Origin of the sequence: Bacillus sp. FSL L8-0654, assembly GCF_038629965.1 — a bacterium.
GTDB lineage: Bacteria > Bacillota > Bacilli > Bacillales > Bacillaceae > Bacillus > Bacillus safensis.
This window is the reverse complement of the sequence record NZ_CP152026.1, coordinates 3,225,469-3,686,841: the sequence shown is the minus strand read 5'-3', so window position 1 is coordinate 3,686,841 and position 461,373 is coordinate 3,225,469. Positions and strand designations below refer to the sequence as shown.

Below are 461,373 nucleotides of genomic sequence, written 5' to 3'. Positions count from 1 at the left end.
AAATAACTACCAAATGAATGGAAATAGGGAATGCCGGACTGAGTCATTTAAAAAGAGGAGAAATGCCAAAAGACCTTGACCGTCACGGGATATTTACCATTTTCTTCTGTTTGATTCAGGAATATATATAGGTTTTTCTTCTTCAAATCATTTTGAGGAAAAATAAGTCTATAGACCTTCTTGTATTTTTAGGAAAAAAGAGGAGAATTTTTCGAAAAGCTGGTGAGCATATCTCACAACTTATTCAATCTCATGCGTAAATTCATATACAATTTTCTAAGGAAGACAAGATCGAAGGGAATGTAGGCAGAATGAAAACTCCATTAGGAAAGCTAAGGCTAAAACTGCTTGAACATCAGCTCAAATTGAAAAATACGTTTACAGTGGAAGAATATCAAGAAATGAAGCAATCATTACATGAAATACGGATGACATTTGCGGCCTATGAACAATGGGATTTATACCAGCGGGCCACCGATATGATCACCATCCTCCTCTTTCAACACGCCCTCAAGCAAAACCACCATTAACACTTTCACTTTTTATGAGCATCGTATTTCTTATGAAAGGACGGTGCTGTTTTAAAGTTGGCCAAATATCATATAGCATCAAAAATGCGGAAATGAAAAAAGTAAGGGATGTCCCCTTACTTTTTGATCAATTGGTGTACATGTCTGTAAACACCATTCAATTAGAATCCATCTGTGACATCATATTCGTAACGAATATCGGCTTTGACATTGCTCATAGTAGATCTCGCAGTAGCCTTTGCGTTGTACTTAAAGCTCCATTTTTGAGCCACTCTTAATTGATCTTCCAGAGAAATACGGTAAGAACCACTTGTTGCAGATGAAAAAACGGATTCGTTCCAAATCTTGTTTTCATCAGCCATCAGTTTGTGTGTGACATTTCCTTGGTTAGGCGATTGGGTACTAGTTGTTGAAATCGATTTAACGATTGCATTTTTAGGGATAGAAGAATTGTTCGTTAAATCCATTGTAATGATAGAAGAATCAACTCCTAAAAAATTCAAAGAAGTATTCCCCAGGTTGGTAGCGGTCCCCGTAAAGTTGAATGTACTATTTCCAGATTTAATTCGATCTTGAATGGATACAGTAAAATACATATTTCCTGTATATGTGCCACGAGTTACTTTCACAAAATAAGTTTCTGAAGTTGAAGTAACTTCATCAGTATTGGCAAAAATAAACGGTGTAATTGAATCAGGGTTAATCACCCTACTTCTTTCATCTGAACTTTTCGAATTATACACCTCGATTTTCATCCCTGTATATTGCTTATTATACGAACTTCTGACATAAACTCTTTCACCTTTATTGATCGTAAACTGATAATACGCTTCATTTTCACCTTCAGGTAAGATTGTTGTATCTGGGCGACTATTTTTCCAATATCCCATTGAGCTTGCTGTGTTAGGGCTGTTATTCCCCGTAATCGCTGCTTCTGCTGAATTAGGTGCAAAAAAACTAGTAACAAGCACGAATACCAATGCAGGTAACAAAAAACGTTTGAAGATAGTATTTGTCATATTTTAACCCTCCTTGTAATAATTACTATATCGGATCGAAACTAACAAATTTTAACTGAATTGCCGATATATTTAATAATCACTATTTTTTTAAAAAAGGAGAATCAAAATGAATATTAACTCGTCATACACGGCAGTTGCTTCAAACAATCAGAACCGAATAGACTCTAAAGATCAATCAGCTATTAAAAGTACAAACGAGGTGATGACCGAAGCTGATAGAAGAATGAAAATTTTAGATGAAAAATACCAAAAAATAAATGAACAAAATAAACGATTCAAAGATCCTCATGGTCATATATTTGATAAGTATCGAAATCCAAACTCCCCTTATTTCAGAAATGATTTAACTAAACCGGAAAGAGAGGCGGCTTACTCTATTGAAATTGGATGGGCTAATAGTGGAACAGGAGGACATTTTAATTCTAATGATGCCGCCTTTCGTAATGAAAAACGGTATGACCCTACCCAAGAAAGTGTAGAAAAGAAAATACTCAATCGCCAAAAAGTGAACGAACAAATACAAGATTTATTCTCTAAAAACGGGATATCCCTTCCTAAAAACACAAATCTCACTTTTACCATTGACCCGAACAATTTTAAATTGGTGGTAAGTGGTTCAAAAGACGAAACGCTGATGAAACAAATAGAAGACTTATTAAATACAACCAACAATACAAGAGAATTATTTTTCCATATCATGAAAAGCAGAAATGATGATTCTACTCAATTCACACCGGATTCTCTGGCCAAGTTCCATCTTGTTAATCAAATCAAAACGGTCACAGGCTACAATTTAAAGGATTTAAGCATTGTAAATGGTCAATTTGTAACGGATAACGGAACGAATATTTTTGATCTATACAAAGAAGAACTTCTTAAAAATCCATATACAGCAGAAAATGCGCGCATTGCCGCTTCACATTACGGAGCACAGCTATTCGATCTAGCGAAAAACGGGTTTGATTCCATTCCAGATTTGGTTTTATCTATTGGTTATCAAAACGGTTCTTTACAAGACATTGGGCAAAAAGTGAATTATGGGGTTAAGAAAACGATAGATTAGAAAAACGCATCCGAACATGCCATGTTGGAGCATCGATTACATGTGTGAACGGCAACAAATCGAAATTCCATTAGCGATAACGAAGGACTCTATAACAATTGATGTTACAGAGTCTTTTCTATTGAGATGCGCTGGTTTGCACAAAATATCAACATGGTAATTTTGACTATAGTCGATGTTTTTCACTTTTTTATTGATGAAAATGTTAAAATGATGAGTAGCGTATTTTTTTATGAAAGGACGGTGCTTGGCATGACGGAACTTCTCGATGACCGGCTGCCGCCGCAAAATATAGAAGCCGAGCAGGCCGTATTAGGTGCTGTTTTTTTAGAACCATCTGCGCTAACGCTCGCTTCTGAGGTATTAATTCCAGAGGATTTCTATAGAATGTCGCATCAAAAGATTTACAATGCGATGCTTGTACTTGGCGATAGAGGAGAACCGGTCGATCTTGTCACGGTGACATCTGAGCTTGCCAATACAGATTTACTAGAAGAGGTAGGCGGGATTTCGTATTTAACCGATATTGCGAACTCTGTCCCAACTGCCGCAAACATTGAATACTATGCAAAAATTGTAGAAGAGAAATCCATTTTAAGACGTCTGATCCGTACGGCGACAACCATTGCACAAGATGGGTATACGCGTGAGGATGAAGTAGAGGACCTGCTGAGCGATGCCGAAAAGACCATTATGGAAGTTGCGCAGCGTAAAAACTCAGGAGCCTTTCAAAACATTAAGGACGTTCTTGTTCAAACATACGATAATATTGAACAGCTTCATAACCGTAAAGGCGATATCACAGGGATTCCAACAGGTTTCTCTGAGCTTGACCGGATGACAGCTGGATTCCAGCGAAATGATTTAATCATTGTAGCGGCCCGTCCATCAGTAGGGAAAACCGCCTTCGCATTGAACATTGCCCAAAATGTCGCGACCAAAACGGACGAAAGTGTTGCTATCTTTAGTTTAGAGATGGGTGCTGAGCAGCTCGTTATGCGTATGCTTTGTGCAGAGGGGAATATTAATGCACAAAACCTAAGAACCGGTAATCTGACAGAAGAGGACTGGGGTAAGCTGACAATGGCGATGGGCTCGCTATCAAACAGCGGAATTTTCATTGACGATACACCTGGAATCAGAGTAAGTGAAATTCGCTCGAAATGCCGCCGATTGAAGCAAGAAAATGGTCTTGGCATGATCCTGATTGACTACTTGCAGCTCATTCAAGGAAGCGGGCGATCAAGCGATAACCGTCAGCAGGAGGTTTCTGAAATCTCTAGGGCATTAAAATCGCTGGCAAGGGAGCTTGAAGTTCCGGTTATTGCCTTGTCTCAGCTTTCCCGTGGGGTAGAGCAGCGTCAGGACAAACGTCCGATGATGTCTGATATTCGTGAATCAGGAAGTATCGAGCAGGATGCCGATATCGTGGCATTCCTTTATCGTGATGATTACTATGACAAAGAATCAGAGAATAAGAACATTATCGAAATCATTATTGCCAAACAGCGTAACGGTCCAGTTGGTACAGTATCACTGGCGTTCGTCAAAGAATATAACAAATTCGTCAATCTGGAAAGAAGATTTGATGATGCGGGTGTTCCGCCCGGTGCTTAAAGCCCAGCTGAAGAAGCTGGGCTTTTTTGATTGATCTACATCGAAAGAATGATTGAAAAACCAATCAAAATGAGGAGGAGGGAGAAAAAGAGAGAGCGTATACTAAAAGGAGAAAAGGAGTGAAGACTGATGAAATTTCAACAGTTTGAAGCCGCTCAATTACGTATCGCACGCCCAACCGTCAACATGAAAGAGGTTGTATCCTTTTATGAAGAAGGCTTAGGGCTCAAACGAATAGGCTCATTTGATCAGCATGAAGGGTACGATGGTGTGATGCTCGGGCTGCCTCACCAGCATGTTCATTTAGAAATCACCAAACATGAAGAAGAAGACAGCCTGCCCGTCCCGCATCCAGAACAGCTGCTTGTTTTCTATATTCCAGATGCAGAGGAATTTCAGCAAATGAAAAAGAGATTGCTCTCATTTGGCGGACGGCATGTCACCTCAACGAATCCATACTGGGACCGGGGAGGAGCAACCATTGAAGACCCAGATGGGTATCGAGTTGTGCTGATGAACACAGATGGTATTACACCTGTTTAAAAAAGACGCCCATGGTTGGGGGTCTTTTTTATGTTGATGAACAGCTGGAAACGATAAAAAGTTGTTTTTGCTCGAAAACTCCATTTTTAAGCACTGGAAAAGTGATTAAAGCGCTTTTCTCTATATTTAAAACGAACAAAATTCGATTTCGAGATATTAATGTTCGGATTTCACGTTGACTTTTTCGGTGTGCATTGATAAAATAAATGTGTTTGAAAGAGATAACGTTTTGAAAGGTTAACGGAGGTGCACGATATGTCTTCAGTAGTCGTAGTAGGTACGCAGTGGGGTGACGAAGGGAAAGGGAAAATTACCGATTTCCTTTCAGAAAATGCAGAGGTGATTGCCCGTTATCAAGGGGGAAACAATGCAGGTCACACGATCAAATTTGATGGAGTGACTTATAAGCTACACCTCATTCCATCCGGTATTTTTTATAAAGAGAAAACTTGTGTCATCGGTAATGGAATGGTGGTTGATCCTAAAGCGTTGGTCACTGAGCTTGCGTATCTTCACGAACGGAATGTGAGTACAGATAACCTCAGAATCAGCAATAGAGCCCATGTTATTCTGCCTTACCATTTAAAATTGGACGAGGTAGAAGAGGAGCGGAAAGGGGCTAACAAGATCGGCACGACGAAAAAAGGAATCGGGCCAGCTTATATGGACAAAGCAGCCCGCATCGGTATCCGCGTCGCAGATCTATTAGATCGTGAAGTATTTGAAGAGAAGCTTGCACGTAATCTAGAAGAGAAAAATCGTCTTTTAGAGAAAATGTATGACACAGAAGGCTTCAAGATTGAAGATATTTTAGATGAGTATTATGAATATGGCCAGCAAGTGAAAAAATATGTCGTAGACACATCTGTTGTTTTGAATGATGCACTAGATGAAGGCCGCCGCGTGTTATTTGAAGGCGCACAAGGGGTCATGCTTGATATCGATCAAGGGACATACCCATTTGTGACGTCATCTAACCCAGTAGCTGGAGGCGTAACGATTGGTTCTGGCGTAGGACCAACGAAAATTCAACATGTGGTTGGCGTGTCAAAAGCGTACACTACACGTGTTGGAGATGGCCCATTCCCGACAGAACTTCATGATGAAATTGGCGATCAAATTCGTGAGGTTGGCCGTGAATACGGTACGACAACTGGACGCCCGCGCCGTGTTGGCTGGTTTGACAGTGTTGTTGTCCGTCATGCGCGCCGTGTGAGCGGAATTACAGATTTATCTCTTAACTCCATCGACGTACTGACAGGGATTGAGAAATTGAAAATCTGTGTCGCTTATAAATTGAATGGAGAAATCACAGAGGAATTCCCAGCAAGCCTAAATGAATTAGCGAAATGTGAGCCTGTCTACGAAGAAATGCCAGGATGGACAGAGGATATTACAGGCGTGAAGAACTTAAGTGAGCTGCCTGCAAATGCCCGCCATTATTTAGAGCGCATTTCACAATTAACAGGTATTCCACTTTCCATTTTCTCAGTCGGACCAGATCGTTCACAAACGAACGTTGTCCGCAGCGTGTACCGTCCATAAGAATAGATTGATGAAGCGCCAGTAAAATCTCGCATTTTGCTGGTGTTTTTTTGTTTAAATATTCCTTAATTTCACTAGAACGGACTTCCGGTCATTACCAAAATATGATAACTGTATAGGAGGGAAGGAGCGTTCTAGTGAAAGAAAGAATACGATTATTAGATATTTTACGAGGTTTTGCCATACTAGGCACGTTGGGAACGAACGTCTGGTTTTTTGCGTATACAGGGGATACCTTTGCGACAGACCAGATTGCGGATGAATATGAAAATGGCAGTTTTCTTGAAAGTCTTGTCTCTATGTTCGTTTATGGCAAAATGTTATCACTGCTCACAATCATGTTTGGTGTAGGGCTAGAGCTGAAATACCAGCAGGCGAAAAGAAAAAATACGCCTTGGCCGGGTACATATTTGTGGATTCTTTTATTCTTATTTATTGAAGGCTTTGTCCATTATGCTCTAGTGATGGAATATGATGTGCTCATGAGTTACGCTGTCACGGGTTTACTTGTGGCTTATATCGTTCGTGGAGGAAGCAGGCGCATCAAAAAGGGCATGATTTTTTCAGGTGTGATTCATCTGCTTGTCATGTCATGTCTGATGCTGTACTCCCTCTCTGAAATGGAGTCAGCGTCCGATGATCAAAGCGGTGAACCGGCGCTGGAAGAACAGCTGCCAGAGACATGGATCTCGCAGGTTCAAGAACGATTACAATACTTTTTCATGTACCGAGAAGAAGCGATCTTTATCCTTCCAATGAACACATTTCTGTTTTTATTAGGTGTGCGAATGATGAGAGCTGGTGTATTTTATGCAAATGAACGCGGACAATCTCTCCGGCAAATATTGTTCCGAATCGGACTGTGGGTTGGTCTGCCGCTGAATGCACTAGTCTTCGTTCCGAACGATCTAGTGGAATTTGTGGTGCGCTACGTCTTTTCACCATTCCTCTCTATTTTCTATATAGCTGTCATTGCGAAGCTCCTCGCACGTAAGGAGCCATGGTTCATATGGACTTGGTTTGAATATGTAGGGAAAATGGCGCTTAGCTGCTACATCCTGCAAAATGTCATCTGCTCCATTCTTTTTTATAGCTGGGGATTTGGTCTTGGCGGTCAAATCAATGCGCCCCTGATTGTGTTGGCATGGCTGTTGACTTCACTTCTGCAAATCGCGATTTCAGCAGTTTGCCTAAAGGTTTGGAGAATTGGACCAATGGAATATATCCGTTCACGGGCACTTCGCAGGGTGACGATGAAACAAGCATCATAAAGGGGAGAGCACAATGTTTTTTAAAAAAATGACGAAAAGAGAACAAGCGAATACACATAAAGCAGCTGTGCCGGCATTTGTCTTTTATCTTCTGGCATTAGGAGGACATGCGCTGTACGCGTTTTTCCAAGGTGACAGACCACCGGTTACTTTTGTCATTTTAATGGCGGGACTCCTTGTCTTTTTCTCCGCTGACTGGCTATTTAACAAAAAACGTTCATAAAAAAGCCCTCATCACGAGGGCTTTTTCCTTACTTCAGGCTTTTATATTGGCCTTTTAAATTTTTACGGATGTACTGAATGATTTTACGTAGTTCGTTGGCATGCGGTCTGCCAAACGGACTTGTTTGTCTTTGCTGATAGAGCACTTGACCTTTTTCATTTAATAAGAAGTAGGCGGGTTCACCGTGCACCCCGTGATCTTCATATGGGGCATCTTCCCCGTGATAGTGGACTTCATATGCTTTTAATGACGTGAGATCATGGTCATACATGATCGGAAAGGACAGTCCCTCTTTATCCGCAAATGCCTTCAAGTCATCAGGGTTATCCGTTGAAATCGCCATCAAGTGAATATCCTTGTCCTGAAAGTATGACTGCTGCTGTTCAAGCTCTTTTAATTCTTCTACACATACCGGGCACCAAGATCCTCTAAAGAAAACGATCAGGTGCCAGCTTTGATGCTCCTCTAAATGTTTGTCGAAATCAATGTGTTCGCCCTGTATTGTTGGAAGTGAAAAGTTGGGCATTTTATCTCCTAATTTGAATGAACTCATACTGCTTCCTCCTTTTTCAATGACAATGTCACTTGTTTCATGTATAGCCATTTTTGAGCGGCCTGAAACGTGTCTATGTGTTTGAGTAGGCAGAAGACATCCGAAAAGGCCTATCTAATGAAGGCGGTTGCAGAAGTGGGAGCTTTGATAGAAGATATTTAAATCCGACACTTTTTTTAAAAAATGTCGAAAAACGTATTGCCATATGTATTTACTCTATGATATTATAAATCTCGTTGTTGCAAAGGTCTCTGAAACTTGTTAGGATGCGATGTTCCAGCTTTTTTAAAGCGATTGGTTTGGCGCAATACAGCTTCTTCAGATTCACTTTTCACAAGCCGAGAGCCATTAGCTCAGTTGGTAGAGCATCTGACTTTTAATCAGAGGGTCGAAGGTTCGAGTCCTTCATGGCTCACCATGTATTGGCCCGTTGGTCAAGCGGTTAAGACACCGCCCTTTCACGGCGGTAACACGGGTTCGAATCCCGTACGGGTCATTGATTTACTTTAGCGTTAAGCTAATTTTTTCCTCACTTGCTTGAAGGAGCACCACGATTGCTTTTTCGGGCAAGTTACTGAGGTCCGGTAGTTCAGTTGGTTAGAATGCCTGCCTGTCACGCAGGAGGTCGCGGGTTCGAGTCCCGTCCGGACCGCCATTTATACATATTCATCTTTTTGATGATGGCTCGGTAGCTCAGTTGGTAGAGCAACGGACTGAAAATCCGTGTGTCGGCGGTTCGATTCCGTCCCGAGCCACTTCCAAACGCATCTGCAATCGCAGGTGCGTTTTTATTATGAAAAGAAGGCATAAAAAGGGAGAAGCCGGACCTAGGTAGGGCCCGGCTCCATAAGAAGAAGACGTTACATCTATATAGACGTCTGGTGATTGGAAAAGTTTCAATAAAAAAGGAAAAAGTCATCAATTTTTTCGAGCGGCGCCTTCCTATCCAACGTTTACTAGAAAAGAAAGCCGTTATTATTTTTATCTTTGCCTCGTAAAACGTTATAATAGACAGTGAGCCTTTTTTTCATAAATGGAAAAGGTGTAATGATACATGCAAAATGGAATGACATAGATGCTAAAAATGCAGGAGGAAATCACAATGGAAAAAAAGATTCTTGTCGTAGATGATGAAAAACCGATTGCTGATATATTGGAATTTAATTTAAGGAAAGAGGGCTATGAGGTTCATTGTGCATATGATGGAAACGAAGCCCTTGAAATGGTAGAAGAAATCAAGCCGGACATTATTCTGCTCGACATTATGCTGCCGAATAAAGATGGTGTTGAAGTATGCCGTGAAGTGAGAAAGAAATATGATATGCCGATTATCATGCTGACAGCAAAAGACTCTGAAATTGATAAAGTCATCGGCCTTGAGCTTGGCGCAGATGATTATGTGACAAAGCCTTTCAGCACACGTGAGCTGCTTGCCCGTGTGAAAGCGAATTTGAGAAGACAAACCGCTGCTCCGCAGACGGAGGAAGAATCTGAATCAAATGATATTGAGGTTGGATCACTTGTTATTTATCCAGATGCGTATGTGGTGTCTAAGCGCGAGGAAACGATTGAATTGACGCACCGTGAGTTCGAACTGCTTCATTATTTAGCGAAACATATCGGACAAGTCATGACACGTGAGCACTTGCTGCAAACCGTATGGGGCTATGATTACTTCGGAGATGTCCGTACAGTAGACGTCACAGTCCGCCGTCTTCGTGAAAAGATTGAAGACAATCCTAGCCACCCGAGCTGGATCGTGACAAGACGAGGCGTAGGCTACTATTTAAGAAACCCAGAGCAGGACTAAGATTCTTATGAGTAAAGTAGGTTTTTTTCGCTCGATTCACTTCAAATTGACCTTGATTTACGTGCTGCTGATCATCGTCGCCATGCAGATCATTGGCGTGTACTTTGTGAAGCAGCTAGAGCAGTCCTTAATTAATTCATATGATAATTCCTTGAATCAGCGAATCTACTCGTTATCGTATTACCTAGAACAAGATTCATCGAAAAGCAAAGCAGAATTAAAAGAGGATGCTCAAAAGATATTAAACGATTTTAACAACAAAGATGAGTCTAATGAAATCTCTGAAGTCAGCTATATTGACGAAAGCAGAGAGGTCATTGCTTCTGTAAATAACGGCAGCCAAGAGATTGCCGGCAAGAAAATCACTGATCAAATCATTAGCCGTATTTTTGCGGTCGGCAAAGACTATGAGAAAAAATTCTATGACCCTGAGTCAAATAAAAGGGTGCGTATTTCTGCGACAGCCGTAAAAAATGAGAACCAAGAGACCGTTGGTGTGATTTATGTTGTGTCTTCAATGGAAAGTGTGTTTAACCAAATGCGAACCATTAACACCATTTTAGCAACTGGGACACTGATTGCACTTGGGACGACTGCTCTACTTGGTATCTTCATCTTTAGAACGATCACTCATCCTATTTCAGATATGAGAAAGCAGGCGATCGAGCTTGCCAAAGGGAACTTCTCCAGAAAGGTCCGGAAGTATGGACATGACGAGATTGGCCAGCTTGCGACAACCTTTAACCATCTGACGAGAGAGCTGGAGGAAGCTCAGCTGATGACGGAGGGGGAGCGGAAAAAGCTTTCTTCTGTTATTGCCTATATGACGGACGGTGTCATCGCAACGAATCAAAACGGTGCAATTATTCTATTAAACAGCCCTGCATTAGAGCTGTTAAATGTTTCACGTGAAACAGCACTAGAGATGCCGATTACGTCTTTGCTTGGCTTAGAGGAAACTCATACATTTGAAGATTTAGTCGAAAATCAAGATTCTATGCTGATAGAAATTGAACGCGAAGACCAGCTGTCTGTATTGCGTGTGAATTTCTCCGTCATTCAGAAAGAGCATGGGAAAATTGATGGCTTAATTGCGGTCATTTATGACGTCACAGAGCAGGAGAAAATTGATGCTGAACGCCGTGAATTCGTCGCGAACGTATCGCATGAGCTGCGCACACCGCTGACGACGATGCGAAGCTACCTTGAGGCGCTGGCTGAAGGTGCGATTGGTGATAAAGAGCTTGCACCAAGATTCCTCAGTGTCACGCAAAATGAAACTGAGCGGATGATCCGGCTTGTCAATGACCTGCTGCAGCTGTCTAAGTTCGACAGCAAGGATTATCAATTCAACCGTGAGTGGACGAACTTTATCAGGTTTATCTCGCTCGTCATTGATCGTTTTGAAATGACGAAGGAGCAGCATGTCGATTTTATCCGCAACCTGCCGCAGCGTGAAGTATATGTGGAAATCGACCAAGATAAAATTACTCAGGTGCTCGATAATATCATTTCCAATGCCATGAAATACTCACCAGAGGGTGGACACATCACGTTTACCGTCGATCTGGATGAAGAGAAAGGCCTTGTGTTATTCAGCGTGAAAGATGAAGGAATCGGTATTCCGAAGAAGGATATGGATAAAATCTTTGAACGTTTTTATCGGGTGGATAAAGCAAGAACAAGAAAGCTTGGCGGAACCGGCCTCGGTCTTGCGATAGCAAAAGAAATGGTTCAGGCTCATGGCGGAGATATTTGGGCTGACAGCATTGAAGGAAAAGGGACAACGGTGACCTTTACCCTTCCGTACAATGAAGAACAAGAGGATGATTGGGATGAAGCGTGAGACCTTTAAAACCATAATATTGACAATCCTAATTGCGATCAGTCTTGTATTTACGTGGAATATCTGGATGTTCCAGCCCGTCATGCAGGATCAGGCAGATACCGGCACACAGGTCGTGGAAACGAAGAAGATTTCAAGCGACGAGCCTAGAAGTCTCATTGATGTCGTGAAGCCGCGCGAGATGTTCATCCATTCAAATGGGGAGCATTTTAAAGTGGATCAAAAGGAACTCTTTCAAAACTTTTGGAATGATGTGAGCCTTTGGGATGTCAAAGAGATTAACGATGTGTCAGATCAATATTCCGAGCAGAAATTTAAGAATTTCTTCTATGGACGCGAAGGACAAGGGAAGACATTGGATCTTGTGTTCAATGATCCGATTCCGATTGATATTTTCCAAGCGCTCTTTAAATGGCCGAACAAGTCCATTGAATACAACTCGTTTGATCGGATGATCGTGCCGTTCGCCCAGCAGGATAAGGCGAATAAAAAAGTGTATTTGGTCTCATACAGCAAGGAGACGGTGCTTGAGCTGACAATTGAGTCCGCCAATTACCGTAATCTAATGAACAGTATCGCAGCCGCTCAAAACGAGATGCCGCGCTATGATCTTTATACATTCTCAACGAATTCTAAACGAGATTTCCTTCTTCCGAGAAAGCAAAAGCAGCTTGAAGCGAAGATGTTCTTTATCGAAACGATTAAGACAAATAAATTCAAAGACGCTTTGTTTACGGACCCGAGCCTTGTCGGTGAGGAATCTAATTTAAACCGGACGGTGTACACAGATGGCACAAGCCGCCTTGAAGCCAATCAAAAAGACCACCGCATTCAATATCAGCATCGCAATATCAATTCCAGCACTGTTTTCCAAACGGGGGATTTGATTAAGCGAAGCGTGAAATATTTCAATGATACGGGAAGCTTTACTGATGACTATCAATATTTTGGCATCAACAGCAACCAGCAGCTGTCCTTTAATATGTTTATGGACGGTCTGCCGATCGTGAACAGTACAAAGCATCCATTTGGGATGACCTCTCTTGAAGTACAATGGGCGAATGATGACATTTTGAATTACAAGCGCCCAAACTATATTCTTGGCAATAAAGCGAGTCAAAGTGAACAGGTCAAGCTGATGAACGGGACAGAGCTGAAGGACTTGATCATCAAGCAGACGAAATATGATGATCTGGAGAAAATTGAACAGATTTTCCCTGCATATCAAGCTGCTTCAACTGCTTCAGATCAAGATCAAGCAATGTTTGTCTGGCTGGAGCCTGTATGGTGCATGAAATATAACGGCAAAACCGTGATTCTATCGAATGATCTTTTGACAGAGGGGAGCGAGAATCATGGAGTGGAATAAGACCAAAACGATCTTTATCCTAGCCTTTCTCATTCTCGATATCTTTCTAGGTTTTCAATACTTTGAAAAACGGTCAACCGATCATTTTGCGATTATCGAAAAAACGGATACGCTGGAAGAAATGAAGGCAGACGGGATCAAATATGGCAATCTATCAGATGAAGCGAAGATTGGATACCGCATTACAGCTGAAAAGAAGCAATATACGAAAAAGGATGTCGACGGATTAGCTGATCAAAAGGCGAAAAGCACATTCCCGAAAACAGACAAAGATGATCCTGTCACGCTGCTTGAAATGACCTTCAACAAGCCAGTTGCCTTGCCGAAAAAGGATATCAAAACAGCGGCGACGAACCTTGTGAACCAGCGTTTGCTGGATGGGAAGAATTATAAGCTGTGGAGTATAGATGAAGAGACAGGGAAAATCGTCTTTTTCCAAACGTATAAAGGGAAATACATCTTCCAAGAAGGCCTTGATGACACCGAAACCATCGGGCAAATCACCTTAAATCTCAACGATCAAAACGAAATCGTCTCATATCAGCAATCAATGGTGACATCGATTAATGAAGTGAGAAAAGAAACCCTTGTCCCGGCACTTGAAACCGTGAAGGACTTATATACGCAAAATATGCTGAGCCAAAACACGACCGTGAAAAAGGTAGAGCTTGGCTACTATACGCAATACCCGGGGGCAAGCACGCAAGTCATGGTACCTGTATGGCGGGTGGAGCTTGAAGGCGTATCAGCAGGTTCAAAGAAAAAGACAGAAGAAGAATATTTGATCAATGCCATTGATGGCTCAACACTTGATCATATAGAGAAAGATGACAAATCTTCAATGGAGTGAGAGAACATGAGCTTGCAGTTCAGTGTACTAGCGAGCGGAAGTACGGGGAACGCTTTTTATTTAGAAACAGACGAGCATGCCTTTTTGGTGGATGCTGGTTTAAGCGGCAAACAGATGGTCGAGCTGCTTGGCCAAATCGACCGCAAGCCTGAGGACTTGGACGGCATTTTTGTGACACATGAGCACTCCGATCATATTAAAGGGCTTGGTGTCATGGCAAGAAAGTACAAGCTTCCTGTCTATGCAAATGCGAAAACATGGAAGGCGATGGAATCTCATATCGGAAAAATTGATACAGAGCAGAAATTCCATTTTGATATGGAGACCGTTCAATCCTTTGGCGGCCTTGATGTCGAGTCATTTGGCGTCTCACACGATGCGGCAGAGCCTATGTTTTACGTGTTCCATTATGGAGGGCGCAAACTTGCCCTCATGACGGATACAGGCTATGTGAGTGACCGCATGAAAGGTATTATTAAGTCAGCCAATACGTTTGTGTTTGAGAGCAATCATGATGTCGGGATGCTGCAAATGGGCCGATACCCATGGAGCATTAAGCGCAGAATTCTAAGCGATGTCGGACATGTATCAAATGAAGATGCTGCTCTTGCAATGACAGATGTCATTGGAGATGCCACCTCACGCATTTATTTGGCTCACTTGAGTCAAGACAACAACATGAAGGATTTAGCCCGTATGGCGGTCCAGCAGACGCTTGAAATGAAGGGCTTTGTTGTGGGGGATGGCTTTGATTTATTTGATACGGACCCGAAAAAAGCAACCCCGCTTTGCGCCGTATGATTTTTATAATCGTATGATTAAGATAAGAGCTTCTTACCAACACTATATACATCATCTATTCACTGAAAGGAAGGAAACATAGTGGATTATCGCGATGTAGAGTGGAAGCCGAGACGAAGCAGAAAAGGATATTTTCTTTCTGGTTTGATCGGTGTATTGGTAGGAGCTTTTTTAATGGGATTCTTTTTCCCCTATGTATCTGGACAGAGCGGCAGTCCCTTTGGATGGCAGCAGAACGGTGATGGGCAAGCATCACAGGGTCCTTTAAAGACGGTGAATGTAAACGTCAATGATGCTGTCACGAAAGTGGTGTCTAATATGTCAGATACGGTGGTCGGCGTCATTAATATCCAAAAGTCGAGCTTTTGGGAGGAAGGCGGAGAAGCAGGCAGCGGGTCAGGTGTGATTTATAAAAAAAAGGGTGACACGTTTTATATTGTCACAAACCATCATGTCATCAAAGGCGCCAACCAGCTTGAAGTGAGCCTCCATGATGGGACAAGAATTGGTGCCAATCTTGTCGGCAGCGATCAGCTTATGGATTTAGCTGTTCTCACTGTCAAAAGTGATAAAATCAAGAAAACCGCAGCCTTCGGTAACTCAGATCATGTGAAGCCGGGTGAGCCAGTCATCGCCATTGGAAATCCATTAGGGCTTGAATTCGCAGGTTCTGTCACACAAGGGGTCATTTCAGGCACAGAGCGAGCGATCCCTGTTGACTCAAATGGGGACGGACAGACGGATTGGAATGCAGAGGTACTGCAAACAGATGCCGCCATCAATCCTGGAAACAGCGGTGGTGCCTTGATCAATATGGACGGAAAGGTGATCGGCATCAACTCAATGAAGATTGCTGAATCAGAGGTAGAGGGAATCGGGCTGTCTATTCCAGCGAATCTGGTCATCCCTGTCATAGAGGATTTAGAGCGCTACGGAGAGGTAAAGCGTCCGTATCTTGGCGTCGGCATGAAATCATTAGCGGATATTGCGAGCTACCACTGGCAGGAAACGTTGAAACTGCCATCCAAGGTTACATCCGGGGTCGTTGTTATGAGTGTTGAGCCGTTATCTCCAGCAGGAAAAGCGGGACTAAAAGAGCTGGATGTCGTGACCTCCTTCGATGGCAAGAGTGTACAGAATATCGTGGATCTTCGTAAGTACTTATATCAAAGGAAGGTCGGCGACAAGGTAAAGGTGCAATTTTACCGAAGCGGGAAGAAAAAGTCAGCAGAGATCAAACTTTCTCAAACCGACCGATATGGCGGCTAACCAGTTCCAGTAAGGGACTGGTTTTTTTGGCATGACTGACATATGATGAAGGAAAGGGGGTTGTAAGGTTGGTTACACTACAACGGATGTCACAAACCGATTACGATGTATTGATAGAGAAGGCCATTCAGCGGTACGCGGAAGAAAAGGTACTCGCAGGAACATGGAAGAAGGAAGAATCACTTGCGAACGCAGAAGAACAATTTGACAGGCTTCTTCCAGAAGGACTTCAGACAGAGCATCATGAGCTGTGGAATTTCTTAAACGGAGATGAAGCGATTGGCTGGGTTTGGCTTTGTTATGACCCGAATCACCCGCAGCACGAAGCATTTATTTATAACTTTATTTTGTTTGAAGCTTATCGAGGAAAAGGCTTTGCAAAGCAGGCCATTGCTGCATTAGAGGAGCAGGCAAAGTCATTAGGTGTGCAAAAACTCTCGCTCCATGTCTTTGCTCACAATCAAATCGCCCGTTCGCTGTACGAGAAAACGGGATTTGCAGAAACCGGTATTTATATGAGTAAACCTTTATAAAAAAGAAGAAGTACCGTGCAGAAAGCGTACGGTACTTTTTTATGAGGACATCATGGCATCCTGAGCCGTGACTCTGTATAAATCGACTTTACACTTCACGAAAGCGCGAATGATCGCTGGAACTTGAGCTTCTGAACGAATTAACAATGAGGTCTCGTCATCACTGATCACAAGATCTGTTCCGACAGTTTGTAGGTACTGCGTGAGAACAGGTTTCACCTCATCATCAATCCATGCATGCTTGAAGGTTGCACGTATGTTTGAGGATGTGATGGTTTTCTCTTGAGGATGAGTATGTGGGGACACTAATTTTCCTTCAGAAATGAACGCCGTTTTGGTACAAATACTATTGGTGAACCTTGGGCGGTCAGCTGTTAAAAAGATGGTTTTCCCTTCATCCTTTAATGTTTTAATGACCCGCTGAATGTGCAAGATCGAATCTGCATCAATATCGGCAAAAGGTTCGTCAAGTAAAATAAATTCCGGCTGATGGGCGATGGCCTGCGCCATTCCAAGCCGTTTCTTCATACCAGGTGTGAAGGCACCGACCTTCTCCTGATGATCATGATGTAAACCGACAAATTCGAGCAGTTCTTCATAATCACTCGTTCTCTGGCGTGTTCCAGTGATTTTTGATAAATAGGCAATATGCTCAAGAGCCGTAAGACCTTCATATAAATCCGTATATTCTGGCAGAACACCGATATGCTGTCTCACTTTTTTTAGCGAAGGCATATTCATCACTGTAAACGTACCAGAGGTAGGGCGGGAGATCCCGGTAATGATATTGAAAAACGTCGTCTTACCAGATCCCTTTGGTCCAATGAGGCCGAAGATATCGCCCTGATTGACATCAAGATTAATATGATCTATTGCGACTTTTGTACGATATTTTTTTGTGAGCCCTTTTGTATGAAGCATCTACACATCCCTCCTTTGAAACAGCAGTGCAGTTCCAATGAGTAAGATAACGGTCAATGCCGTGTTCATTAGGACGTAGGTCAGCGGTTCACTCCAGCGCGCATAATAATAAGGCGTCATATATTGGAACCAATGAATCATTCGTTCTGAAGAAAGAACAGAAATCATACTGACGATTGGGAAAAGAAAGGAAAATAACATACCGACAAACATTGATTTCTGCGGTGTTGGAAAGAGCATGGACAAAAATAAAGCACATGAGATACCGACACTGATAAAGGTTAAGATTTTTAAGGCATCTGAGAACAGAAAACGGTGTGAAATCACCATATTCAGCACATATGTCGTCATAATACAGCTAAGCCAAAACAGCATCAGTCCTAGATATTTCCCGATGATAATGTTCAAACGGGTTGTTTTACTGACGAGAAAACGAATGGTTTTCAAATGAATTTCGCGGCTTAAAATATCATGAGACAACAAAAAAATAAGGAAGAAACCAAATAAAGACATCACCAGTTCATTCCCAATAGAATAAGGATCCTTTGCCAGTTCCCATTTTTCCTGATGAGCAGCGATAAACGGAAGACTTGAAACAAAAGTAGATAAAATGAAAATAATAACAATTGTTAAAATAGATTTTGTGCTTTTGAAGAGCTGCTTAAACTCATTCATACAGATGGTCCACACACGCTGTACCTCCCTTCACCTTTATTATACCCCTAGAAAAGAAAGACACCATATCTCGCTCTTTAACATTTGTTTAAATTTCATAAAAAGAAGACTCTTCCAGCACCAGTTGACTCATTTTTAAAAATGTTCAGAAAAATATCTTGATTTATCAAAAAACATCATGTATGATAGCTTTAATTCAAGATAGTTATACAGGCAATGACGAGAGAAAGTACAATCATCAATTTTTCCACAGAGAGCTTCGGTAGCTGAAAAGAAGCAAAAATAATGATTCGAAAAATGGTCTCTGAGCCTCGTGCTGAACATATCTATGATATTAGTAGGTGACGACGAGAGTTGGTACTCGTTATCAAAACCACAGTATATGAGCCAGATTGGAGCTTTGTACTTGTAGAGGCTGTTTAGCGCGAGCAAACAGTAAATAAAGGTGGTACCACGAGACAAATACCTCGTCCTTATGATTCAAAGATAAGGATGGGGTATTTTTTATTGTCCACTTTTTTTCATACAATTGTTCAAATGTTCCACGTGAAACACCACATCCATTTTTTCAAATGAAAGGGAGATTGACATGAGTGAACATGCATTGGTTTTACAATCAGATTTCGGCATTGATGATGGAGCTGTCAGTGCAATGTACGGAGTGGCAAATACGGTCAGCAGCAGCATCCGCATTTTTGATTTAACACACAATATTCCGCAGTATGACATTTGGGAGGCATCTTATCGCCTGCTTCAAACCGTCACATACTGGCCGGAAGAGACGGTATTCGTTTCCGTCGTTGACCCGGGCGTTGGATCAGAGAGAAAAAGTCTTGTCGTCAAAACGACAAGTTCACACTATATTATTACCCCAGATAACGGGACACTCACGCACGTTGCCCAGGATATTGGCATTGTGGAAGCCCGTTATTTAGATGAAACCATTAACCGGCTGCCAAAGTCGGGAAAATCACATACATTCCATGGGAGAGACATTTACGCTTATACAGGGGCGAGAATTGCATCAGGTGTGATTTCATTTGAAGAGGTTGGGCCAAAGGCGAATATTGATGATATTATCCATCTTCCAGTCGTACAGGCTTATGCGGAAGAAGATGTGATCACAGGGACGATTGATATTTTAGATGTGAGATTCGGAAACCTATGGACAAATATTCATCACACGCTATTTGAACAGCTTTCAATTAATTATGGGGATGCAATAGAAGTTACCATTGCCAACGGGCCGAAAAATGTGTATAAAAATATCATGACCTATGGACGATCTTTTGCCGACTTAAAGGTAGGCGAACCACTCGTATATGTCAATTCACTCGACCATTTAGGCGTGGCGATCAATCAAGGGTCATTTGCAAAGGCTTATAACATCGGTACAGGCACAGGCTGGCGCCTTTCGATTCGCAAAGCTCCGCGCATTATATACGAATAAGAGGAGGATACATCATGGCAAGAAAACAACTTTCAACGAAAACTGTCGTTGCCATTGGAATTGGCGCAGCCGTCTTTGTGATTCTAGGACGATTCGTCTCCATTCCAACTGGTATTCCGAATACACAAATTGAAACCTCATACGCATTCCTTGCATTAATGGCCGTGCTATTTGGTCCTGTTGCAGGCGCACTGATTGGTTTTATTGGCCATCTCATTAAAGATGCGACCACATTTGGCCCTTGGTGGAGCTGGATTATTGTATCGGGTGTCGTTGGTTTATTGATCGGCTTTATTTCTAACCGTTTAAAAGTAGAAGAGGGAGACTTCGGTTGGAAGAAAATCACGCTCTTTAATGCCGTACAAGCAGGCGCACAGGCATTAGGCTGGTTTATCATTGCTCCTGTACTTGACATTGTGATCTATGCAGAACCGGCGAACAAAGTGTTTGTTCAAGGCATCGTGGCAGGGATTTCAAACATCATCACAGTTGGTGTACTAGGAACCATTATCATTGCAGCTTATGCGAAAACGAGAAGCAAAAGCGGCAGCCTATCGAAAGAAACATCATGAAGCAAGGTGGAACACATAAATGAAGAAACCGATGATTCAATTCGAACATTTCGGATTCAAGTATCGCAGTCAGGCAGAACCAACATTAAAGGATATCAACCTGACGATCTATGAAGGAGAAAAAGTTCTCATCGCAGGCCCGTCTGGATCGGGAAAAAGCACACTAGCCCATTGTATCAATGGGCTAGTTCCTGCGTCTTATAAAGGTTCTATGGAAGGAAGTCTTCACATCGGCGGGAAAAATGCAGAGAAAGAGAACATTTTCTCCCTCTCACAGCTTGTCGGAACGGTGCTTCAGGACCCTGATGGACAATTCATCGGGCTGACCGTTGGAGAAGACATCGCGTTCACGCTTGAAAATGATCAAGTCACACGCGAAGAAATGAACACACGTGTCGAGGAAGCTGCCAGATTAACAGAGGTAGACGGCAAGCTGGCATCGTCCGTGCATGAGCTGTCAGGCGGACAAAAACAACGTGTCGCCATTGCGGGCGTACTTGTCAATGATGTCGACATTCTGCTGTTTGATGAACCACTTGCAAGCCTAGACCCCGCAACAGGTAAAGAAGTCATCGACCTCATTGACCGGCTGCAAAAACAAACGAAAAAAACCATTGTGATAGTAGAGCACCGATTAGAAGACGTCCTCTTCCGTCATGTGGACCGCATTATCGTTGTCAATGAAGGAACGATTGCAGCGGATATGACACCAGATGAATTGCTCGCCTCAAACGTATTAGAAGCGGCGTATTTACGTGAGCCTTTATATGTAAAGGCGATGAAATATGCAGGCATTCCGGTTGGACCGGGAGATCAGATCGCTGATTTACAGCGTCTCACCTTAGACGACGAGGCAAAAGAGAAAATCGAACAGTGGATGGAAGCGTCTGAGCCATCAGTAGAACAGATTGCAGCACAGGATTTACTAGAAGTGCGCGAGCTGTGCTTTGACTATCCAACAAGACCAAACACGCTGAGCAACATCTCTTTTACCGTCAAAAAAGGAGAAATGATCAGCATCGCAGGAGCCAATGGAGCAGGCAAGACAACATTGTCTAAGGTGCTTTGTGCATTTGAAAAGCCAACGAAAGGGTCAATTCTTTTAAATGGTGATGACATCACAGGAGATACGATCAAACAGCGCTCCGAACGAATTGGCGTGGTCATGCAAAACCCAAATCAAATGATTTCAAAACAAATGATCTTTGATGAGGTGGCACTCGGTCTCGTTTTAAGAGGCGTAAAGGAAGACGAGATCAAGGAACGGGTGGAGCGGGTCCTGAAAGTATGCGGACTGTATCCATTTAGGAACTGGCCGGTCTCAGCCCTCAGCTTTGGACAGAAAAAACGCGTCACCATTGCATCTATACTTGTACTAGAGCCAGAAATCCTCATCTTAGACGAACCAACCGCAGGACAGGACTTTAAACATTACACAGAGATGATGACGTTTTTAGAGCAATTAAACCAGCAGGGTGTCACGATTTTCATGATCACCCATGATATGCATCTCATGCTCGAGTACACAACAAGAACCATTGTCATTTCAGATGGAGAAAAAATTGCAGATGATACACCAGCCAAAGTGCTGACAGATCAGCTGCTTGTCCAAAAGGCGAGCTTAAAGGAAACGTCGCTGTATGAACTGGCGCTGAAAGCAGATTGGCCGAATCCAAATGAACTCGTGGATCGCTTCATTGAGGTTGACAGAAAGGAACGAATGACATGGCTGTAGACATGCTGTCCTATATCGAACGCCCGTCGCCGATTCACCGGCTGACAGGTGCAACCAAACTCATTTGCTTTATCCTCTGGTCATCCGCAGCGATGCTCACGTATGATACAGGCGTTTTAGTCTTTATGTTAGCCGCCAGTATTGTGTTCTTTCAGATGTCGAACGTACGATTTCGTGATATTTCCTTCGTGGTGATCGTCCTGGCGATTTTCCTAGTGATCAATAACATCGCCATTTACATCTTTGCACCCCAGCAAGGTGTTGCCATCTACGGAGCGAAGCACGAGCTATTTCATATTGCCGGCTGGTACAATGTCACACTTGAACAGCTTTTCTATCAGTTGAACATTACACTCAAATATGTGACCGTGATGCCAGCAGCACTTTTATTTATTGTGACAACAAATCCAAGTGAATTCGCCTCATCCCTCAGCCGAATTGGGGTCAGCTACCGCATTTCGTATGCTGTAGCGATTGCCTTGCGCTATATTCCAGATATTCAGCGGGATTTTCGCACGATTGCGATTTCTCAGCAAGCAAGAGGCATTGATTTATCGAAGAATGAAAAATTGGGGAAACGAATCAAAAATGCACTGTCAATTGTCATGCCGCTGATTTTCTCCAGCTTGGAGCGGATCGAAACGATCAGCAATGCGATGGAGCTGCGGGGGTTTGGGAAACATAAAAAGCGTACATGGTTTACGGCAAAAGACTTTCAAAAAGCAGATTATGCTGCGTTATTGTTTGTTGGTGTGGTGCTGATCGTATCGCTAGTGATTACATTTGTTAGAGGAACGAGATTTTATAATCCGTTTTGATAGAAAGAAGCCTTCACAGGAGGGACTGACCCCATAAGATGAGACAAATAAAAAACACCTTCAAGTTTGAAAACGGATCGTTGTAATCCGAAATAAAACATGGAGGTGTTTTTTCTATGGGGACAAGAGTGAGTTATCCGGTTGAAGTCAAACAGAAGGCTGTAGAAATGAGATTGGCAGGCGTATCAATGAAAGAGATTTTGCGGGAATTGAATATCAAAAATAAAACGCAGGTTCAGACATGGGTGAGGTGGCATAAGGCTGGGGATACACACCGGTTCGAACAGCCTGTTGGAAAACAATATACCCATAGAAAGGGTCCCGAGTACTCTTCCGAATTAGAGAGACTGCAGGCAGAAAATCGCTATCTGAGTCAACAGAATGAAGTTTTAAAAAAGTACAACGAATTGGAAAGGAAGTTGATAAGGAAACGTCAATCAAACTGGTAGAAGAATTGTGCAAAACAATGACAGTACAGGACATCTGTGTCCATTTAGGCGTCTCACGCGCTTCGTACTATAGATGGAAAAAAGATCTGACTCAGAATCATTCTAAAAAACAACTAGAGGAACAAATCGGCACGTTGTGCCGAGAGCACAAGTATCGATATGGATATCGAAAAATCACAGCCATACTAAAAATGAGGATGCATATTAACCATAAAACTGTTCAACGTATCATGCAGAAAAACCAGTGGCAGTGCCGGGTTAAAATGAAAAAGCGTAAGAAGAATGGGCAGCCCTATGCCGTGGCCGGTAATATACTGGATCGGAACTTTCAATCTGATCGCCCTCTTGAAAAACTAGTAACGGACATCACGTATTTGCCTTATGGACAGAAACAATTGTACCTTTCCAGTATATTGGATTTATATAATGGAGAAGTAATTGCGTTTACGATTGGTGATAAGCAGGACACAGACTTTATTTTAAACACACTTGATCAGCTCCCAGCACTGCCTGAAAACTGTGTGTTACATAGCGACCAAGGTTCTGTGTATACATCTTACGAGTATCAGAAAGCTGTTCATATAAAAGGCATTACCATGAGCATGTCCCGTAAAGGGACGCCCGCTGATAATGCCTCCATCGAATCGTTTCATTCCTCGCTAAAGTCTGAAACGTTCTATCTTAACAGCATTGATCGAACTACAACCAACATTGTAGAACGCACTGTCAAAGAATACATTTATTATTATAACAACATTCGTATTCAAACAAAACTAAACAACCAATCACCGATCAACTATCGGCAATTGGCTGTATAAAGGTGTTTTGATCCCTGTCTCAAAAACGGGGGTCAGTCCCAGGAGTGGAGGCTTTTTTTGTTTGGTTTGTGGATAAAAGGTGTGGGAAATGGTAAAAGACTATTAACATGTGAATAAATCGGTTATATTGGACAATGAGCGAAACACTTGTGAATAACCAGACAACATATTGGAGGAATAAGAAACTTATGAACAAATCACTTTATGCTTGTGCAGAACATATAGAAACCGTACTAGACATGTACATAGATGATCACGAAACGCCGCCGGAATTCAGAAAAATCGAACATACACACAGTTTATCCACAACCTGTGAATTGTGCGATGAACCTGCAATATATATAGTGGGGAACGAATGATCGGACACAAAATACACAAATTTTATCCACAATTGTTGATAACTTATATGAATAACTTGTTCTTAAGGTGGGGATGACCTGTGAATATATCAATTATCACAGTAGGAAAATTAAAAGAGAAATATTTAAAGCAAGGCATAGCCGAATACACAAAACGATTACAAGCCTATGCGAAACTGGAGATCATTGAGCTCGCGGACGAAAAAGCACCCGAGAATATCAGTGATCAAGACATGAAAATCATCAAAGATAAAGAAGGCGAACGCATCCTAAGCAAAATCAACCCAGACGCCCACGTCATCGCCCTCGCCATCGAAGGAAAAATGAAAACTTCCGAAGAATTAGCCGATACAATAGATAAGCTGGCAACATACGGAAAAAGTAAGGTATGTTTCGTCATAGGCGGGTCGCTTGGGTTAAGTGATGCTGTGATGCAGCGCGCGAATGAGAAACTGTCGTTTTCGAGGATGACGTTCCCGCATCAGTTGATGAGATTGGTGTTGGTGGAGCAGATTTATCGGGCGTTTCGGATTGTGCGGGGGGAGCCTTATCATAAGTAAATGAGATTTTGAGCAGGATTTAAATTACTATATTAACTATATTTAGTAGTACTTAAATAATTAAAAAGAGGGAATGTTATTTGGAAAAAGTTAAAGCAGAATTAAAAACAGATTTAATTTGTTTTGTGAAAAAAAGGGGTTTCTCTATAAGTGGAAATGCCCTAAATATTTTAATGAATGCTGAAGAAAATTGCTATAAAAGAAATATGGCTTTTTTTCCTTCAGATTTGTTATTACCATTAATCACAATGTACACGGATTTTGCAGAAATAATTGATAAGTATGGTGGTAACTCTATATTAGCAATTAAAGATATTAAGAGATCATTAGATAATGATAGTAATTTTAAAGTGCGTGATCCTTATTTTGTTGATAATTACTCTGTAAAAGAAAAAAGTAATTACCGATACCTAATATTAGACAAATGTATAAAAAATGCTAATAACAATAATCGTTCCGAAATAAGGGAGGCTGAAATTATTTTATCAGTTCTAGATCTTCATGAAGAGGAGTTTCCCGTATTAACTAATGGAACAATTGAGGATATTAAGTTCCATACACCATTTATTACATTATCACATATAATTATAGAAAACAGTGAAAATTTGTGGGTGAAATTTGAGGATATTAGATGGGAATTATCAAAATCCAATAAAAGAAATTATGATATTGCTTTATCATTTGCAGGGGAGGATAGAAAAATAGCTGAGGATATAGCAGAATTGTTAACTAATTCAGGTAAGAGAGTATTCTATGATAATTTCGAAAAATCTAATTTATGGGGAAAAGATTTGTATGCTTATTTAAGTGAGATTTACGGAGAAAGGGCAAAATATTGTTTAATGATAGTTTCAAAAGGTTATGCAAAAGAGCACTGGCCAAACTTCGAACGACAAGCAGCTCAGGCAAAAGCATTGAAGGAAAATCAAGAGTATATTTTACCTTTAAGGCTTGATGATACAGAGGTTCCAGGTCTTTTACCTACAACGGGATATATTGATTTTAGAAACACAACTACAAGTGAAGTTGTTAATTTGATTATAAAGAAAATATCGGACAATTCAATTTAAGCGATATTAAATTGGTTTATTGAAATTAGTTACTGTAAAGTTGAGTTTTATATTCCTTATTATTAGTATATAAATAGGAGATAGTTTATTATGAGTATATCTATAGCAATGTTTGAAAAAGCAGTACTAAAAGAACTTCGTAATAATAACTTAGCTATTTTTGCCGGAGCAGGACTTTCGAGAGGATCAGGTTTTGTTGATTGGCGAGGATTGCTTAGTGATGTTGCTTCTGAATTAGACTTGGATATTAATAAAGAATTTGATTTAGTTTCAGTAGCTCAATATCATTTTAATGCAAATGGTAGACAAACTATCAATGAGGCGATTGTAGAAGAGTTTCAAAGAACGGCAGAAAGAAATATAAATATGGATATTTTATCTCGACTACCTATTGATACTTATTGGACTACAAACTATGATTCGATTATTGAAGATACTTTGGGTGATAAAGGAAAGACAGTAGATAAAAAAATTAGCCAAAGTCAGATGAAAAATTATAAGCCTAACCGGGATGTTGTTGTTTATAAAATGCATGGTGATAAGGAATTTCCAGATGATGCTGTTATAACGAGAGATGATTATGAAAAATATGACAGTGAAAGAACTTTATTTACCACACAACTTAAAGGTGAACTTATATCTAAAACTTTTATATTTATAGGTTTTAGCTTTGAAGACCCAAATCTAGAACAAATTTTAAGTAAAATTCGTGTAGACTTACTAGGAAACAGTCCTAAAAATCATTACTGCTTCTTTAGAAGAATTAATAGGTCGGATAGTCGATACAAAAATCCCGATGGTTCCATTAATGAGGAAGAATTTAATTACGACAGGGTTAAGCAAGATTTGAAAATCAGAGACCTTAAAAGATATGGTATTAATTCAGTTCTTATTGAAGAGTACACAGATATTACAAATATATTAATCAATATTGAAAAAAAGTTTAAAGTAAATAAAGTATTTATTTCTGGTAGTGCTGAAAATTATGGGAATTACTCTGTCGAGGAAGCTAAAGGCTTATTACATAATCTATCTAAGTCTCTTGTTGCTAATAACCACCATATTATATCGGGGTTCGGCTTGGGAGTAGGCAGTTATGTAATAAATGGTGCACTAGAAGAAATATTTGAGAATAAGGGAAAGAAAATTAATGAATATCTAACATTACGTCCATTTCCTCAATCAGCTTCGGGAGAAAAGTCTCTAAAAGAGCTTTGGACGGAGTATAGAAAAGAAATGATAGACGATGCGGGTGTGATGATTTTCTTATTTGGTAATAAGTTAGTGGATGGTGAAGTAGTTCATGCAAATGGAATGTTAGAAGAATTCTACATTGCAAGAGATACTGGAAAATACATTATACCTATCAGTTCAACAGGTTATGTAACAGAAGCGATTTATAAAGAAGTAAAAAGCGACCTAGAAAGCTATTGGTACTTACAGGATTCGTTAGATGTATTGGAGAAAGAGACCAATCCAAAAAATGTTATTGACGAGGTAAATGCAATAATTGAAAGAATCAGGAGGCGGGTATAATGGCGAGAAAGGTGTTTTTTAGTTTTCATTACGAAAGAGATGCATGGAGAGCTGGGCAGGTTAGAAACTCTAACATAACCCAAGCAATTAAGGGCTATTTGGATTAGCAGAATGGGAAGAAGTAAAAAGAAAAGGTGATAAAGCAATTAGTGGCTGGATAGACGAACAGTTAAAAGGTACTTCTGTTACTGTAGTACTTATTGGAAAAGAGACATCAAATAGAAAATGGGTAAATTATGAAATTGAAAAGAGCATTGAAAAGGGTAATGGTTTGTTAGGAATTTACATTCACCGCTTAAAAAATCAAGATGGAGAAAAGGATACTAAAGGAGATAATCCTCTAGATAATTATTATATAACTGTTGATGGGAAACAAAAGAAAGCTTCAACTGTATTTAATACTTACTATTGGGATTTGGACAAGGGTAACGAAAATTTTTCTGATTGGATTGAAGAAGCTGCAGACATTGCAGGTAGATAACCTAATTATTAATTTAGGTATGTAAAAACTGAAACTTAAGTTTACACCATCAACCTGATGGTGTTTTTCTTTTTAGTAAAAGGCTTTTCAATAATGTTGGAGATGTATTTGGCGTTTAATATCAAGAAACCACATTTAGATACATCACGGTGAGCCTTATCATAAGTTAGTGAGGGGTGAGAAGGCTAAATTTAGCTGTACCAGCAGTAAAAAAGTACTCTAATCCTTTTCCATCAAACATCTCCATTGCATCAGAATAGAAGATATAACCACCCCGCAAAAAAACGCGATTAAGCCTAAAGCGGCGGGGATGAACTAGTAAAATAGAAAATTTTAAAGGATCTCCAACAACACATGTTGACATATCGTTATTTATCGATATAATGGTTTGTATGGAGCCAATAGAAGTTTTTAAAGCCTTATCCAATGAATCAAGATTGCAAATTTTACAATGGCTAAAGGAACCTGATCGTCATTTTACACCCCATGAAGGGATTGATATGAATACTACAGGGGTATGTGTTAGTCAAATAACAGATAAATTGAAAATGACGCAATCAACAGCATCTCAATATCTCTCAATTTTACTACGAGCTGGATTAATTACGACAGAGCGTATAGGTAAATACACGTATTATAAAAGAGATGAAAATGCCATAAAAAAAATTGCTAAGATTTTAGAACAAAATATTTAATAAATGAACTGAATTCATACATCAGAATTCAGTTTCATTTATTAAATACAAATCGACTTATCGTAATATGTTTTTTTGTCCATACATATTAACAATTCTAGATATGTAAATGTATTATATATAAGGAGTGATCTACATTGTCAAACACTGTAAAGATTTACATTTTAGCTATTGTAAGTTTTTTAGTTGGTACATCAGAGTATATCATCTCTGGTATTTTGGATAATATTTCTGAATCATTAGGGATTACGATAGCTGCAGCTGGCCAGTTAATTACGATTTTTTCTCTTGTGTATGCCATCTTCACCCCAGTATTAATGGCTTTAACATCGGGAATGAATAAACGCAAGTTAATGTTATTTTCACTTAGCGTTTTTATTCTAGGTAATATTCTGGCATTCGTCCTCCCTGGGTATCAATTATTTATTGTGTCAAGAATTATTATGGCTCTTGGAGCGGGGATGGTCGTAGTTACTGCATTAACAATTGCTGAAAAAATTGCACCAAAAGGTAAGCAAGGTACCGCTATTGCTACAGTAGTAATGGGATTTACAGCATCATTGATCATTGGAGTCCCACTGGGGAGAATGACTAGTGATTTCTTTGGTTGGAAAGCTGTATTTGGAGGAATAGCCTTACTCGGATTATTAGCCATGGTGATCATTTCTCTTACGATTCCAAAAATCCAAGGGGATAAACCTGTACCTTTAATTCAACAACTCGCTCTTTTTAAAAAACCAAAAGTAGTGTTGGGATTAGCCATCACCTTTTTCTGGCTTGGTGGTTATTCAATTGCCTATACCTATTTATCCCCTTACCTTTTAAATATATCGGGTGTAAGCAGCAAATTGCTGAGTGGAGTTCTCCTCGTATTCGGGATTGCTAGTCTAGTTGGGTCAAAGTTTGGTGGATTTAGTACCGATCGCTGGGGTGTGAATTTTACGCTGATTAGTGGAATGACATTACATGTCATCATGCTCATATTGCTCTCACTAGTTACGCATTCTTATGTTGGAGTATTGCTCATTTTAATATTATGGTCATTTGCTGCATGGTCTTCTGGCCCGACTCAACAATACCACTTAGCTACAATGGAGCCAGAGTCATCAGGTATACTATTAGGTCTCAATCAGTCAATGATGCAATTGGCGATGGCCGCAGGTGCAGCTATTGGAGGTATCTTTGTAGAGAGGGTTTCTCTATCTTCCGTTACTTGGGCAGGTGCTTTAGGCGTTGCAATCGCGATCATTGTAACAATATTGGCTTCGCGTGCTACTTCGAGTAATGAAATTCGATATACTTAAACAGTAGAACGATGGGAAAAAACGTGATTCAATTTAAAAAATAATGACAGAAAGTAGGAAGCACCTTTGCACTCAATTAAAAAAATAGGTCAGAGTTTTTGGTACATCACACCAGTATCACTCACCGACCGCCCCATCCTAGGCATGGTCGTTGGCAATAACAAAACATTAATGATCGATGCGGGTAACTCAGAAGATCATGCGAACTATTTCATCCAAAGAACTTTAAAGCACGAGAACGCCATGCCCGATATGGTTATCCTCACGCATTGGCATTGGGATCATATTTTTGGTCTGCCTGCGCTGCCTGATACGGTTTCAATTGCTTCTGCACAGACAAGAAAGGAAATGGAGGAGCTTGTTCCGTTTTCGTGGTCAGATGAGGCGATTGATGAGCGGGTGAGGGAAGGAACGGAGATTGAGTTCTGCGCGAAGGCCATTAAGGAAGAATATCAGGGTCATCGAGATATTCAGGTGGTTTTACCGGATGTTACGTTTGACCGTCGGATAGAGATTGATCTTGGCGGGGTCACTTGCATCGTGCAGCATGTTGGAGGCGATCATGCGGCTGATTCCGTGATCGTGTATGTGAAAGAAGAGAAAATCCTGTTTCTTGGTGATTGTATTTATCCGAAAATGTATGCCGAAAAAGTTCATTATACTGTGAAAGAAATATTGCGTCTTTTAGATGAGTTAGAAGCTTTTGATGCAGATACGTATATTCCTTCACACCAAAGACCGTGGACAAAAGAGGAGTTTTGTCAGGAAACAGACAAACTGAGGATGATGGCGAGATTCACTGATCAATGTGGTGGAGATAAACAGAAAATTACAAAGGAATATCAAAATTACGTGAATAGAGAACTGAAAGAAGATGAATTAGAAACCATTGCTTATTTTGTAAATGGGTATTAAATAATAACTAAAAAAAGTCTCATTTGAGTGATTTCCCTCAAACGAGACTTTTTTTGCATCACGTATTGTGACAGACTTAATTTTAGCATTGATCATAAAAACAATCCCCAAGTAGGCTTGAGTTTTCCTTATTAGGAGGTAAAAAACAGATGGACAAAATAACTGACCCATACGACACTTTCAAAACCAAAATAAGAACCCATGCGGCTTCGCTGCAAGAGTTGATGCAGAAATATAAAGAACATGTGACGGTGCGTTTTTTTGATGCAGAAGCTCTTCCAGATAAAGATTACACAGATTTTGTGATGTGTGAAACGGATGACCTGAAATTCTATCATTTTATGTGGGAAGAGATTAGAGATTCTATTCCTTACACAAGTGGTTATGTCAAAATTAAAGAGGTCATCATGGGAATGGAAAATGCTTTTCAAACATATGAAAAAGAATCTCTGAAAATGAATCAGTAATCGAAAACCACCTGATAGCAGGTGGTTTTTTGTACATTCTATTTTTTGGTATAATCAGAGGTAATGTAAGAACGGATAAATTTTTGAACTGAATCGGAGGTCCATATGAAACAGCTTTACATGAAGCAGAAAGTATTTAGTCTGAGCGGCAGGTTTACAGTAAAGGATCAGCAGGAGAACGATGTGTATTTGGTCGAAGGCAGTTTTTTGAAGGTACCGAAGACGTTTACCATTCTGAATACAGAACGAGGAGAAATCGCTGTGATTACGAAGAAAATGTTTAGCTTTTTACCGAAGTTTTTAGTAGAAGTTGGTGGTCAAGAGGTATTGACGATCAAAAAAGAGTTTACGTTCTTTAAAGCAAAATATTTAATTGATGCCGCGGGTATAGAAGTGCAAGGTAACTGGTGGGATATGAATTTCCAGGTGCTCCAGAATGGTGATGTGATCGGCCAGGTGAAGAAGGAATGGTTTACTTGGGGTGACAGCTATAAGGTTGATATTTTGAAAGAAGAGATGGAGCCTGTGATGATTGCATTGGTTGTTGCGATTGATTGTGTGAAGGCTGATGAAGCAGCGTCTAGGTCTTCGTCGTCGGCAACGACGAATTAATAAGTGAGGTGAGCACACTGATCACATTCCAATACAAAGTATTTCTAACAGTCGTCGAATGCGGCAGTTTTACAAAAGCAGGGGAGAAGCTTGGGCTGACGCAATCTGGGGTGAGTCATAATATTGCGAAGCTTGAGTCGGAACTCGGGATTGTGCTGCTTCGGCGGAATCGAAACGGGCTTTCGTTAACGGACGCAGGTGAGCGGGTGATGCCGCATATCCGGCAAATCATGCATCATGCGGCATTGCTTGAGCAGGAGGCGGCGCTCATTCAAGGGATGGAAGTGGGGAGTATCAAGATAGGGACATTCCCTAGTTTTTCTTCAAATGTCCTTCCACGCCTTATTCATCGTTTTACGCAAATCTATCCGCATATCAAGCTGGAGTTATATGAAGGAGGTTATGAGGAGATTGAGGAATGGATCACTTCTGGCACGGTTGATGTTGGTTTTTTAACGCAGTCATCGAGGGAATTTGAGACCGTTCCACTTTTTCAGGATGAATTGGTGGTGCTCATACAAGAGAATCATCGCTTTCATACGAAGAAAGTGATTGAAGTGGACTCGTTACATGATGAAGCTTTTATCATGCCGAAAGCGGGCTGTGACATACTCGTCAAGAAGCTGTTAAAAGAAAGAGGCGGCGTGAAGCCTCATGTTTTGTTTGAAATTGAAGACAACAATACGCTTATTTCTATGGTTCAAGAAGGACTTGGGGTCACGATCATTCCAAAATTGGTTTTGCCGCCGCACATACCTCATACGAAAGTCATTCCACTGGAGACGAGCGTCTTTCGTGAGGTCAACCTGGCGCTCAAATCATTCAAAGCAGCTTCCCCATCGGCCAAAAGATGGATCGAAACGGTCAAAAATCATTTTAAATAGAATCAGCTTGAACAGGAAGTCCCCATTCAAGCTGATGTTTTATAAAGTTAACACGCCGCGGATCGTGATGACAGCTGCGCCTGCCACTTTAATCACCGGCTTTGATTCATCCGGAATGACTGTGATACGAAGCATGCCAGGTCTGCCGATGGCATCCCCTTGGGCAATGTTCAGGCGAGTGATTTCTTGCTGAGAAATGATACCCTCCAAATAAAGATATCCAGCCAACGCCCCGTTTGCTGCCCCCGTTACAGGATCTTCCGGTATACCAATCCCAGGTGCAAAATCCCTCGTATAAAGATCGCATTCTTTTGAAGTGTGGAACGTATAAAGGTGGGTTGTCGAGATGCCATGCTCTTTATTCATTTTAGCTAAAGCCGCTAAGTTCGGTGCCGCTTGATCAATGTCCTGTTGGTGCTTCATTGGAACAAGAAGATGCCAGTTTCCGGTGTTTGCTAATTTGATAGGATAGGAAGAATCAAGGCGGTCACTGCTCACACCAAGCATGTCACTAAGCTCTTCTAAATCGATGACAAAATCCCGCGTCTTCGGTGTCACCTGCGTCATTTCCACATCAACGACCTTTCCATTTTCTTCGTGCCATACAACAGGCACATGGCCGATCTTTGTTTCTAACACGACCCCTGATCTCTCTTTAGCCAGTCCTAGCTCCGTCGCTAGAAGCCAAGTCAATCCAACAGTCGCATGCCCGCAAAAATTGACCTCTTCCGTCGGTGTGAAGTATTTGACGCGATAATCGGCTTTCTTATCATGGGCAGGAAGCAAGAAGACAGATTCCGGTAAATTCAACTCCTTGGCGATGCTCTGCATATCATCTTCTGTTAAAAACTCACCATCCAACACCACCCCAGCGGCATTTCCTCCAAATTTCTCAGTTGTAAACGCATCGACATGATACACTCTAATGTCTGTCATCTGACGAACCCTCCTATACACTCTTGTTACGTTAATCATAAGTTTGTTTGATGCATTCGTAAAATGAATCTTTTTGATGGTTTAAATCGGAAGTGTTCATGAAGAGAAGGAGGGTTCACTGTACCTATTAAATTGGTATTTTGATAAGTCTTTAGTCATGTTATTAACTCTTGTATCTATACTAGATGAAATGTATAATATTTGTATATAAAAACATTAATAGGAAAAGTGAGGATATATTTATGAAAATGGTCCTGAAATTAGTAGCTTCTATTCTATGTGTGATGATGTTGAGTTTTCATATACAAGAAAGTGTGAGTGCCACAGAGGGTGGAACGAAAACAACGGTTGATCGTTATCAATATGGTGATAATTATCTGACAGGTAAAACAGCGCCAAACGCAATCGTTGCTTTCGCAGATTGGGGTGTTCCGAGTAACTGGAAATCTAAATATATGCACTACGCAAAAGCAGATAGTGACGGAAACTTTAAGTTGTTTTCTTGGAACTTTAGTTCAGGCCAAACGTTTGAGTTAGATACATATGACCAAAATGGAACAATGCTTTCTTCAAACAAAGTGTATGTTTTCAAGGAATCTTTTAGCTCATTAGATCCGATATATGATACTTCTCAGGAGTTAACTGGGAAAACTGTGAAGAACACAAAAGTAGAGGTCATGAAAGATGGCAAAGTGATTGCCTCAGGCACATTCAATGATGCCATTCATTTAAAGCTGCCTGCCCTAAATGCAGGTACATTCCTAACAGTGAAAATGACGACTGGCAGCAATATCGACGTTTACAAAAAAATTGTGAATCCTAAGAAAATCTCACTTATTCCTACGACAAAATGGTCTAAATCAGTGAAAGGCAAAACGGGAATTCCTTATGCAAAGATTGTCTTTAAAAATCAAAAATCAAGTGACATCATTCAATCGATGACTGCAGATGGTGATGGCAACTTTGAATTGAGTGTGGACAAAAACACAATAAAATCATTAAATCAAAGTAAATTTCAAGTATTGGAACCCTCTTATGATAATGCTTTGTATGAGACCACTTTCCAATTGAGATCAACCGCTCCAACTATTGATCCATTTACTCAGCTTTCAACTTCAGTGGGCGGAACTGCAACTCCTAAAAGTATGATCAATATTTTAGATGGAGAGGGAAGAGTTATTGGGGAAGGTCAGACAGACTCTAATGGCGTCTATGAAGTTCCTGTTTCAAAGTTAATCGGTGGTGACTTAATTACAGTCAAGTCGTTCATGGCTGATAATCCGAGTGAAACGGATCAATCTCAGGAAGATGTACAGAAAGTTTTTGTGGAAGAAATCGATGATTCAAGTGAAACCATTAATGGCATGAGTACGTTTGGCGATCAAGCTATTGTAGAGGTGCAATCTGATTCAGCGAATAACACAATAAAAGCAATGTCGAAACTCAGCGCTAGCACAACGAAAAAGAAATTTGGACCATACAACATTACGCCGGGCAAAGATTTTAAATTGAAAACGGGAAAATTACAACAAGGGTCTAAAGTAACAATCACGTTGCAAAGTGGAAAGAGAAAGGTTTCCCTCCCAGCCTTCACCGTCAAAAAAGTCGTCACATCTCCACTTGCAGCATCCCAAGTGAAGGTGACGAACAACAAAGGGAAAAATGATACGGTGACGATAAAAGGAATCAAAAAGCAATCAGTCATCAAAATATTTAAACAAGCCTCTGGCGGTAAAGCGATTGCCCAGCAGACTGCTTCAAGTTCGAACATGGCAATTTCCATCAAACAATTGGGCCAAACTAGTGGAATGCTTTATATCAGTATAAAAGAGCCTGGTTTAAAAGAGGGAAATCGAGTACCAATTCGTTATCAGGGTGAAAAGTCAGACGTTTTAAAAGCCAGTCAAGTCAAAATCAATAATCTTAAAAATAAAAATGACATCATTACAGTCAGTAAATTGAAGAAAAAAGATGTGATTAAAGTCTACTCAGCAGGTGGGAAATTACTAACCACATCAAAACCAGCTAACAGTTCATCCATCAAATTGTACGTCAAACAATTAGGAACTAAGAGCGGTAAAGTGTATATCACGCGCAATAGCGATAAGATGCTGGAAAGCGGAAAGCAAGCCATTTCTTTTAAAGGTGAGCCGTCTACTTCGTTAAAAAGCAACCAAATCAACATCGTGAACAATAAAAAGAAAAAAGACGTGGTCACGGTCAGTAAACTAACAAATCAAGATGTTGTTAAAATCTATCATTCTTCAGGAAAGCTTATTGGGAAGTCAACAGCTACTAAAGGCAAAGTTGTAAAAGTCACTTTCAAACAACTAGGCGCTAAGGGAGGAAAACTATACTTCACCGTCACTGGGAAAGGCATGTCGGAAAGCAGTAAAACGGTAAAGGCGTTTAAAGCTGAAAAGTAGAGTTTAATCTTACAATTTTAAAAAAATCGTCATTCATTTCTAGGATGACGATTTTATTTTTAATAGCCAATCGATTTAAATTTCAATGATAGGAGAGTGTTTATATTGAAAAAAGTACAGTGTTTTATCCTAATGGCTGTCATCCTTTGCAGCAGTATGTGGTCCGCGACTGTTCAGGCACAATCCGGATATTTCAACACGTATACAACGTATTCTGCAATGTCAGGTTCTGGGTTCTACACTTCTATGCAAGGGATGGCTGTAGATCGTAATAATAATATGATTTATGCTGCAAAAATAAATACGTCAAATCACTTAACGCAATTGTACGCTATTAAAATGAATGGCTCGTCAAGTAATAGAACTGTGAAGCTCCTTAAAAACTCTGACACCAACATTACTAGCAATGACTTAGGACATGCCAATGACTTAGCTGTGAAAGCTCAAAAAGGTGATGATCAAGTTAGCTTATATGTAGCGCCTATGTCTGATGGTGTAAAGTATGTAAAAAAGATAGTGAAGTTAAGTGTGAACACGAAGAAAAATACGTACAAAGTGGCTAAATCTTATGTCCTTCCATACCAAGGGGCGAATTTATCAATTAGCGGTATCACATATTCTGTTGGAGCGGACAAGTTTATTGTAAGGTCTGGCAATCGCTTTTTTATTGGGAATTTTAATGACCAAAAAGGACAATTTGAATATGAGGCAACGTTTACATTAAATTATACGAAAGCGATTGTAAATCAATCAGTGGTGGATGTTTCTAAGTACATTCTTCAAGGTATTTCTTTCTACCAAGGAACATTATATGTACCATTATCTAAGCCAGACTCCAATGGTGGAGCTTCTAATGTGAGTGTCATTCTCACATACCCGTTAAATATCAATCAAATGCTGAAAGAGCAAAAGGAAACACCTGCAAAAGATTTTTCAAAAGAGTTGTTTACTAGAAAAGACCTTTCATTCCGAATTACGAGCAGTGCATTTACTCTTTTTGAAATAGAAGCTGTTGATTTTGATGACGGAACGTTATATTTTAATACAAATCGCGGGAAGAAAGGCACACAAGAAGATATGATCGCGACGTTCAATGATTATAACTATTACAAGTGAATTGTATTCAAAAAGCCCCTCAGCTTATGAGGGGCTTTTTCCATCCATCACCCATAATAATTATTCGCTTGAATAAAAAATTGGGATTGCATGTAGTTATACGTGATTTTCGAAAAATCGAAGGGCTGACCATTGGTGAGATGAAAGACTGTCTCGACGCGGAGAGCGGGATCATCTTGCTTAAGTCCGAGGTGCTTTGCTTCGATTTCATTAAGTTTGCCTACTTGTAAGTACATATCGGAGAAGCCGACTTTGAGTCCAAGCCCTTCACTGATGAATTTAAAAACAGAGTCGGCAGCAATTTCTGTGTTGAGATAGGGAATGATGGTTTTTCGGTAATAGGATTCTTCTAAACATAACGTTTGTCCATTGATGTAACGAATGCGTTTAAGGTAAAAAACATCCTCTTCTTGTTCAATATTCAAATTAAGTGCAGTTTCTTCGGACGGCTTGATGGTGTCTAGCATTAAAACCTCTGATGTCAGTTGAAATTCCTCTAAATCTTTTTTAAACCCTTGGTTGGACAAAAGGCTGATGTAGCCCTTACGGCGGTGTCTTCGAACAAAGATGCCGCTGCCCCTCACTTGATAGATAATTCCTTTTCTTTCGAGTAAGTCTAATGATTTGATAATGGTACTTTTGCTCACAGCAAATTGGCTCATGAGTGTTTCGAGTACAGGGAGCTTATCCCCTTGCTGCAGCTCATGGGTGACAATATATTTTTCAATATCGCTCGCAATTTGTTGATACTTTAACATGGCCATTCCTCTTTGTTTTCACGATTTATTGTTCTTGTATTATAGCACATACCAAATTTCCTTTGATATGCTAATTGAAATTATATATGTATTGATAAATTGTACCGGTATAATTATAATGTACATATACTAGTAGTGATAAAGGGGGGTTTTATATGTCAAAAGTGAGGGATTATCAAAAGCTTGCAGAAGACATCTTAGAGGCAGTTGGCGGAGAAGCAAATGTGGTGAGTGCCGCAAGATGCGCCACGCGGCTGCGTTTGGTCTTGAAACGTTCGAATCCAAAGGCAAAGGAAGCAGTCAATGCGATGCCTGGCGTCATTACCGTGGTGGAAAACGGCGGTCAATTTCAGGTCGTCATCGGTCAGCATGTTGGTGAGGTCTATGAGCATTTTTCCAGCCTTGTTCAGCTGCAGCCGTCTGAAGATGACCAGGTAAATGAAAACAAGGGAACGGTGCTGAATCGTGTCATCGCGACCATGTCTGCTGTGTTTGCGCCATTTGTGTATATTTTGGCGGCAGCTGGTATTTTACAAGGTGCACTTATCCTCATTAATTTATTATTTCCAAGCTTCTCGAAAACGGGAACGTATGAAGTCTTTAGCTTTATTTCTTGGGCGCCGTTTACGTTCTTGCCTATCTTTATTGCCATTACAGCTGCCAAGCATTTTAAAACGAATATGTATATCGCAGTAGCGTGTACAGCAGCGCTTGTCAGTCCGGCTTGGACGGAGATTGCTGGACGCGTGGCATCAGGGGAAGGCGTTACCTTTTTAGGCATAGCGTTATCTGAAACGGTTTATACGTCATCTGTTTTGCCGCCGTTATTCTTGGTATGGATCCTTTCATATGTAGAGAGATTTTTAAACAAACGCATTCACGAGGTGGTCAAACCGTTATTTGTCCCATTTATCTGTATGGTCGTCATGGTTCCATTAACCATTCTATTAATTGGTCCACTTTCGACAGCAGGCGCAAATGGGATTGCAAACGGATACAATGTCTTAGCAGAAAATGTCCCAGCTTTAGCAGGCGCCATTATCGGAGGTTTCTGGCAAGTGCTTGTCATTTTCGGTGTTCACTGGGGCATCACACCAATGGTGCTCGCCAACTTTGAACAATATGGACGTGACTCCTTCCAGGCATATCAAACCATCGCTGTTATCGCTCAGGTCGGCGCAGTGTTAGGGGTTATTTTAAAAGCAAGAAACCGCGAAACACGAAAAGTCGGGGTGTCAGCGGGAATCACGGGTCTCTTTGGAATTACCGAGCCTGCGATCTATGGGGTCACCCTTCGTTTTAAGAAACCATTTATTTTCGGATGTATATCTGGAGCGGTCGGGGCCATTGCTGCCAGCTTCTTTACGCCTTATTACTTTGCGTATGCAGGGTTGCCTGGTCTACTGACGATTGTAAACGGAATTAGTTCAGATTATCCAACGTCAATCATCGGCATTTTGATTGGTGTGGTCATTGCGCTGATCTTACCAGTTGTGCTCATTCAAATGTTTGGTTATGGGGAAGATACAGTGGAACAGACAGCTGGGGCAACATCTGATAAAGATCAAGTTGGAGAAAAAATGAATGCTTCGATGAACAATGAAGAAACCATTCCTGCACCGCTTGAAGGGAAAGTGCTCCCGTTATCTGAAGTGCCGGATGCTGTATTTAGCTCGGGGGCGATGGGCAAAGGATTTGCGATTGAACCGACAGACAATAAGCTGTATGCACCGTTTGACGGCAGTGTCGTCATGCTTGCGCCGACAAAGCATGCGATTGGACTGCGTTCCGAATTCGGTGTGGAGTTACTTGTTCATGTAGGAATTGATACGGTTTCCCTAGATGGCTCAGCATTTACTCTTCATATCAAAGAAGGCAGCAAGGTGAAGAAGGGTGACTTGTTGATGACATTTGATCAAGAAGCCATTGCAAGCAAGGGATTAAAAACAATCACACCCGTCATCATCACCAATACACAAGCGTATGAAGATGTGATTATAGAAGAACAATCGACATGTCAGCCAACAGACGTCATGATCACAATTGTGAAATAGGAGGAATGAATAATGACATTACCAAAAGATTTTCTATGGGGCGGAGCATTAGCTGCACATCAATTTGAAGGTGGATGGAATGAAGCAGGAAAAGGCCCAAGTGTTGTAGATGTGATGACAGCAGGTGCTCACGGAATACCGAGACAAATAACTGAAACGGTAGAAGAAGATAAATTTTATCCGAATCATGAAGCGATCGATTTCTATCATCGTTATAAGGAAGATATCGCGTTGTTTGCCGAATTGGGTTTGAAATGCTTACGTACATCGATCGGCTGGAGCCGGATTTTCCCTAAGGGAGATGAAGCGGAACCGAATGAAGCAGGCTTACAATTCTATGATGATGTATTTGATGAACTGCTCAAGCATGGCATCGAGCCTGTGATTACGCTGTCTCACTTTGAGATGCCGCTTCATTTGGCAAGAGAGTACGGCGGGTTCCGCAGCCGAAAAGTCGCTGAGTATTTCGCGAAATTCGCAGAAGTATGCTTCAATCGATACAAGGACAAGGTCACATACTGGATGACATTTAATGAAATCAATAACAAAATGGATGTCAACAACCCACTATTCCTTTGGACAAATTCAGGGGTATCAGTCAAAGAAGGCGAAAATGCCAAAGAAGTCATGTATCAAGCAGGACATCATGAATTACTTGCAAGTGCATGGGCAGTAGCCAAAGGAAAAGAGATCAATCCTGCTTTCCAAATTGGAGCGATGGTGTCTCACGTGCCAATCTATCCGTATTCCTCAAATCCAGAGGATGTCATGCTTGCAGAGGAGTATATGAGACAGCGCTATTTCTTCCCAGATGTACAGGTTCGCGGCTACTATCCGATCTATGCGCTAAAAGAATTCGAACGTGAAGGCTATCATATTCCATTTGAAGAAGGCGATGAAGAAAGCTTAAGAAAAGGGAAAGTGGATTATCTAGGCTTTAGCTACTACATGTCGACAACGGTTAAAAGTGATACTGTGTCTGATCACAACGGAGACATTGTCAATGGAGCCCTGCCGCATGGTGTAGATAACCCTTATATCAAATCAAGTGACTGGGGCTGGTCCATTGACCCGACAGGCTTAAGATATACATTGAATCGTTTTTACGATCGCTATCAAATCCCGCTATTCATCGTAGAGAATGGATTTGGTGCAATAGATCAAGTGGAAGAAGACGGTTCTATTCACGATCCAGAAAGAATTCAATATCTCGCTTCTCATATCGAAGCACTGAAAAAAGCGATTGAATATGACGGTGTGGACCTTATTGGCTACACACCTTGGGGCATCATTGATATCGTGTCATTCACAACAGGTGAAATGAAAAAACGCTACGGAATGATCTACGTTGACCGCGACAACGAAGGAAACGGCTCGATGAAGCGCCTTAAAAAAGATTCGTTTACTTGGTATCAAAACGTCATCGCAACGAACGGTGAAGAAGTGTAATAAAGGAAAATAGAAGCCCGGATGAGCGTGGTAAATGCTTGTTCGGGTTTTTCATTGTTTAAGTTTTATTAATGCCTGAATACAAAGAAAAAAGAGAGTAATAGCGACAAAATAGTTCATTGGATTGTGAAATATCTTAATGTTCAAGGATATTTGAAGAAGGATCCAAAAGCCGAATATCACCATAACAGCAGGAATGATTTTTTTATACATAATGATTCTCCTTTTGAGAGTAGTTTGTTTTTAATTGGCATTGTCTCATATCATTGCAGAGATTGAAATGAGATAAAGATATTCATAGGTTCTATTATATAATTTGGTATAATTGATCTATAAAAGCGATAAATGGTAGATAAAGAATAGGAGTGTTGAAATGAATCAAACTCTGCAAATGGGTGCCAATACCGTACTAAACTCTCCAAAGGGACAAGTATCCATCAGTTATGAAGTATCATCTGCAATTGATATTTCTTTAACAGCGTTTCTCTTAACAGATTCAGATTTAGTTCAAGGAGATAATGGCATTATTTTTTACAATCAGCCGGAGAGTGCCACGGGTGTCGCGACACTTTTACCAGCAGAGATATCTGGTCAGCTGAAAAGGCATCAATTGAATTTTGATATGAGCAAAGTGCCTGCTGGAATCACAAAGGTGGCGATTACACTAACAGAGGATCAAGGAATTGGCTTTTCTCAAGTGAAGAATCTGCAAGCAGAAATTCGAACAGGTGATGAGGTGCTATACCTAACACCAGTAAATTTTACAAATGAAAAGGGTATTGTCGTAGTAGAGCTATATATCAGAAATGGTGAAACGAAAGCACGATCCATCTGGCGTGGCTTCGATTCTGGATTGGAAGGGTTATGTAAGCTTTTTGGGGTAGAGGTTGAACCTGATGAACAGGGTGTTTCTATACCTCCCCAAATGACTTCTGAAAAACTAATTGATGAGCCTGCTCCAATGAAGCCAGCTGCTAAAGAGAAAGTCGCTGCACCTATCAGCTTAGAGAAAGTTCAAGGTAAAATAAGTCTAGACAAAGGTCATAAACCGATCATCATTGAAAAAACGCCTGAGATTACAGCTACAGTATCCTGGGAGTCTGGAACCGATTATGATATTTATGCATTGGTCTATACGAAGTCAGGAAAACAAATAGATGTGGCCATGTTTGGTGCAAAAGGTGTTCCTGCTCTTAAAAGTTACGGAAACGGAGCTGTGGAGCATATGGGAGATGTCGGTAGAGACCGTGAATCGATGAAAACAGAAGTCATTAAATTACGGTTAAATGACGATATCCTTGCTGTCGTTCCAGTTGTTTATTCTGCTCAATCAAACGGGACAGGTTCTTTTTATAGATATAGAGTATCTATGAGCATCGACAATCATCAAGGAACATCTGTGACGATTCATTCCAAACATGCCAATGACAATGATCGTATTTATTCTTGTGTGCCAGGTATGCTTCAAAATACAAATGATGGGGTGATCATCCGTCCGCTAGAGCTTTACAGCAAACCAAATTCCGAGCGCAGACCTAAATTAAAAATGAAGTCTTCTAATGAAATTGATGTTTTGATGGATAAAGGACCGATCAATGATTATAAATAAAATGAATGTATGGCTGGACAAAACAAAGTGCATTGTCTAGCTTATTTTATTTGATCGTTGAATAGAGAGTCTATTCCATTTTTTATGTCATTTAGCCTATTTTTCCGTTTTAATGGTCACGGTAAAATAGACTTTATGATCAATAATGGAGGGAGTGACTTCTTCTGGGCAAGATACTTGATGCAAAAGCACTAACCAGTGCCATGGACACAAGGGCAAAACACTATCAGGAACTCCGCGAACAAATGGTCGATTTAAAAAAGGCATTACAAGGTGTGGCCAACCTCGGTGACGATTTCACTGGGAAAGGTGCCGATAACATTAAAAGCTTTTATAAAGAGCTGGCTGGAAATGTAGACATGTTTATCAGCTTCATTGATAAGCAAAAAGCCTTTCATGAAGGTGTTTCTGGGACACTGGATGATACGAGTTTTGGCGGCGATACCTTTATAGAGGAACACTTTTTAGACAACGCAGTACATATGGGCATCAAAAACGCCAAAAGCATTGTAAAGGATCAAAAAAAGGCACTCAAAACGATTTTCCAAGACATTGATGACCTCATTTCCCTAGAGGTATTTGATAGCCAAACCTTTGATGAAAAAATAGAGGATGCGGAAGATGAACGAAAAAAGACGGTCAAAGACCTGAGAGAGCTTGATCAAAATTTAAAAGATGAATATGCTTTGTCAGAGACGGAACAGCAAGCTACAATGGCATTGTACGCTGAAATGATGAATGCGACAAATGACGGAAAAGCGATTTCGCCTATGAATTTTGACAAGAAAGCGTATCAAAATAGCGAAATTTACAAGGCAAAAAGCGATATTGAGAAGCAAACTGCTGAATATCTGAAAATCAAAAAAGAACAAGAAGAAGCCCGCAAGATCGCAAAGGAACAAGAGGCACTCGCCAACCGCCCTTGGTATGAAAAAGCGCTCGATTATGGTGGAAACATCGTCAATGAACTGACTGGTGTGAACGATGCAAAACGTGCCGCAACAGGCGTTGATCCAATCACAGGGGAAGAACTCACCGCAGGCCAGCGAGTCGCGGCAGGCGGAATGGCAGCAGCTGGCTACATCCCTATCGTTGGCTGGGCAGGACGCATTTTTAAAGGCGGGAAAGCCGTCTATAAAACCACCCAAGCCACGTCAGCTGCAGTCAGAGCGGTCGACATCTACAAGACATCACAAAAATCCTTTGACGCCTTAAAAACATCTCAAAAAGGTTTATATGGTCTCACAGCCACTAACGGCTTCAGCGAAGCGATCACAGGCCGAGACATGTTTGGAAACAAGATCTCAAAAGAACAGCAGGAAGCGAGTATGAACGCGGCGTTGGGAATGCTTTTGCCGTTTGGGGCGAAAGGGTTTCATGGTAAAATAGGGTTTAAGAGTGCTGATAGAGTTCAAACTGGTGCCAGGGAACTTTCAATAGATGCATATCTAAAACAACTTGATAAAGCAGAAGAAATGTATGAGTCTTTTAGAAAGACAAAAGCTGATATAAAGCCTATATCTAAGAATACTGGAATGCCCGAACACAGGATACAAAGAATAAAGGAGCATTTATTTATAAAAGAGCATATAAAAGAACATGGGGTTGGGCGTTTTGATTCAGATTATCAAATAGCACAAGCCTGGGATAGATTACAAAAAGGAACTTATAAAAAGAATGATATTGACTTGTTAAATCACGAACTTTTTGAATCAAAGTTTGAAGGGATATTCAAGACAGATTACAGGACCGCACATGATAAAACAGTTGAATCTGGGCGTCCATGGTATCCACCAAAGGAGGAATAAAATTGGCTTCGTATGTTTTATTATTAAAGGAATATGAGGATGAAGAAACTGTAGTTTACAAATTTGGACCTAATGAAGCGGTAATGGGTAAGATAGAGTTAAGTAAAATAACTAGGAAGTTTAGAGAGTTAGAGAGCTTACCAGATCAAAATATCCCCAATGAGTTTTATTTTGATCGAGCGGCTCAAAGGTTAGCAGTGTGCCTTGTAAGAGAAGGTGGCATATTTCCAGAAAAAACGGCTTTTGAATCTTAGTACCCACAAAAACCTTGATGGATAGTATCCTTTCAAGGTTTTTTTATTAAGGAAAACAAAATTCATCTTGGTTGAAAGGGTGATTAAATAAAAAAGATCGTACTTTTTTGATTGTGTGATACTTGAAAGGAGACATTTTAAAAGATCAAATATAAACGTAAAAATTTTGTTGGATTTAAAAAGAAAGGTAACTAGTATGAATAATAACCAAAAAACAAAAATCGAAACCTTAAAAAGAAAAAACAGAAGAAAGCATTTAATAAACGAATTAAGCTACATGACACTTCCAGAACACCCCTTTTTAGATATCGAGGAAAATCAATTGTTTTGTCAGAAGGTGTTTGCTTTCCTTCAATCGAGAGAACATAAAATCCAAATACATGGAGAACACTATCGAGAGCATGAAACTTAAAGTGAATGTGAATGAAGTCTTTATTCATTTAAATCGCCTTCTTGAGCAAACAAAATTTTTAAGTGGGTATGGGGATTTTATTTTAGTGGTAGAGGATTTCCGTTTTGGATTATGCATCGAGAGAACGGAATATTTTTATGAGCTAAGTATTTGGGGGCTGCGATGAACAGAATTGAGACATCATTTAAGGAGTGGAATGAACCACTCCTTTTTTCTATCGATGGTGTCATACGCTTGATCAATGAATTCCCTTCAAATTTAAGCAATTCACTATCTTTACCTTTCGCATTCGTATAAAATAAGAGCAGTGAAAAATTGAAGAAATGCTTGATACATGAAGGGCGTGTAAGCTGTGAGCTGCATGACATGATGAGATGTATGAACGTGAAGGCTGCAAAGCTGTTCTTCCTCACATATGAGATCTTGTAAGCGTAACCATTATTTGTCACTTCATTGCGATGGTGTTGAGGGGTGTGTCAGGATGAGGAATCCGTATGTGAGAACGGCTTCTAGTCTGTATATTAATTATTTTTTATTGGGTATGGTCAATATTATTTTGGCTTCAAATATGCCATTTTTAATCAAACAATTAGATACCAATAGTGCGGGAATTAGTTATATGATTTCGGCGCTTGGCATTGGCAGGGTGCTCACGTATGGTTTATCAGGCGTACTGTCAGATCGTTTTGGGCGTAAGCCGGTCATTCTGGTTTCTGGTGTGCTGATGGCGGTGTTCCTCATCGGAATCCCATTGTCTCCGAATTATCAAATCGCGTTTGCGTTTGCGATTTTGGCAGGGGTCGCGAATTCGGCAATGGATGCAGGAACGTATCCTGCGTTAATGGAGGCGTTTCCGCAAAACTCGGGATCTGCGAATGTGATGGTGAAGGCCTTTATCTCCATTGGGGCAACCATTTTGCCACTGGCGATTTACTTTTTAGCAGAGCATGATTTGTTTTATGGAATGGCATTTTTTGTTCCTGCTCTAATCTATCTTGTGAATGTCTTGATGCTGTGGACCTTGCCATTTCCGAATCATCGCAAGGTGGAGCAAGTCCAGGTAACGGAGCATGACGGACTTCCGCGCTTCTCGACAGAGCCTACATTTTGGAGAGAAGGGATCGCACTCATTGTGATCAGCTTTACGTCAAATGGACTGTATGCGCTGCCGCAAATTTGGCTTCCTACGTACGGTGAGGCCATCTTGGGGATGACATCGGGCAGTGCTGTAAAACTGCTCAGTTACTATAGCATGGGCGGGCTGCTGTCTGTCGTGATGCTCGCGTTTCTGCTGCGCCGTTTTGTCCGTCCGGTCACTGTACTGCTGATCTATCCAATCATTACACTTGTATCCATTTGTGTGCTCTTGGTCGTGAAATCACCAGTTATAGGAACCGTCAATGCGTTTGTATTGGGATTTTCAACGGCAGGAGTTTTTCAGCTGACGTTAACTGTGATGGCTGAATTCTTCTGGAAAAACAAAGGGACGATGACTGGGATTATCTCTACAGCGGGCGGCGTGTCGGCTATCGTCATCCCGGTCGTAACAGGTTTAATTCAGAGTCACGCGTCCATTTTACAAATCTTTATGTTCGATGCAGTGGTGGCTGTTGCGGCCATTATGGGCGCACTGTATATCCTGTATCGATACCGCCAAGTCATGGTACATGATTAAAAAAAGACGACCTCCGCAGGAAGTCGTCTCAGCGTGTAGAGCTGAAAACAAAGGGCTAAAATGATATCATTTTAGCCCTTTGTCTATTTATGTTTTAGAAACGGTCATTTTCAAAAAGAATTTGTTTTACTTGATCAACTGGCATATCTTCACCAGTAAAGAGTTTGTAAGCAAGTGCACCTTGCCATAGCATCATTCCAAGACCGTTAATGGTTTTGGCGCCAGCTTCCTGTGCTTGCGCAAGAAGCTTTGTTTTTTGCGGGTTGTATACGACATCTGTCACGATCAAATCTTCACGAAGTACATCAAGTGTATCATCGATAATGCTGAGTTGATCCAGTGGTTTCATGCCAAGGCTTGTCCCATTTGCCAGGATCGCACTTTCTGCTACTTCACGGCGGAACGCGTCTTTGTCTTCAAGTGGGAAAATGTTTGCTTTGACACCGAATGATTTCATTTCGTTGTTGATGTAATTTACATTTTCTTCTGCTTGAACAAAGTATTGATCATTACGAGCAAAAATACTAATTTCACGAATGCCGGACTGTGCAAGCTGAATCGCAATCGGAGTCGCAGCACCGCCAGAGCCAACGAGAGTGACCTTCTTACCAGCTAATTCAACACCATGTTCAATCAAGTTTCTTACATATCCAAGACCATCTGTGTTGTAGCCGATGAGCTTACCATCCTTGTTCACTACAGTGTTACTTGCACGTGTATATCTTGCAGAATCATCTAGTTCGTCTAAGTAATCCAATACTTTCATTTTGTTCGGCATAGAGACGTTAAATCCAGCTGCACCCATTGCTTTCATACCATTTACGGCTGCTTCTAGTTCATCATTCCCTACTTCAAATGCAAGGTAAGCATAGTTGATACCTGTTAGTGTATAGCCAAGGTTATGCATACGTGGTGAAAGGCTGTGCCCGATTGGTGTAGCAAGAAGACCAACTAATTTTGTTTTCCCATCAATATTACGTTCATGTATGTTTGTCATGATTGACATCTCCTTTAATTATCTAAATAATTTTTTCATGCGTCCAAGAACAAAGACCGCTAGTAATATGCTAATAACTGCGATGATCATATCGAAAAATAACGTCATTTTAATATCGTACGTGCTGACCAATCCACTTGTAATGAGCGGCACGAGTATAAATGCTGAGCTTGCCGCAATGTTGACATAGGATGAAGCCGTTGCTTTGTTTGTCGGGAACAATTTCATCATAATACTCATCGCCAGCTGGAAGATTCCCGCTGTAAATAGTCCTAAGAAGAAGGTGCTGACAATGACAATGCTGTACGTTTCAACTTGGAATAGTGCAAGCATCGCAAGGAACGCCCCAATTGGATAAATGATCGCCACCATAATCGGTGAAATGAATTTATCTAAGACGATCGAAAGCAATAGAACAGATACCAGTGCACCAATACTAAAATAAGATAGAAGCTGTGTAGCTTGTTCTGTGCCAAGTCCGATTAATTTTAACCCGAGCTGCGGAAGCCATGTCTGCCATACGACAAACAATGCAGTCGATGTGAATCCCATCAGTACAACAGCTAAACCTTCGCCAAGCATTTTTGGTTCTTCTTTCAGCTGGTCCTGTACTGGAAGAGCGTCTTGTGAAGAAACTTGCTTATGGTTCGGGAATGGCATAAAGATTAAGTAAATCCCTACAAGTAAATAAAGAAGTCCTAGTCCAAAGAACGCCCAGCCCCAGAAGATGTCATGTGCCACTAGGAACGCCAAGATAAATGGAAGAACAGTCGCCCCAATGGATACAGACGCTTTTACTAAAACAGAAGCCGAACTTGCTTTTTTCGGAAATGACTCTGACAAAGCAGGATAGGTTCCTGAATCAAGCAGTGAGTTGGCAATACCTGCTGATATCGCAAAGATAAATGCCAGTGTATAACTTGTTGTCGTTGGAATACCGATTAAGAATAATAAGTAAAGAAAATTTCCTGTAATAATGACAGGCTTACGTCCCCAGCTGTCGGCTAACCGGCCTGAGAAAAAGAGCGCAATGAGTTTACCAATTCCGATCGCCGATACAAGCAAGCTGATTTTCGGAATATCTACATGGTAGCGTTCAGATAAGCTGTCCATGTTGGAAGCTACAATAATATTGATCATGCCAAGCATGAAGTAATTTAAATACATGCCAAGTGACGATTTTATATAAGGATTTTTCATGTTCCCACTCCTATATTTGAAACCCCATTTAAGGTCAAATTCTTTGTGTACCCTTTGTTATTGTTTCCTTCAAAATGAATAATATGAAGCCCATCACAACACCCCTTATGTGATTGATGAAAAAATAATGAATATTCATCTGTTCTTCAATCAAGTACATCGTTCTACTAAAATGCAAAAAATAATAACAGCCTTGATTAGGAAGTGAAACTTCATGATTTGATCAGAATCATAAAAAACCACTTTTAACTGTTTTTTGATAGAAATGATGATATGACGAAATAGGTATAACGATATACTAAAAGAAGCAACGAGATAAATATACTCCTGCATTTTAAATGTGTCAAGTTTATGACTTTGTGATTTAAAAAAAGAAAAATGAAACAAAGAAATAGTTGACTTGATCAATAAAAAAAAGAGAATTGCTACACACAATTCTCTTTTTCATCATGATGGAGAGGTTTCTCTAATATGAAGTTGAGGCTTTAAAATCAATCGCTGCAGCTCTTCATCCTGTTCGTTCATTTTATGATATAAAAGGTTCGCTGCTTTTACCCCGATGGATCGGGGAAATGAGGAAACAGTGGTGAGCGGCGGATGGTACATTTCCGCTTCAGGAACATTATCGAATCCAACGACATCAATATCTTCACCAGGCTGGATGCCCCGTGCTGACAGTGCTTGAATGACTCCAAAAGCGACTAAGTCACTAAAACAAAAAATAGCAGTAGGGGGCTCAGGCTGATCCATCACTTGGGCGAGTGCTTCTTTCCCGCCTTCACGAGTAGGTTCTATATCAATAATAAGCGACTCATCAATCGTCACATTTTCTTCGTCATGAGCTCTTTTGAAACCTTTCATCCGCTCAATCCAAGTCGAAGAAGTCTTGATGCCGCCTAAAAAAGCGATGCGGCGATGCCCTTTTTGAAGAAGATGATGAACCGCCATCCAAGTACCTTGTTCATAATCAACACCGACATAGTCACATTGCACATCTGATAATTCACGATTTGCCAGTACTTTTGGGGTGCGAATTTGATTTAATTGTTTGACCGTTCGAGCAGAGCTTTTCGAAGCTGGGTTTAGAATAATCCCGCCCACTCGGTGCTCTACCATGGTGGAAATGAGCCGCTCCTGTTTATCCACACTGTCAAAGGTCGTACCAAGTAAAACAGTATAGCCCAGTGACTCAAGCGTGGTTTGCACGCCAATTAAAAACTCCGAAATAAAGGTGTTAGAAATATCCGTCACAATCACACCCACGATATTTGAGCTTTTTGACCGCATGTTGGCAGCAACGCGGTCGTATACGTATCCTAATTCCTCCATGGATTGCAGTACTTTGTTTCGAGTGGCTTCAGAGATTCTAGGATTATTTCGAACAACGAGTGATGCCGTTGAAGTCGAGACACCGGCATGCTTGGCGACTTCCTGTAATGTGACACGCTGCTTGTTCATTTTTTTCATTTATCTTCACCAACTTCAATGGATTGCCTAACTTTGTTCATCATCAAGAGGGATTTCTCTATCAGACGAGCCGAACATCTTTTGATTTATTATACATGAATCAGGGGGGATTGATGAAGTGAAGACATATGAGTAACGCCGTAAATCATAAAAGATTACCATTGACAGCTTTCAGATTGAGGCGTAAAATATGAAATTATTCAGAAATAGCAACATTTTAATTAAATAACGAAGGCTATGAATGCTGTGGGTCACACTATAGCAGGAGCAGCTTCTGGAGAGACCGCATGTATGTGCGGCGCCGAAGGGTTCACAATCTCAGGCAAAAGGACAGAAGAGTACGAAATATTGTATTTGTGGTGCATGGATGATGCCGTGTATGACTTTTCTCTATTTTGCTATTCTTTTATGACCGTGAGATTGGAGCGCATCCAATCTCTTTTTTTATGGACTTTTTTAAAGGGTTCATTATTTCAGGATAAGATCGTGTCGTAGGAGGGTGTTAGCATTGGCACAACAAGAATTAAAACGAGATTTATCAAACCGTCATGTACAATTGATTGCCATTGGCGGAACCATTGGAACCGGGCTGTTTTTAGGATCCGGAAAGGCTATTCAATTGGCAGGTCCTTCAATCATTTTTGCTTATTTAATTGTCGGGATGGCCATCTTTTTTGTCATGAGGGCACTCGGAGAATTGCTTTTATCGAAGGCAGGCTATCAGTCATTAACCGATATTGCAGAGGACTATCTCGGCCCGTGGGCTTCCTTTGTGACAGGATGGACCTATTGGTTTTGCTGGATTATGACAGCGATGGCGGATGTCATTGCGGTCGGTGTGTACGTGCAGTATTGGTTTGACATCCCGCAGTGGATTCCTGCCATCATTTGTTTATTGATTTTACTAGGATTGAATCTATTAACGGTGAAGCTTTTCGGAGAAATGGAATTTTGGTTTGCACTCATTAAAGTAATTACGATTCTATTATTGATCGGGGTTGGAATGGTTCTTTTAATCATTGGTTTTCAAACAGATGCCGGACCGGTGACAGTAACGAATTTATGGTCTCATGGCGGGTTATTCCCGAATGGTGTCACAGGTTTCTTATTGTCATTCCAGATGGTGATTTTTGCGTATGTGGGAGTTGAACTGGTCGGTGTGTCCGCAGCAGAAACAGCCAATCCGCAAAAAAACATCCCTTCTGCGATTAATAAGATTCCATTAAGAATTCTATTTTTCTATGTGGGAGCGATTTTTGTCTTACTATGTATCAACCCATGGACTGAACTCAGCGCATCAGAAAGTCCTTTTGTGAAAACCTTTGGACTCATTGGGATACCAGTAGCAGCAGGGCTCATTAATTTTGTTGTGTTGACGTCTGCGGCATCAGCTTGTAATAGCGGCATGTTCTCGACGAGCCGTATTCTGTATAATCTTAGTCATCAAAAGCAGGGTCCAGCTTCCTTCGGACGTCTGAACAAGCATGCTGTCCCAAGCAATGCCCTGTTTGTTTCGACGATTGTGGTATCGGTTGGAGCTCTTTTAAGCAAGCTGATTCCCGAACAAGCCTTTGGTATTGTGACAACGATCAGTGCCATTTGTTTCATTTGGGTATGGAGTATTATTTTAATTAGCCATTTGAAATATAAAAAAACACGGCCTGAATTGCATGAAGCATCTACCTTTAAAGCACCGTTCACACCTTTTGTGAATATATGTGTTTTGGTTCTCTTCGCTGCGATTCTAGTGATCATGCTGTTTGCAGATGCAACACGCCCCGCGCTCTTATTAACGCCGGTCTGGTTTGGTTTCTTACTATTGATTTATGCACGAAAGAAACGCCGCGCGTCATAATGAACGGAAAAAGCACAGCCTTTGCATTAGGCTGTGCTTTTGTTCATTTAACGATTTCTAATCTTTAGCACATAATTTGCATTCAAAATGATCAAAACAACACCAATGACCATGATTGAGAAAAGCTGAGAGTGATTGGCTCCAAGGGAATACACAATCAAAATAAACATGGCGCCGGTCAATAGAACATTCATCATTTGATACGTGTGAAACAGTCCGCCAAGCATCACATGCTTTTCGCCTTCGTCTGAAATAGCGAGCAGCTTTTTACTATAATCTTTGTCAGATGGACTTGGCAGGTTGCGATTAGGGTAGACAAGCTTTAGAACAGATATCGCTATATATGAACTGATAATGGAGACAATAAATAAAGCAGCATTGACGAGAATCAACCAAATGGGCTGCTCGGTGACGATCGCGATACCGATGGCAACAATGGAAAAAATGGTACTTACCGTATTGGCTAAAGTCAAATCAGTAAAGGTCCGATATTGTTTTGCCTCCAGTTCATCCTCTTCATCTCCAGAAACCGAAAGAGATACTCTTTTTTTCATACGTGAAATCCCTGAAAAACAATAAATAATCAATAAAATCGTCAATCCACTGATGACAAGAGTGGCTTCAAATGCAACATCAAGAAGTGTCATTTCAAATTCGGCTGCCAGCAGACAGTAAGCGCCGAGAAAGCCAAGGAGAGCACCTAAGAGCATTTTGTATACAGTTTTCATGAGAGTTCATCCTCCTCGAATAGAAAAATACGTTCAATGGGTTCCTGAAAAATTCGTGAAAGCTTAACAGCGAGCAATAGAGACGGCATTAACTCATCTCGTTCCATTAAGCTGATGGTTTGACGAGAGACCTTTGCACGCTTTGCAAGTTCAGTTTGGTTTAAACCATCTCGCGCACGAAGCTCTTTTAACCGATTTTTCATTCTGTCACCTCAATTTTGGTTGAAATCTTTCCTTGATTGTAAAGCATTATATTCATTTTGACAAGTAAAGTTGTCAAAATGATAAAAATAATTGTCAGAAAGATCATCTTTATTGAAAAGGTGAACCATGATACGCTAAAGGAAAGAGAAACAGAAAACAGGTGATGTCCGTGTTCATTGATCAATTAAAAAATGACTTACATCAATCACAACCGTTGTTCATTGGAGAAGAGACAGCGTTCAAAGCAGCAGTCCTTATCCCTTTGGTGCAAGTAAATGGAGATTGGCATATATTATTTGAGGTCCGATCGTTGACCATGAGAAAACAGCCGGGGGATATTAGCTTTCCTGGGGGCAAGCTTGACGGCAGCGAAACTGCACAGGAAGCTGCACTGCGAGAAACACATGAAGAGCTGGGCATTCCGCCAGAATCGGTCGAGATCCTTGGACAGCTCAGTCCTTATATCGCTTCTCCATCTTTTGTGGTATACCCATATGTCGGTATCATTGATGAGCAAAAAGTGAAACACTCCTTTAATCAAGAAGAAGTAGAGGAGACTTTTACCGTGCCTCTATCATGGCTCAGCCAATATGAGCCATACTTACATCATGTATCCGTTCAGCCAACACCAGGAGAGGACTTCCCTTATGAAAAAATCATGAATGGTGAAAAATACAGCTGGGGAAGCCGTTCGATTGAGGAATGGTTTTATGATTACGAAAACTACACCATATGGGGATTAACAGCCCGCATATTAAAGCATTTTGTGACCGTTACAAAAAGAAATTCCTAGAGAATCGCTCTCTAGGAATTTGTTGTATTCAGACGGTCCTTCGCTGTTTGTTGACCTTTACTTATTGAAATAGGGGATTTTGCTTGGCTCAGTCCGTAGGAAGGCATGTTCACGTAGATGGATTCATACGAGCCGGCTTGAATTTGGTACGTTTCATGATAAATTCCGACGGCGTCATTATTTCGTGTTCTTTGGTTAAATTCTTTCCAAGCAGCCAAATGCTTCTCCATCTTGGCATAGGCAAGGAGGTCATCTGTTGATTTCCAATATTGAATCATCGCTGTCGTGCGTAATCCAAAGTAATTCTCTGTCCCAAGAAAGCCAAGCTCATCTTGATGGGTATACAGCTCCTTGATCATGCCAGGCATCGCCATGAACACAGGCAGCCATTGATGAATGGCCCAGCGTTTGTTGATCCTCATTCCGATGATGAACACAACAATCGAATCAGAATTGTCCGTTGTAAATCTACCCGCACGTATGTCTTTTTTCATTCATTTACCCTTCCTTCTTCATCGAATGGAATGTGTCCACGCACCAATCAATTCCTGCTTGAGCCACTCTTTTTCCATAATCTAAAGTAAACAGCCAATACTTCGCATCCGCTTCATCTGGATAAAGCTCTTGAATGTTTTGTTCAATTGAAACATAAGTTTCATAACGAATACGAAGCTGCCGCTCATAATCCTGTAAAAGCACTAGTTTCTTCTCAAACGAAAGATATTGACCAAAGAATAACTTTAATAACACCTCATTACGCTCTGTTGGTAACTGATCGAGCGGCTGCGCCAGCCACTCTCTTAACGTATTCAGTCCTTTTTCAGTCAAATGATATTCCCGCTTGTCTGAGCGGCCAGAAGCAGCAGCAGGTGAAACTTCCGCAAGGCCTTCCTCGACTATTAACTTTAAAGCTGGATAAATTTGTCCATAACTGATTTTCCAAAAATGATGCAGGCTTCTATCAATTAATTGCTTCACTTCATACCCTGACTTACAATCAGTCGTTAAAATACCTAAAATCGCATACGTCGTATCATTGTATTTTTTCATATCAGCACACCTATCTAAATGATATATCTTTTAGATATATAATAAATGATGTGAAGTGGCAGATACAAGGGGTTGTTGAAAAATAAATTCGATAAAGGGAGTGGATATTTACCTGATTTTGCTAATCAGAGAGGTGAATCACTCATATATATGGATGATCTTTCATCAGATTATATATTGGAGGGGTACGTATGAGTAAATCGAAAATCTGGTTTGTGGCTGTCCTGACGGTATTAGTCCTTGGTGCAGTCAGCTGGTCAGCCTATCAAGCAATCGGAAAAAAGAGTGCATTGAATCAATCCTACGCCTTTGCGCAGAAAACAAAAGAGGGCGTGAATTGGTTTAAGGTAACGGAGAGAAAAGGGAAAGTAACCGGTCACTTGAATGAAACCATTTTAGAAGAAAGTCCGGAAATGCATTTTGATCCGAATTTATTTAAACATAAATATCAATTAACTGGAAAAGATCTCTCTGTGAAAAAACAAGGTGAAAACAAAAGCATCACATACAAAGCAGTTGATCAAAAAAAATTAAATGCGTATCAAAAAGCCATTCAAGATCGATATGATGAGTTAATTGATGACTCAGAAACTAGATTTTATGATTATTTAAGAGACTACATCAAGAAAGTAACAGGTGCTTATGGTTATCTGTATACTGCGGAGGATGGTACATACCAACTATTTCTACAAGTAAAGCACATGCATATTGAGTCTGAATGGTCAGGGGCCTTTCTAATGAGAACAGTTCCAGGGGATGGTGGTGAACCTTATAAAGAGACGAAACATAAAGCGGGTGGTGTTTCTGATGGAATCATGTTTGATATCAGTACCTATCCTCAAATCGAAGAGCACAAAACTGGTATTATCGTAGGTTCAACGAATCGAGGTGCAAAATCAATAAAACTTCCTCTGAAAATAGCAGGCGGCATCGTAGAATTTAAACCAGTCTCAAAGCAGGAATATCAAAAACAATCTGAAGCATTTAAAAAGCAGGCAGAAGAAAAGAAAAAATAGATGATGATAACCAGATGAATGAATAAATTTATCTGGTTTTTTATAATGAAGATAGTTATTGGTGAAAAAAAGAGAGGAAGGCAAACGCTTCAACTAATTAAGGAAAATGAATTTGGGTCTATAGACCTTAATAATTTTTAGAAAAATAAATGTTGACGCTTTCATATAATCAATATATACTAAAAACAAATCCAATATGAATAAATTAGACATGTGACTGGTCATGCAGGCAGGATCTAAAAACGATGAATTTCTTTTATTTGTCGTTTTAGGTCCTTTTTTTATTGCCAAAATACAGGTCTCGTGTATGAGAAAAGGGGGAGAAAAAATGGATTACACACAAGTTGCCAAAGACGTTTTACAGCATATAGGCGGCAAAGAAAACATTGCGCACCTTGAGCACTGTTCAACAAGACTTCGCTTCACGCTAATTGATCAGAAAAAAGCAGATGTACCAGCACTAGAAAAAACACCAGGTGTCATAGCTGTCAGAATGTCAGGACAATGCCAAGTGGTGATTGGGAATGACGTCATTGAAGTGTATCAAAAGGTAACAAGTTTAATAGGCAGCAGCTCATCAAGCCAAGACGTGCCATCCAATCAGCCAAAAGAAAAGAGAAAAGCAGGCACAGTCCTGTTAGATTTTATTGTCGGTGTCTTCCAGCCTCTTGTACCAGCTATCGCAGGCGGAGGAATTTTAAAATCATTTCTTCTCCTTTTCTCTTTATTAGGCTGGATGGATGCAAAGGGACAAACCTATCAAATACTGAACATGGTAGGTGATGCACCACTTTACTTTCTGCCTTTATTAGTTGCTGTAACGACGGCGAATAAACTAAAAGTAAACCCACTGGTCGCATTATCAGCAGTCGGTGCGCTCCTTCTGCCGAACATGACAGCAATGCTTACAGAAGGTGCACAATTACTGTCATTCGATGTAAAAAATATAGCTTATGCGTATCAAGTGTTTCCGGCAATCCTTTCTGTATTGCTTTACGCGCAAATGGAAAAATTCTTTACGCGGTTTTCACCAAAACCAATTCGGATTTTCTTCGTTCCGATGATGTCATTGGTCATTACTGTACCAGTTACGTTACTTCTGTTAGGACCGATTGGTTTTACAGCGGGGCAAGGCTTTTCATCTATTATTCTTGCGATGTTTAATACGGTAGGCTGGGTAGCTGTCGCAATTTTAGCAGCGGTCCTCCCATTCATGGTTGCTTCAGGCATGCACAAAGCAATGGTCCCTTATGCAGTCACAACGATGGGAACCCTTGGGAAAGAAGCGCTTTATTTACCGGCATCACTTGCGCATAATATTGCGGAAAGTGGAGCGTGTTTTGCTGTGGCACTTCTAACAAAAGACAAGGTACTCAGATCAACAGCCATTTCGGCAGGGATTTCAGCCTTTTTTGGTATCACAGAGCCGGCGTTATACGGTGTAACACTTCAAAATAAGCGAGTCCTTGGAAGTGTTATGATTGGTTCGTTTGTTGGCGGAATTTTCATTGGTTTAGTTGGTATACAAGCCTTTGTGCTTGTTGGCCCAGGATTAGCAAGCATGTCGATGTTTATATCAGATGAACTTCCGCGAAATCTGATGTTTGCTATCATTGGAGCAGTCATTTCATTTATTGTCGCATTTATCGCTGCTTTTGTATTAGGTAAAGATCGAACAGTAGAAGAAAAGACAAAGGACCAAGCTGCATTTGCTGAACAAATTGGAGCAGGAGAAACTTTCAAAAGCCCTGTGATTGGTCAAATGATCTCTCTATCTGAAGTAAAAGATGATATTTTTTCTTCAAGGGTCATGGGGGACGGAATTGCCATTGTACCTTCAAAAGGAGCACTTTATGCACCAGTAGATGGTGAGGTGACCTTGCTGTTCGAAACAAACCATGCGCTTGGTATGAAAACGGACCAAGGGGTTGAAGTATTATTCCACATCGGCATTGACACTGTTCAGTTGGAAGGACAGTATTTCCATCCAAAAGTGCAGGCAGGAGATCGTGTTCAAGCAGGAGATTTATTGATTGAATTTGATTTAGAAAAAATTATGGAAGCAGGATATGATCCAGTAACACTTGCTGTAATCACAAATACAGATCAATATGATATTAAGGTACAGCCATTACAAGAGGTCAATCGTCAAGATACATTGATGGTTGTTACACAATTAGGAGGCTAATCATATGACAAAAATCAAAGGTTTTCCAAAAGGATTTTTATGGGGCGGCGCCATTGCGGCTAACCAGGCAGAAGGCGCCTGGAATATAGATGGAAAGGGACCGTCTGTTGCAGATATTGCAATGTACCGTTCCAACTTGAGTGTAGAAGATTATGAAGGTCATCTTGCTGTTACCACTGAAAATATAGATCGTGCAATGAAAGATCCAGACGATAAAAAATATCCAAAACGCAGAGGTATCGATTTCTATCATCACTATAAAGAGGATTTGGCTCTCTTTGCAGAAATGGGATTTCAAACACTTCGGATTTCTATTGCATGGAGTCGTATCTTCCCTACTGGAGAAGAAGCGGAACCGAATGAAAAAGGGCTTCAATTTTATGATCGTGTCTTTGCAGAAATGAAAAAACACAACATAGAACCGATCGTGACTCTCTCTCATTATGAAATGCCTTTAGCGCTTAGTGTGAAATATAATGGCTGGGTTGAAAGAAAAGTCGTTGATCTCTTTGTGAAGTTCGCCAATGTATGTTTTGAACGATATAAACATGATGTGAAATATTGGCTCACCTTTAATGAAATTGATAGTATTCACCGCCACTCTTTCATTACAGCAGGAATTATTCCTGATCGCTGCCCAGAAGGAAAAGTGGAAGAAACGGTGTACCAAGCACTTCATCATCAATTTGTCGCATCTGCTATCGTAACAGCAGATTGCCATCGCATCATCCCAGGCAGCCAGGTAGGATGTATGCTGACAAAATTGACAACGTATCCGCATACGTGCCACCCGAATGATGTGGAACAAGCTTTGAAACAAAACTTAGAAAACTATTTCTATGCAGATGTTCAGGTATTTGGCGAGTATCCGCCACTGATCAAGCGCATGCTGGAGAGAAAAGATATTCATATTCAAATGGAAGCAGATGATCTTACCATTTTAAAAGAAAACACAGTAGATTTTATCTCATTCAGCTACTATATGTCTTTAACGGAGTCAGCCCAAGAAGGTTTAGAAGAGACAGAAGGGAACACAATTCGAGGAGTCAAAAACCCTTACCTTCCTTCAACTGACTGGGGCTGGCAAATTGATCCGGTTGGTCTGAAAATTTCTTTGATCGAATTGTATGATCGCTATCAAAAACCTCTTATCATTGTCGAGAACGGCTTGGGTGCAAAGGATGTAGTTGAAGGTGATGGCTCTATCCATGACGACTATCGTATTAACTATTTTAAAGAGCATTTCCGTCAAATGAGAGAAGCGATTGAAGAAGGCGTCGATCTCTTTGGATATACGAGCTGGGGCTCGATTGATATTATTAGTGCAGGTACATCACAAATGTCAAAACGCTATGGCTTCATTCACGTCGATCAAGATGATGACGGGAACGGGACATTAAAACGATCTCGAAAAGATTCATTTTATTGGTACCAAAAAGTCATTGAGACAAATGGTGAATCGCTTGATTGAACACCACAATCATGAAAACAGGTGATGACGATGTTTAAAATCAAAAAAGTTTTAAACTCGAGTGTGGTCCTGGCTGAAGATCAGAACCAACAGGAGATGGTATTGTTCGGCCGAGGAATTGGCTATGGACAGAAACCAGGTCAAATGATAGAAGAGAAAAAAGCGGACCAAGTCTTTATGTCAGTTGATAACATGAGAGCAAAAGAATTTCTTCAACTGTTAGATTCAATGCCTCAGGAGTTTATCGATTTAACTCAGCACATCGTCCAATATGCAGAAAAACGTTTAAACTCAACTTTAAATTCAGGTGTTTATTTTACCTTAATGGATCATTTGAATTTTGCAGTCGAACGTCATAAAAAGAATATTAATATTACGAATCGCGTGTATTGGGAAATCAAAAACTACTATACGGAAGAATTTGAAGTAGGGAATTACGCACTTGAGTTAGTCAATGACACATTTGGCATACAATTACCAAAAGAAGAAGCTGCTAATATCGCCTTTCACTTAATTAATGCATTAGGTGAAAAATCCGATTCGAAAGATGGTATGAAATATGCCAAGATGATCGGGAGTATTGTCAATCTTGTGCGCTATACATTGAATATGAAAATGGATCAAGAGAATATTCATTACAGCCGGTTCATTACACATGTGAAATTCTTTGTAGAAAGATTTTATGCTGATAAATTATTATCAGATCAAGAAAATGAGTTGTTTGAACAAATTGCACACTTATATCCTCAAGCGATGGATGTTGCTTTTAAGATCAAAGACTATATTAAACAGGTGCATAGTATCGTCATTCCTAATGATGAACTTACTTATCTTGCGGTACATATACACCGCCTCATATCTTATCAGCAACTAAAATAAATGTGGAACCACTTGCCTTGATGAGGCGAGTGGTTCTTTGTATGACCAATATTTTTATAAAGTTCCGATAGGTCGTTCTGTTGTACCAGGATTTTCATCATTTAATGAATTGAAAGCCCCTGTTTGTCCTAAAACAACGATGGTTAAAGCGATAATCAATAAACTCATTTTTTTCATTTGAATTCCCCCAGTCAATGATAGGATGTTTCATGCGATCAGCTTCCTTTAAAAAGAGATAGGCTTGATGAATTGCTCCCAGCTCTTCAAAGTGTTTTGCAGCTAATGCACTTAATTCACAGGCTCCTTCAGCATCCTTTAATTTTTTAAGAATGCTGATTTCATCGAAACAGGCTTGAGCTTTTTGAGCCATATCTTCAGTGAAATATAGATGGTAAAGCAAATTCATTTTTGCTGTATAGATGGGGCACTTCTCTGATTCATGTTTTTGATTCACCAATTCGAAGTAATAGAGAGCTTGTGTCCTTTCATCGATAGAAAGCAGCTCTTTCATTAACATGTACATGGAGTGATGAAAGTAACACGAAGAGAGATAGTCTTCATCACTAAGAGCCTTTTCTAGGGCATCGATACATTTTTTTGATTCGCCAGCTTCGGCGTACAAAATGCTGATATTATGATAAAGCTGTGATGTTAGAAAATGATCGTTGAGACTGTCTGCGATGTGTAATGCTTTTTTGTAGTAGTCTTCTGCTCTTATAAAGTCACCAATGTCCATATAATTAGCAGCGGCGATGACAAAGGCTGCAGCTAGTCTTCTCTCATATCCTTCATGACTTTTGAAAATATCAATAGCATTCTGAATGTAGTGTAGAGAAATCAGGCTTTGACGAAGCAGCATATATAAGTTGGCGATTTTCGTATGGAATTCTGCTACTTCTATTTCATCAGGAATGTGTTGTAGTTTTTTCTCGGCAATTTTAAACAGTCCAATGGCAGATGCATAGTCTCTTTTATATGACGCGTAAAGGGCTTTGTATAGGTAAAAATAGTATTCAATTAAGTCGTTTGTTTTAGAGGGGCAATCTGGTTCTGTCTGTTCCTTCAGTTTTGTACCTCTTCGTTCATATAACATGAGCTTATACTTGCCTTCTAGCAATGAGTAATAGGTCAAGACCTCCTGATTCTCTTCCATTTTTTGAAGTAATTCTTTTAATTCTGTATACATTGCTTTTGCACTGTGTACATCATGCTTGCGAATTGCAATTCTCCAATCATTTAAACGATTCCCCACCTGTTCAGCAGAAATGATAGCCATGGAAATTTCACCTCTTTAAGATCCTTTCACCTGTTTCATAAAAAACGATATCACAATTTTTGGAAAAATATAATCGTTTCTGTGAAGTGATTGACAAGAGGTAATAAAAGGGACCTAAGGTCATGTGATGTACGATATTGTAAGGGTGATTGCTTGTTAGCACAAATGAATAAAATCTCTTTTTGGAAGTCTAAAAAAGGAATATATAATATGGATTTTATGATAATGAACGAAAATATTACTCGTATATTTGGAATAAAGAAGTTTTAGCTATTTCAGAGGGAAAATGGAAGGTCGATCTAGGAAAGAAAATCAGGTATGATGTTGCTAGATCATGAGATAAGAAACTGATAGATGCAGCCAAAAGTAAGTATTAAACACAAATTTAGACCTTTAGAAAGGATGTTGAAATGAAAAAAAGATTTCCAAGTTTAAATAGACAAATCACAGTCATTATCGCGACTCTGTTACTTGTTTTAGTGACGATTTATATGTCAAAGAGATACTTTTATAGCAAAGAAATTGAGCTGCTGACAGAATCTTGTCAACAAGCTGGCGGCAAAATCATCTTAGAAACAAATAGTTTTTCTATGGATTACTCGTTTGAGTGCCAAAAAAAATAGAACAGGCAGTTTCCTGCCTGTTTGTTCTCAAATTAAAAACCTAAATCTTGCAGCCATTGATTTAATCTCATTTCTCGGTTCTCGGCAGTTGAGTGATCATATCTTCCTAGTTGTAAACTGGCTACAATTTCCCCGTCATTCATAAACATAATTCTTTCAGAACGAAGAGCCACCTTGGGGTCATGTGTGACAAGCAGCAGTGTTGCTCCTTCAGCGTGGATCATTGAAAAAATATTCATCACTTCTTTTGTTGTACTGGAATTAAGAGCACCTGTTGGTTCATCAGCGAAAAGTATGTCTGGTTCATTCATGAGCGCTCGGCAGATAGCGGCTCTTTGAAGCTGTCCTCCCGATACTTCTGTCAAATATCTATTTGCCAAATGATCAATATCAAGTTTTTCCATTAAATATTGAGCTCGTTCATTCAATTCTTGTCTTGGCTTTTTCTTTGCTAAATAAGCCGCAGCTAGGATGTTGTCAAATAAATTAAGATTTTTTAATAAGTGGCTGTGCTGAAAGACAAACCCCATCTCTGTTAAGCGCAGAGTAGTTAACTGTTTGTCTGTCATTTCTGATAGTGATCGGCCTTTATATTCGATCTCTCCTGTTGAAGCTGTTTCTATGCCGCTAAGCTGATAAAGTAATGATGTCTTCCCGCATCCAGAAGGTCCCATAATGGTCATGAATTCCCCATGCTTTATCGATACATGAATATCCTTAAGAATGGTTTGTTTTTGTCCTTTTAATGAATTGATATGCAAAGACAATCGCTTCGTTTCAATCAAGTATTCCATGTGAAACATCTCCTTATAAAAGTGTTTGCCTTGTCGTTTGACTAGAAAAAAACGTCTTCAATAACCAGGTGGTCAAAGCTAAATTGACAATAAATAGTGTAACGGGGTACACAACTGACACCCATTGTGGTGACAGCCACTGGAGGCTCGACGCCCCTAATGTTGCTCCTCCTATACTCATCAAAGCAGGACCAATGGTATTGACCGCGATTGTTCCAATAAAGGCGCCAAAAGAAAGAACAGCGATAAAACTCGTTATATATTGTACTGTTATATCTGTTATAGAAAATCCAATTGTTCTTAGCATGTGGTTTCGGCTTAAATCTTTCGCCTTTAACATGTGCAGAAACATGAATAGCATTAAGCTGGCGGTTCCAAAGGCAGCTAATGCAGAAAAAAATGCAATAACTTTTACAATAGCTGCTGTGCTGCCGATCGTTTGATGAACGTATTCTTTCATATCTGTCACTTTTGCAGGAGATACCTTCTTTTCAAATACTTTCTTTTTCTCTGCGATATTTACTCCTGGTTTTAGTTGGATTTGAACGGTTTGCCAAAGAGCTGTTTGAGGAAATGGCTGTGATATTGCTTTTGCTGTTTTGCCTCCATTGGTCACGTCCTGATAAATACCTGTTACCGTTCTTTGGATTTCATGCCCATTAGTTACGAGAGTGATTCTTTCTCCTATCTTTTTCTGAAGTGAATCTGCATTTAATACGGATAAGGCAATTTCTTCATTCTTTAAAGGCTGTCGTCCTTGTAAATAGTTGAGGGGAAATGCTGAGAGCTCACCTGTTTCTAAGTAGAGCGTTTCTAATGTGTTCTCCTTTGATTTCACCTGAAGAGAAGTAGTTTTATAGATGGCTGCTGTTTGTATGCTCTGATCTTCACGAATCATTGATTCTATTTCGTTTGTATTTTTCGCTAGATGATTCCCTTGGCGTATATCCATTCGAAGGTCACTTTTACCAGAGCCAAGGTATGTGATGAAATCCGGTGATTGTAAGGTATGCCATAGCTGAATAGGCATGAGCATTAAAAATGGACAGAGTGCAATAATACAAGAAATCGTTGTGTACAGCTTCTTTCGTGATATCAGATCTTTTAAACCCAGCCAAATATTGATTGGTATGAACCTGCTTTTCTTGAGGTGCATAGGTATTTTTTTCTTATGATTCGGTGAATTGATAACGCCTTGAAGTGCTTGAGCAGCTGATATTTGACCAAACTTTCTTAGGACAGCATAGCTGCAAGAGATGACGATCATTGCCGTCGCAATAGAAACAAAAAGCGGGATTAACCAATGAGCAAAAGAAGGCTGATTCCCCATGTAACGGTGGATATTGGTTGTAAACATATCACCAAATATAAGCGTTAACACATATCCTGCTATACACCCTGCACAAGCAAGCACGGCATACTTTCCAACGTATAATTGCTTGATTTTTGTTAAAGGGATCCCAAGCACCTTCAGTATGCCAATTTCACGTTCATCCTCTTCTATTGAAGCCGTCATAGCAAGATGGAGTGAGAGAAGGGCTATACTGATGAGCAGCAGGCAAACAAGCAGGAGAATGGCAATGACCATTCCATCTGTCAATGCATTCAGCATACGCAGTAAAGGTAGTGTGACAGATGGACCTTGTTGTGGCAGTTGTGATGATTGATAGATGGCTTGAAAGGTATCTGTCTGAGCGACATCATGTAGTAAAAATTCGATTAAGTACTCTTTGTGATGAAACACTTGATTTATTGCATCCCAATCCTCGTTATGAAGAAGAAATCTTTTTGAACTGACAAGACTGGGGTTCATTTGTGCATCTCGCAAGAACGCTTTGATGCGAAAGGTGAATTGATTAGCTCCTTTCTCAATCAGTAACGTTTCACCTATGTTGAGCTGATACTTTTGTTGAAAATAAATTGGGACAGCCACTTCTCCTTTATTGACAGTGAGCTTTTCGTTTTGTTCATTTAAAAGAAAATCAAAGTTGCGATTTTGCTTCACAAATAAATGATCCATCACACCTGCTTTGGCAGGCTCATGTCCGAACCTGATGTTTGCATGTTCAATTGGTATCATTGGGACGATTTGATGGGCTTTTACCATGGACTGCTTGCTTGAAAATGCTTCAATGTCTTTTTCATTTATGCCGCCGTCATGCATTTGGACAAAGTCTGGTGCTTTGGCAGAATGGAGCAGGTTAGAAATGGAACCATTCAGCTGTACGATCATTTGAGCTGCACTTGCTGCGAGAAATGAAGTCATCATGATGCAAATGGTTAAGCCGATTGAAATGAGACGGTGTCGGGTTAAGTCTTTCTTTATAAACGCTAATCTCATGAGGCTGCTTCTCCTTCATGCTGAAGCATATTTTTTGTTAAGCAGGCTAGTGCAAACATGAAAGTACTGACGATGAGCACCGTCACATACATGGTGGCTGAAAACGTATTGAACAAAAATCCATACATCATTTGGCCAAGCGGAGCAGCACATTGAGAAACCATTGTCAGATTGGCCATTACTTTTCCTAATTGATGATTTGGTGTTTTCTTTTGAACATGTGAAATCACAACGATTGAGATCATAGTTAGCAGCATAGCAATTGGAAGACATCCTGCTAAATAGAGAAAATAAGCTGGATAAGTACCAAATTGAAGAGCTGTTTTGGATGTTGAGAGCGCCACAGGCAGCAAGATGACTGCGATGACAAGAAGCCAGCGATATAAAGTAGGAATGCGCCAATGCTTCGCTACAAGTCCAACTAGCAGAGCCCCCGCGATGACAGCGAACTCAATCAAGCCCATGCCTATTCCATACATGATGTCACTGCTCTTCATTGTGACCCTTAAAATGATTGGTCCCCCAACAATAAAAAATGGTGTAAGGATGAAATTTAACATTGCGGCAAGCAGCATGGCCCTTTTTAAAAATGGCTGGCTGCCAATATAAGAAAATCCTTGTTTCATATCTTTTATGAGTACCTTGCTCATGGACTCTGTCAGCGGACTAGGGGAGAAGGAAATGTTTAGCCGTAAAAGCATGCAGGCTGATAGAAAAAATACGATGGCACTCGCACCGATGATGGATTGGCTTCCAATCATTCCGTATAGAACTCCTCCGATAATAGGTGCGAGAACACCTGAAAGTGCCTGAACGCCATTGACAATGCCGTTTGCTTGTTCTAATTGCTCTTGTTTCACTAGCTGTGGAATGCTGGACATGACAGCGGGAGCATAGAACGTACTCATCACGCCAAGCAGTATCATGACAGCTCCGATCATATAGAGTGAATCATTTCCCGAAAATAACCAAAAATAAAAGGCAAGAATCATCATGCCGGTGAGGACATCAAATAAAATCATTAAATTCCTTCTGTTAAATCGGTCAGCGATTGCACCAGCTAACGGTGAGAGAAGGAGCGGGATATTGGATAAAGCGAAAAGTAAGGCATATAAATCAACTCGATGCGTCATATCCAGTACGTGTAAAGATAGAACAAACCGAATGAGAGAAGATCCGAAAACGGAAATAATCTGTCCGAGAACGAGGTAGATAAAGTGGGATGACCCTCTTTTGGATAACAAAGACATGAATATCACTCTCCTTTTAGACCGACCGTCAGTCTATAATGTATGCAGGATTGGTATTGAAGTGACCAATCACTGATTATTTTCATCCAGCTCTCCAGATAATCGCTTCAGCAGGAATGAAAAGCTCCCCTTTTCTGCATGCAATGAGGATTCGAGTATATCAATAAAAGCTAAAGCGCGTTTTATACTTTCTTCGGCTGTCCATTGAAAAAGGCCTTCATCAAATATGACCTGTGCAGAAGCAAGGAGAAATTCAACCGTCTCTTGCGGATACTTCGTTTTGAATGTCCCTTCCTCTACACCTTGCTGAATGACATCTGCCAACACGGGTGATAGTTCTTTAATGGCTTTGATTAAGCTTTTTTGATGCATTTCTGCATTAGAAGGCTGATGGAACTGATCGATCATGCCCTGTTTATGGCTTCCTTGCTGAGGTGATTGAGCCATGATGATACGAAATAGTTTGTCAACGACTGGAAGGTCTGGCTCAGCTGCAATACGCTTTGCCACGATGATATCTTCTTTGATGATCCTGTCAATAATGGCATCCATTACTTCTTCTTTGGATGAAAAGTAGTAGTAAAAGGTGCCTTTTGCGATGCCAACGGCTTTTAATATGTCAATAATCGTTGTTTTCTGATAGCCTTTGGTTGAAAAAAGCGCTTCGGCTGCGTTTAATATGTCATTTTTACGTTCCTCAGGATGTTTAACGGTTCTCATAAAGCCATCCTTTCTTTTAACTAGACTGTCGGTCGGTTCTTGATTTGATTAAACACTTTTCAGGGTGTCTTTGTCAATGGCTGATTTTTAAACACTTTGCATTTATTGTTCAAAGACACTATGATACATTGAATGAAAAAAACCTTCAGGGGAGATGACAAATGCAATTTTTGACCAGTGAATTGGCTCAAGAAATGGTTGAACGTACGATGCATATTTTACATAAAAACATCAATGTGATGAATGCAGATGGTGTCATTATTGGTTCTGGTGAACGAAACAGGATTGGCCAGAAACATGATGGTGCACGGCTTGTACTGACAAGCGGGAACAGTGTGGAAATTGACCAGGAGACCTCTTTGCGCTTAGAAGGGGTGAAACCTGGGATTAACTTGCCTATCTGCTTCCATGAACAAGTAGTTGGTGTGATTGGAATTACTGGTGAACCAGAGGACATTCGGCATCATGCCGAGCTGGTGAAGATGGCAGCTGAACTGGTGTTAGAGCAATCTTTTCTGCTTGAGCGGGTTCAATGGCGTCATCGAATAGAGAGTGAAATTGTCAATCAGTTGATTTCATATTCTGATGTTGGGGATCATCAGCTGAAAAATCGAGCTGCTTGGCTGGGGATGGATTTAGACAAGCGCCGAATGGCTATTGTTTTTCAGCCAGTTCCATCCTCAGAGGATGCTGTTCATAAATTGATGCATGCGATTCAATATGATAAGAATGCGGATGATTTACTTGGCATGACCTTTTGTCATGAATTGATTCTTTTAAGTCAGCCCATACCTGAACATCGAGTAAAGCAGGCGGCAGGTCATCTGCAAAAAACAATGCAAAGAGCAGTAGGAAGCCAAGTGTTAGTGGGGATAGGGACTGTCGTTGAAGACATCAACCAGCTGTCAATTTCTTTTCAGCATGCGAGAGAAGCCCTGAGGTTAGGGAAGGCTCTTGATCCGGAAGAAAGTATGTATTTCTTTGAATCGTATCAGCTGGAAAGCTTATTCATGAAGGTGGGAATTGCTGAAAAGAACAGTCGATGGACTGACTTTTACAAGCCTTTGACACAAGAAGCAGAGCTCGCTCATACATTAAGGGTTTACATTGAAGAGGGCGGTGATTTGCAAAGAATTGTTGATCGTTTATTTATTCATCGGAATACATTGCGTTATCGTTTAGACAAAATTCAAGGATTGACCGGAAAAGACCCTCGTCATGTAAAACAGTTAATCGAGCTTTATATGGCGCAGCTAATGACTCAACTATCTTGATTGTGCAAATGCACAATTCGGAAGAGTGGTCAGTTAAAAAAGTTCATCCAGATTCACAACACAATCCCTTAGGGTAAACGCTTACAATTGGAGAAAGATATTTTTAGGGGGATTGAGAATGGGTGGAGATGTGACGGTAAGTACTCTGGGAGCCATGGCGGCGCTTGTGATCGCGATTGTTCTCATTCTAAAAAAAGTATCACCTGCTTATGGCATGCTGGCTGGTGCATTCATAGGCGGCGGATTGGTTGGCGGTGTAGACATTGTTCAGACCGTCAACGTTATGATGGAAGGTGCTAAGGACATGATTCCGGCTGTCCTTAGAATTATGGCTGCAGGTGTACTGGCTGGTGTTCTCATTGAATCAGGTGCAGCGTTATCTATCGCTGAGGCCATCGTGAGAAGGCTTGGTGAGGCGAGAGCACTATTAGCACTCGCTCTTGCAACGATGATTTTAACAACAGTGGGCGTTTTTGTAGATGTTGCGGTTATCACGGTAGCGCCAATCGCACTTGCCATTGCCAAACGCGCAAAGCTCTCAAAAACGGGAATACTCCTTGCTATGATTGGAGGCGGGAAGGCAGGAAATATCATGTCACCGAATCCGAATGCCATTGCCGCCTCAGACGCTTTTGGTGTACCTCTGACTTCAATGATGGCTGCTGGAATCATTCCAGCTGTGTTCGGGTTGGCTGTTACATATGTATTAGCTAAAAAACTTGCAAACAAAGGGACACCCGTTCTTGAAGAGGAAACTGGGCAAAGTAAAGTTCAAATACCTTCTTTTTTTCAAGCACTGGCTGGTCCGCTGGTTACCATTTTATTGTTGGCTTTAAGGCCGCTTTTTCAGATCAATATAGACCCAATGATCGCTTTACCGATTGGAGGGATTGTAGGTGCTCTTTTCATGAAAAAAGGGAAATTTCTCAATGATTATGCGATGTCGGGGCTTCATAAAATGTCAGGTGTAGCGATCATGTTATTAGGGACAGGTACATTAGCAGGAATCGTATCGAATTCTTCCTTAAAAGATGTGTTTATTCAGGCACTGGATGCATCGGGTTTACCTCCATATTTACTTGCGCCTACTTCCGGGATATTTATGTCAGCCGCGACCGCTTCGACAACAGCAGGAACGGCGGTAGCGAGTGGTGTGTTTAGCGGAACACTGATTGGGCTTGGTGTATCTGCTCTTTCAGGGGCAGTCATGATTCATGCTGGCGCAACAGTGCTTGACCATATGCCGCACGGGAGCTTTTTCCATGCAACAGCAGGAAGTGTTCAAATGGATATTAAAGAGCGTTTAAAGCTCATGCCTTTTGAATCGTTAATCGGTTTGACGTTAACCGTTGTATCGACCATTATTTTTGGCGTTTTCCAGCTGTTTGGCTGAGGACATGATAAGAAAAGAGGGGCTTTAGGATGAAAATTGTGATCGCACCAGATTCATTTAAAGAAAGTTTATCTGCTTATGAGACAGCATGTGCCATTGAACGAGGATTTCGTTCTATTTTGCCAAACGCAGAGTATATCAAACTGCCGATGGCAGATGGAGGAGAGGGGACCGTTCAATCGTTGGTTGATGCGACTGGCGGACACATTGTTCATCAAGTGGTCACAGGCCCGCTTGGTGAGCCAGTGAATGCCTTTTTTGGCATGTTAGGAGACGGTCAGACTGCTGTCATAGAGATGGCTGCAGCCTCTGGTTTACATCTTGTACCGCGAGAAAAACGTAATCCATTATGGACGACATCAAGAGGAACTGGTGAATTAATACTTGCAGCGCTGGATAAAGGAGCGAAGCACGTGATCATTGGCCTTGGCGGAAGTGCAACAAATGATGGCGGTGTTGGGATGATGCAAGGATTAGGTGCAGATTTCCTTGATAAAACAGGACATTCCCTGACGTCAGGCGGCGGGGCACTTCATCAATTAGCTTCAATTAATTTATCTGGACTCGATCCAAGACTGCAATCCGTCCGTCTGGAGGCGGCTTGTGATGTGGATAATCCTTTAACGGGTGAGAGAGGAGCGTCTGCTGTTTTCAGTCCTCAAAAGGGAGCAGATGAAGAAATGGTTCAAGTGTTAGACAAGAATCTGGCTCATTTTGCACAAGTAGCTGAAAAGCAGTTCAATGTCTCCTTTGGAGATGCAGCAGGGGCAGGAGCGGCAGGAGGACTTGGTGCGAGTTTATTAGGCTTTTTAAAAGCTGATTTGCAAAGAGGAATCGATATTGTGCTGAAGGCTGTTCATTTTGATGACGTCATCAAGGAGGCAGACCTTGTCATTACGGGAGAAGGCCGAATTGACCGGCAGACCATTTACGGAAAAACCCCAATCGGCGTAGCCAAAGCAGCAAAGCAGTATAATCTGCCTGTGATTGGTATTGCAGGCTCTCTTGCAAACGACAGTGGAGTCGTACACGATCATGGAATTGATGCACTGTTTAGTATCGTTCCAGGTATTACCTCTCTGTCTGAGGCGATACGAGATGCGGCTCTTCATGTAGAAAGAACAGCCCGGAATATTGCGGCTGTGTTAGAAATTGGAATAAAAAAGTAAACGATGAAAAATGTTTCCTTTTCTATCACATTCCTTTCTATCGAAATGTGGTAAAATTGTTATAAATGATGTAGAAAGTTGGAGGAAACAAAAATGTCTAATCTACCGAATTGTCCTTCGTGCAGCTCACCTTATACTTACGAGGACGGCAGTCTGCTGGTTTGTCCTGAGTGTGCGCATGAATGGTCACTTGAACAAGAACAAGCGGCAGAGGAACAGCTTGTGGTCAAAGATGCGAATGGGAATCTGTTAAGTGATGGGGACACGGTCTCTGTCATTAAAGACCTAAAAGTAAAAGGTTCTTCATCCGTTTTGAAAATAGGAACGAAGGTCAAAGGCATTCGTTTAGTTGAAGGCGATCATAACATTGATTGTAAAATTCCTAGCTTCGGCGCAATGAAATTAAAATCAGAGTTTGTGAAGAAGATATAAACAAAAAAAGCTATACTATTAGAACTTGCCGATGAAGGCTAAATCTGAGCAAGAAATAAGTATAAGAATGTTGTAGTTGTACAAAAAACACCTAAATTGTTAAAGGAAACATATCCCTTAATAAATTAGGTGTTTTATATTTATTAAAATGATGAGGAACTATTCAAAGGAATATCCGTATACATTATTGGAATAATTTAAGCTTATCATTTCATAAATTAATTGAGTCCAAAAAATAAATGGGAGATAAAAATGGAGTTTGGATATTTTAAGAAGCCTGTAATTAAAAAAACGGCCAAATGTATACCAATTATTAATAAAGATGGTGTTAACATTGGATTTATAAAAAGATTTTATACAAATAAAGTGGAAAAGTTGATTGATTACATATTTGATGAGTTTTATGTGAATGTTGAGGTAATGGATTCGAATTCTAATATGGTTGTAACAGCTATTGAAAATAAATCCCTCCAATCCATGTTTCGTTCAAACTGGTTGATAGAATGTAAAGGTAAAGGAAAGTTAATATTAGAAGATAGAACTAAAATCAAAATAAATCCAATGATGAAATTAGTAATAGATGATACTACATATTATCTAAAGAAGGGTATTGCCAATAATCGTGTAAGATTAGAAAGCTCAGAGCAGACGATAGCTGAAATTACATACGATAAAATAATCCCTCCTGCAACAGTGAGTATTGAAAAAAAACAGGGGGACTTATTTTTACACCTTATTGCATGCCTCTATTATATATTTATGTTACGAGAGTAAGACGGGATCGCATTTTGAATCCCACAGTCTTTAAGTAATATAGAATTAGAGTTTTTTAAATCATTACCTTAACTCTACCTTAAAAAAGGCAGATGATTCGCTAAATTTTGGCTAATCCCCTTCACAACTTTTGGGCATTGCTGTACCATATGGAAGTGTTCTTCTATTTTTGACGGATCATGGTGTTTATCAGGAAATAGAATGATAGATGATACTTAGACAAAGAAGGAGAGGTAACGTGACGAACGTTTTAGAACTGCATAATGTATCTAGACATATTAGCGGGAAAAAGATTGTTCAAGACTTGAGCTTTTCTGTCCAAGCGGGCGAAGTCTTTGGCTTCTTAGGACCTAATGGTGCAGGGAAAACAACAACCATTCGTATGATGGTCGGTCTTTCTCCCATTACATCTGGTGACATTCTGATTAATGGCCATAGTATTCAAACATCCTATCAGCATGCCATCCAACATGTCGGTGCGATTATTGAAAATCCAGAAATGTATAATCATTTAACGGCAAGACAAAATCTTGTTCACTTTGCCAGAATGAATGGGAAAGTGGATGAAGCGCGAATTGATGAGCTGTTAGAGCTAGTCAGCTTGCAGCATGTGAAGCAAAAGCGTGTGCGTACATTTTCATTAGGAATGAAACAGCGATTGGGCATTGCGCAGGCACTCATACATAGACCGAAACTGCTAATCTTAGATGAGCCGACCAATGGACTTGATCCTGAGGGGATTCGAATGATACGAGATTACTTGAGAAGGCTTGCGAAGGAAGAAGGGCTGGCTGTAATTGTTTCAAGTCACCTCATGTCAGAGATGGAATTGATGTGTGATCGCTTTGCAATTATCCAAACCGGAAAGCTGATTGCGATTGAGGATCAGCGTGCTGAGACGAAGCAGGATGATTTGGTTAATTATCGAATGAAGGTAGCAGCCGGGGAGCTTGAAGAAGCACAGAAGCTCATTGATGCATTTGAGGAAGGCGTCACTGTAAGAGAAGAGGAGCAGTACTTATTTTTCTCTATGCCAGAACAAAAAATGCCAGAATTAATCCGTCATTTGAGCAGCGCGTCTATTCATTTGTACGAGATCAAAATTGAAAAACAAACCTTAGAAGATAAGTTCTTAAGCTTAACAGGTAAAAAGGAGGCAGACGTATGATTCGCCTCATTCAAAACGAGTGGATGAAGATCAGTTTTCGTGTTGGTACTTGGATTATGGTTGGGCTTCTTGTTTTAGGTATGGTTGCCACGTTGATCTTTGTAGTGAAAACAAATGACAAAGATCAAGCTTCAGGTGATTGGAAAACCCAGCTAGAAATGATGAATAAGGAAAACAAGAAGGAGCTCAAAGAGACAGAGAATGGTTTCTTTAAAAGAGAGCTTGAAAAAGAGATCACTATTAATGATTATCGAATCAAGCATAACTTGCCGCCAGCTGATCAGTTTAGAGACAGTGTATGGGACTATGTGAAAACAAACGCCAATTTACTTCAGCTAGTCGGTGTGTTTGTGATCATTATTGCTTCCACCATTGTATCGGCTGAATACAAGCATGGTACAATTAAATTATTATTGATTCGTCCACCATCAAGGCTAAAGATCCTAATATCTAAATATATTACGGTGCAGCTGTATGCTCTTTTACTTGTTGTGGTGCTATTTATCGTGTCATTCATATTGGGTGCTATTTTCTTTGGACTTAACACTGATTATGTGAATTTGGTGTATCAAAATGGTGAAGTGATTGAACGTTCGCAGTTTGCAAATATGGTCTATTATTATCTTGCTCATTGTGCAATGTTTGTCGTTTTGGGAACCCTTTCGTTTGCCATTTCTACAGTATTTAGAAGTGAAGCTATCTCCATTGCCATTAGTGTTTTAGCGTATATTGTGGGTGGATCAGTCACAGGTATTTTAATGCTCTTCTTTGATTGGTCAAAATATCTGTTATTTGCAAACGATCCATCTCAATACTTTATGGAACAGGTTACTATTATCGATGGTATGTCTCTAGGATTCTCACTAACCGTCCTAGTCATCTATTGGGCTATTTTCTTAGCTATTGCCTTAATCGTTTTCCAAAAACGAGAAGTAAAAACAGGTTAATTTAACTTTTTAGGAGGTTTACACATGATTAAACGTAAAGGTGAAAAAATTATGGGGATTATTAGTATTGTCCTCAATGCCATTGGTGTCGGGTTTGGGGCATTAATCCTTTCTGTGGGTCCATCATTTTATGATGAAATCAATGAAGTGTTAAAAGAGGAAGGGGAAACATTGCCGATTGAAACGCTTCAGGCTTCGGTTCATGCGTTTGGTACTCAGTTCATGGTCGTTTCCGCAATTGCGGCTGTGCTGTCGATTGTAGGTGTGATTTTCTTGAAAACCGACCGTCGTGCCGTGCTTTCAGGTATTCTTTTCTTGGTTTCTGCTGTGACTCTTTTAATTGGAACAGTTGGCCTTGCATTCGCTCCAATGGTTCTATTGTTTATCATTGGATTAATGTCTCTTATTAGAAAGCCGAATTCAGACATTCACACAAGTGAATATCCTTCATAATGAAAGAAAAGACATGCGCATATCCGCGCATGTCTTTCTTTTTAAATGATGCCAATCAGCATCGCCACGAACAAAAGGATAATACTGAATCCCCACATCCAAAAGAAGGAGTAGCGGATGTGTTTCCCCATATCAACCCCTGCAAGACCTACAGCGAGCCAAACAGCGGGAGCAAGCGGGCTGACAAAGGTTCCGATGATGTTCCCAATCATCATGGCATATGCCGCAGAAGTGCCTGGTACGCCAACTTCAGATGTAATGGATTCAACAATTGGCAGAAGAGCGTAATAATAGGCGTCTGTACTTGTCAGCATATCAAGCGGCACTCCAAGCATCCCAACAATGATATGTAAAAATGGCAGCAAGAAGGCTGGTAAAATGTGAATACTGTCAACAGCAATGGCTTTCAGCATCCCTGTGCCTTCAAGAATTCCTAAAAATGACCCTGCGGAAAAAATCACAGCTGCCATCATCAGCGCACTAGGTGCGTGTGCCTTGATCCTTTCCATTTGCAGATTCACATTCGGAAAGTTAATTAATAGTGCGAGAGACAGGCCAATCATAAACATAAAACTAGCAGGCATCACGTTCAACACGAGAAGCACCACAACACACAAAAACAGAACAAGGTTCACCCAAATGAGATGATAACGCTTTAAAGAGGCGTCTCCCGTTTCATTAATAGACTGAATGGCACGATCCCAATCTGCACCTTCTAGTTGAACCGCAGCTATTTCATTTGCAGCAATTTTCACCCGAATTCGCTTTTCTTCCCTCTTTCCTAAAATGAATGCCATTCCTAACACGAGTACAACGCCAATGAGCTGAATTGGAATGAGCGGCACCCAGAGTTCAGAGGGGTCCATATTCAGGACACTTGCTGCCCGTCCAGTCGGTCCAGCCCATGGAATCATATTGGTTAATCCGGCACTTGTCCCGATTAATAACAGCAGTAAATAAGGACTCATATGTAATTTTTTATAAAGCGGAAGCAGTGCAGGTACAGTTAATAAAAAGGTCGTAGCCCCTGCTCCGTCTAAGTGTGCGATAACCCCAATCAAAGCAGTTCCCATTGCAACTGTGACAACATTTCCTTTTGTCAGCTTGATTAAAGTTTTAATTACAGGTTCAAAGAACCCTGTATCTTGCAAAATGCCAAAAAATAAAATGGCGAAGATAAACATGGTCGCCACCGGCAATACTTTGATAATCCCTTCCTCGAAGAAGGTTTGAATGTCATTGATCCCAAATCCCGCAATGAGTGCCCCTATTAAAGGCACCATGACCATGGCGACAATTGGACTTGCTTTCCCCCAAATCAGCAGCACAACAATTGTTAAAATAATCATCAATCCAACAAACGTTAACATAAGCCCCTCCCCCTACAAATAAACCGTTTACATTTGTCTATACTTTTCATCCAATGCATTCCCACAGCTGCATTGAAAAAAAAGGGTATCAAATTTATGAGTATGAAGCAACCGCTTTCATACCTATACAATGGTAAAAAAGGATGGAGGGACCAGTCGTGTCGCGGCATCAAATATTGTAAAAAAATTTAGATAAAAATAACGATTAAAGTTCACAATGATTAATATGGGTATTTAGACTTATTAAATCAAAAAGCGCCCAATAAATGGACGCTTCTTTCAACTATTTTTTCAAGATGACATACTCGTAAGGATCAAGTTGAAGCTGCTCAGACACTTGCTGTCCAGTCAGCATATTCTCATAACTTGCCTCTGAATCTAGTGATATGTTCTGCTGCTCTTCTGTGAAATTCATCAAAAACACATAGTCCTGCGTACCGTCTGTTCGTTTTTGTACACTGACTCCTTCTGGAATTGCAGTGGATAGGACGGGCTGTATGCCAATACCTGCGATAAGGTCTTCGTAAAATTCATCATAAAAAGCCTGATCATTTTCTGAGGCCATATAGTATGCTTTCCCTCTTTCTAATGAACGGACAGTCAGGGCCGGCTGTCCTTCGTAGCAGCCATTCTCAAAATGCCCTAGCACAGAGGCCGTCTCAGGGTGTATGGATTCGCAGTATTGTCCGACATGATAGGTGCGTCCATTCCCTGTGGTCATTAACACATGTTCATCAGGCATCAATGTGTTGATTTCCTCTGCCCAAATGCCAAGTACATGGCGGAGAGGACCAGGAAAACCGCCGAGGAAACAGAGATCATTTTCGTCGACTATGCCGCTCCAGTAAGTCGCGATAAAAATGCCGCCCTCTTTGACAAAGGCTTCAATTTTTTCTGCAACGCCTGGTTTGATCATGTAGAGCATTGGCCCAATGAGCACACGATAGGATGAGAAATCTTTTTCCATTCCGACAATGTCAACAGGGATGCCTTTTTTCCAAAAGCTTCGATAGTGAGTTTGACAAGCCTCTACATAGCGTTTGTTTGTGTTATTTAAGCCTTGCGCATCATCAATGGCCCAGTGATTTTCCCAATCGTAAATGATGGCGACCTCTGGCTGAACGGACGTGCCCGCAATTGGCTGCAGCTGCTCCAGTTGTTTCCCTAGATCAGCTACCTCTTGAAACACACGCGTATGTTCATGGCCAGAATGATCGACAACGGCACCGTGGAATTTCTCAGAGGCGCCTCGGCCTTGCCGCCATTGGAAATATAGTACGGAGTCTGATCCGTGGGCAATTGCCTGCATGGCAGAAAGGTGTGCCATGCCTTTATGTTTGACCTTGTTCACTTCATGCCAGTTTACAAGGCTAGGCGTACTCTCCATGACGAGAAACGGCTGTCCGTCCTTTAAGGAACGATACAAATCATGTACAAAGGCAACGTTTGATGCTAATTCGGCCGTTGTTTCTCTGCCGCTATGCCAAGCAGGATAGCTATCCCATGAGATCACATCGACCTCTTTTGCAAATTGATGATAATCCAGCCCAAGGAATGGACGCATATGCGGATAGTCGCCCATAAAGTTCGTGGTTACTGGGATATGAGGCGTCAATTCCCGCAGCGGCTTAATTTCATTTTGATAAAAATTGATCGTTTGTGCTGTGACAAAGCGCTTCCAATCCAGGTTCATGCCGTGAATCATGTGCTCCCCATGCGGTGCAGGTGACTCGATTTGTGACCAATCACTATACGTATGGCTCCAAAATCCTGTCCACCATGCTTGATTTAAAGCCTCAAGATCATGATTGTATTTGTCCTTCAAATAGTCTCGAAATGCTTCCTGGCACAGGTCGCAATGACACTCGCCGCCGTACTCATTTGAAATGTGCCACATGATCAGTGCGGGATGATCCTTGTAGCGTTCCGCCAGCAGCCGGTTGAGTGCGTTCGTTTTTTCTCGATAAACCGGAGAGGTAAAGCAATGATTATGGCGCAGTCCATGTAAGTTACGCTGACGATTCGCTTCGACGCGCAATACTTCTGGATATGTTTGTGACAGCCAAGCAGGTCTTGCCCCGCTTGGCGTTGCGAGAATAGCGTGTGCCCCCTGCGCTGCTAAGCGGTCCATGATGTCATCCAGCCATGCAAAGTCATACTGACCTTCTTTTGGCTCTAGCTTACTCCATGCGAAAATGTTGATGGAGAATGTTTGACAGTGTGCAAGCTTCATTAATCGAAAATCTTCGTCTATGATCTCTGGCATATGGAGCCATTGATCTGGATTGTAATCGCCACCATGCAAAAAGCCTTTCACATTTGGGTGAACGAGTGGGTAACGCTTTCCCATTTTGTCACGTCCTATCCTTTTAGTTACGGTGTCATTTGTTTAAATACATCAAGAGATGGCAGTGCTTTTCCGTTGAAATCGAACATCGCTTGATTTTCCCACGCATTTCCGACAGTCCCGGTTGTTTGGATATAAGCGAGCCCATATTGACTAGACCACGGAGCACCTTTCGCTGGAATCCAAAGCGGCTCCCAATAAAAGAACCCCTTCCCGCGGTTGTTGTTTACTTGTGAAATTTTTTCGGATAGATCTCGTATAAAAGATGCCTGGCCTTGAGGTGAGGCTGGATAGCCGGCTGTATTGACAGAGTCTTGGTTAAATGAGTTATCTAGGTTGTCACCGTTTGCTGTCGTAAAGCCGTAAGCAGTTTCTACCACGATGACGTCTTTGTTATAGCGGGCACTAATATCATTCATATTGGACGTAAGACCGCTAAAACCGCCGTCCCAATACGGGTAATAAGATAAACCGATCGTATCGAATGAGACACCTCGTTTTGTGATTTCATCAAACCACCAGCGGGATGCACCATTGTCTCCGCCATGTGCAAGGTGAAGCATGATTTTGATGTTTGAATCGACAGAGCGGACGGCATTTGTGCCAGCTTTTAGCAAAGCAGCGAGCCGGTCAAATTCACCACCGCCTTCACCCCAGCTTTTTCCGTTTGGCCACAGCATACCTGAGTTCAACTCATTCCCGACTTGAACCATGTTCGGCAAGGCATTTTGCGCTCTCATCGCTTTGAGCACATCGCCTGTGTAAGTGCCGACCGCTTTTTCTAAATCGCTTTGTGAGAGGGATGCCCATGCTTTCGGTTTGAATTGTTTACCGGGGTCAGTCCAGAAATCACTGTAGTGAAAATCAAGCAGCACTTTTATGTTTTGTGCTTTTGCACGTTTCGATAAAGCGATGGCTGTATTGAGATCATTTGTGCCGCCGTTATAGGCCCGGCCTTGATTGTCATATGGATGGTTCCACAGTCTGATACGCACATAGTTGACGCCTTTATCCTTTAATAGCTTGAGCGGATCAACCTGCTGTCCGTTCTGGTTGTAGTATTTGCCGCCGCTTTTCTCTACTTCTGCAAGCATAGAGATATCGGCTCCTTTGATGAAATTACCTTGCAGGCCATTGATCGGTTTCACAGAAATCGTATCGGCCCTTGCTTCAGGCAGAATACCTAATCCCATCAGAAAGAAAACGACAACAGTGACAAGCAACCATTTCTTCATCAAATCTCCCCTTATCCTTTTGTCCCGCCTTGTGTAAGGCCGGATACAAATTGTTTTTGTAAAACAAGGAACAATAAAGCAACTGGAATCGCAATGAGTAAAGCCCCGGCTGCAAAGGTCGTGTAGCTGGCACCCATTTTATCTGACACAAGATTGTACAGACCGATTGGGAGCGTATACATTTCGGGTGAGCGGACAATGACACTGGAAATGATGAAATCACCCAGTGGACCTGTAAATGAGTTGATTGCGACAACAGCTAAGATGGGCTTGGCGAGCGGCATAATAATTTGGATGAAAATCCGGAAATGCCCTGCGCCGTCCATTCTGGCTGATTCATCGAGATCCTTTGGAATCGCATCAAGATAGCCTTTCATTAAATACGTATTCATCGGAATTTGTCCACCTGCATAAATCAAAATCAGGGCAAGGTGGCTGTTAATGAGTCCAAGCATTTGAGCGAGAACAAAAATCGCAATCAGCGCTGAAAATTGAGGAATCATTTGCAGCAGCAAAAAGAGCATCAGCCCATTTTTTCGTCCTTTGAAGCGGAATCTGGAAAAGGCATAGCCTGTAAAACTGACAAGAACCAGCGTTAAAACCATTGTGGCAATGCTGATCTTCATTGAGTTCCAATACCATTTTGCATAAAGTGCTCCCTGACCGAAGAAGAGTTCTGTAAAGTGGCTGAACGTTGGATTCTTCGGAAACATGCTTGTGCTCATCAGGCTGTTCCCAGGATTAAAGGAAGCGCCGATCGTCCAAAGGAGTGGATATAGAATACAAATGGAGGCAATGAAAAGGATGAAATAAGTGATACTCAGGCGAATGAGCTTATTTTGTTTTGATCCCATATCACATCATGTCCTCCTCTTTGAATGAATTCGTTCTCTTAAACTGCCAGAGTGCAATGGCGATGACAAAGATTGAAAGTAAAATCGTGACAGCGGCAGCAAGTGCATATTGAGAAGACTGCATCGTGAGTTTGTAAATCCAAGAAACCAAGATGTCCGTCCCCCCAGCAGTTGAGCCAGCCACAGGCGGTCCTCCGCCATTAAATAAGTAGATGATATTAAAGTTGTTAAAGTTAAACGTATATTGCGTGATTAATATAGGCGCAATGGAATAAAGGACAAGCGGTAACGTGATGGACCGGAATTTCTGAAAGAAGTTTGCCCCATCAATGGTCGCAGCTTCGTATAGATCCTCTGGAATCGCCTGCAGAACACCGGTTGTCATAATGAAAACAAAAGGAAATCCAAGCCAAGTCTGCATCGCAATGAGGGCAATTTTGCTCCAAAATGGATCTGTCAGCCATGGTTTTGGATCAATTCCAATCGATGCAAAAAGTGTGTTGTTAATGGCTCCAAATGTATCGTTGAACAGTCCGGCAAACACCAAAATGGTCACAAAACCCGGAACAGCCCAAGGAAGAATCAAAATGGTTCTAAAAAACCGTTTTCCTTTTAAATCCTTCTGATTGAGCAGAACCGCTAGAAAGATGCCGACAGCACATTGAAGGGTCGAAGCAGCCAACGTCCATACGACGGTCCAGCCAAGTACATCAATGAAAGTGTCTCTCCAAATATCAATTGAAAAGATATTTTGAAAGTTCTTGATCCCTACCCAATCGATCAGATTGGCAGGAGGCGAGTGGTATAAATCGTAGTTCGTAAAGGCAAGCGCAAAGCTGAACATAATAGGAAAGACAACAGAGAATAGAAGTAAAAAGAAAGCAGGAGTGCTCATTAAGTAAGGAAAGCCTTGGTCGATCAGCTGATGATATTGAGCTCGGATGGAATGGAGCGGAACCCCTTGATCACGTTTCTTTCCGTTCATAAAAGCATCACGCATCATGAGTACGTAAAAGCCGATACCAAAACCAGCTGTTAACAGCGCAATAATCCCTTTTGCCAAAAGAAAAACAGAGTTGTCACGAGGCAGCATCGTACCAAGTGTGAACAGCCCCCAGAAGCCAATATTGAATAAATCATAAAATACGATGAAAAAAGAAACACCGAACAGGAAAAAAAGTGCCCCTTTGCCGTACTGCTTGTTGTACATCTGCCCCATACCGGGTATAAGAGAGAACATTAGCGCCCGTCTCCGGTGTGTCTTTGATTCCACTATGTGTGTGCGGTCTAGTTCAAGGTTACCCGTCACGTCTAACACCTACTTCATATGAAATTAGCTCAAATACGGGCAGCTTGATAGACTTAAAGGCTACCCGTGTTTGATGATTATTTAGAATGGTTTGCTTTAATTTGAGAGTCGATTTGATTGACGGCATCATCAAATGCCTTTTTCACATCTGTCCGGCCGGTTGCAATGAGACCTAATGCGCTGTCAATCGGCTTCCACACCTCTGCCATTTCAGGGGTATTCGGTGTCAGCGTGGCATATTTTGTTTGTTTTGAAACAGCATCCGCATTTGCGTTTTTAGTAATGATTGGATCTTTCATCAGCTTTTTCACTGGTGGAATTTCCTCTGTCACTTCGAATCGCTTCTTCGAATTTTTTTCATTCGTGATAAACTCAACAAATTTCTCAGCAAGTTCTTTATTTTTAGAATAAGAGGAGACGTTGTAGCTCTTTACACCTAAGAATGAGCTCATATGCTTTCCGTTAGGGAGTGTTGGCAGCTCTGTTACGCCATAGTCAATTCCTGCTTCTTTATATGGACCAAATGACCATGGACCAGAAATGACAGCTGCGGCCTTTTTCTCTGTGAATAAGGAGTTGAGGACATTGATTCCTTGTTCACCAATGATGCCTTTCGGGAAAAGTCCTTCGCTAAAGAATTTTTGAATGTATGCTCCGCCTTCGATGGCGCCATCGTTATTAAGACCAATATCATTGACATCATAGGAGCCATCGCTTTTCTGCTTGAAAATATAGCCCCCTGACCCGCCTAACACACTTTGTGCATAGTAAATTTCATCCCATTTCGCTACAAAACCGTATTTCCCGTCTTTTGTCAGCTTTTTCGAAAGGTCATACCAGCCATCAAGTGTAGTTGGTGCCTTTTTGACAAGGTCTTTGTTATAGAAAAGCACTGTCGTTTCAACGGATTTCGGAAGGCCATACAGCTTGCCGTCTACCGTTTGTGATTGAATGGATTCGTCTGTAAAGGAATCGATCACTTTTTGATCAGGCCTGATTTCCTGTAACAGCCCCTCAGTGACGGCTGATCCAATTTGATCGTGAGGCATCGTGATGACGTCTGGGCCTGTCCCAGCTGCTCCATCAAGGCGGAGAGCTTCAATTTGGTCGGCATACGCTTTTTCGACCACTTTGATTTTCACATCGTTTTGTTTTTCAAATTCTTTTACAGCGTCTTGAATCCCATCAGACTTTTTGACATCCTCCCATACTAGCAAGGTCTTTGTACCTGTAGATGCTGGCTGTGTCCCGCTTGAATTGTCATCTCCTGGCCCGCATGCTGAAAGCAGAAGCACAGCAGTACCAACGACTGCTGATAATGTCGCCCATTTTCCCTTTTTCATTGGTAATCCCCTCTCGTTCTTTTTTCACAGATGATAAGAAAACGCTTTCTTAATGTGAGAATATCAACTTAAGTAAAAAAAGTAAACACATTTTATTAAATTTATTAAGTAAAATTTTTTACTCATATAGAGAGAAAAGAAGCCCTCCACTTTGGCAGGACTTCTAGTTTGTTTATATGGTGCTTTTTCGAAAGACAGGCTCTGAGGCAATCAGGACAGTCTTAGGCAATGTTCTGCCGTCCACAAGTCTTTCTAAAAGTAAATCGATCGCTGTCTCACAAAGTAATGACGTATGGATGTGATACGTGGTGAGCGGCGGCGACACATATTGAGACACATGAATATCGTTGATACTAAAGACGCTGACGCGGTTCGGCAGAGAAAATCCGCGCTCATTTAATGCTTGTAGGCAGCCGATGGCAAGAGGGTCACTAGCGACACAAAAAGCGGTGGGCAGATCATCACCAAGCTCGTCGATCGCCTTCATCATCAGCGAATAGCCTTCATCTACTGAGAAATGGTGGCCGATATAGACCAATCGCTCATCAAGCATATGGCGGGCCAGCATGTATTCACGGAAAGTCGTTTCACGAATATCTGGAATGTGCACGTTCGTATTGAGATCAAGGTCTGTACCGCCAATGAATCCGATGGATTGGTGCTCTTTTTCGATAAAGGAATCGATGATCTTTTCAACAATTCGTTTCAGGTTCGGCTTTACAGAATCAAAACGGTCTTCATCTGGCGTTGTATCAATAAAGACAATATGCGGAGTGATCGCATATAATTGGTCAAGCTCTGACGTTTTAAAGCGGCCGATGGCGATGATTCCTTCTGTAGCAGAATCAATGGAATGAAGCCCATCAGACGGATTGTAAGCGGTGACATTTAAGCTCCGAGTATTGGTGAGTTCCTCAATGCCGAGTCGAATGGATTTAAAATAAATATCTTCAAGCTCTTCCTTTTCGGTCATCCAATAGAGAAAGGCGATTTTTTTTAATGAATGTTTGAATGTCTTCTTTTGGTAGGACAAAGCTTCTGCGGCGGCATATACTTTTTCGCGTGTTTGATCGGTGACGGATAGGTTGGGATCTTGGTTCAGTACGCGAGATACCGTTGCAATGGATAAGCCTGCTTTTTCTGCAATGTCCTTTATTTTAGCTGCCAAATCAGCACCTCCTATAGAAAATATCTCCTCTTAGTATAGAGTCTTTAAAAAAATTAGTAAATATTTTTATTAAATTGTTTTCGTTTAGGCGGTTCTTTACGTGCTGGAGAGGAATTAGTAAGATATATATAGGTAAGGTGTTGGATTAAGATTTCTGATAGGAGAGGGACCGATGTATTACGATGCACTGAAGACATTTGTGACAGTGGTGGAGGAGAAGAACTTTACAAAAGCAGCCCAAAAGCTGCGAATTTCTCAGCCGAGTGTCAGTCTTCATATTAAGAACTTGGAGCAGGAATTCCAGACCGTTCTGCTGAATCGTTCACCAAAGCAATTAACCGTTACACCAACTGGGGATATGCTGTACCATCGATCAAAACAAATCATTCGTCTCTATGAACAGGCGAAGCAGGACATTTATGAGCATCATCATTTGGCAAGAGGAAAGCTGACCATCGGGGCGAGCTTCACAATTGGTGAGTATGTGCTGCCGCAAATATTGGCAGAGTTTCATCAGCTCTATCCGCATGTTGATATTGAGGTGGTCATTGATAATACAGAGGCGATCGCCAGACATGTCCGTTTATTCCATGTCGACATCGGTTTGATCGAGGGACAGACCAATGACAAGGAGCTTTCTGTAGAAACTTTTCTAGAGGACGAACTTTATATTGTGGCGCCATTAGATCATCCTTTTGCTAAGAAAAAAGATGTCACCATTGATCAATTACAAAACGAAACATGGATTACGAGAGAAGAGGGATCAGGGACAGGAGAATATTTACAGCATGTCCTGAAATCAAATGGACTGAAAGCGCGAACCTTTGTGACCTTTAGCAGCAATCAAGCGATTAAAGAAGCTGTGATCCATGGAATGGGTCTTTCTGTTTTATCTAAATATGTCCTCCAGCGAGGCAGCATTGGCGGTGAATTGGCTGTTATTTCTGTCAGAGGCATGGATTTCAAACGAAAGTTCTCCTATGTCGAGTCACCGATGACCGGGGGAAATAAAAATAAGGAATTGCTCGTTGAATTGTTAAGGAAAGAGAAAAAGGACGCTTCTCCTCAGTAGGAGAAACGTCTTTTTTTATAACCCTTTAATTTTGATTTCATCGACTGGAAGGAAAATCTCACCTGTATCTGTATATTTCATGGTGACCTGATCGCCTTCTTTTAAATAAATGACGAGAGGTTCCTTTTCAGATGACATAGTGTAGCTTTTTCCATCGTCTAGCAGGAAGGTGACGGTTGTATAATCACCGGTCTTTTCTTTGTAGACTCGTTTGACCTTCCCTGCCGCTTCTTTCTTTTCCTGCTTAGAGGAACTGTTAACGGTACCGCCGCCTTTTTGAAGAGCTGTCTTATAGGCTCTCAGTGCTTCGTTTGGTGTAGAAGCATACGCAGCGATTTCTGGATTGGCTGCAGAAACGATAAAGTAATTTTGCAGGAATCCATTTGAATCGAGAACCGGTGTGAGCCAGCTGGCTTCTCCATAGAAATTATAGAGAATCGGCATGCGCCCTTTCCATTTCTTCTCGATGAATCGTTTCTCAATAATTTGCAGAGCGCCCTGAGAATCCATATAGGATTCTTCAAGATTTCCAGTATAATAAGTCGCTTTTCCTGTTCGGGCATTGGTCAGGGCATATCCGAGCATGGAATCAACGCCCTCTTTCGGACTTGTGAAATCTGTGAAGTAATACATATCTCCTTTTGAATCAAATACCGGGCTCACATTGGCTTCCGTTCCTTCATCTGAAGGCAGCTTTACATCTGACTTTCCAAACATACTATTCCAGAACCCGTGAATATAGTTTCCGAAATAGCTGTTTTGCAGACTGACTGCCTCTGGTGAAACAGCACCGTCGATAAAGGCAGGTACTTGATCTAGAGCATATTTCTTCGTTGCACCCGTTTTGGCATCAACAACGACGACACCGGAAGCTTTAAAGCCGTTTCGGGCAGAGATGAAATCGCCATACGTTTGAATGTAATAAGGCTTGCCGTCATCATTGATTTCCAGCTGTGTACCGCCGTAGAAAATCAAATCTGGGTACTGGAGACGGATATGCCGCTCAATTTCTTTGTTGAAATAGGAGGAAGGCGTATAGACCATCTCCGTTTTCACGAACTTTGGATTAGCAGAGGAGTCGGTCGCACTTAATGTGAAGTAACCCGGCGTGCTGCCTGCACGAATCCATTTAAAGAAGTCCGAGAACTCCACTGGAGCGATGTATACATACTCACCGTTGACCTTCTGAATTTGCAAGCTGCCAAGCTCATAGTAGCTTGTGTTTGGCACCTGTCCGAACGATTTCTTCATTTTGTTCCGGGCAAATTGAGGCGGCACACTCGCAGGTGTTTCTTTTTCATCAAATGCTTTGATTTCTACTTTTTGCTCCATTTTGGAGACATCGAATTTCTCATTCGCATTGAATAGAAAAGCTGTCGCCATGTAAACACCGAGCAGCAATAGAATAAGAAACAGCACGCCTTTGATTTTACGCTCCAATCCAACCGACAAAAAGGCTCCTGCTGCTGTCACAACAAGTCCAATCAGCCATAGAGATGAAGGGTTCCGGTCTAAATTGGTGATGTAATAGAAAACAAAAATACCGATCATGAACAGCAAAGCAAGGCCAGCAATCCACATGAGCGGCACCTGCTGCTTTGTCCCTTTCTTTCTAACGATCAACCTGAGCGGTGTGAGCAAAAGGGTCAAGACAAGACCGATCACAACCGAAAATAACAAAATATATCCCACAAACAGATCTCCTTTCAAATCAATCACTCTTTTAGTATATACGAGTGTGAGGGGGAAAAGATTCAGAAGAATCATACCAATTCGATTTTATGAAAAAATGAGTTGAAAAGGGCCTTTTAATATTTCGGTAGGTTAAATGATATTGTCCTTGCGCTAGATGATTAGATTTTAGTGAATATTTTGTGGACGTAAACATTAATTTTTATCTCCGAGGAGTGTATATTCTTTTTATTCATTACTTTATGAATTTATATTGTAATAAATAAGATGTTAAAAGACAGAGATATCTTTTAAACAGTATAAAGATTCATTTTAATTTTCTACAGAATCAAATAGTTATAATATTCCTATTATGTTATATTATTTTTTATATAGTTAATATTAGGAGGTAATTTAAATTGAAAAGACGTATTCCTTTTCTCATTATTTTTACTTTAATTGTATCGTTATTTTCACCGTCTGTAACATTCAATATTAATCGAGAGGCATCTTCAAGAGACAAAAGTGTCCAAATTGGTTATAAAGAAGCCGATGCTGTATGGGGTCTTGTCATTCGAACTATTTTTGTAAACGGGGTGAAAGCAAGTAAACATTTGTATAAATCAATAAAATATGCCCCTAAATATCCTGCTGGTTTTAAAGCTGTTCAAAATGGGACTAAAAAAGTTACAGTAAATAATAAGAAGTTGTTATCTGAGTTAAAACAGATTGAAGGAGGGACTTGGAAAAAAGTATATAAAGATGGCTATAAAGACGGAAAAAAGGTTTCTGTACATTATTTTCAAAGTAAATCTGGTTTGGTGTATGATGTGAAAGTTAAAAAAGGTTGGAGTGTGAAATGATTTATGAATAAAATAGAACTAAGATATTCTTCACATGAAGATTTAGATAGGATTATTGTTATAAATATCATTGGTATAATCATGTCGCTAAAAGAAGGTTTAATCACTATAGAAGAAGCGGAAAAGCTCATGTTCAGTCCACGAACAATCGATGTTTTAAAGAAGAAAGGGATAAATGAAGAACTGATAAATATACTTCATTTGGGAACAGAACTTGAAGATGTAGAAAGTTTAATACCACAAGAATTAAGTGATAGTTTAGAAGAAATAAGGGTAAAATGCTTAAGATTCCTGGAAAGAAATACAGAAAATGAAGTTAAAAATAATGTGGTAGATTATTGAGCTAAAAGTGTATATTATAAAATTTTGAGTAAATCTGTTTTGATCTATTGATCAAAACGATGAATTCATAAAAAAAGAAGTCTGTGCAAACAGGCTTCTTTTTTATAAGATGGGAACATGAGGAAATGTATGCGTTCACATGAATAAGGAAGGAGTGAAGTCAATTGGCTTCTGTCAGTTTAAGTAGTATTGAAAAAATACGAGCAGCAAGCAGAGGATTGCCGCCAAAGCTGAAAGGAATTGCAGAACATATTACAAGTGAACCTGGCGACATTATTCATTTATCAATTGTCGAGCTTGCCAAAAAAACAGCTAGTTCAGAGGCAACGATTTTTCGTCTTTGTAAAAGGCTTGGATTTGAGGGCTTTCAAGATTTGAAGATTGCAATTGCCCAGGAAATAGATCAAACAAAGCCTGATTATGTAGATGAAGAAATGAGTCTTGATGATGATACGGCCGTTTTTATGCAAAAGGTTTTTCAGGCGAATATAACCGCATTAAAGGATAGCTTTCAATTACTGAATCCAGAGGATGTAGAAAAAGCCATTCAAATCATTCATGAAGCAAAGCGCTTAGAGTTTTATGGGAGTGGCGGGTCGGGACTCATTGCAACAGACGCTTTTCATAAATTTATGAGGACAGGCATCAACTGTATTGTTCACACCGATTCTCATTTTCAAGCGATGTCTGCCGGTCTTCTCGACCAGCACAGTACAGTGATTGGTATATCTCATTCTGGCCGTAATAAAGATTTACTCGATGCAATGAAAACAGCAAAGGAAAAAGGAGCGAAAACCATCGGTATTACAAGTTATCAACGCTCCCCATTGAGCCAGCTTGCTGATGTCACGTTGTATACTTCGACGCAAGAAACGGCTTTTCGAACAGAAGCGATGTCTGCAAGACTTGCTCAGCTCACTGTCATTGACGTACTATACTTTGCACTTGCTCACTTAAGACAGCAGGAAACTTTAACAAATTTAAAACAAATGAGAGAAACCATTTCACAAAAAAGGGTGTAATGGTTTCAAAAATAAATTTTTCTATTAGTGAAAAATGCCGTTGTGGTAACGATTTTGAGCTTTTAAGTGAAAATAATTTTCTTTTTAGTCGTTGAATGTCGAAAAAATTATTCCTATAATGGGATTTAACAGCTATATCAAAACAATAAAATATGATTTCAAATCAATGATTGGGCGTGATACAGATGAAGGGAAACCAGGCGGTAATTGGTTTGGATATTGGAACAACAAGTACAAAGGCGGTTCTGTTTGGACCACAGGGGAAAGTGATAGCAAAGCATTCGGTTCCTTATGATCTCATTCAGCCCCAGCCAGCATGGGTTGAACAGGACCCTGAACATATATTAGAAGCCGTCATTGCAAGTGTAAGAGGTGCGTTGACGAAAGCAGCATTTGATGCAAAACATCTCATAGGCGTCGGGATTAGTACAGCGATGCATTCCTTGATTGTGATGGATAAGGATGGCAAGGCGTTAACGAACAGTATCATTTGGGCAGATAACAGAAGTGCAGAACAAGCCAAGCGAATCACTTCAGACATGGACGGCTTCCAAGTGTATAAAAGAACCGGCACGCCGATTCATCCAATGTCACCGCTTTCAAAAATACGGTGGATCAAGGAAATGGCACCTGATGTCTTTAAGAAGGCAGCTAAATTCATTTCCATCAAAGAATATATTCTTTATCATTTCTTCGGTCAGTATGTCGTCGATTATTCAATCGCTTCAGCAACGGGACTGTTCCGTTTGGAAACGCTTCAATGGGATGAGCAGGCGCTGCGTATTGCTGGAATTGAAGCTGATCAATTGTCTGAACTTGTTCCCACGACGTATCAGCTGAGAGGGCTTCAGCCAGAGATCGCCCTGCGAATGGGCATTGCGGAAGATACACCATTTGTGGTTGGTGCGAATGATGGGGTTCTAGCGAACTTAGGTGTGGGAGCGATTGGAAAAGGTGAGGTGGCTGTCACGATTGGGACAAGCGGTGCAGTTCGTACGGTCGTGGACAAACCAATAACAGATGAACAATCAAGAACGTTCTGCTATGCGCTGACTGATAAGCATTGGGTGGTTGGAGGACCGACGAATAATGGCGGGATCATGCTGAGATGGCTGAAGGATGAATTTGGATCCTCGGAGGTAGAGGTAGCAAAGCGCCTTGGAGTGGACCCTTACGACCTGATGATTGACATTGCGAAAAAAGTTCCAGCCGGCTCAGAGGGGCTGCTGTTTCTGCCATTTTTAACAGGTGAGCGAGCACCTTATTGGAATCCAAATGCGAGAGGCACTTTCTTTGGGATTGGTCTTCAGCATAAGCGTGAGCATTTTATCAGAGCTGTGTTAGAAGGCGTCATTATGAGTGTTTTCTCAATCGGTGTGGCCTTAAGGGATTTAACCGGTTCAGCAAAGGATGTCAGGGCGTCGGGCGGATTTGCGCGATCTCCGCTGTGGCGGCAAATTTTAGCGGATACGATGGGCAGGGAAGTACTTGTTCCAGAAAGCTACGAGGCATCAGCACTTGGGGCGGCTGTGCTCGCACTTCATAGTTTAGGTTATATGGAAGAGATAGAAGAGGTTCAAGATTGGATTCGAATCTCTGCCCGTCATGAACCCAATATGGAGAACAATGAAACATACATAGAACTGTTTTACTTATATGAGCGTCTCTATGACAAACTCAAGGATGAATTTGATGTCATTAGTGCGCTTCAATTAAAACAAAATCATTAAACATCAGGGAAAAGGTGGGAGAGCATGCTTTTATTCATCGTGATTGCCGCAATTGTCCTTTTACTCATCCTCATAACAGTTGCTAAGTTGAATCCGTTTGTGAGTTTAATTATTACCTCTATGTTAGTCGGCTTTGCCACAGGGATGGACCTGCAGGAAATCATTCAATCCATCAAAACGGGGTTAGGCAATACGTTATCATTGCTCGCCATAGTTCTAGCGCTTGGAACCATGCTCGGGAAAATGATGGCTGAATCAGGTGGAGCTGAGCGGATTGCTCACACATTAATCGGCCGGTTTGGAACGAAAAATGTGCATTGGGCGATGATGTTTGTTGCCTTTATTGTGGGAATACCTGTCTTTTTTCAGGTCGGATTCGTTCTTCTCATTCCTTTATTGTTTACGATTGCGATTGAAACGGGCATCTCGCTCGTGACAATTGGGATTTCGCTCATTGCTGGATTGTCTGTCGTTCATGGTCTTGTGCCGCCTCATCCAGCTGCCATGGCAGCTGTCGGCATCTATCATGCCAACGTGGGGAAAACCATTTTCTTTTCCATTATTGTCGGTTTGCCGACAGCTATTATTGCTGGGCCGCTGTATGGAAAGTGGATTGGAAAGCGGATTCATAAACCAGTTCCAGAGCTGCTGAGAAAGCAATTTACTGAACGCAATGAAGATCGAAAACTTCCCGGCTTTGCAAATACGATGTTTACGATTTTGGTGCCAGTGATTCTAATGCTTCTTGCCACACTGGCGGATATTATTTTACCAGAGGACAATATTTGGTATCAGGTATTTAAGTACATTGGAGATCCAATTACAGCACTGCTGATTGCAACGGTGTATTCTTTCTTCAGTCTTGGCTTTGTGCAAGGGATGAGCCGTGACCGGGTGCTTTCCTTTAGTAATGAGTGCTTAGGACCGATTGCTTCTATTCTGCTTGTCATTGGAGCAGGCGGGGCTTTCAATAATGTGCTCATCGATTCGGGTGTTGGTGATTATATTGCAGATTTAGCAAAACACTCGCCGATCTCGCCAATTTTGCTTAGCTGGCTGATTGCTGCGGTTATTCGTGTGGCAACAGGATCTGCTACGGTCTCCATGATGACCGCAGCTGGTATTGTCGCACCGATTGCTGCATCTATGCCGGATGTGAGCAGAGAGCTTCTTGTGTTAGCAACAGGGGCGGGTTCGTTGATTTTGTCTCACGTCAATGACTCTGGTTTTTGGCTGATCAAAGAGTATTTTGGTATGACCATTAAAGAAACGTTTTTGACATGGACGGCTATGGAGACGATCATTTCTGTTAGTGCTATTGCATTTATTATGATCATTAATATGTTTATATAGTGAAACGCAACAGCCTGATTCTTCGGAATTGGGCTGTTTTTGCTTTTGGCAATACCACCTTTGTCAGATTGGGGTAAAATAAAGATATTGAGAAGCGGGAGGCGGACACGATCGAACCATTAAAACACGTTTATCATGAATTATTTATTGAAGAATTAGCAGAGAAACTTGCACAAGCGTCGACTGGGTTTGATGCTGAAGAATTCCAGCGGCTTGTGTTTCAAAAGGATTGGCAGCAGCTTGAGTTAAAAGGCAGAATGAAAAGAGTCACTGAATCAATGCATGCCTGTCTGCCTAAGGATTATGAGCAGGCGATTGAGGTGCTACGTCAGACAGCCCCGCATTTTTCAGGACTTAGTGCGCTTGTATTTCCAGACTACGTCGAAACATATGGCCTAGCACATTGGGATATCTCGATCAAGGCGCTCGAATTCTTTACGCCTTTTTCCACTTCTGAATTTGCCGTTCGGCCTTTTCTGATTCAGGATCAAGACAAAATGCTGGCGCAAATGCTTGTATGGTCACAGAATCAAAATGAGCATATTCGGCGGCTGGCTAGTGAAGGATGCAGACCACGTTTGCCATGGGGATTAACTGTTCCTGCGCTTAAAAAGAATCCTTCGGTTACGCTGCCTATTTTAGAAAACTTGAAGTCGGACCCAGCGCGCTATGTGCAAAAAAGTGTAGCGAACCACCTAAATGATATTTCTGCAATTCAGCCTGATTTGATGAAGAAAACGGCTAAAAGCTGGTATGGAACGAATGAACATACGAACTGGATCATCAAACATGCATCTCGTACCTTACTAAAAAAAGGCGATCCAGATATCATGGCTTTGTTTGGCTATGGGGATGATCCATCTGTTCAAGTAACAGATTTGAAGGTAGTGCAGGACCCTATTCGTATTGGAGAGAAAATGACCTTTCAATTTACACTTCAGGCCGCTAAGCCACTAAAGCTGCGTGTAGAGTATGCCATAGACTATGTCAAAGCTCGGGGTACCCGCAATCAAAAGGTATTTAAAATCACAGAGTTTGAAACAAGTTCAGCGTTACATAGAGAATTTATCAGGTCTCAGTCCTTTCAAAATATGACGACGAGAAAACACTATGAGGGAACCCATACTTTAACGATTATCATCAACGGCATTCCAAAAGCGTCGGTTGATTTTGAGGTAACAGAAGATAGCAGCTCATAAAAAAACCCGCCAATTCGGCGGGTTTTGGCGTTTAAGCCTTCTTTTTCATTAAGAATGAAGCGATGATGGCAGCGACTAAGAAACCAATGCTGATAATGGAGCTAGGCAGGTTTTCTTGTCTGAATAGGAACAAAACAAAGCTCAAACTGAGTACAAGACCTGCAAATAAAGTTAGATACGGAAACAGCCACACCTTGAAATACGGCTCCTGTGGATATTTTGGACGCAGTTTCAGATGTGCCAGACAAATGCTGATCCAAATGAGTGAAACAGCAAAACCAGGAATAGCCAGCATATAGCTGAAAATTTGGTCCGGATATAAGTAAGCAAAAAATGTTCCGATAAGAAGAAATAGAACGGTAACCCATAAACTTAAAATGGGTACGCCTCTTTTGTTGACCTGTGCCAGTTTTTTCGGACCGCCGTCTGATTTAGCCAGAGAATGAATCATTCTCGTCGTTCCATAAATTCCGGAATTCGCCGCAGATAGAACGGCTGTAATCAAGACGAAATTAATAAAGTGAGAGGCGCCTTGCATACCAGCAGCAGAGAAGACTTGGACAAAAGGACTGTTATTTGGGTCAATTTGATTCCAAGGAATAAGGCCGCAGATGATCAAAATCGGCAATGTGTAAAATAAGATAATCCGCCACATCATACTTTTGACTACTCCAGGCAGGACCTTCTCCGCATCCTTTGTTTCAGTAATGGTCAGCCCGATCAATTCAGAGCCTCCATAAGAGAAAATAACCACTAAAAGTGATGCAAAGATCGCACCCCATCCGTTCGGGACGAAATTTTGATAGTTGGTAAAGGCTGGTGTGCTTTGTTCGTTTGGAATGATCCCAAATAATAATGCTGCACCAAGAATAATAAAGACAATAATAACGAAAATCTTCATTCCAGCGAACCAAAACTCAATTTCACCAAAGTATTTTACATTATTTAAGTTAATTCCGATGACTAAGAGTGAACAAAGTAAACATAGTGACCATAGCGGCACGTTCGGCAGCCAGTATTGAAGCAGACTGCCAGCTGCAATAATCTCAATGACACATACAGTGAGCCACATAAAACAGTAAACCCAGCCGACGACAAATGAAAAACGTTGACCAAGCGCAATTTGTATAAGGTCGCGAAGATTATTTCCCGGATACACAATGGCCATTTCGGCTAATGCTGCCATCACAATGAGGAGCAGCAATCCAGCAAATACATAGGAAAAAATGACCCCAGGGCCTGCTAAACCAATTGTATCGGCACTTCCTTTAAAGATTCCTGTACCAATGACCCCGCCCATCGCAATCATGCGAATGTGACGCGGTGATAAAAGCTTTTTTAATTCTTGTTGCTCCTGATTCGCGCTCATGACGTTCTCCTTTTTTAAAAATGCTTATGTTCCATTTTCTTTTTTCAAGACGTCAGTGTCAATATAAAAAAAGAGATTTTTCAGACAAAAATAGTGGTTGATTCTATCAAAACATATACTTATATCCATAATTCCCTTATTTCATCCATATTCTAAAAATGAAACTTCAAATAAATGAACATTTGCCTTATTTATGACATAAACAATTTTCAGTTTTTGTCGATATATCTTTTGTATTACTAAAGTCCTAATAAAGAATTGTTTATAACTGTAAAATATTTCAAAAATGTAAGAGTTGAAAGGAGTTATGAAAGATGTTTATGAAAAAAGCAAATGATTCATCGGCTGGAATCCTTCTGAGTGAAAGCAGCCAATTAATAGAACGAATCGAAAAGGGAGACCTTTCAGCAAGATTAGATACTGCTGCATTTTCTTCTAGCCAAACAATAGAAGCAGTGGCACAAATGAATGAAGCGCTGCAAAAGATGCAGGAAGCACATGAAAATATTCAAATGCGGGTGGAATTAGTGACAAAAGCCATTCAAGTTGGCTTATGGGATATGGTCGTCATCGCTGGAGACCCGGTCAATCCAAAAAATGAATTCACATGGACGGATGAATTCCGCAGAATGCTCGGCTTTCAAAATGAGCACGATTTTCCAAATCTATTAGACAGCTGGGCATCTCGAATACATCCGGATGAACAAGAATATACATTAGATGCATTTTCTTCGCATTTATTGGATCATTCAGGGCGTACGCCATATGATATCGAATATCGCTTGAAGTTGAAAAATGGAAATTATCGCTGGTTCAAAGCAACTGGAACGACCGTTCGTGATCGAAATGGTGTCCCTCTTCGTGTGGCGGGAGCTCTTTTTGATATCCATGATCAGAAATTGAAAGAAGAAGAGCTGCAAGCATTCGTCACAAGATATGACTTAATCAACCGTGCGCTTGTCGAAGCTCCTTGGGACATGGTGGTAGAGGCCGGTGATCCAGTCAATCCAAATAACGAATTTTGGTGGTCTCCGCAGTTCAGAAAAACGCTTGGTTTTACAGACGAAAAAGATTTCCCGAACGTGTTAAGCAGCTGGAGCGACCGTCTGCATCCTGAAGATCAAGAAATGGCTCTTCAAGCCTTTGAAGATCATTTAAATGACCACTCTGGACGCACACCGTTTGATATTGATTACAGATTGCAGCGCAAAAATGGGGAGTACCGCTGGTATCATGCGGGTGGTGAAACCATTCGTGATGAAAAAGGTGTTCCTCTTCGTGTAGCAGGAACCATTCGTGACATCACGTTAGAAAAAAACAAAGAGAAAACAGCGAATGAAATGGCTTCACAAGTAGAACAGCTTTCAAGTTCTATTAGCGAGATGGTATCGGGCATTAGCTCTGTGACAAATCAAGCACAGGAGCTTGCTGTTGCTCAAGAGCAGTCAACGTCTGCCGCAAATCTAGCAAAAAATAGTGCAGATGAGACGAAAAACATTTCTGACTTAATCAAAGAAGTGGCGAACCAAACGAACCTGCTTGGTCTGAATGCTGCAATCGAAGCAGCTAGAGCTGGTGAACAGGGCCGCGGATTCTCTGTTGTTGCAGATGAAGTACGGAAGCTGGCGCTGCATAGTGCCAATGCAACGGAAAATATCGAATCTAGTTTAACGGAAATGAAAACACAAATTGATGAAATTCTTGAAAATATCTCGAATATGACAGCTCTTACGCAAACACAGGCTGCTTTAACAGAGCAAGTGAATGCTGCAGTCGATGAAGTGAATCACATGTCTCAGCGTCTTGTGGCGTATTCAAAGAGTATTTAATCGTGAAAAACCGCCCTCTCATAGAAGGCGGTTTTTTTCATTAAATTTGATCTGCTGGGAAAACAATACCTGCATCTTTTCTTGCGGCATCAAGAACTTTCATCACGGAGAGACTTTCATCAAGCCATGCATAGCACTGTGCATGATTTTTTGTTTCAATGATCTGCTGGAAAGCTTCTGCTTCATAAAACAGCCGATTTGGATTCGTTTGTGCATTGAGTGAGATGACCCTGTCATCAACATGCAGCAGCACTTCCTCGCACCCATTCGCCCCATTTTTCACATGAATGAAGCCTTTTTCTCCTTGAATCAATGCAAAGTTCATGCTGCTTGTATCCTTACTGCCGACACTTGTCGCAATAAAATCATTGTAAGTGAACGTCAAAACACCAGATGTGTCAATACCGTTTGGATGGCGGTTTGCCTGATATCGGACTTGCTCTGGTGATCCAAAGAGGTTCATGATGAAATGGACATTATAGATGTTAATATCCATCAGCGCTCCTCCAGAGAACTCAGGGTTAAAGACATTTGGCGTTTCGCCGGCTAGCAGCTGATTATATTTGCTTGAATATTGACTATAGTTGCATTGAACCAGTTTGATTTTACCTAATTGATGAAGGTGCTTTTTGATCAAATGATAGTTTGGCATATGAACGGTCGTAATGGCTTCAAATAGGAGAAGCTGCTTTTCCTTTGCGAGAGCGATTAAGGCTTCCAGCTCTTTCACATTAGAGGTGAAAGGCTTTTCGCATATCACATGTTTTCCGTGTTTCAATGCTTTCGTTGCATGCTCGCTATGTAAACGATTCGGTGATGCGATGTAAACGGCTTCTACGTGGGGATCTTCTAGCATAGCAGTTAGATCCGTATAAGTTGTCTGCACCCCAAATTTGTCTGCGAGCTTCTTTGCCGTTGCTTCCTTTCTTGAATAGACAGCGTGACAAGAAGCACCGTCGAGCTGTTCAACCGCTTGCAGGAAGCCTTCCACAATGATACCTGTTCCGATGGTTGCGATGTTCATTCTCAAAACCCCTTCCACTCGTTTAAGCTGACTCTAGTATAACCGATGTTTTCATTGAACGTGTACTGAGATACCTGAGCGAAGGTGTGCCAGTGATCAACACCGGCACACCTTTGGCAGCCCTTACAATCAGCTGATATTTGCTAATGTTTGCTTTGTTAACAATTGAATAGCTGCCTTCCTTTTTTTTAACTCTTGAATAGAGTGCTGGATATCTTCGACTTTTTGCTCGAGCAGCTGTTCAGCTTCTGTTTTTGACTTTTTTTCGAAAAGTGATTTGATAATTTCACGAATTTCTTTAAGCGAGAAATCTAGCTTTCTCGCTTCCGTGATAAATGACAGCATGAGTACATATTTTTTATCATATAGACGATAGCCGTTATGTGCTCTCTTTGGCTCTGGGAGCACTCCCTCATTTTCGTAAAAACGAATGGTTTCAATATGTACACCAGACATTTTTGACAATTTACCTCTCGTAAACGTAATCATTCCCTGCACCTCCTTTCTTTGCTATCCATCATACAATTAGATTTACTCGTTTCAAAACATTCTATAGTGGTGGACAATTGTTCTGTTTTACTAGTTTCAAATGGGGGATCAGCGCGATGAATAGAATGCGTTATAATAGAGTAGACTCATGTGATATTTGTTACAGATAAGAACAAGTAGACAGCGTGAAGAAAAAACGATAGGCTAAAATAGGTAAATAGTAATGAAATAACCTGTCATCATCGTAATGGTGGCTCAAAATAGTGACAGCACGTTTTTGCTGAGAAAAGGGGACCAGTGAATGTATAAATTAGTCGCAATTGATATGGATGGTACGTTATTAAATGATCAACATATGGTGCCGGATGAAGTGTTTGAAGCCATTCAACAGGCTAAGGCAGAAGGAATTAAAATTGTTTTATGTACAGGCCGGCCAATTGGCGGTGTAAATCGTTATTTAGCTGATCTTCAGCTTGATCAAGAGGGAGATTATGTGATCGCCTATAATGGAGCGCTTGTTCAAAACAGCCATACAAATGAAGTGGTGTCAGAGCTGACATTATCCTATGATGACTTAACTTCGTTATATGAATTGAGCCGTCAGCTGGACACGCCGATGCATTATTTCGATTCAGCCAATTTATACACACCGAATCGCGATATTAGTGAATACACAGTGCTTGAATCCTACTTAACAAAACTGCCGCTGAAATATATGCCTGTTGAAGAGGCAGATTCATCGATGAGACTTCCAAAAATGATGTATATTGATCAGCCAGAACGTTTGGAAAAAACGATACAAGCCATTCCATCTGAAGTGAAGGAAAAGTATATGATGGTAAAAAGTACAGATTTCTTCCTTGAAATCCTGCATCCTGATGTGAGTAAGGGAAATGCCGTAAAGCTTCTAGCGAAGGAGCTGGGAATTTCTCGTGAAGAAGTCATGGCTATTGGGGATAACGGGAACGACGTCTCAATGCTAGAGTTTGCGGGCTGCGGCGTCGCTATGGGAAATGCCATTGATGATGTCAAAGCCGTAGCTGATGTTGTAACAAAATCTAATAATGAAGCCGGAGTAGCACATGTCCTGCATGAGCTGGTTTTAGGAAAATAAGAAAAGAGCGGTCTGCCAGTGCGGTAGCCGCTTTTTTATATATTGGAGAAAAAGTAAACAAGCATACGTCTGCTGCTTAAATTCGTCTTTTGCAGCATCGCTTTCACATGATCATGAACGGTATGGGGTGAAATATATAACGTACTCGCAATTTCCTTTGTCGACTGGCCCTTTAATAAGCAGTCGAGGACGTTCATCTCTCTTTCTGTCAGCCTGTACGTTTTCGCTGCATAAGGAAGAATATCATTTGTTTGGGCTCGTTTGATGTGAATCATGACAGCCTCCTCCTGCCTGTCAGCCTGCGCCAATCGAAAGGCTTGAAGGGAAAGAAAGACCCCCGTAGGCATTCTTGTGATGCTTGCTGCTGTTTGATCGGTACCGCCGTATAAAAGTTTAGCGCCTAATGCTCTGAACGGGCGGGGCATGACAGCTTGGTCATGGATTTGCTCAAAGGTTTGAAATGTACGAAGCCAATGGAGCCCTGTCTCATTTCCATAAAGAAGCTTGTAATGAGTTGTAAGAATGAGAAATCCTTGCTGCTCCGCCGCATCATCATCTTCAGTGGCCCATTTATTGAAAATCTCATCTCTCAGCTTGGCTGCAAGTGACGGTGTTAGATCGATGACTGCTTGTATATCTCGCTTCTGAAAAGGTTCCTTGCCCTGTTGACGATAAAGACTGGCGATACCCCAGCATTCTCCTTGGATCACAAGGGCTGCCCGCAATTCATCAGACCAACCGTTTGGTATTAAAATATGCAGATAGCGCTCGCTGCTCAGATATTCTCCGCTTTGGACGAGACTCGCAGCATGAATAGGGCCTTTGGCTAGAAACTCATGCTGATGCACGTCCTTTTTTAAAAATTCATTTTGAAAGAGCTGGTCATGAATTTCTTCAATCGGTTCATCAGTGTAGGAACCTGTCGAGAGGAGAGTGGCTGGATCGATGGTTGTGATACAGGCGGCATCAAAATCAATGACAGCAGCAAGCTCGTCCCGAATGTGCTGCCTTAGCTGCTGAAAATGAGTGGCTGGATTGACCACAGGATCTCCTCCTCAAAAACCCCCACTTTTAGGGATCGTTTTTTCTGGTGCCTCTTTTTACAATAAAGGTGTCATATCGTTAGTGTACAGGAAACGATGGAAAGCGGAAAGGAACTGGAGGAGAATCATATGAAAGGAAACCAGCATTGGCACGACCCTGTTGCTGAATCATACGCAGCAACGATTTCACATAAAGTACCCGGCTATCACCTTTTGCATGAGTTAACAGTAGATGTATTAGAAACTGAAATAAAGGGAGCGGCCTCTCGTATTCTAACTGTCGGAGCGGGTGGGGGCGAAGAGATCATCAACATGCTTCAGAGAAAAGGAGACTGGCTCATCACAGGAGTCGATCCGTCTGCATCTATGCTGGATATGGCGAAACAGCGGGTTTCAAAGCTCCATATGGAGACGCGTGTCACATGGTATGAGACCGCATTAAACAAGGTGTCTGCTGAAGCTGTTTACGATGCCGCAGTGAGCCTGCTCGTGATTCATTTTGTAGAAAATCGGCTGCCATTTTTACAGGAGATTGCACAAAGGCTTCAACCAGGGGCCCCGTTTGTACTCGCATTTATACAAGGAGAGATGAATTCCAGCGCATTTCAGCAAGAGCTTCATATGCTGTCTCTTTTCATGAAGCGGCAAGGTCTAGGAAAAGAAGTGTTTTCGTCCTTTCATGACAGACTGGGACGTGCAACATATCCTGTGCCTGAGGAGGAAATGAGGGGACATTTAATTGAGGCGGGGTTTCGAGACATCAGACCTTATTTTCAGGCAGGAATGATCAAAGGGCTTGTTTGCAAGCGAGGTCGTAGAAAGGCGGATGAGAGATGAGATCACAGGTAATGGTAATTGGCGGCTATGGACATGTCGGACAGCAAATATGTCTTCAGTTAAGTGAAGTGTATAAAGGGCAAATTGTTGCGGCGGGGAGAAGCTATGAGAAGGCTGAACAATTTTCACAGCAGACCAAAGGCAGAGTCCGTCCTTACAAACTAGATGTTAGAAAGCCATTAGATTCTGACTGGATGAATGAAACAAAGCTGGTGATCATGTGTCTCGATCAAGAAGACACGTCATTTGCTGAAACCGTTCTGCGGGCAGGCATTGATTATATCGATATTTCTGCAAAGGGGGCGTATATGGAGCAAATGGCACAGCTGGATCAGCAGCAAATCAGTGCAACGGCTTTGCTCAGTGTAGGCCTCGCGCCCGGTCTTACAAATTTATTAGCTGCGAAAGCGGCTTCTATGCTTTCATCAGTGGATCAAATAGATATTGGGATTATGCTTGGATTGGGGGATCAGCATGGAAAAGCCGCGATTGAATGGACGATTGATCATGTCCATACTGAATATGAACTCACTGAACATGATCAGCAGAAAAGAGTGAAAAGCTTTACTGGAGGCAGACCGGTCAACTTTGGTGGACAGCTTGGAAAGCGGTATGCCTATCGATTCCCCTTCTCTGATCAACAGACATTGCCTTCCACAATTCATGTGCCATCTGTGACGACAAGGCTTTGTTTTGATTCACGTCTAGCGACGGGTGCATTGGCCTTTACAAGGAGCCTTGGACTGACGTCGTTCCTTACATTACCGAAAATGAAGGATCGAGCCATTTCAATGATACAATCTTCTCAAGTGGGAACAGATCAATATGCGGTCAAAGTGGAAGCGGCAGGGACGGATGGGAAAAAGGTTCATCATGCAGCACTTGGAATAAAAGGACACGACGAGTCTCAAGCAACAGCTCAAGTCGCCTGTGCTGCGGCCCTGCATTTATTGAGCAGGCGGTTTCAGCCAGGGATTTTTCATATTGAAGAATTATTTTCACTAGCATATGAGAACGGGCATTTTGCTTTGGTGGATCAAAAAACAGGGGAAGAGCAGACATTAGCGATAAGGGCCAGCCTTTTGACGGCATAAAAGAAGACTAGCATTCTGCTAGTCTTTTTATGATGACGTTGACACATCCCCTTTTTTCTTAATGCTTGCTGTGATGAGCTGTGTCAGTGTGTCAGAACCTTTTTTTGAAAGGTGGACACCATCGGACTGAAAATAGGATGGCTGTCCAGTAGCGGCTGAATGCCAATCGACCAAGGTGACATTTTGATCTTGATCAGCCACTCGCTGAATGACCGCATTCACATCATTTTCCCATGACCTTGGAACCCTCGTATTCACTAGGAAAATATGTGCCTTAGAAAAGTTTTGAATGAATGCTTTCAGCGTGTCCTCAGTAAAATAACCATTTGTGCCGAGTTCAATGATAACAGCGGCATCAGATTGATTAAATGATTTGTATTGAGGGGCAATGCTGACGGCTTCGTTCATTTGTCTGCCAACTTTCCCATCGATGGTGATTTGTTTATATGCTTTTTCGAGATTCGGCGCAATGTCTAGCATGACAGAATCACCAATGGCAAGAACTTGGTGAAATTGTTTTTGATCAGCTGCTTTTTTCTCGTGCTTTTCTTTCTTTTTCTTCGCTTTTGATTCCGATGGTTCGGCTGTTTTTTTCGGTGCTGTCTTAATTTGCGTCACTTCCTTCACATGTGGGGAGGAAGTGGACGAGTTAGACATGCCAATGATAAATAAGATCAAAAGAGCTGCGGTGATCCCAAGGAACACCTTATTAGATGTAGACCACTGTTTGATTCCTTTTTTCCAAATAGACCAAGAGGAAAAATATTGTCTGAAGCCATGCTGGCGGATCGGCTGTTCGATGAAGCGATAGGAAGCCTCAGCAACTAGTAAAATAGCGATGAGCTGCAATGTGACACGCGCTATGGAAGGCTGTCCAATTTCAATGACCGGTGTGGTCAGTACGATAATGGGATAATGCCACAGATAAATACCATAAGACCGCTTACCAAGCCAGACGAGCGGCTGAAAGGACAGCCATTTCCCTATAAGACTTGCAGGGTGGCAGACGCACCCAATTAAGATGGCCGCATTCAGACAGAATAAAAGCATGCCGCCCTGATAGAGAAAGGCATCGAAATCGTCCACTGCATAAACACAAAAAAGGAAAATCGCAAACGAACCGAAACCGGCAATATGTAAAATACGTCTGCCAACAGGAAGTAATCTTTTGCTGGATAGTCTTTGCATAGGCCACACAAATGCCAGGCTGCATCCAATCAGGAGCGCAAATGCACGAGTATCTGTTCCATAATAAACCCTGCTTGGATCGGTATCTGGTGAATAAAGAATCGCCATCCATAAGGCAGAGACAAGTGCAAGTCCAAAGGTGATCATAGGAAGATGGGATCTGTTTTTTACCCATTTCAGCCCTGCAATCAACAGTACCGGCCAAATGATATAAAATTGCTCTTCTATTGCCAGAGACCACAAATTTTTCAGTGGAGATAGGGCATTGAAGCTATCAAAATATGAAAGCTGGTGAAAAATGTACCACCAGTTACTGACATAAAAAAAGGACGATATGGCATCGCCACGAATGGACAATAATGCATTTGATCCAGCAATCGCGCACCAGCTGACGGTGATAAAAATCATGATGTAAGCGGCTGGAAGAAGCCTCCTGATCCGTCCCATCCAAAATGGCAAAAGCTCTTGATAGCCTAAATCCTGCTTATGTAACAAGATCGTTGTAATCAAGTAACCAGAAATGACAAAAAATAAATCAACGCCAAGAAACCCGCCGCTTGCGGGTCCGATATGTAAGTGATAAGCAATGACTGCCAATACAGCAACGGCTCTTAGTCCATCTAATCCTAAAATATAACGAAAACGATTTTCCTTGCTGTTCATGAAAATGAATCCCCCATCAATTGTAAAAGAACCTTTATTTAATAAAGGTTACTCATATATTGTATATATAATAGACGTCAACGCATAATATTTAGTTTGAATTTATTCAATAAATTTTTATTGTAAACCACCATATATTAATATATAACATTTTTGGTTTTATATTGACTCAAAACCATAATATAGAATAATATATGAAAAAAGGAGTGGTGTTGAATCAATAGTTTGATAAAAAGATTTTTGATAATATTAATAGTTCTTTTAATTTATTTTAAGTGTTTTGAATTGCACTCAAAAAATTTAAACTTCACTAATAATATTCATCAACAGATTCCATGGAGCATAAAGCTAACAAAAAAATATGTGGAAAATAATAGAGGAGGAGAAAGTGTACGAATAGCAATAATTGATAGTGGGATAGATGGGACTCACCCTGATTTGGTAGGTAAAGTTAAAAAAGGACTTAACACAATTGGTACAGGAGGAGAACAAGAGGACAGTTTAGGGCACGGTACTGCTGTAGCTGGAATAATCACAGCTAATGATAATGAAATTGGACTTGTGGGTATAACGCAGAATGTAGAGTTATATCCTGTTAAAATTCTAGATTCAAAAGGCAAGGGTTCAATAAAAAATTTTGTTAAAGCTGTTCAATGGTGTATTGATAATAAAATTGATGTTATCAATGCTAGTTTTGGATTAATGAAAGATGATCCATCTGTTAAGAAAATTATAGACAAAGCAATACAAAAAAACATAATTATAGTAGCTGCTGTTGGTAATAAGTATGGAAGGAAAATGGATTACCCAGCTGCTTATGAGAATGTTTTTTCTGTAACCGCTGTGGATAAGCATAAGAAGGTAGCTGAATTTTCATCTAAAGGAAATTACGATTTTGCTGCCCCTGGTGTGGATATACCAGTTCTAAAGCCTCATAACAACTATGCGATTGAAAGTGGTACCTCTTTAGCGAGTGCCCATATTACAGGTGTAGTAAGCTTAATTTTACAGTACCGGGAACGTTTTAATATTAATTCTGAAGAACGTTTAAACCAACAAATATATAAAGTTTTGAAAAAATGGTATTGATGATTATTTGAATAAAATTGTTTTTTAGAACAAGAAACTCGGAGGTTTAGTTTAGGATGAATAAAATAAGTAAGTTAATCTCAATTGTTATATGTCTATCGCTGGTTATAACTTTGTTTTTCCAATTTCCAAATAAAACAGAGGCTGTTACCACAAAAGATTTTCATGTTTTAGAAGATAGTAATGAAAAATATGTAATTTCACAGGAGCAAGACGGAGTAACTGGTATTCTAACTCTAAATAAAAAAACAACAGAAATCAGTTATCAAACTGAAGAAATTGGTAGTGAAGGTGAAAAGGTTTCAAAGGATTATGAAGTTGACTTGCAGACACTTTTAAATGATAATTTAGATGTTACATTTAAAGATACAAAAGATGATAAGAAATATGAAGTGAATTCTGAAGATATTCAAGCATCTTTTGCATTTGTTATCCCTATTGGTATTGCTATTGGGGCAGTTCTATTAGAACATTTATTAGCTTTGGGACTTGCAGTAACAGTAGTAGGTGTTACCTATATTGCTTATTCTGAATTTATAAAAAGGAAAGACAATAAACATAATCACTTTATTGCTTATCGAGACAAAGATAAACCTCATTTATTTATTGGAAAAGGCGTAAGTCGTGCAAACGCTGTAAAAAGATTAGCTCAGAAAAAAGATACATGGTCTACTTCCAAAAGCAATGCACAATCTATTGCTAAAGCAGCCAGTCCGATTGGAAAAGTATTAGGTGCAGAAATTGACAAAAAAGGAAAAAATAAACATTATCACTATCATCCAGTTTATAAATTAAAAGGTAAATATGAAAGAACAGGAGCACATGCTTTTTTTGGCGCCCCTAGATAAGAAATTGAGATAGAGGAGGTTTTCGATGATTGTTCTTAATCGTGAACCAAGAAAGAAGGAATACAATGCGCTCATCGATTTATGTTGTGAAGTATGTGATGAGTTCCAATTAGTTTTTAGAAAAGATTTTGCTGATTTTGCTGATTATCGTGAAATTCTAGATAAACTTTCACCATCTCTTAAAGAAATGAAGGAAGAGTCTGAATGGGCTACCACGATTCTAGGAGATGGTCAAACAGCATATGTTTATTATTATTATGCCAATGAACACACAAAAAATCTTTTGAAAGAACTTTCGAACTCTCTATACGGGTGGGTTCACCCTAATTTACTGGAGGATTTATCATTCTTCAAAAATGGGAAAGAGTGGATGGTTTCAAGCTCACATGAAGAGGAGAGCTATATTTTTCCTGAAAACGAAGAAGAAATTGAGAGTTTAAAACAAATCAAAGGTCTTAGATGGACTATAGAAGATGATGATGAATAAGTAATTTAAACGGCTTTTCCCTAGAAGGGAGAAGTCTTTTTTATTCTAACTAACTCTTTTATACTCAAAACCAAAATCCCTGTCATAATAAAAGTAGAAGGAAAGGGGATGTGTTGAATGAGAACGATCGAAAATGATCAGTTATTGGTTCAGATTCATGAAAAAGGAGCGGAAGTCAGGGAGGTGCTTGACAAGGAAAGCGGGCGTCACTATATGTGGTCTGGTGATCCAGCTTATTGGGGCAGGGTGTCGCCTGTCTTATTTCCGATTGTTGGGCGATTAATGAATGACCAATACAAGATTGACGATCAAACCTTTGAGCTCACGCAGCATGGTTTTTTACGTGATGTCAATTTTGATTTATATGAAGAAACGAAGCATACGGTGACCTTTCAATATGAATCAAGAGGCCGGCATGTGAAGCAATACCCGTATGAATTTACAGCGCGAATTCGTTATGAACTATTGGAAAATGGACTGAAGATTTCCTGGGAAATTGATCATGACGGAGAGGATACGATGTATTTCTCCATTGGAGGGCACCCAGCATTTCGTATTCCTCTTCTTGAAGGCGAGCAAACAGCAGATTATTCACTCACATTGACACCTTCCACTGAGCATCTCCCTGTGCAATATGAACTGCGGAATTCACTTGTCAGAGAGAAAGAAAAAGGTATTGAACTTGAGTCGATCCAGCTTCGACCGGAGCTTTTTCAGCTTGATGCGATGATCTTTAGCCATATCAATCGAGTGTCATTGACTTCAGGTGCAGGTCACGGAGTTGAGGTCGATCTCACAGGCTTTCCTTTCGTTGGCATTTGGTCGCCTTATGATCAAGAAAAAGGAACGATGGCTCCTTTTGTTTGTATTGAGCCGTGGTATGGCATCGCCGATATGGAAGGGACGAATGGACAGTATAGGGAGAAGTTTGGGATTCAAACATTAGAAAAAAATGAGACCTTTCATGCCGCTTATACGATTTTCTTCAAATGAACATTTGTGCATGATGAGGTGAACAATTTGTTATGATAGAAGAAAAAGGGGGCGTATGAATGGATCGAGAGAAACAACAGCTGAGTATTGAAGCGGCAAGGCTTTACTATTTGTCTGATTACAGCCAGCAGGAAATTGCCAAACAGCTCGACCTGTCGAGACCGACTGTATCTCGGCTGCTTCAATATGCGAAAGAGAAGGGGTACGTCCAGATTACGGTGATGGATCCGTTTGAAGATTTAAATGAGCTTTCTTCATTGCTCAAGGAAAAATATGACCTGCTCGAAGCTCATGTGGTGTTTTCGCCGAAGGACGACTATCCAACCATCACCGATTATTTGAGCCGATTTGGTGCAGATTACTTGCAAGAAACGGTGAAAGACGGTGATATCGTTGGCGTGAGCTGGGGAACGACTATGTATCAAATTGCACAAAAGATGCAACCTAAACAGGTAAAAGGTGTAGAGGTTGTCCAGCTCAAGGGTGGAATCAGCCATTCTCATGTGAATACATATTCTGCGGAAACCATCCAGCTGTTTGCTGAGGCCTTTCAAACAGCACCGCGTTATTTGCCGCTTCCTGTAGTATTTGATAGTGCTGCCGTCAAAGAGATGGTTGAGCAGGACAGACATATTCAGCGAATTATTGAAATGGGCAAGCAGGCGAATATCGCTGTGTTTACTGTTGGAACGGTCAGAGATGAAGCACTTTTGTTTAGACTAGGTTATTTCCGTGAAGAAGAAAAAGCGCTCCTCAAGCAATCCAGTGTCGGAGACATTTGCTCGCGCTTTTATGATCAAGATGGACGCATTTGCAGTGAAGCCATTAACAATCGCACAATTGGCGTGGAGTTAGATGATTTAAGGACAAAAGAACGATCCATTCTTGTCGCTGGCGGTCATCGAAAGGTGGCTTCTATACACGGCGCACTAAGAGGAAAATATGCGAATGTATTGATCATCGATCAGCACACAGCGAGGGCTCTTTTAAATGTCACAAAATAGATGAACAAAATTTCATAACTATGTTTACAATTGTTCATCTGTCATATATGATGAAAGTATCATAATTAAAAGGAAGTGTGAAGCATGACGATAGCGAAGCTCATTGATCATACAGCACTAAAACCAGATACAACTAGAGCTGCAATTATGCAGTTACTTGAAGAAGCAAAGACTCATCAATTTGCATCTGTTTGCGTAAACCCAACTTGGGTATCTCTAGCGTCGAAAGAACTAGCAGGAACAGGTGTAGATGTATGTACAGTCATCGGTTTCCCGTTAGGCGCAAACACAACAGCGGTAAAAGCATTCGAAACAAAGGATGCCATTGAAAACGGTGCCACAGAAGTGGACATGGTCATCAATGTTGCGGCATTGAAAGACGGCGAATATGATGTGGTTGAACAAGATATTCGTGCAGTTGTAGACGTAGCAAAAGGCAAAGCATTAGTGAAAGTCATTATTGAAACATGTTTACTTACTGATGAAGAGAAAGTCAAAGCTTGTGAGCTTTCAGTGAAAGCCGGCGCTGATTTTGTGAAAACATCGACTGGATTTAGTACAGGCGGTGCGACTGCTGAGGACATCGCATTAATGCGTAAAACAGTAGGACCTGACATCGGTGTGAAAGCATCAGGCGGCGTGAGAACAAAAGAAGACGTTGAGGCAATGACAGCAGCAGGTGCTACCCGTATTGGCGCTAGTGCAGGCGTTTCCATTATCAAAGGGGATCAATCAGCTCCTTCGAAAGACTATTAATTCATACGATCCTATGGTAGGATAACATTCATGACTCATAAATGATGAAAAAGTCATATGCGGAAGGATCTCACTTCTGGGAATTTCTTCCGCGTTTTGTTTACAAAATAGGGTTTGTTCTATACAAGCACATTAATGTAAACGAATTCATTCAAGGAGGAAAAACATGAAATACGTGATTGGTATCATCGGTTTGCTAGTGATTCTCGCCATTGCATGGCTGGCTAGTAATGGGAAAAAACGAGTGAAATTCCGTCCAGTAATTGTCATGATTGTACTGCAATTTATTTTAGGTTATATTCTGCTCAATACAGGTGTTGGAAACTTCCTAGTCGGAGGTTTTGCAAAAGGATTCCAAATGCTTCTTGGCTATGCCGGTGAAGGAATCAACTTCGTATTTGGCGGGTTAATGAATGATAAAGCGTCCACTTTCTTCATCAACGTCTTACTGCCGATCGTCTTTATCTCGGCGTTAATCGGTATCCTGCAGCATTGGCGTATTCTTCCGCTTATCGTACGCGGAATCGGATATTTGCTTAGTAAAGTAAACGGTATGGGGAAACTAGAATCTTACAACGCAGTAGCGTCTGCGATTTTAGGTCAATCAGAAGTCTTTATTTCTATTAAGAAACAGCTTGGATTATTACCTCAGCAGCGTCTTTATACATTATGTGCATCTGCAATGTCGACGGTATCGATGTCGATTGTTGGTGCATACATGCAAATGATTAAACCAGAGTACGTGGTTACAGCACTTGTGCTGAACCTATTTGGTGGATTTATTATCGCATCGATCATCAATCCATATGAAGTGTCTAAGGACGAAGACATGCTTGAAGTCGTCGAGGAAGAAAGACAATCCTTCTTCGAAATGCTTGGCGAATACATTATGGATGGTTTCAAAGTAGCGATTGTTGTTGCTGCAATGTTGATTGGATTCGTTGCATTAATTGCGATGATTAACGGTATCTTTACAGCAGTCATTGGTGTTTCTTTCCAAGATGTACTTGGATATGTCTTTGCTCCATTTGCGTTCCTTGTTGGTGTACCTTGGAGCGAAGCGGTACAAGCAGGAAGCATTATGGCAACCAAAATGGTATCGAACGAATTTGTTGCGATGCTCGCTCTATCTGGAGACGGTCTGCATTTCACTGCTCGTACAGAAGCGATCATTTCTGTATTCCTTGTATCATTTGCGAACTTCTCTTCTATCGGTATCATTGCTGGAGCAGTCAAAGGCTTAAACGAAAAGCAAGGGAACGTCGTCGCACGATTTGGATTAAAGCTGTTATTCGGTGCAACTCTTGTCAGCTTCTTAACAGCAGGTGTAGTCGGTTTAATTTTCTAATTTAAAAAAAGGAATGGTGAAAACAATGAGAATGGTAGATATCATTGCGAAAAAACGTGACGGAAAAGAATTATCTTCAGAGGAAATTTCTTTCTTTGTCAAAGGTTATACGGATGGAACAATTCCTGACTACCAAGCAAGTGCCTTGGCTATGGCAATTTTCTTCCAAGATATGACGGATCAAGAACGTGCAGACTTAACACTCGCTATGGCGAACTCAGGAGATACAATTGACCTGTCTGCCATTGACGGTATTAAAGTAGACAAGCACTCAACAGGCGGAGTAGGCGATACAACAACGCTTGTACTCGCCCCTCTTGTTGCAGCACTAGATGTACCTGTTGCGAAAATGTCTGGGCGCGGCCTGGGGCATACAGGCGGTACAGTGGACAAGCTTGAAGCGGTGAAAGGCTTCCACGTAGAAATTACAAAAGACGAATTCATCGAGCTCGTGAACCGTCATAAAGTAGCGGTCATTGGGCAATCAGGCAACCTGACACCAGCTGATAAAAAGCTGTATGCTCTTCGTGATGTGACAGGAACTGTTAACTCAATTCCGCTTATTGCAAGCTCCATTATGAGTAAGAAAATCGCTGCTGGTGCAGATGCGATTGTACTTGATGTGAAAACAGGCGCAGGTGCTTTCATGAAAACACCAGAAGACTCAGAAAAGCTTGCAAAAGCCATGGTTCGCATCGGTAACAACGTAGGCAGACAAACAATGGCGGTCATCTCTGATATGTCTCAGCCGCTAGGATTAGCGATTGGGAATTCCCTTGAAGTGAAAGAAGCGATCGACACACTCCGAGGCGAAGGTCCTGAAGACTTAAACGAGCTTGTGCTCACATTAGGAAGTCAAATGGTCGTTCTTGCGAAAAAAGCAGACACACTTGATGAAGCAAGAGAAAAGCTGATTGAAGTGATGAAAAACGGCAAAGCACTTGAGAAATTCAAGGAATTCTTAGAAAACCAAGGTGGAGACAGCTCAATTGTGGATCAGCCTGAAAAACTGCCGCAAGCACCTTACAAAATCGAAGTACCTGCCAAAGAATCAGGTGTCGTAGCTGAAATCGTCGCGGATGAAATTGGTGTTGCAGCGATGATCCTTGGAGCAGGACGCGCAACAAAAGAGGACGATATCGACCTATCTGTCGGCATCATGCTGAACAAAAAAGTGGGAGATCGTGTTGAAAAAGGAGATTCACTTGTGACTCTGCATGCGAATCGTGAAGATGTTGCAAATGTCATGGAGAAAATTTATGACAACATCCGCATTGCTGATCATGCCGATGCACCAACATTGATCCACACGGTCATTACTGAATAAAGAAAAAGGACAAAAGCGATTCGTCGCTTTTGTCTTTTTTTATGGTCATTTTAGGCTCGTCTTTTTCTATTGAAATAAAAAAATTCACTTTATGAAACAAACCTCTTGCAATCATCAAACAATGGGTGTATATTAATTGACGAGTCAATGATTGATATATCAAGTAATTGATTTCTGAATAGAAAAGAGGGGATGGCATTGACTGCATTTTGCTCTGAAGAGGCAGAGGTATTATATCGTTTGCAGTGCGTGAACCGTATGATGGGCGTGAAGTTCGAAGCATGTACGGGCATCAGCCAATCAAGACTTGAGTTGCTATCGCTGTTATTCCAAGCCGATGAAATCAGCCAATCAGATTTGCAGAAAAAAGTAAATATTGATAGTGCAGCTGTGACGCGTCATTTAAAACAGCTGGAAACAAAAGGAATGGTCACACGCAGAAGAAAACCAGAAGATAATCGAGTCACACTTGTCCGCTTAACAGAAGAAGGCAGAACGAGAATCGAAGCTTCTAAAATAGAAAAAGAACGATTTATCTCAGAAATGCTTGAAAACGTAAGTGAAGAAGAACGAAGGCTTCTCACTGATGTGCTCATCCGTATACAACAAAACATCGAAAAGATTCAAACAACCTAAAGGAGTGTTACACATGGCTACAACATTAAAAACAAACGATTTTATGGAAATTATGAAAGGGCGCCGCTCTATTCGTAACTATGATCCATCTGTGAAAATCAGCAAAGAAGAAATGACAGAGATTTTAGAAGAAGCAACAACTGCACCATCATCAGTAAATGCACAACCTTGGCGCTTCATGGTGATTGACAGCCCAGAAGGAAAAGAAAAGCTTGCACCACTTGCAAAATTCAACCAAACTCAAGTGTCAACATCAGCAGCTGTCATTGCAGTTTTTGCAGATATGAAAAACAATGAATACTTAGAAGAAATTTATTCAAAAGCAGTAGAAAATGGCTACATGCCGCAAGAAGTGAAAGAAAGACAAATTGCTGCATTAACTGCACATTTTGAAGCTCTTCCAGAACAAGTGAATCGTGAAACAATCTTAATTGACGGTGGACTTGTGTCTATGCAGCTTATGCTTGCTGCACGTGCACACGGTTATGATACAAATCCAATTGGCGGATATGATAAAGAAGTCATCGCTGAAACATTTGGATGGGATAAAGAACGTTATGTACCAGTCATGCTTCTGTCCATTGGGAAAGCGGCTGACGAAGGTTATGCATCTTACCGTTTACCGATCGACCGTATCACAGAGTGGAAATAATTTTTAAAAAAAGGGAGACGATCACATGATCATTATTCATGCAGGGATGACCATTCATCCAGAAAAAGAAAACGTATTTTTAGAAGAAATCAACGAATTAATGAAAGCTTCACAGGCTGAAGAAGGCAATGTTTCCTACAAGCTGTTCAAGGATACAGAAAAGGAAAATACATTTTTAATGGTAGAAGTGTGGAAAGATGACGTTGCGGTTCAGAGCCATAATGCAAGTGCTCATTTCCAGGCTTTCGTAGCGAAGGCAAAAGAATTCTTAGCCGCTCCACTTGACGTGGTTGCCTTTCAAGGCCAGCAGCTTTCATAGAAAAACAACAAACACCCTAGGCGGTTATCGCCTAGGGTTCTTTTATTTTCGACATATGGTTCCACCCATTTCATTCACGTATTGTGCATTTTCCACAAAATTTCTGAAAATAAAATGTTTTTCGACTTAACTATATTGGAATATGCTAGAATTAGATATTATTTATTACCAAAATAGGGAGGAACCAATATGAAAAAAGGGAAATGGACGAAAATTGCACTAACCGCTGTCCTAAGTTTAGGCACATTGACAGCTTTCAGCACCCCTCTATCTGCCCACACCACAGAAAAATCAACATCCTCAGATGGCGGTCATTATTCAGGTATTCCATTTGACTCAAGTGTCGTGAATGAAGACCGTCTTATCAAAGCCTTGAAAAAACAAGGAAAGATCAAAAAGAATGCCAATGAGGCAGAAACCCAAAAAGCATTAAAGAACTATCTAAAGAAAAAAGAAGAATCGGCAATGAAACAAAGTGCCAGCACCTTAACAGAAGAGCCTGAATTCCTGAAAGAATACAAACAAGAGGTACATAACAAACTTGCCAAAAAGAAAAAATTAAAGAAGCATAAAGGAAAAGAAGGCAATCAAGTAAAACCGGTCAAAAAGGAAAAGTATAAAGGTGACGTCCGCAATGATAAAGTATTGGTTTTATTAGTAGATTTTAAAGATTATAAGCATAATAGTATCAAAAAAGAAGAGACTGATATGTACTATGACAAGTACGATCAACAGCACTATCAAGATATGCTTTTCGGAAAAAATGGCTACATCGGTCCAGATGGGAAACGGAAAGTATCCATGAAGCAATATTATGAAAAGCAGTCTGGCGGCAGTTACACAGTTAGTGGAACAGTTGCAGGATGGTATACAGCGAAGCATGAAGCAGCTTATTACGGCGGGAACGTACCTGACGATTCAGGCAGTGACGGCAGACCGCGCGAATTGGTGAAAGAAGCACTCGAAGCAGCAGCAAAAGATCCGAATATTGATCTCAGCGAGTATGATCAATGGGATCGCTATGATATTGATGGCGACGGGGTTTATAACGAGCCAGACGGCATCATTGACCATCTGATGGTCGTTCACGCCGGCGTAGGTGAAGAAGCAGGCGGCGGACAACTTGGCGCTGATGCGATTTGGTCACACCGCTGGTCACTTGGTGATGTATTTGAAATTCCGGATACTGAATCTGAAGTTGGTCAAGGCGGGAAATTAGGCGCGTTGGATTACACCATCGAGCCTGAAGATGGCGCAGCAGGTGTGTTCACACATGAATTCGGACATGATCTTGGTCTTCCTGACGAGTACGATACACAGTACACAGGCAGAGGAGAGCCCGTTTCTTACTGGTCGATCATGTCAAGCGGAAGCTGGGCAGGTAAAGTTCCTGGTACGGAACCAACAGGCTTTAGCCCATATGCGAAAGAAATGCTTCAAAATCTGCATGGGGGCAACTGGCTTTCTGGACAAACCATCGATGGTAAAACATTAAAGAAAAGCAAAACAGTATTAATTGATGAAGCAGCAACAAAAGGAACGAACCATGATGCCGTTCGAGTCGATTTACCAGATAAAGAGATTGTCGTCACGACACCTGCTCAAGGGAAATATTCGTACTTCAGCGGAATGGGTGACAATTTGAATGCAACCATGACGACAACAGGTATTGATTTGTCAAAAGGAAGCAAAGCAGAGCTGACATTTAAAGCATGGTACGATATTGAAGAAGATTATGATTATGCGTATGTCGAAGTGCGTGAAACAGGGACTGATCAATGGAAGACCATCGCGGGTAACATCACGAATGATCGAAATGAAGCAGGTGCAAACGAAGGCAATGGCATCGACGGAAAATCAGACGGCTGGGTAGATGCAGCCTTTGACCTGTCTGCTTATGCAGGGAAGAAAATCGACCTGCAATTCCGTTACACAACTGATGCAGGCTATGCACTTCCAGGCTTATTCGTAGATGACCTGAACATCACCGCAGATGGAGCGAAAGTATGGTCAGATGATGCCGAGGGCACGTCTACTTTTACCTTTAATGGATTCTCAAAATCTAATGGAAAACAATATGCAGCACAATACTATTTACTAGAGTGGCGCTCTTATGCTGATGTCGATAAAGGCTTAAAGCATATTAAACGCGGGGCAAGTCTGATGAGCTACAATAACGGGTTGGTCGTTTGGTATGTCGATCAATCATACAGTGATAACTGGGTAGGAAAACATCCGGGGAACGGCTTCCTTGGCGTAGTAGATGCAGATCAGCAAGTATTAAAATGGAGTGACGGTTCCATTGCCGCCACAGGGTTCCAAGTACATGATGCAGCATTCTCTTTGAATCCAAGTACGAAGCTGAATATAGATTATACAGCAACAACGGGCTTAACTTTGCAAGATCGCTACATTCGACCGGCTCGTACATTTAGTGATAAAAAGAACTATGTGAATCCAAACAACCCAGATGCAGGACGCGATGTACCGACATATGGGTTATCCTTTAAAGTCGTTGGACAAAGTAAGGATCGTTCTGTTGGAAAGGTATTAATTTCGAAAAGTAACTAAATAGAAAGCCGGATTCTACCATTGAATCCGGCTTTTTGATATGTGAGAAAAGGATTGTGAGGGCACGATTGTTTTTTAAATCGAATGTCTGTTCTTTTTTATTTTGATATCCGAATGAAACCATTATATAATAGACACTGGAAGGTTTTTCTTTCAACCAAGATTCTTTTTAGCTGTTAAAACAAAGGAAAGGATGAGCGTTACCAATGAGTTGTGTCACTGCCAAGCAATTAAAGGTGATTCGAGGGACGATGCAGACTTTTTGCAGCCATTTGGAGTATGATGGCCACGGTAAGCTTCATATCAATACCATCATGGCTTTTATTAAAAAGGAATTCGGCGTGAGAAAAATGAAAGACATTCCACAAAGTCGCTTTACAGAAGCACTAGAATTAATACAAGACTTTGATTTATACACGGACAAAATAGAGATTCGTGACCGTCTATCAGAAAGGAATTAACTAAATTGAATATTTTAGCAATGATTTTAGTAGGAATTGTCGCATTAGAACACATTGTCATCATGTTATTAGAAATGTTTTTTATGGAATCAAAGATGGCGAAGCGGTCTTTTAAGCTGCCAGAACACTTGCAAAAAGATCCAAATGTCAAAGTAATGTTTGCCAATCAGGGGCTTTATAACGGGTTTTTAGCTGCAGGACTCATTTGGGGGCTCATTCTTGGATCGAATACCGTTGGATATATGATTCAGCTGTTTTTCATTCTTTGTGTGATCATCGCAGCAGTATTTGGCGGTGTAACATCCAATAAATCAATTATCATCAAACAAGGAGTACCAGCACTGCTTGCACTCATTGCACTGATGCTGGCGATCTAATCTTAAATAAAGCCGCCCCTGGTGAGGGCGGCTTTTATCTTTTTCGAAGACCCATCAAACGAATAATGGATGTTAGACAAAGGGCTACGGCAACGGCCAAAATGATTTTTCCGTACATGACCCCCGTTAGGTTCATCAAAAAGACGGCCAATATAATACAGAGCGTGATGATGATCATCACAATCGAATAGGTTTTCATCTCTTTTCCACTCCTTTAAAAATCCCCTCATGTGACGAGAGATCTGTCAATCTTTCCTCATATTATATCACTCAATGACAATTTTACATGAAATTCCCTACCAATAGAATGTGACATATTGATTAGATTTCGAGTCATACCATATTTTTTAGAAAATCGGGTATAACATAATGAGCTGGCCTAAAGTCATATTGCTTGATATTTAATTGTGCAAAATATAAAATAACCACAGGATAAATCGAAAGGATGATCAAGATGAGTAAGAAAGTGTTATTAGTATCGACAAGCAGCCCAGAAATGAATGGACATCCAACAGGCTTATGGCTAGAAGAGTTGGCAGAGCCATTTCATATTTTTAAAGAAAATGAACTAGAAGTACAAATTGTCTCTATTCAAGGTGGCACTGTACCAATTGACAAAAATTCAATTCCTGAAGGTGTCCCAGCGCAATATCAAGATGTATATGAATTACTTCAAGACACAAAGGCGCTTACAGATGTGAATCCCGCTGATTATGACGGAATTTTCTTTGCTGGAGGGCACGGCCCTATGATCGACTTTGCGTCTAATCAACTGGTAGCGGATGCGATCTTAGCAGTTTCAGATAAAAATGGTGCGATCGGAGCCGTTTGTCATGGCGTTTCAGCATTCGTTGATGTGAAGGATGAAAATGGCAAATCATTTATCGAAGGCAAAAAAATCACAGGCTTTACAAACGAAGAAGAGGAAGCCGTGCAGCTGACATCAAAAGTTCCATTTTTATTGGAAACAAAACTTCGTGAGCAGGGGGCAGCGTTTGAAAAAGGAGACGCCTTTGCGCCATTTGCTGTCGTTGACGGACAAATCATCACTGGACAAAACCCGGGATCAAGTGCAGAAACAGCACGCTTGTTTGTCAAAACTATTGCATAAAACGATCAAAAACCAGTCGTGACTCATGCGGCTGGTTTTTTTGTTATAAAAATGTCCCAAAAAAGACCAAAACAATAATTAGAATAATGGTAAAATAATCACAGGGTAAAAAACCCAAATGAGGAAAAAGGGGATGTTCCTGTGAGAGCATTTTATGTCAAAATCACCGCAGCTTTACTATCTGTTTTACTTGTCGCAACAGGTTTGTTGTCACCAGCATTAAAAGCAGAAGAAGCACCGAAATCAGAAGGGAAAATATCACCACTGACGGAAAAAGCGATTCAGCAAGTGCAAGAATCGTTTGAAAAGCAGGATGAAGGAACCGCTATTCAACAGAAGCAAGTGAAAAAATCATTTAAAGTGAATAAGAAGAAAGGAATCAGTATCAAACGAAAAGCTGCTAAAGAAGGCAAAATGCGCACGTCTGCCGTTCGCTCCATTGATGGACTAGCTATTAATCAATCGGCTGTCTTAACAGAGGACGACCCAGTTGATTTATGGTTTTTAAGCACATCTTCACCTCAGGCACTCATCAGCCGGATTACCTCTTCAAACCCTGATTATTTTGTTCAATTATTTGTTGTTGATTATGAAACAGGACAAGCCTACCCGACAGATTTGATTCAACCGGCAGGCAGCCTGCTTGGATTGACCAACTTACCAGCAGGTGATTATGCATTCGGTATTACAAGCGGCGGAGAATTTGGAGATTCCTACACGATACAAGTAAATGCAAAAAACCCGCCCAATTTCACGGGGGCTGTATCTCTTTCGTCCACCTTGCAATATTTTGTAGCTGAGTATGCAAACGGTGATGTATTTGCAAATGGTACAAAAGTATACAATAAGCAAACAAAGACAGCAAATTATGAATGGGAGCGTGTTTTTTATTTCTCTTATGATGGAAAATACGAACAAAGAACTCATTCAATCTCAAGTGTGAAAGTAAAAAACATTTCGGCTCCTGTGTCATACTCAGCTCCTTATGCGAGCTCCTCAGAAGCCATCCTCGTTTACTTAGATGTTGAGACATTGTTTATGTACCATCAATCATCATATGCAAGCGGGCAATATTACCATGATACCTTTGTTGATACACTCGGGAAGACAACACCAAGACGCTTAGATATTGATGATATGACAAATTACGGTGATCATATTTTAGCTGTAGATTTAAAAACAGGAAAGCCGATTGATTTCTTCAGTGTGCTGAATTTCTACTATGCTGCAGGGATCGAGAAGCTGCCAACAATCAGAACGTTGAATTAAGAAAGGCTGTTGACATCAAAACGCCACATGTGTAGAGTAAAGATAATTAAATGACAAAAGTCCACTAGGGGAGTCATGTATGACTGAGACAAGAGAAAATCTTGGACCCTTTGAACCTGATCTAGTTCGTACTAGCGGAGGGAAGTGGAGCTGGACCTTATCTTATTCATGATTGAATTGATAAGAAGGCCGCTCCATTTGGGGTGGCTTTTTCATTTATTCAACTGAAGAAGAGGAGGCTTTTTTTATGACATTTTCTACGCAATTAAGGAAAGAAGCAGAACCGTTATTTGAAGCCATTTATCAGCATCCGTTCGTCAGAGGCCTGGCAGCAGGAAAGCTGGAAAAGGAACAAATCATTCATTACGTCAAACAAGATGCAGAATACTTACAAGCATTCATTAAAATTTATGCAGCAGCGCTCAGCAGATGTACAGACAGAGAGGATATTGCGTTTTTTCATCAGCAGATTGCGTTTGTACTAGATAGTGAGACGCACCCTCATCAAAACCTTTGCCGAGTGGCAGGAGTAGCATATGATGAGCTCCAAGGTGCTTCTTTGGCTCCGAGTGCTCATCACTATATTCATCACATGCTGCAAGTTGCGCAAGAAGGCACGCTTGGTGAAATCATCGCTGTCCTGCTTCCATGTCCTTGGACATATTGGGAAATAGGGAAACGAATGCTTACAGATGTGCAGCCGGACCCGTCACATCCGTTTTATGAGTGGATCACGTTTTATGGAGGATTAACCGATTCTGTTACAGGTGAGCTTTGCAAGCGGCTCGATCAGTTGGCGGAAGCAGCAAGTGAGAAGGAAAAGGAAAAAATGAAACAGCATTTTATCTTAAGCTGCCAGCTCGAGTACAAGTTTTGGGAAATGGCCTTCACTGTTGAAGAGTGGCCAGTTCAACTGGAGGTGCATTCATCATGACATGGAAGATGAAAGAAGTCGTCCTTGCGGTGATTTTATCCGTTGCGTGCGGTGTGATCTATTTAGGATGGTCCACGCTATACTTACCGATTACAGCACTTGTTGGCCCAGCAGGAGGCAACATCATGTTTGGAATATGGGTCATTGCCAGTCCAATCGTTGCATATATCATTCAAAAGCCGGGAGCTGCTCTGATTGCAGAAACAGCCGCCGCTGCTGTGGAATTATTGACAGGAAGCCACTTTGGACTTTCAGCTCTGCTGATTGGTGTATGCCAAGGGCTTGGGGCAGAAATCGCCTTTGCTCTTTTTGGTTATAAACGGTATCGCATGTGGACACTGATGCTGTCTGGTGCCTTTGCCGCTATCGGAGCGATGGCGTATAGTCTCGTGGCAAATGGCTTCGGATATTATACGCCTCAAGTTTTACTTATGACGCTTGTGACTCAAATCATTAGTGGAATGATACTTGGCGGATGCCTTGCGAAAGTGGTGGTGGACGCACTATCCAAAACAGGTGTACTGAATCAATATGCCATCATGAAAGAAAAACGAAACAAAGGTGAACAGCATGAATTCATTTCTCGCGTGCAATGAACTCTCTGTCCGTTTTTATGAACAGCCTAAGCCAGTTTTGCATCAAATCTCCCTTACGATTCAAAAAGGGGAAAAGGTGCTTATTTTAGGACCGAGCGGAAGCGGGAAATCCACGCTCATTTCGGTTCTGGCTGGAATCATTCCAGAGCATGTGGAAGCAGACATGCAGGGCGAAGTGGTGCTGCAAAGACATACAGGCGTGATGTTTCAAGATCCAGACTCTCAGTTTTGTATGCACCGCGTCAATGAAGAAATTGCCTTTAGCTTAGAGAACCGTTCCGTCCCTCGTGAAGAGATGGATGACATCATTCAGCAGCTCATGCAAAAAGTCCAACTGGATGTCGATCCGCATACAGAGATTCACACGTTATCTGGCGGCATGAAGCAGCGATTGGCACTTGCTTGTTTACTTGCATTACAGCCGGATGTTCTATTCTTTGATGAACCGACCGCACAGCTTGATCCGTCAGGTAGAATGGACATATTTCAACTGCTGCAGCAGCTTGCAGCCGATCAGCAGCAGACCATGATTTTTGTAGAGCATGTGCTTGACGGTGTCATCGAATGGATGGACCGGGTGATTTTATTAGATGATCAAGGCAGCATTTTAGCAGATGGAGCTCCAAAAGATGTGCTCGCGGCATATGAGGAAGAAATGAAAGAGGCTGGAATTTGGCGGCCCAAATTATTTCCCGAGAAATGGTCCACGATCATTCAAGATCCATTTCATCCACTGAGTCAAACCTTTATGCAAACCTTTAAAGCACGAAAAGAGCAGCGAGAAAAAGTGCCATCAATCGAACGAAAGACAATGATTCGTACAGAAAATCTTCAATTAAGCTACGGGAAAAAAAGGATTATGAGTGATCTCCAGCTTGATATCAAATCAGGGGATTGGGTGGCGATCATTGGGGAAAATGGAAGTGGAAAAAGCACACTTCTCAAACATTTGGTTCGTTTAGAGCCAACGAAAAAAGGCCACATTTTCTTAAAAGATACACTCCTAAAAAAGTGGTCAGACCGAGAACTATATGAAAAAGCAGGCTTTGTGTTTCAAAATCCGGAGCTTCAATTTATACAAGACACAGTATTCGATGAAATTGCCTTTGGCGGCAGACAGCGAAACTGGCCAGAATCAGTCGTACAAGAAAAAACGGTTCAGCTGCTGAAAGAGTTCGGTTTAGAGAATCATGCAAAAGCACATCCCTTCACCTTAAGCTTAGGGCAAAAAAGAAGATTAAGTGTTGCCACGATGCTCCTTTTTGATCAAGATGTATTGCTGTTAGATGAGCCGACTTTCGGGCAGGATGAAAAAACGGCGAAGGAATTGATGAGGCGTTTAAAAGAGCGTCAGCGCCAAGGTACGACCATTGTGATGGTCACACATGATATGGAGCTTGTCGATGAGTGTGCCGATCAAGTGCTTCTGTTTCATCAAGGGAAGCATGTGTATGATGGCACCCCTTATGATTTATTTTCAAATCAAGAACTTGTCGATGCTTATCAGCTGAGAGCTCCTTTACATTATCGCTATGTGGCAGAAAGAAAGGACGTGCTGACGATTGCAAAGTAATCAATCCTTTCTTTCTACTGTGAATCCAGTCATGAAATTACTCGCTCATCTGCTTGCGATGGGCTGTCTCATGGCGATTTCTGACCCTAAAACTACCTTTATCATTTGGCTGTTTGCTCTTGGCATTGGAGTTGTTTTAGGTGGATGGAATATGAAGTATCTCGTTACAAGGCTTGTCCCTTATTTGCTCTTTTTTATTCTCGTCTTTTGGATGATGGCGGCCTTCGGCAAGGGGGATCATACCGTTTGGAAGTGGGCGTGGTTTCATATCACAGAGGAGAGTTTAAGAAATGGGCTCACCATCGCTTTTAGAATGCTGGGATTTGTGACATTTGGTCTCCTTTTTACGTCCACAACAGATTTGACGGCATTTATGATGAGTCTGATTCATCAATGCCGAATGTCCCCAAAATGGGCGTATGGCATGCTTGCCGGCTTCCGGTTTATTCCGTTATTTCAAAGTGAATTAAAACAAATGAAAGCTGCACACAAAATCAGAGGCTACAAGCAAAAAAACAGCTGGAAAGCCTTTATGCGTTATGCATTGCCCCTTTTTACGCAAGGCGTACGAAAATCAGAACGCTTAGCGATTGCAATGGAAGCCAGGGGCTTCACAGGGACGAGAGAGCGAACATATTATCATATCATCAGCACCTCATGGATTGACTATATGTATCTTTTTCTCATCGGTATCAGTGTCTTCATGTGCATTTACTTTGTTTAAAAAACACCCACATTCTCTTGATAGAATGTGGGCTTTTTATATGTCTTAGGTCATTTGATTGATATTAGTACACATTACAGGCTGTAATAGATCATATAACGAACCGATAAAGAAGGTGTACTAGAAAAAGAGAGGATGAACGTAAGCGAATGTCACAGAGAATCGATAACATAATAGACGCTTTACCAATCATTGGACTCGCTATGAGAGAGCAGCTAACCTTTTCTGTTTTAGGGAAAGAGAAGGTTCTTTACTATCAGCAGCATGGGAATATTGATTTAGGATTTAAAGCTGGTGATGCACTAGATGCTGGATTCCAAAACTTTGCGATGTTGAAAAATGGGAGAGAACCATCGTTTATCCAAATTCCGAAAGAAGTATACGGGATTCCAATGGATATCGTAGCCGTTCCAATTAATGATGAATCAGGTCAAGTGGTTGCTGCCTTCTGTGTGGCATATGACCAAACGAATCAACAACGATTAGATCACATCATGACGGAGAGCAACGAAGCTTCCGAAAAACTAGTCGCAATGGTACAGCAGGTTGCCGCACATTCAGAGGAACTACAAGCGACAAGTGAACAAATTCTACAAAATACGAAAACCACTGTCGAAAATTCCTCTAAAATCAATCAAGTGTCCAATCTCATCAAAGGTATCTCTGATCAAACGAACTTACTTGGACTCAATGCATCAATAGAAGCTGCAAGAGTAGGGGAAGCAGGAGCAGGCTTTGGAGTGGTCGCAACAGAAGTGAGAAAGCTGTCAACTCATGCGAAACAGGCGACGACTGATATTGAAACAGCCCTAAAAGATGTGCAGGGGTCGATCAAAGGAATGGAAGAAGAAATTGCGCAAATTGTCGCTTCCTCTGAGCATCAAGCAGAACTAGTAGGCACTTTTACGAAAATTATTGAAGGTCTTCACGAAACAAACGAAACGATGAAAGCATTAGCAAACGACTTAGTAAACTATCAAGTGAAATAAAAGAACGACAAAACCTCCAGCTGAATCGGAGGTTTTTTTATCATTTCAAGGTGAGAAACTTGTTAGGATTATGACCGTTTTATCGCTGACAGGCAGGATACACTTCTGTATGATAGAAAAAGAGAGACTAGTTTTGTCATTAGACCTATTCATAAGGAGGAAGATCATCGTGACACAATCAGCGAAGCTGAAAGAAATACTTGCACCCTACCGTCCGTTGTTAGATGAAACGGAAAAACCAATGATTCAATTGCAGATGAAACAAGGAAAAACAGGACCATACGACAGCAAAATAGCTGGTGATCCTTATTTTCCAAAAAACGACGAATATCCAGTTGACGGCGAAGGACATCCTATGAAACTTTTGGCACAAATTAATTTCGGCCAGCTGCCCAAGATGAAGGATTATCCAGAAACAGGACTTTTGCAAGTTTTTATTTCTGTGCATGATGATCTTTATGGGATGAATATTGACCATAAAACAGAGCAAAAAGATTTTCGCATCAAATTTATTGAGGAACCTTTCTTGGCAGAAGAAGAGTTAATGACTGATTTTTCTTTTGTGAAAATTCCAGACGATTTTTATTTTCCTGTGACGAAGGAAGGCGCAATTACAGGTGAATTATCAAGCGAAACGATCAGTGTAGGAGATTTCCGCTTTGAAAAAGTCACAGGAAAGAACAGCTGGGACCTATTCGAAGATGCAGAAGGTGTTAATGGCGATGAAGCAGATGCCCTGCTGGATGAATTTTATGAAACAGCGAGTGGCTTTGGTCACAAATTGGGCGGGTACCCAGGGTTTACACAAGAAGACCCGCGTACCTATGTAGATCAAGAACATACCGTTCTGTTATTACAAATTGACTCAGATGATGAAGTAGATTTGATGTGGGGAGATTGCGGTATTGCCAACTTTTTTATCAAACCAGAAGACCTTAAACGAAAAAATTTCGAGAATGTCGTCTATAATTGGGATTGCTCCTGATTTTGTAAAAAACACACTTTAAACACTCTTTATAGAGTGTTTTTGTGTATGTTTTTAGACTTTTTTGCCCCTATTTCGTCATTTTTGAGAGGTAATATGTCATTCTTTCTAGTTGACCGGATCAAAAAAAAATGTAAAATCATCTTAAAGTCCTCTTTTTTGAAAATAATAATAACATGACATATGAATCAACGATAAAATGCTCGAAAAAGCGGAATGTACTGGGGGGTATCAATTGATCATTTCTAAAGTAATCAATAATAATGTTGTCAGTGCGTATGATGACGAGCAGCATGAGCTGGTCATTATGGGCAGAGGGATCGCGTTTCAAAAGAAAAGTGGAGACCCGATTGACGAAGAACGAATCGAAAAAGTATTTTCTATTCAAAATAAAGATATATCAGAAAAATTCAAAACCCTGCTTTATGATATTCCAATCGAGTATATGCAAGTGTGTGAGGCGATTATTGAGCATGCGAGAACAACCCTTAACAACAATTTAAATGACAGCATCTATGTGACGCTGACGGATCATATCACCTTTGCCATTGAACGTCATCAAAAAGGAATGGACATCAAAAATGCCTTGCTCTGGGAAATCAAACGGCTGTATAAAGATGAGTTCAGATGCGGTTTAGAAGCTATTCGGATCATTGAGGACAAGCTGAGCATCCATCTTCCTGAGGATGAAGCCGGCTTTATTGCCATGCATATTGTCAATGCAGAGCTCAATGAAGAAATGCCAAACGTGATTCAAATCACCAAACTTATTCAAGACATTTTAAACATCGTTAAATATCACTTTCAAATTGATTTAGACGAGGAATCATTAAATTATTTCCGATTTGTGACGCATTTAAAGTTTTTCGGACAGCGTCTGTTTAACGAAACACAAATGGAAAATCAAAATGAGTTTCTGTATGAAGTGGTAAAAGAGAAAAACACTGCAGCTTTTCAATGCGCAGAAAAAATTAACGAGTATGTTCAAAAAGAATACAACCGAAGTCTCATAGAAGATGAAATGCTATATTTAACTTTGCATATAGACAGAGTAATAAAAAGAAAATAAATTCAAAAAGAAAGCGTTGACATCACAAAAATAACATGATAATTTATAAATATAAACTAAATAATCCACAATCTTTTAGGATTGTTACTGGTCAAGCAGGCAAAACCTAAATCATTGTCCCTATCTTTGATAAGGCGTGATTTAGGTTTTTTTATATCTAAAGACTTATAAAAATTTAATAACGATCAATCGCTATGAAGGATTGTTACTGGTTAAGCAGGCAAAACCTAAATATCGATTAATGTCTGAATCGCTATTTCTCGGACATTAATGGATGTTTAGGTTTTTTCTATATCAAGATGAAATCAACGATTGGAGGGTAACACAATGAACCACAAACAAACAGCAAAAGAAGTGCTAGAACTTGTCGGCGGTGAAAAAAATGTTAAGCAAGTTACACATTGTATGACAAGACTTCGCTTCAACTTATACGATGAAAGCAAGGCAGATAAAGAAAAGCTGCAATCAACAGACGGCGTCATGGGCGTGAATCAAAGCGGCGGTCAATATCATGTCATTATCGGCAATGATGTCTCAAATGTCTATCAAGCGATGATTGCTGACTCTGGACTATCAACAGATGTAAAATCAGGCGGTACAGAGGAAGCATCAAAACAAAATGTGATATCAAAGCTATTCGATTTTATCTCTGGTGTCTTCACACCGATCCTTCCAGCCATCGCTGGGGCCGGTATGATCAAAGGGATTTTGGCACTGATGCTCACATTCCAGTGGATATCAGATAAAAGCAGTACGTATGCGATTTTAACAGCCATCGGAGATGGAGCCTTTTACTTCTTACCGATTCTGCTTGCTGTAAGCGTAGCCAAAAAAATTGGCACAAATCAGTATATCGCGGCTGCCATTGCAGCAGCAGCACTGCACCCGCAGTTAACCGCTTTACTGGGCGCGGGAAATACAGAATTTCTAGGCTTGCCAGTGGTTGCCGTTGTGTACTCTTCATCGGTGATTCCAATTCTACTCACCATCTGGCTTGGTTCATATGTTGAAAGATTCGCAGAAAAATATAGTCCAAAATCATTAAAGATCATCCTTGTTCCAACCGTCACACTTCTAGTCGTTGTACCAGTTATGCTCATCGCGGTTGGACCGCTTGGCGGGATTATCGGAAGTGGCCTTTCAGGTGGAATTGATTTATTGTTTAAACATGCAGGTCTTTTGGCCGGACTCTTGATCGGCGGATTCATGTCACCATTGATCATTACGGGCATGCACTATGCACTGCTTCCAATCATGATCAACAACATTACGTTAAACGGTTTTGACTACATTCTTCCAATGATGTTTGTAGCGAATATGGCACAAGCAGGCGCAGCATTCGGTGTCTTCTTAAGATCAAAAAACAAAACATTCAAATCATTGGCGATGTCTACAAGTATCACAGCTTTAATGGGTATTACTGAACCTGCTATGTATGGTGTGAACATGCGATTGAAAAAACCGTTCCTTGCAGCCCTCATTGGTGCAGCAGCAGGCGGCGTGTTCATGTCAATCTTTAAAGTAAAATCATATGTGATATCTGGATCAGCAGGCCTCCCAGGTCTCCCAACATTCATTGGACCAACATTTGTCTACTCAATCATCGGTTTAGTAATCGGATTTGTTGTAGCAACGATCATGACACTTGTTCTAGGATTCAAAGATGTGCCAGTGAAAGATGATACAAAAGCAGACAAACCAGAAGAAAAGAAAGACACAGCGGCACTTCAAAATGAAGTGGTACAAAGCCCGCTTGAAGGTCAACTAAAGCCGCTCAATCAAGTAAATGATGCAACATTTTCTAATGAAATTATGGGTAAAGGTGCAGCCATTGTACCAACAGCTGGGCGTGTTGTAGCACCGTTCAATGGCAAGGTTGAAACCATTTTTCACACAAAACATGCCATTGGCTTGAAGAGTGAACAAGGTACAGAACTTCTCATCCATGTCGGGATTGACACGGTAAAACTTGGCGGAAAGTATTTCACAAGTCATGTGCAGTCAGGTGATCTGATTCAAGCAGGAGATGTACTCATTGATTTTGATATCGAGGGCATTCAGCAAGAAGGCTATGATGTCACCACACCTGTTATTGTCACCAACACGAATGATTATGCACAAGTTGATGCGAAAACAGATGGAACGATTACAGTAAAAGAGACACTACTTACAGTCAGTGTAGAAGAAAAAGAGGAGGGTATTCAACATGAACAAGTTAGAAAAAACATTTCCTAAAGGTTTCTTATGGGGCGGCGCTGTTGCAGCCAACCAAGTTGAAGGCGCATATAATCAAGATGGAAAAGGCTTATCGACAGCTGATGTGTCACCAAATGGTATTATGCACCCATTCGATGAATCAATGAAAGACCTTAACTTATATCATGATGCAATCGATTTCTACCATCGCTATAAAGAAGATATTGCACTCTTTGCAGAAATGGGATTCAAGTGCTTCAGATTATCCATTTCTTGGCCGCGTATTTTCCCAAATGGCGACGATGCGGAACCGAATGAAGCAGGCCTCGCTTTTTATGAAAAAGTATTTGATGAACTGCATAAGCACGGAATTGAGCCAGTTGTCACCATCTCTCACTATGAAATGCCGCTCGCACTTGTGAAAAACTACGGCGGATGGAGAAACCGCAAGCTTGTGGATCTTTATGAAACATACGCGAAAACATTGTTCACTCGCTTTAAAGACAAAGTGAAATATTGGATGACATTCAATGAAATCAATGTCGTGTTACATGCGCCTTTCACTGGCGGCGGACTTGTATTTGAAGAGGGTGATGACGAGAAAAGCATTCAATATCAAGCAGCGCATCACCAATTTGTTGCAAGTGCTTTGGCTGTCAAAGCAGGACACGAAATCATTCCTGATGCGAAAATCGGCTGTATGATTGCAGCGATGACAACTTATCCGTACAGCTCAAGACCAGAAGATATGTTTGCTGCAATTGAGCAAGACCGTAAAACATTATTCTTCTCAGATGTACAGGCAAGAGGTTATTACCCAGGTTACATGAAACGTTATTTCCTTGAAAATGACATCAACATCGAGTTCCAAGAAGGGGACGAAGACATTTTAAGAAACCATACAGTGGACTATATTGGCTTCAGTTATTATATGAGCTTTGTGACAAGTACAGATCCAGAGATTCTTGGACAAGTGACTGGCGGTAACTTATTTGAAGGTGTGAAAAACCCTTATCTAGAAGCAAGTGATTGGGGGTGGCAAATTGATCCGAAAGGACTTCGTACAACACTGAATCAGCTGTATGACCGCTACCAAAAGCCATTGTTTATCGTAGAAAATGGATTGGGTGCTGTCGATCAAGTAGAAGAAGACGGATCTATTCAAGACGATTACCGAATTGATTACCTCAGAAGCCATTTGCTGGAGGCGAGAGAAGCGATCGCAGACGGAGTTGACCTGATCGGTTATACAAGCTGGGGCCCAATTGACCTTGTCAGCGCATCAACGGCTGAAATGAAAAAACGCTACGGCTTCATTTATGTTGACCGTGATAATGAAGGAAACGGTACATTAGATAGAAAGAAAAAGAAAAGCTTCGATTGGTATAAACAAGTGATTGCGACAAATGGTGAACATTTGGATTACTAAACAGAGAAAATATTGTTTCGTTTCTTTAAGGACATATGGTGTCTTGAAACGGTGAAAATAATACAAAAACAATTTGAATCAGGCATTATCATTCTTTGGGTCTCCTCTAGAGGCATGATGGTGATAATGCCTTTTTTATGAAAAAGACAAAATTGAACAAAAAATAAACCACACTTTAAATTGTTGCGTGGTTCATATAAATCATATAATGGTTTTAATTCGGTAATACCTATTCTTCAAGTATTTCTTTTATATCTTCAATGATTAGGGTATTTAAAATTAAATTCTAGTAGACTTAACCCTTTCCCAATTGTGGTCTAAGAAAAGAATCCTATTCTCTAGTGGTTATCAGCAGCAATTCTGTCTTCAATTCAGTAATTATACATCTGAATCTTTCTCCACTGTATGAATTCATAATCAATGTTATAAAATTTAACTAGCTCAGGATAGACTATTAATAACTTGGTAGTACTCATGGAACTAGTCAGTCAGCTTTTTATAGTCATTGTATCAACCTTTTTTCAAATTCTAATTCATCTTTGACATGTATTCCGTAATTTCCTATAGAGGGAATTGTAGGTTTAACCATTCTTGCTTTATCAATTGCACCAATATAGATGTTTTTGAAAGAATATCCCTTTCTTTGATAAAACCTAATTGCATTTAAGTTATCATTACTAGTGATTAAATTAATAGAGTGTATATTTTGTGTTTTTAGATTTTGTTCTAACTCAAAAAGTAATCTACTTCCAACACCATGGTACTTTTCTAGAGCCTCCAAAGTCAGGATTTCTACCTCTTCTTTGAATATTTTGTAAACTAATATTCCTACTATATAATCTCCACGTTTAGCCAACAAAATGTTTTCATTTAAAACATTATAAGTTGTCCCTTTAGACACCATAGTCGTTCCACCCCAATGTTCATTAAAAAACCATGTTAACCACGAAAAGTCTTTTGAACTTGGCTGAGTTATTATCAATTCTTCTGAAAGAGAACATTTTTTTGACAGCTGGATATGGGCTATTTCTTTTTCATGCGCTTGATCCTCAGAAAAATGGATTGAGATGCCTAGTTTTTCGGCGTTTATTTGAGCAAGTTTTTGTTCATAGTTCGAAAAATCTTCAGGGTCAATACCAAAATAAAAAAAACTCTCAGGTGGATTCTTTTTGTACCACAGTTTGCTACTGATGACATATTCGTTTTGTTTTGTTTCAGTTATGCTGATATCATCATATAATAGTGCTCTTCCTTCAATAAACTCTAAGACAAATTCATCTAATTTGTTTTGAGTAAATATACGGTTTTTTTCTTGAAAATATCCTATTTCACTTAATTTGCTGTGAATCCAATTAATTAAATCATCCTCGTTTAGTTCATTATCTCTCGCTAGTGCCATTAGCATTGCAATGTAATTAACGATTGTTTTGCTTCTCTTAGTTGAAATGTTTTTATAGATGTTTTCTAAAATATCGTTGTTAAGTTTATTCATTTTACATATACAACTTCCTTTTCAATTAATTGTTTACTAAATGCTTGCAGGTCTTCGATACAAGTTTGAACATCTGTATCATTCTTCAGTAATTTCTAACAAGTTACCAAGATTGTGGCTTTGGCTCGTTTGTATCCATACTTATTGGAATATCTCCGTTCAACGGAGAATTCTAAAGGATGGAATGAATAATTTGAATACCTGTGCTGGTGTAATGGGGGGTATGGTTTATAATTTTATTACCTATCGACGGATAGTTTATTTTCTTTGGCGAAATCATTATATAAATAACATTCATCATAAGTTAGCCATGAATGTACACTCCTTTCATAAAGTGTTAAGGTATGAAAAAACAAGTTTATAATACATGTCCATTAGCAATAACTACATTACTAAACTCAACAAGAAGAGTAGTTTTATAAACTTTATTCTTGTAATCATTTTTCTATTTATGTATTAAATTTCAAGTTAATACCCTAACGAAAGTCATAATATCACATTTTTCTTATTTTTTTAATTTAGATCAATAAATTTTTGACAAGTTTTTATATCGATACTCTCTATCTAATAAAGTGAATATCATTGAGGAGGCAGGGATCTTAACGAATTTTTAGTACCACCTGTAGGAGGCAATGAGTTGGTATGAAAAAGAGTTGCCTTAGCATTTGATTTCACCGATATATTTAAACCAAAGCTTCGAGACCCCATAAACTATAGTCACACTTTTAGGTTTGCTTGAGGGAACGATGGAAAAAGCAGTATTGTAATTTCTAATAATTAGGGTGGATTTTCAGTAGGAGATATTCTGGCTAGGAAGATGACTTGAATGTATCAATCCACTTAACTTGTTAGACAACCTATGAGTATAAAAATGGTTTTTAAGAAGATAACGTATGTTCAATATATTCTTAAACTCAACTATAGAAGTAATACGATTAAACTTAATATCAAGTTGATTGAGATGACAAAAAATAAAGAACCGCTTAAAAAAGCGGTTCTTTATTATGAAGGTCAGCTTTTTCTGTAAGTTTTCGCCTATTTCCACACTTGATCAGCAATCTCAATCACATGACGCAGCTTTTCCCATTGTTGCTCTTCTGTTAACAGGTTGCCTTCCTCTGTTGAGGCGAATCCGCATTGTGGACTCAAACAAATTTGGTTAATGTCTACATATTGAGCCGCTTCCTCAATGCGTTTTTTAATCTGTTCAACTGGCTCAAGCTCTCCGTATTTTGAAGTGACAAGGCCTAGTACGATTTGAAGGTTTGGGTTCTTCACATATCGAAGGGGCTCAAATCCGCCAGAACGATCGTCGTCAAACTCTAAAAAGAGACCATCAAGATCTAAGCCGGCAAAAATTGTTTCTGCTGCTGCTTCGTAACCACCTTCAGCTGCCCAAGTTGATTTAAAGTTACCGCGGCAAATGTGCATCGTAATCACCAAATCCTCTGGGCGGTTGGCAACAGCTTCATTGATTGTCTTCGCAAACGATTCACGAAGTTCATCTTCTTCACGGCCAAAGGCTTTGATTTGTTCATGGCCTTTTTCAGAAAAGAACACTGCCCATGCCGTATCATCCAGCTGCAAGTAGCGGCAGCCTGCATCATAAAAAGCACGGATGGCTTTCTTATACGCTTGTGCCACATCATGATGGAATTCTTCTAAGCTGTCATACACTCCTTCTTCAAGCTTTCCACGGAAAAAGAGCATATTCGGACTTGGAATCGTCATTTTAGCCGTATGATCACCAGCGATGCTGTGAAGGAAACGGTAATCCTCCAGCATTGGATGATCTGTAAAATCGATCTTGCCTGTTACCTTGATGCCTCTAGCTTTTGTCGTTGTGTTATGAAATTGAATGCCTTGATCTGCTTCAAACCCTTCAACCCCATCGAGTCCTTCAAGAAAGTCAAAATGCCACCATGCACGTCGGAACTCACCATCTGTGACAACCTCTAACCCAATTTCTTTTTGCTTCTCTACAATACGTGTAATTTCTTCGTTTTCAATTTGTCGGAGCTGCTCTGCTGTCAGCGTACCGTCTGCTTTTTGCTTGCGTGCTTCCTTGATGCGCTCTGAACGAAGTAAACTTCCTACTTGATCTGCGCGGAATGGCGGTTTCGTTGTTTTCTTTCCAATGGTTTGTACTTGAGTCATGTTGAATCCCTTCTTTCTTCAGGTTAAAAAATCAAATAAAAAAGCTCTTCCTTAGATAAGGAAGAGCATCATATACTGTGAGAACTCTGCCTTATCTTCAAACAAGCATTTGCTTGCTTAAGGAATTAGCACCATTCTGTTCCTAGGAACAGCGGTTGCCGGGTTTCACAGGGCCAGTCCCTCCACCACTCTTAATAAGGTTACCTTTTGATTCAATTTTCTTAATAAACACAATTATTCAACGTTTTCAGGGAAAAGTCAATGGTTTTTACAATTTAATTTCCTACATGAACAAATCAGCGACAAGAACACCAGCAAGTCCGACAAGTGAAAGCACGGTGACCATCAATGTCCACGTTTTAAAGGTTTGAGCCATTGATAGGTTAAAGTATTCTTTATAAATCCAGAAACCCGCATCATTCACATGAGAGAACGTGATACTGCCGGCACCTGTTGCGATCACCATTAATTCAGGGCTGACACCCGTCAGGCCAATCAGTGGTGCAGAAATGCCAGCCGCCGTGAGACCGGCGACAGTGGCTGATCCTAAAGAGACACGAAGGACAGCAGCAATGAGCCAAGTCAGAAGCAGGGGAGAAAGTGTGCTTCCTTGCATGATTCCTGCAATGTATTGATCGACGCCGCTATCAATGAGCACTTGTTTAAAGGCGCCGCCGCCTGCAATAATTAATAGAATCATAGCAATAGAGCCGATAGAATCCGTGATGGACTTCATCACATCCTGCATGCTCTTTCCTCTTCCAAGCCCAAACGTGTAGATGGCAAGCAGCACTGAGATTAATAGTGCAATCGCCGGTTCGCCTAAAAACTCAGCGGTTGGCAGCAATGGGGAGGATGGGAAGAAAATTTCTAGAAATGCTCTGAATGTCATAAGTAATACAGGCAAAACAGCGGTGAAAATGCTAATGCCGAAGCTAGGCATTTCTTCTTCTGTGAATTCCTTTGGATTAAATAAGTTCTTTGGGATATGTGCGTGCAACTGATCTTTTTTAAATAGTTTCGTAAACAGAAGTCCGCCTACTAAAACAGCAGGAATCGCTAAAATAATCCCAACCAATAAGGTTTGTCCCATGTTTGCCTGAAAGACACTCGCAATGGCAGTTGGTCCTGGGTGAGGAGGGAGGAAGCCATGTGTGGTGATGAGTGCAGCGACGAGCGGCATACCCACATACAGCACAGGAAGTCTTGCAGCCTGAGCGATCGTAAAGACTAATGGAATTAAGATAATGAATCCGGTTTCATAAAATAGAGCAATTCCAATCACAAACCCAGTCAGCATCGTCGCCCATTGGATTTTTCCGATGCCAAATCGGTCAATAAGTGTCATCGCGATCCGCTGAGCTCCGCCAGAATCAGCCATCAATTTCCCAAGCATCGCTCCAAAACCGAGAACGAGTGCCAGATGTCCGAGCGTACTGCCAAGTCCTTTTTCGACGGAAGCGATCGCTTCTAGTGGTGTCATCCCTTCTAACACAGCAACAATTAAAGAGACAATAATCAAAGAAATGAAAGCGTTTAACTTAAAGACAACCATGAGTAACAGCAATAACAAAACGCCAAGTCCAATAAACACTAATGACATGATCTTTCCTCCTTTGTGGTGCATAAGGGGGCGCAAACACCCCTTATGCCTTATCCTTCAAGTATGTCTACAGCTTCTTTTAACGTATCCTTTGCCCCAACATTTCCCGGGAAAATCACATAAGACATGAAAGGGAATTTACTTTCTTCTCCTGTTTGCCAAACAGGGATCCCTGGTTTGATTTGACCTGCCACGGTCGCACGTTTCACGCTAAGTCCTCTTGTCCCAATATCGCTGGAGGTAATTCCACCTTTGGCAATAAGATACTTAGGACGAATGGTGAGACGCTGGACAATACTTGTCACAGCATCACTAATCTGTACAGAGAGTTTTAGTTCTTCCTCTTGGCGATCATCCCCAAGATCAAGCCGTTCTCTTCTTGTATAAACAGCCACAGATTGACCAGCTGCCAACAGTGTTTCAGTTTGCTGAATGACGCGGTCAATTTCTTCGCGAAAGGCATCAGGCTTTAACACGAGGTGGGTATTAAATTCAATAAAAGCCATCTCTTTATTTTGCTCAAGCGCTTTTAATTGTTCTGTTGTTTTTTTCACATGAGAACCGACCATAATGAGACCACCATGAGGGCTTTCTTCTTGTATCAAGTCATCTCTTGTTAATAAGGATTGATCCCCTATACCGCCAAGTACTTTTGTGAGCGCCGCCGCACTTCTGAACATCAGCTGCTGTCCTGCTTGAATGGCTTCAATGAGAGCGGTGACAAAGACTTTGACATCGTCATAGTCCACCGCGTTTACAACCACCTTTTTGAAATCCTTCACACCCATGAGCTGTTGTTTGATTTGATCAATGCGTAAAGCCCGCAGATCAGCTAATGAAATGTAGGTCGTGTTCTCTTTTGTGAACATTCCTTCTGACTTTTCTTCAATCCATTCTCCAAGATGTGATGATTGAAAGCCGAATGTGCGGTCTCTTGCAAATTCTGTGTCACCAGCAGGAATTAATTCATGTCCTTCCTGTACGTAATGAATATTGTCGATCGTAAAGCGTCCACCTTCTTGGAAAAAAGGAAGAAGGATTTCACCATCGAAATGGCGGGAGCTTTGCTGTTCAATGGTCATTTTGAGTACTTCGGTTTCAAGCGGAAAGTGTCCGCGAAGAGTAGAATCCCCTCGGCTGACAATGACGAAGTCCTGATTAAGCCGTTCAGCCACCTTTACAATGGTTGCAGCGATTGTTTCGTGCACAGCGGCAGTTTCTTTCTCTGTCATACTGCGAGAATTGGTCAAAATAAAGAACATTCGGCTGTCTTCAAGAAAACCAGCCTCAATACTTTCTTCTGACCAATCGGTGAAAACAGAGACGCCATGTACGGTTTGAGTCCCTGTTGGATCATCGTCTAATACAATAACTTTATGCTGAAAGCTGCTCAGTGCTTGTTCGTATGCTGATTGAATGGCCTTTGAATCTGCTTTCGGAATGGCATTCAGTATGTCAGTGCTTTGTTTCATGACCATCTCATCCTTTCTTTACTTCGACATGAGCCATTTTTTCGTAATATTGAACGATGCCGCCATGATCAAGCCCGGATTTTCCGTCCGCTTTGAGGGCGTGGAAGATTTCGAGCAGCTGACTAGAAAGCGGAAGAGGAACACCGATATCATGAGCAGTTTCCATGACATTGGTTAAATCCTTCAAGTTGATGTCGATGCGTCCGCCAGGTTCAAAATTTCGTTCTAAGATGAGAGGGACCTTTGCATCGAGCACGGCACTTCCTGCCAATCCGCCGCGGATGGCTTCATACATCTTATCAATGGCAATGCCTGATTTAGCAGCTAGAACGAGCGCCTCGGACATGGCCGCAATATTTAAGTTGACGATGATTTGATTGGCAAGCTTCGCTGTTGTCCCGCTGCCATTTGCTCCAACTAATACGACTTCAGTGCCCATTGCAAGCAGGACATCCTTCACTTGCTCAAAGATGGATTCTTCGCCGCCAGCCATGATGGCAAGTGTTCCGTCTATTGCCTTCGGTTCTCCGCCGCTGACAGGTGCATCGATAAATTCCACCTGATGCTGTTTGGCAAGAGCAGCTAAAGCCCTGGAGGTGACAGGAGAAACTGAGCTCATATCTACGATGATAGTGCCAGGTGCAGCTGTCGTTAAAATGCCTTGATCACCTGAAACGACTGCCTCTACATGCTCTCCTTTAGGAAGCATTGTGATGATGATATCGCTTTCAGAAGCTGCCTCAGCTGCTGAAACAGCACCTTTTGCTCCGGCTTCTTGTAACGATCGAATAGCTTCCTCATTTAGGTCAAAAACTGTCAAAGTATGACCAGCTTTTAATAGATTGAGTGCCATAGGTTTCCCCATAATACCTAGTCCAATGAATCCAATCTTCTTTGTCACGTTGCCTGCCTCCTATATAGAAAACCCTTACAAAAAGCGCTTTCTTTTCATTTTGTTAGTATATATACTATCTTTTAAATTTGATGGTAGGAAATAAACTATTGTTCATTTAATGTACATGACGTGATAGGAACGTGTCAACGGAAAATATGAAAAAAGTCACAAAAAAAGACCGGAATCAGCTCCGGTCTTTTGTGTTTATGTTTTATTTTTAGCTACGGCTAAACGAGATCGTTTCACGTTTTCAATGGCATTTGATCCTAGCTCTAAAACAGCGGTGACGTATAGTACATCAATGATCACAAGCTGGTTGATACGGGAGATCATGGAGTCTGATCGATAGGTTGTCTCTCTTGAAGAGCTAAGCAGATGAAAGTCAGACCGCTTTGCGAGCTCAGATTTCGGATAGCTGGTGATAGAAGCAACCTTTGCCCCTTTTTCTTTTGCAAACTGTACGGCGTCAAGAATTTCTCTGCTCTCTCCTGAATGGGAGATTGCGACGATAAAATCGTGTTCCGTGGCGTGTGTGGCAATCATATTCATCATATGCGGATCACTGCATAGGCTCACTTCAAAACCAAGCTGCAGGAACTTATGATAAGCATCCCCAGCAATAAAGCTGGACGCGCCTGCTCCAAAAAAGACGGTTTTATGTGCCTGTTTCATGTGTTCAATGAATTGTGTGACGGCATGATCTTCTAAAATATGCTTCATATCTTGTATAGAGTTTGTTGTTAACTCTATGACCTTATGTTTAATATCAGCTACACTATCGGTTGCCTCGATCTCACCGTATATGGATTGAGGTGTATTGGTCGCGATATCCTGTGCGACATGGACACGAAACACTTGATACGATTCATAGCCAATTTTTCTTAGAAACCGAAAGATCGTCGTTTCACTTGTGCTGCATTCAGCAGCGAGTGCACTTATAGAATGAAGCACAACTTTCTGAGGGTTTTGTAAAATGTAATTGGCAATCTTTTTCTGGGTTGGGGACAAACTATGAAAAGTTGTCCGAATGTGACTAAAAATATTCTCTTCTATGATAAACACCACACTTCATCTAGCATTCTACATTAAGCATACAGGAACTTATGAAAACGGTAAACAAACCCGATGTGGAAAAATGAAGAATAATATGGAAAAAATACTTCTTTTGGTTCTTTTGTCATGGTATACTCATTTGGTAATAGACAAAAATGGGGGTTTTTACTATGACAATGAAAAAAGGCCTAACGATCAGCCTGCTCATTTTCTCACTGATTGTTTCCTTGTTTGCGCCAGTTGGATCTGCTGATGCCAAACAAGCAAAAAAAGCAAAAGTAAGCACACACTATTATAAGAAGAAAAAAACGTTCAAATATGCACAGGTGAAAAATCTAAGCAAGACGCATATGAAAACCATCAATCGTGATTTAAAAGAAGATATCGCCTTCTCTTATTCTACTTACTTGTACTTAAAGGACGAAGCGAAAAAGGAAGGCTACGGGAAGGTCACGTATGAGAGAACGTATAAAACGAAATTTAACAATGGTAAGAAACTGAGTATCTTAAACTATGATTACATGTATAACGGTGGAGCGCACGGAGACACGATGGTTTCCAGCATGAACTATGTGTTAACAAAGAAAAAAACAAAGCAGCTGTTCTTGACAGACGTTGTGAAAACAAAGAAAAAGCGTACGAAAGTAAGAGATTATATTTATAACTACACAAAGAAGCATAAAAGCAAATTCTACGCGAACCTGAAAAAAAGCGACATTGAAATCAACTACAACACGCAGTATTACTTCACGAAAAAGGGAATTGCTGTTGTCTTCCAGCCATATGAAATTTCACCTTACTATGTTGGAATTCCTATGATTCAAGTGCCTGCGAAGGTATATAAATAAAAAGAAAAACGACCAGATTCAATGGTCGTTTTTTGCTGTTTATTCAACAAAAAGAGCCCCTCATGAGGCTCTTTTATTTGGATTTATACTTGTTTAGGTGCATCGTTTAGTGGGTGACGGCGTTTTCCGTTGTAGTGGCGGCGCATACGAAAGATTTCAAACTCCGAAAGCTCTGCGCTTTTTCTTTTTTGGGTGCGGTTATCTTTTTTGAAAGAGAATAGTAAGTAGCAGCAAAGTGAAGCGATAATCAATAAAATCATCATATGACATTCCTCCAATTCATCCTATTCTTTAAGTGTAGACAGGGTGAGTGATGTTTATAACTGAAAATAAGCAGCAGAGTTGGTTTAGTTCTTAAGGTTCATTCGATCTGCTATTTTAGGTCTAAAATACTGGTTGTTTTTAACTATTATATTTCCAGTTATTTCACTCGTCAAGAAGAATTTTTTCTGGGGTTGTCTCTATTAGTACGAATAAGTGTCATAAAAGTTTCAGAAAATTGTAAACTTTTATTAAAAAACCGTTCCCGAACAGGAACGGTTGTAAACATGTTTATGCTTTTTCTTCAAATAAACGGGCAATTTCAACGATAACCTCGGTTGCTTTCACCATGTTTTCAACGGAAATAAATTCATATTTACCGTGGAAGTTTTCCCCGCCAGTAAAGATGTTTGGCGTTGGGAGACCTTTATATGAAAGCTGGGAGCCGTCTGTGCCGCCGCGAATTGGTTCAATGACCGGTGTTACTGAGCGATTTTCCATGGCTTCATGAGCAATGTCCACAATATGTTTCACCGGCTCAATTTTTTCTCTCATATTATAATATTGATCCTGAATGCTGAGGGTGATGCTGTTTTCTCCGTAGGTGGCTTTTAAGTCATTTGCTATTTTTTCAAACAGTGCCTTGCGCTTGTTGAATTTCTCTTTATCAAAATCACGGATAATATATTGCAGCTCAGCCTCTTCTACTTCCCCTACAAATTTCGTCAGGTGGAAAAAGCCTTCGTAGCCTTCTGTATATTCTGGAGATTCGTCAGAAGGCAGTTTGTTGTGAAAGAGCATCCCAATTTTCGCAGCGCTGACCATTTTGTCCTTTGCTGTTCCTGGGTGGACGTTGTTTCCTTTAATGGATACTTTCGCGCCTGCTGCGTTGAAGCTTTCATATTGCAGCTCGCCAAGCGGTCCGCCGTCAATTGTGTACGCATAGGAAGCGCCAAAGGCATCAACATCAAACTTGTGCGGCCCTCTGCCAATCTCTTCATCTGGCGTAAAAGCGACGCGGATTTTTCCATGCTTGATTTCTGGGTGTTCGATGAGGTAATGCATTGCTGTCATAATTTCTGCGATACCAGCTTTGTTATCTGCACCAAGCAGGGTTGTGCCATCTGTTGTAATCAGCGTATGTGCTTGGTACTTTTGTAAATTTGGAAACTGTTGTGGAGATAAAACGATATGTAGATCTTCATTTAAGGTAATGTCGCCGCCTTGATAGTTCTCATGGAGCTGTGGTTTTACATTTTTGCCGGTGAAGTCAGTGGCTGTGTCGATATGAGCCAAAAAGCCAATGGTCGGCACGTCTTTGTCTGTGTTAGATGGAATTGTTCCCATGACATAGCCGTTTTCATCCATAGTCACTTCTTGAATCCCGATGGATTTCATCTCTTCGACAAGCTGTCTCGCCAGGTTCAATTGTCCTTCAGTAGATGGGCAGCTTTCCTTTTCTGCATCTGACTGCGTATCTACCTTCACATAACTTGTGAAACGCTGAATCATTTCCTCTTTCATCTATACGTCACTCCTTTTGTAGTATACGTCCATTTTATCACGTCTTGAATGCGCTTCATAACAAGAAAGGCTTTCTCTGGCAATTAGAGAGGAAAAAGGCCTACTTTCATTAGGTAATGTGCTGAATGGTTCTTTAGGGTGATTTTTTTGGGTGTCTTTTTATTTATAATGAGGACATATAAAATCATCCATTTGTACGTTAAATTGGGAGAAAGGGGTGCGAAAGTTGGATTCTAGTCAAACGCTGGCACTCGCTCAAAAGTTTCAGGAAGCGGCTGATGAGATTCGGCAGTCCAAGCAGCTGCTGGAAAATCGGCTGAAGGCAGTAGGATCAGGCTGGCAGGGAGAAGCAAGGGATAAATTTGATCAAAGCTTTGAAGAAACAACGGCACGCTACGATCAATTTGAAAAAGATTTGCTTGAAACAAGTCAGGAACTGCGGGATGCAGCGGTCAAAATTGAGGAGCGTAAAGCTGAAATTGCCAGAATGGAAGAGCTTGAGCGAAAGAGACGAGAAGAACGGAGAGAAAGAAACCGAGAAGGGAGATGATGTGATGGCACGTGACATTGTGGTTGATCCAGATCAGCTGACTGGGCTGGCGAATGATTTTGTAGGTGAGCTGTCAGCCATTGAAACGAAGCACCGCGATTTACATAGTGAACTGGACGGGCTGATTTTAGGCTGCGATCCTCGGTATAGAAGCTGTTTTTCTGGTGTCGGGGATGCATGGGGAGCAGGACAGGCATTAATCAGCAAATTGAGCAGTGATGATATTGCCATTCGACATGCAACCGATAAAATGGTCGAAGCAGATGATATATTGCGGAAATTGTACAGTATCTATGATCAATATGGTACACTCACGAGCTTAGCTGGTATCGTGATGATGCAGGCGAAATATTACGGGCTTGGGATGACGACTTTCATTAAAGAGAATGGCCGATATGCAGCGCAGCATTCAAAACTGCTGCTTGATCTGACCAGCCGGGTAGAAGGAACGAGATTTGACCGGTTAGCAAGGATTTGGCTGAGTAAAAAAGAATTATTAAAACGATCGAACTGGCCGATGGCTGACTTGGTCCATAAGAAATTCACAAAATTTTATCCTGACGATACAGTTGCGTTCACAAACAGTGTTCGTGATTTTACAAAAGGAAGTATTAATTGGAAGGACACGGCTGCGATTAAGTCTGTTCTGAAAAATGGTGCAAGATTTGCGAAAGGAAATGCCATTATTGCAACAGTTGTCACTGGTGCAACAGAAACGGTTGGCTGTGGATTGAAAATTGCCGAGAACTATGCAGAATTCGGTGATCAGCCAGAAGTTCTTAAGCGTGAAAATGCAAAGGCTGTTGGAAATGCAGTGAACAATACGGTCTTTATCGCTGGCGGTTCTGTCGCAGGTGCCGTTGTCGGCGGTGCTCTTGGCAGCTTTGCAGGTCCGATTGGAACCGTTGTTGGGGGAGCCATTGGTTCAGCTGTAGGTGGATTTATTGGAGAAAAAGTCGCCAAGCTGACATCCGGTTTTGCTGAACAGATGGCAGTGAAATTAAAGGACCCGATTCATGCAGTCGTGGATAAAGGGAAAAAAGCATTCGAACTGGCGGGTCAAGGTGTGAAAGCAGTGAATGATACCATTGATCAGGCAAATCAGGTGATACATAAAGGGATAGAAAAAACAAAAGAAACCGCAGAATCGCTCATAAAGGGTGCAGGCGATTTCTTTAAGGGTGCATTTTCTTTTGGATAAGGAGAGATCAAGTTGGATCAGCTAAGTCTAAGTATTGAGGAACTCATCTTTAGTTTTTACAGTGAAGGCTATTTTGAACAAGGCATGTCCTTAAAGGAGGCCTATTATCCTGAAGTAGAGGACGAGCGCCTTGGGTTTTTATTTGAAATTGCGTGCCGCTCTTTGCTTGCAAAAGGTGTACTGGAATTTCGAAACAGACAATACCGTTATAAAGCGGAATACCGTCATTTCATCCAGGCGATGAATGATGCCTCTCACACGATCAAGGCATCTAAATTTGGAGACACAGATGAAGAAGTCAGCACCTCTTTTCACACAACACGGGCGGGTGTATATGCGCATCATACGCTTTATGATCAACAAGTACATCAGATTCGCAAACTGGACGGCGATCAGCAGGCAGAGGAGCAAGTGACAGCCTTTTTCAACCTACAGATGAATGATCACCCTGAACCTGTCATCAGCCTGCAGGCAGATGAATTTGAAATGCTATTAGAACAGGCAAGCGAAGCGAAAAGTGAGTGGCCATCCTTTCTGAATAAAGCGGAGAATCAAGAGCTCGTGAAGGCATTTGTTTCTGATGTGCAGACGAGAAAAGGAAAGATGGACTCTCTCATGAAGGTCGTCTATGACAAAAATAATACGCCTGATGTGGAGTCCATGATATTTGTGATTCCAGGTGAGAACCAATCGTGGCTTGTATCAGGAATAAAAGAAAATCAATTTCGCATTGAGACGGCTCATCAAGACGGGATACGTTCTATATTCTAATGGAGAAAAGGAGAATGACGCTTGAATCCAAGTGAAGTAATAGAAGTAAGGAGCAGACCTTTTTTAAGAGTATGGGCATTCTTAGCAACGGGCGGCTTCGGTATTATCGGTATTTGGTTATTTTCAGAAGCTCTTACATTTGAATCGAACTATACATTGTTTTTATTTTTAGGCGGACTATTAGGTATTGTTTATGGCTGGATCTCCTTTTTGATGATTTTGCCTGCTTTTACGAAGAGGGGAAATGTGATTTTTCGCATTCAGCGCGGAGAGAATGGCGCTGTGCTGCACCGGGAGCGAACGATCTCTTTTCAAGATATTCAATCAATTGACATGCGCAGGCATCGTTACAGTATAAGAGGATTTCTTTTCATGGATGTGCTCATTCGGAAAGTAGATGGGAAATTGATCAAAATTCCAGCGTACAGCATTTTAGATGAAGAAGTATTTGAGCAGACCGTCAAACAGGAGATCTATCCATATTTACATCAGACAGCCCAAGAAAATTGGAGACAGCAGCATGGCCAAGGAGAAGAGAAGACCGACTAAGCTGTTTTTGTCAGAATTCTATAGGATGAGGCGCCACTTTTTCGATGAAATCGTGTATGATGTCAGTAAAGACTGAACACTCGAAAGAGGCGATGAGAGATGGATAAAGAGATGGTAATCGACCTCGTCACAGAACAAATGGCACGGATTCGAAAAGAAAAGGATTATACGCAGGATCGTATGGCGGAGGTACTTGGTCTATCGAAACGGCATCTACAGCAGGTTGAAAAAAACAGGCTGCGTCTCAACTGGACGCAATCCGCGGCCGTATGTGCATTATTCAGAGATAGTGACATTTTGAAAGGAACCCTAGGGGATGACCCGCTCGAGATTTTGGAAGTTGTGGCACATGATGAATTACATCTATCAGTAGAGCGTACGATTGGCGGCAAGGTTTGGTGGAGGACGTCTGTCAAAAAAGGCACGTTTCGCCTTCAGCAAAATGTACTTAGTCAGCATTACCGCATCTTAGATGAGGAGAATTATCGCTATTATAGTTCGTTTAATAAAGAAGAAGCGAAGCGGCGGCTAGAGGAATTAAGCCAGCTGTCTTCTCCATATTGAGATTGGAAAAGGAAAGAGAGGCACCTGTTTATAAGGTGCCTCTCTTTTCTGTGTTTATACTTTTAGAGTGTTTTTCGCCCGAATAAAGGCAACAAGCTGTTTGATTTCTTCATCATTTAGGGGAACGCCGTCTACATAAATGGTTCCTTCTTTTGCTTCCGTCAGTTCAATTTTGATATCAGAGATTTTGCGTTGTATCTCTGGCTCGTCCGTTCTACCAAGTAAAAAATCAATGGACGTATCATACAAATCAGCCAGCAGCTTCACTGCTTCAAGCGAAGGTCGTCGGTACCCAGATTCGTAACCGGCATAGGTGCTTTTGGCGATACCTAGGCGATCTGCCGTATGCTGGAGAGACCATTTTTTCTTTTTTCTAAGGGTGGTTAAACGATCGAGTATCATACATGAACGCTCCTTTATTTACAACAACAGTATATCATATTTTGACATAGAATGTACGCGTTATGCGTAACAATTTCTTGATTAATTCGCGTTATGTGACTATAATGGCAATGAAGGTACGCGTAAAGCGTATATTATAGAATAGCACAAGCTAGCTTATAATATGTGTGACAAACGAAGTAATTTTACGAAAGAGGTGGACCTGTTGAAGAAATTATTGCTTTTAACGACTGGTGGGACGATTGCATCTGTAGAGAGTGAAAATGGTTTAGCTCCAGGTGTTAAAGCTGAGGATCTTTTGAGCTATTTAAACGAAATTAATGCAGAATATACAATGGACACAAAGTCCCTAATGAGTATAGATAGTACAAATATGCAGCCTGAATACTGGGTTGATATCGCAACAGCCATTTATGAGAATTATGATCAGTATGACGGGTTTGTCGTTACTCACGGAACCGATACAATGGCCTATACATCAGCAGCGCTGTCTTATATGCTGCAAAATCCTGATAAGCCGATCGTGATTACAGGTTCACAAATTCCGATTACTTTTAAGAAAACAGATGCGAAGAAAAACATCACAGATGCCATTCGCTTTGCATGTGACGGTGTTGGCGGCGTGTATGTCGTGTTTGATGGCAGGGTCATCCAAGGAACACGTGCGATCAAACTAAGAACGAAAAGCTACGATGCATTTGAAAGCATTAACTACCCATATATTGCATCAATTGAAAACCATCAAATTGAATACAATAGCAAAGTAAAAAGAACACCAATGAAACCGCTTAAATTAGATGCATCTTTGAACACAGATGTGTGTCTGTTAAAATTGCACCCAGGCCTGAAGCCTGAGTTTTTAGATGCAGTCAAAAGCATGTACAAAGGCGTTGTCATTGAAAGCTACGGCAGCGGCGGAATTCCTTTCGAAGGAAGAAACCTCTTAGAAAAGATCAACGAATTGCTGGAAGAAGGCATTTCTGTTGTCATCACCACTCAGTGTCTGGAAGAAGGAGAAGACATGAGTGTGTATGAGGTAGGACGCAAGATCAATCAAGAATTGGTGGCACGTTCAAGAAATATGAATACAGAAGCTATCGTGCCGAAACTGATGTGGGCACTAGGCAAAACAACAGATCCAAGAGAAGTCAAAAAGATTATGGAAACGCCAATCGCAGAAGATTTAGTGATTTAACTATTCTATAGAAAGCAGGTCATAAGAGATGGTTCAAGCAACTTATCGCTATGAGAAGGATTTTCTTGGTGAAAAAGAAATTCCAGCAGACGTGTATTATGGGGTTCAAACCCTCCGTGCAAAAGAGAATTTCCCGATTACAGGATATCGGATGCACGAGGAACTAATTAGAGCCTTTGCCATCGTGAAAAAAGCAGCAGCTCAAGCCAATATGGAAGTTGGACGTTTATATGAGGGAATCGGAAATGCCATCGTTCAAGCGTCTGATGAAGTCATTGAAGGCAAGCTGCACGAGTACTTTATTGTCGATCCAATTCAAGGCGGCGCAGGAACGTCCATGAATATGAATGCCAATGAAGTGATTGGAAACAGAGCGCTAGAAATCATGGGACATCAAAAGGGTGAATACATCCATTTAAGCCCAAACACACATGTGAACATGTCGCAATCAACGAATGACTCATTCCCAACGGCGATCCACATTGCTGTGCTCAAGCAGTTAGACATTCTGCTTGAAACGATGCAAGTCATGCAGGACGTCTTTCAAAAGAAAGCGAAAGAATTCGATCATGTGATCAAAATGGGACGTACGCACCTTCAAGATGCTGTTCCAATCCGTTTGGGACAGGAATTTGAAGCTTACAGCCGTGTGCTGAGCCGTGATATTAAGCGGATCAACCAATCAAAACAGCATTTATATGAAGTCAATATGGGTGCAACAGCTGTTGGGACAGGCTTAAACGCAGATCCTCGTTATATTGAGATCGTGGTGAAGAAGCTCGCTGATATATCTGGTCTTCCTCTTGTAGGCGCAGAGCATCTCGTGGATGCAACGCAAAATACAGATGCTTACACAGAAGTATCCGCCGCTTTAAAAGTATGCATGATGAACATGTCTAAGATTGCCAATGACCTCCGCTTAATGGCATCTGGTCCGCGCGCAGGTCTTGCTGAAATCGCATTGCCGGCCCGCCAGCCTGGATCATCCATCATGCCTGGGAAAGTCAATCCAGTCATGGCAGAGCTCATTAACCAAATCGCATTCCAAGTCATTGGGAACGACCACACGATCTGTCTTGCTTCTGAAGCAGGCCAGCTTGAGTTAAATGTGATGGAGCCTGTTCTGGTCTTTAACTTGCTTCAATCTATTAGTATAATGAATAACGGATTCCGCTCATTCACAGATCATTGCTTAGCGGACATTGAAGCAAATGAAATACGTTTGAAAGAATATGTAGAAAAAAGTGCAGGCGTGATCACTGCCGTGAACCCTCACTTAGGCTATGAAGCAGCCGCTAGAATTGCAAGAGAAGCCATTTTAACAGGACAATCGATCAGAGATCTTTGCTTGCAGTACGATGTTTTAACGGAAGAAGAACTTGATATTATCTTAAATCCATTTGAGATGACAAAGCCTGGTATTGCGGGTGCAGAGCTCCTAGAGCGATAATAATATCAAAAATTTTATTTTATTAATATGTGGAATTGCCTGTGAAAAAGAGAAAAACAGGCAATTCACTTTCTTTCGAATTGACACACTTTTTTCACAATATTTTGAAAACGCTTAACGCACGCACAAAGGGAGGAAACACAATGAAATCACCACGTCTACCATCTATTTTAGAAGTCGTAGCTGTACTTGGCTTGTTTTTAGCGATTGTTTTATCATTTACTCTTTACTTCAAATTAGATATTCAGCTAGCATTGTTTATCTCATGGTTTATGGTTATTGCTTTAGGTATTCGATTGGGGCATTCATACAAAGATCTTCAAAATGCCATTACAAAAGGGATATCGAATGGTTTAGAGGCTGTTTTGATTTTAATTGCTGTAGGTGCACTTGTTGGAACATGGATTGCCGGTGGAGTGGTACCCACATTAATTTATTATGGACTGGAATTTATTCATCCTAATATTTTCTTACTAGCTACACTGATTATCTGTTCCATTATGTCTGTTGCTACAGGAACATCATGGGGGACAGTTGGAACCGCAGGTATTGCCATGATTGCGATTGGTGAAGGTTTGGGAATTCCATTACCTATCGTGGCTGGAGCTGTTTTATCTGGAGCTTATTTTGGCGATAAGTTATCTCCTTTATCTGATAGTACTGTGCTTGCTTCCTCACTTTCAAAAGTGGACGTGCTCGCACATGTTAGAGCAATGATGGTCTTATCCATACCTGCATTTGTCATAACTGCTATTATGTTTACAATTACCGGGTTTATGTATGGCGGAAAAAATATTGATCAAGGAAAAGTAGAGTTTTTGAAACAAGCACTGCAAGATACATTCACGATTAATATTTGGATGATCATTCCGGCGCTTATTGTTGTGCTATTACTTGTCTTGAAAAAGCCTTCAATGCCTGTTATTGCGATTGGTGCGCTTCTTGGCGCAGTTTGGGCAATGGCATTCCAAGGAATGAATCCAGCCGATGCACTTGGTACAGCTTATAATGGTTTCTCTATTAATTCAGATGTAGAATTCTTAAATACATTGTTAAACCGCGGTGGTATCGTTAATATGTTAGGGTCTCTAGTGGTGATTATCCTGGGGCTTGGTTTCGGTGGAGTACTAGAATATTTAGGCGTATTAAAAGTCATCGTCGCGACATTTGAGAAAAAATTACATAATGCAGGGAATGTAACGCTATCTACACTCGTTGTTGCGTTCTTCGCCAATATCTTTGGCTGTGCGATGTATGTATCGTTAATCCTTACACCGAAAATTATGGAAAAGAGCTACGATAAATTAAAGCTAGACAGACGAGTTTTATCCAGAAACTCTGAGGTCGGTGGTACGCTTACGTCTGGTATGGTCCCTTGGTCAGATAACGGTATTTACATGGCAGGAATTCTCGGCGTATCGACATTCTCTTATTTACCATTTATGTGGTTGAGTTTTGTTGCCATTGGTCTTGCAATCATTTACGGATATACAGGTAAATTCATTTGGTACGTGAAAGATCAACAAGAAAGAGAAGAATCGGCCTCATAAGCCGTTTGCAAAAGCCGCTCCTGAACGGGGCGGCTTTGTTTGTCCTAGGACCGTGAGACTATATGTGACATATAGCAAACGAACAGGAGTTTAGACCTCCTATAAATGAGGTCGAAAGGGATGGTGTGAAGCAGAATGAAAGCATATTTATCCCATAAAAAGGGCACAAATCCCTATTCAAACATGAGTCTTTGAACCTTATAATAACAATATTGGAAAAAGTGCTATTCACCTTGCGCTCGTTTAGAGAGACTCTAAGCAGCGTTTTTATTTTTTGACAGGAGGAGGAACCCATATGAGCTTATCGGATATGCTGTCTGCCCTTAACGGTGGCATTTCAAATAAAAAAGCAGAAATTGAAGAGAAAATCGCTCGGCTCAAAAAGGCGAAAAGCAAGGTTGAACGTGAACAAGATGCGGCAGAAACAGATTTAAAGCAAATCAAGCAGCCAAAGCTTGGGACCTCTTGGAAAGGTGAGCGAAGCCAGGATTTCAACACAGACCGAAATGAAGCACATGATGCGCTGCAAACGATCGTGAACGATCAATACCCACGCTACGTGAGCCGTATCGAATTCAAAATCAGTACATTAGAAGCAGAACAAACTGCTTTATCCTTTGCCAGTTCCTTAGCTGGAGACGCCGCACGTCTTGCTGAAAAAGGAGAAGACGCAGTAGAGGACGCAAAACGCTTGATCTCAAAAGCATGGAGCAGCTTGTAAACGAGTTTCATGCTGAACAAATCTGGAGGATATCACAATGGGACAAATTAAGTTAAACTACCAAACAGTTATGGATAAACTAGATGAAGTCTCCCAAGCCGTCGAAGCTTTAGCGATGAAAAAAGCAGCAGATAAAGCGGGTGAAAACAGCCTTGAATTTGTAACCAAGTGGACGGCACGTGAAGCAGAAGTGAGCGAAATGGTCTCAAGCTTTAAAGAAGCCTTAATTAAAAATGTTCAGGATACACGCTCTAACGTGAAAACATTAAAAGAACAAGACGAAGCGATTGCTGCAAAATAATCAGCACAATCGCTTTTATTTATGGGTACCATTGACATAATGCGATTGTGGTATTAAAGTCTCATATAAAATTCAGGGTGTAAGACCTTGTATTATTCCGTTTTTCTTCCAAACGCGTCGCTAAAAGGACACCTTTTCCCTATTTAAGCCTGAGGCTTTTCGCCTTATACTATACTTAATGAAAGCAGAACGATAGAAATGTCAGGATTGGAAAAATCAAGTGAGTCGATGGTTTCCAAAGGCGCTCACGCCGTGCTTTCGTATGAGGTCAGATAGAGGTGGATGACATGAGTTTATCCGAGATGCTGCACCATCTGCATATGGGAATTGAGAACAAACGTGCAGAATTTGACGAAATGATCTCTCGGTTAAAGACAGCCAAAAGTAATATTCGAACAGAACAAGATCTTGCCCAGTCAGATATCAAAGAAATCAAGAAGCCTGCACTAGATTCGTCATGGAAAGGCGAGAGAGGAACCGACTTTCATCGCCACCGGAAAGACGCTTACAGCGTGATGCACGACATCGTCAACAATGAATATGAAAAATATATAACAGAGATTGATCAAAAAATCTTACACTTTGAATTGAAAAAAATGGAGCTGGCTGTTGCCAGTAATTTTGCAGGAAGAGCTCAGGACGTGATGGAAAAGGGCGAGGATTTTGCAAAGGATGTTAAACATTTGATTGAACGGGGCTGGAAAGCTCTTTAAAACCATAAACGAAACAGCCGTCTCTTAAAAGGGCGGCTGTTTTTTTGTTTAGTCACATCCACCACCGCCGCTGTCACCTGAATCACTCCCACAGGAGGCTTCAGAAGCGTGATGGGTATACGAATCAGTATAAGTGCTCGTCGTTGAGCTATGATGTGCAGAACGCTTAGCAGATGCACGTTTATCATTTGATGCGAACAAGCTGGCAATGATGGCTCCTAAAAAAGCTAATATGATAATGACAACAAACATAAAAGCATCCCTCCTCTAGTTTCATATTCATACGAATGAGCCATATCTAGGTTCCCGATTTGAAAGAAATACTGGGCAAAGAGTTCTATTTTCGTTTATGATGATAGGCAAAAGTAAATAAATGCCAAGGGAGGAGAGCCCATGCTATCTCTACGTCAGGAGGAGCTTCTGAAACGATTGATGCAAGCGGAGCAGGAACTGACAAGTGAAGAAATTGCACGTGTGATCGGAGTCACATCACGAACCATCCGCACAGATATGAAAGCGCTTAAAGTGATCTTAGAAGAACATGGTGCCGCACTGCATATTAAACGGGGGGCAGGGTATACATTGAGCGTTAAAGATTATGGAGCATTTCGTACATTTTTGAAAACCTCACTGAGAGAAAGGAATGAGAAAAAGGAACCGTCCATTCCCAATCAGCCTGAGGACCGTGTGGCTTATCTATTAAAAAGGCTGCTTCTGTCAGAAGACTATATCAAATTAGAGGGATTGGCAGAGGAATTATTTGTGAGTGAATCTACAGTGAAAAATGATTTGAAAGCTGTCAGGCACTTGTTTTCATTGCATGGACTTTCTATATCGCACCGGCCTAAATATGGCCTTCGTCTGACAGGCGATGAAATGAAATTAAGATATTGTATGGCAGAGCATGTGTTTCAGCAGGAGCATGCGAATGCTGCACTGTTACCTGAAGAAACGTATCAATTGATTCAGGACATCGTGCGTTCACGTACAAAAGCTACCGGACTTCATCTATCAGAAATCGGTTTAAGTAATTTAGTGACCCACATTGCCATCGCATGCAAACGAATTGAAGAAAAAAAGCTGGTCAAGATGCCAGAAGCGGAATTGAAAGAAATTCAAGTGCAGCCAGTTTTTCAGGTAGCTCAACAAATGGCAGAAGATATTCGCCGCGTATTAGCGATTGATTTTCCGTTATCTGAAATGGCGTACATTGCGATTCACTTAATGGGAGCAAAGATGATGGCATATGGAGAGGCTGGCCATACGCTATTTCATCTGCTGGACGAAGACCATTTTCGTTTCACTCACCAATTGCTTGCTTATGTAGAAGAGCACATGTCACTTGATATTCAGTTTGATAAGGAGCTGATCGTTGGTTTAAGTCTTCATTTGCGTTCTGCTATTCATCGCTTTAGATACGATATGAACATCCGAAATCCTTATTTACCAGACATTAAAAGGCATTATCCCATTGCGTTTGAGGCGGGTGTTTATATGGGCAGATGGCTGAAGGAAAAAGAGGGTGTTGAAATTCCTGAGGATGAAATCGGATATTTGGCGCTTCATATTGGGGCTGCAATCGAGCGGACAAAATCACAGCATGTAAGAAAGACATGTCTTATTGTGTGTGCGACGGGTGTCGCCAGCAGCCAGCTTCTTCTTCATAAACTCACGGCAGCTTTTAACGGAAGGCTGGAGATCGCTGGAACTGCAAGTGTCGGGGAACTTCCTTTGTATGATTTAAGAAGCATTGATTTTATTATTAGTACCATTCCGCTTCAAAATACATTGCCGGTGCCAGTCATTGATGTACATACGATTCTAAGTGACGATGATATTGTGCGGCTGAAACGATTTGTGCAAAATTCACAGGATACAGGAGTTTTGCGGTATGTGAGTCCGGCGCTGACATTTTTTCAGCAAGATCTCCATTCAAGGGAAGAGGTTCTTCAATTTTTTGTGAACGTGCTAAAGGAGCAGCATCGAATCCCAGACGAGTTTGAACAATTATTGCTAGAAAGAGAGCAAGTATCACCCACATCTTTCGGTCATTTGGTTGCGATTCCTCATCCAATTAAACCGGCAACAGATGACACGTTTTGTGCGATCTGTACGTTGAAAAAGCCGGTACTGTGGGGAGAAGATCGAGTACAAGTCGTATGCTTGTTAAGCATCCAGAAGACGTATCAAAAAGAATTACAGTCGCTTTATCAATTTCTTGTGCGGCTGACAGAACGGAAGGAAGTGGTGGAACAACTCATCAAAGCTGCTTCATTTGAAGAACTGACAGCTGCGCTTCAAGTATTGGAGCATTCAAATGAAAAAACGCGGCACCCATTTCCGCATCTGTGAGGAAAAAGATTAGATGTTAATGAAAGCGCTTTTAAAATATCATCAAAAAGGAGGATGATCACGAGTTTTTGCAAAGGGGGAGACGGATCATGAGCTTCAAGGAGAAAGCGGCAGATGTCATGGGGCATGTGGCTTATCGCATCACCAACCAGAAATATATTATGGCGATTAAACAGGCATTTGTCACACTGATGCCGATCATCATTACAGGAGCTTTTGCTGTACTGGTGGCGAATATGATCATGAGCCCGGAGACAGGGCTTGCTCATTTTGAGATATTCAGGTTTTTAGCAGAGCTTCAGCCTATTATGAAGGCAATCAATTATGCCACGCTGAACTTTTTAACCATTGGGGCTGTGTTCCTCATTGGGATTGAGCTTGGGAAAATCAACGGTCACAAGTCTCTGTTCCCAGGATTGATGGCATTGATTTCATTTATATCTGTTATTCCAACGACACTTCTTCTTGAAGTCGATGGATCGATGCGTGAGGTTGTTGACGTGTTGGCAAGACAATTTTCTGATCCAAAAAGCTTATTTTTAGGGATGATCATTGCGATCGTATCTGTGGAGATTTTTTGTAAGCTGACCGAGGTGAAATGGCTGCAAATCAAGATGCCGGATTCGGTTCCGTCGAATGTGGCAACATCATTTTCGTCACTTTTCCCATCGATCATTACAATTACAATCATTAGTTCATTCGGATTTGCATTTCATCGTGTGACAGGCATTTATTTGCATGAAGCAGTGTATAACGTGGTGCAGCGTCCGTTAGAAAGTGTTGTACAGGGGCTGCCTGGGATTTTAACGTTGATGTTTGTGGCGCAATTTTTCTGGGTGATCGGCATCCATGGCAACCAGATGATTAAGCCGATCCGGGAGCCGCTCTTATTAGGATCGATTGCAGTGAATATGACAGCATTTCAAGAGGGAAAAGAGATACCGAATATCATCACGATGCCGTTTTGGGATGTGTATATGAGCATCGGTGGTTCAGGTGTGACCATTGGTCTTTTGGTTGCGATTTTTATTGCTGGGAGAAGGGAAGAGATGCGAAGCATTGCCAAGCTCTCATCAGGACCCGGACTGTTCAACATCAATGAACCCGTTATTTTTGGATTACCTGTCATGCTAAACCCTGTGATGGCGATTCCATTTATCGTCACACCGCTTGTGACAGGTACGATTGGTTATATTGCGACGGCTACAGGATTCGCTGGAAAAGCGGTCGTGATGGTGCCATGGACGACACCGCCGCTTGTGAATGCATGGCTGTCCACCGCTGGCAGTATGGGAGCTGTCATCACACAGCTTATCTGTATTGTGGTTGCTGTTTTCATCTATTTACCGTTTGTTCTCTTGTCTAACCGCAAGCCAGAAGCAGCACCAGATTCAGAATAAACATTCAGACGAAAAAAGGGAGGCGGCGACATGAACAGAATTGAGATTCCAAGTGATTTTATCCTAGGTGCTGCGGCTTCTGCTTGGCAGACCGAGGGATGGAAGGGAAAGCGGGCGCACCAGGACTCGTATATCGACTTATGGTATAAGGAAGGATATCACGTGTGGCACGAAGGCTATGGTCCTGCTGGTGCGACAAACTTTTACGAGCGCTACCCTGAAGATGTAGCCTTAATGAAAGAGATTGGGCTGACACATTACAGGACATCGATCAATTGGTCGAGGTTTCTCATAGATTACGAGAATGGGATAGTGGATGAGGCCTATGCTCGTTACATTGATGATCTGATCAATGAATTAATCGCAGCAGGTGTAGAACCAATGTTTTGCTTAGAGCACTATGAACTTCCTGCCGTTTTGCTTGAGAAGTACGGCGGATGGTCATCAAAGCATGTTGTCGAGCTGTTTGTACTTTATGCAGAAAAGGTGTTTGAGCGCTATGGAGACCGGGTCAAGCATTGGTTTAGTTTTAATGAACCGATTGTTGTCCAGACACGTGTTTATCTAGATGCCATCCGATATCCGTTTGAGCAAAATACGAAGAAATGGATGCAGTGGAACTATCATAAAGCTCTGGCAACAGCAAAAGTGGTGAAGCTGTTTCAGGAGATGGGGTTGAAGGAATCGGCAGGAGCCAAAATCGGCGTGATTCTCAATCCAGAAGTGACGTATGCAAGATCGTCTGCCCCGCATGACGAAGAAGCGGCACGTATGTATGACTTGTTTTTTAATCGAATGTTCTTAGATCCTTCCATCAAAGGGGAGTATCCAGAGGAACTGATCGATGTGTTGAAAAAGCATGATATTCTTTTCGATTCTACAGAGGAAGAGCTTCAGATCATCAAGAATCATACGGTGGATGTCGTTGGGCTTAACTTGTACTATCCGCATCGTGTCAAGGCACCGAGTAAGGCTTGGAACGAAGGAACACCTTTTCATCCATCCTATTATTACGATATGTTTGAGCTTCCAGGGAGAAAAATGAATCCTTTCAGAGGCTGGGAAATCTACCCGAAGATTGTCTATGATATGGGGATGAGAATAAAAGAAGAATACGGAAATATTGAGTGGTTTGTGGCCGAAAATGGCATGGGTGTCGAAAAGGAAGAACGGTTTAAAACAGAAGACGGTATCATTGATGATCAGTATCGCATTTCATTTATCAGCCAGCATTTGAAGCGGGCACTTCAAGCGAAAGCAGAAGGATCAAATTGCACAGGCTATATGCTTTGGGCATTTACAGACAATGTCTCACCGATGAATGCCTTTAAAAACCGCTACGGATTAGTCGAAATCCAGCTGGAGAATGAACGAAATCGTCAGCTGAAAGCATCTGCGTATTGGTATCAGACATTAATCAAAACTAGGGAACTGACAGTTGAAACAGAAGTCATTTATCAATAGGAGTGATGAGAAATGAAACGAATCATTCTCGCTTGTGCAGCAGGAATGTCAACGTCCATTGTGGTGTCCAAAATGAAGGCTGCCGCAGAAGCTAAAGGACTGGATTACTATATTTATGCTATACCTGAAGGAGCCATTGCGGATGAACTAGAAGAGCATGGAGAGGATGTACAGGCGATTTTACTTGGACCGCAAGTTAGTTTTATGAAAAAAGCAGCAGAAAAAACAGCGGCACCCTATCAAATCCCCGTCGATGTCGTCAATGTGAGATTATACGGAACAGCAAACGGAGAAAAAATTCTAGAGCATGCACTGACACTAGCAAATGAATCTTGAATAATTGGAGGAGAAGCAGATGACGGTATTAGAGGAAATGCAGGGAGCAGCCTTTCAAATCATTGCCCATGCAGGCGAGGCAAGAAGTCATTATGTAGAAGCGATTCGTCTAGCAAGAGCTGATGATTTTGAAAAAGCGCAGCAGTTGATCGAAAAAGGGGAGGAAGCGTTTCGAAGCATCCACAACCTGCACTTGTCGCTGATTCAAAAAGAAGCGGCAGGTGAACAGCTTCCGTTTTCTTTACTGCTGATACACGCAGAAGATCAAATGCTCACAACAGAGACCATTCATCTGCTCGCCATCGAAATGATCGAAATGTGTAAAAAAATGAATACCCTGTCAAAATAGTTGTCAATGAATAACCAATTTCTGTTATAATCATTCGGTAGATAAAGAGAAAGCAGGATTGGTGAATGAAGAAAACATGTAGGCTGATGACGATTGGTTTTATGCTGCTGCTCATTTCGGGCTGTATGGGAATGAAGGAGCAGGCGGGAGGAAGCCAGCAAGTCATCAAAGAGGAAAAGGGTCGAATACAAACAAAAGACATTCAGCAGAAAAAAGAAACGGCAGTGATAGAGACAAAAAGCTGGATAAAGCAAAAGGAGCCGGTCGAGCTTCCGATTTTGATGTATCATAGTATCTCAAGCGGCAACTCGTTACGTGTGCCAAAGAGCGAATTTGCAGCTCATATGAAATGGCTGAAGGACAACGACTATGTCACACTGTCGCCAGAAGAGGTGTACCGCGTTTTCACAACAAATTCGATGCCAAGTAAGAAGAGTGTCCTCATTACATTTGATGATGGATATACGGATAATTATACAAAGGCATTTCCGATTTTAAAGCAGTATGAAATGAAAGCAACGATTTTCATGATTGAGCAATCCATTGGCCGTCCAAATCACTTAACGGATGAGCAAATGGACGAGATGATGGCACATGGGATATCGATTGAGAGTCATACGATTCATCATTTAGAGCTCAATCGATTATCAAAGCAGCAGCAGGAAGAGGAGTTAAAAGGATCAAAGACATTCTTCGATCAGCGATTTTCTCAGCGTACGAGAATGGTCAGCTATCCTGTCGGGCGCTATAATGAAGAGACGTTGAAGCTGGCGAAGGAAGCTGGATATCAAATGGCTGTCACCACTGAACCAGGACATGCGAAGAAGGAACAAGGCATGATGTCATTGCACCGCGTCCGTATTTCACCGGGACTTTCACCAGAAAGCTTTGGCAGGCTGGTAGAAGGGAAGTAACGATCAATGTTTCACATGAAACATTTTTCGACAAGTTTCACCAAAATGAATCACCGCCCATACACCTTGACATGATATGTCTTGGTTTCAACTGTTATTACAAGACACTTAGATAGACAGAACTTTCATTATCAGGGGAGTTCTGTTTTTTAAATTGTCATTCAAACCCTACATCGTAAGAAACACCTCAATGAAAAACTCAAAGATCAAGCCCGCCAATGAAGTAACAAGTAAATTTTCTCAGCATCGCAAAAACTTAAGACACACTACATAGAAAAACCAATTGAGAAAAGAAAGGGAGAGGAAATATGTCAAACTTTTTTGGAATCGACCATGTTCAACTAGCTGCCCCAAAAGGAAGTGAAGAGAAAGCTCGTTTGTTTTTTGGCGAAATTTTAGGAATGGAAGAAATACCTAAGCCTAGTAATCTAGCTAAACGTGGAGGTGTCTGGTTTCAATGCGGTCATCATCAGCTTCACATTGGCATTGAGGAACATTTTCAAGCTGCAAAGAAAGCTCATCCCGCTTTTCTTGTAAAGAGTCTATCGGAATTAAAAGAGGCATTATTGAAGCATCACATTCGTATAAGAGAAGATGAGCCATTGGAGGGAGCCAATCGGTTTTATGTAGAAGATCCTTTTGGGAATCGAATTGAGTTTTTAGAGAGGAGAGACTAGAAGACAAAAAGAAGGCTGTCGAGATTTTCTCGACAGCCTGTTTGTTATTGATAAACGGGATAGCCCGTCATTTTGATATCTTTTCCGAGTGGTTCCACGGTGAGTTGATCCAGTTCAATGGCATCACTCATGAGGCGTATGCCTTCGCCTCCGAAAAAGGAAGGGGAAAGTCGTCCTCCAATGAGCTTAGGCGCCATATAGATGACGAGTTTATCTACAAGCTGCTGCTCTAAGAATGAGGCGTTAATCTGGCCGCCGCCTTCAATCATGAGAGAGGAGATATTTTTTTCTCCCAGCACTTGAAGCACTTCTTTCAGGGGCACCCGCGTGTCGCTGTCTGTCATGAAGACACGGACGCCAGCTTCTTCTAAAGCCGCTCGTTTTTCCTTATCGGCTTGCTTTGTTGTAAAGATCCATGTAGGTGCCATCTGATCCGTGACGATCTTTGCTGTCAGTGGTGTTGACAGCTTAGAGTCTAAGACAATTCGAATCGGATTATTCCCATTTGGAATCCGCGCAGTTAATGAAGGATCATCGTGAATGACGGTTTGAGCACCGACCAAAATCGCATCATTGATACTGCGGATATGGTGAGCGTCATAACGGGATGTCTCAGATGTAATCCACTTGCTGTCAGACGTGGCAGAGGCGATTTTTCCATCTAAGGTAATGCCTGCTTTGAGCGTCACAAAAGGTGTTTTTTTCGTAATAAAGTGATTAAATACTTCATTCATCAGAATGGATTCCTGTTCAAGTACGCCCGTGATGACTTGAATGCCTGCGTCTTGTAAAATGGCAATCCCGCGGCCAGCGACAAGCGGATTCGGATCAAGTGCTGCCACGACAACAGTTTCGACGCCGGCTTTTACAAGTGCTTCCGCGCAAGGGCCTGTGCGTCCATGGTGGGAACAAGGCTCGAGGGTCACATAAATAGTGGCTCCTTTTGCTTTGTCTCCGGCCATGTTGAGTGCATGAATTTCAGCATGTGGTTCACCGGCTTTCATATGAGCACCGACTCCAACAATTTCATTCTCTCGCACAATCACAGCCCCGACGAGCGGGTTCGGAGATGTCTGACCTTTCATTGCCCGTGCATTATCAAGGGCTAGCTTCATATATCGCTCATGATGTGGCAATCGTACGCACCTCTTGCTCCGCCTTCATGTGACCTGAGCGGTTGATTTTTGTCTGCAAGTATTTTTCGTTAAATTCAGAGACATCTCCCCAAAGCGGAATGCGTCCAGAAAGAGATAAGCCTGCATGGCTGATCGCATCTGTCTTTTTCGGATTATTGGTAATGAGTCTGACTGGCTTTGTACGAAGTGTTTGAAGAACGGCAATGGCTTCTTCATATTGACGTGTGTCATCTTCAAAACCAAGTGCTTCGTTCGCTTCTACTGTATCGTAGCCGTTTTCTTGAAGAATATAAGCCATGGCTTTACTGAAAAGACCAATGCCGCGGCCTTCATGATTGGCTAAGTAAAACAGGGCTCCTGCCCCATTGTCCTCGATCATTCGCATAGACTGCTTCAATTGGAATCCGCAGTCGCAGCGCTTGCTTCCGAAAATATCGCCAGTGTGGCAAATGGAATGCATGCGGATAAGGGCTTCGTCAGCTTGCTCAAAATCCCCGTATACTAGAACGCTTGACTGCTGATGATCAGCAAGCTGGCGGGACGAGAGGCTTTCAATTAAAGCTTCATCTGACAATGGCTCTTTTCCATCGTCTTTTAACCATGAATACCAGTTGAACATGACGGTTCTGCCGTCTAAATTCACTGGCAGTTTAATGGGTCCAGTGATATATATATACCCGTCTTCTTGCTGAACTCGTTTGATTTTATCTTTTAATATGGCTGTTTTAAGCTCTGTGTGTTTGTCCATATTCTGCACCTTCTTTTTAGTCTGTTTCTTCAATCTGTAAACGAACGAGAACGCCAAATGGATCAACAAATTCGCTGCTTTTTCCTGTCGTGTTGACTTGAGTGCCTGCTTTTGTCAGGCGTTCGATGACGGATTGTCTGTCTGCTTCTTCTGGGAAAACCAGTGTATAGCTTCTAATTCCTGAAAAACGTGGATCAATGGCTCCTTTTCGTCCGCGTCCCCATGCATTAAATGCAAGGTGGTGGTGGTACACACCAGCAGCGATAAATAGGCTTGCTGGTGGAGCCATTCGGATATGAAAACCGAGCGTATGGACATAAAAGGAATCTGCTTCTTCTGGGTTGAGATGGAAATGCAAGTGTCCCATCACTGTACCCGCAGGGAGTCCTTCCCATGTGGTATCAGCGGCTTCCTGAAGGAGACCATCTCCATCAAGCGGTGCATTTCCGCCACCTTTCAGTTCTCCATGCTCACCTACCCAAATGTCCTCAGGACGGTCAGCATAAATTTCTACGCCAATGCCGTCAGGATCACTTAAATAAATGGCTTCACTGAAAAAGTGATCGCTTGCTCCAATTAAAGGATAGCCTTTTTTGATCACATGTGCCAGCCATGTGCCCAGGTTTTTTCTGGTAGGTAATAAAACCGCAAAGTGATAAAGACCTGGCTCATGATCAGGTTTTTCTTTGAGCTGTGCATCCTCTTTTAACAAAAGGATCGGTTCCTTTGCATTGCTGCCAAGTGTCACCGTGGAATCTGTTTTTTCTAATATAGTAAATCCTAAAATGTCTGTATAAAAAGGTAAAGAACGATCAAAGCTGGACACATGTAATTCTGTCACACCCAGTCTTAGCTGCTCAATTGTCTTCAAGCTCGGTCATCTCCTTCATGATATATGCATCGGCATGTTCAAATGTTTTTGAAAATCTATAAAAATGAATACCTTGTTACTTTTAGTAACTAAACTATATAATAGTTAGTGACTTATTTCAAGTAATTAATTGTGCTATAATGAAAAAAAGAGAAAAAAGCAGGAGGGAGTAAGATATGGCTCAAGTAGATGGCTGCCCAATTACAGATGCCATGGAGATTCTAGGCAAGAAGTGGGTCATTCTCATCATCAATCAGCTTCTGACAGGGCCTAAGCGTTTTTGTCAGCTTGAAAATGAAATGAACATCAGCGGAAGATTACTATCAGAAAGGCTGAAGGATTTAGAAGCTGAGGGACTTGTTGAGAAAAAGGTATACCCTGACATTCCAGTGCGGATTGAATACGAATTAACAGTGCAAGGAAAGAAAATTGAACCGATTATTCGTGAAATGTATGCTTGGTCTTTAGATCGTAAAAACAGCAAAATAGAGGAACATGTTCCTTCTTAATCCATTTCGATCAGTGTGTCTGATCGAAATTTTTTTGTGTGATTTTCCAGAAAACTGAGACAATAGTATGAAAAATGATGTTGACAATCATTTCATGCATTATGTAATATCAAGGAGAAGAGGGTTCTTTTCCCTGTAATGGAATGGAGGTTATGCCATGGTATTATGAATGGGACAGATTGCCTAAAACACGTATCAATCCATCATTTAGAAACAGACATCTTTGACTTTTAGGAAGCAAAGATTTATTTTTTCAACTCAATTGATAATGATTATCATAATCATCTATAAGTGTGTTCCGGCACTTATGAAGGTTATTTTTTTTATTGTCTATTGAGAATAATTATCAATATCATTTAGGAGGGTTCACATGAAAGTCATTCGTTCAACATCACCCGTATTATTATTCCTTAGTTTTGTTCTACTATTTGCTCTAGCTCCTGTTAGCACAGCCTCAGCAGCTGGCTTAGCAGATGGTCAATATTCAGCGCAATATGTGGTTTGGAAGGCTGATAGCGATTCGACTTCAACAGCGAATACGTATTTCGAAAAACCAGCCAAGCTTGTCGTAAAGGATGGAAAAATCAAAGCACAAGTCACGTTAACGAATAGCTCTTGGATCACAAGCTTTAAAACGTTCGATCAAGGTGTCTACAAAGATGCGAAGGTGATCAGTACAAATACAGCAGCAAATAAGAGAACAGTAGAATTCAATGTGAACAGCCTGACTGAGGTTGTACCAGCAAAAGTGAGTGTGACTGTACCGGCCATCGGATATACAGGCAATTACGACATTCGCCTCAAGTTTGATGCGGCATCTGTTCAATAGAAAGGGAGGAAATTCGCTTGATGAAAAAAAGGATGAAGCTGTTAGTCTTCATGACCGTTTTTTTACTGGCACTTATGCTGCCTTTTTCAAACGCACAGGCTGCCGCATTAAAGGATGGTACATACTCCGTCAATTATACAGTGCTGAAAGCTGAAGGAAATGCGGTCTCAATGGCAAATGATTATTGGCTGAAGCCAGCAAAAGTGATAGCGAAAAATGGGAATCTGACAGTACAAATGACGATTAAAAATAGCAGCTGGGTAACGGAATTTAAAGTACCGGGAAATGGCGGCTATGTCGATACAACCGTTCTCTCAACAAATAAAAAAGCCAATACAAGGCTCGTTCAGTTCCAAGCTCAAAGCTTGTCTAAACCAATCAAGTCAAAAATTCATGTCACTGTGAAATCTGCTGATTATGATCATGATTACACCATTCAGCTGAAATTTGATGAGAGCAGCATCAAGTCACTTTCGTCTAACAATGCAAATCAATCAGCAGGTGCAGCAGAAAGTCAGCAGCCATCAAAAGAATCAACGAACAAAGCTGATTCATCCACAACGAAACAAGAAGAAAATCCTCAAACTGGTGATACAAGCCAGACAGGGTGGCTCCTTGTGCTTGTCTTATGTTCAGGCGGGTTTTTAGCAAGAAAGTGGATCATCAAGCATTAACGGAAGGAAGTGTCACCATTTGAAACGTCTTTTTCATCTAAAGGCAGCCATTCTGCTCGTTTTATTCAGTTTGTTGACTGCGTTTCAGATTCCTCAAGGAACAGCTCAAGCGGCATCATTCGTTGATGGTGAATACACAGTTGGATTCACCGTTTTAAAAAATGGCAGCACAGAAGCGTCCATGATGGATACCTATACAGAAAAGCCAGCTAAGCTGATTGTGGAAAATGGCAAGAAAACAGCCTATGTCACACTGAAGCAAAGCAAAGAAATAACAGATTTCAAGGTCGAACAAAATGGTGCTCTCGTTACCACTGAAACGGTCAGTGAGGACGAAACAGCCAATACACGTGTGATCAAATTTAATGTCGACGACTTATCAGCGAAATTAAACGGCTGGGTGAAAATTTACTGGGATTTAGGCGGCTTTATTTATGACGAAGCATATGACGTACAGCTTGCATTCGATCAAAGCAGCCTCACACTCGTTACGCCTGCAAAACCAGACGATAATGAAACAAAGCCAGATGACCAAAACGGTACAAAGCCAGACGATAGCGAAACAAAGCCGGATGACCAAAACGGTACAAAGCCAGACGATAACGAAACAAAGCCGGATGACCAAAACGGTACAAAGCCAGACGATCAACCGACAACACCAGGCAATAACAATGGCACAAAACCAAAACCAGATGATTCTGCGCAAAATCAATTAAAAGATGGCGTATATCGTATTAATTACAGTGTGCTAAAAGGGGATACGGATGAGGCATCTCGAATGAGTGATTACTTCTCACACCCTGCATCCTTAACTGTCAAAAATGGAAAGCAAACCATTTCCTTTACGGTGAAGGACCATAAGTCTGTCGCTTCTTTAAAAACAGAGAAAAACGGTTCTTATCAAGAAGCCAAAACAGTCAGCAAGGATGAAGCAAAGAATACAAGAGTGGTTTCATTTGATGTAGATGATTTGAAAAACGAGGTCAAAGGAAAAGTACACATTGTAGTAGCAGCCGCTAACTATGACCAAACCTACGATATTCGTTTTCAATTTGATTCAAAGAGTATCGCTCCAGTGAAGGACGGGCAGGTGGTAGAGGAAGAAAAACCAGCTGCACCAGAAACACCAAAACCAAACACACCAACAACAGAAACAAATAACGGCGGAGCAAATCAAGAGACGGCTCAGCTAAAAGATGGTGTATACAAGCTTCCTTTCTCAATGAAGAAAGCAGATAAGGATGAGCTTTCTCGCATGAACGATTACGTCGTGAGTCCTGCGACACTGGTTGTAAAAAATGGCCGCCATTTCGTTTCATATACAGTGAAGAACAGCTCAGCCATCACGTCATTCCAAGTAGGAACAGGCGGAAAGTTTGAAGAGACACTTGTCGCGAAAACAGATGAAAAAGCAGATACACGCGTTATTCAATATGAAGCAAAAAGTTTAAGTGGAGCTCAGGCTGCACGCGTAAAGATTGATATTCCAGCTGCGAACTACCATGAGCAGTATGATGTCAAACTTGTCTATGACACAAAAGGAATCGCTCTCGGTGAGGGAAGCGGAATTTCAACAGTCATTGGAGACGATGAGAGTATCGGCTTTGTCAAAAATCCAAATGATCACGATTCTCAAACAACTCAACTTGAGAATGCAGCACCTGAGGAAACGGGTGCGGAGCAGATGACATTTACGCCATCAGATGATCAAACCAAATCTGAGTCTGGACAGCTGAATCCGAAAACGGGAGATACCTCTCTTCTTTGGGTGTATATTCTTTTATTCGGCGGGTCGTTATTCGTACTCGTTAGAAAATATCAAACACGGACAAGATAGTTCGTTTTATTTTAAGTGAGATGCGCCATTTACCTCGGCGCATCCACTCTCTTTTTTCGAAAGGAGGCTTCTGTTTTTGAAGCATCGAATGTTATGTACCTTGATCGCTGCTCTCAGTGTGTGCGTGATCTTATCGGGCTGCTCACAGTCAGCAGAAAGCTCAGCAAAAGGCAAAAAAAGCGCTGAATCAAGTGAGCGCATTGTGGCAACGACTGTAGCTGCTGCGGAGATCATGGATGCTTTAGAGGTGGATCTTGTCGGGGTGCCAACAAGTCAAAAATCCTTGCCAGCTCGTTACAAAGGATTGCCGGAAGTCGGCAACCCAATGAGCCCGGACATGGAAATCATCCAATCACTTCAACCGACAGATGTCCTGTCTGTCACAACCCTTCAATATGATTTAGAGACACCCTTTCAGCAAGCAGGTGTCCCTGCTACATACTTAAATCTTGAGAGCATGTCCAGCATGGAGAAGGCCATCACGAAGCTTGGAGATCAGTATGACAGAAAGAAGCAGGCTGAACGCATTGTGTCTGAGTTTGAGCAAAAAAAGAAAGACATTCAAGAGAGGACGAAAGGAAAACGCAAGCCGTCCGTTCTGATTTTGCTTGGTGTGCCAGGCAGTTATTTGGTGGCGACAGAGAATTCATATATTGGTGATCTTGTGCGTATCGCAGGAGGAAAGAACATTGTGGAAGGCGAGAAAATGGAGTATTTGGCATCCAATACGGAATATTTACAAAAAGCCAATCCAGATATCATTCTCCGGGCCGCACATGGGATGCCAGACGAAGTCGTCCAAATGTTTGATGAAGAATTCAAAACAAATGACATCTGGAAACATTTCAATGCGGTCAAACAAGACCGGGTGTATGACCTCGAAGAAAGCTTATTCGGGACAACAGGCAATTTAAAGGCAGCAGAAGCATTAGATGAATTGACTCGTATGTTGTATCCGTCATAAGCGGCGAATCTTAATGATAAAAGGACGTTCAAGATGAAAAAAACAGGGATTTTATTTCTGATAGTCAGTCTCTTACTGGTCTGCGTGTTTATTTATTCAGCCATTACTGGGAGCATTCATGTCACCCCAATTGAATTATTAGAAGGGCTCATCACCGGTCAACATGCACAGGTAGAAATCATTAAAGATTTGAGAATTCCCCGCATGCTTATCGCGATGTTTACAGGGGCCGCCTTATCTGTCTCTGGTGTACTGCTGCAGTCGGTCATGAGGAATCCGTTAGCTGATGCCGGCGTCATTGGCATTTCATCAGGAGCCAGCTTCTTTTCATTAATGGCGATTACAGCGCTTCCTCAATTTTATTTCTACTCTCCTTTATTTTCGGTATTAGGCGGAGCTATTGCGTGCTTCCTCGTGTATGTTCTGTCTTGGAAGGGTGGTTTAAGCCCAATCCGCATGATCTTGGTTGGGATCGCCATCAATGCCATGTTTACTGGAATGGCTGAAGCATTTGTGACCATTTGCAGCTATTTCAATATCACGATTAATCAGTCGGGACAGTCGAATCTCACGATGAAAACGTGGGGAGATGTCCGTTTAATCGGTGTCTATGGTGTTGCCGGCCTTGTCGTTGCACTCTTCTTCAGCAGGTGGTGCAACCTCCTGGCTCTTCAGGACAAGACAGCGAAAAATTTAGGATTGCGTGTGACCAGAATGCGCCTTTTGATTTCCATCACAGCCGTTTTACTTGCGGCGGTGACAGCTGCAGTAGCGGGCGTGATCGCCTTTGTCGGCTTGCTCATTCCGCACATTTCAAGAAGGCTTGTCGGCTCGGATCACCGGGTACTGATTCCATTTTCTGCGTTAAGCGGGGCTTTGCTTATTTTGACGGCTGATACGCTTGGCAGGACGCTTGTGGCGCCAAATGAGATTCCTGCTTCTACGATCATGGCCGTGATTGGCGGGCCGTTTCTGATCTTTTTATTAAGAAGGGGGGACCGTCTCCATGGACATTCGTGAGGTGTCATTCTCATATGACCAGCAGAAGGACATCGTTCAATCAGTCACAACAAAGATTGAAAAGGGGAAAATCACAACCATTATCGGTCCAAATGGCTCGGGAAAATCCACACTGCTTTCCTTAATGTCGAATAATCATTGTCCAAATAAAGGGCAAATTCACTTAGACGGGCAAACGCTGAATACGTTCAAGCCAAAGGAGCTGGCAAAAAAGCTCGCTGTCGTCCATCAGCAAAATGAAGCGCCGCTTGATTTAACGATCGAACGGGTCGTGGCATTCGGCAGAACGCCGTACCAGACGATGCGCGGAGGAGACAAGGAAGAGGATGAGAGAGCGATAGAGTGGGCGCTGTCCAGTACAAAGCTAACGGACAAACGAAAGGTGCCGCTCGCCTCTCTGTCAGGTGGAGAGCGGCAGCGTGTATGGATTGCGATGGCGCTTGCGCAGAAAACACCGATCCTTTTCTTAGATGAACCGACAACTTATTTGGATATTTACTATCAATTTGACATTCTTGAGCTGATCCGTGAACTGAATGCCGTGCATGGATTAACGATTGTCATGGTGCTGCACGACATGAATCAGGCTGTACGCTACAGCGATATCATCATAGCGATGAAGGATGGACAGGTTATCAGTGAAGGACAGCCAAACGATGTGTTAACAGAGGAAAACGTGCGGCACATTTATGATGTGTCCGTCACGATTAGACAGGATGCAGAAACAGGGATGTACATCGTGCCTGTTGGTATATAAGCTGGGCAAAAAGCAGGTGAGACAGTGTGAAACGAGGAAAACGGCTTTGGCAGCGGATGCTGACGATCGTTTGTTTAGGCGTATTTATTTACAGCGGGACAGCCATCGGCTTCGAACTTTTCGGTTATTATCAAAATCGCCAGGTGCTTGCAAAGGCTCAGACGATGTATGGATATGAAGAAGGTATGACTGAAAAACGGGAGCAGGGAAAGATCCGTTCGTCATTTGATGAGCTGCGGAAGGTGAATGAGGACATTGTCGGCTGGATCAATATGAAAGACACGATGATTCAGTATCCGATTGTTCAATCTCACGATAATGCGTTCTACTTAACTCGCAATTATTTAAAAAACGACACCCGGGCAGGCAGTATCTTTATGGATTATCGTAATGATGTCCTGCATGAAAGCCCAAATACAGTGGTGTACGGCCATCGGATGAGGGATGGATCCATGTTCGCTGGACTCACAAACTATCTAAAAAAAGATTTCTTCCAAGAGCACCGGACATTTCAGTACGATACGCTGTATCAAAGCTATGAAGCGGAGATTTTTGCTGTGTATGAAACGACGGTTGACTTCGACTATATTCAAACCGATTTTCAAGATCTTGGCGAATATGCGCACTACTTGCAAGCTGTGCGGAAGAAATCAATCTATCAAACGAAGACAGACGTGTCCACAGATGACCTCATCCTCACCTTATCGACCTGTGATCATGTGCTTGCACCTAAAAGCGGGCGTCTCGTGGTACAGGCAAAGCTAAAGAAAGTTTACTAGAAAAGGAGAGACAGACGGTTGAAATTTTCACATGTGATCTTGGCGGGACTCGTCTTGATGCTTCTCCTCGGCGGATGCAGTCAGGCAGCACCTGTAGAGAAAGGAAGCGGGCAAGGAGCGCTGAAAATAAAGGATTTTACCGGAAGAACGCTGTCGTTTGATGAATCCCCTCAGCGTATCGTCGCCTTGTCGACCGGGGACATGAGTATTCTGTATGCTTTAGGCGGTAAGGCGGTCGGCCGGCCAACTGCTGAGTTACCAGCCAGCTTACAAAAGGCAAAGTCCGTACAAACGATTGGCACAACGCATCAATTTGATGTAGAGCTGATCACAAGCTTAAAGCCTGATGTTGTGCTTGGAAATGAACAATTAAACAGCAAGGACATCTCTACAATAGAAGGAATTGATTCACAGCTTCTTTTGACAAGTGCCAATTCAGTGAAGGACATCCAGCGTCAAATCTCGTTATTTGGGGAGTTGCTCGGAAAGCAGCAAAAGGCTAAAGCACTCAATGAGAAAATTGATGAGCGAAAAAAGCAGGTCAAGCAGCCTAAGAAAAAAGTGAAAACACTCGTTGTGTACGGTGCACCCGGCACATATATGGCGGCACTTCCCCAATCCTTAAGCGGAGATTTGCTGCACATCGCTGGGGGTGCAAACATTGCTGAGAATGAACCGGCACTCGAAAAATTTCCTCAATACGCCCAAATTAATGCAGAAAAGGTGATCGAAGCCGATCCTGATCTCATTCTGCTCATGACACACAGCAATCCTGACGATGTGAAAGCGGGCTTTATGAGTGAAATGAAACAGAATGCAGCATGGCACGACGTATCAGCTGTCAAAAATGGCCGCGTGGAGATTCTGCCTAGTGATTTATTCGGGACGAACCCAGGCGCAGACGTCATAAAGGCGATTGATGAACTAGAGAAGAGATTGAAGCGATTGTCATCATGAAGGTGAATGCAGAGTTAGATTTTCAAAAAAGACAGTCAAGAAGAAGATGGCTGATACCGGGACTGCTTATCTCACTAGGTGTGGGCATATGCCTAGGGCTTGCATTAGGTTCTGTTCAATTATCGCTGCCAGATTTGATCGCTGCTTTGACGGGATCAGGCCAGCCAGTCCATGAAAAAATCGTCATGGATTTACGCCTGCCTCGCGTTCTCATAGGTTTCATTGTCGGAGCCTGTCTCGCAGCATCAGGGGCCATTTTACAAGGAGTCGTCCGAAATCCACTCGCTGACCCCGGGATCATCGGTGTGACTGCCGGCGGCGGGTTAGCTGCTGTACTCAGCATGATTGTGTTTCCGCAATTCACTTATCTGCTTCCAGCGGCTGCCTTCCTAGGGGCTTTATTAGCGGCACTTGTTGTGTATATTTTGTCGTTCGATCAAGGGGTTTCACCACTGAAATTGATTCTGGCGGGAGTGGCAGTCAATGCCCTGCTTGGTGCGGTCATGAATGGATTTATGGTGCTTTATAGTGAGCGTGTGCAGGCTGTTCTGCCTTTTTTATCAGGAGGATTAAATGGACGGAGCTGGCATCACCTGAGCTTTGTGTCACCTTATGCGATTGCTGGATTGTGTCTTTGTTTTTTTGCGATCAAGCCGGCAAATCTTCTTTTGCTTGGTGATGATTCAGCACAGCTGCTCGGCCTTAGAGTCGAGCGAACCCGATTTTTCTTAATTGCACTGGCGGCGCTTTTGGCGGGTGCAGCTGTAAGCGTGAGCGGTTTAATTGGATTTGTCGGTCTTGTCGTCCCTCATTTTATCCGCCTTTTAATTGGAGATGACTACCGTTACCTGCTGCCGATCTCAATGCTTGGCGGCGGCGTACTTGTGGTTTTTGCTGATACAGCAGCACGGGTATGGTTTACACCGGTTGAACTGCCTGTTGGTATTCTGCTTGCCTGTATTGGTGCACCTTTCTTCCTCTATTTATTAAAAAAGAAAGGGAGGGGTTAAGTTGGATGTGATTGCGATGGATGACGTGAGCCTCAGTCAAGGAGGCTTTCGATTGTCGTCTATTTCAGCAGCTGTGCCTAAAGGAAGTGTAACAGGAATTATTGGACCGAATGGGTCAGGGAAGTCGACGTTTATTAAAGCGGCCGCACGCCTTACGTCGATTGAAAGCGGCATGATTTATATTCACGATATCCCGCAAAAAGAAATGACAGCACAGGAGATTGCACAAGAAATCGCCGTTCTGATGCAGACGAGAACGGCCATCCCATCGATGACAGTACGTGAGCTGGTTGCACTTGGACGCAGTCCGCATCGTTCGATCTGGAAAAAGAGCTCGAAGACAGATCAGGAAGCGATAGAGTGGGCGCTTGATGTGACAAATAGCCGCGTGAATGAAAACAGGATGCTGCATACATTGTCAGGCGGAGAAAGGCAGAAGGCGTATATTGCCATGGCACTGGCTCAGAAGACAGAGACGATTATTTTGGATGAGCCTACCACTTACTTAGATATTGCACATCAGCTTGATTTACTAGAGCTGCTCAAACAGCTGAATGAAACGCATGGGATCACCATTTTAATGGTTCTTCATGACCTGCAGCAGGCAGCAAAATATTGTGATCGCCTGATTGCAATGAAGCGTGGTCAGGTTTACCAAATAGGGACACCAAAGGAAGTATTAACAGAAAACTTTTTCAAAGAGGTCTTTGGGATTCAGGCAGAGGTTCACCTAGATGGAGAGCATCCGCTCATTATCCCAATCGCTTCGATCCAACAACAAAAGGGAGATGAATCAAACATGATCATTGTAAACAACCAGGTTAGAGTAGAAAAAGGCAGTGCAGACCACCTCGTCAAGCGTTTTAACAAGCAGGGACAAGTAGAATTCATGGAAGGATTTTTAGGTATGGAAGTCTGGGTCACACAGCAGACAACCGATTACGATGAAGTGACCATTCATACCCGCTGGAATCGAAAAGAAGACTTTGTGAACTGGACAAAGTCTCAGGCATTTGGAGATGCACACGCTCATGGAAAAGCGAAACCTGAAGGTCTATTAAAAAACAAAATTACGTACTATGAAGTCCAAGTGACAAGACCTGCTTTACAGAAAAAAGCTTAAAATAGAAACAAAGCGCTGCGGCTCACATGCAGCGCTATTTTTTTGCGGTTGTTTATTTTTCGTCACATATTCTTGACAAAGTATTCAAACAACTGACACAATACTATCCAAATTTTAGGTAAAATTTACTTTATTTTTGAAGCGTATGGGTGTAAAGTACAGGTATAAATAACTAACCGAATGAAAATCAAGAGTAAAATTTCACCGAGTGAACCATTTCAAATGGACTTTTATTTGTGAAACATTGAACAAATAGTGAATATTTTGTGAAATGGTGAGCATGAATCGTTCGGCTTGTAAAGTAAGGGAGGATGTAAGGCTGTGAGTGAGCTGTTTTTAGCAAGATTTCAATTTGCTTCAACGACATTATTTCATTTTATTTTTGTTCCTATGTCAATAGGTTTGGTGTTTATCGTCGCATTGATGCAGACCCTTTATGTCGTCAAGAAAAAAGACATCTATAAAAAGATGGCGAAGTTTTGGGGTCACCTGTTCTTACTTAACTTTGCAGTAGGTGTGGTAACAGGGATTCTGCAGGAATTCCAGTTTGGGATGAACTGGTCAGATTATTCAAGGTTTGTCGGTGATGTCTTTGGTGCACCGCTTGCCATTGAAGCACTTTTGGCCTTTTTCCTTGAATCTACATTTATTGGACTTTGGATATTCGGCTGGGATCGTCTGCCGAAGAAGATTCATTTATTGTGCATTTGGCTTGTTTCCCTTGGTACGATCTTTTCGGCATTTTGGATTTTACTCGCTAACTCATTTATGCAGGAGCCAGTTGGATTTGCCATTAAAAATGGCCGTGCAGAAATGAATGATTTTGGCGCTCTTGTGACGAACCCGCAGCTTTGGGTTGAGTTTCCGCACGTTCTATTTGGTGCACTGGCAACAGGAGCTTTCTTTATTGCAGGAGTTAGTGCCTATAAAATGATCAAAAAACAAGAAATCGCCTTTTTCAAAAAGTCATTCCAGATTGCGATGGTCCTCGCTTTAATTTCTGGTTTAGGTGTGGCGTTCTCTGGACATGATCAAGCGAAGCACTTAATGAAATCACAGCCAATGAAGATGGCAGCAAGTGAAGCCCTTTGGAAGGATAGTGGAGATCCAGCAGCTTGGACACTATTTGCCAACATTGACACAAATAAAAAAGAAAACTCTGCGGAGATCAATATTCCGTTTGCTTTAAGTTATTTGGCGTATCAGAAGTTCAGTGGAGATGTTCCAGGCATGCTGACACTTCAAAAAGAATATGAAGCCAAGTTTGGTCCTGGAGACTACATTCCGCCAGTGAAAACAACATTCTGGAGCTTTAGAATCATGGTCGGTGCTGGCATGCTGATGATTTTTGCTAGTATGATTGGCTTATATTTGAGCTTTAGAAAGAAACTAGAAACGAACAAATGGTTTTTACGCTTCATGGTAGGGATGATCGCGTTTCCGTTTATTGCGAACTCAGCCGGCTGGATCATGACTGAAATTGGGCGTCAGCCGTGGACTGTCTTTGGTATGATGACGACAGCTCAATCGATTTCACCGAACGTATCGTATGGCATGCTGTTATTCTCAGTCATTAGCTTTACGGTGATGTATCTGATTCTTGCCATTTTGCTTGCCTACTTATTCATTCGAGAAATTAAAAAAGGTGCACATTCTGAAGAGGATACAGATCAAAAGGATGAAACGGACCTGTCTACAGATCCATTTGATGGAGGCGCATATCATGGTATATCTTAACGAGATTTGGTTTATTCTTGTCGCAGTATTGTTTGTTGGATTTTTCTTCTTAGAAGGATTTGATTTTGGTGTCGGGATGTCCATGCAGCTGCTTGGAAAGGACGCGCACGAGCGCCGCATTTTAATCAATACGATTGGTCCTTTCTGGGATGCGAATGAGGTCTGGCTAATTACAGCTGGCGGCGCTATTTTCGCTGCATTTCCTCACTGGTATGCCACGATGTTCAGCGGATACTATATTCCGTTTGCGGTTCTCCTCTTAGCGCTCATTGGGCGCGGCGTCGCCTTTGAATTCCGAGGGAAGGTTGAGAAAGCCTCTTGGATTAAAGCGTGGGACTGGGTGATCTTCTTTGGCAGTCTGCTTCCGCCGTTTTTGCTCGGTGTGTTATTCACGAGTATTTTACGAGGGATGCCAATTGATCAAGACATGAACATGTACGCTGGATTTACGGACTTTGTGAATCTTTACTCAGTGATCGGCGGGTTAGCTGTGACGGTTCTTTGTCTGCTGCATGGCTTGATTTTCGTCACACTTCGTACAGAGGGTGACTTAAGAGACCGTGCAAGAAAACTAGGCCAGCGTGTCCTGCTCATTGCACTCCCTGTTCTTGTTATATTTGTCGGTGTGTCCATCATTGAAACAGATATTTATACTGTACGCCCGATCATCACCATTCCATTAACTGTGCTGATTGTGGTTTGTTATGTAGCTGCCCTTGTTTTGATGAGAAAAGAACGTGATGGCTGGACATTCTTATTCACAGGCGCAGGCATCATGGTGACGGTGTCCATGCTGTTTACTGCATTGTTCCCGCGCGTCATGATTAGTTCAATCAGTCATTCATTTGATCTCACAATTCAAAACGCTGCATCTGGATCTTATTCACTGACGGTCATGACGATTGTTGCTGTTTCTTTGCTGCCCTTTGTGCTTGGGTATCAAATTTGGAGCTATTACGTCTTCCGTAAACGTGTAAGCGGTAAGGAGCCAATGACCTACTAATGGATAAACGTTTGCTTCAATTAAAAGGAATGAGAGGGCTTCTTGCCCTCTTAGGTATTGTGTCACTCATCCAAGGAGCAAGTATTATTTTCCAAGCACAGTGGCTGGCACATGCCATTACAACGCTGTTTGACGGGAAAAGCCTCTCGCAGGCAACGCCTTATGTCATGCTGTTTCTTGCTGCCTTTGTTGTGCGGCACGGTCTCACCTTGATTCGGGAGAAGGTCATGTTTACCTACTCTTCCCGAATTGGAGCAGACGTCAGAAAGCAGCTGTTAGACCAACTCTTTCGATTAGGGCCTGCCTTCGCAAAGAAAAAAGGGACAGGAAAGCTTGTCACATTAGCAATGGAAGGAATTGCTCAATACCGTCAGTATTTACAGCTGTTTTTGCCGAAAATGGTGAACATGGCAGTGATTCCGGCGGTGGTCCTTATCTATGTGTGGACATTAGATGAAACATCAGCCGTCATTTTAATTGTGACGCTGCCAATTTTAATTATTTTTATGATTTTGCTAGGCCTTGTTGCTCAGCGTAAAGCGGCCAAACAATGGAGATCGTATGAGAAATTATCCAATCATTTTACTGACTCTCTCCGGGGCCTTGAGACGCTGCGTTACTTAGGTATCAGCAAAAAACACTCCCGTAATATTGCGGAGGTGTCAAAGCGATATCGAAAAGCGACCATGAGTACACTGAAGGTCGCCTTTCTGTCATCGTTTGCCCTCGATTTCTTTTCCATGCTATCAATTGCAACCGTCGCTGTTTTTCTTGGCTTACGTTTAATTGAAGGAGAGCTTCTGTTATTGCCGGCTTTGACGGCGCTTATGCTGGCGCCGGAGTATTTTCTGCCGGTACGTGAAGTGGGAAATGATTATCATGCGACGTTAAATGGAAAAGAAGCGAATGAAGCCATGCAGGTCATTTTAGAAGAAAAAGGCTTCCGCGCCCAGGAGACACAATCTGTGCAGCTGAATAAGTGGGATGAACAATCCGTGCTCACCCTGCAGGATGTTTGTGTTCAGCATGATGAACTTGCTCCTTATTCCATTCAGGATGTAGATCTCACTGTCAAAGGGAAGAAAAAAATCGGCATCATTGGTGCCAGTGGTTCAGGGAAATCGACATTAACTGATGTCCTCGGCGGCTTTGTTGAACCGTCTTCGGGTCAAATCACGCTAAACGGCCAGCCGCTTGGTCATTTACAGATGAACGAATGGCAAAAGGAAGTTGTCTATATGCCGCAGCACCCCTATTTATTTCACATGACATTAAGAGAAAACATTCGTTTTTATGAACCAAATGCAACAGAGGAAGAAGTGGAAAGAGCGGTGCATGAAGCTGGCTTATCTCAGCTGGTTACGCAGCTGCCAAACGGACTGGACGAAGTCATTGGAGAACAGGGAAGAGAGTTAAGCGGAGGACAGGCGCAAAGAATTGCGCTTGCTCGAACTGTGCTGGGCCAGCGGTCCATTATGCTGTTAGATGAACCAACGGCGCATCTCGATATTGAAACAGAGTATGAACTGAAGAAAACAATGCTTCCACTGTTTGAACATAAACTTGTGTTCTTAGCGACACACAGACTCCATTGGATGCCGGACATGGATGAAATCATTGTCATGGATCAAGGAACCGTCGCAGAAATGGGGACACATGAATCATTAATGCAAAGAAAAGGCGTGTATTATCAATTGGTACAGGAGCAAATGGGGGCGGTCACACATGGTCAGTAAAGGCTGGTTTATACCTTATATCAAGGAGAATCAAAAGCTGTTTGCCTTGGTTTTATTTTTAGGAGCCATTGCGGTATTCTCTGCTTCTATGCTAATGTACACGTCGGGATTTCTCATTTCAAAGGCTGCGACAAGACCTGAGAATATACTCATGGTCTACGTCCCAATTGTGGCCGTACGTACCTTTGGTATTTCGCGCTCTGCTGCCCGCTACGCAGAAAGGCTGGCAAGCCATCAGCTCATTTTGACAATGATTGAAAAAATGCGTGTACGCCTCTATGACATGGCTGAACGAAGTGCCAAACAGACAAAGCTTGGGACAGGTGAAATGCTTGGTCTCTTGTCAGATGATGTGGAGAGATTGCAGGATGCCTATTTAAAAACCATCTTTCCATCCATCGGTGCACTGCTTTTATATGCCGCATCCATTGGAGCACTTGGCCTTTTCTCATGGCCTTTTGCTGGACTGATGCTGCTTTATATGGCGCTTCTCATATTCGTTTTCCCATACGTCACAGTGCTTGTGAACCGGGCAAGACAAATTCAAATGAAAAAAGGCAGAAATGAACTGTACAGCCATTTAACAGATGCAGTCATGGGCGTTAGTGACTGGCTGTTCAGCGGCAGGCAGAAAGATTTTGTGGATGGATATGAACAAAAAGAAGCGCAGCTGTTAGCGCTTGAAGCAGCGAAACATCGATTTATCCGCGTGCGTCAATTTTTGGCACAGCTCTTGATTGGAGGGGCTGTCGTGCTTGTTGTGTATTGGAGCGGCTCGGTCGTTCAGTCAGGATCCATGTCACACACACTGATTGCAGCCTTTGTACTTGTGCTGTTTCCATTAACAGAAGCCTTTCTTCCGCTGTCAGATGCGGCAGGTGATATTCCCGTCTATCAGCATGCTGTCAGCAGATTACATCATTATGAAAAGCAGTCATATGAAGGAGAAGCTGAGAGCAAGGCAGTGGATCAATCAGCCCTTTCTCACGATGAAGCTGTCTGTTTTGATCAAGTGTCCTTTCGGTATGACACGCATCAATATGTCCTTCAAGACCTGTCCTTTTCTCTGAAGCAAGGGGAATCACTCGCGCTTTTAGGAAAAAGCGGTGCAGGAAAATCGACCATTTTGAAATTGTTAGAAGGGGCAGTTGTTCCAAATCAAGGGACTGTCAGCATTCAAGGAAAACCGGTTCAAAGCATTCAAGAGAAGGTGTCTGCCTATGTATCTGTGCTGAATCAACAGCCATATTTATTCGATACGTCTGTTTTAAACAATATTCGTTTAGGATCTCCAGAGGCAACAGAAGAGCAGGTAAAAGAAGCAGCTAGACAAGTGCAGCTGCATGATGACATCGAGTCTTTGCCAGAAGGTTATCACACAGGTGTTCAGGAGACAGGGGTTCGATTTTCAGGTGGAGAAAGACAGCGTATGGCGTTAGCTCGAATTTTGCTTCAGGACACGCCGGTTGTTGTATTAGATGAACCCACCGTCGGGCTTGATCCACGGAAAGAGCGTGAATTGCTTGAAACCATCTTCCGTGTGTTAAAAGGGAAAACAGTTATTTGGATCACCCATCATCTGACTGGCTGTGAGGCGTGTGACCGCATCATGTTTATTGAAGACGGACGCATTGAGATGCAGGGTCAGCATCAGGAGTTACTAAAAGAAAACAAGCGTTATCAAAAGCTGTATGAAATGGATCGCCCGTTTTCTACAATATAAATGGATGAAATGACAAAAACGTTCGGACAGGAAATCTCTGCCCGAACGTTTTGTGGTTTAAGGGTTTACTTTACCAACACCTGCATTTGATATCACTTCTGATTTCACATTGTTCACGTTAAGCAAAGAGTAGTTATAAGGAGGGTTATACGTACCTGTTGAAGACGTTGGCAGACTGCCTGTGCTGTTAATATACGAGTTGTTGATGACATGCCATGTACCAACTTGACGGCTGTCCCAGCTTCCAATGGCATTTGTGGTGTTTTCAAATACGTTGTGTTCAATTCTCATTTTCGCGCCCATACGTGAGTTAATCGCTGTTGTGAGGATGTTTTTATAATAGTTGTTATAGACATGTCCTTCCCCGAAGCGCATAGACGGTACACGAGAGTTTAGGTTTTCAAAGCGGTTGTTGTGGAACGTAATTTTTCGATTGTAGTTATCGTTATCGGAGCTGCCCATGAGCATTGTTTTCCAGCTGTCATGTACATAGTTCCACGAGAAGGTAATGTAGTCAGAGTCATTTTTTACATCAAATAAACCATCGTAATCATCCTTCCCGGAATTCAATGTGTTGTACAATTCATTATGATCGACCCATATGTTTTTAGAACCGCCTTCGATCCCGATGGCATCCTTGTCACCGATTTTGCTGTGGTGGATTTTCAAGTTGCGGATGATGATGTTATTGGCACGCCATACTTTAATGCCAATTCCATTCAATTCGCCGTTCGTCCCTTTACCGACGATCGAGACATTATTTGTATCTTTCACATCGATTTTATTGGCTGATGTATTAGAAGGGGTAATGGTCCCGTCTACAACAATTTTTAATTTTTCGTTTGTTCCTTTATTTTTGAGGGCAGCCAATAGTTCATTTCCAGTTTTGACTGTGACGGTTTTACCGCCTTCACCGCCTGTTGTGCCGCCATTTAATGTGGAGAAGCCTTGTTGATTAAAGTTGGCCATAATAGAAGGGCTTTCTGGATATTTGGCTGCTGCCTTTGCCTCCCCGTTTGGTGCAAATAATGAAGTGACGAGACCAACAGCTAATACACCGGCTAACATTGGAATTTTTCTTTTCAAACTCAACATCTCCATTCTATTTTATTTTAATGAAAACGTTTCCAAAATAAGCTGTGATTCAACCACTCCTCCTTCCTTCACAAGCATTGCTTCTTTCGGAATGTAGGATGAGCATAGCATGCAAAAAGGTATCATCGGCTAAGGATAGGCGCAGCGTATTCCATGATTTTCTAGGAAGCTAAGCCAATGATTATTTCATTTTCATCTTCATGAGATAAGGACCATTGTCGATAGGTATGAGGATGACATCTTGATTATGGAGAGGAGGCTCTCCGTTTGGTAGAAAATCAAGATGATTATAAACGCATCATTTTGTTAGAGAAGAAGGAATGCCATAATCATTACATAAGAAAAAATTGGATATAAAACGAGAATCATAGAAGGAATGCTAAAAAATAAGGTCTAATTTAAACGATATTGTCATCCGTGTCGTCTTATGAGTAAGAGAAGAAAAGGAAGGAGGGGCGTGCTTGGAGCAGACAGAAGAGACATTATTGATTCAGCGGGCAAAACAGGGAGATGATGCCGCGTTTACAGCCCTTTATCGGCATCATTATTCCTTTCTTTACCGATATATGTTGAAGCTGACCCTTCAACAAGAGCTGGCAGAGGAAATCATGCAAGAAACGATGCTGAAAGCGTATATGAAACTTTCTTCATTTAGAGGAGATGCCTTATTTTCAACCTGGCTTATTTCGATTGCATCTAGGCAATTTTTAGATCACCAGAAGAAAAGAAAACGTGAACAAATGAGAGAAGGAAAAGCGAATCAGGAAGCCATACGCCGCTTTAAATGGGACGTTCAGCAAAAGGGGAACACATGGCATGACATGTGGGATGCTTTAAATGAATTAAAGGCTCAGGAGAGAGCACCGATTATTCTGCACTATTATTATGGATTTACCTACCCAGAAATGGCTTCAATGCTTGGAATGAGAGAAGGCACTGTGAAATCGAGGGTTCATCATGGATTAAAGAAAATTCGAAAGGAGTGGGATTTATGAAGGAAGATCGTTTGACCGAACGTTTAAAAGAAGAGCTGCAGCAGCTAGACGAACAAATTGAAGTGGAAAAGCCAAGTGAGCAGGCTGTCATGATGATGCTGAAACAGGCGAAGGAAAAAGAGAAAAGGCGTTTTAAACAAGAAGTGCTGGCATACGTTTTGATCAGTTTGACCATTCTAGCACTCTTTGCAGCTGCCATTACCCATTTGCCTATCATCTTCATTCTTCTCCAAATAGTGAGCGTCCCCATCTGCTTTGTTGTTGGCTACAAGGAATATCAACATATCAAAGGAGGGTCTTCCGTATGAGTCAGTCGGAAATGATCATCTTATTGTGCGTCTTGCCGTTATTGTTTGCACAGGGCTTTCTTTTATTTATAGATGCAAAGAAAAGAGGGCGTTACAAGTGGTTCTGGGGCATTGTCGGTCTCATTAACTTTCCATCGTCTTCTATTTTATATTGGCTTTGTGTTGTGTTACCTGATCGAAAAAGAGGTGGAAAGCTCCGAAAAGATTGAGTGTATCCGATCAAACTTTTGACCCTTTTTTCAATGGAAAACCAGCTAGAAATTCAGCATGATTCATGTATTTGTCAAAGAAAACGGGACGAGAAATATCCGCGTGTTCATTTCTAGCACATAAGTCATTTCTTGAGCGCTTATTTTTAAGACAATCGCTGCGGCTGCTTGATCTATCTCAATTCGGCATCATTTTCATCTGTTATCAATATTGATCAGATTTTACAATTGGTGTTAAATTAATCTCAATATGCGTTAGAAAATCTAACAATTAAATGTGTGGAGATATCTACAAGGAGGCAGATGGGATATGTTGACCTTAGATCGAGCAGCACAAACAGCACAAAGCTACATCCACCGTGTGTTAGAAGAGGTGGAAAAACGAAATCCCGGCGAGGAGGAATTCCAGCAAGCCGTAAAAGAAATTCTGGAATCACTCGTCCCAGTTTTTGCGAAGCACCCAGAGTATGAAAAACAGGGCATTTTAGAACGACTCATTGAGCCTGAGCGGCTTGTGGTATTTCGAGTGCCATGGGTAGACGATGAGGGCAAAGTACAAGTCAATCGAGGGTTTAGGGTTCAATTCAATAGTGCCATCGGTCCTTATAAAGGAGGCATTCGTTTTCATCCAACCGTCAATGCAAGCATTATCAAGTTTTTAGGGTTTGAACAAATCTTTAAAAACGCACTGACTGGTATGCCGATTGGCGGAGGGAAAGGCGGATCGGATTTTGACCCTAAAGGGAAGTCCGATGGAGAAATCATGCGTTTCGTTCAAAGCTTTATGAGTGAACTCGGCCGATATATTGGACCTGATCAAGATGTGCCAGCAGGTGATATTGGTGTAGGAGCACGCGAAATTGGCTATATGTTCGGACAGTACAAGAAAATGCGCGGTGCTTATGAAGCGGGTGTACTCACGGGGAAAAGCCCTGGATTCGGAGGCAGCTTAGGGAGAAAAGAGGCAACAGGTTACGGACTGGTGTACTTCATGGAGGAAATGCTGAAAGCACATGGGCTCCAATTTGAAGGGCGTTCAGTTGTTGTATCAGGCTCAGGAAATGTGTCTATTTATGCAATGGAAAAGGTAATCGAATTAGGCGGTAAGGTTGTGGCTTGCAGTGATTCAAGCGGAGCGATTTATGATCCTCAAGGGATTTCACTTGAGACCATCAAGCAGCTGAAGGAAGTCGAGAATCAGCGGATTGGGGCATACATAGACATTCACCCGCATGCTGAATTAATTGAAGATTGCGAACAAATTTGGTCCGTTCCTTGTGATATTGCGCTGCCATGTGCAACACAAAATGAAATATCAGAGGCGCATGCACAGCAGCTTGTGGCAAATGGTGTCATCGCTGTAGGAGAAGGAGCCAATATGCCATCCACTCTTAAGGCGGTCAAAGTATTTGAAGAGAATCGTATTTTATTTGCGCCAGCGAAAGCGGCCAATGCTGGAGGAGTAGGTGTATCAGCACTGGAAATGGCACAAAACAGTGCAAGAATATCTTGGACATTTGAAGAAGTAGATGCTCAGCTGAAACAAATGATGCAGTCTATTTATCGTCAGTGTACAGAGACAGCAGACGAATATGGGCACTCAGGAAACATCATGGTTGGAGCAAATATTGCAGGATTTCGTAAAGTGGCAGATGCCATGATCGCACAAGGCGTGATTTAACTCCTGCTCTCCCGCACCTGTTTATTTCATGACAAGATGGGGAATCGTCCTTTAAGAATGACAATAAGGAGGCGCGGGAGAAATGAAAAAATGGCTGAAACAAATTGTCAAATGGGCACCTGTGATTTATCCATTGGTGAGAAAAATATATAAAGAGCGAAAAGCATCTAAACGTCGCAACGTATCAGCCGGATAATCCGGCTTTTTTTTATGCAAACATACAGATCCTGTGTTGTAAGAAAAAAACAAAAGAATTGAATGATCCATTTCATCCATCTCTCCGTTAAGTACATAACAAACGGAAAGAGGAGGAAATAAAAAATGAACATGAAGAAAGCAATGTTAACCATTCCACTGAGCGCAGCGTTACTATTCCCAGTGGCTCATAGCGCAAGTGCACACGAAGGACATATGCATGGGGAGGCGAAGAAGACGTCTTCATCACAAGAGGTGTCAAATAAAGCCGCAGATCTTCGAGCAGCGCTAGATCAGCTGTTTTCAGAGCATGCCTATTTAGCAGTGATCACAATGCAAAAAGGAATTGACGGCAGTAAAGACTTCGATCAAGCAGCGGCGGCTTTAAATGACAACACGAATGACTTATCAGATGCAATTGCCTCTGTATATGGAAAAAAAGCAGGCAAACAATTCAAGGACATTTGGTCAAGTCATATCGGCTACTTTGTTGACTATGTACAAGCCGCAGCGAAAAAAGATAATGCAGGTAAAAAGAAAGCGATGAAGCAGCTTGATCAATATCGAATGAAACAAGCCGATATGCTCGATCAAGCAACAGACGGCAGACTGAAAGCAAGTGAGCTTGAAGAAGGCTTGAAGATGCATGTGAATGAACTGCTAAAAGCGTTTGACAGCTATACTGAAAAGGATTTTGATACGACCTATGAAACGGTTAGAAAATCCATTCATCATATGTTTGAGGTAGGAAAAGGCGTGTCATGGGCCATCACAGATCAATTTCCTGGGAAATTTGATCAAAAGTCAGTGGATACACCAGCAGCGGATCTTCGTGAAGATTTAAACTACTTGTTCTCAGAGCATTTGGTACTCGCGGTAGTTGCCATGCAAAAAGGAAATGATGGCAGTAAGGACTTTAAGCAGGCAGCAGGGGCTTTAAATGAAAACACAAATGATTTATCTGCTGCGATTGCATCTGTTTATGGTAAGGATGCAGGCAAACAATTCAAAGACATTTGGTCAAGCCATATCGGCTATTTAGTTGATTATGTCAAAGCGGATGCATCAGGGAATCAACAAGCAAAAGAAAAGGCTGTCAAAGATTTAGAAGCGTATCGAATGAAGCAAGCGAAATTCCTAGATCAAGCGACAGATGGACGTTTAAAGGCAGCTGATTTAGAGGCTGGTTTGAAAACACATATTGATGAGCTGATCAAAACATATACGTCTTACCATAATGGCGAATATGATCAGCTTTATCCGACAGTGAGAGAGGCTTATGGTCATATGTTCATGGTTGGTCAGGATGTCGCAGCAGCGATTGTTGATCAGCATCCTGAGCTGTTCAAATCCAATATGCCTAATGAAATGCCGAAAACAGGTATGGGAGGCACAGCCGGTCCTTTAGGCATGTCCTATGAAGCATTTGCGGGTATGATCGCAAGTTTAATTCTAGCAGGCGGTGCATTTTTCCTCATTCGCCGTAAGGCATCAAATTCTAACTCATAAAGACAGATGGGAACGTGCACAATCGTGCCGTTCCTTTCTTCAAAAGGAGGCCGGCTTAGATGAAGAATTGGCTGCTCAGTATTCTTTCGCTTCTCATCATCACAGGCTGTTCATCACCGTCAATGGATGAATCGTCATCCTCAAAAAACATATCCGTTTCTAAGGAAATGACTACACATCAAGCTGAGAAACAGAACCACTCACACGATACATTAAAAGACGAGCCGTCTGGCATTGTACCAGCTGAAATCGCCATTCCCGCTATTGATGTCAAAGCAAAAGTGGAGAAAACATCTTTATCAAATGATGGCAGTATGGGTGTTCCTCAGGATACAGACAACACCGCTTGGTTTGAAGATGGTCCAAAGCCGGGAGATAAAGGGAATGCCGTCATGAATGGCCATGTAGATAATAAATGGGGGCCATCGGTTTTTTATCGATTAAAGGAGCTAAAAAAGGGAGACAAGGTGGTCGTCACGTCCTCATCAGGAAAAAAGCGAAGCTTTGAAGTCATAAAAGTAAGAAGCTATCCGCGTGAAGAGAAGCCCAATGCGTTTTTTGGATACGCCTTTACACGGAATCTCAATTTAATCACTTGTACAGGGACCTTTGATCATGCAGCAGGTACGCATGAAAAAAGATTGGTTGTCTTTACCGAGCTGATCTCTTCATAAAGAAGGCGGATACACGAAGGTGTACGCCTTTTTTTCGTGGTTTTCGCAAGTATTTTTCAAAAAGATTCATAGGACATTAGATATGGTTAGTTGTATAAATAGGGGCATTTGTCATATAAATGAGTTGGCAATTTTTATTTCTTTTCAGTAGAATATGAGTAATGAAGAGAACTGCAAGCGGATACAACCTGTCCAGACAAGGCAGATTCTCCACCCCTACATAAGGAGGCCGATCTGATGCTGAGTAAAAGACTGGCGCACATCTTAAGTCAGCTCATGGCAGCTGAGACCCCGCTCACCAGCGCTGCACTTTCTGCCAGTTTACAAGTGACAAGCCGCACCATTCGTACAGACATAAAGGAACTGAACGACCGCCTTGCCCCTTACCTAGCGGCTGTAACAGCTGTTAGAGGAGCTGGTTATGAGCTGCTGATCAACGATGAGAATGCCTTTCGCCGTTTTATGAAGGAGGAGGTCGAGCAGGAAGAGCCGCTTGCTGTGCTGCCAGAGGAGCGTGTTCGGTTTATTTTAAAAAGGCTTCTTTTGGCAGAATCCTATGTGAAGCTGGAGGATTTACAGGAGCAGCTGTTTATTAGTAAATCAACGATGAGCAACGATGTGAAATCGGTCAAACGTAAGCTGGAGCCCTTTGATCTGAAGCTGGAAGCGAAGCCTAGCAAAGGCTGCCGAATCAAGGGATCAGAGATGAAAATCCGTTATTGTATGTCAGAATATTTATTCAATGAACGTCGTTCTTATCAAACGATGTTGAACACAGCTGTTACTATTTTGCCAAAGCATGAACTCGAATTGATTCAGAAAACAATGATCAATTATATCAATGAGGAAGGTATGAATCTATCAGACATTTGCATGAATAATTTAATCGTTCATGTCGCCATTGCCTGCAAACGAATTAGACACGGAAACTATGTATCTGTTCTTCCAGAGGAAATCAGCGAAATTCCGCGGGCAAAGGAATATAAGGTCGCTAAAAAAATGGTGGAGCGTCTTGAAGGGCTGCTGGATGTCTCATTTCCACAAGAGGAAATTGTCTATATCACCATTCATTTGCTAGGAACAGCCAAAATGGTACAGTCCTTTTCCTCGAGCGGTCAAAAACAAATTGTAGATGATGACACGAGCCGGCTTGTACAGCTCATGCTGAAGGCCATTGATCAAAAACTGCAGCTTGATTTAGCCGGTGATACGGAACTAATGATTGGACTCAGTCTGCACTTAAAGCCTGCCATCAACCGATGTAAATATGGAATGAACTTAAGAAATCCGATGCTTGATGAAATAAAAGCGGGGTATCCCCTTGCTTTTGAAGCGGGGATTATCGCCAGCAGGGTCCTTGAAGAAGAGGAAGGGCTGAGTATTCATGAGAACGAAATCGGATATATGGCGCTTCACTTTGGTGCGGCTTTAGAGCGGAGGAAAATGGAGATCCCGCCGAAGCGGTGTCTTATTGTCTGTGCGTCTGGTGCAGGGAGTGCAAGGCTGCTGCAGGATCGTTTGCGGTCACAATTTGGGTCAAAGCTGACCATTTTAGGAACAGCAGAGCTATATTCGCTGCCGCATGTCTCTTTGCATGCCCTGGATTTGATTATTACAACGATCCCAATTCATATGGATTTACCGGTTCCAGTCATTCAAGTGAACACCATATTGGGAGGCAGTGATTTTTTAAAAATTGAAGAAGCTCTGACGAGTGAAACAAGGGTGACATTGGCCTCTCAATATATGAAAAAGGAATTGGTTTTTACAAAACGCGCCTTTCAAACAAAGGAAGAGGTCATCACCTTTTTAACGCAAAAAGTCATCGATATGGGCTTAGCGCCAGCTGAACTCACACCATCTGTCATGGAAAGAGAAGAGGCTGCCCCAACCTCTTTCGGACATTATACAGCGATTCCGCACCCGATGACGCCGCTGACAGATGAGACGTTTTGGGCGATATGTACATTAGAAAAACCAATCATTTGGGGAGAGAAAAAGGTTCAATTTGTCTGCCTGCTTTGTGTCGAAAAAGAGAATGCCAAAGATTTAAAAGGCATGTACCGCCTGCTGGGAGAGCTTGTGCATAATGTGAAATTCATTCAGCATCTGATCGCCTGTGATACATTTGAAGACATGCTTGATATCATGTATAAAAAGGTTCCTTCGTACAAGAACTAACTGTGTGATATTAACTTTTTCCGCTTCCTAAAGGAAAAAGTATGGGTGTTTATGAAAGCGGTTTCATAATATGATGAAAGTGTAAAGAATAGCTTCACACTTTGAAAAGGGGGCGTTTACACATGAACATCTTATTGGTTTGCGCAGCAGGTATGTCCACAAGCTTACTTGTCACAAAAATGGAGAAAAGCGCACAAGAACAAGGAAAAGAATATCGTATTTGGGCAGTATCAGGAGATTCTGCGAAAAATCATATTGATCAAGCCGATGTGCTTTTATTAGGACCTCAGGTTCGATATTTATTACCACAAATGAAAAAGCTCGGAGAAGAAAAAGGAATCCCAGTAGACGTGATTAATACTGTGCATTATGGCGTTTGTAATGGCGCTGAGGTTTTAAAATCTGCTGAACAGTTAGTGAACGGATAAAGGGGGCGGAGGGGATGAATGGATTCAACCGATTTCTAGAAGAGAAGGTCATGCCGTTTGCAGGGAAGATTGCCGCTCAAAGACATTTACAAGCATTGCGTGACGGAATTGTTTTAACGATGCCTCTCATTATTGTCGGTTCACTGTTTCTCATTTTAGCCAACCTTCCGATTCCAGGATACAGCGATTTTATGGCAAGTATCTTCGGAGCAGAATGGGCCACGAAACTATCCTATCCTGTTAATGCAACCTTTGACATTATGGCACTTGTTGCGACCTTCGGGATTGCTTACAGGCTTGCTGAAAAGTATGCCGTTGATGCGCTATCATCTGGTGCGATCGCTGTTGCGGCTTTCCTTTTGGCTACACCATATCAAGTACCTTTCACACCTGAAGGCTCAACAGAAGCTATCCTAGTTGGCGGGGGAATTCCTGTCACACTGATGGGCAGTAAAGGTTTATTCGTTGCCATGATTATTGCCATGCTTTCAACCGAAATTTACCGCTTCATTGTACAGCGGAACATTGTTATCAAAATGCCTGATGGTGTACCGCCAGCAGTCAGTAAATCGTTTATTGCACTTATTCCAGGTTTTGTGGTCATCACCCTGATCTGGGTCGCTAGACTTGTGATTGAGATGACACCTTTTGAGAGTATTCATAATATCATCACGGTCTTAATTGGCACACCGCTATCGATTCTTGGTGGCAGCTTAGGCGGCAGTATCGTTGCGATGGGTGTGCAAATGCTCCTCTGGGCATGTGGTATTCACGGAGCAACCATTGTCGGCGGCGTCATGGGGCCAATTTGGCTCGGTGCAATGGATGAGAACCGTCTTGCATTCCAAGCAGGAGAAGTACTGCCGAATATTTTCACAGCGCAGTTCTTTGAAATCTTCATCAACGTCGGCGGAAGCGGAGCAACGCTTGCTTTGGTGCTGACCATGATCTTACGCGCCAGAAGTAAACAAATGAAACAGCTTGGCCGCCTTGCCATTGGGCCAGCCATCTTTAACATTAACGAACCGATCATTTTTGGAATGCCGATTGTCATGAACCCAATGCTCCTCATTCCGTTTATCCTTACGCCAATCATGATGATCATCACCACATATATCGGAATGAGCACAGGGCTTGTGGCAAAACCAGCCGGGATCGCTGTCCCATGGACCATGCCGCCAATCATTTCAGGCTATCTCGCCACAGGAGGCAAAATCTCTGGTGCTGTCATGCAGCTGATTAACCTTGCGCTGTCATTTGCTCTATACTACCCATTCTTTAGAATGTGGGATAAGCAGAAATTGAAAGAAGAAAGTGAATTAGAAACAAAAGCATCAACTGATGAAAATGTCGTCAGCATGTAATAGAGGGAACAAGGGGGATGCGGCCGATGGAAATGGAACAAATTGTGTTTCAACTCATCCTGCACGGCGGAAATGGCAGAAGCTCCGCGATGGAGGCCATTACATGTGCAAAACAAGGAAACTTTGATGAGGCGAAGCAAAAATTGCAGGACGCACAAGACGCGTTAAATGAGGCGCATCACGCACAGACAGAGCTGATCCAAGGAGAAATCAGGGGCGAAAAGACGGAAATTAGTCTCTTAATGATTCATGCGCAGGATCATCTCATGAACGCAATGACCGTCAAGGAGCTCGCAGCAGAAATCATCGAGCTCCATGAAAAAATGAAGCAACTCGGAGGTGTCAATTCATGAAAGAAGGAATCAAAATTGTCACAATAGGCGGTGGATCGAGCTATACGCCTGAGCTCGTCGAAGGGTTTATTAAACGATATCAAGAATTGCCTGTAAAAGAATTATGGCTTGTGGATATTGAAGCGGGTCAGGAAAAGTTAAACATCGTAGGCGCTCTGGCGAAACGTATGGTTGAAAAAGCAGGTCTGCCGATTGAGGTACACCTGACTCTTGACCGCCGGGAGGCCTTGAAGGACGCAGATTTTGTGACGACACAATTTCGTGTAGGACTGCTGGAAGCACGGGCAAAGGATGAGAGAATACCGCTTAAATACGGCGTCATCGGTCAGGAAACGAACGGACCAGGCGGTTTATTTAAAGGCCTTCGGACCATCCCAGTCATTCTAGACATTGTGAAGGATATGGAAGAGCTTTGCCCAGACGCATGGCTTGTGAACTTTACAAATCCAGCGGGCATGGTCACAGAAGCTGTTTTACGCTACACGAATCTAAAAAAAGTGGTCGGTCTATGCAATGTGCCGATTGGGATCAAAATGGGGATTGCCAAAGCGCTTGATGTGGACGTTGAACGCATCGAGGTACAGTTTGCCGGTCTCAATCACATGGTCTATGGATTAGACGTATATTTAGACGGGGTCAGCATTATGGATCAAGTGCTTGATGAACTAGGAAATCCAAACAGCCAGTGGTCCATGAAAAACATTGAAGCGAAAAACTGGGAGCCTTCTTTTGTGAAAGGATTAGGGGTCATCCCATGTCCGTATCACCGCTATTACTATAAAACGAAAGATATGCTGGAAGAAGAGCAAAAGGCGGCTCAAGAGAAAGGAACACGAGCAGAGGTTGTGCAGCAGGTCGAGCAGGAATTATTTGAGCTTTATAAAGATCCTGATTTGTCGATTAAACCACCGCAGCTCGAAAAAAGAGGCGGGGCCTATTACAGCGATGCGGCCTGTAACTTAATCAGCTCTATCTATAATGATAAGCACGACATTCAACCAGTCAATACAGTGAACAGAGGGGCGATTGCCAGCATTCCGGCTGAATCAGCGGTTGAAGTAAACTGTATCATTACGAAGGACGGACCAAAACCAATCGCGACAGGTGATCTGCCTGTAGCTGTAAGAGGACTCGTTCAACAAATCAAATCATTCGAGCGTGTGGCAGCAGAAGCGGCTGTGACTGGAGATTACGAGACGGCTCTTGTGGCGATGACCATCAACCCGCTCGTCCCATCTGACGACATTGCAAAGCAAATTTTAGACGAAATGCTCGAAGCGCATCGTGAGCATTTACCGCAATTCTTCAAATCAATCAATGCTTAACACATAATGGCCCCTTTAATGGGGTCATTTTTTTGATTGCCCCATATGGAAACTGGAGAAAGAAGTGTATGATTAGAAAAAACAGCATGTATGGCTTCAAAGAAAGGACTGTTGGAATATGGTTGCAATTGGTTTAATGTTTTACGGGTTTGTCGTACAGCCTGTCATGAGTTATGGTACAGTGATCTTGTTTTTGTATGGCCTTATTGCTTCATTTGTTGGCCTCATTCGGCATAAGGAATATGTGTGGATCTATGTTCTCCGCCTGCTCGTTTGTTTTACCATTCCCGTAACCAATCTGTTGATGTATTTTGCAACGATTGGAGGAGATGCAAGAAAATTTGATTTCCGGCCAATGCCGCTTGTTTATTATCTTGTCTTTATCCTAGAAATCATGATCATCTTTTTGCCAGAGATCTTTTTACTGATCGAAAAAAAGCGGAGCATCAAAAGGAAACAGTGGATATACACAGGGGCGATTGTTGGGGTGTCGGTCTTGTTTTGGTGCACGATTTGATGGGAAGCAGACGGGTCAACTAAGTCTATTTCGCCTTTTTTTCTGTAACTTCTTTCGTCTGACCTTCACAAAAGTAATGGAAAGAGCAAGGATAGAAATCCCAAGCGCCTTAAATAGAAACCGAGTGAGGAACGGTGAATCGTCGAAACCAGTGGCGACGATCATCGATCCGATGCAGATTCCAAAGAACGCTAGTAGATAAGTAAAAAACATACCATCACTCTCCTTATTCATGTGTATTTACCATTATAAGGGATAAAGAAGAGGTAAATAAACAAAAAAGAACCCTTCATGATTGAAAGGTTCTTTTATATGCTTATGCTTGCTTGACGACTGAGTCAACTTCAACTGTCCAGCCGAAGATGTCTGGCTGTGTCCCTTTTTGGATGCCAGTAATGGCTTCGTACAATTTCTTCGATACTTCGCCTGTTTGACCATTTTGGATCACATATGGCTGATCATGATAAATTAATTCTCCGACAGGAGAGATGACAGCTGCCGTTCCAGTCCCGAAAATTTCTTCAAGCTCGCCAGATTGATGTGCTTCAATTAACTCATCAATTGAAATTTTGCGCTCTGTTACTGGAATTCCCCAATGCTTTAACAGCTCAAGTACAGAGTTACGTGTGATGCCTTCTAAAATGCTGCCGTTCAATTCAGGCGTCACGATTTCTCCGTTGATTTTAAAGAAGATATTCATGCTGCCGACTTCTTCAATGTACTTTTTCTCGACCCCATCAAGCCAAAGAACTTGTGAAAATCCTTTCGTTTCAGCAACTTGCTGTGCTTTAAGGCTTGAGGCATAGTTTCCAGCTGTTTTGGCATTTCCTGTTCCACCCTTAACGGCACGGACAAACTCATTTTCAACTGCAATTTTGACCGGATGAATGCCTTCTTTATAGTATGATCCCACTGGAGATAAGATAATGAGCAGCTTATATGTGCTAGACGGTGCAACGCCTAAATATGGCTCAGTGGAAATAATGAATGGACGAATATACAAGGAAGTGCCCTCTGCATCAGGTACCCAATCCTTATCAATACGAATGAGTTCATTTAAGCCCTCTAATACTGTTTCTGTATCAATTTGCGGAATACACAGGCGGTCATTGGATCTGTTTAAGCGCTCCATGTTTTTTTCCGGACGGAATAAGAGAATTTTTTGATCCTCAGAAACATAAGCCTTCAAGCCTTCAAAAACAGATTGACCATAATGGTAGACCATCGAAGCTGGGTCCATTGGAATGGCCTGATAAGGGATAATTCTTGGATCGTACCAGCCTTTATCAACTGAATAATCCATCACAAACATGTGATCAGTGAAGATTTTTCCGAATTCAAGTTGATCAGATTGAGGTTTTGGTTTTTTTGTTGAACTAAGTTCAACGCGGATGGGTTGTTTTGGCATTGTAAATCTCCTTGCTGTTTGGTTATTTGAAAATTCTAATAATATGAAATAATTATGATTCTATTCTATACCTTCACAAAATATTAGCAATAGGTTTTCTGGAATTCAGACAAGAAAAATCTGTTAAAGCGCTTTCCTTCTCTCTGCTGTCAGTATGACTCCTATCACCCCTTTTTAAAAAAGAAATAAAATCCAAATGCATTATTAACTGATTAATCTGACAATTTAAAAACGAGTGGTTTTCCTGTAAGATATTCTTTCAACCATACACCTTTTGACTAGTACATTGCAAGGGACATCGTCATATTTTAATCCTCTTTTTTTTAACCGATAAAGGAAGAAGAGAAGAGAAAGGAGCAACAACAAGATGAAACGAGCGATACCAGGCATTTTACTCATTTTATTCATGACCGTGATCAGCTTTGGCTGTCAGGCGATGACAGATGAGGCTGGCGCTAAGCAAAGCACAGCCTATTACGTAGCGGTAAACGGAAGCGACAAAAACCCGGGCACAAAGCAAAAACCTTTCCGCACGTTGAAAAAAGCAGCAAGTATGGCGAAGGCTGGGGCAACCATTTACATGAGAGACGGTACATACAAAGAAAAATTGGTTGTCCGCCATTCAGGAACAAAGAAAGCACCCGTTGTCTTTCAAGCTTACGGAAAAGAAAAGCCTGTAATTAGCGGGGCTTCCCTTAAAGGAAATCAAGCCGATGGAGGACTTGTCACGATCGATCAAAAAAGCTACATCACCCTCAAAGGACTGACTGTAGGACATCTTAAGACGAATCAAGAAGATTTGACACCAGTTGGTATTTTCATCAAAGGAAGCGGTAAAGGCGTCAAACTGCTTAATAACCGAGTGTATGACATTCAGACGAAACATAAAAATGGAAATGCACATGGAATTGCTGTCTATGGGACAAAAGCTCCTGCAGCGATTGAAGACATTGAAATCAAAGGAAATACCGTTGAAAAATTAAAGCTGGGCTTCAGTGAAGCGCTTGTGCTAAATGGAAACGTCAAAAAGTTCCGTGTGACACATAACACGGTCCGGCACACTGATAATATTGGCATTGATTTAATTGGTTTTGAGAACGTAGCACCCTCCAAAAAGTATGATCAAGTGAGAAATGGGGTCGTCTCTAGAAACAAAGTATATGAAATTACGAGTGCAGGGAACCCAGCCTATGGCAGCGACATCTCCGCTGGCGGAATTTATGTTGATGGCGGAAAAGACATTGTGATCGATCATAACATCTCACATCACAATGATCTGGGGATTGAAGTCACAAGCGAACATAAAGGGAAAATGGCAGACGGCATCCGCATCGAACACAATCAAGTATATTTAAACCGTTATACAGGCATTTCTATTGGCGGCTATGATAAGAAGCGGGGCGGTACAACCAATACGACGATTTCACATAATATTTTGTACAAAAATGACACAGCCGGCTTAGAGGGCGGTCAATTGCTAATGCAGTATCAAGCAGTGGACAATCGAATCACGAATAATATCATGTCAGCTAGTGTCTCGCATTACTTGGTCGTGAATCTTTATCAAGTGAACCAAAAGAATACCTTCCAGAAGAACGTTTATGATGACCGCAAAGGTGCGAAAGCATCACAGTGGATTTGGCGCGGGAAATGGATGGAAGGCTACAAAACGTATCTCTCTAAAAGCGGTCAAGATAAAGGATCAGCACATCTCAACCCACAATTTGTGAATGAGAAAAAATATGATTTCCGTCTGAAGAAATCATCACCTGCGAAGAAAATCATCGGAAGCTGATGATATTTTAGAAATTTTCAAAAAAGTCATTGACATTGATGTGACATCACATTAAAGTAAAGAAGACATTTCAACGAAAACAAATTTCATAACGGATCTCTTATCAAGAGAGGCAGAGGGACTGGCCCTATGACGCCCAGCAACCGTTTCTTTTTTAGAAATTGGTGCTAATTCCTGCAAAGCTGTTACAGCTTTGACAGATAAGAGAGGAAGACTTCCCGATACATGTTTCATGCAACGGTGATCAAGCCTCTCTTTCCAAGAGAGGCTTTTTTTCGTCTCTTTTTTGAATCAAATGTATGTTTTACAGGCGTATTCCCACTTTTTTACCTAGTTTTCCGATGTGAAAAATTAAAACAACTTGAGGAGGAACAGCAATGAAGCGTAAGCATTTTACATCATTTCTTGTCTTATTAACGGCATTAACCGTCCTATTAACAGGCTGCGGCACCGGATCAAGTGCAGGCTCAAAGGCAAATACGAACGAAAAGGTTTCCTTTGACAATGTACCGAAGCGATTTGCAAAGGGACAGGGGGCAAAAATTAAAGTCATCCGCAAAATTGGAGGAGACGATCATACAGCTCAATTTTTAGCGGGGACCAAGGCAGAAGGTGAGGCACTCGGCTTTAAGGTAGATGTCTACACAGCAAATGGAGATACAGCGAAGTTCCATGATGCCATCTCTCAGGCGCTTGAAGAAAATTATGATGGCTTTATCATCTCACACGGGGACGACGATGCGACAGTCGCTGATGTGAAAAAGATCACTGCGAAAGGCATTCCGGTTGTAGCATTTGATTCGAATCCTAAGCTGAAGGACATCAAAGGGGTCACAGTGACATCTCAAGATGACGAACAATTAGCAAAAAAATCATTAGATGCGCTCGTGTCTGATTTTAAAGGAAAAGCAAATATTGCGTACCTCTGGGTAGATGGATTCCCGCCAATGGTGAGACGAAATAAAGTCTACCAAGAAACGCTTAAACAACATTCAGGGATCAAGGAGCTTGACCGCTTTGGTATTGCCTCCTCTGATACGTCTGTTCAAACGCAAAATGCAGTAGCAGCCATGCTGAATAAGTATCCAAAGGGCAAGCTGGACGCTATTTTTGCCACATGGGATGCCTTTGCCATTGGGGCAGCAAGAGCGTTAAAGGAAGCAGGAAGAACAGAAGTGAAGATTTACGGAATTGATGTGTCAAATGCGGATCTTCAAGAAATGACAGCGAAGGACAGCCCGTGGAAGTACACAGCGGCGGTTGATCCGAAGCTCATCGGCGCAGTCGACGTGAGGATTCTTGCGAAGAAAATAGCTGGTGAAAAAACACCATCTTCCTATGACCTTGAGGCCTCTCTCATCTCGCAAAAGCAGCTTCAACAAGCAGGAAAAGCCATTAACATGGTCAATCTTGCAGACGAAGTGAAGGGATTCGGTTCATCGACTGCTTTTGAGGAAGATTGGATGAAGACGCTGAAGAAGCATTATACAAAATAAGCGACGTGCACTCTCTATCCATAGAGGGTGTTTCGTTTTTCAGATGATATCAAGATAAGGAGGACACCTATGACAGCGCCGCTTGTTCGTATGAAGAATATTTCAATTGAATTTCCAGGGGTCAAAGCGTTAGATCAAGTGAATTTTACATTAAAAAAAGGGACGGTCCATGCACTGATTGGAGCAAATGGTGCTGGGAAGTCAACGTTAATGAAGGTTCTTTCTGGCGCTCATTCCCACTTCGACGGGACCATCCACATCAATGGCCAGGCGGCATCCATTCAAACCCCAAAGGATGCATCCTCATATGGTGTGCAGACGGTCCACCAAGAAGTGGATACGGCGCTTGTTCCCTACTTAAGTGTTGGTGAGAATATGATGATGCATGAGATTGAGAAAAAAACATTTGTCAGCTGGAAAGAGCTGCATCGCAAGGCGGCTCAGCTATTAAAAGAAATGGACATCGACATTTCCACAAAACGACTTGTCAGCGATCTGACCCTTGCTGAAAAACAGATGGTGCTCATTGCCAAGGCTGTTTCCATTAAATGCAGCATTTTAATCTTAGATGAACCAACGGCTCCGCTTAGTCATGCAGAAACAAGCAAATTATTCTCAATGATTGATCGGTTGAAACAGAATGGGACGGGGATCGTGTTTATTTCTCACCGCATGCCTGAAATTTTCACCATCTGTGATGAACTGACTGTGATGCGAAATGGAACGGATGTCGCAGCTCACCTTGTCAAAGACACAAATCCGCAGCAGGTCATTGAAGAAATGCTAGGCGCACCATTAGAGGAGCAATTCCCGTCTCGCAGGCCACTGAAAGATGCACCTATTGTGCTTGAAGTGAAAGAGCTAAACGATCAACATAAATTAAACAACATTCACTTTTATGTCAAAAAAGGAGAAATTCTCGGGATCGCAGGACTTGTCGGTGCTGGAAAAACAGAATTGTGCAAAGCCCTTTTCGGTGCCTCAGAAAAAAAGACGGGGACCGTGCAGCTTCATGGTCAAACCATTCGCATCACATCGCCTCATCAAGCGGTGAGAGCGGGAATGGCTCTTGTGCCGGAAGAGCGGAGAAAAGAAGGGATTCTGACCGAAGAGAGCGTGGGGTGGAACTTAACGGCTGCAAGTCTTCACTCATTTTCACGAATATTCAGCTTCTTAAATCGTTCGAAGGAAAAGCGGGAAGCAGGCGACATCGTCAAACGGCTTGGTGTCAAAACGCCGTCTCTTGAAGCAAAGGTGAAGCACCTATCTGGTGGAAATCAGCAGAAGGTTGCTATCGGAAAATGGCTGCTGGCTGAGGCAGATGTGTATCTCTTTGACGAACCAACCAAAGGTGTAGACGTTGGAGCGAAAAAAGATATTTTCACTTTGATTGCAGAGCTTGCCGCCCGCGGAAAATCTGTCATTTATGCGTCGAGTGAGCTGTCAGAGATTGCAGGTATCGCTGACCGAGTATACGTGCTATATGATGGCAGCATTGCCCGGGAAATGACCGCACCGACCACTGAAGAGGAGCTTTTATATCATTCAACAGGAGGACAATCATGAGCGAACAACAAATTCCGGCCCCTGTGCAGCAAATCAAAAAACAGCGGCCATCCTTTCATCTGTTTGATTTCTTTTATCGATATGGCACAATCTTAACCATTGTTGTGTTGATTGTAATATTTGCGGCAGCGAATCCAGCGTTTTTGCAATCAGGAAATATCATCAATATTCTACGGTCTATCTCAATTGTGACCATCATTGCGGTGGGCTTAACCATCTCATTGGCAGTAAACGGCTTTGATTTATCAGTTGGATCAGTCGCTACGCTATCAAATGCGATTGTCATTTCTATGTTCGTATGGTTCTCGCAAAACCCACTGATTGCAATCCTCTCTGCACTAGCGGCTTCTATCATTGTTGGTTTGCTAAATGCATGGATGATCGTCAAAATGAAAATTCCAGATATGCTCATGACATTAGCCATGATGTTTATCATTCAAGGGCTGGCTCAAACGTATACGAAAGGGGCGACCATTTCTGAAAATATGGTGCTGCCCGATGGCACGTTCTCAACGGGAACGATTCCTGCCTTTTTCAGCAAAATTGGACAGGTGCCATATATCATTCTTATTATGGCTGCCATTGTACTCTTTGCGCATGTTTTCATGACCTACACAAAGCACGGCCGATTCATGTACATCATCGGTGGGAATAAGGAAGCGGCTCGTTTGTCTGGCATACATGTGAACAAATACAAAATTGCGGCCTATCTGCTTTCTGCGTTATTTGCAGCGATCGGCGGTATCGTGCTGGCATCAAGGGTCATGACAGCAGAAATTAATGCGGGTGCACCATATTTAATGGATGGAGTAGCGGCTGCTTTTATCGGCTTTTCCGTCATGGGAGCAGGTAAGCCAAACGCATTTGGCACTTTTATCGGGGCTGTACTCATCGGTATTTTACAAAATGGGCTTGTGATGATGTCTGTCCCTTATTATGCAATGGATATTGTGAAAGGCTCTGTGCTGGCCCTTGCACTGGCGCTGACATATTACAAACAACGAGGCTAACTGCGTATTTTTTAAAACCATTCGAGTCCTCTCTCCGTCTAGTAAACGGAAAGCGGTGCAGCTGCCGTTTCCCAAAAGGAGATGACAAAAAGAAAATGAATATGTCAGCAACTCATGTAGAAGATTTGAAAAATGTCATGGAAGACTGGAAAAATGAACTATTAGTATATAAATTTGCGTTAGATGAAATGGATACAAAGTTTTCAATTATCAGCCAGGAGTATAATTTAATCCATGGACACAACCCAATAGAGCATACAAAATCACGAATTAAATCCTTTGAAAGCATAGTGAATAAACTAGCAAGAAAAGGATGCGACATCACGACACAATGTGCCAAGGAGCATATCCATGATATCGCAGGTGTCCGCATCATCTGTTCTTTTATTCAAGATATCTATAACATTATGGATGTATTGAGGCAAAGAGAGGATTTAAAGATCCTTGAAGTGAAGGACTACATTCAACATCCAAAACCAAATGGCTACAGAAGCCTTCATTTAATTGTTGAGATACCTGTCTACTTAACAAATCGTGTGGAGCATGTGAAGGTTGAGATTCAGGTGCGGACCATTGCGATGGATTTTTGGGCGAGTCTAGAGCATAAAATCTATTATAAACTGCAAAACGATGTTCCTCATCAGCTGACTGATGAACTGAAGGAAGCCGCAGATATTGCCCATTACTTAGATGAAAAAATGCAGAATATTAAACGAGAAATTGATTAGCACATCAAAAAGCAGCTGTTTTGATCACAGCTGCTTTTTTTCATATTATGGATTGGTTCCACGGTCTCTCTTTTGAATAATATCTTGAGATTGTGCAGATTGGCTGTCTTTTTGAATGGAAGTACCAACAGAAACACCTGTTATCAAGAGGGTTAAAATCGCACTTGTGATGAGCCATTTCTTCATCATACATCACTCCATTTTCTTAACAAGTTTTCAAGGACAACGCCTTGTTTTTAAAATAAGAGGATTCTTCATGAAGCCCAAGATCTGTTAAGTAAGCTGCTGCATCCTGACAAACAGCTTCAAGGTCAACAAGGAAATTCATTGTTTCTAATTGATCGCAATAAGCCTTGATTTGCTCAATCATGTTGTCTGGCTGAATCATAAGTGTTTCTAAAATGGATAATTTAAGTGAAATGTTTCGTTGTTTTAAATTTTCTGCTTTTTGAAGTGAAAGCTGTACATAATAGTGGAACAAACCTGGCTTTTTCAGCTTAAAAAGTGCTTTTGTATAGGCGTACATGGCAAGTAAATAGCCGCCTGGAGAAGAAGTTTCGAATGATTCTATCATTAAAGCCTTTTCTAGGAGCGGCACAGCTTCACTGTATTCATTTCTTAGACTTTTAATAAAGGCTGCATTGCAATAGGCATGTCCAAGTAAATCTGGATCTTCCATCTGTTCTAGTGAATGAATCACTTCTTCGAACAGCGATTCTGCCTCATCATATTTCGACTGATCCGCATAATTCAAAGCAAGCATCATTTGACAGCTGATTGATTTTTTCACATAACATGGATCTGCGTCGTAAATAGATGAAGCCATCTTTAAGTGGTGGATGGAGAGAAGCGTGGACCTAATATTATAGTAAAGACACCCAGTTTTATAATGAAATTCGGCTTTTTCAATGTCATCGTGCACGAGATCTAATTTATCCTCGGCCAATTTTAAATGGTGAAATGCCGTATCCTGATTGCCTCTGCGCATTTCATACATCCCTTTAAAGAAATAGAAATAATAGCTGAGCATATCATCCGTACGGATGGCATTTTCATCAACAAAAAGACTATGATCTAATGAAGCTGTATCTTCTATTAGATCTTTAAAACGGTACTCTAGCAGTTGATAGTAAAGTAAGACGTCTTGATTTTCTTCCATTCGATCAAACGCTTGAAGAATGTCTTCTTTTAACTGAATGGCACCTTGTATCTCTCTTTTTTTCATCATGACATACCAATCATTGAGCATATTCGCTACATCAACGGACGACAAAACACCTGCTTCTGCCAATTCTTATCCTCCTTTCTTCATCTATCAATATCCGTTCTTCTGAATCAACTTCCCATATTCCAGTATCTTCTTATATTTTAAGCTCTCTCGTACAGTTTGTAAAACATGTTTTTTGATGTAAATTCAACCAATAGTGAAAGAAATAGAGAGACATCGCTCTTTTGTATACGCTTACATTTTTTTAGGTAAAAAGAGGGTTTTGGGAAAAATATATTACAATATCAATATAGAGAGGAAGCAAGTTGTTGAGTTTGCTTTCGTATGCAAGGAAGAAACATCATTTATCAAGGCGCTGCCTCGTTTTTTTGTGAGATTATCTCACATCATAATTGTGGATGACTCTTCTTTTAGAATAAAATGAGTTATTCGCAAAAAAGTAAAATTTAAAGAGACTATTGATCTAGAATTGTATGGATCTTTGGTATTGATAAAAAATATCACACACTATAGCTTTAGCGTGGTATAGTATTATTGTTATTGCGAATATTTAGACAAAACTGACAATGGGGGTCGTGTTTTATGAAGAAATCGATGTTATTGATCATGGGACTAATTGTTGTGCTTGTCATGGCAGCCTGTGGATCAAAATCGGACAGTGGTTCGGGAGAAGGCAAAGGCACATATAAAATCGGGATAGATACAACTTATCCGCCATTTGAATTTGAAAAGGGCGGTAATTATGAAGGGATAGACGTTGATTTAATTAATGCAATCGCGAAAGACCAAGGTTTCAAAGTGAAGCTTGAAGCCATGGACTTCTCAGGTATCATTCCAGCGATGCAGGCAGGACAGCTTGATGTTGGAATGGGCGGGATGAGTATTACAGATGAGCGTAAGAAGAAAGTAGATTTCTCAGATCCTTACTTCGACGCTGGACTGACAGTTGTTGTGAAAAAGGACAGCAGCATCAAATCTATTAATGATTTAAAGGGGAAAAAGCTAGCTGTTAAAAACGGAACGACTGGTGCCAAGTTCGCAGCTGATAACGCTGATAAATATGGGTATGAAGTCGTTCAATTTAATGACAGCCCATCTATGTTCCAGGAAGTATCAAACGGAAATGCAGATGCCTTAATTGAGGATTATCCTGTCATTACGTATGCGATCGCACAACAAGATTTAAAATTGAAAACAGTTGGAGACCGCTTGAATGGAGACCAGTATGGTATCTCTGTCATGAAGGGGAAAAACCAAGACCTATTGAAGAAGATCAATAAAGGCCTTGAGAACCTAAAGAAAAACGGTGAATATGACAAAATTATTGATAAATATTTGAAGTCATAACACAAGCGAGGCGCGCTCCGAGCGCGCTTTCTTTATGTGTCAGCCGTATGTGAATTAGGGAGGGAGAAACATGGATACAATTATTAATGCATTTCCGTATTTAATGGATGGTTTGCAAACCACTTTATATATCTTTGTTGTTGCCATCATTTTAGGGTTTATCATCGGTTTAATTGTGGCATTATTCCGTCTGTCACCATTTAAAATCTTAAATTTCATCGCACTCGTCTTTGTGAATGCCATTCGAGGCACACCATTTATCGTACAGCTATTCTTCATTTATTTTGGTTTGAATACACTTGAATTCATTTCGCTTGATCGAGTGCCCGCAGGGATTATTACAGTAGCGATTAATGCAGGGGCTTATTTCTCAGAAATTATTCGTGCAGGAATTCAGTCTATTGATAAAGGACAAACAGAAGCTGCGCGCTCTTTAGGCTTTACAGGGGGGCAAAACATGCGCTTTATCGTCCTACCGCAGGCATTCCGCCGCATGCTCCCAGCGATTACAAACCAGGCCATCATCAGCTTGAAGGATACATCTCTCTTATCTATTATCGGAATTGCCGATATTATGCAGCGAGGGCAAGTTCAAGCATCGGCTACATTTGATCCTTTGAATGTCTGGCTGATTGTCGGTGTCATTTATTTCGTGATCATTTATTTACTTTCTCTACTGGCTAGCTACGCAGAAAGGAGATTTGATATCAAATGAGTATGATTACGGTGAAAAACTTAAAGAAATCCTTTGGCGATCACGAAGTGTTAAAGGATATTAATGCAGTCATCGAGGAAAAGGAAGTCGTGTGTGTCATAGGTCCTTCTGGATCAGGGAAAAGCACGTTTCTAAGATGCCTCAATAAATTAGAAGATATCACGGCTGGAGAAGTCGTTGTCCACGGGCACACGATTACAGACCCAAAGGTGAATATCAATAAAGTACGACAAGAAGTAGGCATGGTGTTTCAGCACTTTAATTTATTCCCTCATAAAACCGTTTTAGAAAATATTACAATTGCACCGATAAAAGTAAAAGGCATCGAGAAGAAGGCGGCAGTCGAAAAAGCGTTAGACTTGCTTGAAAAAGTCGGCTTAAAAGACAAAGCTCAAAGCTATCCTAACCAATTATCTGGTGGACAAAAACAGCGTGTAGCCATTGCAAGAGCGTTGGCAATGGATCCGAAAGTACTATTATTCGATGAGCCGACATCAGCTCTTGATCCTGAGGTCGTAGGGGATGTATTAGCTGTAATGAAACAATTAGCTGTCGAAGGTATGACAATGATTGTGGTCACACATGAAATGGGCTTTGCAAGAGAGGTAGGAGACCGTGTCATCTTTATGGATGGCGGATATATTGTCGAGGAAGACAAACCGGAAGCTCTCTTTGGGAACCCGCAGCATGAGCGTACAAAATCATTTCTTAGTAAGGTGTTATAAAAAAGAGTAAGGGCATGTATATGCTCTTACTCTTTTCTTTATGAATAAATGGGAGAGATTTAGCGGCCCCATTTCCTAGGAAATATTAGCGCTGGAAGAATTCGATCCATTCTTGGTCTGGTCCTCTGAAAAAGAAGTAGCAATATCCATTTGGTAATGTCGTAATTTCTTCATCAATTAATTCAATTTGCAGCTTTTGAATACGATTGAATTCAGCATGAATGTTGTCTGTTGTGAAAGCGAGATGATGGACCTTCCCTTCAGATGGCAGGTCACTGCTGTAGCCTTGGATGAGCTCAATTTCCGTTTCGGTTTCATCTTTAAAACCGAGAAAGGCAAGCTCAATCACTCCATTTGTATGAGTGATGCGGTCCTTTAATTTCATGCCCACCACTTTTTCATAAAAATCAATCGACTGATCAATATTCGAAACCATAATACCTGTATGATCTAAGCGTAATGTCGTCAAACGAAGTGCCTCCTCTATGTCATGTTGATAATTTTCTCCTCATCTTATCATAATAGAAGTAACGTATACATTCATATGGTAGGATAGAGAGAGTCAATTTAGGATAAGGATGACACAAATGAAAAAAATCTCATTAAAACAAACATTTGCGGAACAAGTGAAAAAGGGATATCCGCTCATTTCCAAAGATGCAGTATCGCATGTGAACGGTGTACGGGAAGGCGAGCTCATTGAATGGGTGGATGAGCGGGGCACTTTTTTAGGAAAAGGGTATTATGGTGTACAAAATAAAGGTATCGGCTGGGTCCTAACCTTTGATGCGAACGAAAAAATAGATCAAGCTTTTTTTGTCTCTAGGCTTGAGCAGGCAGCGAAAAGCAGAACGCATTTATTTCGTGATGCACAGACGACTGCTTTCCGTGTGTTGAACGGAGAGGGTGATGGAATTGGCGGCGTCACGATTGATTATTATGACGGATTCTACCTCATCCAATGGTATAGCGAAGGAGTCTATACATTAAAGGAAGATGTATTGGCTGCGCTTGAGCACGTATATCCAGACTATAAAGGCATTTATGAAAAGAAACGATTTGATACATCTGGACAGTATATAGAAGATGATGATTTTGTGAAGGGAGAGAAAGGTGAATTTCCTCTCATCGTGAAAGAAAACGGCATGAACGTGGCGGTTTACTTAAATGATGGCGCGATGACGGGTATCTTCCTTGATCAGCGTCATGTGAGAAAAGCGATCCGAGATCGTTATGCAAAAGGAAAGACTGTGCTCAATACATTTTCTTACACAGGTGCTTTCTCAGTGGCAGCTGCGCTTGGCGGAGCGAGCCGTACGACAAGTGTGGATGTTGCAAACCGCAGCTTGAAAAAAACATCTGAGCAGTTTGAAGTCAATGGTATTGATGTGGACGGGCAGGATATCAAAGTCATGGATGTTTTTAAATATTTTCCGTTTGCAGCGAAAAAAGGCTGGACCTATGAACTCGTCATCTTAGACCCGCCTTCCTTTGCACGAACGAAAAAGCACACATTCAGTGCGGCGAAGGATTATAAGAAGCTATTAAAAGAAGCCATCCAAATTACAGCTGAGAACGGCGTCATTGTGGCATCAACGAATAGCAGTGCATTTGGCATGAAGAAATTTAAAGGGTTTATTGCGCAGGCTTTTAAAGAAGCAGGGCAAACCTATCGGATACTTGAAGAATATACCCTTCCTGAGGATTTCCGTACAACGAAGAATTATCCTGAAGGGAACTATTTAAAGGTTGTCTTCATACAAGCATAAGAAAAAGCCATTTTCCAATAAGGGAAATGGCTTTTTTTATAAGGCAAACGACATAAGGATAGGCGCTGCACATAATGTAATAATGGCTGAAATAATCATCGATACACTTGAGATCGTTCCTGAGACGGAGCTCATTTCAAAAGCCTTCGATGTTCCTGCCCCGTGTGCACCCGTTCCAAGCAGGACGCCCATGGCAATGTCATTATCGATGCGGAAGTAACGGATCACCATTGGACCGATAATCGATCCAAACAATGCGGTTAAAATGACAAACACGGCCGTAACGGACGGCATGCCGCCGATCATCTCTGACACACTCATCGCTACAGGTGTTGTAACCGATCTTGGGACAAGGCTCTCAATAAGGCCTGTGTCCAGATGAAACAACTTGGCGATAAAAGCCGTTGATAAGATCGCAATGACAGAGCCGCAAGCCACATTCAAAATAATTTCCACTGCATGCTTCTTCAGGATATGAAAATACTTATATAAAGGAATGGCAAAAGCAACAGTCGCAGGCTGCAGCATATTCGTGAGCCATTTCCCTCCTTGATTGTAAGCATCGTAAGGAATGTTGACGATTAACAGCAAGACGACAAGGACAAGCGGAGTGACAAGTAACGGTGAGACATAGACCTTCGGATGCCGTTTGTACACCGCTTTTGATCCGAGATATAAAAGAACTGTTAAAATCAGAAATAGTCCGCCAACTAACATAGTTTTTTCCGCTCCTTTCGTTTTGCAATCATTTGCGTCATGATACCAGTTGAGAGCATGACCACAAACGTACTAATTAAGACGACAAGGACAATACTTGTGCCAGATTGAGAAAGCAGTTTTCCATAATCAATGACACCAACTGCTGATGGAATAAAGAAAAGCAGCAGTTCTCCGAGCAGCCATACGGCGCCAAGTTCTATCCATTTTAATTGAATGATCTTAAAATGAAGTAATAAGAAAATGACAAGAATGCCTAAGATCGTGCCCGGAATTCTTAAATGCAAAAAGGCCGCCAGCACATTCATGAATTTCGCAAAAATAAACAAGACCATAATCTGAAGGGCAGCAATCAGCGGCGTTTTGAGCAATTTCACTTTCTGTTCACTCCTTTTTCTATATAAATTGTTCAGTGTTTCACAAAAACATGACAACGTTCCAATTGATGAGCTTACTTTAAAGTGTACAGCACGTTCAGTTATAGGTAAAATACATATATCGAATAGTAATTATTCCTTTTGTCTATAGGAAGGATGAAGCATGTGGACATCAGACATTTAACATATTTCTTAGAAGTGGCAAGATTAAAGAGCTTCACGAAAGCATCGCAGTCTCTTTACGTATCGCAGCCGACCATTTCTAAGATGGTCAAAAACCTGGAGGATGAGCTGGGGGTGCAGTTGTTTTACCGAAATGGCCGGCAGGTTGAAATGACAGATGCTGGCCAAACCATGTATACACAGGCGAGTGAAATTACACAGTCATTTCAGAATTTAACGAGCGAATTAAATGATTTAATGAATGTGAAAAAAGGGCATATTCGAATCGGACTGCCGCCGATGATTGGGTCAAGTTTCTTCCCGAATGTCATGGGGGAATTCCGCCAGCAATATCCAGATGTCACATTTCAATTAGTTGAGCACGGCTCCATTAAAGTAGAGGAAGGGGTCGAGGATGGGTCGTTAGATATTGGTGTCATTGTTCTGCCTGCAAATGATAAAATTTTTCATACGTACACCATTATTAAAGAGAACATGAAGCTCGTGACGCATCCATCCCATCCGATGGCTGGTCGTGAGGAAGTACATTTAGCTGATTTAAGGGAAGAGTCTTTTATTTTCTTTAGAGAAGATTTTGTTCTGCACAGCCGGATTTTGAATGAATGTATGAATGCGGGATTTCGGCCAAATGTCATTTATGAAACGTCTCAGTGGGATTTCATTAGTGAAATGGTAGCTGAAAACTTAGGGATTGGACTTCTGCCAGAACGAATCTGCCGTGATCTTGATCCCGAAAAGGTAAAGGTCATTTCCCTAAACCCGTCGATCCCGTGGCATTTAGGTGTCATTTGGCGAAAGGACCGCTATTTGTCGTTTGCGGCAAGAGAATGGTTAAAGCATACGAAATCCTACGTGTGGGATGCAGAGTAAAAGGGAGGACGATACGGATGAAAATAAGCTGCGCGTCTCATTTATTGGAGAAGGTTCGAGAAAAAAATCCACTCGTTCATAATATCACCAATCAAGTTGTGACGAATTTTACAGCGAATGGACTGCTTGCTTTAGGTGCTTCGCCAGTCATGGCAAACGCCAAAGAAGAAGTGGCTGAAATGGCGCAATTAGCGGATGCACTAGTGCTGAATATTGGCACATTGACTAAGGAAACGGTGGAAGCGATGATACTCGCTGGACAAGCCGCCAATGAAAAAGGTGTACCTGTTTTGTTAGATCCTGTCGGCGTCGGTGCGACAACGCTTCGAACGAATGCTGCTCAACAGCTGTTAGAGAAAGTGAAAATCACCGTTGTCAGAGGAAATGCTGCTGAAGTGGCTCATTTACTTGGAGTGGATGGCTGGGAGTCAAAAGGCGTTGATGCGAAAGCGGCGAATGGAGATGTATCGGCATTAGCCAAACAAGCGTCTATTGCACTTCAGACAATAGTGGTAATCACAGGAAAAGTCGATGTGGTGTCAGATGGAGATGAGGTGCTGTCTATTCATAATGGACATGAATGGCTCACGAAGGTGACGGGAACTGGCTGTTTGCTGACGTCTGTCATCGGAGCATTTTGTGCAGCGGGTGAACAGCCGCTTCATGCGTCGGCAGCTGCATTGATGTTTTATGGTGTCGCCGCTGAAAGGGCAGCTCTGCACGCAATGGATAAAGGACCGGGAACTTTTCAAATGGAATTCTTAAACGCACTATCACACACAACCGGCGATGATGTGCTGACACTAGGGAAAATAGGGGGAGTTTCACATGACAAAGGCTGATCAACAGCAAATCAAACAGCAATTATCGGTTTATTTTATTTTGGGCACAGCGAATACAACGAGGCAGCCGCTTGATGTTGTGAAAGAGGCCATTCAAGGCGGAATCACCATGTTTCAATTTCGTGAAAAGGGTGAAAAAGCCTTGCAGGGTGAAGAGAAGAAACAATTGGCTCGTCAAATTCAAGCGCTTTGCCAAGAAGCAAATGTTCCTTTTATTGTGAATGATGATGTACAGCTAGCGATTGATCTAGATGCAGATGGCGTTCATGTTGGACAGGAAGACACAAATGCAAAAGGCGTCAGAGAAAGGATCGGGAATAAAATATTAGGCGTATCGACGCATAACCTAGATGAAGTAAAACAAGCCATGAAGGACGGAGCAGATTATGTCGGGATGGGCCCAGTCTATCCAACGGAAACGAAAAAGGATACACGCAGTGTCCAGGGTGTGTCTTTGATCACTGAAGTCCGCCGTCATGGCCTTCAAATTCCGATTGTAGGTATCGGAGGGATCACATACGACAACGCAGCACCAGTGATACAAGCTGGGGCAGACGGTATAAGCATCATTAGTGCTATTAGCCAGAGCGCCGATCCTAAAAAAGCAGCAGAAGAGCTGAAATCACTTGTTGCAGCAAAAAAAGCATCTCTTTAATCTGAAGGAGACATGGATTAAATCAATTCATGTCTTTTCTTATGCCGGGTAAATTAGACAGGAGCTATACAATTGTGTACAATCATATAGTTCGATTATTTTCGAAATGACAGGTAAATAAAGGAGAATGAACATGGAAGTGCTCGATACGTATTTTCGTCGATACGATGAAGCAGGAAAAGGGCAGGAGCAGATGGATGAATTGCTGGCATTGTTTTCTGACGATGTCATGATTGTCTTAAATGGCGCCAAAAAGCCTGGGATCCAAGCGTTCACACAATTTTTGAATACATTTTTCCACGTACATGATGACATTAAGCATATGTGGGATGGGTGGAATAAAAGAGAAGATGGAAAGTATGAAACAAACTGGGCCGTTTGCGGAAAGCTTTCGGATGGCCGTGTCTATACAGCAGAAGGAATTGATATCGCAGAGCTGGACGACCAAGGGAAGATCGTTTATTTAGAAAACGTTCCGAAAAACCCAGAGTTATTCCAGCGCTATTAAAAAAAAGCCGGTTGAGCAGCCGGCTTTTCCTTATGAATCAGTATCCATATGCATGCCTGTATGTGCCTTTACTTGAATTTCCGTAAAGGTGTCTTCATCTGCCTTTTCAGACGAGAATATCGTGCCTAAGTAAGCGGCAAGAAATCCGAGTGGAATCGAGATAATCCCAGGGTTCGACAGCGGGATGAGCGGATCTCCTGTGAAGATGGCTGCTCCCGATGGGTCCCAGACGCTTGGACTGAGCGAGACGATAATCAGTGCGCTCAGAAGACCTGTTAAGCTTCCTGCGATGGCACCCGTAGAGTTAAATCGTTTCCAAAAAACAGTGAAGATAATCAAAGGTAAATTCGCACTTGCTGCCACTGCGAAGGCAAGAGACACAAGAAAAGCGACGTTTAAGGACTGGGCAAATAATGCAAGAATGATAGAGAGGATCGCCACGCCGATGGAAGCAAAACGTGCCGCCTTCACCTGCTCCCGTTCACTCGCTTTTCCTTTGCGGATAATCTGACTATAAAAATCATGCGCAAAGGCAGACGCGGCGGATAGGACGAGACCCGTTACCACCGCCAAAATAGTCGCAAAGGCAATAGCGGAAACAAAGGCAAATAACAAATCTCCTCCAAGAGCTTGGGCGAGCAGTGGAGCGGCCATATTTCCTGCTGCATCTGCTGCTGTGATCGCTTCTGTTCCCACAAATGCAGCCGCGCCGAAGCCAAGGAAAACCGTCATTAAATAAAAAATCCCGATGATCCAAGTAGCGGATAGAACAGATTTACGCGCAGAAATGGCATCTTTGACCGTATAAAATCGGATCAAAATGTGCGGCAAACCTGCTGTCCCAAGCACTAAAGCAAGGTTCAAAGATAGTGTCTCTAAAGGCACATCATATTTATTTCCCGGGTGAAGAAATGCCCCACCGAGCGGGGTCGCTGTTTTCATCTGTTCAAACATCTTCAGCAGACTAAAATCAAACTTTGCAAACACAAGCAGAGAAATAATTAACGTCCCAAGCATGAGAAGCACAGCCTTTGTGATCTGTACCCAGCTGGTCGCAATCATGCCGCCAAACACGACATAAATGGTCATCAGGACACCCACGATCAGTACCGCAATCCAGTAATCAATGCCAAGAAGCAGTTTGATTAATGCACCTGCCCCAACAAGCTGTGCAATCATATAAAAAGTAGAGACTGTAATGGTATTAAAGGCGGCAACCCCTCGAATGGCAGGGCGCTTAAACCGTGCAGCGATCATATCGGCCATCGTATATTTCCCCAGATTTCGAAGCGGTTCAGCCACAACGTAAAGAACGACAAGGTACGCTACTAGAAAACCAATGCTATAGAAAAAGCCGTCAAATCCGTTTAACGCGATCATGCCAGCAATCCCTAAAAATGATGCAGCAGACATATAGTCTCCAGCAATGGCAAGGCCGTTTTGAAACCCAGTCAGACCTCCGCCTGCTGTGTAAAAATCACTCGCATTGCTAGTTTTTTTCGCAGCAAAATATGTGATGACCAATGTGAGCCCTACGATCGCAACGAACAAAATAAAAGCGGTCATGCTCATTCGTCATCACCTCTTGATTCATTTTTTAAAGCGCTTACATAATTGTCGAACTTAGCTGCTTTTTTCGCATAAAGTCCACATAAAACCCAGGTCATAACAAATTGTGTGAGGGCGAATAACCAAGCCCATGAGATCGCGCCAATTGCCGGCGTGTTCAAAAAGGTGAAGTAGGATGTAGCAACCGGAAGTGAAAAGTAAAAGAGAAAAAAGAAAATCGTCATCGGTACGATAAATCTGCGTTTTTCCTCAAGAAGTTTTCGAAAATCCTCTGAAGCGGCAACCTTCTTATAATGAACTTTTTTGTCTGCCATTGTTTCCTCCTTTGTACGAATTAGGGACAAGGTACTCCAATGCATATGAGACGATCTGGCTGTTTATGACAGTATATCATAAAAAAGGAACCCGAAAAGGGTGCTGAGCCTGATCAAAACATGACTTTATCTTGAGGTATTGTGTTAAGTCGAGAAGGGGCAAAAATTCTATTAGACGAAATAGCATCTTTGGAAGAGTGAAATCTAGAAAGGTGACTGACCGTCTTGTAGATGCAAGACGGCATTTTTTTGGTAATATATGATAAAATTGTTTAGGTAATTAATGGGTTGATCCTGTTGTTGTAGGGGGAAGGCAATGGTTAAGACAATCTCAAGAAATGACCCGTGTTTCTGTGGTAGCGGGAAGAAATATAAAAAGTGTCATAGTGACATTCATCCTGAATCAAGAGCTGCTCGGCTTATCCAGACATACAGAAAGTACGAACGAAAAATAGAAGATTATCAAAAATCAACAGGTAATATTCCTCCATGTCAAAAGGGGTGTTATAACTGCTGCTATGAGGATTTTTCTATAACTGAAATTGAGTTTGAATTTATTATGCGTGAGTTGAAGACTTGAAGCAAAGATCGAGTAGAAAAAATATATGATACTGTTTTAGATCAGTGTGAAACAATTAAAAATGAACGACCTGACACCTGGAGAAAATTTAGAGGTATATGTCTCGAAAGACGTTGGCACAATACTTGTTGAACAATTAAATAGCTTTATAAAAAGGGTGTTTTGAAGTCGAGGATCAAGGAGAAAATCGTATTATGGAATATAAATTAGTGCCGGTACACGCCGATGGAACAGTCGCGTGCTGAAAGCTTAATTGAAACATACAAGGATGGTATGTTAGATAAAGATGATAAAAATTCATTCCAGAGAGGTTTTCAACTGTGCCTTATAGATTTCGGATATAAAATAATGGAAAAGTGAAATTCAACACAAGAAGCCGTAAATGGCTTCTTTTTTTATGTAAAAAGGGTTGTTTTACGAGGAGAAGAATGAGAGGGCTTACCGATCGTCTGCACGCTGCAACACTTTCTATACGCTTACCACTATTAATGCAGAACCAAAATATTTTCAGGAATTTCAAAAATTTTGTGTTGAAGTCTTATATTAAAAGTAAGCAGGCTCTTACTGGAGCCTGCTTTTTTTATTTATTGTTGCTTAACAGTAATTTTTAAGGTATTTTTACAGTATATGCTAAGTCGACAAACATAATATTTACGCCTACATCAACTTTCTTATATTTGTTTTTAACTGCCCATGCAACCGCACCAGAAGTTCCAGCAGTAATAGCCGCGGCGGCTCCGGCACCCCATGGTCCAGCAGCAGCAATTTTGCTTGTGTACCAACCGATATATCCGGCTGCAAATCCACCTGCTACTATGGCGTTCATGCTTCTAACTTTCGGTCCTAATTTGAGGTGTAGACCTACAAAACCATAAGCCTGCATGTCACCTTTTTTCTCATTCTCTTCAAAGCTAAATTCTTCTGATTTCATAGAAGTCATTAGTTGACTGTCGTGTTCTGAAATTCCCATTTCCATAAGGGTTTCTTTATCAGCTGTAAAATGAGTATTTCCATCCTTATCTAATTCGAAGTAATTAGATAGTTTCTCTGCTAATTCCAATTGTTTTTTATCTACACTGACTGGAGGGGTCTTATTATTACCTTGACTGGCATGACTAATCATTGGAGAAGAGAAACCAAATGTAATAGTAAGCACACATAACATTACTAGAAATTTTTTAAACATACGTACCACTCCTATTTGTTTTTTGGGGTAACGCATACATGATATTTCCTTCTATTGGGGTGGAATACTTAGAGGTTAAGGAGAGTAATAAAATGTATTTATTCTTATTCACTTTGATTTATTGTGTAATCACACACATTTTTAATTTGTCCTATGAGTTTTCTTTTGGGGTGTATTTTATAGGTCTAGGTTTGATCAAAGGACTTTCCAGCGGGGAAATTAAAGACATCTTTAATTTCAAAAAGACAAGGGACGTGTTCAAAGAAAACAGATTTATAGATTCTTTGATGGAATTGTTTTCTTTGATAATAGTGTTTATTAATGCATACATAATTGATTATGAACCATTCTCTCCCTTTGAGTTTGTTTATACTTTTTTCTTGATTGTAATTCTATACAGATTCCTATTTTGGGGAATCATAAGAGAGTCAAAAAAATGGTTGCATAATGAGGCATAGGAGTCATGGACTTATAAGAATCACTCACTTTCTTTGATATATTTTCATGCTACCATTTATTTCTTGATAATTGGTAATTTGATGGAAAGTTTCTTTTTGGGTTGCGGTGACCGCAATATAGGTTCTTTTATTTGGGAGGAGAATTTATGATGACTGTAATACCAGTATTGATGATGTTAATTGATGCTTCTTATTTTGCTGTTTATATGATAAAAAAGAGATGGGTTAAAAAGTTGTTTTTGCCGTTGTTTTCTTTTTACTGAGTGTCCCATTCATCAATATGGTCATCACTGGATAATAAAGAACAGGCTAAAGAGCCTGTTTTTTTGTTTCTTAAAAAACATAGCGCCTATTTCAAACCACCAAGAGCGTTCATATTCGTTTCTAAGCACCTTTATTTATGCTCGGGTATTTCCATAGTGTGATGATTCAAGAACGCTTATATGGGATTTAAATGCGTTAACTGCTGCGATAGCATCTAAAGATTGATATGTCTTGTGTCCTACTTGCTTACAAAGTGTTTGCGTCATGCCGAAAATTTTACATATTAATGTAAAAATAGGATTTTATTAGGAATTATTGTGCTAACATTTATTAAAAATTGGTTTTCTAGGGGGGATTGTAGATGGCGTCTATACCGTCTCCAGTTGTAGCGATCAAGATAAATGAATGGTATAAGCATATAAAAAGATTCAATGTTAAAGAGGCCCAGATGCTAAGGGAAGAGATTAGAAAAGATATAGATGTCATGGAAGAAGATGAACAGGCGGTTCTTTATTTTCAGCTGATGGAGTTCCGTCACCAATTGATGACAGACTATGTGCAGCCTTCTAAAGAACCACTTGAAAAATCTGATTACTTGAAAGCTGTAGAAGGACAAGGAAAGAAGATGTCAGCCATTCTTGAATACTATTTTAATTTTTTTCAAGGAATGTATGAATTCAAAAATGGTGAGTTTATTAGAGCTATTGTGTTCTATAAGCGCGCGGAAAAGCGCCTGGAGCAAGTAGGGGATGAGTTAGAAAGAGCGGAATTTTACTACAAATTATCAGAAGTGTTTTATCACATGAAACAGACACACGTGTCTATGTATTACGTTGGTCTTTCTTATGATACCTATAAGGCACATAAGAGCAATTCACTTTATATGATTCGAGAAATTAATTGTCTAACTGTTATGGCAGGTAATTTCATTGATTTTGAATGCAGAGAAAAGGCGCTTCCTCATTTATTGTCAGCTTTAGAAAGATCTAAGGCAATTTCTAATAAGCCAATGATTGTGAAGTCATTATTTAATATTGGTTGTTGTTATAAAGGATTAGGTGATTTTAATAGGGCACTAGCTTATTTTAATCAGGTTATTCTTGAAGGAGAGCCTATTCATGCTACAGAGTTGCTTTTGGTTTATTATGAATTATCTTTATTTCATTTGAGTCAAAAGGAATTTATTGAGGGAGAAAGATTTTTCAAAAGAGGCTTGGAAGAAGCGAAGAATAGAAAAAATGATCTGTTTTTATCGTTGCTGATGGTATTGGAAAATTTATTTTTAAAAACAGCAAACCTAAGTGAGGTCTTGAGCTCGTTGGAAAAATTAGAGAACGAGAGGGGTTATCCATACATAGAAGACCTAGCGCTCGAAGCGGCTCGGTACTATAATGAGAATGGGCGTATGGATGAATCTGTAAAAATGTACGAAAAAGTGATGTACGCCCGAAAACAAATCCAAAGGGGCGACTGTTCATATGAATTTTAAAACGGTTCTTACTGGTTTTTTGAGTGCTTCAGCATTGCTAGGTGTGATCTCATTATCATCTGTCGATTTTGATGTGAATTCAAGAAATGCTACTTCTCCAGAATCAACTGATCTGACAGTAAGAAATGCTACAGGCAGTAGCGTTACTACTCAAGATTTCCCTCTTATAACTTTATCTCAACATGATAACGATTTTGCTGTGAGGAATGGAACCCGTTCTAGTGTAAATCCGGATATTCGTTTTGGAACACGTGATTCTAGATTATCTACTTGATGAATCAAACAGACCTTTAGGGTCTGTCAGGCTGTCGAGAAAATCTCGACAGCTTTATTTTCCCGGAAAGGTTATCGGTTCTACAAATCAGATCCGAAAGCATGTGCTCCGTGTCCTTTTCTTGAAAGCTGCACAAGATCTTAAAAGCACCAAAAGACCCATTCTCACCTAACATCATGACGTGGAAAATAAAAAAGAATGTAGAAAAACATGAGTTTCTCTACATTCTGGGCACCCGAAAAGGGTGCTTTCTATCGATAATTTGCAAGAAATGTTTTTCTCGCTTTTTCATATGTTTCTGCGTCAAAATGATCTCCGCATTTATGAATACACCAAGGCTCTTCTTGCCTCACAATGCCAACCTCATAGCCCTGTTGCATGAATTCAAAGGATTGCGAAACATCATAAAAATGAAAGCCATCAAAGAGATCCTCACGCCACTTCACATCATACTGCGTCGCCATGAAAAGACCATCAATGGCTGCAGCTTGGATATAATCTTGCGCTTCGGGCTGCTGACGGCCTCTTTCAAACGAAAGCAGCTGATAGGTGTCGTGACGATATTCAATGACTTTTCCCCTGCAATCAGAACTCTCCCACCAAATTCCATTGTCAGGCACGCTTTCTGCTCCAATCACTCCAACCATGCCAAGTGATGGGTTTTGTAAAAAAAGCGGGATGAGTTCAAGCAGCATATGCTGTTTGACAATCAGGGTATCCTGATGAAGATAAATTTTAAACTGAGCTGGATGAGTGATGGCTTCATTGTATGCAGAGGTCATACTTGATGCATGTCTGATGGGTAAGACCTCCACATGGTATCCATGAGGAGCCGGAAGTGAAGCGAGCTGCCGGAAGCAAGCTTGAAACATCGATTCATCATTCACACATAAAACAAACAGAATCGTCGGATTACTCATGAAATGGAACCGCCTCGACCACATATTGATAGGCTGTAGCAGACTCGTGGAAATCAGAACGAATGCCGTGTTTCATGAGTAATTCATGTAGATCATTCAACACGCTTGCATAGGAAGGATGCTGTACGCGAATGGCCTCGAATTCGCGAATGCGAAAACCCGCTGAATGAAAGAGTGCATGTATTTCGTGAAGGGTGAAGAAACGTAAATGTGTTTGATCCATTAACCCTGCATCTGTATAAGTAAATCTGCCGGCTAGTAATTCTAAAACCGTTGAAATGTGGCCGATATTTGGAATAGATGACAGGATGGCACCCTCTTTTTTAAGGAAGGGTTTCACCTTTTTTAAAACGGCCCAAGGGTCCAATAAATGCTCGAGGACGTCTCCGAAAATCATGCAGTCAAATTGTTCGTGTTGATAAGGGAGAGCCAGTTGTTCAATATTTCCGCAGAGAACATGATCCAGCTCTTGTTCCGCCTCTTTTGCTGCATCTTCAAATGACTCAATGCCATAAATGGTCCGGCCCTTTTGTTTCAGGACTTTTCCAAGCTTGCCTGTGCCGCATCCGATATCCAACAAAGACGTCCATTCCGCGCGGATACGGCTGACGATGACCGGGTTTACCCCATGATAATACTGATCCTTTTTTTGGTGATAATACGAAAGGGAACCTGAACTCACGCTCTACCCACCTTTCTGCTTTCTCATTGTTTTCATGCTTAATATATGGGTGGGCAGCTTGGTTTTATAACGAGAGAAGGACAATTTTCATGAATGGCGGCTAAAAAGGAATCATATAAAGAACAGGAAACGGACTGTCCTCCTAATATAGAAAGACAGAACCCCATTGAGTGGAAGGGATTGGTATGGAGAGGTGTTCAATTATTGTAGCGTATCGTCATGAAAGGATTTTCAAAAGGTCAATTGACAGGTCAGAACTTATAGCCAAAGCAGTCTGAAAGACAAAGGATAACGGCGTTGATTTACGGTTTGTTTATCATCTTCTGATCACCGTTGGATGTTAAAAAAGCTTGTATTTCTTCGATGCCTAGTCCAATTTTTTTCGCTTCCTGAATCAAATAAACCCACTCTTCGTCAACTCTTCTTTTCACTTGCGTATCCATAATATCCTCCAGTTCAATAAGACATATTCACTGCAACCAATGACTTGAACAAACCGTCTAGTAACTGTACGTGTGGTTGAAAACAGCGCAAAATAAATTTTGTCGAAAAATGATGACATTTAACCTATTTTGTAAAATCTATCACCTACCACGTCCCTAAAAAAATGACTAAAAAACCCATAAATATTGAAATCTTACTTCTAATAATAAACAATTGTAAAGTCAGTTGAAAGATTATAAATTAAAATAATGATAAAGACCTAAAACATTTGACTCATATAAACCAATTGCGTTGACATTTGCCATCGAGTAGAACAAATTTCATCTTTGCAGGACATACATATTGTTCGTTTGGGAAGTTCTTCTCAAGATGGTATTCTAAAAGAAACAGAAACCACCAAGAAGGAATGAAGAAAGACATGTATAGCCTTTTTCAAAAGTATCAAGAAGTTGTCATGTATCTTGTGATGGGTGTGTGTACAACCATTGTCAATATCGTCAGCTTCTATTTATTCGTTGAGATGTTTTCCATGGATTACAAAACAGCTACGGTTGTTTCATGGGTATTTGCTGTTCTCTTTGCTTATATCACCAATAAGAAGTATGTCTTCAAGCAAAAGGCTCGTGACACAAAAAGCCTCATGCGTGAGCTTTCTTCATTTTTTAGTGTCCGTCTCATGTCTCTAGGTGTAGATCTGGGGCTGATGATTTTATTTGTGAGCCAAATGGCGCTCAATGAAACCGTCGCAAAAATTCTCGTCAACTTTGTGATTGTGGTGGTCAATTATGTCGCCAGTAAGTGGTTCGTCTTCAAGAAAACAAAAGAAGATGCGATTTAACACATAAAAAAGATAGGTGATGTGAAATGAGCAGCAGGCCAGACGACTTATATGATGCCATATATCAACAAACAGAAAAGCAGCATGAACAAGTGCTGAGGCTAGTCAAAGAAATGACCGCACATCCAGAAGCGTTTTCGGAACAAGAAAAGGAAAAGATCAACCGAATGGACATTGCGCTTCAAACGGCAACGGACATTTTAGAAAACTTAATGACCCCTGATACGCAAATGACGATTGTTTTAAAACAAGGAAGAATTCATGTTGATCTGTCAAAATCGTAAAAGAAGCAGCCAATGATGAAGCGGCTGCTTTTTATTATGCATCGCTTGTTTCCCGCAGTTGCTTTGGAGACATGCCGATTTTCTTTCGAAAGACTTTATTCAAGTAATTCGCATTTCGGTAGCCGCACTGTATGGCGATTTCTTCAATTGAGTATTTCGTTGTTTTTAATAATGTTTCCGCCTTCTCTAACCGGATATTGGTTAAGTAGTGAATAGGTGTGAAGCCAGTAGCCTTTTTGAATTCCCTCGTAAAATGACTTTTGGATAAACGTGCCGCAGCTGCCATATCGTCTGGGCCAATTTCCTCGTGAAAATGATGGCTGGCAAATAAGGCCGCTTGGACGATGGGCTCAGGCCATTTTTCCATTTGTCCCTCAAGCTTTGGCAAATATGAATACAGTTCCATGACAAATTGATAAGCAAGGCTAGACCCCTCAAATGGATTGGTAATCCGTCTTTCACTGGCTTCATCATAAATTTTCTTCAGCAGGCGGATCGGCTTGGAATGAGGATGAAAACGCATGACCTGCTTTCCTTGATCTATAAATTGGTCAAAGCAAAGATCACAGGCTTCCCCATAAAGCGTCAAATAGAGAAATTCCCAATGCTCACTGTCCTCTGGAAAATAATATTGATAGGCACTTGGACTTTTCACAAGAAAGGCCTGCCCCGGCAAGACTTTAAACCGCTTCTGTCCGATTTCAATCATGCCATGTCCAGACAGTGTGAGCTGAAAGATGCACTTGCCCTGATCCTTCCGCTCCACGCCATTCCAGCTGTATAACGAAGATGATTGAACCTCCCAGCCAACAGACCATATTTGTGCCGGCAATGTAACATCAGAATGGTGAAAACGAAATGCAAATGCTTCCTTCTTCAAATTGGAAAACCTCCTTCACAGCAAAAAACAACCTTTTTCTATTTTGAATCATGGTACACCTCATATCACATCGTACCATTCACAGCAAAAAAAGGGTATTTTTTAACGATTTTTTTACCATTGAACTTACGCAGTTCAGGCAACTAAAATAAGAGTATCAGAAGAGAAAAGGGGAATGGATATGATCGATATGTTACGCACGGCATTTCACCAGCAATTTGGGGATAGAGAAGAAGAACTTCGCTATTTTTTTGCCCCGGGAAGAGTGAACTTGATTGGTGAACATACAGATTACAATGGAGGTCATGTATTCCCTTGTGCGCTCACTCTCGGTACATATGCAGCATGTGCAAAGCGGACAGATGGCCGCGTGAGAATGTATTCCTTGAACTTTGATGGCGATGGTGTGAAAGAATTCGACCTTTTTGAAATCGCTTACTTAGAATCGGATGGCTGGGCGAATTATCCGAAGGGGGTGTTCCATCAGTTTATCGAAGCAGGGATGAAGATAGAAGAAGGCTTTGACATTGTATACGGCGGCAATATTCCCAATGGCGCAGGCCTGTCTTCCTCTGCCTCGATTGAGCTTGTCACCGCTGTCTTCATCAATGAATGGCATTCATTCGGCGTTTCAAATGCCCGTCTTGCCCTCCTTTCGCAGCGTGCAGAAAATGAATTTATTGGCGTCAATTGCGGCATCATGGATCAGTTTTCAATTGCTCTTGGAAAAGAAGATCACGCCATTTTGCTCAATTGCGATACCCTTGATTTTCAATACAGTCCGTTTCGGCAAGAGGGACTGGCGCTTGTCATTGCCAATACAAACAAAAAGCGGACACTGGCAGACTCCAAATACAATGAACGCCGGTCAGAGTGTCAATCAGCTTTAAACGATTTACGAAAAGAAATCGATCTTGCCCACTTATGTGAGCTCACGGCAGATGAATTTGCCGAACATGCCCATTTGATTCAGGATAAAACATGCCGCAAACGTGCAAGACACGTAGTAACAGAAAACGAGCGGACCATAAAAGCAGTCAAATTTCTGAAAGATGATAAAATGGGAGAAATAGGTGCGCTTATGAAGTCTTCTCATCTTTCTTTAAAGAATGATTATGAAGTGACTGGATTTGAACTAGATACACTTGCAGAAGCCGCTTGGCTCCATCCTGGAACGATTGGCTCTCGTATGACGGGCGCGGGTTTTGGCGGCTGCACGATCAGTATTGTGAAAGAAAAGCAGCTGGCATCATTTATAAAAGAAACGGGTACGATTTATCAAGAGAAGACAGGCATTCAAGCCTCTTTTTACACAGCTGGAATTGGAGGCGGCGCAAGAGAACTTACGAAGGAGGAAGTATAATGACAATTTTAGTGTGCGGGGGAGCAGGGTACATTGGCAGCCATGCAGTAGCGGCTCTTTTAGCGAAAGGTGAACAAGTGGTGGTAGTGGATAATTTGCAGACAGGCCACAAAGAAGCTGTTTTGGAGGGAGCTGTTTTAGAAGAGGGAGATTTACGAGATCAAGATTTTTTAAGACAGGTTTTCAAAACACATCAAATAGAAGCGGTGATGCACTTTGCCGCAGATTCACTTGTCGGCGAGAGTGTAACAGACCCGCTAAAGTACTATGACAACAACGTTGGAGGAGCGACAGCCTTACTTCAGGTGATGAATGAATTTGATGTGAAACACATCGTTTTCTCTTCAACCGCTGCCACATATGGTGAACCAAAGCGGGTGCCGATCGTTGAAACGGATGAGACGAATCCAACCAATCCTTATGGAGAAACGAAACTAGCCATTGAAAAAATGCTGAAGTGGTCTGAGCAGGCATATGGAATGAAATACGTTGTGCTTCGCTACTTTAATGTAGCTGGCGCTCATACAGAAGGACTTGTCGGAGAGGATCATCAGCCTGAGACACATCTCATTCCGATTATTCTGCAAGTGGCTTTAGGAAAACGAGATCAGATCATGATTTACGGTGATGATTATGAGACAGGGGATGGCACGTGTATTAGGGATTACATTCATGTCATGGATTTAGTAGACGCGCACATCTTAGCTGTTGATCGTCTGCGCGCTGGAAAAGAAAGTGCAACATATAACTTAGGGAATGGCACTGGTTTCTCCGTGAAGCAGGTAGTAGATGCTGTTAGAAACGTCACGGGGCATGCGATCCCAGCACAGGTGGCTGACAGACGTGCGGGGGATCCAGCAAAGCTGATAGCTTCTTCTGAAAAAGCGCTGCAAGAATTAGGGTGGACACCTCAATATGCTGACCTTCACACCATCATTCAAAGTGCGTGGGATTGGTTTCAGAAGCATCCAGACGGCTACCAGAGTAAATAACGCATAACAGGCAGGCAAGAGAGGGGACAGAGAGAATGGCGGTTGATATTTTTGAAAAACTGGAACAGCTGATTCAATACGGGATCAATCATGAGCTGATCACACGACTAGATATCGATTATACGAGAAATCGGCTGCTAGAGGTGCTTGGGCTGGATGAAGCTGAGCCAAGAACAGTCTCAGGGGAGGCGGAGCTTGAAGACATCTTAATGCCGATGCTGGATTGGGCAGTTGAGACTGGCCTTATCCCTGAGGGGACGGATACGTATCGCGATTTACTAGATGCGAAAATCATGGGATGCTTGGTGGCGCCTCCAAGTGTCATCTACGCAAAGTTTGAAGAGAAACGCCAGCATGAAGGGCCAGAGGCGGCTACAAGCTGGTTCTATGAAATGCAGCAGCACGCACACTATATTCATACAGGCAGAATCGCCAAAAATGTGCAGTGGTTTACACCAACAGATGATGGCGTGCTGGAGATCACAATTAATCTATCAAAGCCTGAAAAGGACCCAAAAGCAATCGCTGAAGCCAAAAGGCTTAGTCAAAAGCAATATCCTCTTTGTCTCCTTTGTAAAGAAAATGTTGGGTTTGGGGGGCGGATCAACCATCCAGCGAGACAGAATCACCGGATTATTCCTGTGACACTCACAGATGAATCTTGGTTTCTACAATTTTCACCTTATGTGTATTACAACGAGCACTGCATTGTGTTCAAAGGCGAACATGAGCCGATGAGCATCACCAAAAAGACCTTTGAACGACTGCTTTCTTTCATATATATATACCCGCACTATTTCATCGGATCGAACGCCGACCTTCCGATTGTCGGGGGCAGTATATTAAGTCATGACCATTTTCAGGGCGGTGCGCATGAATTTCCGATGGCGAAAGCGGAGGTGGAAGAGGTCTTTTCTCTGAATGCCTTTCCGAATGTGAGGGCTGGCATTGTGAAATGGCCGATGTCTGTCATCCGGCTTCGAAGCAGCGACCGGCAGACGCTTGCAGACGCCGCAGACTTTATCTTAACCAAGTGGAAAATGTATTCAGATCAAGAAGTGGAGCTGCTAGCTCATACTGGAGAGACGCCGCATAATACCATTACACCCATTGCACGCCGCCATGGCGATGACTATGAATTAGATCTAGTGCTGCGCAATAATCGTACAAACAAGCGGCACCCGGATGGAATTTTCCACCCGCACGAAGAAGTCCATCATATTAAAAAAGAGAATATCGGATTAATTGAAGTGATGGGTCTTGCAGTTCTTCCTGGTAGATTAGCAGAGGAATTAAGCCAATTAAAAGAAGCGCTCTTATCCAAAAACCCCCTTGAAGAAATCAAAGCCCGCCCTGCTATCACGAAACACGAAACATGGGCAAAGCGCCTGCTTGAAGAGAACACCTTTACAGAGGACAATACAGAAGCCATTTTACAAAAAGAAGTCGGTATGATTTTTTCTCGTATTCTCTCACAGGCGGGTGTGTTTAAAAGAACCGAGCAAGGGAAAACAGCTTTTAAACGTTTCATTCATACACTCATATAGGCAGGTGATTAGATGATTGAACAAGTAAGAACATTAATGGAAGAAAAACAGCTCGACGGTGTCTTGATTCAAAAGCGTAATAACTTCTCCTGGCTGACAGGAGGAAGAAGAAATCACATCGTGTTAAATACACCAGAGGGCGTGTGCAAGCTGCTTGTGTTAAAAGATGACATCGTCCTCATTGTGAATCAAATGGAAGAAAAGCGGATCATTGAAGAAGAGATGGCCTATATCGATCACCCATTTCAAGTGGTAACGATGGATTGGTTTGAGGATGATACGGCACACATTCAAACACTCACAAAAGACAAACGGATCGGGTCAGACATTCAAATGGATGGATTCGAATGGATCGAGCCGGATTTGTCGCAAGTCCGATCCATTCTTTCTGCATCACAGCTCCGCCAATATGAAACGCTTTGTCATGAAACAGCAGTCATTGTAGAGAGTGTCTGTAAAGAAATCGTTCCAGGACAGACGGAGCACGAAATCGCTTCGCTTGCGGCTCAAAAAGCGATCGCGCAGGGAATGACGATAGAAGTACTGCTTGTGGCAACAGATGACCGGATTCATCAATACCGTCATCCAATTCCGACAGACAAAAAACTTCAAAAGCATGCGCTTGTTGTTCTTTGCGCTGAACGGCATGGACTCGTGGCGAATGTCACAAGGTCTGTTTACTTCGGTCAGCTTCCAAAGGAGCTTGAAGAGAACAAAGAGCGGCTTGCACGAATTGACACGGTCATGAATGCCGCCACGCGCCCTGGTAAGACATTGGGAGATGTATTGAAAGCAGGTATTGCTCAGTATGAAAAAGAAGGCTTCCCTGATAGCTGGAAAAAGCTTCATCAAGGGGGAAAAACGGGCTTTGTATCTAGAGAAATCATTGCAGTTCCCTCATCGAAGGAAGAAATTCAGCTGCAACAAGTGTTTACTTGGAACCCTTCATTGCCTGGATTGAAGTCAGAGGATACGATGGTCGTAGAGAAAGAGGGGAACCGCTTTTTAACCTATACAGGCAAGTGGACATACATTGACGTTGAGCATGAAGGGGACATGTATAGACGCCCTGATATTTTAGTGAGAGAAGAATAACTGCAGAATGCCGGCGCTGAGCCGGTTTTTTGCTGGAAGTCATTTAGCGGGATTCCACATATTCATCATGATTGCCAATTCTTACACCGCATAGTCAGAGGATCGATACTTTCTTTTCTTGTCAACTTGCGTTAAAATAAGTAAGGTTTTTGTTAAATGTGGGGATACCTATTTTGAAATTGTTTACCTAGATAAAATTTCATTAAGTTAAATTGAAATTTGACCAAACTTTTTTATTGTGGTAAACCTAAATTTGACAAAGTTCTTGATTGTTTGTCCTTTGCCTTCAACTCTCAACTTTTCAAAATCCTAGAAATTTATTGTGTGTGCAATAATATAAATTTATGTCGAATTTATGACATTTTGAGAGAAATCTGTTGAAAAATAAATGAACTTTTGAAAAAAGGGAAGCTAACTCTAACAGATTTTGATAGCATTACAAAGGGAAGAAAAGTTTTCGAAGGCAGATGGCTTTTCACAATTATTCAGCAATTTATACATTATTTAAGGAAGGATGGTGATCTTCTTGTTCAGAGCCATTAAACCTATGCTTTTATTAGCGATGCTCGTGAGTGTTTTTGTATTAGGAGGTTGCAGCAATATCGCTGTTTTAGATCCTAAAGGACCAGTCGCAGCACAACAAAAAGACTTAATCCTTTTATCTATTGGATTCATGCTCTTTATCGTTGGTGCGGTATTTGTACTGTTTACCATCATTTTGGTTAAATACCGTGAGCGTAAGGACGTTGGAAACGCCTCTTATAACCCAGAAATACACGGGAATACGCTTCTAGAAGTTGTCTGGACAGTGATCCCAATATTAATCGTTGCTGCTCTTTCGATTCCAACTGTAAAAACAATTTACTCTTTGGAAGAGGCACCTCAAGCAACAAGCCATAAAGATCCACTCGTCGTTTATGCGACAGCTGTTGATTGGAAATGGATCTTTAGTTATCCAGAGGAAAATATTGAGACAGTGAACTACTTAAACATTCCAAAAGATCAGCCGGTTTTATTCAAAATCACTTCCGCTGATACAATGGCATCACTATGGATTCCTCAGCTAGGCGGGGAGAAGTATGCGATGGCTGGAATGGAAATGGAACAATATCTTCAAGCTGATGAAGTAGGCACATACCAAGGAAGAAACGCCAACTTCACAGGCGAGGGCTTTGCTCAGCAAAAATTCAAAGTCAATGCGATGACGCAGTCTGACTATGATAAATGGGTAAACAAAACGAAGAAAGAAGCACCAAAGTTAACGAAGAAAACGTATGACTACTTGATGCTTCCTGATGCTGCAGATGTGCAGACATTCTCATCAACACATTTATCCTTTGCGAAGCACGGAGAAGATTCTGAATATGCACTCCAAGCACGCAAACGTTTAGGTTATCAAGCAGTTTCTCCGCATTCCAAGACAGATCCTTTCGAGAATGTGAAGAACTATAAAAGAAAATTAGAAACAGAATAAACTGACTAAGGAAAGGAGGAGGCCGTTATGCATTTAAAATGGGATGAGTTTTTTGTAACTGGAGACCCATTAATTCTTGGTGCGCAAATTTCTATCGCTCTTACTTCCATTGCCATTGTGTTTGTTTTAACCTACTTTAAAAAGTGGAAATGGCTTTGGAAAGAATGGCTGACATCAGTTGATCATAAAAAGCTTGGAATCATGTATATCCTTGCTGCTGTGATTATGTTCTTCCGCGGTGGGGTAGACGGACTGATGATGCGCGCGCAGCTGGCGCTTCCTAATAATACGTTTTTAGATTCAAACCACTATAATGAAATCTTTACAACGCATGGTACGATCATGATTCTATTCATGGCGATGCCATTTTTAATTGGTTTAATCAACGTCGTTGTTCCTCTTCAAATTGGTGCACGTGACGTTGCATTCCCTTATTTGAACAACCTTAGCTTCTGGACATTTATGGTCGGAGCAATGCTGTTCAACATTTCCTTCGTTATTGGAGGATCACCAAGTGCAGGCTGGACGAGTTACATGCCGCTCGCCGGAAATGATTTCTCACCAGGACCTGGACAGAACTACTACTTGCTCGGGCTCCAAATTGCAGGTATTGGTACACTTATGACAGGTATTAACTTCATGGTGACCATCTTAAAAATGCGTACAAAAGGTATGACACTTATGCGTATGCCAATGTTTACATGGACAACATTGATTACGTCTGTCATCATCGTGTTTGCATTCCCTGTACTAACAGTTGCTTTAGCACTTATGACATTTGATCGTTTATTCGGTTCTGCATTCTTTACACTCGAAGCAGGCGGTATGCCGATGCTTTGGGCGAACCTTTTCTGGATTTGGGGACATCCTGAGGTATATATTGTTATCCTGCCGGCTTTCGGTATTTTCTCAGAAATCTTTGCGACGTTCTCAAGAAAGCAGTTGTTTGGTTACAAAGCGATGGTTGTATCAATTGTGGCAATCTCTGTTCTTAGTTTCCTTGTGTGGGTTCACCACTTCTTTACAATGGGGAACAGTGCAGCGGTTAACTCATTCTTCTCGATTACAACAATGGCGATTTCTGTACCAACAGGTGTGAAAATCTTTAACTGGCTCTTTACGATGTATCGAGGCCGTATCAGCTTTACATCACCAATGCTTTGGGCACTTGGTTTCATCCCGAACTTCGTAATCGGTGGTGTAACTGGGGTTATGCTTGCGATGGCAGCTGCGGATTACCAGTACCATAACACGTACTTCCTTGTATCCCACTTCCACTATGTATTAATCGCAGGTACTGTATTTGCTTGTTTTGCTGGTCTTGTTTTCTGGTATCCAAAAATGTTTGGTTACAAGTTAAACGAAAGAATCGGCAAATGGTTCTTCTGGGTATTCATGATCGGATTTAACATCTGTTTCTTCCCGCAGTACTTCCTAGGACTGCAAGGAATGCCAAGACGTATTTATACGTATGGACCAGAAGATGGCTGGACTGCACTCAACTTTATTTCAACAATTGGTGCATTTATGATGGGTATCGGATTCATCATCCTTTGCTACAACATTTACTACAGCTGGAGACACTCAAAACGTGAAGTGTCTGGAGACAGCTGGGGAGAAGGACGTACACTTGACTGGGCGACATCTTCTGCAATTCCGCCGCATTATAACTTTGCAGCACTTCCAGAAGTGACAACACCAGATGCATTCCATCATTGGAAGCAAAACAATGTGGACGTTCATCCTGAAAAAGAATTCAAGAAAATTCACATGCCGCACAATTCAGGCAGACCGCTGATCATGTCTGCATTCTTTGGACTTGGTGCATTCGGTCTTGTATTTGAATGGTACTGGATTGGCGTTATTGGCTTAATCGGTGTATTCGCAACGATGATTTTACGTTCATTTGAATATGACGATGGCTACTATATTCCTGTTGAAGAAGTCATTGAAACAGAGAAAAAGAATAAGGAGGCGCAGAAGTAATGGGACATAATGATAGCAGCTATGCAAATGCACCGCTTGAATATCGCTCTGAAACCGGACGTTTAAACATCCTTGGTTTCTGGATATTCCTTGGCGCGGAAATCGTGTTATTCTCAACACTTTTTGCGACCTACTTTGTTCTACATGGCAGAACAGCTGGCGGCGTTTTACCAGCTGAGCTGTTTGATATGAAGCTTGTATTGATCATGACATTCCTGCTATTGGTTAGTTCATTTACATGTGGGATTGCTGTTCATGAAATGCGTCGTGGAAGTACAAAAGGGGTTGTCATATGGACGATTCTCACACTGCTTCTAGGTGCAGGCTTCGTTGGATTTGAGCTTTTCGAGTTCTTCCATTATGTACATGAAGGTGCGAGCATCCATACAAGTGCGTATTGGTCTGCATTCTTTGTACTTTTAGGAACTCACGGATTACACGTATCGATCGGTATCTTCTGGATTACCGGGATCTTGTTCCAAATTAAAAAGCGTGGATTAACTCCACAAACAGCAGCGAAGATTTTCATCTCAAGTCTATACTGGCATTTCCTTGATGTTGTATGGATTTTCATCTTCACAGCTGTTTACTTGATCGGATTAGGGGGGCTTTTGTGATATGGCTGGAAAAACACATTCCTCAGCAGAGCACGAACACTTCCCTTGGAAACACGTAGTTGGCTTTATCCTATCCATTGTGCTGACAGTCTTAGCATTCTGGATTGCGATTGGAGCTGAAATTGGCAGTTCCGCAAAACTATGGATTATCTTTGGTTTTGCGTTCATTCAAGCATTCTTGCAGCTGTTCATGTTTATGCACATGACAGAGAGTGAAAACGGAACTGTTCAAGTCGGAAATACTTTGTTTGGTCTGTTCTGTGCGATTATCTTCGTCATCGGATCTGTTTGGATCTTTGCGGCTCACTACAGCCACGGAGAGAACAGTAAAGACGGTTATTCACCGTCTGCGCCAAAGCAGTCTGAGCATTCAGAGAAATAATAAAAAAACCACTCATCTCTTGAAGGTGAGTGGTTTTTATCATGATGGTGATAACGCTTCCAATAGTTGGGCGATATCTATCTGCTGCTGAATCTTTTGCGAATGAATGGAAGTCCGTAGATGAGGAACGCTGCAATGTGAGCCAAAATCACGTTAATGGCAAAGAATGCGATCATGAAGGTATGTCCTGCTGGAGATAAACTGCTTGTCATGTAAAGACCAAAGAAAATCCACATAATCATAATGGGTGGAATAGATGCTAATGCAATCTTTCTGTTTTCCAGCCATAAAAACAGGGGTGTAGCCGTTGCTATACATAGGTACGCAAAGAACATATCCATCGTATCCAACTCCTTTGTAAGTTGATGTTCAAATCAAATGAGAGGTCAGGATGCAATTGTGTCTGTTTTTAGGAGATATTGTGAACATTTTGTTACAAGTATTATACCACAATTGACTTTGAAGTAAACGTAATAATTGGAAAATGGGCCTTATTCCATACAAAATGGTTTTATTCCTCAGTGCAGCTTATCTCATCTGATGTTTACTTGTCATATCGCCACATAGGTCATTGAATTTTCCCCTTAAAATCTGTAAAATAAACTTTTTAAAGGACTTGAGATCGATTGAATGAAAAGTGTATAGAGGGATTTTTTCCTATTGTTAGGATGAAAAGTATTTCATTTTTTGAAAATTGAATGGAACCTTTCGGATGTATCTTCCGTCATATTTAGGGTGAGTTGATTTTGTGAAAATTTCAATCTAATATAAATAAGGGCTTTTATGTTTTGTAATAAGGGTGGTTAGTTCATGAACAAGCAGAATACATCTCCTTACTATCAAGGAGATTTGATTTTTATATTTTTAGCCTTCTTTGCCATCAGTGTCATTTCTATATATGCTGCTGGACAGTTTGAACAATATGGTAGTGGTGCATGGACAAGGCAAATTATTTATTATCTCATTGGAGCAATTTGCATTGTAGCCATTAATTATTTTGACCTTGAACAGCTTGAAAAATTAAGTATATACATCTTTCTAGGTGGGATACTTCTTCTAATTATTTTAAAATTGAGCCCTGCTCAGATTGGGGGTAAAGACTTTGCCCCTATAAAAAACGGAGCCAAAAGTTGGTTTATACTTCCGGGGATTGGAACACTTCAGCCTTCAGAGTTCATGAAAATTGGTCTGATTATGATGCTCGCGTCGGTCATTGGAAAGTCTACACCTAGGGGAAAAAGGACATTAGAAGATGATATTATTCTATTATTAAAAATTGCCGGGGTGGCAGCTGTACCAGTTGGACTGATCTTCTTGCAGGATGCAGGGACTGCGGCTGTTTGTATGTTTATTGTTGTGGTGATGGTGTTTTTATCAGGGATCAATTGGAAACTGATCTCTCTCATCGGTTCAGTGGTTGTGCTTTTAGTTGCTTCTGTTTTAGCTGTGATTATCTTATTCCCTGATTTTGCGAAAACAATAGGCATCCAGCAGTACCAGATCAACCGGATTACCGCTTGGCTGCCTGATAGTTCTTCAACAGCCAACCAAGCACAGACGCAGGATGCATCTGGATCTGATAAATATCAAGTAGAGCAGGCGATTATGGCCATTGGTGCAGGGCAGATTTTTGGGAATGGCATTAAAAACTTAAAGGTCTACGTTCCTGAAGCACAAACGGATATGATTTTCTCCATTATAGGTGAAGCCTTTGGCTTTATCGGCTGTGCGTTTGTTGTGATCATGTTCTTCTTCTTGATTTACCGGCTTGTCGTACTGATTGACCGTATCCATCCTTATAGCCGATTTGCGTCATTCTTCTGCGTAGGATATACAGCATTGATTGTAATTCATACGTTCCAGAACATTGGCATGAACATAGGCGTGATGCCTGTAACAGGGATTCCACTCTTATTTATCAGCTTTGGAGGAAGCTCTGTCTTGTCCGTTCTCATTGGATTCGGGATCGCCTATAACGCAAGCGTTCAATTAACGAAATATCAAAGTTATTTATTTAAATAAAACGGGTAAGGGCAGTCTAAGTATAGGCTGTCTTTTTTTATGCGAGTTTTCATTTTTGAAAAGCCCTATGTCTTTGCCTTATGATAGAAGAAGTGAAGGAGGTCTTCGAATTGAACAAAACGATAGAAGCCATATTAAATCATCGATCCATCCGTTCGTTTACAGACGAGCGTTTGACAGAAGAAGAGGTGCTGACACTGATTAAAAGTGCACAGGCTGCTTCGACATCAAGCTATGTACAGGCGTATAGTATTATTGGGGTGACAGATCAGGAGAAGAAGGCCAAGCTTGCTGAACTGGCTGGGAATCAGCCTTATGTTGAGAAGAATGGGCATTTCTTTGTCTTCTGTGCAGACTTGAAACGCCATGATCATATTGCAAAAAGAGCAGGGAAGAATCATCAGGAGGCGTTTGAGAACACGGAAGCCTTTCTCATTAGCGTCATCGATGCGGCATTGGCTGCACAAAATGTCAGTGTTGCTGCAGAATCAATGGGACTTGGGATTTGCTATATTGGCGGACTGCGTAATCAGCTGAGAGAAGTCTCTGAAGTGCTTGAAACGCCATCTTATGTGCTGCCGTTATTCGGTCTGGCTGTTGGTCATCCAGCTAACCAGTCGTCTCAAAAGGAACGGCTGCCAGTTGAACTCATCTATCATGAAAATTCATATCAGCAAGATGAAGCGCATGTGGATCGTTATTTAAAAGAATACGATGATCGTATTTCGGCATATTATGAAGAACGAACAAACGGTGAGAGAAAAGATACTTGGTCTGAGCAGATGCTGCGGGGCTTTAGTCAGCCAAAGCGTGCCTTCCTTGGAGAATTTGTGAAAGAGAAGGGCTTTAATCGAAAATAAATAAGACATCCCCCTTTCCATTTAAGAGAGGGGGATTTCTGTAAGAGGTGCAGCATAATGAAATTAAGTATACTGGATCAATCTCCTTTGATTGGAGACGCAACACCTGCTGAAGCACTGAAGCAGACGGTTGAACTGGCGAAGCAAGCGGAGAAGTGGGGCTATCACCGTTTTTGGGTATCAGAGCATCATTTTTCAAACCGGCTTGCAGGATCGAGTCCAGAGGTGCTTCTCGGCCATTTATCAGCCGTTACGTCGCACATCCGCATTGGCTCTGGCGGCGTCATGCTTCCCCACTACAGTGCCTATAAAGTAGCAGAGAACTTCAGGGTTCTCGAAGCGCTGGCTCCCGGCAGAATCGATCTTGGGATTGGACGTGCCCCTGGTGGTATGCCCATTTCTTCCATCGCCCTTCATCATGGTGAGCGAAAGCGTCTAGGCGACCAATATCCTGAGCAGGTAGAGGAATTGAAGGTGTATTTACATGATCTAGCGGATGAATTTTACCCGCTGCCTCATTTGACCGCTTCTCCGAAGGTAGAGACCGCGCCAGAAGTATGGATGCTCGGTTCCTCTGGCGGGAGTGCAAGGCTTGCGGCGAAAGCAGGTGCAGGCTACACGTTTGCGCTTTTTATTAATGGTGAAGGCGGAGAAGACTCTGTGGAGCAATATATCAACCGATTTGAACCTTCAGTATTCGGTGAAAAGCCGCGTGTCAGTCTGGCAGTCTTTGTTTTATGTGCCGAAACAGAGGAGCAGGCAGAAAAACTGGCTGTCAGCTTAGATTTATCTTTACTTGCCAATGAACAGGGACTGAATCTTGAAGGCTTTCCTTCATATGAAGAGGCACAGTCGTATTCCTACAGTCCATATGAACAAAAACGAGTGGCTGCTAATCGTCAAAGGATGGTCGTTGGAACGCCAGCATCTGTGAAAGAGCAGCTAACCGCACTCGCGAAGGCTTATCGGACAGATGAATTGATCGCTGTGACCATCACACATCACATGCAAGACCGGCTCACATCGTATCGTTTATTAAAAGAAGCCTTTGATGCATAACGTATGTATATTTATCGCCTGCGGAGCCAGTACAAGGGGAAAAGGAGCATCATGGTGAGGAAGAAGGCGGCTGACACGAGCAGGCTGAGCGGGTAGATACAGGAAGTATAAACAGACAGCTCGCATGCTTGATGAAAAGGACGAGGCTGCTTCGTGTGTAAAAAGGTTAGAAAATAAACCAAGGTGATCGTCAGGAAAAAAGCAGTAAAAAAAGAAACGATCCATAGCAATATCAACATGAGTTTCTCTTTCCTCCATATATGATCGAAAAGCCTTGATGAGCTTATCCGCTCATACAAGGCTTTTCTTGTGATTCACATTTATTCAGGGTAAATTTCGAAAGCTTCCTTCGTTTGTACGGTATCTGATTTTCCTTTCAAGCTTGCATACGCAAGCATTGTATACTCACCAGCTTCAAGCTTCTGGCCTTGATTGATTGTGCCATTCCATTTTACGCGGTGTTCTCCTTTATCAACATGTTGATAAACACCAGCTTCACCTAAATACTCTCCATCGGTCGAGTAGACAAGGAATGCAAGGTTCTCAGCACCGCCAGGCAGGTAGCTGCTAATGACATAGCTTCCAGCACGATTGTCCGGCTCTACGGAAACAGAAGTGACGCGCGGATAATCAGGCTCTTTCACAATCAATAAAGTAGGGATTTCTGTGATCTTTCTGCCATTTTCGCGAAGGGTTATGCTGCCTTGGTACGTCCCTTTTTTGGTTTTTCCGTAATTCACCTGTACTGCGGAAGTAAAGGATCCAGTGGAATTCCCTTTGACGGTGATTTTTTTCGTTCCGTTTGTACTAATGCCGCTGCCATTGAATTTGTAATCAATGGTATACGTTTTCGGTGCTTTTGAAAGGTTTTCTACCTTAAATTTTTTCGTTTTGATTTGAACGCCTTTTTCCTTTAAGAAAGTGCCGTAAGAATAGCTCGCATCAGAAACGATAGAAGACGCCTGAAGTGATTCCATGATTCGAACGCTGCCTGTTCCTTGTGTGTTATGAGGGAATGGGCTGCCATTTGCGTCAAACAGTTTTTCTGCTGTATTCATCAGCAATGCTTTGATTTGTTCAGTTGAGTACGATGGTTTTGCTTGTTTGATGATCGCTGCAACTCCTGCCACATGCGGAGATGCCATACTTGTTCCTTGCTTAGACCCATATCCGTAAGGCTGAGAAGGATCATGCGTTGGGATCGTACTCACAATGCTGACGCCAGGTGCTGATAGATCAGGCTTAATCATCCACGTATCCACAACCGGTCCGCGGGATGAGAAGTCAGCGACTTGCTCACTAAGTTCCTTGACAAATTGAATGGAGAAAGCCGTTGTATCGTTTCCAGCCTCAATGGCTTTAATAAGCGCTGTTCCTTCAGCTTTTGACAGCTTAATCGTAGGAAGTGCGAGTCCTGGTACGTCGACTGGGATTTCTCCATCGGTATTGTTATACATCACAACGCCGATTGCACCAGCGGCTTTTGCATTGTCGACTTTATCCACAAAAGCAATGGCACCACGTTCAATTACGGCCACCTTTCCTTTCACATCGATGTCTTCAAACGCCTTTTCGTCACCGATTCCTGCTTGGACGAGTGTGACTTGTTTTTGGTCAAGCGCTTTTAAATCACTCTCTTGGTAGTAGCCCATGACTTTTGCAGTAGAATAGTTCGGGAATTTCACATTGTAAAGGCTGTACGGAAGCTGAGTTGCTCCGACAGAAATGGCCTCTCTTGACGTGCCGGGAGAACCGACTGTCCAGCTGTTCGGACCGCTGTTTCCATTCGAAGTAACAGCGACAACGCCTTCAGACATGGCCCAATCAAGTGCAATGCTCGTTGCATAATCAGGGTTATTGACACTGTTTCCAAGAGAGAGGTTCATGACATCTGCTCCGTCAGTAACAGCCCGGTCGATGCCTGCAAGAACGTTCTCAGTTGTTCCAGATCCACCTGGTCCAAGTACACGGTATGCAAGAAGCGTGGCATCCTTTGCGACCCCTTTAATTTGTCCATTTGCCGCAATCGTTCCTGCCACGTGTGTGCCGTGATCTGTGGATTCGCCTCTAGGATCTCCTTTAGGTGTCTCTTGCGGAGAATAATCATTATCAACAAAATCATAGCCTTTGTATAAACCGAAGTTTCCTTTTAAATCAGGGTGGGTATAGTCTACTCCAGTATCAATGACTGCGACTTTGACCCCTTTTCCAGAATAGCCGGCATCCCATGCTTTTGGTGCACCGATAAATGGAGCGCTTTTATCCATAAGCGGGGAGACATCTTCGTTTGGAAGCTGGATGCTTTCTTTTTTCACTTCATCGGTTTTATATGTAACATCCGGATAAACGGCTTTTACTCCATCCACTGCGAGCAGCTTCGGGATTTCGTTTGCAGGAAGTTTCATAGAGAAACCAGAGAAAACTTTTTCATATTCTTGACGAACACTCGCTTTATCTACCTCTTTGAGTGCTGCGTTCTTTACTTTTGTTCGAGATTTTTTGAGGGAGGCCTTTGTTTGTGATTCGCCTTCTTGCTCGGCTTCAACTAAGGATTTTTCCTTTAATTCAACAATGACAGTGGTTTGTTTTTTCGAGTTGACATTGATTTCACCGAAGATTTCTGCTTTTTCTAGTTCCATCTTTTTGTTAGATGGAGCAGCAGCAGCCTGTTGACCGGTAAAGAATGTGGATAAAATAAAAATAGTGGAGAACAAAAGAACAGAAGAACGAGATATTACCTTTTTCATTTATTTTCCCCTTTCTAGCTGTGTTTTTAGGGAGATAGCCTTTCTTTTTGTGGATAAATAGGAAAGATTCACTGCCCGTTATTAAGTATTCAATACGTTGAAAACAATTCCTTTACTAAAATGGTCTTATTTTACATAGTTATAAAGAACTATTTTGTTTATAAAGTCGCACTTATTCACAAATGTCTGTTGATAACTCAATTATTCAGATACATATATGGAAAATAAAAAATTTACATACACAAAATCTAGTAAGAGGGTGTTGATATGTGGATAAACCCTGTTGATAAGGTGTGCTTATCTTTGGGATAGCGTGTGCATAAAATTTTCATTGAAACATCCAGGCACATGATGATCTTCTGCACTTTTCAACAAAACTTCTGAAAACTAGTTGGTTTTTTCACCCAGATTGTGACAAACCTCTCTTTTTTCTCGGGATATGATAGGAGCAGTTGTTTTGCTAGAGCTGCTAGATTCTAAGAAAAGCGGAGGGATGTTCAGTGAAGAAATTAAAAAGCTGGTTGAGCGTATGGTTTGGTTTTATGATGAATGTGCTTGTGAACCCTGGTGTGATGATGAAACAGCAAGGGTTTCAGGCGGCCGCGGCGGATGCTGGATTCTTTGAAGTAGTGAAAGAGAGAGAGCTGGAGAAACTGGCAGAAGAACATAAGAAGAAACGCAGGATAGAGAAGCGGTTTACTCAAAGTCTGATGATGCTTGAAGAGAAGACGATGCGAGAGGCGCGTGCTGGTCCGCTCTTACCTTTACAGAAAAAGTGAAACAGGGTAAAATCCCACATAAGAAATGTTATCTGCTGGGAGAGGATACCCCTTGAAGATATATAAAATATTGAATAACAACGCAGTGATTGTGAAGGAGGGCGATCAGGAGAAAATTGTGATGGGACCCGGAATTGCTTTTCAGAAGGGGAAAAATGACGTCGTTCCTCTTCAAAAAATAGAGAAAATCTTTGTTGTGCGTGAAGAAAATGAGAAATTCAAACAAATTCTTGCCACATTGCCAGAAGCGCATATTGAGGTAGCAGAGCATATCATCAGTTATGCAGAGGGGAAACTCATGATGCCGCTCAGTGATCACATTCACATATCACTGACTGATCATTTGTCCTTCGCCATTGAACGCCTTCAAAAAGGCATTGTGTTATATAATAAATTGCTTGGTGAGATCAAAGTCTTATATAAGCAGGAATATGAGATTGGAAAGTATGCCATTCGTTATGTAAAGGAGCGGCTTGGGGTTGAACTGCCGGACGATGAGGCAGGATATGTGGCACTTCATATTCATACGGCCAAAATGAATACGGAGTCCATGAAAAAGACCGTGAAATATACAACGATGATTAAAGAAATGATCGAGCATATTGAAAGATATTTTCAGCATTCAATTGATGAGGATAGTATTTCCTATCAGCGGCTTGTGACACATTTGAGGTATGCATTAGGCAGGTTGGAATCAAATGAGGCATTTCAAATCATGGACGAAGACATGCTGATTTTTATCCAAACAAAATATGATACAGCGTACCGGTGTGCACTTGGACTTGCTGATTTGTTAAAAGATGAATATGGACTTCATCTCCCTGAATCGGAGATCGGCTACATCACGCTGCATGTCCAGCGTCTGCAGGAAGCCGAATTGGTTTAAAATGATGTGCCTGCATGCAGGCTTTTTTTTATGCACACTACTCTTATTAGTGTACATGGGTCATTGGATTTGAAAAAAGAGGTTGACGCATGTCACAGTCTTATACTATGATGAAAGCGTAATCAAAATTTGATACCGCGGGATTGTGACTGTCAGGCAGGCAAGACCTAAAATTTGCGTAACGAGGGGACGTGTATGTCCTTTACTCGTTGGTGAATTTTAGGTCTTTTTTGCTTTAAAAAAGGAGGAAACTTCATGGATTATCAAAAAACAGCCAAAGAATTAACAAAACTGTTAGGCGGAAAAGAAAATGTCATCAGTGCTACGCATTGTGCAACAAGACTCAGATTGGTGGTGAAAAATGAGGATTTGATTGACAAAGAGGCCATTGAAGAACTTGAAGGTGTAAAAGGGGCTTTCTCAAGTTCAGGACAATTTCAAGTCATTTTTGGAACGGGATCTGTCAACAAAGTATATGAACCATTTGCTCGTGAGACTGGTCTTGAGACTGGCGACGAGAAACAAAAGCCTGTCAGCCATGATGAAGCAGTGAAACAAAAAATGAATCCACTTGCGCGTTTTGCAAAGACGTTATCGAATATTTTTGTACCAATCATTCCAGCAATTGTGGCAAGCGGTTTGTTAATGGGTCTCTTAGGTATGATGAAAGCCTTCAAATGGGCTGATCCAAGCTCTGCGATCTTCCAAATGCTTGATATGTTCTCAAGTGCAGCCTTTATCATTTTGCCGATTTTAATTGGGGTCAGTGCAGCGAAAGAGTTTGGCGGAAATCCGTATTTAGGGGCTGTCATTGGGGGAATTATGATTCACCCGAATCTGCTTAATCCGTGGGGATTGACGGAAGCAAAACCTGAATATATGCATTTATTCAATATTGATATTGCTCTTCTTGGTTACCAAGGGACGGTTATTCCAGTGTTATTGACCGTATATATCATGTGCCTTGTTGAGAAGAATTTAAGAAAAGTCGTTCCGAACAGTATTGATTTACTTGTGACCCCATTTGTGACGGTGATTGTCACTGGATTTGTGACATTTATTGCAGTTGGACCGCTTGGAAGAATGCTTGGTACAGGCATTTCGAATGCACTGACATTTATTTATGACCATGCAGGGTTCTTAGCAGGACTCATTTTCGGCGGTGCTTACTCTTTGATTGTGCTCACAGGGGTTCACCATAGCTTCCATGCGATTGAGGCAGGGTTGCTGAATGATATTGGGCGTAACTATTTGCTGCCAATCTGGGCAATGTCCAATGTCGCGCAAGGCGGGGCAGGATTGGCTGTTTTTTTCTTAGCCAAGCGTGCAAAAACAAAAGAAATTGCCCTTCCTGCTGCCTTCTCTGCTTTTTTAGGAATTACTGAGCCTGTTATATTCGGTGTAAACCTCCGCTATCGTCAACCATTTATTGCGGCGATGATTGGAGGAGCATTGGGCGGGGCATTTGTAGTTTTCACGAAGGTAGCAGCCAATGCTTATGGTTTAACAGGCATTCCGATGATTGCGATTGCAGCACCATTCGGTGTTCAGAATGTGGTCAATTATGTGATTGGTATGTTAATCGCTGTTGCTGTTTCATTTATTCTCACTATCATTTTTAAAATAAAAGAAGTCGAAAAATAATCAAGGAGTGGTCACAGTCATGACAACTACTGACGCAGCACTTCGTCAAAAGATAGCAGACCGTATTCGAAACTATGAGCATTTGGTCAAAAAGGATGTGTACCGGCAGCATTTTCATTTGATGCCGCCAGTCGGTCTTTTAAATGATCCGAATGGGCTGATTCAGTGGAAAGGAATTTACCACGTCTTTTATCAGTGGCAGCCATTCAAAACGGGGCATGGTGCAAAATTCTGGGGGCATTATACATCGACAGATCTAGTCAATTGGCAGCACGAAGAAGCCGCTCTTGCCCCAAGTGATTGGTTTGATCAAAACGGCTGTTATTCTGGCAGTGCATTTATAAACGATGGGCAGATGCATGTGATGTACACTGGAAACGTTCGGGATGAACAAGGGAACCGTGAGACGTATCAATGTTTAGCTGTTTCAGAGGACGGTATTCACTTTCACAAAAAAGGTGTCGTGGCGACGCTGCCGGAAGGATTCACCGCCCATTTTCGAGATCCAAAGGTATGGAAGCGAAATGGCCAGTGGTACATGGTCCTTGGTGCACAAAGCTTAGACCTCAAAGGACACCTTGTCTTATTTACCTCTGATACGTTAGAGAATTGGACGTTTCAAGGCACGATTGCAGGCAGCGGAAAGAATGGTTTAGACAATTTCGGCTATATGTGGGAATGTCCAGACCTGTTTGAATTAGACGGCCGGGATGTATTGATTGTGTCACCGCAAGGGCTAGAGCCGGATGGCTTAAAATATCACAACACACATCAATCAGGCTATTTTGTTGGCACATTGGATGATCATTCCTATCAATATACACACGGAGCGTTTGAGGAGCTGGACCGCGGCTTTGACTTCTATGCGCAGCAAACCTTTCTAGACGAATCAGGCAGACGACTTTTAATCGGGTGGATGGGGGTGCCTGATCAAGGAGAAGAACATCATCCGACCATTTCTTATCAATGGATACACTGCCTCACGATCCCGAGAGAGCTCCGTTTAGATGAGGACGGACATCTGATTCAAAAACCAGTAAGTGAACTTCAATCCATGCGGACCAATGAACAAGAGCATGTTTTTCATATTAAACGTTCTGTTCATTCCATCCCTGTAGAGGATATTACGAGCGCAGAGGTATTCATTGATCAAATTGACACACAAAAAGGGTTTGAATGCTGTATCCGTGCAGCAGCACGCATCATCTATGATAAAGAGGAAGGGAAGCTGACATTAGAGCGGGATCGATTTGAAGATCGATCAAAGGAAGTTCGTGAAGTAGTCATAGAGGAATTACACGACCTTCATATCTTTATCGACTCATCGTCAATTGAGATTTTTGTAAACGGAGGCCGAGAAGTTTTTACTGCACGTTACTTTCCTTCCCCGGGAAATAAATCGATCTCCATCAGTGGCAGAAATGAAACAAAGCTGAAACTGAAGACATGGCATTTACAAAGAGAAGCAGATCAATGATCTGCTTTTTCTAGTGAGATCAGCCTGTATCTTAGAGCCTATAGCGTGTATATACAAGGTTGGCCTAAAGCGGTTTGATGACGTTTTACATATATGATAACAGGTGGAATTATGGTATCATTTTAAAATATATACAGCTGAGGCTGACGTTTATCCAAATGCGGTAGGACAAAAAAGGGGTTGTTTACTTGAATTCAAAACAGCAGCCGACGACTAGAAAACGCTTGGAGACAATGGCAGATCATGTTGAAGATAAACGTGAAGAATATAAAGAATTGCTCATTCAAGTTCAATCTATTCTCGGTGAACCTTCTTTAGAGCAGGAAGAAGTGAAAGAGAAGCTGTCAGATACGTATAAACAAATGAAAGAATATGCTTTATTTGTTGAATCCATTGAAGCCTTTATTCGAAAAATGGCGAAAGAGTCCGATCAGCAAAAATAGGCGTTCATGTATGGATAAAAGAGTGTACTCGGAAGCGGGTACGCTTTTTTTATTCAATAAGATTATTCAGAAATTTAAATGAAAGCGTTGACATTTGTGTTGTCATGATCAATAATAAATAAAAATTTCATCTGAGCATGTACAGGAGGAACGATATGAACTATACAACCAAGAAATGCCTGATCACCTTTATTATTGTCCTGTTTTCTATGAGTTTTCTTTTTCCTTCCGTTTCTTCTGCCCGAAATCATACGTCATCTGCTGCGTCAACTGCTTCAGTCCCGTCTGGTCAATATTATCGTTCACAAGAGGTAGCTCTGCATTCTCACGTTCAAAAAGCTTCTCTTTATTACACAACAGATGGCAGCCAGCCGACAACTCAAAGTCAGTTATACAAAAAGCCCATTCATATCGAAACTGATACGACTTTAAAAGTAAGCGCTTACATAAATAGGCATCGACTTGCTACGTCTACGTACAATTATCGTTTTGTCACACGAGAGGATATCGCATCATCTTTTTTATCTTTTGAATATCAAGGAATGCCTTATCGGTTGTACATTCCGAAAAATCATAAGAGGGGTAAAGCCTATCCTTTAGTCCTCTTCTTACATGGAGGCGGGGAGAGGGGAACAGACAATCAAAAGCAGTTACTTGCGAATGATGGTGCAGTTTTATGGGCTTCTCCTGAAGTTCAAAAGAAACATCCTTCGTATGTACTTGCACCTCAGGCGCGAAATGCTGTCGATGGAGGCTTTGCATTAACAAGAAATGTGCAAAATGAAATTGATCTGACGAATGTGTTTCAATTTTCACCAGATTTACACAAAGCTTATGGTGTCCTTCAGCATGTGTTAACTTCTTATCAGATTGACCAGAAAAGAATTTATGCGACGGGTTTATCACAAGGTGGATTTGGCACGTACCAGTTGAACATCACATATCCTCGTTTGTTTGCAGCAATGATTCCTATTGCGGGGGGAGCAGATCCACGCAAGGCGGGAATTTTAGCGAGCAAGCCAATATGGGCATTTCATGCAGAGGATGATTCCATTATCCCTATCAGCTATGCGAGAAATACAATTCAAGCTATTCAAAAAGCTGGCGGCCAGCCGCTTTATACGGAGTATGCAACCAAGTATGGATATGACCATGCATCATGGACGCCTGCTTATGAGACGCCAGGCTTAACAGATTGGCTGTTTGCGCAGAGACGAAGCTTTCGATAAACAAAAACCGATTCACCTTCTAACAAGGCGAATCGGTTTTTTCTGTTTTATTTGTCAAAACGATGAGCAGAATGCTTTGTTGGTCCGATGTATTCGTTTAGCTGGAAAGAGCCTTTAATGGCAGCCGTGATGAATTCTTTTGCTGCATAAATGGCTTCTTTCACGTCTGATCCATTCGCTAGTTCAGCTGTGACTGCTGCTGAGAATGTGCAGCCTGCGCCGTGTGTGTATTCTGTGTCGATTTTATCTGTTTCAAGGCGTTCGAAGGTTTGTCCATCATAAAGCAAATCGATGGCTTTGTCTTCGCTGAGCTTACCGCCTCCAGTGATTACCACATACTTTGCACCAAGTTCGTGAATGCGTTTTGCTGCTTCTTCCATTTGTTCGATCGTTTTGATCTCGCCGATTCCGCTTAATTGACCTGCTTCGAAAAGATTAGGTGTGATAACGGTTGCCAGTGGCGTGAGCTTTTCACGCAATGCTTCCGCGTGCTCTGGGTAAAGGACTTCGTTCGCACCCTTACAAACCATGACAGGATCAATGACGACATTTTTTAGGTCATATGTTTTGATGGTGTCAGCTGCAAGCTCAATCACGTCGACGGTTGGAAGCATACCCGTTTTCAGCGCATCTACACCAATACCTTCTACAATGGTAGAGAGCTGCGCGCGAATTGTCGCCGTATCAATTGGAAACACCTGATGATCCCAATGATTATGAGGGTCCATTGCAACGACAACGGTTAAAGCTGTCATCCCGTAGACGTTTTTTTCTTGAAACGTTTTTAAATCTGCTTGGATACCTGCACCGCCGCTTGAATCCGAACCTGCGATGGTGAGTGCTTTATTCATAGACATAGTTGCTGAACCTCCAATGTGATGTGTAACAGTTACTGTTCTATCCCTTATTATAATCAGCTTTTCCATTTATCACAATGAAACGGCATAAAAAAGCGTTCCTCTCATCGGAACGCCTCTCTTTCTTACCTTTTACAAATCACCAATTTCCCTTTTTTCAGTTCATCTAAAAGGGTTAAGGCTAACTCTTGATCGGCCCCAGTTGACATCATTTTGGCCATCAGTTCATCATCCCGGGTGCGAATGACATTGGCGACTTGATCCAAAATCCCTTGATCGACCGCAGTCATGCTTTTGGCATCTGTATACTCCGTTACGGTATCAGAGCGTTCTGGGTCGTACGCAAAAACAAAAACAGCGTCTTTTGATGAACCCGATGAATGAATGTGGTCAATGGTCTGTTTTGCTTCTTTACTATTTTCCACCGTGATATATTCCATCATGATCACTCCTTTTCATCAAAAATTCCCATTTTCTCATCAAATCAAACCGCCTTTTATATCATGAGAAGAAAGTCAATTTATGTTTTAATGGAAAAAGACGAATCTATTAAAGGAGTAAGCTGCATATGAAGATTTCCTTATTAATTGTGACACATAACCGGCTCAGCGCACTGTGTGAGCTGCTTGAATCCATTACAAGACAAACCGTACAGCCTTTTGAAATTGTTGTCGTCAATGATGCAGGAGAGCGAGTCGACATCATTCAGGAACTTTACCCTGAGCTTCCGATCCGCTTGATTCATTTAGATGAGAATGTCCAGCATGTAAATGCCAGAAATGTGGGGGTGCGGGAGCTGACAGGAGACGTCATCATGCTGAGTGACGACGATGATTACTTCACACCTTGTCATATCGAACGCATGAGCAAGGCGCTGGAAGATGCCGATTTTGTCTTTTCTGATGCAGAAATTGTATCATTTGAAGAAAAAGGCGCGACCCGTTTCCCGCTGTCGAGGCGTTTGTTTGCTTACACAGCGGATATTGAGGATATGCGTGTCTTTTCTACATATGTTCCTTCGGGCAGTATGTACAAACGCTGTATACACGATGAGATTGGCTATTTTGATCCAGCGATGCATCATTATTGGGACTGGGACTTCTTTTTGCGTGTATCACAGCATGCCCGAGTCAAACGAGTGCCAGCGGCGAGCGTGATCTATGCGTTTTTTGACGGTGGTGGAAATCAGTCTAGTGATCTTGGTGAAACAAGGAAAAACTACTTAGATGATTTAAGTGAAAAGCATGAACTGGGCGATCTGCCGACAGCGAACTTTGCGATATTATTAGAAGAACCAGCGATGAAAAAAAGAGAATCAGAGAGTGAGATTGTGTGGGATGGAAAACCGATGATCTCCAGACTAGCGCAGCAAGTAGAAGGAGGAAAACCACAATGAAGCCATTTTTAAATGATAGCTGGTGGGCTGTAATGAAAAGTGAATTTGAACAGCCGTATTATCAGGAATTACGTGAATGGATGAAGGAAGAATATCGCACGCAGACCGTTTTTCCAAAACCAGATGACGTATATCGTGCTCTTCATTTGACGTCATATGAAAAGGTCAAAGTGGTGATTTTAGGACAAGACCCTTATCATGGCCCAGGGCAGGCACATGGATTAAGCTTTTCTGTTCAGCCGGGCGTCAAACACCCGCCATCTTTGAGAAATATTTTTCAGGAGCTAAAGGATGATCTTGGCTGTCCTGTTCCAAACCACGGTTCACTTGTCAGCTGGGCAGAGCAGGGTGTGCTGCTCTTAAACACTGTGCTGACTGTGAGAAGGGGCGAGGCGAATTCTCATAAAGGCAAGGGCTGGGAACGAGTGACAGACCGCGTGATTGATGTGCTGAATCAGCGTGAGCAGCCTGTCGTTTTTGTGTTATGGGGAAGACATGCTCAAAACAAGAAAGAACGCATTGATCAAAACAAGCATTTCATCATTGAGTCACCTCATCCAAGTCCTTTTTCTGCAAGAAACGGCTTTTTTGGCAGCCGGCCCTTTTCAAAGGTAAACGCGTATTTAAAGCAAATGGGGATTGAAGAAATCAATTGGTGTATCAAGGATATTGAATGAAAATAGGACGAGGGGAGAGCCCCTTCGTCCTGTTTATTTTAAAAATTTGCGGACCAAGTCGAGTCCATTTTTCGCATTTGGATAACGGAAGGAAAAATCGAAGCGATTGGTTTGCCGCAGGACGCTTTTTTCATGCGTAAAAGTAAAGAAGCTTTCCTTCCCGTGATATCGCCCCATGCCGCTTTCGCCGACGCCTCCGAATGGCAGGTAAGGGGTAGCGACATGCATAAGCGTGTCATTGATACATCCTCCGCCAAATGAGAGGTTGTCTAGAATATAGGATTCTGTTTCTTTATTTGTTGTAAATAAGTAAAGCGCAAGCGGCTTCGGCCTTGCTTTGATCATATGAACTGCCTCATGCAGAGAATCAAAGGTCATGACAGGCAGAATCGGTCCGAAAATTTCCTCCTGCATGACAGGATCTTCCCATGTGATGTGGTCTAAAATGGTCGGAGCGATTTTGAGCTCCTGTTCATTGCGCTGTCCACCTGTGACGATCGTTCCATTTGAGAGAAATTGTGTAAGCCTGTCAAAGTGACGCTGGCTGACATTTTTTCCAAAGTGCGGATGCGTTTCGGGATGTTCACCATAAAAATCACGGATACAGGCTGTCATTTCTCGCAAAAGTTCCTCTTTGATGGATTCATGAACGAGCAAATAGTCTGGTGCAATGCAGGTTTGCCCTGCATTGGTGAATTTTCCAAAGGTGATCCGCTTCGCTGCCAGCTTGATGTCGGCATCAGGCATGACGATGCTGGGACTTTTTCCGCCAAGCTCAAGTGTGACAGGGGTCAAATGCTTTGCGGCGGCTTCCATGACGACTTTGCCAACTGCCACACTTCCAGTAAAGAAGATATAATCAAAGGGCAGTTTCAGCAGTTCTGTACTGACTTCAACACCGCCCTCTACGACAGCCGCATGGTCTTCTTGAAATACACGTTTGATGATAGTGCTGATCACTTGTGAGACTGCCGGCGTCAGCTCAGACGGCTTTAAAATCACGGCATTTCCCGCAGAAATCGCACCGACTAATGGAGAAAGGGCCAATTGGAAAGGATAGTTCCAAGGAGCAATGATGAGCACAGTTCCATAAGGTTCCTTGATAATCATGCTTTTTGATCCGATATGAGTCAGCGGTGTTTTCACGCGAGTTGGCTTCGCCCATTTGTGAAGGTGCTTGATGGTATGATTGATTTCTTCATACACCATCCCAATCTCTGTTGTATAGGCTTCCTGTTCGGATTTATGTAAATCATGAGCTAAGGCCTGTAATATATCCTTTTCATGCTGTTTGATTGCTGCTTTTAAATCTTGAAGAATGCGGATGCGTTCTTGAACCGCCGGCTTCTGAAAGACTTTTTGTTTCTGAAATAGAGCCGTGAGCTTGTCCATTATTCAATCCTTTCATAGACGATTTTGTTCCTTTTATTATGTGTGAATGAAGATGATGGGTCAAATAAGAAAGGCGTGAGCGCACTGCTTTGAAAAAATGAACCCATTTGGTTTGTTCATTTGGTAAAATAATGTTGAAAAGAGATTTTTTTAGATTGGAGGGTCTACCCTTGAATATTCATATATCAAGCCTGCTTCAAAAAATGGAGGAAGCGGTTCAAAAAGCAAAACAAAGTGGAAATGATGAAGAGGTGAAACGTCAAGTAGCGGCCATTTCTTCACTATGTGATGTCATTCTCGACGCACCATCAAAGGTGCAAATGCCGCAGTCGCCGGCCATCTCACCACCTCCATCGATACATACACCATCAGCGCCATCTGTGACTACAGATCAAGCCATGCTTGAGAAACTCATGGGCACAAGTGGTGCGAAGAAATTTCAGCAAAATGATGAGGGTCAAAAAGAGAAGGACGGGAACGGCGACTCTATTTTTGATTTTTAATGGTCTTGTCACGACAAAGGGAAGGTGATCGGTTTGAAACTATTTTTGGGCGCCATTCAGTGGATGGCATTTTTTATCGCAGCTTCTATCGCCGTACCAATTGCGATTGCACAAGCATTTGAATTGAACCAAGTGCAATCGGCGGAGCTGATTCAAAGTACTTTCTTTTCACTTGGTCTTGTGGCGATGGTGCAGTGTTTATGCGGCCATATGCTGCCGATCAATGAAAGTCCAGCAGGGCTTTGGTGGGGTGTGTATACCCTTTATGCCGGCATGACAGGTACAATCTTTGCGACGTATCCTGAAACCCTGCAAGCATTACAAGGGGCTTTAATTTTTAGTGCTGTTTTCTTTTTTATTTTTAGTTTATTTAAAATCATCAATTGGCTCGCGTCTTTATTTACGCCAGTCGTCACAGGCATTTACCTGCTGCTGCTTGTTGTGCAGCTAAGTCAGCCAATCATGAAAGGGCTGATGGGCATCGGCTATCGGGGAAATCAGGTGGACGGGCTTGTCTTTTGCTTATCGATCTTGATTATTATCCTCACCTTCATGATCAGCCGCTCCAAATGGCATTACTTGAGGCAGTTTTCTGTGTTATTCGCACTTGCAGGCGGATGGCTGTTATTCGCTCTACTCGGATTGGCGAAGCCGGTCCGAATTCCAGAACAAATCATCGAGTTTCCGAAGCTGTTTCCATTCGGTATGCCGGTCTTTGACAGCGGATTGCTTGTCACGTCCTTTTTTATAACGATTTTACTCATTGTGAACATGCTGGCAAGTATTCGAATTGTGGAAAGCTCAGTGAAGGCATTTGGTGAACTGCGTGAGCGGAAAAGAGCACGTCCTGCCGGTTTTGTCGCAGCATTTGGTCATTTATTAAGCGGGCTGATCGGGGCGATTGCGCCTGTACCTATTTCGGGGGCAGCCGGATTTATCCAGACAACCAAAATTCCATCGAGAAAGCCATTTTTCATAGGAAGTCTGCTCATTGTACTCATTAGTTTATTCCCGCTGCTCATGAGCTTTTTCTCTGCATTGCCATCACCTGTGGGGCTTGCTGTAAACTTTGTGGTCTTCTCTTCTATGATTGGGATTGCGATGTCGGAGTTTGATCAGTATGAGAAAGAAGAAATTCCGCGGATTCGCTTTGTTCTTGGGATTGCTGTTTTAGCAGGCGTAGGGGCGATGTTTGTGCCTCAGGGGGCCTTGAAAGGGATGCATCCTGTGCTCATTTCATTATTAAGCAACGGTCTTGTTCTAGGCACACTCATTGCGATCGTGGTCGACCAAGTCTTGTTACGAAAGAAAAAGAAATCCGACAATCTCGTGTCAACGTAAAGGGAAAGTTGAATGTCGCCCTTCACCCGCGCTATGATAAATATAATTGACGAGATAAGGAGAATGACGAATGAAACTATTTTTCATTTTAGGTGCTATTAACGCCATGCTTGCTGTTGGACTTGGAGCCTTCGGTGCGCACGGTCTAGAAGGGAAAATCCCTGAAAAATATATAGAAATATGGAATAAAGGTGTTCAATATCAGATGTTCCATGCCATTGGCTTATTTGTTGTCGCTTTTCTTGCAGATAAGCTGTCAGGTGTCTCCTTGGTTCCTGCCGCTGGCTGGGTAATGCTTGCAGGCATCCTTTTCTTCTCAGGAAGCCTTTATGTGCTGGCATTGACGCAGGTGAAGATTTTAGGTGCCATTACTCCTATTGGCGGAGTAGCATTTATCGCCTCTTGGATCATGCTTGTCATTGCAGCAGCAAAAAATTTATAAGCCAATAAACCGATGCTCTCATAGGGGCATCGGTTTTTTCTTAACTCCAGTAAGGGGTATAGTTGGGCGGTGCTTGATAATATGGGACGTAGTGAGATGGAGGGACAGGATGCGTTTGAGACTCTTCCTCCCGGTGGCAAAATGGTCCGATAAACACACTTGGTTTCACAGGCTTTATCGCCTGCTTCCACTGTGTTTCGTTCATGCAATAAGTATGGGCCATGATGTGAGAAGGGGTGAGGGTGAGAAGGTCTGAGCCTAGGATCACTTCAGGTGTAGATGCGTTAAAAATGGCTAACAAATGAGTTCTGTCTTGGAGAGCGACTTCATAGTGCCACCAGCCTTGAGGCACGTTTGCCACCTGTCCAGGTGTGATGGTGTAGGTGTGCAGTTTTTTTGTAAATGGATTCAGCATCGATACGGCAGCAGAACCGGCTATACAATAAACAAGCTCTGCGGCATTTTGATGATAATGAGGCTCTACGACTTTGCTTTTACTCAAATATATATCCAGCAGGGACACTTGATCCAACGAGTTTAATTGTTTTTTTCCTAACACATTAATCAGGTTATGCTGATCGAATTTCACAAGGGGGCTTTGATTCAGATCGTATGAAAATTTGACATTTGGTGATGTATAATCCAGCTCAACAGTCATTGATGTCACCTCTAGGCTTTTGATAAAAACTACTAGGCATCTTATGAACAGCGCCCTAGAGGTGTGACAAAAACCTAGACAAAAGAAAAAAGCAAGGGCACCTGAGCCTTGCTTTTGCCATGCTTGACGTTATCTCGGAGAATACGTAGACATGGAGTATGGATAGTCGTATTGAATTTCCCCATCAAACGTAATGTAATCAAGATAGATCGTTAATAGTAAGTATCGTGTTCCTGTCTTATTATCACTAATGATAATGTGGTCACGTCCTGCAGCTTCAATGACGCCTCTAAAAATCTTCGAATTCCATTCCTTGCTCGCCTCAAATGTCATATAAATCGTGGCTACCTTGCCGCGGTTCAATCGTAAAATATTTTCAATATAGGACTGCTCAATAGGCAGCTGCCCGGTGACATTCTGCTGATAAACCGGTCCAGAAGGAATTTGATATGGCTGACCGCCGCCCTGCGTTCCTTGGCCTCCTTGTGAAGTGCCGGTAGACGGCATTGGCGAAAACCCCTGCTGCATTTGACCCTGCGTTTGGGGAGGGACTGAATAACCCATCTGCTGCGCAGGATACGGATTTGCTCCATATTGTTGCTGGCGAAAATCTTGACCTTCGAAACCCGAACCTTGCCCAAATTGATTTTTCAATTTCATAACGTTCCTCCTCTTTCCTCATGGTGTTCTAAACAGAAGGCGCTAAAGCACCTGTTGTTTCCATAGCATTCTTTCTCTCTTTCACACTATGAGACAGGAGGGGAGAATATGTACATTGAACGAAAAAAAGGAACTGCTATGCAATTCCTCAGCGTGAAAACAATCCCTCGTATTCTATCGGTACTCGTCTTTTTTACATGATCCAGTTTATAGCGTGCTGAATATCAAATAAAAGTGTCATGATGAGAAAAAACGCGGCGAGCGGTGTAATCACAATGATGAAGGCTTGCCATAATCTGAGCTTCATCACAGCGACAATGCCTAAAACAGCCATTCCCAATATCCACGTCTTTGCATATGCTTCCGTAAGAGGTAAAAGATCGAGATAATACCATACTTCATAATGCTGATCTAAATATGGTGAGATTTTAACAAACGTATACGGACCAAGCATCCCAACAGTGAAAATCCAAGTAAGTGAAAATAAAGCAGAAGGGAAAAAGACCGTCAGTGTGCAGGCTTTGAGTATATCTCGATATGCCGTTTGACAGTCGAAAAAGAGACGGCCTAACCATTTAATCAGGAGGACACCGAAAAATAGAATCATATTGCCTGCCAAAATACCATATCCCGCTCCTTGTAACAGAATAAAAGGGAATGGAATATGATTGCCCATATACTCGCTAAAATACCCTTCGTAGATCCAGCCCGTACCGGCGATACTTGCAAGGAGCATCATCAGCCAAATGGGAATATTGGAATGTTGATATGAGCGAATAATCGTTTTTGTCGCGACGAAAATTTTAAAAAATCGAAAAAATCCTTTTACTTCCTCTTCTTGGGAGTGATCATTCTTCATAGCTTCCAATGTTCTTTACTCCTTTAATACACACAAATGATTACTTATATTACCAAAAAATTCGCATTTTTCAAAGATAGATCAATAAAAAAATACAATTTTATAAAAAATAGGTCACTCTACAGTCTCTTTAAGAGGAGACACATATGATAAACATAGTTTGAAAGAGACCGAGGTGAAAACTTTGACAAAAGTAACTGTCATTATGACGAGCTACAACAAGGCGGCTTACGTCGGCAGATCGATTGAAGCGGTCCTGCAGCAGACGCTGTCAGACTTTGAACTTTTTATCATGGATGATGGATCAAACGAAAAAACCCTTGCTGCGATTGAACCGTTTCGCAAAGATCCCCGCATTCATTTTATCCAAAGCGGTGTCAAAACGCTGGAAGAGAGAACAGCGAAAACTCGCTACGCCGTGCTGATTAATCAAGCATTAGAACTGGCAAAGGGCGAGTATATTTCCTATGCAACAGATGACAATGTCTACGCCCCGGACCGTTTAGAGAAGCTCACTCATTATCTAGATGCCCATCCAGGTAAAGAGATTGTCTATTCTAGTTCTAAAGTGATCTATTTAAATAGCAAAAAAGAGCCAGTGAAAGAAACGATTCGGCCGGCGCAAACAGTGCAATGGAATGCCCCCTGTGCCATAGATCATTGCTCGGTCGTACATCGCGCATCCATTTTATCAAAAATTCATGCTGAATTTGGGTCTTACTGGGACGAGAGTCCGCATTTTTATCGGATAGGGGATGCCCGTTTCTTTTTTCGGTTAAATCATTTTTATCCGTTCTATCCCTTTGATGAAATATTAGATACAAATTACATCACAGAACAGTCCATTCATTATCAGCTGGCAGAAGAAGAGAAAAGTGCCTTTATTCAAGCACTTCCCGAGCAGTCTACCTGCTGGGAGCTTCGCAGTATATTAAAACAAAAACATGGGAGGTGACCTGAAGTGTCGCACTATATTCATCATTATTGGCAGGTGTACTTTGAGTATGTGAATCTGATGAAGGATTTGTCCTACAAGCAAATTCCTCTTGGGTTGATCAGTAATTTTTATCAATATATCAGTCCTGAAGTGAGGGAACGCATGGAAGATGAAGCATTCGGTCAAGAACTGACAACCGCTTGTCCATTACCGGAAGAGATTCAGCCATTTTTTGATCAGCATAAACAGCAGATCAAGCGTATCGCTTATCGTCCGGCGAATGGAAAGGTATTGCTTCACTTTGAACACCTGCGTTTTACGGAACAAAATTACACGCGGTTCCATCCAAACCAAACGGTGGTGCTCGCTCGCTGGAAGAAGGCGGATTATTACGGATTACCCGTGATCAGTAAGCCGGAATTAGCCGGAGAGGTTAATAAAGAAGCCCACGCTGAATATATTGAAAAAGCAAATGCTCTCCTTAAACCTTACGCTCACCACCCTGTCTTTGGCAATGTCTTTTTTAGAGAAAAACTGCGGAAGGACATTGTGCAATTTATTGATGTCATTGACCAGATAGAAATGCTATTTCAAATGCAGCCGATTGCAGCTGTTATTGTTGGAACGACAGAGGATGTCTACAGCCGCGTACTCGCTTTGCAAACAGTGAAACGCCAGCTTACGAGTATCTGTCTTCAGCACGGCGCGCTTATGGGAGACGAAGCCTTTTTACCGATTTTCACGACTTGCCATGGGGTGTTTGGAAAGTATGAAAAGGACTGGTATGTAGACAAAGGCTGTCAACCGGAACAGGTAGAAATCACAGGTCATCCGAGGTTTGATTTGGTGAAGGAGCGAACGCCGCTTCAACAGGATCTCATTTTTCGTAAATTGAACTTCAGTCCGGCTAAAAAGACCGTACTTGTGGCAACGCAGCCGTTTTCTGAAGCCTTTTATGGCGATGTTCTTAAAACGATCGCGAAACGGAAAGACATTCAGCTGATTATGAAGCCGCATCCTTGGGAAATTGCTCGAAATCGATTAAATGACTATGTGACTATTGAACGAGCGGGAAATCATGTGAAATTGATTAAAAAAGAAATTGACCTGTATGACCTGCTGCCATATGTGGATATCGTGATTACGCTCACATCTACAGTTGGTCTTGAAGCGATGCTTTTTGAAAAGAGTGTGCTGATCGGGAAAATGACAGAAGGCAGAAGATACCCATATTACGAGTCGCTTGGCAGCTATCATATGGAAAACCCTGTTGAACTAGCTGAGAAAGCCATTCGTATTTTGTCGGATGAACAAGAGATGAAACTGGCAAAGCAGCAAGGAGCTCAGTTCATTAAACAACATTATCCGCATGCGCGATCTATCGATGTTCTGCTTTCTCTGCTCAAAACAAAAACCGGTGTGGATTTTCAGAGATGAAGATAGGGGTGTGCAAGCGATATGGGAAAAAAGAGAGCACAATTTCTTCCTTATGCTCTGCCTTTCATTCAGCAGGAAGAAATTGATGAAGTCATTGGAACATTAAAGTCCGGCTGGCTGTCAACTGGACCAAAAGTAAGACAGTTTGAAGAAGAATTTCAGCAGCTGACAGGTGCAAAACATGCGATCGCTGTCAATTCATGTACGGCTGCTTTATTTTTAGCGTTAAAGGCAAGAGGGATTAGGGCTGGGGATGAGGTGATTACAACCCCTCTGACATTCTGCGCAACAGCCAATACGATTATCCATACGGGAGCAGCGCCTGTATTTGTCGATATTGATCCAGCGACACTCAACCTGGATGCAGAGAAAATAGAAGCGGCCATTACACCACATACAAAAGCGATTGTTCCTGTTCACTTTGCCGGTCAATCGTGCGATATGGACCGAATTTTGGCGATTGCCAAAAAGTATGATCTATTTGTACTTGAAGATGCTGCCCACGCTCTTTACACAACGTATCACGGTCAGCCCGTTGGATCCATTGGTGATGCGACCGCTTTTAGCTTTTATGCAACGAAAAACCTAGCGACTGGTGAAGGCGGCATGCTGACAACAAATGATGATGCGCTTGCGGCTCGGATTAGAAGACTAGCGCTCCATGGGATGAGCAAGGGAGCGTGGAATCGTTATGGAGAAAAAGGAACGTGGTATTACGAGGTCGAGGAACCAGGCTATAAAATGAACATGTTTGACGTGCAGGCATCGTTAGGGCTTGTTCAACTAAGCCGACTAGATGACATGCAGGCGCGGAGAGAACAGATTGCAAAAGCATACAATCAGGCTTTTCAAAAAGAAGCGGGTCTGATCCTGCCGCCTGTGCATCAAGAAGGAAGACATGCATGGCATTTGTATGTACTGCAAGTGAATCCAAAAGAAGCATTTATCACGCGTGATGAACTGATTGATCAGCTGCAAAAGGAATATAAAATCGGCACGAGTGTTCACTTTATCCCTGTTCACTTGCATCCATACTATCAAGAAACATATCACTATTCACCGGAGGATTTTCCTGAGTCACTTGCATACTACAAGCAGACGCTCTCACTGCCGCTCTATCCAAGTATGACAGATGAAGATGTGCAGGATGTTATCACAGCGGTGTTGACTATTTTAAAAGAACAGAAGGCATTATCATGAAGGTCGTTCATGCTGTAGATGATCAGGTGCTGGCTGCTTGGCTGGAGAAATACGGTCAACAAGCGGAACAAATGAACGGCTTCAAGCAGTTTGCTCTTGTTAATGGCGCACAGCTAAAGGCAGTCCTGTTATATGAATGGTCAAAATGGGAAAGCGGCATTTTTCATCAGCATATTTTTCATGTGAAGTTTGTCGAAGCGGAGACAGCGTCTGCTTTTCAAGAATTGATGGAGCGTTTCATCAATTGGATGAGAACAGAAAAATGCGATTTTTTCTTTTTACGTCTTGAAGCGTCTGATCTTGAAAAAAACCGCATCGTCCAAAGGCTGTCACATGTGTACTATGTGGGCGGTCTCACTCGTCTTGAGGCGCCGCCTGTTCAAATGGAGATGCCATCTACAGGTGAAGATGTGGTCATCAGTCTGCCGGATGAAAAGGATTACGATGAGGCGGTGTCACTTGCTCATCAGGCTTTTGTGAAAAGCCGGTATGCACTTGATCCTTTTTTAGATCAGAATGCCGTCCAGCATTTTTTTCAGGAATGGATGAGAAACAATTTACTCGGACGTGCAGATATCAATCTCGCAGCAAAGTTGAACGATGAAGTCATTGGTTTGATTCAAGGGGTGACAAAGGGCGATGAACTGGTACTTGATTTATTGTCCATTAGAGCGGATGCACAAGGAAAAGGGATCGGAAAAAAGCTCGTGATGGCGATGATTAACGCCTCTCATGAGAGAGGGCATCGGTTTATGTCTGCCGGAACTCAGATGCATAACACAACCGCGATTCAGCTGTACGAAAAGCTGGGCTTTAGAACAAAAAATGCCTTCTTGTATTACCATGTGTGGCCGAAAAAAGGAGAGAGGTAAGATGGCGCATTTCTATATCGGAGATCGCAAAGTAGGGGATGGCGCGCCTGTCTTTATCATTGCAGAGGCGGGCATTAACCATGATGGAAAGCTGGATCAGGCGCTTGCTTTAATTGATGTGGCAAAGGAAGCAGGTGCCGATGCGGTGAAGTTTCAAATGTTTCAAGCTGATCGGATGTATCAAAAGGAACCGGGTTTGTACGAAACAGCCAAAGGGGAAGAGGTGTCTATTTTTTCTTTAGTGGAACAAATGGAGCTGCCGCCAGAATGGCTCCCGGTGTTATTGTCACGTTGCGCGGAAAAAGGGCTGATATTTTTAAGCACAGTGTGTGACGAAGAATCTGCGGATCTATTGAATCAAACCGATCCGCCGGCTTTCAAGCTGGCATCCTATGAAATCAATCATTTGCCTCTTATGCGTCACACGGCATCTTTTCAAAAGCCCATCATATTCTCAACAGCCGGGGCAACCATTTCGGATGTCCATGAAGCATATGAGGCGATTACAAGCGAGCACAATCAGCAGGTCGCTATCATGCATTGCGTAGCAAAGTATCCAGCACCTAGAGCTTACACGAATCTGCGCGTGCTTCAAACCTTAGCTGCTGCATTCCCCGAGGCAGTCATTGGCTTTTCTGATCATAGTGAGCATCCAACTGAAGCGCCTGTGGCCGCTGTGAAGCTTGGGGCAGCAATCATTGAAAAGCACTTTACAGTCGATAAAACGTTACCTGGGGCTGATCATTCCTTTGCTCTTGATCCTGAAGAATTGAAGGAAATGGTTCAGCATATTCGAGCGGCAGAAAAGCAGCGGAATCTAACAGAAGCTGACACTCTTTCAGTGCCAGAAGAGCTCCTTGGCAGTTCTTATAAAACGACAACAGCTATTGAAGGCAAGATTCGTGAATTTGCGTATCGAGGCATTTTTACGACAAAAGGCATTGCGAAAGGCGAGACATTGACCGCAGAAAATCTAGCCGTGTTACGTCCAGGACAAAAAAGCCAAGGTCTGCATCCGCGGTATATGGCGATTTTACTTGGCGCAAAGGCTGTCAGAGATATCCCAGCCCATACAGGGGTTTCGTGGAAAGATGTACTCATGCAGGAGACGCCAAATGATCAATGATGTCCTTTTTGTCATACAGGCGAGAATGGGCTCAACAAGGCTGCCAAAAAAGGTGATGAAACCGATCGGCGGTATGGCGCTGATCGACCTGATTGTTGAACGAGTAAAGCAATCAGATCATTACAATCACAAAACGCAGAACCTCATGATCGCCACAACAGTTGAGGCAGAAGATGATCTGCTGGCTCATTATTGTTTATCAAAGGGCTATAAAGTATTTCGTGGCAGTGAGGCGGATGTACTGCAGCGATTTGCGCAGATTGTCCGTCATTTTGAACCGCAAACCATTGTGCGTTTAACAGGAGATAACCCATTTATAGATCCAGTCCTTTTGTCGAAAATGCTTGAAAAACATAGACAAGAGAAGGCTGATTACACGTATACGGCTGGAACGCCACTCGGTATTTCCGGGGAAATGATCGACGCACAGATTTTAAGTGAAATCGACAATTTTCCCCTTACGCAGCCAGAGCGTGAGCATGTCACGCTCTATATCAGAAAGCATCCAGAGCAATTTCACCTGCAATTATTCACACCGCCCAAAGAACTTGCATATCCTGCTTATCGATTCACGATTGATACAGAAGAAGATTATGTGTTTGCGACCCGTTTACTAGAGAAAGCTGGCGGCTCCATTGCTGTGCCTACGGCTGAACTCATCACCATTTGCGAACAAGACCCTGATATTGTTCGGCTGAATCAATTTGTGAAACAGAAGGATGCTGAATGAACAAGAAAATCATGATTGTTGTGTATGGTGGGTTTTTAAGAGGGATGGGTCATGTCGTCAGAATGAAACGGCTGGCAAATCAACTGCTTCAAGAAGGAAACGACATATCTTTCTATACAAATGAACAGATCTGTGTAGAAATGCTCTCAGGTCCAGATTGGCACGTTCATTTGGTGCAGGAGTCGAAGGCATTCCTTCAGATGGAGCAGGACATAAAAGAGCTGAATCCAGATCTTCTGCTGATTGATGTACTTGATTGTGACCTCCAATTTCTTCAATTAGTCAAAGCATCCTCCAGCTCTGCCAGGCTGGTCTTATTCGAAGAAAAAAGAGCAGAAGCTTGTCAGCTTGCCGATGCTGTCGTGAACGGCATTTATGGCGGTCTGGACGAAAAGTACATGCAAGTAGATGGGACAGAATATTTTTATGGAACACCTTATTTATTGTTAGATCAAGAGATAAGCCGATTAAAAGACACATATGAGGTTCGAAAAGAATGCAAAAAGGTGGTCATCAGCCTTGGGGGCAGTGACCCGCGTGGATTGTTATTAAAGGCTGTATCAGCAATCCTCGAAGCGGACCACTTACACATTTTAGCGGTTACAGGAAAAGCCTCCCGCATTGAGGAACAAATAGAGGCTGAGCATATTCAATTCATTCGTCATACAGATCAATTACCTGCGCGTCTCTCGGAAGCTGATCTGGCAATAGTTGCTGGCGGGATGACATTATACGAGGCAGTTTGTATCGGAGTGCCCAGTATTGTCCTTTCACAAGTCGACCATCAAGCAGTGACAGCCGCTCGTTTTGCACAAAAGGGAGCGTGCCACCATCTTGGCTTAGGTGAACTTGTGGATGAAAAAGATATACGGTGTGCTGTGGAAAGACTGTCCAGCAGCTACTTTCTCCGCAGGAGCATCCATCTTAATGGACGGACACTCATTGATGGAAAAGGAATTGAACGAGTGAAAAACATTCTTATACACCTCATGAATCATCACCAAAAAGACTATAAGGATGTGTAGATGTGAAGGGAGTTATTTTAGCAGGAGGAAAGGGATCACGACTGGCGCCTTTAACGAAGATTTTCAATAAACATTTATTGCCGGTTGGTCCATATCCAATGATTTATTGGTCATTGTTCAAATTGAAGGAAGCAGGGATTTTAGATGTGATGGTCATATCACAAGAAGAACAAATCCCGTTGTTTCAAAAGCTGCTTGAAAGCGATCAGGAATTGGGGATGAACATCGTATATCAGGTACAGCCTGAAGCGTCTGGGATATCAGACGGTTTATCCTATGCAAAGCCCTTTGTCAAAGGGGAGAAGTTTGTGCTGATGCTTGGTGATAATGTATTTGAGGATTCGCTAAACCCTTTTGTTGAAGCTTTTCAGCAGCAAGATAGAGGAGCCAAGGTTCTGTTGAAAGAAGTGGCAGATCCAAAGCGATTTGGCATTGCAGAAATTGATGCCGCCCGTCAACAGATTTTATCAATAGAGGAAAAGCCGGAGCATCCGCGCTCATCCTACTGCGTCACGGGCATCTATTTTTATGATCAAGAAGTCTTTCAATATATTGAGAGAATCTCGCCGTCAGATCGAGGCGAATTAGAGATTACAGACGTGAACAATCTCTATATCTCAAATAGCCAGATGACCTATGATATGTTAAAAGGGTGGTGGATTGATGCAGGAACACATGAATCTCTCCACGAAGCATCTGCGAAAATGTTTGAAACGATGAAGAAAAAAGAGGGATCCGAATGACGAAGTCTTATTTAATTACAGGCGGAGCGGGTTTTATCGGACTGAATTTTGTGAAGCTGCTGCTTCAGGATACAAATGTCAGGCTCACCGTTTTTGATAAATTAACATATGCCAGTCATCCAGACGAGATGGATGAATTATTAAAGTTGTCTCATTTTCGGTTTATTCAAGGGGATATTACCCTTCAGCATGAGCTAGATCAAGCATTTGACGAAGTCTATGATGCGATCATTCATTTTGCGGCAGAATCGCATGTTGATCGCAGCATTGAATCGGCAGAGCCTTTTATTCAAACAAATGTCCTTGGAACGTATCGTATGCTTGAAGCTGTTTTAAAAGGAAAGGCGAAAAAGCTCATTCATATTTCAACAGATGAAGTATATGGAGATTTGGAGCCAGATGATCCTGCTTTCACAGAACAAACACCACTCTCACCGAACAATCCTTATTCAGCAAGCAAGGCGAGTTCAGACCTGCTTGTAAAATCCTTTATCCACACTTACCAATTACCCGCGATGATTACACGATGCAGCAACAATTACGGACCGTATCAGCATGAGGAAAAATTAATACCGACCATTATTAGAAAAGCAGTCAATGGAGAGAAAATCCCGATTTATGGAGACGGCCGGCAAATTCGCGATTGGCTGTATGTAGAAGACCATGCGAGAGCTGTGAAGAAGGTGCTCGAAAACGGCACAGCCGGGCAGGTATACAATATTGGCGGCGGCAATGAGAAAACAAATCTTGATTTAACCAAAACGATTCTATCGCAGCTTGGAATCAGTCATGATCAAATTGCGTTTATTCAAGACCGAAAAGGACATGACAGACGGTATGCCATTGATGCAAGTAAGCTAAAAGGCGAGCTCGGCTGGACGCAGGAGACGTCATTTGAAGAAGGTATCGAAAAAACGATCAATTGGTATCGAACCAAATACGATCAGAGCGAAGAAGGGTGACGGATGAAAGTTTTAATCACCGGTGCAGGCGGCCAATTAGGGAAAGAATTGAGCAGACAGCTCAAAGAAAAAGACATGACCGTCATTGCCTTAACGAGGAACATGCTCAATATCACAGACCAGCAGGCAGTTAGACATGCGATGAGACACTATCAGCCTGATATTGTTGTCAGTGCAGCAGCCTATACATCTGTTGATCAATGTGAAACAGAAACCGAAAAGGCGTATCTTGTGAATGGCATTGGCGCCTACTATACAGCCCTGGAAGCAAAGCGCGCAGGCGCTGATGTGTTACATGTCAGTACAGATTATGTGTTTGACGGGCAGGCGGACACCCCTTACCAAATCGATGCACAGGCAGATCCTCAAACCATTTATGGAAAGAGTAAAAAGCTTGGTGAGGAATTGATTCAGCTTGTGTCAGATGAAGTGAAAATCATTCGTACCTCGTGGCTTTATGGACATGAGGGGCATAACTTTGTGAATACCATTCTTTGGCTCGCTGAAACGAAGGATCATTTGCGCATTGTGAACGATCAAATAGGGTCTCCTACTTATACAAAGGATGCAGCTGAGGCCTTGATTCATTTGTTTGATCAGAAGGCAGGCGTGTATCATGTCAGTAATCGAGAAAGCTGTTCCTGGTTTGATTTTGCGTCAGAAATTGTGATGAAAAGCGGCCTGTCCGCCACAATTGAGCCGATTTCCACGGAAGAGTACGGCTTCCAAACGCCTCGCCCAGCCTATTCTGTCTTAGATCTTCAAGCGATTGAAGCCACAGGCTGGCAGCCGAGGCATTGGAAGGATGCACTTTACGAATATTTGCAGAAAGAAGGGAGATGGCAACAGCATGATTGATGGTGTTCAAACGAAAAAACTTATGAAACATTGTGATGACCGCGGCTTTTTTGCAGAGCTCATTCGAGATGATGAACCGATGCTGAAACGCTTTGGGCAGGCGTCATGGTCGAAAAGCTTTCCAGGCGTGATCAAAGCCTTTCATTATCATGAAAAACAAGACGACGTTTGGTTCTTCCCCGCAGGTCATGCGCAGGTCGTGTTATATGATTTGCGTGACGACTCTCCCACAAAGGGGCAAACCGATGTGTATTATATGGGGGAAGACAATCCGATGCTGCTTCTTATCCCAAAGGGTGTCGCGCATGGCTATCGTGTACTAGGTGAGACGCCGCTGCAAATTGTGTATTTCACAACAGAATCGTATGACCCGAATAACCCAGATGAAAAGCGAATCGACTGGAATGACGAAACGATCGGGTTTAATTGGGAAACGACATTTAAATAGAGAACGGGGGGCCTTTCGCAGGAGAAAGGTCTTTTTTTGTTGAAATACATTCTATATGTGTCATTTTATGTATATGTACTAAGCTGATAAGAAAAGGGATGTGGATGAGTTTGTCTAAAAGAATTGCGTTTGTAACAGGAGCAAGTACAGGGATTGGAAAGGCCATCGCCGTAAAGCTTGCCGCTCAAGACAATGTAAAGATCATCATCAATTCTAGAAATCAATCCTCACTAGAAGAAGCGCAGCAGCACATTGGGCGTATGGCAGAAACAAAGGAGCCGGTGGCTCTTTTCTGTGGGGACATGTCAGATGAAGGAGTGAGGGCTGAGGCTTTTACGAAAATAGAAAAAGAGTTTGGCAGACTGGATGTGTTGATTAATAACATTCCAGGGGGGAAGCCGGATACCTTTGATTCGTGTGACAGCGAGCAGATGATGGCAGTATTTTCTCAAAAAGCCCTTGCGTACATTGATACGATGAAGCGTGCGGCAGCGATGATGAAACGACATGAGTATGGCCGGATCATTCAAATTGTCGGGAACCTATGGAAGGAACCTGGCGACCAAATGTTTACGAACAGTATGATGAATGCAGCGATTATCAATGCTAGTAAAAATGCTGCCACACAGCTTGCACCTTCAGGGATCACAGTGAATTGTTTAAACCCGGGATTTATTGCTACAGATCGGTATGAACAATTTATCGGAAACATGATGCGTAAACAGGCATTATCGCGGGAAGAAGCTGTACAGGCTGTAGCGTCAGGAATTCCGATGAAAAGAGTGGGGTCAGCGAGTGAAATGGCTTCATTGGCCGCTTTTATCGCATCAGAGGAAGCCTCCTATCTTACAGGCCAACAAATATCCGTCGATGGTGGTTCGATGAAAAGTATATAACATTAAAAAACCCGCTATATGCGGGTTTTTTGATTAAAGCGAATTGGAAGGATGCGAAGCCGGTCGATAAACAGAGCAAGCTGTTCAATTGGAGCAACCATTGAGATGCGGACATGACGGCTTCCATGTGCTCCAAACACACCCCCCGGCGTGACAACGACATCAGTATGTTCGAGTAAATAGTCAGCAAAAGCATGAGAATGGTCAAAATCATCAGGGATTGGAGCCCATAAATAAAAGGCGCCAGCTGGACATTCGATGGACCATCCTAGCTGCTTTTCTGCCTGACTGATGAAAAAGTGAATTCGTTCAAGGTAGACCTCTTTTAATGATTGTATGTGACGGTCATCACTTTGCAAGGCGACGGTTGCAGCTTGTTGAAATCCTCCATACATACTGACAAACACATGATCTTGGAAGGCGTTAATGGCTTGGATGATGTCCTTATTACCTACAGCAAAAGCGACTCTCCATCCTGCCATATTAAATGTTTTGGATAGAGAATATAATTCCACTCCTACGCTTTTCCCAAGAGGAGCGTTCAGAAAGCTTACGGGTTTTTCTTCATAATGAAATGAACCATAGGCAAAATCATGAATGACATGCAGTCCGTGAGCTGATGCAAAATCAGCAGCCTCTTCAAAAAATGCATCATTTGCCACAGCACCTGTTGGGTTATTCGGATAATTTAAGAAAAGAACCTTTGCCTTTTTGAGTACCTCCGGATCAATTGAAGAGAGATTCGGCAAATAGCCATTTTTCGATTCAAGTTTGATGCAGTAGGGCTTTGCGTCTGCCATCAAGATCCCAGAATGATATTCTGGGTAGCCTGGATCGGGGACGAGGGCAACGTCCCCAGGGTCAAGCAGACACTGACTCATGACATAAAGGCCTGTTTTCCCTCCATTGAAAAGAGCAACCTCTTTCTGTGGGTCTATCTCAGGGCCGAACTCCTTTTTGTAGAAATCTGCAATGGCTTGCTTGAAAAAGTCGAAGCCTCTAAAAGGTGCATATTGCTGAAATTGCAAAGTGCCTGCTGCCTCTTGAAGGGCGCTTACGATATGTGCAGGAGTAGGAAGATCGGGATTTCCCTGACCAAGGTTTATGATGTTCGCTCCGTTTTGTGCTTTTTGCGCAATTTTCTCAAATACGGTTCCAAATTTCTGTTCTGGCAGCCGTTTAATCATGTTAGATGGTAAGATCTCCACCACGTTACCCTCTCTTTCTATCCCTTGACTAATTCATCCATTAAATGAAGGGCAGCTTGTTTCTGTAAGTTGCGGATGGATGCTGCAACATCCTGTGAGGATGACCCTTTTAACTCAAGCGACACGATGCCATTAAAGGCTTCAAATAAAGATAGATCGACAAAGGTGCCTTTGGACGGGCCAGATTCACTGACGATCACAGTATCTCCAACTAAAGCATCCTGCGGAATATGGATATGATCAATGGTGATGTGTGTGGCCTCTGCCGGTATGTGTCCGCTTTCTTTGAAATGCTGAGGGTATAAATGGCAGTCTGCTATATAATGCGTATGTCCAGAAAGCAGCTCTTTTGGCAGCTCCGCTTTTTTTCCATCGACTAATACATCGATCAGCAGCTTGGCCATATCCACCCCAAACACTTTTTTGATATTCGGAATCATATTCCAGCCAGCAAATCTAGCTGCGGATTCGATCAGTCCTGCTTCTCGATTTTTCATGAGCTTGATCTCTGTATGGGTCGCACAGTTTTCAAGGCCTAGCCCTTCATTTGCCTTCTTAGCTGCCTCAATAATGATTTGCTGGGCTTCATTGTCTAGGATCGAGGGAGTAATATGAGCCGTTTCTGTAAAACCGATTTGAGGGGTCTTGTCATGTATGACAAAAGGGATATATTCTCCCTCCACGACTAACCCTTCTACACTGACATAATCAGAATAGCCACCCTCCTGATACCAATCCTCGTAAGCACCCTCTAAATACGTTTCAGCGACAAATGGTGCTTCATATGTCACAGCGTTTGGGACGGGGATCGTTTGCAAGAAGGATTGTACGTTTAAAAAGAGATCATCACTGCCGGCTCTGTCATGAAAAAGGGTCACGCCAATGGAGCTTGCTAAATATGTAGGCTTTAAAATAAGCGGTGTCCCGATATGTTCAATAGCTTGCTGGAAATCAGCTAAAGTCGTGACAGGCTGAGTTTTCACCGCTTTGACACCAGCAGCGTTGAATGCAGCTCTCATTTGGCTTTTATCACGTGCCATTTCAGCTGCTTTTACCCCAGCGCCGCGCAGCCCCAGCCGTTCAGCGGCTTTTGCCATTGGTGCAATGAATAATTCATTATTGGTGGTGATGGCATCAGCTTTGAAAAAGGAAGCCACACGGACTAGGTCATCCACCACCTCTTCCTCTGATTTCAGATAATCATCATGTGCCCAGTAAATAGAATCAGGGTGTTCAAAAGAAGGGTGTGTCTCAAAATAATCACGATCTTTGATGACGGCAATGGAGTATTTTTCGATTAGTTCAGCGTGACCCTTTGTAATGGCAAAGGGTCTAGGGATATAAGAAACGATATGATAAGATGCCGCCACGCTTTCATAAAACATATGGGGCGGGCATCCTCCTAAGTCAGCAATGACAAGTACGGTTTTTTTACTCAATGAAAGCACTCCTTTTTATCTAGCGGTGTATCCGCCATCTGCTGTGACAACACTTCCAGTCATATAGCTGGATAGATCAGAGGCGAGAAACAGCATCACGCCCGCAATTTCTTCGGGTTTTCCGAGACGAAGCAAGGGATTCACCTTTGCTTTTTCCTTTTTAACAACCTCAAGACTTTCTGAATGATTGTCTAAAAAGGATTTTTCATTTAATGGCGTATCAATGATCCCTGGGGCGATACAATTCACCCTGATTTGATGAGCGGCATAGTCGATCGCCATCGATTTGGTGAGCTGGATGACACCGCCCTTTGTTGCGTTGTATGCAGGAATGTCAGGCCAGCCAACGAGACCTCCGACAGATCCAGTATTAATAATACTTCCGCTTTTCTTTTCAAGCATATGCGGCAATGTATGCTTACTCATAAGAAATACACCAGTCAGGTTGACCTGTAGAATGTGGTTCCAATCCTCCAGTGTCATCTCGTGAATAGGTGAGACAATTTCGATGCCTGCATTGTTAATCAAAACATCAATTGTCCCAAATTGGTTCAGCACGGATTGAACGGTTTTTTGACAGTCAGACTCATTCGTAATATCTGTTTTGAAAAACGCAGCATGTTCATGAGGCAATGATTCAATGAGTTGTTTACCGCTATCTTCATTGATATCAGCCACTGCTACTTTTGCTCCGTGCTCAAGGAAAAGCTTGACGGCGGCAAGCCCAATCCCAGACGCACCTCCTGTAATCAGGACGACTTTTCCGGCAATGTTCATTTCTTCACCTTAGACGCTTTTGGCTTTAAGCGGTTATAGCGTGGAGGGAAGAAGAGATTAATAGACTTTGATGCTTCTGGCTTTGGATTAATGGCGCCGTGATCTTCTTTTGGATCACAGAAGTAGGTCGTGCCAAATTCCATCTTTTCTGTAAAGCCTTCAATCGTCATATCGTACCCACCGCTAATGCAAATCCCGATTTGTTCATTACGGTGCTTATGAAAAGGCATTTCCCCGCCATTTCCCGGAATGTTGGCAATCATAAGCTCCATCCAGTCTTCCACAAAAAAAGTCACTTCCATGCCAGGAAGTAAATCACGCGTTTTGAAAATGTCTAAGAAATAAGTAGGAGGAGCCGTATATTCCTCGCCATCTTTCAATCTCTTAATATCAATGGCGATCACTTCTTCATCTGTCAGATTCGATGCGCCGTGAGGAACGAATGGTGGTGCAATATAGGCTGATTCTAATGGGGTGAGCAATTGGGTCGATTGGCCGACCGTCATTTGAAGCTCACCTTTTAATACGATGCCGATTTGTGCTTCTGGATGCTCGTGAGGTTCGATGATTGTGTGAGGAGGGACGTATGAAATTAACACTTCCGTATCGCCTCTGGCAGTAGAATATTGGATGACACCATTATCCCATTCTCGTTTTTTCGCTTGAGGAAAATATAATTCTTGCACCTTTTGTTCAGTTGTCATGTTACATCTCTCCTTTTCCGAATATAGACCAGCTCATAGGAATGCTTTTAAATGTTCGAATGAAGGTGAGGCCGTATGTAGCTCTAGCCACCTCATTGGTTAAAGCGAAATCAAATTCGCCGTCTCTGACTTTTTGTGCGGCTGTACTTGTAGAATTAACAAGCTCAAATTCAGCATTTTGATGAATAAAATATTGAATCAAATTCACAGGTGCAGGATGAGAAACAATTTTTAAATGGTGAAGCATTTGTTCTTGAAAGGGGAAATCTGGTCTGACAGCCAAACCATACATGGGCGTGTCACATCTGAATATTTGTAAAAGCTGCAGGTCAGGTCTCATGTAGAAGTGTTTGATTCCTTCGTATGCGTGTGGAACGAGAGTGTATTGGAGTGCGTTAGAGAGAGTATGTTCAATGCAAGTTTCGAATGTGTCGTAAAGGGATAGTTTCGTATGAGTGCCGAGTGTAGTGGTGGAATGAGAGATGAAATGTTTTGCTGCATATTCACTGCTTGTCCCCTTAGGGCCTAATGTATTGACTGTAAACATCTTAGGTGAAACGATGGGCTCTTCTTTGAAATGAAAAACATCATTCTTTAAGATCATGTTTACCATCCAATCTTTTTCAAATTTTTACTAGATTATAAAAAATTAAATTGGCAATTGTCAACAAAATTTATAAAAAATGTATTTTATGATGATATTAAAAATTGATCTAAAAAACTGCACATATCGAGATGTGCAGTGAAATGAGCTCACGTTTCAAAAGTGTTTTTATGTTTCTGCTGTAAGGTTTTTTCGCGTTTATAGCTGACGAAGCTGATGAGAAAACCAACAAGTGTAATGAGTGCACATATAAGCCCTACCGTATGATAGCCGAAATGGACATAAACAGGTCCCATCAGAGCGGACCCAAGCATCACGGCAAGATTAGAAGCTAGGCTGTAAAAAGCCATCACTTTGCCTCGGTGGGTTTGAGAGCAGTCGCTCAGGACGGTGCTCAAAAGCGTGACGGATAAACTTTGCATGGCCCCCCAAATAAATAAAGCGAAAATGAGCAATGTCCATGAGAACGGTGCATAAGGAAGTAAGGCAAGAACGAGCGTAATGCCGCCCAGCACAAAGAAAAGTGAGCGTGTTTTGCCAAACCAATCTGCTAATTTCCCGGTAAATATACTCATGGAAAAACCAACGCCATAAGCCATGATCAGAAGTCCAGCTGTTGATTGCCCCCCTGAAAACAGACTTTGCAGGTAAGCCCCTAAAAATGAGTACATGCCATAAAATCCAAGCATGTTACAAAATGTCACGGTCAAATAGGCAGGAACTCGGTCGATTTTTAAAGCCCCCCATATAGAGCCTGATTTCTCCCTAGCTTGAGATGCCTTCGGATCAGCTGTGGCGACTTGTTTACGAGATTCAAGGATGACGAGCAGCAGGACAACGAGACTCATCATGGCGAAAATCCAAAATGTCCAGCGCCAGTTCAAACTTTGACCAATAAAGGCGCCAATGGGCACACCAAGGACAAGAGAAAGAGACCAGCTAGATACAATGAGTCCCATCACTTTGCCGCGATATTCGTATGGAACCCGGTCGCCCACAAGAGCATAGGCTGTTGGCACAAATACACCAGTCGCCAGCCCAGAAATAGCACGGCCTGCAAAAAACACGGCCAAATTTGGGGCAGCAGCACACATCACTGTGCCAACCAAAAAGAAAGACAGCCCAATAATCAAACACAGCTCTCTTGAATACCGGTCCCCTAAAGGAACGAGCAGCGGAGCTCCAACCAGCACAGCTAACCCATAAATGCTGATGGAAAGAGCGAGAATATCAAGAGAGTGCTGAAAGGAGTTTGATAAATCAGGCAGCAGTGGTGAAATCACCAGCTCTTCCGATCCCGCCGCAAAAACGCCAAGTGTGAGTGCAATGGCAAGTGTGATGGGAAATGTTTTAGAAGCCTGGCTGTCTAAAGATTCTTTCATCAAGTGATCCCTCCATACTTGCTTTTTCATTCAATTCCGTTAAAATAAATTCTACCATTATTTAGTTTTATTTTACATTTCGCATCATAAGTATTATCATAAAATACTTTTCAAATGGAACGATTTTTGGATAGGAGAGGTACGAATGAAAATCACCGATGTAGATGTGCATATTTTAAATGAATTGAGAGAAGATGCCCGCTTATCCATGAGGGAATTGTCCAAACGAGTGAATTTATCAGCACCTGCGGTAGCAGAAAGAGTACGTAAATTAGAGGATGCAGGGATTATCGAAGGGTATTCTGTTCAGGTCAATTATAAAAAATTAGGGCTTCTGATTGACTGCCTGCTGGAAGTTACGGTGTTAAATGGGGAGTATCAGCGTTTTGTGACTTTTATGAATGAGCATCCACGCGCCTTTTTTGCTTATCGAGTGGCAGGGCAGTCTTGCTTTTTCATTAAGCTGTCAGTTTCTTCTCTTGAAGAAATTGAAGCCTTTATTCAAGAAGTATCTGGATTTACAAAAACCGTCTCCCATATTGTCTTGTCAGAGCACTCTTTTTCCCATCCAATTCAGGAACGCTTGAAACAAATAGAAGAGCCAGAAATGACCGTGGTGAAATAAAAAAGGACCTGACTCAGGTCCTTTTTGTTCGTCTATCTGACTGATAGCTCATAATTGTAATGATAAGACCAATAAATGTCACAGCTGCAGCAAATAACGGAACAAGCTGTAAATGTGTGATTTCGATAGCAAGACCGCCAAGCGCTGCACCGCCGGCATTTCCAATATTAAAGGCAGAATGGCTGAGCGTCGATGCGAGTGTCGGTGCTTCATGTGCCATGTTCATCGTGCGGTATTGCAAGGTAGGAACAAGAATAAATGAAATGATTCCCCAAACAAAAATGGTCAGCACGGCAGGCACTTTGAATTCGGAAGTGACTGTAAACAATAACAGGACAGCAATGAGCAGGATCAGTGTCACCATAATACTTGGCATCAGCCTCCAGTCAGCAAGCTTTCCGCCAACTAAATTTCCGATAGTGACCCCAAGTCCAAATAGGACAAGGATGAGCGTCACCCCATTTTCCTGAAAGCCAGTGACTTGCAGCAAGATTGGGCTGATATACGTAAAGGCTGTAAATACACCAGCAAAACCAAAGATGGTCATTGCAAAGGAAACGAGTACTTGTGGTTTTTTCAAAACGGATACTTCATTTCGAATATCGAGTACTTCTTCTTTCGACTGATTTGGGACTAAGCTGATGATACCAATTAAGGAAATGAGCCCAATGACGGCAATGACTAGAAAAGACATACGCCAGCCGAATTGATTTCCGATAAAGGTACCGAACGGCACACCGAGTACATTGGCAACTGTCAGTCCTGTAAACATGAAGCTGATCGCGCTTGCGCTTTTCTCTTTAGGCACAAGCCGTGCAGCCATAATGGCTCCGACGCCAAAGAAGGTTCCATGAGCAAATGACGTTAAAATACGGGCGGCCATTAATAGACCATAAGAGGTCGAGACAGCGGCAGCAGCATTTCCTGCAACGAAAAGAATCATTAACAGAATGAGGAGACGTTTCCTCGACATTTTTCCAGTCGATAACGTTAAAATAGGTCCGCCAACTGCGACACCAAGTGCATATCCAGTAATCAGCTGTCCTGAAGCAGAAATTGATACATGAAGGTCGTTCGCGACATTTGGTAAAAGTCCCATGATGACAAATTCAGTCATGCCAATCGAAAACGCACCGAGCGTTAACGCAAAAATAGCGATGGGGAAGTTTTTCATGATGTGATCACCTTTCTAAACAAATACATAAAAAAGCTTCGGAGAGATCCGAAGCTTTAAGATTTTATCATACATGGAAATAAGACGCCAGCTGCTCGTTTGCTAATCGGTTTCCAACAAAGAAGGAACCAAATTCGCCGTAGCGTGCACTGACTTCATCAAAGCGCATTTCATAAACCAATTTTTTAAATTGAAGCACATCATCAGAGAAAAGGGTAACGCCCCACTCATAATCATCAAAACCAACAGAACCTGTAATGATCTGTTTTACTTTTCCAGCATAGCTTCGGCCAATTAAACCGTGGCTTCTCATAAGAGATTTACGCTCATCCATGGAAAGCATGTACCAGTTGTCATTGCCAGAACGTCTTTTATCCATTGGATAGAAGCACACGTATTGAGAAGAAGGAAGCTCTGGATATAAGCGAGCACGTACATGCGGGTTCTCGTAAGGATCTCCGCCATCGCCGCCTCCTGCTAAGTAGTTGCTGAGCTCAACAACTGAAACATAAGAATAAGCTGGAATCGTAAACTCTGCTAGTCGTGTCTTGTTGAATTCGAGTTCAATTTCACCTAGTTCTTCCATTGTCGGACGTAAAATCATGAGCATAATATCTGCTTTTTGGCCGACAATACTATAGATTGTTTGGCTTCCAGCTTTATCTTGCTCAGCTGTTTTCCATTTTTCCAATAGACCTGTGAATTCATGAATGATGGCTTGGCGCTCATCACTTGTCAGCAGCTTCCAAGCTGTCCAGTCGATTGTTCTAAAATCATGCAGCGCATACCAGCCATCTAGTGTTTGAGCTGCTTCATTTGTTGTATGTTGTTCGCTCATTTCTTTCACTCCTATTAACAGTTTTCCATCTGTTCCAACTATAACATAGTTTGTCCAAATGGAGATGTGATCAAAACTTGAACGAGGAAAACAGCTTTTCTCAAAATTGATTAAATTAGTTTGAAAAATAAGAATTTAATTTGTAAGCGCTATAATATAAGTTGGTAGTTTGAATTTAGGTAGAAGAAGAGTATGCTTAAAAGAGAACGCTTTTTTTGTAAAATCAAGGAGGGTATTGAAGTGGCAGATATTTTTTCAACAGTTCAGGAAAAGGTTGCAGGTAAAGGAGTAAAGATCGTTTTTCCTGAGGGAATGGACGAACGCATTCTAACAGCCGTTCAAAAACTAGCAGATGGCAAAGTATTGCAGCCAATTGTGGTAGGAAAAAAACAAGAAGTTGAAGCTAAAGCAAAAGAATTAGGTCTTACACTTGATGGTGTTGACGTGTATGATCCTCATACATATGAAGGTTTTGAAGAGCTTGTACAAGCTTTCGTTGAAAGACGTAAAGGCAAAGCAACAGAAGAGCAAGCAAGAAAAGCATTACTAGATGAAAACTACTTCGGTACAATGCTTGTGTATAAAGGTCTTGCAGATGGACTTGTGAGCGGTGCGGCACACTCAACTGCTGACACAGTGCGTCCAGCACTTCAAATCATTAAAACAAAAGAAGGCGTTAAGAAAACATCTGGCGTCTTCATCATGGCTCGCGGCGAAGAGCAATATGTGTTTGCTGATTGCGCAATCAACATTGCACCAGACAGCCAAGATCTAGCTGAAATTGCGATTGAAAGTGCAAACACAGCAAAAATGTTTGATATCGAGCCACGTGTGGCAATGCTTAGCTTCTCTACAAAAGGCTCGGCAAAATCAGACGAAACAGAAAAAGTATCTGAAGCAGTTCGCATTGCAAAAGAAAAGGCACCTGAGCTTGTACTTGATGGAGAATTCCAATTCGATGCAGCTTTCGTTCCTTCAGTAGCAGCGAAAAAAGCGCCAGATTCCGTCATCAAAGGCGACGCCAGCGTATTTGTTTTCCCTAGCCTCGAAGCTGGAAACATTGGCTACAAAATTGCACAGCGCTTAGGTAACTTTGAAGCTGTAGGTCCTATCCTTCAAGGTTTAAACCAGCCAGTAAACGATCTATCAAGAGGCTGTAATGCCGAAGACGTTTACAACCTTGCGCTTATCACAGCAGCTCAAGCACTATAATGATCTCGACAAAGGCAGCCAGTACGATAGATTCGTGCTGGCTGTTTTTTTGATGACAAATGTGTACAATATAGGGGGAAAAGAAAAAATTTTGATCGTAGATAAAGCCGATAGAATGGGCAGGTGCTATAATGGACGATTTAATACATAAGCTTCAGCATAAGGTCGCAGGATTAACCGAGGCACAAAGGAGAATTGCAGATTATATCGTGCAAAATCCAATGGAGGTTGCGTTTTTAACTGTAGATAAATTGGCGTCAAAAGTAGGGACGAGTACAGCGACCATCATGAGATTCTCTGCTGCTGTAGGGTATTCCGGTTTCTCCGAGCTTCAAAAAGAGCTTCAATCAAATATGAAGCATAAAGCTGCTCCTCAAACGAGACTTGAAGCGAACCTCAAGCATTCAAATAAAAGTAAGCTCCTGCATAACCATGTCGAGCTGCAATTTCAAAATATCCAGTACGCTTTAGACAATATCACGGAAGAAACCTTTCAGCATATTGTTGAAAAAATAGCCAGCTCTCGCCAGGTTCTGTGTACAAGTGTCCGAAGTGGAAGACCTGTTGGAGAGTATCTGTCACAAGGAATCAATCGCCTACTGGGGAACTGTCAATATATTGATGCAGACAAAAGTGACTGGGTCGACGAACTCGTTCATTTTCAATCTGATGATTTCATTATAGCGGTCAGCTATCCTCGCTATGCAAAGCGTATAAAGGATTTGCTGGAGGCAGCGAAGTCATATGGGGTGGAAGTGCTTTTAATTACAGACAGCTACAGCTCTCCACTAACCAAGTATGCACAATATGTATTACCATGTTCCTCAGCAAGTGCGGGCTCTCATAACTCTGTCGTATCTGCTATCTTTATCGTAGATTACATTTTAAGTGCCTTAGCCATTAATGACCCTGAAAGGACAAAACCTCGTTTAGATCAAATCAATCATATGTTAACGAAAATGAGTTATCACACAACACATTAGTCGTGTGGTGACTCATTTTTTTTATTTTAAAATTTTCTGAAAGCGCTTTACTAAATAAAAATGAGATGGTATGATCTTATCACAAAAGTAATATATATTACTTTATATAAAATTAAATGTAATAAATATAACTCAAAGGGGATGATGGAAACAATGGGTACTGTTCAATTCGTGTCAAATGATCTAATAGATCGGGCAAAAAAACTGAGCTCGACCTTGCTGGCAGATGTGATGGGAAGCACCGGCGCGATGGATCATCAAATCAAACCAGTTGCAAGAGGCATGAATATAGTAGGTACAGCTTTTACCGTCAGCTTACGGCCAGGGGATAATTTATTTCTTCATCAAGCGATCTACTCTGCGAAAGAAGGAGATGTACTGATTGTTGATGGAAAAGACCATAAGGGTCATGCATATTTAGGGGAATTGATGGCAGGTGTAGCAAAGGTTGCAGGAATAGAAGGAATCGTGATTGACGGGCTTGTTCGCGACAAACTCGCTTTAGAGGAACTGGCTTTTCCGATATACAGTAAGGGGTTTATGCCAAATGGACCTTTTAAAGATGGTCCTGGGGAATTGAATCAAATCATCTCGTGCGGCGGTGTCAAAGTAGCACCAGGTGACTTAGTCATTGCAGACGATGATGGAGTCGTCATCGTACCAAAGGAAAAGGCGGAACACCTGTTGACACTAGCGGAAGAGAAACAAGCGTATGAAAATCAGAGATTAAAAACGATTCAACAGTATGTGGACGAAGGAAAGCAAGACATCAGTCTCTTAGCACCGGCATGGCTGGAAGGCAGAATGAAAAAATATCAGGGATAGGGGAGAATCGGTGATGAAGATAGGTTTTATCGGTTATGGAGAAGCAGCATATGAGTTATCAACGGGATTGAAAACAGAAGGATTAGATCAATTTTATGCGTATGATGTACTATTACAAAACGAGAAATTGTCTAGTGCGTTGAAAGAAAAAGCATCGCAGACAGGAGTTCAATTAACAAGCAGTATTAGTGAAGTCATTGAGAAATCTGATATTGTCATTGCTGCTGTGCCAGCGAATAAAACTTTAGAAGTGGCCCAATCCGTATCGGGAAGTTTGAAAGAGAATCAAGTATATGTAGATGTATCGGCATCAACACCAGACATCAAAAAACAAGTGGCAAACGAAATTGAAAAGCAAAAAGCTCTATTCGTAGATGCTGCCATGCTAGGGCCTCTTCCAGTCAACAAACACAAGGTTCCGATCACGGCAAGCGGAAGTGGAACTGACCAATTCATGAAAGTAATGAATGCTTATGGCATGAATATCACAAAAATCAGTGACCAGCCAGGAGATGCTTCGGCCTTGAAGCTGATCAGAAGCGTTTATATGAAGGGGATCGTTGGTCTCATGATTGAATTTTTGGAAATTTCAAAAAAGTATAATGTGGAACATCAAGTGATTTCTTCACTAAGCGATACAATGGATAGCAAAAGTTTTGAAGAGACCATGAACCGTCTTGTGACAGGGAGTGCACTTCATGCGAAAAGACGCGCGATCGAGCTTCTTGGCTCTATTGAAATGTTGGATGAAGCAGAGGTTGATGCCAGTATGTCTCGGGCAGCACAACAGAAGCTAGAGAGATTAGCAGACTTTCAATTCGCTGAACGGTTTAATGGGAAAAAGCCGGCCAGCTGGGAAGAAGTCATTGACGTGATGCAGCAGGGGCAATAAATTGTAAGCGTTTTATTTAACGAAGGGGAGGCGAAAAAACGATATGGGTTTTATTGCGTTGATTGTATTCATAGCTGTCATCATTATATGGAATGTCGTCGTGAAGCGGAATATGGGAGAAGCCATGCTATTAGGCTTTATTGCAACCACATTATTTGGCGGATTGGATGCATTAAGACTGTTCTGGGATGGATTAAAATTTGCATCCACATATGAGGTGCTCTATGCAGCTGTCGCATTTGTATTCATGGCTTATTTAATTGAAAAGCTGGAATTAATTCATGCACTCTTGCGAATCTTAAATTCGGTTGTAGGAAAACTTCCCGGTGGAGCGGCTTATATGAGTACGTTAGGTTCAGCGGTCTTAGGTGCTCTTTCAGGTTCAAATTCTGCAAACACAGCAGCCACTGGCTCTATCACAGCTTCTTGGATGATTAAATCAGGCTGGAGCCGAACCCATACAGCCACGATTTTAGCAGGGAATGGCGGACTTGGGGCAGCACTGCCTCCGAACTCTTCAATGTTTATCATGCTGGGGTTTGCACCAATTGCAGCCCTTGTATCTGAGGGAGATTTATATATTGCCCTGTTAATAGGAGGACTGTATCAAGTCGTATACCGTTTTATTCTTGTGTATATTCTGGTGAAAAAGAATAAAATTCAGGCCATGCCGCCAGATGATATTCTTCCTTTTAGGGAAGCTGTGAAACAAGGGTGGAAGTCGATCTTTATTTTTTTCGGTGCCTTGATTCCTATCATTGTCACGATAGGTCCGCTGGCAAACTACTTGAAAAGTAATCCAAACATTGGACCAGAGGCAATGGATCAAATTTCTTTAATTACGTGGATTCCGATTCTCATGATGTTGATTAGTTTAACAATTGGGAGAAAAAAGGCGTCTGCACTAGATTGGTCTCAGTTTTTCAAGTCGGCTATACCTAAGTTTACAACGATCGGTGCCTTGATGCTGTTTGCTGTTGCGGCAAGTCAGGTGCTTGCTGAATTAGGATTGGCAGAAGATTTGACGCAAATCACATCAGTACTTACCATTCCGAAATGGCTCATGGTGCTCATTGTGGGTATTCTTGTCACGCTGGTGGCTGGACCATTATCTTCTACAGCCACATTAACAGCTGTTGGACTTGTCTCATTTTCAGCTTTAGTCTCAGTCGGAGTGGATCCAGTTGTGGCTGTTGTCGCCATTCTTGCTTTTTCATCAACAGAAGGCGCTTCCCCGCCGGCATCAGGATCGATTTTCATTGCTTCTGGTCTTGCAGGAGCCAGACCGGAGAAAACGTTTATACCGCTGATTCTCTACTATATGCTGCCGATCGTAGGAATTGGCTGGCTCATCGGAATGGGAATACTTCCAGTATAGAAAGGAGAAACACATGAGAGCATTGATGGAATTTTTATTTAAAGTGCTGCTTGTCCTGTTCTTAACGTCAGGAGCCCTGTTGGTATTCGGTCAAATACTAGGGATTCTTTTGCAAAAGGGAGATATGATCATTGCAAGTACAAACCTATTCAAAAACCCAACATTGGTGTTAAGTGCCTTTTTCAGTCTTGTCGGTTTCTCTCTAAATTATATTCCTGAAAAGAAAGACACCTCATTTAGCGATCATCCATCTGCATCAGCAGGTGAATCGCTCAAATAAGCAATAAAAATCTGGATTCAGTAAATGAATCCAGATTTTTTGCGCGCGAGAAATAGGTATTAAAACCCAATACGTACGATTCATTTTTTGGTAAATTCACTTTCAATCATATTCCTCTCGTGCTAGTAAATGGTAACATGACGGAGGACTATTTAAGGAATAGAGGTGTTTGACCATATCTGGAGCAATCATCGGTTATAAAGCAGCCTTGTATTCGTTAAAGGCAGATATATCTATCAAAAAAGAACAAATCATCGAACTCAATATGTGCCGAAAAGAAATCAAAGAGGCAAAATGGGCCATGTCAGATGCCAGCAAAAAAATCACACATCCAGACCTGACATCACATACATGGTTTGGCCATTTGGCAGACACGTTTGATGACATTCGAGACGAAATGGCTTCCGCCAGTCAGGAAATAAAAGATGTACAGCTAACCAATCTATTAAATCGAATCAATGAGAAAATCAGTGATTTAACATCGGATATCCATTCGTTAGAACATGAAATTCATTCGGTTGAAAGAAAAATAGAGAAAGAAAAGCAGAAACAACTGGAAGAAAAAAGAGGGTAGTCACATGACGAGAGAAATTAAAATAGATGCCAGTCAGGTCAAACAAGTATTACAGCATGCAAAGCAATCAGGCGCTCAAATGAATGCAGCCCTTCCAACCACCATCAAAGGGAGAAATCATCTCCTGACGGCAGACACATTAGAAAAGATCAATCAGCAGCTGAACGAATTAAGTACATCCTATATAGGCATTCTTCAGAAACAGCTTGTACAAACAGAACAAGCGGTGAACACCATGATTGAAACGGACAAGGCGCTTGCTTCCAGCAGTAAAAGAAAATAAAGGAGAACGCAATGAAAACCCTTGACGCCTTTGCGCTAATAAACGGAATAGATCAAACGCTGAATGCGTTAAAGCAGCAGTCACAGCAAATCAGCTTCCTCGAAAAACAAATCAATCACATCATCTCACTCGATGGCGCACTAAAGGGAGAGGCGGGACAAGCCATCTGCGCCTTTTATACAGAATGCCATATTCCTTTCCTGCAATTCTTCCAGGTCGTCATTGAGGAATATAGCGCCGCATTGAAAAACACAAAGCAGGCTCTTAGCGCGCTAGAATCAAATGAGCACGGCTATATATCACAAGCATTTATCGAACATGATCTTGATCAAGGCTTAAAAAAAGCTGAACGAACGATTTCTGAAATTGTATCAGAGGTAAACCATGCCATCGGCAGAGTTGGTCATATTGTTCATTTGCCAAATGTAGACGAATCATTGTTTCAGCAGAACTATCAAAAGGCATGGCTTGAGACATCAAGAAATATTGGTCTGCTTCATGCATTTGACAGGGAGCAGACAAGTGCTTTACATGAAACCAAAAGCTCCCTTCAAACAATGAAGCAATACATAGATACCTTAAGTACCATGTTCACCGGCCCAAAAATCGACATCACGAGCTATCAAAAGGGTTCTATTTTCAAAGATGGAAAAGAAGAAAAAGTAAGCAGCACCATCAGTGGATTGAAAGATAAAATAGACAACCCAAAAGACAATCCATTGATGATCATGCTGAAGAAACTGAAAGAGAAACAACAGGCGAATGTGGAGACGGTTGTTCGGAATGACAACCATAAAAACATCCGTAAACAAGTCACAGCAAACGATCCATCGCTTACGACATTACAAAAGGAAGCTGTGAACGGGAAAAACAAGATTCATAGAGACATCAGAGTCATAAATGGTAGACTATACAACGTAAAAGACATTAAAAAGTTAAAAGAATTCGACATCGCAGATGAAGTCGTCACGGATCCGTCGGATATTGATTTTATTGGTGGAAGATACACCGTTTACGCCAATAAACAAATCATCCGAACGTATATCGCAAACGGCGAAATAAGAATAGAAGAAGTCGACAAAATTCCAGAAAGCCGCAGCCGTGGCAACGCTAAACGCATATTAGACGGTGAAGTCGTCTCAACCACTGAAAACATCATCTTAGAATACAGCGGCATCTACGACGGCTACCGAGTCGTTACTGGCAAAGACCCAGAAACCAGCCAAAATATCAGCAGCACAGACCAAGCTCTATCCGCCGCCTCTATCATCCCAATAACGAAAATAGTGAAGGTTGGGAAATATGTTTTTAGGTTGGATCAAGGGAAGAATGTGAAGAGGGTTGAGAAGACGGCTAAGGGTGCGGGTGACCTGATTAAATTCAAAGGTGATCAAGCTATTATTCATTATGAAAAGCATAGTAAAGAGATAATGGATGCAATGGGTAAAAATCAATACAATATCAAAAATTACCTTAAAGATGCAAATCACGTTATTCAGAAGGGGAAATATGTACCAGAACTGAATGGTTATGTGAGGCTTGTTGGTGGAAAGGGAAGTGCAAAATATGGTTTTGTTGGGCTTGATAGAAAAACAGGGAATATTACCACATTTCATATAAAATCGGTTAAAGAACTTTCTAAAAAAGCACCAAGTTTAGGGATAAAAACAAAGAAGTAAAAAAGGGTGATCGTATTGAAAATAAAAAAAATAAACTGGATTTCACAAGAAGCTTCAGAAGCTGAAGTGATTGTAACAGATGGTGAACTGGAAATAATGTGTTTTGCTCAACCATTAAATTACCTTGAAGAAAGTGAACTATTAGAGCCTATTTATTGTTTAGATGTGTCAGACCTAGTGAAAGCTGAATTGTCAGAGTATAGAATTGAAAAATTAGATGATAATTTTAGCTATAGTTTCTTAGGACAATTAATTGATAAGCATGATGAAAAAGTGAGAGTAGGCGGACTTTTATTAGAATTGGATAACAATTTACCAGGAGATATAAATGAAGGCGATTTTATAAGTTTTAATTGTCAACGACTTGATATTTATTAGTAAGAGATGATGTCTTTAAACCCTTGAAAGTCTATAAACTTTTAAGGGTTATTTGAAATATAATAATAGTTGAATCGATATACCTGCTTAAGAACGATAATGATCAGATACACTAAGGGATGGCTTGTTGAATTGATAAGAGAATAAAAATTGCAGATTCTTTAGGAGCGTTCAATGAACAAAAAACAACAACTAACGAAACAAATCCAAACCGTCATCAACATCCTAGAAAAAGAATATCCACAAGAAATCAATCAAGGTGTTCTCCAATTAATATACAAAAGATATAAAAATGCACAAAGGATCATTCAGAACAATGAAGATCTCCAAAAGATTTTGATCGTTGGCGGGGTGAGAGCTTATATGGATAGTTATAATGACTATCTAAACCCCTTTCTAGATGAATTACATAAAGCAGAGAGTTTGCTTAAAGAAATGCTGTCATAGATAGGACGGTTGTCTGTAGTACTGGAATCAAGTCTTGTATCGGGCAGCAAAACAGAGAAAGGAATGCCTATGGAACATAAACAACACAAAAACAAAAAAACATCCAACTGGCTATTAAGTATCAGTGTTCTGATTGTTATAGGAACAGCTTTGCTGAGAGGAGTTTCTTACTCAGATGCTGATTATCGCGGTTTCCCTATTGATTGGCTAGTTCTGCACGGACATCATGCTTTTGAATTTCTATTGTGGGGTTTTATACTTGACGTGGTCATTTTCTATTTTCTTTTAAAAATGCTTCTTCGTTTGTATAAAAGGGTGATGAAAAAATCAGCAACTTAAAATAGAGGAGGCCTTAAAAATGATCAATTTACCCCAAATCCCACATCTGCACGTGAACAAACCAGCCAGTGACATACATATCAAAGAGGCAGAATCCCAGCTAAACATGCTGCTGCCCCATGTTTATAAGGAACTGCTGAAACATACAAATGGATGTTCCATTGGCGGTGAGGTGCTTCTATACGGCACTGAGGACATTGCGGAACGAAATGCAACATGGGAGGTTCAGCAATATGCAAGCGGATATGTAGCCATTGGCGACGATGGCGGCGGGCAAGTATTTCTCATGCGGCTGGCTGAAGAGGAGAAAAAAGTGTGGATCGTCGATGCTGGTGTGATGGACCCTCAGCATGCGGAATTGGTCGCTGAAGACTTGTTTAGCTGGGTAAATGAGGGCTGTTTCATAGAAGTTTAGTCTATTAAGGAGATGATCGATTTGCCGTGGAATACATTGATCGCTGCATGCCTCGTGGTTGGGGTTCCTGTCGTTTTAATTGCAATTGTTTATTTCATCTCGAAAAGCAAGAACAAGAAAACCAAATCATCCAACTGAAACGCTCTGTGACGCCAAATGTCATAGAGCTTTTTTGCATTCTCCCCCCATCCATCCCATGGTATAATAAACACAGTTTATGAACGAGAGGATATGCAGGTGATGAAAAATGAACCTATTGAGTTACTGACACAGCCAAAATGGCGGATCATCGATCAGTCGAGTCTTGGTCTTTATGTGGACCCGAAGCAATCCTTTGCGATGGATGATACGCTTTGCGCGTCGGTGGGGAAGGGCCTTTCACCAGCGACAGCCCGTTCTTGGGTGCATCACAATACGATTGTGCTTGGGATTCAGGATACAAGACTTCCATTTCTCCAAGATGGCGTAAAGCTGCTTGAGGAAGAGGGATATCGAGTGATTGTGCGCAACTCAGGCGGTCTTGCTGTGGTGCTGGATGAAGGTGTACTGAATGTGTCTTTAATCTTTGCGGAACAAAAGAAGGGCATTGATATTGACCGCGGATATGATGCGATGGTGGAATTGATCCGCCGGATGCTGTCGATGTACGAGGTGGACATTGAAGCCTATGAAATAGTCGGCTCTTATTGTCCAGGCAGCTACGATTTAAGTATCAATGGAAAGAAATTTGCAGGCATTTCTCAGCGTAGATTACGCGGTGGGGTCGCTGTGCAAATTTATTTGTGTGCAGATGGAAGCGGGCGTGAACGTGCCGACTTGATCCGCCGTTTTTATGACGCCGCCTTAAAGGATAAACGGCAAGAAGTGAAGGCAGTATTTCCTGATATACAGCCGGATACGATGGCATCCTTATCAGAATTAATCGGTGAACCGATTGATTGTACACTTCTTATGCGTTTATTACTAGAGGAGCTTCAAAAGCTTAGTGATCAGCTGACAGCTTCGGGCCTGAATGCAGAAGAGCAGCTGGAATTTGAGAAAAATATGACGCGGATGATTGAGCGGAATGAAAAGGTGTTTTCGTAAATATCAGTCTTTTTATCTTGAAAAGAGTAGAGGTGAAGTGATGGAAACAAAGCTTGAAAAAGCCATTGAACTTCGAAAAAGTGGACATCTTCAAGAATCAAATGAATTGCTGTCTCATCTTGCAGAGGAGTATCCAGACGATGCCTCTATTCATTATCAATGTGCCTGGAGTTATGACCTGTTAGGAGAGGAAAGGCAAGCTGTCTTTTTTTATGAAAGGGCCATTGAGTTAGGATTGTCTTCAGAAGAACTAGAAGACGCTTTACTAGGGTTAGGAAGTACATACAGAACTTTAGGAGAATATGAAAAGTCAAAACAGATATTCCTAAAAGGGATGGAAACTTATCCGGACAACAAAGCCATTCAAACGTTCTATGCCATGACTTTGTATAATTTAAAGGAACATAGCAAAGCGATGGAAATATTACTGAACTGTTTAACTGAAACGACAAAAGATCCTGCTATTTTAAGTTATCGAAAAGTGATTGACTTTTATTCAAATCAGTTAGATACATTGTGGAAATAATATGTTGATTTGGCTACTTGAATAGATTTGGAGGGGCAATGTGATGAAAAAATCCCCTCCTTTGTTATGAGATTTTATATGTAATAGTCATTTATGGCGTAAGAAAGAAGGTAAATTTGTTGTCAATATTCACCACGTATTACCCGCTGTTTATGCTTTGTGTTTTGTCTGTGTTGTATGTGATGTATCGTATTCAGCCGCTTGCCTCTACTGTTAAAAAAATCATCATTGTGCTCTGTGTGTTAACAAATGCTGCCTATATTTGCTGGCGTCTCTTTTTTACACTGCCGCATGAAGGTACATTTAATATGATAATGGGCATCTTGCTTGTTGCCTGTGAATGTATTGGATTTTTACAGCTGCTTGTGTTTTATACACTTGTTTGGAAGCCTTCAAATCGGAAACAAGTCACGATCAGTGATCTTGAGAGGCTGCCAACAGTTGATATTTTCATAGCTACATATAATGAACCAATTGAAGTGCTGAAGCGCACGGTTGCAGGCTGTTTGAATCTGTCTTATCCAAAAGGCAGCGTCCACATTTATTTATGTGATGATGGCAAGAGGGAGTCTGTGGAGCAGCTTGCATCTGAGTTTGGCGTTCATTATCTGACAAGAACAGATAACAAGTTTGCTAAGGCGGGTAATTTAAACCATGCGATGTCTCAAACGAATGGGGAACTGATTCTCACACTTGATGCTGATATGGTCCCCCTTCCTGCCTTTTTAGAAAAGACAGTGCCTTACTTTCATGATGGAGCGACTGCGTTTGTTCAAGTTCCACAGGCGTTTTATAACGAAGACCCTTTCCAATATAATATGTTCTCGAAGGATCGAATTCCAAATGAACAGGACTTCTTCATGCAAACCCTCCAAGCTGGTAAGGATCGGTTCAATGCGGTGATGTATGTCGGGAGTAATACTGTATTTAGAAGAACGGCCTTAGAGGAAATTGGCGGATTTGCTACTGGAGTGATTACAGAAGACATGGCGACCGGAATGCTTCTCCAAGGGAAGTTCAAATCTGTGTCTGTCGGAGAAGTATTAGCCGTCGGGCTCGCACCTGAAAGCTGGCTTGATTTGTTAAAGCAGAGAGACCGGTGGTCGAGAGGGAACATTCAGTGCGCCCGTAAGTTTAATCCATTGAAGGTTCGCGGCTTAACGCTTATGCAGCGAGTTCTTTATTTAGATGGCATTGTGTATTGGTTTAACGGTTTGTTTAAAATGATTTACATTCTTACACCGATTTTGTTTTTATTGTTTGGTATTCAAAGTTTCTGGGCCGATTTCCAGTCCATTTTCATGTTTTGGCTGCCGGCGTTCTTTAGTTCGTATTTAGCGTTTAAACTGGTGTCGAATCAAAAAAGAAGTATGTTTTGGAGTCATATTTACGAAAGCTCTATGGCATTCCATCTGGCTGGTGTAGCTTTAAGTGAGCTGTTTTTGAAGAAGAGGGTTGAATTCCTTGTCACGCCGAAGGGAATTCAAACGGACAAGAGACATTTTCATTTGAAAACGATGATTCCTCATTTGATCTTCTTGCTGCTCTCATTGCTTGTCCTTGTGAAAATAGGATACGATATGAGGGTAAATGGGACGATGAATGCTGATCTCACGTTGATTAATATTTTTTGGGTGCTTTATAACGGTGCAGGTCTATTCATGGCACTGATTGTGGCGTTTGATCGTCCGCGTTATCGAAAATCAGAGCGGTTTGTCATAGAAAAAGAGGGGCAGCTCTGTTCTGATCATCAAGATGAGTCGATTGCTTGTTTTCTACTAGACATGAGTGATTCAGGTGCGCGTCTATCCATTCCATTGGATCAAGCTTCTTCTTTAAATCAAGGACAAATGCAATTGTTCTTTTCAGAGGATCAAAGTGTGGCGTGTGATGTGGTTTGGAGCCATCCAGATGGAGACAAGCTGATGGTTGGTGTTGCTTTTACTGATACAGAAAAATCAGAGTACCTATCATTGATCCGTTTCTTATTCACACGAGAGCATGTATCGATAACGGATCGTGAGAAAAAATCCTATGCTGTTCGGACATTTCTCCGCTTTATAAGAGAAACGGAGAAAGTACCAAGGGCCTTGCGGCGCAAATGGGTGAGAAGACCGTTGCAAAGCGTGGCAGGCACGCTGTCCTATGAGGGCCGGTTAGAAGAGAAGGTGCCGGTGAACATACATGATATAAGTGTATCTGGGTGCAAAATCGAGTCTGAAGCTTCAATTGAATTACATGAGAAAGTGCTGATCACCATTGATACAGAATCTCTCACAGATCAGCCGGCGATTGCGGTCTGGACATCACAAAAACGCGGCCGCACAATGGCCGGACTCAAGTTTGTTCAGCCTGAAATCAAGCAGATAGAAGAAAGAGAGGGAGTGGTTTCTTGAAGTCCAAAAACGGCGGTTACCTCTATTTACTATGGCTTCCTGTCATCATGGGAGCCGGCTACGGCATTTCGCTTTTAGTGCCATTTCTTCAGCCTGTCCTGACACTTGGCATTGCAGGTCTTTATATTTTTATGTTTGGTGATTTTCAAGTAAGGCAGGTCAGGTATATTTTTATGTTTGTGTTTTTGATCAATGTCCTTTTTAGTGTGATGCTATTGTTGGGCATTTAAAAAGTGCTTCCCGAGGCGGGGAGCACTTTTTGTTATTCTGCCATTTTTTCAAGGTTGCCGTTCCGGTCCATTTTAAAGGTTGGTGCGGCACTATCGTCCTCTTCAAATAAAACTAGTTTTCTTGCACGGTTCATGATTTTGACGAGTGTTTCATAATCTTCTTGAATCGTGAGCTGATCCTTTTCAAGCTTTTTCACTTCAGCTTCTAGCTGCGAGACTTTATGAGAAAGCTCATTGTTTTCTCGTTTTAAGCGGCTGTTTTCCATACGTAAGGCAGTGGATTGCTGACCATCGCCTTCATAACGGCGTAAGAAATCAATGATATCGTCGATGGTTAATTCTTGATGCTGCCTAAATGGATTTGCTTCCGGTTTTTTCTCTGCGGTATTTGGGGCAGGAGAAGCCTGTGACAATAAATGTGATAAACTAGCTAACTCTTCATTGTAGCTTTGATCCACAAACTGAAGCTGTTCAGCAGTTTCAGCTGCTGGTGCAAATGTTTCTTCCTTTGCTGGCTCTAGTTCCTGTGAGAATTCCTCTTGAGTAACCGTTTCTTCTACTTGCGGCTGATAAAGTAATCGTTTTTTCGCAGGCTGGCCATTGCCAAGTGCGCGCATCCGTTGTTTTCGCTGTTTTTTGGCAAGTGCCAGCGCTTTTTCATATTGATGCCTGACGACAGCATTCCATCTAAAACCGCATGCCGCTGAGGTGCGGTTCAGTTTATCTCCTACTTCTTCAAACGCATTTAGCTGCGTGCTGCCCTCTCTGACGTGACGTAAGACGGTTTCTGCCAGGAGGAGATCATTTTCCTCTGACCAAGCATCTTGTCTTTGTTTTGACATGTGTTTAAACCCCCATATGATTTGATGGTATTAGATTAGCCAAGTTCAAGAAGGTTTATACAAGTTTGCTAAAAGGATAGTGGAAAATACTAGCTTTTATGTAAGCTGGTGATTGGGGTGGCAAAGCGTCTTGCAAGTCCAGCCGCTTCGATGTACAATGTTGGGTGGTATATTATTCACGATTGGCTGTCCAACTGTTTCATATAGAATGAAGTATCATCATTGAAAGGAAGCGTAAGACCATGGCTAATGAGTTTCGCGTATGTGACGATTGTGATGCGACGAACCTAAAGACGTTATTGCCTCGACTCAAATCGGTTGACCCTGATGCAAAAATTGAGATCGGCTGTCAATCCTATTGTGGTCCAGGACGAAAAAAGGCTTTTGCGTTTGTGAACAATCGCCCATTATCCGCACCAACAGAAGATGAATTACTTGAAAAGGTTCAAAAAAAAGTCAAATAAATGTCACTGAATGTGTTCAGTCGACCTAAAAAGAGGTCCGTCCCTGTCAGGTCGGGCTTTTTACGTCCGTGCAATCTTTGAGAACACATTCACCAGCAAATTCAAGGATGTTTTCGGGAAAAGTTACCCGATATAATAGAAACACGTCTTAAAAAAAGAGGGACGAAACGATGGCGTATCCAAAAGGGAAATTATCTGAGGAAAAGGTATTTAAAGATCCTGTGCACCGTTATGTTCACGTAAGGGATGCATTAATATGGGATTTAATAGGAACAAGAGAGTTTCAGCGCCTGAGACGAATTAAACAGCTAGGAACTACTTATTTGACGTTTCATGGTGCAGAACACAGCCGATTCAATCATTCACTCGGTGTATACGAGATTGTGAGACGAATTGTGGATGATGTGTTTAAAGGGCGGCCTGAATGGGATGAAGGAGAGCGCGAGCTTGTACTTAGTGCTGCCTTGCTTCATGACCTCGGACATGGTCCATTTTCTCATTCCTTTGAAAAGGTCTTTCACTTAGACCATGAATCGTTTACAAGAGATATTATTTTAGGGCAGACGGAAGTCAATGAAGTGCTCCGCCGGGTGAGTGATGATTTCCCGAAGCATGTGGCTGAAGTCATTGCCAAAACGTATCAAAACAAACAGGTGGTCAGTTTGATCTCAAGTCAAATTGATGCCGACCGAATGGACTATTTGCAGCGTGATGCTTACTATACAGGCGTCAGCTACGGCCACTTTGATATGGAACGTATTTTACGTGTGATGCGCCCGAGAGAAGATCAGATTGTGATGAAGCAGAGCGGGATGCATGCGGTTGAAGATTATATTATGAGCCGCTATCAAATGTACTGGCAAGTCTATTTCCACCCAGTGACACGCAGTGCGGAGGTCATTTTAACGAAAATCCTTCATCGGGCAAAAGAGCTGCATGAAACGGGTTATATTTTTACACATGCCCCCGTTCACTTTTATTCAATCTTTGAGGGGAATGTCACCACAGAGGACTATATTAAGCTGGATGAATCCATTGTCTTATTTTACTTTCAGGCGTGGGAAGATGAAGAAGATCACGTGCTGGCTGATTTGTGCCGCCGTTTTATGAACCGCCGATTGTTCCAATATACAGAGTTTAATCCAAATGAAGAAATGACGAAATATTTCAAGCTGACCGCCTTGTTCAAGGAGGCAGGAATTGATCCTGACTATTATTTAGTGGTCGATTCTTCCTCTGACTTGCCCTATGACTTCTACAGACCAGGCGAGGAAGAAGAGAGGCTGCCAATCCACCTTTTGACGCAAAGCGGTCATATTAAAGAACTGTCGAGACAGTCAGATATTGTTGACGCCATTTCCGGTAAACGAAGAACCGATCATAAACTTTATTTCCCGATGGACTTAATTGTAGATATGTCGGAAAAAGCTGAAGAAAAAAAGGCGATCATGAAGCTGCTTGGTTTGGGATAAGGAAGTACTGAAAAAGGAGATGTCGGGAATTTGTTGAAAGAGCATGCAAAGTTGATGAAGGTATTCTCTGAATCAGGGGAAATCGTTGGTCGGAAGAAGCTGCAAAAGATGATTTACATAGCAAAAAAGCTAGATTTGCCTTTTTACGAGAAATACGATTTTCATTTTTATGGCCCCTATTCAGAGGAGTTGACGCTCAGAATTGAAGAGCTGTGCAACCTTGGATTCTTGGACGAAATGAAGGAAAAAAAGGGCGGATACTATCAATATCGCTATTCGCTGACGGACAATGGGAAAGAGTTTCTCGATCAGTGTGAAGTGGACATGCCTGACCTCAAAGCGCTGACGCAGCAGATGAACGAGCAATCATCCCGTTTCCTAGAGCTTGTCTCAACGATTTTATATTTTGATAACCTGTTAGAAGATGAGGTGAAGGAAAAGGTCTTCACCATTAAAAGCAAGCAGCGCTATACGGACGAAGAATTTGAGGCGGCTCTTGCTTATATTGATCAGTTGAAGGAATTGAACTAACGAGAAGAACCAGTGTGTGATGGCTAATGGCTAGAACAGACTGGTTTTTATTTTGCGCAGAAACAAGCCGACCACATGGATCGACTTGTATTTTATGAATGGTGATAAGAGAATCTCGCTAAAAATTGTTTTGTACGTTCTTCTTTCGTCTGTTCAAAGACTTCTTCCGGCGTACCTGATTCGACAATGACCCCATCCTCCATGAAAATGACCCTGTCGGCAATATCATAGGCAAAGTTCATCTCGTGGGTGACGATGATCATAGTGACACCGGTTTGGGCTACCTGTTTAATGACATCAAGCGTTTCTCCTACAAGCTCGGGATCTAATGCTGAGGTCGGTTCGTCGAACAAAATGACTTCTGGATTCAAAGCCAGTGCCCGTGCAATGCCGACGCGCTGCTGCTGTCCGCCAGATAATTGATGCGGATAGGCATCCTTTTTCTCTAGTAGTCCGACCTTTGTGAGTAATTGGAGAGCTGTGTCATAGGCTTGATCTTTCGGTTGTTTACGGGCAATGACTAAACCTTCCATGATGTTTTCAAGTGCTGTTTTATGAAGAAATAGATCGTATTGCTGAAAGACCATGGCGGTTTTTCTGCGAAGTGCGAGAATGTCTTTAGGCCTTGCTTGATTGAACTTGACGGTCGTGTGATCAATGCTGATTTCTCCTTGATCCGCACGCTCAAGAAAATTCAAGCATCGCAGAAAGGTTGATTTCCCAGAACCGCTTGGACCTAAAATGACGACCACTTCGCCTCTTTCTACCGTTAAATCAATTCCTCTCAGAATCTGGTTTTTACCGAACGCTTTATGCACCTGTTTGATGTCAATCATGCCAATCGTCTCCTTTTGTTTTTGTGTCCATATTTCTCGTATAAGGCTGTAATGGCTTCGATAGAGGCACACAGTGCCCAGTAAATCAGAGCAACGGCGATGTAGGCTTCAAGATAACGATAGTTCACATTGGCTTTGATTAAAGCGCCGTTTAAAATATCGACCACAGACACCATTGAGACGAGAGAAGAGGCTTTGATTAAACTGATCAGCATGTTGTTCAAAAGTGGAAGGGCGATGGGAAAGACTTGCGGTATAATGACCCTTCGTAAAACCTGTTTGCTGGTGAAACCAACGGATAGAGCAGCATCGAATTGCCCCTTTGGAATAGATGCAAGAGAGCTTCGAAATATTTCAGATAACCCGCTTACGGCATATAAAGTAAGGGCGAAAATGGCAATCCATCGTCTGTCCAAATCACTGAAACGAATCTGAAGAGAAAAAGATGCAGCCAAACGATCCAGCGAATCAGAAAAAAGAAGATAAGATACGAGCAGAATGAGGACAACAGGAATTGCTTTAAAAATAGCCACAAACCATTTGAACAATGGAGACAATACAGGCACCTGATAAAAACGGATAAGGGCAATACCAAATCCAAAGACTGAGCCAAATAATAGCGGGAGAAAGCCTAACAGCAGCGTCGTTGGCAAATAATGAAGTGCGGCTAAAAAGGCCTGCAGCATAAAGGCAACATCAAAATCCACTCAGATCGCTCCTTTCTTATGATGTAGTAAAGTCTCCGCCCAATATTTTCTTAGACAATTCAGCGAGCTTGCCGTTATCGATCAGTTTTTGTAATGCTTGATCAATGTCTTTTTGAAGTTTTGTATTGTTTTTTTGATATAGATAATATGTTTTAGATACGTTTACAGGTTTTCCAGAGGTGACTAGATTGGCATTGAATTGTTTGTTTAGTTTGTTGACGTCATACTTTGTGAGCAATGCCGCATCGACTGTGCCATTTTGAAGGTTTTTGACGAGAATTTCGTTTCCGCCATCTCCGTAGACAATGTCAATTTTCCGATCATGCTTTTTGTTATATTGCTCTAAAAGATAAGCGAAATTACTTCCTGTAGAGGTGTGCACTTTGTGTCCAGCCAAATCGTCTAAGCTTTGAAAATCATGACCGGATGCTTTATCAACAACCACATAGCTTGTATAATCTGTGTAGCCAACTTTTCCAAATAGATATTTCTTCTGGCGCTCATCATTGATTTCATATTGATGGGCAGCGAGATCTACTTTACCAGCATCTAAAGCGGGCAGAATATTTTTAAATTCGAAGGATTCATATTTAAACTTATATTGTGGAAGCAGCTGATCCACTTCGTCTAATACAGCCTTCTCATAGCCTGTTAGTTGACCGTTTTCATCTAAGTAAACGAAAGGCTGATAAGCGTTCCCTGTGCCAACGATGATTTCTTTCGCATCTGGATCATTATTCGCTGCTTCTGCTTTGACTTCATTCGATTGTTCTGTATTTCCGCAGGCAGCAAGCAGCAATGAACCAAGTGTAAGCAGACCGATGATGTAATGTTTTTTGAATCGTTTGTTATTTTTCATGTGAAATCCTCCTCGTTTTACTTCGCACGCTTTTCGACAGTGAAGGCCGTTTCAGGTCTTTTTAAGGAAACGAATGTCGTCTGACGCTGTTTTCTCGTTTTCGGTGTATTGATCCGTTTTTCCAATAGATCAAACGCTTTTTCCAGCAGCATACTTAACATAATAAAAATGACGGCAGCAATAAAGTATCCTTCTAATACGCGATAGTATAAAGCCCCTAATGTTTGGACCTTTCCTATAATATCCATCACGCCTAGTGTAAAGGCGAGGGAGGTGTTTTGTAATAAGTTCACAATGGCCACGCCGATATTCGGGAGCGCAATTCTTCCTGCTTGAGGAATGAGCGTTCTTCTATAAATCTGCCATTTCGTCAGCCCAATTGAGGCAGCCGCTTCATATTGAGATGCTGGGACACTTGATAAGGCTGATCGGAATATTTCTGAAAAGTAGGCAGCTGTATTGAGTCCATATGTAATATAAAGAAAGATCAATTTGTTCCACATGGAGATATCAAGGCCAATTGCTGCGAGCACACCTGGCAGACCATAAAAGACAATAAACATTTGAACCAGGATAGGCGTTCCGCGAATAAATGAGACATAGACTGCACTGAGTTGATGCAGGACAGGAATGCGCTCAATTCGAAAATAAGCAAGGATGAATCCAAGAAAGCTGCCAATCAAAGTGGCAAATAAAACAATCAGCAAGGTCGTCGGAAGGGCTGATAATACTTTAGGAAAAAGTGTGACTACATACTCCCATTTGAAAAACTCACCCACGTTGAATCACCTCCTATGTAGAAGTCGTTTCGACTTTTTCTTCTGCGGGTGGTGCCCCTAAAATGGCTGGATCAAAGCGTTCAGGGATAAGCACTTTATACATCAAAACACCTAAATCTCCATTTTCAGCCTCGCGTTCAATATATTTTGTATATCCTTTTCGTTCGTACATCTCTAAAAGCCAAGGGTGTTTCCGGCCAGAAGTGCCTAGTGTATAAGCAGGCGCTTTATATGTCTGCCGGAGCAAGGTGTTTTCTACATAATCGAGCAGTCTATTTCCAATTCCTTGACCGGCTAAATCAGGAGCTGTCGCAAACCACCAGACAAATGGATAGCCTGAGACCGGCTCAGTGCTCTCCCAAGGAAAACGTATGGTGATGGTTGATATGAGCCGTCCGTCTCGTTCTAATACAACGGCAGCGGACTGTGTGATGTTTTCTGTGACCATTTCAAGTGTAGCGTTCGTGGAGGGCCAATCGATGCCCATTTCACCAAGCGGTTTAAATGCACTGGACAGCAATTCTAAAAAAGCTGGCGCATCTTCTTCGGTAGCGATGCGAAAAATATCTCGACTCATGACAAACCTCCATTCAGTATGTAATGTCAAATTAATGCTTTTTTTAAAGTCTCGATATCTGGATTCAGCAATGCTTGATACACGTGGGGATCATGACTGATCTCAACTACAGGTACATAGCGGACACCGTATTTTGCTTCTAAAATGTTTCTGTAATCATCATGTTCTGTGACATCAATCGTTGAAAAAGGGATCTGCTGATCGTTGAAGTAGGATTGAATGTCCTTGCAATAACTGCATCCATTTTTGCTCCATAATATGATTTTTTGATTGTTTGACATTAGACGTTCACCTCTTGATTGATTGGTTTTTGGTTTGTTTGTTCTTGATCAAGTGCTTCTTTTAATAAAGTGATAGACGTGATCCTTTCATCAATATTTACGATCGGCGACAGCACGATGAATTCATTGATATCGTATGACTCGGCTAGCTCAGTCAGCCTGTGATGAACGGTTTCTTTTGTGCCAGCGGTATAGCCGGTTTTTTGCACGTGAATGTTGTACTGTTCCTTCTCCGTTTCTTTCACCAGTTTTTCTGCATCCTCTAACGATGTGACATTCAGCTTTCTTCCATCAGAAAAGGAGACCTTTACTGTTTCCTTTTGTTTGATATGTGAGAGTGCTTGTTCGGGATCATCGGCTACAGAAACGGTGATAGCAAGAAGGAATTGCTGGCGGGTGCCCGCTTTCTGATATGTTTGGAAGGCCTCTCTTGCTTCTTTTAATAAGGCTTCATCTCCATTAATAAAAAAGGCAAAGACAAAGGAGATACCAAGTTTTGCTGCAAATTCAGCGCTCTCTATACTTCCCCCTAAAAGGAACATGTCAGGTGATAAACGAGGGATGGGCTGAGCATTCAATTCATTTGTGTGTTCTGTCAGATAGGTTTTGAGATCCACTAATTTTTGAGAAAAATCCTTCCGTGACGCCTGATAATCTTCCTGAAGAGCTTGTGTCGATAGGTTCAGTCCTCCAGGTGCTTTCCCAACACCTAAATCGACTCTTCCAGGCGCTAATGATGCGAGGACGTGAAATGTTTCAGCCACTTTAAACGGGCTGTAATGCTGAAGCATGACACCGCCAGACCCAATTCGTATGTTGTTTGTTTTTGCTAAGAGATAGCCGGCAAGAGCTTCAGGGGAAGAACCTGCTACTTGAGGGTTATTGTGATGTTCAGACACCCAAAACCTGTGATAGCCAAGCTGATCCGCTGCTTCAGCCAATCTGACAGTATGCTGAATGCCCGTCTCTGCGTTCTCGTTTTCACCGACAAGGCTTTGATCAAGAATACTAAGGGTGAACGACATTGGCTGTTCCTCCTATCAGACTTTGATATTGAGATAATGCGAGGTTTAACCTGTTTGTGGCATCTGAATCAAGTAAGTAATCACCTGACTCCTGCTTTGTGACCTGTTGATCCACAACATACACGCCAGATTGCACAACTGTTGCACCAAGTTGATGAATAATCGGTTTAAGAGCATATTCAATGACGAGCAGGTGGCCGTAGGTTCCTCCTAAAACAAACGGAAGGACGGGTTTTCCTTGTAACACTTTCTGTGGAAGTAAATCTAAAAACGTTTTTAAAATACCGGAAAATGACGTTTTGTAGACAGGAGTTAACACAATGACACCGTCACTCTCATTCACAAGTTCAATGGCCTTGACAACCTCTTCGTTTGAAAAGTCCGCACGTATTAGTGCGCTGCTAGGCAGCTGGTGAACTTGAATGATATGTACATCGATTCCATTGATCGTTAAATGCTGCTGAACATGATGCAAAACACCAGTTAATCGAGATTGGACGGAATGTCCGCCTGCTATAATCGTTACTTTCGTCAATTCGTCTCCTCCATTTCACATAATTCCTTCTAAACAACTTGGAATAGTTGATAATATAAATTATAATAAGGCAAACCAATTGAAAAGTATAATTAGTAATCATAAATACACGATTCAGTTATTTAAAATATAGAGAAAAGAGGGGTTTTATGGAGATTCGTGCGATCCGCACCTTTGCCACCATTGTGAAATATGGGAATTTTTTAAAAGCAGCAGAAGCACTGAATTATTCTCAGCCAACCATTACCTTGCACATCAAGCATTTAGAAGAGGAAATTGGAGAGAAGCTTCTAGAGAGAGGGAAGACCTTAAAGTTAACAGCTTCAGGACAGCTTTTTTATGAAAGAGCCAATTCTTTACTCAATGAATATGAGAAACTGACGAAAACGCTTCAAGATTTAGAAGTGGGCATTGCGGGATTCATTCGCATCGGTGTTTCTGAGCCTACTGCCAGTTTAGAATTCCCGGCGCTCCTTGCAGAATTCAAGGAAAGGTTTCCGAATGTAGAATTTTCGGTACAAGTAGCAGATGCGAATACCCTGAGTTCCTTGCTTTCGCATGATGAGATTGATTTTGCGATTTGCGGTGCACCAGAAGCTTCGATGGAAAATAGCTATAAGCCGCTTTTTCAAGATGATATTGTCCTGCTGGTTCCGTCCTCCCATCGATTGGCGGAAAAAGATGTCGTAGAGGTAACTGATTTAGAAAATGAGACTATACTATTCACACCTCACAATTGCCCCATCCGTATCCAAATTGAACAACAAATCGTTGATGTCATTGGGACAAATTACAAGAAATTAGAGATTACTAGCAGCATGTCCCATAAACACTATGTTCAGGCGGGCTTAGGAGTATCTCTGTTTACACGAACGGCTCATTCTTTTACACTCCCGGGTACGAAGGTATTAGAAATAAAGGGCATTCAAGTTTCCCCGCCAGTTGGTCTATTGAGGAAAACAAATGATACGCCTGGAAGAGCTGTGCTCCAGTTTATTGATCTCATTGAAAGTCGATTGCATCAGCACCAACCGTCATAAAAAGAGGGGTTAGCCTTTATGCTAGCCCCTCTTTTAAATTTATTTTACTGTTTGTTTCAGAAACTGATTCTTCTTCATCGGCAGGCCTAAGTTTTCGCGAAGGGTATGAGCTGGATAATTTGGGTCGTAATATCCTCTTTCGACTAATATCGGAATGACGTGCTCCGTCCATTCGGATAAACCGCTTGCTAAAATTGGAGCGCCAAAAATAAATCCATCTGCGGCGTCCTCTTCGATCCATTGAATTAATTTGTCAGCTACTTGTTCGTAAGTGCCGAAAAAAGCACTTTTTGATGTGGTCACTTGTAAAGCGACTTCTCTTAAGGTCAGGTTTTGATCTTTGGCCATTTTCTTAATGGACTCTGTTGTGGATTGGAAGCTGTTTGACCCAGCGTCACCTATATCTGGAAAAGGTTCATCAAGCGGGAATTGACTGAAGTCCAAATGGTCAAAGAATCGGCCGAGATAATGCAGAGCTTCTTCAATAGAGACTAGATGTTTAATGGCTTCATATTTTTCTTCAGCTTCTTCGACTGTTTTTCCTGTAATCGGGTGGATGCCAGGGAATATTTTGATCTCGGATGGTTTTCTTCCAAGCGCTGCCGCTCTATTTTTCACGTCGCGGTAATAGGCTTTTGCCTTTTCAAGTGAATCGGCATTTGTAAATACAGCGTCTGCTTCTTTTGCAGCTAGGTCTTTTCCTGCCTCTGAAGCGCCTGCTTGGAAAATCACGGGCTGCCCTTGTTCAGAGCGCTCAATATTTAAAGGACCTTTGACAGAAAAGTGTTTGCCATGATGGTTTAAGGTGTGCAATTTATCTCGGTCGAAGAAGACACCTGTTGATCGATCTCTTACAAAAGCATCTTCTTCCCATGAGCTCCAAAGCCCGTTCACTACATGTAAATACTCTTCTGCAATTTCATATCGAAGTGAGTGGCTAGGATGCGAACGGATGATGTGATTCTCAGCAGAGCCCTCTAATGGGGAAGTCACAACATTCCAGCCTGCCCGGCCTTTACTTAATTTGTCCAAGGAAGCAAATTGCCTGGCAATGGTAAAGGGCTCACTGTATGAAGTGGATACAGTACCCACAAGTCCAATCTGTTTCGTGACTGTGGCAAGTGCAGATAAGATGGTTAATGGTTCAAATCGGTTTAAGAAATGAGGAATCGAATGTTCATGAATATATAAGCCATCTGCCACAAAGACAAAACGGAAACCCGCTGATTCCGCTTTTTTGGTCATCTCTTGATAATAATCAATGTTAACACTTGCATCTGCTGGCACCGATTTATCCTTCCATGCATTCATGTGACCCCCTGGGCCATGTAACATTAATCCAAATTGTATGTGCTTTTTTCCAGACATGCCGATCGTCCCTTCCGTTTTGAGGTAGCAATGTTTTATGTTCTTCATCATAAGGCAGAACCGCAGAGAAGTATAATTGGTATCAGTAAAGTGTGACTTTATCTTTTCTAATATCATTTTTTGTTTCTTTCAGATGTGACATTAGGTCCATGATATTATTTCTTAAAAACATGAGTGTTTACTAAGTAAATGACCCAGACCAAAAGCGCTATTTTTCGATGAAATGTGTGTCAAAATATCCGAAAAATTAGTGAAAATGACGTAATTCGACTTTCTTCCTGTGCATCTAATTCCCTGTTTTTGACTGAATAGAAGGAAAATGGTGAATTTTCAGTGAATATATAACCTTGTGAAAAACAAAGGAGGGATAGGAATGAAAAAGCGTTCAGTCTTTTTGTCATTTTTATTGGTAGGTAGTTTGTTACCGGGGGTAAGTTCAGCTTCAGCACCAGTAGCGAGTGCAGGTCATGGGCATGATCATGGTCATGCGCCGTTCGAAACCCATATTAGTGAGGGGTTGCCAAAAGCAAAGGATTTTAAAGATTTGACGACAGCACCTCCAATTGAACGAGATGTGACAACAAAGGTATTAGATGAGTCTGGTAAGCAGGTAGGCTCAAGAACCTTTAAGGCCAATACAGGAGATTCAATTTCAACAAAAGCAAGTACAGGCAGTCAGAAGGTCACTGTCTATGCGGTTGCTGATGCGCAGTATCGTGCGAAATATAGTGACTGGCAAACACGGATTGTCAGCATCATTGAGCAAGCAGATGTCACGTTTAACCGTGATCATGATGTGGACTTTGTCGTACAAGCAGTAGGATCATGGACGTCTTCGGGTTCAAATGCAGAGCAAATTTTGTCTAACCTTGCGCGCAGCTTTGATGGCAGAGGATATGACTTTGTCACTGGATTTACAGCAAATCCAAACTTTGATGCTGGCGGAATCGCTTATGTCTACAATAGTGCACCAAGCGGAAGTGCATTCGCCGTTAACCTTGATCAAGGGACAGCGAACACTGCAAAAGCGGCTACGCATGAATACGGTCATAACTTTGGCTTACCGCACGACCCTCAAGGAAGCGGCATTGTCTGCCTAATGAATTATGATTATTCTTACACAGTCGATTTCTTCGATGCGGCTCATAAAAATCAAGTGAACCGTAATAAAGCGTGGTACAGATAAGATAGGAGTTAGTATGATTTAATTCAAGAACAAATCATAAACTATTTTCAAAGGGTTAGAGTGAAGTTATTTTAACCCTTTGAGTTCTCTTAAAATACTTATTAGAAAATAAATATATTTTGATTGGATGTTCAGAATATATAATTTGACAATGATCTCGCATCTAAAGTGTCTATATACTATTTGTAATAATGTGGTGTGAAAAATACTTATCATCAGTAAGGTTTTATTTTCAAAAAAAGTTAAATTTTACTTGTTTTTTAAATTAAACTATGATTAAATTCTATTATGTTTCAAATCTATAATCAGATGGAAGGGGTGAAATAAAATGACAGCAAGAGTGAATGCTTTCAAAATCTCAGGCTTACTTTTAGCGAGTATTGCATTATTATTTGCTTACTTTTTTGTGATGGGGAACTTACCTATTGCTTATCTGACTAAAGAGTTTGGTATTCCATCAGCAGTAGGTAGTACAATTACTTGGTATCTAGACATGGGGGCAACAGCTTCAGTGATAATTGGTATATTATCAGGTTTTTTAACCGGGGGATTAGGACTAATTGCAAATGCCGGCAGACAAGCACTTACAGTCTATCTTAAAGAAGAGCTTAGAAAAAGAGGCAAAAAGGCCTTTATTGCTTGGTAAGGTGAAATTATTCTAATAAGAGGAGAAATCCTCTTATTAGAATGAAATGAGATCAATAGGGAATATTATTTTAGGAGTTATTCATGTGATAACAAGATACATAAATATTTTAAAAATCCATTTGATTATGCGTGCTGAAAAAGACTATTCCTTTTTACTAAAGTTTATTCCTTTTTTTAAGAGGATAAAAAATATTGCTATATTTAAGATGGTTATTCACACTATTTTTTCAATCATCCTAATCCTTTTTTTATATAACAAGTACGGTGTTTTTGTTGATAGATGGAATGAAATGTTCTTATTTGGGATATTCCTTTTATTATTCTTCTTAGCTCTAACTAGTGGAATTTCAACATATAGAAGAACCCATTTTTCAATATATCAGGATCTATTGAGTACATCTCCACTAAGTCAGCGACAAATATATGTTTTACTACTAACTGAAGAACTTCTTTGGTTTTTGATGCAATATGGAAATATTTTAATAACTGCAATTGTATGTCTCTTTTTTATTTTGAAAATACCTTTAAGTTTGTTTTTGTTGCTAAATTCCAATCTCATTTTGTTTATTTTCTTCACATTTATAATTTCGAATCTTTTAATGGGGAAGTATCAAACATATAAAATTAAAAATAAAATTGGTTTCTTTAGATTTGCTATATATATGTTTTTTTCCTGTGTTTTAATGACTCTTGGATACATAATGAGTCATCAATTTGCAAAACTAATATTTGCTTTAAGAGAACCATTTAAAAATGTAGAACAGCTATTAAATGATTCCTATTGGATTCGTGTGAAAAATATATTTGTTCAAGAATTCAAGGGGGATTTTATTTATTTTAAAAAAATTATTGGGAGTATTTACGACGGTATTATATATTCTATTAACCTACCAATATTAATATTGGTATTCTTTGCTTTAACGATGTGTATTGTCTTTATCACACGTTATTTTTATCCAAATTATTATAAAAATGAACAAATAAAATCTAAGCAGGAATTATTTGATTGGTTAACACTTTATATAAAACTAGTAAATAAGATTTTCAGAACAGAGAATAATTTTCTGTTTAAAAAAGAGCTTATTAATTTAGAAAGAAAACGTTGGATCGTATCACCAGGAGTCTTTTCTATTATTATATATTCGTTAGAAGGCTTTTTTTATTGTGGGGTTTTATTAGGGATAGTGGAGAACTCTGATAACAGTTCATTCATTATGGCAATGCTGCTTCTCTTTAATGTTTTAACAATAATTATTCATTGCTTTGAAGTTTCTTATGAGTATCCTCAAGTATTCTTTTTAGGTTCTGAAGGTAAAAGTATTCATTTGTTAAAAACGTCTCCAAATGGTGTAGAAAAATTATTTGAATCTAAAATAAAATTGTTGGAAGTATGTTTATTTATACCTCTTGTTATTAATATCATCATATCTTTAATTGTTATCAATTTAGTGAAAGAATTGAATTTAATATCTTGTTTGCAAATATTTATATTGTTGTTTGCTGTGTATAAAATATCACCAATCATTCAATTGTATATGGCTCCTTTATTTTCTAAATTTTCTTTTGATGATATACAGGAAGTTGGAAGTACATACGATGAAAAAATATTGCATATTAAGTCTCAAAGTCTACCAAGAAACTTTATACTAGTTCCACTTTTAATTTTTAGCTTCATAAACATATTTGTACCTATTTATAAATGGATTCATTATATTGACTGGTACTATTTTATTTATTTCATGTTATCAATGATTGTGTTTAAAATAATATCTAAAAAAATTGTTGAAAAGGGAATTGAGAAGATAGAAAGAGGTATTTTTTGACTAGATTAATTAACATATTAAAAAGATGGAAGAATGTTTATATTTTATTCATAATAGTATTTTTTGCAGGCGTTTTTGGTGGTGTATTGTTCCGAAAAGGAGGTTCGGTTCAATCTAATTCTGATAGTGAATATTATGGAAGCATATTTCTAAATAATCTAGATGTTGGTTTACTTTGTCTAATTGGTGGACTATTTACGTGTGGTGCTATTCCTATATTTGTAATGTGTATGAATGGTTATGTTGTCGGTAATACAATTAATAGTTTGATAATTAAAGGAAATATAGAATCTTTGTTTACAGGATTACTGCCACACTTTTTTATTGAGTTGTTTGGTTTGTTATCCTTTTCAGTCCTTGGAACGTTTACAGGAGTGATATTTTTGAGATTTTTGCAAGGTGAAATTCGTAAAGTTAATTATTTAAAAATGATTAGAGAGGGTTTCATAATGCTCTTCATCGCAACATCATTTTTATTTCTTGGAGCGATAATTGAAGATTTTGTGAGTTGGGTTTGAATATAACTAGGATAACAAATTTCATTTTAGGAGGAAAAAATGCAACTTGTTTTTAAACCCCAGAATTATTTAACGTTAAATATAGAAAAAGTAACTAGTAGATCAATATTGTTTCAGAACTTAATCATTATTTTATTGAATATGTTTTTTGTAACTTGTATTATCGTGCAAATTCTCCCTAGTAGTGAAAATTACAACTTCTTCGCTCTATATGTCTTTATTGCTTTTGTTTTCACACCTTTTTACTTAATCATTAATTTTATTATTTCTTTGGTGTATTTAATAGTCATGATTTTTTTCCATCCTACATTAAAAATAAGTCATTTTTTTGTTGTCATTTTGACTTACAACTCATTAATATTTTTTGGGAATTCAGTCGGTATAAATTTAATATTTATGTTTGAGAATTCTTTTGTTATGTTCATGGTGGTTCTTTTAACTTTCATAACAGTAGTATGGGCTTCTCGAGTTTTGTTTTTAGGATTACTCAATTTTGTTGGATATTCTAAGAAAGCAAGCTTGAATTTTTGTATTGTACTTTTCCTCTTTAACATTGTATCTTTTGGGGGTGGATTCTTAATTAATGTCTAAATTACTAAGTTTAAAAAAGGTTTGTTTTTATTACAATAAAGGTAAGCCAATATTAGAGGACATAAATCTTGATCTCTATGCACATGAAATTATTTGTATTTTAGGTGCAAATGGTGCAGGAAAGTCTACTTTATTAAAGGTGATCGCAGGTATTGCTGAATTTCAAGGTGAACTTCATTTTAAGAATAACCCCGTTGATAATTTAAACGAATATAAAAGAAATATTGCTTACATTCCAAGCAATCATTTACTATATGATATTCTTACAGGCAAAGAGAATTTAGAGTTAATCAGAAATCTTTGGGATGTACCTAAAAAACTATTTTGGGGAAATGTTAGTTTCTATTCTGATAAACTAGGTATGAATCAGCATTTAGATACTAGGATTGAGCATTATTCTGAAGGAATGAAAGATAAACTTTTCTTCATTGGAAGTATTTCGAAACAACCAGATCTTCTTTTATTAGACGAGCCATTCATGTCTTGGGACATCCAATCACAGAGAATGGTAATTGATCTTATTAAAAAATACAAAGAAGAATATGCAAAATCTATCATTATAATCACTCATTCTGAGCACTTGAGAGAGACTCTAGCAGATAAGACTTATCTAATTCAAGACACTAAACTTATTAATCATTTTTCTAGTTAGGGGTAATTAAATTGAGGAATTTATTTATATTATTATTAATAATATCAATCACTGTCATAGCAATTGTTGTATTTACAGGTGGTTATAAAATTATTGTAGGAAAATTGATTATTGTTTTTTCATCTACTTTAGCTGCTACAAGCATTATGAAAATAATTGATAAAAAAAATCAGAAGAGAAAGGGCTAAAATGAACTTTATTTTTAGCCCTTTCTCTTCTTTTCAGTATGTGACACTCGTGATCACAGTGCTCAGGACTGCGGGGATGTCTACAAGCTAGCTGAAGGCAGGCCCTTTTAAAAAAGTCGTCTGTTAATATGCTTACAGATCGCTCATTCGCTTTCCTGCTACGGCATAGTGTTCTTTTTTCATTTCTTCAATAATAACAGAGACTTTTTCTGCACCTGCGCCTGTTGTTTCTACAACGGCATCAGTGACTTTCTCCACAAGAGCTCTTTTCTGCTCGTCTGTTCTTCCTTCAAGCATTTGAACGGTGACAATCGGCATGGCGAAAACCTCCTTTTTCCTTTAATGCTACGCTTCCCTTTAGTTTAAGGGACTTCTTATAGTATACTGAATGAAGTAAATCATTGTATAGAAAGAAAGAGGGATTCATGCCTTTGAACCAATTTCTTGTTTATCCATTAGAACTTATTCCATATGTCGCCATTACGCTTGTTGTTGCATTTACGATGCACGAGCTGGCGCATGCATATGTTGCGTACCGATTCGGAGACCCGACGGCTAAGAATCAAGGGAGACTGACGTTAAATCCACTGAAGCATCTCGATGTATTCGGGACGATTTTGATCTTTGTGGCCGGGTTTGGCTGGGCGAGACCTGTACCGGTGAATCGTTACCATTTTAAAAAACCGCGCTTAGCAGGGATTTGTGTCTCCATTGCTGGGCCATTAAGTAACTTAGTGCTGGCGTTTTTGGGCTTTTTTGTGTATGTGCTTCTTCAGAAATTTGGCGGGGAGTGGATTATGCGCTTTGAGCCGGGAGTCGATAATTTCTTTTTAATCTTTATTAACTTAAACGTCATCTTGTTCCTATTTAACTTATTACCACTTCCGCCGCTGGATGGGTATCGGATTATTGAGGACGTCGTCAGCCCCCGTATCCGGGCGAAAATGACGCAATTTGAACAATATGGGATCATTATTTTTCTCATATTCGTGATCACACCGCTGGGACAGTTTGTGTTTGGTCCATTGATCGGAATGCGGGATCAAATCATACACTGGTTTAATCTTATTTTGAAGCCGCTGCTTTAGGAGGTTTAATAAATGGAAGGTAAAAAGAAGAAACCAATTGGTTTTAACATCATTAAAAAAACAGATGCAACCGACGGACATGGAGGCTTTGGGGCAGGTGCACTCAGCCTTGATAATATCTCGCCAGTCATCATTGATGTAGAGGAAAAGGAAGCTGTCATTGATATTGGTGCTATGCATGCAAGAAGTGCCGTCGAAAAAGGAATTAAATTTTTGAAAACAAAAGAAGAGGTGCCGAACGGAAAACCGTATTGGCTTGTATGGGTGACGATTGACCGCAGAGAAGAAGGGCCTTATTATGCAGGTGTGACGGCTTGTGAAATGACCGTTGACCGTTCGATCCGCCGCGGGTATAAGTCACTTCCAGAGCATGTGAATTTAATGGATAAATCGATGAAGCGAAAAATTGTCGTTAGTCATATGGATGACGTATCCAAAAAGGTGCTGGCTGATTTCTTAAAAGGTCATAATCAAGCGCTATGGGACGCATCAACAGATGAATTAAAAGAAGGATTAGCTGTCCCTGAATAATTGTGAAATTTTTGTGAAGATTGGCGGATGTCTACCAATTCTCTCCGGTTTTTGAGTAAACTGGTGTTAAAGCTAGGACATGGAGAATCCCGAGATGCAGATCTCGGGGTTTTTCATGTCTTTTTTAACGTTTCAGCCACTTTTCCCACCATTTCTTTGGCTTTTGATCTTGAACTGGTTCCTGCTCAGAGGCTTTGTCCTCAGCACCATAGCAGACACCTGTCGGCTCCGTTCCTTCTATAAAATAGGTGAATACCTTTGATTCACATCCTGGACCTGCGAGGTCTCCGGTTTTTGGATTGATATATACCCCTTTGACACCATCTGGCGGCATGAAGGAAGAGGCTGGCTGCTTAGAGAGAGCTGATTCCATAAAGGAAGCCCATATTTTTTTCGCATAGGCCGTTTCTTCGACTGAGTCAATGGTGCGGCCTTTATCATAGCCTGTCCATACACCTGTGACGAGCTGGGGAGAGAAGCCGATCATCCAGCTGTCGGCGCCTGTAGTCCCAGACTTTCCTCCGTATGTTCTTGTAAGGTCCTTTATAATGGTGCGGCCAGTGACACTTGTATAGCCGTTTAATTGATCATTGAACATGCCTGACATCATGTCGGTGGTGACAAATGCTGCTTTTTCATCGAGGATTTGTTCTCGTTTTTGTTTCTCTTCAAAAAGCACATTGCCTTTTGCGTCGGTTACTTTCGTAATAAAGGTTGGTTTGACGCGTTTTCCGCCATTGACCAGCATGGCGTATGCATTGGTCATTTCCATGGGTTTCACAGGAGACGTGCCCAGGGCAAGAGATGGTACTTGATCTAGTTTTTCCTTGATTCCAAATGTCTTGCCAGCACGTACAAGCTGCTCCATTCCTAAAAATAGATGGGTTTTCACAGCGTAAATATTATCAGACAGCGCTAAAGCTTGAAGCATTGTAATGCCGTCATTGGCGTAATAGCCGTGATAATTGCTTGGTGAATAAGCGGCACCGCTGCCTTGATCATCCAGTTCAAAAACCGTTTCCTCACTGCGCATGACGGTTGCGGGTGTAAACCCGTTTTGCAAGGCAATGTAATAAAGAAGGGGTTTCATGGTTGAACCGGGCTGCCTTTTTGCTTGTGTCACCCGATTGAATGGACTTTTCTCATAATCCCTCCCGCCTATGAGGGCAAGTACATGTCCTGTTTGAGGATGGATGGCGGCAAAGCCGATTTGGATTTCTGATTTGGAATTCATCGTGTTTTTTAACGTCTTTTCTGCGATTTTCTGTAATTCTGGATTGAGAGTCGTTTGGATATGAAGCCCATAGGTTTCAATTTGTTCCTCAGTTAACCCCAAGCTTTGTTTCAACTCTCGAATCACATCGTCATAAAAATACGGGGCTTGCTTTGCTTGCAGCTGCTTCTTTTGCAAAGGGCGATAGGACAGCTTTTCTTTCGCAGCGTCATCGGCTGCTTTTTTCGTAATTATGCCATCCTCGTGCATTTGTCTCAAAATCATATTCTTTCTTGCGCCGGCTTTCTCCTCATTCACATAAGGGGAATAGAGAGAAGGCCCCTTTGGGATACCGGCAAGCAGGGCCGATTCAGCGAGGGTTAAGTTCTTTGCTTTTTTCCCGAAATACAGACGGGACGCTGCTTCCACACCGTACGCTCCGTGACCATAATAAATGGTGTTCAAGTATCCTTCTAAAATCTCATTTTTTGTATAGTTTTGTTCTAAACGAATCGTGTAAAAGGCTTCATTCCACTTCCGCTTCCACGTTTTATCATGATCTAAATACAAATTTCGTGCATATTGCTGGGTGATCGTGCTGGCGCCTTGCACCTTAGCCATGGCACGAATATCGGCCACCGCAGCACCTGCCATCCGTTTCACATCAAAGCCATGATGCTCATAAAAGGTTTTATCTTCAACAGCGACAACTGCCTGTCTGATATGAGGAGACATCTCCTTTAATGGCACCCAATATCTCTTTTCTCCAAAGCTGGATTCTCCAAGCTTTGAGCCATCGGCTGCATAAATGGTCGTGGATTGGGGAACTTGAACAGAAGGGGCACCTTGCCATTTAGCTATTAATAGAATCGTCAAAAAGACGGTACCTGCAAATAGAAAAGCGAGCAAGCCGATAAAAAAACAGGCTCGAATCGTTTTCACGGTCATGCGGATTTTTTTATTACTCATGATTGTGTCCATGCAAAGCCCCCATTTTGACGGTTTTTTATCAGTATGGAACAAAGAAAACCGTTTTAAACAAGCGATTGCAGGAGCGCTTTAAAAAATGAAGAGAACTCATGCGGTTCTTTACAATTTGATATGAATCCACTATACTTTTTTCTTGGACAATCGATATAGTCAAAGCCGATAAAAGGCGCTAACAATAGATGTTTGTTTATTATTGGATGAGAGGAAGATGAACAATGAGCGAACTTTGGTATACAGAGAAGCAAACGAAGAATTTTGGTATTACATTGAAGGTGAACAAAACCCTTCACACAGAACAAACAGACTTTCAGCATTTAGAAATGGTGGAAACAGAAGAGTTTGGCAATATGCTGTTTTTAGACGGCATGGTGATGACGTCTGAGAAAGATGAGTTTGTATACCACGAAATGGTGGCACATGTTCCTCTTTTCACTCATCCAAACCCGGAAAATGTTCTTGTTGTAGGCGGAGGAGACGGCGGTGTCATTCGTGAGATCCTCAAACACCCAAGTGTGAAAAAAGCGACACTTGTTGATATTGACGGAAAGGTCATCGAGTACTCGAAGAAATTCCTTCCTTCTATTGCTGGGAAACTAGACGATCCTCGTGTAGATGTCAAAGTCGGAGACGGTTTTATGCACATTGCTGAAGCTGACAACGAGTATGATGTGATCATGGTTGACTCTACTGAGCCAGTTGGACCAGCTGTGAACCTGTTCTCTAAAGGATTTTACGCAGGAATCGCAAAAGCACTGAAAGAAGACGGTATTTTCGTTGCACAAACGGACAACCCTTGGTTCACACCTGAGCTGATTACAAATGTACAGCGTGATGTAAAAGAAATTTTCCCTATTACGAAGCTTTACACAGCGAATATTCCAACGTATCCAAGCGGTCTTTGGACATTCACCATCGGTTCAAAAAAATATGATCCACTTGCTGTAGAAGACAGCCGTTTCTTTGATATTGAGACGAAATATTACACAAAAGAATTGCACAAAGCGGCATTCGTTCTGCCGAAATTTGTGAGCGACTTAATCAAATAAATCAAGCGAAATGGACATGCGCAAATGACGGTTTGCGCATTTTTTGAAGCGTAAAAGGAGGAATCTTGCATGAGATTCGACGAGGCTTATTCAGGAAAAGTGTTTATTGGAAGTCATCCGACATGGGAAGATGCAAAGGTCATTTTATACGGCATGCCGATGGACTGGACAGTCAGCTACCGCCCAGGTTCACGTTTCGGTCCGAACCGCATTCGTGAAGTATCGATCGGTTTAGAGGAATACAGCCCTTATTTAGATCGTGAGCTGCATGAGGTGCCATTCTTTGATGCGGGTGACATCCCACTTCCTTTTGGGAATGCACAAAAGAGCTTAGATTTAATTGAAGAGTATGTCGACAGCATTTTAGAAAAAGGGAAGTTTCCATTAGGAATGGGCGGCGAGCATCTTGTGTCTTGGCCGGTTTTCCGTGCAATGTATAAGAAATACCCTGATTTGGCCATCATCCATATAGACGCACATACAGATCTTCGTGAGGAATATGAGGGTGAGCCGCTTTCACATTCAACACCGATTCGTAAAGTTGCAGGACTGATTGGAGCTGAAAATGTATTCTCTTTCGGCATCCGTTCTGGAATGAAAGAAGAATTTGAATGGGCAAAAGAAGCGGGTATGCACATTTCTAAATTTGAAGTGCTGGAGCCATTGAAGCAAGTATTGCCAAAGCTAAAAGGGCGTCCAGTATATGTGACGATCGATATTGATGTACTTGACCCAGCTCATGCACCTGGTACAGGAACGGTAGATGCTGGCGGTATTACATCAAAAGAGCTGCTTGCATCCATTCATGCGATTGCAGGATCTGACGTCCAAGTCGTTGGGGCAGACCTTGTCGAGGTAGCACCTGTATATGATCACTCTGACCAAACAGCGAATACAGCGAGTAAGCTTTTACGCGAAATGCTGCTTGGATTTGTGAAATAATCAGTTGATAGAGGAGCTTGTCATCTCATGTGGACAAGCTCTTTTTTTACATTGGTCAAAAAATAAAGGAGGGAGCTCATGTTTTCGTCAATATTGATGGTGTTCCTCGCTTTATGTGTGTTAGGGGCAGGCTTTCTCACATTGAAACGAGAGCTCGCAGCTGATCCGCCTGTTTTTGCTTCAAAGAAGGAAGCAAAGGAAGAGATGCTGGGGCTGTTTCACGATCGAGGCTTTTTCTATCTGACGTCCATTGCGTTATTCATGCAGTTATTTAAAAAGGATCAAATCGCACCATTTGATTTTTTTCAGGCATTTTTGGCAAGTTCAGGCATACAGGCTCTTTTTTACTTAATGAAAAGAAAAGACTTAGGTGTAAAGGCTGGACTTGTCGTAGTGGTCAGTTGTATTTTTCTTTTTTTCTAAAGGGATGGCTGAAGATGAAAAACGAAGTTTAATCGCCGTGAAGAAGAGAAATGATGGTATGATAGGCGATCATGATTATGGTATACTATTTTAGTTAAACGGGTCTTAGCAAAGGAAGTGCAAAATGACACAAAACCAAATTTCAATTCATGTAAAGTCAGTGATGAAACCAGAGACGGAGCCGGCTGAAACGATCGAATTCCGCACGACTGGAACGTACCAAGAGAAGAATGACAAAACGTATCTCACTTACCATGAAGAACATGAAATGGGTCAAGTAAAAACCGTTGTGAAAATGAGTGAAAAGGAAATTTTTGTGATGAGATCAGGGGCTATTCAAATGAAGCAGCGCTTTCTCATTGGAGAAACGACCGTCACACATTACACGATGCCATTCGGTACACTTCAGCTAGATGTGCACACACATGGTATTGATCTCGATGTGGACAAGGGGCTGCTGCACATTACGTACGATATGCTGACAGGAGAAGATCAAAAGCATTTACATACATTATCGATTTCGTATAAGGAGGATTTACGTTCATGAATATCGCAGAACAGGTCAAAGATGCGTTAAAAGAAGAAATCATAGCGGCAGTCGTCAAAGCAGGACTTGCCGATGAAAGCCAGGTGCCAGATGTCCTTTTAGAAGTGCCGAAAGACAAAACACACGGTGATTACTCTACCAACATGGCGATGCAGCTTGCCCGCATTGCGAAAAAAGCACCTCGTCAAATCGCAGAAGACATCGTCAATGCGTTTGATAAAGGGAAAGCTTCCATTGAAAAACTGGATATCGCAGGTCCAGGGTTCATTAACTTTTATATGAACAATCAGTATTTAACAAAGCTCATACCAGCTGTCCTTGAGGCAAAAGAAGCTTATGGCGAAACGAATACAGGCGGCGGTCAAAAGGTGCAAGTCGAATTCGTCTCAGCCAACCCAACAGGTGACCTTCACCTTGGACATGCCCGCGGGGCAGCTGTAGGAGATTCCCTTTGTAACATCCTTGATAAAGCAGGGTTCGATGTGAGCCGTGAATACTATATCAACGATGCAGGGAATCAAATCAATAACCTCGCTTTATCTGTAGAAGTACGTTATTTTGAGGCACTCGGTCTTGAAAAAGAAATGCCTGAAGACGGCTACAGAGGAGAAGACATCAAAGGCATCGGACAAAAGCTTGCGGATGAATTTGGTGACCGTTTCGTTCATGAGCCGGAAGAAGAGCGGATGAAGTTCTTCCGTGAATACGGCTTGAAATACGAATTAGAGAAATTACGTGTAGACCTTGAGAATTTCCGTGTGCCATTTGATGTATGGTATTCAGAAACCTCTTTATATGAAAACGGAAAAATCGAACCAGCGCTGGAAACACTTCGTGAAAAAGGCTATGTCTTTGAAGAAGACGGCGCAACATGGCTCCGTTCAACTGATTTTGGCGATGACAAGGACCGTGTACTGATTAAAAAAGACGGCAGCTTCACTTACCTGCTTCCAGATATCGCATATCATAAAGACAAATTGGACAGAGGCTTTGACCAGCTCATTAACATTTGGGGAGCGGACCATCACGGCTATATTCCTCGGATGAAAGCGGCGATCCAAGCACTTGGATATCCAGCTGGCAAGCTTGAAGTAGAAATCATTCAGCTTGTGCATCTTTACAAAAACGGCGAAAAGATGAAGATGAGTAAGCGTACAGGAAAAGCCGTCACAATGCGTGATCTGATTGAAGAAGTCGGCTTAGATGCGACTCGTTATTTCTTTGCGATGAGAAGTGCGGCGACACATATGGACTTTGACCTAGACTTAGCGATTTCTACGTCTAACGAAAACCCTGTGTACTATGCACAATATGCGCATGCGAGAATTTGCAGCATGCTGCGTCAAGGTGAAGAAAAAGGCTATGAACCGAACCTTGAAAAAGCCGATTTCTCTCACATTCAATCGGAAAAAGAATACGATCTTCTGAAAATCATTGGCAGCTTCCCAGAAGTTGTAGCAGAAGCAGCTGAAAAGCGTATTCCGCACCGTGTGACGAACTATATTTATGACCTGGCATCAGCCCTTCACAGCTTCTACAATGCCGAGAAGGTCATTGACGCAGAAAACGAAACAAAAACAACAGCACGTCTTTCACTCATGAAAGCAACACAAATCACGCTTGCTAATGCATTAAAACTAATTGGTGTATCGGCTCCGGAGAAGATGTAAGAACACGCAGAAACCCACTCGGAACAGGAGTGGGTTTTTGTCATTCAACGTTTATATCATTTTTATTTCTCTGGAAAATCTCAATTTCATAATTCTCTAATGCTTGTTTAGGAAGTTTCTTTTCTAATACAGACTGCAAACCTGCTATATCTTTTGAAGTATTGATGCCTATGGAAATTGTGGGATCTGTCTTAACGATTTGATAATGTAACAAGTCATGCTCTTTCCATAACGAGTCTAATACTTGTGCTACCTTTTGATCTAATTCTTCTTCAGAAAGAGTGAGACGATTTGGAGTGGAACTTAATCCAAGAATACAAAGAGTAATAAAAAACAAACCAATCAAACGTTTTTTCATTATATCTCCTTAAATAGTTAATATATTCCTTTAATAGATTATAGCATCCAATTAGGTTTGTTTAAATAACTTAACAGAAACATGCTCATAGAAGGCATTGTTCTAGATTTATTTAATGGAACAACATGTCATCCACTCAAAACATGTAAAAACCCGCTATCTCTTGAGGATAGCGGGTTTTAAAAATTATCCAAGTGTATTAATAATGTTAGAAATAGAATCAAATAATTGGCTAAGTACATCAGAGAACATAGAGTGTGCCTCCCTTCGGTAAGCATGTAGTATGTGTGCGTCAAATGAAATTATCCAAGTGTGTTTATGATGTTAGAGATAGAATCGAATAATTGGCTAAGTACATCAGAAAACATGTTTTTGCCTCCTCTCTTTTCTTTTTACATCTACTTAACGAAGGGAATGAAGGGTTGGATCACTTTTTCTAAAAAAATTTTAAAAAAGATAGTGTTATAGAAAAAAGCACCGCCTATTCGGGTGCTTTTTGGTCTTAAGTTATGAATGAATGCGCAGCTTCACGTCTCCATTTGTACACGCTAGCTGAACGTTTCCGCCAATCGGGAAGGTGAAGACTGGCTGTGTATGTCCGAAATCGACATCGTAAATCACAGGGATGTGTTTGAGCATTGGATGTTTATCTAGGATGAATCTTAAATGTTCCTCTGTCATGTTGGATTTCTTCTGAAAGCGTCCGATGATCAACCCTTTGATTGTTTCTGCATGCTGCAAGAGAGAGGTAAGGTCTCTGGCGAACATTTCAGGGAACACCAGCTCATCATCTTCCACAAATAAGATGGCATCCTTTACATTCGGCATAAACGATGTCCCTTGCAGTAAGTTCAGTGTACAAAGGTTTCCGCCAAACAAGGTGCCTTCAGCTGTTCCTTCCTGATATATGTTCCATTTCGTCGGATGAAACTGCCTGTTCGCTTGATCGAGATACCACGCGTCATCACTCCATTTTGTCGAAGGAATCACATCAAACGGTTCGCCGCCGTTCATCAAGCAAGCTTGAAACATGGCGGTCTGCTCTTCCTGTCCCTGCTCCATTTGAAAGCTTGAGAAATGGGGGCCAGAATATGTCACCATATCACATTTCGCTGTAATGGCGTTTGCAAGTGCAGTGATGTCACTATAGCCGCAAAGGACTTTAGGATGCTGTCGGATCAAGTCGTAATCAATATAAGGCAAAAGTTCATTGCAGTTAAAGCCTCCGATGGCTGTCAAAATACCATCGACCTCATCATCTTTGAACGCCTCATGCAGATCAGACAAGCGGTGTTCAATAGACGATGAGGAATGAATGTCACATTCAAACACATGCTGTCCAAAAGAGACAGTGAAACCTAAAGACTCTAAACGTTTTTTCGCTTGAGAAATTCCTTCTTTTGATAAAATGCTGGCACTTCGGCTTGGGGCGATGACACGAATATGCCCGCCTTTTTTTAAAGGTGAGGGTGTATGCATAAACAAATCTTCCTTTCCATCACGTATTTCTCCATTATATCGGATCAAATAGCGCAAGTCTGTAAAGGCTAGGAGAAAGGAATGGGTTGTGCGTTTCATACAAGCTGTGCAAAGGGTATGGAAGAGAAAAAGACAGAATGAGGGCGGAGAATGTGAAAAAGAGAAGACTGGAATTTTTATTTTTATATTTTATGATATTTGGGGCATATGTGGTGTATTGGTGGACTGTGCCGGCGTGGAGCGTTCAGCTGTACGCAGCGATTTATATCGCCATTATTTTATTTAGTATCATCTCACTCATGCTGGAGAATCGTACATCACAGCACACGTTATTATGGATATATGTGCTGATTTTTTTCCCGATCATTGGCTATATGTTCTATCTGTTCTCAGGACAGCTCTATGTAAAAGGTCATTTATTCAAATCAAAGAGAATGTATAACCGTGAAAAATTAAGAAGAATATCTGAGCTTGAGAGCAAGCCGGATGAATCACGTTTAACTGATAATCAGCGTGGTTTTTTTCAATACACAGAAAAAGCTACAGGCATGCATGTGAATACAAATAGTGATATGGACATTTTAAAGAATGGAGAGGAGACGTTTCCCCGAATTTTTGAAGAGTTAAAAAAAGCAAAATCATTCATTCATATTGAATATTACATGTTTAAATCTGATTTCCTCGGCCACCGAATGATGGAGATTTTGATTGAAAAAGTGAAAGAAGGGGTAGAGGTCCGCTTCATATATGATGCGGCGGGCAGCATTCGTTTCTCACGAAAAGATATTAAACGCTTGAAGCAGGCAGGGGTCAAGGTCGCTCCTTTTCTACCTTTAAAATATGGATTCTTTAATCAAAAATTCAATTTCCGAAATCACCGGAAAATCGTCATTATTGATGGAGAGACAGGGTTTGTCGGCGGGTTAAATGTCGGCAAGGAATACGTAGGACGGGATGAAAAGATCGGCTTTTGGCGTGATACGCATGCCATGTTAAAGGGTGAGGCTGTTCAGACCCTTCACTCCGTTTTTATGCTGGATTGGGAGTATGTATCAGATGAAGTATTAATTGATGATCCGAAGTATCATACGCCGCATTCTGTGACAGGCGATGATGTCATTCAGGTTGTACCAACTGGACCTGATATGAAAGAAAGTATGAGTGATTTATATGATGCTCTCATTTCTAATGCGAAACAATTTGTCTGGATTGCCACTCCTTACTTTGTACCAAACGAATCGATTCGCACTGCGCTCAAAATCGCTGCCACAAGAGGGGTGGATGTGAGGGTGATGGTACCGGAGATCAATGACGGCTTTCTCACGCAATATGCCACAAGATCCTATTTTTCTGAGCTTCTAAAAGAGGGCATCAAGGTGTATCACTATCAAAAAGGGTTTATGCATCAAAAGGTGATGATTGCTGATGGAGAACTCGCCTCTGTCGGCACCGCCAATGTCGATATGAGAAGCTTTCAGCTCAATTTTGAGGTCAATGTCTTTACAGCTGCGAAAAAGCCAATTGAGCAATTGATGGCCCACTATGAGGAAGATATGAAGGAATGTGAGCAAATGGGTCCTGTACATTTTTATAAAAGAGGCTTAAAAGAGCGGTTGAAGGAATCATTTGCCCGGTTGTTTTCTGGCGTATTATGAGGATTTCCAGTCAATGAAATCATTTCCTGATCTAGTATTTTGAAGAGGATTCCTCTATAATTGAAAATGATTATCAATTATAGAGGAAATGAGGTTCTTTTACATATGCTAAAACGCTTTTTTGCCTATTACAGGCCCTATCGCGGTCTGTTCTTTTTAGATTTCTTTTGCGCTGTCGCAGTTGGATTAATGGAACTTGGTTTCCCGCTGATCGTGAACTACTTCATTGATACATTATTACCAACAGGGAATTGGACGGTCATTGCCTGGACCGCACTTGCTCTGTTTATCATTTATGCACTCAGCTCGGTTATGCAGTTTATTGTGTCGTACTGGGGGCACATGTTAGGTATTAATATTGAAACAGATATGAGGAAGAAGCTGTTTGATCATTTTCAGCGTCTCTCATTTAAGTTCTTTGATAACAACAAAACGGGTAAGCTTATGTCTCGGATGACAAATGACCTCATGTACATTGGTGAGGTGGCTCATCACGGACCTGAGGATTTGTTTATTGCAATTATGACGATTCTTGGTGCCTTTGCTGTCATGCTGATGATTAACTGGCAGCTTGCTATTTTAACCTTCTTGATCATGCCTGTCATCATCTGGCTCGCCCTTCATTTTAATAAGAAGATGACGCAGGCGATTACACAGCTGAACAATGACATTGGAGACTTTCATGCAAGGGTTGAAAACAATATTGGCGGCATTCGTCTTGTTCAAGCCTTTGCCAACGAACATTTCGAGAAAAAGCGTTTTGCTGAAAACAACAACCGCTTTCGGAAAGCGAAGCTTCTTTCATATAAAATCATGTCGGTCAACGGCTCAATCAGTTACATTCTCACACGTCTTGTGACACTGTTTGTCCTTCTGGCAGGGACATGGTTTGTTCTGCAAGGGCAATTAACGGCAGGTGGATTTATCGCGTTTGTTCTCATTACAAATGTCTTATTCAGACCGATTGATAAAATCAACACAGTGATTGAAATGTATCCAAAAGGAATTGCGGGCTTTAAAAGCTATGTCGATTTACTTGAAACAGAGCCAGATGTGAAGGATACAGAGGGAGCTCGTGATGTATTCGGGCTAAAAGGTGAAATTGAATATCGAAACGTGACATTTGGCTACGATGAGCACAGCCATGTGTTAAAGGATATCGATTTGAAGATCAAACAAGGAGAAACTGTTGCGTTTGTCGGTCCCTCAGGAGCCGGGAAATCGACGATTTGCAGTTTGCTGCCACGTTTTTATGATGTGGACAAAGGGGAGATTACGATTGATGGTGTGAGTACAAAATCGATGACCCTGTCTTCTTTAAGACAGCAGATCGGCATTGTGCAGCAGGATGTCTTTTTATTCTCAGGCACCATTCGAGAAAACATCGCGTACGGCAACCTAGAAGCCAGCGATGCAGAGATTTGGGAGGCTGTACGTCGTGCGCATTTAGAGGAACTTGTTCAGCGTTTCCCAGAAGGATTAAATACGGTGATAGGCGAGCGCGGCGTCAAACTGTCAGGCGGTCAAAAGCAGCGCTTGTCAATTGCGCGGATGTTCCTAAAAAATCCTTCGATTCTTATTTTAGATGAAGCTACATCAGCACTTGATACAGAAACAGAAAAAGCTATACAGGATGCACTGAGCGAACTGGCTGTCGGCAGGACAACACTCGTCATTGCCCACCGCCTGGCAACAATTAAACACGCCGACCGTATCATCGTCGTGACAGAGGAAGGCGTCCAAGAACAAGGCCGCCACCAAGACCTCATCCAAATGGGCGGCGTATACAGCAGACTGCATGAAGCGCAGTTTGGTCATTGATCAGTGCGTAGACAAACCCTCGCATTCGCCCGCAGTTCTGCGTGCCGGTGCTCACGAATGTCAATTCGCTCCGCTCCGGTACTCGTCCTTCCTAGGGCTGCAAAGGTTTTCTATCACGCTGAAAAGAAGACAAAGGGCTAAAATAAAGATCATTTTAGCCCTTTGTCAACAATCTGAGAGCTCTTTTGTTAAAGGGCTTTTTTTGTTAGGATAGAAAAAATGCGTGTAGGAAGGATCTGATGGAATGAAGGGGCTTCGGCGATTACAAAAGGGCGATAAGATCGGTATATTTTCACCTTCTAGTCCTGCATCAGCGACCTCGCCTCTTAGGTATGAGCGGGCGAAGAAGTGGCTTGAGCAAAAAGGATTCATTGTGGTTCCAGGATCATTAACAGGGAAAGAGGATTACTACCGTTCAGGTACAATTCAAGAACGAGCAGATGAGCTGAATGAGCTGATGGCTAGAGAGGACTTGGCGTGCATCATGTCAATGATTGGCGGGACGAATTCAAATAGTTTGCTGCCTTATCTTGATTTTGACCTGCTGAAACAACATCCGAAAATCATGATCGGTTATTCAGATGCGACAGCGATTCTTTTAGCGGCGTACGAAAAAACGGGACTGCCTGTTTTCTACGGGCCGGCGCTTGTTCCTTCTTTTGGCGAGTTTGAACCGTTTGTCACTTATACATATCAGTCGTTTGAGGACATCCTGAAGTCCCAGCAAACCATACCTTATCAGATTGAAAAACCGCCTTTTTGGACAGATGAACGAATCAATTGGGAAGAAAAGACGGGTGATAAAAAGCAGCGTCCAAATGATTGGCTGTGCGTCATAGAGGGACAAGCAGAAGGCAAATTGATCGGCGGGAACTTGAATGCGATGTACGGCATATGGGGAAGTGAGTTCATGCCAGCCATCCAAAACGGAGACATCCTTCTCATTGAAGATTGTATGAAAACCGCGTCGGTTGTTGAAAAGAACTTCTCTTTATTGAAAGTAAATGGCGTGTTTGAACGGGTTTCTGGGATTCTTTTAGGAAAACATGAGCTGTTTGATGATGAAGGGACGGGCAAAGAGCCTTATGAGATTTTACTTGAGGTACTCGGAGAGACAAAAAGACCACTCATCGCTGATTTTGACTGTGCTCATACGCACCCAATGCTTACGATGCCAATCGGGGCACAAGTGAAAATGGATGCATCCTCCAAACAAGTTTGGTTAACAAAAGAGTGGATATAGCAAAAGAGCAGCCCGCGGCTGCTCTCCCAGCATGTAGACAAACCCTCGCATTCGTTGTCACGCCTGCGTGCCGGTGCTCACGAATGTCAAATTCGCTCCGCGCCGGTACTCGTCCTTCCTAGGGCTGCAATGGTTTTCAATCACGCTGAAAAGAAGACAAAGGGCTAAAATCAACATCATTTTAGCCCTTTGTCAACCAATCTGAAAGAGCAGCCTATGGCTGCTCTTCTTTATGAAACCTTCTCTTTTTCAAATGGCTGTAGGAGGTCTTGCGCTTTTTTCCCCTCCACGACAATTAAGTAGTCAGATTCTAAATGAGTGAGCCTGAAGGTTTCAAGCTCTACGATGTTCTTAATGCTGCACATTGTCTTTTTAGAATACACATATAAACGATGCTGAGCCTGCTGGCACTTTTCATAAAGAGAAATAAGCTTATGTAAATTCAACGCTTTCGCAGCGATTCGGATTGAATAGATTTGAGACATCTTCATATCCTCCTGTTAATTACTTTCTCACAATAGCTTTGTTACCCCCATTTGCACAAAGGTAAACCTTTCTCTATGTTTTCCACTCAATGGTTCCCCCGCCCGTCCGCCGATTGCCCCTTATCGCTGACAGCTCTTCGACTAGACGGAGCAGAGCTTGATCCTTTAATTTTGCTTCAATCATGAAATCTACATCACGACCATATGGTTTTAATGCTTGAAAAAGCGGTAAGACAAAGTTCATATCTACTCCATCTGCATGACTGCGTATGGCTTTTTCTGATTTAGGTGAAGACAAATGGATTTTGGGCGGAATGCCAGTGTTTGTCCATGTGTCGAACATTCTTGGCAAGATGTCATCGAGTGCGGCATCATCATCTTTATTTGCCACATGATGATGGTAATCAAAAACAAACGGAATGTCATGCTTTTCACATACACCAAGCGTTTCCAGCGACGTATATGTTTTGTCATCGTTCTCAAGTGTCATTCTCGCCTTGATATGAGCCGGAAGCTGTTTGATATTTTCATCAAAGCGTTGAAGAGCCGATTCTTTATCGCCGTACGCCCCCCCTACATGAATGTTCATGTAGCCTTCCTTATCGAGCTTCATCGCCTCAAGCATTTGATAATGGTACGTCATATCGATGACGGCATTTTCTGTAATCGAAGGTTTTGGGCTGGTAAACAAGGTGAATTGATTGGGGTGAAAGCTGACCCGTAAGCCGTGCCGTTTCACCAGCTTGCCGATCTCAAGAAATTCTTTGTGAAAAGGTGTCACAAAGTCCCAGCGCACCTCTGGATGGGTCGCGAGCGGGACGATCGAGCTTGAAAAACGGTAAAGCGGGATATCATGAGCAATGGCGAAATAAAGCGTTCTTAATGTATTCACGAGATTGGCGTTTGTTGTTCGCAATAAAGCCTCTTTTCTTTCTTCCTTAGCGAGCTTGCTGTATCTAGCAAAGGTCAGCGACTTGGCAGGAGAAGCTTCCCACAAGGTGACGGCATTGGATACATAACCAAATCGATAACGCATAGGTCATCTCCTTTATAAAAAATACGAGAACATGGCGGCAACCCACTCAAGCGGCCGTGTGAAAAGCGGGCGCTTTGACAATGTTTCTTCTGTCAAGATTTCAGATACCTCCATATGCTCCCGAATCTTTTCTTCTACGTGTGCAGTAAAAGCGGGATCATCAATGGCTACATCTACTTCTTCGTTTAAAAACAAGCTGCGTTTATCAAAATTCGCGGTACTGATCATACAGCGGCTGTGATCAATCAAAATGGCTTTCGAATGATAAAACCCTTTATAAAAACGATAAACAAGACATCCAGAGGCAATGAGGTCCTTCAAATAATGAAAGCCAGCCTCTTTGACAAGTGGATGATCCGCTTTCATTGGAATGATGATTTCAACTGTGACGCCCCGCTTTCGTGCATCAAGCAGCGCCTTCAGAAGAGGGGAAGATGGAATAAAATAAGGCGTACAGATGATGATCTGTTTCCTCGCCTGCTGAATATCTTGGAGAAATAAAGCTTCTAAAGAAAAGCCAGCAGTCGCGCGTGTTGTGCATTGTAATGTTCCCGGTTCCAATGCAGGGAAAACCTCATATTGCAGCTGATGAATACCAGACGACCGGTACAAATCATTCAGAAATACATGCTGGAGATCTGCGACAACCTGTCCAGTCATCCGCAAATGATAATCCTTCCAAATGCCAAACCGGCCTTTCTTTCCAACATATTCATCGCCTATATTAAATCCGCCAATATAGCCAATTTTCCCATCAATCACCGTAATTTTACGGTGATTTCTCATGTTTAAACGGTAAATCAAAAAAGGAAAACGAGGCTTATTTAAAAAGTAAAATTGAATGCCGCTTCTTTCTAGCATGTCAATCGACTTTTGATCAAACGGATAGGAGCCTAATCGGTCGGTTAGCAAAAAGACGGAAACGCCTTGCTCCGCTTTGGCTTTCAATGCTTGGAACACCCTTTGACCAATCTTGTCGTTCTTTACAATAAAGAACATCATATGAATAGAAGAAGAGGCCTGCTGTATATCCGTAAGCAGCTGATCGAAAAATGGTTCGCCATCATGATAAAAGGTGGCATCGCCGCTTGTTTGGTCAAAAGACCGTTCAAATGCGTGCGTAGAAAAATATTTCTTTCCCATATAAAGGTCTAACATGACGAGCAAAACGATGGCAATGATTACGAGTAGGATGATTAATGCGATCATGAAACTTCCTCCTTTTTTGCATATTTCAATAGTGTACCCAAACGTGTAAAAAATATTGACTGAATACTCATTCATTATTTATGATAGAGGTACAACATGGAAACGGAACAAAGAGGGTTTTGGGGAATGAAAGGGGGAGCAAGATGAATAGCCTTTTAATCATCAACTTGATCGCATTTGCGGCGGTGACCGCTTACGCTGTGTATTTGTTTGTTTATCTCATTCGAACACGAGCGGCGTATATTCGTCTTGGTAAAAAAGAAGAGTTTCAACAAGACATGAAGAAACGCTTAGAGCGTGTTTGGGTCAACGTATTTGGGCAAAAGAAGCTGTTAAAGGACAAGAAGAGCGGCATCATTCATGTGCTGTTTTTCTACGGATTTATCCTCGTACAGTTCGGAGCCCTTGATTTTATTCTGAAGGGGCTTATTCCAGACAGCGGGCTTCCTTTAGGTCCGGTGTACGGGGTCTTTACGTTTTTCCAAGAGGTGGTCACACTTCTCATTTTAGTGGCCGTTGTATGGGCTTTCCATAGAAGATACGTGGAAAAGCTTGTCCGTTTAAAACGAGGCTTCAAATCGGGACTAGTGCTTTTATTTATTGGCGGCTTAATGCTGACAGTCTTACTTGGGAACGGCATGAACATCATCTGGCATGGACACTCTCTATCATCAACTGAGCCAATTGCTTCTGGTATTGCCTTCTTGCTGGGCGGAATTTCACCTCTTGCGGCTGCGATTGTTTTTTATGCCGCATGGTGGGTGCATCTTCTTATTTTGCTGACATTCTTAGTATACGTTCCTCAGTCAAAGCACGCCCATCTGATTGCAGGGCCTGTGAACGTATTTGTCAGCAGATTAGACCCGCCAGGCAAGCTGCAAAAAATTGATTTTGAAGATGAGTCACAAGAGACCTTCGGTGTAGGAAAAATTGAAGACTTCCGTCAGTCTCAGTTGATCGATCTTTATGCCTGTGTGGAATGCGGGCGCTGCACGAATATGTGCCCGGCAACAGGGACAGGGAAGATGCTGTCTCCGATGGATTTGATATTAAGGTTAAGAGATCATTTAACCAATAAAGGGGCCGCCATTACATCAAAAACACCTTGGGTCCCGCAGCTTGCCTTCAAGCAGACAACAGGAAACCAGCTGGCACTGCAGGCGAGAGGAGCAGGTGCGGAAGAGTCGGCTGCCAGTTCTATATATCATCCTTCTCTTATTGGAGAGGTCATTACAGAAGAAGAAATCTGGGCATGTACGACGTGCCGAAACTGTGAAGACCAATGCCCTGTCATGAATGAACACGTTGATAAGATTATTGATATGCGCAGATATCTTGTCTTGACTGAAGGGAAAATGGACGCAGATGCACAGCGTGCCATGACAAGCATTGAGCGCCAAGGGAACCCGTGGGGATTGAACCGGAAAGAAAGAGAAAATTGGCGTGAACTGAGAGAAGATGTGCATGTGCCGACAGTGAAAGAGCTGAAAAAAGCAGAGCAAACCTTTGATTATTTATTCTGGGTTGGTTCAATGGGGGCATATGACAATCGAAGCCAAAAGATTGCACTTGCCTTTGCAAAGCTCCTCAATGAAGCGGGAGTATCCTTTGCCATCCTAGGCAATAAAGAGAAAAACTCAGGCGATACGCCAAGAAGACTCGGCAACGAATTTTTATTCCAAGAGCTTGCTGCAAAAAACATTGAAGAATTCCAGAAAAACGGCGTCACAAAGATCGTCACGATTGATCCACACGCCTACAACTTATTTAAAAATGAATATCCAGACTTTGGACTTGAGGCAGAAGTGTACCATCATACAGAATTACTGGCAGAGTTAGTGAAAGAAGGGAAAATAACGCCTGTACATGAAGTGAACGAAGTGATTACTTTCCACGACTCATGCTACTTAGGCAGATATAACGAAGTGTACGACCCGCCAAGAGACATTTTAAAAGCCATTCCAGGTGTGACGCTGAAAGAAATGGAACGCAACCGTGAAACTGGTATGTGCTGCGGAGCAGGTGGGGGCTTAATGTGGATGGAAGAAGAGACGGGTACCCGGATTAACACTGCACGAACGGAGCAGGCGTTACAGGTCCAGCCGTCCATCATCAGCTCAGGGTGTCCTTATTGCTTAACGATGCTGGGAGATGGGACGAAGGCGAAGGAAGTAGAGGAGCAGGTAGGCACATTTGATGTCGCCGAACTTCTTGAAAAATCAGTGTTTGGCGAGCCTGGAAAACAGGTGTCGTAAAGATGACAGGCCGATGAATAGAATGTTCATCGGCTTATCCATGGCGCTGTTTCATCAGCTGCCTAAATGATATGTAAGCGGTAACAAACGGGGAGGGGCATATATGAGTACGACGGTCATTGTATCTGGAGCAAGAACACCATTTGGAAAACTAGGCGGTGCTCTCAGTGGTTTGACTGCCGCAGAACTAGGCGGTATAGCGATCAAGGCTGCACTGGAAAGAGTTTCGGGTTCTCATGAAATAGATGAGGTCATCATGGGATGTGTGTTACAAGGAGGGCAAGGGCAGATTCCTTCAAGGCAAGCAGCAAGATATGCTGATCTTCCTTGGTCTGTTCCAACACAAACCATCAATAAAGTCTGTGCATCCGGAATGCGCAGTGTGACTGCAGCAGATCAAAGCATTCGAGCCGGAGATGCTGAGGTCATCGCAGCGGGCGGTATGGAATCTATGTCTCACGCTCCTTATCTGCTAAAAAAAGCGCGATGGGGCTACAAAATGGGTGATGGTGCAGTACAAGATGCGATGATTTTAGATGGATTGACCTGTTCGTTTACAGGCGTTCATATGGGTGAGTATGGAAGTGTGGCTGCAAAGGAGCTCGGCATCACGCGGGAAGAGCAGGATCTGTGGGCACTCAGAAGTCATGAACGGGCCATCGAAGCGCAAAAAAACGGCTTTTTTCAACATGAAATCACCCCCGTCACCGTCAAAATAAAAACGGGAGAACGGCTGATCACAGAAGATGAGTCTCCGCGGCGTGATACGTCATATGAACGGCTGTCAAAGCTCATGCCTGTTTTTGATCAGAAGGGGACCATCACCGCTGGAAATGCACCAGGTGTCAATGATGGTGCAAGTGCGCTCCTTTTAATGAAAGACACGTATGCTGCACGGCATGACGTAAAGCCAATGGCAGTCGTTCTCGGTCATGCTCAGGTTGCTGTAGAGGCGAAGGATTTTCCGAAAACACCAGCCTTTGCTATCGAGAAGCTTTTAAAGAAAACAGGAAAGCGCCTAGAGGATATTGATTTGTTTGAAATCAATGAGGCCTTTTCAGCTGTGGCTTTGGCATGTGAAAAAATAACCGGGATCGACCGGCGGAAAATGAATATCAACGGGGGGGCTGTCGCACTCGGTCATCCGATTGGGGCAAGCGGAACACGCGTCATATTGACATTGATTCATGCATTAAGACAAAGAGGCGGAGGCCTTGGCATTGCGGCGATTTGCAGCGGAGGCGGTCAAGGAGACGCCATCATGATAAAGGTAGATGAAAAGGGAGGCGTTTATTGATGAGTATAGAAGAGACCGTTATGGTCGTTGGGGCTGGTCAAATGGGATCAGGCATTGCCCAAGTGTTTGCTCAGTCAGGCTATACAGTCCTGCTCCATGATGTATCAGAAAAGCAGATTCATCGAGCGATCTCCTCCATGACCAAACAACTGACGAAGCGGGCAGAAAAAGGAAAGCTGGCACATCAGGCAGTCCGAGATATTACGCAGCGGCTTGCCGTTTCCACAGATTTAAAAGACATGCAACAGGCTCATTTAGTCATAGAAGCCGCATCAGAACAAATGAGTGTGAAAAAACAAATCTTTGAAACACTTGATCAATTTGCAGAGGCTGAGGCCATATTTGCGTCAAACACGTCTTCCTTGTCGATCACAGAATTAGCAGCTGTTACGGGGAGACCGGAGAAAGTGATTGGCATGCATTTTATGAATCCGGTTCCTGTCATGAAACTGGTTGAAGTCATTCGAGCGCTGCAAACGAGTGATGACACATATCAAGTTGTTTATGAAACAGCGAAGACATTAAACAAAACCCCAATTGAAGTGGAAGACTTCCCAGGGTTTGTATCAAACCGCATATTGATGCCAATGATCAATGAAGCCATTTACACCCTGTATGAAGGCGTAGCAGATGCAGAAAGCATTGATGGCGTGATGACACTTGGGATGAATCATCCAATGGGGCCGCTTCGTCTAGCTGATTTCATCGGACTGGATACATGTTTATTTATTATGAATACCCTTCACGAGGGACTTGGAGACAGCAAATATCGACCTTGTCCTCTTTTGAAAAAATACGTGAATGCAGGCTGGCTGGGCAAAAAGACAAAGAGAGGTTTTTACACATACCACGACCACTCATAGGGGGAGTCAAGATGGATGTTTTGCTTACGGATCAACAGCGTCTCTGGAGAGAACAGACAGCAGAATTTGCACGCCAGCGTATATTCCCTGAAGTAGAAGCCATGGAACAAGGCCGGTTTCCAAACACCCTTTTAAGTGAAATGGGGCGGCAAGGCTATCTAGGGATTCCAATACCAGCTTCGTATCAAGGCTTAGGAGCAGATTTTACAACGTATATCATTGCAATCCATGAATTGTCGAAAGTGAGTGCGACCATCGGTGTCATTGTGTCCGTTCATACATCTGTTGTGACGATGCCTATTTTGACTTTTGGAACGAAGGAACAAAAAGAAACTTATGTCCCGCCGCTTGCATCCGGGAAGAAGCTGGGCGCCTTTTGTCTGACTGAACCAAAGGCTGGATCAGATGCCTCCAGTATTCAGTTAAGAGCAGAGCGGATGGGCGGCGATTATGTATTAAATGGGACGAAAATCTTTATCACAAGCGGCGGAGAAGCAGAACTGTATCTTGTCTTTGCGGTGACCGATCCGGCTTCTGTGAGAAAAAATATATCGGCGTTCATTGTCGAGAAAGATACGCCGGGATTTACGATTGGAAAAGATGAGAAAAAGATGGGACTGCACGGTTCAAAAACAGTCACGCTTCATTTTGATGGCGTGCGGATTCCAAAAGATCAGCTGCTCGGTGCAGAAGGAGAGGGCTTTCAAATTGCCATGTCCAGCTTAAATGCAGGGAGAATCGGAATTGCGGCTCAAAGCCTTGGCATTGCAGAAGCCGCATTAACCGAGGCAGTGGTCTATTTAAAGCAGCATCCAGCAGGTCTTGAAACAACCATTCGGCTGGGCGATTTGGCGGCGAAGCTTGAGGCAGCCAAACTGCTCGTCTATCAAGCGGCTTCTTTCAAAGAGGCAAATCGACCGGTCACAAAGGAAGCATCAATGGCAAAGCTATTTGCGTCAAAAACGGCGGTGGAGATCAGTACAGAAGCGATCCATTTGCTAGGCATGGATGGTTATACGAATCGCTATCAAGCAGAACGTTACTTTCGTGATGCGAAAATTTGTGAAATCTATGAAGGAACAAGTGAAATTCAAAGGCTGGTCATCTGTAAACAGCTAATATGAAACGAGGTGGCTCACGATGCAGTTCCAATTAAGTGATGAACATGAAATGATTCAAAAAATGGTGAGAGACTTTGCGAAAAATGAAGTGGAGCCAACAGCAGCAGAACGAGACGAAACAGAGACATATGATCCATCTATTTTCCGCAAAATGGCGGAGCTAGGTTTAACGGGTATCCCTTGGCCGGAAGACGTGGGCGGAATTGGCAGTGACTATTTAGCCTACGTCATAGCAGTTGAGGAGCTTTCAAGAGTGTGCGCCTCTACAGGCGTCACCCTGTCCGCTCATACATCTCTTGCTTCATGGCCAATCTATACATTCGGAACAAAGGAACAAAAAGAGAAATACTTAAAGCCGCTTGCAAAAGGGCAGAAGATAGGAGCATACGCGCTCACCGAGAGCGGTTCTGGTTCAGATGCCGGCGGAATGAAGACAACGGCCGTAAAGGCAGGCAGTGAATACGTCCTGAACGGGGCGAAAATTTTTATTACAAATGGAGGCATTGCAGATTATTATATTGTGTTTGCCGTCACAGACCAAGAAGCTTCGTCTCGAAATACAACTGCTTTTATTGTAGAAAAAGAGACACCTGGTTTTTCTGTTGGCAAAAAGGAAAGCAAACTGGGCATACGTTCATCGCCAACAACTGAAATTCGATTTGAAGATTGCCGAATTCATGAAAGGAACCGGCTCGGTCTAGAAGGAGAAGGGTTCAAAATAGCCATGATGACACTCGATGGCGGCAGAAACGGCATTGCTGCACAGGCGGTTGGGATTGCGCAAGGTGCTCTTGATGTGGCGGTTGATTATGCCAAGGAGCGTAAACAATTTGGCAAACCAATCATTCAGCAGCAAGGGATCGCCTTTAAACTGGCTGATATGGCCACAGCGATTGAAGCATCAAGGCTGCTTACTTACCAGGCGGCATGGCTCGAAACGAAAGGCCTCCCGTATGGGAAGGAATCAGCCATGTCCAAGCTCTTTGCTGGTGATACAGCGATGAAGGTGACGACAGAGGCGGTTCAAATCTTCGGCGGGTACGGCTACACAAAGGATTACCCAGTCGAACGATACATGCGTGATGCGAAAATCACTCAAATTTATGAAGGAACTCAGGAAATCCAGCGCCTGGTCATCTCAAGGAAACTGCTAGATATGTAGAAAACAAGCATAGACCGCCTGAACGTGAGGCGGTCTGTTTTCGTTCGTCATGCAGTTTTCAAACGTAAGCGTATTGTTAATGTTCATCCATATCATCATGTTATGTTAAAATTAGGGAAAATATCAATATGGAGGTTATGATGATGAACTCAACATTTATGGGCATTTTGGCAATCGTCACGATGGTGATCTGGATCATGGTGTCCGCGGAGCTTTCGAAATCTCCAAAAAAGCAGGAAGAAAAAGAAAACAGCCGGAGAAAACTAATCGTACTCATGTCTGCTGGAATGTTATTCACGATTCCTGTCGTTGTCTCACTCATTCAGAACATCCCATTTTAAAACAGACGAGAAAAAACTGAACGACAAAAAGCATGCCGTACCCACTCTAGGTGCTCCCCGTGAGAAAAATCAAAAATTAACATCAATAAAGGTGGCATAAACTCCCCCAATTTGTTTATAATGAGAGGTATGGTTTGTCGTAAGAATAAGGTATAAATACTTATTATTTCACTGATAAATGGATACATACATGTAATAGAAAGGGAGTGTCTGACCTTGAGTTTGAAAGAATACTCACAGGAACAGCTCAAACAAATGTCTTTAGTTGAACTTGCTTATGAAATTTTCAGAGACAGCAAAACACCAATTACGTTTTCCGAGTTAATAGATGAAATTATCCGTTTGCAAGGAATACAAAAATCCGATCTTGATGATCGACTTGCTCAATTTTATACAGACTTAAATATAGATGGCCGCTTTATTTCGTTAGGTGATCAGAGATGGGGACTTCGCAGCTGGTATCCAGTTGATCAAATCGAAGAAGAAGTTCAGCCAGCTGTGAAAACAAAAGCGAAAAAGAAAAAATCAAAAGCAGCTGTCGTTGAAGACGACTTCGATGAGATCGAAGAGGAAGAAGAAATCGACGAGCTTGAAGAAGACCTTGACCTTGTTGAAGACGACGATGATCTCGACCTAGACGATGATGAAGAAATTGAAGAAGATCTTGAAGACTTCGACGAAGATGACGATGAAGATGATGACGGCTTAACGGAGATTGATGAAGACGATTTAGACGATGATGAGGAAGACAAATAACCCTCTCAAACCGGTCTTCAAAACAGGACAAAACCGTCTTGACTTTCGAGAGCGAACTATGTAGTATGTATTTTGGGCTCTCTAAAAAAGAGTACGTAAAGATACGTTCATTTACGCTCCCTTTCATTTATTTGAAAGGGAGCTTTCTTATTTTTCAAGAGATTTAGGGATACACTCTAAAAAGGATGAAGCTGTGCATGTCTAGACATGCAAGGGTAAAAAAGAGAGGAGCATACGAAATGACAAAGTATATTTTTGTAACAGGAGGAGTTGTTTCCTCACTTGGAAAAGGAATCACGGCTGCATCGTTAGGCCGCCTTCTGAAAAATAGAGGGATGGATGTCACCATTCAAAAATTCGATCCATACATCAACGTAGACCCAGGGACAATGAGCCCATACCAGCACGGTGAAGTTTTTGTCACAGATGATGGTGCTGAAACAGACCTTGACTTAGGTCACTACGAGCGTTTCATTGATATTAACTTAAATAAGTACAGCAACGTCACAACTGGTAAAATCTACTCTACTGTTCTGAAGAAAGAGCGCCGCGGTGACTACTTAGGTGGAACAGTACAGGTCATTCCCCACATTACAAATGAAATCAAAGACCGCGTGTACCGTGCCGGAAAAGAAACGGGTGCAGATGTGGTCATTACAGAAATCGGCGGAACAGTAGGAGATATCGAATCCCTTCCATTCCTTGAAGCCATTCGTCAAATGAAGAGTGACATCGGCCGTGAAAACGTGATGTACATTCATTGTACCCTTGTTCCTTACATCCGTGCAGCAGGTGAATTGAAAACAAAACCAACACAGCATAGTGTGAAAGAACTTCGCAGTCTTGGTATTCAGCCAAATGTCATTGTGGTCAGAACGGAAATGCCATTGGCACAAGATATGAAGGACAAGATTGCGCTATTTTGTGATATTGATACAAAAGCTGTTATCGAATGTCAGGATGCAGACACGCTATACTCCATTCCGCTTGATTTACAAAAACAAGGGCTGGACAAGCTAGTATGTGAACATATGAAACTTGACTGCCAAGATGCGGACATGACGGAGTGGACAGCGCTTGTTGATAAAGTGCAAAACCTTTCGAAACAAGTCACAATTGGTCTTGTAGGGAAGTATGTTGAGCTGCAAGATGCTTATATTTCTGTCGTTGAATCACTTCGTCATGCTGGTTATGCGTTTGATGCAGATGTTCAAATTAAATGGATCAATGCAGAAGAAGTGACAGCAGAGAATATCGCTGATTTCGTACAAGATGTGGACGGCATTATTGTTCCTGGAGGCTTCGGAGACCGCGGAGTAGAAGGGAAAATCATTGCTACACAATATGCCCGTGAAAACAAAGTGCCATTCTTCGGAATCTGCTTAGGAATGCAAGTGGCATCTATCGAATACGCGAGAAACGTATTAGGCCTTGAGGGAGCTCATTCAGCGGAAATTGATCCTGAAACAGCATTCCCAATCATTGACCTTCTTCCAGAACAGAAGGATGTAGATGATCTAGGCGGAACACTTCGTCTCGGTCTATACCCTTGTAAATTAAATGAAGACTCGAAAGCATTTGCTGCATACAATGACGAAGTGGTCTACGAACGCCACCGCCATCGCTACGAGTTTAATAACGAATACAGACAGCAAATGGAAGCAGCAGGCTTTGTCTTCTCTGGTACAAGCCCAGATGGACGTCTTGTTGAAATTATCGAGCTGAAGGATCACCCTTGGTTCCTTGCTTCTCAGTTCCACCCAGAATTCGTTTCAAGACCGACAAGACCACAGCCATTATTTAGAGATTTCGTTGGTGCTTCACTTCAAGCATCTGAATCAAAATAAAACAAAAAACTGCCGGGAATATCACTTCTCGGCAGTTTTTTTATTCATATTCCTCGACGATTTCCTTCACAGTAAACGATAGAGCGTGGTAGACGTATAAGCAGGTCATTAAAGCAGGATAACCAAACCTTGTCCCATCTTCAGCGGGCACAAGCGGTTTCTTGAGCTGGAAATCAATGTGGACATCACAATGCTCTTCAATCGTAGACGGCTCCTTTTGTGCCGGCCCTACACCAACAACGGGCGTACCTTGTTCGTGCAGTTCTTTTGCAAGAGATTGAATTTCTTGATCTTCTGGGTCTGAATAAAATAGCAGCACCCTGTCACTTGGATGAAGTAAGCTGCGCTCCTTTTGATCGAGCGGCAGCACCTTTGCACCTGGAAACGGCTCCTTGCTTTCAGATGCTTCTAGGGCGACAGCAGCCAGTTCATTCTTTCCGTGAAAATAAACGGCATGTCCACTGACAACAGCCTGTGCAAGAAGGCGTGCACCGTCCTCAATCGCTTCAGCCTGTTTTTCTCCAATACGTGAAAAAATACCTGATAACTGGGTCGTAAAAATTTTTAACAAGACTCATTTCCTCCTTCGGTCAGATCATTTTATAATAGAATATAAAGAGAATATTAGGAAAAATGCTCAGAAAATGTCGTAAAGTAAACTATTATAATTAAAGGAAATGTGAAAATCAAACAGAATTATTTAACAACAGCTCTTTTTATGGCGAAAAATGAAAGCAATGGGGTGTAACAGATGAATGAGAAAATTTTAATTGTCGATGATCAGTACGGTATTAGAATATTATTGAATGAAGTGTTTCATAAAGAAGGCTATCAAACCTTCCAAGCTGCCAATGGACTACAGGCATTAGATATTGTGAAAAACCATAGACCGAACCTTGTCCTGCTTGATATGAAAATCCCCGGAATGGATGGTATCGAAATTTTAAAACGGATGAAATTAATTGATGAAGACATCCGTGTCATTATTATGACAGCCTATGGCGAATTAGATATGATCCAAGAATCCAAAGAACTCGGTGCATTGACGCACTTCGCTAAACCTTTTGATATTGATGAAATCCGAGATGCTGTCAAAGAATACCTGCCGCTTGAAACAAATGGCTAGATGGAAATGATTGAATCGAGTCATTCTGTTGCCGATTTGTCGAATAATTGGTATCCTAGAAAGGAAGAAGAAAGCGATCTGACTTTGAAAGTTTACATATGGCGAGAAATTCTGGTCATGCTAGGGTGGAGAGCTTTTTTTAGCAAGCAAATTAGCTACATAGGGAGGATTTTTCATCATGCCTTTAGTTTCAATGACAGAAATGTTGAAAGACGCAAAGGAAAAAGGTTACGCTGTTGGACAGTTTAACTTAAATAACTTAGAATTCACGCAAGCGATTTTACAAGCTGCTGAAGAAGAGAAATCTCCTGTTATCTTAGGAGTATCTGAAGGAGCAGGACGCTACATGGGCGGCTTCAAAACAGTTGTCGCAATGGTTAAAGCGTTAATCGAAGAATATAATGTAACAGTTCCTGTTGCGATTCATTTAGATCACGGTTCAAGCTTTGAATCTTGTGCAAAAGCGATTCATGCAGGATTTACTTCTGTCATGATCGATGCTTCTCACCACCCATTCGATGAGAATGTGGAAACAACTGCGAAAGTCGTTGAACTTGCACATTTCCATGGTGTGTCTGTAGAAGCTGAACTTGGAACTGTTGGTGGGCAAGAAGATGACGTCATCGCTGAAGGCGTTATTTATGCTGATCCAAAAGAGTGCCAAGAGCTTGTAGAACGCACTGGTATTGACTGCCTTGCACCTGCATTAGGTTCAGTACATGGTCCGTACAAAGGTGAACCAAACCTTGGTTTCGCTGAAATGGAAGAAATCGGTAAAACAACTGGTCTTCCACTTGTTCTTCACGGCGGAACAGGTATCCCAACTGCTGACATCAAGCGTGCAATTTCACTTGGTACAGCAAAAATCAATGTAAACACTGAAAACCAAATTGCTTCTGCGAAAGCAGTACGCGAAACACTTGCTGCAAAAACAGAAGAGTATGATCCACGTAAATATCTTGGACCAGCTCGTGACGCAATTAAAGCGACTGTTATCGGCAAAATGCGCGAATTTGGTTCTTCTAACCAAGCATAATTTGATGAGAACCGAAAGCCGCCTGAGTCACAGGCGGTTTTCTCCATATCTTGAGAAAGCGCAATCAAATTTACATTTCAGACAATTTATTGATAGGAGAGTGGCACAGTTATGTTATTTTTCGTAGATACAGCGAATATTGAGGACATCAAAGAGGCGCACGAGCTTGGCATTTTAGCAGGCGTCACAACAAACCCTAGTTTAGTAGCGAAAGAAAAGGACGTATCATTCCACGACCGCCTTCGCGAAATCACTGACGTGGTATCAGGTTCTGTCAGTGCAGAAGTGATTTCCCTAAAAGCAGAGGAAATGATTGAAGAAGGAAAAGAGCTTGCTGCCATCGCACCAAATATTACGGTCAAAATTCCAATGACTACAGATGGCCTTAAAGCTGTCAAAGCATTAACAGACCTTGGAATTAAAACAAACGTCACATTGATTTTTAGTGCAAACCAGGCACTTCTTGCAGCTAGAGCTGGTGCGACGTATGTTTCTCCATTCCTTGGCCGCTTAGATGACATTGGCCAAAATGGTCTTGATCTCATCAGTGAAGTGAAAACTATTTTTGATGTTCATGGATTAGATACACAAATCATTGCTGCATCTATTCGTCATCCGCAGCATGTGACAGAAGCTGCGCTTAGAGGTGCTCATATCGGCACAATGCCGCTGAAAGTCATCAAGCAGCTGACGAAACATCCATTAACGGATGCAGGCATTGAGCAATTTTTAGCAGACTGGAATAAATAAATGATTGTGGCAGGCGGGATCGTCTCTCGTTTGCCCCAGTTTTCCTTATAAACGCTAAGAAATGTTTTGTGCAAAGAAGAGAACATCACAGCCTCGCAAAGCTTCGATTATTTTTCTTCCGACAAATTTCGTTTAACCTGTATTCTTTCTCTTGATATTGGCTAAATTTTGGACAAGACCTTTTAAAGCGCGACATCCACAAACAGTATAACTCCAACAGTGATCTTCTTTAAGAAGGGAGACAAATATGGAAAAGTTAAACATTGCCGGCGGTGATCCCTTGCGCGGGACCGTACATATTAGTGGTGCGAAAAATAGTGCTGTGGCACTGATTCCTGCCACGATTCTCGCTGATTCTCCAGTAACCATTGAAGGCCTTCCGCATATATCAGATATCGACACATTACGGGATCTGTTAGAAGAAATTGGCGGAAAGGTCACTTTTGAAAAAGGTGAAATGGTTGTTAATCCTGTTTCCATGATCAGTATGCCGCTTCCTAATGGAAAAGTGAAGAAACTGCGTGCATCCTATTATTTAATGGGCGCCATGCTGGGCAGATTTAAGCAGGCTGTCATCGGACTGCCAGGAGGATGCCACTTAGGGCCTAGGCCGATCGATCAGCATATCAAAGGCTTTGAAGCACTTGGAGCCGAGGTGACAAACGAGCAGGGTGCAATTTATTTGCGTGCTGAAAAATTAGTCGGAGCCCGGATTTATCTTGATGTTGTCAGTGTAGGTGCGACGATCAACATCATGCTGGCAGCCGTACTGGCTGAAGGAAAAACCGTGATTGAAAATGCTGCAAAGGAACCCGAAATTATTGATGTAGCGACACTGCTTGCAAGCATGGGGGCCAAAATCAAAGGTGCGGGTACCGATGTCATTCGAATCGAAGGTGTAGAATCTCTTCATGGCTGTAAGCATTCAATCATCCCTGACCGCATCGAAGCAGGAACATTTTTAATAGCTGGTGCAGCGATGGGGGATGAAGTTGTACTTGATAATGTGATCCCAACTCATTTAGAATCAATTACGGCGAAACTTAGAGAAATGGGGTTCACCATTGAAACGAGCAACGATCAGATGCTGATCGTTGGCAGAAACGAAGGACTCAAGCCTGTCGATATCAAAACCCTTGTGTATCCGGGCTTTCCGACTGACCTTCAGCAGCCGATGACGGCGCTGTTAACAAAAGCGAAAGGCACGAGTGTGGTCACAGATACGATCTACTCAGCACGCTTTAAGCACATTGACGAATTGCGCCGAATGGGTGCAAACATGAAGGTCGAAGGAAGATCTGCTATTATTACCGGACAAACGCAGCTCCAAGGAGCAAAGGTCAAAGCAAGTGATCTGCGTGCAGGCGCTTGTCTTGTTGTCGCAGGGTTAATGGCAGACGGTGTGACCGAAATCACAGGGCTTGAACATATAGACAGAGGATATAGTTTGCTTGAGAAGAAGCTTGAAGGCTTGGGTGCAACCATCTGGCGTGAAAAGCTGAATGACCAAGAAATAGAAGAACTTCAAAATTCATAAGGCTTTGACTGTGAGAGGAGATTTGGACAAAAATGGAAAGAAGTTTATCGATGGAACTAGTACGGGTGACAGAAGCAGCAGCATTAAAATCTGCCCGTTGGATGGGAAGAGGATTAAAAGACGAAGCGGATGATGCTGCAACAAGTGCAATGCGTGATGTATTTGACACCATTCCGATGAAGGGGACAGTGGTCATTGGCGAAGGAGAAATGGACGAAGCACCAATGCTTTATATTGGGGAAAAGCTTGGGAACGGATATGGACCTCGCGTGGATGTCGCTGTTGATCCATTAGAAGGAACAAACATTGTGGCAAGCGGCGGCTGGAATGCCTTAGCTGTCATTGCAGTTGCAGATCATGGCAACCTGCTGAATGCACCTGATATGTACATGGATAAGATCGCAGTAGGTCCAGAAGCGGTAGGCTGCATCGACATTGAAGCGCCTGTCATTGATAATCTTCGCGCTGTTGCAAAAGCAAAAAACAAAGATATTGAAGATGTGGTTGCAACGATTTTAAACAGAGATCGACATGAGAAAATTATTGCTGAACTGAGAGAAGCAGGAGCAAGAATTAAACTGATCGACGATGGTGACGTTGCAGGAGCCATTAATACAGCATTTGATCACACAGGTGTTGATATTCTATTTGGTTCAGGTGGAGCGCCTGAGGGTGTCCTTTCTGCTGTTGCGTTAAAGGCACTTGGTGGTGAAATTCATGGTAAGCTTCTTCCTCAAAGTGAAGAAGAACTAAGACGCTGTGAGAAAATGGGGCTGGATGTTGGGAAAGTCCTCAGAATGGAAGATCTCGTAAAAGGAGATGACGCCATTTTTGCAGCGACAGGTGTAACGGACGGAGAATTACTTAAAGGTGTTCAATTCAAAGGCTCTGTTGGAACAACACATAGTGTTGTCATGCGTGCGAAATCAGGTACAGTTCGTTTCGTAGACGGCAGACACAGCTTAAAGAAAAAACCGAATCTTGTCATTCGTCCGTAATCTGAAAGCGGGTATTCATTACCCGCTTTTCATATAGGTGTCAAATGTATATCATTTTCTTTTAAAAGTTGAATATTCTCTGCAAATGAGGTAAAACTAAAGAGTGCTGCGAAATTTTCTGCGAATTTACTTCTTTTAAGCTTCAACAAGTTTAAATACTGCCGCATCATGACGATATACTCATTATCCTTCTCTATGTTGACAAAGCTCTATTTCACATTGTTCCTATCTTTCACGATAAAACGAGTGGGAGCGTTACCATCAGAGCGAGGTCATTCCAACAACAACGGAATTAAAAGCTAATCAAATACAATGGTCATGCATTTGTAAAGAAATACATTGACTAGAAAAGTGTGGTGTCCATATTGAAAGATGTATCGATTTCATCTTTGGAAAATATGAAATTAAAAGAGCTGTATGAGTTAGCAAAGCGATACAAAATCTCTTATTACAGCAAACTAACAAAAAAAGAATTAATTTTTGCCATCTTAAAGGCGAACGCTGAGCAAGAGGATCTCTTATTTATGGAAGGGGTTCTTGAAATTATTCAGTCTGAGGGATTTGGTTTCTTAAGACCGATTAACTACTCCCCAAGTTCTGAAGACATTTATATTTCAGCTTCACAAATCAGACGCTTTGATTTACGAAATGGAGATAAAGTGTCTGGAAAGGTACGACCTCCAAAAGAGAATGAACGCTACTATGGCCTCCTTCATGTAGAAGCGGTAAATGGGGACGATCCAGAATCAGCAAAGGAACGTGTTCACTTTCCTGCACTCACACCGCTATTTCCTGACCGTCAAATGATTCTTGAAACACAGCCTAATCACCTGTCTACTAGAATTATGGACATGATGGCGCCAGTTGGATTTGGACAGCGTGGTTTAATCGTTGCACCGCCTAAGGCTGGGAAAACCATTTTGCTTAAAGAAATTGCAAACAGCATTTCTGAAAATCACCCAGAGGCAGAGCTGATTGTCCTTTTGATTGACGAACGCCCAGAAGAAGTAACAGATATCGAACGTTCTGTTGCAGGGGATGTTGTTAGTTCAACCTTTGACGAAGTACCGGAAAACCACATTAAAGTAGCAGAGCTTGTTTTAGAGCGTGCTATGCGTCTTGTTGAACATAAGAAAGATGTCATCATCTTAATGGACAGCATCACAAGGCTTGCTCGTGCATACAACCTTGTGATTCCGCCAAGCGGCCGAACGCTTTCAGGCGGTATTGATCCTGCGGCTTTCCATCGTCCAAAACGCTTCTTTGGTGCTGCGCGTAACATTGAAGAAGGCGGAAGCTTGACGATTTTAGCCACTGCACTTGTTGATACAGGATCACGTATGGATGACGTAATTTATGAAGAGTTTAAAGGAACTGGGAACATGGAGCTTCATTTGGACCGTTCTTTGGCCGAAAGAAGAATCTTCCCTGCGATCGACATTCGCCGTTCTGGTACGAGAAAAGAAGAACTGCTTGTGCCAAAAGAGCATCTTGATCGTTTATGGGCGATGAGAAAATCGATGTCAGATACACCTGACTTCGCTGAGAAGTTCATGCGCAAAATGAGAAAAACAAAGACAAACCAAGAATTTTTCGATATTTTAACGCAAGAATGGAAACAAGCCAATATGTCTGCATCAAGAAGATAGTTTCTCTGAAAAAATACATTTGCAATCATAGACTCACACTGTTATAATTTTATCATGTGCGTTTCAGAATTTATTTCTGAGATATTAACTCTGTTTCCGAATTGGATTCAGGGCGGAAGGAGATGACAGTAGATGAAAACAGGAATTCATCCTAACTACAAAAAAGCTACAGTCAAATGCGCTTGTGGAAATGAGTTTGAAACTGGATCAGTAAAAGAAGAGGTACGCATCGAGATTTGCTCTGAGTGCCATCCTTTCTATACAGGCCGTCAAAAATTCGCTTCTGCTGATGGACGTGTTGACCGCTTTAACAAAAAATACGGTCTTAAGTAATAATAGATACAATAAACAGGCAGGAATCCGTTCTTGCCTGTTTTTTTACGTGGATTGATGGAACTTTAAAACGGGGGAGAAGACCTTATGTATGTGATGAAACAAAGCGGTTGGCTTGAAGTCATCTGCGGCAGTATGTTTTCTGGAAAGTCGGAAGAATTGATTCGGAGAGCCAAAAGGGCCACCTTTGCCAAACAAGAAGTAAAAATATTCAAACCATCGATTGATAACCGATATAGTACAAGCTCAGTTGTGTCACATAACGGTTCATCATTAGATGGGATTGCAGTAGCCTCACCAAAAGACATAATAACGCACATATCAGAAAGAACCGATGTCATTGGCATTGATGAGGTGCAATTTTTTGATGAGACAATCATTGACATTGTCACTCAATTGGCTGACCAAGGCTATCGAGTCATTGTTGCAGGCCTGGATCAAGACTTCAGAGGAGAGCCATTTGGTGTTGTTCCGCATTTAATGGCATGTGCAGAGCTTGTAACAAAACTTCAAGCAGTTTGTTCGGTATGCGGCTCCCCAGCGAGTAGAACACAACGCTTGATCGACGGTAAACCCGCATCCTATGATGATCCTATTATTTTAGTAGGTGCGCAGGAATCATACGAAGCACGATGCAGACATCACCATGAAGTACCAAGACTTGATGTTGGTACAACACTTGACAAATAAAAAAATAGCAAATGCCGCTGTGTTTCGTTTTTCGAGATTTTGGCTGAACACCCATCATTTGTACTTAAATAAATTAAATAACACTACGATTAAATTATCTAATTTTCAACGCTTGCGTTTTGTCATAAGCAGGCATAAAATGACTAACTGTAGTGTAAAGCATTTAAACGAAAAGTTCGATTTCTTGTCATAATTTTTTTGATTAAGGATTTTTCTCCTTAATCGTTCTTTGGATTAATAGTTCACTTTATTTATATTTTAGAAAGAGGGTAGTTTTTGATGAACAACGTGAAGAAAACAAAAGAAGGGTACCTCGAAACCACTTTGACAGGTAAAGATGTATTATCGATTCCAACGTTGAACAAAGGCGTTGCTTTCTCTGAAGAAGAAAGACAAGAGCTTGGACTAGAAGGCTTACTTCCTCCAACGGTTCTAACTTTAGAACAGCAAGCGGAAAGAGCGTACAAGCAGTTTCTAGCTCAGCCGGATCGTCTTCGTCAAAACGTATACTTAAGTGATTTGCAAAACCGTAACGAAGTATTGTTCTACAAGCTTCTAACAGAAAAGCTTCGTGAAATGCTTCCAGTTGTGTACACACCAACTGTTGGTGAAGCGATTCAAGAATACAGCCATGAATACAGAAGACCTCATGGTGTCTATCTTTCAATCGACGACATTGACGGAATCGAGAAAGCATTTGAAAACTTGCACGCAACTGCTGGAGATATTGACCTCATCGTTGCAACTGACTCTGAGAGTATTCTTGGAATTGGTGACTGGGGTGTTGGTGGTATCAACATCGCAATCGGTAAATTAGCTGTTTACACGGCTGCAGCAGGTATTGATCCTAGCCGCGTGATTCCAGTTGTATTAGATGTTGGAACAAACAATGAAAAATTATTGAATGATCCATTATACATTGGGAACCATCACAAACGTGTACAAGGTGAAAAATACGAAGAATTCATTGATGCTTATGTGAAGGCAGCACTTAAATTCTTCCCGAAAGCATTGCTTCACTGGGAAGACCTTGGAAACAAAAATGCGCGTAACATCATGAAAAAATACAACGATAACATCTTAACGTTCAACGATGATATTCAAGGTACTGGTGCCATTACTTTAGCGGGTGTTCTTGCAGCTGTCAAGAAAACTGGTACTCAATTAAAAGATCACCGTGTTGTCATCTTCGGAGCTGGATCAGCTGGTATCGGAATTGCAGATCAAATGCGTGACACAATGGTTCTTGAAGGTCTAACAGAAGAAGAAGCAAACAATGCATTCTGGACATTAGACTACAGAGGATTGCTAACAGATCAATTTGAAGATGAAGTGCTTGATTTCCAAAAACCATACCTGCGTACTTCTGATGAAGTAGAAGGCTGGGCACGCGATGAAAAAGGACAAATCTCATTTGCTGAAACTGTTCGCAGGGTGAAGCCGACCATCCTTATTGGTACATCAGGTCAAGGCGGCGCATTCACTGAAGAAATCATTAAAGAAATGGCAGCTCATACAGAGCGTCCAGTGATCATGCCAATGTCTAACCCAACACCGCTTGCTGAAGCTGTGCCAGAGGATCTATTCAAATGGACTGACGGCCGTGCGCTTGTTGCAACAGGAAGCCCGTTCGAAAACGTTGAGTATAACGGAATTGAACATGAAATCGGACAATCAAACAATGCATTCGTTTTCCCTGGACTTGGTCTTGGTTCAATCGTAACAGAATCAAAAATCATCACAAAAGGCATGTTCGTTGCTTCTGCGAATGCAATTGCTGAAATGGTTGATCATGAGAAACCAGGTGCTGGTCTTCTTCCAAGTATTGATAAATTGCAAGAAGTGTCAATTCATGTGGCTGTTGAAGTAGCGAAAGCAGCAATTGAAGATGGTGTCGCAAGAAAAACGCCTGACAACATCGAACAAGCTGTGAAAGACGCAATGTGGATTCCTGAATATAAAAAAATTGTAAGAGCATAATAAAATGTGTAACGCGGCATTGCTTCGGGTAATCTAAGCAATGCCGCAATAAATAAGAAACATGTAAAGGATTTAAGGAGGAAGAGTAAGATGGACTTTTTAAATATTTTGATCCTCCTAGCACCGATTTTTTTCGTTATCGCGCTGGGTTGGTTCGCAGGGAACTTCGGCAGCTATGACGCTAAATCTGCAAAAGGTGTAAGTACACTTGTTACAAAGTATGCTTTACCAGCGCACTTTATCGCCAGTATTCTGTCAACACCAAAAGATAAATTCTATAGTCAAATTCCATTTTTCGTTGCATTGATTTTCGGAATCGTTGGTTTTTATATCATTATCCTTTTAGTTACGAAATTTGCTTTTAAATATGATTTAACAGATTCTTCTGTTTTCTCGTTAAACTCAGCACAACCGACCTTTGCATTTATGGGGATTCCGGTCTTGGGCAGTTTATTTGGAGCTCAAGAGGTTGCAATTCCGATTGCGATTACCGGAATAGTTGTAAATGCACTGCTTGATCCAATTGCAATAATTGTATCAACTGTCGGTGAAAAAACAAAAGGAAAAGCCAAAGAAGGCGAAAGCTTCCTAAAAATGACAACAAAAGCAATTTTGCACGGTTTATCAGAGCCGCTTGCACTTGCACCGTTAGCCAGTATCATTCTTGTTCTTTTAGGATTTAAACTTCCTGCAATCGGACATGAAATGTTAGAGGAAATTGGCAGCGTCACATCAGGTGTGGCATTATTCGCAGTCGGTGTCACTGTTGGTATCCGCAAAATTAAATTAAGCTTGCCAGCCTTTAGTATTGCATTGCTAAAAGTAGCTGTACAACCATTACTTATGTATTTCATTGCCGTTCTTATGGGTCTTTCGGCTGATGAAATTACAAAAGCTGTATTGCTTGTTGCCTTCCCAGGTTCAGCTGTTGCAGCGATGATCGCAACACGATTTGAAAAGCAAGAGGCGGAAACTGCATCCGCATTTGTGATCAGTGCCATCATGTCACTCATTACATTACCGATCATTATTGCACTTACCGTATAATATAGTAGAAAGGCTGCCAAACGAGGCAGCCTTTCTTAGCGAAATGAATGAAACAGAGGGAAGAGTACACGCTTTTTTTTGATGTCGGGGTGTGCGATTTCCTTTTTTTCTTCTACTTGTGACGGTTGTTTCAAGGCTGCGGCGAGGCGGTCAAATTTTGTGGATAAGTCTTCAATTTCTCTGCGGTGCTGAAGCAGCTGATACGATACACCTTCATCTGCTTTTTTAGCCAATTTCCGTTCAAGCTCTTGCAGGCGGTCTTCTACATCAGTGACATGTAATTGCTGCTGAATGAGCGCTTTCACTTGTTTTTCTAATGCTTCAATCCGCTGTATAGAGATATCAGCTTCGGTAGCAGGTGCTGATTGACGAACGGTTTCCTTATGGATTGGCAGTTGAATATCTTGGAGGATCACACCTTCACTCATTTGGTGTTTGACCTCTTTGAGCAGCTGTACAATATCTTCATGAAATTCATAATGTCCAAGTTCATTCCGGGCGACAGGGATGTTGAGCTGTTTGACCCAGCGCTGAATCGTCTTTGAAGAAACACCAATTTCCTTTGCAACCTCATTTGTATTCAAACCAAATGCCCTCCCTTTTTTCAATTACAAGTACCATTCTCTTTAAGGAGTTCCTGTTCCTTCACGTTAGACAAAACAAGTAACCAATCGCCAAAGATCGTGTTTTCTAGCGAAAAATTGCAGGAAATCAATTGTTTTGGAAATTTTTTTGACTGTCATACCCCGCTATACTATAATTAGACTGTTACGCACAAAACAGAGGTGAAGACCATGTTAGACCGTTTAAAATCAATTGAAGAACGCTATGAAAAGCTAAATGAATATTTAAGTGACCCTGAAGTGGTGAACGACCCTAAGAAGCTTCGTGAATATTCGAAAGAACAATCCGATATTCAAGAAACTGTTGAGGTATATAGACAATATCGTGCGGCATACGATCAGCTGAATGATGCGAAAGCAATGCTCGAAGAGAAGCTGGATGCCGAGATGCGCGACATGGTCAAAGAAGAAATTTCAGAGCTCACAGAAGAAACGGAACGTTTAGAAGACGAGCTGAAAATCTTGCTAATCCCGAAAGATCCGAATGACGATAAGAACGTTATTGTGGAGGTTCGTGGTGCAGCGGGTGGAGAAGAGGCTGCTCTTTTTGCGGGAAATCTTTACCGTATGTACAGCCGTTATGCTGAAATGCAAGGCTGGAAAACGGAAGTCATGGAAGCAAGTGTCACTGGCACAGGCGGTTATAAAGAAATCATCTTTATGATCAGCGGGAAAGGCGCATACTCCAAACTAAAGTTTGAAAATGGTGCTCACCGCGTGCAGCGTGTTCCAGAAACAGAATCAGGCGGACGGATCCATACTTCTACTGCGACAGTCGCTGTATTACCTGAGGCTGAGGAAGTTGAAATTGATATCCATGAAAAAGACATCCGTGTGGATACATTTGCATCAAGCGGACCTGGCGGACAAAGTGTCAATACAACCATGTCTGCTGTTCGATTAACTCACCTTCCAACAGGTGTTGTTGTATCCTGTCAAGATGAGAAATCACAAATTAAAAACAAAGAAAAAGCCATGAAAGTGCTGCGTGCGAGAATTTATGATAAATTCCAGCGTGAAGCACAGGCTGAATATGATCAAACACGTAAATCTGCGGTTGGAACAGGGGATCGTTCAGAGCGTATCCGTACGTACAACTTCCCGCAAAACCGTGTAACAGACCACCGCATCGGATTGACGATTCAAAAGCTTGATCAAATTTTAGAAGGAAAACTTGACGAGGTCATTGATGCACTAATTATGGAAGACCAAGCAAGAAAGCTTCAAGATGCAAAATAAAGAGCGAACAATCTTCGAAGCCCTTAAATGGGCTTCTTCTTTGTTAACGGAAGCTGGCAGAGACCAAAATGCAGCAGAACTCCTGTTGATGCATGTGCTCGGCTGGAGCAGAAGTGAGCTTCTTGCGCGATTTCATGATGCGCTGCCTGAGGAGCAAGATCAACTGTTCAGCAAATTTGTGACGCAGCACAGGGCGGGTGTTCCTGTTCAGCATTTAACGGGTGTTGAATTCTTTTACGGACGTCCTTTCGAGGTGAACAAGCATGTTCTCATCCCTCGTCCTGAAACGGAAGAAGTTGTTTTGGCGGCGCTCCATTTGGTAGGTGACGTTTTCCCGCACGATCAGCCGCTCAAAGCAGTTGACGTTGGCACAGGAAGCGGGGCCATTGCGATTACGCTGGCTCTTGAAAAAAAATCACTATCTGTCACAGCGACTGATATCTCACAAGAAGCGCTTGCGGTAGCAAAACGAAATCAACAAGCGCTCGGTGCAGACGTTCATTTTTTACATGGAGATTTACTTGAACCGGTTATAGCTCAAGGCATCAAAGTGGACGTATTTATTTCCAATCCACCTTATATTGCGGCGGAAGAAATGGATAGTCTGTCTGAGGTTGTGACGAAGCATGAGCCAGTGAATGCGCTGACGGACGGACGTGATGGCTTGTGGTTTTATCAGCGTCTCGTTCATGATCTTCCCAGCGTGCTGAGTGATCAGGCAGTTGTTGTCTTTGAAATTGGACATACGCAAGGTCAAGATGTCACAGCGCTTCTTGAGCAGGCATTTCCTAAAGCGGATGTCTGCATCGTCAAAGATATTAACGGAAAAGATCGAGCTGTTTGCGCATACATTCAAAACGGAAAGTCCGGCTGAAGAAAGCCGGACTATTTTATTATGTAAAGATGAAACTTATGGTAAAAGAGAAACGTATATATAGAAGAATGAACATTCTGATCATGATTTTTTACATAAATTTGTTTTGAAGGAGCGAATGGTGTGAACAAAAGGTATGCGATGGTGTTGGTCATCGTCAGTGTACTATTGATTGTGAGTGCTTGTGGTAAACCGAGCTTTAAAAAAGAGGCAGCAGCATTTGGAGAAAGCTATAAAAAAGCACAATACACAGTGAATCGAACGGATGACCTATCTGACATGAAAGAGAAGCTGAAGGTTTATTTAACCGAACATGAATATCAAGAATATACACAAGACAGCATGTTCCCGAGCATATTAGAAGCGGCGAAGGATCAAGATTGTCAAATTAAGCTGAAAAAAATTATGTTTACGCCTTCAGATGAAAGCGATGACAGAATTGAATTTAACTATGAAATGGTGATCCAATTTATCGATCAAAAAGGGAAAGTCAAAAAAGAAATCGAGAAAAAAGGAGCCATGACTGTCATCAAAACAGAATCTGGTTTAAAAATCAGCCGAGATTGGGATGGAAGACTATACCCTTCTGACTACCAATCCTCACTTAAAAGTCGTTCTTAATGAGAACGGCTTTTTTGTTTTGACTCATAATCTATTAAAAAATTCATGTTGACTGTTTATGAAATGTGTTTCCTGGACACAATGTTTGTAGTGAAGAGAAAAAGTGGGGGGAACACACAATGTTGAAAAGTAAAACGATGATTTGTCTTTATATGTTTCTATTATTATGCGGTGCTTTTGCAAACCTTGGCAGAGAGGAGACAGCGGCTGCTTCTGCAAATCAGCCTGTTGTCATACCAGATGAAGCGATTCGATTACGCATTTTAGCAAATAGTGATCGTTCAGCGGATCAGGATGTGAAAAGAAGTATTCGTGACGAGGTCAATGCGAGTATGACGGAGTGGGTGAAAGACCTCACATCCATTGAAGAAGCAAGACGTGTCATTCGATCAAAGCTGCCAGAAATCAATCGTATTGCTAAAGCGAAATTGAAGGAACAGCACATAGATCAATCCGTATCGGTCAGTTTTCAAAAAGCTTCATTTCCAACAAAGCTCTATGGAAATTTCGTCTACCCTGCTGGGAAATATGAAGCCATTTTAATTACGCTTGGAGAAGGAGACGGAGCCAACTGGTGGTGTGTGTTATTTCCGCCGCTCTGCTTTATCGATTTTTCAAACGGAGAAGCCATCGCCTCACCAGAAGGGGATGATGATAAACAAGTGACAGCGCAGCAAACGAAAGAGTCTGTTAATGAAGTGGTGAAAGAAGAGGAAGAAGAGACAGGTGAAGTGAAGTTCTTTTTGTTCGAATGGGTCTCTAGTCTTTTCTCTTAAAAAAGGTATAAATCGGTTTTTGCCTCATAGAGTTGAAGTAAGAGAACAAAAAGAGGTGAAAGCATGTATTATCAATTAAGAATAGCCACAGAAGAAGATGTCCCGGCGATCAATGCTTTTCTTGAAAAAGGACAAGCAAAAGGCGGAGTAACACTTGCGGAGCGAACGGCATTTGTAGTGATGGAAGATGCGGATGGTCAGCTGGCAGGCTGCTTAGGTCTTGAACAGCTCAATGAACAAGAGGGATTGCTGCGGTCTCTTGTCATATCAGATAAGCTCGGTCAGGGACACATTGTCTCTTTGTTCCAAAGTGTTCAAACGCTCGGTGAAAAAATGGGTGTGGATACTTTTTATGTTGTCGCAAACCATTCCTCTTCCCATGATTTTTTGGCATTAATGGGCTTTACACCTTTAAAGGAAATTCCAGAAAGCATATGGAGCTCTGCACATGCAAAAGAGACATTGGGGAAAGAACAGGCTGTGGTCCTGCAAAAAAAAAGCAGTTAATCACAAAATGATGGACTTATACACATACTTATCCACTACAAAACAAGCGTTATCCACAAAATGTGGACAACGCTTGTTTTATTGATCATCATCTTTTATACTTTCAAAAGGATAATTGAGACATATCAACAGTTTTATCTTTTTTAAAAGGAGTTTGTATGATGTTAAATACAAAAAGGTGGTCTGTGGATTTAGAAAAGGATTTATCCACATACTATCCACAAATTAAACAGGCGGCCGATCTGCTGCAGCAAAATGAAGTGGTTGCTTTCCCGACAGAGACCGTTTACGGACTCGGGGCAAATGCGAAAGAGACAGAAGCCGTGATGAAAATTTATGAAGCGAAAGGGCGTCCGAGTGATAATCCGTTGATTGTTCACATTGCGGAGGTTCAGCAGCTTCACGAATTTGCACAAATAGAAAGCGAAAAAGCGAAGGCGCTGATGGATGCCTTTTGGCCGGGCGCCTTAACTATCGTTCTTCCGTGTAAGCCAGGCACTTTATCAAAGCAGGTTACAGCAGGTTTATCCACAGTAGGTGTGAGAATGCCTGACCATCCCATTGCGCTTGAGCTCATCCGAGCAGCTGGTCTGCCAATTGCTGCACCAAGTGCCAATCGTTCGGGAAAACCTTCACCAACACAAGCAGACCATGTAGCAAGTGATCTCGAAGGAAGAATCGCTGGGATTGTGGATGGCGGTTCAACTGGTATTGGCGTTGAGTCAACGGTTGTATCCTGTATCGGTGAGACCCCAGTGATTTTAAGACCAGGCGGAATTACAAAAGAAGCATTAGAAGAGGTCGTGGGGACGGTGAGTGTGGACCCAGGGCTGACAAAAAAGGACGAAGCGCCTGTATCGCCGGGAATGAAATACACACATTATGCACCTGAAGCCAAGATGTATATCTTTCATGGAAGTGATGAAGACATGCAGCGTCACATACAGAAATACAAAGCTGAAGGGCTAAAAGTCGGAGTGCTGACAACAGAAGAAAAGAAATCGCTGTTTGCGGCAGATGTTGTGTACAGCTGTGGATATAGAGGAAAACCTGAAACGGTTGCTGCAAACCTCTATCGTGTACTGAGACAATTTGATGAAACGGATGTAGACTTGATTATTTCAGAAGCCTTTTCAGAGCAGGGAGTTGGTTCTGCCATTATGAACCGTCTGCAAAAAGCCGCAGGAGGGCGTACACTCCCTTCGTTCCAATAGTTCTAACCTTTCTTGGACAAACATAGGTTAAAGGAGAATGTGTGTCCAAGGGGGATTTACATGAACGAACTAGCTGGCGAATTGCTGACACTCAGCATCATGGCTTTTGCACTTGGGATGGATGCTTTTTCGGTTGGACTTGGTATGGGGATGATTCAGCTGAGGTTCCGCCAGATCATTTATATTGGACTTGTCATTGGGATATTTCATATGTTTATGCCACTTTTTGGCATACTGACAGGTCAGCTCTTATCCGGATGGCTCGGTCTTCTTGCCACCTATATCGGCGGGGCGCTGCTTTTGGTGCTGGGACTACAAATGATTGTTGCTTCTATCCGCAAAGAGGATAAGCCCTTTATCGCACCAGTTGGGGCTGGTCTCGTTCTTTTTGCGACAAGTGTAAGCCTAGACAGCTTCTCCGTTGGTTTAAGTCTCGGGATTTACGGTTCCCAGGTGTGGATGACTATTTTATTGTTTGGTTTTTTTAGTATGCTCCTCACATGGCTCGGATTATTACTCGGTAAACAGGTTCGGTCATGGGTTGGTTCATATAGCGGCGCGCTTGGCGGAATCATTTTACTAGCCTTTGGAATCAAATTATTATTTCCGCTCTAGCCAGTCTCCTTACATAACATGTAGAATGAAATGCTATATAATAGAAGAAAAGGAGGGCGAAAGATGAAAATCTTATTTGTTTGTACGGGAAATACATGCAGAAGTCCAATGGCTCAAGCCCTTTTTGCTTCCATTGCAGATGAAAAAGGTTTAGAGGTCACTGTAAAATCAGCGGGCATTTTTGCCTCCGATGAAGGGAAGGCTTCTCCTCAAGCGATCGAAGCATTATTTGAGAAAAGCATTCCACTGAATCACTCATCATCAAAATTGACAGAGGATCTTCTACGCGAAGCTCATTACGTCTTCACGATGACGATGCAGCATAAACAGTTGATTGCAGAGCAATATGCGCATGCAAAAGGCAAGGTCTTCACTTTAAAGGAATTTGCGACAGGAACAGAAGGCGATGTATCCGATCCGTTTGGAGGAAGTCTTTCTGTTTATCAGGAAACTCGAGATGAACTAGAAGCCTTGCTGTATCAGCTCGCTGAGAAGCTGAAAAAAGATCATCATAATAGATAACTTGTAAAACCGTTGCCTCAACGGTTTTTCTGCTATTGTTTGCAAATCACTAGTCAGAGGTTAAAATATAACTGTGAATAAAGAATGAATGTAAGACATAACAGAACAACTCACCCTTAGGAGGAATTGCCCGATGAAAGTAGCCATTGCATCCGATCACGGCGGAACGAATATTCGTGAAGAAATCAAACAACTGATGGATGAATTGAAGATTGAATACATTGATATGGGTTGTGAATGCGGATCAGGTTCTGTAGACTACCCAGATTATGCTTTCCCTGTAGCCAATATGGTGGCAAACGGAGAAGTCGACCGCGGCATTTTAATTTGTGGGACAGGCATCGGCATGAGCATCTCAGCAAATAAAGTAAAAGGAATTCGCTGTGCATTGGCTCATGATACATTTAGTGCGAAAGCAACGAGAGAACATAATGATACGAACGTTCTTGCAATGGGAGAGCGAGTGATTGGACCAGGATTAGCACGTGAGATTGCGCACATTTGGCTGACGACAGAGTTTACAGCAGGACGCCATGCTGTGCGGATTGGCAAAATTGCTGATTACGAAGAAAAGCACCTATAAGGAGCGCTTAACATGAACATTGGTCAAGATTGGCTTGAAATGTTAAAAGAGTTTCATCAAACAGTTGAATTGCATGCCGGGCAAATCTTAGTCATTGGCTGCAGTACGTCAGAAGTGGCTGGTGAGCATATTGGTACTGCAGGAAGTGAGCAAATTGCTGCCTCTATCTATCAAGAATTGGATCAGTTAAGACGAGAGACCGGCATCGAGCTCGCCTTTCAATGCTGTGAACATCTAAATCGTGCCCTTGTTGTTGAAGAAGAAGCGGCTTTCCGTTTTAACCTGGAGATCGTAGCTGCAGTACCTGTCCGTAAAGCGGGTGGTTCGATGGCGGCTCATGCGTATCAGCAAATGGAACATCCTGTATTGGTCGAATGCATTGAGGCACATGCTGGAATTGATATCGGCGATACGTTAATTGGGATGCACTTAAAGAGAGTCGCTGTACCTGTCCGCCTCAGTCGTCATCGATTAGGACATGCACATGTGACTTTTGCGAAAACGCGTCCGAAGCTGATTGGCGGAGAACGAGCCGTTTATACAAGATCATAGCTTCGATATATTTCTAATATAATGTTGAATGATGAAGACGCTTTACCACTTGAATATTCGGGTTTTCATAAAAAAGAAGTCGATTTTCCAAAAAAAACTTTTACATTTTACTCAAAAACCGTGTACAATGAGATGGTGAAAACATCGAATGGAAATAGATTGGAGAGGATTTCGCTGATGAAACATTTACCTGAGCAAGACGCACAAGTATTCAAAGCAATTCAACTAGAGCGGAAACGCCAGCAGGACAAAATCGAATTAATTGCATCAGAAAACTTCGTAAGCGAAGCAGTCATGGAAGCACAGGGCTCTGTATTAACTAACAAATACGCTGAGGGCTATCCTGGTAAACGCTACTATGGCGGCTGTGAACATGTAGACGTTGTGGAAGATATCGCACGTGACCGCGCAAAAGAAATTTTTGGCGCTGAGTATGTGAACGTACAGCCTCACTCAGGTGCTCAAGCGAACATGGCCGTATACTTTACAATTCTTGAGCATGGCGATACAGTACTGGGCATGAACTTATCACATGGCGGGCATTTAACACACGGAAGCCCTGTAAACTTTAGTGGTGTACAGTACAACTTTGTAGAATATGGTGTAGATAAAGAAACTCAGCATATCGACTATCAAGATGTACTTGAAAAAGCACGTGAACATAAGCCGAAACTTATCGTTGCGGGTGCAAGTGCATACCCACGTCAAATTGATTTCAAAAAGTTCCGTGAGATTGCTGATGAAGTCGGTGCTTACTTTATGGTCGACATGGCTCACATTGCTGGTCTTGTTGCAGCAGGTCTTCATCCAAATCCAGTTCCTTACGCAGATTTTGTGACAACGACAACTCACAAAACATTACGCGGACCTCGCGGCGGAATGATTCTATGCCGTGAAGAGTTTGGTAAAAAGATCGACAAATCGATTTTCCCTGGTATTCAAGGTGGACCACTGATGCATGTCATCTCTGCAAAAGCTGTTTCTTTCGGTGAAGTATTGAACGGAGATTTCAAAACATATGCACAAAACGTCATTGATAATGCAAAACAACTAGCTGAAACTCTTTTATCTGAAGATATTCAGCTTGTATCTGGGGGAACAGATAACCATCTTGTTCTCATCGACTTGCGTTCTCTTGGCATCACAGGAAAAATTGCAGAAAACGTTCTTGATGAAATCGGTATTACAGTGAACAAAAATGCAATTCCTTATGATCCAGAGAAACCATTTGTCACAAGTGGTGTACGTGTAGGTACAGCAGCAGTAACAAGCCGCGGTTTTGATCAAGAAGCGATGAAAGAAGTCGGTTCCATTATTGCACTTGCGCTAAAACATCATGAAGATGAAGCGAAATTAGAAGAGGCGAAAAAGCGTGTATCTGATCTTACGGCCCGTTTCCCTCTATATAACGAATTAGATTATTAAAAAACAGACCCATTTGCCTATATTTGGCATGTGGGTTTTTTTTGTAGGATTTGCGAATCATATTGAAAGATGATGTCTTTTTATGTAGAATTGTAGGAAGTGTGCAAAGTTCACCGGAAGATGACAGAAAAGGAGTTGTAGCAAGCAATGGCAAAGGTTTATGTATTTGATCACCCGCTTATTCAGCACAAACTTACATATATTCGTGACGTTCATACAGGAACTAAAGAATTTAGAGAGCTAGTGGATGAAGTTGCAACATTAATGGCATTTGAAATCACAAGAGATTTACCGCTTGAAGAGGTAGATGTAGAAACACCTGTACAAGTAGCGAAATCAAACGTGATCTCAGGGAAGAAACTCGGTGTTGTGCCAATTTTAAGAGCAGGTCTTGGAATGGTAGACGGGATTTTGAAACTCATTCCAGCTGCTAAAGTGGGACATGTTGGTTTATACCGTGATCCGAAAACATTAAAGCCTGTTGAATATTATGTGAAGCTTCCATCTGATGTGGAAGAACGTGAATTTATCGTAGTAGACCCAATGCTTGCAACTGGCGGCTCTGCAGTCGAAGCGTTAAACAGCTTGAAAAAACGCGGTGCGAAAAACATTCGCTTTATGTGTCTGATTGCTGCCCCTGAAGGTGTAGAGGAAATGCAAAAGCATCATCCAGATGTTGATATCTACATTGCAGCATTAGATGAGAAACTAAACGAAAAAGGTTACATCATCCCAGGTCTTGGTGATGCTGGTGACCGTATGTACGGAACGAAATAAGAAAGTCTTAATAAAAGCCCACATGCAAACGTGCATGTGGGCTTTTTGAAATATATGACAAACGGTTGATACCGTTCTTAGAAAAATCAATGTATACTGAACATTGGCTGTTTTTTTCAATGATTGTCACATCTCTCCTAAAGTTTGATGAAATTGTGAACATTTTGTGTGCTCTATCACTATAGAAAAGTTTTTTAACTTTCAACCGATTGACACATCATAGACGCTATTGTATGCTAAACGAGGATATTATGGTAAGGTTTTCATAGCCTATAGCACTCTACTAATCCTCATTGTGAACCCTTTAATAATCAGGGTTTGTATCAACGAATGAAGCAGCATCCCATAGATCTAAAGATTTCAAGTCTGATTGTGCAATTAGACCGATGGGTGATTGATTTTTTTCGAATAGGACGGCTTATCATAAGCGTCTTCTACGCAGTTTTCATCACCATTTATCACCTTTTTTACAATACTTTTCATCGGGAGTCAGATGAATGAACGATCCAAACGCGATTTTCCGCAGACAGAGTAAATACATGTTCTATCTATTGGCAATTTTTGTGTTTGGCTATGCCATGCCTGGTTTTAAACCACTGTTTCTTGGTTTCATTATCGGCACAATTTTTGCTTTCTTTAATTTATTCCTACTTATACGGAGAATGCACGCTTTTGATCGAGCGGTTAAAAAAGGAAAATCCATTCGTTCAATGGGAAGTACAGCCAGGTGGGCCAACGCGATTCTCGCAGTAGCGATTGCTTGGCGTTACCCTAATGAAGTTCATCTGGCAGGTGTTGTTATAGGATTAATGACAATATATCCTGTCATTATGATAGATTCCTTCATTCAACTTAAACGTTCTACTATGGAAGAGAGGTGAATACTCTTTGGGTCACAGTTCAAAAACTACAGAATTTTTAGGGTTAACGTTCAACTTATCCAATGTTCTCATGATTACGATTGCTAGTATCATCGTTCTTCTCATAGCGGTGCTGACTACTCGTGTTCTGTCTATTCGTCCGACTAAGGCGCAGAACTTCATGGAATGGATCGTTGATTTTGTTCGAAATATCATAGGTAGTTCGATGGACATGAAAACAGGAGCCCCATTTCTAGCGCTTGGCGTTACATTACTCATGTACATATTTGTTTCAAACATGCTTGGACTGCCGTTCTCGATTACGGTCGATCACAACTTGTGGTGGAAATCACCAACTGCTGATCCTGCAATCACAATGACACTAGCAATTATGGTCATGGGACTTACACACTTCTACGGTGTCAAGGCAAAAGGAGTCAAGGAATATACGAAAGACTACTTTAGACCAATTCCGCTTTTAGTACCATTGAAACTTATTGAAGAATTTGCAAACACGCTAACACTTGGTTTGCGTCTTTACGGAAATATTTTCGCTGGAGAGATTCTTCTTGGGTTACTTGCAGGACTTGCGACCAATTTCTACACGCAAAATATTGCGCTTGGTATCGTTGGTACATTAGGTGCCATCGTGCCGATGATTGTATGGCAGGCATTCAGTTTGTTTGTCGGAACAATCCAGGCATTTATCTTCACCATGCTGACAATGGTGTACATTTCCCATAAAGTCAGCGACGAACACTAAAAAATTGAGAGTCCAAAAAGGACGTTATTTTAAAGGAGGAGCTTTTTAATGAATTTAATAGCAGCAGCAATTGCAATCGGTTTAGGAGCACTAGGAGCAGGTATTGGTAACGGTCTAATCGTATCTAAAACAGTTGAAGGAATTGCTCGTCAGCCAGAAGCTGGTAGAGAACTAAGAACACTTATGTTCATCGGGGTCGCTTTAGTTGAGGCACTTCCAATTATCGCTGTCGTTATCGCATTCTTGGCATTCTTTGGTTAATATGTGAGAAGCGTTCTAATATGAATTTTAATGGCGAAGATCAGATTAGTTCGAAACTTCGCCATTCCTTTATGTTTTGTTTCTTAACATATTATTTAAAGAAGGGAGTTGCCGTACTAAATGTCTCAGTTACCAGTGGTTTTAGGAGCAGGGGGCTTAAGTTTCAACGCCGGTGATATGTTATTCCAGCTTATCGCTATGCTCATCTTGCTTGCACTTTTAAAGAAATTTGCGCTTAAACCTTTATTAGGTATTATGAAGCAGCGTGAAGATTATATAGGAAATGAAATTTCAAGTGCTGAACAAAAGCACGTTCAAGCTGAAAAGCTTCTTGAAGAACAACGTGTCTTATTGAAAGAAGCACGCGAAGAATCACATACACTCATCGAAAATGCGAAAAAGATTGGTGAGAAACAAAAAGAAGAGATCATTCAAGCAGCACGTCAAGAATCAGAGCGCTTGAAAGAGTCTGCTAGAACTGAAATCGTGAAAGAAAAAGAACAAGCTGTGGCTGCACTGCGTGAGCAGGTTGCATCACTATCTGTGCTGATTGCATCTAAAGTGATTGAAAAAGAACTTGATGAGCAGGCACAAGAGAAATTGATTCAAGAGTACCTTAAAGAGGCAGGCGAAAGCCGATGAGCGTAACTATTGTCTCTAAGCGTTACGCTTCTGCTCTTTTTGACATCGTTCTTGCTTCTTCGGCAGTAGACGAAACTGAAAAAGAGCTGAATGAGATCAAAAAAGTTCTAAAGGCTGATCAAGAACTCAATGACTTCCTTGTTCATCCAAAGATTACTGCAGACAAAAAGAAACAGTTGATTGCAGAAGCTTTCAAAGGTGTTTCTACTTATGTATTGCACACAATGTATTTACTGATTGACCGCGGACGCACGAATATTTTCTCTGAAATGACGTCGGAGTTTGTGAAACTTGCAAACCGCACGAAACAAATAGACGATGCGGTCGTGTATTCAGTGAAACCGCTGAGCGGTGCTGAAATTCAATCTTTATCTGAAGTATTTGCCAAAAAAGCCGGAGTCACATCACTGCGTGTTGAAAATGTGATTGACAAGGATCTAATAGGCGGAGTGAAAATCCGTATCGGAAACCGCATTTATGACGGCAGTGTCAGCGGAAAGCTTTCCCGCATTGAACGTCAGCTTGCAGGCGAAAATCGTTAGAAGGGGTGAAACCTTAGTGAGTATCAAAGCTGAAGAGATTAGCGCGCTGATAAAGCAGCAAATCCAAAACTATCAATCAGAAATTGAAGTAAAAGATGTCGGTACAGTCATTCAAGTAGGGGACGGTATCGCGCGTGTACATGGCCTTGACAACATTATGGCAGGAGAGCTGGTTGAGTTCTCTAACGGTGTAATGGGTATGGCTCAAAACCTTGAGGAGTCTAACGTAGGTATCGTTATTTTAGGACCTTACAAAGATATCCGCGAAGGTGACGATGTAAAACGTACAGGTCGTATCATGGAGGTTCCAGTAGGTGAAGAGTTAATCGGACGTATTGTGAACCCGCTTGGTCAGCCTGTTGATGGACTAGGTCCAATCTTAACAAGCAAAACACGTCCAATCGAAAGTGAAGCACCTGGCGTTATGGATCGTAAATCTGTACATGAGCCGCTTCAAACAGGAATTAAAGCAATTGATGCCTTGATTCCAATCGGCCGCGGACAGCGTGAATTGATCATTGGTGACCGTCAAACAGGTAAAACATCTGTTGCAATCGATACGATTCTAAACCAAAAAGATCAAGACATGATCTGTATTTATGTAGCGATCGGACAAAAAGAATCAACGGTTCGTGGTGTTGTTGAAACACTTCGTAAGCATGGTGCGCTTGACTACACAATCGTTGTCACAGCTTCTGCATCACAGCCAGCTCCACTTCTTTACCTTGCTCCTTATGCAGGTGTAACGATGGGTGAGGAATTCATGTATAACGGCAAGCACGTACTTGTTGTCTATGATGACCTTTCTAAACAAGCGGCAGCTTACCGTGAGCTTTCACTATTGCTTCGTCGTCCTCCAGGTCGTGAGGCATTCCCTGGTGATGTTTTCTATCTTCACTCTCGTTTATTAGAACGTGCAGCGAAGCTTAGTGACGCAAAGGGTGGCGGTTCTATCACAGCATTGCCTTTCGTAGAAACGCAGGCTGGCGATATCTCTGCATATATCCCAACAAACGTTATTTCAATCACAGATGGACAGATCTTCTTACAATCTGACCTCTTCTTCTCAGGCGTACGTCCAGCAGTAAACGCAGGATTGTCTGTATCCCGTGTAGGTGGTTCTGCACAAATCAAAGCGATGAAAAAGGTAGCAGGTACACTTCGTCTGGATCTTGCTTCTTATCGTGAGCTTGAAGCATTCGCTCAATTTGGATCTGATCTAGACCAAGCCACTCAAGCGAAATTAAACCGTGGTGCAAGAACAGTTGAAGTCTTAAAACAAGACTTGAACAAACCGCTTAAAGTTGAAAAACAAGTAGCGATTCTTTACGCACTAACAAGAGGATACTTAGACGATGTTGCCATTGCTGATGTTAAACGTTTTGAAGCTGAGTTATTCTTGTACATTGAAGAAAACCATAAAGGCTTGTTTGACACAATCTCTCAAACAGGAAATATGCCTGCTGATGAAGAGTGGAAGACAGCAATCGAAGGCTTTAAACGTACGTTTGCACCAAGCAACTAATTAGTAATCTTTCCGAGAGAAAAAGATTCTCTTTTTCTCTCTTTTCACGTAAATGAACACGGATTCCTGAAAAAAGGTGGTGAAATCTTTGGCCTCATTACGCGATATAAAGTCAAGGATCACGTCAACGAAAAAATCGAGTCAGATCACAAAAGCGATGCAAATGGTATCAGCTGCGAAACTGAATCGTGCTGAAAACAATGCGAAGTCTTTTGTTCCTTACATGGAGAAAATCCAGGAAGTGGTTGCTGCAATCGCAACTGGAACAAGTGCTAAGCACCCAATGCTTCTTTCAAGACCTGTCAAGAAAACAGGGTATCTCGTCATTACATCTGATCGAGGGCTTGCAGGACCTTTTAACAGCTCGATTTTGCGTGCCGCTTACCAAACCATTCAATCTCGTCATCAATCCGCTGATGAATATGCGGTGATTGTCATTGGTAAAATCGGACGCGACTTCTTCAAAAAGCGTGGTATTCCAGTTATTTCTGAAGTAACAGGGCTTGGAGACGAAGTAGCGTTTGCTGATATTAAAGAATTAGCAAGCAGTACAGTTCAAATGTTCTCTGATGAAGCGTTTGACGAACTTTATATGTTCTACAACCACTTTGTCAGTGCGATTTCACAAGAAGTAACAGAGAAGAAATTATTGCCGCTAACGGACCTTTCGGCCGCAGCGACACCAAATAAACGTTCCGCATCTTATGAGTTTGAGCCTTCTGAAGAAGAAATTCTTGAAGTTCTCCTTCCTCAATATGCAGAGAGTTTGATTTTCGGTGCGCTTCTTGACAGCAAAGCAAGTGAACATGCTGCAAGAATGACAGCAATGAAGAGTGCAACAGACAACGCAAAAGAATTGATCGACAGCCTGACACTCTCTTACAACCGTGCTCGTCAAGCAGCGATTACACAAGAGATTACAGAAATTGTCGGCGGAGCAGCTGCCTTAGAATAGAAATAATTGTCAGGAGGGAATGCAATGAAAACAGGACGCATCAGTCAGATCATGGGACCAGTCGTAGACGTTCGTTTTGAAGACGGTCACTTGCCTGAGATTTATAATGCGATCAAAGTTTCGCATAAAGCGGAAAGCGAAAGTGAAGTTGATATCGACTTAACTTTAGAAGTAGCACTACATTTAGGTGACGATACAGTGAGAACCATCGCAATGGCATCAACAGACGGTGTGAAGCGCGGTATGGAAGCTGTAGACCTTGGAAAACCAATTTCAGTACCAGTTGGTAACGTAACACTTGGACGTGTATTCAACGTACTGGGAGATAACATTGACTTAGATGAGCCACTTGGTGTGGAAGCTCAAAGAGATCCAATCCACAGACAAGCGCCTTCTTTTGATCAACTTTCTACAGAAGTTGAAATTCTTGAAACAGGTATCAAAGTTGTTGACCTGCTTGCTCCTTACATCAAAGGTGGAAAGATCGGTCTATTCGGTGGAGCTGGTGTAGGTAAAACCGTTCTGATTCAAGAATTGATCAACAACATCGCACAAGAACACGGCGGTATTTCTGTATTCGCTGGTGTTGGAGAGCGTACACGTGAAGGAAACGACCTTTACTACGAAATGAAAGATTCTGGCGTTATCGAAAAAACAGCCATGGTCTTCGGTCAAATGAACGAGCCGCCAGGTGCACGTATGCGTGTTGCCCTAACTGGTTTGACAATGGCAGAGCATTTCCGTGATGAACAAGGTCAAGACGTATTGTTCTTCATCGATAATATCTATCGCTTTACACAAGCAGGTTCTGAAGTATCAGCCCTTCTTGGACGTATGCCTTCAGCGGTAGGTTATCAGCCGACACTTGCAACAGAGATGGGTCAGCTGCAAGAGCGTATCACGTCTACAAACGTAGGATCGGTTACATCGATTCAAGCGATCTATGTACCTGCGGATGACTATACGGATCCAGCTCCAGCAACAACATTCGCTCACCTTGATGCAACGACAAACCTTGAGCGTAAGCTGACTGAAATGGGTATTTACCCAGCGGTTGATCCTCTTGCTTCAACATCTCGTGCACTTGCACCTGAGATCGTTGGTGAAGAGCATTATGCGATTGCGCGTGAAGTGCAGCAAACATTGCAGCGTTATAAAGAGCTTCAAGATATTATTGCCATTTTAGGTATGGATGAATTATCTGAGGACGATAAGCTTGTGGTACACAGAGCGCGTCGTATTCAATTCTTCCTATCTCAAAACTTCCACGTAGCAGAGCAGTTCACTGGCCAAAAGGGTTCTTATGTGCCATTGAAAGAAACTGTTAAAGGCTTCAAGGAAATCTTGTCTGGTAAATACGATCACCTTCCAGAAGATGCATTCCGCTTAGTTGGACGCATTGAAGAAGTGATTGAAAAAGCCAAAGAGATGGGTGTAGAGGCCTAATCTGGTCCTTAGGAGGGTAAAAGCATGAAGACCGTTCAAGTCAATATCGTTACTCCCGACGGCCCAGTATATCAAGCGGATGTGGAAATGGTCAGTGTAAGAGCAGAAAGCGGTGAGCTTGGTATTTTAGCTGGCCACGTTCCAATGGTTGCCCCGCTAAAAATCGGTGCAGTTCGCTTAAAACATAGTGGATCAACTGAATTGGTTGCAGTAAGTGGCGGATTTGTTGAAGTCCGCCCTGAACAAGTAACGATTCTTGCTCAGGCCGCTGAAACATCAGATAAAGTTGATGTCGATCGTGCTAAATCAGCGAAGCAGCGTGCTGAAGAGCATTTGAACCACCCGAATGAAAGTGATGTACGCCGGGCGGAACTCGCATTAAAACGGGCGTTAAACCGTTTAAATGTAGCAGGGAAATAAAACAGAAAATCCTTCTTATCACTGTGATAAGAAGGATTTTTTTTAGGATGACATGAGAGATTGATACATCGACACATAAGGATGAGATGCTTGCTTTTCTAGATATAAGTGCTCGCAAAATTGCGTACTACAATGCCATGTTTTATTATTTCTGCGTAAGCCAAGCGTATATTTGTGCGGAGAATCCATATAAGGCCGCACCACCCAGTCAGCATCTGAATGATGACGGATGACAACCTCTCCTATATACACACTCATCATCGCTTCTAATGCATCTATTGGCATTTTCCACTCAGCGAACAGCTGCTTGGTCAATGCATCAAGGTATAGTGATTCTAACTGATACAGGCTTTCCTCAGAGTAATCCAAAGAAATGTTATGAAAATGACACAATTGTGCTAATTCTTCTAGCTGTGTCTGTCTATAATCAAAGTAGAAAGCAATGGCCTCCCATTCATGATCAAATGAGGGAACCAATTCTCCGTACAAATCAACAAAGTCAGGAAAAGAATCTTTCAATGTGTTCAGCTCCTTCCACACGCAGTATATCATCTCCTTGGCATCAGGATAAGAGGGGATTCACACTAAATGTAGCTCTTTTTTCCAAATGATTCATCTTTCCGATTTTCGAGGATATAATGAAAGGGAGTTTTCCTTTACAGAAATAAATAAAAGGAGGATTCAACTGTATGGAAGACGTAGGACAACAAGCAATCGTGGGCATTGTGATCCACCTATTTTTTATCGCGGTTACATGGTGGGCACTGCTTGCTGTAAATATTGATCCACTCATTAAAAAAGGGAAAATCGTTCAAGCAAAGCTGCTGATGATGCTCATTACCATTGCTATCGCATCTGCAGTCAGCAATTTCTTCCTTGATTACTTAAATTTCTCGAGACAAATTCCTTATATGTTCTAACATAAAAGGTTTGGTCACAGCCTTCTGCGGGAACGTAAAAAGAAGGGTCAAAAGGCTCGCCTTTTGTTGACTTTTCCACGTATGCATTGACCTCCTTGCGGCAACACTTGTAGCAAGGGGGAATGACAAGTGAGAAAGTATTTGAAAGGTTGGCCATTATTTGCGTTTATTCTTTTTTTTGTTCTGATGATTCAAGGTGTTCGTGCGGAAGAATCTTCCCCGCTCGCTCAAATAGCAGAAGGTCTAAAAAACCAGCAAATTGAAGTCGATGGATGGACCCTTCATGCCAAGACAAATGTAGATATTTCATCCGAACAATTTTCAAAAAAAGTGAAACGTTTGAAAGACGAACTACGACAGTATGAGTGGACCGAAAAAAAAGAACAACATGTCACCAAAGTCACAGGAATTTACAAAGATGAAAAAAATGATACAGAATCGAAAATTTTACTCGTGAAGACCGACACAAAATCCAATCAAAAGTCGTATTTATTATATGAGCAAAAAGGTGCTCGCCCACTGAATACCTGGGAGCATACATATGATCAGTTCGTACGTCATGCAAAAAGCATATTACAAGAGAAAATTGTAATTTTTACTTGTCTCGATGGTCATGTAAATGGTATGATGGATGTTGTTTTGCAAAAAAAAGCTGAAATGTTAGCAAATGAATTTCAAGCAAAACCAGTTGAGTATCTCGTTGAGTCTAATTTTGTGTCGCTTTCCGCTTACACAGATAAGTGGGAACAGTTCATTATGACTTCAAATGATAAAATGAATGTTCAAATTGCCATCAGAAGTTCGGAAATGAACGAAAATCATACGATTACGGTTGGCACACCAATCGTAACGACTGAATATTAATATAGAGAATTTGGGACGCGGAGGGGAAGACCTTGGAAAAAATCATCGTCCGCGGCGGTCAAAAGTTAAACGGCACAGTTAAAGTAGAAGGCGCAAAAAATGCCGTTTTACCAGTTATCGCTGCATCTTTGTTAGCAAGTACAGAAAAAAGCGTAATTTGTGATGTACCTACGCTCTCCGATGTATATACAATCAATGAAGTGTTACGTCATTTAGGAGCAGAAGTACATTTTGAAAATAACGAAGTATCAGTTGATGCATCTCATGCACTAGAAACTGAGGCTCCGTTTGAGTATGTCCGTAAAATGCGAGCATCCGTGCTTGTCATGGGACCACTTTTAGCAAGAACAGGTCATGCAAGAGTTGCATTACCTGGAGGCTGTGCGATTGGTTCAAGACCAATTGATCAGCATTTAAAAGGCTTTGAAGCAATGGGAGCTAAAATTCAAGTAGGTAATGGTTTCATCGAGGCTGAAGTAAAAGGCCGTTTAAAAGGTGCAAAAATCTATTTGGATTTCCCAAGTGTAGGGGCAACTGAAAACATCATCATGGCAGCAGCATTAGCTGAAGGAACAACGATTTTAGAAAACGTAGCAAAAGAACCTGAAATTGTTGATTTAGCAAACTACATCAATGCCATGGGCGGTAAGGTTCGCGGTGCTGGTACTGGTACAATCAAAATCGAAGGTGTGGAAACACTTCACGGTGCAAAACACAACATCATCCCTGACAGAATTGAAGCAGGTACTTTCATGGTGGCAGCAGCCATTACAGAAGGAAATGTTCTTGTAAAAGGCGCAGTGCCAGAGCACATGACATCACTTGTGGCAAAAATGGAAGAAATGGGTATTCAGATCATTGAAGAAGAAGAAGGTTTAAGAGTCATTGGACCATCTGAGCTCAAGCCAATCGATCTAAAAACAATGCCGCATCCTGGGTTCCCAACGGATATGCAATCTCAGATGATGGCGCTATTGCTTCGTGCGAACGGAACAAGCATGATCACAGAAACGGTGTTTGAAAACCGCTTTATGCATGCTGAAGAATTCCGCCGCATGAATGGCGATATTAAAATTGAGGGTCGCTCTGTCATTATCAATGGGCCGGTTCAACTTCAAGGTGCTGAAGTGGCAGCGACTGATTTAAGAGCAGGAGCAGCACTTGTACTTGCTGGATTAGTGGCAGAAGGTCATACACGTGTCACTGAGTTGAAGCATATTGACCGTGGTTATGTGAACTTCCACCAAAAGCTTGCAGCAATCGGTGCAGATATTGAAAGAGTAAACGATGAATCAGCAGATGTGACACAAGAACAAGTTGTATCAGATCTGAACGCTTAATCATGAAAGAAATCAGTGTGTCCATTGGGGCATGCTGATTTTTTTTTTAGAATCATAGAATGCCTCATTTCACGAAGCTTATCATTAGTGTATCCAACCATCTTAAATTTTATTCATACAGACGAACAGTAAAATCCATTCTAAGAACAGGCCCATACCTTCATAAAAGACTTGTCCACTAAATGAAAGAAGCTGTCATATTAGCTTGTCCCTGCCCATAGGATAAAAGAGATTCAATGACAAATGGGGGCAGCCAAATATGAAACCAATGATATGGACAATCGCAGGAATATGCATCATCATTTTAATGATTCCAACATTACTTGTGTTGCCGACGTTCCAAGGGAAGCAGGCGGCCAGCCAGCACGTAGCAGCAGAACCATCAGTTAAAAAAGAAGTGAAGGGTTCAGTCAAATTGAAGCAATCACCCGTCGCTATCCCCGTCTATCGCTCAGCTCATCAGCAGGTAGAAAACATCCCCTTAGAAGAGTATGTGATCGGTGTCGTAGCATCTGAAATGCCAGCTGATTTTGAAATGGAAGCACTCAAGGCACAGGCGCTCGCAGCAAGAACGTATATCGTCAGACAAATGATCAGTGATAAGACTGTCAAATCACCTAAGGGCTCTCTTGTAGATGATACCCAAATGTTCCAAGTTTACAAAAACAAACAGGAACTCAAGAAAATTTGGGGGAAAGCGTACAATTGGAAATTAAAAAAGGTCACGGAAGCTGTCGCCAGCACACAAGGAAAAGTGCTGACTTATGACGAGAAACCAATTGATGCTTCATTCTTTTCAACAAGTAACGGAAAAACGGAAAATGCCGAAGCCTATTGGAAAAACGAAATCCCTTATTTGAAAAGTGTCTCAAGTAAATGGGACGAAAAATCGCCAAAATTTCAAAATAAGAAAACCATCTCGGTCAGTGAATTTCAGCAAAAATTAGGTGTGACGCTCACTCAGCAGGCTCAGGTCGGACAGATTGTAGAACGGACACCAGGAAATCAGGTAGCGAAAGCCGTGATCAACGGAAAAACAATGTCAGGCCGAGACATTCGAGAATCACTAGGCCTTCATTCAGCGGACTTCACATGGGAACGCCAAGGCCAGCAGATTGTCATTACAACAAAAGGATATGGTCATGGTGTAGGCATGAGTCAATATGGTGCGCATTATATGGCGCAGGCAGGCAAAAAAGTAGATGCCATCGTGAAGCATTATTATAAAGGAATTCAAATCGAATCAGCCGATCGTTTTCTCAACACGTATATGGCTAAAAAATAAAGCAAAGGTGCCTCAGAAATGAGGCATTTTTTTGTGTGTTCAAAGAGATTTGAACAGAATGTGTCAAATCGCGACTTAAGACGCAGATCAGGAAATCTTAAACATTTATGTCCTGACAAGAACTGATGGCCGATACAAAGTCCCTCGAAAGACAGAGAAAACGAGAGAATAATGGGTGTGTTAGGTGAAAATATCTAGACATCTGACAGAATTTTAGTGATTTTGATGAAAGAGAAAAAGGGACCGAGTCCTATACCATTCCAAGACAGAATAATTTACGATTAAGATGTTTCAATCAAATACATAAGGAGGAAGAAAAAGTATGTTGAAAAAAGTAATCACACTCGTAACCTTAACTGTATTGACATTATCTATGTCAATCTCTTCACCAGTATTTGCAGAAGCATCTACAGTCAAAAAACATAATAAAGATGTAAGAGTCACAATCTTGCTTGATGCAAGTGGAAGCATGGCAAGAAAAGTAGAGGGGGAGCGCAAATTTGATCTCGCTAAACAAGAGGTATTTAAATTTGCTCAGTCACTTCCAAAAGACGCTAAAATTCGTATGAGCTTGTTTGGTTCTGAAGGAAACAACAAAAATTCAGGTAAAGCTCAATCATGTGAAGTCATTAGAGGCGTTTACGGCGTACAGCCTTATGAAAAGGACAGCTTCGAAAACTCTTTAAACGGACTTGGGCCAACTGGCTGGACACCGATTGCACGTGCACTTGAAAATGCAAAGCAAGCGGATGAGCAGCTTACTGCAGGAACAAAGCATATTGTGTACTTAATCACTGATGGTGAGGAAACTTGTGGCGGAGATCCAGTAAAAGTAGCAAAAGAATTGCATAACTCAAAAGGATCAACTGTTGTAAATGTGATCGGATTAGACTTTAACGATGGCTATGAAGGTCAATTGAAGCAAGTAGCCAAAGCTGGTAAAGGCCATTACTACCAAGCAAGTACTGGTAAAGAAATGGGTTCTATCTTTTCAGCAGAATCATTAAAACTACACGAATAACTTGCTGAACAAAAGGGAAACGATTGATTCATGCTTTCGTTTCTCTTTTTCTGTACAAAAGTAAAAAAGGGAGGTTTTTATTGATGAAAAAAAACATCGTATTAACCATTTTGGCTAGTCTTGTCCTGCTTCTTTCTTCACCAGCTCATGCTGTAACAAAACAGGAGCCGCCTGCGCATGTGGTGATATTACTCGATTTAAGCGGGAGCATGGCACAATCAGTTGAAGGTGAAAGGAAAATTGAAATCGCCAAACGGTCTATTCAAAGCTTTGCAAGCATTTTATCAGAAGATACACAAGTTCTGCTTCGTGTGTTTGGTCATGAAGGAACCAATAAAAATGCAGGGAAAGCTGTTTCTTGTTCAAGTTCTGAAGCTGTTTACGGATTTGGATCATATGAGCCATCAACCTTTCAGCAAGCACTGAATGTGTATAAGCCAACTGGCTGGACACCACTTGCAAAAGCATTAACGGATACGAAACAAGATTTTGAAGATCACCAAGCTGAAGGGAAAAATATTGTCTATGTTGTCAGTGATGGTGAAGAAACTTGTGGTGGAAGCCCTTCACAAGCAGCAAAGGAATTACATGAAGACGGAATAGATACAATCGTCAATATCATTGGCTTCGATGTGAATGAAAAGGAAGCAAAAAGTCTTAAATCTGTTGCAAAAGCGGGTGGAGGACAATATCAACCGGCTGCAAATGCCGAAGAATTGAACCATATTCTTCAACAGGAAGCGAGCGCTTTTGGTCGGTAGAGAGTGAATGGCAGCTGGGGAAAACAACCCCAGCTGTTTTTAAGTTGACGATTAATTCAAAGTCGTTTCTAATTCATCAATTCGTTTCTCCACATAATGCTGATCCTTTCTTGCATGGAAGGTTTCGGCTTTTTCTAATATGGCAGCCGTATTATACTCGGGAATCTGTGAGTAGCTCTCATACACACCTTTAGGAATTAAAACGTTCCCTTCCGGCCAATAAACTGCGATATTGCCGCGTCTCAACTCTCCGAATTGAGCCACTCCTTGATAGGATCCATATTGATTAAAGAGAACAACTGGATCACCTTCTTGGACGTAAAGCTCTTTTGCATCTTCTTCATTCATTAGGATAGAATGACGTTTTCCACCATTAAAGGCATCCTTTTCACTGTAGATCATGGAGTTGAATTGCTTTCCTCTTCTTGTCGTGATATTGAAATGTCCTTCGGTTTTTCGATATTGAGGCAGCTGGGCAGGAAGAAGATGTCCCTTGCCGTCTGGTGTTGGACACACGCCATCTTCACAAAGCCATGCGCCTCCCCATTGAAAAACGTCTCCCTTGTGACGTAAATGCTGGATGCCATCATAGTTTCGGTTGGCGACCGCAATCTCACGACGAATGTCTTCAGCTGTTTCAAAATGTATCAGCTCGGCATCTTCCGGCCGGACTCTTTTCGCAAGATCAACATAAATGTCCCATTCTGCTCTGGCTTCCTCAATACGAGGTCCTTCAATTTCTGGACTGAAATATACCATGCGTTCCGTACTGGTTGATGTGCCGCCGCCTGGTTGTTCATACCTTGTCATAGCAGGCAGCACAATCACCGCCTCTTCAGCGTCTACCAGCGTAGAGGTATTCAAAATGATATCTTGGTGAACACGGAGTTCAAGTTCAGATAATGCTTTTTCGATCGCTTCCGGATTTGGCATCGTTTCTAAAAAGTTTCCGCCACTCGTAAACAGCATTTTGAGTTTTTGTGGATGGTCTTTTGGGAGAGCCATCTTTTCAAAGGATTGCCCAATGGTGTCACCATGCCATTTAGGAATGTCAAACCCCCATATACGTTCGATTCTTTCAATATTCTCTTCATCAAAATCACTACCTGGCAAAACGAATGGATCAGCGCCCATTTCACCAGAACCTTGGACGCCACTATGCCCCCGGATTGGCATGACACCACAATGTTTCCTGCCGATAAATCCGCGCAGCATCGCAAGGTTGGCAACCTGTGATATATTATCAGTTGCAAAGCGGTGCTGAGTAAGGCCCATACTCCAAATAAAAACGCCTGAATTAGCATTGGCAAGCAGTGTCGCAAATTCCTTCATTCTTTCTTTTGATAAACCTGATGATGCTTCTAGGTCCTCCCACTTCAATTGTGCGACATGCTGCTTTAAATCCTGTATGCCTGTTGTATGTTTTTGAATAAATTCGTGATCAAGAGCCGAATGGGGAGCATGCTGCTCCATGTCAAACCAATGCTTGATGACGCCGTTCATGAACGCAATATCTCCGCCTATATTGACTTGGTAAAAATCATCTGCAATTTTTGTACCGAATAAAGCACTCTCTGGAATAGAAGGAACCCAATACTTTTCCATAGCAGGCTCTTTATACGGATTGATGACGATAATTTTTGTTCCCTTCTTTTTAGCAGCGTACATATATTTAGTGGAAACAGGCTGATTGTTTGCTGCGACAGATCCCCAAAAAATTAATACATCCGTTCCAATCCAATCACTGTAATTACAGCTGGAAGCACCGATGCCAAGGGACCGTTTAAGAGCGGTTTTACTTGGTGAATGGCAAATGCGAGAAGCATTATCAATATGATTCGTCCCTATAAATCGAGCAGCCTTTGCAGCCGTATAATAAACTTCATTTGTAATTCCTCTGGCGGTTAAATAGAAAGCAAGCTGCCGTTTATCAATTGATTGGATTTTAGCTGCGATTTGATCTAGTGCATCATCCCAAGAAATACGTGTAAAGGCATTGTCACCTTTTTTTCGGATCAATGGATAAGGAATCCGCCCAAGCTTGCGAAGAGAAGTGCTGTCCATTTGCTTTAGCTGATGAATATCTTCAAACCATTTTGGATCAATAGCTGGCATTGTGTTAAGACGAAGCACATTTAGTCTTGTGGTGCATATATGAGGTCCTGCGAGCGTTTGATCATACAGTCCTGAGACGCCAAGGGCACAGCCGTCACAAACACCCTGCGTTAAAATACGATACGCGTAGGGAAGGTTATCTTTGTTCTCCCAAGCCACTTTCATCGTATCTCGAATGTGTTTCGGTTTCACTTTGCCAAGCCCCATTGGTACAAAAGACGCCCATAGCTTTGGTGAGGGTTTTTTATTGAGTTTAACAGGCCCCTTATGTTTTGTTTTCCCCATGAGATCATCACCCTCCTAATACTTTGTAAAGCGTTTTCATATCTAAAAATTACCTTTAGATTGTGATTCTGTCAAATTCAAATTAAGATCGGGCTGAGACAGAGGAAGCAGCAGATAGGTTTTTTTCTCTTAGCTGCTGAATATCCTTTCGAATCAGAAGTGATATGATAAAAGCAATGAAAAATAAGCCAGAGAACACCATAAGGCTTTGTGTGTAATTACCTGTTATATCTCGGATGAAGGATGAAAATAGTGGTCCTGCTAATCCCGCAGCGGCCCAAGCAGTCAAAATATAACCATGTATGGCACCAAGCTGCTTTGTACCAAACAAATCCCCAATATAGGCTGGAATTGAAGCAAATCCTCCTCCATAGCACGTATAAATGATCGCCATGACGATTGAAAAGATGAACGGTTCTTTTAAATAGGGGAGTAAAGGAAAAGCAATGAGCTGGATACTGAAAAAAATCGTATACGTATTCGGTCTTCCTATATAATCTGAAAACGATGCCCAGCCAATGCGTCCTAAACCATTAAAAGCACCTAAAATGCCCACAAGAGTAGCTGCAGCACCTGCAGTGAACCCAACACTTTCTTGAGCAAGAGGTGACGCTACTGAAATAATAGCGATTCCGCATGTGATATTAATAAAAAGCATAAGCCACAAATAATAAAAACGTCTTGTTTTGATCGCTTCATTTGCTGTAAGCTGTGATAAATCTTGAGGGATTTTTCTTTTCTTTGTTTTGAATACATCAAATTGTTTGACGTCATCAGGTGTTGGTGGTGATAAATAAAGAGATGAGATCACCATGATGATAAAATAGGAGATTCCAAGAATATAAAAAGTATTTGCGATATTCACTTTTTCAATGAGATATTGAATAATTGGGCTGCAAATAAGAGAAGCAAACCCAAACCCCATAATGGCTAAGCCGGTTGCAAGACCTCTTCGATCCGGAAACCATTTGACTAGAGTTGATACAGGTGCAATATAGCCTACCCCTAAACCTATTCCAGCGAGTACACCATAAAATAAATAGAGGAGAGGCAGTGATGACATGTGGACAGCGAATCCTGACCCAGTCATTCCGATGCCGAAGAAAATAGCTGAGAAGAGCCCCGATGCCCTTGGACCATACCTTTCAACGAAATGTCCCATAAAAGCAGCAGATAAACCTAAAAATAAAATAGCAATACTGAAGGTGAGACTTATTTCTGTTAATGACCACTGAAAGGCTTCATGTAAAGGATTCGTAAAAACACTCCAAGCATAAACAGACCCAATAGATAAATGAATTCCTACAGCACTTGCTGCGATGAGCCAGCGATTTTTCGATTTGTTCATTTTGTTCCCCCCATATAAAGCAGTCAAGAAGTTTGATAAGATAGAAATATGTTACATTTTTATGACTTTTTAAAATAATATCACAATTTGATTGGATCATATAACTAAATTTGCATTGAAAGGAAGATCATACAATGAATCCTTCTGTTAAAAAGAAACGAGTTATACACCAATACAATGAAGGCCAGTTTACCTGCAAAACTGATGAAATTGTAGAAGAATATCCTTTAACTGTGATGGTAAATGGAGAAGAATTTGTGACCCTTGTTTGTTCACCAGAGCACTTGAAAGAATTGGTTATCGGCTTTTTGGCTTCAGAAGGGGTCATTCGATTTGAAAAAGAGATTAAAAGGTTTACAATAGATGAAAGTATGGGTTTTGCCTATGTTGATTTAGTTCACTCAAGTGGATTTGATTCATCAGATTTTACAAAACGAGTGATTGGTTCATGCTGCGGGAAAGGAAGACACTTTTATTTCCTTCAAGATGTGAAGACGGCAAAAACAGCCATTGATCGAATCAGTATTTCTGCTGAAACCTGTATGCATCTCATGAAGTGTTTGCAAGAAGAAAGCCAATTATTTCAACATACTGGCGGAGTGCATAATGCTGGACTGTGTGACACAGAGAAGCTATTCATCACTAGAACTGATATAGGAAGACATAATGCTTTAGATAAAATTTATGGATACTGTTTACTTCAGCGAATTCCACTTAGAGATAAAATCCTTGTTTTTAGCGGCCGGATATCGTCAGAAGTTCTATTGAAGGCAGCAAAACTAGGAGTGTCTATCGTCATTTCAAAATCAGCACCTACTGAGCTGGCGCTTAAAATGGCAGAAGAATTAAATATTACGACAGTTGGATTCGTCAGAGGAAAATCCTTTAACATTTACACGCATCCTCATCGTATTACAGAATAGGAGGCAAAGTATGGTCAGTATTTTAGATAAAAGACATCGACCATTGCGCGATTTAAGAATATCAGTAACTGATCGCTGTAACTTTAGATGTACGTACTGTATGCCTGCTGAAATTTTTGGACCGGATTATCCTTTCTTGAAAAAAGAAGAACTGCTTAGTTTCGAAGAAATTGAACGACTTGCTACCCTTTTTGTAAAGAACTTAGGTGTGGTAAAAATACGCATCACGGGCGGAGAACCGTTAATGCGGAAGGATCTGCCTGTCTTAATAGAAAAGCTCGCAAACATTCCAGGGATTGAAGACATTGCGATGACAACCAACGGAACACTTTTACCTTTATATGCTGATCAGTTGAAGAGAGCTGGTCTCAATAGAGTCACCATTAGTTTAGATTCATTAAATCCCGACCGTTTTAAGCAAATGAACGGAAGGCATATTTCTATCCAAAAAGTGTTTGATGGTATTGAGGCTGCAAAAAAGGCTGGACTTGCTATCAAGATTAATATGGTTGTTCAAAAAGGTGTGAATGATCAGGATGTCTTACCAATGGCAGCTTACTTCAAAAAAGAAGGACACGTTCTCAGATTTATTGAATTTATGGATGTCGGTAATACGAATAAATGGAATCTAGAACATGTCATGACAAAGAAAGAAATAATTGAATTAATTGATTCAACATATCCTATCAAACCAGAACCTCCTCAATATACAGGTGAAGTAGCCAAACGATTTTTTTACAAAGATGGTTCAGGAGAGATAGGTATTATTTCTTCCGTTTCAGATGCTTTTTGTGGAACATGTAACAGAGCAAGGTTGTCTGCAAGGGGGGAATTGTTTACATGTCTGTTTGCTTCATCGGGTTTTGATCTGAAACAGATGATTCGTACGACAAAAGATAATGAAGAATTAACGAACAGGTTAAAGGAATTATGGTCGAATAGACATGACCAATATTCAGCCGAGAGAGAGCAGAAAAAAGATCAGAAAAAGGTTGAGATGTCATACATCGGTGGTTAATGACAACAAAGTATCATGATCATGTATTTTTGAAAAGAAGAAAAAATGTCATAATCGTTGCTGAAAATCCTTTTTTGAAAACAGGCCATTTTATCTTATGAACTCAGTCATTATAAAAAACCAGCAGAATCTCTGCTGGTTTTTAAATTGCTATTTTGCACTTCAAAAAGATTGAGATAAGATTGGAAAATAGATTTTCTCTCATTGTGTGCGGCTTTACTTTTACGAGTGCTGTGATAAGATCAAATCATTCTTTACCAGCTCGACTTTTTCACTCCAGGGATATGACCCTTATAGGCAAGCTCACGAAAAGCAATTCTAGACATTTTGAATTTTCGTAAATAACCTCTGGGACGGCCCGTTAATTCACAGCGGTTTTTTAAGCGGGTAGGGGAAGAGTCTCTAGGTAATTTTCGTAAAGCTTCATAGTCACCTTTTTCTTTTAACTCTTTTCTTAATTCTGCATATTTCAATACAAGCTGCTGTCGTTTTTTTTCTTTAGCAATCTTAGATTTCTTTGCCAATTAAAACCCTCCTGGCCTAATTTTGTATTTTCCATTGAAAGGGGTCCTCAAATGTAGTCCAATCTTGATCAAATTCCTCAGGTGTAAGCAAGCATTGATCAAGAGTACGAATGATTTCTGCTTTAGGTAAATCTACACCGATAAACACAAGTTTTGTATGGCGATCACCAAACTCTGCGTCCCACTCATCTAGAAGCTCTGGTTCCTGATTTAATATCCGTGCTTTTTCTTGTTCAGGCAAAGCAGCAATCCAGTATGCAATTGGTTCAATCGCAACAGATTTCCCAGCTTGTGAAATTAAAATGGTTAAATCATGATGTGTGGCAAGCCAAGTAAAACCTTTCGCACGAACGATCTGCTCAGGCATTTGATCTAACCAAGCATTCAGTCTGCCAGTATGAAAAGGGAGTCTTCTTTCGTAAACAAAAGATGAAATTTGGTATTCCTCTGTTTCCGGTGTATGCTGAACATGTCCTGCGTTGATTTCTTTGATCCACCCAGCAGAAGCACTTGATTTTTCAAAGTCGAATAAACCAGTATTCAAAATGTCATCTGGCTGTACTATACCTTTTGAGGTTCTGATGATAGATGCTTCTGGTTGTAGTTTGTTCAGCACATGCTCAAGTCGATCTAATTCAGAGGGAGATACTAGATCACATTTATTGATAATAAGCACGTCACAAAATTCAATTTGATCAATGAGTAAATCGGAAATTTCTCGCTCGTCGTCATCGGAAACCGCTTCTTTACGATCTAATAAACTCTCTCCTGACTGGAAATCAGTCCAGAAACGATTTGCATCTACTACTGTGACCATCGTATCTAGACGGCAAAAGCGGGTCAAATCTATACCCATTTCTTCATCAATATAAGAAAACGTTTGAGCGACGGGAATTGGTTCACTAATTCCGGTTGATTCAATGACAATATAATCAATATTACCCGCCTTACAAAGGCGTTCTACTTCGATTAACAAGTCTTCTCTCAAAGTGCAGCAAATACAGCCGTTAGATAATTCAACGAGTTTCTCATCTGATCGAGAAAGCTCGCCGCCTTGTTTGACTAGTTCTGCATCAATATTAATTTCGCTCATGTCATTGACGATTACAGCCACTTTTAATCCTTTGCGATTTTGAAGAACATGATTTAATATCGTTGTTTTTCCTGCTCCTAAAAAGCCGCTTAATACTGTAACAGGTATACGCTTATTCATTTGTTTTTGTCCTTTTGAAAACGATCATTTTGTTTTCCGCCTCACTTAAAAAGTAATGATTACGATTTATAATATAAAAAATTTATTTTGTTTCTCTATGAAGGGTATATTTCTTTAATCGAGGAGAATATTTTTTTAACTCCAATCGGTCAGGATTCGTTCTTTTATTTTTTGTTGTGATGTAGTTTCTGTCACCTGTTTCAGTACAGGCCAACGTAATATTCACGCGCATAAGTAATAGGATCCTCCTTTAATTCGTAATAGTTACGATTTGTATTTTAAAATGATCAAGACTGAATGTCAAGCAGAGGAGAATGATCCAAGTCAAATGATAAAAACAAAAGGGGTATCGAATGACTATTGATACCCCTCTCCATTAATAAAAGTCACCGAGTTCTTGTTCGTAATCACCTTCATACTGCTGGACATCATAAGGAATTTCTTGAAGGAAGGCTAACCCGCCTAGTATAAGTATCAAAACGATAGCAATGAATGAAAGAATAACTGCGGCAATACTTGAAATGGCAAACAGTGTTTGCATTTTCATCATCTTAGCGTACTGTTCTAATAATTCTTCGTAAGAAGTATCTGGAGCCTGAATCAAGTGTTCAGCCGCTTTTACAGATTTTTGTACATGGATCCCCATCATAATGAGGAAGACGCCAAGGGCTGCAGGAAGAACAAGCCAAAAACCAATAAGAATAGCCAGACCGCCTGAAATATAGAGAAAGATACTACCAACCTTTCCCCACTTTACGATTGAATGAAGAGATTGAATGATTTTCTCAGTTTGTTGCAATGGTGTTCACTCCTTTATGTATTCACTCTTTATCATACTTGAGTAAGTAGTGCTTTAGGAAGAGTGAATGTTGATTGATTCAATTGTTTCTCTCTTCACTTCACTTTTTTTACAGCTGTTACATGCGTCATAAAAAGCGTCTCTTTTTCAGGGAGACGCTCGTTTTATAATTCTTTTCCTAGGATATCTAAATCGTATCTGCTGCCGTCCATTTCTGCGATGCGTGGCAGGTGGCCCCATGTCTCAAAGCCGTGCTTTTTAAATAGTCGAATGCTGGCTTCGTTGTGCCCGAAAATAAAGGCAAGTAACGTTCGAATGCCTAATGAGGGTGCTAAATCAATGGCTTCTTGCAAGAAAAGTGATCCTAAGCCTTTTCCTCGATAGTCTTGGTTTAAATAGATACTCATTTCAACGGTCCCGTTGTATGCAGGCCTTCCGTAAAACGTTTCAAAGCTCAGCCAGCCGTAGATATTTCCATCCTCATCTGTTTTCACATAGAGAGGTCTTTTCTCGGAATGATTCAAAAACCATTGCCGGCGGTCCTCGACAGAAACTGGTTCTGTATCAGCGGTCACTTCTCTTGAAGCAATGGTTGAATTGTATATATCAACGATGGCTTTGAGGTCATCTTCTGTTGCTATGCGGTTGAAAGTTTTCACAATTAAGTCCCCCATCTTTTTTTTCATTTATCATACATATTATTGATGCGATTGCGCAAAATAAAAAGAAAAATGATTTCGTGTGTATATATTTTTTGAAAAGTGTTCAGAATGTTGCTGAGGTGATGAAAAATGAGAGAGGAAGAAAAGAAACGTACTTCCAAAATCACAAAAGTTCAGCAATTTTTCCGTAAGCGCTGGGTATTCCCTGCTATTTACTTGGTCAGCGCAGCGGTCGTGTTAACAGCCGTTCTTTGGTATCAAGCTGTATCAAAAGATGTGAAAGACCAACTATCTGATGGAAATCAAACAGGGCAAGAACAGCGCGATGATGCCGTTGAAGTTGGAAAGCCAATTGAAAATGTCGCAATGCCGGTCCAGAATTCTGATAATGTTTCTGTCGTGAAAAAGTTCTATGAAGCAGATGCTGACCAAAAAGAAAAAGAAGCAGCACTTGTAAACTATAATAACACCTATACCTTGAGCAAAGGTATTGATCTTGCAGATAAAGATGGCAAAGTGTTTGATGTCACAGCTGCTCTTAGTGGAACAGTGGTTCAAGCGAAAAAAGATCCAGTCCTCGGTCACGTTGTTGAAATTGAACATGAAGATGGATTATCGACTGTTTATCAATCGTTGTCACAAGTGAGTGTCAAAGAAGGCGATGAAGTCAAGCAGAATGATGTCATTGGTGCTTCTGGTAAAAATCTATATGGTGCTGAAAGCGGCAACCATGTACATTTTGAAATTCGTATGGAAGGTTTAGCGCTTAATCCGCTTAGCTTCATTGACAAGCCTGTTTCTACAATTGAAAAAGCAGCGCAAGAAGTGACGGAACAAGCAAAAGAACCTGCTCAGCCAAAGACTGAGGAAAAAACGAAGGAACCTGCTGCTGAAGATAAAGCCAAAGAGCCAGCTGGAGAAAAATCTGAAGAAAAGTCTGATGAGAAGGGGAAATCCTCTGATCAAGAAAAGTCTTCTGATTCCTCTAAAGACAGCAGTCAGTCAGAAGAAACAAAACAATCTTAATGTTTTACAAGGTCCTCTGTGTATATAAATATGCAGAGGTTTTTTCTGCTTAAAAAGATCCTCCGCCACTCGGCGGAGGATACACTATAGGGCGGCAGGTCCTTCTTCACCTGTCCGAATGTTGATTGTATTCGCTATTTCATATATAAAAATTTTCCCATCCCCTGGTTCGCCTGTCCGAAGTACCTTTTGAGCTGTTTCAACGACCTGTTCGACAGGTACTTTGCTTAGGACGATTTCGATCTTTAATCGTTCGTACACGTTGCTTTCTTTTTTGACGCCGCGGTATAGCTCTGTATGTCCCTTTTGTAAGCCGCAGCCGTGTACATTTGAAAAGGTAATCGAGGTGACACCAATCTTTCCAAGCTCCACCTTTAATGTTTCAAAATTAGCTGGACGTGTGACAATCTCCACTTTATACATTTTGCTCATAGAGACACCCCTTTTTCTTTAATCTTGATAAGCTTTTTCACCGTGCATGGTTAAATCAAGACCCACTGATTCTTCTTCTTCGGTTGCACGAATTTTGAAGAAGACATTGACCACTTTGATGATCACGTATGTCACAACGGCAACAAAAGCGTACGTGGCAACAATCGCGACCACTTGCTTCCAAAGTAAGCTGGGATCTCCGTAAAATAAGCCATTGGCTCCGCCGTCATTGACAGAAGTTGTGGCGAAAAGTCCTGTTGCAATTCCTCCCCAAGTACCGCCAATTCCGTGAAGGCCGAATGCGTCCAGTGCGTCATCATAGCCAAATTTGGCTTTGAGTGAAAAGACCCCCCAGAAACAGACGATCCCGCCAATGATTCCTATGATAATAGAAGCAAACGGTGTAACAAAGCCTGCGGCAGGTGTAATGGCGACAAGACCTGCGATGGCTCCAGAGATCGCGCCGAGCATGGTCGGTTTTTTGTTGATCATCCACTCTACTAACAGCCAGCCGATGATTCCTGCAGCAGCAGCTGTATTGGTGTTAATAAAGGCATACATGGCCACGCTGTCTAATGTAAGAGCGCTACCCACGTTAAAACCAAACCAGCCAAACCAGATGACAGCTCCACCAAGAAGGGTGTAGATTAAGTTATGCGGAGAAGAGCTTGCTGCTTCTTTACGCTTCCCGAGCACAATTGCCACGACAAGACCTGCAACACCGGATGAGATGTGAACCACGTTTCCGCCTGCGAAGTCTAGCGCACCCATCTCGCCAATCCAACCGCCGCCCCATACCCAGTGTGCGACTGGAGCGTATACAAATGTGACCCAAAGGAGTGTAAATACAACGACTGCTGAGTAGCGAATCCGTTCAGCAAAGGCCCCTGAGATGATGGCTGTTGTTAAGACGGCAAAGGTCATTTGAAACATCATGAACAATGAATGTGGAATGGTCTCACTATAGGAACCAGGCTCAAAGCCTACGCCTTTCAGGCCCACCCAGTCTAATCCTCCAATCCATGCATTGCCTGGTGCAAAAGCTAAGGAATAACCGAATACGATCCATACGATTGAAACGATTGCTAGTGACGTTAAGCTGTGCATGGTTGTGCTTAACACGTTTTTACTTCTCACGAGTCCTCCGTAGAATAAAGCTAAACCCGGTGTCATTAACCACACGAGTAGTGCGCAGAAGAACATAAATACTGTATCACCCATTTGCATGCTGCATTCCCCCGAATCATTCAGAATTATTGTTTTCTTAATTCTTCATTATAGAGAGAAAAGTCATATATAACATATACGTGTAAGTTTATCTGACATGGTTTTTGGTTAAGTTCAATATAAATGGATGAAAAGTTCGTAAAAAATGAGCAAAAACGTAAGTTAAGCACTAAAAATGAAGGGCGTTTGACCTATAAAATGGAGCTGAGAAACAGTTTTGTACGTTCCTCCCTAGGAGAATCAAACAAGTCCGAAGGGACGCCTTCTTCGACGATGCGGCCTTCGTGCATGTAGACGACACGATCGGCAACTTCTTTCGCAAAGCCCATTTCGTGTGTGACAATGACCATGGTCATGCCTTCTTTTGCGAGGCTTTTCATCGTTTGCAGCACCTCGCCTACAAGTTCTGGGTCAAGGGCAGACGTAGGTTCGTCAAATAACATGACATCAGGCTTCATGGCGAGAGATCTGGCTATGGCTACACGCTGTTTTTGGCCGCCTGATAGTTTAGAAGGATATACGTTGGCTTTATCCGCAAGTCCGACTTTTTCTAGCAAGGTGCTGGCTTCAGCGATGGCTTGCGCTTTCTTTGTTTTTTTCACCATAACAGGCGCTTCGATGATATTTTCAAGCACAGTTTTGTGCGGGAAAAGATTAAAATGCTGAAACACCATTCCTATTTTTTGTCTCATTTCGTTTAATTGATCGCGTTTTGGATCAACAGGACTGCCATCAATGATAATATCTCCATCATTTTTTATTTCTAAAAAGTTCATACAGCGGAGCAAGGTGCTTTTTCCAGAACCGCTTGCACCAATTAAGACGACCACATCATTTTCATATACGGTGAGATCGATATCTTTTAAAACATGAAGCTCTCCAAAGTATTTATTGAGTTTTTCAACACGTATGATTTCCTTTGATTCTGTCATGCTTCTCCTCCTATTGGTCACTAACTGATAGTTTCTTCTCAAAGGTTTGGACAGCGAATGTTAACAGCAGGACAAGAACTAAGTAATAGACGGCTACAACAAGTAAATACGTCATATTATCAAAACTGTTGGAGCCTTGCGTGGTGGCGACGTTAAATAGTTCATTGACACTGATAAAGGCGGCGAGTGATGAATCTTTTAAGCCGATAATGAACTGGTTGCCAAGAGGGGGAAGAGCACGCCGCATCGCTTGAGGGAGAATGATACGCCTCATTGTTAAAAAACGACCCATACCAAGAGAGCGTCCTGCCTCTTTTTGCCCCTGATCGATGGATTGGATAGCGCCTCTAAATATTTCGGCTATATAGGCGCCATTATGAAAGGCGAGCGCAATGGAAGCAGCCCAGAAGTCGGGTATATTCAATTCTGTGAGGCCGAAGTATAGGATGAAAATTTGAACAATAAGTGGTGTTCCGCGCACAAGAAAGATATAGGCATTGGCGATATAACCGAAAACGGCTATGCGGGATATTTTCAATAAAGCAAAGAAAAGCCCGATGAACATACCGATGAAGATGCTGATCACCGTCAGCTGTAAGGTGATCAGCATTCCTTCTAAGAAAATACCTCTTGAATCAATGAGTGTCTGAAAAAAGTGTGATAGGGTAGGCAAAACAATCATCTCCATTTGAAGAAAGTGCGCCTATAAAAAGGGCGCACAATCGTGGTTTTAATCTTGTTTGACCGTGATGTCTTCATCAAAGTACTTTTCGCTAATTTGTTTTAATGTTCCGTCTTTTTTTAGTGCGTCAATCGCATCGTTGATCTCTTTTATGAGCTGTTCATTTTCTTTTGAAACAGCAATTGCCTGCTCACTTTGTCCGAGTCTTTCCTGCGCTGTGATTTTTAATTTTTTCTTCATCGCTTCTGCACCTGTGGCGAAATCTGTCACGACTGCATCGTGTTTTCCGTTGGCCAGTGCTTCTAAAGCGACGACATCACTGTCGTAATATTTTGGTTCCTCCTCGCTATGCTCCTTTGCGATATCAGCGTAGGACGAGCCTTTAGATACAGCGATTTCTTTGCCTTTTAAATCATCAGCATGTTGAATGTATGCTCCAGGTCTTGTGAAAATTTGCGGACCAGAATAGTAATAGGGTTTAGAAAAAAGGACGTGTTTTTTTCGTTCCTCATTGATGGTATGACTTGCAACTGCCGCATCAAATTTACCTGCTTTCACGCCTTCGACGATGCCTGCGAATTTATATTTTTTCTGTATAGGTTCGAGACCTAGTTTGTCACTAATCGCATTGCCTACGTCGATATCAAAGCCGGACATCTGATTTCCATCCATGTAACTAAACGGATGAAATTCACCTGATGCTGCAAAAATAAATTTTCCATCCTCCAAAATTGGCGACCCTTTCGCTGTAGAATTACGTTTATCTCCGTTCCCATTTGTTTCATTTGAACCGCACGAAGACAGAAGTAATACTGCAACCGAGAAAAGGGCTGGGACCCAAAACCGTCTTTTTTTAATAATAAGCTTCTCCTCCTTTTCAGCCGTTCTCCATATCAGGAGAAAGTAGGCTTTTCAATATGTGTAGCATCTTACCATTTGTTCCTCATATTCTCAATTTTATATGTGTTATTCCAACAATCGTCCTTTTTAAAATGTATGTCTTGCTTTTCTAAGAGAGAACTTGAATTGATTAGGGTAAAAAAGGGAAATGAATCTCATAATAACGAAAGGATTGCAAAAAGGAGGTCAGTGTATGAACAAGTGGAGAGACAACCGAAAAGTTTTTTTAACCGCTATTGCCTTTGGAACGATGTTGAATCCACTGAATTCATCAATGATTTCTTTGGCCTTGCATCAAATTCAGCATGAATTCGGTTTGTCGTTTACGACCGTATCTTGGCTTATTTCTTCTTTTTATTTAGCCAGTGCAGTGACGCAGCCGGTGAGCGGCCGGATTGGGGATCATGTCATGAGCCGGAGAACCTTATTTTTATTCGGTCTGGTTCTTGTCGCAGTCTCAGCCATTTGCGCGCCGTTTGCCCCAACGTTTGCGGTGCTGATTGTGATCCGTTTGTTACAGGCGATGGGAAGCAGTGCCATTTATCCTTCTGGGGTCGGACTCATTCGGGATCATATTCAAGAAAGACAGGCTTCGGCGTTAGCGGTATTATCCATTTTTGCTTCAGCGATGACGGCGCTTGGACCGACGCTTGGCGGATTTTTGATGACCATTGGCGGCTGGCCGGCTATCTTTTTAGTGAATCTGCCTTTTATTTTGATCAGTTTCTTTCTCGGCCTATTTTTGTTTCCGAAGGAGCAGAAGAAGAAAAAGCTCCGCATAGGCGAAACTGTGCGAACACTCGATTTGCCAGGGATGCTTCTTTTTACCGTCTGCATTGTTCTCCTGCTTTCATTTTTATTATCACTGGGTGATGGCATTCAATATGTTCAAGGTATTCTTTGTCTCCTGAGTGCAGGCGCTTTTATCTGGTGGGAGTATCAGGTGGATGAACCGTTTATTCAAATACGGATGTTCAGGGAGAAGCAGCGGCTGTCACTTGTGTATGTGCAATTTATCATTTTAAATATCTTTTTCTATTGTCTCTTTTTTGGTTTGCCGAGTTATTTTCAGGATGAGTTAGGCTGGCGTGTGGAGATGACGGGTCTTTTTATGCTGTGTATGTCAGGGGTGAGTATTATTGTGTCACCGCTGACTGGAAAGTGGGTGGATCGCGGGGATGAACGCCATCCAGTTTTAGCGAGTGCTGTATTGATGCTGGCTGGAGCGTCTGCCATGACTTTCTTTTTTATTCCTGCGCCATTATGGGGGAAAGGATTGGTTCTAGCTCTGCTTGGGCTCAGTTATGGGATTGGGAATGTTGCGCTCCAAGCTGCGATGCTCAAGGCAAGTCCTCAGCACATGATTGGCACGTCCTCTGGACTTTTTCAAACATGCCGCTACCTTGGTTCTATTCTGTCGTCTGCTGTGCTTGGTATGCTGTTTGGGGATGAAATTGCTGGTGCTCACTTTGCGCAGTTAGGCTGGACATTGATCATCATTTCTCTTATTGGCATTGGTGTCAGTCTTTATTTTTCGAGTATGGTTAGAGGGGGAAAGCCAATAAAAAAAGCGGCGCGATAAGTGGAAGAAGAATCTTCATCACGTTATCGCAAGTCCGCTTAAGAGTTGGACAGGTCTGAGCCCTGATCCTTTGTCTTCCTTCTGAAAATTTTCCCTACAATTGTCTCGTAAAATGTCACGATACGATCAATAGGAGAGTCAAAGAACTTCCATAATTTATTCATGATAAAGACAACCACAATCGATACGACCAAGCTGCCTAAAACATCAAATGGGTAATGATGACCGACCCAGATGCGGGAGAATCCTGTAAGTAATCCAAAGACGAGCAAGATGTTACCGAGCTTTTTATTACGGGATCGAATGGCAAGTGAAAGAGCCAATGCACCTGTTGTATGGTCACTTGGGAAGGAAGCATCTGCTGAGTGCGGGATGAGTGTGTCGACTTTATGCGCCACAAACGGCCGCTCTTCATAATGAAACAATGTAATGGCAAAGTTGACGATAAGTGCTGCAATGCCTGTTACACCGGAAAAGAAGACATGCTTCTTAAATTTGTGATTCCCTAAAAACCAGCAAATCAATAAGACAAGGGCGTACACAAGAATGGCCTTTTTCGTAATAAAGATCATGGCCTGATCTAAAAACTCAGAATGGTGAGCCATCCCGTGTATGACTTTAAACAATTCGTAATTCAAAACATCACCTATACTTTCGCTTAATGCAAACTATTTTTCAACAAAGCCTTTATGCTCTATTTGGAATATCCTATATTTTAGCATGTTTCCGGCGAAGTTTAAAATAGTACCCTTTTATTCTGAAAGGGAGACCTTTTGTGCTTTTGCTTCCTGAGGTTTTCGTTCGCTCCAATAAAAAACGCCCATACTCAGTAAGACCACAATACCCGCAATGAGGTACACATTTGAAAAGTCTGTGAAACTGACAAGGAGTCCAAAGACAAATGAGCCGGCAGCAATACCTGTATCATACAGGGTGAAGAAAGTAGCCGTCGCATATCCCGTACGATGAGCTGGAGAGTGCTGAATCGCAAGTGTTTGTAAACATGGCACGAGCGAACCGTAGCCAAGTCCAATCACAGCGCCTGATAGAAGAAGCATTGTAGCTGAATGTGTCGCTGTCAGCATCCATAAACCAATGGCAAAAAGGGCAATCGAAGGATAGATCACAACGTGAGCTCCAACCCGGTCAAAAAGTCTGCCTGTAAATGGACGTGATCCAAGCATTGCAGCCGCAAATACAATAAAGAAATAACTGCTTGCACCCATCAAATGAAGTGAATTGGCATAAACTGAAATAAATGAAATAATCGGCGAATAACAGAAGGAAATAATAATGCCGACGGCCGCTGTTTTTAATGCGCCTTTTTCAAACAGGTGAGAAAACGTGAATCGGAAGACAATGCTTCCACCGTTTTCAGGCTCTGGCTGTCTAATCAGCATCGTAAAAGCGGCTCCGATGGTCACGATAATGGAAAAGAGAAGAAATAATGAATGAAATCCTATTTTTCCTACTTGATTCAGTGCGATAAACGGACCGATGACAACAGCGAGGTTCATAGACATCACAAAGTATCCGAGTCCTTCCCCGCGTTTATGTTTCGGGATCATATCAGCCGCAATGGCACTGGTGACTGTCGTCAAAATACTAAAAAAGATCCCTTGTACGAAACGCAGCATAAGAAGTGTTTGGAATTGATCAATCGGGATGTATAAATAAGTGAGTAAGGCAAAGGCCGTAGAAGAGAAAATCGCCATCCGTTTTTTGCCGAATTTCTCAATAATGGCGCCAGAAAACGGTCTTGTCACAATAGCAGATAATAAGAAGACCGTCACAAGGAGACCGCCCTGTGATTCTGTTCCATTTAGTTCATCCATTGTGTAAATGGGCAGTAATGTCAAAAGGGCATAAAAAGAGGTGAACGTAAATAAATTCACCAGGACAATCATGATAAAGTCTTTTGTCCATATGCGTTCGTTCATGATGTATGTCACTTCCTATTCAGTTGATAATTTGTGTAAAAGTGTATGGAGGAGTTTTTTTTCTTCGTAGGTAAAATCTGAAAGACATTCTTCTTCAAATTGTTCCATCGTGCGTTTGATTTCTTCAAATCGGGCTTTTGCATCATCTGTCATCACGATCAGATTCTCACGTTTGTCTTTGCCTTGTACACGTTTCACCCAGCCATTTGCTTCTAAACGGGTGACTGTTCTGGTGATGGTCGGTGCTTCGACGTTCAAATATGTCCAGATGTCTTTTTGGGTTTTCGGGCCGAATGTATCCAAACAAAAAAGCACAGTCCACTGGGACATGTACAAGTCATAAGCAGCAAGCGCTTCGTTCGCCTTTTTAGACAGCAGCCGTGCGCCTTGATGTATTTGATGTAAACACTCTCTATTTAACGTATCCATATGCTCACCTTTTTTAAATATTTAGCTAGGTAAATAAATTCACCTTTTCTATTTTACGTGCTGAACTCTTTCTTGTAAAGTGAAAATTTTCGCGCCCCGAAATGATTTTTTGTTTTGCCTTTTCTGATAAATCCCTTGTCCCATCTTCATTTTTAGCATATTCCCTATTCAATGCTAATACACTGTTACAAACCTGACAAAGAGAGTGTTTGAGGTGAGGGATCGTGTTTGGCATTTACTACCTAATGGATGAGAAATTACGACGAACAAGCGCCGCTGAAAATGGATAATCTTCATACGGATCTCATTTCACACTTCTCACATCCATTTTAGGGAGGTCGAGTGGTGTGCACGATTACATCAAAGAGCGAACAATCAAGATAGGAAAGTATATCGTGGAGACAAAGAAAACCGTTCGTGTTATTGCGAAAGAATTTGGAGTCTCTAAAAGTACTGTACACAAGGATCTAACAGAAAGACTGCCAGAAATTAATCCAGATCTGGCTAATGAAGTAAAGGAGATACTGGATTATCATAAATCAATCCGCCACTTGCGAGGAGGAGAAGCCACCAAGTTAAAGTATAAAAAAGAAGAAATTTTAGAAGGCGAACCTGTGAAACAGTAAGCTTAGTTCTTTGTTCATAAACATGATATATATATCTTCCTCATATCGGTAGTTTCTAACCACAAATTTTGTAAAGACTTTTGTAAAGAAATATCTTTTTTTCTGCAAATTATGATAGAATATATAATTAGGGCAGAATGTGGTATTTGCTATGGAAACAGATTTTCAAGGAGGATATATATAGATGTTTGCTAGGGATATTGGAATTGATCTTGGTACTGCCAATGTACTGATTCATGTCAAAGGAAAAGGAATTGTGTTAAATGAACCATCTGTGGTAGCTCTTGACAAAAACAGCGGAAAAGTTTTGGCTGTTGGAGAAGAGGCTAGACGTATGGTTGGACGTACGCCTGGGAATATTGTTGCGATTCGTCCATTAAAAGACGGCGTAATCGCTGATTTTGAAGTAACTGAAGCGATGCTCAAGCATTTTATTAACAAATTAAATGTGAAAGGGCTGTTCTCTAAGCCGCGTATGCTCATCTGCTGCCCGACAAATATTACATCTGTTGAGCAGAAGGCGATCAAAGAAGCTGCTGAAAAAAGCGGTGGTAAGCATGTATTTCTTGAAGAAGAGCCAAAAGTAGCAGCGATTGGTGCTGGTATGGATATTTTTCAGCCAAGTGGAAACATGGTCGTAGATATTGGAGGCGGAACGACAGATATCGCTGTCATCTCAATGGGTGACATTGTAACCGCCTCTTCTATTAAAATGGCTGGAGACAAATTTGATCTGGAAATTCTAAACTACATTAAAAAAGAGTACAAGCTGTTGATCGGTGAGCGCACGGCTGAGGATATTAAGATCCAAGTTGCAACGGTATTCCCAGACGCACGTCACGAAGAGATTTCGATTCGTGGACGAGACATGGTGACAGGATTACCAAGAACGATTACCGTCACAAGCAAAGAAGTAGAAGAAGCATTGCGTGAATCTGTATCTGCGATTGTTCAGGCTGCGAAACAAGTTCTTGAAAGAACACCGCCTGAATTATCAGCTGATATTATCGATCGCGGCGTCATCATTACAGGTGGCGGAGCTCTTCTAAACGGGCTTGATCAATTGCTTGCAGAAGAGCTGAAAGTACCAGTTTTCGTTGCTGAAAATCCAATGGACTGTGTAGCAGTTGGTACTGGCGTGATGCTTGATAATATGGACAAGCTGCCAAAGCGTAAACTCAGCTGATGATTTCCCTCATTCTTTTTAGAAAGAATGGGGGATTTTTATTAAAGAACCCTGCTAATCAGCCGATATATTTCATAGAAGATTGTGTTTAGGTCATGTGAAAGAATTTGAATGAGGTGAGCACGTGTTAAAAGGACTATACACCGCAACATCTGCCATGATCGCTCAAGAGCGGCGGACAGAAATGCTTTCAAATAATATCGCAAATGCGAATACCCCAGGCTATAAAGCGGATGAAGGGGCAATGCGTGCATTTCCAGAAATGCTGCTGAGCCGAATGGAATCAGGACGTTTCCAAACATCCTCAGGCAAAGGCTTTAGCGTTCCACTGCAATCGCCGATTGGTGGAATCAATACTGGGACATATATGCAGGAATTAATCCCTCAATTTACACAGGGAACTTTAAAAACAACAGATCAAACAACAGACATAGCACTAGTTGAAAATAATGTGCCGATCAATCCGGAGACCAATCAGAAATCAGCGCTATTTTATGCGGTCAACACACCAGAAGGCGTTCGTTATACGAAAAGCAGCTCCATTACATTGAACGCACAAAATCAATTGACGATTAATGGCCGCGCTCTTCTTTCCGTGACGGGTCAGCCGATTACGGTTCAGAGTGAGAATTTCAAAGTGAATGCAGATGGTACTGTGTCTGAAAATGGGCAAAATCTTGGTCAAATCGATGTACGTGTTGCGATGGATACAAGAAACCTAGCGCGTGAAGGAAATGATTTATACCGTACAGCTGATAACCAGCCCCTGCCAAGTGCAGTCAATAACGGTCAAATGTCCTATACGTTAAGCCAAGGCGTATCGGAGCTCTCGAACGTGGATGTGACGAAATCATATACAGATATGACAACGGCCTACCGAGCATTTGAAACAAATCAAAAAGTGGTTCAGGCGTATGATAAAAGCTTAGAAAAAGCAGTGAATGAAATTGGCAGAGTGTACTAATCAAGAAATGAAAAAGAAAGGAGGATTCTCATGCTTAGAACGATGATAAACGCAGCTGTATCGATGAATGAAGTGCAAAAGCAGCTTGACATCATCAGCAACAACATCGCGAACAGTGAAACAACAGGGTACCGCGCGAAAAACACCCGTTTCTCAGAGCTGATCAGACAGCAGTTTAATCAGGTAGATGAAAAAAATGAGCAGGTGGCAAACAGTCGTTTGACACCTGCTGGGTTAAGGCTTGGCACGGGGACAATGGTCAATGCGTCCATTAACTCGCTGCAAGGCTCTATTAAAGAAACAGGACGTGATCTTGATGTTGCCTTCGGAGCGCCGTCGCAGTATTTGCGGGTCAACGCCGGCGGTAATATCCGTTATACAAGAGATGGTTCACTTTACTTGCAGCCGGGCAATAATCGTAATCAAGTGCAGCTTGTCACGAGCGAAGGCTATCCGATTCTTGATGAAAACGGAAATGCGATCGTCTTAAATGCAAATTTCCGTGATATTTCAATCGATAAAAATGGGCGGCTTACGGCGGTTTCAAGAGACAATCAACCCAATCAGCAAGTGAATCTGGGCGTTGTACAAGTCAATAATTCGTCAGCACTTGTCTCTGAAGGAGATAATTTGTTCTCAGTCGATGGAACCTATCAAGGTGCATTAACAGCACTAAATGGAGCAAACCGAGAGGCGATTCAGCTTCAGCAAGGTGCACTGGAAACATCAAATGTGGACATGTCGAAAGAATTAACAGACCTCATGACAACACAGCGTTCCTATCAGATGAATTCAAGAACAATTACGATGGGCGATCAAATGCTGGGATTAATTAATACAATTCGATAATCAGCAGGCTGGTATCAGCCTCTCATGATAAAAAAGGCGGCTCGCTCAAAGTCGCCCTTTTTTTTATAAAAATCTGAGACATCAGCAAGAAGATCCTCAAGATCAATCCACGCTTCTTTTCGTTCAAGACATGTGACGAGCGTGGCGATCTGCTCATCTGCCTTTGGCGTTTGGCTGTAGAGAAGAGATAAGATTTGAAACTTCATTCTTAATATATCAAACTGGGAAGCAACAGATTCTTTCAGACCTTTTTGAATATACTTCATCCCTTCATCGGTTAAATTTTCTTTAAAACAGGAACGCACAGTTTCGTATAGGCATGATACATAGGAGTGTGCTGACTTTCGGTACGCTGGAAGACGAAGCGCTTTTTTGAAGTATTCCAGCGCTTCCTTATGACGGTTTTGTCTTGACTGAATAAAGCCAGCATCATAATAAACGATACCGAGCAGCTCTTGATCATCAATCTTTTTCACGTAATCAATAATTTCAATGAAAATATCTTCCGCTTCCTTATATTTTTTTTGGTCGCTATAGTTGAGAGCGAGCACAATTTTACACCGATAGATGCTATGGATATCACCGTGCTTTGCAAAAATATCCATGGCTTTTTGAACATGACGAATCGATAACAACGAGTAACGGTTGTTGTAATAAACACCGCTTGTACGGAAATGGAACTCTGCTTCCTCCAGCTCATCGTTAAGTAATGGCAGTCGTTCCTCAGCCTTTTCGAGATAATGAATCGCATCATTTTGATCACTTTTTAAAGATTCATATAATCCGAGAAAGAAATAAAAATAATATTGCAGTTCTTCGTTCATTTCATCTTTGTGGGGCAGCAGTTCATGTTTGAGTTTTTCTAAGTCCTCTGTCTGATTCATCCAGAGCTGGTGACGGAAAAGCATCAACTGATAATGGAAATAGAGTTCTTGTTTTTTTGATAATTTCCGTTTATATTTTAGCAGTGTTTTTTTGATTTCTTCAGCCTTCGAAAAATGTCGATGCTTTAGCATTGTATACCAGGAATGGAGAAGTTTTTTTACGGATTTATCGCTCATAAAATTCATTTTTACCCTCTTATTCAATCAATGATGTAATATATATTACCATATTTGTGAAAAAACATTGAGTGTAGTGTGGATTATATTTGATGACAATTGGTAATGATAGATACTATTTTTTACCATATGCATAAGGCGAATATTGAAAAATGCCAGCATTCATAATATACTTCTATAGGAATCAAATGAAGATCAGCGATATAGAAAAGAAGGAGAGATCAAGATATGCTTGATGCTCAGCAAATTCAAGACATTATTCCACACCGTTATCCATTCTTATTGGTCGACCGTATTTTAGAGGTCGAGGGAGAAAAAAGAGCGGTTGGAATTAAAAATGTCACAGTGAATGAAGAATTTTTTAATGGCCATTTCCCTGGTTACCCAGTCATGCCTGGTGTGCTTATAGTAGAAGCACTCGCACAGGTTTTTGGTGTGATTATGTTAGGCAAGGAAGAAAACAAAGGAAAAATCGGTTTGTTTGCAGGGATTGACGGATGCCGCTTCAAAAGACAGGTCAAGCCTGGAGACCAGCTTCGTTTAGAGGTTGAAGTGACGCGCCTCCGCGGGCCGGTTGCAAAAGGAAAAGCAGTAGCGACGGTAGATGGCGAGGTTGCATGTGAAGCAGAACTGACATTTTCTATTGGTCCTAAAGTATCATGATTTTTCTGGCGGTTCATCAAGCATGAATCGCTTTTTTATTTAGAAACGTTCAGTTAGAACGGATAAGGACTTGCAATTTTGACAAAAAAACGTCATATTAGACAAAAAAAGATGAAGGTGATAAAGGATGCTGAAAGAATTTAGAGAATTTGCAGTCAAGGGAAATGTCATTGACTTGGCTGTAGGTGTCATCATTGGGGGAGCATTTGGCAAAATTGTCACTTCTCTTGTGAATGATTTAATCATGCCGCTTGTCGGTATTATTATTGGAGGGCATGATTTTAGCGGTTTATCCATTAAAATCGGAGCTGCTCAAATTTTATATGGGAACTTCATTCAAACAGTGGTTGATTTCTTAATTATCTCGTTTTCCATTTTTATCTTTATTCGTTATTTGAATAAGTTAAAACGGAAAAAGGTTGAGGAAGAAGAGGTTGTGGAAACGCCGGATCAAACGGAAGTTTTGCTAACTGAAATCAGAGATTTATTGAAAAATCAAAGCCAGTCTAAAGATGTGCAATAGAAAAAGAGCGGCTGATCCCGCTCTTTTTTATGTGTTTTGTTTAAAAGCATCCAGTAGTTTTTCTCCTGACAACCCCTCTTTGACGAGGTCTTTTAATACTTCTTCAGTTTCTGTTCTGTAACGATTTGTAATCATTTTACCATCGAGTAACACAGAAATGTTTTCTTCTAAGGCAACGATGTTTTTGACTTGGACAGATAGATGAACAGGGCGGTTGTTTTCTTTAGTGATCGTTACAAGAATCTTCACTTCTGTGTGCTGCTGAAAGAGTACCTCAAACACCTGTCTATGTTTCTTTGGAATGAGTGCCTCGATCATCCAGTGATTTTCACCGTCTTCTTTATTAATGATTAAACCGTCACGAAGGGGAATACTGGACATTTTATCTTGCTGTGGATCAAGTTCAATTTTTAAATCAATCAGCCTAAAGGTTTTCATATTTATCACCTCACAAGCGTTCGTTATTCGTAAGTATTATTATAGCATACAACATCTGTATAAATGAAACCGCTGCCTGCTTAGAACTAGCTGCACATGAGTGAAAGGAGATGTTTTATGGAGTCCTATCAATTGAGAAACATTCATATTGGCGACGACAAGGCAAAGAGTGATATACGTGTTTATTCGTGGGGAGACATTCTTTCATTTTGTGATGTGTATATGGAAGAAGGAGAGTCACTCACGTTTCAATATGTCACCGAGGATCAAATGGACTGTTTTGAGTTTCAGCTGTCGGTTCATGATGGCCGGCTTTGTTTTTATTGGTTTGCGTGGGACGGATCTGATTATATTCACATGCCTTCTAGTAATTGGATTCATTCAGATATTTTTTATCAATTTATGAAAAATAAGTATTTCATCAAACAAAACAAGATGATGTTTTATACGCAAGCGGTAAAAAACAGAAATGAATGAGGATATAGAGAATTTGAAGGCCTATTTTGCTATTTTCCTGTTTTGTCACATACGGCCTTTCTCCGTAGACTAGGGGTAGCTGAAAGGAAAGGAGGCAAGTCCCGAATCAAAAGGTAACGTCTATCATCTGACAGCCCCCCTCTAGCTAAAGCTGATAGATGCTGCCTTGTTCATATGAACACTGCGTAATATAGAACCAATGCTTCTTTGTATAGGTCATGTGTCCCCTTGTGAATCCCCTTTGTGTGTATCCGGTCATATTTGCGTGGCCGGATACCCTTTTATTCACTGTTTAACCGATCAGCTCTTGCAAATAGTGGATACTCATTTCATAATGATGATGGATTTTGTTAATGGTATGTCGGTTGAAAATAAAGACATAAAGGAGAGAACGATGACAAACATTCAATTAATCGCAACGGATTTAGATGGAACTTTATTGAACAGTGAACACAAAGTGAGTCAGGAAAACGAGCAGGCATTAAAGGAAGCAGCTGCGAATGGAATTGAGGTTGTCGTGTCAACAGGGAGAGCGTATTTTGATGTAAGGTCTATTTTTGACCAGCTTGGTATGAATACATGGGTGATTAGTGCCAATGGAGCTGTGATTCATGATCCAACTGGACAAGTGTACCATTCAGCTGCTTTACAAGAAGAAAAGGCTAAACACATATTGTCATGGCTTGAAGAACGTGATTATTATTATGAAGTCTTTACAAACGAAGCCATTTTCACACCAAATCGCGGAAGAGAGCTTCTTGCGATTGAAATGGACCGTTTAAAAAGTGCAAATCCAGAAACGGATCAAAATGTCTTAAAACAAGCGGCAGAAGTTCAATACAGCCAGTCGGGTTTTTCTTATATTGATACATATAAAGAATTGTTTCGTGAGGATCGAAAGCTTTCATTTTACAATATCTTAGGTTTTTCTTTTTTTCAAGACAGATTGAAAGCCGGATGGGAGATGTTTGGTGATGATTCAGATTTAACATTGGTCAGTTCGGCTGATCATAACTTTGAAATTGGTTCAAAGGACGCGTCTAAAGGGCTGGCATTAACAAGGCTGGCAGAAAGACTAGGTATTCCTTTAAGTAGGGCAGCGGCTGTAGGGGACAGCTTAAATGATGAATCGATGCTTCGAGCTGCTGGTGTTGGGGTTGCAATGGGGAATGCGAGACAGGATATAAAAGAAATCGCTGATCACGTGACGTTATCAAATGATGAACATGGTGTCGCGCATATGATCCGTCACCTTTTGAAATAGATGAATCAGATGTCGTGGTATAAATCACATAGGATGAAGCGCATTCTACAAAAGAGGAATTCAGAACCACTTCTATTTACACATGATGTGGAACATCATATAATTTAATTATGAATATAACCCGCTTGTAAGGAAAATAAGGAGAGTAAACGAATGGCGCTGGAATCTTATAAGTCCGAAAATCTGCATTTAATCAAGGAAGCCTTGGACTATACTCAGGTTGGCCTGACGGTGACGGACCCGTCTTTACCTGATAATCCTTTAATATATGTGAACAAGGGCTTTTTAGATATGACAGGCTATCAAGAAACCGAAGTATTGGGGAGGAATTGTCGTTTCCTTCAGGGAGATGAAACTGAACAAATCGCTCTCAAGCAAATTAGAACAGCCATTGAGAACAAAGAGGCTGTCACGGTTCAGCTGAAAAATTATAAAAAATCTGGACAAATGTTTTGGAACGAGTTAAGTGTCGCTCCTCTTTGGATTGACGAAAAGGAAGGAAAACGTCTTTATTTCGTTGGTCTGCAAAAGGATGTCACGAAAGAGAAGGAACAGCAGGAGCTTCTTGAGCAATCAATTGATGAAGTGCTGAATATTTCTGTCCCAATCGTTCCGGTGAAAGATGGTATCTCTGTGTTACCGATCATTGGTACGTTAACAGCGCCTAGATTTGATAAGATCATTTCAACGGTCTCCACCTATATCTCTCAATCCAAGGATGATTATTTTATTGTCGATTTGTCCGGATTATTAGAAGTGGATTCATTTGTGGCAGATGCGATCTTTAAGCTGAATGATTTGATTTTAATGACGGGTACTGAACTCATTGTGACAGGAATTAAACCGAATCTTGCAATGAAGATGGGAGAAATGAGAGAGGACTTCCGTGAATTAAATACGTATATGAATGTGAAATCTGCATTGAAAAAACTGAACATTTAGCACACGTTTATATGAAATAAAAAAGAGGACTTTTCATTAGGCTTGAGAAAAGTCCTCTTTTTTGCTGTGATTAAGATGATTGAGCGGCGGCACTTAAGGTAAATAAGTCTTCTAGTTCGTTTGTCGATAGCTCTGTAATCCAGCTCTCGCTTTGGATAATTTGATCATTTAATGTTTGTTTTGTTTCGAGCATTTGATCGATTTTTTCCTCGATTGTGCCCGTTGTGATCATCTTATGGACGTGAACAAATCGTTTTTGTCCAATCCGATAAGCTCGGTCTGTCGCTTGGTTTTCCACAGCAGGATTCCACCATCTATCGTAGTGAATGACATGGTTTGCGGCGGTGAGGTTGAGTCCTGTCCCTCCTGCCTTTAAAGAGAGAATTAAGATGTTGAATTCTTTCTTCTGAAAGCGGTCCACCATTTTGTCCCGCTCCTGTTTTGAGAGACTGCCATTTAAAAATTGGACTGGTTCTCCAAACATCTTTTCTGCCAGCTGCTTGATCATGTTGCCCATTTCAATATACTGCGTAAAGATGAGACAGCTTTCTCCTTGCTCATGTATCGCTTTTAACAGCTCTGCGAGTTTATCCATTTTTAACGAACGTTTCAGCAGTTTCACATCTGTTCCACTCTCTTTTAAATAGAGCGCAGGGTGATCACAAATCTGTTTGAGTCTGCCAAGCATACTTAAAATAATGGCTTTTCGCTGCATCCCTGTTAATGATGCCATATGTTCAAAGGTATCTTTCACGAGCTGTTCATATAAAGATGCCTGCTCAGCGGAGAGCGGAATGAATTCTTTTTCTTCGAGTTTCTCAGGCAGGTTTAGGGCAACCTCTTCATCTTGTTTTGTTCGTCTTAATAAAAATGGTTTGATCAGCTGCTGGAGCTGTTCAATCCTTTTTTCTTCACGGTCTTTTTCAATCGGAAGGACGAACTTTTTATGGAAGCTGGTCAGGCTGCCGAGATATCCTTTGTTGACGAAGTCGAATATGGACCAAAGCTCTGTCAAACGGTTTTCCATTGGTGTCCCGCTGAGGGCTATGTGATGCTGTCCTTTGAGCTGTCTAATCGCTCTCGATTGTTTCGTATGGGCGTTCTTGATGTTTTGGGCTTCGTCTAAGCAAATGGTATTCCACTTTGCTGCCGTTAATTCATCACGATCAGAATGTGAGAGTCCATAGGACGTCAGAACAATATCTGTTGACTCGTATGCTTTTGTGAAGTCCTCTCCCTGTGGACGCGATGGCCCATAATGCAGGGCAACATTCAAATGTGGTGCGAATGTTTCGAGCTCTCGCTGCCAGTTTCCTAAAACAGAGGTCGGCGCAATGATGAGAGACGGAGAGGCATTTTGCTTCTGTTCCTTCAAATACGTGAAATACGCGATCATTTGAATCGTTTTTCCAAGACCCATATCATCTGCTAAACAAGCCCCAAATCCATGAGATCTTAAAAATAAAAGCCAGTTCACGCCATGCTGCTGATACGGACGCAGTGTGCCTTTAAAGGACTCACTCATTTCGTAGGAAGGCAGCTCGTGTGTATCATTTAATTGGTGGACAAGCCCTCTTAATTGCGATGAAAGTTCAAATTGAATATGGGCAAATGCTGAACTGTCTAGAAGCTCTGGAATCGATTCAGAGGAAGCTTCTTGATCTGCCAGTTCGCGTGACAAAATATCAGACATGTGAAGTCCTTCATTTTCGGCACGCTCCATCCACTTTTTCATTTGCTGAATGAAGGTCGGGTCTATTTTGATCCATTGTCCTCGAATGTTGACAAGGCGTCGTTTGCTTTGGACAAGTTCGTTGAACTCATCTTCTGTCAGTTCAATGCCGTTTGTAGCAAAGCGCCAATTAAAGTCCATTAATGCGTCCATTCCGACATGTGATTCGCCTCGCGGTGTAGAAGAAATCCTTGCTTTTAACATCATCGTGCTGTCTTTAACAATTTGCCACCACGATGGGAGCAGAATCTCAATGCCCATATTGACAAGTGTTTCACTTGCTTCAGATAGGAAGAGCCATGCTTCTTCTTCTGACATAAGTGTGGTGCCAGATGTGAAAGAAAGCCAAGGGACAATTTGACTGAATCGTTCCAGCTCTCTTGAAATTTTATCTTGATACGGATGCCAAGACCTTTTCAATGAACGAATGCCTTCAAAAAAGTGAAGGTCACTGTTTTTCTTGTCCCGCAAAAACAATTCGATTTTCCAATCATCTCCGTCAAAATCCGGTTCATTTAAGCGCAAGCCGACAGTGAACGGCGTCTCATCATCTATCCAGCCAATCGTCTCTAAGAAATCCTGCTCATCTAGAAAATGTCCTTGGAAGGTTGAGAGCGCAGGCGATTGTGCGTTCATGAGTTCCCATTTGTGCTGCAAGGCATCATCATACTGAATGTAATCCTGTACAGCAAAGGAGAACCAATCAGCCGTATAACCATCTAATAGGCCTTCTTTATCTTTAAACCGAAGCTCGCCTTTTGTCCACGCCTCATAATCGGGAACGAAATCTTCGTCCTCGATGAATTCGTAAATGGTGGAGGCAGTCTTCATCAGTGGTTCCGTTTCATCCGTTAATGTCACATGACTAAACGTATTAAATGAATTTTTTCCTAGCAATTCAACGGTCATCCAAGGGCTTAACAGAAAGGCAGGAGTGCCAATAAAGCTGACATCTTCTAAAAATGTTCCGTAGAAAGAAGATTCGTGCCATTGGAAAAGCTGCCTCTTCATTTCATTAAGCGGAACAGGGTGTCCGTCCTCTGCTTGCGCTGAAATGGTGAAAGAGAAATCTTCAGTTTGTTCTGCATGAATGACAATTTGTTTATGGCGTGTCATCAATCAATTTTCCTTTCTTCATTTCCTCTTGGAACGCACGCAGCCGTTTTGTTGAATCTTGCAGCTGCTTTACATACCTTTCCCAGATCACGGTTTTTTTCGTTTTATGATAAAGCGTACGCAGTTTCTTCAGCATTTTCACAGACTCTCGATAAGCACTTCGATTCTTTTGATCGAGAAGCAGTGAGATTTCACGGTGGTACGATGGAATGAGGGCTTCCGGCTCCTCTTTTGCAATCTGTTTGATCAAATCCTTCTCCAGTTCACTAATGGAGAAACCAACAAGGCTGTGAATCTCAATCCATTCCGCATAACGCTGCTGTGCATACAAAAGCTGACTGTATTCTGTAAACGCATAAGGCATACAGATTTGGAGATAACGTTCATATAAATGATGATCCTTCGTTTGCTTAAAGTATGCATCTAAATAAAAGAAGAAATCACTGACGGCTCCCCGCAGTTCTCTGTAGGAAAGGTCGAGCTGGCAATATTCCTCTAATATATAGGTGATTTCATGATACCAGAGCTTGAGCCGCTTCCAGTCCTTTCGGTTTGTGAGATCCTTCAGCCAATTGAGCACATTTGGCAGCATATCCGCATTAAGCAGCTGTAATTGCTGAAAGAGGCTTTCGTCTTCTTTCAGTAAATAATCCATGTGCATCAGCCCGATGGTACGTTCAACCGTTTGTTCTTTCTTCTGGGCGTTCTTTAGTAATTCTGTTTCTTTTTTGACCCATTTCCCTCTATTTAATATGGTGCCCCAAATCTCCATAAAGACCGCTACTCGTTCATGCTGGAAAGGTCCATTGATTTGAAGAAGTGTGCGAACGGCAGTTGGTGTGTTTTCAAGAAACGGATCGAGGGAAAAGGAAAGGGCGTATGTCTTCAAATGATCCACTGAATCGAAAATGGTGTTCATGAGCTGTTCTACATAGGGATTCATGGAATAAAAGTCTTTTTCGGCATCAAGCCGGCCGAGGTCGACGAGTTCATGAAGCCTCAGCCATACATCGATCGACGTATGAATTGCATACAAGCTCTTGAATTCAGGTGAAGCAGGTGCGTGTTTTTTTAGGATCGATAAATAGCCGTAATATAAATGCTGCGGTGTTTGCTGGTGCTTCGGTGTCCGTTTCAGCCAGAGGTTAAATTCCTCTTGGAAAAAAGTCAGCCAGCTTTGGAGTGATTGTTCGTCTGGGCGCTTCACTTGGAAGTGCTGGCGAATCAGTTCTTTGCTGCGCTGTAATTCATCTTTTTCTGACCAATGTTCTGTAAACCCGGTCACACTCTCTACTTGAGCGTATAGCGAAAAGAAGACAGCAAGAATGTGTTTACAAAGTCCATCTGCTGGACATGAGCAGCTGCTTCTCACAGGAAACAGCACATGAAGGTGGACTCTTGCTGCCACGACATCATGTACATAAGCTGACCATTCGGTATCAGACTCTTGCTTGAGCCGATATACGCTGTCCTGTCTATAAGTAATCAATGCTTTTTTGATGAGTTGTTTGTTCTCATCTGTTGCAGGAAGAAGTTCTTTGATCTGTTCGGCAGTTTGTTTGATTTCTTCTTCGTTGATGTTGTGCTGAAGCATTTGATCCGCTCCTAACCAAGTAAAAGATTCCAATTCTTTTATTATAGCTCAATGGGGATTCATAAAAAAGTTTTTCATGAAAATGGTCATAAATTTCAAAAGCTGTCGAATGATGTAATAGAGTATTGCATAAACCAACCTTACAGCATATAATAATGAAATTAGTGGAATCGAAAGGATACAGACATGGATAATAAGGGTTTAAATCAAGAAGAATTTTTAAAGATTTTGATGTACGCTCATGATATTGGTGAAAATTCAAATGATGTCACAACAAAAGAAATGCTTGAAAATCTGATTGCTCATATTCGAAATGGTCTTGTTTCATAAAAGTGACCCCCTGCTAGTGATGGCAGGGGGTTTTTGTATGCTTTTAAGAATGGAATGAAAGCTCCCGGCATACGATGTCATTACAAGCATAAGGAGTATGGGGAGCTGATGGTGTCATGAATATTGCGATTGCAGGCTGTGGGTATGTGGGGCTTGTGACAGGTGTGTGTTTAGCGGAGGCAGGACATGATGTCGCGTGTATTGATATTGACCGCCGAAAGGTCATGCAGCTGAAACAAGGAAATCCCCCAATGTATGAGCCAGGGTTAAAAGAGCTATTGAAACGCAATCTTGAGCAGGGACGAATTCATTTTCACATAAATGGAGCGGAAGTCTACCAGCGGGCAGATGTGTTAATGATTGCAGTCGGCACCCCGCAGCAGGCAGATGGCCAAGCTGATTTACAGTATGTGTTTCAGGCTGCAAAAGAGATGGGGATAAAAGCAAAGTCAGGGGCGATCCTTGTGGTGAAAAGTACGGTGCCTGTTGGAACGGGTGATCAAATCGATCAGTTGATCCATCAAGAATTAGGACGGAAGGAGCCGCTAGCGATTGCATCTAACCCAGAATTTTTACGGGAAGGCTCTGCCATTTCAGATACATTGAGGGCGGACCGGCTTGTGATTGGAGCTGAAACAAAAGTCGTATTAGATCAGCTGGAGGAGATGTATGCTGATTTCCACCTTCCAATGGTCAAAACAGACCGTAAAAGTGCTGAAATGATCAAGTACGCATCAAATGCATTTCTTGCGACAAAAATCAGCTTTATGAATGAGATTGCCTCCATTTGTGAAAAAACAGGGGCTGATGTTGAATGGGTGGCGCAGGGAATGGGGCTAGATCAGCGGATCGGTTCCTCCTTTCTCAGAGCGGGCATTGGCTACGGAGGTTCTTGTTTTCCAAAGGATACAAATGCCCTTGTCCAAATTGCAGGGCATGTGTCCCATGATTTTGAGCTGTTAAAGGCTGTCATCAAAGTAAATAATGAGCAGCGAGCAGGTTTTATCCGCAATATTCAGGAGCGGCTGGGGGCAGCTCTTGAAGGGAAGCGAATTGCGCTTCTTGGTCTGTCCTTTAAACCGAATACAGATGATATGAGGGAGGCGCCATCTATTCCGATCGCTCATGAGCTCCATCAATTAGGTGCGGATCTTGTGGCATATGATCCTGTTGCTGCCCGGCATGCAGCTCGCGAGCTGCCGGATCAAGTCTTATTTGCTCAAACGATTGAGGAAGCGATCAAGGATGCCGATGCGGTCTGTCTATTAACAGAGTGGGCGGATATTCAGTCGTTTCCACTCGCTTCCTATAAGAAATGGATGAAGCGGCCGCTTATTTTCGATGGACGAAACTGTCATACACTTGAAGCGGCAGAACAAGCAGGGATCGAGTATCATTCGATTGGGCGCAGATCAATTTCTCCAATTTATATGTAAAAGAAAACCGATAACAGTGAATGTTATCGGTTTTTATGAATGCGGCAGAATGAATCCGCCATATAAAAATGCAGCCACAATCAGAAAAGCAGGGTGCAGCTTGAATTTGGTCATCAAGAAAAAGGAGATCGCAGCAATGGCGAGCGATTGCGTCCAGCCGATGGCTTTCACAGCATCTCCGCCGATTTCCCATGTTAATAAAAGCATCATCATCGCAATGACAGGCTGAACGGATAAGGTCATGCCTTTTACGACGGGAGATTGACGAAAGCGGTCAATCAGCTTGAGCAATAAAATCAGCCCAACAGCGGATGGCAGGACAGTTGCAAGCAGTGCCACGATAAAGCCTGGCCAGCCCATGACGTCATAGCCGACATATGCTGCAATCTTCGTAGCGATTGGCCCCGGCAGTGCATTGGCTAAAGCCAGCATATTGGAGAATCCTTCGTTCGTCATCCAATGAAAATGATTGACGATTTCTTCATAATTGAGCGGGATGGATGCAGGGCCACCGCCATACCCTAATAGATTGGATAAAAAGAATGCCCAGAATAAAAAGAGAATCAGGATCATGAAGACACTCCTTTCTCTTTATTTGAACGATTCCAATGATTTTTCAGTTTAAAATGAAAAGCGCCATAAAATAAAAAGATCATCACAATGATTCCTGGATGAATGGACAGCACTTGCAGTCCAATAAAGGCAAGAAGGAATAGAGCGATCCCGAAGATCATGCCGAAGCCTTTCAGCGCTTTTTGTCCAAACTCATATGCCATGATCCCGAGCAGAACAGCAATGACAGGTGTCACAGCGCCAATCATATTTTGAATGATTTGTGAGGAGCTTAAGACGCTGACAAGTGTGACAAGGGCTACCATGGCGAGACATGTTGGTAAAATATGAGCAGCTGTGGCGACAATTGCGCCAGATACGCCCTTTAATCGATAGCCGAGGTATGCTGACATTTTCGTTGCGATTGGGCCTGGTAATGCATTGGCGATGGCGAGTGTTTCTCCGAATTCGTCATCGTTGATCCATTGGTATTTCACCACCGCTTCATGGCGAATAAGCGGTATGACGGAAGGGCCTCCGCCAAAACCGAGAATACCGGTTCGCACCATAGCGATAATGAGTTCGATATATGATTGCAAGTGGTTCAACTCCTGTCTACAATTTCATGCCCATGCGGCTTTTGTATCGTTTAATGAGCATTTGGCAGTCCACACTGACAACGCCTTCTAGCGGGTATAGCTTTTTTGTCAGGAAAGTCTCCATTTCCTGTTCATGTTGAAAAATGCCATGCATATGCAGCTTGCTTGGTCCTGTCATGTGATAAAGGCTTGTGACAGCCGTTTCCTTTTCAAGCTGAAGGGCTACCGCTTCTAAAAATTTTGGCTCTACCTCTACATTAAAGAAGACAGAGACATGAATGCCGACCTTCGCGGGGTTAATTACAGCGGTGAATCGTTCAATTACCCCTGCTTCAATGAGCTGCTGAATGCGGGCTTGTACGGCAACACGTGACAGACCGACCTGTTTGCCGAGATCTGTATAAGACATGCGCCCGTCCTCGTGTAATAGGGATAAAATTTGTTTATCTCTTTCGTCTAATGTTAGGTTTGGAATGCTATAGTCTTTTGACACCGTATAACCACCTTTCTTCTGTTGATATTCTATCATATTTTATTACGAATAGAATGAATGATTTCTATTTTGGTATCGAAACGAAAACATTACGTGCGAGAAAACATCTTTGTGCATAAAAAAACACCCCGGAATCATCGGGGTGTCTTCATTTATTGATCCGGGCTGCTTTCTGCACTGGCAATTTGCTGTGCAAGATCAGCACGATCAATGTCTGCTTGGAAGAATTCCTGCGTATTTGGCAGGTGTAAATTCATATGGCGTTTTTGAGAAATGCGGATGGTGACTTGATCAACGGTGTAATCAAATACGTGTCCGCCAACACTTCGATCTTCATCAATAAAATGAAGATGATATCCACTCACCGCAATGCCATGTGCATACTGCGGTGTACGGAAGCCTGCGATCGTGCCTTGAATATCCTCGAAGTCGAAAATAGGCTGAGACTTGACTGCTTCTACCATTGGAACGTAAGGTTTTTCCTGTTTTTCAACCGTACGTGTTTGAACCTTTTTGAATGATCCATCAATGCGGACCGCATAAAAGATATTTTTACTTGGTAAAATGCGGTCGATTTCTTCTTCCAGTTCTTTGGACGTCATAGGTGCATCAATTCGATGAACGATATCTGTTTCAAAGAATGCTAGAGAGCAGAATGGTGAATAATCTTGATTGGTGACCGGTGTCGCTGTTCCATCCGAGCGCAGCCGGTAGAATGCGCCGTCAAAGCCGATCAGTTCTCCATCTAATTGATTGAATGTACCGATGCCAAAATCACCGTGTTCAGGAATATGTGCGAGGGAGAAATCTCCATCATATACGGCTTCCAGCAGGGAGGTCATTGTCGATACTTGATAGACCTCTTGCTGTTTGTCATGCTGTCTTGTGTCATTCTGTTGATTCATTGGGTGCATCATACCCATAACCGCTCACTCCTTTAATGTAATGTATCGAAGTCTTATTTAACGTTCATTGCATGTTTTTTGCGAAAGACTTCTGGCCATTTTTGACTGGCGAGGTCAGGGTTGTCTTGATAGTCAATCGGAATATCAATAATCACGGGTCCTTCTATGTTTATACCCTTTTGAAGGACGGTTGAAAGCTCCTCAGGTGAGTTGACCCTTAGTCCAGTCGCTCCAAAGCTTTCCGCATATTTCACTAAATCGATCTGCCCGAATTCAACGCAGGATGTACGGTCATATTTCATTTCCTGCTGGAACGCGACCATGTCGTATGTGCTGTCGTTCCAAACAAGGTGAACGAGGTTTGTTTTCTTTCGGACTGCTGTTTCTAGCTCCATTGCGGAGAAGAGAAAACCGCCATCACCTGAGACCGAGATAATCTTTTCATCTGGATTCATGATAGAAGCCGCAATTGCCCATGGTAATGCGACGCCTAATGTTTGCATGCCGTTACTCACCAGGAATGAGTTCGGTTCATAGACGCGGAAGTGACGGGACATCCAAATCGCGTGAGATCCGATATCACACGTGACCTTCGTGTCATCAGGAATCAGACGTCTCAATGTATGAATGACATCCAGAGGGTGAGATCGATGACTTTCTCTTTCTGGTGTCTTTTCGATGTCGCTTAATAGTTCCTGTAATTCAGTGACGAATTCTATGTTCTCTTTGCTAAGTGAAAGGGGAACACTGTCATGCGCTAGATGTTTGACGGTTTCAGAAATATTGCCTACAAGCTCAAGCGCTGGCTCATAAAAATGGTCAATATCTGCCTGCATGTCATCAACATGGATGATCTGACGCTGCTGCGGCTGAAGATTCCAATGCTTCGGATCATATTCAATTGGATCAAAGCCAATGGTCAAAAGGACATCTGCATGTTCAATGAGAAGATCACCCGGCTGATTACGGAATAAGCCGATTCTGCCTACATATTGAGACTCGAGCTCTCTTGAGAGAACGCCGGCTCCTTGATACGTTTCAACAAATGGGATACCAAGTGTTTTTAATAATGCTCTTGTGGCATTTGCAGCAGCTGGACGACTAGCTTTCATTCCCACAATCGCAATAGGTAAGTGTGCATTTTGAATTTTGGCGATAGCCGAACTGATGAGAGCATCTGGTGCAGGACCTAATTCTGGAGAAGGGTGAGCAGACACTGGTGTTTGTGTGGTGTGTTCTGTCACGACATCTTGTGGAAAGCTGATAAATGCTGCTCCAGCCTGCCCTTTTTGTGCCGCGCGAAAAGCATTCGTTAATGCTTCTGGTATATTATGAACGTCTTGTACTTCAACGCTATATTTTGTGACTGGTTTGAATAATGCCGCATTGTCGAGTGATTGATGTGTTCGTTTCAGACGATCTGCACGAATGACGTTTCCGGCGATTGCGACAACAGGATCACCTTCTGTATTGGCTGTTAATAGACCTGTTGCTAAATTAGATGCACCAGGACCTGATGTGACGAGACAAACACCTGGTTTGCCGGTTAAACGTCCAACAGCAGCTGCCATAAAGGCTGCATTTTGTTCGTGTCTGCATAGGACAAGCTCTGGACCTCTGTCTTTTAATACATCAAATACAGCGTCAATTTTTGCACCTGGAATCGCAAAAACATGGGTCACACCTTGAGCAATCAGCGTATCAACAATCAACTCTGCTCCTCGTCTTGTTAGGGGTTGTGCTTGAGATTTCATTTACCCCGCACTCCTTTCGGCAAGTAAAATTTTTTATGAAAATATATTTTCATGATATGATTTACTATACATTTCATAAAATAAATTTTCCAATATATGTTTAACGTGGTTTTGATATGTTTCACGAATAAGTGTGTGAGGAGTGAAAGGATGGAACTGAGACATTTGCAGTATTTTGTCACAGTAGCGGAGGAGCTGCATTTTGGCAGAGCAGCCGCGCGGTTGAATATGACACAGCCTCCACTTAGTCAGCAAATTAAGCAGTTTGAGGAAGAATTGGGTTTTCCTTTATTTCACCGGTCGAAGAGGGTGGTGGAGCTAACAGCAGCTGGAAAGGTCTTTTTACATGAGGTTCGGGGAGTGCTACAACAGCTTGATAAAGCCGTTGATCATGCCCGTCATACAGCAAGAGGAGAGCTGGGGAAAATCATCATAGGTTTTGTTGGAACGGCGACGTACGATATTCTGCCGCCCGTTGTACGTGAATTCAGGGAGCTGTATCCCTCTGTCAGTATTGAGCTGCAGCAGCTTTCTGTTCCGCAGCAGCTAGAGGCACTTTTAAATGGTGAGATTGATATCGGTTTTTTACATCCTACACCGCCGCATGAAGAATTAGTGAGTCGTTTGATGAAGCAGAGTGAATGTATTTTTGCGATTCCAAAAAATCATCGATTGGCTAATAAAGAGACGGTCGCGATTGAAGATATCCGTCATGAACCGATTATTTCTTTATCACAGGAATCATGGCCGTCTCTTTATCAGCACTTTGTCCTGCTATGTGAAAAGTACGGGTTTTCTCCAAATATCGTGCAGGAAGCGGCGGAATATCAAATGATCATTGGCCTCGTCACAGCAGGGATCGGTATTGCAGTGATTCCAAAATCAGCCCGGCGTTTATTTAATCTGGATGTTGTCTATCGGGCCATTGAGGATGAACAGCTTCTGGCGGAATGGACGATTTCCTATAGACGGGAAAATCATAATCCTGCTTTATTTCATCTTGTTCACCATATCCTGCATCGCACCGAGCTGGAATAAGAGGTATAGGGAACGGGTTATGGTATGATGTCGTTACATTAAAAGGAGGCGTACCTGAATTGATTACATTGCAAATGGATCAGCTGTCACGAAAAGAGGCATATAAATTATTATCTGGTTCTATCGTTCCAAGACCGATAGCGTTTATTACAAGTCTGTCTAAAGAAGATGTTGTCAATGCCGCACCATTTAGTTTCTTTAATGTCATCAGCGGACACCCGCCGCTCATTGCGGTTTCTATCGGACGACGTGATGGTCAGATGAAAGATACTGCGCAGCATATCATTGACAGGGAAGAGTTTGTCGTCCATGTGAGTGATGAAGACATGATAGAAGATATTAATGAAACAGCTGCTACATTGCCTCGGGAAGAGAGTGAGCTGGATCGCACCGGACTTCATCAAGTAGAGAGTCATGTCATTTCAGTGCCGGGAATCAAGGAAGCGCGCATTCGTTTTGAATGTCAGCTGGAAAAACATCTGACCTTTCAAAATGATGAAGGGGAGATCACAGTTGATCATATCATTGGCCGGGTTGTATGTGCACATTTAGATGAGGGTGTTTATGATGCAGAAAAAGGCTATGTTTCTACTAATGAACTGAAACCAGTCGCTCGCCTAGCAGGTAATGATTATGCCCATTTAGGCACGTCATTTGTGCTGAAAAGACCACAGTAATAGGAAAACCCCCGAGGGAAATCGGGGGTTTTCTGTTTATTTCTTCTGTTCTAGTTTGAGTGGAGCTGCGATGTTCTTTTGTACCTTTTTCCCTTTTAATACGTCGTTTGCAGCACCGACTGCCAGTTGACCGATCAGCTCTGGCTGCTGCGCAACTGTTGCAGAGAGCTTTCCTGCTTTGATTGAGCTGAGTGCATCTTCGTTGCCGTCAAAGCCAACGACAAGAATGTCTTTCCCAGAGCTTTGTATCGCTTCTAGTGCGCCAAGTGCCATTTCATCATTGTGGGCAAAAACGGCTTTGATGTCAGGGTTTCCTTGAAGGAGGTTTTCCATGACATTCAGTCCTTTTGTCCGGTCAAAGTCAGCAGCTTGTTTTGCTGTCACTTTTAAATCTTTATCCGCTATTTGATGGAATCCTTTTCCACGCTCACGTGTAGCGGAAGCGCCTGGTACGCCTTCTAATTCAGCGACTTTTGCTCCTTTGCCAACCTTGTCAATGATAAATTTAGCTGCCATTTCTCCGCCTTTGACGTTATCTGAGGCGACAAGTGCTTCTACCTTTCCACTTTCGGCTGAGCGGTCTAATGTGATGACAGGTATATCAGAAGCGTTTGCTGATTCGACAGCGGTTGATATGGCAGATGAATCCGCTGGGTTGATGAGCAATGCGTCGACGCCTTGCTGAATAAGGTCTTCAACATCACTTGTTTGTTTAGCTGAATCATTTTGTGCATCTGCAATCACGACTTCAATGCCTAGCTTTTTCGCTTCTTTTGTCACACCGTTTTTCAGAGAAACGAAGAATGGGTTATTTAACGTCGAGATCGACAGCCCAATTTTGATGTCCTTTTTCTTGCCATCCTTTGATGACTTGGCCCACTCCGGCGGTTCAAGTGAGCAGGCAGAAAGCATGAACAATGAGAGAGTCAGGATGAGAATAAGATATTTTTTCATAGCGGCTGCCTCCTTAAGCAGATTTCTTTCTGTCTAATAGGACTGCAATCAAGATGACAATCCCTTTCACAACAGATTGATAGAATGATGAAACGCCAAGTAAGTTCATACCATTGTTCAGGACACCGATAATGAGTACCCCGATGAGTGTGCCAACAATTCGACCTCTTCCGCCGGACAGGCTTGTCCCGCCAAGTACGACGGCAGCAATGGCATCAAGCTCATAGGACGTACCAGCTGTTGGCTGCGCTGAATTTAGGCGAGACGTTAAGATCGCACCTGCTAAGGCAGACATGAAGCCTGCTAATGAATAGATCATAATTTTCACGCGCGGTACTTTGATTCCTGAGATGAGAGCCGCTTTTTCATTCCCGCCGATGGCATATGTTCTTCTGCCGAAAGGTGTTTTATGAAGCAGTACCCAAAGTACGATAAAGGTGAGAAGCATCGTGATCGCTGGAACAGGAATGCCTAAGAAATATCCGCGGCCGAATAACTGAAATGCATAGTTAGAGCCAAGCCCAGTAATCGGGTTTCCGTCTGTATAAACGAGTGTCAAACCTCTGAAAATTGTCATCGTGGCAAGCGTTGCGATAAATGGAGCCATCTTGCCTTTTGTGATTAAAAGACCGTTGATCATCCCAAGAACGGCACCGATGAGACAGCCGACGATAATGGCTAAAATCGGATCCATGCCAGAAACGATAAAGCCGGCAGTCAGGGCACTGGACAGTGCAAGAATAGCACCGACTGATAAATCAATACCTCCAGTTAAAATAACAAACGTCATGCCAAAGGCAATGAGGGCATTAATGGAGATTTGTCTCAGTAAGTTTAAGATGTTTAATGGCTCTAAAAAGGCCGGGTTTAAAATAGAAACAAGGGCGACAAGTATGATGAGTCCTAAGAATGGCCCAAGCTTTTGCATGATGTGATCAAATCGTCCATTTGAAGTAAGTGGTTTCATGTTACTTCCCTCCTGTAGCTAGTGTCATAATTCGTTCCTGCGTTGCTTCTGCTTTGTCTAATTCTCCGCTGATGGTTCCTTCATGAATGACGAGCACTCGATCGCTCATCCCGAGTATCTCTGGGAGCTCAGAGGAGACCATTAAAATGGCAACGCCTCGATCGGTCAGTTCATTCATTAAATGATAGATTTCTCGTTTCGCTCCGACGTCGACACCTCGTGTCGGTTCATCTAAAATCAAGACCTTCGGCTGTATGCCGATCCATTTGGCAATGACGACTTTTTGCTGATTTCCACCAGACAGGCTGCGGGCAGAGATGTCAGAGGAAGCCGTTTTAATCGTCAGTCTTTTAATGAGCAGGTCGACAAAATCCTGTTCAGTTTTCTTATCAATCAATCCCTTTGGAGAGAAGCTTTTTAAGTTTGGCAGACCGATGTTTTCTCGGATGGATGCATCAAGCATCAATCCTTCATCCTTGCGATCCTCTGTGATAAAGCCGATGCCGAGCTTGACGGCATCACTTGGTTTTTTAATAACAGCCTTTTTCCCATGAACCCAGATTTCTCCTTGGTCAAGAGGATCAAGGCCAAACAGTGACCGCATCATTTCGGTCCGGCCAGCACCCATTAAGCCTGCAACACCAACGATTTCTCCAGCCTTAACTGAGAAATTGATATCTTGAAATTGTCCTTTTCTCGTTGCTTGTTTCACCTCAAGGACAATGTCTCCTGTAGAAGGCGTTCGCTCAGGATATCGATCTGTCAATTCACGGCCGACCATTTTCTTGACGACTTCATGGAAATTCGTTTCAGGTATGGCTTTCGTATCGACCGTTTTCCCATCACGCATGATCGTAATCCGGTCACAGATTGCAAAGATTTCCTCCATACGGTGAGAAATATAGACAATGGAAACGCCTTCTTTTTTGAGAGATTCAATGACCTGGAAGAGCTTCTCGATTTCCCGTTCCGTAAGAGCTGCTGTCGGCTCATCCATGATGATGACCTTTGCATCGGTCATTAATGCTTTTGCAATCTCAATCATCTGTTTTTGTCCAACAGAACAGCTGCCTGCCTCTTGTTCAAGTGAGAGATTCACAGACAAACGGTCCAGCTGCGTTTGGGCGAGGGTCTTCATTTTCTTAGTATCTAGCAGTCCGAGTTTCGTATAGATTTCTTTCCCGATGAATAGGTTCTCCAAGACGGTCATATCCGGCCATATGTTAAGCTCCTGATGAATGAAGGCGATGCCGTGCTGTTCCGCTTCCTTCGGATTTTTGAAAGCGGTTTCTTTTCCGTCGATTTGTATCGTTCCTTGATCTAAAGAATAAAGACCTGTAAGCAGATTCATTAAAGTTGATTTTCCCGCACCATTTTCACCCATGAGTGCGTGGACTTCACCTGTGACGAGGTCAAAGGAGACCCCGGAGAGAACGGTGTTTTTTCCAAAAGCCTTATGGATGTTATGCATCTCTATGTTCATATCTGGCTCCTCCTTTTAAAAGATGACACCGGCATGAAGAATGCAGTTTGCGTATGGGGTGGCTTCACCCGTTCGAATGACTGCTTTTGCCTGTTTGGTCATGTCTTTGAACGTCTCGTGGTCTACTTCATGTAACGATTTTGAGAGCGCTTTCTTAAGAAATAAATGATCTCGTTCATTGGCTTCTTTGATTTCACTAGCTACAGTGATGTTTTCAACGGCCATTTCCTGAAGAAGGAGGGAGGTGACCTCCTGAAAGGATGGTGTGCCGATTGATAACGCCAAGTCGATTTTGACTGGACCTTCTGGGATAGGGAGACCACAGTCTGCGATGACGATTGTATCTGTGTGGCCAAGGTCAGCAAGCACCTTGGCGATATGGCTGTTTAGGATGCCGTTTTTTTTCATTTCTTTTTCTCCAATTCTTCTCTTGTTGGCATGCCGCCTTGTGCGCCAAACTTTGTGACGGACATTGAAGCTGCAAGGTTGGCAAAGGCAAGTGCGTCATAAAGGGATTTGCCTTCTGTTAGAGCGACAGCCAAGGCTCCGTTAAAGGTATCGCCAGCTCCTGTTGTATCGACTGCTTCGACAGGAACGCCTGGAACCAACACGTCTTTCGTTCCATCAAAATATCGAACCCCATTTTTTCCTTCTGTGATCAATAATTTGTTAGGGTATTGACGCAAGGCCTCACTGGTTGGCAGACCATCAAACATTAGAACAGCTTCATGTTCATTCGGTGTAATGTAAGCAGCCTGCTCTAAAACCTGCTGCGATACTTTGCGGGCTGGTGCAGGGTTTAAAATGACAGGGATTTCTTTTTCACTGCAAATGGCGCAGACCGCTTCGACCGTTTCTTCAGGTATTTCCTGCTGGATGAGAACCATCCCAATATCATCAATTGTAGAAAAGGCCTCTCTTACATAGTCAGGAGTGACCTCATTATTTGCCCCTTTGACCACAACAATGCTGTTATCACCTTCTGCTAAAATGATATGAGCTGTGCCGCTCTCCATTTCAGTAACCGGTTTCATATATGAGGTGCGGACACCTTGTGTTTCTAAATTGCTGAGAATATCCTGACCATAAGCGTCATCACCAACGCGGCCGACCATATATACATCTGCACCGAGTCTGGCACTTGCGACTGCCTGATTGGCACCTTTTCCGCCGGGGACGGTTTTAAACGATTCACCTAAAACCGTTTCACCGGCATTTGGCCGTTTATCTGATGTGACGACTAAATCCATTGAACAGCTTCCTACTACAACAATATGACTCATTGTGAATCCACCTTTCTTGTGGTCTCTCGTTCAATAAAAGAGACGGGCATTTGAATAACTGGTTGATCTATCGGCTGTTTCTGAATCGCTTTGATTAACAGCTGTGCCGCTTCTTTTCCCATCTCATAGGCGGGCTGCCTAATGGTCGATAAGGAAGGGAAGAGCAGCTCACTTTGCGGAATATCATCAAATCCAATGATTTGAACGTCTCCTGGAATGGCTTTTCCGATCCGAAGCGCTTCATGGATGACCGCTGTTGCGACGATATCATTGCTGGCAATGATCCCATCTGTTTCAGGGTACAGCTGGAAAAGGGCCTTGGCGCTTTTTCGGGCTTCTTGAAAGGAAAATGAAGCATTTGACATCACATGAAAGTCGACGCCTGTTTCCGTGAGAACATCGAGTGCGCCTTTGAATCGCTGCCGCGCTGTTTGCAGATGGGCAGGTCCTTTTAACAGTGTGATCTGCCGGCTGCCGCGTCTGATTAATTCCATTGCCGCCATTTTCCCGCCAGCTGCAGCATCTGCAAAAACAGAAGGTGCATGTGGGACCGTTCGATCTAAAAACACAACAGGTAGATCATCATCATTGTATATATCTGATTCAGGTTCATTTGTGACCGCGATGACACCGACTACTTGATTTTGTTTAAAGGTTTGTAAGTAAGCCATTTCCTTCTCTCGATCTTCATCACTGTTCCCGAATAATAACCGAAAACCGTGCGCATGAATCTCATCCTCAACGCCTCTAGCAAGCTGAGGAAAGAAGGGATTTGTGATATCAGGCAAGATTAAGCCGATTAAGCGTGATTCTCTTTTAAAAAGGGATCTAGCCACTTCATTGGGAAAGTAGTTCAACTCCTGCATCGCTTGTGTCACGCGGATTTTCGTATCTGAATGAACATATCCAGTATCATTGAGCACGCGTGAAACAGTGGCAACAGACACTTGTGCAGCTTTTGCAACATCTTTAATTGTAGCCAATGGAGAGCCTCCCTTCATGAATGTGTAACCGTTTACACACATAGATTATCACGAAAGCATCGAAATGACAATCTAAAAAAATAAAAAAAGAAAAGAAAGATGGCTTCTTCCTTTTCTTAACTAATGATACCTGTTTGTGTAATGTTCACTTTCACTTTTGGAATGATTTTCACCTTCGGATAATCGGTGACCCAGTTCATTTTCATATATTCATCATAGTGTCTGACCCGATATTTTCTGCCAAGGCTGAGGACGTCAGAATTCGCCTCTTGCAGGGCTGCAATGACTTTTTCGGCATCTTTTGTAAAAATAGCTGACAGCCTTTTATTTAACATTTCGATTTTCTTGTCTGTATCTAAATTGTCTTTCGGATATTCAACAACAGAGGTGGTGAATTCATAGTCAAGAGAGAAGGTTACGTTTCGATGATCAGGATTGACGATTTTTATGTCTCTCTTTGAATCCGTTACTTGAATGGTGATGTAATTGTTCTCCTTTGATTTCATATCACTTCTTACTTTTTTCGTGAAGTTTGCATAACTGCCCATTTTTCCATCCATAATGGTGAGCAGAATGGCATCCTGTGCATACAGTTCACCTTTCTTTTTCTCATTATCAAATAAGGCAACCCCTCTCACACTCGTTAACTTTTTTGACTTATCGTAGTAGAGTAACGGCAGTGTGAAATCCTCGCCGGTTTGCAGCATTTTGGACCGGATATTTTGAATGTTCTTAGGTGCAACTTGTGAGGAGCGTGATGCGGAAGTGATCAGGTTGTTTAAATAGTCGCTCACAATGAGTTTTTCCTTGAGCAGAGAATTGATTAAGTCCACACAGCTCCCCCCTTGCACCACTGCCAAGTTTGCGAGCAAAGGGCTTTTGGGATCGCGATAAAACATATCTAAGTAAGGAAGCAGCCGGTTTTGGGCAAATTCATCACCGATCAGCAGCACCCTCATTTTCGACATATCAATTCTTTGGTCTACACTCCGGCTAAAGTTGCTTCTTGCTTTTCTTAAAGTAGGCGCATCGGTTGTGAGAACAGTGGTTAAATAGCTGCCAGAATTCCCTTGCTGCATACTTTGAGACTGCTGCACCTTTCGATAGGTAATCGAATATCTCGCATTGTCATCCTCTCCTTGATCAACAGCTGAAGTTAATACGAGAGAGATGTCTTTTAATAGGTTTTGATCCCAGCAGCCAGGCATGAAAATGAGGGAAACACACATAAGCAGTGTCAACATGTACCTATGATGCATGTGATTTCACCTTCTTTTTGCGGTGTTTGATCAAGATGATAATGGCCATCATGATCGGAAGTGTGTAAATAAATGAATATTGTGCAACGGTGGTAAAGTCATTAAAGCGCTGAATTCTAAAGTTATCAGTTGAAAGAAAACAGCTTGCAGCATAAATCAAAATGGCAAAATAGTAGACATATTTTTTGTGATTTTTTTTCTTCAGCATACTGGACACACCATTTGCACAAAAGTACAGATAATTACTCAGTGTGGCTAAAATGACAAAGACCCAAAAGCTCAGAAAAATTAAATCCGTGCGCTCAATGACACCGAATGTAATGGTTTTTAATAGATACAAAACAGGATTCGGGATCACATCAAGCTCAGCTGGGCTGAAAAACATAAAACAAATTAATGTAATAAATAGGTAGTAAAGCGTCGTGCATATATTTGAAATGGTCATCACTTTATATCGTTCCTTAATGGTGCCCTTCATCAGTGGAGAGATAATTAAAATCATCTCAAATCCATTCATTGACAGCACCACGTCCTTCAATCCAAGCTGAAATTGAGAGATATCTGTTTGGAAAAAAGGCAGGAGGTAATCAATATTGGTTCCTTTCAATGCATAGAACATCAATAGAGAGAGCATGAGCAAAAAGGGAGTCAAAATAAAGTTAAACCTGACAATGGCTGTAATTTGCTCTTTTGCGATATAGATAATGCATATCATCAGTAATAGGTTAATCACCCAGTTTGGTGTGAGCGGGAGCACCCATATGCCAAGAATCCTTGTGAATATAGAAAGGACTACGATGCAAACCGAGGCAAAGTATAATGTATAGAGTACGACCAAGGCGCGTCCGATCCATTTTCCAAAGACATCAATCAGCGCTTGGAAAAATGACGTTTCTGGATACTTGTAGATGATATAAAGAAAAATGGTATTGATAATCTGGATAAAAAAACACGCGACAATTATCGCCATCCAGCCATCGTGTCCCATGTCTTTCATCAGCAAATGGGGGAGCGCTAAAATTCCAACACCAATTTGAGACTGGATGATAAAAAAAACAGCTTGAGGTGGAGATATTTTATTTTTCATTTTTCTTTGTCCACCCTCTCAGTTGTTCAATTTGTTTGTCTTTTTGCGGATTTAAATAAACAGGGCGGTTTTTGTACATCCACATTGGGAGTCGAACTACCGTATCTTTTAAGTCCTGCCAGTTAAATGGAGCAACAGGTGATAAATATGGCACCCCTAGTGATTCTAGGCGGCATAAATTCATGAGAATAATGGCGAGCCCAAATGAAATGCCAATAAATCCAAACATCGATGCCATAAACATGAGCGGGAAACGGAGCATCCTGATGGTGGACGTCATTTCAAACGACGGAAGTACAAATGAAGCGACAGCCGTCACAGCGACTACAATGACTTGGACATTCGAAATAAGTCCTGCTTGTACAACCGCATCCCCAATAACTAAACCTCCTACGATGCCAATGGTCTGCCCGATTGGTTTAGGCAGACGCACCCCAGCTTCACGTATAAGTTCAATTGTGATCTCCATCAGTATGGCCTCTATCAATGGAGGAAAGGGAATGCCAATAATAGAGTTCTTCATCGTAATGGCTAGTTCATCTGGGACAACCTCATAATGAAACGCAATAACAGCAATATAAAAAGATGGCAATATGACTGCGATGATGCAGGCAAGATAACGAAGAATACGAATAAACGTAGCAGGAATCCAGCGGCTGTTATAATCATCTGGCGACTGAAAAAAACTAAAGAACGTGATAGGCAGAATGATGGCCATTGGACTGCCATCCATAAGTACGACTATTCTGCCTTCAAGAATCGCAGATCTTACCTTGTCCGGACGTTCTGTATCAATCAGCTGCGGGAAAATAGAATATGAATCTTCCTCAATTGCCTCAACGATAGAGCCAGGACTTATCAGTGTGTCTACTTTAATAGAAGAAATCCGTCTGTTGACTTCTTCGACCTTTTCTTGATTGGCAATATCAGATATATACACCGTTGCAAGCTTTGTTTCCGATTTTGTACCGACCTTATGATATTGAATGGCGAGCTTCCGATCATTTAAATGCGAACGCAGTAAGTAGATATTGGTATCAAGGCTTTCAACAAACCCGTCATGTGCACCCGCGATAATACTTTCAGAAGAAGGTTCAGAAATAGAGCGAAGCGGCGGCTGTCCGACAGCAAACAGCTTGATTTGCGAGGAGTTTTCATCAAGAAAGGCAATACTTCCCGCAATAATACTGTCTGTGATCAGCGTCAAGTCGCCTGTTTCAAGTGTGCTAAGAGATTTTATATAATTCTGCTTTCCAGGAGAGCCTAACAAGTTACCGATAATGAAATCATTTAATTTGCCTTCATCAATTCTTGTTTTAATAAAAAACAGCACAGATTTTGTTTCATTCACCATTAACTCTCGGTATTCAAAATCGCCGCTTTGCTGAAATGTTTTTTTTAGGATACGGATTTTTTCCTCGAAGCTACCTGATAAAAAATGTAGACGTGTCTGCTCATTGGTGTTTGGCATCTTTAGCCTCCTCTCACAGATTTTTTACCCATAGTGTAAGCGGAGAAGCGAATTTTATTCGTCTCCTTTGGGGAAAGCATGACATAAGCTGACAACTTTCAACTAAATTCACATTAAAAATGTTAAGAAATGATGAATCTTGATAAAAACAAATGAATAATGTTTCATTGTTTAGGTCATAAGATGCGAATCTCGTAAAGAGAAGGTACACCGAAATGATCAAATATTTACATCTTATCCCAATTTTTCGTGACCTAAAAATAAGCAGATGACTTGATTTTTTTAGAGGTGACCTTTGTCATAGGTCAACACACAGCAATCTGATCAATGAGAATGACTTTCTAACCTGTTCATTCAAAAATATAAAACATTCCAAAACACGCACTATTCATTTAAAGCGCTGATATGACTGTTGTTATAGAGAAGAGCGGGTTTTAAAACATTGATTCAAAATACATCTTAATAATTGTCAAAAAATTTAGGGAGAAAAGGACAAAAGATTTTCGGATCATTGATGGTAACGCTTTCTCATGAATTCAGCGGAAATTCAGACTGATTTTTGTCCGCCTTTTGGCCTTTTCATTTAAAGGATGGGTAGGCAAAAAAGCCTTCTGATTAGAGGAATTTGGCATACGAGGAAGTGAAAGATTATGTTACATAATACCGATTGTGATTTTATGCTGAACAGATATACTGTTGATTGAATTTACATATCACACTCATAAAAAAAGGAGATGTAGATAGCGATGTGGTTAATCGTTATAGCCTGTGTCATCATGTTAGGGATTGGCTTTATTGAAAAGAAGCGTCATCAGAAAAATATCGATGCCCTGCCGGTGCGCGTCAATATTAATGGTATTCGCGGAAAGTCTACCGTCACAAGATTGACAACCGGTATCTTAATGGAGGCAGGTTATAAAACTGTCGGTAAAACAACGGGAACGGATGCAAGAATGATTTATTGGGATACGCCAGAGGAGAAACCGATTAAAAGGAAACCGCAAGGACCGAATATCGGAGAGCAGAAAGAAGTTATGAGAGAAACAGTTGAAAGAGGAGCAAATGCTATCGTCAGTGAATGTATGGCGGTAAATCCAGATTACCAAATTATCTTTCAGGAAGAGCTGCTTCAAGCAAACATTGGCGTGATCGTAAACGTTCTTGAAGACCATATGGACGTCATGGGGCCGACACTTGATGAAATAGCAGAAGCCTTTACAGCGACAATTCCTTACAATGGACACTTGGTTATTACGGATAGTGAATATACGGATTTCTTTAAAGAGATTGCGAAAAAACGCAACACAGAAGTCATTGTTGCAGATAATTCCAAGATTTCCGATGAGTTTTTGAGGAAATTTGAGTACATGGTTTTCCCAGATAATGCTTCACTGGCACTTGGTGTTGCCCAAGCATTAGGGATTGATGAAGATACGGCATTCAGAGGAATGTTAAATGCGCCGCCTGATCCAGGAGCGATGAGAATTCTTCCATTAATGGACGCGAAAACGCCTGGACACTTTGTAAATGGATTTGCGGCAAATGACGCAGCATCTACATTGAACATTTGGAAGCGTGTGAAAGAAATTGGATATCCAACAGATGAACCGATTATTATTATGAACTGCCGTGCGGATCGGGTAGATAGAACGATCCAGTTTGCGGAGGATGTACTTCCATATATTGAAGCAAGTGATCTTGTCTTAATTGGTGAAACAACAGATCCAATTGTGAAGGCATATGAGGAAGGGAAAATTCCGGCTGACCACTTACACAACCTTGAATATCAATCTACAGAAGAAATTATGAATATGCTTGAGAAAAAGCTTCATAATCGAGTGGTTTATGGAGTCGGCAATATCCATGGTGCCGCTGAACCGTTAATCGAAAAAATTCAAGAATACAAAATTAAGCAGCTTGTCAGCTAGGAGGAAATATAGAAAATGTTCGGATCAGATCTTTATATCTCGTTAATTTTAGGTGTTCTACTTAGTTTAATCTTTGCAGAAAAAACAGGAATCGTACCAGCTGGACTTGTTGTTCCGGGTTATCTGGCGCTTGTATTTAACCAGCCAGTCTTCATTTTAGTCGTCTTATCTGTCAGCTTGCTTACGTACGTCATCGTTCGCTTTGGTCTATCAAAATTTATGATTTTATACGGACGCAGAAAGTTTGCTGCGATGCTGATTACAGGGATTGCTTTGAAACTGATATTTGATTTCTTCTATCCAGTGGTCCCATTTGAAATAGCAGAATTCCGCGGAATTGGAATCATCGTTCCTGGATTGATTGCGAATACGATTCAAAAGCAAGGTCTTACAATTACCCTTGGAAGCACGTTACTTCTAAGTGGTGCAACATTTGCCATCATGTATGTTTACTATCTATTTTAAGATAAGGTGTGTCCAATGATGAATAAAAAATTGAGCTTTCAGGAAAAGCTGCTGAAAATCACAAAGAATCAAAAGAAAAAGACGAATAAACATGTACTGATTGCTTTACCGATCGTTATTGCTTGTACATTTCTATTTACGTTTATCGGGCAAGCACAAGTGCCAACTGTACAAAAGAATCCAGAAAACATCCTGACCGCTTCGTTTGTCGGTGACATTATGTTTGGAAGAAACGTAGAGAAAGTAACAGACCGCTATGGAAAAGAGCATCTCTTTCGTTATGCCAAGCCATATTTTGATGTGTCAGATTATGTGACAGGCAACTTTGAGCATCCTGTCGCTTCAGATAAGGAGCAGGCAGCCCAAAAGAATATTCATTTAAAAACAGATGAAGATTCTGTCCAAGCGTTGAAGGATTTAAATTTCTCTGTCTTAAACTTTGCGAATAACCATGCGGCAGACTATGGTGAAAAAGGGCTGAACAACACGATCAATGCCTTTGAACAAAATGGCATGGATTATACAGGTGCAGGCCGTAACCTCCAAGATGCGAAGCAGAACATTTCGTACAAAGAAGTAAATGGTGTCAAAATTGCTACACTTGGTTTTACAGATGTGTATGGGAAAGATTTCAAAGCAACGAATCGCCAGGCGGGTATTCTGCCAGCCGATCCATCTATCTTTATTCCGATGATTTCGCAGGCTGCTGAAAAGGCAGATCTCGTCGTTGTTCATGCTCATTGGGGACAGGAGTACAACAATGAAGTAAACGACAGACAAAGAGAATTGGCAAGAGCGATGTCTAAGGCCGGAGCCGATATCATTATCGGTGCTCATCCGCACGTCCTTGAACCAATGGAAGTCTATAACGGAACAGCGATTTTCTATAGTCTAGGCAACTTTATTTTTGATCAAGGCTGGTCAAGAACACGTGATTCTGCACTTGTTCAGTATCATCTGAATGAAGATGGAAAAGCGACATTTGAAGTTGTCCCAATGTACATCAAAGAAGCAACACCTGCTCCAGTAAAAGCAGGATCTCTAGAATCAAAAGCCATTATCCGTATGCTGACCAATGGAACGAATGCGGATTGGAAAGAAAAAGACGGACACATTTTCTTTGAAGTAGATCACGCTGATAAAGTTAAAAACTTAAAAGAAAACGGAGGGAAAGAGAAGAAATGAAATTTCTAAAAGCAAGCTGGCCGTTTGTTGCGTTAATTTTAGTCTTTGTCTTTATGTCTGCTTTTAAATTTAGTGACAGTCTGACAGATCACGAAAAACAAAAGATTTCGGTTGAAATGCAGAAAATTGAACAGCAAAAGCAGTCAAAAGCGGAAGCAGGTAAATAACCTAAAAAGGATAAAGGGCACGCACATCGCGTGCTCTTTTTTTGTCGAAATACGGTGTAAAATGAAAGGTGTCATGTCGAAACTATAGAAGAAAGGAGGGAAAGGATCATGAAATGGAAAGGAATGTTAATTGGAGGGTGTGCGCTTGTAGGGCTGATGTTCATGTCTCAAACAGCGGTTTCTGCTCAAACACCATCTCTTTTGGAGCAAGCGGAAAAGCTGATTGGAACACCTTATCATAAAGGAGGAACCGATCCAAAAACGGGCTTTGATGCATCTGGGTTTATTCAATATGTGTACAAGACATCCGAAACATTTGATTTGCCGCGGAAGGTCATCGACCAATATCAGATTGGAAAAAAGGTATCATGGGATAAAGCGCAGCCCGGTGACCTTGTGTATTTCCGAAGCCTTGAAGAAACGAAGGATATCCCAACACATGTGGCGTTGTACGCTGGGAACAATCAGGTTATCCACATCACGCTTAGTCAAGGTGTGGTGAGAACAGATGTCAGCAAAAGCAAATATTGGACTGATCGATTTTATGCGGTCAAACGACTGCCTGGCACACAAGAAATTTCTGATGACCCTCTTGTGAAAGATGCGATGACCTACTTGGGAATTCCTTATGTGTTTGGAGGAGCAGATCCAAAGACTGGATTCGACTGCTCAGGATTTTTACAGTATTTATTTGAAAAATCACTTGGAATCTATTTACCTCGAAGTGCTGAACAGCAGTGGATCGTTGGAGAAAAAGTGGCATTAGACGATATCCGCCCTGGGGATTTTGTTTTTTTTAGTAACACATATAAGCCCGGAATTTCTCATGTAGGTATGTATATTGGAGGCGACCGCTTTATTCATGCGAGCCGTTCTGAAAGTGTGACAATTTCTTATTTGTCTGAATCGTATTGGCGCGAGAAATGGACAGGTGCGAAACGATTAACAGATCTGGAGCTTGCGAAAGAGGACCCTATCGTATCAAAAGCCGCTACGTATATTGGTGAAGTCCCTTATGTCAAAGGCGGTACGAATCCAAAGGAAGGATTTGATACAGCAGGGTTCACGCAGTACGTGTATCAAGAAGTGCTTGGCATTGAGCTGCCCCGCTATGCATCAGGTCAAGTTAAAGCAGGTACACCTGTGAAACGTTCTGAGCTTCAGCCGGGAGATCTTGTCTTCTTCAGCGGAACAACATTGATGCCGGCGATATATGCAGGATCAAATCAAGTCATTCATGTGACTGTCTCAAACGGTGTTGTCTTAACCAATATGAAAACAAGTACGTACTGGAAGGACAAATATGAAACGGCTGTTAGAATCAAAAAATAAAGAAAAAGCCCGATCAATACTTGTATCGGACTTCTGGACTTCTCTCTAGGCGCTGATCAGACAAGCGTCTTTTTTTCATGGAATTGATTTTGTAAAAGAAGATCAATAAAATAAGCGACACCATCTTCATGATTTCCTTTTGTGATGAAGGTGCTCTTTTCTTTAATGACATCAACAGCATTCCCCATTGCAATGCGGTGGCCTGCTTCTTCAAACATAGAAAGATCGTTTGGGCTGTCACCAATTGCATAAATATGTGAGCGGTCTACACCATAATGGGCTGCGAGCTTTTTCAGGGCATGTCCTTTTCCAGACTCTTTTGGCAGCACCTCAATAATATGTTTACCAGACGAGGTCAATGAAAGCTCGGGCATGTCTGCCAGAAGATTTCGTGCTTCGTTCAGTTTGTTCATATCAAATGAGAAGCAGAGTAATTTATAGGTCGGTTCGTTCGACTCAAAAATCTCACGTATATCATCCACTGGTTTGATGCCAAATTGTTTAAATTGCGTCATGGCTCCTTCCCATAGATCAGCGAGATCCTCATTTGGGTTTGCGCTTTTGATCAGATCAAATTCTGCTTTCAGCTTCTCTTTTCCATCAAAAGGAGAGAGGAGAGCATCATCTGTATAGACTTCAAAGTAAATGTTTCGTTCCACTAATGCCTTTGCAGCCCGCTTGCCCGCTTCTTGGTCCAATGTGATACGGCTGAAGAGCTCGTATCCTTCTGTATGGACAGTCCCGCCGTTTGCCGCAATAATGGGGATGTCCAAATCGCCAAGCAGCTCCTTTACATCAAAAGTTGCCCGCCCTGTACAGATGGTCACAATATAGCCAGCATCCTTCGCACGAATCAATGCCTCTCGGTTTTGTGCGGATATTTCACTTTTTGTATTTAAGAGTGTACCGTCTAAATCAATTGCAATCATTTTTTTCATCGCTGTCAAATCCTCCTTCATTCATGCAATAGCCTCTTCAAAGTATGTACGATTTCCTTCATTCTCATAAAAAAGGAAGGTTAATTCCTCTCTATCAAGGCTAAACAAAAATGAGTGAATGATCAAGGAAATAAGAAAAAGCGCCCCAAAGGGACGCTTTTATTTATGATAATTCAAGCTGCTTCTTCAATTCTGTTTTTACTTCGTTCAGCTGGGTTTGATCCAATTGGAAATAATAAACACCGTTTGGCTGGTAATCAGATCCTTTAAGCTGAATGGTATCAACCGATTTCAATGATGTCAGAAGCGGGAAAAGACCGACTAACTCCTTCATTGAAAGGGTGGTTGACACATTATCACCGAGTGTATCAATGATATTATCGTATGACGGAATAGATGTTAATGATTTTGATTTATCAAAAATGGCTTTTAACACTTCCATTTGACGCTGTCCACGCATTAAATCACTATCTGCTTTTCTTGTTCTCACATATGCGAGCGCTTGATCACCATCTAGTGTATGAGTTCCAGTTTGAAGCACAACCTTGCCTTTTGTATCCTTTTTAATCTGTTTCACAAGATACTCATCCTTGATGTTAATAGGAACACCGTTTAATTCGTTGACGATTTCTTTAAACGCTACGAAATTACTTTGAATGACAAAATCGACCGGAATATCTAGTAAATCTTCAACTGTGCTCACTGTTAAATCTGCACCGCCAAATGCGTGTGCGTGAGTAATTTTATCAAAACCGTGGCCTGGAATATTAACGTATGAGTCCCTAGGAATGCTTAATAATTTAACGGTTTTATTTGTGCGGTTAATGGTTGCCAAAACCATTGCGTCACTTCGTGCTTGTTTCACTGTTTCGCCCGGTCTGCTGTCAATTCCAAGCAGCAAGACAGAAAAACTGTCTTTTCCTGGATCGAATGCTTCAATTCGTTTCACAGATTGTGCGCCGCGATCAAGAGATACTTGAGCCTTTTTAGCAGCATTGGTTATTTTATAGTAGGCATAGCCTGTGACTGAAGCCGTTGTCAGTAAAAGAATACTAATGATAAAAAGAGTGACTTTCACCCATGGTTTTAAACGCTTTTTTCCTTTGCGTTTACTTCGTGATTGATCCATATATTTTAAACCCTCGCTATGATTTTATAGTAAAGATGTCCTTCTTTCTGCTTACAAACTAAAACAAATATACCTTAAAACGGGATATAGTGCGACATTTTTTTCACTAACGCTTAATTGACGTTTCCTTCTCGTAAAAAGTTTCAAAGATACACAAATGAAATATATTTGTCATAAAACATCGAAATGTTTGAAATGACAGGAAGTGAGGAAAATGACTTTTCATAGAGTACAGAGACAAAAGTGGGGTTATGTATATGAAAAATCGGAATGGATGGCTTTATTTCTTCGGCGCCCTTGGCGGTGCCTTATATGGCTATGATACAGGTGTCATCTCTGGCGCCATCTTATTTATGAAAGAAGATTTAGGTTTAAATGCGTTTACAGAGGGGCTTGTCGTCAGCTCGATTTTAATCGGGGCGATGCTTGGTTCCTCTCTTTCTGGAAAGCTGACAGACCAATTTGGGCGGAAAAAAGCCATCATCGCCGCAGCTATTTTGTTTATTATCGGTGGATTTGGTACAGCTCTCGCCCCGAATACGGAAGTGATGATCTTATTCCGAATTGTACTAGGGCTCGCTGTCGGGTGCTCGACAACGATTGTTCCATTATATTTATCTGAACTTGCGCCAAAGGAATCACGAGGGGCACTGTCCTCTTTAAACCAGCTCATGATCACATTTGGTATTCTTCTTGCCTATATTGTGAACTACGCTTTAGCGGATGCAGAGGCATGGCGTTTGATGCTTGGAATTGCGGTTGTTCCTTCTGTTCTTTTATTATTCGGGATTTTGTTTATGCCGGAAAGTCCCCGCTGGCTGTTTGTCCACGGACAGGCTGACCGTGCGAAGGAGATATTATCTAAACTCAGAAAAAGTAAGCAAGAAGTGGCAGAAGAAATTTCAGATATTCAAAAGGCGGAAAGTGAAGAGAAAGGCGGTTTTAAGGAATTATTTGAGCCATGGGTACGCCCAGCATTGATTGCTGGTGTCGGCCTTGCCTTTCTGCAGCAGTTTATCGGTACAAATACGATCATTTACTATGCACCAAAAACATTCACAAGTGTTGGTTTTGGGAATTCAGCAGCGATTTTAGGAACTGTCGGAATTGGTGCAGTGAATGTCATCATGACGTTTGTTGCCATTAAAATCATTGACCGTGTAGGGCGTAAAGCGCTGCTCCTATTTGGGAATGCAGGAATGGTCCTTAGTTTAATTGTCCTGTCAGTGGTCAACCGATTTTTTGAAGGATCACCAGCAGCAGGATGGACAACCGTTATTTGTTTGGGTCTCTTTATCGTCATCTTTGCTGTCAGCTGGGGTCCTGTCGTTTGGGTGATGCTCCCAGAGCTGTTCCCAGTACATGTCAGGGGAATCGGTACAGGTGTCTCGACCTTCCTTCTTCATACAGGAAATTTAATCATCTCGCTGACATTCCCAGCTTTATTAAGCGCGATTGGCATCAGTAATCTCTTCCTCATTTATGCGGTCATTGGCGTAGGCGCCTTCTTATTTGTAAAATACTTGGTGACGGAAACGAAGGGGAAAAGTCTTGAAGAAATTGAAGAAGATTTAAAAAAGAGAAATCGTGCTGTCACAAGTGGCGAAGGAAAAACGGTTTGAACGATGGCCAGCTGCCGTGTGCAGCTGGTTTTTCTATGTTAAACAAACGTTTAATCAAGAAAGGACATTCCCTCATCTTCTGAACGTGCTGCCTATCACATACATATGGAACAGGCGGGAGAAAGGTGGAAATGAGATGAAAGGGAAAACAAGCATTGTCATGCTGACGTACAATGAACTGCATTTGACGAAAACATGTATCGATAGCATGAAACAGCATACGAATAGTGACCAATATGAACTCATCATCGTCGATAATGCATCAACTGACGGCACGAAGGAATATGTAAGAGAGCTGGATGATGTGATTTTCATTGATAATGAAGAGAATGAAGGTTTTGCAAAGGGATGTAATCAAGGGGCAAAAAAAGCTTCTGGAGACAGCATTCTCTTTTTAAATAATGACACGATCGTGACGGAAAATTGGCTTTCTCCATTAAAAGAGGCGCTATTCGCTTCAGAACGAATTGGGATGGTGGGACCCGTCTCTAATTATGTGAGCGGCCCTCAGATGGTCCAGCCATCGTATACAGATGTGAAGGAGCTCCCAGCCTTTGCTAAGGAGTATACGTCTAAGAGAAAAGGTAAGAGAACTTATGTGCACCGGCTTGTAGGGTTTTGCTTGCTCGTGAAAAGAAAGCTGATCGAGGATGTGGGATTATTTGATGAGCGGTTTGTATATGGATCATTTGAGGATGACGATCTATGTTTGCGTTCATTACTAAAAGGATATCAGCTGCAAATTGTGCATGATTCCTTTGTGCATCATCATGGTCATGCTACCTTTAATGCCAATCAAGAAACAAACATCTCTACACTGTTTACTGAGAATAGACTTCGATTTTTAGATAAGTGGGGCATAGATCTAAATTTGATCACTCCTCATCCGTATTTTGCGGAATTACTCCCTGAGGACGCTGCTCGCGTGCTGGATGTTGGGTGCGGCGCAGGGGCTACCGGGCTTGAACTGATGAATCGGCAGTCGGTAGACATGTACGGGGTAGAGGCAGATACATTAAAAGCAGCGGTCGCAAAGGCGTATTATGAAGAAGTCATCGAGACAAATGCAGATGAATACCCATGGTCAGAGAAAGAGGCCTTTTTTGATGCGGTCATTTTTTCGGATGTTTTAGAGCATGTGTCAGATCCTTGGCACATCATTGAGCAAGCGCACGCCTCTTTAAAGCCAGGCGGTGTCATCATTTGCTGCCTGCCTAACATGATGCATGCAGAGGTGCTTCTTCCTTTGATGACAGGTGATTTTACGTATCAAGATGTAGGAATCTTAGACCGAACCCATATACGGTTCTTCACACCAAACACCATGCGTGCGCTTTTCCCAGACCAATTATTTGAACGCGTGATCGAGCAGCGGATCAATGTACAGATTGATCAAAACGTCCAATTGTTTTTTGACGAGGTGGCAAGAATAGGAGCGTCACTCGGCTTTCAAACAAAAGCGTTGTCTGATCAAGTGACTTTGTATCAGCTTCTCATTGTCGTACGTAAAAAAGGCGGCTCTCCTTTGGGATAACCGCCTTTTTGTATTACCATTTGAAGCTTTTCGTTGCACCTTCTGCACCAAAGTTCAAAATGCTCACTTTGATGTCATACGTTATGTCTGCTTCTTGAAATAGTTTGTCCCATTCATCTCGATGCTGATCCCAATATTCAGGATACTTAATACGAAACTGCCGGCTTAAAAAAATAGGATCAACACCTACTTCATGTTGCATATGACTGACCGTTTTTTGTATGCGCTCTTTAATTTTACGAGAAAAAACCTTCTCAAATCGTTTGATGTACTGTTCATCGTATGAGTTTTCAGGGGGATATTGATCCTCTGACAATTTTCCATTTGTTTGTACGCTAATGTGAAAGGAAATCTTTCCGTCTTTCAGGTAGGGTTCAATCTTGGTTTTGGCTTTTTTAATTTCATACGTAATCGGAAAGCCTTTGTAGGTGGCGGGTACAACACCGCCTGCGATACGGTCCATCACCCAGTTTAAATATTGTACATCCTGCGCAGAGATGAAACCGATCAGCTTTCTTGTTTTTCCGTGAATGATACCTGCCCCATCATAAATAATTTCACCGTCTACCGCATCTACACTTTGTACAAGGAAGCTAACGCCCATTTGAAAATAATCAGACGCCCGGCCAATACGAGTTGGCAGTGCGATCTTTCCGTTAAAGCTTCGGTTTTTGGATGTTTCGAAGATATGTTCAACCGGAACCTTTTGCTGTGATTTCAATTTTTGGTTGATGACTTTTGACGCATCTCCTCGTGACACGAGGAGATAGCTGCTGCGCCGAACCTCATCATCTCGAATAAAATGATTAAGTGTTCCTTGAATATCGTGATGCTCCGCTTGATTTCTGCCAAACAAGAAGATTTTCAGGTGATCACTATAGATCGGCGGGTCCTTCAAGGCGACATTACTGACAGCCTCCAGCACATTTTTTCCCTTCGAGACGACATTCACATAGCCGGGAGAATCGGCTTCTTGTGTTCCGCCTGTTTTCGGTACAAGGTTTTGATAGGTCAGCTTAACTCCATTCTCATCTTGTTCATCAATGCCAACACCGCGTACAAACGATAGTTTTTCAATATCCTTTAAGTCCCAGCAGCCTGCTGATAGAAGGAAAAGGCAGCAGGAAAAAAAGAATAACAGTATACGCCTGCCTCTCATGCAGAACGACCTCCCCATTTTTTGCGTATCATCAGCAGGATAGCTGTAATAAAAGGAATGGCTAATACCGCGAACAATGCGTAGCCGAGTAAAGTAGAGTAGTAAAAGACTTCATTGATATTTCTAGGAAAAAGTGAGAGTGCTGATGTTATTAAAAATAGCAGCCATAGCAGTCTCGTTATATTGGTTGTTTTAAAAACGGTGAAGCAGCCTTTAATCGCAAACTGGAAAAAGCCCAGCATACAAATGAACTGCTGGCACGTCCAAATTGTCAGTAAGAAAATATCAAAACGTTCGATAAACACCCCTTCAAGTTCAAGCGCTTGTATAAGGGAAACCGTTGGCCAAGTGAGAGATTTCGTTTCACCAACGGTCATGGAGCCAATCACTATAAAGAGGGTGAGGGAATATACAAGAGAAGTAATTCCGACCCCGATCGCAGCCGCCCATTTTGCCTTAGACCATTTGTCTTTATAAATGAGCGGGACAACAAACAAAATCACTTCAAACCCTGTAAATTGAATAAAGGTTTGAGAGAACAGATTACTAAAATCTTTAAAACCATGCGCCATCACAGGGCGCAAATAATCAAAATCAAATATTTTTAAACAAAACAGCATGAGCGCTATGTAAATGACCATGGTGATCGGATAAATATAGGTCACCATTTTGACGACTGGAAAGATACCGCTTTTCAAATGATAGATCGCCACAAGTAGAAAAATCATGACAATCACGGTCATGGGAGTCGATTGCAGCAGGAAAAACTGAACCACTTCGCCGAGAACACGTGCCTCAAAGCCGACAATGCCTAGTAAATAGGCGATCAGCATTAAATTAAAGATCGTGCCAAAAAATGCTCCTGCTCCTTTTGTATTTGACTCAAAAATGGTGTCTGGTGCATTCTTTTCGGCAATCCACCCCAACAAAAAAGCAACGAAAGCAAAGATGACTCCCTGTATTAATACAATGATCCAGCCATCAGGGTATCCTGAATTGGCAGAACTGCGTGGAATGGTTAAAATTCCAGCGCCTATCATTGTAGAGCTGCAGAGGATGGTGACTTGTAACAATGATAGCCTTTCAGGTCTGTACATCGTTTAATCTCCTTGTCTTTTGAGATTTTTTATTTTTGCTGTTTTTGGTCTAGATTTAAAAAGCCCAATTGGTAAACGAACGTACGTATCCTTTAAATCTGAAAACGGTGAAGAAAGCACTGGTGTGAAATAGTCAAAACCAAAGGTCTTTAATTGCATCAAGTGACAAAGCACAAATAAATAACACATGATTAAGCCGTATAATCCAAACAATGCTGAACTAAAAATCGCCATAAACCGCAAAATACGCAGTGGAAAACTAAAGTCATATGACGGTGCTGTGAAATCAGCGAGTGCGGTCAGTGACACAATAATCACCATTAAGGCACTGACGATATTGGCTTGGACAGCTGCCTGACCAATAATTACGCCGCCAATGAGCCCAATTGTCTGTCCGATGGCTCTTGGAAGCCGTAGTCCAGCTTCCCGCAGCAGCTCTATCGTAAAAGACATGAGAATGGCTTCGACAACAGGAGGGAAAGGAACATTTTGCCTGCTGCCTGCGATGGTGAGTGCCATTCTTGTCGGTAATAAACCGGGATGATAAGAGACAAGTGCAATGTAAAGCCCGGGTAAAAAAATCGTGAGCAGCACGGCAATATAACGAAGTAAACGTAAAAGAGTCGCGCTTGTCCACCTCTGATAATAATCCTCCGGAGATTGCATCAAAGCTGTAAGTGTCATAGGTAAAATGAGGGCAAAAGGAGTCCCATCGAGCAAAATGGAGACTTTTCCTTCAAGCACAGATGCAATCACCCGGTCAGGACGTTCTGTGTTTTGAATTTGTGGAAAAATGGAGATGTGACTGTCCTCAATCAGCTGTTCAATATAGCCGGTTTCAGGAATGTCATCCATTTTGATTTCCATCATACGTGATAGCACATCTTCTACTAGTTTAGGATCAGCAATATCACGAACATACACAAGAGCAGCGGATTTTTTATTTCTAGTACCTATACTCACCTTTTGAATCACAAGGTGAGGGTCGTTTGCCCGCTCACGGAGTAAAGCCGTGTTTTTTTCAAGATTCTCAATAAATCCGATCCGTGGTCCTCTTACAAGAACTTCAGATTGCGGCTCTTCTACTTCTCTAAATTGAAAAAGATTCGTATGGAGCGCAAGCGCTTGAGCCGCTCCATCTACAAATAAAATAGCCCTGCCGCTATATAACTGCTCGATGGCAAGGTTCATATCATCCAGCACGTCACTTTGAATGCCAAAGAACGTTTTTGAAAGGGAGGGAAGTGTAGTAGAACCAACCTCGGTGATGTCGAGTTCCTTTTGCATAGGTGAAATGATTTGCTTAGAAAGCATCTCAAATTCTGTGAGTCCTTCAACGTACACGAGACATGCAGAAATAGTGGAAGGACCAAATGAAAAAGAGTGGAACACGATATCATCACTTCTTCCGGCAAAGCTTTTGACACGCTTAATGACGGACGCTATATCTTGTTCAATACGACTTTTCATAATACCTCACCCTCATCACATGTTTTTTATAGAGTGACTCGGAAGGTGGAGAATTATACAAATAGAAAAAAGAGAATCCCGGATAGGAATTCTCTCGTTTGTTTATCTTGCAAGCCATCCGCCATCAACAGCTAAAATGTGGCCGTTCATATAATCAGAAGCTGGTGAGCTAAGGAAAACAGCAGCACCGGCTAGATCCTCAGGCTTTCCCCAGCGGCCGGCGGGAATTCGTTTCAGAATCTCTTCATTTCGGTTTTCATCGTCACGAATGGCTTGTGTGTTATTAGTCGCAATATACCCAGGCGCAATCGCATTCACTTGAATATGCTGGCTCGCCCATTCGTTGGCAAAAGCTTTCGTCAGCCCAGCGACAGCATGCTTACTTGCTGTATAAGCAGGGACAAAGACGCCGCCTTGAAACGATAGAAGGGAGGCGATATTGACGATTTTCCCTTGCCCATTTTTCAGCATCTGCTGTCCAACCTTTTGCGTGAGGAAAAAGAGACTGTTGATATTCACATCCATGACCGTATGCCAATCTTCCTCTGAATAGTGAGCCGCCGGCTCTCTTTTAATGGTTCCAGCATTATTGATTAAAATATCAATCGTATGCTTCTTTAATATGGCATCGACAGCCTGCTTTGCAGACTGAGGATTAGAAAAGTCAACCTGAACCGCATGAAATGATCGGCCTGCCTGTTCGACTAGCGCCTTTGTTTCTTCAAGCGGTGTGTGATGGTACGTACCGATGATATCTGCACCTGATTTGGCAAGCGCCACGGCAATGCCTTGCCCAATGCCGGTTCCAGGACCTGTCACAAGGGCTGTTTTTCCTTCAAGGGAGAAGAGGGACGCTGCATATGAAGTTGTCATCACCCTCGTTACCTCAGCTGATCCATTGAGACAAAGTCCATATCTTTGAACGTATAGTTTTCGCCTGCCATTGCCCAAATAAATGAATAATTCGCTGTACCTGAGCCTGAATGAATAGACCAGGCAGGTGAAATGACTGCTTCCTCATTGGCCACAACAAGATGTCTCGTTTCAGATGGCTCCCCCATAAAATGAAAAACCCGTGCATCCTCTTCGATATCAAGATATAAGTACACTTCCATCCGGCGATCATGAATATGAGCGGGCATCGTGTTCCATGTGTTATTGGTTTCAAGCTGAGTGATGCCCATCATGAGCTGACAGCTTTGGATGCCGTCTGCATGGATGACTTGATACAGGTTTCGTACGTTGGAAGCAGCTGCTTCCCCTAAGTGGTTGGGTGTTAATTCAGCGATGGCTGCTTTTTGCGTAGGGTACGCCCTGTGAGCCGTGGCTGATACTAAATAGAACTTGGCCTGCTCGCCTGATGAACTAGCGAACTGTACATCTTCGTGACCAAGGCCAATATATAAGAAATCTTTATGCTCCAGCACAAAGGCCTCACCATCAACAGTGACCGTTCCTTGTCCGCCGACATTCACAATCCCGATTTCTCGTCTTTCAAGAAAATACTCCGTCCGTAAAAAGTCTCCGGCATCTAGTGTGATGGGCTCTGCTGCCGGCATCGCTCCGCCAATCACCACGCGGTCCTCATGCGAGTAATAGAGCTTTAATTCACCACTGACAAACAGCGTAGGAATATGAAAATGACGACGAAGTTCCTCTGTTGTAAAACGTTTGACCTGCTCAGGATGTACAGCATAACGATTTTCCATTTGGATAAGCCTCCCTTTCCATCTGAAACAAATATTGATATTTATTTGGTATCGGTTTCAAGGAAAATTCTAGAGGAAAAAGAGAGCGCCGTCAACCGTTAATTTGAAATCGCTTTCTTTTTCTCTGGTTAGACAAATTTTTGCCATCATCATGCAAAAAAATCTTCTGAAATGCATTCAATTATGATATGCTTTTTTTAAGTTTATTTGAAATCGGTTTCGAACCAAATGAGAAGATCAATTGTGGGAGTTTTTTTGAATGAAAGAGAAAAAGCAAACGAAAGTCACCATTAATGAAGTTGCAGCTTATGCAGGGGTCTCAAAATCAACTGTATCCAGATATATCAATGGCAGAACAAATGAAATTTCTTCAGAAAAGGTAAAAAAAATCAAGAAAGCCATTGAGGAACTCCATTATCGTCCGAGTCAGCTTGCTCAAGGATTGAAAGTTAGAAAAAGCAAGGTCATTGGGTTTATTGTAGCCGACATTACGAATCCATTCTCTGTGGCAACACTTCGCGGGGTCGAAGAGATTTGTGATGAATATGGATACAGCATCATGGTGTGCAACACAGATAATCGTCCAGAAAAAGAACGGGAAATGCTCCTAAAGCTGAATGCACATTATATTGAAGGGCTCATCATCAATACGACAGGACAGAACAATGACATTCTGGAGGATTTTCAGAAAAATGGTGTGCCGATTGTTCTTGTGGACCGGAAGCTGCCTGAACTGAAAGTCGACACAGTGACCACGAATAACCGTGATATCACCATCCGGCTGCTTCAACAAATGTATGAGAAAGGCTATGATCATATCGCTTTCTTTACTGAGCCTGTCGATGGAATCAGCCCTCGTGAAGAACGAAAGGAAGCATATGAACAGACAGCTTTGAGTAAACATAAGAAGCCGATCATTGCAGAGATTGATTTAAAGCAAAAGGAACAAATGCGCGAAGAGATTGTCCGTTTTTTACAATCAAACGAACAGAAAAAAGCGATTTTAGCCGGTAATGGATTACTCATGCTGAAGCTGATTAGTGAACTTGTAGAGCTTGGGGTGAAGATTCCTAAAGAGATAGGCATTGCAGGGTTTGATGATACAGAATGGTATAAGCTGATTGGACCTGGAATCACAATGGTTGCCCAGCCATCTCATGAAATGGGGAAAGCAGCCATGCAAAAAATCAAGACACGGCTAGAAGGGGATGAAAGTGCGCCCCAAACGATTCAGCTTGATGGAGAAATCATTGTGAGGAAATCTTTATAAACGATAGGCAGAGAAGAGTATACATACGTGCATGCTCTCTCTTTTTCAACTGATTTGAAACCGGTACCGAGGAAGGGGAGAAATGAGTGAAAGCATTGGATGCGGTCACATTTGGGGAATCAATGGCGATGTTTTATGCAGAGGAAGCCGGAGAGCTTCATCAAGTGCATACATTCCAAAAGGCGCTTGCTGGTGCAGAGAGTAACGTGGCTGTCGGCTTGGCGAGGCTGGGCTTTCATGTGGGATGGATGAGCAAAGTTGGAGCAGATTCACTTGGCACATTTATTTTAGAAGAGCTTCAAAAAGAGGGAGTCGATACAAGTGCAGTACTCCGTTCAAATGATGGGTCTCAAACGGGAATCTTACTTAAATCAAAAGTGATGGATGGAGATCCTGACGTCACGTATTATCGAAAAGGCTCTGCTGCGAGCACAATGAGTCCAAGCGACTTTCCCGCCGCCTATTTCAAACAGGCAGGCCATCTTCATATGACTGGTATTCCACCTGCCCTATCCAGTGGAATGAGAGCGTTTTCTTTTCGTGTCCTTCAAGAAATGAAAGAAGCGGGCAAAACCATTTCATTTGATCCAAATCTTCGGCTTCAGCTGTGGGAAGAGGAGGAAGATATGATTCATACGGTGAATCATATCGCTTCGCAAGTGGATTGGTTTTTTCCAGGGCTTGCAGAAGGGCAAAGGCTCACGGGTTATCAAGAGCCAGAAGAGATTGCAGATGTTTATTTGCAAAAAGGTGTCAAGCTAGTGGTCATTAAGCTAGGGGCAGAAGGCGCCTTTTATAAAAGTGCAGCCGGTCAGGGAATTGTGAATGGCTTTTATGTGCAGGATGTCGTAGACACAGTTGGAGCTGGTGATGGATTTGCAGTGGGGGTCATCAGCGGCTTGCTTGACGGCTTATCAGATGAAAAATCTGTGACAAGAGGCAATGCGGTTGGGGCACTTGCAGTGATGTCACCGGGCGATAAGGATGGACTGCCTACCCGGGAGGAGCTTCAGGCTTTTATGAAAGAAGCCAAGCGATATCAAAGGCGGGAGTACATGAAAGGGGATGAGAGATATGGGAAAGTCAGCAAGTTTGAGCGTTAAAAAGCAGCTAGCGTCTTGTAAATTGATCGCAGTGGTGAGAGCGGGTAGTGAAGCAGAAGGCATTGAAATGATTGATCGTTTAAAGAAAAAAGGAGTCCGTGCCATTGAAGTGACGTATACCACGCCAAATGCTGAACGCATCATCGCATCCTTCCAAGAGGAGAAGGACATCATTGTAGGAGCGGGAACAATTACGACGCTGGAGCAGGCACAATCAGCCATTGAGGCAGGCTCACAGTTTATCGTTAGTCCAGGATATCTTCCTATGATTGGTGAACATCTCTCATTTTACGACACACTCTATGTACCAGGTGTCCTCACCCCAAGTGAAATCATGCAGGCGAAAGCAGATGGCTACTGCTTGCTCAAGCTATTTCCAAGCGGCTCCTTCGGTTTATCCTATATGAAAAACCTGCAAGGTCCATTTCCAGAGATTGAATTTATTCCTACGGGCGGCATCCATCCAGCTGATGTTCCAAAGTGGCTCAAAGCAGGCGCGGTGGCTGTCGGTGTCGGAAGTCAGCTTGAAAGCAGTACAGCAGAGGAATTACAAGCCGTTCTTTCTTCATAAATACTTGTCAAACGAACAAACAACTGGCTCGTTGATGCCGGTTGTTTGTTCGTTTATCTGACATAACAGCAGATGAAATTTCAACTCTTCACGTACAATGATCGGGAAGGAGTGATGGAAAATGTACATTCTACAAGATGAACTCACGGATGGACGAATTGACCAGCTGATCACCGCACATATAGAAGAGATGAAGGAGCATTCGCCGCCTGAAAGCATTCATGCCCTTCCATTAACTGATTTAAAAAAACAGGATGTCACCGTGTGGAGTGTGCGGGATGGAGAGGAGCTTCTTGGCTGTGGAGCGTTAAAGGAGCTGTCAAGTGAACATGGGGAAATCAAATCGATGAGAACCGCAGCCCTCCATATGCGAAAAGGTGTAGCGAGGTATATGCTGAATCATCTTCTCCAAGAGGCAAAACGGCGCGGGTATACACGTGTCAGCTTAGAGACAGGGGCAATGGCTTTCTTTGAACCAGCAAGAAAACTATATGAGAGCGCTGGATTTCAGTATTGTCCGCCTTTTGGTACATATCAAGAAGATCCAAACAGTTTATTTATGACAAAGGAATTATAGAGGTCGAGAGAGTATGCTTATAAGCAGCTCTTTTTTTTATGCGGAAATAGTGGAAAGGAGGAGGACACGGTGAAATTATCTAAGTGGATCGGAATGAGCGCATTTCTCACATTTTGTGTGGTATCTGTCATCTTCTTAACGTTATTAGGTCAAGATTTATTTAAAATTGAAAGCGCTTCCTATGAAACGGCGTCAACGTATCAATACCATTTTGTCCTTGTACCGGAGGAACTTGATAACGAATATTGGCAGCTTGTACAAAAGGGAGCTGCGGATGCGGCAGACGTTCATCACGTATATCTAGAATATTTGGGCCCAAAACAGGCGGATGTAGACGATCATCTGAAAACCATTGATATGGCGATCGCTGGGCATGTTGATGGCATTATGACGCAGGGACTTGATGCTAAGAAATACAAACCACTTTTTCAGAAGGCGAGGGAAAAAGGCATTGATGTCGTCACCGTCGATACGGATGCAGAGGGGAGCAAGCGTCAAGTGTATGTAGGGACGGACAATTATTATTCAGGTTTTATCGCAGGACAGGCACTCATCGCAGATACAAAAGGTGATCAGTATGTAGGAATTGTCACAGGCAGGCTGGATGCCATTCATCAAAAGCTGCGCGTCAAGGGCTTTCGAGATGCCGTCTCTGCTGAAAAACGCATTCATATTGCTGGAATAGAAGAATCAGCCATTACGAAGTCAGGTGCCTCAGGTGCCGCTTATAAACTATTAAACGATCATGCAAAGCTCACTTCATTTTATGGCACAAGTGCATTAGATGGTGCAGGCATCATCCAAGCAATTGCACAGTATCGATCATCCACTGATTTTTATGTGCTTGCATTTGACACATTGCCTGATACGATTCAGGCGCTTGATGATGGGACAATTGATGCCGTCGTCGTGCAGCATCCTTATGAAATGGGCTATCAAGCGGTTGAATCGCTTGTTCGTTTGCAGAAAGGTGAAAAAGAAGAACCGCTCCAGTACACGGGAACGAGTGTGATCCGGCGCGGGGATCTGCCTCTTCAGCAAACAGACAGAAAGCAGGGGATGCAGCCATGAGAAAGATTCGAAGTAAGCTGTTATTAGCATTTTTAATCCTTGTGCTTCTTGGCAACGTAGCCGCTTTTTTTGTCTACTGGAGCAGTTCAAAAATCACATCAGAATATAGCCGGAGCTTCCGTTCTTTTCTCCTGCTCAATGATATATCAACAGAGGCGAAAACGATGTATGAAAAGGTCAATGCCTATGCCATTGAAAAGGATCGGAAGTTTGCCAAAGAATATCTTACGTCAAAACAGAAAATGAAATCATACGATCAAGCGCTGCGAAAGGATGCCGGTCTTCACGCGGCAATTCCTTCTATTGAAAAATATCAATATATGATGCGGACGCTCATCAATGAAAGTGATGCGACCATGACACATGTGAAAGCAGGGAAAATCGAAGAATATGCTGCAAGTGTGAAGGAAGTGAGAACCGTCTCCTCCTATATACAAGAGCAGACGATGACCCTGCTTGATGATGAATTATCTGAGTATCAGATACTCTATCAATCTCTTCAAAAAAGGCATCAAACCTATGCGCTCTTTACCTTATGCCTGTTTACGTTATCAATCGGGGTCGCCTTATGGATGGCGTATATGATTGCTGGCGGGATCTCAAGACCCATCGTTCATCTGTCCCGAAGTGTAAAAGAAGTATCAGAAGGAAATTTTGATGGAGCGAATTTGCATGTTACCACAAAGGATGAAATCTCTGTTTTAAATGAAGCCTTTCAGCGAATGCGGCAAGAGATGAAAATGATGATTGAAGAGATCAAACAAAAGGCAGCATTAGATCAAAAAATCAAAGACATGAAGCTAAAAACGCTGCAAAACCAAATGAACCCGCATTTTTTATTTAACACATTAAACATCGTTTCACGGATGGCTTACTTAGAATCAGCAGAAGCCACATCGAGGTTGATTCAATCCGTTTCCACGCTGATGCGATATTCGCTGTCTGCTCTAAGTACATCCGTTACATTGGAACAAGAAGTGAAAGTGGTGAAAGAATATTTTCATATACAAGAAACGAGATTTGCCGATCGTATTACGTGCAAAACCTCCATCGATGAATCATGTTTATCTGTGCATATCCCAAGTCTTACCTTACAGCCGCTTGTCGAAAATGCCTTCATTCATGGCGTTGAACCAAAGGAGGAAGAGGGACTTGTTGAGCTCTCGATCTATCAAGAAGGCGGCTATGTGATGATTCAGATTCAGGACAATGGGATGGGCATCAATGAACAGGAGAAAAGAAGATTGCTGTCAGAAAAAGAAGAGGAAGATCCGAACATACTGAGTAAAGGCCACTCGACAGGAATCGGTCTTCGAAATGTAATGTCAAGACTGCGCTTGTTTTACGGGGTGCAAGATGCCCTTCAAATTGATTCAAAGCCAAACGAAGGCACCACCATACAATTGGCTATTCCGATAAAGGAGGGACCGGCATGCTGAACGTGCTGATTGTCGATGATGAAAAAATAGAACGGCTAGCGATGCGGAAGTTCTTAACCGAATGGCTTCCAGAGTGTCATATAGCAGGAGAAGCGGAAAATGGAAAGAAGGCGGTTGAATTCGTGCAGTCTGAGCCCATTCATCTTGTGCTCATGGATATTCAGATGCCTGGCATGGATGGACTGACAGCGATCAAACAGATCAAAGCAAGCAGTCCTCATACAAAATTCATTATGCTGACAGCCTACGACACATTCGATTACGCCAAGCAAGCGATGCAGGAAGGGGTGAAACAATACCTCGTCAAACCAGCTGACAAGGATGAAACCATCGCAGCCATTCGATTTGTAGCAGCAGAGATTCAGCAGGAGGCGTCTCTGCGGCAGGAGGCAGCGGCCGATCAGCAGTCAAAGTGGCTTGAAGCGCATGTCATGAACGGTCAATCTTATACCGAAATGGAGTTTCAACAATTATTTTCCGAATATGAAGCAGGTCTTATCATTGCTGTGCAGCGGACAGAAGGAGATCAGCTGTTGATCGATTTACAGAAATCTGCACGATTTCATACGGTGCCGATTCAGATGGGGGGAGAACTGTTTACATGTCTCATTTATAGTCAGCAGGGACCAGGTCAGCTAAAGGCAGAGGTGCTGCAAGCCATTCGAGCTGCCATGACAAACGGTCAGCCTTCACCTGTCGTTGGCATAGGGCATCCAGTCTCAAACCCGCTTCATCTTCAGAAAAGTGCAGCAGAGGCGAAGCTTTCCTATTATCAGCGAAAAAAGAGTGACGGCGTTGTTCGTTATGGCTTTTACCAAACAGAAGTGAAGCCCCGCCCATTGATTCATCTGCCGGAGCTTGCAGACAGCATGATGCAGGCGCTCGAGGAAGGGAGAAGAGAGGATGCGCTGGCTTTATTTGATGCCTTTGAATTAGAGGGGGCGGCGATTTCGCAGGTAAAAGAACTGCTGATTCTCTTCAAATCACGCCTCCGTACAGATCTATCGATATTGACAATCAGCACCGCAGCTGAATGCCGCCAGTGCTGTGAACACCTATTTGACGTGTATGAAGCGAGAACACAGACCATCAATGACATCGAGCGGGCAAAACGTTACATCAAAACGCATTATTGTGAACAAATCACACTTGAGCAAACGGCCGCTTATGTTGATTTAAGTCCCACCTATTTCACAAAACGATTTAAAGACGAGACGGGTCTGACATTTAAAGAGTATGTGACAGCCTGCCGGCTGGATAAAATCAAAAAGCTCCTCAAAGACAGCACGCTTAGCTTAAAAGAAATTACCTATCAGGCAGGATATACAGATCCTAATTACGTCAGCCGTGTGTTTAAGAAGATGGTCGGCTGTTCACCGAAGGAATATCGAAAAAACAGGCCGTAAAAAAATGAAGAATTTCATAAAAAAGTGAAGAAGTTTGCCTGAAAATAAGCAAGGATCTGCCATTATACTTATTTTGATAACGCTTACAAAATGGGGATAGGGGGATCAATTATGAAGTTCAAATTAGGCTTTACACTGCTGGCACTCTGTATGCTTATCGTCACTGCCTGCAGCTCATCGACGAACTCAGAGGCAAAAAAAGAAGGCGGAGCAGAGAAGCTCGAAATTTTCTCTTGGTGGACAGGAGCGGGTGAGGAAGACGGGCTGAAGGCACTCATTCAATTGTTTGAAGAGGAGAATAAAGACATTCCAATTGAAAATGCAGCCGTCGCAGGTGGTGCTGGTACAAATGCAAAGGCTGTCCTGACTAGCCGGATGCAGGGAAATGATCCGCCTGCTACGTTTCAAGTGCATGGCGGGGCGGAGCTGAATGAGAGCTGGGTCGCGGCAGGCAAAATGGAGCCTCTGGATGATTTATATGAAAAAGAAGGCTGGAAAGACAAATTTCCAAAATCACTGATTGATCTTGTCAGCAAAGATGGGAAAATCTATTCCGTACCGGTGAACATTCACAGGGGCAATGTGCTTTGGTATAACAAGAAGGTATTTGATGATGCAGGCTTAGAGCTGCCAACGACATTTGATGAATTTTTCAAAACAGCAGATGCATTAAAGAAAAAAGGAATCACACCACTTGCACTTGGAGATAAGGAGCCTTGGGCAGCGACTCATTTGTTTGAAAGTGTTTTGCTGGGTGTATTAGGGGCAGATGGTTATCAAAAACTTTGGGCTGGCGACATGAAAATGGATGACCCGAAAGTGAAGGAAGCGGCAGACATCTTTGGACGTATGCTCGAATACGTCAATGACGATCACAGTTCACGTAACTGGCAGGATGCCTCACAGCTCGTGGCAAAAGGAGAAGCGGCAATGAATGTCATGGGCGACTGGGCGAAGGGGTACTTTGTGAATGATCTTGATTTGAAGGTGAATCAAGACTTTGGATACGCGGCGACTCCTGGAACGGAAGGAAGCTTTATGGTGATCACCGATACATTTGGACTGCCAAAGGGTGTGAAACAGCCAGAAAACGTGAAGAAATTCTTATCCGTTTTAGGATCTGTGGAAGGACAGGATGCGTTTAATCCGTTAAAAGGATCGATTCCAGCACGTGTGGATGCAGATGTATCAAAATATGATGAATACGGAAAATCGGCGATGAAGGCATTTAAAGAGTCAAAACTGGCGCCGTCTCTTGCTCATGGCTCAGCTGCTGAAGAAGGGTTTGTGACAAAAGCGAATCAAGCCGTCAATATCTTCGTGACACAAAAAGACAGCAGTCAGTTTGTTTCATCTTTAAAAGATGCAATGAAATAAAGACGAAGGAGGCGGCGGCTAGGCACCGCCTCTTTTTTAAAAAGGAGTGTAGTTTCATGAGCATAGACACATCGCCGATGACAAAAACACCTGTGCCCAAAGTTAAACGTATGCGGAAAAAATGGAATGGAGACCAGCTGCTGGCGCTGCTCTTTTTAGCCCCGTCAGCAGTTTTATTATTCATCTTTGTTTACGGTTTTATCGGCTGGACAGGATATGTGTCATTATCAAACTGGACCACGCTTGTTCCTGATTTCTCTTTCGCAGGTCTTCGCAATTATGTCATGCTGTTTCAAGATTTCCGCTTTCAATCAGATCTTCGAAACACGGTCTTTTTCACTTTATTTTTTATTGGGGCTGTCATTATCTCTGGTCTTGCACTTGCGATTTTACTAGATCAGAAGATCAAGGGGGAATCTCTTTTTCGGAATTTATTCTTCTTTCCGATGGCCCTTTCCTTCGTTGTCACAGGAGTCGTCTGGCAATGGATTTTAAACCCGTCAACTGGGGTAAATTTATTTTTGAAAACGCTTGGTATCCAGCCTAAGTGGTATACGGATACGAATATATTGGCCGGATTTGTCTGGGGGAAAATTGAGTTTGGTGTACCTGCGGCCATGATTGCTGTTGTGATTGCAGCTGTTTGGCAAATGACAGGCTTCTCTCTGGCGATGTATTTGGCGGGTCTGCGAGGAATTCCAGAGGAAGTAAGAGAGGCTGCTAGAATGGATGGTGCAACGGAGTGGCAGATTTACTGGAAAATCATTTTCCCTCTTTTAAAACCGATTACTGCAAGTGTTGTCATCATCATGGCTCACATTTCTTTAAAGATCTTCGATTTGATTTACTCGATGACAGGGCCGGGTGCGAACTTTGTCACGGATGTTCCGGGCGTGTATATGTTTGAAATGACCTTTAGAGGAAACCATTATGCAGGCGGTGCCGCCATTGCGGTTGTCATGCTGATCTCTGTTGCGGTCTTTATCGTGCCATATCTCCTGTCGAGCCGGAAGGGGGCTTCATCATGACAGCCAGATGGTTTGTCCGTCCAGTTCTTTATGCTTTATTGATTTTGTGCAGTCTCTTTTTTCTGATGCCTGTTTATGTCATGCTCGTCACAAGCTTGAAGCCATTAGGTGAAGTCACCCTTGAGCGAATGTGGTCGCTGCCATCTACAATCGATTTTTCAAGCTATCAAATCGCGTTTGAAAAGCTGGCGCCCAATTTAATGAATTCTCTTTATCTAGTCATTCCTGCTACTTTATTGTCAGCTGTATTAGGTGCAATGAATGGCTATGTCTTATCAAAATGGCGTTTCAAAGGATCAGAAGTCGTCTTTACGCTGATGCTGTTTGGAATGTTTATTCCATATCAAAGTATTCTGATCCCGCTCATTCAATTTTTGCGTGAAGTCGGATTGTATAATTCAATTCCAGGGCTTGTGCTTGTCCATGTCGTATACGGGCTTCCGATCACAACACTCATGTTCCGAAATTTCTATGTGAGCATCCCAGATGAAATGATTGAATCGGCGAAAATGGATGGCGCAGGGTTTATCGGGATTTTCAGACATATGATTCTTCCGCTTTCGATCGCAGGATTTGTTGTGGTGGCCATTTGGCAGTTCACAAATGTGTGGAATGAATTTTTATTTGCAGTCACGATGACCACTGCGGAGCATCAGCCGGTGATGGTTGCCTTGCAAAATCTATCAGGCAGTCAAATTGTGCAATGGAACGTCCAAATGGCAGGGGCGATATTGGCTGCGCTGCCGACCCTGCTCGTCTATATTCTTCTGGGAAAATACTTTGTCAAAGGGCTTCTCGCAGGCTCTGTCAAAGGGTAAAATATTTTTTGTGTTATCGTTTTCATTCGGTGTACTGAAAGGATTGACTTCTCTTTAGATAGCGTCATAATAAAAGTTGAGACTTACTAGTTTTCATCAAGCTAGGTAAGGATTATCAAAGGGTAGCAAAGGGAGGAGTCATCCTGAATGAAGCAGTCACCAATTTTTTTACTGCCTGAATTGAAGGAGAGAATATGGGGAGGTACAGCCTTAAGGGATCAATTTGGCTATGATATTCCTTCTGATCAAACGGGAGAATGCTGGGCAATTTCTGCTCATCCAAACGGGCCAAGTGTCGTGCAAGACGGTCCATATAAAGGGAAAACGCTGATCGAACTCTGGGACAATCATAGAGAATTGTTCGGGGGGATAGAAGGCGAACGCTTCCCGCTGTTAACCAAAATTTTAGATGCAAACCAAGACTTGTCCGTGCAAGTACATCCAGATGATGATTATGCGGAAAGACATGAAAATGGCGAGCTTGGAAAAACAGAGTGCTGGTATATCATTGACTGCAAAGAAGGAGCAGAAATGATCTATGGGCACAATGCAAGAACAAGAACTGAGCTTGTCACCATGATGAATAGTGGAGATTGGGAAGGTCTTTTGCGGCGGGTGAAGATTAAGCCTGGTGATTTTTATTATGTGCCAAGCGGTACCATTCATGCGCTTTGCGAAGGAACGCTTGTCCTTGAAACGCAGCAAAGCTCAGATACAACTTATCGCGTATATGATTATGAACGAAAAGACCAGGATGGCAATGAACGTGAACTTCATTTTGCGCAAGCGATTGATGTCACAACGGTTCCTCATGTAGACGGGTATGCAGATGAATCAGTTGAAACACGCCGGGGAGTGACCATTCGTACATTTGTCGAAGCAGAATATTTCTCTGTGTATAAATGGGAAATTGATCAAAAAGTAGAGCTTTCGCAGGATTATCCGTTTTTGCTATGCAGTGTGATTCATGGAGAAGGGTCTTTAGAGCATGACGGACACACATATCCACTGCCAAAGGGCGCTCATTTTATTCTGCCGGCTGAAACAGGAAGCTTCTCAATTGAAGGATCTTGTGAACTGATTGTGTCGCATATATAAGGAAAAGAGGACTTCGAGGGGGTCCTCTATTTTTCTATTGCATAAATGACTTGAAAGAGTACTTGTTTTTGTCGATAAAGAGATTAGTAGACTATTATGCAAAGTTAAGAGAGGGACAGGGAACGTGAAAAAAACCATCAAGATTATGTTACTCGCAGCTGCCTTTGGTATGACATTACACACGGGTAAAGAAGCGCAAGCAGCCTCCTATGTCGATCAATCCATTTATACGATGAACACCTCAAAAGTATTTACAACAGAAGCAGAAGTGAAAAAAGCAGTGGAAACACTGAAGAAAGACAAAAAGTGGACAGCCACTTATCAAACCTCAGGAAATAAGTCGACCTATCAGCTCACTGCTTCAGGATATGATTCGCAAGCAGCAGCGAATGCAAGTGCAGCTGCATTAAAAAAAGAAGTAGGCATGAGCGGTACGGTGTCTCCAGTAGGTGACCGCCTTCCTTTACAAAAGGTCGTATCTGATCCAGTTAATGATGAAAGTCAGGCGAAAAAGCTTTCACTCGAACTAACGAAAACATCAGGGCTCAATAGCTCCTATGAAATCATCAATCAAAGCAAACCTTCTTATCAGGTCATATCAGGAGCCATTGATTCTGAAACGAAAGTGAAAAATATTCAAACCGAGCTGCAAAAGCAGGCAGGCGTCACCAGTACATACCAAACCGAAACGAAAGCTGGCACTGTGTATCAGCTGATTTCAAGCGGTATTGTTGGACAAAGTAAGGCGAATACCATTCTGCAAGGCTTTCAAAAGGCATCCGGCTTAACAGCAGTGCTTCAAACGGTGACAGCAGGTAAGCCGTATTACATCGTCACATCCGCTGCACAAGCGAGCCAGTCGAAAGCACAGACGCTCCTTACCCAGTTGCAAAAGGAAGCAAAGATCAGCGGGAAGATTCAAAAGACAGGTGCTTTAAAAAATGTCTACAGCTTGGAATCAGGCTATTTTAAAGACAACAAACAAGCAGCTTCAGCTGCAGCTCAGATTAAGAAACAAACCGGTGCTGCAGGTACTGTGCAGCGCGTGGGAAAAACAAAAAATTATATCGTGAAGCTCAATCAACTGAACGATACAGCTTACGCCAAAACGGTAGCCTTTTTCAAGAAAAAGAAATGGCGCTACACCTCCAAAAAGATCTCCTCTACACAGCCATATCAAGTCGTGACGGGAAACCTTTTAGGAGATGACCAAGTCAAAAAAGCAGCGGCTTTCTTCCAAAAGAAAAAAGTATCTGCGACAACGAAAAAAACTGGCAAGGTATCAGACAGCACATATCGACTCGTCGTCAATCAAGCAGTGGACCAAGCGAAAGTGGATAAAGGTGCCGCCTACTTAAAAACGCAGAAGCTGACAAGCAGCATCAAGGCAAGTAATGGACAGGCTGTCAGCAAAACATATAGTCTCAAGACAACACCTGTATATGAACAAAGTAAAGTGAAGCAGGCTCAAGAGATTATCAAGAAAAATGGCGTTGCCAGCAGTACAAAAACGCTGACAGAAGCGGTCAAGCAATACCGTATCACGACAGAGCCGACAGTGAATCAGACAAAACTGAATCAAGCACTCAGCTATTTGACCAAACAAAAAATGAAGGCCGCTGCTCAAAAAACAGGCGCAGCCGTTTATGCTCAATATCAGATCAAAACAGGTGTCATCTCAACAGCTGCACTTCGTGACCAAGGCATGGCATTTTTCAAAAAACGGAATGAAACCGCTGCGTATACAACAACAACGAAACCAACTTACAAAATCAACATTACGCAGCAATTTACAGGGTTACCAACTGTAAATGAAGCCATTGCTTTTGTGAAAAGCCAATATGGCTGGACCGCCACAGCCATAAAAATTAAAAATGGCCCAATGGTCATGCAAACGAACTACAACCTTACAGTCAATGAGATGGTCAACAAACAAATGAAGGTGTCACCACAGACAGATGGTGCGGCCTATGTCTATGCAGCATATGTAGACCAAGCCACATCGACAGTGAATACGGATGGCTTAAATGTCCGATCTACACCTGATTCGAGCTCTGCAAGCAACATTGTGGCACAGCTCAATAAAGGAGCAAAAGTGAAACAGCTTGGGAAAGAAGGGAACTGGATTAGGATCAACCTCGGCTGGAGAAATGCAAGTGCAGCAGAGGTGCAAAAATATGTAGATCCAGCTAATATTGCCGAAGGCACGCAATCTTATTTTCAATTTCTGAAACTCTCTGAAGCTGCGAATCTCAATCCAGCAGAGGTCAATTCAAAGATTTTAGCAGGAAAAGGGATTCTTGCGGGTAAAGGACAAGCCTTTATTACAGCAGCAAAAACGTATCATATCAACGAAATTTATCTTATTTCTCATGCGTTGCTTGAAACGGGTAACGGAAGTTCCATTTTAGCGAATGGTACAATGTATAATGGAAAGAAAGTTTATAACATGTATGGCATTGGCGCATATGACAGCAATCCGAATTATCTTGGTGCAAAGTATGCGTATGAACAACAATGGTTCACGCCAGAGGCTGCCATTATTGGCGGAGCAAAATTCATTGGCAACAGCTATATCAATAATGCCACATACAAGCAAGATACAATTTATAAAATGCGCTGGTCGGCTACAGCCACTCATCAATATGCAACAGATATTGGCTGGGCTTCTAAGCAAGTCACTCGCATGTATAGTTTGTATAACCTGCTTGATGACTATACGCTGTATTATGATATCCCGGTGTATAACAAATAAAAAAACGTCCGTGCTTCCTAATGAGAAGCCGGACGTTTTTTGTGTAGGAGCAGCTGCTGCTCAATAAATGAGAGGAGCTGCTGACTGGATTGTCCCTTTGAATATTGGTTCCATTCCTCAGCAAAGGTTTTGATTCGTTCTTTATTGGTTGATCTGTTTAGGTGTAAAAGCTCCTGCAAGAGCATGTCTTGAGTGACGCAAGCCTTACCAGGAATGATATCTTCATACCGATCGACTAGGCCGCGTTTCTCTCGATAAGTGTCTAAGTCATAAGTGAAGAACAAGACAGGCTTTTCGAGCAGTGCATATTCAAACACAATGGACGAATAATCTGTCACTAGGACATCACAAGCACAAAGCAATGGATAGAGCGGCTGATCGGACACATCAAATATCCATTCACCGTCTGTTTCTGCTTTCGCTAAATGTTTGACCGCAGGATGAAGCTTGACGAGCAGAATGTAATCGCCGTTCAGCTCAGTTTGCAACTGCTCTTTTGAAAAAGGCAGCACAAGACCGTCCATTGCAAAGTCTCGATAGGTCGGTGTATAGAGCAGGATCTTTTTCCCTTTTGGAACATCATTTAGCTTCAAGGAAGGCTGATGCTGTTCATAGTACACATCCGTCAGTGGTACACCAGTTGGTAAAAAGCGTTCATCATTGACCCCAAACGAGGTCTTGAAAATCTCACGCATGTGATCTGAGCCTGTCACAATGTAATCGAAAGACGCATAGACACGTTTGAAGCGTTCGATGTCACGGGGACTTCGTTCAGAATTTGAAGCATCTTCAAGCCCGAACTTTTTCAAAGCCCCATTGGCATGCCATACTTGAATACAGGTGGTAGAAGGCCGTTTTCTGAGCACGCTCGTCATGAGAAAGTAATTATCCGTCACGACAACCTTGCTTTTAAACATCGTATACATACATTGAATGAGATGGAGAGGATTTTTTTCATGAAAATAGCGAAATGACAGATGAGGCTCATCCTTTTCTATCGCAGAAGCATGCTTCGTATAGAGGATAGTGAGCTTCATTGTCATGTTCGCCTGTTGTTGATAAGTATGAATGAGAGCAGCCGCATTCTCTTGGAATGAAACAAGCAGCGTCACCTGGTTTTCACGAGGCTTCACGCCGCTCATCAGCCATCCAATGAAAGAAATAAAAGCTGCGTAACATGAAATCATCATTGAGCGTATATTCATCATTTATCAGTCTCTCACAGCTGCTTTGTCTGATCCTTTACCTGCTCAGGATAGTAACGTTTTTTTCCTTTGCTTTCCTTTAAGACGGCAAAAGCGTACTTAGGAATATTGAGCATTCGTTTCCATCTCCATGGATTCACAATCAATCTGTACAGCCATTCTGTATTTGTCTTAATCATCCAGCGTGGTGCACGCTTCACCGTTCCGCTAAATACATCAAAGCTTCCGCCTAAACCGATGCAAACAGCCTGCGGGAATAAATGGCGGTATTCGTAAATAAAGTTCTCTTGGTTTGGATAACCTAATGCAACGAACACCATATCAGGTTTCGAGCGCGCGATTTGCTTCGCTACGAAACGTTTATCGGCTTGATAGCCGTCACAGCTTCCTGCGAGGACCACATTTGGATATTCCGTATCAATTCGCTGTTTTACAGCCTCAAGCACTTCTTTTTTCGCACCATATAAAAAGATTCTTTTAGACTGCTTGTTTGCTAGATCAAGCATAGACATGAAGACATCAAAGCCGGCAATTCTAGACTTAAGCGGACTTTGGGTCATGCGGGACATCAATACGACGCCTACGCCATCCGGCAGTACATAATCCGCAGATGAGACGACTTGATGGTACGCATGATCCTTCATGACGGCATAGCCTATCTCTGGATTGACAGTCGCAATCATGGCGCCTCTTCTCTGAGAAATATGATGCTGGTTCATATAGCTGATAAATTCATCTAAGTCGCCGTTTACATAAGAAAGGTTAGAGACCACTTCTGTTTGCATTGTTTAGACCTCCTTTTTAACTTGTTATCTATGAACGTTCATTGTAAATTCATTCTTCGCCTACTCATCATTTTATCACAGATGCTCCACGAAATATTAACAATAACTTTACAAACCTTTAAATTTCATGACATTTTCATCATTTCATCTCGACGATCCTTTGTGAAACATTGATTCTTCGGACTTTTCCTCCTGCGCCCAATAAATTGGAAATAGTTTGTCTTTACATTTTCTTAACCTTTCATAGGCGTTGTGATATAATGAAATTCCGAAGAGCGAAAAATGATCGATGATAATAAGATTACGGATAACATTACTGCTTGAAGCAGACGAATAAGGATGAAAGAAAGGAGTTTATGTTTGCAATGAAGAAAGTTATTACTTACGGTACATTTGATTTATTACACTGGGGGCACATTAAGCTGCTAGAACGTGCAAAGCAGCTCGGAGATTACTTAGTGGTGGCCATCTCTACAGACGAGTTTAACTTACAAAAATCTAAAAAAGCTTATCACAGTTACGAACATAGAAAGCTGATTCTTGAAACCATTCGTTATGTTGACGAAGTCATTCCAGAAAACAGCTGGGATCAAAAAGTCCATGATGTGCAAGAGCATGATATCGATGTGTTTGTTATGGGAGATGACTGGGAAGGCAAATTCGATTTTTTAAAAGAACATTGCGAAGTCGTATACTTGAAAAGAACAGAAGGTATCTCGACAACACAAATTAAAGAAGAAATTGCTGGACTTTAATAGATCAAAAAAGTACTTCTTATCTTTTGGTAAGAAGTACTTTTTCATGTAAAATACAATGAGTAAGCAATCAATATTATGAAGGAGAGCTTCCTTTGTTTCAAAATTGGATGAAGAAAAAAGTTGAAGACACATTGGATCAATCTGAACAACATGAAACAATGGCATCAATGGACGTGCCTGATATGGACTATTACTTTATTATGGGTGATGTGCCAAAACAGGATGAGAGCTTAACAAAATCTTTAAAGACAAAAATTAAGCCTTTGGCTGATCAACATAAACGTACTGCAATTTTAACTTTGAATTATGATGCAAATGTGAAGGAACGTATTCACCGCATGGAAGAGATCTTTTCTTCTGAGATTGACATCTTGAATGTATATGAACACTATATTCTACCGGAAAGTGGTAGTAAGAGACGTTACTCGGAATTTATTGTCGGTGAATCATCGCATTCGATCAATGAAGCAGTGATTCCGGCAGATGAATCCACGATTCAGGTGACGAGATATGAACGATCTTCTTCTCCCATTTGTTATATTGAACAATATAATGAAGAGCAGCAATTGGTGAAAAGGGAAGAATATAATTGGCATGGCGTTTTACGCAGAGTACAAAGCTTTGTTCCCCATACAGGTGCACTATACTTAGAGGAATTGATCAGTGATGATGGCAGTATTTATATGGAGTTCATCTACCATGGAGATGTAAAAAAGAATCCGGTTCGACATATTAATTGGTATAAAAAAACAGGAATTCAAACATTTACAAAGAAGACGGATATTAAACAATTATGGTTATCCAGCATTCAATCACAAAATGACCGTTTGAAATTGATGATTACAGAAGACCGGGATCAAGACCGCCACTTGTTTAAAATTGAGCAGCCTGAAACAACTTATTATGCTGCATTTGTGCATGACGCACATTATGAGGAAGATCTGCATCAAGTCAATTCTCAATATGGAGAATTATTTAAACAAATAAGAAAACAGCAAGTGGATGCTGTCTTTTTTGGGGATACAAAACATAAAGAAGATGTCGAAAAACTATTGGGAGAACAAGCCTATTTTTATCTTGTTCCTTCTGACGAAGAGACTGTTTGGAATACGGCGATTCATCATATGCTCGAAAATCGTGAGCATAAAGATGAACTGAGAGGGATTGTTGACAGCATGAAATGGGTCTTGCGTGATCTAAGCTCTGAGCATCATGTTCTTCACCTTCAGCTCGAGTTAAAAGATGAAATGAGTCATGCGGATCATGTGCAAATTGATTTCGCAGGATATGATCGAGTGAATGGAGCTGAAATCATCTCTCAAACAATCGATGAGAACCATCAAGTCAGCTTCCCAATCGGCCATTTTCAAACAAAGAAAAACATTGAAATCAACCAAACGAAATTTGTGGATTTTTACATTCGTTTTAAAACAGAAGAACTTCAAGAGGTTTTGCAGCGTTTAGAAATAGAAGGTGAGCTGCTTACGAATAAACCATCGTCCATCGATGGATGGTCATATCAAACGAAACAAGGCAACTATTCTTGGAAAGTGAAATAGTGATATAACATAACGGTAAGATTTCTGAACAGAGGAGATTAAGGATTAATGATTGAAGAGGGAATTCATAAGAAGAGTGTCGTTGAAGGGTTAAAAAATCACCATGAGAAACTAGAAATGCTGATTCGCATCAACGATGACATGCCATTAACAGATAGAGAATTTTATTTGTTTATGAGGGAGAGAGTTTCGAAACAAGAACTTTTCCTTCCGCTTGTTCATCAAGAAGAGAATCTATTCAAATTGGTATTGAATGAAGCATCGCTGCCGCTTGCGTTAGAGCAAGGCCAGACATATAACTTGTATGTCACGGACTATTTGAGCACAAACAAAGAAGAGGATGAGGACGAGCTTGAGGACTCAGCTTATGATTCTGATTCCGAAGAAGAGGAAGAAGAAGTAAAAGAAGCGGATATCAATACAGATATTGAATCTGAAGAGAAAACGTCAAACTATAAACGCCGTTTAAAAATGGAAATAGAAAAGCCTGAGCTGACCTTTTTAGAAAATAAAGACGCCATGCTGTGTATCATTCCATACCGTACAGACAAAGGAAATGCTTCTTTGAAAATCAAGCGTGAGCTAAAGGTTGTGAAATTCAATCATATCGAGCTCAACAAAGGGTGTATGTTATCTTTATCCGGGTATGCAGGCGTATTAAGTGCAGAACATCCGTATGAGATCAAAGAAGCAAAGCTTCTATTGAAGAAAAATGGTGAAGAACCAATTGAACATCGCTTTCCGGTTAATATCACCCATATAAAAGACGAAGTGATCGAATACCGTGATGATCAACATGTACCACAGCTTTATCAATTTTTAGCAGAAGTCCCTTTAGAGGAATTGACCTATTCATTAAACAAACGCTTTGTATATCGCTTCTATCTTGAATTTATCTGCGATGTAAACGGAGTAGAGGAAACATTAACAACCACTTCTTTAGTGCTTGGAGACCGCTCGAACAAACTCAAAGGACTTGTTCAAATTCATAAACGAAACGATGTACCGATTCGATATGAAGTGTACCGAAAGAAAAAAAGACAAACGCTTGGCATCCGTATTAATGATTACACAATGAAAACACGTGCCAAGTATTACGTCAAAAGCAAGTGGAAGAAATTTAAAAAGAAGATCAGTAAAATCAAAAAAGTCCGTAACCGTCTTGTGACAAGAACGTTTAAAACGACCTTTAAACTGGCGAGTAAGCTGTCTGTGAAAAAGAAAACGGTTGTTTTTGAAAGTTTTAACGGAAAACAATTCAGTTGTAACCCGCGTGGGATTTATGAGTATATGAAGGAACATCACCCTGAATATACGCTGATCTGGAGCGTTAAAAAGGGTCATGAAGCACCGTTTAAGGAAAAAGGCATCTACTATATCAATCGTCTGTCATTGAAATGGATCTTTGCGATGGCAAGAGCTGAGTATTGGGTCGTAAACAGCCGTTTGCCGCTATGGGTTCCAAAGCCAGATCACACAACATACTTGCAGACTTGGCACGGTACGCCGTTAAAACGGCTGGCAATGGACATGGACGAGGTGCATATGCCTGGAACAAACACGAAGAAATACAAAAAGAATTTCACAAAAGAAGCATCGAATTGGGATTATCTCATTTCTCCAAATGCCTACTCGACTGAAATCTTTACACGTGCGTTCCAATTCCAAAAGACCATGATTGAGTCAGGATATCCGAGAAATGACTTCCTTCACAATCAAAACAATGAAGAAACGATGAGAGCACTGAAACAAAAAATGAACCTGCCGCTCGATAAAAAATTGATCTTATACGCACCGACATGGAGAGACGATCAATTTTATAAAAAAGGGCAGTACAAATTTGATTTAGACCTTGATCTGCATGAACTCAGAGCTGCAATCGGAGATGAATATATCATCATTCTGCGTATGCACTATCTAGTTGCTGAAAACTTTGATTTAGGGCCATATGAAGGCTTTGCCTATGACTTCTCTCATTACGAAGACATTAGAGACCTTTATATGATTTCAGATCTGCTCATCACAGATTACTCATCTGTGTTCTTTGATTATGCAAACCTCAAACGTCCGATGCTGTTCTATGTGCCAGACATTGAAACATATCGTGACAAGCTCAGAGGCTTCTACTTCGACTTTGAACAAGAAGCACCTGGACCGCTTGTGAAAGAGACAGCAAGTGTTATTGACTGGATAAGAGAAACAGAACAGCCGACCTTTACACTACCAGAATCATTTGCACCGTTTTATGAGAAATTCTGTTACTTAGAGAGCGGAGAGTCATCGAAGCGGGTGGTTGAAGTAGTTTTTAATTCGCAACGCTTTTAATTGTTTTCTTATAGATAGAAAAACACCTTTGGAAGGTATCAAGTTCAGTACTTGACCATTATCCAAAGGTGTTTTTAAATACATATAATTTATTCTGTATATAAGTGGTTAATTAGTTTTTGTACAGACATTTTTGTAGAAGAGGTCTAGCGCCTCGCTATTATACTTTTCATAATCAAAGGATTTTTGTTCCATACTATTCTGGATAAAATCAGACATACCATTAAATAGCGCAGTTTCATTATTATCAACTAATAATCCATATCCACCCTCTAAGACGGAATGTACTCCAGTTACATCGGTAGCTATAATTGGTTTCTTTAGAATCATTGCTTCCATGAGAACCAAGCCTTGCCCTTCATAATCTGAAGATAAGACAAAACAATCACATTCATCTAGTAAAGAAAATGGATTTTCGAGTTGTCCAACAAAAAACACGCAATGTTCAAGATGTAATTTTTTTGTATGATCCTTTAATTCTTTTTTCAAAGGCCCTTCACCCACAATATACAATACAGCTTTTGGATAATGCTTGTGTAATTGTGAGAAAGCAGAAATTAATTTCTTTTGCCCTTTTTCAGGAGATAATCTTCCTATAGTTATAAAGTTGATATACTCCTTATTTGGAAGTGGAATCCCAGATAGATTAAGACCAATGGATTCGTTTTTATCATTTTGATAAGTAATTAAATATCTCTCATTGTTAAATTCTATAATCTCTTTATTTTCTTTCATTTGAAGTACTTTGTTAGGTGAGATTACATTATTAACAAAAACCATTTTCTCTAAAGCATTAGGAATATAAGGGCTTAAGTTCAAGTGATTTTCTATGTTAGTCGATTCGGCAACTGAAACAATTCTATCGAAGAACTTGTACAGTGAGAAAATTACTTTTAGGTTACCACGATGTTTATATTTGTGATTCACTTTTTTGTTATACTCTTTCATCATGTCAGCATGCAGGAAAATACTTTTGACTTTAAAATCTCCGAATGCGAAAAGAAGAGTCCAAAATTTGTTATATCCTCCAAAATCTATTCCTACATCAAACTTTGTATTACCAATAATTCTCTTTAATTCTCTCTTGTATGAGTTTACTGGAGTGTATTTTAACATTTTGTTATTGTATAAACCACGGCGGAAAATTAGATTCTGTTTATATGTTTCTTTTAATGTTCTATTAACAAAACCTGGTCTATAAATAATATGAACATTAGGATGAAGCTTTTGTATGTTCATCCATTTATCTTTATGATAATTTGAGTTATCAATGACGACAACTTCATATTTGTTGTAATCAATCTGATCAAATAAATTAGTCGCTGAAACGGTTATACCATTATTGTAGAAGCCCCCACAATAAAAAAGTAATTTTTGTTTATTGCTTTCAACCTTGATTAATTCATCTTGATTTTTCCCTTTAAATATTATGTCAATGAGTCGATTAGTAGCATTTCCGTCATCATAAGAGCAGTATTCATCTAAAAACTCTTTGTATTGACTTTCAAACTGTTTATTGAAGTTATTTAAACTGTTTAGTTGGCCTAAGCTGTCAATTAAATCAACTATATTTTCACAGATAGGTCCTGGAAGTTTTGTTATATCTAAATAAAAACCTCTTTCTGATTCATATTCACGTAAGTCAGGCATATAGAAAAAGACAGGTCTTTTTAAAGGTAGGAAATCGAAAAAGATACTTGAATAATCTGTAATCAAAATGTCTATAGCTGATAAAAGTTCATTTGTATCAATCCAGTTTGGAACACAAAGATGTTCAAGACCACTCTGTTTAAAAAATTTATAAGAAAAGTAATGAGATTTTAAAAGTACTAAGTAATCATCACCAAGCGCCTGCTGAATTTTCACCACTTCACTATGCAATGTATAGCAAGTATCCTCTTCGGCCCCTATTGTTCCTCTCCATGTTGGAGCATAAAGTACAATTTTTTTATTAAAAGGTAAGTCTAATCTTTCTTTAACACTTTCACTGTTAGTGTTTAATGTTAAATCTACTCTAGGATAACCGATATTTGCAATTTCCCCGGCAAATATCCCAAATACATCATTTGATTTTAGTAATTTTTCATACGTAAAAGTATTCGGGCTAATAAGGTAATCACAATGAAGCAAATTTCTTTGGATATTTTTATGACCAGACATTGATCTTTTATTAATATCCTTCCCTAAAGTTTTTAAAGGAGTTCCATGCCATGTATTGATATAAACTTGCTCTTCTCTTTTAATAAAGTAAAAAGGAAATGACGTATCATTAACTAAATATTTTGAAGTTGCTAAATATTTTAGATATTCGTTGCTATCAACTTTAACAAAGGAAATATTAGAAGTTTTCTGCTTTAATTCTGCAATCATTGGATCATTGAAATCATTAATGACCCAAACATGATGTAAATCTTTAAAAGTACTATCTTTCATCAAGCCTAGAAAAATTGCGTAACAATTTCCAGAAATACTTTTGCCATGATAAGCTTCATATAGAATATAATTACTTCTAACCGGATTTTTCTCTAAATAGGAGGTGTATTTACTTCTAATACGAAGTCGTGAATCTCTGGAAAACTCAATTAGTGGATTTAAAATAAATTTAATCTTTCTTGTAACGATTTTTTTGAATTGCTTGATTCTCATTAATGTTAAGCCCCTTCATGTAATATATATAATAGGAAAATGATATTTATTTTGGAAATGCAATTATCCTGATAATTATATTCTAATGACAATTATAAAGCAATGATATAATAAGGTAATTAGTAACCTAGAATAGCTGAATATACCAGTGTTTATTTTGATCAAAATTCCCTACTATTTAATATACTCATTCGATTTGAAAAGTGAAATATTTCTCAACATCTGTTACAATTATGAGCGGTGATTTTTTTAAAGAGACAATCCCAAAAACTTATATCTAAGGAAGATTAGAATGAACGCATTGTTTACAATATTAAGAGAGCAAATCAGCTCACTTCCGCTGATTATGCGACTTGCTGTTTATGAAACAAAATCAAAATATCAGATGAATTATTTGGGTGTTTTGTGGCAGTTTTTAAATCCATTAATGCAGATGCTCGCTTACTGGTTTGTTTTTGGTATGGGCATTCGCGGAGGACAGCCAATTGCCATTGGAGACATGGAGGTTCCATTTATCATCTGGATGCTTGCCGGTTTAATCCCTTGGTTCTTCATTAGTCCGACCATTCTTGATGGATCAAACAGTGTGTTTAAACGCATTAATATGGTATCGAAAATGAATTTTCCGATTAGTGCGCTGCCGTCTGTGGTGATTATGTCAAACTTGTTCAGCTACTTTGTTATGATGGGTGTCTATCTGATTGTGCTGATTTCCTATGGCATCTATCCTGACGCGCATTGGCTGCAATATATATACTATCTTATTTGTATGATCGCGTTTATGTTTTCGTTTAGTTTGTTTAATTCCACGATTAGTGTACTTGTGAGAGACTATCAATTTCTTTTACAATCTGTGACACGATTACTTTTCTTTTTGCTGCCGATTTTTTGGAATATCTCAGAGAAGCTCACTGGAGACAAAGCGTGGATTGGGGACATATTAAGACTTAATCCTCTTTTCTACATTATTGATGGTTTCAGAAATAGCTTATTAAAGGGAGAATGGTTCTTCCATGATGTCAAATACACACTTTATTTTTGGCTGATCACGCTTCTTCTTTTAACAGTCGGTTCATTGCTTCATATGAAATTTAGGGATAAATTTGTCGATTTTCTTTAAAAAGTAAGGAGATTATACGATGAAACTAAAGGTTTCGTTTCGAAACGTATCCAAGCAATACGTCCTATATAAAAAACAGTCGGATAAGATTAAAGGGCTGTTTTTACCTAATAAAAATGAAAAAGGTTTCTTTGCTGTTCGTGATGTGTCCTTTGATGTCTATGAAGGCGAGACAATTGGTTTTGTAGGGATTAACGGATCTGGGAAATCGACAATGTCGAACCTTCTAGCGAAAATCATTCCACCAACAAGTGGTGAAATTGATATGGACGGCCAGCCATCGTTAATTGCCATTGCGGCAGGGCTGAACAACCAATTAAGCGGGAAAGACAACATTCGTTTAAAGTGCTTAATGATGGGGCTGACGAATAAAGAGATAGACGAGCTTTATGAAAAAATCGTAGAGTTTGCGGATATTGGTGACTTTATTGACCAGCCGGTTAAGAGCTATTCAAGCGGAATGAAATCACGCCTTGGCTTTGCCATTTCAGCGCATATCGATCCAGATATCCTGATTATTGATGAAGCACTGTCTGTTGGAGACCAAACCTTCTATCAAAAATGTGTTGACCGCATAACAGAGTTCAAGGAACAAGGAAAGACGATCTTTTTTGTCAGTCACTCCATTAGCCAAATTCAAAAAATCTGTGATCGGGTAGCTTGGATGCATTATGGTGAACTTCGCATGTTTGATGATACGAAAAAGGTCGTGAAGGAATATAAGGAGTTTGTTGATTGGTTTAACAAGCTTTCCAAGAAAGAGAAACAAAAATACCAAATGGAACATAAAGAAGGTAGAAAAGGCGTACAAAAGACAGAGAAGGTGTCTCGTTATCAAGAGAACGGAAACCGCCGCTCATTGTTAGGACCCGCATTTCAAGTGACAGTTTTAGCGGTCTTAACGCTATTGCTAGCCTTATCGATGTTTTCAGATCGCCCGCTTCGTACATTGGCGACATTTGGTGCAATCCCATCAGATAAGACAGAAGCGCCTCAGTCGAAGAACCCGCAGACCAAAGGATCGCCTGATATGAAAAAGGTGGATCAACAGGCGATTGTCACGGCTGATCCACTCAAGGTTTACAAAGACAAAGCCATGAAAAAAAAGGCCGATGTCACTTTGCCATTTGGACAAGAAGTACAGGCTGTGGCTGAAAATAAACAAACCGTTCAAATTAAAACAGCGTCAGAAACGTATTTTGTCAAACCCGATGCGCTTCAAAATGCAGAGGATTTAAAGTCATTATCCATTGGACCAGGACAGTTTAATTCCTATGTATCGCCTGCATCGGCAGGTTCGTATGAGTATTTACTTTCTTTCCTTGGAAAAGAAGAATCTGTGCTGAAACAGAGAATGCAGACGCTGACTTCAGTGAAAAATGATCAAGGAGATACGATTGAACGATTGACCACAGAGAAAACCGACTATGTCATTCAAAATGGTCAGGCAAACACGATTGTGTTTCGCGACATTATGCCAATCTCTCCTTCCACACTTGGGCTGACAGAACAAAATGTCTGGATGAATGAGAAACGAACAAAGTTCGCAGTGAAGGGCGAAAACAACCTGTTTGTCATTGATAATGAACAGCATACACTGACTATTTCAGTCATTAAATAAAAAAGCTGCCGATGCCGGCAGCTTTCAGCGTGTAGACAAACCCTCGCATTCGGTGTCAGGTCTGCGCTCCGGTGCTCACGAATGTCCAATTCGCTCCGCTCCGGTACTCGCCCTTCCTAGACTGCAAAGGTTTTCTATCACGCTGAAAAGAAGACAAAGGGCTAAAATCAAGATCATTTTAGCCCTTTGTCAACAATCTGAAAGCTGCCGATGATGGCAGCTTTTTTAATTCACTTCTTCTTTTTCGAGAAGCTGTTTCATAAATGGAATGAGTTTCTTTTTCAATTCTTCATCCTGAAGAGCAAACTCAAGCGTCGTTTCAATGAAGCCTTGCTTCTCGCCGACATCATATCGTTTTCCTTCAAAATCATAGGCGAAGACGCGCTGGATGTCATTTAGCTTTTGAATGGCATCTGTCAGTTGTATTTCTCCGCCTGCACCAATCTCTTGCTGATCGAGGTACATAAAGATCTCTGGCGTGAAAATATAGCGCCCTAAGATGGCTAGGTTCGATGGTGCTGTTCCTTGCGGCGGCTTTTCAACAAAGTTTTTGACTTGGTAGCGGCGTCCTTCTTGTGTAAGAGGATCAATGATCCCGTAGCGATGCGTATCGCTGTCTGCTACTTGCTGAACACCGATGACAGATGAAAGGGTTTTTTCGTATTCATCCATCAGCTGGCGAAGCCCAGGCGTTTCGGCTTGCACAATGTCATCACCTAATAAAACAGCAAAAGGCTCATCGCCAATAAAGTTACGTGCGCACCAAACGGCGTGTCCAAGTCCTTTCGGCTCTTTTTGACGTATGTAATGAATGTCAGCAATGTTAGAGGATTTTCTCACTTTTTCTAAAAGCTCGCTCTTTCCCTTTTCCTCAAGATTGCGCTCCAGCTCTGGTGCAAAATCAAAATGATCCTCAATGGCTCTTTTCCCTTTTCCAGTGACGATAATAATGTCTTCAATTCCTGATTCAACAGCTTCTTCAATAATATATTGAATGGTTGGTTTATCAACGATTGGGAGCATTTCTTTAGGCATCGCTTTTGTTGCAGGGAGGAAACGTGTCCCAAGACCTGCAGCTGGTATAATGGCTTTACGTACTTTTTTCAATGAACTTTGCACCTTCCTTACATATAGAAAAAATGATTTGGCTTCATTTTTCATCTTTCATAAAGTGTAACTTACAAATGATAGAAATGACAAATGATTTACGATAAATGCATGATTTGATTCATTATCTATTCTAAAGAGTTTGTGTAAATTTTTATGTTGAAAAGAGTAAAGGCGATGTAAAAATTGAAAATAGAATGATTAGGATTCGTTCCTATTCTTTTGTATAATACACTTATGATAAATGAGAAGGAAAGAGGCATCGACTATTGAAAACATTACATGTAATGACTGTATTCGGGACGAGGCCTGAAGCGATTAAAATGGCACCCCTTGTCCTTGAGTTGAAAAAACATCCGCAAATCAAATCCTCAGTCACTGTGACTGCACAGCATCGGCAAATGCTTGATCAAGTGTTGAAAGCCTTTAACATTCGTCCGGATCATGATTTAAATATTATGAAAGAACGTCAGACATTATCTGAAATCACATCAAATGCACTCTTGAAACTAGATCAACTATTCCGAGAGGAAAAACCTGATATTGTCCTTGTTCATGGAGACACAACAACAACCTTTGCAGGAAGCTTGGCCGCATTCTACCACCAAATTTCGGTTGGTCACGTTGAAGCGGGTTTAAGAACACACAATAAATACTCGCCGTTCCCTGAAGAATTGAACCGACAAATGACAGGCACTATTGCTGATATTCATTTTGCTCCCACAAATGAGGCAAAGCAGAATCTTTTAATTGAAAATAAAAAAGAAGAGACGATTTGTGTGACGGGGAATACTGCGATTGATGCGTTGCAAACAACGGTTACAGAACAGTATGAGCACCCTATTTTAGAGAAAATAGGCACAGATAAAATGATTTTGTTAACGGCTCATCGCAGAGAAAATCTCGGCCAGCCGATGAAAAACATGTTTAGAGCGATTAGACGTATTGTAGAAGAGTTTGAAGATGTTCAGGTTGTATATCCTGTACATTTAAACCCTGCTGTTCGTGATGCGGCTCAAACAGAATTCAGTGATCTTGATCGTGTGCACTTAATTGAGCCGCTTGAAGTCGTTGATTTCCATAACTTCGCTGCTGCCTCACACTTTATATTAACGGATTCTGGTGGTGTCCAAGAGGAGGCGCCTTCTCTAGGGAAGCCAGTATTAGTTCTGCGAGATACAACAGAACGCCCTGAAGGTGTGAAAGCTGGCACGCTTAAGCTCGCGGGTACAGATGAAGAGACCATTTACAACATGGCAAAACAGCTGTTAGTCGATCAGAAAGAGTACGACAACATGTCGAAGGCGTCTAATCCATATGGTGATGGACAAGCGTCAAAACGAATTGTCGAAGAGCTTCTCCATCGTTTTGGATTAAGTGAAGAAAAACCAGTTCCATTTCAATCATAAAAAAAGAAGACTACATTTCTGTAGTCTTCTTTTTTACTGCTCCAAACTTTCCTTCAATTCCTTCTTCACATTCGCAAGACTGCTGTCATCAAGCTGGTAGTAATAAATGTTATTGATACGTGTGCCTGATCCTTTCAACTCGTGCTGCTTCACATGCTGTCTTGCATCACGATAATCATTCATCATCGTCCACATATCATCAAATGACATGTTTGTCTTCATATTATTTTCTACGACTTTGAACATATCGCCGAATTTCGTAATAGATGAAATGTTGGCACCTTTTGCAATGATGCCTTCAATGACCTGACGCTGTCTTTGCTGACGTCCGAAGTCACCCTTTGGATCTTGCTTTCTCATTCTCGTATAGGCAAGGGCTTGATCCCCATTCAGGTTAATTTCGCCTGTACCAAATGAATGGCCGTCATAACTAAATGCAAACGTGCTATTTACTGTAATGCCGCCAAGTGTATCAACAATATCCTTGAAGCTTTCCATGTTCACTTTGACAAAGTAATCAACAGGTACATCAAGCAGTTCCTCTACAGTATCTGCTGCCATTTGTGTACCGCCGAATGCATAGGAGTGGTTGATTTTATCCATTGTGCCTTTTCCGACAATCTTCGTATACGTATCACGCGGGATGCTCACCATCTCGGTCGTTTTCGTTTTGGGATTTACTGTCATGTATATTAATGTATCTGCACGGCCTCGGTCATTTTTTCGTTCATCGACACCCATGACTAAAATAGAAATCGGGTCTTTCTTACTTAAATCGACATCTTTGTCACGCTTATCTGACTTCTTTAAATTCTCCTGAATGCCTGCGACGGTCGATGCTGCTGTGTTCCAAAGATGATATGCGTACCCGCCAGTTGCTAATACGAATAAGCCAATAATCGATAAAACAATCCAAAGAACCTTTTTCTTCTTTCTTTTTCTTTCAGCTCTCATAATGTCCCTCACCTTTTCTATGATTCTTCCATGATTATAGGTTTACGAATCTTGATAAACAAGTTATTTTTTTACTCTGAACCTAGATATAGACGTTGTAACAAAAAAAAGGTTTCAAAAAACCTTAAATTTACCTTAAAATAATAACTTATAAGACGATACAAAGACATGAGGTGAAAAAAATGAAGAAAATCGTCGTTTTACCGTTCTTAATACTGCTACTAGGTATCGTGCTCACAGCATGTGGAACGGCTGAGCAGTCCTCAGGAGAAAACAAGACAAGCAGTTCAACTCCTCAGGTACTGGAAGAGAAAGCTGAATTTATTGGAATGGCTGATGCACATACAGTCGAAGTGAAAAAAGTGAATACGACCCTAAGCTATGAATTTACGGAAAATTTTAAAGATGTGTTAAATGAATTTAAACCAGGAGACACAGTAGAAATCTCTTACTTTATTAATGACAATGGTCAAAAGGAAATCCAGAAGATTGAAAAACAGAAGTAAAAAAGATGGGCGGGATGAACAAAATTGAAGAAAACAGGCGTTACACTAATCGTTCTCATGATACTGACTCTACTAGTTGCACCCTTTCAGTCTGCCATGGCAAGCTCGGCAATTTCAGTGAAATTGTCTAATTATATCGGAAACAAAACAAGCATGGATATCTCAACAACTGGGGAATACAAGCTATCAGGATCAAATGTTGCTGTGACGAAAAGATATGACGGCAAAAATAGATACGAAGTAGCCAACAGCATCGCATCTGCTGGCTGGAAAAATCCATCAACTGTTGTCATTGTCAGTCGTGATGCATTTGATCATGCAATTTCTGTATCACCGTTAGCATACAAACTGGGCGCACCTATTTTGTATACGAATATTGAAAAACTGACGAAAACAACAGAAAACCAGCTCAAGAAAATGAAGCCGGATAACATTCTGATTGTCGGAAATACGAAAAGCATTTCAACAGCTGCTGAGAAGTCTATTAAAAAGTATGGCAAAGTCAGACGTATTAGTGGAAAAGATAAGTTTGAAATCTCCCAAAAAATCGCTAAAGAAATGGGTAACTATAAGCAAGCTGTCGTTGTCGGCGGGAACTCATTTATGAATGGGATTGCCATTGCATCCTACGCATCGAGAAAGGGATACCCTATCCTGTTAACAAAAAAAGATTCCATTCCGTCTTATAGAATGCCAAGTAAAGTGATCATCATCGGCAGTACGAAAAGTACTGGACAAAAAGTTGAAAATCAAATCAAAAAAACCTCACAGGTGACAAGAATCAGCGGTGCCAATCGCTATGAATTATCTGTGAATATTATAAAGAAATTAAATATTAATGCAGATAAAGTTTATTTGGCAAAAGCCTCTAGCTATATTTATGCGATGCCGCTGTCTCAATTGGCTGCAAAATCTAACAGTACGGTTGTGTATGTAAAGCCCGATTCTGTCACAGCGTCTTTAAAAGCACTGCTGAAGGAAAAAGGTACATATGCTTATCATCTTGCTGGCAGCACAAGTGCAATTAAAGATAGCTTGAAAAACTCATTAGCCAAACAAGTCTATCTGAAAAAAAATCAAAACTACCAATTGAATATTTCTAACGGAAAAATTTCATTAAAAGGCATAAAGACGTATAACACAGTAAGAGTTGTTCCTGAGAAATATTCAACAAAAAATGTCCTT

General features: G+C 41.7%; 453 protein-coding genes, 4 tRNA genes, 2 pseudogenes, 4 riboswitches and 1 other annotated feature (1 of these 464 only partly in view). Of the genes and pseudogenes, 318 read left to right on the top strand and 141 right to left on the bottom strand.

What is annotated here, in order from left to right; all coding sequences use genetic code 11:
- Positions 1-311 precede the first annotated feature (311 nt).
- Positions 312-530 (top strand): hypothetical protein, encoded by a 219-nt coding sequence (locus MHH65_RS19005; RefSeq protein ID WP_024424038.1) that lies wholly within the window; start codon positions 312-314, stop codon positions 528-530.
- Positions 531-691: 161 nt separating this feature from the next.
- Here the strand turns inward: MHH65_RS19005 and MHH65_RS19000 are convergent, their stop codons facing one another.
- Positions 692-1,549 carry a hypothetical protein gene (locus tag MHH65_RS19000; protein ID WP_041118427.1) on the bottom strand — a complete coding sequence of 286 codons (858 nt, stop codon included), beginning with the start codon at positions 1,547-1,549 and terminating at the stop codon, positions 692-694.
- Positions 1,550-1,658: 109 nt separating this feature from the next.
- Between MHH65_RS19000 and MHH65_RS18995 the strand changes: the two genes are divergently transcribed.
- The 6 genes from MHH65_RS18995 (at position 1,659) to MHH65_RS18970 (ending at position 7,814) form a co-directional block, all read left to right on the top strand.
- A complete protein-coding gene (locus MHH65_RS18995) occupies positions 1,659-2,615 on the top strand; it encodes a DUF4885 family protein (protein WP_335350976.1) in 957 nt (318 codons plus the stop codon).
- Between the two features lie 252 nt (positions 2,616-2,867).
- Positions 2,868-4,232 carry a replicative DNA helicase gene (gene dnaB, locus MHH65_RS18990; RefSeq protein WP_003214779.1) on the top strand — a complete coding sequence of 455 codons (1,365 nt, stop codon included), beginning with the start codon at positions 2,868-2,870 and terminating at the stop codon, positions 4,230-4,232.
- A gap of 129 nt (positions 4,233-4,361) precedes the next feature.
- Entirely contained in the window at positions 4,362-4,775 is a 414-nt protein-coding gene (locus tag MHH65_RS18985) for a VOC family protein (RefSeq protein WP_087978696.1), read from the top strand.
- Between the two features lie 255 nt (positions 4,776-5,030).
- Positions 5,031-6,320 (top strand): adenylosuccinate synthase, encoded by a 1,290-nt coding sequence (locus MHH65_RS18980; protein ID WP_034283601.1) that lies wholly within the window; start codon positions 5,031-5,033, stop codon positions 6,318-6,320.
- A gap of 137 nt (positions 6,321-6,457) precedes the next feature.
- Complete coding sequence (locus MHH65_RS18975; protein WP_098677385.1) at positions 6,458-7,591, top strand: DUF418 domain-containing protein; 1,134 nt, start codon at positions 6,458-6,460, stop codon at positions 7,589-7,591.
- A gap of 13 nt (positions 7,592-7,604) precedes the next feature.
- Positions 7,605-7,814: a hypothetical protein gene (locus MHH65_RS18970; RefSeq protein WP_034283597.1), complete on the top strand. Its 210-nt coding sequence runs from the start codon at positions 7,605-7,607 to the stop codon at positions 7,812-7,814.
- A gap of 28 nt (positions 7,815-7,842) precedes the next feature.
- Here MHH65_RS18970 and MHH65_RS18965 read toward each other — a convergent pair whose 3' ends face one another.
- Positions 7,843-8,367 (bottom strand): peroxiredoxin family protein, encoded by a 525-nt coding sequence (locus MHH65_RS18965; protein ID WP_034283595.1) that lies wholly within the window; start codon positions 8,365-8,367, stop codon positions 7,843-7,845.
- Between the two features lie 342 nt (positions 8,368-8,709).
- Between MHH65_RS18965 and MHH65_RS18960 the strand changes: the two genes are divergently transcribed.
- The 11 genes from MHH65_RS18960 to MHH65_RS18910 all read left to right on the top strand — a co-directional run bounded on the left by MHH65_RS18960 (position 8,710) and on the right by MHH65_RS18910 (position 16,845).
- Positions 8,710-8,785: transfer RNA gene (locus MHH65_RS18960), tRNA-Lys, on the top strand.
- 6 nt (positions 8,786-8,791) lie between these two features.
- Positions 8,792-8,863, top strand: a tRNA-Glu gene (locus MHH65_RS18955).
- Between the two features lie 82 nt (positions 8,864-8,945).
- A tRNA-Asp gene (locus MHH65_RS18950) sits at positions 8,946-9,022 on the top strand.
- 27 nt (positions 9,023-9,049) lie between these two features.
- A tRNA-Phe gene (locus tag MHH65_RS18945) sits at positions 9,050-9,122 on the top strand.
- Positions 9,123-9,469: 347 nt separating this feature from the next.
- Positions 9,470-10,177, top strand: a complete 708-nt coding sequence (gene yycF, locus MHH65_RS18940) for a response regulator YycF (protein WP_024424030.1) — start codon at positions 9,470-9,472, stop codon at positions 10,175-10,177.
- A gap of 7 nt (positions 10,178-10,184) precedes the next feature.
- Positions 10,185-12,023 (top strand): cell wall metabolism sensor histidine kinase WalK, encoded by a 1,839-nt coding sequence (gene walK / locus MHH65_RS18935; protein ID WP_024424029.1) that lies wholly within the window; start codon positions 10,185-10,187, stop codon positions 12,021-12,023.
- A complete protein-coding gene (gene yycH, locus MHH65_RS18930) occupies positions 12,013-13,392 on the top strand; it encodes a two-component system activity regulator YycH (protein WP_034283594.1) in 1,380 nt (459 codons plus the stop codon). The genes walK and yycH overlap by 11 nt, the downstream gene beginning before the upstream one ends.
- The gene (gene yycI, locus MHH65_RS18925) at positions 13,379-14,242 is read left to right on the top strand and encodes a two-component system regulatory protein YycI (RefSeq protein ID WP_034283591.1); all 864 of its coding nucleotides are present in this window, start codon (positions 13,379-13,381) and stop codon (positions 14,240-14,242) included. Before yycH ends, yycI begins: the two co-directional genes overlap by 14 nt.
- A 6-nt stretch (positions 14,243-14,248) precedes the next feature.
- Positions 14,249-15,043, top strand: a complete 795-nt coding sequence (locus tag MHH65_RS18920) for an MBL fold metallo-hydrolase (RefSeq protein ID WP_024424026.1) — start codon at positions 14,249-14,251, stop codon at positions 15,041-15,043.
- A gap of 81 nt (positions 15,044-15,124) precedes the next feature.
- Positions 15,125-16,312: a trypsin-like peptidase domain-containing protein gene (locus tag MHH65_RS18915; protein WP_025093690.1), complete on the top strand. Its 1,188-nt coding sequence runs from the start codon at positions 15,125-15,127 to the stop codon at positions 16,310-16,312.
- A 68-nt stretch (positions 16,313-16,380) separates the two neighbouring features.
- Positions 16,381-16,845, top strand: a complete 465-nt coding sequence (locus MHH65_RS18910) for a GNAT family N-acetyltransferase (RefSeq protein WP_024427619.1) — start codon at positions 16,381-16,383, stop codon at positions 16,843-16,845.
- Positions 16,846-16,884: 39 nt separating this feature from the next.
- On the opposite strand, the gene MHH65_RS18905 is transcribed toward MHH65_RS18910, so the two are convergent.
- Together MHH65_RS18905 and MHH65_RS18900 are read right to left on the bottom strand one after the other, a co-directional pair.
- Positions 16,885-17,766 (bottom strand): ABC transporter ATP-binding protein, encoded by an 882-nt coding sequence (locus tag MHH65_RS18905; RefSeq protein WP_268414071.1) that lies wholly within the window; start codon positions 17,764-17,766, stop codon positions 16,885-16,887.
- Complete coding sequence (locus tag MHH65_RS18900) at positions 17,767-18,456, bottom strand: ABC transporter permease subunit (RefSeq protein ID WP_025093692.1); 690 nt, start codon at positions 18,454-18,456, stop codon at positions 17,767-17,769.
- A gap of 192 nt (positions 18,457-18,648) precedes the next feature.
- Positions 18,649-18,919, top strand: a binding site (T-box leader).
- Positions 18,920-19,030: 111 nt separating this feature from the next.
- On the opposite strand from MHH65_RS18900, the gene MHH65_RS18895 reads away from it, so the two are divergent.
- The 16 genes and pseudogenes from MHH65_RS18895 (at position 19,031) to MHH65_RS18820 (ending at position 33,166) form a co-directional block, all read left to right on the top strand.
- Positions 19,031-19,891, top strand: a complete 861-nt coding sequence (locus tag MHH65_RS18895) for an S-adenosyl-l-methionine hydroxide adenosyltransferase family protein (RefSeq protein ID WP_024427616.1) — start codon at positions 19,031-19,033, stop codon at positions 19,889-19,891.
- 14 nt (positions 19,892-19,905) lie between these two features.
- Positions 19,906-20,463 carry an ECF-type riboflavin transporter substrate-binding protein gene (locus MHH65_RS18890; protein ID WP_268414072.1) on the top strand — a complete coding sequence of 186 codons (558 nt, stop codon included), beginning with the start codon at positions 19,906-19,908 and terminating at the stop codon, positions 20,461-20,463.
- Positions 20,464-20,482: 19 nt separating this feature from the next.
- Positions 20,483-22,198: an ABC transporter ATP-binding protein gene (locus tag MHH65_RS18885; RefSeq protein WP_268414073.1), complete on the top strand. Its 1,716-nt coding sequence runs from the start codon at positions 20,483-20,485 to the stop codon at positions 22,196-22,198.
- Complete coding sequence (locus MHH65_RS18880; RefSeq protein ID WP_041118410.1) at positions 22,189-23,016, top strand: energy-coupling factor transporter transmembrane component T; 828 nt, start codon at positions 22,189-22,191, stop codon at positions 23,014-23,016. Before MHH65_RS18885 ends, MHH65_RS18880 begins: the two co-directional genes overlap by 10 nt.
- A gap of 116 nt (positions 23,017-23,132) precedes the next feature.
- Positions 23,133-24,283, top strand: a protein-coding gene (locus MHH65_RS18875; protein WP_098677243.1) for an IS3 family transposase whose coding sequence is annotated in 2 segments (ribosomal slippage) — positions 23,133-23,406 and positions 23,406-24,283 — 1,152 coding nt in all. Because the reading frame shifts where the segments join, the coding sequence is not laid out codon by codon here.
- 188 nt (positions 24,284-24,471) lie between these two features.
- Positions 24,472-24,642 (top strand): CxxH/CxxC protein, encoded by a 171-nt coding sequence (locus MHH65_RS18870; RefSeq protein WP_008360116.1) that lies wholly within the window; start codon positions 24,472-24,474, stop codon positions 24,640-24,642.
- 80 nt (positions 24,643-24,722) lie between these two features.
- Positions 24,723-25,202 carry a 23S rRNA (pseudouridine(1915)-N(3))-methyltransferase RlmH gene (rlmH, locus tag MHH65_RS18865; protein ID WP_098677240.1) on the top strand — a complete coding sequence of 160 codons (480 nt, stop codon included), beginning with the start codon at positions 24,723-24,725 and terminating at the stop codon, positions 25,200-25,202.
- An 80-nt stretch (positions 25,203-25,282) separates the two neighbouring features.
- The gene (locus MHH65_RS18860) at positions 25,283-26,272 is read left to right on the top strand and encodes a TIR domain-containing protein (protein ID WP_098677239.1); all 990 of its coding nucleotides are present in this window, start codon (positions 25,283-25,285) and stop codon (positions 26,270-26,272) included.
- A 90-nt stretch (positions 26,273-26,362) separates the two neighbouring features.
- Entirely contained in the window at positions 26,363-27,808 is a 1,446-nt protein-coding gene (locus tag MHH65_RS18855; protein WP_255290973.1) for an SIR2 family protein, read from the top strand.
- 115 nt (positions 27,809-27,923) lie between these two features.
- A pseudogene (locus MHH65_RS18850) lies at positions 27,924-28,289 on the top strand (TIR domain-containing protein); the annotation flags it as partial.
- Positions 28,290-28,681: 392 nt separating this feature from the next.
- Positions 28,682-28,984 (top strand): metalloregulator ArsR/SmtB family transcription factor, encoded by a 303-nt coding sequence (locus MHH65_RS18845; protein WP_098677238.1) that lies wholly within the window; start codon positions 28,682-28,684, stop codon positions 28,982-28,984.
- A gap of 137 nt (positions 28,985-29,121) precedes the next feature.
- Positions 29,122-30,288, top strand: coding sequence for an MFS transporter (locus MHH65_RS18840; protein WP_025093702.1), 1,167 nt, complete (start codon positions 29,122-29,124; stop codon positions 30,286-30,288).
- A gap of 66 nt (positions 30,289-30,354) precedes the next feature.
- Positions 30,355-31,203: an MBL fold metallo-hydrolase gene (locus MHH65_RS18835; RefSeq protein WP_098677237.1), complete on the top strand. Its 849-nt coding sequence runs from the start codon at positions 30,355-30,357 to the stop codon at positions 31,201-31,203.
- A 149-nt stretch (positions 31,204-31,352) separates the two neighbouring features.
- The gene (locus MHH65_RS18830; RefSeq protein WP_041118402.1) at positions 31,353-31,670 is read left to right on the top strand and encodes a darcynin family protein; all 318 of its coding nucleotides are present in this window, start codon (positions 31,353-31,355) and stop codon (positions 31,668-31,670) included.
- A gap of 105 nt (positions 31,671-31,775) precedes the next feature.
- The gene (locus MHH65_RS18825) at positions 31,776-32,282 is read left to right on the top strand and encodes an LURP-one-related family protein (RefSeq protein WP_098677236.1); all 507 of its coding nucleotides are present in this window, start codon (positions 31,776-31,778) and stop codon (positions 32,280-32,282) included.
- Positions 32,283-32,290: 8 nt separating this feature from the next.
- Complete coding sequence (locus MHH65_RS18820; RefSeq protein ID WP_227001689.1) at positions 32,291-33,166, top strand: LysR family transcriptional regulator; 876 nt, start codon at positions 32,291-32,293, stop codon at positions 33,164-33,166.
- 39 nt (positions 33,167-33,205) lie between these two features.
- On the opposite strand, the gene MHH65_RS18815 is transcribed toward MHH65_RS18820, so the two are convergent.
- Entirely contained in the window at positions 33,206-34,102 is an 897-nt protein-coding gene (locus tag MHH65_RS18815) for a PhzF family phenazine biosynthesis protein (protein WP_098677235.1), read from the bottom strand.
- Positions 34,103-34,344: 242 nt separating this feature from the next.
- Between MHH65_RS18815 and MHH65_RS18810 the strand changes: the two genes are divergently transcribed.
- Complete coding sequence (locus MHH65_RS18810; RefSeq protein ID WP_098677234.1) at positions 34,345-36,528, top strand: Ig-like domain-containing protein; 2,184 nt, start codon at positions 34,345-34,347, stop codon at positions 36,526-36,528.
- 105 nt (positions 36,529-36,633) lie between these two features.
- Entirely contained in the window at positions 36,634-37,644 is a 1,011-nt protein-coding gene (locus tag MHH65_RS18805) for a hypothetical protein (protein WP_176544454.1), read from the top strand.
- Positions 37,645-37,691: 47 nt separating this feature from the next.
- Here MHH65_RS18805 and MHH65_RS18800 read toward each other — a convergent pair whose 3' ends face one another.
- Positions 37,692-38,402, bottom strand: a complete 711-nt coding sequence (locus MHH65_RS18800; RefSeq protein ID WP_098677233.1) for a GntR family transcriptional regulator — start codon at positions 38,400-38,402, stop codon at positions 37,692-37,694.
- A 155-nt stretch (positions 38,403-38,557) separates the two neighbouring features.
- Here MHH65_RS18800 and MHH65_RS18795 point away from each other — a divergent pair, with 155 nt between their 5' ends.
- Together MHH65_RS18795 and bglA are read left to right on the top strand one after the other, a co-directional pair.
- Complete coding sequence (locus MHH65_RS18795; protein ID WP_335350995.1) at positions 38,558-40,456, top strand: beta-glucoside-specific PTS transporter subunit IIABC; 1,899 nt, start codon at positions 38,558-38,560, stop codon at positions 40,454-40,456.
- A gap of 9 nt (positions 40,457-40,465) precedes the next feature.
- Positions 40,466-41,905, top strand: a complete 1,440-nt coding sequence (gene bglA, locus MHH65_RS18790) for a 6-phospho-beta-glucosidase BglA (protein ID WP_335350996.1) — start codon at positions 40,466-40,468, stop codon at positions 41,903-41,905.
- A 51-nt stretch (positions 41,906-41,956) separates the two neighbouring features.
- Here the strand turns inward: bglA and MHH65_RS18785 are convergent, their stop codons facing one another.
- Positions 41,957-42,118, bottom strand: a complete 162-nt coding sequence (locus tag MHH65_RS18785; RefSeq protein ID WP_024423995.1) for a hypothetical protein — start codon at positions 42,116-42,118, stop codon at positions 41,957-41,959.
- A gap of 160 nt (positions 42,119-42,278) precedes the next feature.
- Here MHH65_RS18785 and MHH65_RS18780 point away from each other — a divergent pair, with 160 nt between their 5' ends.
- The 4 genes from MHH65_RS18780 (at position 42,279) to MHH65_RS18765 (ending at position 47,663) form a co-directional block, all read left to right on the top strand.
- A complete protein-coding gene (locus tag MHH65_RS18780; RefSeq protein ID WP_125586971.1) occupies positions 42,279-43,514 on the top strand; it encodes a TerD family protein in 1,236 nt (411 codons plus the stop codon).
- 164 nt (positions 43,515-43,678) lie between these two features.
- Entirely contained in the window at positions 43,679-45,322 is a 1,644-nt protein-coding gene (locus tag MHH65_RS18775; protein WP_125586969.1) for a T7SS effector LXG polymorphic toxin, read from the top strand.
- Between the two features lie 2 nt (positions 45,323-45,324).
- On the top strand, positions 45,325-45,576 hold the full coding sequence (locus MHH65_RS18770) for a hypothetical protein (RefSeq protein ID WP_125586968.1): 252 nt from the start codon (positions 45,325-45,327) through the stop codon (positions 45,574-45,576).
- A gap of 893 nt (positions 45,577-46,469) precedes the next feature.
- Entirely contained in the window at positions 46,470-47,663 is a 1,194-nt protein-coding gene (locus MHH65_RS18765; protein WP_268423043.1) for an MFS transporter, read from the top strand.
- 94 nt (positions 47,664-47,757) lie between these two features.
- Here the strand turns inward: MHH65_RS18765 and MHH65_RS18760 are convergent, their stop codons facing one another.
- The 3 genes from MHH65_RS18760 to MHH65_RS18750 form a co-directional block, all read right to left on the bottom strand.
- The gene (locus MHH65_RS18760) at positions 47,758-48,660 is read right to left on the bottom strand and encodes a shikimate dehydrogenase (RefSeq protein WP_024423990.1); all 903 of its coding nucleotides are present in this window, start codon (positions 48,658-48,660) and stop codon (positions 47,758-47,760) included.
- Positions 48,661-48,678: 18 nt separating this feature from the next.
- Positions 48,679-49,860, bottom strand: coding sequence for an MFS transporter (locus MHH65_RS18755; protein WP_070326227.1), 1,182 nt, complete (start codon positions 49,858-49,860; stop codon positions 48,679-48,681).
- Between the two features lie 447 nt (positions 49,861-50,307).
- On the bottom strand, positions 50,308-51,327 hold the full coding sequence (locus tag MHH65_RS18750; protein ID WP_098677051.1) for a LacI family DNA-binding transcriptional regulator: 1,020 nt from the start codon (positions 51,325-51,327) through the stop codon (positions 50,308-50,310).
- 264 nt (positions 51,328-51,591) lie between these two features.
- A riboswitch (glycine riboswitch) is annotated at positions 51,592-51,671 on the top strand.
- Between the two features lie 164 nt (positions 51,672-51,835).
- On the opposite strand from MHH65_RS18750, the gene MHH65_RS18745 reads away from it, so the two are divergent.
- Complete coding sequence (locus tag MHH65_RS18745; protein ID WP_061110315.1) at positions 51,836-53,182, top strand: amino acid permease; 1,347 nt, start codon at positions 51,836-51,838, stop codon at positions 53,180-53,182.
- Positions 53,183-53,229: 47 nt separating this feature from the next.
- On the opposite strand, the gene MHH65_RS18740 is transcribed toward MHH65_RS18745, so the two are convergent.
- Both MHH65_RS18740 and MHH65_RS18735 read right to left on the bottom strand, forming a co-directional pair.
- Positions 53,230-53,910: a DUF3169 family protein gene (locus tag MHH65_RS18740; protein ID WP_041118373.1), complete on the bottom strand. Its 681-nt coding sequence runs from the start codon at positions 53,908-53,910 to the stop codon at positions 53,230-53,232.
- Positions 53,907-54,113, bottom strand: coding sequence for a helix-turn-helix transcriptional regulator (locus MHH65_RS18735; protein ID WP_003215336.1), 207 nt, complete (start codon positions 54,111-54,113; stop codon positions 53,907-53,909). The genes MHH65_RS18740 and MHH65_RS18735 overlap by 4 nt, the downstream gene beginning before the upstream one ends.
- Before the next feature lie 170 nt (positions 54,114-54,283).
- On the opposite strand from MHH65_RS18735, the gene MHH65_RS18730 reads away from it, so the two are divergent.
- The gene (locus tag MHH65_RS18730) at positions 54,284-54,907 is read left to right on the top strand and encodes a CoA pyrophosphatase (RefSeq protein WP_046312645.1); all 624 of its coding nucleotides are present in this window, start codon (positions 54,284-54,286) and stop codon (positions 54,905-54,907) included.
- An 11-nt stretch (positions 54,908-54,918) separates the two neighbouring features.
- Here the strand turns inward: MHH65_RS18730 and MHH65_RS18725 are convergent, their stop codons facing one another.
- Both MHH65_RS18725 and MHH65_RS18720 read right to left on the bottom strand, forming a co-directional pair.
- A complete protein-coding gene (locus MHH65_RS18725; RefSeq protein WP_061110314.1) occupies positions 54,919-55,401 on the bottom strand; it encodes a DUF4188 domain-containing protein in 483 nt (160 codons plus the stop codon).
- Positions 55,402-55,405: 4 nt separating this feature from the next.
- Positions 55,406-55,957, bottom strand: a complete 552-nt coding sequence (locus MHH65_RS18720) for a PadR family transcriptional regulator (protein WP_061110313.1) — start codon at positions 55,955-55,957, stop codon at positions 55,406-55,408.
- Positions 55,958-56,148: 191 nt separating this feature from the next.
- On the opposite strand from MHH65_RS18720, the gene MHH65_RS18715 reads away from it, so the two are divergent.
- The 4 genes from MHH65_RS18715 (at position 56,149) to MHH65_RS18700 (ending at position 61,511) form a co-directional block, all read left to right on the top strand.
- Positions 56,149-56,973 (top strand): hypothetical protein, encoded by an 825-nt coding sequence (locus MHH65_RS18715; protein ID WP_098677052.1) that lies wholly within the window; start codon positions 56,149-56,151, stop codon positions 56,971-56,973.
- A gap of 328 nt (positions 56,974-57,301) precedes the next feature.
- Positions 57,302-59,161, top strand: coding sequence for a beta-glucoside-specific PTS transporter subunit IIABC (locus MHH65_RS18710; protein ID WP_342497882.1), 1,860 nt, complete (start codon positions 57,302-57,304; stop codon positions 59,159-59,161).
- A 4-nt stretch (positions 59,162-59,165) separates the two neighbouring features.
- Positions 59,166-60,632 (top strand): glycoside hydrolase family 1 protein, encoded by a 1,467-nt coding sequence (locus MHH65_RS18705; protein WP_098677053.1) that lies wholly within the window; start codon positions 59,166-59,168, stop codon positions 60,630-60,632.
- 30 nt (positions 60,633-60,662) lie between these two features.
- Positions 60,663-61,511 (top strand): PRD domain-containing protein, encoded by an 849-nt coding sequence (locus MHH65_RS18700; RefSeq protein ID WP_098677054.1) that lies wholly within the window; start codon positions 60,663-60,665, stop codon positions 61,509-61,511.
- Between the two features lie 97 nt (positions 61,512-61,608).
- Here the strand turns inward: MHH65_RS18700 and MHH65_RS18695 are convergent, their stop codons facing one another.
- A complete protein-coding gene (locus MHH65_RS18695; RefSeq protein ID WP_075621418.1) occupies positions 61,609-62,787 on the bottom strand; it encodes a Rap family tetratricopeptide repeat protein in 1,179 nt (392 codons plus the stop codon).
- A 410-nt stretch (positions 62,788-63,197) separates the two neighbouring features.
- Between MHH65_RS18695 and MHH65_RS18690 the strand changes: the two genes are divergently transcribed.
- On the top strand, positions 63,198-63,410 hold the full coding sequence (locus MHH65_RS18690; RefSeq protein ID WP_098677055.1) for a hypothetical protein: 213 nt from the start codon (positions 63,198-63,200) through the stop codon (positions 63,408-63,410).
- 32 nt (positions 63,411-63,442) lie between these two features.
- Here MHH65_RS18690 and MHH65_RS18685 read toward each other — a convergent pair whose 3' ends face one another.
- The 4 genes from MHH65_RS18685 to MHH65_RS18670 all read right to left on the bottom strand — a co-directional run bounded on the left by MHH65_RS18685 (position 63,443) and on the right by MHH65_RS18670 (position 68,515).
- On the bottom strand, positions 63,443-64,204 hold the full coding sequence (locus MHH65_RS18685; RefSeq protein ID WP_098677056.1) for an ABC transporter ATP-binding protein: 762 nt from the start codon (positions 64,202-64,204) through the stop codon (positions 63,443-63,445).
- Positions 64,205-64,217: 13 nt separating this feature from the next.
- A complete protein-coding gene (locus MHH65_RS18680) occupies positions 64,218-66,545 on the bottom strand; it encodes an ABC transporter permease (RefSeq protein WP_098677057.1) in 2,328 nt (775 codons plus the stop codon).
- Complete coding sequence (locus MHH65_RS18675; protein ID WP_098677058.1) at positions 66,542-67,795, bottom strand: MFS transporter; 1,254 nt, start codon at positions 67,793-67,795, stop codon at positions 66,542-66,544. The genes MHH65_RS18680 and MHH65_RS18675 overlap by 4 nt, the downstream gene beginning before the upstream one ends.
- 69 nt (positions 67,796-67,864) lie before the next feature.
- Positions 67,865-68,515 carry a TetR/AcrR family transcriptional regulator gene (locus MHH65_RS18670; protein ID WP_098677059.1) on the bottom strand — a complete coding sequence of 217 codons (651 nt, stop codon included), beginning with the start codon at positions 68,513-68,515 and terminating at the stop codon, positions 67,865-67,867.
- 161 nt (positions 68,516-68,676) lie between these two features.
- Between MHH65_RS18670 and MHH65_RS18665 the strand changes: the two genes are divergently transcribed.
- The 8 genes from MHH65_RS18665 to MHH65_RS18630 all read left to right on the top strand — a co-directional run bounded on the left by MHH65_RS18665 (position 68,677) and on the right by MHH65_RS18630 (position 76,125).
- Complete coding sequence (locus MHH65_RS18665; RefSeq protein ID WP_098677060.1) at positions 68,677-69,789, top strand: sugar diacid recognition domain-containing protein; 1,113 nt, start codon at positions 68,677-68,679, stop codon at positions 69,787-69,789.
- 118 nt (positions 69,790-69,907) lie between these two features.
- Complete coding sequence (locus MHH65_RS18660) at positions 69,908-71,182, top strand: GntP family permease (protein WP_098677061.1); 1,275 nt, start codon at positions 69,908-69,910, stop codon at positions 71,180-71,182.
- A gap of 29 nt (positions 71,183-71,211) precedes the next feature.
- Positions 71,212-72,351, top strand: coding sequence for a glycerate kinase (locus tag MHH65_RS18655; protein WP_098677062.1), 1,140 nt, complete (start codon positions 71,212-71,214; stop codon positions 72,349-72,351).
- Positions 72,352-72,444: 93 nt separating this feature from the next.
- Positions 72,445-72,783: a zinc ribbon domain-containing protein YjdM gene (locus tag MHH65_RS18650; RefSeq protein ID WP_024423969.1), complete on the top strand. Its 339-nt coding sequence runs from the start codon at positions 72,445-72,447 to the stop codon at positions 72,781-72,783.
- Between the two features lie 252 nt (positions 72,784-73,035).
- Entirely contained in the window at positions 73,036-73,557 is a 522-nt protein-coding gene (locus MHH65_RS18645) for a hypothetical protein (RefSeq protein ID WP_098677063.1), read from the top strand.
- 238 nt (positions 73,558-73,795) lie between these two features.
- Positions 73,796-74,725 (top strand): ABC transporter ATP-binding protein, encoded by a 930-nt coding sequence (locus tag MHH65_RS18640; RefSeq protein WP_098677064.1) that lies wholly within the window; start codon positions 73,796-73,798, stop codon positions 74,723-74,725.
- Positions 74,722-75,672 (top strand): ABC transporter permease, encoded by a 951-nt coding sequence (locus MHH65_RS18635; protein WP_098677065.1) that lies wholly within the window; start codon positions 74,722-74,724, stop codon positions 75,670-75,672. Before MHH65_RS18640 ends, MHH65_RS18635 begins: the two co-directional genes overlap by 4 nt.
- Positions 75,673-75,696: 24 nt before the next feature.
- A complete protein-coding gene (locus MHH65_RS18630) occupies positions 75,697-76,125 on the top strand; it encodes a DUF4064 domain-containing protein (protein WP_024427571.1) in 429 nt (142 codons plus the stop codon).
- 41 nt (positions 76,126-76,166) lie between these two features.
- Here the strand turns inward: MHH65_RS18630 and MHH65_RS18625 are convergent, their stop codons facing one another.
- From MHH65_RS18625 to MHH65_RS18595, 7 genes are all read right to left on the bottom strand, one after another.
- A complete protein-coding gene (locus MHH65_RS18625) occupies positions 76,167-77,495 on the bottom strand; it encodes a citrate:proton symporter (RefSeq protein ID WP_098677066.1) in 1,329 nt (442 codons plus the stop codon).
- A 283-nt stretch (positions 77,496-77,778) separates the two neighbouring features.
- Positions 77,779-79,845: a beta-galactosidase gene (locus MHH65_RS18620; RefSeq protein WP_176967109.1), complete on the bottom strand. Its 2,067-nt coding sequence runs from the start codon at positions 79,843-79,845 to the stop codon at positions 77,779-77,781.
- Positions 79,846-79,868: 23 nt separating this feature from the next.
- Entirely contained in the window at positions 79,869-81,077 is a 1,209-nt protein-coding gene (locus tag MHH65_RS18615; RefSeq protein ID WP_268413234.1) for a glycosyl hydrolase 53 family protein, read from the bottom strand.
- A gap of 11 nt (positions 81,078-81,088) precedes the next feature.
- Positions 81,089-81,931, bottom strand: a complete 843-nt coding sequence (locus tag MHH65_RS18610) for a sugar ABC transporter permease (RefSeq protein ID WP_024423962.1) — start codon at positions 81,929-81,931, stop codon at positions 81,089-81,091.
- A gap of 1 nt (position 81,932) precedes the next feature.
- Positions 81,933-83,171 carry a sugar ABC transporter permease gene (locus tag MHH65_RS18605; protein WP_046312688.1) on the bottom strand — a complete coding sequence of 413 codons (1,239 nt, stop codon included), beginning with the start codon at positions 83,169-83,171 and terminating at the stop codon, positions 81,933-81,935.
- Between the two features lie 146 nt (positions 83,172-83,317).
- Positions 83,318-84,583, bottom strand: coding sequence for an extracellular solute-binding protein (locus tag MHH65_RS18600; RefSeq protein WP_111926991.1), 1,266 nt, complete (start codon positions 84,581-84,583; stop codon positions 83,318-83,320).
- 172 nt (positions 84,584-84,755) lie between these two features.
- Positions 84,756-85,751: a LacI family DNA-binding transcriptional regulator gene (locus tag MHH65_RS18595; protein ID WP_044334886.1), complete on the bottom strand. Its 996-nt coding sequence runs from the start codon at positions 85,749-85,751 to the stop codon at positions 84,756-84,758.
- Positions 85,752-85,923: 172 nt separating this feature from the next.
- Between MHH65_RS18595 and MHH65_RS18590 the strand changes: the two genes are divergently transcribed.
- The gene (locus MHH65_RS18590; protein ID WP_034281399.1) at positions 85,924-86,823 is read left to right on the top strand and encodes a LysR family transcriptional regulator; all 900 of its coding nucleotides are present in this window, start codon (positions 85,924-85,926) and stop codon (positions 86,821-86,823) included.
- A gap of 15 nt (positions 86,824-86,838) precedes the next feature.
- Here MHH65_RS18590 and MHH65_RS18585 read toward each other — a convergent pair whose 3' ends face one another.
- Positions 86,839-88,515 carry a hypothetical protein gene (locus MHH65_RS18585; RefSeq protein WP_098677070.1) on the bottom strand — a complete coding sequence of 559 codons (1,677 nt, stop codon included), beginning with the start codon at positions 88,513-88,515 and terminating at the stop codon, positions 86,839-86,841.
- A gap of 398 nt (positions 88,516-88,913) precedes the next feature.
- Between MHH65_RS18585 and MHH65_RS18580 the strand changes: the two genes are divergently transcribed.
- The 6 genes from MHH65_RS18580 to MHH65_RS18555 all read left to right on the top strand — a co-directional run bounded on the left by MHH65_RS18580 (position 88,914) and on the right by MHH65_RS18555 (position 95,003).
- Complete coding sequence (locus tag MHH65_RS18580; RefSeq protein ID WP_024427564.1) at positions 88,914-89,357, top strand: hypothetical protein; 444 nt, start codon at positions 88,914-88,916, stop codon at positions 89,355-89,357.
- Between the two features lie 3 nt (positions 89,358-89,360).
- Positions 89,361-89,699, top strand: coding sequence for a DUF3969 family protein (locus MHH65_RS18575; protein ID WP_098677071.1), 339 nt, complete (start codon positions 89,361-89,363; stop codon positions 89,697-89,699).
- Positions 89,700-89,863: 164 nt separating this feature from the next.
- Positions 89,864-90,721: a MurR/RpiR family transcriptional regulator gene (locus tag MHH65_RS18570; RefSeq protein WP_034624103.1), complete on the top strand. Its 858-nt coding sequence runs from the start codon at positions 89,864-89,866 to the stop codon at positions 90,719-90,721.
- A 185-nt stretch (positions 90,722-90,906) separates the two neighbouring features.
- Positions 90,907-92,451: a gluconokinase gene (gene gntK / locus MHH65_RS18565; protein WP_024423954.1), complete on the top strand. Its 1,545-nt coding sequence runs from the start codon at positions 90,907-90,909 to the stop codon at positions 92,449-92,451.
- A gap of 24 nt (positions 92,452-92,475) precedes the next feature.
- The gene (locus tag MHH65_RS18560; RefSeq protein WP_024423953.1) at positions 92,476-93,804 is read left to right on the top strand and encodes a GntP family permease; all 1,329 of its coding nucleotides are present in this window, start codon (positions 92,476-92,478) and stop codon (positions 93,802-93,804) included.
- Between the two features lie 215 nt (positions 93,805-94,019).
- Positions 94,020-95,003: a hypothetical protein gene (locus tag MHH65_RS18555; RefSeq protein WP_254001497.1), complete on the top strand. Its 984-nt coding sequence runs from the start codon at positions 94,020-94,022 to the stop codon at positions 95,001-95,003.
- 31 nt (positions 95,004-95,034) lie between these two features.
- Here MHH65_RS18555 and MHH65_RS18550 read toward each other — a convergent pair whose 3' ends face one another.
- On the bottom strand, positions 95,035-96,372 hold the full coding sequence (locus tag MHH65_RS18550; protein ID WP_065214981.1) for an amino acid permease: 1,338 nt from the start codon (positions 96,370-96,372) through the stop codon (positions 95,035-95,037).
- Positions 96,373-96,686: 314 nt separating this feature from the next.
- On the opposite strand from MHH65_RS18550, the gene MHH65_RS18545 reads away from it, so the two are divergent.
- Positions 96,687-98,201 carry a PAS domain-containing protein gene (locus tag MHH65_RS18545; protein ID WP_098677072.1) on the top strand — a complete coding sequence of 505 codons (1,515 nt, stop codon included), beginning with the start codon at positions 96,687-96,689 and terminating at the stop codon, positions 98,199-98,201.
- Between the two features lie 40 nt (positions 98,202-98,241).
- Here the strand turns inward: MHH65_RS18545 and MHH65_RS18540 are convergent, their stop codons facing one another.
- Both MHH65_RS18540 and MHH65_RS18535 read right to left on the bottom strand, forming a co-directional pair.
- Complete coding sequence (locus MHH65_RS18540; RefSeq protein ID WP_098677073.1) at positions 98,242-99,225, bottom strand: Gfo/Idh/MocA family oxidoreductase; 984 nt, start codon at positions 99,223-99,225, stop codon at positions 98,242-98,244.
- A 129-nt stretch (positions 99,226-99,354) separates the two neighbouring features.
- A complete protein-coding gene (locus MHH65_RS18535; RefSeq protein ID WP_024423948.1) occupies positions 99,355-99,714 on the bottom strand; it encodes a MerR family transcriptional regulator in 360 nt (119 codons plus the stop codon).
- 301 nt (positions 99,715-100,015) lie between these two features.
- Between MHH65_RS18535 and yidA the strand changes: the two genes are divergently transcribed.
- Complete coding sequence (gene yidA, locus MHH65_RS18530; RefSeq protein ID WP_098677074.1) at positions 100,016-100,828, top strand: sugar-phosphatase; 813 nt, start codon at positions 100,016-100,018, stop codon at positions 100,826-100,828.
- Between the two features lie 35 nt (positions 100,829-100,863).
- On the opposite strand, the gene MHH65_RS18525 is transcribed toward yidA, so the two are convergent.
- A complete protein-coding gene (locus MHH65_RS18525; protein WP_098677075.1) occupies positions 100,864-101,871 on the bottom strand; it encodes a helix-turn-helix transcriptional regulator in 1,008 nt (335 codons plus the stop codon).
- A 129-nt stretch (positions 101,872-102,000) separates the two neighbouring features.
- On the opposite strand from MHH65_RS18525, the gene MHH65_RS18520 reads away from it, so the two are divergent.
- Positions 102,001-102,708: a class I SAM-dependent methyltransferase gene (locus MHH65_RS18520; RefSeq protein ID WP_098677076.1), complete on the top strand. Its 708-nt coding sequence runs from the start codon at positions 102,001-102,003 to the stop codon at positions 102,706-102,708.
- Positions 102,705-103,802, top strand: a complete 1,098-nt coding sequence (locus tag MHH65_RS18515; protein WP_098677077.1) for a saccharopine dehydrogenase NADP-binding domain-containing protein — start codon at positions 102,705-102,707, stop codon at positions 103,800-103,802. Before MHH65_RS18520 ends, MHH65_RS18515 begins: the two co-directional genes overlap by 4 nt.
- 27 nt (positions 103,803-103,829) lie before the next feature.
- On the opposite strand, the gene MHH65_RS18510 is transcribed toward MHH65_RS18515, so the two are convergent.
- A complete protein-coding gene (locus MHH65_RS18510) occupies positions 103,830-105,653 on the bottom strand; it encodes an acyltransferase family protein (protein WP_081125306.1) in 1,824 nt (607 codons plus the stop codon).
- Between the two features lie 225 nt (positions 105,654-105,878).
- Between MHH65_RS18510 and MHH65_RS18505 the strand changes: the two genes are divergently transcribed.
- From MHH65_RS18505 to MHH65_RS18440, 14 genes and pseudogenes are all read left to right on the top strand, one after another.
- Complete coding sequence (locus MHH65_RS18505) at positions 105,879-106,742, top strand: S8 family peptidase (RefSeq protein WP_176544447.1); 864 nt, start codon at positions 105,879-105,881, stop codon at positions 106,740-106,742.
- Between the two features lie 56 nt (positions 106,743-106,798).
- Positions 106,799-107,590 (top strand): SAR2788 family putative toxin, encoded by a 792-nt coding sequence (locus MHH65_RS18500; RefSeq protein ID WP_342497881.1) that lies wholly within the window; start codon positions 106,799-106,801, stop codon positions 107,588-107,590.
- Between the two features lie 25 nt (positions 107,591-107,615).
- Positions 107,616-108,077: a stage III sporulation protein AH gene (locus tag MHH65_RS18495; RefSeq protein ID WP_098677079.1), complete on the top strand. Its 462-nt coding sequence runs from the start codon at positions 107,616-107,618 to the stop codon at positions 108,075-108,077.
- A gap of 117 nt (positions 108,078-108,194) precedes the next feature.
- Positions 108,195-109,070: an aldose 1-epimerase family protein gene (locus MHH65_RS18490; protein ID WP_098677080.1), complete on the top strand. Its 876-nt coding sequence runs from the start codon at positions 108,195-108,197 to the stop codon at positions 109,068-109,070.
- A 59-nt stretch (positions 109,071-109,129) separates the two neighbouring features.
- Positions 109,130-110,074 carry a sugar-binding transcriptional regulator gene (locus MHH65_RS18485; protein ID WP_041118292.1) on the top strand — a complete coding sequence of 315 codons (945 nt, stop codon included), beginning with the start codon at positions 109,130-109,132 and terminating at the stop codon, positions 110,072-110,074.
- A gap of 84 nt (positions 110,075-110,158) precedes the next feature.
- On the top strand, positions 110,159-110,830 hold the full coding sequence (gene deoC / locus MHH65_RS18480) for a deoxyribose-phosphate aldolase (RefSeq protein ID WP_034281386.1): 672 nt from the start codon (positions 110,159-110,161) through the stop codon (positions 110,828-110,830).
- A 166-nt stretch (positions 110,831-110,996) separates the two neighbouring features.
- Entirely contained in the window at positions 110,997-112,178 is a 1,182-nt protein-coding gene (locus MHH65_RS18475) for a NupC/NupG family nucleoside CNT transporter (RefSeq protein WP_034281385.1), read from the top strand.
- Between the two features lie 25 nt (positions 112,179-112,203).
- Positions 112,204-113,505, top strand: a complete 1,302-nt coding sequence (locus tag MHH65_RS18470) for a pyrimidine-nucleoside phosphorylase (protein ID WP_041087525.1) — start codon at positions 112,204-112,206, stop codon at positions 113,503-113,505.
- 151 nt (positions 113,506-113,656) lie between these two features.
- Positions 113,657-114,141 (top strand): annotated as a pseudogene (locus MHH65_RS18465) (MarR family transcriptional regulator).
- 13 nt (positions 114,142-114,154) lie between these two features.
- Positions 114,155-114,793, top strand: coding sequence for a nitroreductase family protein (locus MHH65_RS18460; protein WP_041118286.1), 639 nt, complete (start codon positions 114,155-114,157; stop codon positions 114,791-114,793).
- Between the two features lie 25 nt (positions 114,794-114,818).
- Positions 114,819-115,112 (top strand): putative quinol monooxygenase, encoded by a 294-nt coding sequence (locus MHH65_RS18455; protein WP_098677081.1) that lies wholly within the window; start codon positions 114,819-114,821, stop codon positions 115,110-115,112.
- A 189-nt stretch (positions 115,113-115,301) separates the two neighbouring features.
- Complete coding sequence (locus MHH65_RS18450; protein ID WP_098677082.1) at positions 115,302-117,683, top strand: immune inhibitor A domain-containing protein; 2,382 nt, start codon at positions 115,302-115,304, stop codon at positions 117,681-117,683.
- Positions 117,684-117,889: 206 nt separating this feature from the next.
- On the top strand, positions 117,890-118,144 hold the full coding sequence (locus MHH65_RS18445; RefSeq protein WP_012011773.1) for an ORF6C domain-containing protein: 255 nt from the start codon (positions 117,890-117,892) through the stop codon (positions 118,142-118,144).
- 5 nt (positions 118,145-118,149) lie between these two features.
- The gene (locus MHH65_RS18440) at positions 118,150-118,521 is read left to right on the top strand and encodes a DUF1304 domain-containing protein (protein ID WP_034281380.1); all 372 of its coding nucleotides are present in this window, start codon (positions 118,150-118,152) and stop codon (positions 118,519-118,521) included.
- Between the two features lie 34 nt (positions 118,522-118,555).
- Here the strand turns inward: MHH65_RS18440 and MHH65_RS18435 are convergent, their stop codons facing one another.
- Positions 118,556-118,720, bottom strand: coding sequence for a hypothetical protein (locus tag MHH65_RS18435; RefSeq protein WP_003214630.1), 165 nt, complete (start codon positions 118,718-118,720; stop codon positions 118,556-118,558).
- A gap of 255 nt (positions 118,721-118,975) precedes the next feature.
- On the opposite strand from MHH65_RS18435, the gene MHH65_RS18430 reads away from it, so the two are divergent.
- From MHH65_RS18430 to MHH65_RS18380, 11 genes are all read left to right on the top strand, one after another.
- Complete coding sequence (locus MHH65_RS18430; protein ID WP_034281379.1) at positions 118,976-119,632, top strand: type 1 glutamine amidotransferase domain-containing protein; 657 nt, start codon at positions 118,976-118,978, stop codon at positions 119,630-119,632.
- A 141-nt stretch (positions 119,633-119,773) separates the two neighbouring features.
- A complete protein-coding gene (locus MHH65_RS18425; protein WP_065214972.1) occupies positions 119,774-120,901 on the top strand; it encodes a hypothetical protein in 1,128 nt (375 codons plus the stop codon).
- A 56-nt stretch (positions 120,902-120,957) separates the two neighbouring features.
- Positions 120,958-121,061, top strand: a riboswitch (TPP riboswitch).
- Between the two features lie 87 nt (positions 121,062-121,148).
- Complete coding sequence (gene tenA / locus MHH65_RS18420; protein ID WP_025093767.1) at positions 121,149-121,835, top strand: thiaminase II; 687 nt, start codon at positions 121,149-121,151, stop codon at positions 121,833-121,835.
- The gene (locus MHH65_RS18415) at positions 121,832-122,431 is read left to right on the top strand and encodes an ECF transporter S component (protein ID WP_025093768.1); all 600 of its coding nucleotides are present in this window, start codon (positions 121,832-121,834) and stop codon (positions 122,429-122,431) included. The genes tenA and MHH65_RS18415 overlap by 4 nt, the downstream gene beginning before the upstream one ends.
- The gene (locus MHH65_RS18410; RefSeq protein WP_098677083.1) at positions 122,406-124,004 is read left to right on the top strand and encodes an ABC transporter ATP-binding protein; all 1,599 of its coding nucleotides are present in this window, start codon (positions 122,406-122,408) and stop codon (positions 124,002-124,004) included. The genes MHH65_RS18415 and MHH65_RS18410 overlap by 26 nt, the downstream gene beginning before the upstream one ends.
- On the top strand, positions 123,994-124,728 hold the full coding sequence (locus MHH65_RS18405; protein ID WP_025093770.1) for an energy-coupling factor transporter transmembrane component T: 735 nt from the start codon (positions 123,994-123,996) through the stop codon (positions 124,726-124,728). Before MHH65_RS18410 ends, MHH65_RS18405 begins: the two co-directional genes overlap by 11 nt.
- 149 nt (positions 124,729-124,877) lie before the next feature.
- Positions 124,878-125,717, top strand: coding sequence for a methyl-accepting chemotaxis protein (locus MHH65_RS18400; protein ID WP_025093771.1), 840 nt, complete (start codon positions 124,878-124,880; stop codon positions 125,715-125,717).
- A gap of 169 nt (positions 125,718-125,886) precedes the next feature.
- Positions 125,887-126,702: a YwqG family protein gene (locus tag MHH65_RS18395; protein WP_098677084.1), complete on the top strand. Its 816-nt coding sequence runs from the start codon at positions 125,887-125,889 to the stop codon at positions 126,700-126,702.
- A gap of 235 nt (positions 126,703-126,937) precedes the next feature.
- A complete protein-coding gene (locus MHH65_RS18390; protein WP_098677085.1) occupies positions 126,938-127,771 on the top strand; it encodes a PRD domain-containing protein in 834 nt (277 codons plus the stop codon).
- A 327-nt stretch (positions 127,772-128,098) separates the two neighbouring features.
- Positions 128,099-130,006 carry a beta-glucoside-specific PTS transporter subunit IIABC gene (locus MHH65_RS18385; RefSeq protein ID WP_025093773.1) on the top strand — a complete coding sequence of 636 codons (1,908 nt, stop codon included), beginning with the start codon at positions 128,099-128,101 and terminating at the stop codon, positions 130,004-130,006.
- Complete coding sequence (locus tag MHH65_RS18380) at positions 129,978-131,396, top strand: glycoside hydrolase family 1 protein (RefSeq protein ID WP_061110275.1); 1,419 nt, start codon at positions 129,978-129,980, stop codon at positions 131,394-131,396. The genes MHH65_RS18385 and MHH65_RS18380 overlap by 29 nt, the downstream gene beginning before the upstream one ends.
- A 502-nt stretch (positions 131,397-131,898) precedes the next feature.
- Here the strand turns inward: MHH65_RS18380 and MHH65_RS18375 are convergent.
- The 6 genes from MHH65_RS18375 to MHH65_RS18350 all read right to left on the bottom strand — a co-directional run bounded on the left by MHH65_RS18375 (position 131,899) and on the right by MHH65_RS18350 (position 140,077).
- Entirely contained in the window at positions 131,899-132,888 is a 990-nt protein-coding gene (locus tag MHH65_RS18375; protein ID WP_098677087.1) for a GNAT family N-acetyltransferase, read from the bottom strand.
- A gap of 1,035 nt (positions 132,889-133,923) precedes the next feature.
- Positions 133,924-135,045 (bottom strand): 5-methyltetrahydropteroyltriglutamate--homocysteine S-methyltransferase, encoded by a 1,122-nt coding sequence (locus MHH65_RS18370; RefSeq protein WP_098677088.1) that lies wholly within the window; start codon positions 135,043-135,045, stop codon positions 133,924-133,926.
- A gap of 88 nt (positions 135,046-135,133) precedes the next feature.
- A riboswitch (SAM riboswitch) is annotated at positions 135,134-135,246 on the bottom strand.
- 82 nt (positions 135,247-135,328) lie between these two features.
- On the bottom strand, positions 135,329-136,648 hold the full coding sequence (locus MHH65_RS18365; RefSeq protein ID WP_081125097.1) for a gluconate:H+ symporter: 1,320 nt from the start codon (positions 136,646-136,648) through the stop codon (positions 135,329-135,331).
- 50 nt (positions 136,649-136,698) lie between these two features.
- Positions 136,699-138,120, bottom strand: coding sequence for a four-carbon acid sugar kinase family protein (locus tag MHH65_RS18360; RefSeq protein ID WP_098677196.1), 1,422 nt, complete (start codon positions 138,118-138,120; stop codon positions 136,699-136,701).
- A 7-nt stretch (positions 138,121-138,127) separates the two neighbouring features.
- A complete protein-coding gene (gene garR / locus MHH65_RS18355) occupies positions 138,128-139,021 on the bottom strand; it encodes a 2-hydroxy-3-oxopropionate reductase (protein WP_056765369.1) in 894 nt (297 codons plus the stop codon).
- Positions 139,022-139,219: 198 nt separating this feature from the next.
- Complete coding sequence (locus MHH65_RS18350) at positions 139,220-140,077, bottom strand: MurR/RpiR family transcriptional regulator (protein ID WP_024427535.1); 858 nt, start codon at positions 140,075-140,077, stop codon at positions 139,220-139,222.
- Positions 140,078-140,238: 161 nt separating this feature from the next.
- On the opposite strand from MHH65_RS18350, the gene MHH65_RS18345 reads away from it, so the two are divergent.
- Complete coding sequence (locus MHH65_RS18345) at positions 140,239-140,916, top strand: DUF3298 and DUF4163 domain-containing protein (RefSeq protein WP_025093777.1); 678 nt, start codon at positions 140,239-140,241, stop codon at positions 140,914-140,916.
- A gap of 83 nt (positions 140,917-140,999) precedes the next feature.
- Here the strand turns inward: MHH65_RS18345 and MHH65_RS18340 are convergent, their stop codons facing one another.
- Together MHH65_RS18340 and pepT are read right to left on the bottom strand one after the other, a co-directional pair.
- Positions 141,000-141,179 (bottom strand): hypothetical protein, encoded by a 180-nt coding sequence (locus tag MHH65_RS18340; protein WP_008345664.1) that lies wholly within the window; start codon positions 141,177-141,179, stop codon positions 141,000-141,002.
- Positions 141,180-141,468: 289 nt separating this feature from the next.
- Positions 141,469-142,701 carry a peptidase T gene (gene pepT / locus MHH65_RS18335; protein WP_098677089.1) on the bottom strand — a complete coding sequence of 411 codons (1,233 nt, stop codon included), beginning with the start codon at positions 142,699-142,701 and terminating at the stop codon, positions 141,469-141,471.
- Positions 142,702-142,927: 226 nt separating this feature from the next.
- Here pepT and MHH65_RS18330 point away from each other — a divergent pair, with 226 nt between their 5' ends.
- The 5 genes from MHH65_RS18330 to MHH65_RS18310 all read left to right on the top strand — a co-directional run bounded on the left by MHH65_RS18330 (position 142,928) and on the right by MHH65_RS18310 (position 146,336).
- Positions 142,928-143,251 (top strand): WXG100 family type VII secretion target, encoded by a 324-nt coding sequence (locus MHH65_RS18330; RefSeq protein ID WP_024427532.1) that lies wholly within the window; start codon positions 142,928-142,930, stop codon positions 143,249-143,251.
- Between the two features lie 4 nt (positions 143,252-143,255).
- Positions 143,256-144,452: a glycine zipper domain-containing protein gene (locus tag MHH65_RS18325; protein ID WP_098677197.1), complete on the top strand. Its 1,197-nt coding sequence runs from the start codon at positions 143,256-143,258 to the stop codon at positions 144,450-144,452.
- Between the two features lie 12 nt (positions 144,453-144,464).
- On the top strand, positions 144,465-145,223 hold the full coding sequence (locus MHH65_RS18320; protein ID WP_098677090.1) for a hypothetical protein: 759 nt from the start codon (positions 144,465-144,467) through the stop codon (positions 145,221-145,223).
- Between the two features lie 21 nt (positions 145,224-145,244).
- Positions 145,245-145,772: a YfjD family protein gene (locus tag MHH65_RS18315; RefSeq protein WP_024427529.1), complete on the top strand. Its 528-nt coding sequence runs from the start codon at positions 145,245-145,247 to the stop codon at positions 145,770-145,772.
- A gap of 99 nt (positions 145,773-145,871) precedes the next feature.
- Positions 145,872-146,336 carry a helix-turn-helix transcriptional regulator gene (locus MHH65_RS18310; protein ID WP_024423909.1) on the top strand — a complete coding sequence of 155 codons (465 nt, stop codon included), beginning with the start codon at positions 145,872-145,874 and terminating at the stop codon, positions 146,334-146,336.
- Between the two features lie 54 nt (positions 146,337-146,390).
- Here MHH65_RS18310 and MHH65_RS18305 read toward each other — a convergent pair whose 3' ends face one another.
- Positions 146,391-146,738: a helix-turn-helix transcriptional regulator gene (locus tag MHH65_RS18305; RefSeq protein ID WP_024427528.1), complete on the bottom strand. Its 348-nt coding sequence runs from the start codon at positions 146,736-146,738 to the stop codon at positions 146,391-146,393.
- A 205-nt stretch (positions 146,739-146,943) separates the two neighbouring features.
- Between MHH65_RS18305 and MHH65_RS18300 the strand changes: the two genes are divergently transcribed.
- The 6 genes from MHH65_RS18300 (at position 146,944) to MHH65_RS18275 (ending at position 152,668) form a co-directional block, all read left to right on the top strand.
- Positions 146,944-147,933 carry an asparaginase gene (locus tag MHH65_RS18300; RefSeq protein ID WP_024427527.1) on the top strand — a complete coding sequence of 330 codons (990 nt, stop codon included), beginning with the start codon at positions 146,944-146,946 and terminating at the stop codon, positions 147,931-147,933.
- A 28-nt stretch (positions 147,934-147,961) separates the two neighbouring features.
- Positions 147,962-149,383, top strand: a complete 1,422-nt coding sequence (gene aspA, locus MHH65_RS18295) for an aspartate ammonia-lyase (protein WP_024423908.1) — start codon at positions 147,962-147,964, stop codon at positions 149,381-149,383.
- 143 nt (positions 149,384-149,526) lie between these two features.
- Positions 149,527-150,933 carry a Na+/H+ antiporter NhaC gene (gene nhaC / locus MHH65_RS18290; RefSeq protein WP_034281362.1) on the top strand — a complete coding sequence of 469 codons (1,407 nt, stop codon included), beginning with the start codon at positions 149,527-149,529 and terminating at the stop codon, positions 150,931-150,933.
- Positions 150,934-151,228: 295 nt separating this feature from the next.
- On the top strand, positions 151,229-151,654 hold the full coding sequence (locus MHH65_RS18285) for a DUF5082 family protein (RefSeq protein WP_098677091.1): 426 nt from the start codon (positions 151,229-151,231) through the stop codon (positions 151,652-151,654).
- 37 nt (positions 151,655-151,691) lie between these two features.
- Positions 151,692-151,955, top strand: a complete 264-nt coding sequence (locus MHH65_RS18280; RefSeq protein WP_024423905.1) for a YwqI/YxiC family protein — start codon at positions 151,692-151,694, stop codon at positions 151,953-151,955.
- Between the two features lie 287 nt (positions 151,956-152,242).
- Complete coding sequence (locus tag MHH65_RS18275; protein WP_041087582.1) at positions 152,243-152,668, top strand: DUF5082 family protein; 426 nt, start codon at positions 152,243-152,245, stop codon at positions 152,666-152,668.
- 48 nt (positions 152,669-152,716) lie between these two features.
- Here MHH65_RS18275 and MHH65_RS18270 read toward each other — a convergent pair whose 3' ends face one another.
- Positions 152,717-152,920 (bottom strand): hypothetical protein, encoded by a 204-nt coding sequence (locus MHH65_RS18270; protein ID WP_024427523.1) that lies wholly within the window; start codon positions 152,918-152,920, stop codon positions 152,717-152,719.
- 141 nt (positions 152,921-153,061) lie between these two features.
- Here MHH65_RS18270 and MHH65_RS18265 point away from each other — a divergent pair, with 141 nt between their 5' ends.
- The 7 genes from MHH65_RS18265 to MHH65_RS18235 all read left to right on the top strand — a co-directional run bounded on the left by MHH65_RS18265 (position 153,062) and on the right by MHH65_RS18235 (position 160,160).
- A complete protein-coding gene (locus MHH65_RS18265) occupies positions 153,062-155,020 on the top strand; it encodes a BglG family transcription antiterminator (RefSeq protein WP_268413314.1) in 1,959 nt (652 codons plus the stop codon).
- Between the two features lie 89 nt (positions 155,021-155,109).
- Positions 155,110-156,420 (top strand): PTS transporter subunit EIIC, encoded by a 1,311-nt coding sequence (locus MHH65_RS18260; protein WP_024423901.1) that lies wholly within the window; start codon positions 155,110-155,112, stop codon positions 156,418-156,420.
- Positions 156,421-156,450: 30 nt separating this feature from the next.
- Positions 156,451-157,884: a glycoside hydrolase family 1 protein gene (locus MHH65_RS18255; protein WP_098677093.1), complete on the top strand. Its 1,434-nt coding sequence runs from the start codon at positions 156,451-156,453 to the stop codon at positions 157,882-157,884.
- A gap of 12 nt (positions 157,885-157,896) precedes the next feature.
- Entirely contained in the window at positions 157,897-158,220 is a 324-nt protein-coding gene (locus MHH65_RS18250; RefSeq protein WP_024427519.1) for a PTS sugar transporter subunit IIB, read from the top strand.
- 19 nt (positions 158,221-158,239) lie between these two features.
- Positions 158,240-158,569, top strand: a complete 330-nt coding sequence (locus tag MHH65_RS18245) for a PTS lactose/cellobiose transporter subunit IIA (RefSeq protein WP_024423898.1) — start codon at positions 158,240-158,242, stop codon at positions 158,567-158,569.
- Positions 158,570-158,655: 86 nt separating this feature from the next.
- Positions 158,656-159,483: a polysaccharide deacetylase family protein gene (locus MHH65_RS18240; RefSeq protein WP_251232482.1), complete on the top strand. Its 828-nt coding sequence runs from the start codon at positions 158,656-158,658 to the stop codon at positions 159,481-159,483.
- A 308-nt stretch (positions 159,484-159,791) separates the two neighbouring features.
- Positions 159,792-160,160: a VOC family protein gene (locus MHH65_RS18235; RefSeq protein WP_335350991.1), complete on the top strand. Its 369-nt coding sequence runs from the start codon at positions 159,792-159,794 to the stop codon at positions 160,158-160,160.
- A 44-nt stretch (positions 160,161-160,204) separates the two neighbouring features.
- Here MHH65_RS18235 and ribD read toward each other — a convergent pair whose 3' ends face one another.
- Genes ribD through MHH65_RS18220 form a run of 3 tightly spaced genes read right to left on the bottom strand, consistent with a single transcriptional unit; the run spans position 160,205 to position 162,915 of the window.
- Positions 160,205-161,296, bottom strand: a complete 1,092-nt coding sequence (ribD, locus tag MHH65_RS18230) for a bifunctional diaminohydroxyphosphoribosylaminopyrimidine deaminase/5-amino-6-(5-phosphoribosylamino)uracil reductase RibD (protein ID WP_061110264.1) — start codon at positions 161,294-161,296, stop codon at positions 160,205-160,207.
- Positions 161,283-162,044, bottom strand: coding sequence for a GTP cyclohydrolase II (locus tag MHH65_RS18225; RefSeq protein ID WP_061110263.1), 762 nt, complete (start codon positions 162,042-162,044; stop codon positions 161,283-161,285). The genes ribD and MHH65_RS18225 overlap by 14 nt, the downstream gene beginning before the upstream one ends.
- Before the next feature lie 16 nt (positions 162,045-162,060).
- The gene (locus MHH65_RS18220; RefSeq protein WP_065214953.1) at positions 162,061-162,915 is read right to left on the bottom strand and encodes a VOC family protein; all 855 of its coding nucleotides are present in this window, start codon (positions 162,913-162,915) and stop codon (positions 162,061-162,063) included.
- Between the two features lie 176 nt (positions 162,916-163,091).
- Here MHH65_RS18220 and MHH65_RS18215 point away from each other — a divergent pair, with 176 nt between their 5' ends.
- The 15 genes from MHH65_RS18215 (at position 163,092) to cydC (ending at position 179,573) form a co-directional block, all read left to right on the top strand.
- On the top strand, positions 163,092-163,424 hold the full coding sequence (locus tag MHH65_RS18215) for a helix-turn-helix domain-containing protein (RefSeq protein ID WP_024427514.1): 333 nt from the start codon (positions 163,092-163,094) through the stop codon (positions 163,422-163,424).
- Positions 163,425-163,794: 370 nt separating this feature from the next.
- Positions 163,795-164,253, top strand: a complete 459-nt coding sequence (locus MHH65_RS18210) for an NEAT domain-containing protein (protein ID WP_024427513.1) — start codon at positions 163,795-163,797, stop codon at positions 164,251-164,253.
- A gap of 20 nt (positions 164,254-164,273) precedes the next feature.
- Entirely contained in the window at positions 164,274-164,927 is a 654-nt protein-coding gene (gene isdC, locus MHH65_RS18205) for a heme uptake protein IsdC (RefSeq protein WP_024427512.1), read from the top strand.
- A gap of 19 nt (positions 164,928-164,946) precedes the next feature.
- Positions 164,947-166,764: an NEAT domain-containing protein gene (locus MHH65_RS18200; protein ID WP_024427511.1), complete on the top strand. Its 1,818-nt coding sequence runs from the start codon at positions 164,947-164,949 to the stop codon at positions 166,762-166,764.
- A 76-nt stretch (positions 166,765-166,840) separates the two neighbouring features.
- A complete protein-coding gene (gene isdE / locus MHH65_RS18195; RefSeq protein WP_024427510.1) occupies positions 166,841-167,728 on the top strand; it encodes a heme ABC transporter substrate-binding protein IsdE in 888 nt (295 codons plus the stop codon).
- A 33-nt stretch (positions 167,729-167,761) separates the two neighbouring features.
- A complete protein-coding gene (locus MHH65_RS18190; RefSeq protein WP_024427509.1) occupies positions 167,762-168,748 on the top strand; it encodes an iron ABC transporter permease in 987 nt (328 codons plus the stop codon).
- Positions 168,735-169,505 (top strand): ABC transporter ATP-binding protein, encoded by a 771-nt coding sequence (locus MHH65_RS18185; RefSeq protein ID WP_024427508.1) that lies wholly within the window; start codon positions 168,735-168,737, stop codon positions 169,503-169,505. Before MHH65_RS18190 ends, MHH65_RS18185 begins: the two co-directional genes overlap by 14 nt.
- Positions 169,506-169,531: 26 nt before the next feature.
- Positions 169,532-170,284 carry a class B sortase gene (gene srtB, locus MHH65_RS18180; protein ID WP_024427507.1) on the top strand — a complete coding sequence of 251 codons (753 nt, stop codon included), beginning with the start codon at positions 169,532-169,534 and terminating at the stop codon, positions 170,282-170,284.
- Between the two features lie 18 nt (positions 170,285-170,302).
- Complete coding sequence (locus MHH65_RS18175) at positions 170,303-171,241, top strand: ABC transporter substrate-binding protein (RefSeq protein WP_024427506.1); 939 nt, start codon at positions 170,303-170,305, stop codon at positions 171,239-171,241.
- Positions 171,238-172,251, top strand: a complete 1,014-nt coding sequence (locus tag MHH65_RS18170) for an iron ABC transporter permease (protein ID WP_024423883.1) — start codon at positions 171,238-171,240, stop codon at positions 172,249-172,251. The genes MHH65_RS18175 and MHH65_RS18170 overlap by 4 nt, the downstream gene beginning before the upstream one ends.
- Position 172,252: 1 nt before the next feature.
- Complete coding sequence (isdG, locus tag MHH65_RS18165) at positions 172,253-173,374, top strand: heme oxygenase (RefSeq protein ID WP_024427505.1); 1,122 nt, start codon at positions 172,253-172,255, stop codon at positions 173,372-173,374.
- A 321-nt stretch (positions 173,375-173,695) separates the two neighbouring features.
- Complete coding sequence (locus MHH65_RS18160; RefSeq protein ID WP_041118224.1) at positions 173,696-175,111, top strand: cytochrome ubiquinol oxidase subunit I; 1,416 nt, start codon at positions 173,696-173,698, stop codon at positions 175,109-175,111.
- Positions 175,098-176,114: a cytochrome d ubiquinol oxidase subunit II gene (cydB, locus tag MHH65_RS18155; protein WP_070326179.1), complete on the top strand. Its 1,017-nt coding sequence runs from the start codon at positions 175,098-175,100 to the stop codon at positions 176,112-176,114. The genes MHH65_RS18160 and cydB overlap by 14 nt, the downstream gene beginning before the upstream one ends.
- Positions 176,114-177,850 carry a thiol reductant ABC exporter subunit CydD gene (gene cydD, locus MHH65_RS18150; protein ID WP_098677100.1) on the top strand — a complete coding sequence of 579 codons (1,737 nt, stop codon included), beginning with the start codon at positions 176,114-176,116 and terminating at the stop codon, positions 177,848-177,850. The genes cydB and cydD overlap by 1 nt, the downstream gene beginning before the upstream one ends.
- Positions 177,840-179,573 (top strand): thiol reductant ABC exporter subunit CydC, encoded by a 1,734-nt coding sequence (gene cydC / locus MHH65_RS18145; protein ID WP_098677101.1) that lies wholly within the window; start codon positions 177,840-177,842, stop codon positions 179,571-179,573. Before cydD ends, cydC begins: the two co-directional genes overlap by 11 nt.
- Positions 179,574-179,630: 57 nt before the next feature.
- Here cydC and MHH65_RS18140 read toward each other — a convergent pair whose 3' ends face one another.
- Positions 179,631-180,668, bottom strand: a complete 1,038-nt coding sequence (locus MHH65_RS18140) for a pectate lyase (protein WP_034281462.1) — start codon at positions 180,666-180,668, stop codon at positions 179,631-179,633.
- Between the two features lie 461 nt (positions 180,669-181,129).
- Between MHH65_RS18140 and sigY the strand changes: the two genes are divergently transcribed.
- The 13 genes from sigY (at position 181,130) to MHH65_RS18075 (ending at position 192,407) form a co-directional block, all read left to right on the top strand.
- A complete protein-coding gene (gene sigY, locus MHH65_RS18135; RefSeq protein ID WP_034281337.1) occupies positions 181,130-181,663 on the top strand; it encodes an RNA polymerase sigma factor SigY in 534 nt (177 codons plus the stop codon).
- The gene (locus MHH65_RS18130; protein WP_034281336.1) at positions 181,660-181,971 is read left to right on the top strand and encodes a YxlC family protein; all 312 of its coding nucleotides are present in this window, start codon (positions 181,660-181,662) and stop codon (positions 181,969-181,971) included. The genes sigY and MHH65_RS18130 overlap by 4 nt, the downstream gene beginning before the upstream one ends.
- A complete protein-coding gene (locus tag MHH65_RS18125; RefSeq protein ID WP_268413342.1) occupies positions 181,968-182,180 on the top strand; it encodes a transcriptional regulator in 213 nt (70 codons plus the stop codon). The genes MHH65_RS18130 and MHH65_RS18125 overlap by 4 nt, the downstream gene beginning before the upstream one ends.
- Before the next feature lie 310 nt (positions 182,181-182,490).
- On the top strand, positions 182,491-183,861 hold the full coding sequence (gdhA, locus tag MHH65_RS18120; RefSeq protein WP_268413345.1) for an NADP-specific glutamate dehydrogenase: 1,371 nt from the start codon (positions 182,491-182,493) through the stop codon (positions 183,859-183,861).
- A gap of 82 nt (positions 183,862-183,943) precedes the next feature.
- Positions 183,944-184,057 carry a hypothetical protein gene (locus MHH65_RS18115; protein ID WP_223251037.1) on the top strand — a complete coding sequence of 38 codons (114 nt, stop codon included), beginning with the start codon at positions 183,944-183,946 and terminating at the stop codon, positions 184,055-184,057.
- Between the two features lie 125 nt (positions 184,058-184,182).
- Complete coding sequence (locus tag MHH65_RS18110; RefSeq protein ID WP_268413347.1) at positions 184,183-185,565, top strand: copper amine oxidase; 1,383 nt, start codon at positions 184,183-184,185, stop codon at positions 185,563-185,565.
- Between the two features lie 59 nt (positions 185,566-185,624).
- A complete protein-coding gene (locus MHH65_RS18105; RefSeq protein WP_098677103.1) occupies positions 185,625-186,239 on the top strand; it encodes a class F sortase in 615 nt (204 codons plus the stop codon).
- A 237-nt stretch (positions 186,240-186,476) separates the two neighbouring features.
- On the top strand, positions 186,477-188,420 hold the full coding sequence (locus MHH65_RS18100) for a BglG family transcription antiterminator (RefSeq protein WP_251232380.1): 1,944 nt from the start codon (positions 186,477-186,479) through the stop codon (positions 188,418-188,420).
- Between the two features lie 122 nt (positions 188,421-188,542).
- Positions 188,543-188,848, top strand: coding sequence for a PTS sugar transporter subunit IIB (locus tag MHH65_RS18095; protein ID WP_024423869.1), 306 nt, complete (start codon positions 188,543-188,545; stop codon positions 188,846-188,848).
- 14 nt (positions 188,849-188,862) lie between these two features.
- Entirely contained in the window at positions 188,863-190,212 is a 1,350-nt protein-coding gene (gene celB / locus MHH65_RS18090; protein ID WP_024423868.1) for a PTS cellobiose transporter subunit IIC, read from the top strand.
- A gap of 26 nt (positions 190,213-190,238) precedes the next feature.
- Complete coding sequence (locus MHH65_RS18085) at positions 190,239-190,565, top strand: PTS lactose/cellobiose transporter subunit IIA (RefSeq protein WP_025093804.1); 327 nt, start codon at positions 190,239-190,241, stop codon at positions 190,563-190,565.
- Complete coding sequence (locus MHH65_RS18080; RefSeq protein WP_251232381.1) at positions 190,562-191,890, top strand: 6-phospho-beta-glucosidase; 1,329 nt, start codon at positions 190,562-190,564, stop codon at positions 191,888-191,890. Before MHH65_RS18085 ends, MHH65_RS18080 begins: the two co-directional genes overlap by 4 nt.
- 118 nt (positions 191,891-192,008) lie before the next feature.
- The gene (locus MHH65_RS18075; RefSeq protein ID WP_087977942.1) at positions 192,009-192,407 is read left to right on the top strand and encodes a hypothetical protein; all 399 of its coding nucleotides are present in this window, start codon (positions 192,009-192,011) and stop codon (positions 192,405-192,407) included.
- A gap of 316 nt (positions 192,408-192,723) precedes the next feature.
- On the opposite strand, the gene MHH65_RS18070 is transcribed toward MHH65_RS18075, so the two are convergent.
- Positions 192,724-193,815 carry a branched-chain amino acid aminotransferase gene (locus tag MHH65_RS18070; protein ID WP_024426445.1) on the bottom strand — a complete coding sequence of 364 codons (1,092 nt, stop codon included), beginning with the start codon at positions 193,813-193,815 and terminating at the stop codon, positions 192,724-192,726.
- Positions 193,816-194,182: 367 nt separating this feature from the next.
- Between MHH65_RS18070 and MHH65_RS18065 the strand changes: the two genes are divergently transcribed.
- The 5 genes from MHH65_RS18065 to MHH65_RS18045 all read left to right on the top strand — a co-directional run bounded on the left by MHH65_RS18065 (position 194,183) and on the right by MHH65_RS18045 (position 200,410).
- The gene (locus MHH65_RS18065) at positions 194,183-195,610 is read left to right on the top strand and encodes a right-handed parallel beta-helix repeat-containing protein (RefSeq protein WP_098677107.1); all 1,428 of its coding nucleotides are present in this window, start codon (positions 194,183-194,185) and stop codon (positions 195,608-195,610) included.
- A gap of 97 nt (positions 195,611-195,707) precedes the next feature.
- A riboswitch (SAM riboswitch) is annotated at positions 195,708-195,817 on the top strand.
- A 170-nt stretch (positions 195,818-195,987) separates the two neighbouring features.
- Positions 195,988-197,106 (top strand): sugar ABC transporter substrate-binding protein, encoded by a 1,119-nt coding sequence (locus tag MHH65_RS18060; protein WP_098677108.1) that lies wholly within the window; start codon positions 195,988-195,990, stop codon positions 197,104-197,106.
- Between the two features lie 69 nt (positions 197,107-197,175).
- Positions 197,176-198,672, top strand: a complete 1,497-nt coding sequence (locus MHH65_RS18055) for a sugar ABC transporter ATP-binding protein (protein WP_268413357.1) — start codon at positions 197,176-197,178, stop codon at positions 198,670-198,672.
- Positions 198,669-199,682: an ABC transporter permease gene (locus tag MHH65_RS18050; protein ID WP_098677110.1), complete on the top strand. Its 1,014-nt coding sequence runs from the start codon at positions 198,669-198,671 to the stop codon at positions 199,680-199,682. The genes MHH65_RS18055 and MHH65_RS18050 overlap by 4 nt, the downstream gene beginning before the upstream one ends.
- 95 nt (positions 199,683-199,777) lie before the next feature.
- The gene (locus MHH65_RS18045; protein WP_025093809.1) at positions 199,778-200,410 is read left to right on the top strand and encodes a GTP pyrophosphokinase family protein; all 633 of its coding nucleotides are present in this window, start codon (positions 199,778-199,780) and stop codon (positions 200,408-200,410) included.
- A 45-nt stretch (positions 200,411-200,455) separates the two neighbouring features.
- Here the strand turns inward: MHH65_RS18045 and MHH65_RS18040 are convergent, their stop codons facing one another.
- Together MHH65_RS18040 and MHH65_RS18035 are read right to left on the bottom strand one after the other, a co-directional pair.
- Complete coding sequence (locus MHH65_RS18040; RefSeq protein ID WP_162860197.1) at positions 200,456-200,596, bottom strand: hypothetical protein; 141 nt, start codon at positions 200,594-200,596, stop codon at positions 200,456-200,458.
- Positions 200,597-200,615: 19 nt separating this feature from the next.
- Complete coding sequence (locus tag MHH65_RS18035) at positions 200,616-201,701, bottom strand: Rap family tetratricopeptide repeat protein (protein WP_098677111.1); 1,086 nt, start codon at positions 201,699-201,701, stop codon at positions 200,616-200,618.
- Positions 201,702-202,220: 519 nt separating this feature from the next.
- Between MHH65_RS18035 and MHH65_RS18030 the strand changes: the two genes are divergently transcribed.
- From MHH65_RS18030 to MHH65_RS18020, 3 genes are all read left to right on the top strand, one after another.
- Positions 202,221-202,985: a transporter substrate-binding domain-containing protein gene (locus MHH65_RS18030; RefSeq protein WP_098677112.1), complete on the top strand. Its 765-nt coding sequence runs from the start codon at positions 202,221-202,223 to the stop codon at positions 202,983-202,985.
- 70 nt (positions 202,986-203,055) lie between these two features.
- The gene (locus tag MHH65_RS18025; protein ID WP_024423856.1) at positions 203,056-203,700 is read left to right on the top strand and encodes an amino acid ABC transporter permease; all 645 of its coding nucleotides are present in this window, start codon (positions 203,056-203,058) and stop codon (positions 203,698-203,700) included.
- Positions 203,697-204,425: an amino acid ABC transporter ATP-binding protein gene (locus MHH65_RS18020; protein WP_034281322.1), complete on the top strand. Its 729-nt coding sequence runs from the start codon at positions 203,697-203,699 to the stop codon at positions 204,423-204,425. Before MHH65_RS18025 ends, MHH65_RS18020 begins: the two co-directional genes overlap by 4 nt.
- An 85-nt stretch (positions 204,426-204,510) precedes the next feature.
- On the opposite strand, the gene MHH65_RS18015 is transcribed toward MHH65_RS18020, so the two are convergent.
- Positions 204,511-204,894: a VOC family protein gene (locus tag MHH65_RS18015; protein ID WP_024423854.1), complete on the bottom strand. Its 384-nt coding sequence runs from the start codon at positions 204,892-204,894 to the stop codon at positions 204,511-204,513.
- Positions 204,895-205,012: 118 nt separating this feature from the next.
- Here MHH65_RS18015 and MHH65_RS18010 point away from each other — a divergent pair, with 118 nt between their 5' ends.
- Positions 205,013-206,194 carry a class I SAM-dependent rRNA methyltransferase gene (locus tag MHH65_RS18010; protein ID WP_098677113.1) on the top strand — a complete coding sequence of 394 codons (1,182 nt, stop codon included), beginning with the start codon at positions 205,013-205,015 and terminating at the stop codon, positions 206,192-206,194.
- A gap of 36 nt (positions 206,195-206,230) precedes the next feature.
- On the opposite strand, the gene MHH65_RS18005 is transcribed toward MHH65_RS18010, so the two are convergent.
- Together MHH65_RS18005 and MHH65_RS18000 are read right to left on the bottom strand one after the other, a co-directional pair.
- The gene (locus MHH65_RS18005; RefSeq protein ID WP_024423852.1) at positions 206,231-206,911 is read right to left on the bottom strand and encodes a CidB/LrgB family autolysis modulator; all 681 of its coding nucleotides are present in this window, start codon (positions 206,909-206,911) and stop codon (positions 206,231-206,233) included.
- Positions 206,905-207,288, bottom strand: coding sequence for a CidA/LrgA family holin-like protein (locus tag MHH65_RS18000; RefSeq protein WP_080701177.1), 384 nt, complete (start codon positions 207,286-207,288; stop codon positions 206,905-206,907). Before MHH65_RS18000 ends, MHH65_RS18005 begins: the two co-directional genes overlap by 7 nt.
- Positions 207,289-207,453: 165 nt before the next feature.
- Between MHH65_RS18000 and MHH65_RS17995 the strand changes: the two genes are divergently transcribed.
- The 4 genes from MHH65_RS17995 to MHH65_RS17980 all read left to right on the top strand — a co-directional run bounded on the left by MHH65_RS17995 (position 207,454) and on the right by MHH65_RS17980 (position 210,346).
- Complete coding sequence (locus tag MHH65_RS17995; RefSeq protein ID WP_039182411.1) at positions 207,454-208,341, top strand: LysR family transcriptional regulator; 888 nt, start codon at positions 207,454-207,456, stop codon at positions 208,339-208,341.
- 17 nt (positions 208,342-208,358) lie between these two features.
- Positions 208,359-209,183, top strand: coding sequence for a hydroxyethylthiazole kinase (thiM, locus tag MHH65_RS17990; protein ID WP_098677114.1), 825 nt, complete (start codon positions 208,359-208,361; stop codon positions 209,181-209,183).
- Positions 209,170-209,838, top strand: coding sequence for a thiamine phosphate synthase (gene thiE / locus MHH65_RS17985; protein WP_098677115.1), 669 nt, complete (start codon positions 209,170-209,172; stop codon positions 209,836-209,838). The genes thiM and thiE overlap by 14 nt, the downstream gene beginning before the upstream one ends.
- A 133-nt stretch (positions 209,839-209,971) precedes the next feature.
- Positions 209,972-210,346, top strand: coding sequence for a nuclear transport factor 2 family protein (locus MHH65_RS17980; protein ID WP_098677116.1), 375 nt, complete (start codon positions 209,972-209,974; stop codon positions 210,344-210,346).
- 30 nt (positions 210,347-210,376) lie between these two features.
- Here the strand turns inward: MHH65_RS17980 and MHH65_RS17975 are convergent, their stop codons facing one another.
- Complete coding sequence (locus MHH65_RS17975) at positions 210,377-211,918, bottom strand: cation acetate symporter (RefSeq protein ID WP_041115397.1); 1,542 nt, start codon at positions 211,916-211,918, stop codon at positions 210,377-210,379.
- Positions 211,915-212,229 (bottom strand): DUF485 domain-containing protein, encoded by a 315-nt coding sequence (locus MHH65_RS17970; protein WP_034281315.1) that lies wholly within the window; start codon positions 212,227-212,229, stop codon positions 211,915-211,917. The genes MHH65_RS17975 and MHH65_RS17970 overlap by 4 nt, the downstream gene beginning before the upstream one ends.
- Before the next feature lie 316 nt (positions 212,230-212,545).
- On the opposite strand from MHH65_RS17970, the gene MHH65_RS17965 reads away from it, so the two are divergent.
- Entirely contained in the window at positions 212,546-212,809 is a 264-nt protein-coding gene (locus tag MHH65_RS17965) for an SEC-C metal-binding domain-containing protein (protein ID WP_051627325.1), read from the top strand.
- A 607-nt stretch (positions 212,810-213,416) separates the two neighbouring features.
- Here the strand turns inward: MHH65_RS17965 and MHH65_RS17960 are convergent.
- Positions 213,417-213,995, bottom strand: coding sequence for a hypothetical protein (locus tag MHH65_RS17960; protein ID WP_141545653.1), 579 nt, complete (start codon positions 213,993-213,995; stop codon positions 213,417-213,419).
- A gap of 1,083 nt (positions 213,996-215,078) precedes the next feature.
- On the opposite strand from MHH65_RS17960, the gene MHH65_RS17955 reads away from it, so the two are divergent.
- Together MHH65_RS17955 and MHH65_RS17950 are read left to right on the top strand one after the other, a co-directional pair.
- Positions 215,079-216,206, top strand: coding sequence for a Rap family tetratricopeptide repeat protein (locus MHH65_RS17955; protein ID WP_034281312.1), 1,128 nt, complete (start codon positions 215,079-215,081; stop codon positions 216,204-216,206).
- Entirely contained in the window at positions 216,196-216,480 is a 285-nt protein-coding gene (locus MHH65_RS17950) for a hypothetical protein (RefSeq protein ID WP_041115399.1), read from the top strand. Before MHH65_RS17955 ends, MHH65_RS17950 begins: the two co-directional genes overlap by 11 nt.
- Positions 216,481-216,731: 251 nt before the next feature.
- On the opposite strand, the gene MHH65_RS17945 is transcribed toward MHH65_RS17950, so the two are convergent.
- From MHH65_RS17945 to MHH65_RS17935, 3 genes are all read right to left on the bottom strand, one after another.
- Entirely contained in the window at positions 216,732-217,400 is a 669-nt protein-coding gene (locus tag MHH65_RS17945; RefSeq protein WP_098677117.1) for a glycosyltransferase family protein, read from the bottom strand.
- Positions 217,393-218,082, bottom strand: coding sequence for a class I SAM-dependent methyltransferase (locus tag MHH65_RS17940; RefSeq protein WP_098677118.1), 690 nt, complete (start codon positions 218,080-218,082; stop codon positions 217,393-217,395). Before MHH65_RS17940 ends, MHH65_RS17945 begins: the two co-directional genes overlap by 8 nt.
- 302 nt (positions 218,083-218,384) lie before the next feature.
- Complete coding sequence (locus tag MHH65_RS17935) at positions 218,385-218,525, bottom strand: anti-repressor SinI family protein (RefSeq protein ID WP_008345506.1); 141 nt, start codon at positions 218,523-218,525, stop codon at positions 218,385-218,387.
- A 455-nt stretch (positions 218,526-218,980) separates the two neighbouring features.
- On the opposite strand from MHH65_RS17935, the gene MHH65_RS17930 reads away from it, so the two are divergent.
- A complete protein-coding gene (locus tag MHH65_RS17930; protein WP_012011676.1) occupies positions 218,981-219,364 on the top strand; it encodes a GtrA family protein in 384 nt (127 codons plus the stop codon).
- Between the two features lie 26 nt (positions 219,365-219,390).
- Complete coding sequence (locus tag MHH65_RS17925; RefSeq protein ID WP_034281308.1) at positions 219,391-219,648, top strand: hypothetical protein; 258 nt, start codon at positions 219,391-219,393, stop codon at positions 219,646-219,648.
- A gap of 34 nt (positions 219,649-219,682) precedes the next feature.
- Here MHH65_RS17925 and MHH65_RS17920 read toward each other — a convergent pair whose 3' ends face one another.
- Positions 219,683-220,528, bottom strand: a complete 846-nt coding sequence (locus tag MHH65_RS17920; RefSeq protein WP_024423841.1) for an AraC family transcriptional regulator — start codon at positions 220,526-220,528, stop codon at positions 219,683-219,685.
- 175 nt (positions 220,529-220,703) lie between these two features.
- Here MHH65_RS17920 and MHH65_RS17915 point away from each other — a divergent pair, with 175 nt between their 5' ends.
- From MHH65_RS17915 to qoxD, 8 genes are all read left to right on the top strand, one after another.
- Entirely contained in the window at positions 220,704-221,891 is a 1,188-nt protein-coding gene (locus MHH65_RS17915) for a galactokinase (protein ID WP_080652922.1), read from the top strand.
- On the top strand, positions 221,891-222,883 hold the full coding sequence (gene galE / locus MHH65_RS17910; RefSeq protein ID WP_024426428.1) for a UDP-glucose 4-epimerase GalE: 993 nt from the start codon (positions 221,891-221,893) through the stop codon (positions 222,881-222,883). Before MHH65_RS17915 ends, galE begins: the two co-directional genes overlap by 1 nt.
- A gap of 35 nt (positions 222,884-222,918) precedes the next feature.
- Positions 222,919-224,430 (top strand): UDP-glucose--hexose-1-phosphate uridylyltransferase, encoded by a 1,512-nt coding sequence (gene galT / locus MHH65_RS17905; protein ID WP_024426427.1) that lies wholly within the window; start codon positions 222,919-222,921, stop codon positions 224,428-224,430.
- A 12-nt stretch (positions 224,431-224,442) separates the two neighbouring features.
- Positions 224,443-225,525, top strand: coding sequence for an aminopeptidase P family N-terminal domain-containing protein (locus MHH65_RS17900; protein WP_024426426.1), 1,083 nt, complete (start codon positions 224,443-224,445; stop codon positions 225,523-225,525).
- A 517-nt stretch (positions 225,526-226,042) separates the two neighbouring features.
- The gene (qoxA, locus tag MHH65_RS17895; RefSeq protein ID WP_087977856.1) at positions 226,043-226,999 is read left to right on the top strand and encodes a cytochrome aa3 quinol oxidase subunit II; all 957 of its coding nucleotides are present in this window, start codon (positions 226,043-226,045) and stop codon (positions 226,997-226,999) included.
- A 27-nt stretch (positions 227,000-227,026) separates the two neighbouring features.
- Entirely contained in the window at positions 227,027-228,985 is a 1,959-nt protein-coding gene (qoxB, locus tag MHH65_RS17890; protein ID WP_024423835.1) for a cytochrome aa3 quinol oxidase subunit I, read from the top strand.
- Positions 228,985-229,602, top strand: a complete 618-nt coding sequence (gene qoxC / locus MHH65_RS17885) for a cytochrome aa3 quinol oxidase subunit III (protein WP_041115415.1) — start codon at positions 228,985-228,987, stop codon at positions 229,600-229,602. Before qoxB ends, qoxC begins: the two co-directional genes overlap by 1 nt.
- A 1-nt stretch (position 229,603) precedes the next feature.
- Positions 229,604-229,984: a cytochrome aa3 quinol oxidase subunit IV gene (qoxD, locus tag MHH65_RS17880; protein WP_012011667.1), complete on the top strand. Its 381-nt coding sequence runs from the start codon at positions 229,604-229,606 to the stop codon at positions 229,982-229,984.
- Between the two features lie 77 nt (positions 229,985-230,061).
- On the opposite strand, the gene MHH65_RS17875 is transcribed toward qoxD, so the two are convergent.
- Complete coding sequence (locus tag MHH65_RS17875; protein WP_008345491.1) at positions 230,062-230,325, bottom strand: spore morphogenesis/germination protein YwcE; 264 nt, start codon at positions 230,323-230,325, stop codon at positions 230,062-230,064.
- A 469-nt stretch (positions 230,326-230,794) separates the two neighbouring features.
- Here MHH65_RS17875 and MHH65_RS17870 point away from each other — a divergent pair, with 469 nt between their 5' ends.
- From MHH65_RS17870 to MHH65_RS17860, 3 genes are all read left to right on the top strand, one after another.
- Entirely contained in the window at positions 230,795-232,006 is a 1,212-nt protein-coding gene (locus MHH65_RS17870) for an FtsW/RodA/SpoVE family cell cycle protein (protein ID WP_065214921.1), read from the top strand.
- A gap of 110 nt (positions 232,007-232,116) precedes the next feature.
- Positions 232,117-232,866 carry an oxygen-insensitive NADPH nitroreductase gene (gene nfsA, locus MHH65_RS17865; protein ID WP_098677123.1) on the top strand — a complete coding sequence of 250 codons (750 nt, stop codon included), beginning with the start codon at positions 232,117-232,119 and terminating at the stop codon, positions 232,864-232,866.
- A 57-nt stretch (positions 232,867-232,923) separates the two neighbouring features.
- Positions 232,924-233,925 carry an LLM class flavin-dependent oxidoreductase gene (locus MHH65_RS17860; RefSeq protein ID WP_080701182.1) on the top strand — a complete coding sequence of 334 codons (1,002 nt, stop codon included), beginning with the start codon at positions 232,924-232,926 and terminating at the stop codon, positions 233,923-233,925.
- A 320-nt stretch (positions 233,926-234,245) separates the two neighbouring features.
- Here MHH65_RS17860 and MHH65_RS17855 read toward each other — a convergent pair whose 3' ends face one another.
- Positions 234,246-236,672 carry a S8 family serine peptidase gene (locus MHH65_RS17855; protein ID WP_098677124.1) on the bottom strand — a complete coding sequence of 809 codons (2,427 nt, stop codon included), beginning with the start codon at positions 236,670-236,672 and terminating at the stop codon, positions 234,246-234,248.
- A gap of 500 nt (positions 236,673-237,172) precedes the next feature.
- Between MHH65_RS17855 and MHH65_RS17850 the strand changes: the two genes are divergently transcribed.
- From MHH65_RS17850 to MHH65_RS17825, 6 genes are all read left to right on the top strand, one after another.
- Entirely contained in the window at positions 237,173-237,451 is a 279-nt protein-coding gene (locus MHH65_RS17850) for a hypothetical protein (RefSeq protein WP_034281298.1), read from the top strand.
- Positions 237,452-237,503: 52 nt separating this feature from the next.
- On the top strand, positions 237,504-238,337 hold the full coding sequence (locus MHH65_RS17845) for a PRD domain-containing protein (RefSeq protein WP_034281297.1): 834 nt from the start codon (positions 237,504-237,506) through the stop codon (positions 238,335-238,337).
- A gap of 255 nt (positions 238,338-238,592) precedes the next feature.
- Complete coding sequence (locus MHH65_RS17840) at positions 238,593-239,981, top strand: sucrose-specific PTS transporter subunit IIBC (protein WP_034281296.1); 1,389 nt, start codon at positions 238,593-238,595, stop codon at positions 239,979-239,981.
- A 19-nt stretch (positions 239,982-240,000) separates the two neighbouring features.
- Entirely contained in the window at positions 240,001-241,458 is a 1,458-nt protein-coding gene (locus tag MHH65_RS17835) for a sucrose-6-phosphate hydrolase (RefSeq protein WP_061110228.1), read from the top strand.
- Positions 241,459-241,646: 188 nt separating this feature from the next.
- Entirely contained in the window at positions 241,647-241,901 is a 255-nt protein-coding gene (locus tag MHH65_RS17830; protein ID WP_024423823.1) for a hypothetical protein, read from the top strand.
- A gap of 155 nt (positions 241,902-242,056) precedes the next feature.
- The gene (locus MHH65_RS17825; protein WP_335350990.1) at positions 242,057-243,130 is read left to right on the top strand and encodes a chitobiase/beta-hexosaminidase C-terminal domain-containing protein; all 1,074 of its coding nucleotides are present in this window, start codon (positions 242,057-242,059) and stop codon (positions 243,128-243,130) included.
- Positions 243,131-243,177: 47 nt separating this feature from the next.
- Here MHH65_RS17825 and MHH65_RS17820 read toward each other — a convergent pair whose 3' ends face one another.
- Both MHH65_RS17820 and MHH65_RS17815 read right to left on the bottom strand, forming a co-directional pair.
- Positions 243,178-243,987, bottom strand: a complete 810-nt coding sequence (locus tag MHH65_RS17820; protein ID WP_024426411.1) for a bifunctional hydroxymethylpyrimidine kinase/phosphomethylpyrimidine kinase — start codon at positions 243,985-243,987, stop codon at positions 243,178-243,180.
- Between the two features lie 125 nt (positions 243,988-244,112).
- Positions 244,113-244,427 carry a general stress protein gene (locus MHH65_RS17815; protein ID WP_024426410.1) on the bottom strand — a complete coding sequence of 105 codons (315 nt, stop codon included), beginning with the start codon at positions 244,425-244,427 and terminating at the stop codon, positions 244,113-244,115.
- Positions 244,428-244,555: 128 nt separating this feature from the next.
- On the opposite strand from MHH65_RS17815, the gene MHH65_RS17810 reads away from it, so the two are divergent.
- Together MHH65_RS17810 and MHH65_RS17805 are read left to right on the top strand one after the other, a co-directional pair.
- The gene (locus MHH65_RS17810) at positions 244,556-245,383 is read left to right on the top strand and encodes a glycosyltransferase family 2 protein (protein WP_024423819.1); all 828 of its coding nucleotides are present in this window, start codon (positions 244,556-244,558) and stop codon (positions 245,381-245,383) included.
- A complete protein-coding gene (locus tag MHH65_RS17805; RefSeq protein ID WP_046312854.1) occupies positions 245,380-246,060 on the top strand; it encodes a uracil-DNA glycosylase in 681 nt (226 codons plus the stop codon). Before MHH65_RS17810 ends, MHH65_RS17805 begins: the two co-directional genes overlap by 4 nt.
- Before the next feature lie 33 nt (positions 246,061-246,093).
- Here the strand turns inward: MHH65_RS17805 and MHH65_RS17800 are convergent, their stop codons facing one another.
- Positions 246,094-247,452 (bottom strand): aldehyde dehydrogenase, encoded by a 1,359-nt coding sequence (locus MHH65_RS17800; RefSeq protein WP_041115436.1) that lies wholly within the window; start codon positions 247,450-247,452, stop codon positions 246,094-246,096.
- A gap of 170 nt (positions 247,453-247,622) precedes the next feature.
- Here MHH65_RS17800 and MHH65_RS17795 point away from each other — a divergent pair, with 170 nt between their 5' ends.
- From MHH65_RS17795 to MHH65_RS17785, 3 genes are all read left to right on the top strand, one after another.
- Positions 247,623-247,955: a YwdI family protein gene (locus MHH65_RS17795; protein WP_034281287.1), complete on the top strand. Its 333-nt coding sequence runs from the start codon at positions 247,623-247,625 to the stop codon at positions 247,953-247,955.
- A 33-nt stretch (positions 247,956-247,988) separates the two neighbouring features.
- Positions 247,989-249,296, top strand: a complete 1,308-nt coding sequence (locus MHH65_RS17790) for a purine/pyrimidine permease (protein ID WP_098677125.1) — start codon at positions 247,989-247,991, stop codon at positions 249,294-249,296.
- 70 nt (positions 249,297-249,366) lie between these two features.
- Positions 249,367-249,738: a DUF423 domain-containing protein gene (locus MHH65_RS17785; RefSeq protein ID WP_025093833.1), complete on the top strand. Its 372-nt coding sequence runs from the start codon at positions 249,367-249,369 to the stop codon at positions 249,736-249,738.
- A 40-nt stretch (positions 249,739-249,778) separates the two neighbouring features.
- Here MHH65_RS17785 and MHH65_RS17780 read toward each other — a convergent pair whose 3' ends face one another.
- The 3 genes from MHH65_RS17780 to MHH65_RS17770 all read right to left on the bottom strand — a co-directional run bounded on the left by MHH65_RS17780 (position 249,779) and on the right by MHH65_RS17770 (position 251,915).
- Complete coding sequence (locus MHH65_RS17780) at positions 249,779-250,396, bottom strand: cupin domain-containing protein (RefSeq protein WP_024423814.1); 618 nt, start codon at positions 250,394-250,396, stop codon at positions 249,779-249,781.
- 129 nt (positions 250,397-250,525) lie between these two features.
- Positions 250,526-251,056, bottom strand: a complete 531-nt coding sequence (gene gerQ / locus MHH65_RS17775; RefSeq protein WP_024426405.1) for a spore coat protein GerQ — start codon at positions 251,054-251,056, stop codon at positions 250,526-250,528.
- Positions 251,057-251,249: 193 nt separating this feature from the next.
- Positions 251,250-251,915 carry a YIP1 family protein gene (locus tag MHH65_RS17770; protein WP_242026008.1) on the bottom strand — a complete coding sequence of 222 codons (666 nt, stop codon included), beginning with the start codon at positions 251,913-251,915 and terminating at the stop codon, positions 251,250-251,252.
- A gap of 184 nt (positions 251,916-252,099) precedes the next feature.
- Between MHH65_RS17770 and MHH65_RS17765 the strand changes: the two genes are divergently transcribed.
- The 12 genes from MHH65_RS17765 (at position 252,100) to MHH65_RS17710 (ending at position 263,149) form a co-directional block, all read left to right on the top strand.
- A complete protein-coding gene (locus tag MHH65_RS17765) occupies positions 252,100-252,870 on the top strand; it encodes a glycosyltransferase family 2 protein (protein ID WP_176967128.1) in 771 nt (256 codons plus the stop codon).
- Between the two features lie 6 nt (positions 252,871-252,876).
- Positions 252,877-254,289, top strand: a complete 1,413-nt coding sequence (locus MHH65_RS17760) for a CDP-glycerol glycerophosphotransferase family protein (RefSeq protein WP_041115440.1) — start codon at positions 252,877-252,879, stop codon at positions 254,287-254,289.
- A gap of 21 nt (positions 254,290-254,310) precedes the next feature.
- Positions 254,311-255,489, top strand: coding sequence for a DegT/DnrJ/EryC1/StrS family aminotransferase (locus tag MHH65_RS17755; RefSeq protein WP_098677127.1), 1,179 nt, complete (start codon positions 254,311-254,313; stop codon positions 255,487-255,489).
- Complete coding sequence (locus MHH65_RS17750) at positions 255,486-256,361, top strand: GNAT family N-acetyltransferase (protein WP_098677128.1); 876 nt, start codon at positions 255,486-255,488, stop codon at positions 256,359-256,361. The genes MHH65_RS17755 and MHH65_RS17750 overlap by 4 nt, the downstream gene beginning before the upstream one ends.
- 1 nt (position 256,362) lies before the next feature.
- The gene (locus MHH65_RS17745; protein ID WP_098677129.1) at positions 256,363-257,487 is read left to right on the top strand and encodes an N-acetylneuraminate synthase family protein; all 1,125 of its coding nucleotides are present in this window, start codon (positions 256,363-256,365) and stop codon (positions 257,485-257,487) included.
- Positions 257,477-258,217 carry a glycosyltransferase family protein gene (locus MHH65_RS17740; protein ID WP_061110221.1) on the top strand — a complete coding sequence of 247 codons (741 nt, stop codon included), beginning with the start codon at positions 257,477-257,479 and terminating at the stop codon, positions 258,215-258,217. The genes MHH65_RS17745 and MHH65_RS17740 overlap by 11 nt, the downstream gene beginning before the upstream one ends.
- On the top strand, positions 258,214-259,242 hold the full coding sequence (locus MHH65_RS17735; protein WP_061110220.1) for a glycosyltransferase: 1,029 nt from the start codon (positions 258,214-258,216) through the stop codon (positions 259,240-259,242). The genes MHH65_RS17740 and MHH65_RS17735 overlap by 4 nt, the downstream gene beginning before the upstream one ends.
- A 2-nt stretch (positions 259,243-259,244) precedes the next feature.
- Positions 259,245-259,985, top strand: a complete 741-nt coding sequence (locus MHH65_RS17730; protein ID WP_061110219.1) for a sugar phosphate nucleotidyltransferase — start codon at positions 259,245-259,247, stop codon at positions 259,983-259,985.
- Positions 259,982-260,947, top strand: a complete 966-nt coding sequence (rfbB, locus tag MHH65_RS17725; protein ID WP_061110218.1) for a dTDP-glucose 4,6-dehydratase — start codon at positions 259,982-259,984, stop codon at positions 260,945-260,947. Before MHH65_RS17730 ends, rfbB begins: the two co-directional genes overlap by 4 nt.
- Positions 260,948-260,950: 3 nt before the next feature.
- Complete coding sequence (gene rfbD, locus MHH65_RS17720; protein WP_342497880.1) at positions 260,951-261,805, top strand: dTDP-4-dehydrorhamnose reductase; 855 nt, start codon at positions 260,951-260,953, stop codon at positions 261,803-261,805.
- On the top strand, positions 261,798-262,253 hold the full coding sequence (locus MHH65_RS17715; RefSeq protein ID WP_098677130.1) for a dTDP-4-dehydrorhamnose 3,5-epimerase family protein: 456 nt from the start codon (positions 261,798-261,800) through the stop codon (positions 262,251-262,253). Before rfbD ends, MHH65_RS17715 begins: the two co-directional genes overlap by 8 nt.
- A 104-nt stretch (positions 262,254-262,357) precedes the next feature.
- Positions 262,358-263,149, top strand: coding sequence for an SDR family oxidoreductase (locus MHH65_RS17710; protein ID WP_269199619.1), 792 nt, complete (start codon positions 262,358-262,360; stop codon positions 263,147-263,149).
- Between the two features lie 14 nt (positions 263,150-263,163).
- Here MHH65_RS17710 and MHH65_RS17705 read toward each other — a convergent pair whose 3' ends face one another.
- From MHH65_RS17705 to MHH65_RS17680, 6 genes are all read right to left on the bottom strand, one after another.
- Positions 263,164-264,357, bottom strand: a complete 1,194-nt coding sequence (locus MHH65_RS17705; protein WP_342497879.1) for a pyridoxal phosphate-dependent aminotransferase — start codon at positions 264,355-264,357, stop codon at positions 263,164-263,166.
- A 17-nt stretch (positions 264,358-264,374) separates the two neighbouring features.
- Positions 264,375-265,796, bottom strand: a complete 1,422-nt coding sequence (locus MHH65_RS17700) for an ATP-grasp domain-containing protein (protein WP_342497878.1) — start codon at positions 265,794-265,796, stop codon at positions 264,375-264,377.
- Between the two features lie 15 nt (positions 265,797-265,811).
- Positions 265,812-266,573: a glucose 1-dehydrogenase gene (locus tag MHH65_RS17695; RefSeq protein WP_335350988.1), complete on the bottom strand. Its 762-nt coding sequence runs from the start codon at positions 266,571-266,573 to the stop codon at positions 265,812-265,814.
- A complete protein-coding gene (locus tag MHH65_RS17690) occupies positions 266,570-267,277 on the bottom strand; it encodes a cupin domain-containing protein (protein WP_101676572.1) in 708 nt (235 codons plus the stop codon). The genes MHH65_RS17695 and MHH65_RS17690 overlap by 4 nt, the downstream gene beginning before the upstream one ends.
- A gap of 1 nt (position 267,278) precedes the next feature.
- The gene (locus MHH65_RS17685) at positions 267,279-267,881 is read right to left on the bottom strand and encodes a bacilysin biosynthesis protein BacA (protein ID WP_024423797.1); all 603 of its coding nucleotides are present in this window, start codon (positions 267,879-267,881) and stop codon (positions 267,279-267,281) included.
- A gap of 149 nt (positions 267,882-268,030) precedes the next feature.
- Positions 268,031-269,263, bottom strand: a complete 1,233-nt coding sequence (locus MHH65_RS17680) for an MFS transporter (protein ID WP_268412442.1) — start codon at positions 269,261-269,263, stop codon at positions 268,031-268,033.
- Between the two features lie 145 nt (positions 269,264-269,408).
- Here MHH65_RS17680 and MHH65_RS17675 point away from each other — a divergent pair, with 145 nt between their 5' ends.
- The gene (locus tag MHH65_RS17675; protein WP_025093842.1) at positions 269,409-269,888 is read left to right on the top strand and encodes an Lrp/AsnC family transcriptional regulator; all 480 of its coding nucleotides are present in this window, start codon (positions 269,409-269,411) and stop codon (positions 269,886-269,888) included.
- 13 nt (positions 269,889-269,901) lie between these two features.
- On the opposite strand, the gene MHH65_RS17670 is transcribed toward MHH65_RS17675, so the two are convergent.
- Both MHH65_RS17670 and hemQ read right to left on the bottom strand, forming a co-directional pair.
- Positions 269,902-271,062: an MFS transporter gene (locus tag MHH65_RS17670; RefSeq protein WP_056765498.1), complete on the bottom strand. Its 1,161-nt coding sequence runs from the start codon at positions 271,060-271,062 to the stop codon at positions 269,902-269,904.
- Positions 271,063-271,129: 67 nt separating this feature from the next.
- Positions 271,130-271,900, bottom strand: a complete 771-nt coding sequence (gene hemQ, locus MHH65_RS17665; RefSeq protein ID WP_024423793.1) for a hydrogen peroxide-dependent heme synthase — start codon at positions 271,898-271,900, stop codon at positions 271,130-271,132.
- Between the two features lie 240 nt (positions 271,901-272,140).
- Here hemQ and pta point away from each other — a divergent pair, with 240 nt between their 5' ends.
- The 17 genes from pta to MHH65_RS17580 all read left to right on the top strand — a co-directional run bounded on the left by pta (position 272,141) and on the right by MHH65_RS17580 (position 285,823).
- Positions 272,141-273,112 carry a phosphate acetyltransferase gene (gene pta, locus MHH65_RS17660; RefSeq protein ID WP_024423792.1) on the top strand — a complete coding sequence of 324 codons (972 nt, stop codon included), beginning with the start codon at positions 272,141-272,143 and terminating at the stop codon, positions 273,110-273,112.
- A 131-nt stretch (positions 273,113-273,243) separates the two neighbouring features.
- Positions 273,244-274,095 (top strand): MurR/RpiR family transcriptional regulator, encoded by an 852-nt coding sequence (locus MHH65_RS17655; RefSeq protein ID WP_056765504.1) that lies wholly within the window; start codon positions 273,244-273,246, stop codon positions 274,093-274,095.
- A gap of 153 nt (positions 274,096-274,248) precedes the next feature.
- Positions 274,249-274,920 (top strand): RraA family protein, encoded by a 672-nt coding sequence (locus tag MHH65_RS17650; protein WP_024423790.1) that lies wholly within the window; start codon positions 274,249-274,251, stop codon positions 274,918-274,920.
- Between the two features lie 13 nt (positions 274,921-274,933).
- Entirely contained in the window at positions 274,934-275,812 is an 879-nt protein-coding gene (locus MHH65_RS17645; protein WP_025093844.1) for a prephenate dehydrogenase/arogenate dehydrogenase family protein, read from the top strand.
- Between the two features lie 43 nt (positions 275,813-275,855).
- Positions 275,856-277,190: a TRAP transporter large permease subunit gene (locus MHH65_RS17640; protein ID WP_024426389.1), complete on the top strand. Its 1,335-nt coding sequence runs from the start codon at positions 275,856-275,858 to the stop codon at positions 277,188-277,190.
- 13 nt (positions 277,191-277,203) lie between these two features.
- Complete coding sequence (locus MHH65_RS17635) at positions 277,204-277,470, top strand: hypothetical protein (protein WP_024423787.1); 267 nt, start codon at positions 277,204-277,206, stop codon at positions 277,468-277,470.
- A 175-nt stretch (positions 277,471-277,645) separates the two neighbouring features.
- Positions 277,646-278,044 (top strand): DUF5082 family protein, encoded by a 399-nt coding sequence (locus MHH65_RS17630; RefSeq protein ID WP_335342873.1) that lies wholly within the window; start codon positions 277,646-277,648, stop codon positions 278,042-278,044.
- Between the two features lie 4 nt (positions 278,045-278,048).
- Positions 278,049-278,327 (top strand): YwqI/YxiC family protein, encoded by a 279-nt coding sequence (locus MHH65_RS17625; protein ID WP_024423785.1) that lies wholly within the window; start codon positions 278,049-278,051, stop codon positions 278,325-278,327.
- Positions 278,328-278,338: 11 nt separating this feature from the next.
- Positions 278,339-280,006 carry a T7SS effector LXG polymorphic toxin gene (locus MHH65_RS17620; RefSeq protein ID WP_335350987.1) on the top strand — a complete coding sequence of 556 codons (1,668 nt, stop codon included), beginning with the start codon at positions 278,339-278,341 and terminating at the stop codon, positions 280,004-280,006.
- 15 nt (positions 280,007-280,021) lie between these two features.
- Positions 280,022-280,384: a hypothetical protein gene (locus tag MHH65_RS17615; protein ID WP_034621921.1), complete on the top strand. Its 363-nt coding sequence runs from the start codon at positions 280,022-280,024 to the stop codon at positions 280,382-280,384.
- 174 nt (positions 280,385-280,558) lie between these two features.
- Complete coding sequence (locus tag MHH65_RS17610) at positions 280,559-280,831, top strand: hypothetical protein (RefSeq protein ID WP_098677142.1); 273 nt, start codon at positions 280,559-280,561, stop codon at positions 280,829-280,831.
- A 69-nt stretch (positions 280,832-280,900) separates the two neighbouring features.
- Complete coding sequence (locus MHH65_RS17605) at positions 280,901-281,170, top strand: hypothetical protein (RefSeq protein WP_098677143.1); 270 nt, start codon at positions 280,901-280,903, stop codon at positions 281,168-281,170.
- Between the two features lies 1 nt (position 281,171).
- Entirely contained in the window at positions 281,172-281,585 is a 414-nt protein-coding gene (locus tag MHH65_RS17600; RefSeq protein ID WP_255290970.1) for an SMI1/KNR4 family protein, read from the top strand.
- Positions 281,586-281,825: 240 nt separating this feature from the next.
- Positions 281,826-282,671, top strand: coding sequence for a lipoate--protein ligase family protein (locus tag MHH65_RS17595; protein WP_044330979.1), 846 nt, complete (start codon positions 281,826-281,828; stop codon positions 282,669-282,671).
- 40 nt (positions 282,672-282,711) lie between these two features.
- Positions 282,712-283,197 (top strand): tetratricopeptide repeat protein, encoded by a 486-nt coding sequence (locus MHH65_RS17590; protein WP_098677145.1) that lies wholly within the window; start codon positions 282,712-282,714, stop codon positions 283,195-283,197.
- A gap of 119 nt (positions 283,198-283,316) precedes the next feature.
- The gene (locus MHH65_RS17585) at positions 283,317-285,593 is read left to right on the top strand and encodes a glycosyltransferase (protein ID WP_098677146.1); all 2,277 of its coding nucleotides are present in this window, start codon (positions 283,317-283,319) and stop codon (positions 285,591-285,593) included.
- Positions 285,590-285,823 carry a DUF5970 family protein gene (locus tag MHH65_RS17580; RefSeq protein WP_034621844.1) on the top strand — a complete coding sequence of 78 codons (234 nt, stop codon included), beginning with the start codon at positions 285,590-285,592 and terminating at the stop codon, positions 285,821-285,823. Before MHH65_RS17585 ends, MHH65_RS17580 begins: the two co-directional genes overlap by 4 nt.
- 32 nt (positions 285,824-285,855) lie before the next feature.
- Here the strand turns inward: MHH65_RS17580 and MHH65_RS17575 are convergent, their stop codons facing one another.
- Positions 285,856-286,665 (bottom strand): RsfA family transcriptional regulator, encoded by an 810-nt coding sequence (locus MHH65_RS17575; RefSeq protein WP_034281253.1) that lies wholly within the window; start codon positions 286,663-286,665, stop codon positions 285,856-285,858.
- A 242-nt stretch (positions 286,666-286,907) separates the two neighbouring features.
- Between MHH65_RS17575 and MHH65_RS17570 the strand changes: the two genes are divergently transcribed.
- From MHH65_RS17570 to MHH65_RS17560, 3 genes are all read left to right on the top strand, one after another.
- On the top strand, positions 286,908-287,129 hold the full coding sequence (locus MHH65_RS17570; protein ID WP_003215259.1) for a DUF1450 domain-containing protein: 222 nt from the start codon (positions 286,908-286,910) through the stop codon (positions 287,127-287,129).
- 170 nt (positions 287,130-287,299) lie between these two features.
- Positions 287,300-288,601, top strand: a complete 1,302-nt coding sequence (locus tag MHH65_RS17565) for an HD domain-containing protein (protein WP_007497716.1) — start codon at positions 287,300-287,302, stop codon at positions 288,599-288,601.
- A gap of 30 nt (positions 288,602-288,631) precedes the next feature.
- A complete protein-coding gene (locus MHH65_RS17560) occupies positions 288,632-289,132 on the top strand; it encodes a YwgA family protein (protein WP_098677147.1) in 501 nt (166 codons plus the stop codon).
- A gap of 92 nt (positions 289,133-289,224) precedes the next feature.
- On the opposite strand, the gene MHH65_RS17555 is transcribed toward MHH65_RS17560, so the two are convergent.
- From MHH65_RS17555 to ssuE, 8 genes are read right to left on the bottom strand one after another with little or no spacing between them, the layout of a single operon-like run.
- Entirely contained in the window at positions 289,225-289,968 is a 744-nt protein-coding gene (locus MHH65_RS17555) for an amino acid ABC transporter ATP-binding protein (protein WP_024426377.1), read from the bottom strand.
- Positions 289,965-290,675, bottom strand: coding sequence for an ABC transporter permease subunit (locus MHH65_RS17550; protein ID WP_025093854.1), 711 nt, complete (start codon positions 290,673-290,675; stop codon positions 289,965-289,967). The genes MHH65_RS17555 and MHH65_RS17550 overlap by 4 nt, the downstream gene beginning before the upstream one ends.
- A gap of 16 nt (positions 290,676-290,691) precedes the next feature.
- On the bottom strand, positions 290,692-291,534 hold the full coding sequence (locus MHH65_RS17545; RefSeq protein ID WP_024426375.1) for a transporter substrate-binding domain-containing protein: 843 nt from the start codon (positions 291,532-291,534) through the stop codon (positions 290,692-290,694).
- 17 nt (positions 291,535-291,551) lie between these two features.
- Positions 291,552-292,313 carry an amino acid ABC transporter permease gene (locus MHH65_RS17540; protein ID WP_024426374.1) on the bottom strand — a complete coding sequence of 254 codons (762 nt, stop codon included), beginning with the start codon at positions 292,311-292,313 and terminating at the stop codon, positions 291,552-291,554.
- A gap of 13 nt (positions 292,314-292,326) precedes the next feature.
- Entirely contained in the window at positions 292,327-292,890 is a 564-nt protein-coding gene (locus tag MHH65_RS17535; RefSeq protein WP_025093856.1) for a GNAT family N-acetyltransferase, read from the bottom strand.
- 26 nt (positions 292,891-292,916) lie between these two features.
- Complete coding sequence (locus tag MHH65_RS17530; protein WP_025093857.1) at positions 292,917-293,171, bottom strand: glutaredoxin family protein; 255 nt, start codon at positions 293,169-293,171, stop codon at positions 292,917-292,919.
- Complete coding sequence (locus MHH65_RS17525; RefSeq protein WP_098677148.1) at positions 293,171-294,196, bottom strand: LLM class flavin-dependent oxidoreductase; 1,026 nt, start codon at positions 294,194-294,196, stop codon at positions 293,171-293,173. The genes MHH65_RS17530 and MHH65_RS17525 overlap by 1 nt, the downstream gene beginning before the upstream one ends.
- Positions 294,180-294,731, bottom strand: coding sequence for an NADPH-dependent FMN reductase (gene ssuE / locus MHH65_RS17520; RefSeq protein WP_098677149.1), 552 nt, complete (start codon positions 294,729-294,731; stop codon positions 294,180-294,182). Before ssuE ends, MHH65_RS17525 begins: the two co-directional genes overlap by 17 nt.
- Positions 294,732-294,880: 149 nt before the next feature.
- Here ssuE and MHH65_RS17515 point away from each other — a divergent pair, with 149 nt between their 5' ends.
- Positions 294,881-295,771: a LysR family transcriptional regulator gene (locus MHH65_RS17515; protein WP_025093859.1), complete on the top strand. Its 891-nt coding sequence runs from the start codon at positions 294,881-294,883 to the stop codon at positions 295,769-295,771.
- A gap of 39 nt (positions 295,772-295,810) precedes the next feature.
- Here MHH65_RS17515 and MHH65_RS17510 read toward each other — a convergent pair whose 3' ends face one another.
- Positions 295,811-297,139 carry an LLM class flavin-dependent oxidoreductase gene (locus tag MHH65_RS17510; protein ID WP_098677150.1) on the bottom strand — a complete coding sequence of 443 codons (1,329 nt, stop codon included), beginning with the start codon at positions 297,137-297,139 and terminating at the stop codon, positions 295,811-295,813.
- A 373-nt stretch (positions 297,140-297,512) separates the two neighbouring features.
- Here MHH65_RS17510 and MHH65_RS17505 point away from each other — a divergent pair, with 373 nt between their 5' ends.
- The 5 genes from MHH65_RS17505 to MHH65_RS17485 all read left to right on the top strand — a co-directional run bounded on the left by MHH65_RS17505 (position 297,513) and on the right by MHH65_RS17485 (position 302,557).
- Positions 297,513-298,325 (top strand): zinc-dependent metalloprotease, encoded by an 813-nt coding sequence (locus MHH65_RS17505; protein ID WP_024423771.1) that lies wholly within the window; start codon positions 297,513-297,515, stop codon positions 298,323-298,325.
- A 328-nt stretch (positions 298,326-298,653) separates the two neighbouring features.
- Positions 298,654-298,971, top strand: a complete 318-nt coding sequence (locus tag MHH65_RS17500) for an uberolysin/carnocyclin family circular bacteriocin (protein ID WP_098677151.1) — start codon at positions 298,654-298,656, stop codon at positions 298,969-298,971.
- An 85-nt stretch (positions 298,972-299,056) separates the two neighbouring features.
- A complete protein-coding gene (locus MHH65_RS17495) occupies positions 299,057-300,796 on the top strand; it encodes a hypothetical protein (RefSeq protein WP_098677152.1) in 1,740 nt (579 codons plus the stop codon).
- Positions 300,793-301,314: a stage II sporulation protein M gene (locus MHH65_RS17490; RefSeq protein WP_098677153.1), complete on the top strand. Its 522-nt coding sequence runs from the start codon at positions 300,793-300,795 to the stop codon at positions 301,312-301,314. The genes MHH65_RS17495 and MHH65_RS17490 overlap by 4 nt, the downstream gene beginning before the upstream one ends.
- A 583-nt stretch (positions 301,315-301,897) precedes the next feature.
- Positions 301,898-302,557 (top strand): ABC transporter ATP-binding protein, encoded by a 660-nt coding sequence (locus MHH65_RS17485; protein WP_098677155.1) that lies wholly within the window; start codon positions 301,898-301,900, stop codon positions 302,555-302,557.
- A 320-nt stretch (positions 302,558-302,877) separates the two neighbouring features.
- Here the strand turns inward: MHH65_RS17485 and MHH65_RS17480 are convergent, their stop codons facing one another.
- Positions 302,878-303,063 carry a 2-hydroxymuconate tautomerase gene (locus MHH65_RS17480; protein ID WP_003214939.1) on the bottom strand — a complete coding sequence of 62 codons (186 nt, stop codon included), beginning with the start codon at positions 303,061-303,063 and terminating at the stop codon, positions 302,878-302,880.
- A gap of 113 nt (positions 303,064-303,176) precedes the next feature.
- On the opposite strand from MHH65_RS17480, the gene MHH65_RS17475 reads away from it, so the two are divergent.
- Both MHH65_RS17475 and MHH65_RS17470 read left to right on the top strand, forming a co-directional pair.
- Positions 303,177-303,833 (top strand): site-2 protease family protein, encoded by a 657-nt coding sequence (locus MHH65_RS17475; RefSeq protein ID WP_024423770.1) that lies wholly within the window; start codon positions 303,177-303,179, stop codon positions 303,831-303,833.
- 12 nt (positions 303,834-303,845) lie between these two features.
- Positions 303,846-304,364 (top strand): YwhD family protein, encoded by a 519-nt coding sequence (locus tag MHH65_RS17470; RefSeq protein WP_024423769.1) that lies wholly within the window; start codon positions 303,846-303,848, stop codon positions 304,362-304,364.
- Positions 304,365-304,488: 124 nt separating this feature from the next.
- On the opposite strand, the gene MHH65_RS17465 is transcribed toward MHH65_RS17470, so the two are convergent.
- Positions 304,489-306,558, bottom strand: a complete 2,070-nt coding sequence (locus MHH65_RS17465; RefSeq protein ID WP_098677156.1) for a transglycosylase domain-containing protein — start codon at positions 306,556-306,558, stop codon at positions 304,489-304,491.
- 224 nt (positions 306,559-306,782) lie between these two features.
- On the opposite strand from MHH65_RS17465, the gene speE reads away from it, so the two are divergent.
- From speE to argS, 5 genes are all read left to right on the top strand, one after another.
- Positions 306,783-307,613 (top strand): spermidine synthase, encoded by an 831-nt coding sequence (gene speE / locus MHH65_RS17460; RefSeq protein ID WP_025093862.1) that lies wholly within the window; start codon positions 306,783-306,785, stop codon positions 307,611-307,613.
- A 69-nt stretch (positions 307,614-307,682) separates the two neighbouring features.
- The gene (gene speB / locus MHH65_RS17455) at positions 307,683-308,555 is read left to right on the top strand and encodes an agmatinase (protein ID WP_268412498.1); all 873 of its coding nucleotides are present in this window, start codon (positions 307,683-307,685) and stop codon (positions 308,553-308,555) included.
- Positions 308,556-308,633: 78 nt separating this feature from the next.
- A complete protein-coding gene (locus MHH65_RS17450; RefSeq protein ID WP_098677157.1) occupies positions 308,634-308,978 on the top strand; it encodes a hypothetical protein in 345 nt (114 codons plus the stop codon).
- Between the two features lie 124 nt (positions 308,979-309,102).
- Positions 309,103-309,525 (top strand): DUF1934 family protein, encoded by a 423-nt coding sequence (locus MHH65_RS17445; protein WP_003215400.1) that lies wholly within the window; start codon positions 309,103-309,105, stop codon positions 309,523-309,525.
- Positions 309,522-311,195: an arginine--tRNA ligase gene (gene argS / locus MHH65_RS17440; protein ID WP_098677158.1), complete on the top strand. Its 1,674-nt coding sequence runs from the start codon at positions 309,522-309,524 to the stop codon at positions 311,193-311,195. Before MHH65_RS17445 ends, argS begins: the two co-directional genes overlap by 4 nt.
- A 40-nt stretch (positions 311,196-311,235) precedes the next feature.
- Here argS and MHH65_RS17435 read toward each other — a convergent pair whose 3' ends face one another.
- Positions 311,236-311,553: a hypothetical protein gene (locus MHH65_RS17435; protein ID WP_098677159.1), complete on the bottom strand. Its 318-nt coding sequence runs from the start codon at positions 311,551-311,553 to the stop codon at positions 311,236-311,238.
- Positions 311,554-312,060: 507 nt separating this feature from the next.
- The gene (locus tag MHH65_RS17430; protein WP_098677160.1) at positions 312,061-313,032 is read right to left on the bottom strand and encodes a S66 peptidase family protein; all 972 of its coding nucleotides are present in this window, start codon (positions 313,030-313,032) and stop codon (positions 312,061-312,063) included.
- A gap of 152 nt (positions 313,033-313,184) precedes the next feature.
- On the opposite strand from MHH65_RS17430, the gene cls (MHH65_RS17425) reads away from it, so the two are divergent.
- The 3 genes from cls (MHH65_RS17425) (at position 313,185) to MHH65_RS17415 (ending at position 317,751) form a co-directional block, all read left to right on the top strand.
- Positions 313,185-314,687 carry a cardiolipin synthase gene (gene cls, locus MHH65_RS17425; protein ID WP_255290968.1) on the top strand — a complete coding sequence of 501 codons (1,503 nt, stop codon included), beginning with the start codon at positions 313,185-313,187 and terminating at the stop codon, positions 314,685-314,687.
- Positions 314,688-314,792: 105 nt separating this feature from the next.
- Positions 314,793-316,508: an ABC transporter ATP-binding protein gene (locus MHH65_RS17420; RefSeq protein WP_098677201.1), complete on the top strand. Its 1,716-nt coding sequence runs from the start codon at positions 314,793-314,795 to the stop codon at positions 316,506-316,508.
- 244 nt (positions 316,509-316,752) lie between these two features.
- Positions 316,753-317,751 (top strand): S66 peptidase family protein, encoded by a 999-nt coding sequence (locus tag MHH65_RS17415; protein WP_268412505.1) that lies wholly within the window; start codon positions 316,753-316,755, stop codon positions 317,749-317,751.
- Between the two features lie 230 nt (positions 317,752-317,981).
- Here the strand turns inward: MHH65_RS17415 and MHH65_RS17410 are convergent, their stop codons facing one another.
- The 3 genes from MHH65_RS17410 to cls (MHH65_RS17400) form a co-directional block, all read right to left on the bottom strand.
- Entirely contained in the window at positions 317,982-318,236 is a 255-nt protein-coding gene (locus tag MHH65_RS17410) for a hypothetical protein (RefSeq protein ID WP_034281244.1), read from the bottom strand.
- 73 nt (positions 318,237-318,309) lie between these two features.
- Positions 318,310-319,272 (bottom strand): UV DNA damage repair endonuclease UvsE, encoded by a 963-nt coding sequence (gene uvsE / locus MHH65_RS17405; protein ID WP_251232398.1) that lies wholly within the window; start codon positions 319,270-319,272, stop codon positions 318,310-318,312.
- Positions 319,273-319,284: 12 nt separating this feature from the next.
- Positions 319,285-320,481, bottom strand: a complete 1,197-nt coding sequence (gene cls, locus MHH65_RS17400) for a cardiolipin synthase (RefSeq protein WP_041115506.1) — start codon at positions 320,479-320,481, stop codon at positions 319,285-319,287.
- Between the two features lie 143 nt (positions 320,482-320,624).
- Here cls (MHH65_RS17400) and MHH65_RS17395 point away from each other — a divergent pair, with 143 nt between their 5' ends.
- The 8 genes from MHH65_RS17395 to pyrG all read left to right on the top strand — a co-directional run bounded on the left by MHH65_RS17395 (position 320,625) and on the right by pyrG (position 330,123).
- Positions 320,625-322,736, top strand: a complete 2,112-nt coding sequence (locus MHH65_RS17395) for a heterodisulfide reductase-related iron-sulfur binding cluster (protein WP_268412517.1) — start codon at positions 320,625-320,627, stop codon at positions 322,734-322,736.
- A gap of 103 nt (positions 322,737-322,839) precedes the next feature.
- Entirely contained in the window at positions 322,840-324,033 is a 1,194-nt protein-coding gene (locus MHH65_RS17390) for an acetyl-CoA C-acetyltransferase (protein ID WP_061110198.1), read from the top strand.
- Entirely contained in the window at positions 324,033-324,896 is an 864-nt protein-coding gene (locus tag MHH65_RS17385; protein ID WP_061110197.1) for a 3-hydroxybutyryl-CoA dehydrogenase, read from the top strand. Before MHH65_RS17390 ends, MHH65_RS17385 begins: the two co-directional genes overlap by 1 nt.
- 11 nt (positions 324,897-324,907) lie before the next feature.
- Positions 324,908-326,020, top strand: coding sequence for an acyl-CoA dehydrogenase family protein (locus MHH65_RS17380; protein ID WP_061110196.1), 1,113 nt, complete (start codon positions 324,908-324,910; stop codon positions 326,018-326,020).
- Positions 326,021-326,036: 16 nt separating this feature from the next.
- On the top strand, positions 326,037-327,179 hold the full coding sequence (locus tag MHH65_RS17375; RefSeq protein WP_061110195.1) for an acyl-CoA dehydrogenase: 1,143 nt from the start codon (positions 326,037-326,039) through the stop codon (positions 327,177-327,179).
- Positions 327,180-327,322: 143 nt separating this feature from the next.
- Positions 327,323-327,520 (top strand): hypothetical protein, encoded by a 198-nt coding sequence (locus MHH65_RS17370; RefSeq protein WP_034281233.1) that lies wholly within the window; start codon positions 327,323-327,325, stop codon positions 327,518-327,520.
- 216 nt (positions 327,521-327,736) lie between these two features.
- Positions 327,737-328,276 (top strand): DNA-directed RNA polymerase subunit delta, encoded by a 540-nt coding sequence (gene rpoE / locus MHH65_RS17365; protein ID WP_034281231.1) that lies wholly within the window; start codon positions 327,737-327,739, stop codon positions 328,274-328,276.
- A gap of 239 nt (positions 328,277-328,515) precedes the next feature.
- Complete coding sequence (pyrG, locus tag MHH65_RS17360) at positions 328,516-330,123, top strand: CTP synthase (glutamine hydrolyzing) (RefSeq protein WP_034281230.1); 1,608 nt, start codon at positions 328,516-328,518, stop codon at positions 330,121-330,123.
- Positions 330,124-330,163: 40 nt separating this feature from the next.
- On the opposite strand, the gene MHH65_RS17355 is transcribed toward pyrG, so the two are convergent.
- Positions 330,164-330,694: a DUF2529 domain-containing protein gene (locus MHH65_RS17355; protein WP_046312941.1), complete on the bottom strand. Its 531-nt coding sequence runs from the start codon at positions 330,692-330,694 to the stop codon at positions 330,164-330,166.
- Positions 330,695-330,874: 180 nt separating this feature from the next.
- On the opposite strand from MHH65_RS17355, the gene MHH65_RS17350 reads away from it, so the two are divergent.
- The 10 genes from MHH65_RS17350 to MHH65_RS17305 all read left to right on the top strand — a co-directional run bounded on the left by MHH65_RS17350 (position 330,875) and on the right by MHH65_RS17305 (position 341,269).
- A complete protein-coding gene (locus tag MHH65_RS17350; protein ID WP_003214681.1) occupies positions 330,875-331,249 on the top strand; it encodes a response regulator in 375 nt (124 codons plus the stop codon).
- Between the two features lie 178 nt (positions 331,250-331,427).
- Positions 331,428-332,285 (top strand): class II fructose-bisphosphate aldolase, encoded by an 858-nt coding sequence (locus MHH65_RS17345; RefSeq protein WP_024423748.1) that lies wholly within the window; start codon positions 331,428-331,430, stop codon positions 332,283-332,285.
- A gap of 111 nt (positions 332,286-332,396) precedes the next feature.
- Positions 332,397-333,035 (top strand): fructose-6-phosphate aldolase, encoded by a 639-nt coding sequence (fsa, locus tag MHH65_RS17340; RefSeq protein WP_024426351.1) that lies wholly within the window; start codon positions 332,397-332,399, stop codon positions 333,033-333,035.
- A gap of 247 nt (positions 333,036-333,282) precedes the next feature.
- The gene (locus tag MHH65_RS17335) at positions 333,283-334,572 is read left to right on the top strand and encodes a UDP-N-acetylglucosamine 1-carboxyvinyltransferase (RefSeq protein ID WP_024423746.1); all 1,290 of its coding nucleotides are present in this window, start codon (positions 333,283-333,285) and stop codon (positions 334,570-334,572) included.
- A gap of 32 nt (positions 334,573-334,604) precedes the next feature.
- Positions 334,605-335,570 carry a class II fructose-bisphosphatase gene (gene glpX, locus MHH65_RS17330; RefSeq protein ID WP_012011567.1) on the top strand — a complete coding sequence of 322 codons (966 nt, stop codon included), beginning with the start codon at positions 334,605-334,607 and terminating at the stop codon, positions 335,568-335,570.
- Between the two features lie 365 nt (positions 335,571-335,935).
- A complete protein-coding gene (gene rho / locus MHH65_RS17325) occupies positions 335,936-337,219 on the top strand; it encodes a transcription termination factor Rho (RefSeq protein WP_008354975.1) in 1,284 nt (427 codons plus the stop codon).
- A 132-nt stretch (positions 337,220-337,351) separates the two neighbouring features.
- A complete protein-coding gene (rpmE, locus tag MHH65_RS17320) occupies positions 337,352-337,552 on the top strand; it encodes a 50S ribosomal protein L31 (RefSeq protein WP_003215407.1) in 201 nt (66 codons plus the stop codon).
- Between the two features lie 87 nt (positions 337,553-337,639).
- Positions 337,640-338,242: a thymidine kinase gene (locus tag MHH65_RS17315; protein WP_024426350.1), complete on the top strand. Its 603-nt coding sequence runs from the start codon at positions 337,640-337,642 to the stop codon at positions 338,240-338,242.
- Positions 338,243-338,521: 279 nt separating this feature from the next.
- Positions 338,522-340,222, top strand: coding sequence for an oxaloacetate-decarboxylating malate dehydrogenase (malS, locus tag MHH65_RS17310; RefSeq protein WP_024423744.1), 1,701 nt, complete (start codon positions 338,522-338,524; stop codon positions 340,220-340,222).
- Between the two features lie 90 nt (positions 340,223-340,312).
- Complete coding sequence (locus MHH65_RS17305; protein ID WP_024423743.1) at positions 340,313-341,269, top strand: AEC family transporter; 957 nt, start codon at positions 340,313-340,315, stop codon at positions 341,267-341,269.
- A 35-nt stretch (positions 341,270-341,304) separates the two neighbouring features.
- Here the strand turns inward: MHH65_RS17305 and racA are convergent, their stop codons facing one another.
- A complete protein-coding gene (gene racA, locus MHH65_RS17300) occupies positions 341,305-341,853 on the bottom strand; it encodes a chromosome-anchoring protein RacA (protein ID WP_163114767.1) in 549 nt (182 codons plus the stop codon).
- 210 nt (positions 341,854-342,063) lie between these two features.
- On the opposite strand from racA, the gene prfA reads away from it, so the two are divergent.
- The 21 genes from prfA to MHH65_RS17195 all read left to right on the top strand — a co-directional run bounded on the left by prfA (position 342,064) and on the right by MHH65_RS17195 (position 359,011).
- A complete protein-coding gene (gene prfA / locus MHH65_RS17295) occupies positions 342,064-343,131 on the top strand; it encodes a peptide chain release factor 1 (RefSeq protein WP_024423741.1) in 1,068 nt (355 codons plus the stop codon).
- A complete protein-coding gene (gene prmC, locus MHH65_RS17290) occupies positions 343,121-344,005 on the top strand; it encodes a peptide chain release factor N(5)-glutamine methyltransferase (RefSeq protein ID WP_268412523.1) in 885 nt (294 codons plus the stop codon). The genes prfA and prmC overlap by 11 nt, the downstream gene beginning before the upstream one ends.
- Positions 344,006-344,146: 141 nt before the next feature.
- Positions 344,147-344,626 carry a hypothetical protein gene (locus MHH65_RS17285; RefSeq protein ID WP_024423739.1) on the top strand — a complete coding sequence of 160 codons (480 nt, stop codon included), beginning with the start codon at positions 344,147-344,149 and terminating at the stop codon, positions 344,624-344,626.
- A 122-nt stretch (positions 344,627-344,748) separates the two neighbouring features.
- Positions 344,749-345,402: a stage II sporulation protein R gene (spoIIR, locus tag MHH65_RS17280; protein ID WP_229137102.1), complete on the top strand. Its 654-nt coding sequence runs from the start codon at positions 344,749-344,751 to the stop codon at positions 345,400-345,402.
- Positions 345,403-345,465: 63 nt separating this feature from the next.
- Positions 345,466-345,909: a general stress acyl- n-acyltransferase gene (locus tag MHH65_RS17275; protein WP_268412524.1), complete on the top strand. Its 444-nt coding sequence runs from the start codon at positions 345,466-345,468 to the stop codon at positions 345,907-345,909.
- Between the two features lie 161 nt (positions 345,910-346,070).
- Complete coding sequence (locus MHH65_RS17270; RefSeq protein ID WP_268412526.1) at positions 346,071-347,123, top strand: L-threonylcarbamoyladenylate synthase; 1,053 nt, start codon at positions 346,071-346,073, stop codon at positions 347,121-347,123.
- A 60-nt stretch (positions 347,124-347,183) separates the two neighbouring features.
- Positions 347,184-347,738 carry a manganese efflux pump gene (locus MHH65_RS17265; protein ID WP_202738527.1) on the top strand — a complete coding sequence of 185 codons (555 nt, stop codon included), beginning with the start codon at positions 347,184-347,186 and terminating at the stop codon, positions 347,736-347,738.
- Positions 347,739-347,801: 63 nt separating this feature from the next.
- Entirely contained in the window at positions 347,802-348,260 is a 459-nt protein-coding gene (locus MHH65_RS17260; protein ID WP_024423734.1) for a low molecular weight protein arginine phosphatase, read from the top strand.
- Between the two features lie 133 nt (positions 348,261-348,393).
- Positions 348,394-348,843: a ribose 5-phosphate isomerase B gene (rpiB, locus tag MHH65_RS17255; RefSeq protein ID WP_003214714.1), complete on the top strand. Its 450-nt coding sequence runs from the start codon at positions 348,394-348,396 to the stop codon at positions 348,841-348,843.
- A gap of 12 nt (positions 348,844-348,855) precedes the next feature.
- Positions 348,856-349,395, top strand: coding sequence for a TIGR01440 family protein (locus MHH65_RS17250; RefSeq protein ID WP_046312974.1), 540 nt, complete (start codon positions 348,856-348,858; stop codon positions 349,393-349,395).
- Positions 349,396-349,572: 177 nt separating this feature from the next.
- A complete protein-coding gene (gene glyA, locus MHH65_RS17245) occupies positions 349,573-350,820 on the top strand; it encodes a serine hydroxymethyltransferase (protein ID WP_034281450.1) in 1,248 nt (415 codons plus the stop codon).
- Positions 350,821-350,967: 147 nt separating this feature from the next.
- Complete coding sequence (gene upp, locus MHH65_RS17240; RefSeq protein WP_003214553.1) at positions 350,968-351,597, top strand: uracil phosphoribosyltransferase; 630 nt, start codon at positions 350,968-350,970, stop codon at positions 351,595-351,597.
- Positions 351,598-352,094: 497 nt separating this feature from the next.
- Positions 352,095-352,478, top strand: a complete 384-nt coding sequence (locus MHH65_RS17235) for an ATP synthase subunit I (protein ID WP_024423731.1) — start codon at positions 352,095-352,097, stop codon at positions 352,476-352,478.
- A gap of 7 nt (positions 352,479-352,485) precedes the next feature.
- Entirely contained in the window at positions 352,486-353,220 is a 735-nt protein-coding gene (atpB, locus tag MHH65_RS17230; protein WP_024426341.1) for a F0F1 ATP synthase subunit A, read from the top strand.
- A 48-nt stretch (positions 353,221-353,268) separates the two neighbouring features.
- Positions 353,269-353,481 (top strand): F0F1 ATP synthase subunit C, encoded by a 213-nt coding sequence (gene atpE, locus MHH65_RS17225; RefSeq protein ID WP_003214968.1) that lies wholly within the window; start codon positions 353,269-353,271, stop codon positions 353,479-353,481.
- Between the two features lie 120 nt (positions 353,482-353,601).
- A complete protein-coding gene (atpF, locus tag MHH65_RS17220; RefSeq protein ID WP_008354935.1) occupies positions 353,602-354,123 on the top strand; it encodes a F0F1 ATP synthase subunit B in 522 nt (173 codons plus the stop codon).
- The gene (locus MHH65_RS17215) at positions 354,120-354,665 is read left to right on the top strand and encodes a F0F1 ATP synthase subunit delta (protein WP_024426340.1); all 546 of its coding nucleotides are present in this window, start codon (positions 354,120-354,122) and stop codon (positions 354,663-354,665) included. Before atpF ends, MHH65_RS17215 begins: the two co-directional genes overlap by 4 nt.
- 16 nt (positions 354,666-354,681) lie before the next feature.
- Positions 354,682-356,190 carry a F0F1 ATP synthase subunit alpha gene (gene atpA / locus MHH65_RS17210; RefSeq protein ID WP_034281219.1) on the top strand — a complete coding sequence of 503 codons (1,509 nt, stop codon included), beginning with the start codon at positions 354,682-354,684 and terminating at the stop codon, positions 356,188-356,190.
- Between the two features lie 88 nt (positions 356,191-356,278).
- A complete protein-coding gene (locus tag MHH65_RS17205; protein WP_024423727.1) occupies positions 356,279-357,145 on the top strand; it encodes a F0F1 ATP synthase subunit gamma in 867 nt (288 codons plus the stop codon).
- Between the two features lie 24 nt (positions 357,146-357,169).
- Positions 357,170-358,591: a F0F1 ATP synthase subunit beta gene (gene atpD, locus MHH65_RS17200; RefSeq protein WP_024423726.1), complete on the top strand. Its 1,422-nt coding sequence runs from the start codon at positions 357,170-357,172 to the stop codon at positions 358,589-358,591.
- A 24-nt stretch (positions 358,592-358,615) separates the two neighbouring features.
- Positions 358,616-359,011 carry a F0F1 ATP synthase subunit epsilon gene (locus tag MHH65_RS17195; protein ID WP_003214592.1) on the top strand — a complete coding sequence of 132 codons (396 nt, stop codon included), beginning with the start codon at positions 358,616-358,618 and terminating at the stop codon, positions 359,009-359,011.
- Positions 359,012-359,053: 42 nt separating this feature from the next.
- On the opposite strand, the gene MHH65_RS17190 is transcribed toward MHH65_RS17195, so the two are convergent.
- Entirely contained in the window at positions 359,054-359,530 is a 477-nt protein-coding gene (locus MHH65_RS17190; protein ID WP_098677202.1) for a hypothetical protein, read from the bottom strand.
- Positions 359,531-359,700: 170 nt separating this feature from the next.
- On the opposite strand from MHH65_RS17190, the gene MHH65_RS17185 reads away from it, so the two are divergent.
- The 6 genes from MHH65_RS17185 (at position 359,701) to MHH65_RS17160 (ending at position 365,202) form a co-directional block, all read left to right on the top strand.
- Positions 359,701-359,931, top strand: coding sequence for a DUF1146 family protein (locus MHH65_RS17185; protein WP_098677171.1), 231 nt, complete (start codon positions 359,701-359,703; stop codon positions 359,929-359,931).
- A 129-nt stretch (positions 359,932-360,060) separates the two neighbouring features.
- Entirely contained in the window at positions 360,061-360,795 is a 735-nt protein-coding gene (locus MHH65_RS17180; RefSeq protein ID WP_024423723.1) for a YwmB family TATA-box binding protein, read from the top strand.
- A 32-nt stretch (positions 360,796-360,827) separates the two neighbouring features.
- The gene (gene murA, locus MHH65_RS17175) at positions 360,828-362,135 is read left to right on the top strand and encodes a UDP-N-acetylglucosamine 1-carboxyvinyltransferase (RefSeq protein ID WP_024423722.1); all 1,308 of its coding nucleotides are present in this window, start codon (positions 360,828-360,830) and stop codon (positions 362,133-362,135) included.
- Positions 362,136-362,394: 259 nt separating this feature from the next.
- On the top strand, positions 362,395-363,420 hold the full coding sequence (spoIID, locus tag MHH65_RS17170) for a stage II sporulation protein D (protein ID WP_081124961.1): 1,026 nt from the start codon (positions 362,395-362,397) through the stop codon (positions 363,418-363,420).
- 322 nt (positions 363,421-363,742) lie between these two features.
- On the top strand, positions 363,743-364,441 hold the full coding sequence (locus MHH65_RS17165; protein WP_080769523.1) for a VWA domain-containing protein: 699 nt from the start codon (positions 363,743-363,745) through the stop codon (positions 364,439-364,441).
- 83 nt (positions 364,442-364,524) lie between these two features.
- The gene (locus tag MHH65_RS17160; protein WP_098677172.1) at positions 364,525-365,202 is read left to right on the top strand and encodes a VWA domain-containing protein; all 678 of its coding nucleotides are present in this window, start codon (positions 364,525-364,527) and stop codon (positions 365,200-365,202) included.
- 51 nt (positions 365,203-365,253) lie between these two features.
- Here MHH65_RS17160 and MHH65_RS17155 read toward each other — a convergent pair whose 3' ends face one another.
- Positions 365,254-367,602 (bottom strand): FdhF/YdeP family oxidoreductase, encoded by a 2,349-nt coding sequence (locus tag MHH65_RS17155; protein WP_087976055.1) that lies wholly within the window; start codon positions 367,600-367,602, stop codon positions 365,254-365,256.
- An 82-nt stretch (positions 367,603-367,684) separates the two neighbouring features.
- Positions 367,685-368,950 (bottom strand): OFA family MFS transporter, encoded by a 1,266-nt coding sequence (locus tag MHH65_RS17150; protein WP_046312982.1) that lies wholly within the window; start codon positions 368,948-368,950, stop codon positions 367,685-367,687.
- Positions 368,951-369,084: 134 nt separating this feature from the next.
- Here MHH65_RS17150 and fdhD point away from each other — a divergent pair, with 134 nt between their 5' ends.
- Complete coding sequence (gene fdhD, locus MHH65_RS17145) at positions 369,085-369,873, top strand: formate dehydrogenase accessory sulfurtransferase FdhD (protein ID WP_034281213.1); 789 nt, start codon at positions 369,085-369,087, stop codon at positions 369,871-369,873.
- Between the two features lie 10 nt (positions 369,874-369,883).
- Positions 369,884-370,891: a GTP 3',8-cyclase MoaA gene (gene moaA, locus MHH65_RS17140; RefSeq protein ID WP_029707486.1), complete on the top strand. Its 1,008-nt coding sequence runs from the start codon at positions 369,884-369,886 to the stop codon at positions 370,889-370,891.
- Positions 370,892-371,145: 254 nt separating this feature from the next.
- Here moaA and rpsN read toward each other — a convergent pair whose 3' ends face one another.
- The 5 genes from rpsN to MHH65_RS17115 all read right to left on the bottom strand — a co-directional run bounded on the left by rpsN (position 371,146) and on the right by MHH65_RS17115 (position 374,101).
- Positions 371,146-371,415: a 30S ribosomal protein S14 gene (gene rpsN, locus MHH65_RS17135; RefSeq protein ID WP_025093900.1), complete on the bottom strand. Its 270-nt coding sequence runs from the start codon at positions 371,413-371,415 to the stop codon at positions 371,146-371,148.
- A gap of 16 nt (positions 371,416-371,431) precedes the next feature.
- Positions 371,432-372,628: a GTP-binding protein gene (locus MHH65_RS17130; RefSeq protein ID WP_065214874.1), complete on the bottom strand. Its 1,197-nt coding sequence runs from the start codon at positions 372,626-372,628 to the stop codon at positions 371,432-371,434.
- A gap of 82 nt (positions 372,629-372,710) precedes the next feature.
- A complete protein-coding gene (gene rpmG, locus MHH65_RS17125; protein ID WP_024423713.1) occupies positions 372,711-372,860 on the bottom strand; it encodes a 50S ribosomal protein L33 in 150 nt (49 codons plus the stop codon).
- Between the two features lie 144 nt (positions 372,861-373,004).
- Entirely contained in the window at positions 373,005-373,427 is a 423-nt protein-coding gene (locus tag MHH65_RS17120; protein ID WP_024426331.1) for a DUF5362 family protein, read from the bottom strand.
- A gap of 164 nt (positions 373,428-373,591) precedes the next feature.
- Positions 373,592-374,101: a GNAT family N-acetyltransferase gene (locus MHH65_RS17115; protein WP_029706351.1), complete on the bottom strand. Its 510-nt coding sequence runs from the start codon at positions 374,099-374,101 to the stop codon at positions 373,592-373,594.
- Between the two features lie 117 nt (positions 374,102-374,218).
- Here MHH65_RS17115 and MHH65_RS17110 point away from each other — a divergent pair, with 117 nt between their 5' ends.
- The gene (locus MHH65_RS17110) at positions 374,219-375,115 is read left to right on the top strand and encodes a peptidoglycan DD-metalloendopeptidase family protein (RefSeq protein WP_034281210.1); all 897 of its coding nucleotides are present in this window, start codon (positions 374,219-374,221) and stop codon (positions 375,113-375,115) included.
- Between the two features lie 84 nt (positions 375,116-375,199).
- Here the strand turns inward: MHH65_RS17110 and MHH65_RS17105 are convergent, their stop codons facing one another.
- From MHH65_RS17105 to MHH65_RS17085, 5 genes are all read right to left on the bottom strand, one after another.
- Complete coding sequence (locus MHH65_RS17105) at positions 375,200-375,547, bottom strand: P-II family nitrogen regulator (protein WP_034281209.1); 348 nt, start codon at positions 375,545-375,547, stop codon at positions 375,200-375,202.
- 18 nt (positions 375,548-375,565) lie between these two features.
- Entirely contained in the window at positions 375,566-376,774 is a 1,209-nt protein-coding gene (locus tag MHH65_RS17100) for an ammonium transporter (protein ID WP_034281208.1), read from the bottom strand.
- Between the two features lie 191 nt (positions 376,775-376,965).
- Positions 376,966-377,706, bottom strand: a complete 741-nt coding sequence (locus MHH65_RS17095) for an amino acid ABC transporter ATP-binding protein (protein ID WP_041115526.1) — start codon at positions 377,704-377,706, stop codon at positions 376,966-376,968.
- Positions 377,707-377,716: 10 nt separating this feature from the next.
- Positions 377,717-378,394 carry an amino acid ABC transporter permease gene (locus MHH65_RS17090; RefSeq protein ID WP_098677173.1) on the bottom strand — a complete coding sequence of 226 codons (678 nt, stop codon included), beginning with the start codon at positions 378,392-378,394 and terminating at the stop codon, positions 377,717-377,719.
- A gap of 42 nt (positions 378,395-378,436) precedes the next feature.
- Positions 378,437-379,285: a transporter substrate-binding domain-containing protein gene (locus MHH65_RS17085; protein ID WP_255290971.1), complete on the bottom strand. Its 849-nt coding sequence runs from the start codon at positions 379,283-379,285 to the stop codon at positions 378,437-378,439.
- 196 nt (positions 379,286-379,481) lie between these two features.
- On the opposite strand from MHH65_RS17085, the gene MHH65_RS17080 reads away from it, so the two are divergent.
- Complete coding sequence (locus MHH65_RS17080; RefSeq protein ID WP_034281204.1) at positions 379,482-380,870, top strand: MFS transporter; 1,389 nt, start codon at positions 379,482-379,484, stop codon at positions 380,868-380,870.
- A gap of 38 nt (positions 380,871-380,908) precedes the next feature.
- Here the strand turns inward: MHH65_RS17080 and MHH65_RS17075 are convergent, their stop codons facing one another.
- From MHH65_RS17075 to MHH65_RS17065, 3 genes are all read right to left on the bottom strand, one after another.
- The gene (locus MHH65_RS17075) at positions 380,909-381,508 is read right to left on the bottom strand and encodes an undecaprenyl-diphosphatase (RefSeq protein WP_024423699.1); all 600 of its coding nucleotides are present in this window, start codon (positions 381,506-381,508) and stop codon (positions 380,909-380,911) included.
- Between the two features lie 114 nt (positions 381,509-381,622).
- Entirely contained in the window at positions 381,623-382,810 is a 1,188-nt protein-coding gene (locus tag MHH65_RS17070; RefSeq protein ID WP_034281200.1) for an MFS transporter, read from the bottom strand.
- 15 nt (positions 382,811-382,825) lie between these two features.
- Positions 382,826-383,239, bottom strand: a complete 414-nt coding sequence (locus tag MHH65_RS17065) for a MarR family transcriptional regulator (protein WP_065214869.1) — start codon at positions 383,237-383,239, stop codon at positions 382,826-382,828.
- A 347-nt stretch (positions 383,240-383,586) separates the two neighbouring features.
- On the opposite strand from MHH65_RS17065, the gene spoIIID reads away from it, so the two are divergent.
- The 4 genes from spoIIID (at position 383,587) to MHH65_RS17045 (ending at position 386,864) form a co-directional block, all read left to right on the top strand.
- Positions 383,587-383,865 (top strand): sporulation transcriptional regulator SpoIIID, encoded by a 279-nt coding sequence (spoIIID, locus tag MHH65_RS17060; RefSeq protein ID WP_008343327.1) that lies wholly within the window; start codon positions 383,587-383,589, stop codon positions 383,863-383,865.
- Positions 383,866-384,049: 184 nt separating this feature from the next.
- The gene (gene mbl / locus MHH65_RS17055) at positions 384,050-385,051 is read left to right on the top strand and encodes a cell shape-determining protein Mbl (RefSeq protein ID WP_007497573.1); all 1,002 of its coding nucleotides are present in this window, start codon (positions 384,050-384,052) and stop codon (positions 385,049-385,051) included.
- Positions 385,052-385,175: 124 nt separating this feature from the next.
- Positions 385,176-386,015 carry a flagellar hook-basal body protein gene (locus MHH65_RS17050; protein WP_034281198.1) on the top strand — a complete coding sequence of 280 codons (840 nt, stop codon included), beginning with the start codon at positions 385,176-385,178 and terminating at the stop codon, positions 386,013-386,015.
- 30 nt (positions 386,016-386,045) lie between these two features.
- Positions 386,046-386,864, top strand: coding sequence for a flagellar hook-basal body protein (locus MHH65_RS17045; protein ID WP_098677175.1), 819 nt, complete (start codon positions 386,046-386,048; stop codon positions 386,862-386,864).
- 14 nt (positions 386,865-386,878) lie between these two features.
- Here MHH65_RS17045 and MHH65_RS17040 read toward each other — a convergent pair whose 3' ends face one another.
- Complete coding sequence (locus MHH65_RS17040; protein WP_065214867.1) at positions 386,879-387,934, bottom strand: tetratricopeptide repeat protein; 1,056 nt, start codon at positions 387,932-387,934, stop codon at positions 386,879-386,881.
- Positions 387,935-388,153: 219 nt separating this feature from the next.
- On the opposite strand from MHH65_RS17040, the gene fabZ reads away from it, so the two are divergent.
- Together fabZ and mscL are read left to right on the top strand one after the other, a co-directional pair.
- The gene (fabZ, locus tag MHH65_RS17035) at positions 388,154-388,588 is read left to right on the top strand and encodes a 3-hydroxyacyl-ACP dehydratase FabZ (RefSeq protein WP_012011512.1); all 435 of its coding nucleotides are present in this window, start codon (positions 388,154-388,156) and stop codon (positions 388,586-388,588) included.
- A 127-nt stretch (positions 388,589-388,715) separates the two neighbouring features.
- Positions 388,716-389,111 carry a large conductance mechanosensitive channel protein MscL gene (mscL, locus tag MHH65_RS17030; protein WP_024423693.1) on the top strand — a complete coding sequence of 132 codons (396 nt, stop codon included), beginning with the start codon at positions 388,716-388,718 and terminating at the stop codon, positions 389,109-389,111.
- Positions 389,112-389,138: 27 nt separating this feature from the next.
- Here the strand turns inward: mscL and MHH65_RS17025 are convergent, their stop codons facing one another.
- Positions 389,139-389,549 (bottom strand): YwpF-like family protein, encoded by a 411-nt coding sequence (locus MHH65_RS17025; RefSeq protein WP_024423692.1) that lies wholly within the window; start codon positions 389,547-389,549, stop codon positions 389,139-389,141.
- Positions 389,550-389,666: 117 nt separating this feature from the next.
- On the opposite strand from MHH65_RS17025, the gene MHH65_RS17020 reads away from it, so the two are divergent.
- The 3 genes from MHH65_RS17020 to MHH65_RS17010 all read left to right on the top strand — a co-directional run bounded on the left by MHH65_RS17020 (position 389,667) and on the right by MHH65_RS17010 (position 392,232).
- Positions 389,667-390,026: a hypothetical protein gene (locus tag MHH65_RS17020; RefSeq protein WP_056765590.1), complete on the top strand. Its 360-nt coding sequence runs from the start codon at positions 389,667-389,669 to the stop codon at positions 390,024-390,026.
- A 403-nt stretch (positions 390,027-390,429) separates the two neighbouring features.
- A complete protein-coding gene (locus MHH65_RS17015) occupies positions 390,430-391,290 on the top strand; it encodes a Cof-type HAD-IIB family hydrolase (RefSeq protein WP_268416934.1) in 861 nt (286 codons plus the stop codon).
- A 153-nt stretch (positions 391,291-391,443) separates the two neighbouring features.
- Complete coding sequence (locus MHH65_RS17010; RefSeq protein WP_029706346.1) at positions 391,444-392,232, top strand: STAS domain-containing protein; 789 nt, start codon at positions 391,444-391,446, stop codon at positions 392,230-392,232.
- A 70-nt stretch (positions 392,233-392,302) separates the two neighbouring features.
- Here MHH65_RS17010 and MHH65_RS17005 read toward each other — a convergent pair whose 3' ends face one another.
- Entirely contained in the window at positions 392,303-395,080 is a 2,778-nt protein-coding gene (locus MHH65_RS17005; RefSeq protein ID WP_098677176.1) for a DEAD/DEAH box helicase, read from the bottom strand.
- Positions 395,067-396,674, bottom strand: a complete 1,608-nt coding sequence (locus MHH65_RS17000) for an SWIM zinc finger family protein (RefSeq protein WP_041115535.1) — start codon at positions 396,672-396,674, stop codon at positions 395,067-395,069. The genes MHH65_RS17005 and MHH65_RS17000 overlap by 14 nt, the downstream gene beginning before the upstream one ends.
- 186 nt (positions 396,675-396,860) lie before the next feature.
- Here MHH65_RS17000 and MHH65_RS16995 point away from each other — a divergent pair, with 186 nt between their 5' ends.
- Positions 396,861-397,004: a hypothetical protein gene (locus MHH65_RS16995; RefSeq protein ID WP_003214884.1), complete on the top strand. Its 144-nt coding sequence runs from the start codon at positions 396,861-396,863 to the stop codon at positions 397,002-397,004.
- 116 nt (positions 397,005-397,120) lie between these two features.
- Positions 397,121-398,440: a UDP-glucose/GDP-mannose dehydrogenase family protein gene (locus MHH65_RS16990; protein WP_268416932.1), complete on the top strand. Its 1,320-nt coding sequence runs from the start codon at positions 397,121-397,123 to the stop codon at positions 398,438-398,440.
- A gap of 33 nt (positions 398,441-398,473) precedes the next feature.
- Here MHH65_RS16990 and MHH65_RS16985 read toward each other — a convergent pair whose 3' ends face one another.
- The 5 genes from MHH65_RS16985 to alsS all read right to left on the bottom strand — a co-directional run bounded on the left by MHH65_RS16985 (position 398,474) and on the right by alsS (position 402,743).
- Complete coding sequence (locus MHH65_RS16985) at positions 398,474-399,010, bottom strand: chromate transporter (RefSeq protein WP_024423686.1); 537 nt, start codon at positions 399,008-399,010, stop codon at positions 398,474-398,476.
- On the bottom strand, positions 399,010-399,591 hold the full coding sequence (locus tag MHH65_RS16980; protein ID WP_268412536.1) for a chromate transporter: 582 nt from the start codon (positions 399,589-399,591) through the stop codon (positions 399,010-399,012). Before MHH65_RS16980 ends, MHH65_RS16985 begins: the two co-directional genes overlap by 1 nt.
- A gap of 16 nt (positions 399,592-399,607) precedes the next feature.
- Complete coding sequence (locus MHH65_RS16975) at positions 399,608-400,084, bottom strand: Lrp/AsnC family transcriptional regulator (RefSeq protein WP_024426311.1); 477 nt, start codon at positions 400,082-400,084, stop codon at positions 399,608-399,610.
- A 152-nt stretch (positions 400,085-400,236) separates the two neighbouring features.
- On the bottom strand, positions 400,237-401,007 hold the full coding sequence (gene budA, locus MHH65_RS16970) for an acetolactate decarboxylase (protein ID WP_024423683.1): 771 nt from the start codon (positions 401,005-401,007) through the stop codon (positions 400,237-400,239).
- 35 nt (positions 401,008-401,042) lie between these two features.
- Positions 401,043-402,743, bottom strand: coding sequence for an acetolactate synthase AlsS (gene alsS, locus MHH65_RS16965; protein WP_268417821.1), 1,701 nt, complete (start codon positions 402,741-402,743; stop codon positions 401,043-401,045).
- A gap of 150 nt (positions 402,744-402,893) precedes the next feature.
- Between alsS and alsR the strand changes: the two genes are divergently transcribed.
- Together alsR and MHH65_RS16955 are read left to right on the top strand one after the other, a co-directional pair.
- Complete coding sequence (gene alsR / locus MHH65_RS16960) at positions 402,894-403,781, top strand: acetoin biosynthesis transcriptional regulator AlsR (RefSeq protein ID WP_024423681.1); 888 nt, start codon at positions 402,894-402,896, stop codon at positions 403,779-403,781.
- 59 nt (positions 403,782-403,840) lie between these two features.
- Positions 403,841-404,458: a flavin reductase family protein gene (locus tag MHH65_RS16955; protein ID WP_024423680.1), complete on the top strand. Its 618-nt coding sequence runs from the start codon at positions 403,841-403,843 to the stop codon at positions 404,456-404,458.
- Positions 404,459-404,494: 36 nt separating this feature from the next.
- Here the strand turns inward: MHH65_RS16955 and rbsB are convergent, their stop codons facing one another.
- From rbsB to MHH65_RS16910, 9 genes are all read right to left on the bottom strand, one after another.
- Entirely contained in the window at positions 404,495-405,412 is a 918-nt protein-coding gene (gene rbsB, locus MHH65_RS16950; RefSeq protein ID WP_024423679.1) for a ribose ABC transporter substrate-binding protein RbsB, read from the bottom strand.
- Positions 405,413-405,425: 13 nt separating this feature from the next.
- Positions 405,426-406,379, bottom strand: a complete 954-nt coding sequence (gene rbsC / locus MHH65_RS16945) for a ribose ABC transporter permease RbsC (protein ID WP_268412537.1) — start codon at positions 406,377-406,379, stop codon at positions 405,426-405,428.
- A 1-nt stretch (position 406,380) separates the two neighbouring features.
- Positions 406,381-407,862 (bottom strand): sugar ABC transporter ATP-binding protein, encoded by a 1,482-nt coding sequence (locus MHH65_RS16940; protein ID WP_268412538.1) that lies wholly within the window; start codon positions 407,860-407,862, stop codon positions 406,381-406,383.
- A 15-nt stretch (positions 407,863-407,877) separates the two neighbouring features.
- Positions 407,878-408,270 (bottom strand): D-ribose pyranase, encoded by a 393-nt coding sequence (gene rbsD, locus MHH65_RS16935; RefSeq protein ID WP_034281179.1) that lies wholly within the window; start codon positions 408,268-408,270, stop codon positions 407,878-407,880.
- Positions 408,267-409,145, bottom strand: coding sequence for a ribokinase (gene rbsK / locus MHH65_RS16930; protein WP_335350972.1), 879 nt, complete (start codon positions 409,143-409,145; stop codon positions 408,267-408,269). Before rbsK ends, rbsD begins: the two co-directional genes overlap by 4 nt.
- Positions 409,142-410,128: a LacI family DNA-binding transcriptional regulator gene (locus MHH65_RS16925; protein WP_061110169.1), complete on the bottom strand. Its 987-nt coding sequence runs from the start codon at positions 410,126-410,128 to the stop codon at positions 409,142-409,144. Before MHH65_RS16925 ends, rbsK begins: the two co-directional genes overlap by 4 nt.
- A gap of 116 nt (positions 410,129-410,244) precedes the next feature.
- Positions 410,245-411,387, bottom strand: coding sequence for a Ger(x)C family spore germination protein (locus MHH65_RS16920; RefSeq protein ID WP_061110168.1), 1,143 nt, complete (start codon positions 411,385-411,387; stop codon positions 410,245-410,247).
- Complete coding sequence (locus MHH65_RS16915) at positions 411,377-412,474, bottom strand: endospore germination permease (RefSeq protein ID WP_061110167.1); 1,098 nt, start codon at positions 412,472-412,474, stop codon at positions 411,377-411,379. The genes MHH65_RS16920 and MHH65_RS16915 overlap by 11 nt, the downstream gene beginning before the upstream one ends.
- Positions 412,464-413,945, bottom strand: coding sequence for a spore germination protein (locus MHH65_RS16910; protein WP_061110166.1), 1,482 nt, complete (start codon positions 413,943-413,945; stop codon positions 412,464-412,466). Before MHH65_RS16910 ends, MHH65_RS16915 begins: the two co-directional genes overlap by 11 nt.
- A 746-nt stretch (positions 413,946-414,691) precedes the next feature.
- On the opposite strand from MHH65_RS16910, the gene pgsB reads away from it, so the two are divergent.
- The 5 genes from pgsB to MHH65_RS16885 all read left to right on the top strand — a co-directional run bounded on the left by pgsB (position 414,692) and on the right by MHH65_RS16885 (position 419,022).
- A complete protein-coding gene (gene pgsB / locus MHH65_RS16905) occupies positions 414,692-415,873 on the top strand; it encodes a poly-gamma-glutamate synthase PgsB (RefSeq protein WP_024423670.1) in 1,182 nt (393 codons plus the stop codon).
- Positions 415,874-415,888: 15 nt separating this feature from the next.
- The gene (gene pgsC / locus MHH65_RS16900) at positions 415,889-416,338 is read left to right on the top strand and encodes a poly-gamma-glutamate biosynthesis protein PgsC (RefSeq protein ID WP_007497520.1); all 450 of its coding nucleotides are present in this window, start codon (positions 415,889-415,891) and stop codon (positions 416,336-416,338) included.
- Between the two features lie 18 nt (positions 416,339-416,356).
- Positions 416,357-417,523 carry a CapA family protein gene (locus MHH65_RS16895; RefSeq protein WP_041115544.1) on the top strand — a complete coding sequence of 389 codons (1,167 nt, stop codon included), beginning with the start codon at positions 416,357-416,359 and terminating at the stop codon, positions 417,521-417,523.
- Positions 417,520-417,690 (top strand): hypothetical protein, encoded by a 171-nt coding sequence (locus tag MHH65_RS16890; RefSeq protein WP_087976066.1) that lies wholly within the window; start codon positions 417,520-417,522, stop codon positions 417,688-417,690. Before MHH65_RS16895 ends, MHH65_RS16890 begins: the two co-directional genes overlap by 4 nt.
- A 108-nt stretch (positions 417,691-417,798) precedes the next feature.
- A complete protein-coding gene (locus tag MHH65_RS16885) occupies positions 417,799-419,022 on the top strand; it encodes a C40 family peptidase (protein ID WP_041115545.1) in 1,224 nt (407 codons plus the stop codon).
- Between the two features lie 56 nt (positions 419,023-419,078).
- On the opposite strand, the gene MHH65_RS16880 is transcribed toward MHH65_RS16885, so the two are convergent.
- Together MHH65_RS16880 and MHH65_RS16875 are read right to left on the bottom strand one after the other, a co-directional pair.
- On the bottom strand, positions 419,079-419,960 hold the full coding sequence (locus MHH65_RS16880) for a Cof-type HAD-IIB family hydrolase (RefSeq protein WP_176544449.1): 882 nt from the start codon (positions 419,958-419,960) through the stop codon (positions 419,079-419,081).
- Positions 419,961-420,123: 163 nt separating this feature from the next.
- Entirely contained in the window at positions 420,124-421,089 is a 966-nt protein-coding gene (locus tag MHH65_RS16875) for an LCP family protein (RefSeq protein WP_061110165.1), read from the bottom strand.
- Positions 421,090-421,346: 257 nt separating this feature from the next.
- Between MHH65_RS16875 and MHH65_RS16870 the strand changes: the two genes are divergently transcribed.
- Complete coding sequence (locus MHH65_RS16870) at positions 421,347-422,711, top strand: sugar porter family MFS transporter (protein ID WP_098677181.1); 1,365 nt, start codon at positions 421,347-421,349, stop codon at positions 422,709-422,711.
- Positions 422,712-422,847: 136 nt separating this feature from the next.
- The gene (locus tag MHH65_RS16865; protein ID WP_268417818.1) at positions 422,848-424,245 is read left to right on the top strand and encodes a bifunctional glycosyltransferase family 2 protein/class I SAM-dependent methyltransferase; all 1,398 of its coding nucleotides are present in this window, start codon (positions 422,848-422,850) and stop codon (positions 424,243-424,245) included.
- 13 nt (positions 424,246-424,258) lie between these two features.
- Here the strand turns inward: MHH65_RS16865 and MHH65_RS16860 are convergent, their stop codons facing one another.
- The 5 genes from MHH65_RS16860 to kduI all read right to left on the bottom strand — a co-directional run bounded on the left by MHH65_RS16860 (position 424,259) and on the right by kduI (position 429,680).
- Entirely contained in the window at positions 424,259-425,404 is a 1,146-nt protein-coding gene (locus tag MHH65_RS16860) for a Ger(x)C family spore germination protein (RefSeq protein WP_076840198.1), read from the bottom strand.
- Positions 425,401-426,501: a GerAB/ArcD/ProY family transporter gene (locus MHH65_RS16855; RefSeq protein ID WP_095409722.1), complete on the bottom strand. Its 1,101-nt coding sequence runs from the start codon at positions 426,499-426,501 to the stop codon at positions 425,401-425,403. Before MHH65_RS16855 ends, MHH65_RS16860 begins: the two co-directional genes overlap by 4 nt.
- 3 nt (positions 426,502-426,504) lie before the next feature.
- Positions 426,505-427,971 (bottom strand): spore germination protein, encoded by a 1,467-nt coding sequence (locus tag MHH65_RS16850; RefSeq protein WP_268412546.1) that lies wholly within the window; start codon positions 427,969-427,971, stop codon positions 426,505-426,507.
- Positions 427,972-428,073: 102 nt separating this feature from the next.
- The gene (gene kduD, locus MHH65_RS16845) at positions 428,074-428,844 is read right to left on the bottom strand and encodes a 2-dehydro-3-deoxy-D-gluconate 5-dehydrogenase KduD (protein WP_268412547.1); all 771 of its coding nucleotides are present in this window, start codon (positions 428,842-428,844) and stop codon (positions 428,074-428,076) included.
- Between the two features lie 8 nt (positions 428,845-428,852).
- Positions 428,853-429,680 (bottom strand): 5-dehydro-4-deoxy-D-glucuronate isomerase, encoded by an 828-nt coding sequence (kduI, locus tag MHH65_RS16840; protein WP_024426291.1) that lies wholly within the window; start codon positions 429,678-429,680, stop codon positions 428,853-428,855.
- 259 nt (positions 429,681-429,939) lie between these two features.
- On the opposite strand from kduI, the gene MHH65_RS16835 reads away from it, so the two are divergent.
- From MHH65_RS16835 to MHH65_RS16780, 12 genes are all read left to right on the top strand, one after another.
- On the top strand, positions 429,940-430,950 hold the full coding sequence (locus MHH65_RS16835) for a LacI family DNA-binding transcriptional regulator (protein WP_065214851.1): 1,011 nt from the start codon (positions 429,940-429,942) through the stop codon (positions 430,948-430,950).
- Between the two features lie 86 nt (positions 430,951-431,036).
- On the top strand, positions 431,037-432,053 hold the full coding sequence (locus MHH65_RS16830) for a sugar kinase (protein WP_211043573.1): 1,017 nt from the start codon (positions 431,037-431,039) through the stop codon (positions 432,051-432,053).
- The gene (locus tag MHH65_RS16825) at positions 432,025-432,624 is read left to right on the top strand and encodes a bifunctional 4-hydroxy-2-oxoglutarate aldolase/2-dehydro-3-deoxy-phosphogluconate aldolase (protein WP_081124914.1); all 600 of its coding nucleotides are present in this window, start codon (positions 432,025-432,027) and stop codon (positions 432,622-432,624) included. The genes MHH65_RS16830 and MHH65_RS16825 overlap by 29 nt, the downstream gene beginning before the upstream one ends.
- A 121-nt stretch (positions 432,625-432,745) precedes the next feature.
- Entirely contained in the window at positions 432,746-433,201 is a 456-nt protein-coding gene (locus tag MHH65_RS16820) for a GNAT family N-acetyltransferase (protein WP_024423655.1), read from the top strand.
- Positions 433,202-433,270: 69 nt separating this feature from the next.
- Positions 433,271-434,272 carry a sugar-binding protein gene (locus MHH65_RS16815; protein WP_268412553.1) on the top strand — a complete coding sequence of 334 codons (1,002 nt, stop codon included), beginning with the start codon at positions 433,271-433,273 and terminating at the stop codon, positions 434,270-434,272.
- Positions 434,269-435,711: a sensor histidine kinase gene (locus MHH65_RS16810; RefSeq protein ID WP_268412554.1), complete on the top strand. Its 1,443-nt coding sequence runs from the start codon at positions 434,269-434,271 to the stop codon at positions 435,709-435,711. Before MHH65_RS16815 ends, MHH65_RS16810 begins: the two co-directional genes overlap by 4 nt.
- Complete coding sequence (locus MHH65_RS16805; RefSeq protein WP_268412556.1) at positions 435,705-437,117, top strand: response regulator; 1,413 nt, start codon at positions 435,705-435,707, stop codon at positions 437,115-437,117. The genes MHH65_RS16810 and MHH65_RS16805 overlap by 7 nt, the downstream gene beginning before the upstream one ends.
- 111 nt (positions 437,118-437,228) lie before the next feature.
- Positions 437,229-438,494, top strand: coding sequence for an ABC transporter substrate-binding protein (locus tag MHH65_RS16800; protein WP_268412557.1), 1,266 nt, complete (start codon positions 437,229-437,231; stop codon positions 438,492-438,494).
- Between the two features lie 56 nt (positions 438,495-438,550).
- On the top strand, positions 438,551-439,522 hold the full coding sequence (locus MHH65_RS16795) for a sugar ABC transporter permease (RefSeq protein WP_046313043.1): 972 nt from the start codon (positions 438,551-438,553) through the stop codon (positions 439,520-439,522).
- Entirely contained in the window at positions 439,519-440,340 is an 822-nt protein-coding gene (locus MHH65_RS16790) for a carbohydrate ABC transporter permease (protein WP_098677189.1), read from the top strand. The genes MHH65_RS16795 and MHH65_RS16790 overlap by 4 nt, the downstream gene beginning before the upstream one ends.
- 147 nt (positions 440,341-440,487) lie before the next feature.
- Entirely contained in the window at positions 440,488-441,438 is a 951-nt protein-coding gene (gene manA / locus MHH65_RS16785) for a mannose-6-phosphate isomerase, class I (RefSeq protein ID WP_098677190.1), read from the top strand.
- A gap of 124 nt (positions 441,439-441,562) precedes the next feature.
- Positions 441,563-444,193, top strand: coding sequence for an N-acetylglucosaminidase (locus MHH65_RS16780; protein WP_098677191.1), 2,631 nt, complete (start codon positions 441,563-441,565; stop codon positions 444,191-444,193).
- A gap of 17 nt (positions 444,194-444,210) precedes the next feature.
- Here the strand turns inward: MHH65_RS16780 and MHH65_RS16775 are convergent, their stop codons facing one another.
- Both MHH65_RS16775 and MHH65_RS16770 read right to left on the bottom strand, forming a co-directional pair.
- Positions 444,211-445,401, bottom strand: coding sequence for a CDP-glycerol glycerophosphotransferase family protein (locus tag MHH65_RS16775; RefSeq protein WP_098677192.1), 1,191 nt, complete (start codon positions 445,399-445,401; stop codon positions 444,211-444,213).
- Positions 445,402-445,412: 11 nt separating this feature from the next.
- Positions 445,413-446,183, bottom strand: coding sequence for a WecB/TagA/CpsF family glycosyltransferase (locus MHH65_RS16770; RefSeq protein WP_024426277.1), 771 nt, complete (start codon positions 446,181-446,183; stop codon positions 445,413-445,415).
- Positions 446,184-446,548: 365 nt separating this feature from the next.
- Between MHH65_RS16770 and tagD the strand changes: the two genes are divergently transcribed.
- From tagD to MHH65_RS16755, 3 genes are all read left to right on the top strand, one after another.
- Positions 446,549-446,938: a glycerol-3-phosphate cytidylyltransferase gene (gene tagD, locus MHH65_RS16765; RefSeq protein ID WP_034281137.1), complete on the top strand. Its 390-nt coding sequence runs from the start codon at positions 446,549-446,551 to the stop codon at positions 446,936-446,938.
- A gap of 95 nt (positions 446,939-447,033) precedes the next feature.
- A complete protein-coding gene (locus MHH65_RS16760; protein ID WP_098677193.1) occupies positions 447,034-448,500 on the top strand; it encodes an alpha-glucosyltransferase N-terminal domain-containing protein in 1,467 nt (488 codons plus the stop codon).
- Between the two features lie 48 nt (positions 448,501-448,548).
- Positions 448,549-450,825, top strand: coding sequence for a CDP-glycerol glycerophosphotransferase family protein (locus MHH65_RS16755; RefSeq protein WP_268412559.1), 2,277 nt, complete (start codon positions 448,549-448,551; stop codon positions 450,823-450,825).
- Positions 450,826-450,933: 108 nt separating this feature from the next.
- Here MHH65_RS16755 and MHH65_RS16750 read toward each other — a convergent pair whose 3' ends face one another.
- Positions 450,934-453,471 carry a glycosyltransferase gene (locus MHH65_RS16750; protein WP_268412561.1) on the bottom strand — a complete coding sequence of 846 codons (2,538 nt, stop codon included), beginning with the start codon at positions 453,469-453,471 and terminating at the stop codon, positions 450,934-450,936.
- 292 nt (positions 453,472-453,763) lie between these two features.
- On the opposite strand from MHH65_RS16750, the gene MHH65_RS16745 reads away from it, so the two are divergent.
- Together MHH65_RS16745 and tagH are read left to right on the top strand one after the other, a co-directional pair.
- Entirely contained in the window at positions 453,764-454,591 is an 828-nt protein-coding gene (locus MHH65_RS16745; RefSeq protein WP_034281130.1) for an ABC transporter permease, read from the top strand.
- A gap of 19 nt (positions 454,592-454,610) precedes the next feature.
- A complete protein-coding gene (gene tagH / locus MHH65_RS16740; RefSeq protein ID WP_268412563.1) occupies positions 454,611-456,212 on the top strand; it encodes a teichoic acids export ABC transporter ATP-binding subunit TagH in 1,602 nt (533 codons plus the stop codon).
- A 225-nt stretch (positions 456,213-456,437) separates the two neighbouring features.
- Here tagH and galU read toward each other — a convergent pair whose 3' ends face one another.
- Entirely contained in the window at positions 456,438-457,319 is an 882-nt protein-coding gene (gene galU, locus MHH65_RS16735; protein ID WP_008343198.1) for a UTP--glucose-1-phosphate uridylyltransferase GalU, read from the bottom strand.
- A 269-nt stretch (positions 457,320-457,588) separates the two neighbouring features.
- Here galU and wecB point away from each other — a divergent pair, with 269 nt between their 5' ends.
- A complete protein-coding gene (gene wecB / locus MHH65_RS16730; protein WP_034623722.1) occupies positions 457,589-458,728 on the top strand; it encodes a UDP-N-acetylglucosamine 2-epimerase (non-hydrolyzing) in 1,140 nt (379 codons plus the stop codon).
- A 33-nt stretch (positions 458,729-458,761) separates the two neighbouring features.
- On the opposite strand, the gene MHH65_RS16725 is transcribed toward wecB, so the two are convergent.
- Positions 458,762-459,682, bottom strand: a complete 921-nt coding sequence (locus tag MHH65_RS16725; RefSeq protein ID WP_024423641.1) for a LytR family transcriptional regulator — start codon at positions 459,680-459,682, stop codon at positions 458,762-458,764.
- Positions 459,683-459,864: 182 nt separating this feature from the next.
- On the opposite strand from MHH65_RS16725, the gene MHH65_RS16720 reads away from it, so the two are divergent.
- Together MHH65_RS16720 and MHH65_RS16715 are read left to right on the top strand one after the other, a co-directional pair.
- Entirely contained in the window at positions 459,865-460,188 is a 324-nt protein-coding gene (locus MHH65_RS16720; RefSeq protein ID WP_025093953.1) for a hypothetical protein, read from the top strand.
- A 24-nt stretch (positions 460,189-460,212) separates the two neighbouring features.
- Positions 460,213-461,373, top strand: partial view of a SpoIID/LytB domain-containing protein gene (locus MHH65_RS16715; protein ID WP_098677698.1) — the 5' portion only. 948 nt of this gene lie beyond the right edge of the window; only the first 1,161 of its 2,109 coding nucleotides appear in the window; it begins with the start codon at positions 460,213-460,215; its stop codon lies off the right edge, out of view.

Excerpts from the sequence above, each read along its gene's own strand:
- MHH65_RS19005 (WP_024424038.1), top strand. The coding sequence starts at position 312 with ATGAAAACTCCATTAGGAAAGCTAAGGCTAAAACTGCTTGAACATCAG.
- MHH65_RS19000 (WP_041118427.1), bottom strand. The coding sequence starts at position 1,549 with ATGACAAATACTATCTTCAAACGTTTTTTGTTACCTGCATTGGTATTC.
- MHH65_RS18995 (WP_335350976.1), top strand. The coding sequence starts at position 1,659 with ATGAATATTAACTCGTCATACACGGCAGTTGCTTCAAACAATCAGAAC.
- dnaB (WP_003214779.1), top strand. The coding sequence starts at position 2,868 with ATGACGGAACTTCTCGATGACCGGCTGCCGCCGCAAAATATAGAAGCC.
- MHH65_RS18985 (WP_087978696.1), top strand. The coding sequence starts at position 4,362 with ATGAAATTTCAACAGTTTGAAGCCGCTCAATTACGTATCGCACGCCCA.
- MHH65_RS18980 (WP_034283601.1), top strand. The coding sequence starts at position 5,031 with ATGTCTTCAGTAGTCGTAGTAGGTACGCAGTGGGGTGACGAAGGGAAA.
- MHH65_RS18970 (WP_034283597.1), top strand. The coding sequence starts at position 7,605 with ATGTTTTTTAAAAAAATGACGAAAAGAGAACAAGCGAATACACATAAA.
- MHH65_RS18965 (WP_034283595.1), bottom strand. The coding sequence starts at position 8,367 with ATGAGTTCATTCAAATTAGGAGATAAAATGCCCAACTTTTCACTTCCA.
- yycF (WP_024424030.1), top strand. The coding sequence starts at position 9,470 with ATGGAAAAAAAGATTCTTGTCGTAGATGATGAAAAACCGATTGCTGAT.
- walK (WP_024424029.1), top strand. The coding sequence starts at position 10,185 with ATGAGTAAAGTAGGTTTTTTTCGCTCGATTCACTTCAAATTGACCTTG.
- yycH (WP_034283594.1), top strand. The coding sequence starts at position 12,013 with ATGAAGCGTGAGACCTTTAAAACCATAATATTGACAATCCTAATTGCG.
- yycI (WP_034283591.1), top strand. The coding sequence starts at position 13,379 with ATGGAGTGGAATAAGACCAAAACGATCTTTATCCTAGCCTTTCTCATT.
- MHH65_RS18920 (WP_024424026.1), top strand. The coding sequence starts at position 14,249 with ATGAGCTTGCAGTTCAGTGTACTAGCGAGCGGAAGTACGGGGAACGCT.
- MHH65_RS18905 (WP_268414071.1), bottom strand. The coding sequence starts at position 17,766 with ATGCTTCATACAAAAGGGCTCACAAAAAAATATCGTACAAAAGTCGCA.
- MHH65_RS18895 (WP_024427616.1), top strand. The coding sequence starts at position 19,031 with ATGAGTGAACATGCATTGGTTTTACAATCAGATTTCGGCATTGATGAT.
- MHH65_RS18890 (WP_268414072.1), top strand. The coding sequence starts at position 19,906 with ATGGCAAGAAAACAACTTTCAACGAAAACTGTCGTTGCCATTGGAATT.
- MHH65_RS18885 (WP_268414073.1), top strand. The coding sequence starts at position 20,483 with ATGAAGAAACCGATGATTCAATTCGAACATTTCGGATTCAAGTATCGC.
- MHH65_RS18880 (WP_041118410.1), top strand. The coding sequence starts at position 22,189 with ATGGCTGTAGACATGCTGTCCTATATCGAACGCCCGTCGCCGATTCAC.
- MHH65_RS18870 (WP_008360116.1), top strand. The coding sequence starts at position 24,472 with ATGAACAAATCACTTTATGCTTGTGCAGAACATATAGAAACCGTACTA.
- MHH65_RS18855 (WP_255290973.1), top strand. The coding sequence starts at position 26,363 with ATGAGTATATCTATAGCAATGTTTGAAAAAGCAGTACTAAAAGAACTT.
- MHH65_RS18845 (WP_098677238.1), top strand. The coding sequence starts at position 28,682 with ATGGAGCCAATAGAAGTTTTTAAAGCCTTATCCAATGAATCAAGATTG.
- MHH65_RS18830 (WP_041118402.1), top strand. The coding sequence starts at position 31,353 with ATGGACAAAATAACTGACCCATACGACACTTTCAAAACCAAAATAAGA.
- MHH65_RS18825 (WP_098677236.1), top strand. The coding sequence starts at position 31,776 with ATGAAACAGCTTTACATGAAGCAGAAAGTATTTAGTCTGAGCGGCAGG.
- MHH65_RS18815 (WP_098677235.1), bottom strand. The coding sequence starts at position 34,102 with ATGACAGACATTAGAGTGTATCATGTCGATGCGTTTACAACTGAGAAA.
- MHH65_RS18810 (WP_098677234.1), top strand. The coding sequence starts at position 34,345 with ATGAAAATGGTCCTGAAATTAGTAGCTTCTATTCTATGTGTGATGATG.
- MHH65_RS18800 (WP_098677233.1), bottom strand. The coding sequence starts at position 38,402 with ATGTTAAAGTATCAACAAATTGCGAGCGATATTGAAAAATATATTGTC.
- MHH65_RS18795 (WP_335350995.1), top strand. The coding sequence starts at position 38,558 with ATGTCAAAAGTGAGGGATTATCAAAAGCTTGCAGAAGACATCTTAGAG.
- MHH65_RS18785 (WP_024423995.1), bottom strand. The coding sequence starts at position 42,118 with ATGTATAAAAAAATCATTCCTGCTGTTATGGTGATATTCGGCTTTTGG.
- MHH65_RS18780 (WP_125586971.1), top strand. The coding sequence starts at position 42,279 with ATGAATCAAACTCTGCAAATGGGTGCCAATACCGTACTAAACTCTCCA.
- MHH65_RS18765 (WP_268423043.1), top strand. The coding sequence starts at position 46,470 with ATGAGGAATCCGTATGTGAGAACGGCTTCTAGTCTGTATATTAATTAT.
- MHH65_RS18760 (WP_024423990.1), bottom strand. The coding sequence starts at position 48,660 with ATGACAAACATACATGAACGTAATATTGATGGGAAAACAAAATTAGTT.
- MHH65_RS18755 (WP_070326227.1), bottom strand. The coding sequence starts at position 49,860 with ATGAAAAATCCTTATATAAAATCGTCACTTGGCATGTATTTAAATTAC.
- MHH65_RS18750 (WP_098677051.1), bottom strand. The coding sequence starts at position 51,327 with ATGAAAAAAATGAACAAGCAGCGTGTCACATTACAGGAAGTCGCCAAG.
- MHH65_RS18740 (WP_041118373.1), bottom strand. The coding sequence starts at position 53,910 with ATGAAAACTGTATACAAAATGCTCTTAGGTGCTCTCCTTGGCTTTCTC.
- MHH65_RS18735 (WP_003215336.1), bottom strand. The coding sequence starts at position 54,113 with ATGAAAAATCGGTTAAAAGAGCTTCGTGCGCGAGATGGTTTAAACCAA.
- MHH65_RS18725 (WP_061110314.1), bottom strand. The coding sequence starts at position 55,401 with ATGAAAAAAGACATACGTGCGGGTAGATTTACAACGGACAATTCTGAT.
- MHH65_RS18720 (WP_061110313.1), bottom strand. The coding sequence starts at position 55,957 with ATGAAAAAATACAATGATACGACGTATGCGATTTTAGGTATTTTAACG.
- MHH65_RS18715 (WP_098677052.1), top strand. The coding sequence starts at position 56,149 with ATGAGTAAATCGAAAATCTGGTTTGTGGCTGTCCTGACGGTATTAGTC.
- MHH65_RS18710 (WP_342497882.1), top strand. The coding sequence starts at position 57,302 with ATGGATTACACACAAGTTGCCAAAGACGTTTTACAGCATATAGGCGGC.
- MHH65_RS18705 (WP_098677053.1), top strand. The coding sequence starts at position 59,166 with ATGACAAAAATCAAAGGTTTTCCAAAAGGATTTTTATGGGGCGGCGCC.
- MHH65_RS18700 (WP_098677054.1), top strand. The coding sequence starts at position 60,663 with ATGTTTAAAATCAAAAAAGTTTTAAACTCGAGTGTGGTCCTGGCTGAA.
- MHH65_RS18695 (WP_075621418.1), bottom strand. The coding sequence starts at position 62,787 with ATGGCTATCATTTCTGCTGAACAGGTGGGGAATCGTTTAAATGATTGG.
- MHH65_RS18690 (WP_098677055.1), top strand. The coding sequence starts at position 63,198 with ATGAAAAAAAGATTTCCAAGTTTAAATAGACAAATCACAGTCATTATC.
- MHH65_RS18685 (WP_098677056.1), bottom strand. The coding sequence starts at position 64,204 with ATGGAATACTTGATTGAAACGAAGCGATTGTCTTTGCATATCAATTCA.
- MHH65_RS18680 (WP_098677057.1), bottom strand. The coding sequence starts at position 66,545 with ATGAGATTAGCGTTTATAAAGAAAGACTTAACCCGACACCGTCTCATT.
- MHH65_RS18675 (WP_098677058.1), bottom strand. The coding sequence starts at position 67,795 with ATGTCTTTGTTATCCAAAAGAGGGTCATCCCACTTTATCTACCTCGTT.
- MHH65_RS18670 (WP_098677059.1), bottom strand. The coding sequence starts at position 68,515 with ATGAGAACCGTTAAACATCCTGAGGAACGTAAAAATGACATATTAAAC.
- MHH65_RS18665 (WP_098677060.1), top strand. The coding sequence starts at position 68,677 with ATGCAATTTTTGACCAGTGAATTGGCTCAAGAAATGGTTGAACGTACG.
- MHH65_RS18660 (WP_098677061.1), top strand. The coding sequence starts at position 69,908 with ATGGGTGGAGATGTGACGGTAAGTACTCTGGGAGCCATGGCGGCGCTT.
- MHH65_RS18655 (WP_098677062.1), top strand. The coding sequence starts at position 71,212 with ATGAAAATTGTGATCGCACCAGATTCATTTAAAGAAAGTTTATCTGCT.
- MHH65_RS18650 (WP_024423969.1), top strand. The coding sequence starts at position 72,445 with ATGTCTAATCTACCGAATTGTCCTTCGTGCAGCTCACCTTATACTTAC.
- MHH65_RS18645 (WP_098677063.1), top strand. The coding sequence starts at position 73,036 with ATGGAGTTTGGATATTTTAAGAAGCCTGTAATTAAAAAAACGGCCAAA.
- MHH65_RS18635 (WP_098677065.1), top strand. The coding sequence starts at position 74,722 with ATGATTCGCCTCATTCAAAACGAGTGGATGAAGATCAGTTTTCGTGTT.
- MHH65_RS18630 (WP_024427571.1), top strand. The coding sequence starts at position 75,697 with ATGATTAAACGTAAAGGTGAAAAAATTATGGGGATTATTAGTATTGTC.
- MHH65_RS18625 (WP_098677066.1), bottom strand. The coding sequence starts at position 77,495 with ATGTTAACGTTTGTTGGATTGATGATTATTTTAACAATTGTTGTGCTG.
- MHH65_RS18620 (WP_176967109.1), bottom strand. The coding sequence starts at position 79,845 with ATGGGAAAGCGTTACCCACTCGTTCACCCAAATGTGAAAGGCTTTTTG.
- MHH65_RS18615 (WP_268413234.1), bottom strand. The coding sequence starts at position 81,077 with ATGAAGAAATGGTTGCTTGTCACTGTTGTCGTTTTCTTTCTGATGGGA.
- MHH65_RS18610 (WP_024423962.1), bottom strand. The coding sequence starts at position 81,931 with ATGGGATCAAAACAAAATAAGCTCATTCGCCTGAGTATCACTTATTTC.
- MHH65_RS18605 (WP_046312688.1), bottom strand. The coding sequence starts at position 83,171 with ATGTTCTCTCTTATACCCGGTATGGGGCAGATGTACAACAAGCAGTAC.
- MHH65_RS18600 (WP_111926991.1), bottom strand. The coding sequence starts at position 84,583 with ATGAAAAAGGGAAAATGGGCGACATTATCAGCAGTCGTTGGTACTGCT.
- MHH65_RS18590 (WP_034281399.1), top strand. The coding sequence starts at position 85,924 with ATGTATTACGATGCACTGAAGACATTTGTGACAGTGGTGGAGGAGAAG.
- MHH65_RS18575 (WP_098677071.1), top strand. The coding sequence starts at position 89,361 with ATGAATAAAATAGAACTAAGATATTCTTCACATGAAGATTTAGATAGG.
- gntK (WP_024423954.1), top strand. The coding sequence starts at position 90,907 with ATGAAGGGAAACCAGGCGGTAATTGGTTTGGATATTGGAACAACAAGT.
- MHH65_RS18560 (WP_024423953.1), top strand. The coding sequence starts at position 92,476 with ATGCTTTTATTCATCGTGATTGCCGCAATTGTCCTTTTACTCATCCTC.
- MHH65_RS18550 (WP_065214981.1), bottom strand. The coding sequence starts at position 96,372 with ATGAGCGCGAATCAGGAGCAACAAGAATTAAAAAAGCTTTTATCACCG.
- MHH65_RS18545 (WP_098677072.1), top strand. The coding sequence starts at position 96,687 with ATGTTTATGAAAAAAGCAAATGATTCATCGGCTGGAATCCTTCTGAGT.
- MHH65_RS18540 (WP_098677073.1), bottom strand. The coding sequence starts at position 99,225 with ATGAACATCGCAACCATCGGAACAGGTATCATTGTGGAAGGCTTCCTG.
- MHH65_RS18535 (WP_024423948.1), bottom strand. The coding sequence starts at position 99,714 with ATGATTACGTTTACGAGAGGTAAATTGTCAAAAATGTCTGGTGTACAT.
- yidA (WP_098677074.1), top strand. The coding sequence starts at position 100,016 with ATGTATAAATTAGTCGCAATTGATATGGATGGTACGTTATTAAATGAT.
- MHH65_RS18520 (WP_098677076.1), top strand. The coding sequence starts at position 102,001 with ATGAAAGGAAACCAGCATTGGCACGACCCTGTTGCTGAATCATACGCA.
- MHH65_RS18515 (WP_098677077.1), top strand. The coding sequence starts at position 102,705 with ATGAGATCACAGGTAATGGTAATTGGCGGCTATGGACATGTCGGACAG.
- MHH65_RS18510 (WP_081125306.1), bottom strand. The coding sequence starts at position 105,653 with ATGAACAGCAAGGAAAATCGTTTTCGTTATATTTTAGGATTAGATGGA.
- MHH65_RS18500 (WP_342497881.1), top strand. The coding sequence starts at position 106,799 with ATGAATAAAATAAGTAAGTTAATCTCAATTGTTATATGTCTATCGCTG.
- MHH65_RS18495 (WP_098677079.1), top strand. The coding sequence starts at position 107,616 with ATGATTGTTCTTAATCGTGAACCAAGAAAGAAGGAATACAATGCGCTC.
- MHH65_RS18490 (WP_098677080.1), top strand. The coding sequence starts at position 108,195 with ATGAGAACGATCGAAAATGATCAGTTATTGGTTCAGATTCATGAAAAA.
- MHH65_RS18485 (WP_041118292.1), top strand. The coding sequence starts at position 109,130 with ATGGATCGAGAGAAACAACAGCTGAGTATTGAAGCGGCAAGGCTTTAC.
- deoC (WP_034281386.1), top strand. The coding sequence starts at position 110,159 with ATGACGATAGCGAAGCTCATTGATCATACAGCACTAAAACCAGATACA.
- MHH65_RS18475 (WP_034281385.1), top strand. The coding sequence starts at position 110,997 with ATGAAATACGTGATTGGTATCATCGGTTTGCTAGTGATTCTCGCCATT.
- MHH65_RS18470 (WP_041087525.1), top strand. The coding sequence starts at position 112,204 with ATGAGAATGGTAGATATCATTGCGAAAAAACGTGACGGAAAAGAATTA.
- MHH65_RS18460 (WP_041118286.1), top strand. The coding sequence starts at position 114,155 with ATGGCTACAACATTAAAAACAAACGATTTTATGGAAATTATGAAAGGG.
- MHH65_RS18455 (WP_098677081.1), top strand. The coding sequence starts at position 114,819 with ATGATCATTATTCATGCAGGGATGACCATTCATCCAGAAAAAGAAAAC.
- MHH65_RS18450 (WP_098677082.1), top strand. The coding sequence starts at position 115,302 with ATGAAAAAAGGGAAATGGACGAAAATTGCACTAACCGCTGTCCTAAGT.
- MHH65_RS18445 (WP_012011773.1), top strand. The coding sequence starts at position 117,890 with ATGAGTTGTGTCACTGCCAAGCAATTAAAGGTGATTCGAGGGACGATG.
- MHH65_RS18435 (WP_003214630.1), bottom strand. The coding sequence starts at position 118,720 with ATGAAAACCTATTCGATTGTGATGATCATCATCACGCTCTGTATTATA.
- MHH65_RS18430 (WP_034281379.1), top strand. The coding sequence starts at position 118,976 with ATGAGTAAGAAAGTGTTATTAGTATCGACAAGCAGCCCAGAAATGAAT.
- tenA (WP_025093767.1), top strand. The coding sequence starts at position 121,149 with ATGACATTTTCTACGCAATTAAGGAAAGAAGCAGAACCGTTATTTGAA.
- MHH65_RS18415 (WP_025093768.1), top strand. The coding sequence starts at position 121,832 with ATGACATGGAAGATGAAAGAAGTCGTCCTTGCGGTGATTTTATCCGTT.
- MHH65_RS18410 (WP_098677083.1), top strand. The coding sequence starts at position 122,406 with ATGAATTCATTTCTCGCGTGCAATGAACTCTCTGTCCGTTTTTATGAA.
- MHH65_RS18400 (WP_025093771.1), top strand. The coding sequence starts at position 124,878 with ATGTCACAGAGAATCGATAACATAATAGACGCTTTACCAATCATTGGA.
- MHH65_RS18385 (WP_025093773.1), top strand. The coding sequence starts at position 128,099 with ATGAACCACAAACAAACAGCAAAAGAAGTGCTAGAACTTGTCGGCGGT.
- MHH65_RS18380 (WP_061110275.1), top strand. The coding sequence starts at position 129,978 with ATGAACAAGTTAGAAAAAACATTTCCTAAAGGTTTCTTATGGGGCGGC.
- MHH65_RS18375 (WP_098677087.1), bottom strand. The coding sequence starts at position 132,888 with ATGAATAAACTTAACAACGATATTTTAGAAAACATCTATAAAAACATT.
- MHH65_RS18370 (WP_098677088.1), bottom strand. The coding sequence starts at position 135,045 with ATGACTCAAGTACAAACCATTGGAAAGAAAACAACGAAACCGCCATTC.
- MHH65_RS18365 (WP_081125097.1), bottom strand. The coding sequence starts at position 136,648 with ATGTCATTAGTGTTTATTGGACTTGGCGTTTTGTTATTGCTGTTACTC.
- MHH65_RS18360 (WP_098677196.1), bottom strand. The coding sequence starts at position 138,120 with ATGAAACAAAGCACTGACATACTGAATGCCATTCCGAAAGCAGATTCA.
- MHH65_RS18345 (WP_025093777.1), top strand. The coding sequence starts at position 140,239 with ATGACAATGAAAAAAGGCCTAACGATCAGCCTGCTCATTTTCTCACTG.
- MHH65_RS18340 (WP_008345664.1), bottom strand. The coding sequence starts at position 141,179 with ATGATGATTTTATTGATTATCGCTTCACTTTGCTGCTACTTACTATTC.
- pepT (WP_098677089.1), bottom strand. The coding sequence starts at position 142,701 with ATGAAAGAGGAAATGATTCAGCGTTTCACAAGTTATGTGAAGGTAGAT.
- MHH65_RS18325 (WP_098677197.1), top strand. The coding sequence starts at position 143,256 with ATGGCACGTGACATTGTGGTTGATCCAGATCAGCTGACTGGGCTGGCG.
- MHH65_RS18310 (WP_024423909.1), top strand. The coding sequence starts at position 145,872 with ATGGATAAAGAGATGGTAATCGACCTCGTCACAGAACAAATGGCACGG.
- MHH65_RS18305 (WP_024427528.1), bottom strand. The coding sequence starts at position 146,738 with ATGATACTCGATCGTTTAACCACCCTTAGAAAAAAGAAAAAATGGTCT.
- aspA (WP_024423908.1), top strand. The coding sequence starts at position 147,962 with ATGGTTCAAGCAACTTATCGCTATGAGAAGGATTTTCTTGGTGAAAAA.
- nhaC (WP_034281362.1), top strand. The coding sequence starts at position 149,527 with ATGAAATCACCACGTCTACCATCTATTTTAGAAGTCGTAGCTGTACTT.
- MHH65_RS18285 (WP_098677091.1), top strand. The coding sequence starts at position 151,229 with ATGAGCTTATCGGATATGCTGTCTGCCCTTAACGGTGGCATTTCAAAT.
- MHH65_RS18280 (WP_024423905.1), top strand. The coding sequence starts at position 151,692 with ATGGGACAAATTAAGTTAAACTACCAAACAGTTATGGATAAACTAGAT.
- MHH65_RS18275 (WP_041087582.1), top strand. The coding sequence starts at position 152,243 with ATGAGTTTATCCGAGATGCTGCACCATCTGCATATGGGAATTGAGAAC.
- MHH65_RS18270 (WP_024427523.1), bottom strand. The coding sequence starts at position 152,920 with ATGTTTGTTGTCATTATCATATTAGCTTTTTTAGGAGCCATCATTGCC.
- MHH65_RS18265 (WP_268413314.1), top strand. The coding sequence starts at position 153,062 with ATGCTATCTCTACGTCAGGAGGAGCTTCTGAAACGATTGATGCAAGCG.
- MHH65_RS18260 (WP_024423901.1), top strand. The coding sequence starts at position 155,110 with ATGAGCTTCAAGGAGAAAGCGGCAGATGTCATGGGGCATGTGGCTTAT.
- MHH65_RS18255 (WP_098677093.1), top strand. The coding sequence starts at position 156,451 with ATGAACAGAATTGAGATTCCAAGTGATTTTATCCTAGGTGCTGCGGCT.
- MHH65_RS18250 (WP_024427519.1), top strand. The coding sequence starts at position 157,897 with ATGAAACGAATCATTCTCGCTTGTGCAGCAGGAATGTCAACGTCCATT.
- MHH65_RS18245 (WP_024423898.1), top strand. The coding sequence starts at position 158,240 with ATGACGGTATTAGAGGAAATGCAGGGAGCAGCCTTTCAAATCATTGCC.
- MHH65_RS18240 (WP_251232482.1), top strand. The coding sequence starts at position 158,656 with ATGACGATTGGTTTTATGCTGCTGCTCATTTCGGGCTGTATGGGAATG.
- MHH65_RS18235 (WP_335350991.1), top strand. The coding sequence starts at position 159,792 with ATGTCAAACTTTTTTGGAATCGACCATGTTCAACTAGCTGCCCCAAAA.
- MHH65_RS18225 (WP_061110263.1), bottom strand. The coding sequence starts at position 162,044 with ATGGACAAACACACAGAGCTTAAAACAGCCATATTAAAAGATAAAATC.
- MHH65_RS18215 (WP_024427514.1), top strand. The coding sequence starts at position 163,092 with ATGGCTCAAGTAGATGGCTGCCCAATTACAGATGCCATGGAGATTCTA.
- MHH65_RS18210 (WP_024427513.1), top strand. The coding sequence starts at position 163,795 with ATGAAAGTCATTCGTTCAACATCACCCGTATTATTATTCCTTAGTTTT.
- isdC (WP_024427512.1), top strand. The coding sequence starts at position 164,274 with ATGAAAAAAAGGATGAAGCTGTTAGTCTTCATGACCGTTTTTTTACTG.
- MHH65_RS18190 (WP_024427509.1), top strand. The coding sequence starts at position 167,762 with ATGAAAAAAACAGGGATTTTATTTCTGATAGTCAGTCTCTTACTGGTC.
- MHH65_RS18185 (WP_024427508.1), top strand. The coding sequence starts at position 168,735 with ATGGACATTCGTGAGGTGTCATTCTCATATGACCAGCAGAAGGACATC.
- MHH65_RS18170 (WP_024423883.1), top strand. The coding sequence starts at position 171,238 with ATGAAGGTGAATGCAGAGTTAGATTTTCAAAAAAGACAGTCAAGAAGA.
- cydB (WP_070326179.1), top strand. The coding sequence starts at position 175,098 with ATGGTATATCTTAACGAGATTTGGTTTATTCTTGTCGCAGTATTGTTT.
- cydD (WP_098677100.1), top strand. The coding sequence starts at position 176,114 with ATGGATAAACGTTTGCTTCAATTAAAAGGAATGAGAGGGCTTCTTGCC.
- cydC (WP_098677101.1), top strand. The coding sequence starts at position 177,840 with ATGGTCAGTAAAGGCTGGTTTATACCTTATATCAAGGAGAATCAAAAG.
- MHH65_RS18140 (WP_034281462.1), bottom strand. The coding sequence starts at position 180,668 with ATGTTGAGTTTGAAAAGAAAAATTCCAATGTTAGCCGGTGTATTAGCT.
- MHH65_RS18130 (WP_034281336.1), top strand. The coding sequence starts at position 181,660 with ATGAAGGAAGATCGTTTGACCGAACGTTTAAAAGAAGAGCTGCAGCAG.
- MHH65_RS18125 (WP_268413342.1), top strand. The coding sequence starts at position 181,968 with ATGAGTCAGTCGGAAATGATCATCTTATTGTGCGTCTTGCCGTTATTG.
- gdhA (WP_268413345.1), top strand. The coding sequence starts at position 182,491 with ATGTTGACCTTAGATCGAGCAGCACAAACAGCACAAAGCTACATCCAC.
- MHH65_RS18115 (WP_223251037.1), top strand. The coding sequence starts at position 183,944 with ATGAAAAAATGGCTGAAACAAATTGTCAAATGGGCACCTGTGATTTAT.
- MHH65_RS18110 (WP_268413347.1), top strand. The coding sequence starts at position 184,183 with ATGAACATGAAGAAAGCAATGTTAACCATTCCACTGAGCGCAGCGTTA.
- MHH65_RS18105 (WP_098677103.1), top strand. The coding sequence starts at position 185,625 with ATGAAGAATTGGCTGCTCAGTATTCTTTCGCTTCTCATCATCACAGGC.
- MHH65_RS18100 (WP_251232380.1), top strand. The coding sequence starts at position 186,477 with ATGCTGAGTAAAAGACTGGCGCACATCTTAAGTCAGCTCATGGCAGCT.
- MHH65_RS18095 (WP_024423869.1), top strand. The coding sequence starts at position 188,543 with ATGAACATCTTATTGGTTTGCGCAGCAGGTATGTCCACAAGCTTACTT.
- celB (WP_024423868.1), top strand. The coding sequence starts at position 188,863 with ATGAATGGATTCAACCGATTTCTAGAAGAGAAGGTCATGCCGTTTGCA.
- MHH65_RS18085 (WP_025093804.1), top strand. The coding sequence starts at position 190,239 with ATGGAAATGGAACAAATTGTGTTTCAACTCATCCTGCACGGCGGAAAT.
- MHH65_RS18080 (WP_251232381.1), top strand. The coding sequence starts at position 190,562 with ATGAAAGAAGGAATCAAAATTGTCACAATAGGCGGTGGATCGAGCTAT.
- MHH65_RS18075 (WP_087977942.1), top strand. The coding sequence starts at position 192,009 with ATGGTTGCAATTGGTTTAATGTTTTACGGGTTTGTCGTACAGCCTGTC.
- MHH65_RS18070 (WP_024426445.1), bottom strand. The coding sequence starts at position 193,815 with ATGCCAAAACAACCCATCCGCGTTGAACTTAGTTCAACAAAAAAACCA.
- MHH65_RS18065 (WP_098677107.1), top strand. The coding sequence starts at position 194,183 with ATGAAACGAGCGATACCAGGCATTTTACTCATTTTATTCATGACCGTG.
- MHH65_RS18060 (WP_098677108.1), top strand. The coding sequence starts at position 195,988 with ATGAAGCGTAAGCATTTTACATCATTTCTTGTCTTATTAACGGCATTA.
- MHH65_RS18055 (WP_268413357.1), top strand. The coding sequence starts at position 197,176 with ATGACAGCGCCGCTTGTTCGTATGAAGAATATTTCAATTGAATTTCCA.
- MHH65_RS18050 (WP_098677110.1), top strand. The coding sequence starts at position 198,669 with ATGAGCGAACAACAAATTCCGGCCCCTGTGCAGCAAATCAAAAAACAG.
- MHH65_RS18045 (WP_025093809.1), top strand. The coding sequence starts at position 199,778 with ATGAATATGTCAGCAACTCATGTAGAAGATTTGAAAAATGTCATGGAA.
- MHH65_RS18040 (WP_162860197.1), bottom strand. The coding sequence starts at position 200,596 with ATGAAGAAATGGCTCATCACAAGTGCGATTTTAACCCTCTTGATAACA.
- MHH65_RS18030 (WP_098677112.1), top strand. The coding sequence starts at position 202,221 with ATGAAGAAATCGATGTTATTGATCATGGGACTAATTGTTGTGCTTGTC.
- MHH65_RS18025 (WP_024423856.1), top strand. The coding sequence starts at position 203,056 with ATGGATACAATTATTAATGCATTTCCGTATTTAATGGATGGTTTGCAA.
- MHH65_RS18020 (WP_034281322.1), top strand. The coding sequence starts at position 203,697 with ATGAGTATGATTACGGTGAAAAACTTAAAGAAATCCTTTGGCGATCAC.
- MHH65_RS18010 (WP_098677113.1), top strand. The coding sequence starts at position 205,013 with ATGAAAAAAATCTCATTAAAACAAACATTTGCGGAACAAGTGAAAAAG.
- MHH65_RS18005 (WP_024423852.1), bottom strand. The coding sequence starts at position 206,911 with ATGTTAGTTGGCGGACTATTTCTGATTTTAACAGTTCTTTTATATCTC.
- thiM (WP_098677114.1), top strand. The coding sequence starts at position 208,359 with ATGAAAATAAGCTGCGCGTCTCATTTATTGGAGAAGGTTCGAGAAAAA.
- thiE (WP_098677115.1), top strand. The coding sequence starts at position 209,170 with ATGACAAAGGCTGATCAACAGCAAATCAAACAGCAATTATCGGTTTAT.
- MHH65_RS17980 (WP_098677116.1), top strand. The coding sequence starts at position 209,972 with ATGGAAGTGCTCGATACGTATTTTCGTCGATACGATGAAGCAGGAAAA.
- MHH65_RS17975 (WP_041115397.1), bottom strand. The coding sequence starts at position 211,918 with ATGAGCATGACCGCTTTTATTTTGTTCGTTGCGATCGTAGGGCTCACA.
- MHH65_RS17970 (WP_034281315.1), bottom strand. The coding sequence starts at position 212,229 with ATGGCAGACAAAAAAGTTCATTATAAGAAGGTTGCCGCTTCAGAGGAT.
- MHH65_RS17965 (WP_051627325.1), top strand. The coding sequence starts at position 212,546 with ATGGTTAAGACAATCTCAAGAAATGACCCGTGTTTCTGTGGTAGCGGG.
- MHH65_RS17960 (WP_141545653.1), bottom strand. The coding sequence starts at position 213,995 with ATGTTTAAAAAATTTCTAGTAATGTTATGTGTGCTTACTATTACATTT.
- MHH65_RS17955 (WP_034281312.1), top strand. The coding sequence starts at position 215,079 with ATGGCGTCTATACCGTCTCCAGTTGTAGCGATCAAGATAAATGAATGG.
- MHH65_RS17950 (WP_041115399.1), top strand. The coding sequence starts at position 216,196 with ATGAATTTTAAAACGGTTCTTACTGGTTTTTTGAGTGCTTCAGCATTG.
- MHH65_RS17945 (WP_098677117.1), bottom strand. The coding sequence starts at position 217,400 with ATGAGTAATCCGACGATTCTGTTTGTTTTATGTGTGAATGATGAATCG.
- MHH65_RS17935 (WP_008345506.1), bottom strand. The coding sequence starts at position 218,525 with ATGGATACGCAAGTGAAAAGAAGAGTTGACGAAGAGTGGGTTTATTTG.
- MHH65_RS17930 (WP_012011676.1), top strand. The coding sequence starts at position 218,981 with ATGTATCTTGTGATGGGTGTGTGTACAACCATTGTCAATATCGTCAGC.
- MHH65_RS17925 (WP_034281308.1), top strand. The coding sequence starts at position 219,391 with ATGAGCAGCAGGCCAGACGACTTATATGATGCCATATATCAACAAACA.
- MHH65_RS17915 (WP_080652922.1), top strand. The coding sequence starts at position 220,704 with ATGGATATGATCGATATGTTACGCACGGCATTTCACCAGCAATTTGGG.
- galE (WP_024426428.1), top strand. The coding sequence starts at position 221,891 with ATGACAATTTTAGTGTGCGGGGGAGCAGGGTACATTGGCAGCCATGCA.
- galT (WP_024426427.1), top strand. The coding sequence starts at position 222,919 with ATGGCGGTTGATATTTTTGAAAAACTGGAACAGCTGATTCAATACGGG.
- MHH65_RS17900 (WP_024426426.1), top strand. The coding sequence starts at position 224,443 with ATGATTGAACAAGTAAGAACATTAATGGAAGAAAAACAGCTCGACGGT.
- qoxB (WP_024423835.1), top strand. The coding sequence starts at position 227,027 with ATGCATTTAAAATGGGATGAGTTTTTTGTAACTGGAGACCCATTAATT.
- qoxC (WP_041115415.1), top strand. The coding sequence starts at position 228,985 with ATGGGACATAATGATAGCAGCTATGCAAATGCACCGCTTGAATATCGC.
- qoxD (WP_012011667.1), top strand. The coding sequence starts at position 229,604 with ATGGCTGGAAAAACACATTCCTCAGCAGAGCACGAACACTTCCCTTGG.
- MHH65_RS17875 (WP_008345491.1), bottom strand. The coding sequence starts at position 230,325 with ATGGATATGTTCTTTGCGTACCTATGTATAGCAACGGCTACACCCCTG.
- MHH65_RS17870 (WP_065214921.1), top strand. The coding sequence starts at position 230,795 with ATGAACAAGCAGAATACATCTCCTTACTATCAAGGAGATTTGATTTTT.
- MHH65_RS17860 (WP_080701182.1), top strand. The coding sequence starts at position 232,924 with ATGAAATTAAGTATACTGGATCAATCTCCTTTGATTGGAGACGCAACA.
- MHH65_RS17855 (WP_098677124.1), bottom strand. The coding sequence starts at position 236,672 with ATGAAAAAGGTAATATCTCGTTCTTCTGTTCTTTTGTTCTCCACTATT.
- MHH65_RS17840 (WP_034281296.1), top strand. The coding sequence starts at position 238,593 with ATGGATTATCAAAAAACAGCCAAAGAATTAACAAAACTGTTAGGCGGA.
- MHH65_RS17835 (WP_061110228.1), top strand. The coding sequence starts at position 240,001 with ATGACAACTACTGACGCAGCACTTCGTCAAAAGATAGCAGACCGTATT.
- MHH65_RS17825 (WP_335350990.1), top strand. The coding sequence starts at position 242,057 with ATGAACTATACAACCAAGAAATGCCTGATCACCTTTATTATTGTCCTG.
- MHH65_RS17820 (WP_024426411.1), bottom strand. The coding sequence starts at position 243,987 with ATGTCTATGAATAAAGCACTCACCATCGCAGGTTCGGATTCAAGCGGC.
- MHH65_RS17815 (WP_024426410.1), bottom strand. The coding sequence starts at position 244,427 with ATGGAATATATCACGGTGGAAAATAGTAAAGAAGCAAAACAGACCATT.
- MHH65_RS17810 (WP_024423819.1), top strand. The coding sequence starts at position 244,556 with ATGAAGATTTCCTTATTAATTGTGACACATAACCGGCTCAGCGCACTG.
- MHH65_RS17805 (WP_046312854.1), top strand. The coding sequence starts at position 245,380 with ATGAAGCCATTTTTAAATGATAGCTGGTGGGCTGTAATGAAAAGTGAA.
- MHH65_RS17800 (WP_041115436.1), bottom strand. The coding sequence starts at position 247,452 with ATGGACAAGCTCACGGCTCTATTTCAGAAACAAAAAGTCTTTCAGAAG.
- MHH65_RS17785 (WP_025093833.1), top strand. The coding sequence starts at position 249,367 with ATGAAACTATTTTTCATTTTAGGTGCTATTAACGCCATGCTTGCTGTT.
- MHH65_RS17780 (WP_024423814.1), bottom strand. The coding sequence starts at position 250,396 with ATGACTGTTGAGCTGGATTATACATCACCAAATGTCAAATTTTCATAC.
- gerQ (WP_024426405.1), bottom strand. The coding sequence starts at position 251,056 with ATGAAATTGAAAAATCAATTTGGGCAAGGTTCGGGTTTCGAAGGTCAA.
- MHH65_RS17770 (WP_242026008.1), bottom strand. The coding sequence starts at position 251,915 with ATGAAGAATGATCACTCCCAAGAAGAGGAAGTAAAAGGATTTTTTCGA.
- MHH65_RS17755 (WP_098677127.1), top strand. The coding sequence starts at position 254,311 with ATGGGAAAAAAGAGAGCACAATTTCTTCCTTATGCTCTGCCTTTCATT.
- MHH65_RS17750 (WP_098677128.1), top strand. The coding sequence starts at position 255,486 with ATGAAGGTCGTTCATGCTGTAGATGATCAGGTGCTGGCTGCTTGGCTG.
- MHH65_RS17745 (WP_098677129.1), top strand. The coding sequence starts at position 256,363 with ATGGCGCATTTCTATATCGGAGATCGCAAAGTAGGGGATGGCGCGCCT.
- MHH65_RS17740 (WP_061110221.1), top strand. The coding sequence starts at position 257,477 with ATGATCAATGATGTCCTTTTTGTCATACAGGCGAGAATGGGCTCAACA.
- MHH65_RS17735 (WP_061110220.1), top strand. The coding sequence starts at position 258,214 with ATGAACAAGAAAATCATGATTGTTGTGTATGGTGGGTTTTTAAGAGGG.
- rfbB (WP_061110218.1), top strand. The coding sequence starts at position 259,982 with ATGACGAAGTCTTATTTAATTACAGGCGGAGCGGGTTTTATCGGACTG.
- rfbD (WP_342497880.1), top strand. The coding sequence starts at position 260,951 with ATGAAAGTTTTAATCACCGGTGCAGGCGGCCAATTAGGGAAAGAATTG.
- MHH65_RS17715 (WP_098677130.1), top strand. The coding sequence starts at position 261,798 with ATGATTGATGGTGTTCAAACGAAAAAACTTATGAAACATTGTGATGAC.
- MHH65_RS17710 (WP_269199619.1), top strand. The coding sequence starts at position 262,358 with ATGAGTTTGTCTAAAAGAATTGCGTTTGTAACAGGAGCAAGTACAGGG.
- MHH65_RS17695 (WP_335350988.1), bottom strand. The coding sequence starts at position 266,573 with ATGAACATTGCCGGAAAAGTCGTCCTGATTACAGGAGGTGCGTCTGGG.
- MHH65_RS17690 (WP_101676572.1), bottom strand. The coding sequence starts at position 267,277 with ATGACAACTGAACAAAAGGTGCAAGAATTATATTTTCCTCAAGCGAAA.
- MHH65_RS17685 (WP_024423797.1), bottom strand. The coding sequence starts at position 267,881 with ATGATCTTAAAGAATGATGTTTTTCATTTCAAAGAAGAGCCCATCGTT.
- MHH65_RS17680 (WP_268412442.1), bottom strand. The coding sequence starts at position 269,263 with ATGAAAGAATCTTTAGACAGCCAGGCTTCTAAAACATTTCCCATCACA.
- MHH65_RS17675 (WP_025093842.1), top strand. The coding sequence starts at position 269,409 with ATGAAAATCACCGATGTAGATGTGCATATTTTAAATGAATTGAGAGAA.
- MHH65_RS17670 (WP_056765498.1), bottom strand. The coding sequence starts at position 271,062 with ATGAAAAACTTCCCCATCGCTATTTTTGCGTTAACGCTCGGTGCGTTT.
- hemQ (WP_024423793.1), bottom strand. The coding sequence starts at position 271,900 with ATGAGCGAACAACATACAACAAATGAAGCAGCTCAAACACTAGATGGC.
- MHH65_RS17655 (WP_056765504.1), top strand. The coding sequence starts at position 273,244 with ATGGACGATTTAATACATAAGCTTCAGCATAAGGTCGCAGGATTAACC.
- MHH65_RS17650 (WP_024423790.1), top strand. The coding sequence starts at position 274,249 with ATGGGTACTGTTCAATTCGTGTCAAATGATCTAATAGATCGGGCAAAA.
- MHH65_RS17645 (WP_025093844.1), top strand. The coding sequence starts at position 274,934 with ATGAAGATAGGTTTTATCGGTTATGGAGAAGCAGCATATGAGTTATCA.
- MHH65_RS17640 (WP_024426389.1), top strand. The coding sequence starts at position 275,856 with ATGGGTTTTATTGCGTTGATTGTATTCATAGCTGTCATCATTATATGG.
- MHH65_RS17635 (WP_024423787.1), top strand. The coding sequence starts at position 277,204 with ATGAGAGCATTGATGGAATTTTTATTTAAAGTGCTGCTTGTCCTGTTC.
- MHH65_RS17625 (WP_024423785.1), top strand. The coding sequence starts at position 278,049 with ATGACGAGAGAAATTAAAATAGATGCCAGTCAGGTCAAACAAGTATTA.
- MHH65_RS17620 (WP_335350987.1), top strand. The coding sequence starts at position 278,339 with ATGAAAACCCTTGACGCCTTTGCGCTAATAAACGGAATAGATCAAACG.
- MHH65_RS17610 (WP_098677142.1), top strand. The coding sequence starts at position 280,559 with ATGAACAAAAAACAACAACTAACGAAACAAATCCAAACCGTCATCAAC.
- MHH65_RS17605 (WP_098677143.1), top strand. The coding sequence starts at position 280,901 with ATGGAACATAAACAACACAAAAACAAAAAAACATCCAACTGGCTATTA.
- MHH65_RS17595 (WP_044330979.1), top strand. The coding sequence starts at position 281,826 with ATGAAAAATGAACCTATTGAGTTACTGACACAGCCAAAATGGCGGATC.
- MHH65_RS17590 (WP_098677145.1), top strand. The coding sequence starts at position 282,712 with ATGGAAACAAAGCTTGAAAAAGCCATTGAACTTCGAAAAAGTGGACAT.
- MHH65_RS17575 (WP_034281253.1), bottom strand. The coding sequence starts at position 286,665 with ATGTCAAAACAAAGACAAGATGCTTGGTCAGAGGAAAATGATCTCCTC.
- MHH65_RS17570 (WP_003215259.1), top strand. The coding sequence starts at position 286,908 with ATGGCTAATGAGTTTCGCGTATGTGACGATTGTGATGCGACGAACCTA.
- MHH65_RS17565 (WP_007497716.1), top strand. The coding sequence starts at position 287,300 with ATGGCGTATCCAAAAGGGAAATTATCTGAGGAAAAGGTATTTAAAGAT.
- MHH65_RS17555 (WP_024426377.1), bottom strand. The coding sequence starts at position 289,968 with ATGATTGACATCAAACAGGTGCATAAAGCGTTCGGTAAAAACCAGATT.
- MHH65_RS17545 (WP_024426375.1), bottom strand. The coding sequence starts at position 291,534 with ATGAAAAATAACAAACGATTCAAAAAACATTACATCATCGGTCTGCTT.
- MHH65_RS17535 (WP_025093856.1), bottom strand. The coding sequence starts at position 292,890 with ATGAGTCGAGATATTTTTCGCATCGCTACCGAAGAAGATGCGCCAGCT.
- MHH65_RS17530 (WP_025093857.1), bottom strand. The coding sequence starts at position 293,171 with ATGTCAAACAATCAAAAAATCATATTATGGAGCAAAAATGGATGCAGT.
- MHH65_RS17525 (WP_098677148.1), bottom strand. The coding sequence starts at position 294,196 with ATGTCGTTCACCCTTAGTATTCTTGATCAAAGCCTTGTCGGTGAAAAC.
- MHH65_RS17515 (WP_025093859.1), top strand. The coding sequence starts at position 294,881 with ATGGAGATTCGTGCGATCCGCACCTTTGCCACCATTGTGAAATATGGG.
- MHH65_RS17510 (WP_098677150.1), bottom strand. The coding sequence starts at position 297,139 with ATGTCTGGAAAAAAGCACATACAATTTGGATTAATGTTACATGGCCCA.
- MHH65_RS17505 (WP_024423771.1), top strand. The coding sequence starts at position 297,513 with ATGAAAAAGCGTTCAGTCTTTTTGTCATTTTTATTGGTAGGTAGTTTG.
- MHH65_RS17500 (WP_098677151.1), top strand. The coding sequence starts at position 298,654 with ATGACAGCAAGAGTGAATGCTTTCAAAATCTCAGGCTTACTTTTAGCG.
- MHH65_RS17485 (WP_098677155.1), top strand. The coding sequence starts at position 301,898 with ATGTCTAAATTACTAAGTTTAAAAAAGGTTTGTTTTTATTACAATAAA.
- MHH65_RS17480 (WP_003214939.1), bottom strand. The coding sequence starts at position 303,063 with ATGCCGATTGTCACCGTTCAAATGCTTGAAGGAAGAACAGACGAGCAG.
- MHH65_RS17470 (WP_024423769.1), top strand. The coding sequence starts at position 303,846 with ATGGAAGGTAAAAAGAAGAAACCAATTGGTTTTAACATCATTAAAAAA.
- MHH65_RS17465 (WP_098677156.1), bottom strand. The coding sequence starts at position 306,558 with ATGGACACAATCATGAGTAATAAAAAAATCCGCATGACCGTGAAAACG.
- speE (WP_025093862.1), top strand. The coding sequence starts at position 306,783 with ATGAGCGAACTTTGGTATACAGAGAAGCAAACGAAGAATTTTGGTATT.
- speB (WP_268412498.1), top strand. The coding sequence starts at position 307,683 with ATGAGATTCGACGAGGCTTATTCAGGAAAAGTGTTTATTGGAAGTCAT.
- MHH65_RS17450 (WP_098677157.1), top strand. The coding sequence starts at position 308,634 with ATGTTTTCGTCAATATTGATGGTGTTCCTCGCTTTATGTGTGTTAGGG.
- MHH65_RS17445 (WP_003215400.1), top strand. The coding sequence starts at position 309,103 with ATGACACAAAACCAAATTTCAATTCATGTAAAGTCAGTGATGAAACCA.
- argS (WP_098677158.1), top strand. The coding sequence starts at position 309,522 with ATGAATATCGCAGAACAGGTCAAAGATGCGTTAAAAGAAGAAATCATA.
- MHH65_RS17435 (WP_098677159.1), bottom strand. The coding sequence starts at position 311,553 with ATGAAAAAACGTTTGATTGGTTTGTTTTTTATTACTCTTTGTATTCTT.
- MHH65_RS17430 (WP_098677160.1), bottom strand. The coding sequence starts at position 313,032 with ATGCATACACCCTCACCTTTAAAAAAAGGCGGGCATATTCGTGTCATC.
- MHH65_RS17420 (WP_098677201.1), top strand. The coding sequence starts at position 314,793 with ATGCTAAAACGCTTTTTTGCCTATTACAGGCCCTATCGCGGTCTGTTC.
- MHH65_RS17415 (WP_268412505.1), top strand. The coding sequence starts at position 316,753 with ATGAAGGGGCTTCGGCGATTACAAAAGGGCGATAAGATCGGTATATTT.
- MHH65_RS17410 (WP_034281244.1), bottom strand. The coding sequence starts at position 318,236 with ATGTCTCAAATCTATTCAATCCGAATCGCTGCGAAAGCGTTGAATTTA.
- uvsE (WP_251232398.1), bottom strand. The coding sequence starts at position 319,272 with ATGCGTTATCGATTTGGTTATGTATCCAATGCCGTCACCTTGTGGGAA.
- cls (WP_041115506.1), bottom strand. The coding sequence starts at position 320,481 with ATGATCGCATTAATCATCCTACTCGTAATCATTGCCATCGTTTTGCTC.
- MHH65_RS17395 (WP_268412517.1), top strand. The coding sequence starts at position 320,625 with ATGAATAGCCTTTTAATCATCAACTTGATCGCATTTGCGGCGGTGACC.
- MHH65_RS17390 (WP_061110198.1), top strand. The coding sequence starts at position 322,840 with ATGAGTACGACGGTCATTGTATCTGGAGCAAGAACACCATTTGGAAAA.
- MHH65_RS17385 (WP_061110197.1), top strand. The coding sequence starts at position 324,033 with ATGAGTATAGAAGAGACCGTTATGGTCGTTGGGGCTGGTCAAATGGGA.
- MHH65_RS17380 (WP_061110196.1), top strand. The coding sequence starts at position 324,908 with ATGGATGTTTTGCTTACGGATCAACAGCGTCTCTGGAGAGAACAGACA.
- MHH65_RS17375 (WP_061110195.1), top strand. The coding sequence starts at position 326,037 with ATGCAGTTCCAATTAAGTGATGAACATGAAATGATTCAAAAAATGGTG.
- MHH65_RS17370 (WP_034281233.1), top strand. The coding sequence starts at position 327,323 with ATGAACTCAACATTTATGGGCATTTTGGCAATCGTCACGATGGTGATC.
- pyrG (WP_034281230.1), top strand. The coding sequence starts at position 328,516 with ATGACAAAGTATATTTTTGTAACAGGAGGAGTTGTTTCCTCACTTGGA.
- MHH65_RS17350 (WP_003214681.1), top strand. The coding sequence starts at position 330,875 with ATGAATGAGAAAATTTTAATTGTCGATGATCAGTACGGTATTAGAATA.
- MHH65_RS17345 (WP_024423748.1), top strand. The coding sequence starts at position 331,428 with ATGCCTTTAGTTTCAATGACAGAAATGTTGAAAGACGCAAAGGAAAAA.
- fsa (WP_024426351.1), top strand. The coding sequence starts at position 332,397 with ATGTTATTTTTCGTAGATACAGCGAATATTGAGGACATCAAAGAGGCG.
- MHH65_RS17335 (WP_024423746.1), top strand. The coding sequence starts at position 333,283 with ATGGAAAAGTTAAACATTGCCGGCGGTGATCCCTTGCGCGGGACCGTA.
- glpX (WP_012011567.1), top strand. The coding sequence starts at position 334,605 with ATGGAAAGAAGTTTATCGATGGAACTAGTACGGGTGACAGAAGCAGCA.
- rpmE (WP_003215407.1), top strand. The coding sequence starts at position 337,352 with ATGAAAACAGGAATTCATCCTAACTACAAAAAAGCTACAGTCAAATGC.
- MHH65_RS17315 (WP_024426350.1), top strand. The coding sequence starts at position 337,640 with ATGTATGTGATGAAACAAAGCGGTTGGCTTGAAGTCATCTGCGGCAGT.
- malS (WP_024423744.1), top strand. The coding sequence starts at position 338,522 with ATGAACAACGTGAAGAAAACAAAAGAAGGGTACCTCGAAACCACTTTG.
- MHH65_RS17305 (WP_024423743.1), top strand. The coding sequence starts at position 340,313 with ATGGACTTTTTAAATATTTTGATCCTCCTAGCACCGATTTTTTTCGTT.
- prfA (WP_024423741.1), top strand. The coding sequence starts at position 342,064 with ATGTTAGACCGTTTAAAATCAATTGAAGAACGCTATGAAAAGCTAAAT.
- prmC (WP_268412523.1), top strand. The coding sequence starts at position 343,121 with ATGCAAAATAAAGAGCGAACAATCTTCGAAGCCCTTAAATGGGCTTCT.
- MHH65_RS17285 (WP_024423739.1), top strand. The coding sequence starts at position 344,147 with ATGGTGTTGGTCATCGTCAGTGTACTATTGATTGTGAGTGCTTGTGGT.
- MHH65_RS17275 (WP_268412524.1), top strand. The coding sequence starts at position 345,466 with ATGTATTATCAATTAAGAATAGCCACAGAAGAAGATGTCCCGGCGATC.
- MHH65_RS17270 (WP_268412526.1), top strand. The coding sequence starts at position 346,071 with ATGTTAAATACAAAAAGGTGGTCTGTGGATTTAGAAAAGGATTTATCC.
- MHH65_RS17265 (WP_202738527.1), top strand. The coding sequence starts at position 347,184 with ATGAACGAACTAGCTGGCGAATTGCTGACACTCAGCATCATGGCTTTT.
- MHH65_RS17260 (WP_024423734.1), top strand. The coding sequence starts at position 347,802 with ATGAAAATCTTATTTGTTTGTACGGGAAATACATGCAGAAGTCCAATG.
- rpiB (WP_003214714.1), top strand. The coding sequence starts at position 348,394 with ATGAAAGTAGCCATTGCATCCGATCACGGCGGAACGAATATTCGTGAA.
- MHH65_RS17250 (WP_046312974.1), top strand. The coding sequence starts at position 348,856 with ATGAACATTGGTCAAGATTGGCTTGAAATGTTAAAAGAGTTTCATCAA.
- glyA (WP_034281450.1), top strand. The coding sequence starts at position 349,573 with ATGAAACATTTACCTGAGCAAGACGCACAAGTATTCAAAGCAATTCAA.
- upp (WP_003214553.1), top strand. The coding sequence starts at position 350,968 with ATGGCAAAGGTTTATGTATTTGATCACCCGCTTATTCAGCACAAACTT.
- MHH65_RS17235 (WP_024423731.1), top strand. The coding sequence starts at position 352,095 with ATGAACGATCCAAACGCGATTTTCCGCAGACAGAGTAAATACATGTTC.
- atpE (WP_003214968.1), top strand. The coding sequence starts at position 353,269 with ATGAATTTAATAGCAGCAGCAATTGCAATCGGTTTAGGAGCACTAGGA.
- atpF (WP_008354935.1), top strand. The coding sequence starts at position 353,602 with ATGTCTCAGTTACCAGTGGTTTTAGGAGCAGGGGGCTTAAGTTTCAAC.
- MHH65_RS17215 (WP_024426340.1), top strand. The coding sequence starts at position 354,120 with ATGAGCGTAACTATTGTCTCTAAGCGTTACGCTTCTGCTCTTTTTGAC.
- atpD (WP_024423726.1), top strand. The coding sequence starts at position 357,170 with ATGAAAACAGGACGCATCAGTCAGATCATGGGACCAGTCGTAGACGTT.
- MHH65_RS17195 (WP_003214592.1), top strand. The coding sequence starts at position 358,616 with ATGAAGACCGTTCAAGTCAATATCGTTACTCCCGACGGCCCAGTATAT.
- MHH65_RS17185 (WP_098677171.1), top strand. The coding sequence starts at position 359,701 with ATGGAAGACGTAGGACAACAAGCAATCGTGGGCATTGTGATCCACCTA.
- spoIID (WP_081124961.1), top strand. The coding sequence starts at position 362,395 with ATGAAACCAATGATATGGACAATCGCAGGAATATGCATCATCATTTTA.
- MHH65_RS17165 (WP_080769523.1), top strand. The coding sequence starts at position 363,743 with ATGTTGAAAAAAGTAATCACACTCGTAACCTTAACTGTATTGACATTA.
- MHH65_RS17160 (WP_098677172.1), top strand. The coding sequence starts at position 364,525 with ATGAAAAAAAACATCGTATTAACCATTTTGGCTAGTCTTGTCCTGCTT.
- MHH65_RS17155 (WP_087976055.1), bottom strand. The coding sequence starts at position 367,602 with ATGGGGAAAACAAAACATAAGGGGCCTGTTAAACTCAATAAAAAACCC.
- MHH65_RS17150 (WP_046312982.1), bottom strand. The coding sequence starts at position 368,950 with ATGAACAAATCGAAAAATCGCTGGCTCATCGCAGCAAGTGCTGTAGGA.
- fdhD (WP_034281213.1), top strand. The coding sequence starts at position 369,085 with ATGAATCCTTCTGTTAAAAAGAAACGAGTTATACACCAATACAATGAA.
- moaA (WP_029707486.1), top strand. The coding sequence starts at position 369,884 with ATGGTCAGTATTTTAGATAAAAGACATCGACCATTGCGCGATTTAAGA.
- MHH65_RS17130 (WP_065214874.1), bottom strand. The coding sequence starts at position 372,628 with ATGAATAAGCGTATACCTGTTACAGTATTAAGCGGCTTTTTAGGAGCA.
- rpmG (WP_024423713.1), bottom strand. The coding sequence starts at position 372,860 with ATGCGCGTGAATATTACGTTGGCCTGTACTGAAACAGGTGACAGAAAC.
- MHH65_RS17115 (WP_029706351.1), bottom strand. The coding sequence starts at position 374,101 with ATGGGGGACTTAATTGTGAAAACTTTCAACCGCATAGCAACAGAAGAT.
- MHH65_RS17110 (WP_034281210.1), top strand. The coding sequence starts at position 374,219 with ATGAGAGAGGAAGAAAAGAAACGTACTTCCAAAATCACAAAAGTTCAG.
- MHH65_RS17105 (WP_034281209.1), bottom strand. The coding sequence starts at position 375,547 with ATGAGCAAAATGTATAAAGTGGAGATTGTCACACGTCCAGCTAATTTT.
- MHH65_RS17100 (WP_034281208.1), bottom strand. The coding sequence starts at position 376,774 with ATGCAAATGGGTGATACAGTATTTATGTTCTTCTGCGCACTACTCGTG.
- MHH65_RS17095 (WP_041115526.1), bottom strand. The coding sequence starts at position 377,706 with ATGACAGAATCAAAGGAAATCATACGTGTTGAAAAACTCAATAAATAC.
- MHH65_RS17090 (WP_098677173.1), bottom strand. The coding sequence starts at position 378,394 with ATGGAGATGATTGTTTTGCCTACCCTATCACACTTTTTTCAGACACTC.
- MHH65_RS17080 (WP_034281204.1), top strand. The coding sequence starts at position 379,482 with ATGAACAAGTGGAGAGACAACCGAAAAGTTTTTTTAACCGCTATTGCC.
- MHH65_RS17070 (WP_034281200.1), bottom strand. The coding sequence starts at position 382,810 with ATGAACGAACGCATATGGACAAAAGACTTTATCATGATTGTCCTGGTG.
- MHH65_RS17065 (WP_065214869.1), bottom strand. The coding sequence starts at position 383,239 with ATGGATACGTTAAATAGAGAGTGTTTACATCAAATACATCAAGGCGCA.
- mbl (WP_007497573.1), top strand. The coding sequence starts at position 384,050 with ATGTTTGCTAGGGATATTGGAATTGATCTTGGTACTGCCAATGTACTG.
- MHH65_RS17045 (WP_098677175.1), top strand. The coding sequence starts at position 386,046 with ATGCTTAGAACGATGATAAACGCAGCTGTATCGATGAATGAAGTGCAA.
- MHH65_RS17040 (WP_065214867.1), bottom strand. The coding sequence starts at position 387,934 with ATGAATTTTATGAGCGATAAATCCGTAAAAAAACTTCTCCATTCCTGG.
- fabZ (WP_012011512.1), top strand. The coding sequence starts at position 388,154 with ATGCTTGATGCTCAGCAAATTCAAGACATTATTCCACACCGTTATCCA.
- mscL (WP_024423693.1), top strand. The coding sequence starts at position 388,716 with ATGCTGAAAGAATTTAGAGAATTTGCAGTCAAGGGAAATGTCATTGAC.
- MHH65_RS17025 (WP_024423692.1), bottom strand. The coding sequence starts at position 389,549 with ATGAAAACCTTTAGGCTGATTGATTTAAAAATTGAACTTGATCCACAG.
- MHH65_RS17020 (WP_056765590.1), top strand. The coding sequence starts at position 389,667 with ATGGAGTCCTATCAATTGAGAAACATTCATATTGGCGACGACAAGGCA.
- MHH65_RS17010 (WP_029706346.1), top strand. The coding sequence starts at position 391,444 with ATGGCGCTGGAATCTTATAAGTCCGAAAATCTGCATTTAATCAAGGAA.
- MHH65_RS17005 (WP_098677176.1), bottom strand. The coding sequence starts at position 395,080 with ATGACACGCCATAAACAAATTGTCATTCATGCAGAACAAACTGAAGAT.
- MHH65_RS17000 (WP_041115535.1), bottom strand. The coding sequence starts at position 396,674 with ATGCTTCAGCACAACATCAACGAAGAAGAAATCAAACAAACTGCCGAA.
- MHH65_RS16995 (WP_003214884.1), top strand. The coding sequence starts at position 396,861 with ATGGATAATAAGGGTTTAAATCAAGAAGAATTTTTAAAGATTTTGATG.
- MHH65_RS16990 (WP_268416932.1), top strand. The coding sequence starts at position 397,121 with ATGAATATTGCGATTGCAGGCTGTGGGTATGTGGGGCTTGTGACAGGT.
- budA (WP_024423683.1), bottom strand. The coding sequence starts at position 401,007 with ATGGGTATGATGCACCCAATGAATCAACAGAATGACACAAGACAGCAT.
- alsS (WP_268417821.1), bottom strand. The coding sequence starts at position 402,743 with ATGAAATCTCAAGCACAACCCCTAACAAGACGAGGAGCAGAGTTGATT.
- alsR (WP_024423681.1), top strand. The coding sequence starts at position 402,894 with ATGGAACTGAGACATTTGCAGTATTTTGTCACAGTAGCGGAGGAGCTG.
- rbsB (WP_024423679.1), bottom strand. The coding sequence starts at position 405,412 with ATGAAAAAATATCTTATTCTCATCCTGACTCTCTCATTGTTCATGCTT.
- rbsC (WP_268412537.1), bottom strand. The coding sequence starts at position 406,379 with ATGAAACCACTTACTTCAAATGGACGATTTGATCACATCATGCAAAAG.
- MHH65_RS16940 (WP_268412538.1), bottom strand. The coding sequence starts at position 407,862 with ATGAACATAGAGATGCATAACATCCATAAGGCTTTTGGAAAAAACACC.
- rbsD (WP_034281179.1), bottom strand. The coding sequence starts at position 408,270 with ATGAAAAAAAACGGCATCCTAAACAGCCATATCGCCAAGGTGCTTGCT.
- rbsK (WP_335350972.1), bottom strand. The coding sequence starts at position 409,145 with ATGAGTCATATTGTTGTAGTAGGAAGCTGTTCAATGGATTTAGTCGTC.
- MHH65_RS16920 (WP_061110168.1), bottom strand. The coding sequence starts at position 411,387 with ATGCATCATAGGTACATGTTGACACTGCTTATGTGTGTTTCCCTCATT.
- MHH65_RS16915 (WP_061110167.1), bottom strand. The coding sequence starts at position 412,474 with ATGAAAAATAAAATATCTCCACCTCAAGCTGTTTTTTTTATCATCCAG.
- MHH65_RS16910 (WP_061110166.1), bottom strand. The coding sequence starts at position 413,945 with ATGCCAAACACCAATGAGCAGACACGTCTACATTTTTTATCAGGTAGC.
- pgsB (WP_024423670.1), top strand. The coding sequence starts at position 414,692 with ATGTGGTTAATCGTTATAGCCTGTGTCATCATGTTAGGGATTGGCTTT.
- pgsC (WP_007497520.1), top strand. The coding sequence starts at position 415,889 with ATGTTCGGATCAGATCTTTATATCTCGTTAATTTTAGGTGTTCTACTT.
- MHH65_RS16895 (WP_041115544.1), top strand. The coding sequence starts at position 416,357 with ATGAATAAAAAATTGAGCTTTCAGGAAAAGCTGCTGAAAATCACAAAG.
- MHH65_RS16890 (WP_087976066.1), top strand. The coding sequence starts at position 417,520 with ATGAAATTTCTAAAAGCAAGCTGGCCGTTTGTTGCGTTAATTTTAGTC.
- MHH65_RS16885 (WP_041115545.1), top strand. The coding sequence starts at position 417,799 with ATGAAATGGAAAGGAATGTTAATTGGAGGGTGTGCGCTTGTAGGGCTG.
- MHH65_RS16880 (WP_176544449.1), bottom strand. The coding sequence starts at position 419,960 with ATGAAAAAAATGATTGCAATTGATTTAGACGGTACACTCTTAAATACA.
- MHH65_RS16875 (WP_061110165.1), bottom strand. The coding sequence starts at position 421,089 with ATGGATCAATCACGAAGTAAACGCAAAGGAAAAAAGCGTTTAAAACCA.
- MHH65_RS16870 (WP_098677181.1), top strand. The coding sequence starts at position 421,347 with ATGAAAAATCGGAATGGATGGCTTTATTTCTTCGGCGCCCTTGGCGGT.
- MHH65_RS16865 (WP_268417818.1), top strand. The coding sequence starts at position 422,848 with ATGAAAGGGAAAACAAGCATTGTCATGCTGACGTACAATGAACTGCAT.
- MHH65_RS16860 (WP_076840198.1), bottom strand. The coding sequence starts at position 425,404 with ATGAGAGGCAGGCGTATACTGTTATTCTTTTTTTCCTGCTGCCTTTTC.
- MHH65_RS16855 (WP_095409722.1), bottom strand. The coding sequence starts at position 426,501 with ATGTACAGACCTGAAAGGCTATCATTGTTACAAGTCACCATCCTCTGC.
- MHH65_RS16850 (WP_268412546.1), bottom strand. The coding sequence starts at position 427,971 with ATGAAAAGTCGTATTGAACAAGATATAGCGTCCGTCATTAAGCGTGTC.
- kduD (WP_268412547.1), bottom strand. The coding sequence starts at position 428,844 with ATGACAACTTCATATGCAGCGTCCCTCTTCTCCCTTGAAGGAAAAACA.
- kduI (WP_024426291.1), bottom strand. The coding sequence starts at position 429,680 with ATGGAAAATCGTTATGCTGTACATCCTGAGCAGGTCAAACGTTTTACA.
- MHH65_RS16835 (WP_065214851.1), top strand. The coding sequence starts at position 429,940 with ATGAAAGAGAAAAAGCAAACGAAAGTCACCATTAATGAAGTTGCAGCT.
- MHH65_RS16825 (WP_081124914.1), top strand. The coding sequence starts at position 432,025 with ATGGGAAAGTCAGCAAGTTTGAGCGTTAAAAAGCAGCTAGCGTCTTGT.
- MHH65_RS16820 (WP_024423655.1), top strand. The coding sequence starts at position 432,746 with ATGTACATTCTACAAGATGAACTCACGGATGGACGAATTGACCAGCTG.
- MHH65_RS16810 (WP_268412554.1), top strand. The coding sequence starts at position 434,269 with ATGAGAAAGATTCGAAGTAAGCTGTTATTAGCATTTTTAATCCTTGTG.
- MHH65_RS16805 (WP_268412556.1), top strand. The coding sequence starts at position 435,705 with ATGCTGAACGTGCTGATTGTCGATGATGAAAAAATAGAACGGCTAGCG.
- MHH65_RS16800 (WP_268412557.1), top strand. The coding sequence starts at position 437,229 with ATGAAGTTCAAATTAGGCTTTACACTGCTGGCACTCTGTATGCTTATC.
- MHH65_RS16795 (WP_046313043.1), top strand. The coding sequence starts at position 438,551 with ATGAGCATAGACACATCGCCGATGACAAAAACACCTGTGCCCAAAGTT.
- MHH65_RS16790 (WP_098677189.1), top strand. The coding sequence starts at position 439,519 with ATGACAGCCAGATGGTTTGTCCGTCCAGTTCTTTATGCTTTATTGATT.
- manA (WP_098677190.1), top strand. The coding sequence starts at position 440,488 with ATGAAGCAGTCACCAATTTTTTTACTGCCTGAATTGAAGGAGAGAATA.
- MHH65_RS16775 (WP_098677192.1), bottom strand. The coding sequence starts at position 445,401 with ATGATGAATATACGCTCAATGATGATTTCATGTTACGCAGCTTTTATT.
- MHH65_RS16770 (WP_024426277.1), bottom strand. The coding sequence starts at position 446,183 with ATGCAAACAGAAGTGGTCTCTAACCTTTCTTATGTAAACGGCGACTTA.
- tagD (WP_034281137.1), top strand. The coding sequence starts at position 446,549 with ATGAAGAAAGTTATTACTTACGGTACATTTGATTTATTACACTGGGGG.
- MHH65_RS16755 (WP_268412559.1), top strand. The coding sequence starts at position 448,549 with ATGATTGAAGAGGGAATTCATAAGAAGAGTGTCGTTGAAGGGTTAAAA.
- MHH65_RS16750 (WP_268412561.1), bottom strand. The coding sequence starts at position 453,471 with ATGAGAATCAAGCAATTCAAAAAAATCGTTACAAGAAAGATTAAATTT.
- MHH65_RS16745 (WP_034281130.1), top strand. The coding sequence starts at position 453,764 with ATGAACGCATTGTTTACAATATTAAGAGAGCAAATCAGCTCACTTCCG.
- tagH (WP_268412563.1), top strand. The coding sequence starts at position 454,611 with ATGAAACTAAAGGTTTCGTTTCGAAACGTATCCAAGCAATACGTCCTA.
- MHH65_RS16725 (WP_024423641.1), bottom strand. The coding sequence starts at position 459,682 with ATGAGAGCTGAAAGAAAAAGAAAGAAGAAAAAGGTTCTTTGGATTGTT.
- MHH65_RS16720 (WP_025093953.1), top strand. The coding sequence starts at position 459,865 with ATGAAGAAAATCGTCGTTTTACCGTTCTTAATACTGCTACTAGGTATC.